Here is a 402,946-nt window from a genome sequence, read left to right as displayed (position 1 = left end):
TCCCACTTGCTCTCGATTTGGGACTGCAAAGATAAGCACTTTTCAAACCATTCCAAAGTTTATTAACACTAATTTAATACTAAAAACACAACTCGCTGAATAACTGCGGGAAAAATTTACTTTAAAACGATAAATAGTTTTTCCTGTTCTATTTCCGAGCCTAGTATTATTCCTTAAAAGTTTCTTAAACCACGCAACCCACTATAATTATTCTGAAGACTCGTAGTAAAAATAAAAATCCCACTCCTTAAAAGAGCGGGATTAATATTTATACCTATTAAGTTGAATTACTTATTCAGACTTTTATTAAGATTTACGGCGTCCTGATAACCCGGGTTGAGTTCTACCGATTTAGCTGCATAGCTGCGCGCTTTGGCAGGATCGCTGTCTTTTACTAAATATGCTACGGCGAAGTAAGCGTAAGAAAGTGTTTCTTTATTAGCGGCCATATCTGCTGGTTTTACTGTACTGATGAATTTCTCATAAGCAATTTTAGCCAACTCATTATTACCTGCCTGCTGATAAGAGTAACCCTGGCTGTAATATGCCGGAGCCCAATCAGGCAACAAACCGCTCATCTTTTGCCAAGATTGAATTGCACCATTCCAGTTTTTAGCTTCCTGATAGGCATTTGCTAACTTAAAAAGAGCGTCTGTATCCTGAGGATTTGTAGCCACCTGTTTTTTAAGCGCTTCAATCTCTGGGGTCGTTGGTCCTGCATCAACGGCTGCCTGGTTAATACCACCGCCACCTTTGATTTTCACCAATTCTAGATCCCAGTTCATTGTTTCATCTTTTGCTGCTTTTGCAATTGCAATCTTCTGCTGGGAATCTGCATTTAAAGCAGTTTTCTTAGCTTCATCTGTTTCTTTCTGAGCTAATCCTGCAGAAATTAAACCTAGAAGACCCTGATCTGCTGCCTGAACTCTTGACTTTTCAGCTTTAGCAACAAATTGATCCATGCTTGCTTTTGCAGCGGCATAATCTCCATCTGCATATAATAGATATGCTCTCAGCTTATATTTAATAGGATCATTTACTTTATCGAAAACTTTATCCAAGTAAAGTTTAGAATTGCCATAATCTTCATTTGTGAAGAATAGTTTAGAAATCTCAAGTTGTGTATCCGGATCCTCATCAGCATACTTTGCATAATTAAGCAAATCCTGAGTAGCCAACGCATTTTGCTGATATCTGATATCATACGCTGCTTTTGCTTTATATGCCGGTGCATAAGTTGGGTCTGCAGCAATTGCACGGTCAATACTTTCTTTAGCTTTCTGCCACTGCTGAGCCTGCATCCAAAGCGTACCAATTCTGGTATACACTGAAGCCTTATTTTTTGCAACCGGCAATGCTTTATCATAAGCTGTCATTGCGGAACCTGCAACCTGTGGGCTGTTTGTTAATTTCAAACGGTATGCATCACCTAAAGTATAGTAATAATAAGCAGGAGTTCCTCCTTTCTGTGATTTTTCCACAGCTCTGTTCAAAAGGTCGATTGCGAGGTCTGCATTTGCTGCACCTCCAAAAATTGTTAAAGCTTCAGCTGCTCTGTATAGAACTTCCGCATCTTTATCACGGGAATCTTTAACTATATTTTGAATTTCAGCGATTGCAGATTTGTCTCCCTTACCTAGTTTTACAGAAGCTAATCCGATTTTGTTAAGATAACTTTTTTTATCTGCTGCTAAACCTTTATTAAAATTTTCCTGTGCCAGTTCAAAATTAGGTTCGAACTGAGTGAGGTAGGAATTCCCTAAGTAAAAATAATTTTCTGCCGTTGGTGATTTGGCAATCATTTCATTAAAAACTGTTTTAGCTTTTGCGTATTTATGACTGTCGGCATTTGCAACACCTTCCTGTAAAGTCTGCGCAAAAGCGAAGTTAGAAAAAAATCCTACCGCAACTCCTAAAGCAACTTTTCTTGTTAAATTCATTATATCTTTCATTTTAATTGTTTATATGTAAAAAACTTACTAACTCTATTACCCAATTTTCATACCATAAAATTTCACCATAACTTTTTAAGTAAAATTTAACGCATCTGAACTTCTCTTCTGAATATGTTATAGGGTTGTAGTCCTTCCTTCTGTACGACAATTTGGCCTAACTGTTGGCAGGAAAAACGAATCATACCGTTTCCTAAACCGTAATAAGCTTCATTCGTCAGGAAATATAGTGTTCGCGAAAAGGGATAGCTCATATCCCGAATTGTCGCGATTTCAGGCATTACCGCTTTTTTATTTGAAATCACGGGCAATATTTTAACCGAATTTCGCAGCTCCTGTGACTCTGTATCGTATGGTCTGCTGATGGTATTTAGACTAATTACCCCAATTTTTTCCGGATGTTTATTGATTTCATCTACTATATTTTTATTTCCATTGATAATGGAGAATTTTAATTCACTTGGCTTTTTATCTAATTTTTGCGCAACAAAATTTAAATTACTCGAATTGGCACCATCAAAAATGATATTTTTATTATCAGAAACTAATAAATCTGAAATTTCTTCAATTGAAACTGATTCCCTCGCCGCACTTTTCGAAACTACAAAGACAACAGCGTCTACAGCAAACTTTGCAGGTACAATATCCATATCGATTTTGTCTTTGTATGCTTTTTTTTCTTCTTCGCTCAAATCCCGGGACATTACAATAACCCTTACTTTATTTTCGAGCAGATCCAAAAATGCTAAATCTTCTTTTTTGATGACCAGATTAATCTTGGTTTTCGGATTCAGTGCCATATATCTCTGCGTTAAAGCTTCAGTGACACTTTGAAAAGATTCATCAGCAGCAACAGTAATTTCACCTTGCTGTGGATCGTCTACCAAAACTTTCTCTGTTTTTTTACATGAAAGAAAAAATGTAAAAATGCAAACTAATAATGCGAGTAATCTATTCTTCATTTTTATTCTGTCGGATTCTGTATATCGCTCTCACGATTCTGAAAATTCCGTAAAGGATTAATAAAGCGCCTAAAGCATAGGCGATATTGGGTTCAAGGAAAATGATGAAAAATTTATAAATAATGACAACAATGCCCAGAACAATATAAAAAAAACCTGTTACTAATGATAACCAATTAAACAACATGCGCAAAAATACAAAAAATTAAAAAAAGAGAAGCTTTTGCTTCTCTTTCATTATATTAAATTCAATTTTAATAAATTATTCGAACTGCATGGTAAGCGGCATTCTGAATCTATAACGTACAGCCTGACCGTTTATTTTTGCAGGGGCCCATTTATTTTTGATTGATTTTACAGTTCTGATTGCTTCCGCGTTAAAATCTTTATTAGATCCATTTGCTTTCACATCAGTTATCGATCCGTCTCTCTCCACAACAAATGTTACCTCAGTTTTCACTGTACCTTCATCACCATCCATCACAGAAGTATCAAAACTGCTGTTTACTTTACTTCTGAAGGAGTTGATACCACCAGGGAACTCAGCTAACTGCTCAACTTCCGTATAAACCTGGGTCTCAGAAACCTGTGGCTTCACTTCTACTGTCGTAGATTTTGTAGGCCCGGGTGGAGGTGGGGGTGGGGTATAACTTGGAGTCTTCACACCTTCCTGTGCAATAAGACCTGTTGTAGTTTCCAGCTGCTTTGTAATTGGCGGCGGTGGAGTTTCTACTTTTGGAGCTTTCACCGGTTCCGGTACCACGTTCTGAATTACCTCCTGCTGAGGCTCTTCTTCTTTTGGTGGCGGTGGTGGTGGGGGTTCATCTTCCACCACTTCTTCTATAATGGGCTCTTCCGGTAAAATGTCAATTAAATTGGCATTAACTTCGGTAGCTTCTTTCGCATTCATCTGCTTGATCTTCATGATCACAAACGGAGTGATTGCCGCTACCAGGAAGAGAATGGTTCCAAGAATAAAAGACTTGGTGAGTACTGATCTATAACTTGTTCTTAAGTCATAGGCCCCGTAAGCTTTATTTCTGTTTTCAAATACAATTTCATCTAAAGTAAGATTACTTTTGTATGCGTTATCTTCTGCCATTTTTCTTTCTTTAAAATTTAAACTAATTCATTCTAGTTTGTATCAGCTGCCGGAGCTGCTGGTGCAGAACCGCCAACCTTCTTGTCATAAATTGCCTGCTCCCAACTTTTAACATCGGTAATACCGTATATTTCGTTTTTGGTAATGGCCATCTCATCCAGAATGTCTACAAAGTTTTTATACACTGCATCGTCTGTCGGCTTAATGATCACGGTAAATTTAGTCTGATCTTTAGCTCTAGCTTTTGCCTGCTCGATTACTTTGGTAATCCCTTCTCTATCAAAAGATGTTTCCTGAAGCGTTTGCTCGTTAAGGCCTGCCTGGTCTAACTGATGATAGAAAATCCTGTTGTCTTTTCCTATAATTAGAGAAATTGAATTGGATAAATCAATTTCGGTTGGAGGTGGTTTCTGGGTTTCATCTTTCGGTTTTGCCGGAAGCCCCAGATCCATCACATTCGGTTTGTTGAAAGTTGTAACCAACATAAAGAACGTGATCAAAAGGAACGCCAAATCCACCATTGGGGTTAAATCTACGTGGGGCGGCTGCTTCTGCGAGCGCACCTTACCACCTTTCCCGCTACTGTCTTTTACTTGTACTTCTGCCATTTCTTTATTATTGTGCTACTTCCTGACTTGTTATTAACCAGAATTTCAAGAAATCAATATCTCTCAATCCTTCGAACAATGCTTTAACCTTAGGGTATTTCGTCTCTACGTCGCCCTTTACTGCTAACTTATAGTCAGGATTTACTTCTAAACTTTTCTGTACCCAGTCGATCAACTGCTTATTGGTACTGTCAAGCGGAACGCCTGTTTGGCTCTTAAATGCTTTTTTATCGTCCTCGGAAAGATTCAGATATCCTTTAAGTTGATTCATCGGCACTCCTACAGACTGCATTTTGGTGAACTCAACTTTCTCTTTATCCGTAAATTTCACTCCGTACTTCTCTCCCATTTTATCTAAAAGCTGCATTCTTTCGGTCCCGTTATCTACTGGTGTAAAGTAGAATTTTCCGTCTGTTGTACTGAGAACAGTCATCAAACTGGCGTCCGGAAGAAGTTTTTCAGAGATAGAAGATGGCGTGGTTACCGTTTCGACATCAGGAACATTGAACTGAGCCGTAAGGATAAAGAACGTAAGGAGTAGGAATGATACGTCGGTCATCGCCGTCATATCTACCCTTATGTTATGTCTTTTTGGTTTGACTCTCGCCATTATACTTTATTTTTTTATTAAACTTCACATATTTTAGACCTTAAAATAACCCTGAGGTTAAAAAAGGCCTGCCCTCAAAACAAAATTTCTTAGTGAAATTCTGCAAATGACTGCTGGATTGACATTGCGATTTCGTCAATTTTGAACGTTAACCCGTCAATCTTAGAAGTAAAATAGTTATAAAGGATAATCGCAACTGCAGAAGTACCAATACCTAAAGCCGTGTTTACAAGTGCTTCAGAGATACCGATTGAAAGTGCAGCTGAATCTGGAGTACCACCACCTGAACCTAATGCAGAGAACGCCTTAATCATCCCGATTACCGTTCCTAGTAGTGCAACAAGAGTTGCTACTGTACCTAAGGTAGAAAGAATCATCATGTTTTTCTCAAGCATTGGCATCTCAAGAGTTGTAGCTTCTTCAATTGATTTGTTAAGCGCAACCATCTTTTGCTCTTTGTTCATTGTAGTATCGTGAGCTAAAGCTTTGTAAGTCGTAAGACCTTCTTTTACTACGTTACCTACAGAACCTTCCTGTCTGTCGCACTCTTCAATAGCTTCATCTATTTTGTTCTGATCAAGCAATCTTCTTACGCTTAAAACAAAGTTATCAACATTTCCTTTACCTGCAGCTTTTCTCAAAACTAATGCACGCTCAATAGAAAACACGATAACGATGATCATAAACGAAATAAGAATTGGTACAATTGGCCCACCCATATAGATAATCCCCATAAATCCATCAGGATGTAATTCTTTTGTTTCCAAATCCGAGAAACTTACAGATGAAAGACCCTCCAGCCTTGGATCGGCTTTAAAGTTTCCTGGATTTCCCAATACAAATAAATAAATAGCAATACCTATTGCGATAAGAATAGGAATAACTAATGCAGGATTTAAGCCCCCTAACTTTTTAGCAACTACTTGCTCCTCGTTGTTTGAAACATTCATTTCCATACTAAACTAAATTATAATTGTTATTTTTTAAATTTTTCGAGCTGTAAAATAAAGTCAAAATTATCATTCACGCAAGTGTTTCGCCACTAATGAAATACATTTTTCTCATGTTAAGATTCATTAACATTGCCAAATTGGTAAATTTTCATTTAAATAATGATGATAATTTTCGATTTTCAAAATACCTTTAAAAATTCGCAGAAATTAAACCCCTTTTTTTACGATTTGAGCTACGGTATTTTTTTTAAAATTATTTTCAACACACAATATTAACGATTTTTTTTGGGACGATGATTACTTTTTTAGGAGTATTTCCTGCCAGCTGATCTAAAACACGTAAATCTTTCATAACGTTTTCTTCAATCTCGCCAACACTTAAATCTGCCGGCAAAGCCAGTTTGAATCTCATCTTCCCGTTGAAACTCACCGGATACTCAATTTCGTCTTCTACAAGGTATTTTTCCTCGAAAACCGGGAACTTCTCAAATTCAATAGAATTGGTATGACCGAGTTTTTCCCATAGCTCCTCCGAAATGTGCGGCGCGTAAGGAGAAACCACGATTGCCAAAGCTTCCAGAATTTTTCTCTTGTTTGATTTAAGTTTCTGGAACTCATTTACGGCAATCATGAATGAAGATACCGAGGTGTTGAAAGAGAAATTATCAATATCCGAAACCACTTTTTTAATCAGTGTATGAAGAATCTTATATTCTTCTTTTGTTGGTTCTTCTTCCGAAACATCGAAGCTACCACCATTATAATATAGGTTATAGAATTTCTTCAGAAAGCCGTAAACTCCGCTCAATCCCTGTGTGTTCCAAGGCTTCGACTGTTCCAAAGGCCCGAGGAACATTTCGTAAAGCCTCAAACAGTCTGCACCGTATTCTTCACAGATATCATCAGGATTTACAACATTGTATTTGGACTTAGACATTTTTTCTACTTCGCGTTCTGTAATGTATTTTCCGTCCTCCAGAATAAATTCAGCATCAGCAAATTCTGATCGCCAGTTCTTGAATTTTTCAAGATCAAGTTCATCAGAAGTTCCTTTTAATAAAGAAACATCAACGTGAATTTTTTGAGTCTCGTAGTTTTGAGCTAAATTTTTGGAAACAAATTGATTGGTACCGTCAACTCTGTAAACAAAGGCACTCATCCCTAAAATCATTCCTTGATTGATTAATTTTTGGAAAGGTTCATCTTGGTTAATGTAACCTCTGTCTTTCAAGAACATATTCCAGAAACGGGAATATAATAAATGCCCCGTTGCATGCTCACTTCCGCCGATATATAAGTCAACCTGACCCCAGTAATCCGAAAGATTTTTATCCGCGAAAACTTCTTCGTTTTTCGGATCCATATATCGTAGGAAATACCACGAACTGCCAGCCCAGCCTGGCATCGTAGATAATTCTAAAGGGAAAACAGTGACATTATCGATTAATTCGGTAGCTACTATTTTTTCGTTGAGTTCATCCCAAGCGAAATTTTTTGCATTTCCCAAAGGCGGATCTCCGTCTTCAGTTGGCAAATATTTCTCAACCTCCGGAAGTTCAAGTGGAAGCGAAGATACTGGGAGCGCATAAGGCATCCCTTCCTTATAATATACCGGAACCGGTTCGCCCCAATAACGCTGTCTTGAAAAAATCGCGTCGCGCTGTTTATAATTTGTTGTACCGTGACCGATGCCGCGGTTTTCTATTTCATCAATGATTTTAGATTTGGCGTCAGTGTAATTCAATCCGTCTAAAAAGTCAGAGTTTACACAAACCGAATCTTTCGAATCGAAGGATTTTTCCTGCACATCTTCATCGGTTTCTACAACCTTTACAATAGTAAGTCCGAATTTCTTTGCAAAACGGTGGTCGCGCTCGTCATGGGCGGGAACTGCCATTACTGCGCCTGTTCCGTAACCCATCAGTACATAATCTGAAATATAAATCGGCATTTTTTCGTCGTTAAACGGATTCAGTGCATAAGCCCCGGTAAACGCGCCAGAAACATTTTTCACGTCTGCCATCCGGTCGCGCTCCGTTTTTTTAGAGGTTTCTTCGATATAACGGTCGACTTTGGATTTCTGTTCTTCAGTAGTTATTTTTTCAACCAAAGGATTTTCTGGGGCCAATACCATAAAAGTCGCTCCGAAAATAGTATCAGGACGGGTCGTAAAAACCGAAATATTTTCTTCGGAATTCAAGACCTCAAAAGTTACCTGTGCGCCCTGAGATTTGCCGATCCAGTATTCCTGAGAATCTTTTAAGGGCTGTGGCCAGTCCAGCGTGTTCAAACCCTGCAACAGTCTTTCGGAATACGCGGTAATTCTCATGCTCCACTGCATCATTTTCTTCTGGAAAACCGGGAATCCGCCACGTTCAGATTTGCCGTCTTTTACCTCATCGTTGGCAAGCACAGTTCCTAAACCCGGACACCAGTTTACGGTAGTTTCTGCACGATAAGCTAAACGGTAGTTTAACAAAATATCTTGCCTGTCGAGCTCAGATGCAGATTTCCATTCTTCAGCTGTGAAATTTAAAGCATCATTCTGCACCGCTGAGAGGTTTAATGTTCCCCGCGTTTCAAAATGCTGAATCAACGTCTCAATAGGTTCGGCTTTATCAGTTGATTTATTGTACCACGAATTGAAAAGTTGGATGAAAATCCATTGTGTCCATTTATAATAAGAAGCATCTGAAGTTCTGATTTCCCTGCTCCAGTCGAAAGAGAAACCGATTTTTCGCAGCTGCTCTTCGTATCTTGTGATATTCTGCTCAGTAGTAATTGCAGGATGTGTTCCGGTTTGAATTGCATACTGTTCCGCAGGCAATCCGAAAGAATCATAGCCCACAGGATGCAAAACATTAAATCCCTGATGTCTTTTGTACCTTGCGTAAATATCCGAAGCGATATATCCCAGCGGATGGCCTACATGTAAACCCGCACCTGATGGATAAGGAAACATATCCAAAACGTAGAATTTCGGTTTATCGGTTTTGTTTTCGGTTTTATAGGTTTGATTTTCTTCCCAGAATTTCTGCCACTTCTTTTCGATCGATTGATGGTCGTAAAACATGTTTTATTTTTATATAATCCACAAATTTAAGGTTTTGAATTGAATTTCAAATCAAACTAATAATTGTAAATTTGTTGAAATAACTCTTAAAAAATTCAATGCCTGAAGTTTCGATCATTACTCCGGTTTTTAATTCGTCAAAATTTTTAGATGAAACCATTGCTTCCGTTTTGAATCAGACTTTTACAGACTGGGAATGGATGATTACGGATGATAAATCGACTGACAATTCGGTGGAAATCATTCAGAAAATCAATGACAGCCGCATACAATTGATTTTATCCGACAAAAATGGCGGCGCCGGACATGCCAGAAATTTATCTTTAAAGCAGGCCAGTGGAAGGTTTATCACATTTTTGGATGCTGACGATTTCTGGGAACCGAACTTTTTAGAAGAAATGATTTCATTCATGAAAAAGGAAAATACTGAACTCGCCTATTCTAATTATGCACGCTGCGATGAAAATTTAAATCCCGTGATCGACGATTTTAAAGCAGACAAACCTGTAACTTTTGATAATCTACTTAAAACCTGCCGACTTTCTTTATTAAGTTCAATGTACGATTCCCAAAAAATTGGAAAAGAATACTTTCCGGAAGGCAGCAAACGCGAAGACCACGTGATGTGGCTGAATTTACTGAAGAAAATTCCTGTAGGAAAACCACTTCCGAAAACAATGGCAAAATACAGAATGCACCAATCCAGTATTTCGAGGAAAAAAAGCAATATTGTGAAAGACCAATATCTTGTATACAAAGATTACATGAATTTTTCAACTGTAAAATCGCTGTATTATACCGCAAACTGGGCACTGAACGGATTTATGAAATATTCAAAACTGTTTAATTAATGGAATATTCAAAAGAATTTAAACAGGCGCTGAGTGAATTTTTGCCCATTGAAAAAGACCGGTTGATTTTCCGCCTGCTAAAAAAAGACAAACTGCTTTCGAAAAAACTGTATTTCGAACTTATCGATCCTGAAACGACCGATCAGAAAAGGGATCAGATGGAAGAAAACGTGACCGAAAAAATTGCATCAGCTGCCCGATACATCGGAAATCCGAAATATTACCTGTCAACAATCAGAACAATCAGTGCTGAAATTACCGAACATGTGAAAGTGACAACCGATAAATTTGGGGAAATTTATCTGCAGCTATTTCTGGTCAAAAAAATTTTAGAGAATAATGACAAACTCAATCAACAGCGTTTCGACAGTGTGTATAAACTTTACATTTATCTCATCAATAAAATTGTGCGCGCTCTGCTTTTAATCAGAAAAACCGATGAAGATTACTGGCTGGAGTTTGATGTTCTGTTAAGCGAAATCGATTTTCAGATTCACCAAAACGTCTATCTGGAGAAGCTTTGCATTAATAACAGTTTTGATTTCAACTGGCTGAAATCCGAAAACATCCCTGATCATCTGGATTTGATTATTAAAGACCTTAAAAGCCAGGGATTTTTAAGATAAAATCCTGGTCACAATAATTTCGGAAGCGTTTGGTTGCGAATCAATAAAATTTCGGGCGTTTTCACTCATCGTTTTCAAAAGTGCATCATCTTTAAGGAGGCTTAATAAATAAGGCGCTGCGAAAAATTCATCTTCAAAAGATTTACCACCATGATGAGCAATTAAATCATCAGCTTCCGGATTCTTCAAATAGTGGTCACCAAAAAGCACAGGAATTCCGAAGGTTGCCGGTTCCAGAATATTATGGAGACCTTTGGAATGAAAACCACCGCCCACCACTGCAACATCCGCGTAAGAATAAAGCTTTGAAAGCAAACCAATACAGTCGATGATCAGCACTTGTGCGTTGGTATTTTTCATCTGCCTCGCATCGGAAATTCCGGAATATAAAACAGCATTAGGGAAAATCTTTTTGAGATTTTCTACCCTTTTCAAATCATGTGGAGCGATAATCAGTTTAATTTCGCGGTTTTTTGTGGCGACAATTTCTGCCAGCCGTTCTTCGGATTCCCAGGAGCTTCCGAAAATAACCGTTTTTTGGTTTTGCTTAAATTCTTCAATAAACTCCACCGTATTATCACGTTCACGAAGTTTTTTCACCCGGTCGAAGCGTGTATCTCCGGCTGTAGAAGAGTTTTGAAGCCCAATACTTTTTGCCAGTGCAGTTGAATGTCTTGTCTGGTGAAAAAACCAGTTAACATTTTGCTTAAGCTGTTCTGTAAACCATCTGCCGTAAGCTTTAAAGAAAACCTGCATTTCATAAAACAATGCCGAAACCACATAAATTTCAGCACCTTTCTGTTTTAAATCTGCTAAAAGATTATACCAATATTCGTATTTTACGGTGATAAAAATGGCTGTTGTAAAGTTGGACGTAAATTCCTTCACCCATTTTTCGGTGTCGAAAGGAAGGTAACAGATGGCGTCGGCAATATGATTTTTGTGAATGACATTTTCGTAACCCGACGGGGAAAAAAAAGTGATGAGTATTTTGTGCGAAGGAAATTTTTCTTTGAGTTTTTCCAACACCGGAAGTCCCTGTTCATATTCACCCAAACTCGCTGCATGCATCCAGATTACCTGATCTTCAGGATTAAAAGTTTCGTTTACAATTCCGCAACTTTGCCTTCTGCCCGCTAATCCTTTTTTCAATTTATAATTAAATATCGCACCGATTTTCATCGCGGAAATAAGTAAGGAAACAAATATGTTGTAGAAAAATTTCAAACTGAATTAAGTTTAATTGGATGGAAATTCTTTGAATTTATTTTTGGATAACTTCCACGAATAGATCATCATCCCGATGATGAACAGAAAAAGTAATCCTAATAAACAGTGCGTTGCAGAACTTAATCCGGTGGTTTTCCCTAAAGCGTTGAGCACACTTTCATAGCCAATAACTCCTAAAAGAGAAATCGTGAAAACCATTAAAATGGACACCACCAGTTCTGAAATGATGGGATTTTCTTTTAAATTTTGGGGAATGTTAAGCAGAGGAAAATTCGGCCTTTTGGCAACGTACAGCAAAAACACAAAGATCGCTGTCATCACGATATTGAGCAGGATGAGAAGTTTTTTAGAGCCAAAACCATCTGGATTTCCTGCAAAATCATAATGAACAGGAATAATTTCTGGTAAATTTTTATAATTTAAAATCGTGAAAACCCAAATGAAAATCAAGATGAAAAAGGAAATCAACTTTAGAAAAAAGGAAATATTTTTCATGGCCAATAATTATAAAATTCGTTTCACAAAACGCAATTTATGGGTGTGTTTTGCTAAATCTTTATTGAAAATTCCTGTGGAATCCAGCAGATCGATTCTTACTTTTCCGTAAGCGTGAATAATTTTTTGATCTTCCAACATGATTCCCACATGAGAAATTTTGCCTTCCTGATTTTCAAAAAAAGCCAAATCTCCGGGTTCACTTTCTTCCACAAAATCTAAAACACTTCCCACTTCCGCCTGCTGGTAAGCATCTCTACGCAACTGAATTCCGTGAACTTTAAAAACCAATTGCGTAAAGCCGCTGCAATCAATCCCAAAAAAACTTCGTCCGCTCCACAAATATGGAACATTTAGAAAGCGTTTTGCAGTTTCAGAAAGCGAATTCCCGGTTGCTTCCGACAGATTTTGTTGTTCATCAGAAAGTATTTCACTTCCTATAGAAAGCAAGATTTTACCTTCGTTAAAATTAAAAAATTTAAAATCTTCAGTAAGAATTTGCGAATTTTTTTTAGCAAAATCTTGCTCGGAAATTTTGGAAATTTGGTTTGCATCAACCCAACCTTCGTAGCCATCAAAAACCATTTTAATTTTTGAAAAACTTCCGTTCTCCTCGATAATCTCCACCTTTTCGCCATAGAGAAGTTGGGAAACCATCTCCGACTGATGTGAGTTTTCTGCCCGAAGTGGCGCTACAGAAACATTGCAAATTCCTTTTTCCATAAATTATATATCGCTGATTTAAACGATTTCGCTGATCATCAATCCTGAAATTTATCAATAACTCTTTTAAAAATCAGCCCTATCATTTAGAACCGCGAGAAAATGTTAAATTTTTCTGATTAAATTAACCCCGTCACGCAAAGGTAAAATAAGATTTTCGAAATCTGTATCCTGCGCTACCAAATCATTGAGTTCCTTTATTTTTTTAGTGGATTGTTGCTTCGGATTTTCTTCCAGAACTTTCCCGTACCACAGCACATTATCAAACATAATTACGGAACCGGATTTTACTTTGGGTTTGATAAGCCTAAAATATTCCGCATAATTTTCTTTATCTGCATCAATGAATACAAGATCAAAAACCTCCTCGGTTTCCTTCAAAAAATCTTTTGCATCCTGTAACCTGAAATTGATTTTTTCACTGAATTCGCTTTCTGCAAAATATTTTTTCGGCAGATAAGCCAGTTCTTCGTTCACGTCGAGTGTTGTAATTTTCCCGTTCTCCGCTAAACCTTCTGCCAAGCATAAAGTCGCATAACCGGTGAAAGTTCCGATTTCGAGCACGCTTTTCGGCTGCATCATTTTTGAAAGAATAGAAAGCAGTCTTCCCTGCTGATAGCCGGAAATCATATGGGGCTGGGTAGTTTTCTGAAAAGTTTCTTTCCGAAGCCTTTTTAGAATTTCGGGTTCTGCGGAAGCGTGATTCTCCAGATATCGGTCCATTTCCGGACAGTTTTCTTCAAAAAAACTCATGGTAATTTTTTTTCAAATTTAATGAAATAAAAAATCCCGAAAAATTTCGGGATTGTATTATTTGAATGTTATCATTAGTTCTTAACCGGAGCAATATCCATCAGTTTCATGAATTCATCTAATTTAGGCATAATGATGATTTCAGTTCTACGGTTTTCAGCTCTTCCGGAAACCGACGCGTTGGTGGTTTTTGGATTGTATTCGCTTCGTCCGCCCGCTGTAATTCTTGCAGGATTCACACCGAATTTGGTCTGAAGAATTTTAGCCATTGAAGTTGCACGTAATGCGGATAAATCCCAGTTGTCTTTCGGTAAATTGGCTGAATTTAACGGAACATTATCGGTATTTCCTTCAATTAAAACCGAATAAGTATCGTAATCATTAATCACCTGGGCTACTTTACCCAAAACTTCCTGAGCAGCAGGCAACACGTTATAATCGCCTGTTTTGTAAAGCATTTGATCAGACAGGGAAATCATTACCACGCCTTTTAAAACTTTCACCTGAACATCTTTATCCGTGATATTATCAAGAGATCTTTTCAGTTTGTTTGAAAGAGCGAGGTTTAAACTGTCGTTTTTCGCGTTGGTAGAGATTAGCTGCTTGATGTATTTATTGGAAGCATTAATTTCGCCGATAAGTTCGGTAATGTTTTTAGAACCTTGACCGGTGTTAGCCAAACAGGCATCAAGGGAAGTTTTCAAAGCATCATTTTGGCTTCTCAGAAGATTGTTTTCGCTCGAGAGTCCGGCATTCATAGCTTTCAGATCCTGAATTTCGCGTTGTCTCTCCCCGATATTGGTAATACACTGGTTATAGTTTAAATTTAGAGCATCAAACTGCTTCTTGCTTACACAAGAAGTTAATGTTAGCGCCATGATTGCAATGGCCAAAAGTGTTCCTGTTCTCATAAAAATCTGTTTATTTAAGCCAAAAATAGCCAATTCATTTTAAACAGAAGAATTATCTTTGCTAAATATTCCTTAAAAATTGCTTACCCAAAAGACTTTTGAAGCTGCGCTGCGAAATCTTCACCGAAACAACACGTGGAGCACCTATCTTCTTGCGGTAAGCGGAGGAGCCGATTCGATGGTGCTTCTTCATTTATTCAAAAATTTGGGACTGCATTTTGAAGTCGCGCATGTGAACTATAAACTTCGCGGTAAAGATTCGGAAGACGACAGAGAAACGGTAGAAGATTTCTGCCTTGAAAATAATATTGCTTTTCATCTTTATGAAGTCTCCGAAAAAGATAATCAGCCTGAAAATTCTATCCAGAACTGGGCGAGAAATCTTCGTTACGCATTTTTCAGGAAGATACAGGAAGAGCGCAAACTGCAGCATTTGGTCACTGCGCATCATCTCAATGATCAACTTGAGACTTTCCTCATCAATCTTTCGAAAGCCTCGGGAATTAAGGGTTTGAGTGGAATTCCGCCAAATGAAAACCAGATTCTGCGTCCGCTTCTACAATTTTCGAAAGATGAAATTTATGCATTCGCTGCAGAACATGAAGCTAAATTCCGCGAAGATCTTTCCAACAAAAAAAACGATTACCTGAGGAATTTTATCCGAAACGAAATTGCCCCAAAACTGTTCGAGACCAATGGTCATTTTCTCGAGAACTTTGCAAAAAGCCTGAATTATCTAAATCAGGTTAAAACTTTTGCTGAAGAAAAGATTGAAGAAATCGAGAGAAAGATAATTTCTGAAAAGGAAAACCTCATCCTGATTCAAAAAGCAGAATTTTCAAAGCAATCTGATTTTGTAAAATTTGAAATTCTAAAGAAATTCAGTTTTGATGATGAAAAAGAATTTCCGAAAATTTTCAGTGCAGAGACAGGAAAGGTTTTTCACGCGCCGAATTTTCAGTTAAGTGTTGACCGGGAATATTTTGTTCTGACTAAAAAAGTCGGTGAAAAATCGAATTTACCCAATTCAGATGAAGAAATAATTGTTGCTGAAAGTTTAGATATAATCAAACACCACACACTTTCACTCTCGCCTTTTATTTCTGCGGAAAGTAAAGTTTCATCGGATGTGAAATGGATTTTTGATGGAGATAAACTTCAGTTTCCATTGAAAATAAGAAAGAAAAAGCAGGGCGATTTGTTTTTCCCAATCGGCATGATAGGCAAAAAGACCATCTCCAAATTTTTTAAGGATGAAAAAATCCCTATTTTAGCCCAGCAAAAAATCTGGCTCCTGTGTGACGGCCAAGATAACGTTCTGGGAGTAATCCCATCCCGCCAGGACCGCAGATTTGCTGCAGAAACGAATTCTAAAAGTAAAATAACGGTCACATTTTAACCAAAAACTGGTTCAAAACAAAAGTAAAAATGAAATTTAAAAATTGGCTTGTGCTGCTCCTGGTCTTTCTTTTCCAGGGAATTTCGGCACAGATAAAAGATCCTGTAAAATTTAAATACAACATCAATTCACTGCCAAACGGCGTTTACGAAGCTGTACTTACTGCAACCATCGACAAAAACTGGCATATCTACTCGCAGGATCTGCCGCCCGATTCCGGAATTCCTACTGAGATGAAACTATCTTCTAAAGAGGGAATACAGCTTGTCGGTAAAGTTACCGAAGTCGGTAAAAAGCACGATGAATTCTCGGAAGCCTTTGGGGCTCAAATTGTTTATTATTCAGATTTGGTATTATTCAAACAGAAATTCAAACTTAAAGACAATACCAAACCTGCAACCGTTACTGCAGAAATTACTTATCAAACGTGTAACGACCGCGTTTGTCTTGCACCCAATACACTGGAATTTGACCAGAATATTACGCCAACATCTACTGGTACTACTTCAATAACTCAAACCGAGACTCCTGAAAAGGCAGCAAATCCGGCGGAAATACCGGCAACCGTAGATTCAGCAGCACTTACGACTTCAGAAAGTGCGACTACTGTTTCGCCGATTAAAACTGAACAGAAAGGCCTGAAAGTAGAATCCATCGATTTTAAAAATCCACAAACCGACTGCGGAATTGAAGCGGAGCAAAACAACGAGAATTTCTGGACTTATATTCTGTTAGGCTTTTTTGGCGGCCTTATCGCTTTGCTTACTCCGTGCGTATTTCCGATGATTCCTTTAACGGTTTCTTTCTTTACGAAAGGAAGCAAAGACAAGGCAAAAGGAAAACGCGACGCTTTCATCTACGGATTTTTTATTCTGTTGATTTTCGTATTGCTGAGTGTTCCTTTTCATATTATTGACGGGATTGCGGGGAATATTTTCAACGAGATTTCTACAAGTGTTTGGCTGAATGTTACGTTCTTCCTGATCTTTATTTTCTTTGCCGGAAGTTTCTTCGGATACTACGACATTACGCTGCCAAGCTCTATTGCAAATAAATCCTCGAAAGCGGAAGATGCAGGCGGCTTGATCGGAATTTTCTTCATGGCATTAACTCTGGTTATTGTATCTTTTTCATGTACCGGTCCTATTTTAGGAAGTTTGCTTGGGAGCGCGGTGACAGGATCCGCCAACGTACCGATGCTGCTCACTTTTGCTTTGGCTGGATTTGGACTGAGTTGGGCGATTGTTTTTGGGCTTTTAGCCTTGTTCCCGCAAGCTTTGCAGAGTTTGCCGAAATCAGGCGGTTGGATGAACACCGTGAAAGTGGTTTTAGGATTCATCGAACTTGGGCTGGCACTGAAATTCTTATCTAAAGCTGATTTGGTCTCCAAAACATTTTTACTGAAAAGAGAACTTTTCATCGCGCTTTGGATTTTAATTGCGATCGGACTCGTTCTTTATCTGTTCGGGAAAATCCGCTTCCCGCATGATGACAAAAAACCGAAAATATCTTTAACAAGAAAAATCATAGGATTCTTCGGAATTGGATTCATCATTTATCTGATTCAGGGACTATTCCCTGCAGAACGCCCTACGCTGCAACATTTAAGTGGAATTCTGCCTCCAATAAACGTAAGTTATCTTCATAAAGAAGAAGATGGTATTTTAGGAATGCATCCTTCCCACGATTATTTTGAAGCCATAGAAATGGCCAAAAAGGAAAACAAACCGCTTCTGATAGATTTCACCGGTTACGGTTGCGAAAACTGCCGAAAAATGGAGGAATTTGTGTGGAGCGAACCCGATATCTTGCCGATCCTTCAGAACGATGTTGTGCTGGCTTCGCTTTACGTTGATGATAAAGAACTCTTGCCTGAAAGCGAACAGACTTCAATCGATATGGGTAACGGACAGAAGAAAAAAATCAGAACAATCGGTGATAAATGGAGTCTTTTCCAACAGATCAATTTTAATAACAATTCTCAGCCGCATTATGTATTGGTTTCTCCGGACGGAAAAGTCATCAATACACCGGTTTCGGGCTATATGCCGAAAGAAGATTTTAAAAATTTCCTGACCTGTGGAATTGAATTCTTCAAGAAGAATAAATAATCAACCAAGTACAACAAAAAATGTCCGCTAAAAAGCGGACATTTTTATTATATCTAAAATGCTGAATTAAGGATTTGTTACGGGAACACTGCTGAATCCTATGGAAGTTTTCAGCGAAATATCTGAAGTTGGAGACTGTTTCAAAACATATACAATTCTTGCCTGTACCGCACCCGATTTCATCATATTATCTAAAGTCTGCGACGTATTTACATCCAGTGACAGCGAACTTCCGACATTATCTCCGATGGCATCTCTGGAGGCGACAAGAACCTCATTACTTCCGTTATTCGAAAGATAAACTTTTACCGATTTGAAGATTCCCATACTCGTATTGTTCGGAACCGACATTGTAGCATTGGAAACCCTTATATCTCTCACATTAGCGCCCGCGCCGGTAAGCTGATTGATGCTCTGCGCCGGCGAAACATTAGACAAAGTGGTATTTGCCGGTGAGCCCGAAGTTACCAAAACCGTCGCATTGTATGGAAATGTGTTCTGTAAAATAGATGAAACGGTAGAACAGCTCGCTAATGTAGCTGTAGCAACAACCGCTGATAAAAATAAATTTTTCATAATAGTAAATTTTGATTTAAATCTTTCATTCAGAAACTATACCAACTTCATTAATTAACAGAAGATTAACTATGACAACTTTCTAAAATTTACTTAATGCTTACAGAAAATTTTCCCTTAGTTTCACCTGACGCCATATTGCTTTTACCGACAATCAGCCACAGTTCTCCATCATTTTTTGCTGTGTAAGAAATCTGTCTTCCAAACGGTCCGTCGAAAGTCCCATCCGGTAGTTTGATCTGATTGAAACGAATATTCATTTCTGCATTTTCAGGCGTTACTTCTCCGGAAATAGTTTTCTGTCTGAAATTTTTAATTTTCACGATAAACTGCTGATCATCTTCCGTAAATTCTTCGCCAATATTGAAAGGAATCTGTTGTGCATCTACAGTTCTAATAATTTTATTGCCCTCAACTTCCCTCATCATTCCCTGCCGTCCCATTGGAACCTCCTTTATAACTTCCGTCGCTGAATCTCTTTCCACAGGTCGTTGTTGACGAGTGTCTACACTGGATGCAGATTCTTCTACAGAATCAGATTTATTACACGACCAAAGTAATATAGGCGCGAGCAGGATTATTTTTTTCATGGGTTCTGAGGTTTTAGTGTTTGATAATAAATAATTTTGGAAAGGAAAGTTTTATTCTGTTCTTTAGCAATTTCTGTTGGTTTTGTCGTTTTTTCAAATTCATTTGGATAGACTTTAAGGAGAATTTCATCATTGTAATTCAGGCTTTTGTGAAAATCAAAATTACCTTTTTCATTTCGGATGTTGTAAACGGTGGCCAAATTACCCCAGTTGATAAAAGACGCGGCCAAAACTGTTCCATAAAAATACCATGACATGTGATTAAAAAGAAATGCGTTGGTTTTCTGATTTTTTATTTTGATGAAAGTAAGAATAAGCCCGATAAATGCAAGCGCCAGAAAGGCATAAACGCCAAGTCTTTTATATGTAATTCCTAGACTGATGATGTATTCAGAATTTTTAGCAAAAGCGGAAATGACCAGTACAGCATTGAGAAATATCCAGATTTTAGCTAAGACCTTTAAGTTTCCAGCTTTATTATCGAAATTAAATTTACCTTTAAAATAAAACATAATCACCAAAACAGCCATTACAATCGATAAAATAACAGCATTGACGCGGTCGTGAGTTTCTCCGGAGAGTTGGCTGGGCGATTTGGAAATCTCTACAAACTGTTCGTAATTAAAGGTGAAAATAAAAACCAAAAGTAAAATATTAAGTGCGATAAATGAAATTACGCCACTCATCCTTTCCGAATCTATATCCAGAAATGAACTTGATTCTTGTTCTTTTTTATCTTCATTAAGAAAATCATTTTTGAGATGATGGTTTAAATTGAAGATGAATTTTTCAATTTTAAAATTCCAGAAATTAAACGCAATAAAAAATCCAAGTGTTCCGAGAACAATAAACTGCCAGAGATCGAAACTGAACTCCCAGCCGGTAAAAAAACCTGAAAAATGTTCGCTTCCTAAAGCGTAAACTCCAAAAAATACAACTACGAAAAAAGCAGGAATCAGAAACATAGCGATCAGTTTCTTCACCGTTTCAGAAGTATTTCTCTTCGGAAGCCAGTCTTCAAACTTAAAAAAACGATAAATAAAAGTCACAAAATTTACCGCAAACACCGGAATAACCAGCAATGATTTCAGCTCACGGTTTTTCGATTTAAAAGCCAGTAAAAAAAGAGAAGTGAATACCGCCAGGAATGAAGCGAAATCGCCATACCATGCAAAAGCTGCGCTCGAGAGAATGCTGGCAACAAAAAGCATGAGAAAACTACGCGTCCGGTTTTCCTCTGGAGTGTGAAAGAGGGTAAGCAAGGCGTAGGCAACGCCGAAAAGGCCAAAATTGAGACCCATATCTTCACCGTAAAAAAGTGTTATAAAAAGAACGGTGGTAAGGAGGATTAATTGATGTGTTTTCATGACGATATTTTTAAAATTATTTATTTCAAAGCACTTTGTTTTACAAAGTAATTAATCAAAAAAAATTATGGCTAGCGTCCCAATAATTTTTCGAGGGCAGCAAGATGTTCTTTAAATGCATCTTTACCAGCAGTTGTCACACGGTAAGAAGTTTTCGGTTTTTTACCGACAAATTCCTTCTTCACTTCGATATATTTTGATTTTTCCAGAGCGGTGCTGTGGCTCGCCAGGTTACCATCGGTAATTTCAAGTAAATTTTTCATTTCAGTAAAATCAACCCACTCATTCACCATCAGAACAGACATAATGCCCAGCCTGACCCGGCTTTCGAATTCTTTGTTGAGTTTACTGATGTTGACCATGATAGAATATTACAGATTCTGTTTTTAAAGTTCCCTGTTCTCTCTTACTTATATTTTCTGTGCATTACCAGGCCGTACACAATGTGCAGCACACCAAATCCAATCGCCCAAAATACCAATCCCCAACCAAGAAAAAAGAAAGAAAGAAGCCCGAGAACGATCTGGCAATATCCTAAATTCTGAAGGTCTGTAAACGTATATTTAGATGCATTCACCAAAGCCAATCCGTAAAAAATTAAGGTCGCAGGTGCAATAAAGACAAACATTCCGTGATACAGCAATCCAAGACAAAACAATCCGCCTGTGACAAGAGGAACGGCAAAATTAAAGAGGAGCCTTTTAGTGGTCTGATCCCAGATCTTCAGATTTTTCTCTTTGCTTTTTTTAGCGGTAAAGATATAACCTGATAAAACAGCTAGAAACAGTATCACCAAACCTACAAACACAAGTTCCAGCAAAAGGTCTTTAGTGTAGACGTTTGTTTTACCTGCAAAATAATCAATGTTTTCACGCTTCAGAATATAGTATACATAACCTGCTCCCAGCAAAGCAACAAGCCCGGCAAAAACTCCGGAAAGTCCACTGAGGGAAATAAAACGTGAACTGCGCTCCATCATGCTGCGGATATGTGAAAGGTCTTCCTGATAATTTTTTGACTCCATAAAAAGAACTTTGAAATGCAAAGTTATTATTTTTATTGAACTGACAAAACATTTTTTTAAAATGTACATAAAACTTAAGCTGCAAATTCAGATGATGAATCTAAACCCGAAAAATTGTATCTTTATAACCAAATTTAAACATGTTCGATAACTTCAGACATACCATGGAAAGGCAGTGGTTTGGTGTTCTTACAAGAATGGGTGCTAAACTGGGGATTCCTGTCTCAAAACTGCGCGTGTTCTTCATTTATTCTACTTTCGCCACCGCGGGTATTTTCTTTCTAATTTACCTTGGCCTCGCTTTTACCCTTTGGATTAAAGATATGTTCATCACCCGACGGCCAAGCGTTTTTGATCTTTGATTTTATCTCCAAAAAGAATCATTTGAATTTTTCAACGGCTTGAAACTTGTATTGAGCATAAAGCATACAGCCTTTATTTTTTATGGAATATTTACAGATTAACTCTTTCGACGATTATCGGGTCGAAGAAATTTACAAGTCATATTGCGAAACTTTTCCGGAAGACGAGCGGCGCAGCGAACAGCAGTTCCGTCATCTCTTTTCGAACCCGAGGGTTAAAGTCTTTTCAGTTCTAAAAGATTTAAAAAATATCGGTTACCTCATTTCCTGGGAATTAACCAACTTCGTTTTTATTGAACATTTTGAAATATTTTCTGAATTTAGAAGTCTAAAATACGGTTCCGAAATCATCAGTCACCTCTACAAAAATTATTCGCACATCGTTTTGGAAGCCGAACCAGAAGATCAGGACGAAAATGCAGCAAGAAGAATTTCGTTTTACGAGAAAAACGGTTTCATGGTGATTGATGAAAATTATGTACAGCCATGTTACGACCCGGAAAAAAACTCACTTAATCTGTGGCTTTTAGCCAACTGGAAACCCGAAAAAACCGACTGGATTAAAGAGGAAATTTATGATGTAGTGTACTGTTAAGCGGAGGACTCACAATATGAGCCTGCAAAACTAAAAAACCAGGTGTTAGCATAAGATGATTAGGTGAAGCCAAAAGCCAGTGGGCAACCGCGGCCTAATCAACTTCGTATTCCAATTTAATCGTAATGCTGGCTTCTTTTTCCTTTGAAGAAGTATTGAAAGTTCCGCCGTAAGAAAACTCCTCAGTAGAATTGGGTTCAGTAATCTGAGTGACACCCATCGTCGCTTTTTTAAGGTTACCGAGTTTTGCACCTGCATTTTCGGCAATTCTTTCAGCGCGCTGTTTTGCGTCTTTAGTCGCGTCTGCGATCATTTGCTGTTTTACATCCGCCAGTTTCGTGTAAAAATAATTGGGCGGTGAAGAAGTAAATTCTATCCCAAGATTGATTATTTCTGTAATATTACGGGAAAGATTTTCAATCTTAGCCACATCCTTACTGTCGATGGAAACCCGCTGAGAAAGCTGATATCCCGCAAACGTCTGCTGACTTCTGCCCATATTATCGGTAGAATAATTAAACTGTTTCTGAATATCCACCGCTGAGAAAACCATTTCGTTTTTCGGAATTCCTTTGGAAGCCAGGTAATTTTCAATTACTTTTTTGTCATTGGCCAGTTCGTCATAGGCCGACTTAAGTTCGAAACTGTTGCGCGAAAAATTTCCGCTCCAGGCAATAAGATCCGATGTGAATTTCTTGGTTCCCAATCCGGTAACTGAAATGGTGTTTTCCGACTTATTTCTATTCTTAATGGCGCTGCCTAAAAATGCAAGACCAATGATAAAGCCGGCGGCGGCAATGGCGATGGCAATAATATTTCTGTTCATTTGGGGTAACATTTGATTCCTAAAGATAAGAAAAAATAAAACAAAGCCTTACAAATTATAACATTTTACGTAAAATCAGGTTCCCACTTTATGGGTTTTGATGTATTCGATATAAGCCATTTTCATATCAGAACGTATAGCAGCAATATCAAAACTTTTACGGTATTTTTTGGCCAGCGAATAACTGTTATCGGCATAAATTAAAAACCGGTCGAGATCCTCTTCGGTCCAGCCTCTCGACCAATAAAAACTTAAATCGATCTCTGCCTTTACCCGTCGATAAAAGGCTTGGGTTTCGGAATAATTGGCTGCTGTCTGTTGATCTCTTTTTGAAGGCTTAATTAAACCTGCAACTACTGAAAGCAAACCTGAGGAACCTCCGCTACCAACTGATAATAAACTTATTGTTCCTTCCCCCAGATCTTTGGGTTTAAATGCGGATGGAATCGTAGTAGCTTGAGGAACCGCTTCCTGCATCGGAGATTTCATGTATGCATCCAGAGAACTCTGTAATGCGACCAGTCTTTTAGGAGCATCTAATAATTTGGAATCTTTCTTAAGGTTGCCGGTGGGCGTGAACGCAAGTTCAATTTCCTCGATCAAATACGCCGATTTGGGAAGTGAAACATTGACCGGTGCGGAATAATGTTCGTTTGATATTTTCACAGAAATCCTGTCGTAACCGCTTTTCACAAAACGAAGCTCATCCGAGATTCTGGCGGCAATCATATAATTCCCGTCTTTGTCGGAACTTACTTTTTCCTCAGTACGGGTATTGATGATGATTGCGTTGGACATTTCCGCGCCAAATTCGGAGCGCACTTTCCCGAAAATATAATCCTGAGCGAATGCTGAGATGGAGATTAGAACGAAACAGAGAACGAGTAATTTTGTTTTCACGCTTTAAAAATTTGTACTAAAAGTAGAACTAATTTCAAACCCTATTTAAAATTTAACCTGCGTTAACTCTTTTAAGATTCTTTTTGAAAAATTTAAGGATGATTTCGTTAATTTTTTTGGGACATTGGTAACGGTATTCCCGCGTGAGGGATAGGAGCGGCATCCTTTTTTGGGGGCGGCGGCTCCGCCGCCGCCCCCAAAAAAGATATAGCGGATAGCCCGGCCTGAAGAAGGAAATGGCGGCGCAGACTGCCAAAGGCAGTTTGTGCCAGAATGACCGACTGAGGGACACGCCCAAAACACTTTGCTGTTGGGAATAATTTTTGCTTATATTTGCAGACTTACAAAAAATTGGGGTTGACTGGTTTCGACAGCAAGATCAATGGGTAAGTAAGCATGCAGAGAACCGTAGCGCGATCTCTTTAATCCCTTGCTACACAATTTTAACTGGCGACCAAGAGTTTGCTCTTGCAGCTTAATCTGAATTATAGTAGGATTCAGCGTTTTCCCGAAGCACAGTAAGGAAGCAAGATATCCCGCAGAAGTTCTGTTTCGCGACGTCTGATTCCGGGGTATAGCAATGCGGAAATAAGGTTTTGGAAACTTCGGCCAAAGCACGAAAACTAAAGAAGATAAGTCGTAAATTGGGTGTCTGTGCTCTGTTTACGATCGAAAACCAAACGCAGAATAAGCATGTAGAAAGCTTGCGTGTTGCTTGTTTGGACGAGGGTTCGAATCCCTCCAACTCCACACCATTTTTAAATAACCTCCTGTTTTTCAGGTGGTTATTTTTTTTATTTGTACCTATTGCCACCTATATGCAGAATAACAGTACTATACTAAGAAGTTCAGTAAGTTAGATTTGTGGCGAAATTTTCAAATTCATATTGCCCTAAATTTGATTTTATAGCCGATAACGTATATGACAAATAATTTAGAGCTTTCACCTTACCTATACATTCCTTTGACTTTGCTTTTACTTTAATGAAAAACACTAAAAATTATAAATGACAAAAATAAATTCACTCCTCATTTTATTAGTTAGCGTTGTATAAGAGTACCAGAAAGAAATCTTGCGGGAGCGGAGCGGATTAATTTCCAGCTTTTGTTTTGCATAAAATCGGTTTTTGATCTTATTTCACTATATTAGAGAATATTACAATCTAATACAATTTAAAATGAGCGACAATAAAAAAGAATTTAATCCACAAGAACTTATGGATTATCTCACAAATAAAATCTCGGATAATGAAAACAGACACTTACTTTGTTACGATGAAATAAACAGCTTATTTGTAGTTAATGACACTATTATCGACTTAGCAATCGATTTGCTCAAAAAATCAAATATTGTAACAATTCAACATAGACCATACAAAAGCTAAAATTGACAAAATTTTTTAAAAAAAGTATTTTCTGAATAAAACCTTTTAACTTCTTACTTTTGGAATTATAAACACAATCTATTATGGATGATAAAAAAAAGTTAGAAAAGGAGTTTAACCGGATAAAGAAATCCACATTTCGAACTTTGCAGCTTTTAGGCGTACCCACTCTTGAACTTGAAAATGATTTTACAGATTCTAATATAGGAGACGGGAACGTTAGAGCCTTACGAGATTTTGTATGGTATCAATTCAACAAGCACCTCGATAGGAAAGCAAGAGACTTTCATCTGCAATCACGGATTTATTATGAAATGGCAATGTTTCGATTTAATTTCGAAGAAGGGAAAGGAGTGGATGAGTTAAAGCAACTATCTATTGATGCAAAAAAAAACACATTATAAACTATCAGAAATAGGGAAAGGGGTGGTAATGGATGCTAAAGTTTATAATTCATTTAAAAATTGTTGCCCTGAATGCACAGCAGACCACGGGAAAGCCTACGATTTAGACGAATTTTTAAAGAGCGACAGATTACCACATAAAAATTGCACTTGCGGAGGTTTTGGTTGTGGATGTTTCTTTGATGCTGTGGCAAGACTGGATGAAAATGGTCTGTTTATCTTTAATGACGATTATGCAATACCAACTAAATCAACAAATTCTTTAAAATCAAAATCCACTTCAACAGCTTTACAACATGAGGATGCAAAAAGCATTTTAGGCATATTTAGTTTATTTAAAAAAAAACGATAACTTCCGTACTAAGCAATCTTTTTTTCATACGGATGAAATCTTTGTTTCATAGTACTGAGAACTTTTTTCTATAGCACTGAAACTTTTGTTTCAGAAGCATGAAACCTTCCGCTGGGTGAAATAAAAAAATTCCCACCAACCTTTCGGCCGGGGGAATTTCTATACAAAACAATTAATTAATGCTAAAGCTGTGGTCCTGCAGCAACCAGTCGCTGACCTTCGTTGGTATCGCAGTACTGCTCGAAGTTTTTGATATAGCGCGCACCTAAATCTCTGGCTTTTGCCTCCCAATCGGAAACGTGGGCATAAGTGGCTCTTGGATCAAGAATACCGTCGGTTACATTTGGCAGGGCAGTCGGAATCTCAAGATTCATGATCGGAATAACGGTCTTCTCTGCCTTGTCAATGGATCCGTCGATAATCGCGTCGATAATCGCGCGGGTATCTTTAAGTGAAATTCTCTTTCCGGTACCGTTCCAGCCCGTGTTTACCAGATACGCTTTTGCACCGTGCTCTTTCATTTTACCAATCAGTGTTTTAGAATACATGGTCGGGTGCAGCGTAAGGAATGCTTCTCCAAATGCCGGTGAGAACGATGGTTCCGGTTCTGTAATTCCTCTTTCGGTTCCCGCTAGTTTAGAGGTGTAACCGCAAAGGAAGTGGTATTGTGCCTGATCTTCGTTCAGAATGGAAACCGGTGGCAAAACTCCGAAGGCATCGGCGGAAAGATAAACGATCTTTTTCGCGTGTCCGGCTTTCGATGGCAATACAATTTTGCTGATATGATAAATCGGATAAGAAACCCTGGTGTTTTCGGTGATGGAATTATCAGTATAATCTGCTTCACCATATTCGTTTACGACAACGTTTTCAAGCAGTGAATCTCTTCTGATGGCTTTGTAAATATCCGGTTCCTTTTCTTCAGTCAGGTCAATTACTTTTGCGTAACATCCACCTTCAAAGTTGAATACGCCGTTATCATCCCAGCCGTGTTCATCATCACCGATCAAATATCTTTTCGGATCTGCAGAAAGCGTAGTTTTACCTGTTCCTGAAAGTCCGAAGAATAACGCTACATCCCCTTCTTCGCCCACGTTGGCAGAGCAGTGCATTGATGCCATGCCTTTTAATGGAAGATAATAATTCATCATGGCAAACATTCCTTTCTTCATTTCGCCGCCATACCATGTTCCACCGATAATCTGAATTTTCTGCGTCAGGTTGAACATCACGAAGTTTTCAGAATTTAATCCCTGCTCTTTCCAGTCAGGATTTACGGTTTTAGAACCGTTCATCACGATAAAATCTGGCTCCCCGAAATTTTCTAGTTCATAATTAGAAGGACGGATGAACATATTGGTTACGAAATGTGCCTGCCAGGCCACTTCCATAATAAATCTAACTTTAAGTCTGGTATCAGGGTTGGTCCCACAAAAGGCATCAACAACATATATTCTTTTAGAAGAAGAAAGCTGTTTCAGCACAAGTTGCTTGCAGCTTTCGAAGATTTCCGGAGTGGTAGCTAAATTTACCTTACCGTCCCAGTGAATTGTATTTTCGGTTACTGCGTCTTTTACAATAAATCGGTCTTTCGGTGAGCGTCCTGTGAAAATTCCGGTTTTTACGGCAACAGCACCCGACTCTGTCAATGCGCCTTTTTCAAATCCTTGGTTTTTAGCAGACATTTCAGCTTTGAAAAGCTCCTCATAACTTGGATTGTAAACTACCTCTTCATAACCGGTGATCCCTAAATCATGTAATTGCTGGATAATCTTGATGTTCTTCATAATGACTTAATATTTCTGATTCTTTTTAATAAAACAAATTTACCTATTATAGGTTATTAAAATGCTTCTAAAACTACTGATATTCGTCAGAATTCACAAGAAATTTAAAAATACGCAACTTGCTTACAATCAACTTATTAAATCATCCCACGAAAAAAAACGGTGAAAACCTTTTCCCGAAAAATAGTCTTCAAAACCTGTAAATTTGGTACTCATCACAAAATCACCGCCCCAGGCGCCCAGACTTTTCACAAAAACAGGGCAGTTTTCGAAATATTTTTCTTTTACGGTTTTTATTCCGAGAAAGTTTGAAAGTTTTCGTTCGTGAACTTCCATTAACTGCGAAAAATATTCTAAATTTTCACATGTCATTACTTCTTCAGTAATCCACGAAAATGCTTCAATCAGTTCAGGTGATTTCGGCTTCGCACGGTACATTTCAATGCCTTCGCGGCTGTCCTGTTTCTGATTGAGATGAATGAAAATAAGGTCATTCATAAAAACAGGATTGAAATCTACAGCTTTAATCAGTCTATCCCTATCAGTTTTCTGATAAAGAATGGCAGATTTTGCTTTAGCCACAGCAATATCATAACCGCTGCCGCCCAAACTCAATTCATTCAGTTCGAAAGCATCAATGCCAGCCCAATCTGCGAGATTATTCATCAGTGTCGAACTGCTTCCCAACCCATAATCAGCCGGAAACTGCAGGTTGGTTTTTAAATGATAGGATGAATCTGATCTGAATTTAATATCCGAGAGCTTCTGCACATTCTGCAAAACTTTCAGGACAAATTCTGCAGCCTGCGGAAGGTTAGTCGCTGCAATTTTCCAGGTTTTATAATCGATCTCTGCGCTCAGCCACAGCGAATTCTGATGATAAGCTTCCCAAAAAACCATAGAATTACCATCTTCGTTTTCTTCAAAAAAAAACTCCTGCCCCCATTTTGTAGGTACGGCAAGAGCCAAAGCGCCATCTAAGACGACATATTCTGAAGTGAGCAATAATTTTCCCGGTGAAAATAGGTTACCCATCATTCCTTACACTGCTGATGAAACGGTAACTTCGATGTTGATTTTCTTGATCAGTCCCTGCAATGTTTTTCCTGGACCCACTTCAATAAAAGTATCCGCACCGTCTTTAATCATATTCTGTACAGATTGTGTCCATTTTACGGGACCTGTAAGTTGCTTAATCAGGTTCTGTTTGATTTCTTCCTGATCGGTAACTGCTTTTGTTACAATATTCTGATAGACAGGAATCATAGGCGTTCTGAACTTCGTTTTTTCAATCGCTGCAGCTAATTTTTCCTGTGCAGGCTGCATTAATGGTGAATGAAAAGCTCCGTTTACAGCTAAGATCAAGGCGCGTTTTGCACCCGCTTCTTTCATTTTTTCGCAAGCAAGTTCTACTGCTGCAGTTTCACCCGAAATCACGAGCTGGCCCGGACAGTTATAATTTGCAGGAACCACAATTCCGTCGATTGAAGCACAAATTTCTTCCACTTTTTCGTCGGCTAAACCAAGAATGGCAGCCATAGAGCTGGGATTAGCATCACAGGCTTCCTGCATGGCATTGGCACGCGCCGCAACAAGTTTTAATCCATCGTCAAAAGACAATACACCGTTGGCAACCAAAGCGGAAAATTCGCCCAGAGAATGGCCTGCAACCATTTCAGAACCAATACCGTTGATGGTTTTGAGTGCAGCTACCGAGTGAATAAAAATAGACGGTTGGGTAACTTCGGTTTTTTTAAGGTCTTCCTCCGTCCCCTTGAACATGATTGAAAGAATATCGAAACCTAAAATATCGTTGGCAGATTCCATCAGATCTTTAATGTCTTTCCGCGAATCGTACAATTCTTTTCCCATACCCACAAACTGTGAACCCTGCCCAGGAAATACAAGTGCTTTCATATAAATTATTTAGAAAAAATTGACTCCGTTGATTTTTCAGAATAATCAACTACATATTTATTTATCATTGTCCTTTCGGATTTATCTCCCGGAGAAGATACTTTGTGTCTTAATTCGGTAACAAACGCACCACTCTGTAACCCTTGTTCACATAAGCGCCGTTTTTGGTTTTTTCAAACTCGAACTTAGTTGCCAACTGGGTCTGCACTTTGTTCATCTGTTTGAAAATTTCACCTTTTTTATTTTCGCGGCTCAGCATGTCATTCACAACATCGAAACCGATTACCGCATATTTAGAAGGCGTTTTGCAATATTTCTGTTTGTAGGCAGCCAAAATTTCTTTCTCGAAATCTCCTTCAGTATCAATTTTTCTGTCCATCAGATATACAAGATTGGCTGCGCTGAGTTCGTCAACTTTTTTCTCGAATACCGGCGAATAATACATACTGAAAGCTTTTACGTTTTCTACCTCTTTGGAAAGTGTAATCATTTGGTTGGCAAAGGCATCACCTACAGAATCTTTGTCATTGGCTAACACTGCAATAACAGGAGCCGACTGGCCGGTCATCATATTTTTATCCAACTGAATATCAGCCGGAGAATTCACGATATTAACGGAGGCATTTCTAATCGTTTTTTCCAGATTTGTTTTCAGATAATTGGCTTTTGATCTGTCATCATCAGCAACAATGTAAATTTTCTGGTCAGAATATGCATCTTTTACTTCCTTCACGATTCTGTCTGCATAAACCATTTCGTTGGTTTCGATAAGGATGAGATTATCATATTTCAAAAGATCATCAGTATTGGCGAATGGCGCGACAACCGGAATTTTATTCGATTTCACATAATCCAGAACCTGGAGTACACTCGATTTGAAGAACGGCCCGATAATTAAATCGGTATTTCCTGCATTGATCTGGGTTAAAGAATTCTTGAAACTTGCTTCATTACCTGCGTCGATTACTTTTACATCAAGCTTTTGGCCTTTTGCAGCATTTCTTTCAATGGCTAATTTCGCCCCTGCAAGGAAGTCGAGAGAAAGCGTTCTGGCTCTTGCATCATCAGTATCAAAACCGAAAGGCAACATCAAAACGACATTCAGTGCATCACCGGATTTTTTTACATAGCCCGCATCCAGCTTTTTGATTTTTAGGACCATTCCTGTCTTCAAACCTTGGGAAAGATTTGGGTTGAGATTTAATAATTCATCTAAACTCACACCGAATTTATTCAGAATTCCGAAAACGGTATCTCCCGCCTGTACGGTGTACGTTACATAATCATCGCTCACCGAAGTGGTTTCATAATTGTTGGTAGAAACCTCAGAAACTGGTGTAGCTTTTGGCTCTTCTACCGCAGATGTATTTGAAAATTCTCCTTTTACTTTAATTATTTCTCCGGGCTGCAAACCTCTTGCTTCAAGGCCGGGATTCAGCGCGAAAAGTTCTTTCTGGGTAAGTTTGAATTTCCTTGTAAGTTTATAGTAATTGTCTTTTTCCTGAATCTGGTAAGAATCTTCATCAGCCTTATTTTCTTCTGCTTTTACTTCAACCGCTGCCGTTTGAGGATTTGCCGCTGGAACATTTGAAGCTACAGGCTGGCTACCGCCAAATTTATTAATCTTATCTAAAGGCAACACCACTTCGTCACCAATTTTCATGTGCGAATCCAAATTTGGATTCAGTTTGCGCAAATCGGCTTCAGAAATCTGATATTGTTTTGTAATTCCATATACCGTTTGCTTTGGCTGAAGAATAATTTTACCTAATTCGGAGCTGGTTTGTTCACTGGCAACAGCCTTTGTAGCACCGGATTTATTTACTACCAAAACTTCACCGAGGGTAATTTTACCGTCTTTCACCTTCGGATTCAGCTTGTATAATTCATCAATGCTGATGCCGTATTTCTTCGAAATGTTGTAGGGATTGTCGCCTTTAACAACGGTATGCATTTTTTGGGAATACAACCCAGAAAATGTGATTAAACTTGAGAGTAAGAAAATTTTTCTGATCATCTGTTATGATAAATATGTGCAAAAATACTGCTTTAAAATTAAATGCTGAGAATAATTAATTCCGATCTATAAACGTCTATTTCCTGGTAACAATTTTGAAGCCATTCGTGGCCCAGGTCAGCGTAAAAAACTGAAAAGTTGAAAACACGCTCCTGCCAGTTCTTTCCGGGGTGAATTTGCAGAAAAAGCTGCTCCAAACGTTCGAGTTTTTCATTCTGTTTTATTTTTTCAGCGCGAAGAAGCCGTTTTTTCATCCTTGCGAAAGATTTCAGCTGACGCGTTTTCTCAGCATTCACAAGACTTCCGAAACTTTTCTCGGTAAGAGAAGCTTTCGCTGAAATTTCATCAAATCTCTGATTGACCAGTGATTCTTCTTCATTTAAAAGATTAAGAATTTCATTATCCTGAAGCAAAATATCTTTTGTTACCGCAGCAAAATTCTTAAAAAAATCATTGATCTCCAGACCGAATCTTTTTACTTTTTCCAGGTTTTTATCACGCACAAAAAGCAGGGAAACCCGCGGAATGAGAACCGGAAAAGCAAGGTTCGTTTTCCCGTAATAATCCTTCAGTTCCAGCCAGTACATAATTTCGGCATTGCCGCCGATATAGGCCAGATTCGGTAAAACCGTTTCCTGATAAACAGGTCTCATCAGCGCGTTTGGACTGAATTTTTCAGGATGCTTTTCAAGTTCTTCTAAGAGTTCTTCTTTAGAAAAAGTAATATCAGTATCAACAATTTGGAATTTTTCACCGTTACATTCGATGCGGTTTCTGGTTTCTGTAAGATAAAAGAGATTAATTTCCCGCGGATTCACCTGAACTTTTCCGTAAGCTTCAGATAAGTATGCTACCGTTTCTTTTGTAGATTCAAAAAGCTCCTGATGAAGAAGTTCATTTCGGAACCGCTCTTTCATCTGGCTTTTCAGTTTTACATCGTCACCATCAATCACGAGTAAACCGTAGCTTGCAAACAGTTCCTGAACTAAAATACGGGTCGCCTGAGCCAGTGAATTGCCTTTTTTATAGGCTTTTTTCATCAGCAAAATCAGTTCAGTCCCAAAAACTGAATCTTTAAATTCTTCCTCGAATTCGGATATAAAGAAATCATCTTCCACAATAATTCTTCCCACAGCTCCACCGGCTTTTGCCTTGGTTTCATAATACCTGTTTTCTGTTTTAAAGTGGTTGATTTCTTCAAAATCATGATCCTCTGTTGCCATCCAAAAAACGGGAACCGTATTTCTGCCGGGAAACTTTCTGTTTAACTCATCGGCGAGTTTTATCGTCTGCAGAATTTTATAAATGAAAAATGCCGGACCTGTGAAAAGATTCAGCTGGTGTCCCGTGGTTACTGTAAAAGTGTTTTCCTGAAGAACTGAATTCAAATTTTCTTCCTGTCTTTCAGAAAACTTAAAACCGAAATACTGGTCTTTCAGAACATCAAAAAGCATTTGCCTTTTTTCAGAACTAAATTCCTGAGCTTTGAGCTGAAACTGATGTTCAATATTTTTATCATTAAAAACCTGATTCCCGAAACCATCAACCTTCTGCATCAGAAAATCTTTGATGAGCTGCGGAATACTTTCAATATCCAGAAAAGATATGCTGTTGTTTTTTTCCATGATTTAACTGAAAAGATACCAAACGATTCCCAAATTCAGACGGAAATCGTAGATCGGATAATTGGGTGCGGTGAAGGATTTGTTCTGCATGAAAGTCGTGTTGAGATGCTGCGCTTCGATGAAGAAAAACATCCGCTTCACTTTCATATTAAAATAAACATCAGCAATCGGCTGCCCACCAATGGACTGGGAGTTTGCGTTGGGCAAAATAAATTCATTCAGCACCGGGAAATATTCTCTGGAGGCAAATTTGGTAAAATAATATACTTTAATACCCGCCTGAATTTCTGCGGCTTTTTTGAAGGCTTTCCCCTGCCAAAAAAGATTTGCGCGTCCCACAAAATTCGGCATCGGCAAAAGATCTTTATTGTTAATGGCACTCTGAAAAAGCACTTTCGGATTCAGATGGAAATTTCCGTAAGAAAAAGTAGCTTCGCCGCCAATTTGTGAAATATTCAAGGCCGATTCGCTTTGTTTCGGCGCTGCAGCCGCATCCAAATAGGTATAGTTATCGATTCTGAAGTAATTCGCAAAGACTTTGCTCTGGAACCATTTCAGGTTGACATCGCCACCAATTTCCGTAATGGTTTCGTTGGCTGGATTTTCCAGATAATAATTGAACTGTCGGTAAACCGAAGGATTCAGGAGTAAATTGAATGTCGGCGAGGCACTTTGGAAATTTACTTTCGCATTCACGAAATAACCTTCAATGGGCTCGAATTTCATTAAATTCTGAGAGCGTAGAAAAGTTCCGAATTCATTTCCGTTTGAAAATTCAAGATTTGAATTCAGGGCAATTTTATCCCAAAGTTTAATCTGAAGATTTCCCACCGCACCAATACGGTTTTCTGAAAGTTCCTGCGGAATATTTAAAAATGCCGGTAAAGGGGCTCCAACTCCCAATTTGATAAGCTGATGACGCACGCCCGCATCGAGTTTGAAATTTTCTTTATCGAAAAGCACACTCACCGTATTGCTCAGATTTTTGGAATATTTTTTAGACGACAGCGGATAATCAATTAAACCGGAGGCTTCATCAAAATAATACGGTTCCGCAGACTGCTGGTTGTAGTAATATTTATTTCCCTGATGAAAGATCGTGTGGCGGATCTTAAACGGAAATTTCTCAGACGAAAACGGCCGGAACTGCTGACTGAAATAATACCTGCGGTACCCAAAACGAGAATCGGACGAATTCAGGTTTACAGGAATATTCAGACGGTTGTCGAAATTGCTGTTCCCACTCAGGAAAAGATCTGTATCTGCAATGCCACCATTTTCCTGGTTGTTGACATTCTGATGGAGAAAATGGGCAAATGCCTCATACTTATTGTTTTTAGAAGTATAATGTCCCGAGAAAATAACGTTATTGTTCGACGCCAGTGCGTTTTTGTACATCCCGAGTGACCGCAAACCGAGATACTCCACCGCAAAATTGAAATTTTTGCCGATATTCTGTGTGTAGGTAGACTGCAGTTCAGCGCCGCTGCTTACCGAATTATGATAGATGAAGGCCGCGGTAGGCGTTTTCACATCATAATATTTCACATCATTGATGCCAAGAATATTGAAAGATTTGTTGGTCGGTAAAAGTGAAAGATTCTGTTCTGTATTCACCTCGAAAACCAGAGGGTTAAATCCAGAACCGATATTGGCAAACTGTATTCTCCCGAAATTATCGCGGTTATTGTACTGCGAGAAAATAAAAGTTTTGTCGTGGGTAAAAACCGTATCAAAAATTTTCTTCTCAGAAAACTGGGTGTGATACTGGTAATCGTAAATCGTAGGTTTAAAGATCTGCAGCGAATCTTTCCTGCCCGAATCGATCACAAGCGTATCCTGTGGTTTTACTCTGTTGGAATCGGTTTTATTCACAACCTGCGCGTTCATCCCGAATCCACAGAACAGTATACAGAGAAGAAGATATTTCATCCGTTTGCTTTTAATAATGAGTATGTTCAATAAAACGCAGCTGATCCAAAAATTATGGTCTTTAAGAATTTCTGCTTTCATTAAACCTGGTGTACAAATGTAAGAAATATGGGGAAATAAAAAACCCCCGTTTTAAAACAGGGGCTTTTCAGGTGTTATGAAGTTTTTTTACCAACCAGGATATTGAGTTATATTAAGATTGATATTTCTTTCTCTTAAAGGCATCGGGATTACAAAAAGCTTATCATTTGGAGCTACTTCGCAAACGATACTATAGCAGTTGGTAAGTTTTGCAAAACCTAAGTTATTTCTTTTAAGATCGAAGAAGCGGTGTCCCTCCGCGAAGAATTCTTTTCTTCTTTCGTTCAGGATATTTTCAAGCGTTGCTGCAGCGTAAGGTACTGCGCCTCTTGATGCCGCAAAATCATTGAGTTCGGTTAATGCCAACGCGGTGTTTCCTATTTTGAACAAGGCTTCAATTTTATTAAGTTTGGCTTCAGACATTCTGAAAATCTTTACATTCTGGGCAAAAGGCCCTTCACTTGTCGTTCTGAAATATTTTCGGGTCCAAATACCTCGCGGATCATCCTGGGTTGGAACCGCTGTGGAAGTAAACAGTGAGCGTCTTACGTCTGATGATGCAAAGGTACTATAAAAGTTTTGTGTAAATAAAAACCTTTTCTTGGAACCGTTGAATTCATAAAAAGAAGAAAGAGAACTGTTAATTCCAGGGTTTTCACCGGATGTCGCATTCATATTGATCTCCCAAACTGTTTCAGGTTGATTTTCACTGGAATTAATATCGGCCGCAGTAAAGTACTTCACATAATCTTCTTTGGAAACAAAATTGAAAGAACCACTGGCAGAATTAATTACCTGATCAGCGTAATCTATAGCCTTTTGGTAATCCCCCGCTTTACCTCTGGTAAGGTAAACCCGGGATAATAATAACCTCGCAGCTGTAGGACTTAAAAAGCCTTTGTTAGAAGGATTTTCATCAGTCATGATACTTAAAGCTGTGGTAAGATCAGTGATAATCTGTTCATATACCGCATCTACTGTAGCTCTCGGCAACTGCTGGTTGGGGTCATAATTTCCCAGATTCAGAGGTACACCAAATTCCTGATTCATATTCGAGGTTGGATTTGGCGAATAAAATGCTACTGCATAAAAATAACCTACAGCACGGGCAATCCTGGCTTCACCTTTAAGATTCAAAACATTAGGTGTATTTGGCAAAGCGGTATTGTTAACAACGGTATTGGCCAGAACGATCCCGTCGTAAAGATCATCAAGCATACCAAAATCTGATATGTCGGCCGACCAGTTTAAAAAGCCTGTATTTCTGTAGGCAACATCCGATGGAAGTGCAGTAATAAATACGTTATCTGAGATCAGGTCTCCAAATGCCAGAATATCAGCACCAAAAGCAGTAGAAGTAGAGTACTGGTCGTAAACACCATTTAAGATGCTTCTCATATCATTTTCGCTCCTGATAGCGTCTTCAATTGGAAACTGATCTACAGGACTTTCAATCAGGCGTTCTTCGGAACATGAGGGCAGCACGAGTAAAGAAGTAAACGCTGCTGCTATAAATATTTTTGTAAATTTCATTGTAATATTTTTTTAAAAGTCTAACGAAACACCAAACGAAACACTTCTCATGATTGGTGATGTGTAGTCATACAAACCTTTACCGGCCCACGACGCTCCGGCTGCATTGGAGTTCGCTTCGGGATCGAAGGTTAATGTTTTATCAAATGTATAAAGCCATAAGTTTACTCCTCTTAAATAGAGCGTAAGATTATCAACACCGGCATCTTTCAAAACATTTCCAAAGCTGTAGCTCAGTTTTGCTTCTTTAAGTCTTATGTGGTCTCCATCTCTCATCCATCTTGTAGACGGTCCTGCCGCATTTGATGGATTATTAAGCAATTGAATCGGATTAGAGGCAGTGGTATTCGATGGAGTCCAGCTGTCATAAAGCGCATCAGTGATTTGGTTGTTAATCGCCGACCCGTCACCTAAGATATAGTTTTGCCATCTGTTGTGCACAGAATATTCAAACTGACCGGTAAAGAAAGCACTTAAACTGAATTTCTTATATCTGAATTCACTTTTTAAACCTGCGGTATATTTAGGGAAAGGAGTTTTACCCTGCCATACTCTTTGTGCTGCGGTTCTATTGGTTGTGGTTTCAGTATGCGAAGCATCTGTCCAGAACATCCCTGCTCCCGTTTGGGGATTTACTCCTGCCCATTCATAGGTATAATATTCACCCAAAAGATGACCTTCGCTAATGGCACGCATACTGTTAGAAACTCCAGATAAATCAATTTGTCCAGGGTTTGAAATACTTTCCACCGTATTTTTGTTATAGGCAAAATTACCGTCGATGAGCCATGTGAACTCACCCGTAAAAGGTTTTACGCCTGCTGTTACCTCCAAACCACGGTTTAAGATATCCCCTACATTTGTTAAATAGCTGTCGGGTCCTCCCGCAGTGGTTGCAGTGGTGTAAGAATAAATAGCATCAACGGTTTTTCTTTGATACACATCGATGGATGCATTAAAAATATTATCGAAAATGGTAAAATCTAACCCCAGGTTATATTGTTTTGAAACCTCCCAGCGAAGATCCGGATTACCCGGCTGAGAAATCGTTGTTGCCTGATCGGCGGCGTATAATGACGTAGGACTTACCAATGCAAGAGCGTTGTACTGTACATACCATTGATCAGCGTAAGGAATATTTCCAATTTCCCCATAATTTGCTCTTAAAGTCAAAAGATTGAAGAACTCGGGAATAAAATTCTCTTCAGACATCGTCCATGCACCGGCTACAGACCAGAAATTCCCGTATTTTTTAAGACCTAAAGTTGAATTACCGTCTCTACGAACCTGGGCAGAAAAGGAGTACTTTTTATCCAGATTGTAGTTTAAACGGGAATAATACGAAATCTGCGTCCATTTCAAGCGGTCTTCCCATGGCTGAAGATAGTCGGTACCAAACGAAATATAAGGAATAGGCTGAGACAGATTATCAACCTGAGCACCTAAAGAGTAGTACTTGTGTTCCTGGTATTCCATCCCCAGATAAGCCTGTACTTCGTGTCTGTCATTAAAAGTATTTCGGTAGCTTAAAGAGTTATTCCAGTTCCAGTCAAATGCACTTGATCTACTTTCCAGAACATACCCGTTGTAGGTCAAACCATCTCCGATTCGCGGATCCCAATACGTTTTTTCATCCAAAGCCTGATACTGTACCCCGAAAAGTGAATTGGCATATACATTTTTCATCACCTGCAAATCTGCGGTTACCGAGGAGACAAAAGTTTTAATAGAACCCTTCATAAAGTCCATTTCCTGAATGGCAAGAGGGTTGAAAAAATCGTTCCCGTTACCTAAATTTGTTTGATTGTAGGTCCCATCGGGATTATATGCAGGATAAATAGGCGCAATATACCAGTTGGTAAGCCACGGGTTTCTGTAGGCACCGCCATCATCGTAGGTTTTTCTTTCTACATTCGTAAAATTCGCATTAAAAGCCAGATTAAATTTATCTGAAATTTTATGATCGATGGCTGAAGTTAAACTGATTCGGTCAAAATTACTGTTCAGAACCAAAGGCTCGTTCTGGTAATATGAACCGCCCAAACGGAAAGAGGTATTTTCACCCCCTCCGGTAGCTGAAACATTATATGTATTTACAATTGATGTTCTTCTCTGAACTTTTTCCTGCCAGTTTTCGTCACTAACTCCGTCATAATTATTATCTTCCGCAAACTGAGCGGTTGCCGCCTGTAAATCAGTAAAAGCGCCACTGTTTACCAGCATCTGCCCACCCCACTGTAAAAACTCATTGGCATTCATATATTTCTGCTTGTCAAAAGCAATATCCTGTACCGACATATCACTGGAGACGTTAAACCTGGTTTTTTGATTAAAACGTCCTCTCTTCGTGGTAATTACAATCACACCGTTGGCTCCTCTCGCACCATAAAGGGCAGTTGCAGAGGCATCTTTCAGTACCGCTACTTTTTCTATGGAGTTAGGATCAATACTGGCCAGCGGATTCCAGGATTCCATCACCTGGGCATTGTCGGAACCTTTACCAACAACCACTCCGTCGATAACATACAGCGGGTTTGGTGTACCGATTAAAGACCCAACCCCCCTAATGGTGATGAGGTTAGTAGAACCAGGATCTCCGCCATTTGTTGAAAAAGTTAATCCGGCTACTCTGCCGTTCAGAACTTCATCAACTGAGGCTACTGGCGTAGATTCGAAGTTCGCCTTTGACACCACAGTGTAAGATCCCATTTTAACTGCCGGATCCAACTTAATACCTCCTACAAGCACTACTTCTTCGATATCCTTTGTCTTCGTAGCAGTATCTCTCTTTGCTTTCTGAGCCATTAACGCATGTCCGCTAAAGAACAGAACACCAATGGTTAAAACTCGTAATTTTACATTCATATTAACACATTTTAATATTTTATCTCGCAAATATGTTAATTTATTTTAACATAGCCAAATTAAAATTTCCATATCCTTAAGTTATTTTTATTTTTGTTAACATAATAGCGAAATATAGGTGTTTTATTTTCAGAAGTAGTAGGCATACAGGGAAGGTTGGTGAAAATTACCTAATGTGCCCACCTGTAATAAAATGATAAAGCCACCCTTTCGGATGGCTTTATCGGATGAAAGCTTATTTAACTTGACTTAACAAAACTTGTTTCCGTGATTTTAAGAACTTGCAATAATTTGTTATATGCTAAAACAGATTCTAAAGTTCATTTTGCTCAACAAGTCCTTTGGATGCATCAATTTCCGCCTGTGGAATAAGCCATGTCCAACGCTTATCGTCCGCAGGGACGGTTAATAAGTTATTAACTACTACAGGTGCGTAGTTCGTGTTTGTTCTGTCCAATGGCATATTCAGCCTCTTTAAATCGAGGAATCTGAAACCTTCACCCCAAAGCTCAAGTCTTCTGCTGGCAAGAATTTCATCGATATAGGCTTGACCAGTTTTTGTGGAAGTTACATAGGCAGGATTTCTGTTTTGCTCTAACTGAGTGAAGACCACTTTTGATTGTGCTTCCTGGTTATTTCTTGCCAAAGCCTCTGCTTCAATAAGATACATCTCAGCTGACCTCATAAAAGGAATATCACCTAAACTTGTATTATTGTCAAGAGCTCCTTCTGCATTTACAGAAAGGAATTTTTGTGAGGTATACGGCACCTTAAGATAAGTTGAAGGCAGATTGAGTGAAGTATGCGCTCCGGTTGGATCTATCACCTGTGTTCTCACATCCGTTGCAGGGAAACTGTTGAAAAGAAGTTTGTTTACAACTTTTGGTGCCTGACGGATTTGTGATGAGTTATAGTTTCTGGACATATACGCATGGAAGTTACCGAAGTAATCAGAAGTAGCTGCAATCGGTTTATATCCCCACATCCATTCACTTACAGCATAGCTGTTAAATCCAGACTTATAAACCGTGTTGTTCATTAATGCAAAGCCTTGTCTTGCTTCATTTGCATAAGTAGCAGCGTTTGCATAATCCCCTGTTGTTAGCGCAACTCTCGCCATAAGGCCTTTTACCACATTTACATTAAAGTGTGATTTGTTGGATCTTGCTTTACCATTAAGTAAGCTGATTGCCTGCTGAAGGTCTGCCTTGATTTGGGTATAGTTAGCCTCCAGGGTAGCTCGTGGAATCGGAGTCATGCTATCATCCAATCTTAAAGGAACCCCCAGGTGAGTGTTTGCACTGCCGGGAACATATCTTTTTGCATAAATCTGATTCAGCATGAAGTAAGAATATGCTCGGAATGCGTAAGCCTCACCCATTACCCGTTCTCTTTCGGTAGCATCACCGGCAGCGGCAGGACCATAATTGATAAGATCGTTAGCCATTCTGATTTGCTCATAGAAGAAATCGTACGGATAGAAAAGATTACCAGAGTTAGCATTCGCATTATCCAGCCATCTTATAGTGCTCACAAACCAGTTCGGTCCAGTTGCAGGGAAAATAAGGTCTTCACCCATTACGTCCATGTAAATTAAGATATGGGTTGCACCATTTTGGCCCTGACTTGAATTTTGACGCAGGTGCATATTACGGTGCATCCCGTTGATTGCTGTAGTCATGTTAGCTACAGAAGAATACACGGTTGATGAACTCACAGAATCGGTAGGATCTGTTGTGAGATACTCTCTCTCACAGGATGCTGCCGTAGCAAGCAGTACAGATGCAGCTGCTACAAAAATTGATTTTTTATTGAAAAATTTCATTTTAATTTAAATTTAGAAGGTTGTACTTAAACCAAAGGTAACAATTCTAGAAGGGGAGTATCTGTTTGTGGTAGTACCGTTGAATGATTGATAAGGTTCCAAACCTTTTCTTTTGCTTGTCATCCAGATATTTTCACCGCTTACAAAAAGTTTAAGACTGGAAATTCCTACAGATTTAATAATGTCCTTATTAAAATTATACCCTAAGGTTGCATTTCTGAGCATTACATAACTCGCATCAATCAGCCATCTTGAAGAGGCCGCAGCTGGACCTGCAGTGTACGATGAGTTCAATACAGGCACATCGGTAATTTGTCCTGGAGTTGTCCATCTGTTAAAAATATCAGTATGAAGAGCACCACCCTGAGGATAAGCTGTCATTAAATTGGCATAGTTTGTATCATAGATTAAACCACCGAATTGATAGTTAAGCGCTGCAGAAAGTTCCCAGTTTCTGAAATTAACTGTTGTTGAAACATTTCCGAAGAAATCTGGTATTGCAGATCCTTGATACTCCAGCAATGCTTTATTAAGGTTTGTGGTAACCTTCTGGCCATTCACTGTTCTTTCGTCAGTCGCGTTAAGTACAGATTTAGCAGGATCCAGCACGAAAAGTCCTTGTCCGTCGGCAGGATCTACACCAGCCCAGGTTCTAAGATAGAATGCATAAATGTCTTTGCCCTGTTCAATTTTCTTCGTACCGTTGATAAAAGATTCTTCAAGTTGAGTTACTTCATTTTCATAGGTTGAACCAAATGCAGTGATATTCCATTTTAAGTTTTGATTGCGGATTACATCTGCTGAAAGCGTTACTTCATAACCCCTGTTTACCATTGCACCGATATTTGTCACAACTTCGTTACCGGGTATACCTGCGTTAAGCGGTTTCTTCGTTGCAAAAAGAAGATCACGGGTCTCGGAGTTGTAATATTCTAAAGTACCTTTCAGTCTTCTGTCGAACAATTCAAACTCTAGGGCAACGTCACTTTGTGCTTTTGTTTCCCAGTGAACATCAGGATCAGCTACGGTGGTAAGAATCGTTCCTGCTTCGGTTCCATTGTTGTAACCAATTCCGTATAAAGATTTGAATGCATACCAGCTCGAAAGGTTGTCATTTCCTACCTCTCCATATGATGCTCTTAATTTCAGGAAGTCGATTTTGCTAATCCCACTCATAAAGTTTTCTCGTGAAATCACCCATCCGGCACCAGCTGACCAGAAAGACTGCCATCTTACTTCATCTCGGAAACGCGAGGAACCATCCCAACGGATAGATCCTTCAAGAAGGTACTTCTCCAGATAATTATAATTCGCACGCCCGAAATAACCCTCCTTACTTCTTCTGTTGAATGATGAACTTAGTGATGAGTTGTCTACGAAATTATCGAATTCGAACTGATCTTCCAGAATCTGCTGTCTCTTATAACCATATAAATAGTCATATTTTTCCTCGAAATTTTCGTGACCTGCCATTAAAGTGAAGTTATGATCACCTAAAGATCTGTTGTAAGTTAAGATCTGGTTCCACGTAAAATCTCTTCGGAAATAGGCCATTCTTGCAGCAGAACCAATTCCTATTGCATCACCAATTAGCGTATTGGTATAGGTCTTATTAAGTGTTCCCCTGTAATTGTATGCTCCGTTAGTACGGAAGGTTAATCCTTCTAAGATCTGTGCTTCTGCAAACACGTTACCCTGAATACTGTAGGCGTCAGTAATATTATCATTCAGTAGTGTTTCCCATACAACGTTTCTTCCAGATGCAGCATCAGGCCCACGCATCGCTCCATTATCGTACATTACGTTTCCATCAGCATCGTACATTCTTTGCCCTGTAATCGGATCATGTTTATAAGGACTATAGATCGGCCCCATTCCGCGTGTCCATCTGTATGGGTTTACAAATGCTGCGTTATTGTTTTCTCCATCTACTGCATTAGAACCGCTAGAGAAGGATCCATTAAGACTGGTCCCTAAGTTTAACCAAGGCTTAACCTGTGAAGTAGCATTCAAACGCAGTGTCATTCTCTCAAAGTCAGATTTTATTACATATCCCTCTTCTTTCATATAGTTTAGAGATGAATAAAAAGTACTCTTATCGTTACCGCCAGAGTAAGAGATGCTGTGTTCGTTGCGCAGACCTGTTCCCATGATCGCATCTGCCCAATCGAAATCATTATATTTCAGTTGCGCATTTGGGTTGAAAACTCCATCAACGATCAGTTGGTTATCCGGAACATTAAATACATTGGTTTTCAGGTTACCTGTAATTAGGTTAGCAGTAGCATAAGCATTAGCAGTTGCTACAGTCTGGCCTGCAGTAAGCAATCTACCATTTCTCATTGCTTCCCATGTAAGCAAATAATAATCTTTGGGACCGACACGGTCATATTCCTGTACAAATCTACCAATGATACCTGTACTTGAATTAAGGGTTACTCGTGAGGAATTTTTCTTCCCTCTTTTAGTAGTTACCAGGATTACACCATTTGCAGCCGAAGAACCATATAGAGATGTGGAAGCAGCGTCTTTAAGAACGTTAAGACTTTCGATATCATTGGGGTTAATCGAGTTAAGGTTTCCGGAAAAAGGAACACCATCTACTACAATCAGCGGTGAGTTACTCGCCAGGAATGAACCTGCACCACGGATTCTGATTGCGGGCGAATCACCAGGCTGTCCCGAAGACGCTGCAATCTGAATACCTGCTCCCGCTCCATCTAGAGCCTGAAGGGCATTGGAAATCGGTCTGTTTTCAATCTCTTTCGCACCTACTTGAAGGTTAGATCCTGTTAATGTTGATTTCTTTTGCGTTCCATAAGCCACTACAACCACCTCATCAATATTCTGAACTTTGGTAGTGTCGCTCTGTGCAGACAAGTGTTGGGCAGCAAAAAACATGGCCCCAATACTCAATACTCTTAATTTCACATTCATATTAACACTTTTTTAATATTATTGCGGCAAATATGTTAATTTTATTTAACATTACAAACTGTTTAATTATTTAATCATGAGTTTATAAAAAAATTGGTGAGATTTCTGTAATAATTATTAATATAAATGATTAAAATCCTAATTTTTTTGCATTTTATATAAATTCATAGCCATATAACACAACTTGGTTACAGAAACTTAACTTAAGTCCGCTGTAATTTATAATCAGTACAAATAAGATTTTTAATGCGTTTACTCGTTAGCTGCCAGGCTTGTAAGTTAGAATAAAAAAGGAGCAGAATAAATCTGCTCCTCATTAGTAAAACCTGTATTCTGATTATTTCAGCTTAGGGTTATTGTTGATTTCCGCCTGTGGAATATCCATGGACAGTCTGTCGTCATCATAGCTAAAAGTTTGGCCTGCGTAGAAAAGGTGGTTAGGCCCTCTCTTGATGGTAGCCTTGTTTCTCTTCATTGCCAGGTAACTCTTACCTTCGCCCCAAAGTTCAATCTTGGTTTGCAGATAGATTTCATTAAGTAATGCAGTTCCGGACAAACCATCAATATAACTTACATCAGTAATTCTCTGGGTAAGGAAGTCCTTAAGGATTGTTTTTGCCTGACCCTCATTGCCTGATTTTGCAAGTGTTTCAGCTGCTAATAAATGGAATTCGTCTGCTCGCATAAACAGGTAATCTGTTGTAACGATTCTCTGTCCTCCGATTGTTCTCCCCGGAGCATAGAACTTATTTGCAGGAACTGAAGGATAATCAAATGCTCCAGGTGCGTTTGCAGGTGCCATTGTGAAACCGTCTGCAGTTTCGTTAATAGATACAAACTGATTCTTTCTGATATCATCAGCTCTTATCGCGTTATACAAATCAAGGTCAATTGATTTCGCGTCTCCTACCCAAGAGTAAGAATAAGTAAAGATATCTGCCTGTCCCCACCAGCTGATGAGATCTAGATCATTTGCCTCTGTAAGGTCGAAGCCCCACATCCAGCTGTTTGTCTTAAGGTCGTTGAAACCACCTCCGGATCCGGTAACTTCATCAAAAACGGTTTCTTCTTTGGTCGTTTTAGGGAACTTAGCCATAATCTCCTGAGACAATGTAGCTGCTTTTGCATTCTCACCCATTGCTGCATACGTGTAAGCCAGTAATCCTTTAGCAACATCCTGGTTGATTACCCCTTTATTTGCACGGGAGAACCCTTGTAATAAGGTAACTGCATCAGTAAGATCTTTTACAATCTGAGCATAAATTTCAGACTGTGTTGCTTTTGGCTGGGCCTGTACTCCTGCATCAATATACAAAGGAATAGCCGGTGCAGCCGGATCATATTTCGTAGTGAAATATTGGGTAAGATAAAAATAGGCATAAGCACGCATCGCTTTCGCCTGCCCCATTGCAGCTTTATCCGCCGCTGATGCAGGAACTGCATCATTACCGCCTAACCCGGCAATTACGTCGTTTGCAGCATATGCAATCCGGTAATAATACCTCCATGGCTGGTAATTCGCGTTGTTGGTAAAGTCAGTAGTCGCAGTAAGGTTAGCGATATTTCTGTACCATCCATAAGTTACACCGCTCAGTACCATATCTGCAGAAAGCATATCGGATACCAAATCGTAACCTTTTTGTCCGTAGTCATCGTGACCTGTAGTACCACCAGTACCGGTGTTTACCATCATCAGGTAAAGACCGTTCAGTTTAGCCTGAGCTGGCGGGTTTGCCAGAGTTTCTGTAGGCTCGCTCTGCAAAAACTCCTCTCTACAGGAAGTTGTGGTTAGAAGCAGTCCCATTAGGGAACTTAATATAAGTATTTTTTTCATTTTCAGTAAAATTTAGAAGTTTGTTTTTACACCAAACGTGATGGTAGAAAGTGGTGAATATCTGTAAGTATTACTGTTTCCTGTTTCAGAAGTAGTAGGGTTGAAGCCCTTTCTCTTCGTCTGAATCCACAGGTTATCACCTGTTAACGAAACAGTAAGTCCGTTTAATCCAAGTCCAGCAAAATATTTGTTCGGCATGGTATAAGCCAACCTTACATTATTAAGTACAAGATAGTCAGATTTCGTAAGGAATCTGGTTGACATACTGTTGTAGTTGGTATCGCCGGTTCTGTTACTTGTTAATCTTGGAACATTGGTAATATCACCAGGGTTCTGCCATCTGTTCAGGATATCGGTATGCCAGTTGTTGTTACCAACTACACTGTTGTGCATTAATCCCGCATATGCGAAATCGTACGAATAACCACCGATTCCGTAAAGGAACTGTGCAGATAATGAAAGTGCTTTATAACCAGCGTTTACAGAGAATGCACCTCTTAAATCTGGGATTGCAGATTTACCTACATATTTCTGAGTTGCCTGCGTATAAACCTCGGTAGTTGCTTCTAAAATAGTAGCTCCCGGGTTTTGTGCCAAGAATTCTGTTAAAGATCCAATCTGCTCACCTGCATCGAACTTGCCGTTACCGTTGTTATCGGTATAGCTTACGTTCCACATTGCAGCACCTGTTTGAGGGTTAACTCCCGCCCATTCTCTCATATAGAAATCGTAAAGCGAGTGACCTTCCGATCTACCGAATCCTGATTCTGCAAGATCAATAATTTTTGGAAGACCTGTAGTGGGATCAATCGGCATTCTGGTTAATTTATTGTTTAACCACTCTCCGTTTAATGAAAGATCTAAATAGAAATCTTCTTTATTGATCACGTGACCGGTTAAAGTAAATTCAACACCCTGGTTAACCAAAAGACCGTCGTTTACTTTCATAATTGCGTTACCTGTAGAAGGTGCAAGTCTGTTATCAAAGATCAGGTTATCAGTTGTTTTGTGGTAATAATCTACAGCACCTTCAATGATTCTGTTCTTGAATAATGTGAATTCCATACCGGCATCGAAAGTCTTGGATTTTTCCCATGTTAAGTCTGGGTAACCAATTCTGTCGAATGCAGCCGCAGGAAGAAGCATAAAGTTACCCGGGTTATACACATTGTATCCTGGATAGTACCCTACACCCGACTGATCACCAACGGTTCCGTAGCTTGCTTTGAACTTAAGCTTGTCGAATACGCTGTTATCCTGCATAAAATTCTCTTTGTTCACAACCCATCCTAAACCTACAGAGTAGAACGTATCCCACTTATCGTTTAAGAATCTTGAAGTACCGTCTCTTCTTACACTTGCAGAAACTAGATATTTCCCGTTGTAATCATACATTGCCTGACCGAAGTAACTTTCTAACGCATAGTTGTAAAGGTAAGAATAGGCAGGGTTCTGGTTGATCGCGTTGTTGAACTCGCCACCATCAGGAATTACAAGACCGTATTTAGATGCAGACAGGTAATTATACTTCCAGTCCGTACTTTCGTGTGCCACGAATGCCTGAACACCATGGTTCCCGAAACGGTTCATATAACGTAACAACTGAAGGAAGTTATGGGAGAATAACTCGGTACGAACCTTGTAAAGAGATCCGTACTGGGAAGCCGAACTTCCGTAATATGGATTGCTATAATCGTTTCTTGAGTTATTGTAGTACTGACCACCGATTCTCGTTTCGAAACTTAATTTTTTGGTAATATCAGCCTTTAAGAAGAAGTTGGCGTTAACCTCATGTTTTTTTCTGTTGTCTAAATCGTAAGTGGCATCGGCAATGGAGTTGGTAAGAGCACCGAACCCTCTGCCGGTACCGTAATCATACTGGTATCCACCATAATATGGATCATTTACGAAGCCACCCTGAGCATTTCTAAGAAACAATGGATAGATAGATGGAATGTTATCTACGAACCAGAAGATACTTCCACTGTCTTCAGTCTGTCCGTTTCTGTCGGTATCAGAGTAAGCATAACCCATGTTGAATTCTCCTTTCAACCAGGATTTTGCCTGATGCGTTAGGTTTAATCTACCACTGTAACGCTCGTACTTGGAGTTAATGGTATAACCTTCATCTTTTAGATAACCTATACCAGTATAGTAAGTCGTTTTACCTTCACCACCACTGATACTGAAGTTGGTTTCAGATCTCATGGAGGTTTGGAAACCGTAATCTTTCCAGTTTTCCGGGCTGTATTTTCTGGTAACGCCTTCTCTCACCATTTTCGTCGCAGGATCGATCAGCTGTGCCGCATTAGCGTTCCACATATTGTATTGTGGTCTGATACCTGCACTGGAGAACAAACGTGCGTTTGCATAAGCTACAGGATCTGCACTTCCGCTGAGTTTCCCTTGATTATAAAGTGCTTCCCAGGAAAGACCGATATACTGCTCAGGGCTTCTGATTACATCATGACGAGGAATAAGCGGCGCATTGAAACCGATTCTGGTATCAATGGTTACCACGTCTCTTCCAGATTTACCTTTCTTGGTCTGGATCAATACCACACCGTTCGCACCTCGGGAACCGTAAATTGCAGTTGCAGTCGCATCTTTCAGTACAGTCATATTCTCGATGTCATCCGGGTTGATTGCCGATACGTTGCCGTTGAAAGGAATTCCGTCAAGTACGTACAATGGCTCTCTGTTACCACTTACGGAACCAAATCCTCTAATTCTGATCTGCGGCTCAGAACCTGGCTGACCAGAGGTTGTAATTACTCTTACCCCAGCTGCTTCTCCGGTAAGGGCCTGCGCCACGTTCGATACATTTTTCTTGGAAATATTTTCGCTCCCTACTTTAGAAACCGATCCCGTGTAATCTTCTTTTTTTACAGCGGTATACCCTACAATTACAACTTCATCAACTTCAGCTACCCTTGTTGAATCCGTTTGAGCTAGCGCAATTCCTCCTCCTAAAAAGAAGAGAACTCCTGCTCCTAGCACTTTAGATTTTAAATTCATATTAACACTTTTTTAATATTATCCGCGCAAATATGTTAATTTTAATTAACATTCGCAAGCGCATGAAAGCATCGTTAATAATAATCAAATTCATTATTCACAAGCATTTAAACAAAGGTTTGAATTTCCCAAAAAATGCACCTGAATAAATTTCGCTTTCCCTAACTATTTAATAAAAAAGCTACAGAAAAGATAAACTGCGATTTTTTAAAATTTTAACAATTAATTATTTCCCGGATAAAAAAAAGCCTGCTTTTCAGCAGGCTTTATATCAACTAAACTGTTATTTCAGTTTTTTCTTAACGGCAACTTCTTCATATACTTCCAGGATATCACCAACTTCAATATCGTTGTATCCTTTAATATTCAATCCACATTCGTAACCTTTGGTTACTTCCTTTACGTCGTCTTTGAAACGTTTCAAACTTTCCAGTTCGCCATCGAATTTCACAATACCGTCACGCAGTAATCGGATTTTCGAATTTCGGGTGACTTTTCCGTTTAGAACCATACAACCGGCAATAGTACCGACTTTGGTAATTTTAAAGGTTTCACGTATTTCCACGTTACCGATGACCTGCTCCTGAATTTCCGGAGAAAGCATTCCCTCCATCGCTTCTTTTACTTCATCAATCGCTTTATAGATGACCGAATAGGTACGGATTTCTATTTCTTCTTTATCAGCAAGATCTTTTGCATTGACACCTGCTCTAACGTTGAATCCAATCATAATCGCATCAGATGCTGCTGCTAGAAGTACGTCGGATTCGGTAATCTGACCAACTCCTTTATGAATGATATTAATACTGATCTCTTCCGTTGAAAGTCTCTGTAACTGATCGGAAAGTGCCTCAACAGAACCGTCCACGTCACCTTTAAGGATAATGTTGAGTTCTTTGAAATCTCCTAAAGCAATACGTCTGCCCAGTTCATCAAGAGTAAGGTGTTTTTTAGTTCTGATTGATTGCTCTCTCTGTAACTGCTCACGTTTGGTTGCGATTGTTTTCGCTTCTCTTTCATCCTCAAAAACTCTGAATTTGTCACCTGCTGTAGGCGCTCCGTCAAGACCAAGAACCGTTACCGGAATAGAAGGACCAGCTGCCTCCATCGGCTTCCCTCTTTCGTCAAGCATTGCTTTCACTTTACCGTGATTTTTCCCTGCAAGAATGTAATCTCCTACTTTAAGAGTTCCGGTCTGCACAAGAATGGTAGAAATGTATCCTCTTCCTTTATCCAAAGAAGCCTCGATCACAACACCCTGAGCATTTTTGTTAGGATTGGCCTTTAATTCCAACATTTCCGCCTGAAGCAATACTTTTTCAAGCAAAGCATCCATATTGTTACCGAATTTAGCAGAAACTTCCTGACACTGAACATTACCACCCCATTCTTCTACCAAAACATTCATTGCAGAAAGCTGCTGGCGGATATTATCTGGGTTTGAGTTTGGTTTATCTACCTTGTTCAGCGCAATAATCATTGGAACACCCGCTGCCTGTGCGTGGGAAATTGCTTCTTTAGTCTGAGGCATCACATCATCATCCGCTGCAATTACAATAATTGCGATATCGGTAATTTGTGCACCCCTGGCTCTCATCGCGGTAAATGCTTCGTGACCCGGTGTATCAAGGAAGGTAATTCGCTGACCGTTTTCTAACTTAACATTATACGCTCCGATGTGCTGGGTAATTCCTCCGGATTCACCGGCGATGACGTTCGTTTTTCTGATATAATCGAGCAAAGAGGTCTTACCGTGGTCAACGTGTCCCATTACGGTAACAATTGGCGCACGCGGTAACAGATCTGCCTCGGTATCGGTATCTTCTTCAACTGCAGATTCTTCAAGATCCGCATCGGAAAATTCAATCTTATATCCAAATTCGTCAGCTACGAGTAATAAAGTATCAGCTTCTAAACGCTGATTCATGGTCACCATCACTCCTAAGGAGAAACATGCGGAGATCACTTCTGTCGGGCTCACGTTCATGAGACTTGCCAATTCACCTACGGTAATAAATTCCGTCACCTTCAGCGTTTTGTCGGCAGCATCCATCTCCTGCTGGAGTTCATCCTGCTCACGTCTGTAAACTCTTTTCTCTTTTCTGTATTTAGCTCCTTTATTCTTACCGCCTTTATTGGTAAGTTTTTCTAAAGTTTCTTTGATCTGATTCTTAACCTGTTCATCTGTAAGCTCTACCGGCATGGTTGGCGCACCCCTACGGCTGCCGCCTTTTCCGGCATTTCCTCCACCTTGATAGCCTGGTCGGTTACCTCCCTGACCCGGACGGTTACCACCCTGTCCCGGCGGACGGTTACCCTGCGGACGGTTGCCCTGCTGAGTACCTGCCTGACCTGGTGTTCCTGTACCCGGAGTATTGGGCTTCTCGATTCTTTTTCTTTTCTTTTTCGCTGCAGCACTGTTGGCTCCTCCCTGTGGTTTCGGTTTATTGAACTGGGAAAGGTCAACGGTTTGCTTTAAAATTTTCACCCCTTCCAGTTTCTGATAAACGGTTTCTATTTTATCCGACTGGGCTTCTTCTGCAGCTTCCGGAGATTCTTCCGCAGCCGGAGCTGGGGTTTCAACCTTTGGAGCAGGAGTTTCTTCAGCTTTCACTGCAGGTTTTTCCTCTTCTTTTACAGGCTGATCTTTTTTGGAAGACTTCGGCTTGCTGCCTTCGATCTGCGAAAGATCAATCTTATCCAACACTTTGAATTCCTGTTTTTCCGGAGTGGCAGGAGTAGGCACAACAACCGGTTCCTCCTTCACTTCAGGTTCCGGCTCTTTTACCGCAGGAACTTCAGGTTTTTTTGGATCAAGATCAATTTTACCCAAAATCTTTGTTTCGGGTCTCAAGCTTGTTTTGGCTCTTATTACCTCAGGTTTTGACGGTTCAATTTCCAGTTTTTCTTCCGGAACTTTAATCATCACGACCTCATGAGAAGCTTTTCTCTGTTCACCGTCTTTTGCGAACTCAGCTTCTAATGCAGAATATGCCGACTCTTCCAATTGAGCGTTAGGATTACTTTCTACCTCGAATCCTTTGGACTGAAGAAATTCTACCAGTCTTGTCATCGAAATATTAAATTCCTTTACCGCTTTGTTTAATCTAATTTTGGGCATGTATAATTTATACTTTTGTTTTAATTTTTGGTAAAGTTAATTATTTTAACATTACTCTAGCTATTTTCAAGGATTAGTCTTCAAACTCCTCCTTCAAAATCTGTTTTACTTCTTCAATCGTTTCTTCTTCGAGGTCAACCATTTTCAAAAGCGCTTCGGTATCTTTATCTAAAATACTTTTTGCTGTGGTAAGACCTACTTTCTCGAATTCGTCGATTATCCACTGTTCGATATCGCCTTCTTCGGTACCTGCAAATTCTTTCAGTTCTACGTCATCATCTTCGCTGGCTTCTCTGTACACATCAATTTCATATCCGCTTAACCATGAAGCAAGTCTGATGTTCTGTCCCTGCTTTCCGATTACCCGTGAAATTTCTTCTACAGGCGTGTAAACCATGGCATACATGGTCTCCGGATTAATTTCAATTTTATTGATGGTAATGTTTCCTAAGGCTCTTTTCACCATAATTTCAGGGTTTTTAGACCACTGAATTACATCAATATTTTCATTTTTAAGTTCGCGTACTACGCCGTGAATTCTTGATCCTTTAACGCCGACACATGCTCCTACCGGATCAATTCTGTCATCATAAGCATCTACCGCGATCTTCGCTTTTTCACCAGGGATTCTCACTACTTTCTTAAGAATGATGGTACCGTCCTGAATCTCAGGAATTTCAAGTTCAAGCAGTTTCTCGAGGAATTTAGGAGCGGTTCTTGAAACAATGATCTGTGGTTTCGAGCCTTTGAAATCTACACTTTCTACAATCGCACGTACGTTTTCTCCTTTTTTGAAGAAATCAGAAGGAATTTGGTTTTCTTTCGGAAGGATGAATTCGTTATCCTCGTCATCAATTAAAATCACGTGTTTGTGACGGATGTGGTGTACTTCACCCACAACAATTTCGCCAATCTTATCCTTGAACTCTTCGTACAGCATGGCATTGTTATGCTCCTGAAGTTTGGTTGATAAAATCTGCTTCAAAGTAAGAATACTTCTTCTTCCCAGTTTTTCGATCGGGATTTCAACGGTAAAATCCTCACCTACCTCGAAAGTAGGGTCAATTTTCTTTGCTTCAGAAATCTCGATTTCCAAATCATCATCTTCAGACATCTCGTCTTCAACGATGGTTTTATTTAAAAATATTTGGAAATCCCCTTTATCGGGGTTTACAATAACATCGAAATGATCATCGGAATCAAATCGTTTTCTTAATAAAGTTTTGAGCGAGTCTTCAATAATCGCCATCAGATCAATCTTGCTGATGCTTTTTTCTTCTTTGAAATCGCCAAATGCTTCAATTAATGCTAAACCGTCCATATGTATAAGTGATATATAATGAATGTAGGGCGCGAAGCCTTTTCTTCATCTTTTTGTTATTAAAATTTTATTGTTACCAGTGCTTTTTTAATTTCAGTGTACGGAATTTCCTTCTCTTCCACCACATCTACTTTTCCTTTTCCTACCTCTTTAGGTTTACGGTATCTTAAAATAAGCGTGATTTTATCCTCATCAACTTTTGCAAGCTCACCTTCAATCTTCGTAGTATCTGTCAGTAAAATATCGAGTTCGCGGCCAATGTTTTTTCTGTACTGTCGCGGCGTGGTTAAAGGTTCGCTTAATCCGGCACTCATTACCTGGAGAGAAAAATCGTGTTCCTCACGATCCATATTAAATTCGATAGCGCGGCTTGCATCCAGGCAATCCTGCAGGGTAACCCCCTGATCACCGTCAAGAATTACCGTAATATCATCTGCCGCCGAAAATTTCAAATCGACCAGAAACAAATCTTCTCTTTCTTCCAGAAAACTGCCCAGCAGCTCTTCTATCTTCTTTCTAAATTCCATATCTTTCATTTGAGTTACGAAAAAAGGCATTCTTGCGAAGGCCTTTTCATGTTTATCCGTAAATCCGATGCAAATATACAAATTTTTGATAACACTGCAAACTCTCTAAAGAATCACTGATTCCCAATCAGGCAACAAGCGGTAAATTATTTATATTTGCAACGATCGACGGAAGACAGTATTTCTCTATTAAAAAAACACCTGAATTGAAACTAAATTTATTTTCCAAACTCGTTTTCGCAACATTATTGGCTTTCCTGATCAATAGTTTTGTGTATTTGTCATTTGGAAATATTTATTCTTCAAAGATTTTAAATTACACACAATTTCAGCAACAGTTCGGTTCCGGAATTTACCAGCACCGAATTTTAAGCGGATATTTCTTAATCTGGATTTATGAATTTTTATCTACTTTAAATATTGATTATTCAATCTTTAAACTGAAATTTTTCGACGCAGATGCAGAACCGAAAATGTATCTTTCCTTCTTTCTCCTCAACACTTTTTTTCTGGTTTTAAGCTCAGCTATGATGGTTTTAATTACGGAAACTAAAAATTTCGTCGCCACATCTTCGGAAAAGTTGCTGATGATCGCGGTAGCTGTTTTCGCAACAGCATTCTCGCAGTTTGTGATTGTTCCCTACGATGTTTCCAGTTACTTTTTCCTCCTGCTTTTTTTCCTGTTCCTCCTCAGATATCTGGAAAAAAACGCAGTCTCAAATCTGGCAATCTTAGTTTTGATGATGGCGGTTTCTACGTTGAACAGAGAATCATCTGCATTATCACTTGCACTCGCCGGAACTTTACTGTATTCGGAATTTGGATTGAAAAAGGAAACTTTGATTCCTGTAGCGGTTTTGGGAATCACTTTTATCCTCACCTATTTTGGAATGCGGCTGATGAATGGCAGTTTCACCACGAATGACGGAAATCTCCTTTTTCAGAATTTTTCTCAACCCAAAAACATTCTGGGACTTTTGTTTTGGGCAGTATTTTTTGTTCTTCCTCTTATGCTTGCGAAAGATCGGAATGCCATCAAGAACATCATTGTTTTCCATCTTCTTTCTATACCATATATTGCCATGTGTTTTTACGCGGGAATTCTTTACGAAGTACGGCTTTATATTCCGATATTTCTTACTTCCCTCTTCCTGAGTCACACCGATAGCAGGAAATTTCAATAATTTACCTTATTTTTGATAAAAATTTATTCTTTCACAAATGAGCGACCCAAAACAGCAGTGGACCGAAACCATTGAAGCTGACCATTCCATGTTCGACCTGAAACTCGGCGAAGTCTGGCGATACAGGGATTTGGTGTACATGTTTGTCAAGCGGGATTTCGTTTCATCTTTCAAACAGACAATTCTGGGACCTGTTTGGTTTTTCATCAATCCAATTTTAACCACCATTGTTTTTGTCGTGGTTTTCGGTAAGATTGCAGGTCTTTCAACAGACGGTTTGCCGCAGATTCTCTTTTATCTTTCCGGGGTGACACTTTGGAATTACTTCTCTACTTCCTTAACCAGCGCCTCCAGTGTTTTCACGGCGAATGCTGCAATTTTTGGGAAAGTATATTTCCCGCGGCTTGTAATGCCGATCACGATTGTAATTTCCAATCTTATGCGGTTCGGTGTACAGTTTTTACTTTTCCTTTTGGTGTGGCTCTATTATTTGACCAAAGGTGATATCACTCCAAATGTATGGTTACTTGCAACACCCTTATTAATAATATTGATGGCTGCATTTGCAATGGGCGCAGGAATGATTATTTCGTCGCTCACTACAAAATACCGCGACCTGCAGATGCTTCTCGGATTTGGGGTGAGCCTTTTTATGTATGCCACACCGGTAATTTATCCGCTTTCGTCACTTTCAGGCATCTGGAAAAAAATCGCCGTGTATAATCCACTCACCGGAATTTTCGAATGTTTTAAATACGGCTGGCTGGGTTCCGGAGATTTCTCACCCGTAATGCTCCTCACCAGTTCCGTCATTATCTTTGTATTGTTGGCAACAGGAACTGTCGTGTTTAACAAAGTGGAAAAAAGTTTCATGGACACTGTTTAATCCTTTCCCTAAACCTCAGCCAAAAGATGCTCGCATTAAAAGCAGAAAATATATCAAAACAATATCGCCTGGGCCAGGTAGGAACCGGCACGCTTTCGCACGACCTGAACCGTTTCTGGGCACAGATCCGCGGCAAGGAAGATCCTTACCTGAAAATTGGTGAAGCGAACGACCGGAGTTCAAAAGGAAACTCCGAATATGTATGGTCCCTGCGCGATATCAATTTTGAGATCGACCAGGGCGACGCGGTAGGAATTATCGGCAGAAACGGTGCGGGAAAATCCACGCTGCTGAAATTATTAAGTAAAGTCACCAAACCGACAACCGGAAAAATTTACACCAACGGCCGTATTGCCTCACTTCTGGAAGTGGGAACCGGTTTTCATCCGGAAATGACGGGCCGCGAAAACATCTATTTGAACGGCGCAATCCTCGGAATGACCCGGAAAGAAATCACCCGGAAATTCGATGAAATTGTAGACTTTTCCGGCGTTGAAAGATATATTGACACCCCCGTGAAGAGATATTCTTCCGGAATGTACGTCCGTCTGGCTTTTGCCGTGGCCGCACATTTGGAATCCGAAATCCTGATTGTAGATGAAGTTTTAGCGGTAGGCGATGCCGAATTCCAGAAAAAATGCCTCGGCAAAATGGGCGATGTAAGTAAGGGCGAAGGCAGGACGGTTTTGTTTGTGAGTCATGATTTAAATGCAGTTTCGCAGATTTGCAATAATGGAATACTTTTAAACAAAGGCATCGTTGAATATAATGGAAAAATTAGAGAAACCGTAGCAACCTATCTGACCGCCGATAATGATGATGTAATTTATCTAAATAATGATAATAACATCAACAAGGAAATGTATATAAAGCAAATTGAAGTTACCAAAACAGATGGTACTGTTTCCAAAGAATATCATTATGACGAACCTATCAATTTCAAATTTAATATAGACATCAACAACAAAAATGCAAAAGCAAGCTTCTTCGTGACGATATTAGATTCTAGAAAACGAAGGGTGTTTTCTTGTGAAAGAGAATACATTAGCGAAATAATGACCCTTAAAATAGAACCCAAAACATTGGTGAGAGGCAAATATTCAATACACGCATTCATTAATCAGCCTAAAATTGCTCAATTAGACGTAGTGGAAGATGTGTGTAAATTTGTAGTGACTGATTCTGACTCATATCTATCCAAACATGGTGAATATGATTATGGATCAGTGTTCGGAAGATATACTTGGCAATGATTATGAAAAATAAAATCAAAACTCTGTTAGCGGCTTACAAAGTCGAAAGGTATAACCAGATTGCTCAACATTTGGTCAATCCAAAAACCGGCATCACCCCTGCAGAAAGATTAAGGTTGCTCAATTACCCCCCATTTACCGAGGGAGTGGCTGATTTTTTTGGAAAACCGTTTCATTTTACGCATGGCCCTTCATTTATCCATTCTATAGATGAATTGTTTAACGATGAAATTTATAGATTTATTAGTGATAAAAAAAATCCATACATTATTGATTGTGGGGCAAACATTGGACTAAGCATAGCATATTTCAAAACACTTTACCCCGAAGCAGAAATCCTTGCCTTTGAACCTGACGAAAATATTTTTAACACTTTAAAGAAAAACCTTGCTTCGATTCCTAATCACGTAAATATCAATATTGAAAAGAAAGCAGTTTGGAAGGAAGATACCACTCTCGAATTTTTTTCTGAAGGAGCTCTTGCCGGTTCTTTGGTTACCGATTTTGGTAAAAAAAACAATATCATCAAGATTCAGGCTGTTGACATTAAGAAATACCTAAATCGAGAAATCGATTTTCTTAAAATAGATATAGAGGGGGCAGAAAATGCTTTAATTTTTGACATTAAAGATAAATTAGCAAATGTGAAAAATTTATTTTTAGAATACCATGGGTTAATTGGAGAGGAGCAAAATTTAGGAGAAATACTTAACCTACTCAAAAATGCCGGGTTTCAGTATTACATTAGACTTGCTGCTGAAACCATAAGATTTCCTTTCTGTAATGAAAAACCAAGATCATTTAATCAACAACTCAATATATTGTGTTATAGGGATCAAATATGATTTGAATTATTATTTCTTAATACAAGATTAGAAAAAAAATGATTTTATCCGTCGCCTTGTGCACATTTAACGGGGAAAAATATATTGCGGAACAGCTCGAAAGCATTCTGAGCCAGCAAGTCCCTGTAGATGAAATTGTTATTTGTGACGATGGTTCTACCGACAAAACCATGCAAATAATTGAAAAATTTCAAAAAGGGAACTCTATTATAAAGTTATACAAAAATTCCGAAAAGTTAGGTGTTATAAAAAATTTTGAAAAAGCGATTAATCTTTGTCAAGACGGAATTGTATTGCTTTGTGACCAAGATGATATTTGGTTTAAGAACAAAACTGAAAAAATTATAAATTACTTCGAAATCAATGGCAACCTTAAAGCTGTTTTCCATAATCTTGAACTTTTTAATGAAAAACCTTTAAGCGCAACAATTTGGGATTATATCGCTTTCAATGCCCAAAATCACGGTAAAAATTTACCCAATCATCTTCTAACGATAGAAAATCTAGCAACCGGAGCTTCATTTGCCTTTAAAAAAAATAAAAGAATCAACCTCGATGAAATTCCAGAAATTGCTTTGCATGATTATCAACTTGCATTAATTTTTGCAATGACAAATGAGCTAGGATTAATTGATGAAACTTTAGGTTATTACCGTATTCATGATGCTCAACAAATTGGCGCAGAAACTACTGCCAATGGCTTTATTAAAAAATTGACCCATCTTTTCTACAGTTCTGGACATCATTTAGAAAAGGTTGATTATCTCATTAAAAAGCAAGAAATGTGGGCTGAATATCAGTTTCAATTTGTAAAAAAAGAGAAAATTCTGGCTGTTTTTGAAAAATTGCGCAGCGAATTCATCAAGCAGCATCTTCATCAATTTAATTTCTTTCACAAGAAAGCAATCCTCCTTTATTGGCTTTTTAAGAAAAAATACAAAGTAAATTTGAATAATGTTTTATGGGTATGAATAAACTGGCAATTGTAATTCCGTACTACAAGATGGTATTTTTCGAAGAAACGCTAAAATCCGTTGCGTCCCAAACTGATAAAAGGTTCACTTTGTATATCGGAAATGATGCAAGTCCCGATGATCCATTTCCGCTCATTGATAAATATTTCCCCGATGGAAGTTACAATTATATTGATTACAAAGAAAACCTTGGCGGCAAAAATCTCGCAATGCAGTGGGAAAGAATCCTGGAGAATGTAACGGAAGAATGGTTCCATATTTTAGGCGACGATGATGTGATTTCGGAGAATTTCGTGGAAGAATTTTATAAAGACATGCCGGTAATTATTCAGAAAGAATGTAATGTTGTGAAATTTTCGCAATGCTGGATCAATGAAAACGGAGAACGAATAACGGATTTTACCGATTATGAGCAATTAATAGATCCGGCAGATAATATTGGATACAAAATTATGAAAGCGGAACGATCTAGTTTATCTGAGCATATCTTTAGAAAAAAACAATATTTAAAGTTTAATTTTAAAAAATTTCCTTTGGCTTGGGCAACCGATGATGTAGCAGTCTTGGAGTTTAGTGAAAGAAAATACATATATTTCATTAGAAATTCAAAGGTTCTTGTAAGAGTTAGCAACGAAAATATATCCGGAAGAACAGACAACCAACTGGAGAAAAAAAATGCAAAAATTGCTTCAGAAAAATACTTGATTAAAAAACATTACAAAAATCTCACTAAGGAATCACTAATAAAAATCATCAATAATCAAATTTATTATCGATATCATTTTAATACACCTTTAGGATTCAGTTTATTTAAAATGTATTACTATTTGCGACTTTATAAAAAAATATTAGCGCTTCCCAAAACATACTTAATACTTTGTAAAATATTAAAATGACCCACGGCATCACTGTTATCATCCCCGTTTACAACGCCGCAGCTTTTTTAGAAAAAGCCGTGAATTCCTGCATCCAATTTTCGGAAGTTAGGGAAATCCTGCTGATTGATGATGGATCTCAGGATGATTCTCTTCAGATTGCGCACGATCTTTCCAAAGAATTTACACAAATCAAAGTTCTTCAGCACCCCGACAAAAAGAATCACGGTGTATCTGCCACAAGAAATCTGGGAATAGACCGGGCTACTCAGGAATTTATTACTTTCCTTGATGCTGATGATTACTGGCTTCCGAACCGTTTTGATGCGGAGAGGAAAATTTTCAAAGATCCAAAAGTTGACGGGGTTTTTGGAGCGTTAGACACGGAGTTTGTTACGGAAGAAGGCAAAAAGCAGTACTTGGCTAAGTTTGGAGGTGTTGGCCTTACCACGGTTAATTTTCCGGCTGAAGGAAAAGATATATTTTACGGGCTTATAGGCATGAAAGGAGGTTTCGGTTCCTTTTTCTCTATGATCGCACTTACAGTAAGAAGATCAGCACTGGAAAATCTGCGGCTTGATGAAAAAATGGGTATTGGGGAGGACAAAGAATTCACCATAAAACTGGCTTGGGAAAAGAATTTAAAGACCGGAATTATAGACCGTCCTGTCGCCATCAGGACAGGCCACGAAAACAACAGCATTACAAAAGTAACCAACTACTCGACAAAGTTTTTTTATCACAATGCGCTATTATATGAATCTTTGTACAAATGGAGTTGTACAAAAAAAGATATGCCCGCAGATGTTGTGGCTCTTTTCAAGAATAAATATCTCTCCAATAGGATAGCTGCTGCAAGCGGGCTGAAAAAGTACCGGCTGTTTATTACAAGCGCCGTTTTTAATCCTGCGCTTCTAAAAACCAGATACCGCTATTACGCACTGAAAAACAATAAAAAATGAAAGAAATTGTAAGTGTGGTAATACCCTGTTACAATCAGGGAGATTATATTGAAGAAACCGTTGAATCAGTTTTGGGGCAGACCTACAGTGCCATAGAAATACTCATTGTAAATGATGGATCGACCGATCACTCTTATGATGTTATTAAGAAAATATTAGAACACAATCCAGATATCAAATATATCCAACTTGAAAACGGTGGCGTCTCAAGAGCCAGAAACAGAGGAATTGAAAAAGCTTCGGGCAAATACATCCTTCCTTTGGATGCTGACGACCTTATTGAGAGGGATTATATCTCACTTGCAATGGACGAATTTAGCGCAGATCCTCAACTAATGGTAGTAACTGCACAGGGACGTTTTTTTGGCCGCGAGGAACGAGACTGGAATCTGGCAGACTTCACGATGAAAAAAATACTGCACGGCAATGTAATCTTCTGCCCCAGTATTTTCAAGAAATCAGACTGGAGAACAGTTGGAGGCTTTGATGAGAATATGACGCATCTTGAAGACTGGGATTTTTACATCAGACTTACTTCCTTAAGGCCAAACAAGGTAAAACGCCTGAATTACAGAGCATTGCTATACCGCATTAAAGAAGAAAACGCCCGCAATACAGAAGGTTTTAAAGATGGTACTTATAACGATACAGTGCTGTATCTTTATACCAAAAATAAAAATCTTTTCTTTGAGCATTACGGGAACCCGTCGCTGATGATTAAAGAAATTGAAAAATTGAAATGGGAACATCAAAATGTTCAAAAGGAACTAAATTTTCTCAGGAGGTTTTCATTTAATCGCTTTCTCCTCAAATTAAGAAAAAAAAAACATGGCGGATAAATTGGTTTCAGTAATCATGCTCACCTACAACCACGCTCCTTATCTTAAGGAAGCGATTGATGGCGTTTTGATGCAGAACACGAATTTTCCTTTCGAACTCATAATATGCAATGACGCTTCACCAGATCATTCAGACAGGATCATTAAAACTTATGCCGAAAAATATCCCGAAATCATTCGTTACTTCCTACACGATATCAACATCGGTTTTATTGAAAATCAAAGATTTGCATTTCAAAAAGCTAAAGGAAAATACTTGGCCTATTGCGAAGGGGATGATTATTGGACATGTCCTAATAAACTTCAGTTTCAATATGATTTCCTAGAAAAAAATTCTGAATTTGTAATGACGACCGCACGAAATTTAGTGCTTCACCAAGACTCCGGAAAAATTGCGAACGACGGGAAAGATTTAATTTTTGAGAATAAAGAACTTGTAGATTATACACAGGAAACTTTTTTCACCGAAAGACCCACACAAACTTTCACTTACCTCATCCGCCGGGAATTTCTTGATCTAAAATGGATAAATATTTACCCAAATTACAGAGATCTTTATTATTTTTACCATCTACTTGAATTCGGAAAAGGAAGAGCTTTCAATAAAATAGTAGGCGTTTACAGACTGCATGAAGGCGGCGTTTACAGTTCACTGGCAATAGAAAAAAAACTTAGAACATCGATTTCAATTTTCAAAAATATTAAAAAGCAAAACAACGATACCAGAGCAAACCATCAGATTATTAAAGATCTGGACCAGCTAATCAACAAATACTATTACTTAAAAGAATTTCCGTTGCCTATCTTCCACAAAAACCTTTTGAAAAGTATCCGCGAAAGATTTGAAATTTCTAAAGATTACAAAATCCTGTTTTTGCAGTTGGTAAAAACAGTAAAATATAGCCTCCAAAAAAAGTAAAACCATGTGCGGAATCGCCGGAATCATCACACCCAACGCCAGTAACTATACTGAAGAAGTTCAGCAAATGACCCGTGCCATCGCGCACCGCGGTCCGGATGCAGAGCATCACGAGTTTTTTGAAAATGCTGCGCTCGGGCATCGCAGACTCTCGATTGTGGATCTTTCCGAAACCGGAAAACAGCCGATGTTCTCAAACACACGAAAAGAATGTATTGTCTTCAATGGTGAAATTTACGGTTATGAAAATATCAAAAAAGATTTTGCAAATTATCCATACCGTGGGAGCTCGGATACCGAAATTATTCTGGCAATGTATCAGAAAAAAGGGAAAGGTTTACTGAGCGAGCTCCCCGGAATGTTTGCTTTTGCGATTTGGGACGAAGAAAAACAACAGCTCTTTTGCGCACGCGACCGCTTCGGCGAAAAACCGTTTTACTACGCCATCGGAAAAAATGGTGAATTTATTTTCGCCTCAGAAATCAAAGCGATTTTAGCGAGTGGACTAATAGAGCCTAAAATCAACAGCGAAGCACTTTACCATTTTTTACAATATGGTTATGTGAGTACTTATCAAAGTATTTATTCTAATATTTTTACACTTCCTCCTGCGCATTTTCTTACTTATTCAAATGGAAAAATTTCAGTTGAAAGATATTACGAAATCCCAAAAAATGAATTGGGAATTTCACTGTCCGATGCAAAGGAAGAATTTACATCTTTGCTGAAAAATGCAGTACAGAAACAACTTGTAGCCGATGTAGAGGTCGGAAGTTTCTTAAGCGGCGGCTTAGATTCTTCCACAATTGTCGCGATGGTGAATGAATTTAAAGACAAACAAACCACCATCAGTTTTGGCTATTCCGGTGGAGACAGCGAGCTAAAATTTGCCGATGAAATTGCGGTGAAATACCACACCAACCATATTGAAATTTACGAAAACCGTGGAAATATCGCGACAGAACTATTGAAAGTTTCGCCTTTTTTTGATGAACCGTTTGCAGACATGAGCTACGTTCCGCAATTTAAAATTTGCGAAGCAGCTGCACGACATCTGAAGGTGGTTTTGGCAGGAGATGTGGGCGATGAACTTTTCGGTGGTTATAGCTTTTATAACATTGAGAATCAACTTAAAAACCATTTCAGTTACAATAATATTTTGTATAAATTTGGATTAAAACAGTTCGGAAAATTTCGGGAAACCTCCTACTTAACCAAAGAAAATATTAAACATAAAAACATCCTCGATTTCCATCAAAATAGCGTGAGAAATTTTTTCAACGCTAAAGAAATCGCAGAATTGGGAATAAATGCAAAATATTATCAACAGTATAGTTTCAAGGCAAATCCACATTCGTTGAACGATATTATGAGAACGGATCTGGAAAAATATGTGCCCGGAAATATGCTCGTGAAATCCGACCGAATGGCGATGGCAAATTCACTGGAAGTTCGGACTCCTTTTTTAGATAAAGATTTCGCAGAGTTCTGTATCCAACTTCCAGAAAATTTAAAATTAGATTCCGAAAACGACAAAATCATCCTTCGAGAAGCAATGGGAAATTATTGGACAGAAACCATCCGAAACCGCTACAAACAGGGATTTGGTTCTTCTGTAGAAAAATGGTTCGAGGAAAAAAGTTTGATGGAACTGTCGGATGATTTATTGAAAAACAGATCGTCGAAAGTGTACGATTTCATTCACTTTTCTACCGCACAAAAATATTTGAACAGAGATAAAAAACATTGGAACCTGCTGCAGTTGGCATTGTGGGCAGATCACACGAAACAACTAATCCACTAATTCCGTATTCTATCGTGAAAATTTCCGTCATCATTCCAGTTTACAACGCCGCCAATTTCTTGCGCAAAGCGGTGGAATCTGCTGTGAATTTGGATGAGGTGAAAGAAATTCTTTTGGTGGAGGATGCTTCCACAGATAATTCCTTAGAGTTGTGCAGAACTTTGCAAACCGAATATCCCAAAGTAAAACTTTTTCAACATCCCGATCATGGAAATCATGGAGCGGGAGCAACCCGAAATTTGGGATTGGAAAAAGCAACTCAAGAGTTTATTGCTTTCTTGGATGCCGATGATTATTATCTTCCGAACCGTTTCGAAGCGGAAAAAGAAATTTTTAGCAACGAAAAAATCGAAGGAGTTTTCAATGCAATCGGAACGGAATTCTATACCGCAAAAGGAAAAGAAGAATTTCAGGAAAAATTCAAAAATATCGAATTGACAACCGTCAAAAAACACGCCGAAGGAAACGATGTTTTTTTTGGATTATTGGGATTGAAAAACGATTTTGGAACTTTTTTTCACCTCAACGGATTGACAGTCCGAAATATAAGCATTAGAAAAAATAATCTAAAGTTCAACGAAAACCTTCGTGTTCATCAGGACAGCGATTTCATCATTAAACTGGCGTATCACGGTCATTTAAAATCCGGAAATATCACTGAAGCGGTGGCGGTTCGCGGAGTTCATGATGACAACCGGATCACCAAAATTAAACAGTATTCCCAATTATACAACCAAAGACAGTTCCTACTGTGGGATTCTGTTTTTCAATGGTCTAAGGATAAAGACTTACCAGGCAAATTTCGGAATAATATTTTACTGAAAAGAAGATCTTTTGAATTATCTTTGAAAAAAGGCTGGAAAAAATATGTACTGTTTTTTTTAACCGCTTTTTTTAAACCACAAATCCTGAAGACCAGATACCGTTTCACTGTCCTAAAAAGGTAGATTATATCAATAACTATATTCGCACGCTTCCGCATGAAAATCTCTGTTATCATTCCCGTTTACAATGCTGAAAAATACGTCACCAATGCGGTAGAATCTGCGCTGCAGTTTGATGAGGTTTTTGAAGTGATTTTGGTGGAAGACAAATCTCCGGACAACGCTTTGGAAGTTTGTAAAGCTTTGGCCGAAAAGCACGAAAGGGTAAAGCTTTTTCAGCATCCGGACAAAGAAAACCACGGAGCGGGCGCAAGTAGAAACGTGGGGATGAGCAATGCAACGGGAGATTTCATCGCTTTTTTGGATGCGGATGATTTTTTTCTTCCGAACCGTTTTGATGCAGAAAGAGAATTATTCAAAAATCCTGATGTGGATGGAGTTTACGGCGCAATCGGAGTTCATTATTGGTGCGACAAGGCGAAAGAACAATATTTCAATATTTACCAAGATAAATTGACGACGGTGTACAATAATCATCCCGCCAAAGACGTTTTTTCCGGGCTCATCGGTATGCGCGGAAGTTTCGGATTGTTCAGTATTGATGCTTTAACGATCAGAAAATCTGCATTAGACAAAATGGACGCGTTGATGAAAACCGATTTGAAACTTCACCAGGACACAGACTTTTTGATGCGGTTGGCTTTCTACAACAACCTTTATCCCGGAATTTTGAACGAACCTGTTGCCGTTCGCGGCGTGCACGAAAGCAACCGGATTTCCCAAGTTGATTCCGGAAAAGTGAAACCGGCGGCAACAAGAGTTTTGCTTTGGAATCACCTGCAAAACTGGGCAGAAAAAGAACCGGAAATGCCAAAAGAACAACTGCTGCACATCAAAAGAATTCACCGAAGTTTCGAAATTGCAAATGCATCAATACCGAAAAAATGGATGATGATCATGAAATATCTGATAAAAGATTTCAGGAGTATTAGAAGTGGACTGTATAATATTAATTTTCGGAAAGAACTGTTCTGAGTTCTAGTTCTTCACAAAAACACCCACATATTTCCCTTCAAAATCCACCACCGTTGGTTCAATCCCATTCTTCTCACAGAAATCCTGGAAAGCAGAATTGTCATTGATATCATCGCTGATAAAAACTCCGCCTTTTCTTAACCGAGGATAGAGTTGGGAATACGCCCACATCATTCCTTCATAAGCTTTGTCGGAATCATAATGTACCACATCGATTTCTTGGACTTCAGCCAAGATTTTCGGTAAAGATTCTTTGTCGGCATGGCGGAAAAGCTTCCAATTGGTTTTCAAATTTTCGGGAACAATGTAGCCTACATATTGGTCGCCGTTTTGCTCTAAATAAGGCATATCAGAACTATAAAGCGTTCCGTTTCTTTTTTCCAGCGAAAGTAATGCCGCAAATGAAGACCATCCGTATGCCACACCCGTCTCCACTACAGATTTCGCATCAGTAAATTCGCAGGCTTCATAAATCAGTTCAAGGGCACCGGCGCCACCCATTTTCACAGGGCATTCCTCTTGTCTTCTCACTGATTCATCATAAACCGTCCGGAATTGTTCTGCAAAAGGCACTGCTGTCTTGCCAAAAAGTTTTTGAATAGCTTGTTCCTGGCTCACGGCACGCTGAGCTGCCCACACATTGGTTTTTTCTTTTCCTCTGAAAGCACTGTTCCGTTTGAAAATATTTTTGATGATTTTTCTGCCCAGTTCCGGGTACAGATCGGGGCGCTGGAGATAGCCCACCAAAGTCTTTGTAACTCGTTTTAATTCGCCCACTTGTGATGTTTATTCAACAAAAATAAGTAAAATTCCTAAACATCGGGAAAACCGATTATATTTGTAATAGAGAGTTTGATGCTGCTGCTCATTTAATACCTTGAAAATAATGAAATTTTCTGTCCTTGTCGCCAATTTTAACAACGGAAAATTCTTCCGCGACTGCTACCAATCCATCCTCTCACAGACGTACACCAATTGGGAAGTCATTATCCTTGATGATAAATCCACCGACGATTCCCTACAGATTATCCGCGAAATTATTGGTGGGGATGACCGGTTCCGGATTTTTGAACATCCGCAGAATGAGGGCGTGGGCGTCATCAAAGCAAAACTCATCGAACTGGCAACAGGTGATATCTGTGGTTTCGTGGATCCCGACGATGCAATTCTGCCAAAAGCCATCGAAAATGCGGTCGCAGTGTTCAGAAATAATCCGAAAACGGTGCTCACGTATTCCAGGTTAATGAAATGCGATAAAGATCTTCAGCATTTGCAGCCTTCAAAATCTACAAAACAGATTGTAAACGGAGATCCTTATTTCTTTAACTGCCCTATTGTCGTTAATCATTTCGTGTGTTTCAGGAGAAATATTTATTTACAGACCGAAAAGATGAACCCCGAATTAAGAATCTCCGAAGATCAGGATCTCTATTTGAAAATGTATGAAAAAGGTAATTTTAAATTCATCAATGAAATCAATTACCTGTACCGCACCCATTCCGGAGGTATTTCGCAGAACGACAATAAGAAAAAATCCTACGAATACTGGGGGAAAGTAATTTGGGACAGCATGCAGAGAAGGGGCTTAAAAATAATTCATAGTAAAAAAGTACCCGAAAAATTCAATACTTCAGAGGAAATATTCCGCCTGCTCGAGTATCAGAATTCTTATTTTTACAGACTAAAGAAAAAAATTACTGCAGCAATTTTCAGTTCATCAGATTAAGAGCTTTCGGGACGAAAAGAAAACCTTTATCTTTGTGTATTAACCACCATTCCGGTGACTATTTTAGATCATTATCCTGTCATGAAGTTTTCAATTCTTATTGCCAATTATAATAACGGAAGATTTTTTACAGATTGTTACCACTCGATCATTTCGCAAACCTATACGGATTGGGAAGTGATAATTGTAGACGATGGTTCCTCGGATAATTCTTTGGAAATAATCGGAAACCTTACGCGTGGTGATAAAAGATTCAAAATTTTCACCAACCAAGAAAACCGGGGCTGTGGCTATACCAAACGCAAAACTTTGGAATTTGCGAGCGGTGAAATCTGGGGTTTTTTGGATCCTGATGATGCACTGGAAGAAAATGCACTCGAACTATCGGTGAAGCAATATCACGAAAATAATATTGTTGCCACCTATTCAAAAATTACGTTTTGTGATCCGAAACTAAAACCGGTGAGTGATTTTAAGAAAATTCAGCCAATTCTGAATGATCAGTATTTCTTTAATCTCCCCACTCAGATTCATCATTTTTTCACGTTTAGGAAAGAGGTTTACGATAAAACTGTTGGCATTAATCATGATTTAAAGTCGGCAGTTGATCAGGATCTCTACCTCAAAATTCTGGAGCAAGGTGACGTTAGTTTCATCCCGGTAAATCTTTATCTTTACCGCAGGCACGCAAAAGGAATTTCCCAGCATTCCTCCAAAATGAAAGCTAAAAATAATTTTGCCCAAGTGATCTGGGTAACTTTTAAAAGAAGAGGAATCACCGAAATCAATGGCCGGAAAATCCCCGAAACCTACCACAATGCGCAGGAAATTTTTGATTTACTGAATTACCAGAACGAGATTCCTTTCCGTTTGATAAAAAAACTGAAAATGTTTTTTCAGAAATTTTCATGAAACAAACCAACAGCAATACTCAAGGGATAATGCCTGCGCTTACAGGGTTTCGCGCCATTGCCGCGTGGATGATTTTTGTACTTCATTTTTTTCCTTACAACAATCCTGCAGCTCCGGATTTGCTTAAAAATTTTATCAGAGAATGGCATATCGGTGTCGACATGTTTTTTGTCCTCAGCGGATTTCTAATTACCAACCGGTATTTCGACCAGACTCCGCTGCAATTCAAAAAATATGCAGTTAACAGGTTTTCAAGGATTTATCCAATGTATTTCCTGATTACAATTGGTGTTTTTGTAGATTTTTTAATCAGAAATCAGTTATGGAATAGCGAAAAAACAGTGGAAGCAGTTTTGAGCTTCACCATGACCAAAGCACTTTTCAGGCAGTATTTTTTCACGGCGGGGATTTCGCAGGGTTGGACTTTAACCCTTGAAGAGCTCTTTTACTTCAGCGCCCCGTTCTTTTTCATTTTAATTAAAAAAAACCGGAAGTGGTTTTATATTTTGCCGGTGCTTATCTTTATTTTTGGGGGAGCCCTGAAGTTTTTGGGGGGTTTAACACCAAATCCATGGGGTTTTATGCAGAATAATATTGCGGTGTTTATTTTTGAGTTTTTCGCTGGTATGGGTCTCGCTTTACTCATTAAAAAACATACAAAAATAAAATTTGAGACGAGTTGGGTCACCTACTTTGGGATTAGTTTTATACTGCTCTACCTTTTGCTGAATCCTTTCGATTACGGCAGCCCGGATCTTATCCGAGCCTTGATGGTAATCACTTTATCCGTGTTTGGGATCGCACCTTTATTATGGGGACTCATCCACGAACGCACCATTGTAAGCCGTTTTTTGTCAACAGACACCATGGTTTTGCTGGGAAAAAGTTCTTATGTCTTTTATCTTATTCATAAAGGCTTTATTCCTGTGCTCATTTATGACTATATTGCGGAAAATGTCGCGGTCATCTTCATGCTCATCACCGGTTTATCGATACTGATGTTTAAATATATCGAGGAGCCTTTAAATTTATGGATCAGAAAAAAATATGCGAAATAAAAATTCCGTTTCACCGAAAATCAAGATCCTCTTTCGCCACCGTTCCATGGAAATGGGTGGAGTTGAAAAAGTGATGCTCAGTATTCTGAATAATCTGGATCCTGAAAAATTTGAAATGACTGTTTTATTGAGCTTAAACCAAGGAGAACTGCGAAATGAATTTCCCCATCATGTCCGTAAAATTTATTTGGGAGAAGGAAAAGAAGATCTTTCGAAAAATTATCTACTTCAAAAATTTCAACTTTTCAAAAGAACAATAAAGCTTGAAAAATTTAGAAAAAGCCCGGAAATCATTGATAAAGAAATTTTGAAAGAAAATTACGATATCGAAATCTCCATGACTTATAATGATTTTGAGTCGGTTCTACAATCCAGCAATAAAAATTCTAAAAAAATCGGGTGGTTCCACTCTGAGATTGATTTGCCAAAACTTCAGCCACTCGTTCCCAAAATTCTCAGACATTTTCCTCAGTTCGATCACATGGTGTACTGCTCAGAAAAAATCATGCAGATTATGCACCGCACTTATCCCAACCTCCAATATCCGCCGGAAAGCGTGATAATCAACGCTGTTCCTGTCGACGAAATAAGGAAAAAGAGTGAAGAAAAAATTCCCGATTTTAAAAACAGACCGGTTTTTGTTTCCGTGGGCAGGCTTCACACCAGAAAAGGCTACCATAAACTGATGGACGCGCATCACAAGCTTTTAAAAGAAGGCTTCGGACATTCGGTAGTAATTATTGGCGACGGAGAAGAGCTTCAGAACCTCTTGGCTCAGCAGAAAAAGCTTGGCGTTGAAGAAACTTTTATTCTCGCCGGCAACAAAATGAATCCGTACCCTTACATTAGAAATGCAGACTTCTTCATTTTGCCTTCCGAATCTGAAGCTTGGCCTCTGGTAATTTCTGAAGCACTTATTTTGCAGAAACCTATTATAGCAACAAGGGTTGGCGATGTTGAGCTTATGATTGAGGACGGCAAAACCGGCCACCTGATCCGTTACGAAACCTCAGAAATCTATGAGGCGATGAAGAAATTCTTAAACGACGAAACCTTTGTTCAAAGCTTGAAACACAACCTCATCAATATTGAAGAACAGTTCGATAACCGAAAGATTTTTAATGAAGTTGAAGAAATCATTCTTAATTTAGTAAAAACGAAATAATGAATTTCCTTTACAGAGTCATTCTGAAAACCGAAGATCTTATCCGCCGGTTCCGGGACAAAGCCTATATCGAAATATGTAAATCCCGGGGCTTAAAGGTGGGCAAAGACGTAATTTTTATTGAAGCTCCTAAATTCGGTTCAGAACCATTTTTAATAGAAATCGGCGACAGTACAAAAATCACCGCAAACTGCACTTTTATTAATCATGATGGGGCAATGTACGTAATTCGTTCGATGGAAAAATATCAGGATGCCAGAAATTTCGGCAGAATAAAAATCGGCAGAAATTGCTTTATTGGAAATAACTGTACCATCCTCCCGGGAGTAGAAATAGGCGACAACTGTATTTTAGGCGCAGGCTCGGTTCTAAATTCATCCATGCCCGCCAATTCCGTTTTTGCAGGCGTGCCGGCTAAATTGATCTGTACCATAGATGAATACGGTGACAAAGCTTTAAAAAACAACACGGATTATCCCCGGGAGCTTGAATCTAACCGCGCACAGCTTGAAAGTTACATCAGGCAAAATCTTCCCCATGTTTACAAACCGGTGAAATAATAGCGCCAAAGAATGTCAAAGCAATATCAAAGGAAAGGGTAAAGAATGGAAAAATATACTGAAAAGAAGAAAATCCTCATCCGAATCGGTTCTCTGCGTCATGGCGGCGCAGAAAAGGTATTGGCGACTTTTCTTAAAAACCTTCCGGACGATAAATACGAAATCGATCTTCTCCTGAATTTGTATTCCGGAAAATATTTGACTGAAATTCCAGGTTGGATTAATGTTCTTTACCTCAACAAAGGGGAAATGATTACCACCAACAGGCCTCAGGATATTCCGGTAAAAGCTTTCCGCGTGATGTATCAGTTTGTTTTGAAGAAGTTTCCGAAACTGCTCTACTCCACGATTTTAAAGAATAAAAAATACGATATCGAATTTGCTGCAATCCACGGATTTCGCGATGAAATATTAAATTCGCCATTAAAAAATTCAAAAAAAATTGTCTGGATTCATAATGATTTACGCAAAACCCACTTTCACAACTACACCGACAACGAAATCCGGAAATTTTTCGGTTTTGATAAAATAATGGTGATTTCTGAGCATATTCAGAAAGATTTTGAATCACTTGCGAAGAATGAAAATGAAAAGAGTCGGATTGTCCGTATTTATAATCCATTGGATACAGAGGAAATTCTTAGAAAGAGCCAAGAACCAAGAGTCAAAAGCCGAGACAAACAACCAGAAACCAGCAACCGGCAACCTGTCTTCGTTTCCGTGGGAACTGTTTTTCCGCAGAAGGGGTTCGACCGGCTGCTCAAAGTTCATAAGAAACTTTTGGATGAAGGGTTCATTCACAGAATCAAAATTGTGGGCGACGGTTACGATTTTGAAAACATCAAAAAACTGAAATCTGATCTTGGTGTAGTTGAGACTGCAGAAATGACGGGCTTTACCGATAATCCTTATCCACACATCAGCAATGCGGATTTCTTTGTTTTAAGTTCGAGATATGAAGGTTTTCCGACGGTTTTATTTGAGGCAATTACTTTAAAAAAGAAAATTATCGCCACCGAAGTTTCGGGAGTTAGCGAAATGCTAGAAGACGGAAAATTAGGACTTATTGTGGAAAATACCGAAAAGGGAATTTATGAAGGAATGAAAAAAGCACTCGCCCAACCGGAAAGTTTTAATGCGTATGTTCAACAACTGAACACCTATAAAATGCCTTTTACTCTTGAAAATTCAGTGCAATCAATCATTAAGATTATTGATGAACTTTAAAACCTTTCACTTAAATTTGCGTTATGTCCAACTACACCATCATACAGAAAGATTTTTACCGTGAAAGCGGCAAAATGCTTTCGTCTCCGGAGATTTGGGCAAAATGCATCAATCCGAACCTTCACTTTATTTATATTCTGAGAAAATGCCAGCAATACAGAAAAAAATCTTTTCTGGGAGCATTCTGGAGGCTTGTTTTGCGACATCATCAAATAAAATACGGCTTTCAAATCTATCCTGAAACCCAAATTGGCGAAGGTTTTTATTTGGGGCACTGGGGCGCGCTCGTTATTAATCCCAAAGCTAAAATCGGCCGGAACTGCAACATTGCACAAGGTGTAACCATCGCACAGGCCAACCGCGGCAAAAATGAAGGCGTTCCCGTGATTGGTGATGAAGTGTGGATCGGTCCGAACGCGGTGTTGGTTGGAAAAATATCAATTGGCAACAATGTTCTGATTGCACCGAACGCTTATGTGAACTTCGATGTTCCTGCAAATTCTGTGGTCATTGGCAATCCCGCAACTATCAGTAGCAATACCAATGCGACATTGGGCTACATTAATAATAAAATTTAATATTAAAATCTGTTAAATATTCGGGATTTAAATTTCTATACTTTACATTTGCAAAATAATTGATACCATCTATTGCTTTTGCAAATAACAACTACAAAATAGTATAATCTCACAAAAATTAAGCTATGAAAAAATCGTATGAAGTTATTTTCGAAAATAATAAAAAGTGGGTGGAATCTAAATTGGCCGAAAATCCAGATTTTTTCAAAATCCTTTCAGCCTCACAAACTCCTGAATATCTCTACATCGGTTGTTCCGACAGTAGAGTTTCAGCAGAAGAAATGATGGGTTTAAAACCTGGCGAAGTATTTGTAACCCGAAACGTAGCCAACTTGGTAAACACCTTAGATATGAGTGCTACCGCGGTGATTCAGTACGCAGTGGAACATTTAAAGGTAAAACATATTATTGTGTGCGGACATTACGGTTGTGGCGGTGTAAAAGCAGCGATGACGGCGCAGGATCTGGGACTGATGAATCCCTGGCTGCGAAATATCCGCGATGTGTACAGGCTGCACCAGACAGAACTGGATGCGATTACCGACGAGCACAAACGCTACGACCGCCTTGTAGAACTGAACGTGCAGGAACAGTGCATCAACGTGATCAAAATGGCCGTAGTACAGGAGCAGTATCTGGTGGACGAATACCCAATTGTTCACGGCTGGGTTTTCGACTTAAGAACAGGAAAAATCATCGATCTGGAAATTGATTTTGAAAATATTTTGAAAGACATTCAGAAAATATACAATTTAACCAACTCTGAATGGGTGATGAGTAGAAAGAAGAATAAAAACCTTCTCTGATTTATATGAAACTTTGGAGCATCATAACATTGACGGTATTTTTGAATTTCATGGCCTTACCAAGTATTGCCACGTTTTTCGATTGGGATTTACCGGCAACCAACATGGTGATTTCCGAAGAAGAAACCCAACATTCCCCCTTAGTTATCAACGAAAAAACCATTCCGGGAACTCTTAATGTACATGATTTCCTGAAGTTTTTCGAAACAGACCGATCGAACAGATCCTTTATCTGTGCAGATGATTCCGTTCATCTTTCTCCTTTTCTTACGATATTTTCTCCGCCTCCGGAAGCTTAATTTTTTAAAATTTACAGTGGATATACCGTACTTTTTATAAGTGTGGAAAGCTGTACTATCTAAAAAAATTAAATTCTATACGCTGTAGCTACGTTCACAAGCACAGTTGGTTTCACATGCGAAACCGAGTGCAGAAATGTGCGCAAAACCAACAGCAAAACTTTCAAAAAAATGAAAAAAACACTTTCAATATACGCAGGAATAAGAGAAAATTTTCCTTCAGGGCTCGTCGTATTTTTGGTTGCACTCCCATTATGTCTGGGGATTGCACTTGCTTCCGGAGCACCACCACTTTCAGGAATTATTGCGGGAATCATCGGTGGTTTGGTTGTAGGTTCACTCAGCAATTCCAACATTTCAGTTTCCGGCCCGGCAGCGGGATTAACGGCAATTGTACTCACCGCAATTACGGATTTGGGTGCATTTGAACTCTTTCTTTGTGCAGGAATTATTGCCGGAATTCTTCAGCTTATTTTAGGATTTATTCGCGCCGGAAGTATTTCAAATTACTTCCCAACTAACGTAATCGAAGGAATGCTGGCAGGTATCGGGATCATTATTATTTTAACACAGATTCCCCATGCATTGGGATACGATAAAGATTTTGAAGGCAATGAGACCCTTTTTGCCAATGGATTTAATCCGAATTATTTTTCTGAACTTTTAGCCGGAGTTCATCCGGGTGCTGTAATTGTAACCCTGGTTTCCATAGGAATTCTTCTGGCGTGGGATAAAATTCCGGCGCTGAAGAAACTGAAAATGATTCCCGGTGCTTTGGTTGCTGTAGGCACTGGAATTCTGCTGAATTATATTTTCACGGTTTCCGGCAGTAATCTTGCGATTGGTGCTGAACATTTGGTTTCTCTTCCGGTTCCCCAAAGTGTGGCAGATTTTAAAAACATGATCGTTTTTCCTGAGCTTCAGGGTTTCCTGAATCCGAAAGTATGGATCGTTGGCGCAACAATCGCTATTGTCGCGTCTATAGAAACATTGCTTTGTATTGAAGCTTCAGACCGTTTAGATTCGAAAAGAAGAATTACCGATACCAATCTGGAACTCCGCGCTCAGGGAATAGGCAATCTGATTTCTTCAGCAATCGGCGGTTTACCAATGACCTCGGTGGTGGTAAGAAGTTCTGCCAATGCAAGTGCCGGCGCCACTTCAAAACTGTCAACTGTAATTCATGGCGCACTGCTATTAATCTGTGTCCTTACCATTCCGTTTATCCTGAACTTAATCCCGCTGGCTACATTAGCTGCGGTCTTGATCTTGGTTGGGTACAAACTTGCGAAACCGGCAACGATGATGCATTTCTGGCACAAAGGAAAATACCAGTTTATCCCTTTCATCGCGACAGTAATCGCAGTAGTTTCGCTTGATTTACTGAAGGGTGTGGGAATTGGATTATTAATTTCGGTCTTCTATATCCTTCAGGGAAATATGAAACGAGCTTACTATCTGAGCCGCGAAGAGCTTGATGATGCTGACGAAATTAATATAAAACTTGCGGAAGAGGTTTCATTCCTCAACAAAGCGGCCATTAAAAAAACGCTTAAAAACATCAAACCTAACTCTCAGGTCTGTATTGATGCAAGATCAACTTCTTATATCGCGACCGATATTCTTGAGATGATTCAGGAGTTTGCCAACATCCGTGCAAAGGAAGAGGATATTGAAGTGCGGCTTATCGGCTTTAAAACTTCTTATCAGGAATATGCAGATGACGAAGATTCACACATCATTATTGCCCACAGAAGAGCAATGTAATTTTAATTATCAACTTTAAACAAAAAATCAAATGAAAGCACATACTTTAGAAACACAATCTACCACAACACCGGAAAAAGCACTTAAATTCCTAAAAGAAGGAAACCAGCGATTTGTACAGAACCTGAAAATCAACAGAAATCTTCTGGAGCAGGTGAATGATACCCGCGCAGGGCAGTGGCCTTTTGCCGTAATTTTGAGTTGTATCGACAGCCGTACTTCTGCGGAACTGATTTTTGATCAGGGTTTAGGCGATATTTTCAGCGTAAGAATTGCCGGAAACTTCGTAAATAAAGACATTTTGGGTTCCATGGAATTTGGCTGTAATGTCGCAGGTTCCAAATTGGTAGTGGTCCTCGGTCATACGAAATGCGGCGCGCTGAAAGGCGGTTTGGACGCACAAAATATTGAAGGAATGGGCATGGAAAACCTTAACCACCTTGTAGGCCATTTCCAGGGCTGTATCGACGGTTTGATTAAAGAAGGCGAAGAGCGGTCGTCATCAAACAGCGATCTTCTGGAAAGACTGAATGTTTGCAATATCCAGAAAACCATGCAGGATATCCGTCACCAGAGTACGACGCTAAATCAACTGGAAAAAGACGGAAAAATTAAAATTGTGGGTGCAAATTACTGCGTTGAGAGCGGCGTGGTAACTTGGCTGGACGACAATATGAACGCAGAAATGGAAGCGCAAACTGGCGAAATGGCTATTTCCCGTTAAAAGCCGTCATCGTATTCTGTATTCCCGCGAAAACAAAAGACAGACACGCTTTAGAAAACTTCTCGATTCTTTCGGGAAGTTTTTCTTTTTCCTCAGCTTCCCATTTTCCCAGAACGTAATCTACCTGTTTACCTTCGGCAAATTCTGCAGAAATTCCAAAACGCAACCGCGGATAATTCTGAGTCTGAAGCTGTTCCTGAATGCTTTTCAAACCGTTGTGACCGGCATCGGAGCCTTTCATTTTCATTCTTAAAGTCCCGAAAGGCAAAGCAAGATCATCAGTAATAATCATTAAATTCTCTAAAGGGATATTTTCTTTCTGAAGCCAGAATTTTACCGCATTCCCGGAAAGATTCATGTAGGTATCCGGTTTCAGGATAAAGACTTTTCTGCCTTTGTATTTGCCTTCGGCAACTAAGCCAAAGTTGGATGATTTAAACGGAGCATCAATGGTTTCTGCGATTTTATCTGCAACTTTAAACCCGACATTATGCCGGGTTTCAGTATATTCATCTCCTTTGTTGCCGAGCCCGACGATAAGGTATTTCATTAGAATTAAAGTTTTATATATTCGAAAGTGAGTGTTCCTTCTGTGGAAACAGCTTTGGTTGGGTAACCCGCACTGTCGTAAGTATAAGCATAATTTGTAGAGTATGATCCCTCGGAAGTATTAACGGTTGTAGACCTGTAATTATTCATGGACAATCCTGTAAATGAGTTGGTGCCCGTCATAAAATGACCTGCCACAACGGTAAATTCTATCGGAAGTGTTGCAAAAGGATTTTTGTTGGTTTCGTAATTACTTAAATTAGCCACAATAACTACCGGTGGAATTACAATTGGCGGAGGTGCCAGGTTGGTCATTGTCATTTTCCACTGGGACAGATTATTACCCGCAAAAAGCAAATCGCTCACCATAGTGGTTGCAGGTTGATATGTTCCCGGATTTTCGGGATCCTCGCCCGACAATATCGTGTTCGCTTTTTTTAATTTACCTGTACTGTCATAGGTAAAATTGGTATCATTTTTCATCAGCACAGTTCCTCCACTTTCAGTATTCCCTGAAGCTTTCGCAACATTACCACCGTTGTAAGTAATATTTAATGTTGTGATAAGCTCTGTTGTGCCTTCATTTTGCACAATCTTCAGCTGGGAAAGCACATTATTTTCATAAGACAATGTATAATCATCCGTTTTTCCATCACTTTCAACTTTCACAGTAGTAAGCTTACCGGCATTATAATTATAATTAATTACAGATGCAATCCCGTCAATGTCAATTGATGTTACTTTTTTTAAAACTTTATCGTTTGATGCTCCGCCCCCAGATCCGGGTCCGGATTCCGTACCGGTGATCCCGTTGAGAAGATCGCCATTTTCAGCCCGGCTTGATTCACATGAAAATAAAATAGTCAAGCCAATGAGGAAAGTAAAAAGATGTAATATTTTTTTCATCTATCTAATTAATTTTAACAAAAGTAACCTTTTTTTCGAAATGCGTTTTCGAAAGTTTTATTTCCCAAGAATTCTTTCTAAAACCGCATTCACCTCATCCACGTGCTGCACATTTTCTTTGCGCATCATCAGCTGGTTGCTGTCGGCTGAATGTTTTTCTTTTAAAGTAGCATCTTTCGGATTCTGACTTAAATACGAAATAATATGCCTGAATTTATCACTCTGGTAAAACTTATCCTGAGGATTTGGCGGAAAATAACCCAGAAACACTCCGTTTTTCACCACGATTTTATCGAAACCGATTTCGGCGGCAATCCATTTTAATTCTACAGATTTCAAAAGATTTTTAGCTTCTGAAGGCAGTTTACCAAAACGGTCGGTAAGTTCATTTTCAAATTTCTGAAGATCTTCTTTATTCTGAATTTCTGCAAGTTTCTGATAAAGCGAAAGCCGTTCTTCAATACTCTGTACATAAGAATCCGGCAGCATCAATTCCAGATCTGTATCGATATTTACTTCTTTGTTGGATTTGAAGAGTTTTTTACGGTCTTCTTCATTTTCAAACAGTTCACTAAATTCTTCATCGTTCTGTAATTCTTCCAACGCTTCCTGCATAATTTTCTGGTACGTGTCAAAGCCCATTTCGTTGATGAATCCGCTCTGCTCACCGCCTAACAAATCACCTGCGCCACGGATTTCCAGATCTTTCATTGCAATCTGAAATCCACTACCAAGATCCGAAAACTGCTCGATCGCTTCCAGTCTTTTTCTTGCATCCGAAGTCATCATATCGAACGGCGGCGTGATAAGATAACAGAAAGCTTTCCTGTTGCTTCGGCCAACTCTGCCGCGCATTTGGTGCAAATCTGCCATCCCGAAACGTTGCGCATCATTAATGAAAATCGTGTTGGCATTCGGAACATCCACACCACTTTCCACAATCGTTGTAGAAACCAAAACATCGTATTTTCCTTCCATAAAATCCAGAACATTGCGTTCAAGCTGCTTTCCTTCCATCTGTCCATGACCGGTAATTACTTTTGCATCCGGAACCAACCTTTGAATAAGCCCTGCAATATCTTTAAGATTTTCGATTCTGTTGTTGATGAAATACACCTGTCCGTCACGCTGAATTTCGTAAGATACAGCATCCCGAATCACTTCCTCGCTGAAACCGATAATACTCGTTTCAACTGGCTGACGGTTTGGCGGCGGGGTTTTAATAACGGATAAATCTCGCGCGGCCATCAAAGAAAACTGTAAGGTCCTCGGAATTGGTGTAGCCGTTAAAGTAAGCGTATCGATATTATTTTTAATGGTTTTTAGTTTATCTTTTACCGAAACTCCAAACTTATGTTCTTCATCGATGATTAAAAGTCCTAAATCTTTAAATTTTACTGAACTCCCCACCAACTGATGCGTCCCGATTACAATATCGATTTTGCCTTCTTCAAGACCTTTCAGCGTTTCAGATTTCTGTTTGGCGGTGCGGAAGCGGTTCATGTAAGAAATATTTACCGGAAAATCCTTTAACCTTTCTTTAAAACTGCGGTAATGCTGAAATGCCAAAATCGTGGTTGGGACCAAAACAGCGACCTGCTTCCCGTCGGTTGCGGCCTTGAAAGCCGCCCTGATTGCTATTTCGGTTTTCCCGAAACCTACATCACCACAAACCAAACGATCCATCACCGTATCGTTTTCCATATCTTTTTTCACATCCAGTGTGGCTTTTTCCTGATCGGGAGTATCTTCGTAGATAAAACTCGCTTCAAGCTCATTTTGAAGATAAGAATCGGGAGTAAAAGCAAAACCTTTCGCTGTTTTCCGTTGTGCGTAAAGTCTTATCAGGTCGAAAGCAATCTGTTTTACTTTAGCTTTGGTTTTCTGTTTTAAAGATTTCCAGGCAGGTGAACCGAGTTTACTTAAAACAATTTCGCGACCTTCAGGACCATTGTATTTGGAAATTTTATGTAGGGAATGAATCGAAACATAAAGTAAATCTCCGTTTTTATAAACCAATTTGAAACATTCCTGAACTTTCCCGTTGTTGTTCACTTTTACCAACCCCATGAATTTCCCGATTCCATGGTCGATATGCGTGATGTAATCGCCCACTTTCATCTGCATTAAATCCTTCAGGGTCAACTGTTCAGATTTGGCAAACGTGTTTTTTGCTTTGAATCTTTGGTAACGGTCAAAAATCTGGTGATCCGTATAGACCGAAATTTTATGGTCGAAATCTACAAAACCTTCATGAAGTTCAGATTTGAAAGATTTAAACGGAATTTCCTGCTGTTCGGAACTGAAACTTCCCAATTCTTCAAAGATTGACTCAAGCCTTTCTTTTTGCTTTTCGGTGGAGAAAGAAATCCAGATATCGTAATCAGAATCCCGTTTTTCAACCAAATCTTCAATAAGAAGTTCAAAGTTTTTATGAAAAGTCGGTTGCGGCGTTTGGTTGAGCTGAACCGAAAAATCATCCGTAATCTTCAGATTTTCCAAGGTGAAATCTACGGTTCTGAATTTTTGATAATCCTTCAGCAAATCCTCTTCATTCACAAATAGTTCTGCCGGGGTTCTGTGTTTGATTTCCGTGTTCAGCGCTGCGAATTTTTCTTCTGCCTTGGCATAGAAATCCCGGTTTTTCTTCAGACCTAAAAACGCATTCTTAGAAACCACAAAACTGTCTTTCGGCAAAAGTTCAAAAAGAGAAACTTTCGTTCCGGAGACAGCGAAATTCATATTTGAAACCAACTGAAATTCGTTCACCTTTCCGTTGGTGAGCTGCGTTTCGATGTTAAATGTTTTGATGCTTTCAATCTCATTTCCGAAAAAAGAAATGCGGTAAGGCTCTTCGTTTGAATAGGAAAATACATCTACAATTCCGCCGCGAACAGAGAATTCGCCTGGTTCTGAAACGAAATCTGTCAGGTTAAAATTGAACTGCTGCAAAAGTTCTTCAGTAAAATCAAAATCCAGACTTTCACCTACTTTAATCTGATGAGAAATCGCCTTAAAATCTTCCTTTTTCAGGACTTTTTCCGACAAAGCCGAGAAACCTGCGACGATTACTTTAGGCTTTTTCGCCGAATTCAGCTTGTTGAGCACTTCGGTTCTTAGAACCAGGTTTGCGTTCTGGGTTTTCTCGATCTGGTAAGGCTCCAAGTGCGTTGCGGGAAAATAAAGTACGTTTTCTTTTCCCAGAAGATCTTCCATTTCCGATGTTATATACAGCGCTTCTTCTTTATCTTCAATGATAAAAAGAATCGTTTTTTTCTGTGTGAGAAAAAGCTCCGCCGCAAAAACTGAAGGCGAAGAACCCGCAAACCCTTTCACGGAGATATGTTGGTGAGTTTCTATATTTTTAAAAATTTCTTTCCCAAATTCGTTTCGCAACATATCGGGAAGAAAAGTTTCGTGTATGGCTTTTAACTGCATTCTTTAATTAAAATTTAAACCGTTTCGTAAAAAACAAACGGCGAAAACGATTCCGGGAAAATTCCGAAACCGTTCTGAGGACACAAATTTAAGTTATATTTCTGAAAATCTAACCATTACACTTTTATAGAAAAGTTAATTTTTAAACCCATAAAATATCATTTCTGCAGCGTTTAACCACAACAATGCTAATAAAAGTTAAAAGAAAACGATTATGAATCGCTGGCATAATGTTTGAAAAACTGAAAAACATTAACATTAAAAATATTATTATGAAATTATCAGTTCAGAACAACAACAAAAGTTCACGTTTCAGAAATTCGTTCAGGTTTGTAGGCCTGTTTGTTTTATTATTTTCTTTAATTTCACTCAGCTCTTGCAGCCGTGATGATGATCCCGCAGACAATGATTTTTTTGCAGGAACCTACAACGGAAGCATTTCTTATAACGATGGCACCACATCTATTTCAAAAGACAACGGAAGTGTTTTTGTAACCAAAATCGCGAGTGGCACAAAGTACAATTTCAGATTTTCTGACGGAATTCCAGATCTAAATGGTGTTGAATTTGAAAAAACCGGTGACAATACCCTGGTAATGGTGGGATCTTCTGCAACATCTTATATCAGAATCGATAACAAAGACCTTAAAATCTTATATACCGCTAATGGAAAAACCTGGACAGCCAATGCGGTAAGGTAAACTAAACTTCATATAAAACCGAAACTGTCTCAAGATAATTGAGGCAGTTTTTGTATTTTCACAAAAAATATGCTGATGAAAATTTATTTGAAACCAAGCGCACTAATGCTTTTCATCGCCTTACTGTTGCTGAGCTGCAGAAGCGATTCGCAGGACAACCCACGCGCTTATGTGGAAGGAAAACTTATATCGGCGACTGTTGATTACAATAAATTTCTCCTGAAAATCAGCAGCGAAAGCACCATTGTTGCAGAAACCATGTTGGCATCGGACGGAAACTTTAAACTTTCGGGACCGATAGGAAAAAATGGATTCGACATTGTTTCTACCGAAAAAATTAAAACTTTCAGCACTGATAAAACCGGCCTTCAAATTTCCTCCGACGGATTTAAAATTCGTGTTCCGGCGGGAATTACTTACATTAAGTTTAACGAAATTGTATTGGAGAAATGAGAATATTTATTGTTTTAATGTTACTGGTTTCAACCACCGCATATTCACAGAAAAAAAGGAAAGGGCTGGATGTGGTTTCCAATATTGATGTGAAGGTTCTGGCGATGAAACCTTTGGGAAATAATTCCCTTGCGAAAGACCTTCAACCATTTTATGGATTCGGATTTGGCGGAAATCTTATGACGCCGATTAATTTTGGAGTCGGCCTCGATTACAGCGAACTTTTTTCGAACGTGAAATATGGCTCCCAAAATCTGTATGGCAATTTAGGCTCACCCAGAATGACGGTGTTTGATGTCTTTCTAACGCACCGCGAAAACATTTCGGAAGATTTTATGGTGGAGGAAATGGCAGGTTTCAGTTATTACCGTTACACGAACCTTTATCTGGACAAAAGCGAAAAACTGAAAGATCATGCAATGGGTTTTAATCTCGGCGGAAAAGCGATTTATACTTTAGACGGACCTCAGCAGGTTTTTGCGGCCTTAAAGGCAAATTTCTATTATGGAAATGTTTACAATGAAAATCCGCAGATTCAGAAATACTACAGCCGTTCCACATTCCTGAGCCTGAGCTTAGGTTACCGCTATAATTTCTAGCTTCAAAAAACCACGGTATGATACAACGATTTATTTTTTCTGCTGTTTTACCCATCTCATTTCTCATGTCACCAAATGGCTGCCAACCCGAATATGTTAGTAATTCCAGAATTTACGCTGAAGGAAAGATCTCACCAAACATGGCAAACATTCCCGTAAAACTATATGCGGAGGATATTTTGATCTCCGAAACCCACACCGATGCTTCAGGGAACTTCAAGCTTGGCGGCCCTGGAACTACGAAAGAAAAGGCATTGTTTCTAAACCGGAAAATTATTTCATTCAGTTCCAGTGATCCGGAATGCCGACTTGATTACGATTCTTTATCCATAATTCTTCCGGCAAAAAACACTGCTTTTAAATTTCCACAAATACAACTCGAACCATGAAGAGTTTTTTATTAATTTTCATCCTGTTTTCCGGAATATGTTTGTCTCAGGAAACCGACAAATTTGCGTTCGAACTCAAAGGAAATACATTAACCGGAATGGGCAGTAATTTTATTGCAGAGGGCACCAACACTTTTACCGGATTCGGTTTGGGATTTACAGGTACTTTTTTAAAAAATATCGGTTTGGGAATCGAATTCAATAAAAGTTATTCCGAAGTATCTGATGTTTCCGTTTTCGGCGATCTGCACAGTCCGAAGTTTACCACTTTCGATTATTACGCGCTTTACCGATACCAAGCCAATAACAGATTAAGTTTCGAAGGAAACATCGGCGGAGGCTACGCAAAGCTGAAAAGTTATTCAAATTACAGGACAAAAAATTTTTCAGAAAGTGGGAACGCTTTTTTGGTGGGCGCGAAAGCAATGTACGGCCTTACCAAAAACAACAACCTTCAGCTTGTTGCGGGACCAAGATTCTATTTCCTCAGCACTTTTACCGAAATGAATGATCCCAAAATTGAAAAATACTACTCCAAATCCACATTGCTAAATTTATCTTTAGGTTTAAGAATTTGTTTCTAAAAACATCTAAATTTGCGGTATGCTGAATTTCATTAAGAAAAAAATTGCTTTAATCTGGGCAAAAAAACACGTTAAACAAACCGAAACCTTTAAGCAGAACGCTGTTGAAGATCAGGAAAAACTCCTGATTTCTCTGGTAAAAACTGCCGAAAAAACTTTGTTTGGCAGGGAACATCAGTTTGAAAACATAAAAACGGTTGCGGATTTCCGGAAAAATGTGGGGATTGCAGATTATGAGGATTTAAAACCTTATATCGAAAAAGTAAAAAAAGGCCAGCGAAATATTCTCTGGACCGAAACTCCCCTATATTTTGCGAAAACTTCAGGAACAACTTCCGGCTCTAAATACATTCCAATTTCAAAGGAAGGGATGCCGTATCAGATTGCGGCAGCGCAAAGCGCGATTTTTCATTATATCAATCAAAAAAATAATTCGGATTTTGTTTCCGGAAAGATGATTTTCCTTCAGGGAAGTCCGGAATTAGAAGAAATCAACGGAATCCAGACCGGCCGCCTCTCCGGAATTGTGGCCCATCACATCCCAAATTACCTTCAGAAAAACCGTTTGCCAAGCCTTAAAACCAACCTTATCGAAGACTGGGAAACCAAAGTTGATGAAATTGTGAAGGAAACCGAAAAAGAAAACATGACCTTAATTTCGGGCATCCCGCCATGGCTGATTATGTATTTTGAAAAACTGATCGAGCGCAACGGCAAAAAAATCACTGAACTTTTCCCAAATCTACAGCTCATTATCACCGGAGGAGTAAATTACGAACCATACCGCGAAAAAATGAAGGAGCTTCTGGGCAAAGAAGTTGATACCATACAGACTTTTCCGGCGAGCGAAGGATTTTTTGCTTTCCAGGATGATTATCAGCACGAAGGATTGCTGCTTCTTACCAATCACGGCATTTTTTATGAATTTGTTCCGCTGGAAGCATACGGGAAACCGGACGCAAAAAGGCTTACTTTAAAGGATGTTGAACTTCATAAAGATTACGCTTTAATTTTAACAACGAATTCGGGACTTTGGGCATATTCGATTGGCGACGTGATTCGTTTTATTTCTAAAACTCCCTACAGAGTAGTTGTTTCCGGAAGAACAAAGCATTTTACCTCTGCTTTTGGCGAACATGTAATTGCTTTTGAAGTGGAAGAGGCCATGAAGGCAACGGTAGAAAAATTTCCGGCACAAATCACCGAATTTCATCTTGCACCACAGGTAAATCCTACAGAAGGCCTGCCTTATCACGAATGGTTTATTGAGTTTGAAAAAGAACCTGAAAATATAGAAGATTTCCGAAAAAACCTTGATGATGAGATGCGCAAGCGCAACACTTATTACGACGATTTAATCTCCGGAAACATTCTGAAACCATTACTTATCAGCAAATTAAAAAGAAATGCATTTCAGGATTACGCAAAATCTGAAGGGAAACTTGGTGGCCAAAATAAGATCCCGAGGCTCGCAAACGACCGGAAAATTGGGGATTTCTTAAGTAAATTCAGAATTTAATGTTCTGTTAAAATTCATTACCATTTAAGCCTTTACATTTAACCGCAAACCAGACAGTGATTAGCTATTAATCCTGTGCTTTAACATTCATCTGTTTGCGTAGATAAAAAGCAATGTTCTGTCTTACAGCAACATGCTAAAACGAGATAAAAAAGCCTTCTGATTTAACATAATTTTTATATATTCACCGACTCAATTATAAAATTATAAAATGAAAAAACTTTACTTGGCAGCTGCAACATTTTTGTCCCTTTCACTATCTAACGCCCAAAGCCTTACGGCTGTTTCATCCAGTCAAAATATTTTACAAAATGTAAAAAAACCTGCGTCGGTTTTATACGAACAGGTTGCTACAGGAGGAAGCGGTATTGTTTCGAGTGTTCTCTCAAACGGCAACTTTGTTATGGCTGCAGACGATTTCATATTAAGCGGTGATGCTGGCGTAAAGACATTTTCTTTCCTTGGTTTTCAAAATGCAGGTACGGTTACCAGCCTTAACCGGGGACTTTTAATGTACATTTATGCCGACAACGCAGGGAAACCTGCCGGTATTCCTGGAGATGTAAATCCTTATATCGCAAAAATTGATCTTACTGAAGCTTCTACCGCATTTACCATAACAACACCGGCAACCGGTTACTTTGCTTATAACATTGATGTTGTGGAAGCGTTAGGTTCTGCCCTTCAACTCACTGCCAACACCAAATATTGGGTAGCTTTTGCACCGAAACTTAATCTTACCGATTATATAAGTTCCCAAAGATGGAATTGGTCGGTAGGGGCAGTTAATTCTGAATTTGCGAAACTTGTGGATCCTGCAAACGCATTTGGAGCAGGAGCTACAAGCTGGACAAACATCAGTGCGCTTACCTCTGATGCCTTATTTAACGGATTAGCGTTCTCTATAGAAGGCGACAACAATCTAGGAACTACCGAATCTTACAGCACTGTTAGAGATATTATGGTTACCCAGGCAGCGGATGAACTTTATATTTTCACCAAAAACGAAAAACTAAAATCAGCAGTAATCTATTCGGCGGATGGAAGAATTGTTTTAAAGAGCAGCAATGATAAAATGAATATTGCAAATCTTTCAAAGGGAATTTACATTGTAAATGTAACCACGACAAACGGAAAAACATTAAGCACTAAATTCATTAAAAAATAAAAAACTTAGGCAAAAAGTTAATCCGGGCATTGTGTCCGGATTTTTTTTTGAGATTTCAGATATTTTTATAAAATAATTTTTAATAAACCGATTGATTAATTAGTTACTCACTACCTTCAGCCCTACCACAGACGCAATTAAAGTGAACACAAAAAACATGCGCCAGAAGTTTACAGGTTCATTAAAAATAAAAATCCCCATAAAAACCGCGCCCACCGCACCAATCCCTGTCCAGACGGCATAAGCTGTTCCCACCGGAATTGGGTTCGCACCAAATGAAATGGCTTTATAAAGCAAAAACATGCTGATAAAAAGCGAAACAATAAACCCGGCCCACCAAAAATAACTTTCTTTTCCTGTAGTTTCCTGGGCTTTCCCAAGGCATAAGGCAAATCCGGTTTCAAACAGTCCACCGATAATGAGTATCATCCAGTTCATGCGCCAAAGATAAATTTTTAATTTTTTATCGAAAAAAATCATACGTATCATAAAGAATTCGTTATCAAAAATTACTTTTGCACCATGATTTCACTAACTCCCATTAAGACTTTACAAATTCCCGAATTCCGGAATTTAATGACCGGCCGTTTTTTTATTGTTCTGTCTTTCAGAATGTTAGCCACTTTGATGGGTTGGTGGATTTATCAGTTGACCAAAGATCCTTTTGCTATTGGGTTAATTGGTCTTTCGGAAGTGATCCCGGCAGTTTCTACTGCACTATACGCTGGACATGTCATCGATAATTCCGAAAAGAAAAAACTTCTTCTCATCTGTAATTATGTTTATGTAATCCTGATAAGTCTGTTGATTATTCCGGCATTTTTTGGAAATCAGCTCCTGCATTTCAGCAACAAAGAAATCTCGTATTTTATTTACATGGTAATTTTTTTCACAGGATTTTGCCGCGCGTTTTTGGGGCCGATTATTCCTTCTATGATCCCGAAAATTGTTTCAAAAGAAACGTTGCCAAATGCCATTACCATTAACCAGGGCACATTTCTCACTGCATCGGTTGCAGGCCACGCAATAGGCGGATTTCTTATCCACTGGATTGATATTTCGGGGACGATTTTGGTGGTTTTAGGCTTAATGATCTTTTCTTCAATTTTCTTTTGGATGCTAAAAAAGCATCCTTCTGAAAATACCGCAAGAGAAATTGGCGTCGTACAGAGCATGCGCGAAGGAATCGCCTACATTTATAAAACCAAAGAAATTCTGGGCGCACTTTGTCTCGACATGTTTGCTGTGCTTTTTGGCGGCGCAGTTGCGATGATTCCGGTTTTTGCGACCGATATCCTTAAAGTTGGTTCTGAAGGTTTCGGTTTGTTGAATGCCGCTTCCGATATCGGGGCCATGTGCATTATTGCGTTTCTGGCCTTTGTGCCTCTAAAGAGAAATCAGGGAAAAATTCTACTGCTCGCTGTGGCAGGATTTGGTGTATGTATTATTGGTTTTGGCCTCTCGAAACTTTACTGGCTTTCTTTCTTCCTGTTGGTCTGCAGCGGGATGTTAGACGGGATCTCGGTGGTCATCCGCGGAACCATTGTACAGCTGAAAACTCCCGATCATTTACGCGGGAGGGTTTTAAGCGTAAATTCTATTTTCATCATGTCGAGCAACGAAATGGGACAGTTTGAAAGCGGCCTTGCAGCAAAACTTTTAGGCGTTGTACGTTCGGTGGTTTTCGGTGGAAGCATGACTTTACTGATCGCTTTACTTGTAGGAGCTACCGTTCCTAAACTCCGCAAAATGAATTATTAAACCTTAAAAAAGTTATCCAAATTTATCCACACTACCGAAAACTCCTGCTAAAGTTGATGAGCGCGTCGTTTGTGAATTTTTAACATTTCTTCTACACAATCCGGGTTCCGAAATAATTAAAATTCTATCTTTGTCCCATGACACAGAAGGATACATTATCGTCACTCATCCACGGTAATTTTGCAAAAGAACTATCAATTTCCGACGGCAAAATGCCGCCCAATGCAGTAGAATTCGAGAGACTTGTTATCGGAACTTTTCTTATCGACAAGAAAGGCCTTGATTATTCCATCGATTTGCTCACTCCGGAAGTTTTTTACGATCCAAGGCATCAGGAAATCTTCCGCGCAATCCTTAAACTGTTTGAAGGAAACCATCCGGTGGATTTGATGACTGTAATTCAGGAACTCAAAAAAACCGAAAAACTGGGTTTTGCCGGCGGCGACCATTATATTATCGATTTAACGATGGGCGTTTCATCCAGTGCGCATATCGAATATCACGTTCGTGTAATTCTCGAGAAATTTATCTTAAGAAGTCTGATTAATGTTTCAGCCAACGTAATCGACAGCTCTTACAAAGAATCTACCGATGTTTTCGAACTCCTCGATAAAGCAGAACAGTCTTTCTTCGAAATCACCAACGGAACCATTAAAAAAGGTTTCGACACTGCAAATACTTTGGTAAAACAGGCCATTGACACCATTAAAGCGCTGAAAGACAAAGAAGGAATCTCGGGAATTCCATCGGGTTTCAGAGATATCGACAAAGAAACCGGAGGCTGGCAGAATTCGGATTTAATTATCATTGCAGCACGTCCGGCGATGGGTAAAACTGCATTCTTGCTTTCCATGGCAAGAAATATCGCAGTAGGGCAGAAAATTCCTATGGCGCTATTCTCTCTGGAGATGGCATCGGTACAGTTAATTACCAGGATGATTGCCTCAGAAACCGGAATTTCTTCAGAAAAATTAAGAAAAGGACAGATGAGCGATGAAGAATGGCAAAGGCTGTTCTCCAACGTATCAGAACTCGAAAATGCACCTTTATATATCGACGAAACACCGTCACTTTCAGTGTTCGATTTCCGGGCAAAATGCAGGCGACTGGTAATGCAGCACGGAGTGAAAATCATCATGGTCGATTATCTTCAGCTGATGACTGCAAATTCAGGTAAAGGCGGCGCGGGGAACCGTGAGCAGGAAATCGCCACCATTTCAAGATCCTTAAAAGCCATCGCAAAAGAACTGAACGTTCCTGTAATCGCACTTTCGCAGCTCTCCAGAAGTGTGGAAACCCGTCCCGGAAAGAGACCGATGCTTTCGGACCTTCGGGAATCCGGAGCGATTGAGCAGGATGCGGATATTGTTTCCTTCATCTTCCGCCCGGAATATTATAAAATCACCACGTGGGACAATGATGAAGACGGAGGCGAATCTTCCACAGAAAACCAGGCAGAACTCATTATTGCAAAACACCGTAACGGCGCAACTGCGGATGTAAGAATGTCTTTTTACAAAAATATCGCAAAATTCGCCGACCTTGACTTGTTTGGAAGCGGTTACGGCTATCAACCCTCAAATTTCGGGCAGCAGGATGAACCTACTGGTTTTGAAAAAATTAAAGCGACCATCGATCCAGGCGCAGCGTTCGACTTACCAAATAGCCAAAATCTTTCAGGTTCTTCTATGAATGATTTGGATGATGATGACGATTTCGATTTTTAAATATGAGCCTGAGAATCGAAATTTTTACAGACGGTGCCTGCAGCGGCAATCCGGGGAAAGGCGGCTACGGTATCGTAATGAAAGTTCCGGAAAAACACTACGAAAAGCGATTTTCAAAAGGCTTCCGCCTCACGACAAATAACCGAATGGAACTGCTTGCCGTAATTGTCGCTTTGGAGAAACTTAAATCTACCGAAAACGATATCCACATTTATACCGACAGTAAATATGTGGCAGATGCCATTAACCAGAAATGGATTTTCGGCTGGATTAAAAAAGGTTTTAAAAATGTAAAAAATCCCGATCTTTGGAAACGCCTGGTACCGCTTCTCAAAGCGCATAAAATCACTTTTCACTGGATAAAAGGCCACGCCGGACATCCCGAAAACGAAATCTGCGACCAACTCGCCGTGAAAGCCTCTCAATCTGACAACCTGGAAACCGACACTTTTTTTGAGAATCAACAGAACGGCGGACTTTTTTAAATTTGAATACCCCTCGCGCGGATTAACTTTCCCACAAGTTACGCTTCCGTTTTCCTACTTTTCCTATCTTTGTTTAATGGATTACTTAGAGGCACTTCAAAAAAGATATTCAGTAAAAAAATTCGATCCTTCGAAAGAGGTTTCATCACAGATTCTTCAGAATATTCTGCAGGCAGGCAAACTTTCAGCAAGTTCACTGGGCCTGCAGCCTTACAAAATTCTTGTAGTAGAAAGTAAAGAAATGCTGGAAAAACTCTTTCCCGCATTTCACAATGCATCCCAGATTTCTTCCTGTTCAAAATTAATCGTAATCGTTTCTAAAAAAACAGTGGACAGAAGTTATATTGACGGATATTTCCGACATATCTCTGAGGTACGTGAAATTCCGGTTGAAAACCTCAGCCCATTCCGCAGAAATATTGAAAGCTATACTGAAAGTAATGTGGATGTACAGGCCTGGGCCGATAAACAGTCGTATATTGTACTGGGAAGTTTAATTTTTGCCGCAGCGATGGAAGAAGTTGATTCCTGTCCGATGGAAGGTTTCAAAAAAGATTTAATTGAAGAAATCCTGGGTCTGGATACCGAAAAAGAAAGTGTGGCAGTAACGTTGGCTCTGGGTTACCGGTCAGAAGACGATGATTTTCAGCGGTTGAAAAAAGTCCGCAAACCCGACGAAAAATTATTTAAATTTATTTAAAAACCTATGATTAAAGCAGATGTACTCGTCATTGGTTCCGGAATTTCGGGGCTTTCTTACGCGATAAAAGTTTCAGAAAAAATGCCCGAAGCCCAAATCACCATTGTCACCAAAGCCGATGAAGACGAAAGCAATACCAAATATGCGCAGGGCGGACTTGCTGTGGTCACCGATTTTGACAAAGATAATTTCCAGAAACATATCGACGATACCATGCGTGCCGGCGATGGCGAAAATAAAAGAGATGTGGTAGAAATGGTCATCAAAGAAGGACCGGCGAGATTTCAGGAGCTGGTGGATTGGGGAACGCGTTTCGATATGGAAAAAGATGGCGATTTTAAACTGGGCCGTGAAGGCGGTCATACAGAAAACCGTATCGTTCATCACAAAGATATTACCGGTGCAGAAATCGAGCGCGCCTTGCTGGAAACAGTAAAGCGGTCGAAAAACATCGAAATGCTGGCACATCATTATGTGGTAGATTTAATTACCCAACATCATGTCCCCGGAAAAGAACTGAATACCGACGATATTTCCTGCTATGGTGCCTATATTCTGGATGAAAAGAATAAAAAAATCAAGAAAATTACCGCCAAAATTACACTTGTTGCGACAGGCGGCGCCGGACATGTTTACAAAAACACTACAAATCCTGTAATTGCAACAGGCGACGGAATTGCGTTCGTTCACAGGGCGCGTGGCAGGGTTTCGAATATGCAGTATTATCAGTTTCATCCTACCGCATTATATTCAAAAAGAGACGGAATGCTTTTTCTGATTTCGGAGGCAGTACGTGGTGACGGCGCAAAACTCAGAACCAAAGATGGCGAAAAATTCATGCAGAAATATGATGAACGCGAAGAACTGGCCTCCCGCGACATTGTTGCCAGAGCAATTGATAATGAGTTAAAAATTTCGGGCGACGATTATGTAGGGTTAGACTGCCGCGAAATGGATCAGGAAAAATTCAAAGAACACTTCCCAAACATCTACCAAAAATGCCTCAACGAAGGTATTGATCCCTTCAAACAGTTAATTCCAGTCGTCCCGGCCTGCCATTATCTGATGGGTGGAATCGACATCGATATGGACGGTCAAAGTTCAATCAATAATTTATTTGCCGTGGGCGAATGCACCAATTCCGGCCTTCATGGCGCCAACAGACTCGCATCCAACTCATTACTCGAAGGCGTGGTCTTCGGTCATAACGCCGCTTTAAAAACTGTAGAATTACTGAAGATTAATGATTTTAATTTTGATGATTTAAAAGCCGTACCCGAGTGGAATGAAGAAGGAATGAAGATGATGGACGAAATGGTGCTGGTTTCTTATCTCCGTCGCCAGCTTCAGGAAATGATGAGCGATCTTGTGAGTATCGTACGGAGCAACGAACGTCTTGAACTTGCCCGCAAAAAACAGCGCGAAATCTATGAAGCCGTTACGGAACTTTATAATTATTCAATCATGTCGCCCCAGCTTTCGGAACTAAGAAATCTGGTGAATATCTCTTACCTCATCATCAAACATTCGCTTGCCATGAAAGAGAACAAAGGTGCATTTTATAATAAAGACCTGGTATAAACTGGTAAAAATCTGGCAAAAGCCTTAAAAAATAAAATATGAAAAGACCTGCATACGTAACCGATAAAGCCTTAAAACAATTCATAAAATCTGCTCTCGAAGAAGACATTCACGATGGCGACCACTCTACCCTCTCTACAATTCCCGAAAATCTTGAACAGAAAGCAAAACTTTTGGTAAAAGAAGACTGTATTCTGGCAGGTGTGGAATTGGCGGAAATTATCTTCAAACAGTTCGACAAAAACCTGAAAGTTGAAGTAATGATAAAGGATGGTGCATCTGCAAAAGCCGGCGACATTGCATTTTACGTAACCGGAAGTGCACGCTCAATTCTTTCAACGGAAAGATTAGTTTTAAACTGTATGCAACGCATGAGCGGCATTGCTACTCTTACCCACGACTGGGATTCGAGATTACTAGGGACTAAAACCAAACTCTTAGACACACGTAAAACTACTCCCAATTTCCGTACTTGCGAAAAATGGGCAGTTGCAATTGGTGGCGGAACCAACCATCGATATGGGCTTTACGACATGATTATGCTTAAAGACAACCACATCGACTATAACGGAAGTATTACCAATGCCGTAAAAATGGCAAAAGACTATCTAAAAGCCAACAAAAAGAAACTTAAGATCGAAGTTGAAACCAGAAATTTACAGGAAGTGGAGGAAGCTCTAAAATCCGGTGTTGACCGTATTATGCTCGACAATATGAGAGTTGATGACATGAAGAAAGCAGTAAAACTCATTAATGGAAAATGCGAAACTGAAGCGTCGGGCGGAATCACCCGCGATATGCTGAAACCGGTTGCGGCAACTGGGGTAGATTTTATTTCCGCAGGCGCTTTAACCCATTCGGCGAAAAATATCGACTTAAGTCTGAAGGCGGTAAAATAATTATCGATTTCTCTTTTTTTACTGAAATTTTAAAATATTACGCAATGTATAATATTTTGAATTTGACAATGAAAGAAAATTTAACCCGCTGTAATACTGACAAATAGGCGGTTTGTTAACAAATATTTAAAATTTAACAATTCATTAATAATAGTTCCGTTTTTTTTAACGATTTTTGCCGAAAATATATATTTAAAATTAGTTAAATTTTATTATGAAAAGTAAAACTTTAAAGAAGACCGTGCTTATCGCTGCTATCGCTTTTTGCGGCTATGGAACTGTGCACGCGCAGGTTACTACAAGTAACATGACCGGTATTGTAACCACCGCTGATGGTAAGGCGAGCTCAGGTGCAACTATTAAAGCAACCCATTTGCCATCTGGTACCTCCTACTCCGCTAAGGCCAATGCTTCCGGAAACTTTAACCTTCCAAACATGCGTGTTGGAGGCCCGTACAGGGTTGAAATCACTTACGCAGGACAGCAGCCTCAAGTTTATGAAGATGTATATTTGGAATTAGGACAACCTTTTGTATTAAACTCTGTTGTAGGTGAAACCAAAACTACAGATATTGCAGAAGTAATGATTACGGCAGCTGGTAGATCAAATGTGAACAAAACAGGAGCTGCTACCAACGTAGGTCAGAAGCAAATCCAGGATTTACCTCAAGCTAACAGAAGCATAACGGAATTCACGAGACTTACCCCTCAGGCTAACGGAAATTCGTTTGCAGGTAGGGATGCTCGTTATAACAACCTTCAAATCGACGGTGCTAACTTTAACAATGGTTTTGGTTTAAGTTCAAGTCCGCTACCAGGTGGTAATTCGCAACCAATTTCTTTAGATGCAATTCAGGAAATCAGTGTAAACATTGCTCCTTTTGATGTTACCCAGTCTGGTTTTACCGGGGCTGGTATTAACGCAGTTACCAAATCCGGAACTAATAAATTCCACGGATCACTTTACGGTTATTATAACGGAAAAGAACTGAACGGATGGAAAATTAACGGAAAAGACATTGAAAAAGTTTCGGGAGGACAGGTTACCAACGGTTTTACAGTAGGTGGACCTATTGTTCAAAATAAATTGTTTTTCTTCATTAGTGCTGAAAGAGAAACCAGTACAGGAGCCAACGCATCTGGAGCTAACCTTTGGAAAGCATCTCAAGACGGAGTTTCTGATCCGGCAAACAATATTTCAAGGGTAAAAGAATCTGATCTTATCGCAGTAAGAAATCACCTGATCAACAGATGGGGTTATGATCCGGGAAGATATCAGGGTTATGCAAACGAGGCGGTACAAAAGGGAGATAAATTTCTTGCACGTTTAGACTGGAACATCAACGATCAGCATAAATTTGCAATCCGTTACAACATCCTGAACGGGACCTCCATGCAGGTAGCAAACGGCAACTCTGGACCTTCACCACGTTCTACATGGAACCGTGTAAGCGACAGAGCAATGACTTTCGAAAACGGAAACTACGGATTTGAAAATAAAGTTTCTTCACTTACTGCGGAATTAAACTCAACGTTTAACTCTAACCTTTCAAATAAATTATTATTTACCTATTCTAAAATTCAGGATTTAAGATCTACCCCTTCAGACACCCTGTTCCCTTTTGTTGACATCTGGGATGGTTCTCCGAATGGAGGTAACTATATCAGTTTTGGTACTGAACTTTTTTCTTATCTGAATGATGTAGTGAATGACAATTTCTCTTTCATTAACAACCTTACATATAATGCGGGTAAACACACAGTAACAGGAGGTGTTGCTTATGAAATGCAGAAATTTGGTAACTCATATACCCGTATGGGAACCGGTTATTACCGATATGCATCGGTAGCAGATTTCTTAAAAACAGGTACTGCTAACGAAGTTGCACCAATTATGTTTGGTCTTACTTATCCTTATGCTAACCAAGACACTTACGCAAGAGTAAACTTCGGTCTTGGATCAGCTTACGTTCAGGACAGAATTGCGCTTAACGATAAATTCAACTTTACGGTTGGTGTAAGAGCAGAACTTCCGTTCTATCTTAACGATCTTACAGCAAACCCATCAATCGACGCACTGGAATTATTGGATAAAAACGGTAATCCTACAAAATACTCTTCTGGATCATGGCCAAAATCACGTGTAATGATTTCACCTCGTGTAGGTTTCAATTATGATGTTTTGGGTGACCGTTCACTTACTGTACGAGGAGGAAGCGGTGTATTCTCCGGACGGGTACCTTTCGTTTGGTTAACAAACATGCCAACCAATGCTGGGGTGCTTCAGAACACCATTGAACCAGGATCATATGCAGCAGTTGCAGGATGGATCAACAATGTTACCTTCCAGCCACAGGATATTTATTATCACCTGAACAACGTTCCTGCAGGAGCTGAAAACGTCTTCATTACAAGCCCTAAAGCAGGTGCACCTTCATCTTTCTCTCTTGTTGATCAGGACTTCAAAATGCCTTCTGTGTGGAGATCAAGTTTAGGTATCGATTACAAAGTGCCTAACTCGGTTTTAACACTTACTACTGATATTCTTTACACTAAAGATATCAATGCAGTATTCCAGTTTGGAGCGAACAGAAAAGCATCAACACAAAAAATGACCTATGCGGACCGTGTTTATTATCCTAATGCTGCCTCATACACCTATAACTCAGCAATTGGAGGAAACAGTGCTACCATCTTAACGAATACAGACACTAAGGGTTATGCATTTTCTGCAACTTTCGGAGCTCAGATGAGACCATGGAAAGGACTTTCAGGATCAGCATTCTATACCTATTCGAAAGCTGAAGAAGTATCATCTAACTCAGGATCTAATGCATCATCATCTTGGTTAGGTTCTCCGACTGTAGATTCTCCGAACCAGGATTTCTTAAGTATTTCTAACTATGCAGTTCCTCACAGAGTTGTTGCAAACGTGACTTACGAGATCAAGAAAACGGGTACTACTATCGGTGCTTACTATTCCGGTGCGCATCAGGGAAGATATTCTTACTACTATTCCAATGACGTGAACGGAGACGGAATTGCAAATGACTTGCTTTACCTTCCAAACTCTACCGCGGATATGAACTTTGCTAACATTACAACCGGAAGTGGCGCCAACACTACTGTTCTGTTTACCGCAGATCAGCAGAGAGCAGCATTCGACCAGTTTATCAAAGACAATGGTCTCGAAGGTTACAGAGGACAAATTTTACCAAGAAACGAATTCCTTATGCCTTGGTTAAACCGTGTTGATATCCGTTTGACTCAGAATTTGTTTACTGACATGGTTCAGAAAGGTGATAAAATTCAACTTTCTTTGGATATCTTAAACTTTGGCAACATGCTGAACTCAGAGTGGGGAATCCAGGATCAAAACGTAAGCTCTTACGGTGCTGCAATCCTTGGCCGTTCCGGTGCATTATCTCCAAATCCAACATTCCAGATGTTAAGAAGCGGTAATGAATTGGTTACTTCACCTAACAGACCTGCAAGTTCAAGATTTACAACTTGGTCCGCAATGTTCGGTATGAAGTATTCATTCTAAGAAACCTAAAGTATCAACTTTAGATTTGATATTAATCCCGACTTTATCGTCGGGATTTTTTTTATATTTGCAGTTAACTTATAAAAAAATATTTATGGATTTCAACATCATGCTTCAGGCACACCGTGGTTTTGCTTATTTAATTCTGCTCCTGGCAGCTGTTTTTGTTGTCGCACTGCTTGTGACGATGTTCGGATACTCAGGTAAAATCTCTAAACTTTTAAGAAAATCAACGCTGTTTACGATGATTTTTTTCCACCTTCAGGCATTAATCGGGCTGATAATGTTGTTTTTCTTCTCTCCAGGTTTCAAAGCAGCTTCAGAAGCCGGAACCCTGATGAGCGATTCTGCATCAAGAAATGCGTACGTTGAGCATCCTTTCGCCATGATCGTGGCTGCAGTGCTGTTAACCATCCTAAATAAAAAATTCAAAACCAACGATAAACTAAAAATGGGTTGGGTCATTATGGGATTCGTTGCACTTGCATTCATGCTTTGGGCATTTCAGTGGCACCGACTTTTCGGGGCTTAATTTATTATCAATTAGCATCAATCAGACAAAAAAATGAAAATAGCAGTTGTGGGCGCTACCGGAATGGTAGGCCAAGTTATGTTGAAGGTTTTAGAAGAACGAAACTTTCCGGTTACAGAATTAATTCCTGTTGCATCTGAAAAATCGGTCGGTAAAAAGATCTGTTTCAAAGGGAACGAATATTCCATCGTATCAATGCAGACCGCCATCGATATGAAGCCAGAAATCGCGCTGTTTTCTGCCGGCGGAAATACTTCCCTGGAATTTGCACCGAAGTTCGCTGAAGTAGGAACTACGGTAATCGACAACTCTTCTGCTTTCAGAATGATGGAGGATAAAAAACTGGTTGTTCCCGAAATCAACGCGTCTGAGCTTTCGAAAAACGATAAAATTATTGCAAACCCCAATTGCTCAACAATACAGTTGGTAATGGTTCTGCACCCGCTGAATCTGAAATATGATCTCAAAAGAGTCATCGTTTCAACTTACCAATCTGTAACGGGAACAGGTAAAAATGCTGTTGACCAACTGAATGCAGAAATTTCCGGCGATAAAGATATAGCGAAAGTATATCCATACGAGATTTTCAAAAACGCGCTTCCACAATGCGATGTTTTTGCTGAAGATGATTATACCAAAGAAGAAATAAAACTGATGACTGAACCTAAGAAAATCATGGGCGACGACAGTTTTAATTTATCGGCAACTGCGGTGCGTGTTCCTGTTCAGGGAGGGCATTCAGAAAGTGTAAACATTGAGTTTGAAAATGATTTCGATCTTGATGAAGTACGGAAAATCCTTTCGGAAACTCCGGGAGTTGTGGTCATGGATGATGTTTCGAACAAAATTTATCCTATGCCGCTGTATTCCGAAGGAAAAGATGAGGTTTTTGTCGGAAGAATCCGCAGAGACCGATCCCAACCTAACACACTTAATATGTGGATTGTTGCAGACAATCTCCGCAAAGGCGCCGCCACCAACGCGGTACAGATTGCCGAATATCTCTTAGAAAATCACTTGGTTTAATATAAATGCTCACTTAAGGTGAGCATTTTTTTATTCTTAGACGCCTGAAACATTTTTAATTAAAACCCTCAAACACTGCTGTGGAAAATCAACATTCATCAAAAACCAATTTCGCATTTCAGAAAACCGTTGCCATTGTAGGAATAGGTCTGTTTATCGGAAAGTTAATTGCGTGGCATCTTACCAATTCTGATGCGGTATTTTCTGATGCCATGGAAAGTATTGTGAATATTATAGCAGGGTTTATGGGACTTTATTCATTATATCTGGCAGCAAAACCCAAAGACATCGATCATCCGTACGGCCACGGAAAAGTGGAGTTTGTGACTTCCGGAATCGAAGGCGCCCTGATTATTTTTGCGGGAGTCATTATCCTTGTGCAGGCTGTTGATTCCCTTTTGCACGGTAATGTCCCGAAAAAACTCGACTGGGGAATGCTCATTATTGCGGTTACCGCCGTAATCAACTATCTCATGGGTTATATCTCGGTAAAAAAAGGAATTCAGGAAAATTCCCTTGTCCTTCAAAGCTCCGGAAAACACCTGCAGAGCGATACTTTAACCACTTTAGGCGTTGTCATCAGTTTAATTTTGGTATATCTGACGAAAATTTACTGGATTGACGCTGCTGTTGCGCTTATTTTCGGCGGATATATCATGTTTGTTGGCTATAAAATCATTAGAAAAGCTTTGAGCGGAATCATGGATGAAGCCGATCAGGAATTGCTCTCCAAAATGGCTAAAATCTTAAACGAAAACAGAAAACGCGAGTGGATCGACATTCACAATACCAGAATTCAGCAGCACGGAAGCGGTCTTCATATCGATGCCCATTTAACGCTTCCCTGGTATTTTGAACTCCGAAAAGCGCATGAAGAAATGGAAGAAACGTATAAATTAATTTCAGAAAATTCCAGCAGGGCAATCGAATTTAATTTTCATCTGGATGACTGTAAACCTTTTTCATGCGAAATCTGCCAGCTTTCCGAATGCCAGGTTCGTCAGCGGCCGTTTGTAAAGAAAATTGTATGGAACGAAAATAATATTTCGCAGATGGATAAACATGATGTTACAACCTAATTTCAACCCTTTCTCAACTGCTGCTTTCTATAATAGAATAATGGAATAATCAACAGCAGAATTAATGGCTGAATCACAAATCTCCGCATATAAAAGGAGAAAAGATAACCAACTTCAAACCTGGTATAAATGCAGTAAAGATAGATGGGAAAGGTGATCGCGAAAACCAACAGCATTAATACAACCGCCTGCATCGTCCATTCTTTATTTTTAAATATAAAATGAACAATCAAAGCTGATAAAGTGAGGTTCAGCGAAAATCTGAATAAATAATTTAAAATCAGTTTTGCCCATTCAAAATCCGGAAACTGCGCATTTTTATCTGCCGAATGAAAATAACTTAGAAAAGGATCATAGAAAAGAGATTCTTCCACCATTCTCACTCCAATCAAACTAAAAATCCCGAGGATGACCGGTAAAACGCTAAGCGGTTTCATGTTCAGCATCTTTTAACGCAAAAAACTTAATCCATATTAACCAAAGCACTACAACACTGCCATAAATAATCGCCGGGAAAAGATAATCATGTCCTATTTTTGAATATTGTGGCAGTTCAACCAGAAGAATATTTAATCCTGCAATCCGTAAAACATTGATAATGTGCAGGAAAACAAATCCTAAACCGGCAAAAACAAAAGTCTTGAAACCCTGATAAAAAGCAAAAATAAACGCCAGAAAAAGTACCATTACCGAAATCGCATTACAGCCTTCGACCATGCGCGAAACATATCTGCCGCTCACATAAAACCAGTTTGTTTCCTGCTGCGGTGTTCCCGGCACCAAATGAGACGGATAACCCAAACTTTGCTGTACAAAAGCCGCTTGCTCTGCTACCCATTCCGAAACCGGATCAAGACCTGTATTTTTGAACTGGTTCAAATAAAACTGATAAGCCAGAACCATCACCACATAAAGGATGACGAAGCGTAAAAGAATTTTCAGAACCGGCTTGAAATCATTGAACATACTGCAAATATAATCTTTTCAAAAATTCTATTTTCTTATCTTTGTAAAAGTATGAATATGGACAACGCAAAACTCTTTTTCGAAGAATTTATTGGGGAAAAATCACAGGATTTTTATTCATTGCCCCAAAGCGGTTCGGCAAGAAAGAATTTCGTGGGCAGAACAGCAGAAAAGCGATACATCATCACCGAAAACGAAAATATTCCCGAAAACGAGAGTTTTTTTTACTTTTCTGAAGTTTTCACGGCACTTCATCTCAATACACCCAAAATATTTAAAATTTCTGAAGACCGAAAAATTTATGTCCAGGATTTTTTAGGCAAAACTACCCTCTCGGAAATTATTGAAAGTGAAGGTTTAACTGAAAGAACAAAATCTTTGGTGAAACAAACTCTCGAAAAATTATTTCACCTTCAAACAAGCACAGAAGATAAGATCGATTATTCAAAAACTTTCGAATATGAAAGTTATAATGAATTTCCGGTGACCAACGATCTGTTCTATTTCAAAAGTTTTATTGCAGATGTACTCGAGATTCCTTACCACAAATCTACTTTGCTGAAAGAATTCAAAAACCTTACCTCAGAAATTACAAACTGTGGCCCGAAAGGCTTGATGATTCGCGATTTCCAGGCGAGAAACATTATGATAAATGATCATGATGAGGCGTTCTTTATCGATTACCAGTCGGCGATGAAAGGTCCGCTGATGTACGACGTTATTTCGTTTCTTTTTCAGGCAAAAGCCAATTTTCCTGAAGACTTCAAAGAAGAGATGCTGCGTTATTATTTTTCGCTTTGGAAGGATGAAAATTCAGTAAAAGAACTGAAAAGTTCGGTAAAACCGATTCAGCTGATCCGGTTCATGCAGGTTTTGGGAGCGTATGGATTCCGCGGACTTATCCAGAGAAAACCGCATTTTATCTCAAGCATTGATAAGGGAATTGAAAATCTGGAAGAGTTAGCAAATTCCTGGGAAGGAATGCAACATTATCCGGAACTGAAAAAACTCGTAAAAGCACTGAAATCAAATTCAGTTAAAAATAAAATCGAATCAATAATTAAAAACCATTAAGAAATTTAACGGTTCAAATCAATAAAAAAATGAGTCTTACGATAGATATACACAGTTTTTCCTACAAAAAAGGCGGAATCCCAAAAGATGAAACCGGAAACGGCGGCGGATTCGCATTCGACTGCCGCGGAATCCTAAATCCGGGAAGAATTGAAGAATATAAAGCGCAAACCGGCTGCGACATCGGCGTTCAGGAATTTCTGGAAACCAAAACCGAAATGCCTAAATTTCTGAGCCTGGTAAAGGAAATTGTTTCCATCAATATCGATAATTATCTGGGGCGCAATTTCGAGCATCTTCAGATTAATTTCGGATGTACCGGCGGGCAGCACCGCTCCGTTTACTGCGCTGAAAAAACCGCAGCATTTATCCGCGAAAAATATCCGCAGGCCATCGTTACGATTCATCACGACGAGCAGCCGCAACTTAATCACAACTAAGATGAAGGCCCTTATTTTTGCAGCCGGTAAAGGCACCAGGCTGAAGCCTTTTACCGATCATCATCCGAAAGCGTTAGCCAAGGTTAATGATGTTCCCTTACTCGAACGAAATATTAAATATTTACAAAGTTATGGGATTAATGATTTTGTAATCAATGTGCACCATTTTGGGAATCAGATCATTGAATTTTTGAAAGACAACCAGAATTTTGGCGCCCATATCCAAATATCAGATGAAAAAGATCAGCTCCTGGAAACCGGAGGCGGCTTGGTTTTTGCAAGAAAATTTCTGGATTTTGAAGAAGACTTTTTAATTCTTAATGCTGACATTCTCACCGACTTAAATATTACAGAATTTGTAAAATACCATCAGGAAAAGAAAGATTTCGCTACTTTAGCAGTTTCCGACAGAAAAAGTTCCAGAAAACTTCTTTTTAACCCAGAAATGGTGTTGCGTGGCTGGGTAAATATAGACACTGGTGAGCAACGGCTGGCAGAATTCAACAAAGGATTCAAACCATTAGCTTTCAGTGGAATACATTGTATTAATCCTGCAATTTTCGACAAGATAAAGCGCACCGGAAAATTCTCTATTATGGAAGAATATCTGGATTTAATGCACACCGAAAAAATCCACGGATTTGAACATCAGGCAAAACTGATTGATGTGGGAAGACCGGAATCTGTACTGGAAGCGGAGAAACATTTTAAATAAGACGAAAAAAATCTATGAGCAAAATACAAAGAGGAAAAGGTACAACACGCGCGGCAACAGGCAACGAATTTGAAATTGATCAGAAAGTTCAGCGGTCTTTTTCCGAAAAAACATGGGACGAAACCATTACCAAAGACAGCTGGATGGTTTTTAAAATCATGGCCGAATTTGTTGACGGTTACGAAAGGCTTGCCAAAATAGGCCCATGTGTATCAATCTTCGGGTCTGCAAGACTTAAACCTGACAGCACCTACTATAACCTTGCGGTAGATATCGCAGAAAAGATTACAGAAATTGGATTCGGCGTTATTACCGGTGGCGGACCCGGCATTATGGAAGCCGGAAATAAAGGTGCCCATAAAGGCGGCGGAAAATCTATTGGACTAAATATTGAACTCCCTTTCGAACAGCATTTTAACCCTTATATCGATAAAGGTTACAGTTTGGATTTCGATTATTTCTTTGTAAGAAAGGTGATGTTTGTGAAATATTCTCAGGGATTCATTGTAATGCCGGGAGGTTTCGGTACTTTAGATGAACTTTTGGAAGCGATGACGCTGATTCAGACCAACAAGATCGGAAGATTCCCAATTGTTTTGGTTGGATCTGACTATTGGAAAGGCTTGCTGGATTGGTTTAAAGACACCTTGCTGGAAAACGGAATGATTTCTGAGGAAGATTTAAGCCTGTACAGGGTGGTTGATACTGCGGAAGATGCCGTAGCGCACATCAAAGCATTTTATGATAAATACACAGTAAATGTCAACTTTTAATTGGCATTATATTTGAGACTATACTGAAACAAGAAATACAGATGAAAAATTTTTTACATATTATCGGAATCTTTGCATTGGTAGTGATGACAAGTTTTGCGACCGCAGATTTTTACTCCTCGATGACAAAGGTAGATTATGTGGAAGGAAGCAAAACACTGAAGTTCACAACAAAGATGAATACCCAGCATATTTCTGATGCCATTAAAATAAATCCCAATACAGCAGGTTTTGAAGCAGAGGTAAAAAAATATGTAAACAATAATTTCGATTTGTTTGTTAACGGCAGTCCTAAGACGCTTACTTTCACCGGAAGCCAGGTTAATGGTCAGTCGGTTTGGGTTTACTTTGAAGCCGGCGGCGTAAGCGAGATCAGCACTTTAAAGATTAAAAACACCATTTTGTTGGGTACCTTTCCCAGACAGATAAATCTGGTCAACATCGCCTACAAAGGCAGCCAGAAGACAATGAATTTCCAGAGGGGAAAAGAAGTTAACGAAGTCAGTTTTTAAAGGTTAGGTTAAAGCATTAAACAGGGCCATCTCGCAAGCGGGATGGCTTTTTTGTAAAGAAATTTGAACCACCAGATTTTTTAAAGCTCAGGTTACAATCACCTACTTTTTTTGTGTCAAGCTGACTTGGAGAAGGTTGATAAATTCTTACAACATCAATAAGGCTCTAATTCCCAATAATAAAAAAGGCTGCATCGCTGCGGCCTTTCTTCTGTTTTAAGATATACTACTTAGAAACTTTCACTGTCGACTTCCCAAGTTGTAGAGGCGGCTGCAACAGACGTATATTTAAAAGCAATAACAACCTCCTTGATAAGGAAATTTTTCAGGTTAACTTTTTGGGAGGTTCTTAGGCTTAATTCATTTAAGTTTTATCCGGCAAGCACATGAAATTAAAAAATAAAGGCCGCATTTCTGCGACCTTTATAATAGTATAATATTGGATTATTTACTACCAGAAACTTTTAAATTATCAACTTCCCAAGTGGTGGAAGCAGTTGCTGTATTTGTATATTTAAACGCAATTCTAATCTTTTTGTTAGCATAACTGTCGATATTAATTTTACCGGAGTTAAAGAACGCAAACCCGCCCAAAGCTGTATCAATTGGTGCATTAATTTTCGTCCAGGTTGTAGTGGAAGGATTGCCTGAGAAATTCTCAGTGATATAAACTTCCAGCGGATTACCTGGTGTATTAGCACGCCCGTCTGAATCGAACGAGAAACTATATCCGTTGAAACCTGTAAGATTAATCTCACTTGAAACCAACCAGTCTTCGTTTGCGGTAGTACCACCATTCATCACTGCATAATAGTTTGTACCAGTACCTTGGTTAGATCTGGTCCATACCTGCTGCGGTCCAAGTATATCGTACGCTGTAAAGTTTGCGGTAAGACTTGTCTGGAAACCTTCGAAGAAAATGGTAGTCGGCGGCTGAGAACCATCGCATCTTGGATTGTCGAAATCAGCATGCACCTGTTTTGGAATCCAAAGTTGGTATGTCCCGTTGAAAACACTTAGGATTCCATAAACATCACCGTTTCCACCATCAACTTCAGCACCTGCAAAGTTTGCAAAATTACTTGTCCGTAATAAAATGGTATTTCCGGAACAGTCTTTCAGCGTTCTGTTGGTTACTCCACCAGATGCGTAAGGCAGACCGAGGTCTCCATCAACAAATTCCACATCTTTAATTTTCACCCATTTCCCTACATCGGCCAGCGTAAACTGGTTAATTTTCTTTTCTGTAGCAGTTACCGGAGTTGCAGGCATGTTGGAATCAAAAAAATGTTTGTAAACATCTGCCTCAGCAATCTGTCCAACGTTATTGTTGAAAGGTTGCCCAATCTGCAATTCACCGTTCACATTACCGACATACAATCCGTTCAGTTTGATGTAAAGTTCTTTACCTACTTTAAATCTCGCATCCTGATAAAGGTTTGTCTTATTGATGTTCACTCTAATACCTCCGGTTGCATCTTCAACATAAATATACTTGAAAAGATTTCCGGTTTCGTCATTGGCTGTTACTTTCGCTTTCAGAAGGAAGTTACCGTTGATCTGTGTAAGTCCGGTAGTGAAAAGCTGTTTTACTTCAGCCACTGTTTTCGCTGTGTAAGCGGAAGGATCAATAACACAAGGATTAGATGCGATTCCGTCTAATCTTGGGAATGTCTTCATATCAGCCAAATCAGCCTGTTTGTTGATATACATTTGGTACGTAGTGTTGAATTTGCTGAAAATTCCCACAAAGTCGCCGTTTCCGGCCGGAAGCAGCTGATTTGCAAATGCTGCAAAACCACTGTTTCTTACCACTGCTGTTGAGGTGTATGCACTTCCATTCCATCCCTGACCGATTGGCCGGTCTACCGTAACACCATCCGGAGCATAAGTTGAACAAAGTACTCTGTTTGTAAATTCTGCATCTTCTACTTTAATTAAAGCTCCAAGCAACGCCTGGTTGGCAGCCATTTCAGAAATCTTCAACACTTTCGGTACAATCTCTTCTCTAACAGAACATGACCGGAAAATTCTCTGAGGAACCAATTTCTCAGGAATTCTGGAAACTGCATCAACTCCCTGTGCAACGGCATTAGCATCTTCAATACCCAACTGAACCAAACCCCCGTAAGTTCCAAGCGCCAGACCTTTCAATTCGATATAAATTTTAGATCCCTGCGGAAACTTTGTGTAAGTGCTTACCGCATCTACACTGATTACAAATCCCTGGGTTGGATTAACTGGTGAATCCTGAATATAGATTGTCTTATAAATATTTCCCGATTCATCAGTAGAGGCTACATAACCTTCCATCACTGCAGTAGAATTTTCCGGGAATACATAACGCATATTGGTATGCAAAGCCTTCACCTGAGCAATCGTCATCGTAGCCGTAAGGTCTCTGCACTGGTAATCCTGGAGCACAGGATCATCGTACTTATCATCGTGCACACACGCCGAAAGCAGGAGCGATGCAAAAGTGATGAAGAAAATCTTAAAAAATGAACTGTATTTTTTCATTGGATGTTTTATTAGTAATTAAAATCTTAAATAAACGTTTGCAAAAAACGTAGTTCCTCTGTCGTACCAAAGTTTTGGACCGAAATAAGGTTTTTCTCTTTGTGCTTCTGCTTGAGCTTCCGGGAAGTTAACTGCCCTGCCCTGTTCGAAACCTCCGGTAACATAATCTCTGTTATTCAGGATATTGTTTACACTTAAACTAACACCCATTCTGTAATCTCCGAATACGAAAGTTTTTCCTGCGTTCGCGTTCAGCATAAACTGATCTTCAAACTTCTTCTGTGCAGTAATTGTTGCGATCGCCTCCGGTGTAGCTCCCGGATAATTATCTCCTGTACGTGGGTCGGTATACATGGCTGCGGTTTTATTGAGTGCAGAAAAATCAAGATACTGGTCCTGCAGGTAATTCGCTGTAGCTCCCAGCCACCAGAAATTTTTGGAGTTATAACGCAGACCAAAAGAGTAAGCTTTTTGTGGCGTACCGGCAATTTTATAATCTTTGATGTTTGCAGTACCCCACTCTCTGATTCCGAAATCGTCATCAAACGTGGTTACTGTAGGATTATTGGTAATTTTATAATCACCATAACTTACTACTGCAGTTGCGTTCAGGGTGGTTGTAATTTTCACATCAGCACCCAATTCCAAACCTTGGTAAGATTTGTCAATTCCGCTGAGCACTTCTGCTACAAGTGCATTACCCTGATCAACTGTTTCACTGGAAATATCCGCATAGTATCTGGAAATTTCTGTAGCATTTTTAATCGTCGTAGAGTATGCGCTTAATCTAAGTTTAAGAATCTGACCTCTTAAGATATAGTTTAAGTCATTTGAATTGATGATCTGGTTTTCAACATTCGGGGTAATCATATTGGTAACACGCGGGCTGATGAAAATTTCGTTTAAAGTAGGTGCCAGACTAAAGAATGCACCATTATACACGATGAAGTTTCTACCGTCTAATTTATAAAGCACCCTTCCTTTAAGACCTGCATCGATCGAGTTGAAAACCTCGCTCTTTCCTTTGCTGTCGGCATATTGGTGGTGTCTGAATTTACCGTCTCTCTGAGAATCCGCATAGGAAGTGAAAACCGACGCAGTTACCGTCCATTTCGGAAGGTCGATTTCAGTAGATGCGTTTAACGTGTACTGATCTCTCAATAAATCGTAGGAATATTGGGTTCTGTCTCCTACAAGAATTTTAGCGTTGGGATTATCTAAATCATAAGGCTGGTCGTTTCCGAAAGCGTTCAGGTTATTTGCATACAAAGCTCCCAACAGATCCTTCATCTCTCTGAAGTTATCAGATTTCAGTTTCTGATAATTAAAGTTGATGTTGAGTTTCCAGTTTTCATCAAGCTTAGTATCAAAGTGGGAAGCAAAGTTGAAGGTCTTGTCTTTATTTACATCTTCTACAATACTGTACACCGCGCCCTGTTCATTGCCCGCCATATCATAACGGTTCAGATAATTCGCCTGGTAAAGGCTCATCCAATCGATCTGTGCATTTGCTTTAAATTCTTCTTCGGTGAAAATACCGTAGCTTGGCAATTTTCTGTAGTACGTAGGGTTAGGATCGGCTGCGTGGAACCAGTCTAAACGGCTTCTTCCGTCTCTACCTTCCTGATAAGAAATCGTGTTGTTCCAATTGCTGTTTTTACCAATTTTCAGATAATCAGTAAGCATAAATATTGGTTCGAATACTTTTCTGATTCTTGAATTTCTTTTCTCACCGTCTTGCCATCCCCAGTACGCATTATAATTCTTCCCCATCAAGTCATAAGTTTCCTGAGTGTTTGGTGAATTATTCGCTCTGTAAGTTGGCGCTCCAAACGCTGTTAAATTAATTGCGTGGCGGCTGCTGAACTGCTTTTCAATGGCACCGAAATATGCGTAAGAATCCTGGTAAGTTCCGTCGATTACACCTTCGTCAGCCCATCTTCGGCTTCCGGAGAATGTGAATGCCCAACCGTTTTTAGACAAACCGCTTGAGTAGGTTGCCATTGCACGGTGAAAATAACTTCTGTTTGTAAATGAATAGGCAAGCGAAGTTTGTTTTCTGTAGCTGGATGCTCTCGTATTATAATATACCACCCCACCAAGGTTACCGAAAGCATATTCGGAAGGGGTAATATTGTCAACAGATTCAAAAGGGTAACGTGTAACGTCATTTAACCCGCCCCAGTTGCTGAAATCTACTTTACCATCATCGTTTTTCGACATCGATACACCGTTGAAAATAACATCTTCAAAACGGTTTTCCACCCCTCTTGGGCGGAACCAGTAGGCTCCAAGTTCGAAAGCAGTAACACTTTGGAAAACATCCCGGCCAGAGCTCAGAAGCCCTACAGTGGGCTGCATTGACGAACCGCCTCCTTCATCATTATCAGCGGCAGAATCATCAATTACCATCACCCCTGCATTTGCAAATGGTGCAGGTAATAAACTGATTACGCCTAAATCCCTTCTTTTTTCGTTTGCAGATACCGTAAATTCAATCACTTTTGTTTCAAAATTCGGCTTCGAAACATTAATCTGGTACTGCCCAGGCTGAAGATCAACAAACTGAAAATAACCAATTTTATCGGCTTTCACATCATCAGTAGACTGTACAAGATCAATCTCTGCGCTCTCAACTGGTTTACCTTCCTGGTCTTTTACATACGCATAAACCGTAGTTTGCGCAAAATAAAACGAGGCCGGAAGCAAAGTAAACAATGAGATTAAGGATAACTTTTTAATCATAACTAATTATTTAAATCCCCTTTATGATAAGATATTTTTAAGGGGCAACAAATTTAGGGTTAATTTTTGTTAAGTTAAAGATATTTAACACTTTATTCTTATAAAGAAGTATCAATTATTATTAATATTCCTAAATTCATAAGCCTCCAAAAAAATGTTGTTAAAAAGTATTACTCATAGTTTTAAGTGCTTGCTTGCGAAATTATTAGTAATTTTACGCACTTAAATTTTTTATGTATTTTCTAATGAAAAAATTTTTTATTACAATCACGCTGTTTTTTATGGGCTTTGTTTTTGCCCAGAAAATACAGGTACAGCGAGCAGCCATCGCTTTTTTTAATGTAGAAAACCTCTGGGACACTGTTCCGTCGGCAGATTATATTGATGGTACAAAAGATGTTAAGAATCCGGCATTCCACCGAAGTGTGCCGCTGGACTCTTTACAATATCTGGAAACGACTGAAGTGTACAAAGGCGAATGGAGCAACGAACTTCTTGTAGGCAAAAAAGTGGTGCGAAACCAGATTCTTGCCGATGATTTCACCGCAAACAGCTCTAAAAACTGGAATACCCAAAAGTATAACCAGAAAATGGCCAACATAAGTAAAGTACTTTCTGAACTGGGAAGACAATATACCAATGACAACCCTGCCATCATCGGCCTTGTGGAAGTTGAAAACCGCCAGGTGATCGAAGACCTTATCAAACAGCCTGCGCTCGCAAAAAGCAATTACGGGATTGTACACCACAATTCTTATGATGCCCGTGGCGTGGATGTGGCTTTAATCTACCAGAAAGGAAGATTCGTTGTAACCGACCACTATGAGAAAGATATTAAAATCTTCAACGAAGAAGGCCACAGAAGCTACACCCGTGGCGTTTTGGTCGTTAAAGGTTTGCTCGATGGCGAAAAAACAGCAGTTTTTGTAAATCACTGGCCGTCCAGAAGTGGAGGCGAAGCACGCTCTTACCCACGCCGTGCCGCCGCAGCAACAGTTTTAAAAACCGAAATGGACCGTTTAATCGCAGAAGATCCTTCCATCAAACTTATCGCAATGGGCGACTTCAATGATGATCCTGTGAGCCCAAGCATCAAAAAAGTTTTAGGCAGTGTGGCAGAACCGGAGCAACTTAGCGATAAAACTCCTTATTATAACCTGATGACCAAAATGTATAAGGCAGGTGTTGCTACCCTAGGTTACCGCGATGCACCCAACCTTTTTGATCAGATTATTGTTTCTAAAAACTTCTATTCTCCCGAAAAATTATCGGCAGGATACACCGTATTTAAAACCGAAGTTTTTGCACCTTCTTATATGAAAAACAGCGAAGGACAATGGAAGGGTTATCCTTTAAGATCCTGGGATGGCGACCGCTTCACTAATGGCTACAGTGACCACTTCCCGGTATTTACCGTGATGCAGCGCGAGCATAAGCGTTAAACCGATTTTTCTAACATCAAAATATAAAAACCGAAGTTCCGTACTTCGGTTTATTTTTTTCATAACTTTATATAAAAATAAAGCGATGAAAAAGTTATTATATTTAATTTTTGCACTGGGCGTAATTGCCTGTACACCGCAAAATAAAACACAGGACAGCACCCACGCCGAAATTACGCCTCAGAAAAATGAAGAGGGCGAATGGGATCTTCAGGTGATTGATACCCAGTACGACTATTTCCTGAACGCAATTGCGAAACCGATGAACATGTATTCTGAATCTTATCTTAAAAATAAAAATACTTTTCTGGTGAACGAATGGAATTCCTACTACTATTCGGGCAGGTACCGAAATGTGATTGAATCTTCGATAGACTATGATCCACAGGAAAACTACGGATTGAAGTTTGAATATAAACTGTATCAGGTTTTTGCTTATGTTCAGTGGAAATACGGTTTACGGATGTCGGGATTGAGCGGTGCAGAGATCCGTTAAATTAAAAAGGGCTCAGAAAACATCTGAACCCTTTTTTAATATTGTAGAACGTCTTACTTATTAAATTTTTCCTCCACTTTATCCCAGTTGATTACTTCGAAAAATGCAGTAACATAATCCGGTCTTCTGTTTTGGTAATGCAGGTAATACGCATGCTCCCAAACATCGAGTCCCAAAACAGGTGTGCCCTTGCAATCAGAAACCGGCATTAAAGGATTGTCCTGATTTGGAGTAGAGCAAACCGCCACAGATCCGTCTTCTTTCTTACATAACCAAGCCCAGCCGGAACCGAATCTTGTTTTTGCCGCTTCAGCAAAATCAGTTTTGAATTTTTCGAAACCTCCGTAAGCTTCAATCGCTGTTTTTACGTTTCCTACAGGTTCTTTGCTTCCTCCAGGAGTTAAAATTTCCCAGAAAAGCGTGTGGTTATAATGTCCGCCGCCATTATTTCTTACCGCTGCTTTATCTACACCTGTTTTGCAGATTTCTTCGATGGTTTTTCCTTCCAGATCTGTTCCTGCAATTGCTTTGTTTAAATTATCAATGTATGCCTGGTGATGTTTGGTGTGGTGGATTTCCATTGTTTTTGCATCAATGGTTGGTTCAAGCGCATCGTACGCATATCCCAATTGTGGTAATTCAAATGCCATAATTTTTAATATTTTAAGTTAATACCCAAATTTACTCATAATGTAGGGCAAGTACAAGCCACAGACATTACTTTAATAAATCTTTAACATAGATTAAATTAAAAAAATCGCTCCTTTCAGAACGATTTGAGAATATATTACGAAATCATTATCGGTTCATGCTCATCAGAAACTCTTCGTTAGTCAAAGTTCCTTTGATGCTTTTGTTTACAAATTCCATGGCTTCTACAGGATTCATATCCGCAAGATATTTTCTGAGGATCCACATTCTCTGCTGCGTAGTTTCATCCAGAAGAAGATCGTCCCTTCTCGTACTTGAAGATACCAAATCGATCGCAGGATAAATCCGTTTATTGGCGATTTTCCGATCGAGTTGCAGCTCCATATTTCCCGTTCCTTTGAATTCTTCGAAAATAACTTCATCCATTTTAGAACCTGTATCGATTAATGCTGTTGCAATGATGGTTAAAGATCCGCCGCCTTCGATATTTCTTGCCGCACCGAAAAATCTTTTCGGTTTATGAAGCGCATTGGCATCTACCCCACCAGAGAGAATTTTCCCTGAAGCTGGCGTTACCGTATTATAAGCTCTTGCCAAACGGGTAATTGAATCAAGCAGAATCACCACGTCATGGCCACATTCTACCATTCTCTGCGCTTTTGAAAGAACCAGATTGGCTACTTTTACGTGTTTATCGGCTGGCTCATCAAAGGTTGACGCAATTACTTCTGCATTTACGCTTCTTTCCATATCCGTCACCTCTTCCGGTCTTTCATCGATGAGCAAAATCATCATATAAGCTTCCGGATGGTTTTCGGAAATGGAGTTTGCAATGTCTTTAAGCAACATCGTTTTACCCGTTTTCGGCTGCGCAACAATCATTGCACGCTGCCCTTTTCCTATCGGAGTGAAGAGATCAACAATTCTTGTAGAAAGTGTAGCGTTTTTCCCTGTTAAATTGAATTTTTCTTCAGGGAACAAAGGTGTAAGGAATTCAAAAGCTACACGGTCTTTAATGAATTCTAAATCGCGGCCGTTCACTTCAGTAGGTTTCAGCAATGAGAAATATTTTTCGCCTTCTTTTGGCAAGCGGACAATTCCTCTTACGGTGTCTCCGGTTTTCAGTGCGTAATTTCTGATCTGGTTGGTAGATACATATACATCATCCGGGGATGAGATATAAGAAAAATCGGAAGAACGGAGGAAACCGTAATTATCCGGAAGAATTTCCAAAACGCCTTCAATGGTCACCAAACCGTCGAAATTAAATTCTTTTTTTGAATTTTCTTCCTGGTTTTCAGCATTCTGCTGGTTACGGTTTTGGTTGGGATTTTTATTTTGGTTTTTCTGATTCGGGTGCTGAGGTCTGTTCTGGTTAGGATTCTTATTTCCGTTTCCGTTATGGTTTTGATTTGGATTCGGATTTTTGGTCTCTTCAGCCTTTATTTCAAGTTTAGTTTCAGGTTCGGGTGCAGCGGCTGTCTCAGTTACGGGACTCTCTGCGGCAACTTCTTCTTTTGGCGGAGCAACGCGCTGTCTTTTTTTCTTTTGCGGACTTCTGTTTTCAGGCTCTTGTGCAGCTTCAGCTACGGGAGGTTCTGTATTTTCTCCAGGTTTTTGCTTTGCAGGTTCGGTGCTTGCTTCTGCATTTTCAAAAGGAATCTCGGCGGAAACCTCTGCGGGTTTCTCAATCTTCTTTTTGGCAGCTGGTTTTTTGGCAGCCGGTTTTTTGGGTGCAGGAGCTGGTTTTTCTTCCGTATTCATGGGAGTTTCGGTGGCATTGAAATACTCTTTTGCAATCTTCGTGTTGGAAGCCTGAAAATCCAGGATTGCAAAGATTTTATCATTATCTGTGCTGTTCTTAGCAAGTTTAATGCCCAAATCCTTGGTGATTTTAGTCAACTCCAGTTCGGATTTTGACCGTAACGTTTCAATGTTGAACATAAATTGTTATGTGAAAAAGTAAATTTATAAGTAAGTGAAAGTAAGAAAGTTAAGTCGGGCGACTTTCTTCATCAGATCAATTGTAATGCAAATCTACACTACTTTTTTTATTTATGCAAAAAATAATTGCTATTTTTGCAACTCATAGTTATTATAATGCTTCAAAGAATACAGACTATTTGGATTTTTCTGGCGATTTTAGGCGCAATTTTCCTCTTCGTTACGGCGCAGGATTTTTCCGTTTTTGGGCCGACTCCATTTATTTCTGTGGTTTGTGTTGTTTTAATCCTTTTCGGATTTTTAAGCATTTTAAGTTATAAAGACCGCAAGAGACAAATTCTGCTGAATAACATCAGCATTTTTATAAACGCTTTGTTGCTCGGTTTATTGGCGTATTGGCTACTCAGTTTATCTGGAGGAATTAATTTTCCTGAGAAAGGTATTGAGCCGCTTTTCCCGTTGATCTCGATGGTGAGTTTGTTTATCGCAAACATCTACATCAGGAAAGACGACAGGCTCGTGAAATCTGTAGACAGACTCCGCTAAACTCACAACGATTTTTTTGAGTGAAACAGTTCCCGATTTTTCAGGAGCTGTTTTTTTTATTAAATATTCAGCGGAAACAGTCACTTCGCTTTATCTGTGCAAATTTCTGTATTTTTGTGCACTAATTTCACTGAATGAAACCACTACAACGCATTCTTTCCTTCGCTAAACCTCATCAGAAATACCTTTTCGGAAGCATGTTTTTCAACATCATGTATTCTGTACTCAATATCTTTTCGGTAGCGACGATGCTCCCGATTCTGGGTTTAATGTTTGGGACGGTCGAGAAGGTTGATACTACAAAACCGCCGGTAAACTCCGGGCGAATTGTAGATTTTTTCGGCTACGCAAAAGATTGGGCGTATTACACCATCCAAAAAAGTATTGATGCCAACGGAACGGTAAAAGTCCTGGCGGTTTTATGTGCCGTAACTGCGGTTGCATTTTTACTTCGAAACATTTTCAGGTATCTTGGAGCATTTCTCCTTGTAAATTACCGTGTAGGCATCACCAAAGATTTGCGGACTGCGATGTACAATAAATTCCTGAAACTTCCGGTTTCCTTTTTCACCGAAAAGCGGAAAGGCGACATGATGAGTCGGATCTCCAACGATATTGGCGGTGTGGAAGGCGGAATTATGGGAAGCCTGGTTGATGTGATCAATGCGCCCTTTATGATTATTTCCTCGCTTATCACGCTGTTTATTCTTTCTCCAAAACTTACGCTCTTTTCTCTGCTTGTTTTCCCTTTGATGGGCGGATTGATTGCCTGGGTCGGAAAAAGTCTTAAAAAACAGGCGACTGCTGCACAGGAAGAATTGGGAAATCTTTTTTCACTTGTTGATGAAACCCTGAAATCATCAAAGGTTATTAAAATCTTTAACGCCGATAAAATCTTAAAGAACAGATTTAATTCCACCACCGATAACTGGAAAAAATATGCTATCGGGATGAGCCGCCGCCGCGAACTTGCTTCCCCGATGAGTGAATTTCTAGGGTCTGTCACTATTTTGATTATTACCTGGTTTGCGGGCGTTCAGATTTTAAATGAACAAACGATGGAACCGGAAACTTTCCTGGTATTTATCGGGATGTTTTTCCAGATTCTGGATCCTGCAAAAAAATTATCGAGTGCAATTTCAAATATACAGGGCGGAATGGCGAGTTTAGACCGGGTTTCTGAAGTTTTGGATTACGATCTGAAGGTGGAAGAAATCGAAAATCCACTTGGGATTTCAACTTTAAAAGATAAAATTGAATTTAAAAACATTGGTTTTTATTACGATAAAGACAATGTTATTCTAAAGAATTTCAATCTCATCATTCCGAAAGGTAAAACGGTGGCGCTTGTTGGTCAGTCAGGTTCAGGGAAAACGACCATTGCAAATTTACTTGCCCGTTTTTATGACGTTTCTGAAGGCGAAATTTTAGTTGACGGTGTAAACATAAAATATTTAAAACTGAATGACTTCCGGAATCTTCTGGGAATGGTAACTCAGGAATCCGTGCTTTTCAATGATTCAGTTTTCAATAATATCCTCATGGGAAAACCCAACGCGACCGAAGCAGAAGTAATGGCCGCCGCCAAAATTGCCAATGCGCATGAGTTTATTGAAGGTCTTCCGGAAAAATATTATACCAACATCGGCGACGACGGAAATAAACTTTCGGGCGGACAAAAACAAAGGGTTTCCATTGCGAGAGCTGTTCTGAAAAATCCGCCAATAATGATTCTTGATGAAGCAACTTCAGCCTTGGATACCGAATCTGAAAGATTCGTGCAGGACGCCTTGGAAAAAATGATGGAAAACCGAACTTCTCTCGTTATCGCTCACCGACTTTCAACCATTCAAAAAGCCGACTGGATTGTGGTGATGGAACGCGGAAGCATTGTAGAACAGGGAACCCACGAGGAATTGATGAACAACAATAATGTTTACAGAAGACTGGTAGAACTGCAGAATTTTGGGTAATGTGAAAATAACGGAATTAGAGTATTTAAAAAGAAAGCAATACTTTGAAAATCAATTAAAACAGAATAATAAAATAAAATTAAAACTTATTTGGGCTGTTTTTGTTACGCTTGTTGGTACATTCTTAATGCCTTTTATGAAAGCTGGGGACCGTTGGAGTAGAGAGACTTTTTCAACAACAATGGGTTATGAGAATTCGGTTTTACTATTTGGTGGATTCATGATCCCTATAATGTCGTATCTTATTTATAGCGAATATAAAAATATGATACGAAAAAAGTTTGATATTGAACGAGATTTGAGATTATTAGAAAAGGAATATCACAAACAATAAACTGTCGTTTACTTCCCAATCATTTTTTTTATCGAATTCAGCTTCATTAAAGCTTCTATCGGAGTCAATGTATTTATGTCGATTTTCGTCAGTTCTTCACGGATGTTTTCCAGAACAGGATCGTCTAACTGAAAGAAAGAAAGCTGCATGTTTTCATCGGTAATCGCTTTCACAGAATCTTTAGAACCGCTTTGGCTGCGGCTTTTTTCTAACGTTTTTAACACTTCATTGGCGCGGTTTACGACCTTTGAAGGCATTCCCGCCAGTTTCGCCACATGAATTCCGAAACTGTGCTCACTCCCTCCCGGCAACAGTTTTCGCATGAAAATAATATTGCCTTTGTTCTCCTGAATGGAAACGTGGAAATTCTTGATTCTTTCAAAATTTACCGTCATTTCGTTGAGTTCGTGGTAATGCGTTGCAAACAAAGTTTTCGCCTGAGTCGGATGTTGATGAAGATATTCCGCAATCGCCCAAGCAATAGAAACACCGTCGTAGGTTGAAGTTCCGCGCCCAATTTCATCCAGAAGAATTAAACTGCGGTCTGAAATATTATTGAGGATATTGGCGGCTTCATTCATTTCCACCATGAAAGTAGATTCTCCGGCAGAAATATTATCCGTAGCGCCAACTCTCGTAAAAATTTTATCGAGAATCCCGATTTTCGCATGTTTCGAGGGGACAAAACTTCCGATTTGTGCCATTAAACAAATAATTGCAGTTTGCCTTAGAATCGCTGATTTACCTGCCATATTCGGTCCTGTAACCATGATAATCTGCTGCGAATCTTTGTCCAAAAACAAATCATTCGGAATATATTTTTCTCCTAATGGAAGCGCATTTTCAATAATCGGATGTCGCGCTTCTTTCAATTCAATCGAGTAAGAATCATTTAAAATTGGTCTCGTATAACTTTCGGAAACTGCTAATTCAGAGAGACCAACGCCACAATCGAGCTCTGCGATAATTTTTGAATTTCCTTGAATGGCATCAATGTAAATCATCACATTTTCACAGACTTTTCGGTAAAGTTCGTGCTCAATTTTTGAGATTTTTTCTTCAGCGCCAAGGATTTGGTCTTCGTATTCCTTCAGTTCTTCGGTGATGTATCTTTCGGCATTCACCAAAGTTTGTTTTCGGATCCAATCGTTCGGAACTTTGTCTTTATGCGTATTCCGAACTTCAATAAAATATCCAAAAACACCATTGAAACTGATTTTCAAACTTGATATTCCTGTTCGTTCGATTTCTCGTTCGCACATTTCGTCGAGGAAATTTTTTCCTTTGTTTTGCAAACCTCGCAAGTGATCGAGTTCTTCGGAAATTCCGGTTTTTATCACATTTCCTTTTGCAATATTCACCGGAAGTTCCTCATTCAGGTAATTCTGCAAATACGTGATGAGTTCTTCAAGATTATTAAGCGGCTCAAGCCACGCCAAAATCTCCGCAAAAGGATGGAGCAAATTTTTTATCTGATGAATGTTCATCAAACTGTGACGCAGATAACCTAACTCTTTCGGTGAAATTTTTTCGGAAGCCAGTTTTCCCATTAGACGATCCAAATCTGAAATGGATTTCAACAATTGCTGAATTTCATATTTTAAATGATCTTCTTTATTGAAAAACTCAATTAAATTCAGTCTTCTGTTGATTTCTTCCACTGATTTTAATGGCAAAATAAGTCTTCTTCTGAGCAATCTTCCGCCCATCGGCGTTGAAGTTTTATCGATGATATCGAGCAAAGATTTCCCATGCGGATTACTTGGATAGACGATTTCGAGGTTTCTCAGCGTAAAATTATCCATCATCAGATAATCGTCCTGAGGAATGACCTGAATTTTCGTAATATGCTGCAAAAGTGCGTGATGCGTATCTTCTACCAAATAAGCAAAAATAGATCCGGCGGCGATAATTCCGAGTTTAAATTCTTCAATTCCGAAACCTTTTAATGAATTGGTTTTGAAATGACCGGTGAGTTTTTCGTAAGCATAATTGTACTGGAAAGCCCAATCTTCCAGCTTAAATGAATTTTTATTTTTGAGCTGAGAAGGAAGTTCCGTTGACCTTTGATAAATAATTTCGCTGGGATCGAAAGTGTGAACGATATGCAACAATTTCTCCAAATTCCCTTCAGAAACCAGGAATTCTCCTGTGGAAACATCTACCAAACCGATTCCGTATTTTTCTTTTTCTTTATGTACAGAAAGCAAAAAATTATTCTTTTTCGAGGTTAAAACCTGCTCATTGAAAGTAACTCCGGGAGTGACAAGCTCAGTAACGCCGCGTTTAACAATACCTTTCACGGATTTGGGATCTTCCAATTGATCGCAAATAGCAACGCGAAGTCCGGCTCTCACGAGTTTTGGCAAATAAGAATCCACGGAGTGATGCGGAAAACCAGCCAGTTCGATATGACCCTCTCCGTTGGCTCTTTTGGTGAGCACAATCCCTAAAATCTGGGAAGTTCTGATGGCATCGGTACCAAAAGTTTCGTAGAAATCCCCAACGCGAAACAGCAATAGCGCATCAGGATACTTCGCCTTGATGGTGTTGTACTGAGTCATTAACGGAGTTTCTTTCTTTGCCATAAGTTGCTTTAGGCTTTATGCATCGTGCTTTTAGCCATATTTTTAGTTAATTTTGCCAAAAATACGAAAATGTCATCCACCAAGAAACTGAAACTCGAAGAATTAGGAAGAATCGATATAGAAACCTTCAAACAAACCGAAAAAATTCCGTTGGTAGTGGTTTTGGATAATGTGAGAAGCATGCACAATGTAGGCGCAGTTTTCAGAACGGCGGATGCTTTTATCGTGGAGAAAATTATTCTATGCGGGATTACGCCGCAACCCCCGCACCGCGAAATTCATAAAGCGGCTTTAGGAGCAACGGAAAGCGTAGATTGGATTTACGAGAAAAATATTTCAGAAGCTTTGCAGAATCTGAAAAACGAAAATTATAAAATCATCGGAATTGAACAAACTTCAACTTCGGAAATAATGACGGACTACGCCATTAATAAAGAAGAAAAGTACGCTTTAGTTCTTGGTAACGAAGTGGACGGGTTAAGCGACGAAGCGCTTTCTATCTATGATGCATTCTTGGAAATTCCACAATTGGGAACCAAACATTCGCTAAATGTTTCGGTTTGTGGCGGCATTGTGATGTGGGAATTCTTTAAAAATCTAAAAATGTAGCATACGGGAATTTTCCTTTGCTACATTTTTAAAATTTATTTATCATAAATCTTTACTTCCAACCACCGCCAAGCGCCTGATACAGTTCTACTCCAGCTTTCATCTTGGCATATTCCGCATTGGAAATGTTCAGTTCGGCGTTCAGGGAATTTACCGAAGCATTTAATACTTCCAGATAATTTGCCATTCCGTAGTTCACAAGTTCCTGGGAAAATTCTACAGATTTTTGATAAGCGGTTAATTCCTTTCTTTTTAAATCGATAAAACTGTCCTGAGATTCGTAAACTTTCAAAGCATCAGAAACTTCTCTTCCGGCTGTAAGAAGGGTTTTACGGAAATTCAGATAAGCTCTTTCTTTGTTGGCTAAACTTACTTCGTAATTGGTCCGGATCTGTCTTTTATTTAAAACCGGCTGCACCAAACCTGCAACAACATTGGCAAAAAGTGAATTCACAGTGAATAAATGGTCAATATCCAGACTTTGAATTCCGCCGCTGCCATTAATTCTCAAACTTGGATAAAACTGTGCTTTGGCCGCATTGGTGAGTTCGAAAGCTGAAATTAAACCATATTCCGCTGCCATTACATCTGCCCTGTTCGAAAGCAGATTTGCAGAAAAACCTAACTGATACTGTTCCGGCATTTTTTGCTGCGCTAAAGTTGTACGCTCAATCGCATGCGCGGGTTCACCCATTAAAAGGCTTAATGCATTTTCTAAAAGCGCAGTTTGGATGTTGATGTTAATGAGCAATGATTCCGCATTGAAAACTAGGGCTTCACTTTGCTGTACAGCAACTTCAGATAACGTTCCGGCATCCTTCAACGCCTTTGTCGTTTCAAGATTTTTCTTTCTTAAGGTAATTGTTTCACCGATGATTCTTTTCTGCTCATCGAAAGTTAGAAGCTGATAATAGGCAGACGCAATTGCAGCCACCAAATCACTTTTCACGGCCTTATGTGCGGCAACTGTACCTAAATATTCTGCAAACTGCGATTTTTCCTGAGATTTCATTTTTCCCCAGATATCGGCTTCCCAGGAAATATCTGCACTCAAATCATAAATATTATTATACCTTCTTTCTCCTGCAAGCTGACCCAATTGCGTGTTTAGAGACTGTGTCTGGAACGTATAACCGGGTCCAACAGAAAGTGTAGGCTGATAAGCGGCTTTGCTTTGCTTTAAATAAGCCTCTGCGGCAGAAATATTCTGAAGAGCAATTCTGATATCCAGATTATTCTCCAAGCCTCTTGAAATATGTTTCTGAAGCACAGGATCGGTAAAAATTTCGCGCCACGAAACGGTGGCAATGCTGGCAGAATCTTTCGGAAGCAAATCTGTTCTGAAAAGATTTTCATTTACCTCATTTGGTCTTTCATACGTTTGCCGGACCGTACAGGATGAAAGTACAGCGAAGGTGATGAGCGACAGTACTAAAGTTCTTATATTGAAATGTTTTCTCATTTTAAAAAATTTTAATCAGTGGGAAAAAATTATTCTGCCAGATTAATTTCTTTCGTTTTTACAGGTGTTATCTTTTCCTGTAACCACTGGAAAATCACATACAGAACAGGAATCGCTACCAGACCGAAGAACGTTCCGATGAGAAGACCTGCTGCGGCTCCGGTTCCGATCGAACGGTTTCCTACAGAACCAATACCGGACGCGAAAACCAACGGAATCATCCCAAAAATAAAGGCGAAGGAAGTCATCAAAATGGGTCTGAGTCTCGCTTTTGCTGCATTGATGGCAGACATAGCCAGAGTTTCGCCATGATTTCTACGCTGTATAGCAAATTCAACAATCAGAATTGCATTTTTGGCTAGAAGTCCCACAAGCATAATTAAAGCGATCTGGAAATAAATATTATTTTCTAGACCGGCAACTCTCTGTCCAAAAAATGCGCCTACAACACCCAGCGGAAGCGAAATAATTACCGCCAAAGGCAACAGGAAACTTTCATACTGCGCGGCAAGAATGAAATAAACAAATACCAGGCTCAGTAAAAAGATAATTGCGGTTTGCGATCCCGAACTTAATTCTTCTTTCGAAAGACCGGTAAACTCAACTACATAATCTGCCGGGAGTTTTTCTGCGGCAACTTCCTGTACAGCACGGATGGCATCACCCGTTGAAAATCCAGGATTGTTGGAACCCGAGATAGAAATCGAAGTAAAGAGGTTATATCTTTCCACAGATTTGGGTCCGAAAGTTTTCTCCATGGTTACAAATTGCGAAATTGGCGCCATTTGACCTGAAGCTGTTTTTACAAAAATACTGCTGAGATCCGATGGTTCGTTTCGGGAATCGGGGAACGCCTGAACCATTACACGGAACTGTTTTCCGTATTTGGTGAAATCGGCCGCGTACACACCACCAACATATCCCTGCATCGTACTTAAAATATCTGAAACCGTAACTCCAGTTTCTTTGGCTCTCGGCACATCAATTACCATTTCATACTGTGGGTAATTGGTGTTGAATGAGGTTTGCGCAAACTGAATTTCAGGTCTCTCCATCAAAGCGCCGAGATATTCTTTCGCGACACCATCAAGCTGTTTTAAACTTCCGCCTGATTTATCTAATAAAACCGCAGAAAAACCATCACTGGAACCAAATCCCGGAATACTTGGTGGGGAGAAAAATACAATTTTAGCATCCGGAAATTTTCCAGCCAGCCCGAAAAGCTTTTTGGTAATCGCTTCCACGGATTGATCATCATGTTTGGCCCTTTCGTCAAATGGTTTCAGTCTAACGAACGCCTGTCCGGCATTGGAACCACTACCCGACATAAATCCCCGGCTGGCAGTAAAGGTTACGTTGGCGACACCCGGGATTTTTCTGGCTTCTGCCTGCAAATCTTTTAAAACATTATACGTTCTTTCCATAGACGCTCCCGGTGGGAGCGCCACATCGGTAAAGATAATCCCACGATCTTCTTTTGGTACAAAGCCAGAAGGCATCGTGGAATTTGACCACCAGAAAAACAATCCTCCTATAGCAAAGATTACGAGCGTTACCCATTTATGTCTCAAAAGGAAAACGAAAAGTCTTCCGTACCGGTCTGTTCCGCTTTTGAAGGCTGCATTGAATTTATAAAAAAACTTCTGCAGGAAGTTCATCGACGTATATTCTTTGTGATGTGCTGGGTTTGGTTTCAAAAACAGAGAACATAAAACTGGACTCAGTGTTAATGCATTAACCGCAGAGATTAAAATGGCCACGATCAGTGTAATCCCAAACTGCTGGTAGAAAACTCCGGTAGGGCCTGTAATAAATGTTACCGGAATAAATACCGCAGCCATTACCAAAGTAATAGAGATAATAGCACCGGTAATTTCGTCCATTGCACTAACCGTAGCTTTTTTAGCATCGGAGAAACCATGTTCCATTTTCGCGTGAACAGCTTCTACCACTACAATGGCATCATCAACTACAATTCCGATGGCCAAAACCAAAGCGAAAAGAGTTAAAAGGTTTAATGAATATCCTAAAAGATTCAAAAAGAAAAACGTGCCGACAATAGAAACCGGAACCGCAATCGCCGGAATCAAGGTGGAACGGAAATCCTGAAGGAAAAGATAAACCACTAGGAAAACCAATATAAAAGCTTCGAGTAAAGTAGTGACTACTTTGCTGATAGAAGCTTCAAGAAAGTCGTTCGTATCAAAGTTGATGGTATAGCCTACACCTTCCGGAAGTGTTTTTTCGTTCTCTTCGAGGAAGACTTTGATATCTTTAATAATTTGCTGCGCATTGGAACCCGGCGTCTGGAAAATCCCCATACTGATCGATCTTCTTCCGTTATTCTCTCCGATTCCTGAGTAAGACTGAGCATCAAGCTTAATTTCCGCGACATCTTTAAGTTTAAGGAATTGCCCGTTCCCCATAGATTTCAGGATAATGTCACCATAATCTTTTTCTTCGTTAAATTTTCCTTTGTAGGTAATTACATATTCGAAAGCGCTTCCGCTGTTCTGCCCCAACTGCCCTGCAGCAGCTTCCCGGGACTGTTCGTTGATCGCGGCGGTAACATCGCTGGGCTCTAAACCATAGGCTGCCATTTTTGCAGGATCGATCCAGACTCTCATGGAGAAGTTCTTGCCCCCAAAAGCCTGAGCTTCACCCACTCCGTTTACCCTTTTAAGTTCCGGGATTATATTGATGTTCATATAATTCTGAAGCCAGACTTCATTCAAATCTTTATTATCGGTATAAAATGAAAGGAACATCAGTGCACTTGTTCTCTGCTTCTGTACCGTAACTCCGGATCGGGTAACATCGGCAGGCAAAAGCGGAACTGCGCGCTGTACTTTATTCTGTACTTCCACCGCAGCGATATCTGGATCAACGCCCTGTTTAAAGAAAATCTGGATATTTGCAGAACCGTTGTTGCTCGCAGAAGATGAAATATAATCCATTCCTTCTACCCCATTTACCTGTTCTTCGATAGGAATTACCACGCTGTTCATCACCGTTTCGGCACTCGCACCGGTGTAGTTGGCGTTAATACTTACTGTGGGCGGCGCAATATCTGGATATTGGGTAATCGGGAGCGCCTGCAAGCCCAAAACACCAAGAATAACAATGAGGATAGAGACTACGCTCGAAAGAACCGGTCTGTTTATAAAATGTTTTACCATTAGAAAATCGGTTTTATAGCGTTAACAATCTCATCGAAATTTGCTGGTTTAGGTTTTACCGCAGTTCCGGGTTTTAATGTACCTACGCCCTGAGCCACAATTTTCTCACCTTTTTTAATGCCGTCTTTTACGACGACCAGATTATTCACACGGTCTGTAACTCCGATCATCACATTCTTAGCGGTATCCTTTTCAACTTTAAAGACGTAGACCAAACCCTGCTGTTCAAAAGTTGCACTTTCCGGTACCACAAGAGCCTTATTATATAATTTTGGGACTTTAATTGTTCCGCTGTTTCCGTTGCTCAGCAGTTTTGATGCATTGGTAAAAGACACCCGGAACTGAATAGTACCTGTGGTCGGATCAATCTGTCCGGTTGCGGCTTCAATTTTTCCTTTTTCTCCGTAAAGACTTCCATTGGCAAGTTCAAGCTCCACCATTGGCATATTTCTTAATTTTTCCGGAACCGTAGCACCATAAGCATTTTCCAGGAAATCAAGATATTCTCTTTCATTCATTGAAAAGTATGCGAAAATCTCACTCGTATCCGAAACAGTGGTTAAAGGAGTCGGGTCGTTGGGACCAACCAAACTTCCCACTCTGAACGGCAGTTTGCCCAGAACTCCTGAAATAGGCGCCCGGATTACAGAATAATCAATATTGGCCTGAACACCTTTGTAATTTGCCGAAGCCTGAGAAACACCTGCCGCCGCCTGTGCCTGGGCCGCCTGTGCCTGTGCCAGCTGCGCCTGTGCACGCGATAAATTTGCTTTTGCTGTTTCCAGCTGTACTGGGCTGATAATATTTTTCTGAACCAGAGGAATAAGTTTGTTAACCTCTACCTGCGATGCATTTACCGCGGCCTGCGCAGCACTTACATTTGCTTTTGCTGCAGCAACACCGGACTGTGCCGCCCCAATTCCTGCCCGTGCTGCATCTGCAGATTGGTTAAGCGTATTGGTTTCCAGTCTGAAAAGTGGCTGGCCTTTAGTAACATACTGGCCCTCATCTACCAAAACCTGTGTGATATAACCCTGAATTTTTGCACGAACATCATTATTAACACGCCCCTGAATGGAAGCTGGGAATGACTGATATCCCGTGACATTTCTTTCCTGCACTTCAACAACAGGAACTTCTTTAGGGCCTTCAGGCTTTTTCTCCTCTGTCTTTTTACAGGAAAATACCGATAGCAAAGACAGGGAAATAATGATTAATTTATTTTTCATACTTAAATTTTATGGAGGGTTTCTTCAATATTTTTAATATTCTTAATTAATAAGCTTCTGTAGATTTCGAATTTCTGAAATTCTTCCTGATCTTTACTCTTACGGAACTCGTTGAGCTGATCCAAGATCAATATTTCTTTTTTCATTTTACTGATGATTTCTTCGAAACGGATGTTGATGTAATTCTCGTTGATCCGGAAAAACCTTTTTCTCTCCTTTATGGTGTTGAAATCATTGATTAATTTGGCGTTTAGAAGCAAGTTAATATTCGCAGAAACCGAACTTTTACTGGCAGCGAAAACATGTACAAACTCATCAAAGCAAATCCCCTTTTTCTCGAAATCGAAAATAAGATAGGCGTATATTTTTGCAGCGAGTGGCGGGATATTCAGGGTCTCCCCATAGAATTTCACCATCTCCCGAAAAATCTCTTTATTAAGTTCCAGCGACTGTTTCATTTGTATTTTATGCCACAAATATAAAATATTAGTTCGGAACAAACCGAACCAAACTTTAGTTTTAACAAATATTTAGTACTCTTCATAGGGTTTTAAACATTGCTTTGCCTGAAAATAGCATTATGATGTACAAAAAATATTAAATTTGCTTTATGGATTTACGCGACCAACTGAAAAACCTTTTCCCGGAACATGAAGAACAGGATTTCGAAATGCCTGAAGAAGCAACTGTAAAGTCTTTACAGAAAGAGCCGCTTGTATGCAAGTTTGAAAAAAAAGGCAGAAACGGTAAGCCGGTGACCTTAATCGAAGGTTTTGAAGGAACTGAGGAAGAATTGAAAAATATTTCTAAGAAAATAAAAACCACTTTGGGAATCGGCGGTTCTGCAAAGGACGGAATCATTGTAATCCAGGGAGATAACCGCGATAAAATCATGAAAATCCTTCAGGACATGGGATACAAAACCAAGCGTGTCGGCGGATAATTCCAGACATTGTTTCATTACCCCAAAAATTCTCCGTACCTTTAAATTCCTTTTTTTTAAAAGGATTTTTTAATTTAAAACAATAATATTATGCTTAATAAATTAGCAGCTTCCGAACTGGTTCTTAATCCAGATGGAAGCGTTTATCACCTGAATCTTTTACCCGAAGACCTTGCGGAAAAAATCATTCTTGTTGGCGATCCGGACCGTGTACCGAAAGTGTCAAAATATTTTGACAAAATTGAAATTCAGAAAAATAAAAGAGAATTCTACACCCACACCGGCACTTTGCGTGGCGAGAGAATTACCGTAATGTCAACCGGAATCGGTACCGAAAACATCGATATCGTGATGAATGAGCTCGACGCACTGGTGAATATCGATCTTAAAGAAAAAGAATTCAAAAGTGAACACAAATCACTTCAGCTTTTCCGTTTAGGAACTTGCGGCAGCGTAAATCCTGATGTAGAAGTTGATAACATGCTGGTAACCCAAAATGTTGTGGGACTGGATGGGCTGCTTCATTTCTATCAGGATTATCATTTTGAGAACGAATTTTCGAAGAACTTTTTAGATAAATTCCCTTATCAAAAAATAAAACCAATGTTATATTTCTCCGATTGGGCGGAAGATATTGCTGATTATTACAAAGACGCCAAATACCATGGAAATACTGCAACATTCCCTGGATTTTATGCTCCACAGGGCAGGCAGCTCCGTTTAAAAGCGCTCGACGATAAATTTCTGGAAACTTTAAATGATCTGGGCATCACCAATTTCGAGATGGAAACCTCTGCAATTTATGGTTTGGCCAAATTATTAGGCCATAAAGCATTAACCGTGAACGCTGTAATTGCCAACAGAAGACGCGGCGAGTTTTCTGCGGACCATCACGCTTCAGAAAAAAATATGATCGAGTGGGTTTTAGAGAGAATTATAAAATAAAAAAGTTACTAAACTTTAAAATCCGGCCGGGAAACTTGCCGGATTTTTTTTATTAATTCCGGACCCAGCAATCCAGCAAATGATCATTCACCATTCCCGTTGCCTGCATGTGCGCGTAAACAACTGTGGAACCAAGAAATTTGAAACCACGTTTCTTTAAATCTTTTGCCAAAGCATCGGAAATTTCGCTTGTCGCCGGTACGTCTTTTAATGTTTTCGGATGGTTAATGATTGGTTTTCCGCCGACGAAACTCCAGATATACTCTGAGAAAGTCCCGAACTCTTTCTGAACTTCCAAAAATCTTTTCGCGTTATTCACCGTTGCCAAAATTTTCAGGCGGTTACGGATGATTCCGGGGTTCTGCATCAGTTCTTCCGTTTTTTCAGAGGAATATTCTGCGATTTTTTGATAATTAAAATCATCCAAAGCAAGTTTAAAATTTTCACGCTTTTTCAGAATCGTGTACCATGAAAGTCCGGCCTGAAAGCTTTCAAGCACGAGAAATTCGAAAATGGTCTTATCATTATAGACGGGTTTTCCCCATTCATTATCATGATAAGCTCTGTACAAATCGTCTTTTTCGCACCAACTGCAGCGGATTTTTTCCATCGTATTCTCAATATTCGGATAAAATTAAAGGAAATATTTAATAAAACTTTATTAAACTTTTAACATCCATTAATCTAAAGCGGAATAATTGTTGGTACTTAACATAATATCAAATTAAATTATTCACCAAATCATTAATTTAAAATTATTATTATGGACAGACAAGATTATAACAACGCAGAAAACGCTGTTAACAAAGCAAAGTGGACCGTAAACGATTATGCAGACAGAGCTAAGGATTATATCCGCGAACAGCGCGACAGAAATGAAACTCCAACAGCACAAGGTTGGATGGAACGAGCAAAAGATAATATTTCTGATGCTTGGGAAGATACCAAAGACGCTGTTTCCGACGCGTGGGAAAAAACCAAAGACTGGACTGAAGACGCTGTAGATAATGTAAAAGACGCAGGCGAAGATGTAAAAGCAGAATGGAACAAGAGCACCAATTAAGCAATTTCATATAGTTAGGAAGGAGAACCGTGAAAATGGTTCTCTTTTTTTATGCTTTAAACAATAAATATTCTAAATTTGTTGCAATTAAATAGAACTATTATGTCATACGGATTACTTAAAGGGAAAAAAGGAATTATTTTCGGAGCGCTGAATGACCAATCGATCGCCTGGAAGGTTGCAGAGAGATGCCACGAAGAAGGCGCAGAATTTATTCTTTCGAATGCACCAATTGCAATGAGAATGGGTGAGATTGATGAACTTGCTGCAAAAACAGGTTCCGATGTTATTCCGGCAGATGCCACTTCTGTAGAAGACCTGGAAAAACTTTTTGCCCATGCACAAGAAAAATACGGAAAAATCGATTTTATCCTCCACTCAATCGGCATGTCGGTAAACATTAGAAAAGGAAAAGCGTATACCGACCTTAATTATGATTTCCTTGAAAAAGGTTGGGATGTATCATCTGTATCTTTCCATAAAGTAATGAAAGCAGCCTGGGACAAAGATATTATGAACGAATGGGGCTCTATCCTCGCTTTAACGTATATCGCTGCACAAAGAACTTTCCCTAATTATGGCGATATGGCCGACAACAAGTCTTATCTTGAAAGTATTGCAAGAAGTTTCGGCTACTATTGGGGCGAAAGAAAAGTTCGTGTAAATACCATTTCGCAATCTCCTGTAATGACCAAAGCTGGTGCCGGTGTGAAGGGAATCAGCGGATTCTTCAACTTTGCCGACAGCATGTCTCCGCTGGGGAATGCAGATGCAATGGATTGTGCGAATTACTGCGTAAGTCTTTTCTCAGACCTTACCAGAAAAGTAACAATGCAGAATCTCTTCCACGACGGAGGTTTCAGTAATACCGGAGTTTCCCAGAAAATCGTAGATAAATTTGAAGATTTCGAAGGATAATCTCAAGTCAACATAAAAAAGAAATCCGCCCTTTCAAAGAGCGGATTTTTTTATCTGGCTATTTTCGGAATTACCGGCAAACTTTCGTTTCCATCCGCTGACACACTTTGTAGTGCGAACAGGAAATTATCTTTAGAATAAGGAATTGTTATTGAAGTTTCTGAAGTGAAAATTCTTTCCGTCCATACAGATTGGTCGGTTTCCCGAATCAAAATATGATAACCTTTAATTTTTCCCGAAAGTGGTTTATCCCAAGTAAGTTTTGTGGAATTTGAAAGTTCTTTCACGTCCATTTTTACATTTTCAGGTTTTGATGCAGACTTTGCAAGATTGGATAAAACTGCAATATTCACAGCCGTGTTCATTTTCAGATAATCAAAATCCATGAACTCGATAAGGTCACCATACTTTTTATTATTTTCAGTTCTGATGTTCTGATGTTGATGATCGTAATTCTCGTAATAATCTGTTAACCGCACCGCTGTAAAACCATGGTTCACGAAAGGCGTATGATCTCCGTCACGTAAAAATCTGTCGTTACGGTAAATGAGTTTAACATCTATGTTTTTCACGTATTTTTCACCGGTTTCTTTCACATAACGTGCAAGTTGACGGGCAGCTCCGTCGTTTTCCAGACCTAAATTCCTGATCGCTGCTGCTGTTTTTTCGGTTTCAAAAGCTGACAATCCTTCACTGAACACCCGTAGTTTTGGTTTCCCGACATTTTTACCCGCATCAAAACTGTTATTACCGATCATATCATTGTTTAAAACTGCTTCCAAATCCCAGTTCTCTGCTTTTGCTTTATCAGCCAACATTCGGGCACCAAGCAATCCCTGCTCTTCACCACTTACCGCGACAAAAAGAATTGAAACCGGGAATTTTGATTTGCTTAAAACTCTCGCACTTTCAATAACAGCAGCAACTCCGCTTCCATCGTCATTTGCTCCGGGCGCAGAACTTTCTGCATCCATCACATCCGAAACTCTGGAATCAAGATGTCCGGAGATGATGATCACCCGTTTATCATTGGGATCCGTACCTTTCAAAAACGCAATGGCATTGCCAAGATTTGTGTCTTTATTAATTCTTTTACCATCCGGTTTTAAATCCTGATTCTGGAGGTAAACTTCCATTCGTCCATTGGCATTCCGGGCATAATTCCGGAATTTTGAAAGCACCCAGTTTCTAGCAGCTCCAATTCCCCGCTTTGCATCAGTAGTTGAGCTCATCGTATGTCGCGTCCCGAAACTAACAAGCTTTTCGACATGAGCCTTCAGCGAATCTCTGTTAACCTGACTCACATATTTTGAAATTTCGGGATCATTTTTCGTTTTTTGAGCACTTAATGCGATGGACAATAATACGATCGGCAGAATCAGTATTTTTTTCATTTCAGTTTTTTTATTTCGTTTATAAACCCGGCAACAGTTTCATCAGTTGTTGCCCAGGAAGTAATTAACCGGATGGCAGATTTTTCATTGTTGATCTTTTTCCAAATATAAAAATCGAAATTTTCTGAAAGCAGTTCAATCTGTTTCGCATTTAACACAGGAAAAATTTGATTGGTAAACGTTTCAGAAAGGAAATCGCACCCAATTTCTGAAAAAGCAGCCTTAATCTTCATCGCCTGTCGGTTAGCATGATCAGCCAACTCAAAATACAGGTTATCTCTCATCAACTCCTGAAACTGAATCCCCAGAAGCCTTCCTTTTGCCAGCAATGCACCTTTCTGCTTAAGATGAAATCCAAATTCATCCTGCAGTGCTGGATTATTTATTATAATTGCTTCCCCAATCAAAGCTCCGTTTTTGGTGCCACCCAAATAAAAAGCATCCGTAAATTTGGCAACTTCTGCAAATGTTAAATCGTTAGTTACCGCGGTAAGCGCATGACCGAGGCGCGCGCCGTCCATAAATAGAATCAGGTTTTTGCTCTTGCAGAATTCGTACAGCTCCTGGAGCTCTTGCTTTGAATAAATGGTTCCGGTTTCTGTTGAATTCGAGATATAAACGAGTCTCTGTTTTAACTGATGCGGAATATTCTGATGTTCATTCATCACATTTTGTACGTCTGCGGGGCGCAATTTTCCGTCGATGGTTTGCACACTATGAATTTTGTGACCGGTTGCTTCAATTGCACCCGATTCATTGGTAAAAATATGACCTGTATGGGCAGCAACCACACTTTCATGCGGCCTCAGAAAAGCAGAAATCACCGTGAGGTTGGCCTGTGTTCCGCCCGACACCAAATGTACAGCTGCATTGGGCGCATCAAATTTTTCCATAATGAATTTTGCCGCCTGAAGCGAATATTCGTCAAGCCCATAGCCACTTTGCTGGGTAAGATTATGCTTAGTAAGCGCATCCAGAATTCTGGGGTGAGCACCTTCGGAGTAATCGTTTTTAAAGGAATATTTCATTTTGTTTTCTTGAAGCCTAAGATGATCTAGGGTATGCTTTATGGTTGTTAAATGTAGAAAAAATGGGTGATTTCACCAACAAAAAAAGGGTAAATACACCCTTTATCACCTGTAAAAGTATTTTGATCTTTGTACATACAAATGATGAAAAAAAAACTAATAACCATTATTTTATTAATTTTTAAGAAAAATTCAATTTTAGTTTTTTGTTAAAGCTGTAATTTTTTTTAAATGTTAATCGCGAAACGCACATAATTTTTGTGCGTTTTTTATTGTTTGTTTTTATTTGTTAGATTTGCGATACATTTAATCTAACTTATGATTTCACTTAGTGAAGAAAATTATCTGAAAGCCATTTTTCATTTAGCTGATAAAGAAAACACCGTAACCATTAACGAAATCAGCAAATTTCTTGACGTAAAAATGCCAAGTGTTAACAACATGATGAAGAAATTCGCTGAGAAAAACTGGGTGCGTTACGAGAGTTATAAGCCACTGAAAATAACAGATTCGGGCAAAAAACAGGCTGCTTTGGTGGTGAGGAAGCATCGCCTGACCGAAATGTTTCTCGTGGAAAAGATGAATTTCGGCTGGGAAAATGTACATGAAATCGCAGAACAGCTTGAGCACATTCACTCCGAGACTTTTTTTGATAAAATGGATGAAATCCTGAATTTTCCAAAGTACGATCCTCATGGCGAACCGATTCCTGATAAAGATGGAAACATTATTGCCCAGGATTTAAAGAAACTGAGCGAATGCGAAAAGCACCAAAAGGTAGTTTTCACCTCAGTAACCATCAGCGACGATGATTTTCTTACCTATCTAAACATCAAAAATCTCGAACTCGGAAAAGAAATCGAGATTCTTGATATCGAAATATTTGATAAATCGATGACGGTAAAGATTGATCAAACCCCTACGGTTCTCAGTAAAATTGTTTGTGATAAAATTCTTGTGAAGTGCGCTGTCTAAAAACTGGTTTTGGCATATTGCTTCAATTCCCGTAACTTTGTAAGATTCTCAAAATAATCAATAAAAATTAAAAATATGTCAAAAGCTATTTCGCAAGTTCCTTTTGCAGTAAACGAACCGGTAAGAAGTTATGAACCGGGTTCTGCAGAAGTAAAATCTCTGATTTCCACTTACAAACAAATGTGGAAAGAGCAGGTAGAAATTCCCATGATCATCGATGGAAAAGAAGTAAAATCTGAAGATAAAATTGCCATCAGTTCACCTCAGGATCACCAGCACAATCTTGGTTTTTATTACAGGGGAACTATGCAGCATGTTGAAGATGCAATAAATACTGCTTTGGCAGCGAAAGAAAAATGGAACAATCTCGGTTGGGAACAGCGTGCAGCAATTTTCCTTAAAGCTGCAGATTTGGTTGCCGGCCCTTACCGTGACCGTTTAAACGCGGCAACAATGATTGGACAAAGTAAAAACGTTCACCAGGCAGAAATTGATGCGGCATGTGAATTCATCGATTTCCTTCGTTATAACGTAGAGTTTATGACTGAGATCTATAGCGAACAGCCCGTTTCGGATACAGGCGTTTGGAACAGATCGGAATACCGCCCGCTGGAAGGTTTCTGCTTTGCGGTAACTCCTTTCAACTTTACAGCGATTGCAGGTAACCTGCCAACATGTATGGCAATGATGGGAAATGTTGTGGTTTGGAAACCTTCAGACAAACAGGTTCTTTCAGCTAAAATTATTATGGATATCCTTACCGAAGCGGGCTTGCCTGCAGGTGTAATCAATATGATTTTTACCGATGGTAAAGAAACTGCAGATAAAGTGTTGTCACATCCCGATTTTGCAGGTTTGCATTTTACTGGCTCTACAACCGTTTTCCAGGATATGTGGAAGAAAATCGGAAACAATATCCACCAATATAAAACTTACCCAAGAATTGTTGGCGAAACTGGCGGAAAAGATTTCGTTATGGTACATCCATCTGCGAATGTTGAAGCGGTTGCTACAGGATTGGTTCGCGGTGCTTTCGAATATCAGGGACAAAAGTGTTCTGCAGCATCCAGAGCTTACGTTCCAAAATCACTTTGGAATGACGTGAAAGCTGTAATGGAATCTCAGCTTAAAACAATAAAAATGGGAAGCCCGGAAGATCCTTCCAACTTCATCAACGCCGTAATCGACAAAAATTCCTTCGAAAAGTGTAAAGGATATATCGAGCGTGCTGAAAAATCCGAAGAAGCAAACATTATTTTCGGTGGTAAATGTGATGATTCGAAAGGCTGGTTTGTAGAACCTACAGTAATTGAAACAACAAACCCGAAATACGAATCGGTTTGTGAAGAAATTTTCGGCCCAATCTTATCGGTGTATGTTTATGAAGACCAGGATTGGAAGGAAACACTGAAATTAGTTGATGAAACTTCACCTTATTCTTTAACCGGATCTATTTTCTCTCAGGACCGTTACGCCATTGATGAAGCTTACAAAGCTTTGGAAAATGCAGCCGGAAACTTCTATATCAACGATAAACCAACCGGTGCAGTTGTGGGTCAGCAACCGTTTGGCGGAGCGAGAGCATCCGGAACCAATGACAAAGCAGGTTCTAAAATGAACTTGCTGAGATGGGTTTCTGTACGAAGCATTAAGGAAACATTTGTGTCGCCTAAAGATTACAAATATCCATATCTGGGATAAATATTTTTTCCTTTAAGTATAAAACTCTGTCAGTTGACAGAGTTTTTTTTTAATCTTTTTAATGCTATTCAGGAAGTTATTTCAATGCGTAAAGCAATTGAAGACCACCAATCACTTATTTTAACAAACTTTATACTTTAAGTTGGTTTAGTGGCACAGTTTTTACAATGATATCGATACATTACTTAATTTCACAAATAACTTAAAATTTAATATTATGAGCACTAAAAGAAATGGTTTATTAGCCTTACTTGGACTTGGAGCAGTAGCATTTTGGAAATATAAAAACTCTACTCCAGAAGAAAAACAAGCGGTAAAGGATAAATTTAACACCGCCAAAGATAATTTCAATAAATTAGGAAGCGACTTAAAGTCAAAAGCCAATGACGTTGCTTCTCAGGTACAGAATAAAGTTGATCAAACCAAAACATCGGTGGCTGATTCTGCCAATCAAAACTAAAAACTTAGTTTTCATTAACATAAATCCGCGGTGTAAATTTACACCGCGGATTTTTTATTTTAAATTTTCCTGAATTTACTTTAACAGCGCATTAAATGTATCACCCTGGCGAATATCTCCCGTGTTATAACCTTTCATAAACCACTCTTTACGTTGCGCTGAGCTGCCGTGTGTAAAGCTTTCCTGATTTACATAGCCCTGTGAACGTTTCTGGATATTATCATCGCCAACCGCTTCAGCTGCTGAAATAGCAGATTCAATATCACCTGGTTCCAAAAACTTTTCTCTGTTATCTGTTTGTCTTGCCCAAAGACCCGCATAAAAATCCGCCTGAAGTTCTGTAGCAACAGAAACCCTATTCATGTCTGCTTCAGAATATCTTCCGCTTCTTCTCAATTGGTCAGTTTTCTGTAAAGTTCCCAAGAGATTCTGGATATGATGCCCCATTTCGTGAGCCATTACATATGCAATTGAAAACTCTGAAACCTGTGCGCCAAATCTTTGCTGAAGTTCTTTAAAAAAACTCATGTCCATATAAATGGTTTGGTCTGCCGGACAATAAAAGGGTCCCATCGCAGCCTGTGCTGTTCCGCATCCCGACTGTGTTACCGCTTCGAACATTACCACTTTTGCGGGCTCATACTGCATTCCGTTTTCCTGAAAAACCTTTGTCCAGGTTTGTTCATTTTCTGCAGTAATCATCTGTACAAACTCGCGTACTTTTAATTCATCCGGCGTTAAATCACGCTGTTCGGTCCGCTGTGTTTCGCTTCCCATACCACTTGACAGAATAGCAGAAGGATCACCTCCTAGAAAGAATATAATTGCAGCGATAATAAGAGTACCGAGACCGCCGCCCACCATCATTCCACCGCCACCAGCGCCACGTCGATCATCTACATTTCCGCTTCTGTCGTTTGTCCATTTCATAGTTGATAATTTTTAAATTAATCTTGAGATTAAAAGTACGTTTTTTTTATTTATTTAGCTGATTTTTCTGCAACCAGAAACTTGTAGACTGGTACGCGGAGACATAGTCGTCAATCAAGTTTTGTACCGAATTTTTTAAAGGCACTTCATCGTAATATAGCTTGAAATTTGCCGGTAATTCAGATTTTTGAGGCCTTAAGGAATACTGACGTACTTTTTTTCTAGGTGAAATTACCGTCAGATAATTATCCTTAATTAAACCCAAATCCTGATAGGTTGCGATGTAGGCTTTCGGCTGAAAGCTTTCCTTGAAAATATCCTGCCCCAAATATTTAGAGGTATAATTGAAGTTTAAAAGTCCAAATATTGTTGATGATTTTTGGCGCTGAAATAATTATTTAATTTCCGAAACCTATATTGCCTTTCTTTTCTGAAAGTTTCTTCTTAAACTCAATCATCTGCAATGCGGTTACTGCAGCTTCAACCCCTTTATTCCCCAGGTTTCCGCCACTTCTTGCAATCGACTGTTCTTTATTATCATCCGTCAGCAAACAGAAGATCGTTGGAACGTCTGTTAAGATATTGCAGTCCTTGATTCCCTGTGCCACAGCGGAACAGACATAATCAAAATGCGGAGTTTCGCCACGGATTACACATCCTATCGCAATTACAGCATCAAATTTCCTTTCCTTACAAAGCTGCATGGAAGCAAAATTGAGTTCGAATGCGCCGGGAACGTTGAAAACTTTAATATTCTCATCTTTTACGCCTTCGGTTTTCAGTACTTCCAAAGCGCCGTCGCGAAGGTTGTGGGTTACAAAATCATTCCATTCAGAAACAACAATGCCAATTCTAAAAGAACCGGCATCATCAATTTTCAATGGTTTGTAATCTGAAAGATTTACAGTTGCCATTTTATATTTTTTAGTAGTATTTTACCATTTCGATGTAAGAATCTGACATTCCGTTGTCGTAATCCTGATATTTCTCGTCGATTGCAGAGAAATATTTTTTTGCTTCCGCATTTTTCTTCAAAGCTAAGGAGACCAAACCTGCTTTTCTTGTAAAGTAATAGGAGGTGTAAGGATCATCTGATGCCGAAGATGCTTTATCCAGAAGCGAAAGAGCGTCCTCGTTTTTATTGAGGTTGATTTGGCAGTCTGCCATCGCTCCATATTTCAGGGCCATTAAAATTTTATTTTTAGAAGAAAACTTTTCCAACAGATCGTAAGCTTCCTGATATTTCCCTTCTTTGAATTTCAGAAGGCCTGCATTATAAGCAGAAAGTTTACCAACCTTGGTTCCTGAATATTCGTTATAAGTTCCCAAATAACCGGGATTTGCAGCGGTTTTTCCTCCTAAAGCCAAATCCTCTTTACCATCTGCTAAATTTTTCTGGGCAGCAAGATAGCTCATCGTTGCCTCTTCATTTCTTGGGCCTACATAAAACTGCTCATATGCGAAATATCCCAGAACCAACGCTACCAAAGCCACAAAAACAGTAACTAGAGTTTTAGCATGCTTCTCCAAAAATCTTTCGGTATCCAGTGCACCTCTGTCTAAATCCTTGAAAACTTCTACGGTTTCCTTCCCTTCCATCTCTCTTTTGTCGGTGTGCGTTTTATGTTTTGCCATAATAAATTAAAAAATTGAAGTGCAAATTTAACTGTTTTTGAACGATTTACAAAATAAAGCCTGAAAAAACATTTCGGCTTTAAAATTACAGCCAAACAGCTAAGTTTTTGTTGTTAAAATAGGGGATTTAAAAGGTTTAATAATCCAGAATTGTATAAATATCTGCGTCGAACTGCCTCAATCTGTCTTCCCCATGCAGGTTTTTCAAGCCAATTAAAAAACTGAACTGCGAAACCGTTGCACCCTGCTTTTCTACTAGTCTTGCAGCGGCTTCAGTTGTGCCGCCGGTAGCGAGCAGATCGTCGTGAATAAGAATTCGTTGTCCCGGTTTAATTTGCCCGGTGCGCATTTCAATTTCTGCTGAACCATATTCTAAATCGTATTTCACGCCAACAAAAGGCGGTGGAAGTTTGCCTGCTTTACGAATAAGTACAAAAGGAACTTCTAGGGCAACTGCAACAGCGATACCGAAGAGATACCCGCGACTTTCGATCCCACAAACTGCATCTACTTTATCGCGACTGAAATTCGCGAGATCAGCAATTACATCTTCGTAGAGTTTTGGATTAAGAAAAATCGGTGTAATATCTTTGAACTGAATTCCAGGTTTTGGAAAATTAGGAATATTTTCAATGGTCTTCTCTAAATCGATAATAAGCTTAGAATTTTTCATTTTAATTGATCTTATAGCTTGAAATCTTCCATTCACCGTTTACATTTTTCAATCCAAAAGTTACCTGTAGTGCTGTTGTTTTTCCGCTTTTATCGGTTACATCATACGTTGCATTTACACTGGCTGAGTTCGTACTCGAACTTTGGGTGGTAATATTTTTAACATTGATGTTTTTCACTCCGCCAAACCCAGATGTCGGATTCGAGAATGTTTCATAAGATCCCCAGTTAGGATTATCGGAAGTATCGTAGGCTCCTCTCAAGTTTTGGCTTCCAAGATTATTCAGAAAACGGGTAACGCTGGTTTTAGGATCTCCTGAAGGCGCAGCCGGCTGAATTTCTGTGCCATTAGCAACATCGGTAGGATCTGTGACCGGAATATCAGTGTTTGGATTTGCTGGATTCTCTGCTGGATTACCCTGCGGAGAAAGCAAAGCTTTAGGATTTACCGGAACTCCGATTTTAGACATTTTATATGTCTTCTTTGTGGTCTTCACGGATACTGTAATGTCAATCTTGTTATCGCTTATTTTCTCCGCAGGCAGGGACGCAAATCTTAAATTAAAGCCTTTGAAGTTGTTATCCTGCATAAGATTCTTGGCGGTTAAAATTCGGGTGCCATTACTGAAAACTTCCATCACAGTTTCTAACGCTGCTCCAGTGAACACGATAGGATTCCCCGAACCATCTACGAGCCTTGGCACAACCTGCAAAGATTTTGGCCCCAAAATACTGTCTACAGCCAGCGGTTTCGTATTAAGACTTAAAGATTTTGCAGAAATATCGTTGGGATCAGATTCTTTTGCTTCTTCGTTTCCGAAGATATTCATCTCTCCGAGAGACGGCGGGCCCGTACTCTTCCATTCGATTCCGTTTTCCTGCGCAACCTTGTCTGCGAGAGCAAAAATGCCGGGAACTTTCATTCCGTTAATTAACTTACCCAACGCATTCAGTTCGTTGACATCGCCATCTGCTTCAACTCCAAAAGTCTTGAGAATATACAAGGCTTCATTGAATTTTACCTGCTGCAGTGTATTAAGACTGGAAGCCATATCGTTGATACTTGACTGTAATGACTTGGTGGTGCTTGCATCAACTTTGTCTTTCTTACATGCAACAAGTAAAAAAGAACAAAATATAATTAGAAAAAAATGCTTCATAAGATGAGGTTTAGATACAAATTTAACAAAAATCCCGACACAAAGCCGGGATTTTTTTATTGAACGATCTATAGAAAATTAGAACGGATATTCGTAAATTTTTGATTCTTTCACGTAAGGGTTGCCTTCCGGAATTAATTTCAGTTTTGAAAGTGCAGTTAAAACCACAAATACAAACAAACCAACGCCAAACAACACGGAGCCTAAATTAAGGATAAATACTTCCGGTGTCTTCCAGTAAGGTCCTACCGTTCCCGGCATCACCATATTGAAATAATCGAGCCAGTGACCTACAAGTACAATTACTGCAACGGTAGTTACTACGGTATAGTTTCTCTTAATGCTTGAACTTACCAATACCAATAATGGAATAAGGAAGTTTAGAATAAGCATTGGCAGGAACGTTGGTCCATAGTATTTAAACCTTCCGAAGAAATAGTTAACCTCTTCCGGTACGTTTGCATACCAGTAAAGCATAAACTGACAGAACCATGTGTAAGACCAAAGCATACTTGTAGCGAAAAGAAACACTCCTAAATCATGCAGGTGATTATCATTGAACTGCGGTAAAACACCTTTTTTCTTCAGATATACACTGATCAGAATGATCGCTGCAACCGCAGAAGCCAATGTACTTACCATCGCATACCAAATGTACATGGTAGAATACCAGTGAGGGTCAATTGACATTAACCAATCCCAAGCCCAGGCTGCAGATGCAAAACCGAAGAAAGCGATGTATCCGATACTCCAATTATAGTAAGATGCATAAACTTTTCTGTCTTTAGTTTCATCAACTTTCTTGGAAAGTGTTTTAAGTTTCCATGCGAAGAACGACGCACCCACTACGTAAAGTACGGTTCTGAAAGCATAGAAAGGAATATTTAAGAATATTTTCTTCTCATAAAGGATAGGATCGAAATGTGCATCACCAGGGGTTGTTAATTCCGGATCCATCCAGTGGAAAAGATGTCCCTGATGGCTGGCATTCAACAGCATGATGATAATAAGAATCGCACCTGCATAAGGTATAAAAGATGCGATAGCTTCCATTACTCTTAAAATAATGATTGACCAGCCTGCATGCGCTGCATTCTGAATAGAATAGAAAAACAATGCACAGCAGCTCAGCGCGAACAAAAATACCGCAACGGTGTGAATTGCTGCCAAAGGTTGGTTATGAATCTGCAGTTTTGCATGGTCCAAATGAGCTTGATGATCCTGAGGACCTACCATTTCGCTTGAATGTGTAGGAGCATGATTACCTCCGGCATGAACGGCCTCCATCATATGTTCAATTCTTGCATCATCGATACCGTGATTCATAAAGTAACCTACTCCAAAAAGCACTAATCCCAGAACGATAAATATGATTGAATATAATCTTAATTTAGGTGAAAAACTATACATTTTAATTTCTTTTTATTTTTTAGGACTAGTCGATACACTCGCAGAAGCTGCAGCAGCAGCATCAGTCGCAGGTGCTGCATCAGCAGGAGCTGCTGGAGCAATTCCACCTTTGAAGGCATTCATTACGTACATTGCAACTCTCCACCGGTCACCAGGTTTTAATTGTCCAGCGTAAGAACCCATTGCGTTTCTACCATTGGTAATCACATAATGAACAGAACCTACGGTAAGCTGCCGGTCGGCATAATTAGGAACACCCACATAAGCGCCACTGGCAACAATTGGTCCCTGTCCGTCACCGCCGGTACCGTGACATGCTGCACAAGCCTGGTTATATAGAAGTTTACCTCTTTCAATATCTTTTGCCTGATTCGCCGCATTTAGTGGTGATTCCGAAATCAATTTAGAAGCATCATAACCTCCATTGTACTGATCTGGCGTCATCGCAGTATTCATTGCTTCGTCTGCAACACCATCTTTATTCTGGGCAACAGTTCCATTTACAGGACTTAATCCTGTAGCGCCGTTGTTCTTAACAAAAGCTGGAATTTCATTTTCATGATCTGAATATGCATCTTCAGCTTTCATTAAAGGATCATATGCTACCGGAAAGTACATATCAGGAAAATAAACCAATGGCGGATTTTCTTTGCTGCAAGAACTTAATGAAATTGCTGCAAATCCTAAGATGGCTGTAATTTTAAATATATTCTTTGTCATTTGGACAATTTTATTGTTTTTATAATCAAATGGAACCGTTTTACAGGGTTTCATTCTAAGCATCTTTTACCGTAATTTCTTCTACACCGGTATCTATCAGGATTTGTTTTACAGATTCTACATCATCGGTTACAAATTCCATCATAAACTTATCATCGGTAGTTCTAGGATCTGGATTTTGTGGCGGGCAACCTGGATACATTTTGTTTCTTACCAAGAAGGTAAGCGACATCATGTGTGCTGCACAAAATACCATGAGTTCAAACATTGGAACTACGAATGCAGGCATGTTTCTGGACCATTCGAAAGCTGGTTTACCCCCGATATTCTGAGGCCAGTCGCGGTTCATTGTGTACCAAGTAACTAAAATACCTATGGTTACACCGTATACTGCGTAAATAAAAGCAGCATCTGAAATTCTGGTCTTTTTTAACCCTAAAGCTTTGTCAAGACCATGAACCGGAAACGGAGTATACACTTCGTCGATTTTGATTCCTTTGTCATTGAAGGCGTGTACGCCGTTCAATAAATCGTCATCATCGGCATAAATGCCGTAAACTTTTTTAGTGGTGCTCATCTTCTTCTTCTTTTGCTTTATAAGTTTCACCTGAGATTTTCAAAATAGACTTCAATTCAGCCTGAGCAATTACAGGGAATGTTCTGGCGTAGAGTAAGAATAATACTCCGAAGAAGCCTATTGTTCCGAGAAATACTCCTACGTCAATAATTGTCGGCTTAAACATTGTCCATGAACTTGGTAAGTAATCTCTTGAGATATTGATAACGATAATATCGAATCTTTCAAACCACATCCCGATGTTGATGATCAAGGCGATAATAAATGTAGCCATAATGTTTGTACGGATTTTTTTGAACCAGAACAAAGCAGGAATAACCAAGTTACAGATAATCAACGCCCAGAAAGCCCACCAGTAAGGACCGGTTGCTGCACCCGGTGAAAGGTATACGAAATCTTCATATCGTGAGCCTGAATACCATGCGATGAAATATTCACATGCGTAGGCTACAGTTACCATACCACCTGTTACAACGATTACGATGTTCATAATCTCAATATGGTACATGGTAATATAATCCTCTAAGTGTGCTACTTTTCTTGCAACAAGCAAGAGGGTTTGTACCATTGCAAATCCGGAGAAAATTGCTCCCGCAACGAAGTACGGAGGATAGATGGTTGAGTGCCAACCTTTAATTACCGATGTAGCAAAGTCAAAGGATACGGTGGTGTGTACCGAGAATACAAGCGGTGTTGCCAAACCTGCTAAAACGAGTGATAATTCCTCGAATCTTTGCCAGTGTTTTGCTTTACCACCCCACCCGAAAGCCAGGAATGTATAAATTCTTTTGGTCCAAGGGGTTTTTGCACGGTCTCTGATCATCGCAAAGTCAGGGATTAATCCCATAAACCAGAATACGGTAGATACAGAGAAATACGTTGAAATTGCAAATACGTCCCAAAGCAACGGCGAGTTAAAGTTCGTCCAAAGAGAACCGAACTGGTTTGGTAAAGGGAAAACCCAATATCCTACCCATACTCTACCCATGTGAATTACCGGGAAAATTGCTGCCTGCACAACGGCGAAGATCGTCATTGCTTCTGCGGAGCGGTTTACCGACATTCTCCATCTTTGTCTAAATAAGAGGAGAACTGCAGAAATTAAGGTTCCGGCGTGACCGATACCTACCCACCAAACGAAGTTGGTGATATCCCATCCCCAGTTGTTGGTTCTGTTAAGTCCCCAGGCACCGATACCGGTACCAATGGTGTACGCGATACAGCCAAATCCGTAGATGAATAGTGTTAAAGCTATCCAAAAGGAAACCCACCATAATTTTCCTGCGCGTTCCTCGATAGGTCTTGCGATATCTTCTGTGATATCGTGATAAGTCTTATGACCAATAATTAAAGGTTCCCTTATCGGAGCTTCGTAATGTCCTGACATTTTTTACCTATTTATTATTTAAACATTTTGTTCTTTTCTGTTTCTCACTTTGGTGTGGTAGAAAACGTTTGGTTTTGTACCAATCTCCTCAAGCAACGTATATCTTCTGTTAGAGCTGTATAATGCTCTTACTTCAGAAGTTTTGTCGTTCATATCACCAAACTTCATTGCACCTGTAGAACAAGCATTCACACAAGCTGTAGAAAATTCTCCGTCTTTTACTGTTCTGCCTTCTTTCTTAGCTTCAAGAATCGTTTTTTGTGTCATTTGGATACACATCGAACATTTCTCCATTACCCCTCTTGTTCTTACAACAACATCGGGGTTAAGAACCATTCTACCTAAATCGTTATTTTGATTAAAGTCGAATTTATCATTAAGGTTATAAGTAAACCAGTTGAATCTTCTTACTTTATACGGACAGTTGTTCGCACAGTATCTAGTACCGATACATCTGTTGTAAGCCATTTGGTTTTGCCCCTGCTTACCGTGCGATGTGGCCGCAACCGGACAAACAGTTTCACAAGGTGCGTGGTTACAGTGCTGACACATTACTGGCTGGAAGATTACATCGGGGTTATCTGCAGGATGGTTAAGGATACCGCTGTCCTTATCGAAAGCATGACCATACATTCCCGGTACATCAAGATCTGCAGAAACTGCTTCTTCCTGAGAAAGTTTGCGGTCTTTATTCTTATCCATTTCAGCAGGAACGTTGGTAGAATAATAGCGGTCGATTCTCAACCAATACATATCTCTCGACATTCTTACTTCTTCTTTACCTACAACAGGAACATTATTTTCTGCCTGGCACGCAATGATACATGCTCCACAACCAGTACATGAATTCAAATCCACAGAAAGGTTGAAATGTGGCCCATCGGTATCATCAAATGCATCCCAAAGGTCAATTTTACCTGCCGGAAGCGCTCCACCAATGGTATGATACTCCAAAGGTTTGTTCCATCCTAATACTTCGTCATCGAATTTCACATTAAGGAAGGTATCCAAAGGAACTTCTCTTGCGATATCGTAACGGCCCATCAAGGTATTCTGAAGCTGCATCCCTGCAAATTCGTGATCTCCGCCAGTTTTCTCGATTTTCACATTCGATAAAACTGAATTGGAACCGTCGAATAATGGATAAGCATTTACGCCTGTTTCTGCAACTTTTCCTGAATCTTTTTTACCATAACCAAGCGCAAGTCCCATAGAACCTTCTGCCTGACCCGGCTGTACAAATACAGGTACATCTTTAATTGTAACACCGTTTACTGTAAGGTTTACCAGAGAGCCATCCAACTGCATTCTTGCATTCAGGTCGTTATCTAAACCTAATTTTTCGGCATCTTTAGGAGAAACTGTCAGATAGTTATCCCAGGAAATTCTGGTGATAGGATCCGGTAATTCCTGCAACCAAGGGTTGTTGGCCTGGGTTCCGTCTCCCATAGAAGTTTTGGTATAAAGAACCAATTCTAAATCAGATGCTTTAAAGCTGTTTAAATCTGTGGCAGCCTGTGCAGCATTTCCGCCAGTATAGGAAAGCGAGCCGATCACGCTTCCTCCTTCAACTACACCATTGTAAAGTGCCTTGTTGAAAGGAGTTCCACCGATGAAAGTGGCTGCATTCGCTTTTAAATAATCGTAATAGTTATTGGCAGCATTATTTTTCCCGTTCATCCAAACCAATAAGGATTCTTCAATCTGTCTTGATTTGTAAATTTTCTGGATGGTTGGCTGCATTAAGGTGTAAATACCAGTCTGAGGTTCCATATCTCCCCAGGATTCCAGCCAGTTGGCAACAGGAATTACCGCTTTCGCTGCTTTGTACATTTCGTTCTTCTTGTCTGCAACAGCAACTACTACAGGTACTTTTGCTACAAGTTTTTTGAAATCCTCACCTTTACTGTTAGAATAAATAGGGTTTACATTGTTGGCGATCAATACACCTACCTGCCCTGCATTCATCCAAGCTAAAAATTCCTGATATCTTGCTGCATCAAATTCTTTCAGGAAGTTTGCTTTTCCTGTAAATGCTTTGGATGCTAATTTTTGATTGATTAAGTGTGCTAAAACGTGTGCTGCTTTAGATCCGTCAGCAAAAACAACTGCATTGCTTCCTTTTTCCTGAAGTTCTTTTACGATACCTGCAGCTTCTTTACTTACAGAACCTCCGTTAAGACCGTTATAAACTTCAACTAAAACTTTGTTTACTGCACTTGGCTTAAGTTTTATTCTTGAATCGGCATTTGCACCGGTTAAAGACATATTCGATTCGATCTGGATGTGTCTCAACATATCCGGGCCTGGCTTTCTTGCCGCAGCGTAAGAAGTTTCTAAAGAACTTCCGTTATAATCTCCTAAGAAATCTGCCTGGAAAGAAACGACCAGTTGCGTCCCAGTTAAATCGTAAACCGGCAATGCTCTTTGTCCGAAAACTTCCTGAGCTGCATCTAAAGCTGCGGTATGAGGAACTGCATCGTAAGTTACAAGTTCAGCTGTAGGATATTTTGCCTTGAAATCAGCAAATAACTTCTTGAATGTTGGCGACGCGTAAGAATGCGATAAAAGAACAATTTTCTTACCTCCAGCCTGTGCATCTGCCAAACCTTTAAGAACGAAATCATCAACTTTGTCGAAAGTTTCGTCTTTACCGTTAAGTTTTGGCTGCTTTACTTTATCATTGTCGTAAAGTGAAAGTACCGCTGCCTGTGCTCTTGCATTGGTTTTACCCAAGTCTTTTGCTAACGGATTCGGTTCTATTTTGATAGGTCTTCCTTCTCTGGTTTTTACTAAAACACTTGCGAAATCGTAACCGTCAAAATATGTAGTTGCATAATAATTGGGAACACCAGGGATAATTTCGTGGGGTTTTACTACGTAAGGAATGGTTTTAATCACCGGAGCCTCACAAGCGGCCAAAGTAACAGCAGCAGTAGAGAATCCTAAAAGTTTCAGGAAATCTCTTCTGGATGATCCCGATTCCTTTGATTTTTCACCTCCCAACAATTCACCCACAGGAATTTCGTCCTGAAATTCTTTAAGAGCCAGCCTTGAGTTTAGGCTTGGGTCTTTCAGTTCGTGAATACTTCTGAATTTTATTTTATTTGAAGCCATTGATACTTCTAATTTTTGTTATTAATAATGACATTTACCACACTCAAGACCTCCAATCGCATCTACGGTAATTTTAGTACCTGAACCATACTGTTTTTTCAGTTTGTCGTGTAGATTTTTGAAGTATTCTTTATTATAACCGTTGTTCATATCAACTTCAGTTGTTCTGTGACACTCGATACACCAACCCATGGTAAAGTCGTTTGCCATTTGCACCACGTTCATGGTATCAACCTGCCCGTGACAAGCTTTACAAACTACATCAATTTTAGCTTCAGGATTCTTCTTGTTATGAGAGCTGATGATTGCCTGCTCGCCAGCAACTACGTGCTGAGAGTGATCGAAGTACACAAAATCCGGCATGTTGTGGATCCTCACCCATTCTACAGGTTGTGTTTTACCTGTATACTGCTGTGATGCTGGATCCCAGCCTGTCGCCGCATAGATTTTTTGAATTTCGCCGTCGTAAAATGCTTTGTCTTTTCCTGGCTCCATGTATTTTCCGTTGTATTCAGAAATTGTACGGTGACAGTTCATACAAACGTTCATGGAAGGAATTTCTGAAACTTTACCATACTTCGCTGAAGAGTGGCAAAGCTGACAGTCGATTTTATTTTCACCTGCGTGAATTTTGTGAGAGAAATAGATAGGTTGTTCCGGCTTGTAACCTTTGTAAACACCAATCCACATTAGCCAGTTCCAGATTCCGTACGCTGCTAAAACACCCAGAACTACAAGAACTCCTTTACCTACGTAGTGGTATTTTCTATAAAGATCACCAAGAGAAACCGCTCTGTTTGCGTTGAGTTCTGTAAGCTCTTCACTTTGCTGAAGTTTTACCAGCTGCTGAAGTTTTAGAAGCAACCAAAGCAACAATGCACCGATAGCTACTAATGAAATAAGAATGATTTTCGAGTTTACTGATTCCTTTTTCGCAGCCTCTAAAGCAGCTACTGAATTTGTATCTGCAGCTCCGCCAGTCGCAGCATCAGCCGCAGCCGGTTCCGGCGCAGGGGGATTAGTTGTATACTCTAAAATGTCATCGATGTCCTGATCTGTAAGATTAGGAAAAGGGAGCATCTCCGTTTTGTTAAACTTCTCGTAAACTTCAATGGCGTACTTATCGCCCGATTCGCGCAGGGATTTATTGTCTTTAATCCATTTATGCAGCCAATCTGTATCGAGATTCTGCTCTTTTTTAAGCCTGTCTACTACGCCACCTAATGAAGGACCAATAAGTTGCTTGTCTAATGCGTGACACGCGGCACAGTTAGCTTTGAAAAGCTTTTCACCGTTTTTCGCATCTCCTTGAGCGTAAATAGAAGCACTGGTCGACAGCAATAGACCTATTGCGATAAGACCCCTCTTGTAATGCTTTCTCCAACTAATCATTTATAAAATCTTGGGTTAGTAAAATATTTGAGTTTACTTTTCAATTGGGCAAAAATAAGACTTTTAACAGAAATTTAACGGCAGAACAAAAGCCCTTTTGGCATATTTAGTTAATTTGTATTAATTCTAAATAGCAAATGTTGGTATAATTTTTATTTGTTATAAATTTGCCTAAAATAAATCTTAATGAACCGTATTCTTAAAATAATTCCTGTAATTTTTCTGTTAGCAATTAATAATCTTGATGCACAGCAAGTTGTAAAAAACGACACCATTTCGGGAACTCCGCTTTCTATATCAATGGATAAAAAAGTTGAGGAATTATTGGAAAACCTGGAAGAAAAGTGCCTTACCCGGAATTCATCAAATAATGACGCACCTAAAACAACTGCCCCAAAAATAGTAGTGCCGGAAAAAGAACTTACACAGGCTGAAATTTGTCGCAGAAACCCAAGAATCATGGGATATAAAATTCAGTTGGCCGTTGTAAAAAGCAATGAAGAAGCCAGAGAAGTTGGCCTTTTTTTCAGAAGAAGATTCCCAAATATGAAGGTTGAAATCGATGCTTCCCTTAGACCCAACTACAAAGTAATGGCGGGGAGCTATCTTACAAAACAGAGTGCGGCAGCGGATTTGGCCAAAATACGCGCACATTTTAAATCCGCAATTGCAATTCAGTACAGGGTGTTCTGCGTTGAAGCAAAATAATTTTCAATAAAACAAAAAAGCTCCGTAAAATTCCGGAGCTTTTTTTGTTCTTAATTTTTCACCAGAAGACGGAATCCTTCTCCATGTACGTTAATGATTTCCAGACCTTCATCATCCCTCAAGAGTTTTCTCAGTTTCGCGATGTAAACATCCATACTTCTGGCGGTGAAATAATTCTCTTTCTTCCAGATTTTTCTTAACGCCAGATCTCTCGGCATGAAATCGTTACGATGCATACAAAGCAGCTTCAGCAATTCGTTTTCTTTCGGAGAAAGCTTGTACTCATTATCACCCACTCTCAACTGACGCAGCATTGAATCGAAGAAAATATTACTGATCTTGAACTGCTCCTGCTCATCATCTTCCAAAACAGCACTTCTCTGCAGAATTGCCTTGATTTTATAAAGCAAAAGCTCCGTATCAAAAGGTTTTGTAATATAGTCGTCTGCGCCAAGCTGGTAACCTTTCAAAATATCTTCACGCATGTTTCTTGCCGTGAGGAAAATGATCGGCGTGTTTTTATCAATTCTTTTTACGTCTTCCGCCAGACTGAAACCATCTTTTTTAGGCATCATGACATCAAAAATACAAATATCGAATTCATTTTCTGTGAATTCCTTTAATCCCTGTTCGCCGTCGGTTGCGAGGGTAACTTCAAAATTATTTATGGTTAAATAATCCTTTAAAACAGCACCAAAACTTTGGTCGTCTTCTACTAATAAGATTCTGTTGCTCATAATTTATTTATTTTTATTTCTTTGATGAGGGTAAATATTGTAGCCCCACATTATATTAATATTTTATCAGTGGACCATCGGTAGCTTTATGGTAAAGGTACTGCCCTTCCCCTTCTGCGACTCTACAAGGATCTGACCTTTGTGGAGTTCCACGATTTTTTTCACATAAGAAAGTCCGAGACCCTGGCCTTTTACATTGTGAATATTCCCAGTTTCTTCGCGGAAAAATTTCTCGAAAATCCGCGTTTTATTGTCCATATCCATTCCCATTCCCTTGTCAGAAATTTCTACAACATAGAAATTGCCTTCATTTCTTGTCTTTACTTTAATCTGAGGTGCGTCGGGAGAATATTTATTGGCATTGTCGAGCAGATTAACCAACGCATTCGATATATGAAATTCATCGATTTTAAAAGTATACTTGCTGGTATTGAATTCCTGGGTTAATGTACCGTTCCTCTGTGCAACAATAAGTCCGAAAGATTCAGAAATTTCTTTAATCAAAGCCCTTACATCGGTTTCTTTCAGAAAAAGCTGTACTTCATTCCGCTCTAATTTCGACATGTTCAGTACATTTTCGACCTGCTTTTTCATCCGGAGATTTTCCTGTTTAATCAATCCCGAATAATATTTTACTTTTTCAGGATTTGTCGCAATCTTGTCGTTGGCCAAAGAATCGGTCGCAACAGAAATTGTTGCCAACGGTGTTTTAAACTCATGGGACATGTTATTGATAAAATCCGTCTTTACATCCGCAATTTTTTTCTGGCGCATCATATAATTAATCGAAATGATGTAAATCCCCAAAATGGTAAGAAGCGACATGAACGTACCCAAAAGCATCGGTAAATTATTCTTTGCCAGTGAGTAATCTTTCCGGGGGAAAACAAGTGCAAGCGTATATAAAGTACGTTCCTTACTATCGGTAAAAAGCGGATAAGTGTAGTTGCTTTTATCTTTCTGGTCGATGTAAATATCATTTACCACTTTCGTGAGCCTGTTTGCTTTATCCATTACCGCAAAGCCAAATTTTGTATTTAAACCATTAAGCTTCAACTCTTTAGATAAAACCGAATCTAGAGCTGCTATATCCACTCTTTTTTCAATTGGAAGGTTCGAGGCGCTTAACTTTACAAACTGCCGCAATGCATAAGTATTATTGCTGATATCTTTGGATAATTGCGCAGTTAAAGGCTCGGCAGTATTATTTTTTTTAATTTTAAGAATACCTTCGTCGGTATAAAGTTTTGTAAGCTGCAAACTGTCACCTTTTGAAGAAATTGGAAAGTTTTGACTTTCGACAATACTTTTCTGGAAAGTTATTGTAGTTCTGTTCGCCGAATCCGAATTCTGCTGAATATAAGTCTGGGTAGGAAGATTGCTGCTGTCAACTACTGTTTTTCCAAAGTTCTTATTGTCTATATTTAGATATTTCTCCACTTCCATCTCCTGAGCTTTCAGTGCGGAGGATTCTAAAGCAGAATACACTTTGTTCGAAAAATCTTGGTTCAGTGCGGAATACAACTCTTTTATCCAATACAATTGCAACGTGACGAAGACAATCATTGAAATCGTCATCAATACAGAGATAAATGGAATAAACTTATTGTTCATTATGAAATTTTAATTTGAATTGTTAAAATTAATCATTTTAAGAATATAATAACAAGAAAACTATATAAATATTGTTTTTAATTTCTTAAAAAAACTCCTTTTAACAAAATATAAGTATTGCCAAAAGGTTTGTAAGCCCTGTGATATACTTTTAAAAATATTCTTTTACATTTGTTTTAAAATTACTCTAATGGAATCCAACACTGTTTTCAATAAAGATTTTGATGCTGCCAGCGTTTTTGTAATGAAAGTTTATGATGCCGATGTTTCCGTAATATGGAATCATTTTACAAAGCCGGAACTCCTTGACCAGTGGTGGGCGCCAAAACCGTGGAAATGCGAAACCCAAAATCTGGATTTTAAAAAAGGCGGAAGATGGAATTATGCGATGGTTGGCCCAGAAAACGAAAAACAATACGCCGGCGCCGAATACCACGAAATCACTTTTCACAGAAGTTTCGACTGGACTGATTTTTTCACTGATGCAGAAGGCAATATCGACCCAGATTTTCCCTCTGTGAAATGGCTTTTAGGCTTTACCGGCGTTGACGAAGGAACAAAACTTACCGTGAACATTCATTTTAATTCTGAAGCAGACATGAAGAAAATCCTAGATCTGGGATTTGAAGAAGGTTTTAAAGCATGTCTTGGACAACTGGAAGAAATTATAAAATAAAAAGACCAATCTTTCAATTGGTCCCTGTACTATTTAAAAAGTTCTTCGTCAATAAAATACTGAATGATCGCTTTTTTCATTAAAATCTGCTGCTCATTAGGTTTTAGTTCCGGCAACTGCTCGAGTTCATCAAAGTGAGGATACCCGTCGTCATCGTAATGAGAAAATTTGTAGTATCCGAAAGGTTCCAAAAGTCTGCAAACCGCAATATGTAAAATATTAAGTTTGTCATCTTTTGTATATTTCTGCTGTCCGCTGCCCAGTTCCTGAACGCCGATTAAAAACAGAATCGTATCAATCTGCGGATGCTTGTCTGTATCGAAATTTTCAACGAAAAAAGCCTCTACTTCTTCCCAAAGTTGGCTGTCGGTTTTATTTTCCATCAATTTTATTTTCCAGTTTTAAAATAAAGGCATATTCCAGCGCGTCTTCCTTTAATGACTCAAATCTTCCGGAAGCGCCGCCGTGCCCCGCGCTCATATCGGTTTTGAAAAGAAGCAAATTATCATCGGTTTTCAGTTCGCGGAGTTTGGCAGTCCATTTTGCCGGTTCCCAATACTGTACTTGCGAATCGTGCAAACCAGTTGTAATCAGTATATTCGGATAATTTTTCGCTTCTACATTATCGTAAGGCGAATAAGATTTCATGTAATCATAATACTTTTTCTTTTTCGGATTTCCCCATTCATCAAATTCCCCGGTTGTTAAAGGAATTGTTTCGTCCAACATCGTGGTAACCACGTCTACAAAAGGCACCTGTGCAATAATCCCGTTGAAAAGCTCGGGCTCTTCATTCATCACCGCTCCCACAAGAAGTCCGCCGGCGCTTCCTCCCATCGCATAAAGATGCTTTTCTGAAGTGTAATTTTCAGAAATTAAATATTTTGCAGCATCAATAAAATCGTAGAACGTATTTTTTTTCTTAAGCATTTTCCCGTTTTCGTACCATTCGCGTCCCAAATATTCACCGCCGCGGATGTGGGCAATCGCATACACAAAACCACGATCCAAAATCGAAAGCCGTACATTAGAAAAACTAGCATCTACCGTGTGTCCGTAACTTCCATAACCATAGAGCAGCAACGGAGTTTCAGCTGATCTTTGGGTGTTTTTGTGATAAACGAGCGAAACCGGAATGTGGTTTTTACCGTCGCGGGAAGGTGCCCAAATTCTTTCTGAAATATAATTTTCAGGGAAAAATTTTCCACCCAAAACTTCATGTTGTTTCAAAACCTGCGAAGTTTTCTCCTTCATATCGTACTCGATGGTGGAATTGGGCTTCGTTAAAGAAGTGTAGCCAAAACGGAGTTTCGTGGTATCAAATTCAAGATTTAATCCGATATAAGCGGTATATGTTGGATCCGAAAATTCTAAATAATGAGACTTTCCGGTGCTGTTTTCGATTAGTTTAATTTGAAGAAGACCTTCTGTTCTTTCTTCCAGCACAAAATAATCTTTAAAAATTTCAAAACCTTCGAGCAGCGTTTCTTTTCGGTGTGGGATTACGTCTTCCCAATTTTCAATTCCGGGATTTGCAACTTTTGTTTTTACGATTTTAAAATTGGTAGCGTCATCCGCATTGGTGATGATATAAAATTCATCCTCGTAATGTTCCACAGAATATTCAAGATCTTCTGTTCTTGGCTGAATGACCTTCCATTCCGAAAAAACATCGCCTGCAGGAATAAAATGCATCTCATCGGTAACCGAACTCGAACTCGAGATAAAAATATACTCCAAAGACTTTGTTTTGAAGATGTTAACGTCGAACGCTTCATCTTTTTCATGAAAAATCAGGACATCATGTTCATAAGGTGTTCCCAGTTGGTGTCTGAAGACCTGGAACGCGCGCAGATTCTCGTCTTTTCTGGTATAGAAAACGTGCTTATTGTCGTTTGCCCAAACCGCTTTGCCCGTGGTATTGGGAATTTGTTCACCAAAGAGTTCGCCGTTTTCCAGATTTTTGAAACTTAGGGTATAAATTCTTCTTCCAACATTATCCGTGGAGAAACTCATGAGTTTGTTATCCGGCGAAACTGCAACGCTACCTACTTCCAGAAAACTTTCGCCTTCCGCCAGAATATTTACATCGAGTAAAATTTCCTCTTCATGATCCAGCGTCTTGAATTTCCGGCTGAAAATGGGATATTCTTTTCCTTTTTCGAATCTCACGATATACCAGTATTTATTAAAAAAATAAGGTAAACTTTGGTCATCTTCCTTGTAACGTGCTTTCATCTCATCAAAAAGCAGCTGCTGAAAGTCTTCGGTATCCTTCATCATAAAATCGCAGTACGCGTTTTCCGCATTCAGATAATCGGTGACTTCAGGATTTTCTCTTTCGTTAATCCAGAAATAATCATCAGCTCTTTTATCGCCGTGAATTTCGAGAATTTTATGGATTTTTTTTGCTTTGGGAGCGTTCATTTTTGTAATGAGATTGTGAATAATTTGCCTGCAAAAAGCCCGCAAAGTTAAGATTAATTAAAAACAAAACCATCTTTAACGAAGAAAGACGGTTTTAAAATAAGATATAGAATCCAGGTCCTATTTGTTCATCTGCCGGATGTATTTCTCTATTGCCATCGTCATGGATGGTGTTTCTTTACTCGGCGCCATCACATCAACTCTTAACCCAGCTTCTTTGGCTGCCTGCTCTGTAGTTGTACCAAACACAGCTATTTTAGTGTCTTTCTGTTCGAAGTTTTCAAAGTTCTTTCCTAAAGACCTTATTCCCTGTGGGCTGAAGAATACCAGCATGTCGTATTCCTTCACACTAATATCGGTAAGGTCACTGCAAACGGTGCGGTACATGGTCGCTCTCGTCCATTCGATTGGCGCAGAATCCAGCACTTTCACAACATCCGGGCTTAGCACATCTGCTGCCGGAAGTAAGTATTTTTCTGAAGGAAATTTCTTGAAAAGCGGCAATAAATCAGCAAATGTTTTTTCACCGAAAGAAATTTTTCTTTTTCTGTAAACGATGTGTTTCTGAAGGTAATTTGCGATGGCTTCAGACTGGCAAATGTACCGCATCGAATCGGGTACCGTAAACCGCATTTCTTCTGCAAGACGGAAGTAATGATCCACTGCATTTTTACTTGTAAAAATAATTCCTGTGTATTGCGCGAGATCGATTTTTTGGGCTCTAAGCTCCTTAGCATCAACACCTTCAACATGAATAAATGGCCGGAAATCTATTTTGATTTTTTCTTTTTTGGCCATCTCCAGATAAGGTGAAGATTCATTGGGCGCGGGTTGTGATACGAGGATCGATTTTATTTTCATCATCAAAATATTAAAAAAACAAGAGTTTCCAGAGTACCAAAACAGGTACTATTTGGAGGGTGCAAATATACAAAAATTTATAATACCATTTTTCGGGCAATATACTGCTGGGGTGGAAAACATAGAAGAACTGTTTGAACAAAAAGGCAAATGCAAATACAGCCAGATATACATCAAGCATCAGAAATTTATCGAAAAGATAAAAAAACTGAAGCACAATCAAGATCATTATGAGTATCGAAAAACTGAAATAAAACTTTGAGGCAGTGAAGTAGAAAACTTCCCACTTTTTCGTCGTTCCCGTACCTGCAAAATACAGGTAGGTGCAAATGTTTTTCAGGAAATAAAATACGGATATACTGGCAAAAGTAAACCCGAATTTATTGAGTTCGTAGCCGGAGAACTGAAAATCTGTAACTTTTTGTGGCACTACCGGTATATTCTGTGACACCAAAACAGACAGCACCAGGGTAAAAACAAAACTGATGATGATCCAGCTCAGAAAATTATTTGTAGAGTCGGCAAATTTCTGCAACAGAAACTCGGTCACCGAAGAGTCACGCCGCAACGATAAAAGCATGAAAATATAGAGGAAAATGCAGCTTACCAGGATAATTACTACCCAATCATTATGCTGTACAATTCTTACCAATTTGTATTTTTTTGCAAAAATAAGCAAATAAAGCAAAGTTTAACCGCAATTTTCAGGCAATTGAAAACCCAGTATTATCTCGTAAAGAATAGCAAAAAATTTAAGCCGGAAAAGTTTATCTTTGCAAATTAATTTGTAGGATGAAGAAACTCGTCATTATCCCCACTTACAACGAAAAGGAAAACATCGAAAATATTATTTCAGCGGTCTTCGCTTTGGAAGAGGATTTTCATGTTCTTATCGTTGATGATTCTTCACCCGACGGTACGGCAGAAATTGTAAAAAATCTGCAGAAAATTTATCCTCACGAGCTTCATCTAAGCATCCGAAAGGTGAAAGACGGGTTGGGACAAGCCTACATTCATGGTTTTAAATGGGCGCTTCAGAATAATTTCGATTATATTTTCGAAATGGATGCCGATTTTTCACACAATCCAAAAGATCTTAACCGTCTTTACGAAGCCTGCCTAAAAAATGACATGAGCATTGGCTCCCGGTATTCAAAAGGGGTAAATGTAGTCAACTGGCCAATGGGCCGCGTTTTACTCTCTTATTTCGCCTCCAAATACGTAAGATTTATTTTAGGAATTCCGGTTCACGACACTACCGCAGGTTTTGTCTGTTTCTCCAGAAAAGTTCTTGAAGAAATCGGTTTGGATGATATTAAACTTAAAGGTTACGGATTTCAGATCGAAATGAAATTCCGTGCATTCAAAAAAGGATTTAAAATTGTGGAAGTTCCAATCATATTCACCAACAGAGAGCTGGGCGAAAGCAAAATGAACGGCGGGATTATTCATGAAGCGGTTTTTGGAGTTTTAAACCTGAAATGGAAATCTATCATGGGAAAATTATGAAAAATTTCTTTTTAATATTATTTTCGATTTTGGTCATGAGTTGCTCACAGCTGATTGATCCTCCGAAAAATCTTATTCCAAAAGACGAGATGTCCGAAATTATTGCGGAGTTTGCGGTGAATGACCAGTTCAACAACTTGCTTCCGCAGTCTGATTTGGAAAACGCCACCCGTTTTGTATTGAAAAACAAAAAGGTAAAAGCCAGTGATTTTACCGAAAGCTATAAATATTATATCGCATCGGGAGATTTAGAAGAAATCCTGAACGATGCACAAAAAATAATCGTTGCCAAAGATCCTGCAGCAAAAGATTATATCGATAAAAATGTAAAAGAAAACCAGAACGTACCTGCGTTTGCAAGATAAAATTATGTCCTTATTCTTCGAAATCAACAACACCACTACTGGCAAAGCACGCGCCGGAACCATTTCTACAGACCACGGCACAATACAGACGCCGATTTTCATGCCGGTAGGCACCGTGGCTTCAGTTAAAACGGTGCACCAGCGCGAACTGCGCGATGACATTAAAGCCCAGATTATTTTGGGAAATACTTACCATCTTAATTTACGTCCAAAAATGGATATTATGCAGGCCGCCGGCGGACTGCACAAATTCATGAACTGGGAATTGCCAATTCTTACCGATTCCGGAGGTTATCAGGTTTTTTCTTTGTCGAAATCAAGAAAATTAACCGAAGAAGGCGTGAAATTCAAATCGCATATCGACGGAAGTGCACACTTTATTTCTCCGGAAAAATCAATGGAAATTCAGCGACAAATCGGGGCAGATATTTTCATGGCGTTTGATGAATGCACCCCTTATCCTTGCGAATACAATCTTGCAAAAGATTCCATGGAAATGACCCACCGCTGGCTAAAAAGATGCATCAAATGGACGGAAGGTAATCAGGGAATTTACGGTCACAAACAAAGACTTTTCCCAATTGTTCAGGGATCTACCTATTCTGATTTAAGAAAAGCTTCGGCAGAATTTATTTCTGAACAGAATGCTGAAGGAAACGCGATCGGCGGACTTTCAGTTGGCGAACCCGAAGAAGAAATGTACCGCATCACCGATGAAGTAACCGATATTTTACCTAAAAATAAACCCCGTTATCTGATGGGTGTTGGTACACCGTGGAACATTTTGGAGTCAATTGGACTGGGAGTTGATATGATGGATTGTGTGATGCCAACCAGAAACGCCAGAAACGCCATGCTTTTTACCTGGCAAGGCGTAATGAACATGAAAAACGAAAAGTGGAAAGACGATTTTTCGCCGCTGGATGAATTCGGGACCAGTTACGTAGATTCAGAGTATTCTAAAGCGTATGTGAGACATCTATTTGTCGCGAAGGAATATCTTGCAAAACAGATTGCATCGGTACACAATTTGGCTTTTTACCTCGATTTGGTAAGAGTGGCGCGGCAACACATTATCGCAGGCGATTTCTACGAATGGAAAGATTCAGTAGTTCCTGTACTGAAACAGAGACTCTAATATAATTTGGCTTTATGAAAATCATCGATCTGTATATCATCAAAAAATACCTGGGAACTTTTGGTTTCATGCTGGGACTTTTGACGATTATTGTACTGATCATAGATGTGCAGGCAAAAGCACCCAGAATTGAATCGAACGGTTTTACGGTTGGCGAATTTTTAATTGATTTTTATCCTTACTGGATCATCAACCTGATCATCACGTTCATGTCGATTTTGGTATTTATTTCAGTGATTTTTTTCACTTCAAGAATTGCCAACAATACAGAAATTGTAGCAATCATAAGTTCTGGCGCGAGTTTTCACCGGTTTGCCAGACCTTATTTAATGACTTCAGGCTTTATTGCCGTGCTCGCGCTGCTGATTAATCATTTTGTTTTGCCACTCGCAAATATCAAGAAAAACGAACTCGAGCCTTATACTTACAATGCAAAAAGCCGGGAAGAATTTACCGGAAATGCCGAGATTGCCACCCAACTTTCAAAGACCGAATATATTTTCATTAAAAGCTATAACAAAAAAGAAAAACGAGGTTCTGGATTTATTTATCAAAAATTAGATAAAAACAGAAAACTTATTTACCAGTTAATCGCAAACGAATTTTACTGGGAAAAAGACAAAAAACACTTTGTCCTCAACTCTTATCTCGAAAAAACTATCAATAAAGATGAAACCGAGAAATTAGGCAACGGAGACAGCATGACCAAAAGTTTCGGGCATCCGCCGGAAGAGCTTTTCCCGGACGTGCTTTTAGGGCAAAATAAAACAACACCTGAACTCATAAAATTCATCGACCGCGAAAAAGAAAAAGGCAACGCCAACCTGAACAGCTATCTGAATGAGCTTTATCAAAGAACTTCAATGCCCGTTTCAGTCATCATTCTCACGTTTTTAGGGCTTTCATTATCGTCACAGAAAAAACGTGGCGGTCTTGGCGTAAATCTCGCAATCGGGATTGCCCTGGCGTTTGTATTTGTATTTTCTTTCGAAGTCTTAAAGGTAGTTTCAGAAAACAAAACCCTCCCACCGCTTCTTGCGATGTGGCTCCCCAACATTATTTTCGCGCCTGTGGCACTTTATCTTTATTTCAAAAGAGCCAATCAGTAAAGAAGTTCGATTTCTTTATTGTAGAATTTTTGAAGTCCCTGATTTTCAATTTCCACCCAAAGAAAACCCTCTTTGTCAACATTTCTGATGATGCCATTTTGTCTTATGCCTTTCATTTCAAAAACCGAAACCATTTCCTTCCTGAATAATCTTTGATTAATGTTTTCAAAAAGATCTTCCACGAAAATTTCATTCTGCAAATGTTCCTTAAGATACACAAAAAGTGAATCTGCAACTTTTTTAGGATTCAGCTTTATACCGGTTTGCGTTAGAATAGATCCTGCTTTTGGCAAATGATCAAAATTCTTCTGCAAAATATTCAGTCCGATACCGATGATAAAATAATTTATGGCGCCGAGTGTTTTTTTCTCTGTAAGAATTCCCGCAATCTTCTTATTTTTTATAATGATGTCATTTGGCCACTTTATTTCCACAGGGTTTTTTGTCATAATGGCAAGAAAATCGGCCAACAGCAAGGCGGTACGGAAATTGAATAAATGATCCTGTGTTTCCAAATGCTGTGCAGGAAGCGCAAGCGTAAACGCCAGATTCAGATTTTCAGCGCATTCCCAGGAATTTCCGTATTGACCTTTTCCCTTGGTTTGATTAAAAGTGTAAACGGCCTGAATATCTGCTTTCGTATGATTCAGAAATCTGAGGATTTCTTCGTTGGTCGATTCACATTCTTTTAAGAAAATTAGGGCCGGCATTTATGAAAACTTTAAGAGTTACAACGGGCAAATTTGACCCAAATTAAATAAAAAAACAATAAATTTGCAGATTATACAAAATTTTAATGAATAAAATTACAGAAAAACAGTTGCTTACAGACAAAATCGTAGAAGCAATAAAAGATACAAAAGGTGAAGATATTATGATTTTCGACCTCTCAACAATCGAAAACTCAGTGGCTCAAACATTTATTATCTGCACCGGAAATTCAAATACGCAGGTATCTGCCATCTCAGGAAACATTCAGAAAAAAGTAAGAAACGACTTGCATGACAGGCCCTGGCATGTAGAAGGAACCGAAAACTCCCTGTGGGTTTTACTCGATTATGTTTCGGTAGTAGTGCACGTTTTCCAGAGAGAAACCAGAGCATACTATGATATCGAAGAGCTTTGGGGTGATGCTAAAATTACCAAAATAGAAAATCAATTATAATTTGACGGAATATATTTTTCGTCAAAATTTTTATGAATAAAGATATGAATAACAATAAAGGATTTAACTGGTTTTTTCCGATCGTAATCGCTGCAATACTGCTGATTTTCTTTACGAATATGAACAGCAATTCCAACTCCAATACCTTGGATGAGGAGGGGTTTTATCAGTTGTTGCAACAGGGAAAAGTACAGAATATATTAATTTACAAAGATATTGAGAAAGCAGATGTGTTCCTTACAAAAGCTGCCAAAACCGAATTGGCAAACAAACAGGTGTCACAGGATAAAAGCCCTTTCTCAACCTTCGATTTTGCACCCAAACCGGATTACAGTTTAAGCTACGGTGATCTGCAGCTTTTCCTTGAAAAATTTGATAAAATTAAACAGGAAAATCCCGCTTTAACCACTAAAAAAGACTATGGAATCGGCAAAAACCCGATGACGGAACTGCTTTTCACGGCACTCTTCTGGATTGGTATTATGGCCTTATTCTATTTCGTAATCTTCCGCAAAATGATGGGCGGAGGCGGAGGTGGCGGCGGAGGCCAAATCTTCTCCATCGGTAAATCGAAAGCCAAACTCTTCGACGAAAAAGATAAAATTCAGGTTTCATTTAAAGATGTTGCCGGTCTGGAGGGCGCTAAAGAAGAAGTTCAGGAAGTTGTAGATTTCCTAAAGAACTCAGATAAATACACCAAATTGGGAGGTAAAATTCCGAAAGGAGTTCTTTTGGTAGGTCCTCCGGGAACGGGAAAAACATTATTGGCAAAAGCTGTTGCAGGTGAAGCTAAGGTTCCGTTCTTCTCACTTTCAGGTTCAGATTTTGTTGAAATGTTTGTGGGTGTTGGTGCATCAAGAGTGCGTGATTTATTCGCGCAGGCAAAGGCAAAATCTCCTGCAATTATCTTCATCGATGAAATTGATGCAATTGGTAGAGCCAGAGGAAAAGGTAATTTTACAGGTGGCAACGACGAACGCGAAAATACACTGAATCAGCTTCTTACAGAAATGGACGGTTTCGGAACTGATACCAATGTAATCATTATGGCAGCAACCAACAGAGCCGACATCTTAGATAAAGCTTTGATGAGAGCCGGCCGATTCGACCGTTCTATTTACGTTGACTTGCCGGAACTTCACGAAAGAAGAGAAATCTTCGATGTTCACCTGGCTAAAATTAAACTCGAGCCAAATATCGACCGCGATTTCCTGGCCAAACAAACTCCGGGATTCAGTGGTGCTGACATTGCCAATCTTTGTAATGAAGCGGCTTTAATCGCCGCCAGAAACGGTCACGAATCTGTAACAAAACAGGATTTTCTTGATGCGATCGACCGAATTATCGGGGGTCTCGAAAAGAAGAACAAAGCCATTAAACCTTCAGAAAAACGCAGAGTAGCATATCACGAAGCCGGGCACGCGACCATTTCATGGCTTGTAGAACATGCGGCGCCACTATTAAAAGTGACGATTGTCCCAAGAGGGCGATCCCTGGGTGCAGCATGGTACCTGCCAGAAGAAAGACAGCTGACCACCACAGAGCAGATGCATGATGAACTTTGTGCAACTTTGGGAGGAAGAGCTGCAGAACAGGCTGTTTTTGGAAATATCTCCACAGGTGCACTTTCGGATCTGGAGCGTGTTACCAAACAGGCGCAGGCCATGGTTACCATTTATGGACTGAATGATAAGGTAGGTAATATTTCTTACTACGACAGTTCGGGCCAGTCTGAATACAATTTCGGAAAACCTTATTCTGAGCAGACCGCAAAAATGATTGATGAAGAAATTTCAAAAATCATTGAAACCCAATATCAGAGAGCTTTAACTATCCTGACTGAAAACAGGGATAAGCTTGATGCACTCGCGGCAAAACTTCTCGAAAAAGAAGTTATTTTCCGCGAAGACTTAGAAGAAGTTTTCGGCAAGCGTGCCTGGGACCCGGAATTAACGGAACATCCGGTTTCCAATACGCAGCCAGAAATTGAGACTCCCGGCACTGTATTAGGACCGGAATCTAACACTCAGATATAAAAACAGTCCTGATAATTGCCTTTGCAGGTGAATTATCAGGATTTTTTTATTAATTTTATAGCCTGAATAAATATTTTCTATTTTTGTTTAAATATTTACATTAACTAATAGAACTTGAGCCTCTTCAAAAAAATTGTCGGAAAAATACTGAATCAGCCTGAGGATGATGAGAATCAGGATTTGGTAAAACTTGGTGATCAGTTGAAAAACGCTGATCTCGATTACAAGTTTGCGCAACTTTTTACGCATTCCGGAGGTTTTTTTAATTATTGTGGTGACGAGGCAGAAGCGCTTCAAACCCTTAATCATATACTGAAGATTGAAGATATAAAATCAGTGTTCTGCTGGGATCATGATCTTAAGAATTTTCTTGATGTGGTAAAGGTTCCCTACACCACAGAGCTCGAACTTTTTAATGACTGCGCATTTATCACCTGCGAATATTTAATTGCTTATGATGGCAGAATTATGCTTTCTCACAATAATATTCTGCATTATCATTCTTCCAGGCTTCCGCAAAAAATTATTATTATGGCCAATGTTTCGCAGATTGTTACCAATCTGAACGATGCAATGGCTAAAATAAAACGCAATGGAAATATCCGAAACTTAACTTCCATCAGCGGCGGAAATTCAAAATTAGATACCCCGAACAAAGACAATACAAAACTTTTCTTACTTTTGCTCGAAGATTAATTTCTTTGAGTTTTTTTAATTCAAAGTTTTCAACCTCTTAACTTATAATCATTCAATTTTGGATAAAAATCTAGTTCAACGCATTTTCGGAGGTGCTTTATATGGCTTGCTGGTCATTCTGTGCACAACACCCTGGGGTGCCAGCCTGATCAATAAAATTTCGCCGGGACTCATTCAGCCACACACGCTTTATTACGGTTTAATCACGATATTTCTTTTTCTGGGAGCCTGGGAATGCGTAAGAATGATGAAATTCAATCCTAAAAGCTGGGAAAAATGGGTGGTATTTCCCATCATCGTTTTTGTTTTTTACCGTTTTTCCAAAAGATACTTTCAACACGGATTTTATTACGATTTCAATTTATCCGAAATACTGGCACTTTCGCTTATCGTAATCGCTGTTTTTACTTTATTCCGTTTTTCAAAGGAATTATACTACGACAATGGAAAACTTATTTTCACCGTTATTTATACCGCACTGCCCTTTGGTTTCGCATTAGGACTACCAAAATTTTCTGTGGTAAACGAAACTTTCACTTTAGAGGTATTCTTTCTTTTCGCTCTGATCTGGAGCAGTGACAGTTTTGCATTTTTCACCGGTAAATTTTTCGGTAAACATAAAATGGCCCCTAAAATTTCTCCCAAAAAAACCTGGGAAGGATTTGCCGGCGGTGTTCTGCTGACTTTGGTTGTCGCTTTTTTCATTGAAAGATTTCATCCCGATCTCCGTGGTAACTGGATTGTTGTAGGATTTTTGGTTTCTGTATTTGCACCGTTTGGTGATTTGGTAGAAAGCCAGCTGAAAAGAAATTTCGGGGTAAAAGATTCAGGAAATGTAATTCCCGGGCACGGCGGAATTCTGGATCGCTTAGACAGTTTTATTATCTGTGCGCCTGTTGTATATTTGTACTTTATTTTAGAAAAATTTATATAAATCCATGAAACTACATAAGGAATCAAAAGGAACCATTATTGTTGCAAGCATTGTATTTGCAGCCGCAGCATTTCTCTCGGTTTATTTTCTTCGGGAGTGGTCACTGTTGATTATTATTCCGCTTTTAATTATTTATGGTCTTGTATTCTGGTTCTTCAGAGTGCCAAACCGCGATATTCAGGATCATAAGGAAAATGTAATTGCACCGGTTGACGGTAAAGTGGTGATGATTAAAGAAGTGGATGAAGACGAATTTATTAAAGGGAAAGCTATTCAGGTTTCTATTTTCATGTCTCCGCTCAATGTACACATTTGCCGTTATCCCGTTTCAGGAAAGGTTATTTACAAAAAGTACCATCCGGGGAAATATTTGGTTGCCTGGCACGAAAAATCTTCCACCGAAAACGAAAGAACCACTGTAGCGGTAGAAAGTCTTACCAATCACAAAGTTGTTTTCCGTCAGATTGCAGGTTATGTTGCACGACGAATTGTATTTTACTGTAACGAAGGTGATAACGCAAAAGCCGGCCACGAATTCGGATTTATTAAATTCGGTTCCAGGATGGATGTATTTTTACCTCTCGATACAGAAATCATCTGTAAAATTGGCGATAAAACCAAAGGCGGAATTGATGTGATTGCAAAAATGAAAGCCTAATTTTGCAGCGCTTCACAAAAAAAAATTAGAGTCAGGATTTTTCAGTCTTGGCTTTTTTTGTTATTTTTAAAAACACCAAAATATTTACTCATGAGGATTCTGTCGATTATCTGTTTTATTTTACTGCTGCCTTTCACTTCTTGCACCGACACTGAAAAAGAGAAAAAACTGGAAGAAAGAGAAAACAGCCTTATCCAGAAAGAAAAAGAATTTGCTGCTAAAGAAGATGAATACCGGAATCTACTCGCAATGCGCGACAGCATCATCACTCAGGCAGATTCTGTAGTGGTGAATACATTACCCGCAAATATCCTTGGAAAATGGAACGGCAAAATGGTTTGTACCGAATCGAACTGCCCGGAACATGCAATTGGTGACCAAAGAACCGATATTTGGGAATTTTCTGAAAACGGAAAAACCGTTCTGGCAAAAGTTACCGACCGATCCGGCAATCTGAAAGTTTACAGCGGAAATTACAGCAATTCGGAACTTAATCTTCAATCAAAAGAAGATTCAACTTCTACCCGAAAGACAGAAATTAATCTGATCTGGAATAATCTTCAGGCAAACAGCCTAAAAGGTATCCGCAAGGTAAGCGCAAATAATAACTGTGTCGCGAAATTTACCCTAGAGTTAGAAAAATCAAAAACCAAATTATGATTACCATTCTAAGTGTCGCCAATTTTTCTTTGCCACTGGAAGATCCGGTTCTGAAGTTTTTGGTCGTTTTGATCATCATTCTTTTTGCACCGATTCTGCTGAACAAAATTAAAGTTCCGCATCTGCTTGGGCTCATCATTGCCGGTGCTGTAGTAGGGCCAAACGGTTTTAATATTCTCTCCCGGGACAGCAGTATTGTAGTTACAGGAACAACCGGGCTGCTTTATATTATGTTTTTGGCAGGTCTCGAAATTGATCTTGCCGAATTCAAGAAAAACAAATGGAAAAGTGTAAGTTTTGGCTTTTATACCTTTGCCATTCCGTTTATCCTTGGGATCTTGTCTGCGCATTTTCTGTTTAATTTTTCATGGCTTACTTCTATTGTTTTTGCCAGTATATTTTCTTCGCACACGCTCATTTCCTATCCTATTGTCAGCAAACTCGGCATTGCGAAATCCCTTCCTGTGAATATCACCGTAGGTGGAACAATGATTACTGATATTCTGGCACTTTTGGTGTTGGCAGTCTGTGTAGGAATTACCCAGGGCGAAGTTGATGCCGCATTCTGGACCAAACTTTCGGTTTCGATGGTACTTTTCAGTGCTGTGGTCTTATTCGGTTTTCCGATTGTAGGCCGATGGTTTTTCAAAAAAGTAAATGATAGTATTTCCCAGTATATCTTTGTTCTGGTGATGATTTATCTGGCTGCACTTCTGGCAGAACTGGCTGGTGTAGAAGCTATTATCGGCGCATTTTTCGCAGGTTTGGCGCTAAACAGACTCATTCCTCATACTTCAGCATTAATGAATCGGGTAGAATTTGTAGGAAATGCTATTTTTATTCCTTTTTTCCTCATCAGTGTAGGTATGCTGATCGATTTCAAAATCTTTTTTAAAGACAGCAAAACCATTGAAATTGCTCTTTTAATGACCGTAATCGGAGTACTTTCGAAATACCTTGCAGCCGTTGCCACTCAAAAAACCTTCCGACTCACCAAAGAACAGGGCGGCGTAATTTTTGGCTTAAGTGCTGCGCATGCCGCCGCAACTCTGGCTATAGTAATGGTTGGATACAACATTATCATTGGGGAAACCGAAGAAGGCCAGCCGATCCGTCTTCTGGATGAAAGTGTGCTGAACGGGAGTATTCTTCTCATTTTAGTTTCCTGTACTGTTTCTTCTTTTGTCACCCAGAAAAATGCTCAAAAACTTGTAAAATCAGAGGATGAAAACCCAATTACAGATTCGAATCCGGATGCTGAAAACATCTTACTCGCTGTAAACCATCCGGTTACTGTAGAACCGATGACTAATCTTTCACTACTTCTTAAGTCAAAAAATAACAAAGAAAATATTTATGTTTTAAACATTATAAGTGAAGAAAAAAACGAATCCTCGAAAAAGAATGCTGAAAAACTTTTGCATCAGGCACAAAACATAGGCGCCGCAGCGGATGTAAAAATTACACCGCTTACAAGATATGATGTTGATGTAATTAAAGGTGTAAATAACGAAATTAAAGAATACGAAATTACGGATTTGATGATTGGGGTAGATCCCGACAAAGGTTTTTCCCAAAGTTTCGTACACAATCTGTACGGCGGATATCTGGATAATATCTCTGCAAACATGCTTGTTTATCACGCTTCGCAGCCCGTTTCTACCATTCAGAGGTATTTTGTTATACTTCCTGAAAAAGTACATCTGGAATCCGGATTTTTCCATTCTTTGCTGAAAGTTTGGAATATAGCGAGAAATTCCGGTACGAAAATAGAATTTTACGGGAATGAAAAAACCATCAAAGTCATCGAAAAAATTAGGAAAAAGGTAAATATTGAAGCTTCTTTCTACATTTTCAACGACTGGAATGAGATGAAAAGAATCTTCGGAAAAATGAAGGAAAATGACGCGCTGATTTTATTTATGGCGAACCGAGAAATGATTTCGTTCCTGCCGCAAATGCAGGATGTCCCTAAATATCTCAACGATCATTTTAGATACAGAAATTATTTGCTGATTTTCCCGTCCAGAAAAACAAAATCCGAATACGAAAAACAGGCCCGCGATATCGGCAATGCTGATGATTTTGTTGAAATTGGTAATATTGTGGGGAAAATTTTTAAATAATTGAGCTCATTAATAACAACAAAGACTCAGAACAATACTGAGTCTTTCCTATTTTTTATTTGTACTTTTTTATTAAATCGGAACAAATATTACGGCAGCAACTGCAGCCAATCCAACTACAATTGATGAAAAGACATCGAGTTTTCTGGCTTCGCGTACATCAGCTTTTGCGATAACAATATCTTCGCCGGTTTTTGTTTTTCCGTAGATCTGTGTATCATCCTGCTTCAGAACTTCCATTTTGGTTAGTTTACCGTCGTTCGTCTGGAAAGTATACTTCTGGTACAGTTCGAGTGAGTTCTTTTGCATCGGTTTCTGCTGACTTACAACTCTTGTTTGGCAAGAAGTTACGCTAAGGATGACAAGTAAAGTGAATATTGAAAAGTATTTCTTCATTTTTTAAAAGTTAAGCTGCCCAAAATTAATAAAATAAATGATTACAGAATCATTTCGGGCGGATTATTCCTTAGAATTCAAATCCTGGGCCATCAGCCAGGCTTCGCTCCAGCAGGCCTGAAAATTAAATCCGCCTGTAACAGCATCAATATTAAGCACTTCACCGGCAAGATAAAAATTACTGAGGATTTTAGAAGACATATTCTTAAAATCAACCTCTTTAAGTTCCACGCCGCCAGCAGTTACAAATTCGTCTTTATAAGTCGACTTTCCAGAAACTGACATTTCGTTTTCACACAGATTTTGGATGATATTCTGAATTTCTCTGGCAGTAATATTCGAAATATTTTTCTCTAAATTAACTTTTGAAATCCAAAGAATCCGGTGCCAAAATCGGGTGGTTATATTGTAAATTTTTGAATTTCCTATGGTTTTTTTAGGATTTTGGTTTCTGTAATTTTTAAAGGCTTCTTCAGCATCATCTTTATCCATGCCTAAAAAATTTACGCGAATATGAAACCGGTATTTCAGCGCAGCGAGTTCCCTTGCTTTCCAAGCAGAGATTTTCAGAATTGCCGGACCCGAAAGTCCCCAGTGGGTAATCAGCATCGGTCCTGATTCTTCCATTTTCAATTCTGGGATGGATACTTCAGCATTTGGAAAACTTGTGCCCATCAAATCCTTTAAAACTTCGTTTTTGATATTAAATGTAAAAAGAGATGGAACTGGTTCTACGATCTTATGACCCAAATTCTGAAGTATTTTCAGTGATTTGGGAGAGCTTCCTGTGGTATAAATAATATAGTCAGCAAGATATTCGCCGGAGTTTGTGATCACCAAATACTGTTCATTCTGTCGCTGAATATCTAAAACCACTATTTTTGTTTCGATTTTAAATTTCCTCCTCAGAACTTCATTTACCAACGTGTCCATAATGGTTTGAGACGAATTGGTTTCCGGAAAAATTCTGTTATCGCTTTCAATTTTCAGTGCAACATTTCTTTTCTCGAACCAATCCATGGTATCTCCCGGCTGAAATTTATGAAATACGCTGAGCAGTTCTTTATTGCCCCGCGGATAAAACCCTACGAGTTCTTTAGGATCAAAACATGCATGCGAAACATTGCATCTTCCGCCTCCGGAAATTTTCACTTTCTGCAGCACATCCGAATTTTGCTCCAAAATGGTAACACTTAATTTGTTAGCGTCCAGATTTGCGGCGCAGAAAAAACCTGCTGCACCGCCTCCGATAATGATAATTTTCTTTTTCTGCATCTTTTAATCTAAAACTTCCCTGAATTCAGTCCGCGGTGGAATGAAAATTTCTGGAGATGCAAAAATACAATTTTTCCAGCCCATGATTAATGCGTAATTTTGTGCCTTCATTCAACAGTCTATTTTGGAGACACCACTTCCGCAATAGGGATTGCAATGGAAATCCTTTTTTTGGCGGCCAAGCCGGAAAAAGATTGTAATGAAAAGCCCGACCCGAGCTGTGGGTAAAGCCTGGCGAGGGGATTGCCCAAAATATTAAACCTAAAAATATGTCAGTATATCATCATAAATTTGAAGTCCGCTGGAGCGACATTGATGCCAATAAACATCTTGCCAATTCTTCATACGTTCAGTATTGTGCGCAAACCCGAATGGCCTTTATGAACACCCATCAAATGGGACTTAAAGAACTTAGCCGATGGGGAATTGGTCCTGTAATTCTTCATGAAAGGTATTCCTTTTTTAAGGAAATTTATGCCGACCAAACCGTATATGTAAGTCTGGAAATTGCCGGAATGTCTGAAGATGCAAGCATTTACCAGTTTGTTCACAAATTTTATCTTCCGGATGGTACGCATTGTGCGACATCGGAAGCAACAGGAATCTGGATCGACATGATGCTGAGAAAAACCACTACTCCGCCGGAAGAAATTGTGGAAGTAATGAATGAATTCAGTACCGAAAACACTAAAATTTTAACAAGAGAAGACCTTAGAGCTTTGCCTTTCAAGCCTGAAAATGTGGAAGCGTTCCATAAAAGAGGAACCTTCACCTGGAAAAAAGGCAAAGAGGAAGACTAACCGCTATTTTAGCTGAAAAAATTAAAATTATGCTCGAAGATAAAAGTCCGCAACTTACCCCGATTTCTGCATACGGCGAATTTGGCCTTATCAAACACCTGACCGAAAACTTTAGTTTTGATAATGATTCTACAGAAGTTTCGATTGGTGATGACGCTGCTGTAATTAATCCCGGAAACCAGCGAGTAGTGGTTACTACCGATGTTTTGGCTGAAGGAGTTCATTTTAATTTAGGTTATGTGCCGCTGAAACATTTGGGCTATAAAGCGGTGGTTGTTAATCTGAGCGATATTGCAGCCATGAATGCTGTTCCCACACAGATTCTGGTTTCTCTCGCAATTTCGAACCGGTTTCCGGTAGAAGCGCTCGAAGAAATTTACGCCGGAATCGCGTTGGCCTGTAAACGTTATAAAGTTGATTTGGTTGGCGGCGACACTACAAGTTCCAATTCCGGTTTGGTGATGAGTATTACGGCGATCGGCTTAGAAAATTCAGAGAATATCGTAAAAAGAAATGGTGCAAAACCGAACGATCTGCTTGTCGTAACAGGAGATCTGGGCGGTGCGTATCTCGGTTTGCAGATTCTGGAACGCGAGCACGCCGTATTTCTTGCTAATCCGAATATGCAGCCTGAAATGGAAGGTTACGATTATATTCTGGAAAAACAGCTGAAACCGGAAGCGCGGACCGACATCAAAAAGACGTTGGAAGAACTTGGCGTGAAACCAACATCTATGATTGATGTTTCTGATGGCTTATCTTCGGAAATCCTTCATTTGTCGGATCAAAGTAAAGTGGGCTTCCGCCTGTACGAAGAAAAAATCCCAATGGATTCTCTCACGATTTCTACCGCTGAGGAACTGAATCTGAATCCTGCCATGTGCGCCATGAACGGTGGTGAAGATTACGAATTGCTGTTTACCGTAGCACCTGAAGACTTCGAAAAAATCAGGAATCATCCGGATTTCAGTATTATCGGTCATGCTGTGGAATTAGATCTAGGAAATTATTTGGTAGCAAGAGGCAGTAATGAATTGATTGCACTGAATGCGCAGGGATGGGACGCCTTTTTAAACAAATAAATCATATTTTCTGTCCAACAAATGCTGCAAAAACATTAGGATGAATTAGTTCTTCCAGGTTGACGGAAGTATCGCTGGTCACAATTTCAGGTTTGTCGAATTTGGTCTCATCAAAGAAAATGAGGCTCCATTCGCCGTTGTTGTATTCCAGATACGATAGATTTTCGATCCAGTCGCCGGAATTCAGGTAACGTACTTTTCCGTTTTCTTTGGTGATTAATCGGTCTGCAGGCTGGTGAATATGCCCGCAGATAACATAATCGTATTTGTTTTCGATGGCAATTTCGATGGCTTTTTCTTCAAAATCACCAATAAATTTCACTGCGTTTTTTACGGAATTTTTAATTCTTTTCGAAAGCGAGACTTTTTTCTTTCCCATACTTTCGAGGAGAAAGTTGATCGCGCGATTCACAAGAATCAGCCAGTCGTAACCGATTCCGCCGATTTTCGCAATAATTTTTGCACCGCCTTTTGTGGTGTGATCGAAAATATCGCCGTGGAAAAACCAATGTTTTTTTCCGTTGATTTCCAGAAGATATTTATCCGTCAGAAACAGATTTCCCATCGTTAAATCCGAATATTTCCTCAGGAATTCATCATGATTTCCGGTAATATAGATGATCTGGGTTTCGCTTTTCATCATCCGGAAAAACTCACTCAGCACGGCCATGTGCGAATTCGGAAAATATTTTTTCGAGAACGCCCATCCATCAATGATATCACCATTCAGAATAAGAAGTCTGGGTTTGATACTTTTCAGATACGCAACCAATTCTGTAGCGTGACAGCCGTAAGTTGCCAAATGAATGTCCGAAAGAACAACGATTTCAACTTCTCTCTTTTCCATATCTGTTTTTCCAAAAGTAAGATTTGAATATGAAATATGGATGAATTCAAAATTAAATTTCTCTGCTCAAAATTAAATGAACGGTTTAACGGGTTTATTTCAACAAAAAAATCCCCAGTCTTGCGGCTGAGGATTTAATTTTTATAGTCCGATGATGATCGGGACGCAGTAAAATTATGCGTTTGGTTCAATAGATACGAAAGATCTGTTGTTTTGTTTCTTTCTGAAAACTACTTTCCCGTCAACTAATGCGTGCAGTGTGTGGTCTTTACCCATTCCCACGTTTTCACCTGGGTGGTGTTGTGTACCTCTCTGTCTCACGATGATGTTTCCGGCAATAGCTTCCTGACCTCCGAAAATCTTCACGCCCAATCTTTTGGAATGCGATTCTCTACCGTTTTTGGAACTACCAACTCCTTTTTTGTGTGCCATTTTATTTTAAGGTTTTTGGGTTAAAATTATTCAGCAGTTTCGCTGTCTGCTTTTTTGGTTGTTTTTTTAGCTGCTGGTTTTTCTTCTTTCACTACAGCTTCTTTTTTAGCTTTTGGCTCAGCTTTTTTTTCTTTTTTACCGTTATCGAAACCTGTAATTCCAGTAATTACGATTTGGGTTAAAGACTGTCTGTGACCATTTTTCTTTTCGTAACCTTTTCTTCTTTTCTTCTTGAAGATGATTACTTTATCAGCTTTTACATGGTCTAAGATTTCAGCATCTACAGTGATACCGCTTACAGCCGGGGCGCCGATTGTTGTAGTACCGTTTACAGTAAGAAGAACTTTATCGAAAGAAACTTTCGCTCCTTTGTCTCCTTTTAAACGGTTTACAAACAACTTCTGGTCTTGCTCAACTTTGTATTGAAGCCCTGCTATTTCTACAATTGCAAACATTGTTTATAAATTTTGTTAGTTAATTCGAGGTGCAAAAGTAAGAAATATTTCTCACTTATCCACAATGATGTGATTTTTTTTGCTTAAAAACCTGAAAATTACATTTATAACTCCGGCGCATAAAAATTTTAGACCTGATCAAGTGATTTCGCTTAATTTAATTTAAATTTGATTTTTCCCGTTTACCATGAAAAGAGATCTCTACATTGATTTTGCCAAAGGTTTTGCCACGCTTTCCATTATTTTTATTCATACCGTATTTTGGTCCGGCCAGTTTTATGTTCCAACAGAAATTCGGGTTTTATCACTGCTCATCGATGTGCCGCTGTTTTATGCTTTAAGTGGTTTAACTTCCGGCGGAAATGTCGAAAAAACACTTTACCGGCTCCTCAAACTGCAGATCACCTTCATGATTTTTGTGACTTTTCTGTTCTTTCTTGATTACTTTTTCAAAGTTTTCGGACTGCATGTTTTCGGATTGGAATGGATGAAAGATTTCTACTCGACTTTCGGATCGAAATATGTTCCACACAATATTTCTGATGTTCCGCAATGGCAGAATCTCGGCAACTGGTATCTTCACCAATACACCAATGCAGATACATTTCCTGTAGTGATGGGAAGTTTCTGGTACCTGAAAGTGTATTTTATTTTAACTGTTTTCGGCGTGCTGATCCTCAGGTTTTTCCCGAAACATATCAACTGGTTTATCGGTTTATGTTTTGGACTGACACTCATCTTCAATCTTTTACCTCATTATTATCCTACAGGTCAAGTGGGTTACGTCGCTCTATATTTAGGTATTTTTCTTGCAGCCCACCAACTGAAAGGGAAAAAAATTCCCACCCAGTGGATTCCGTTTCTATATGGAATCTTGATTCTTATTTTAATTATTCTGTTCTGGAATTCAGGTAAAGAAATTTTCATGAAAATGAATAAAGCGAAATTCCCGCCGAAACTGCTTTACATTTTCTGGTCAGGGTTTTCACTTGTTACCCTTTTCGTGCTCTACAACCGGCTGAAAATCACAAAGGAAAGCATCATTACTTTTATCGGAAAAAATGCCATTTTCTTTTACTTTGCACAGGGCATGAGTTCTTCGTTGGTGTACTTTCTGGTGGTTCCGCTGCAGGATTCGATGCCGTGGTGGGTACTGATGATTTTAATTTACCTCATCAATATTGTTTTAGCGTTTGTAATCGCTGTCGGTCTGAAGAAAATTGATGCTTTCGGATGGAACTTCCTCGAATTTCTGCGTAAAAAAACCGCTTCAAATTAATATTGAAACGGTTTTTTATAATACGAAGTGAACAAGTGATTAGTCCCTTTTGCCTCCACCTCTTGCTGCTAAAGCAATAATGATGATGAGAACGAGCGCACCAATTACCCAGTAAAGTGGGTTCGTGAACCACTCTTCTGTAGTACTGGTGGTTTTAGTAGTAGTTACATCAACATTCAGATCCGGAGATTTGGTTGCATCCTGAGCAAATGCCATTACACTGAAGAAAAATGTAAGAATCATGATTCCCAATTTTTCTAACTTACTGGTTAATACCTGTGTGTTCATAATTTAAAATTTTTAATGTTGTAAATGCAACGTTCAAGATTTATGCCATAATTTGCTTTTTTGTTTCTTTTAGTATAAAAATCCTTCGGTTACATTGAAGATTCCATAGATTTCCACTGAAAAAATTATTGAGTAATTTTACCCAAACTTTTTAGCATGTTTAAACTGAAACTCCTTACCGATCCAAGATGGGCAAATATCGCCGAAAGTAATCTGGAAGAAATCCTTACCGACCATGCTTGGTGCGAGCAGAAAGCGACTACCAATGCAATAACTTTGATCACCATGTTGCCGGAATATCCCGATATCATCACCGAACTGATTCTCATCGCTCAGGAAGAGCTGGAGCATTTTCAGATGGTTCATGAAATCATCAAAAAACGCGGTTACGAATTCGGCAGGGAAAGAAAAGACGATTACGTGGGCGAACTCATTAAATTTATCCGACACGGAGGCACACGCGATGAAAGAATTATCGACCGAATGCTTTTTGCAGCAATGATCGAAGCCCGAAGCTGCGAACGCTTCAAAGTTCTTACGGAAAACATTAAAGACGAAGAACTGAAGGTTTTCTACAAAGAACTAATGATTTCTGAAGCCAACCATTACACCACCTTTATTAAATTTGCCCGCCAACTGGGTGATCCCGAAAAAGTAAATACACGCTGGGAAGAGTGGCTGGATTACGAAGCAGAAATCATTAAATCTTACGGCAAAAAAGAAACAATTCACGGCTAGTATTTTTTAACCACGGTTTTCGGATTTTTAGTATTTTTACTGCTAGTAACAACAAGTCTGAAAACATCAATGGACCGCACGCGCTTCGAACAACTTCTAAATACCTTGGTAAAATCTTTTTTCCAAGGTTTATTAATTATCGGGCCGTTTGCAGCAACGATATGGATTATCTGGTACATCGTTTCTAGCATCGATAATATGATTCCTGCGATTTCCGAAAAACTCTATCCAGGTATTACATTTATCACGGTTCTTGGTACCACCACCCTTATCGGATATCTCGGCAACAAATTTATCATCGGGCGCGTTGTGGTCGACAGTTTTGATTATTTACTGGAGCACACTCCGGGAATTAAATTCATTTACAGCTCCTTGAAAGATGTAATGACTTCCTTCGTGGGCGATAAAAAGAAATTCAACCAACCCGTCCTCATCAAAACCACTGAAAACCCTGCGATTTGGCGAATCGGATTCCTTACACAACGCGACCTGTCCTCTGTGGGATTTCCAGGCTATGTTTCGGTTTACCTTCCCCATTCTTACGCAGTTTCGGGTTGGGTAGTTTTTGTAGAAGCAAGCAATATTCAAATATTAAACAATGTAAGTGCTGCCCAAGCCATGAAATTTGCGGTAAGTGGTGGTGTTGCAGGTTTCCATTCGGATGACAATGTTTTTAAGGCTCCGGAATGAAATAATTAACAATTAATAATGAACAAAGAAGCGGGAGTTACCCAATTTTGTTCAAAAATCTCAATTTCCAATTATTAATTTTTTTAATTATTCATTATTTATGAAACTTCCTTACGCAGAACCTTATCGAATTAAAATGGTGGAAGAAATCCGCCGATCTACAAAAGAAGAACGTGAACTCTGGCTGAAAAACGCCGACTATAATTTATTCAATTTAAAATCTTCGCAAGTTTATATTGATCTTTTAACCGATTCCGGAACTGGTGCGATGAGCGACCAACAATGGGCTGCTCTGATGACGGGAGATGAAAGCTACGCCGGATCCCGCAGTTTTGAAGATCTGCACAACACGGTAAAAAATATCACCGGCTACCAATATCTGCTGCCCACTCACCAAGGAAGAGCCGCAGAAAATGTGCTGTTTTCGGTTTTGGTGAAAGAAGGAGATGTTGTGCCGGGAAATTCTCATTTCGACACCACCAAAGGACATATTGAATTTAGGAAAGCTCACGCCATCGACTGTACTGTGGATGAAGCTTTCGATATTGAAAACCTTTTCCCTTTCAAAGGAAACATCGATTTAGAAAAACTGGAAAATGTTTATAAAACCTATCCTAGAGAAAAAATACCGTTCTGTTTAATTACAATTACGTGTAATTCCTCCGGCGGACAACCTGTTTCACTGGAAAACATGAAAGCGGTGAAAGAACTTTCAGACCGTTATGGAATTCCTATTTATTTCGATTCTGCCCGTTTTGCAGAGAATGCTTACTTCATCAAAAGAAGAGAAGCCGGTCAGGAAAACCGCACCATCAAAGAAATTTGCAAAGAAGTTTTTTCTTATGGAGTTGGGATGACCATGAGTTCCAAGAAAGACGGCCTTGTCAACATCGGTGGATTTATCGCGTTGAATGACGAAGCTATTTTCCGAGCCGCTTCCAACATGACTATTATTTACGAAGGTTTCATTACCTACGGTGGAATGGCAGGACGAGATATGGCTGCTTTAGCGGTGGGTTTAAATGAAGCTACAGAATTTGAATATTTAGAAAGTCGAATTTCACAGGTTGAATATCTTGGAAATAAACTAATAGAATTCGGAATCCCAATTCAGAAGCCTATTGGTGGACATGCGGTGTTTATCGATTCATTGAAATTTTTACCAAATATTCCGCGTGAAGAATATCCTGCCCAAACTTTGGCGAACGAAATTTACAAAGAAGCCGGCATCCGCACCGTGGAAATCGGAACTTTACTTGCAGACCGCGACCCCGAAACTCGTGAAAACCGTTACCCAAAACTCGAACTCGTAAGGCTTGCAATTCCGCGCAGAACGTACACCAATAATCACATGGATTACATCGCTGTCGCCATTAAAAACGTTTACGACCGACGCGACGAAATAGAAAAAGGATACAACATTACGTGGGAATCTGATATTTTGAGACACTTTACGGTGAAGCTGGAAGAGGCTTAAAATAATGAAATCCGTTCGGCATTGCTGAGCGGATTTTTACCATTATTTTTCCTAATTTGTAAACCAATTTCTGTTTTGGATTTAATACGATCTCGGCACAGATTTTTAACAATGATCGCTAAAAAATTTCAGTGAAATGAGTTCCAATTTATACATGTTCAATATGCAGAGAGTGCTTTTCATTGCAGCTGCTTTGCATGAAAAAGGTTATGGAAAACTGAAAATAATTCCATCTTTGTCGCCGTCAGGTCTTTCCTGGAGATGCAGCTTTTTCTCGGAAACAGATAGAGAAGTAATTGTCTCAAAGTGGATCCAGCACAAATTTGATATTTCTTTAAATAGAATTGAGCCCAGTATAAGTCAACTAGCTGACCTGTTTATCGAGGAGCATGAAGGTTTTCTCAAACAATGTATCGGAAACAATAAAGAATATATTGATTGGTTTAAAGGTATTCTTGAAATCTTGGATGAAGAAGAGCTACCCTACGCTTTTTCAGATTACTTTGGCCCAACAGTTTACTGGTTAACCTCGTTAGGGAAAAAGCTTTATTTAAGCCATAGTGAAGCTGAAAGAATGGAAATTGATTCACAGGAAGTTTTCGATTACCGTAAAATGGAACAAATAATCAAATCATTTTATCAGAAAAAGGGCTATGGTACAAATTTTAAAAATGACCTGCTTTATCTCCAAACCTCTTTTGATAAAATAAAAAATATTTGGTTGAAAAATCTTGATGAGATAGACAAGATAAATTATATTATGATTGCTGAAGCACCGCTCTGGGGCAACAAAAGCAATTACATTTATAATCCTGCAACAAATTTTTCACAATTTTTCTTTAAAAGCGACCTGGAAGATGTACTGCGCATCTCTATAGACGATAAACAGGACTTTATCAATAGGTGTAATAAAATAGGTTTATTGATTATTGATATATCACCTTTTGCTTTGAACGAGACAGATACCTGCTTAAGCTATAGAACGCTTGGAAAAACGGATTACAAAAAATTGATCGAATCTACGGTGCGATTTTATTTTGAGAAAAAAATTGAAATAATGAAGTCTAAATTATCTCCTGAACCAAAAGTGTTTTTTAGATACAAACGTGTTAAAGACAGTTTTGAAACCATCATTGGAAAAACACTTATAGAACACAATGTTATAAACTCTCTGGAAGAAATTGGAGATATATCGCATGTTGGAGGCGGCATCAACAAGTCAAAACTTAAAGAAATTATCTCAAATCATTATTACATTTGAATTTTTATGAGGTCGTCTTATCCAAAAAAATAAAAAGTGTAGCACCATCTGATAATTTAAAATCCCCGTGAGCAAAGTCGAGAGCGTTTGCGACTCACTTTTAAATCATACTTCTAAAACAAAATTTTCACTATAATGAAACAAAAGTTCCATAAAGGTGAAACAAAAGTTTCAGCGGTATGTAACTGCTACTTCTTACTGTTCCTCCTAAAAAATTCTATTATTTCGGGGATAGATTCATGAGGGAATTCATGTCCGGCATTGCGTTCTTCGACCACGAGTTCGGTATGATTGGTTCCGGTGTAAATGGTTTTATCGCCTTTTACCAAGGCGGTTTTGGGATCTGTTTTCAGATTATCTGCGACGATAGGAATAGATCGTTTCTGCATCGTGTACGGAACCAGCGGATCGTTTTTTCCCATACTCATCCAAACCGAAAGCGGTTTGGCTCCTTTGATCATCCTGCCGCCCTGCGCCGCAACGGAACAGATGGCCGCAATTTTATCCGCTCTTTCTATCCACAGTACATTCACGAATCTCGCACCGTTGGAATGTCCTACGACATAAATTCTCGAAGCATCGATGGTGTAATTTTTAGTCAGATCTTTTAAAACCTCATCGAAGAATAATACATCGCGGTTGCCGTGATCGTTCGGGAACATTTGCCACCCGTTCAGAAGGCCTTTTTTATCCACCACATAGCCCGAAATTCCGGGGATGCCTTCCATAAAAACAACCAACGCTTCCTTATCGTAATTCTGGAAATCGATTTTATTTGATGCAAACTGCGCGTTGCCGCCATGTCCGTGAAACACAAAGATTACGGGAGATTTTGCCGTCTTTACCGATGGTTCAAAAAGAATTGCTTTCCGCGGAATTCCGCCGACCGTAAAAGTTCTGGCGATCTGGGAAAACAAAAAGCTGAATGCAAAAACAGACAGCAGCAAAAGGATTTTTTTCATGGTGGAATTTCAACTTTGATACAGGTTGATAAAAGTAGTTAAAAGCCGAAACATTGTATTCATTTTCTACCTGTTCTGCAGCTGCATCATGCCTTCCTGCGAAACGCAGTCGTAATTCCAGGCGGGGCTGAAGGTGAGTTCAATTTCTACCTCGATGCCGGGGAATTCGGTTTCCAGTGCGTTCTGTACCCCGGTTTTAATGGCGTCGCCCATGGGACAAAACTGCGAGGTAAGCGTCATCACGATATGAACTTTGTTTTCTTCGGGGAAATTAATTTCATAAACCAGGCCCAGATCCATGATGTTCACCATCAGTTCGGGGTCTATCACTTCGTACAGCGCCATTTCGGCACGGCTCTGCATATCGTAGGTTTTATCGTTTTCGTTGAATATCATGTTCAAATTTTTGTTTTGTGAAGAAGTAATTTAAAAACATTCAGGCAGTACATCACCGCTACGGCCAGCCATAACACCAACCCGATTCGGATGACAGTTAAGTGCTGAAGCACCAGCCCGAGGGCAAAAACCAGGAACGCCGCAATAAACAGCCTGAACTGCCAGATGGTGAGCTTTTCATGATAAAGGTCTTTGGGCAGCGGAATTTTCGCTTTTCCTGAAAGGTGTTTATACTGGTTATTCCAGATAATGAAGGGCAAAGTTTTGAAGGTTTTGCCGAGAATAATATTGGTAATCCACCCGAGGAAAATCAGGGTTCCGTAAACCATCGTAAAGCGGTAACCATCGGAGTAATACACCACAGGAATCAGCAATACCGCGAGAATTAAACTCAGAAAAGAAAGAAACGTATGCTTCATCAGCAGTTCTATTCTTTTCCTTAACCGGTTTCTGAATACATCGTAAAGATAAAGCAGCCAGCAAATAATGCCTGCCAGAACAATGGCGGCGTATATCAGTACCCGCCCCGTTACGGCAAAGAAATAACCGTCGGTCAGGAATAAAATAAGTCCCAGATTCTGAAAGATAAACGCGTTTCTGAGGAGGTATTCTTTGGAAGATTTCCCCAGCAGAAACATCGGGACAAGCTTGGTACTCACGCCCGTAATAAGTTGCAGAAACCAGCCCGCAATGCCCATGTGCGCATGAAGTTTCAGCACTTCCAGATGACTTACCCGAAACATGGGTGTGTTTAAACTCAGATTAATGGCCAGCAAAAGCCCCACGGAAACCGTAAAAAGCAGCCAGAACGCAGAACCTGTGATGAGGAGTTTCTGGGCGGTATATCTTGTACAGATTTGGGTAGTTTTCCAGACATTGATAACGAAAAGCAAAACCGAGAACACGATCAGGGAGCCACCGGTAATCATCATCCACCCCACATCGAGATTCCAGAATTTCCAGGTAAGGAGAATAATCCCTGCGGTAAGGGCGTACCAACTCGCCGAAGCCATTTTTTCGCTGTACAGATCCTGCTCGCAAATCACTGGCAAAAGCTGGTGCGCAGCCCCGAAAATAACCATGGTTCCCCAGCCCAGCGCAGCGATATGCACAATGGTGAGCAAATGCGGCGTGAAATAGTGCTGGGTAAACGACTGCGGCGTGCAGAGCATCACGATACACAACACCAAAAAAGCTACGGCTCCCGTGGCATAAAACGGCAGTACTGCTTTGTTTCCGGGTGCTTTCCCGATGTTGATCTCTGCCATTATTTTCTGAAAATAAGCATTTTTACATCGCCTTCAGCCACGTTATGGATATGAACTTCGAAATCCTTGTCTGCCAGTTCTTCTAAAAGATAAACCGGAACTCTTTTGTGATCGATGAACAGGGCGTTTCCTTCTGGAAGTTTTTCGAGTTCGCCCAAAATGGTGTGCATCGGGCCTGGCATTTCAAGTCCGCGCACATCGATCCGGCGTATCTGATCTTCACCGAATTTTGCAAGAATTACATTGAAGGCTTCAACGCCATTCATCTGTAATTTACTTTCGAAAGAATCAGCCATCTCCGCTTCTTTCTTTTTCTTCAGGAAATAGGTGTGGAATTCTTTGTCGCTGATGGTTTCCACAAAAGTATCTTCGGCTTTTTCCTGTTTCAGAAGATGGATTAAAGGCGTGGGCACAAAACCGTTGATCACGCAGAGAATTTCACCCGGTTTCACTTCTTTGAAACGGTGAAGAATTTCTTTCAGCGGGTCGGCACCGTCGTCGATAATCGGGCGCACATCGTAAAAATCAATGATTTCTTTTGGCGCATCTTTCAGCCATAAAGGTCTCGGAGCTGCTGACAACTCTTCCTTAGCGGATTCGTCGCCTTCAAAAATAAATCCCAGCGGCGAAAGCACGCGCTTGAAATCATCTACTTTTGTTCCCGTCATTTTCGAAGCTTCAGCAATAGTAACCCGCGAAGCCATGATCTTGCGGAGAATAGGATTCTTCAGCTTCTCCAAAGGTTTCGCAATAGAGGCGAGAGCATCTACACTGCCGGAGTTTTCTTTGATAAGCTCCGAAATCTTTGTATTGATTGAAATTGTTTTCATAAATGATTCCTTTTTTCCTTTGCCCAGAATTCATCATCATAATCTTCCACGGCATCGTGGTCTTCACTGTGCAGCGTTTCACCAATCTTCCCGAGTTCCAGCTCCGAAAACTTTTCTTCCAGATAAGGGAAAAGCTGACGCTCTTCATATCGGGTGTGATCATCGATCAGCGTGGCAAGCTCAAGCAACAGCGGATATGTTCTGGTGTTCGACCTTACGTTAATTTCATTGATTTTCGCCAGAATCCGTTGGTGATCGGCCAGCCCTTTCTTCACCATTTCGTCTTCGGTATCAATGAAAAGCAGTTTTTCTTCCGTTGCAAAATGGCTTTGTAAATGATTTAACCAGAACCAGTTGGTGTAACGAATCATTCTTTCGGGTTCGGTTTCCGCTTTTACACCGGTGCGCAGTTTCCAGCAGAAAAGCAGCGTTGCGTGATGTTCGCGGGAAACGGGAACCAGATTTTCGTTGCGTTTGATCGGTTTTTTTTCCATTGTTGATTTTTTTTATGAATGAGCCGCGGCAATCTCTTCATCCAGCTTTAATGCTCTCGGGAACAGATAATCGTTTTCGATGCGCAGATGGAGATAAAGATCGCTCTCGAACTCCTTCAGTTTTTCATAAAGGTAAGTAAAAGAGTTACATGCGTTTTTCGGAGGTGCGAAATTATTGGTGATTCTTCTCAGGAAATTGAGGTCTTCGCCAGCGATTTCGTGCTCCTTTAACAGGATGCGGATTGGGTGATCCAGAGTCCCGGCTTCGTAGCTTAATACTTCGGACGGATTGTCTTTTTTACTCAACAACTGCCGGATGACAGGGAAAAGCACTTCCTCTTCGTTCGTAATGTGATTGAGCAGATCCTGCAGGAAATGATGCGTACTGGTAGCCACACGGTGCAGTTCGGGATTATTTTCCCCGTGATGTTCGGCGACTTTTATGGCGAGACCGTTCAGGCTTTCAGCATTATCTTTAATGTACTGGTGATGCGTCGCCACGATATAATCGGCCAACATGCCGAGTTCCCATTCGTCGTAATCTTTATTGTCGGGGAATTTCGGACCGGAATCGCTGCAACCGAAAGTCACCCCTTTTTCTTTTAAAAGCGCTGCTTTTTTCACGTCCTTTTCAGGAATTGAACCTTTTTGTGGCGTGTTTTCATCGGGATTTTTGGCGATTTTCACTTTAAACCATTCAGGGCCCTGTTCCAGATATTCCCAGGTGAAGATATTTCCTCGTTCGGCTAGAAGTTCGTAATATAACGGTTTAGGATCGTGATCGTTTTCAATAACGAAAGCCTCACCGGCAGCCAGTGCATCGAAATATTTAAAAACTGTAGGATGCTTCATTCGCGGCTCAAGTTGGGTAACGTCTAACGTTTGTATATCGTGACTTTCCTCTGTTGGATTTTTTGCAATCTGAACAACGAACCATTCCGGACCTTTTTCCAGATATTCCCAGGTAAAAATGTTTCCACGCTCGGCAAGAAGCTCGTAGTAAAGTGGTTTTGGGTCGTGATCGTTTTCGATGACGAAGTTTTCACCAGCCGCCAACGCGTCGAAATATTTAAAAACTGTGGGATGCTTTAATCTAGGTTCTAAAAGGGTTACGTTCAGTGTTTGGAGTGTTGCCATGTTATTTAAATTAGGTTTAGGGTTGATTTATTGCTTTTTAATTAAGACCAATTTGTCTGATTATTGTTTAAAATTTTTTACCTTCTTTTCAGCTGAAGTATATCGGCTTCATTTCCGTTTCGGAAACTGCTCAGCGTCACTTCGCCATAAATTGAATACAGTTTGTCGCGGGCTTCTTTGTACTGGTTATGAATCGGACAGGGATTTGTCTCTGAACAGAATTCAAGTCCCAATCCACAGCCATGAAACATTTTACTGCCATCAATCGCTTCCACAATATCTGCCAGTGAAAATTCCGCTTCCTTATCGGAAATGCAGAATCCGCCATATCGGCCTTTTGAACTTTGCAGGTAGCCTTTTTTGCTGAGGCTCTGCAGAATTTTGGCGATAAAAAGCTCCGGTGAATTGATCTTCTCGGAGATTTCTTTAATATTCACCATATGTCCGTCCTTTGATTGCTGCGCGATATAGATCATTGCTCTTAACGCATATTCACATGTTTTCGAAAGCATACTGTGTAATTCTGTGACAAATTTAGATAATATTTTTAATTAAGACAAATTAGTCTTATTTAAATTTGCTATTTTATTTTATGAGTTTACGCATGAAAAAAACTCAACCAACATGTTGATTGAGTTCTTATAGATTTTTAATTTAAATTTACTATACCAGTTCTACAGAATGCTGTTTCACCAATTCCTGCTGTACATTCGGCGGCACGAGTTGATATTCTGAGAATTTCATTGAGAATTTTGCCTTCCCGCCGGTAATTGAACGAAGTGTGGAACCGTAATCGTGCATTTCTGCCAGAGGCACCTCAGCCAGAATTTTCTGGTAATGTCCTTCAGAATCCATGCCTGAAATCATCGCGCGGCGGGTCTGCAGATCGCCCATTACGTCTCCGGTATCTTCGTCCGGACAAAGGATCTCTACGGAATATATAGGTTCCAGCAGCTGTGGTTTCGCATTGTGGAAACCTTCTCTGAACGCGCCCGAAGCCGCCAACTGGAAGGAAATATCATTGGAATCCACGCTGTGCATTTTGCCATCGTAAACTATTACACGGATATTCTGGCAGTGTGAGCCGGTTAGCGGGCCTTCTTTCATCTGCTGCATAATGCCTTTCTTAATAGCTCCGATGTAGCGGTTATCGATCGCTCCGCCCACGATGCACCAGTAGAAAGCAAGTTTTCCGCCCCAAGGCAAATCTTCAATCTCTTTCTGACGGATGTTGAAACCTGTAGGTTCCGGCATATCCTCATAGAAATTTTCAACCCGCATGTGGATTTCTCCGAACTGCCCTGAGCCGCCGGACTGTTTTTTGTGACGGTAATCGGCATCGGCTTTTCCCGTAATGGTTTCGCGGTAAGGGATTTTAGGATTATCAAAATTCATCTTCACACCGAATTCTTTCTGTAACCGCTGTTTTACCAGATCCAGATGCAGCTGTCCCTGACCATGAAGAATGGTCTGTTTCAGTTCTGCAGACTGTTCCACTTTCAGGGTAGGATCTTCTTCCTCAATTTTATGCAAAGCGGTAACGAGTTTTTCCATGTCTGCTGTGGAGTCTGTAGAAACTGCTTTTCTGATGCGGCTTTCAGGGAATTCCATCGGCCTTACTTTTCGGTCTAAACCTTTTGTATTCAAAGTGTTGTTGGAATGACCATATTTCAGTTTTACTGTAACTCCTAAGTCTCCTGCAACCAGTTCATTGACTGGAATTCTTTCTTTTCCTTCTGCTACAAAAAGTTGGGAAATCCTTTCAGTTTCGCCGTTATTGGCATTTACGAGTTCATCACCGGCTTTCAGTTTACCGCTGAGGACTTTAAAGTAGGAAACCATTCCGACCTGAGGCTCAGAAAGTGTTTTATAGATAAAAATCGTGGTTTTGTCATTAGGGTCGTAAGTGATTTCACCTCCGTTTTCCAGTTTTCTTGCTGGTCTTTCGGCTGGTGAGGGAGCAATGTCATCGATGAAGCCCATCAAACGGCCGCTTCCCATATCTTTCAGTCCGCTGGTGACGAATACAGGGAAGAACTGCTGTTTTGCCAATGCGATGGTAATTCCTTTGGCGAGTTCTTCTTCAGAAAGGTTGCCTTCTTCGAAGTATTTTTCCATTAAACCCTCTTCATTCTCCGCAGCGATTTCCACCAAAGCATTATGCATTTCGTTGGCTCTTTCCATTTCGCTTTCGGGAATCGGTTTCTTTTCAGGTTTGCCTCCGTTTGCGGGGAATTCGTACATCACCATTCTTAAAGCATCAATGATCGCATTGAAATTGGCTCCTGAATTATACGGATACTGAAGCGGAACGAGTTTGGAACCAAAACGCTCTTTAGCCTGCTCCAGAGTTTTCTCGAAATCAGCTTTCGGGTGGTCCATCTGGTTGATAACGAAGATTGCGGGAGTCTGGTATTTCTCCACATATTCCCAAACCAGTTCCGTACCTACTTCCACACCATTTGCAGCATTAAGGACGATAACTGCGGTATCAGCGACCTTTAATGAAGAAACGACCTCGCCAACGAAATCGTCAAATCCTGGGGTATCGATAATGTTAATTTTGTTGTTTTTCCAGTTTACGAACATCTGGTGTGAGAAAATAGTTTTCCCTTTTTCGTGCTCGAGGTCTGTATGGTCGCTCACCGTGTTCTGTCCTTCGACTGATCCACGGCGCTTAATCGCTCCGCCTTCGTAAAGCATGGTTTCTATCAGCGTGGTTTTGCCACTGTCGGAATGACCGAGTAAAACCACATTTCGTAAATCTTTGGTATTAGCACTCATAATATATAGTTTTAATTATTTTATGGGAATGCTAAAAAGGAAATGACCTGCATTTGATTTTTAGGTAGTTAAAGTTACGAAAGATTTAAATTGGTTGCTGTTATTTTTAAAAAGTAAATTCATGACATTTCGCATTAAGGGTTGGAATTGCTTATTGCAGGCTAACACATGAAGTACACTAAAGGGAGACTTTAATTTGGTAAGGCAGATGTACGGTTCAACTACGGTTCAACCTTCTGTAAACGTTTTCAGTAAAGAGTTTAGAGAATTAACAGGCCTAAAAATGCAGTTTCAACAAGATGGGATGTTATATAACTACCTATTTTATAGCGTGTTATAAAAATACGAAAATAAACTGAAATTATTAGTTTCTGTCAGCAATATGGTTCAGAATTATTTCCGCATGAATTCGGGAGTTTTCGATGAACCAAAGATGGGTGTCTTTGCCGCCACAAACTACGCCGGCCAGGTAAAGGTTTTTGACATTTGTTTCCATGGTTTCGGCATTATAGGCAGGAACGAGACTGTCGCCCTTTAAGTCGATGCCAGAGTCTTTTAAAAATTCAAAATCGGGAAGATAGCCGGTCATTGCAAGCACGAAATCGTTATCAATTTCATGGATTTTGCCTAATTCGTCTTTAAAAATGACAGAATTTTCTTTAATTTCAATCATTTCTGCATTAAAATAACCTTTGATGCTTCCTTCCGCAATTCGGTTTTCTATATCAGGCTTTACCCAATATTTCACAGATTTGGAAATCTCTGAACCTTTGATGATCATGGTGACTTCCGCTCCTTTTCTGTAGGTTTCCAGAGCAGCATCTACGGCTGAATTGCTGGCACCGATGACTACAACTTTCTGGTTCGCATACGGATAAGGTTCGGTATAATAATGTTTTACTTTGGGTAAGTTTTCTCCGGGAATATTCAGCAGATTCGGGATATCGTAAAATCCGGTAGCGATGATGACGTTTTTTGCCAGATATTTTCCTTTAGAACTCTGAATCTCGAAGAGTTCGTTTTTCGAAATGTTTAATACTTTTTCATAAAGCTTAATTTTCAGTGCTTTTTGTCGGGCAATCCCTTGGTAATATTCCAGAGCATCCTGCCTTCCCGGTTTTGGCGATGTTGTGATGAAAGGAATTTCAGCGATTTCCAGCTTATCGGCCGTAGAAAAAAAGCGCATGTATAAGGGATAATTGTAGAGGGAATTGACGATGGTTCCTTTTTCTATAATCACATAGCTTAAACCCTTCTTTTCCGCCTCCAACGCGCAATTCAAGCCAATTGGGCCGGCGCCGATAATCAGTACATCTAAAATTTCCATCCGGCAAAATTACGAAAACCATTATTGGTGAAGCAAAAGAAAACGGACAGAAAAATCTGCCCGCTTCTATTTCGTATTTTTAAAAATATTTACTTAATCAATCCCAATTCTACCAATCTTTCGTGCAGAAATTCCCCGGCTGTGGTATCTGGATATAATTTCGGGTTATTTTCGTCGTAGGTTCCTTCCAGGGCATTCAGTGGCATTTCGCTCACCGGATGCATAAAGAAAGGAATGGAATATCTGGAAGTTCCCCATAATTCTCTTGGCGGATTTACCACTTGGTGAATGGTAGATTTCAGTTTGTTGTTGGTGTGTCTGGATAACATATCGCCCACATTGATCATCAACTCATCGGGCTCAGCGATCGCATCCACCCATTCCCCATCATGATTCATCACCTGAAGACCTTTGCCTTGAGCTCCCATCAAAAGGGTAATCAAATTGATATCTCCGTGTGCCGCAGCACGAACCGCGTTATCCGGCTCTTCTGTAATCGGCGGATAGTGAATTGGTCTCAAAATAGAGTTTCCTTCGCTTACGAATTTATCAAAGTAGAATTCATCCAAACCGAGGTGCAAAGCCAAAGCTCTCAAAACGTAAACACCGGTTTTCTCCAACATCTTGAAAGCTTCCTTTCCAACTTCGTTGAATCTTGGAACTTCAGTTACCTCAACGTTATCGGGATAAACGGAGGAATATTTAGATCCGTCTTCGAGATACTGACCGAAATGCCAGAATTCTTTAAGATCTCCTTTTTTGAAGCCTTTTGCCGTTTCTTTACCAAATCCTACGTAACCGCGCTGGCCTCCAATTCCCGGGATTTCGTACTTCTGTTTGGTTTCTACCGGCAGGTCGAAGAAGTTTTTAACTTCTCCGTAGAGTTCATCAACCAGTTTGTCATCCAGAAAGTGACCTTTCAGGGCAACAAATCCGATTTCTTCGTATGCTTTTCCGATTTCATTTACAAATTTTTGTTTGCGTTCCGGGTCACCCGAAAGGAAATCACGCAAATCCACACTTGGAACTAATTTCATTTTATTGGATTAAAAATTTGACTGCTAAAGTATGATTTTTCTTATTAAAATTTTAATTATGAGTAAATTTGCAGTTAGTCAATATTTCACATGAAACAATTTTCTTCGAAAAGAAGCATACAGGTTTTAGCGCACCTCCTTAAAGAATACGGAATTTTCGACATTGTAATTTCACCGGGCTCCCGAAATGCGCCTCTGGCCATTCATTTTTCTGAGACTGATGAATTCAACTGCTACAGCATTGTTGACGAGCGCAGTGCGGGATTTGTAGGTCTGGGAATGGCGAAAAGCATTAAAAAACCGGTTGCGCTAACCTGTACAAGCGGGTCGGCAGCAGCCAACTACTATCCTGCGGTTACTGAAGCATTTTATCAGAACATTCCACTTTTAATCCTTACTGCAGACCGGCCATCGGATTTCGTGGATATTTTCGACGGGCAAACCATCCGCCAGAAAGATCTGTATCAACAGCATTCTTACGGAGACTTCCAGCTTCTGGAAGATGATAAAGAAAATGCAGAAGAAGAAAACTTCAGTTTAATAAAGAAAGCGATCGAGATCTGCTTCGAAAAGCAAGGTCCGGTTCACATCAATATTCCATTAGCAGAGCCGCTTTATCAACTTGTATCTGAAATTCCTGTTTTCCCGACCGTAGAAAAAACGATACAGAAAAAGAAGTACGAACTGCCTTCGAATCTGGCTGCAGAATGGAATGTTTCGAAAAGAATCATGATTCTGGCCGGAACAAGAGATTACAGCGAAGAACTGGAAATGCAGCTTACACAACTCGTTAAAAATCACAGCGCTGTGGTATTAACCGAAGCCAATTCGAATCTGACACATCCAAAGTTTTTTAACCATATCGACCGGTATATTTTCAATTTCTCGGAAGAAGATTTCAAAACCTATGCTCCGGATCTGCTCATCACAATTGGCCAGAACGTAGTTTCAAAGAAAATAAAGCAGTTTCTGCGAAAAGCAAAACCTAAGAATCACTGGCACATCCACGAAGTGTGGCAACCCGACACCTTCTTTTCGCTGACAGAAAAAATTGAGACCAAGCCGGAAGTCTTCTTCTCAAAACTTTTGCCTTTCATCACGCTGGAGCCCCAGCCTTACTTCAATCTGTGGGACGTGCTGAGAGATAAAAGAGACGCAAAACATAAAGAATACTGCCTGAAAGCTCCGTTTTCGGATTTTAAGTTTTTTGAAATTCTTGCTGATAAACTTCCGGAAACCGTCAACCTGCATTTCAGTAATTCTTCCGCGATTCGGTATGCACAACTCTTCGAGTATAAAACCGACAGCATCCACTGCAACCGCGGTACGAGCGGAATCGACGGGTGCACCTCCACGGCAATGGGCTTTGCCATGAAGGCGAAAGACCAAACCGTGCTTGTTACGGGCGATGTGAGTTTCTTTTACGACATCAACGGTTTATGGAACAACTACATCCCGCCTTATACGCGAATCATCGTCTTCAACAATGGGGGCGGCGACATTTTCAAAATTATTCCAGGACCGGATTCTACGAATGCGCTCGATGAATTTATCCTTACTTCGCATCACAAAAATGCGGAACACCTGGCTAAACATTTCGGGTTTGCTTACACCAAAGTTGACGATGAAGATACGCTTTCGCGGGTTTTAGATCATTTCTTTAAACACGATGTAAAGGCAAAAATTCTTGAAGTTGACACTTCGGCTATTGAAAATGCGGCCGTCCTGAAAGCGTACTTTGAATACCTAAAGTAATTAAAAATTCATTTGGAAACCGAATTTTACACCGAATTTAGAAACATCTGGTCTGGCGAGGTAATTTCCGCGCCAGTTGAAATCGACGCGTAAAATCCTTAAGTTCCCGAAGCCGATATTTTCGAGCCCGAAACCGTATTCATAATAGATTTGCTGATCCGGAGCGGAATACTTCGTGCTCTCGAAGTTAATGTTTTTCGACGCCTCACTTAAGGTTCCGTAAGCACCGCGAAGGAAAACCACTTCTCTGAATTTCAGCTTTTTAATCAGCGGGATGTGTGCCAGGATTTTCCCCTGAAAATGATGTTCGTAATTTAAAGTCGTATATGCATCAGCGACAAATTCGTAGTATTTCAACAGCGCAAAAGTGTTGGGAACCAAACTGTAGGACTGGTTTCCGGGAATGATGTTCTGCAATGCCAATGGAACGGTACTGAAGTTTTTTCCGGCCTCAAAATTAATGACCGAACGCCCAAAATTCCCTACTACTAAAGGCTGAGAATAAAGAAACTGAAGTTTGTTATAATCGAAATCCCCATCCAGAACATTTTCGAAACCGTGGGTGAATTTCAGGACAAATGTTGGCGAAAGTGTTGTGAAAGCATATCTGTCGACACCATACTGCGAATATCTTGCACCCGGTTTTGCGATGAGACTGAAGGTGGTGTGGAAATCGTTCAATTCAGATTTCAACTGGTTGTCTTTATAAAAACCGAGGTCGAACTTTTCGGGATTGGCGGATTTTATGTTCTGAAGCGCAGCATCCATCCTGACTTCAAAATTCTTGAGAGGCTCCAGAGAAAAGAAGAAGTTGTTCTGCTTCACGGTACTCAAAGAAGCATTGGTTCCCGATGAAAAAACCGAAGACGAGGCGAAAGAGCGGGTCATAATTCCATCATCATTCATGAGTTGTGCGCCGAGCTGGATGACATCATTCCTGCTCCCGAAACCAACGGTAGCTCGGTTTTCGCGGCTGAACATGTACCTGCCCTCCAATCCGTATTTAAGTTTTTTATCTTTAAATCCATAAGCGGTATATCCGGCGACGCGCCATTTATCATTTGGCGAAAAATAGGTTCTTGCGCCGACACGAACGCGGTCGCCTTCCACCTCATTATTTCCGTAAACGGAATAAATATCACCGAAATCGATGGCATTCCAGGCGTTGATATAACCCGATTCCAGGATTTCAACCAGTTTTACGATTCTTTTGAATTTCGGAACCTGCTCGAGTTCGCCCACCATCGTGTATACGTTCTGTTCGGTTTCCGAAAGCGGTTCAGTTCTGTTCTGCTCCCAGAATGCGTCGGATTTCTTTAGATTTTCGTCGCTCAGCGTCTGGCCTCTGTCGACAAGAAGCTGATCATCAAAATTTTTATTGAAAAGATAACCGCTGAAAATTCCGGTTCTTTTAAAGAGTACACTTTTCGCATCTTTTTTCTTTCCAAAAACCGACATTTCCAGCTCTGTATATGTTCTTTGGGGCAGGAACACCGTATCATCCAAGTTGTTGTATTCCGTTTCGAGATAAATTCCGTTCACGAAATTCACATTGATTTTGTTGGTTGACCGCAATGTTGCCTTTACAATATTATAGGTGTCTCTGGATATATAAAGATTTCCCTGAAACGCAAGCACTTCCCTGTTTTTCGGAAAATATCTGATGACGTACGCATCGGTACCCTCTACAGAAAGCGAGTCAGTGATTTCATATTCATAAGTATTAAACCCATCGGTTCCAGCGGGACTTGGGAAACCAATGTTAAAGAAATTCAGTGTATTATCGTAGATATTAACTTCCTTGAACTGATTTTTTGCCGTAGAAGCCACCAGTTCGTTGTCGTTAAATCCAGAAAATCTGTTGGCGACAATGATTCTGTTTTCTTTCTTTTCAGGCGCGTTGCGGCCATAAGTTTTATACATGGTTTCGTTGAAAAAAACCGGCAGCGAAAGTTTTTTATCATAGTTCGCCGAATCCGCATAATCAAAAATAAATTCGAGGTTATTGAAGATTTTTTTCTTCATGAAAGCGCTGTCGATATTGTTCAGTGCGATTTCAATTTTCTCATATTCCTGAAGCTGGTAATCGCTGTACCGGGCTAACCCGTTTGTTTTACGGCGTTTCCAGACTTCCTGCATGATGGCGTACGCGGGATTTTCTTTTTTGTTTTTATACTTTTTTTTGCTGACGCCCGAAATCACCACTTCATTAATCTGTTCTACTTTTTCAGACTGAAGTTTCACGACAAGATTTTCAAAGCGAAAGTCGTCGAAAATGAGAATCTCCGGTTTATAATTTCTTTTGATGAAGGTTGCTGTACTGATTCCGGAATCAGATTCAACAAGAAAATCGGCTCCCTTGGTGACGGTTTCTGCCTGTTCCCGGTTATTAATGAAAATCTCAACTCCCGAAATTGGCTGGCCCGTTTTTTCATCGGTAATTCTACCTGAAATACGGGTTTGGGCAGACGATAAGGTCGCCAACAACAAAAGAATGGTGACTGTAAATTTACATCGCAGCAGGGACTGAAAATTTTTCTGGATCAAGTCGGTGGAAGGTTTCATTTTTTCAGAACAACGCGAAGCGAAAGCAGGCGAACCGGCAGTTTGGGGTTTAAGGTTTAAAATTCGTTATCACCGGAATTTCCGGGCAGATTGGTAATTCTGGCAATGGGATAAATAAACATATCATCGAAATCATTCATCGCATTAATGATTTGAAAATGAGAATACTCTGCGATATTCTGCAAGGTGATTTCTGCTTCCTTTATTTTTTTATTTTTCAGAAGATATTGCCGCTGAACACCGTTCAACAGATACGTTGAAGGCGTGAACCATTCTTTTCCCTTCTTAAACAGCAAATTCGAGAAAGAACTATCGGTAATATGATTATTTTTCACAATAATAATCTCACTGGATTTTGCCTGCCGAAGCATTTTCTCGAGTTCTTTGCGGTCTTCAAATTTAAAAGAGTAATCATAGATATTGTTTACCACCAGCTGGAAATTGCTGATCTCAGAAATTGCATAAGGAATGAGCTGGGTTCTGAAGTTTTTATCCAGGTCGTAACTGATCCTCAGTTTGTATAGACCATCTTCGTCATGCTCCAGATTTTTGAAGATTTCTGCGAGATTGATTGAACTTTCTTTACCGAAATGGGCAAAAGTGTCATCAACCCGCTTTTGGTGAAGGTCCAAGAGAGAAATTTTCTTGTCTTCTATCTTAATACTTTCAATAAATTGGGACATAAATTTTGTTTTTCATTTCCTGATATTCGGTTTCGGCTTTGCTTAAATGGGTGATTCCGCCACCGCTTTTGAAATATAATTTTCCGTTCTCTTTTTCTATAAACCTGATCATCACACAGGAATCCAAATTCTTGCCATCAAACCAGCCGCAAACTCCCGTATAGAAACCCCGGGCATAATTTTCGGCTTCGAGCACAATTTCCAGGGTTTTTTCTTTGGGTGCCCCCAAAACCGATCCGGCCGGAAGTAATTTTTTCATAATACTTCCTATTTTTCCCTGAAAATCGGGCTTCAGCACTCCGGAAATCTCCGAACTCATGGCGTAGAGATTTTTGTTGTGCGTTTTGATAAAATCAATCCGCTGAAATTCATCCAGTTTCACGTCATCTGCCACCATGCTCAAATCATTTCTCAGTAAATCTACCACAGTGTAATGCTCTGCCTTTTCTTTTACGTCGCCCTTCAAAACCTCCACTGCATTTTCGGTACCGGCATCGATGGTGCCCTTCATGGGATGGGTAAAGATTTTATTATCTGTAATTTCTACAAAAGTTTCCGGGGAAAAAAATACAAACCTGTCTGGGTATAAAACTTTGTATTTGGATTGCGAAAGATAGAAAATTTCATTTAAAGTAAGGTTGGTTTTCACCTCCGTTTTACAGGTATAATTGGTGAGATAGGAATTGCCGGCTTTCAGGTTTTTCTGTACCAGATCAAATCCTTTTCTGTAAGATTCTTCACTTTGCGGGAAGGATTGAAACGAAATATCAAGAGGTTTACCGAGCGGTTCATTCGTCTTCTTAAATTTCTGAAAATCAATTAATAAACCCGATTTATCCAATTCCTCTTCCGTGAAAACCTCAACATTCTCCATTAAAAAATCCACCAAAAAGAAGTAAGGCGTTCCGGTTTGGGAAAGCTCATCCATCTGATCGAAACTGGGGTGAAATTTTCTTACCATGCGGCAAAAATAGTCAAAAGCGGGTGAGCGAAAAATTAAAACCGGAAATTTAAATCTTAAACCTTATTTTTGCGGCATGCAAAATAACCATCAGCAACAGTTCGGCCTTGGACAGATTTTGAAAAACGCTTTTAATTACTGGAATAAAACACTCTTTTATCAGTTGGTTTTCAGTGTTTTATACTTTTCCCTGTTTTTTCTGGGTTATTTTTATATGTTTCAGTATTTTGGACTTTGGGATGAATTCATTAAGTATCAGGATTTAGTGCGTACTGATCTTCCGGCATTCAATAAAAAAATGGAGGAAATCGCGCGTTTACCACAAATGCGTAATTTCGCTTTGGCATTTTTTGTTCTCCTGGCGCTCATCAATCCCCTGAATGTAGGTCTTTACAAAATCTACCGGAAAACAGACCTGAAAGAACCTGTAAGCCTGAACGATCTTTTTGCGGGTTATATCGGGTTCAATTTTTTTAAGTTTTTTGGATTTTATCTGTTCTGGATTATTATCTTCACTTATGCCAATGCGCTATTGTTTCTGGGCGTATTCTGGATTTTCATCACGCTGTTCTGTGTTCCACTGATGTTTTTTATGGATGTAAAGACGTTTGAAGGAATTTCGCTAACGTTTAAAGTCCTGCGCAATAATTTCAGCACGGTGCTTCCGGCGATGCTGGTAGCTTTTCTCTTCAGCTTAAGCGGCGTATTAATTTGCGGCGTTGGTTTTCTGCTGACTTTTCCGTTTTTAAATGCTATGATTTATACACTTTATCAGCATTATTACAAAGAAGTTGTTTAAAAGTTAATTTTAGATGCTGTTTTTTTCCAATTTTAAATTTAAATTTGGGAAACATTAAAAATTAAAACTATGGACACTTTTCAGGAAATGGATGGCAATAAAGTGCCACAAAGAAGTACCAGCGAAATTATATCCCATGCTTTCGAGATGTATAAGGGAATTTTTCTTTATGCACTTCTGGCGATGGTGATTTATTTTATTGTCTCTATGGTTATTCAGCCGCTTTCGGGATTCGATTCAGAGAGTTTTTCTGAGGAAATCCGGTCTGCCGACGGTGATTTTTCATCGATCGATATCTGGGCAGTTCCCGGAATGAAAATTTATTACGGTCTTTCGGGAATTGTAAGCCTGCTTTTAGCTCCACTTTACGTCGGAGTCATTTATCTGGCAAATAAATATAACAATCAGGAGCGTTTGCAGGCTTCGGATTTATTTATCGGCTACAGACAGAACTTTGTTCAGATTGTAATCTACAGTCTTATGGCATCGGTAATTATGGCAATTGCGTTAATGATGTGTTTACTGCCTATTTTTTTTGTGATTCCGCTATTGCTTTTGGGTTATCCTATTTTACTTTTTGAAAATGCCACCTTTAATGAAGCTTTAAGCAAAAGTTTCAGAATCGCTAAAGATAATTACGGCGTATTTTTAGGAACATCACTCCTTGGATTACTGATCAGTATCGCGGGTGTTTTACTTTGCGGAATCGGAATCGTGGCAACACTTCCGTTCTATTTTGTAGTAATGTATTCAACGTATGTGGCGTACTGCGGAAAACCGAGACAACTGAATTTCAATAACTGATTCTGATTAGAATTTAAAATTATGCCCAACAGGAAACACCAAATCAGCGAGGTAAAAATAAAGCAGGTCTTTCTGCTGGCCCTTATTATTGTGCTTGCAGGATTAATCTGTTTTAATCTGTCTTTATTTATTCCTTCTGTTCTGGGCGCCATTACCCTTTACATTATCTCCAGGAAATACAATCTTTATCTTCAGGAAGAACGGGAATGGAAGCCCTGGCTCGCATCCACAGTAATTATTTTGGGCACACTGCTCATTTTAATTCTTCCTGTTTATTTTATCGCCGACCTGCTTATAGAAAAATTAGGAAATGCTTCTGCTTACATGCAGAAATTCAACATCTTCGTCGATAAAATTCATGATTATGTGTATTCCAAAACGAGAGTCGATATTCTGAGCAAGGAGAATTTAACGAAACTGAAAGACAAGGTGGGAAGTTTCTCGACCACCGCAGTGAGCAGTACTTTTAATACCCTTACTGTGATCCTCTCCATGTACTTTATTCTGTATTTTATGCTGGAGAAGCCAAGGCTTTTTGAAAGACTGGTAAGAAGTTCAGCCCCCCTTAAAAAGGCTAACATTAATTTGTTGGGGGAGAAAATACAGAAAATGGTTGTTGCCAACGCGATTGGGATTCCTGTTGTCGCCATCGGACAGGGAATTGTGGCGATTATAGGATACTGGATTTTTGGCGCACCCAGCCCGCTTCTCCTCTTTGCCTTAACAGCAGTCGCTTCGATGATTCCTATCGTTGGTGCGGCGATTATTTATGTTCCTGTGTGCATTTTTATGATTGCAGAAGGCAATATGGGTGCCGGGCTTGGGCTTGCAGCTTACTGTCTTATCGCCGTGGGATTAACGGATAACCTGTTAAGATTCACTCTTTTAAAGAAATTAGAAAACATCCATCCTCTAAATACGGTGTTCGGAATCATTATGGGTATGAATCTTTTCGGGTTTATGGGACTGATTTTCGGGCCGATTCTTATTTCGATTACAGTCCTTTTAATCCAGGTTTACAGAGATGAATTTTCTGATGACGACCGGGAACTCATTATGCCGGAACCAAAAGAGATCGAGAAAAAAATAGATTTAAGTATTTAAAAAATGGAAGGTTTAAAACCAGAAATCCTGCTGGAAATTTGCAGCGCGAGAATGCCTTTCGGGAAGTATAAAGACACTGTAATTGCAGATCTTCCCATCAATTATCTGGAATGGTTTCATCGGGAAGGTATGCCCAAAGGCAAACTGGGGATGCAGCTTTCTACTATTTACGAAATCAAAATCAATGGTTTAATGGACCTGCTTACCCCAATCCGTGGGAAAGTGAGTTTTGAAAAGACGAAGATGAAAGTTTATAAGTTTTAGTGTGATTGGATCAGGATTTTATATGATATTAGTCGGAGTATTCGGCATTTTTATGGGTCGCTATTTTTACAATAATGCCCATGATATTTACGAATACGAAAAATTAAAGACAAACCATTGATGGAGAAGAATTACTTTAAAACTTAAAACACTCCCGAAATTAAAATTTCTTGGAATTTCATTAATGGTTATCGGATTTCTTGAAATTATTTTCTTATTCTTTTCTCTACTAAGAAAATTACTGCTCGACTAAATCGAATTTGTAAAATCATTAAAAGAGCCAAAAGATAGCGTTCCTACGGAACGCCCCATTCATAGCTAAAGCAAGGTCTACACAGATTAGGTTCCTAACGGAACCGCTTCACAGAAATTTTATTATCAGGCCTTCAGCGCAGCAATTTCATCCCTTAATTTTGCAGCCTTAATGAAATCCAGGTTTCTGGCTGCAGCTTCCATGGCTTTCTGTTTTTCTGCAATCAATTCTGTGGCGTCTTTTCCATAGCTTGATTTTTCTTCGGCAACCTGTTTCAGAATTTCTTTTTGGGTATATTTCGGATCCGGGAAATCTTTGGATCTTCCGACAAGGATTTCCGAAATTTTCTTGTTCAGTGCCTGTGGAACCAAACCGTGTTTTTCGTTGTATTCCATCTGCTTTTCGCGTCGATAGTTGGTTTCATCGATCGCTTTCTGCATGGATCCGGTTATTTTATCGGCGTACAAAATCGCTTTACCATTAACATTTCTTGCTGCTCTACCAATGGTTTGAACAAGCGAACGACGGGAACGCAGCATTCCTTCCTTATCCGCATCCAGAATCGCAACGAGGGAAACTTCGGGCAAATCCAGACCCTCTCTCAATAAATTTACGCCCACCAAAACATCGAAAAGTCCTACCCGCAAATCCTGCATAATCTGAATTCTCTCCAAAGTCTCAACGTCGGAGTGGATATAACGCGTGCGTATTCCGAATTTTGTAAAATATTTTGTGAGTTCTTCTGCCATTTTCTTGGTCAGCGTTGTTACCAGAACTCTTTCATCAATCTCCGTTCTCTTCTGAATTTCTTCAATTAAATCATCAATCTGGTTTAAAGACGGTCTTATATCAATTACAGGATCCAGAAGTCCGGTCGGACGAATAATCTGCTCGATATATTCCCCGCCACTTTTTTCAAGTTCATAATCTGCCGGAGTTGCCGACACGTAAATCACCTGATTCTGCATGGCTTCGAACTCCTCAAACTTCAGCGGACGGTTATCCATTGCCGCCGGAAGACGAAACCCGTGTTCCACCAAAACCTCTTTACGGCTTCTGTCGCCTCCGTACATGGCGTGAACCTGGGGAATCGTTACGTGACTTTCATCAATCACCATTAAAAAATCCTTCGGAAAATAATCTAAAAGACAGAACGGACGCGAACCGGGCAATCTTCCGTCGAAATAACGCGAGTAGTTTTCAATTCCGCTGCAGTAACCGAGTTCTTTCATCATTTCCAGATCGAGTTCGGTTCTTTCCTGGAGTCGTTTGGCTTCAAAAGGTTTTTCGATTTCGTTGAAGAAATCCACCTGTTTCACCATATCATCCTGAATTTCGCGGATGGCATTGACCTGTGTTTCTTTGGAGGTCACGAAAAGGTTTGCGGGATAAATATTAATCTCTTCAAACTCTGCCATCACATTTCCGGAAAGCGGATCGAAGCTCTGAATTTTTTCAATCTCGTCACCGAAAAACTGTATTCGAACTGCATTATCGGCATAAGCTGGATATACATCAATTACATCACCTTTCACCCTAAATGTCCCGCGTGTAAATTCATTTAAAGTTCTTGCATACAAAGCATTCACCAGTTTATGCAGAAAAGCGGTCCGGGTGATTCTGGCATTTTTCTGAACTTCAATTAAAGACTTATTGAATTCCGTAGGGTTTCCGATACCGTAAATACAAGAAACCGACGCTACTATTAATACATCCCGCCGACCTGAGAGCAAACTTGCGGTTGCAGACAGTCTCAGTTTCTCGACTTCTTCGTTAATAGAAAGATCCTTCTCAATGTAAGTATTCGTTGAAGCAATAAATGCTTCCGGCTGGTAATAGTCGTAATAACTCACAAAATATTCCACGGCATTATCAGGGAAGAATTCCTTAAATTCCATGAAAAGCTGGGCCGCCAGCGTTTTATTATGCGCCAAAACGATGGTAGGCCTCTGAATTTCCTGCACAACATTAGCAACGGTAAAAGTTTTACCCGAGCCAGTAACTCCAAGAAGGGTCTGGTATTTTTCGCCAATTTCAATGCCTTTGACCAATTTTTCAATGGCCTGGGGCTGGTCGCCTGTGGGTTTGTATTCTGACTGAAGTTTGAACTGCATCATCTGCGCGAAATATTATAAAAATGTGAAAACTAAATTTGAAGTACAAAAATACAAAAGAAAGAGCAGTGATTCCTGCTCTGATTTATCTATTTCTTTCTTTTTAAAAAACTCTCAAAGTCTTCTATCACAAGGCCTTTGGCTTCATTCCTCGGTTGAAAACGTAGATTTCTGTTGCTATAGGTTACTGGATTTTCGGCCGTTTTTAAAATGGTTTGACCGCTGATCAGTTCCAAAGCTTTCTTCAGTTCCGGATCCGATACATTCCCAAACTCCTTTATATTGTTGATTGCCCGATAGGGATTGATATCGTAAGTCGGAAGGATTCCACCGCTGGGATTTGGATCTTTGTCCTTATTATAATAGGAAAATGTAATGGGCTGCAGCTTCCAGTTGTGTGCGGTATTTCTGGTGGAGTACGAAGTGTAATCTGATGCAGGCGAATCATAAAGGGTGATGGAACCAACAAATTTTCCGTAGGTTTCGTTACCGATGGTGGTTACCGGAACATATTTATTAAGACTGATGACGGTAAGTTCACTCGCAGAAGCAGTCTGGAAGGAAACCAATACATAAATCCTGCTCAAATTCAGGCTGTTTATATTTTGCTGGCCGGTCTGTTCGGGATATCCGTTCACGATATTATAGGTTTTCACGGTGTTGGTTAAATAATCCATTCCGTCTTCATCGTTATGCTTTGCGTTGAAATCAAGGTAAACGTAGGGCTGTCCGGTGTAATTTCCGTTCACCATCTGGGCCAGTGCAGTTGCCGTTTCCAGAGATCCACCTCCGTTGTATCTTAAATCCAGAACAAGTTCTGTAATCCCGTCGGCTTTCATTGTAGCAAAAGCAGCATTCAGTTCATCATTATAATCTAATTTGAAACCATTATAGACTAAATAGCCAATATTTTTGCCACCGTAATTGTACTTTTTATAAAAGGCTACGGGATTCTCATCAATATTTGTTTTGGTAATGCTGATGTTCTCAGCCCTGTCGGTTGTTACCAAACCCGTGGAAGTAATTACTGCAGTTGCAGCTCTTGTTATGGTAAACCGGTCCTGAGAGAGCTGCGAATAATTGCTGATTGTTAAAGGTGAGCCATTCACTTTAGTAATAATGTCTCCTCTTACGATTCCAGCATTAGCGGCTGAGCTTCCTGGAATTACGTAATTTACAAGTGCCACTGCAGAGGTATTGGTATTATCTTTGGGATAAACCGCATAATCAAAGCCGGTTAATTTTTCAATTTCAGCTATTTTCGATGCGGGTATAATGGTATTATTATTTTCTATCCAGGAGAACCGGTCGGTATTTCCATAATCATACAGCAGACTGTAAAATAGACCATCCGGAGTTTTAGAATTGATGTATGAAGCATAATCGGCAGAGTTTTTGAAGTTGTCAGCTAACTTAGGTACATTTGGCTGCCAGTAATACCACGAGTTCATCGCCTTCCACACAAAATCATTTACAGAGTTTGTAGCGGCCGGTGATGAGGGTGCCGGATCGTTATCCCTGGAACATGATAACAATGATAGGGTGGCAAGCGCTAGACCTGTTACATATATCTTACCTTTCATGTGTAATAATTTTAATAAATTTGAATTTAACCATTAACGGAAAATAATGAAAATCAATATCATAACCCCCGCAATTTTATTAGGCGTCTCTGCATTAATTTCTGTGTCCTGTACTGCAAACGCACTGCCAAAAGTAAAAAATCCGGTTTATGAATCGTATGATATTTCAGGAGAGAAAGGTTACCATGTATCATTTGAACTTAGTAACGATTCAATTCCTGCCACGTCTGTAGTTATTAACAGGATTCAGCAGACCATTTCTTCCGAAAATAAAACTGATTTAAAGTATAAAGTTAATGTAATCACGCAATCGAGAAAAATTTTGGGATTCAAACCTAAAATTACCGATCTCGATAACGGAATTTTCTTCAAAACAGATACCGCTGAAATTTTCAAACCTGTAAATTTCAAATTACAGAAACAGTAATTTTGTATAGCATTACTTTTTTAGTTACGGATTTTAAACCAAAAAATATTTAAATATGAATTATTTATCGATTAGAAATTTATCTATGTTGGGAATAGTTTTCCTTGTTTCCTGCACAGGAAGCCAAAAAACTTCGGTAACAGCGCAAGATACCACCGTGAACGGAATATTACCCAATCCTGAAACCGCCGACAAAAATTCCCCTGAATATCAGTCTGCTTTTGCAGGGCAAACCAGAGTTCCGGGCGTAAAAACCACCATTCCTTATCAGGTGGAAGTTATCAATTCAGATTTACAGAAACCGTGGGGAATCATCAATTTACCGGACGGCAGATTTCTCATCACTTCAAAAACCGGATACCTTAATATTGTTTCAGCAGACGGAAAAGCAATTTCGAAAGTTGAAGGACTTCCAAAAGTTGATGATAAAGGACAGGGAGGATTGCTTGATGTCGCGTTAGATCCAGATTTTGCCACTAATAGGGTGATTTTCTGGAGTTTCTCTGAACCGGTTTCGAGCGGAAATCATACGGCGGTGGCAAAAGGAAAACTTTCTGCAGATGAAAAAACAATAGAAAACCCAACGGTAATTTTCCGTGCAACTCCAACCTACGACGGTGATAAACATTACGGAAGCCGCCTGGCCTTTGATAAGGAAGGCTACCTTTTTGTAAGCACCGGCGAACGTTCTGACCGGGAAACCAGGCCTTATGCGCAAAAACAGGACTCTTATTTAGGAAAGATTTTAAAAATCACAAAGGACGGAAAACCCGCACCCGGAAATCCTAACCTTGCAGGTTGGAAGCCGGAAATCTATTCGACAGGCCACCGAAATCCGCAAGGAATGGCTATTGACCACAAAGGACAGGTTTGGGACGCAGAAATGGGACCGCGCGGTGGAGACGAAATCAATCTGATTCAGCCCGGAAAAAATTACGGGTGGGGTGATGTTACTTACGGAATTGAGTACAGCGGTAAAAAAATCAACAACGGAACAACAAAAAAAGAGGGAACAGAACAGCCTGTTTATTACTGGGATCCTTCCATATCCATGAGCGGAATCACCTTCTATACCGGAAATATTGAGGAGTGGAAAAACAATATGATGATCGGCTGCTTAAGCGGACAGAAAATCATCAGGCTGGTAATTGAAAATAATAAAGTAGTAGGTGAAGAATGGCTTTTAACCGACAAAAACGACAGAATCCGGGATGTGCTGAACGGGCAGGACGGTAATCTCTACGCCGTTTCAGACAGCGGAAAACTTTATAAAATATCTAAAAAATAAGAGATTTTAAATATGCATCAAGACCCTTGGCTGATGTTGAGGGTTTTTTACTGCTTTAAATATACTAAATCAGATTCGAAATTATCTTCCAAATTGGTAAGGATTTTTGCGGTCTTCGTTTTCACAAAGAGCTTTTCAACGAAAAAATTAGTTTCGAAGAACTGGCGGTGAATTCCAGGAAGTAATTCCATGAAAAGATCCATTCCCACCTGATTATTATGTAAATCCATCTTTTTCTCCAAAGGTTCGTTAGGGAAAAGTTCCTCGTGAAGATCGGTCATTTTTTTACAGAAATCTAAAGCTTTGTGCGGCGACGATATTTTGCAGCAGTACATCATGATGAGGCATGTCCACAGCGCATGTCGGTATGCATTCCCGATTCCGCTGTTGGCGTTGGTTTCCGGGAAATGCTTCTGAGCAAGCATAAAACTTTTCACCGTCGCATAAAATCCCAATAATGAGAAGAGCGGATGCGGCAGAGCAAGTCTCAAAAGTCTCAGAATTTTCCTGAAACTTAAAGTTCTTAAGGTGTTGAGCAATATTCTGGCTATTCTTCTCATAATAGAAATCTCCCCTGTAAAGGAGAGATTTTTATCGTTTTTAAGATTATATTAATGTACGAGAAGTCTCACGGTTTTGGAAACCTTCTCTTTAATTTCTGTACGCTTTACAATAAAGTCTACGAAACCTTTTTCCTGCAGAAATTCTGAAGTCTGGAAACCTTCCGGTAAATCCTTTCCTATGGTTTCACGAATTACCCTTGGTCCGGCAAATCCGATCAACGCGCCCGGTTCTGCCATAATAATATCGGCAGTCATCGCGAAAGATGCGGTAATACCACCAAAAGTAGGGTCGCAAAGATAAGCGATATACAGAAGTCCTTCTTCTGAAAGTTGGGCCAATTTCGCCTGAACTTTCGCTAACTGCATCAGGGAGTAAGTCGCCTCCTGCATTCTTGCTCCACCGGACTGGCAGATTATCATGTAAGGAAGGCGGTGTTCTATACAGTAATCTACTGCACGACGGATTTTTTCGCCCATTACCGAACCTAATGATCCTCCGATAAACGCAAAATCCATACATGAAATCACTATTTTCTCTCCGTTTACCGTTCCTACTGCATTACGGATGGAATCTGTTAACTTGGTTTTGGCTTTTACTTCTTTTAAACGGTCTGTATAAGCTTTGGTATCTTTAAAATTCAGCATATCTACGCTTTCTACGTTCGCGTCGAGTTCTGTATATTTATTTCCGTCGAAAAGAATTGAAAAGAATTCGTTGCTGCCAATTCTCACATGGAAACCGTCTTCGGGAGAGACATAATTATTAGCTTTAAGTTCCTCATGCTCAATAATTTTCCCTGTAGGAGTCTGATGCCAAAGTCCTTTCGGAAGATCTTTTTTGTCTTCTGTGGAAGTGGTGATATTTTTTGCTTTCCTTTTAAACCAGTCGAATGCCATTTTTGATAGATTTTAGATTCCAGATTTTAAATTATAAAAGTGCGACGCAATTAAAATTTATCATCTAAAATTTTAATTTTAAAGTGTATTTACATTGTTCAGATCTTCAAAAGCTTTTTCAAGTCTTGCACTGAAAGTTTCTTCGCCTTTTCTGATCCAAACTCTTGGGTCATAGAATTTTTTGTTTGGCTTGTCGTCTCCGTCAGGGTTTCCGATTTGAGTTTTCAAATACTCAAGATTGTTAACCATATAATCGCGAATTCCTTCGGTGTACGCAAACTGAAGGTCGGTATCGATGTTCATTTTTATCGCACCGTAGCTGATTGCTTCTCTAATTTCTTCAACAGTAGAACCAGATCCGCCGTGGAATACGAAGTTCACCGGTTTTTCACCAAGGCCAAACTTTTCCTGAACGTATTTCTGAGAATTATCTAAAATTTTTGGGGTCAGTTTAACATTTCCTGGCTTGTAAACGCCGTGAACATTACCGAATGCTGCTGCAATGGTAAAGTGAGGAGAAATTGCCTTCAATCTTTCGTAAGCATACGCCACTTCATCAGGCTGGGTATAAAGTTTAGACGAATCTACTCCCGAATTGTCTACACCATCCTCTTCACCACCGGTAACTCCAAGTTCAATTTCGAGTGTCATGCCCATTTTTGCCATTCTTTCGAAATATTTACAGGAAATGTCAAGATTTTCTTCAATCGGTTCTTCAGAAAGATCGAGCATGTGTGATGAGTACAAAGATTTTCCGGTTTGTGCAAAAAACTCTTCGTTAGCCTCCATTAAACCGTCAATCCAAGGTAAAAGTTTTTTCGCACAATGGTCCGTATGCAGAATTACAGTTGCTCCGTAAGCTTCAGCCAACGTGTGAATGTGTTTTGCACCTGCGACTGCACCGGCTATTGCGGCTTTTTGCCCATCGTTGCTTAAACCTTTTCCTGCATTGTATGCTGCGCCACCATTTGAAAACTGAATAATTACGGGAGAATTTAATTTCGCAGCAGTTTCCATCACCGCGTTCGCATTACTGGAACCGATAACGTTTACTGCGGGAAGTGCAAAGTTATTTTCTTTAGCATATTCAAAAATGTCGGTAACCATTTGACCTGTGGCAACACCTGCCGGAAAACGTCTGTTCATAATATATTTTTTAAAAGATTTATTCTGAATTTTAGGTCTGTAAAGTTAAGAATTTTATGCGAAAAACATTAGTTTCTTTTATCTTTTCCCCAAAGGAGTTTCTGGCGGATTGTTTCGTAAAAACTTAAGTTATTGGGATGAATGAGCAGGATCTGAAACTTTGCTTTACGCAGCACAATTTCCACATCGGTTTCCATGTGGATCAGCCTGGAATCGAGAGACAAAGAATATTGCGGAACACGGCTTTCAACTTTCAGGCGAATTTCCACATCATCATTTACAATTAAGGGCCGCACATTCAGATTATGAGGTGCAATAGGTGTGATGACGAAATTGGCGTTGGCTGGTGTAATAATTGGTCCGCCACAACTTAATGAATAGGCTGTAGAACCGGTTGGGGTGGAAATAATGACACCGTCGCCCCAGAAGACATTGAGAAACTCTCCATTTATATAAGATTCTACCGTAATCATGGCGGTAGTTTCTTTACGCGAGACTGTTAAATCGTTTAAAGCATAGGGAAAGAAAACAGAGTTGTTCGGCGAAACAATTTCAATAACCGATCTTCGGCTAATTTTTACTTCTCCTTTAATAATATCATCAAGTTCCAAAAAAACTTCCTCCTTACTGAAACTTGCCAGGAATCCCAGCCTTCCGGTATTTACTCCCACCACAGGAATTTCTAAATCCTGCACATATAGCAATGAGTTTACAATGGTACCATCGCCTCCGAAGGTAAAAAAAAGATCTACTTTTTTCTGCTTTAAATCTTCTTTCCCACAAAAGGTTTCAAAGATTTTCGAAAACTGCATCGCGTTGGCCATTTCTTCGTGTAAAACCGCCTGTACGCCGCGTTTTTCGAGCTCTGAAACAAATTTACTGAGATACAGAAAGGTATCTAAGTCGCTTTTTTGAGAATATATTGCTGCCTTCATCATTTAAAACTCCAGAAATTTTTGAAAGAAACCGAATCTGTCTTTCAGCAGGTCTTCCTTCTCATCATCATAATACTTATGAACTACGCTGTAGCCGTATCTTTCGAAGGTTTCGTCGATAGAGCTGGTATTTTCGCTATTGAATTTCAGGGTGATCTGTATATAGTCTTCGGTAATTAAATTAATGAAACAGCCGTAGATTTTACCATTGTTTGATTCTACAATTTTGCAGACTTCAGTCATGGAATAATGTCTGCCACTGGTCTGCACAATCATCACCGCGCCGTTTTCCGAGAAAAGCGGGTATTTTGAAAATTCATGAAAGATATCGTCGCAGCAAAGATAGCCCATGTATTTTTCGGTCTTCGAAATCACAGGAACCACGTTGCAGTTGAAGGTGTGAAAAAGTTTGATGGAATCGAGCAGATTACCGTCGTCCAGAATTGCAAATTTTTCGAAATGCATATCGAGTGAGCCCAGCGTTCCTTCCGGACTTTCATCTAAAAAGGACTGGCTGATCGCGCCCTGGTACACGCCTTTCTTTTTTACAAATACATGAGAATAACCGAACTCTTTCGCCATTTCATTCGCATCATCAATCATGTCGCTGGAGTTGAAAGCCGGGTAATCTTTCGAAATGTAATCTTTGATAAACATGATGCTAATTTAGGAAAATATTAAAAACCTGAGGCTCTTTTGAAAATTTTTAAAAATAATTTAAAAAATAGCTTGCTTCATATGGAAACAAAAACATATCTTTGTCGCCTTTCATTTTTACTTTTTATTAGATTTATTTCAAACTGCACTGTCCATTGGGCTTTGCAGTTTTTTATTTTTGGGCTGCGGGCATCTGCCGGAGAAAAATTAATCCCGCCAGAATAATCACTCCTCCAAAACCCTGCATCAAAGTAAGTTTTTCCCCATCCAAAAGTCCCCAGATAATCGCCACCACCGGCATCAGCAACGTAACGGTAGAGGCAAAAAGCGGAGTTGAAACACTCAGAAGTCTGTAATTAAGCATCATCGCCAGCCCGGTTCCGAAGATTGAGAGTAAACTTACAAAGCCAATCCCTTCCCATAAACTGCTGTTTACCTGAATATTATTAAAAAATCCTGCAAATACCAGCGCAATTACCGATGGAAGAATCAGAACAAATGAAAAGACAAATGCAGAAAGAATTTTTGCAGGAATATCACTGAGTTTTGATTTTACCGTCGTGGTACTTATTGCATACATTAAGGTCGCCAAAAGTAACAGTAATATCGGAATCAGTTTGAACTCGCCGCCTTCGCCACCGGAAAACGCCAAAATACACGCACCGGTAAAACTGATGATGACGCCAACAACCTGTCTTTTGGTGGTATGAAATTTCCAGAGCAGCGCGCCCACAATAATCACGAAAATCGGCATCATCGAGTTGATGATTCCCGCAATGCTGCTGCTTACCTCGGTTTCCGCAATCGGGAAAAGAAACATGGGAATGAAATTTCCTGTCACTGCAGCGAGTATAAGCCATTTCAAATGTTTTTTTGGAAATTTCCTGATGTTGAGAATTGCCAAAGGAAGCAGAATAATTCCGGCAATCAAAACGCGCAGCGCGCCTACTTCATACGGATTGAAATGCTCCAGTGATTTTTTTATCAGTATAAATGAAGAACCCCAAATAACGGAGAGCAACACCAGTAAAACCCATTTTTCTTTTTCAGGATTCATTGTTTCTTTTTAAAATGTTTAAATATTCAAGTTTGGGAATCATCCTTGCACCCAGACTTTCGAGATGCTCAGAGTGAATCTGACAGTCGATTAGTTCCAGATCTTTATTCTGCAGGATGAAATTTAGAAATCCGGCTTTTGAGGCGTTGCTTACTTTGGCGAACATACTTTCGCCACAAAACACGTTTCCGATCTGAACTCCGTAAAAGCCACCGACGAGCTCTTCGTTCTGCCAGACTTCAAAGCTTTTTGCAAAACCATGTTCATGAAGTTTTGTAAACGAGTCAATCAGTTCATCGGAAATCCAGGTTCCGTCCTGCCCCTTTCTGTAGGTGTTTTTGCAGTGAAGCATGACTTTGCGGAAACATTTGTTTTCAGTAAAAGTAAAGACTCCATCTCGCAGGATTTTTTTCATTGATTTTGAAATGCGCACTTCATCCGGAAAAAGTACAAATCTTGGATTGGGACACCACCAAAGAATTTCTTCGCCTTCATTATACCACGGAAAAAGCCCAATTTGGTAAGCGAACAAGAGCCTTTCGGGAGAAAGGTCGCCACCCACCGCCAGCAAGCCGCTTTCTGAATTCATCAATTCAGGATCGGGAAAAGAGATTTCGTTTGGATCGAGTAAAACCATTTTTCAAAAATTAAATCCTGCGCTTGGGCAAGGCAGGATTTTTATTTATTTTTTTGTTTCGACCAATCTTTTAGAAAGGTAAATCATCATCTTCTTCAGCAAAAACATCGGTATTGGAAGCTGCAGGTTTCGATTCTGCCGGACGTGCCTCTACAGGTTCATTGAAATTTCCACCGTCTACTTTTTCAATTCTCCATCCCGTGATCGAATTGAAATACCTTACTTCACCCTGTGGCGAAGTCCATTCTCTTCCTCCGATGTTGATAGAAACCTTTACTTTATCTCCTTCTTTATAAGCATTAAGTAAATCACCTTTTTCTTTCAGAAATTCGATACTAATTGGTTGCGGATACTGTTCTTCGGTCACAATAACCATTTCTCTTTTCTGAAAGCCGCTTGCAAACGTCTGAACCTCACCTAGTTTCTTTATAATTCCTTGTAATTCCATAATTGATTGTTAAAGGTGTAAAAGTAATAAATAAACGAGACAAAAAGAAGTTGGAAAATTAAAAACTTTAAAAATCTTAAAAAATGTAAAATTTTCTTGCTTTAAAAGAGAAAAAGTATTTATATTTGCACTCACAAAAAAAGAGAAGAAGTTATTTAGCGGATGTGATGTAATTGGTAGCCATGCCAGACTTAGGATCTGGTGCTGTGAGGCGTGTGGGTTCGAGTCCCTCCATCCGCACTTTTATTGCGAAAATAGCTCAGCTGGTAGAGCACGACCTTGCCAAGGTCGGGGTCGCGGGTTCGAATCCCGTTTTTCGCTCAACAATCTACCTGCCTTGGTGGTGGAACTGGTAGACACGCAGGACTTAAAATCCTGTATCCGCAAGGATGTACGGGTTCAAGTCCCGTCCGAGGTACTTTAAACGCTGTTAATCTTCATTGATTTGCAGCGTTTTTTGTTTTTTACCCACACCTTCGGCAAACATTTTGTAACTTTAAGATTATTAAAAATTACAAAACATTATGGCAAATCACAATTTAAAAACCCTGTCCCAGGTAATCAATGTCCTAAGGGAACGTGGCATTACCAGAGAGATCTGCATGACAGAAGACAAAAAGTTTATTTTGCAGGACACAGATATCGCCTATGAGCCAACCGATTTATCCATCATAAAATCTTACCGATTTGAGGGCGACAGCAATCCGGAAGACAATGCGGTGCTGTATGTACTTCAGGATAAAAATGGTTTACACTCTATCATCATTGATTCTTATGGCGCTGAAAGTAATTATACAGGAGAAGAATTCGATAATTTCCTGAGAAGCATTCCGATAAACGAGAGTGAAGATTTTATTTTAGAATAACACATATATCCGAAAATTAGTTTTCGGATTTTTTTCTGAAAAGATTCCGGAAAATGCCTTTTTCCTTTATATTTTCCTTTGTTTGCTGTACTTTTTCTTTTACTTCCTGTTTTGTTTCTTTCAAATCGGTCTTATTCTGCTCCAGTGCAGCTTTTGTATTTTCAACTGTAGTTTTCACTGTTTTTTCGGTGTTTTCAACATTTTTCCCAATCAGGGTTTTCTTCAGACCCAATTCGATGCCTTTCCAGAAAAGGTTAAAAAACGATTTTGTAGGATCGCGCTGAACATTTTCAACCGGAACCGAATCGGGGTACGTACCGGAATCTGTCTTCACAAAAATATTTGCTACAGCGGAAAGAACTTTATCTTTATCGCCCGTTGGTTTTAAGATCGAAACTCTTAAGTCTTTATGTTTCATATTTAAAGTTCCGTTCAGGCCTCTGTTGTTGCCTTTAAAACTGAAAATGAGATCCGAAATTAAACCTGTCGCACGTATCTTTAGGTAAGGTTCAATAAAAGGGTTCACCCTTGACGCGGGCAAATCAGCAATATTGCCCGAAATCGAGAAATTATCCGTCATGCTGGCGGTATCCAAACTCCATTTTACGTTCATTGGGGAAGCATTCATAAACAAACAGGTGATATTTACAGGAATCTGGGTTGGTTTTCCCTTCATTTTGCCGGAGTTCAGGTTTTTCACATTCATATTGAAATGATTAAAAGTGAGTTTGCCCGGTCCGTCGCTTTTATGCGTATCTTCTTCATAAACCAAAACCGAATTTTTAATATCCGTATTCTGAATATATAAAGGAAACCCAATACTTCTGAGCAATTTTGAATACAGCGGTTTTTCTGACATATCATCTTTCGGAATTTTGCTGCGGAAAATATTCGCATTCATCCCGTTGAGTGTAAGTTGCGAGGCGTTCAGAAATTTCTGAGGCGATAAAAAATCCCAGTTTCCATTCAGTGTTACAAGATCTGCTTTCACGTCATACAGGTCTTTTTCAACAGGTATCATGCGGATGAACTGCGCGCGGGAAACTTTAGGCTTTAGGGCAAAATTTGAAATCTGAACCCCATTTTTCCCGAATTTCAGTAAAGAGGCCGAAAGATTATAAAATTTCGTTCCGTAACTGAAATTTCTTGTAGTAACACTGTAAAAACCTGTTTTAAAAAGAACAGGATTTTTTATCGTACTCGAATTCATTTCGACCTGCTGAACCGTCGCATTTAAATCTTTAAAAATTAAAGGATTATTCCCTTTATCAACTGTCAGATTCGAGTTTTTTAGGGAGAGATTCTTAACCGTAAGCGGAAAATAAATTGATTTGAAGTCCGGTTTCTTTTTATTCTTGTTTGTCCCGGTAATAATTTTTCCGTTCACCCTGTTGACCAGAATGTTATGTACATTAAGCTTCAGTCTGTTTTCCACAAATTTCAACTCATTGATCTTCAACTTTACATTTTGAGCCGTTAAATCCAAAAGCGTCTTGTCTGATTTGGAAACGGTAGGTTTTATAGAAAAACTGCTGAGTTCTGCAGAATTTGGCGTGAGTGCCATTGCAGCAATCTTTACGTTTTCAGTTTCTGAAGAAAAACCGATGTTTTTTCCTGAAATATTGAAATCTGCGTACTGAAATGGCAGCGGCTGTTTTGAGGTATCGCCGTTCATCAAAAATTTATTGATGTTCAGGCTGATGTTTTCAACTTTCAGCAGCGGAGTACCGGCGGGTTTCAGAATGGAGATTTTCGCATTGTTCATCAATACCTCTTCCATATTTACCACGTAATTAAAAACTTTCTTCGTGGCAGGCGGTTTTACATTGGTGGTATAAATTTTAAGTTCCGGATCTTCAAACTCGGCATTCGCAAGTCTAATCTTGTTTCCGTTAAGTTCGATATCTTTAAACTGCATTTCCGAAGTTTTGAAATCATAGAGATTTCTCCTTTCGGGATAGTATTTTCTGAAATCCCGGTAAGACAGAAGCGGAATCAAAGCAAAATTCTCCAGGCTCATTTTACCGTCTTTAGTGGTGATATATTTTGTAGTGACCGCATAAATATCATCAGGCCTGAAAAAGAAATTTTTGCCGTTAATATCGTACCGGTCGAAAACCACAGGAAGTTTATTTTCCACGGCTTCTTCTGTCATCTGCAGATTTTCAACTTCGAGATTGAGGTCTTGGACGGAAAGAAATTTCTGTTTTGTATGTTTAAAAATCTGAATTGTGCCGCTGCTGATTTTCAGATTTTCGAAAACCACAGGATTCCGTTTTTTCCCTGTTTTATCGTCAATCGGTTTTGCGAGAATGATGTTGAGATTGGGATTCTTAAGAAGCAGATTAGAGCTGTTAATCCTTTTCCTGAAGATCGCATCATAAATTCCCAGCCGCGAAACCGAAAGCGTATCCACCGTTCCCTGCAACCTTATAACATTTTGATTTTCAGAATTTTTATTATTGACTGAAATTCCGGTGGCGTAAATATTTCCGGTGCCCAAATCCACATCCAGCGACTGGTAAGAAATTTTGTAATCGGAATTGTTTTTAATATACCCGGGAAGTTTGCTTTTCAGCCAGAAATTAATTCCAAAATTAACTGCCAAAAAAAGCAGAAACATAATTCCCAAAATCCTCAGTAAAATTCTAAAGTAGTTATTCCTCATTTTTTTGAAGATTAAATTCTGTGCCAGTTTTTATTTATTGGGTCTGGGAGGTGGTGGCGGTTCTGGAATTTCGGTATTTTTCAGAACAGTTTTAAAAGTAATATTCGATTTTAATACTTCCCCTTTTTCATTAATCTGAAAATAGGCATTACCGTTTCTTGCATAAATTCTTTTTTCATCCGCTTTAAAATCATAAACATCTAAAAGGCTCGGGAAGATCTCATCGTAAATAAATGGACATATAACCCTTCCTTTCTCATTAATTATTCCGGCTTTGTTGTTCTTCTTAGCGAAAATAAGGCCATTTATATATTTGAACTCATCATAAATGGGGGGCACTGTTATTTTAAAAGTATTCTCATCAATTAATCCTGTTTTGCTATTCTTAACAATGAATTTAGAGACTCTTGGTCCGTATTCTGTCCAGTTGGAGATTTCATCATATTCAAAAGGAAGAATATTTTTGTTTTGTAAATCAACGATACCGTATTTTTTGTTACGTTTAACAATAAATTTCGGTGGCTGATTGTAGATCGATTGAATTTCTTCTCCTGAAAGAATTATTTTATTGTTCAAATCGATTACGGAAGCACCGCTCTGATTGGTAGCAATGAACAGATCTATATCCTCGTCATCAATTTGTACAAGCTCATTAAACTTAAGTGGAACGATTTCGCGATTATTAATGTCAATAATCCCTTTTTTATTATTTCTCTTCACAATGGAAAAAGCATTCCCTTGAAAATATAAACTTTCATCGTAGATAAAGGGAACTTTTATTTTGCCTTTATGATCTACAAGACCGTATTTATTACTGAAATTTTTAAATGAAATATATTTGATTTGGTTAGAATATGTGATGTTGAAAAATTCTTCATCTGATTCCGCTATTTTAATTAAACCCGCATTGAACAGTGCATATCTTTTGTCCTTTGTTAAAAGGTAAAAATTTGGATTAGGATCTCCATTGCTGTTATAATTTTCAATAGCAGTATACGCTATTGGGATAACTAATTTTCCGTCATTATTCAGAATTCCAAACTTTTCGTTCTTCATTACAATGGCGTTTTTATTAGAATCGAAAGAAGTTGCAGAATCAAAACTGAGATTAGAAAATGCAGGATGTAAATTTTTATTGAGAAAAATATATTTGCCATTAACCTTTACAGATGCAGGACCGTTTTCGAAGAATGTGGTATCATCTCCTTTCCACGCTCTCTGAACATCAGTGTATAAAAAATCCGTCAGTTGTTTACCTGTATTATCGAAGAAAGCCCACTTATAGTTTTTGCGGACGATAACAAAATCATCTAATTGTTCGCCTTTTACCATTTCATACGCAACAGGAATAATTTCTCTTCCATTCCTGTCAATAAATCCAGATTTACCATTACGCTTCACGGCACTGAGCCCATTCTGGGTAAAATATTCCACGCTGTCATAAAGCATTGGGATAACCAATTTGCCTTTTTCATCAATGAAGCCCCATTTTTTGTTTTTAGAGACCGGTGCTAATCCAAAAGTAAATATTCCCGCCTCATCATAATCACCTGTTAATTTTAAATTTCTTTTAGTGATGAAAAACTCTTTGCCATTGTTCTTTGCATAAGCCAAACCATTCTCAAAAGGATTTACAAAATCATATTCAAAAGGGATCATGATTTTATTTTGGTCATTCACAAATCCCCATTTATTTGGTTTTATAAGCAAAACTCTTTTCCAACCTGTTTCACCGTCTGTTTCCTGATAGGAAATGTTGCTTCTTGATAAATCAAATGTTTGACTTTCATTGTTGCATGAAAATAATATAACAATTAATAAAAATAAAAAGTTCTTCATCAACTGATGTTAAGTTCAATCACATACCCCTCATGCCCTCTTACATTTATAAAATCACCACCTTCAAACGACAGATACTGGCCTTTAATTCCGCGTAAAACGCCTTCAAATTCAGGTTTTTTATCTAAAGTGAAAGAGTTAATTTTTTCAGGTGCTTCATATGGGTAATCCAACCGGAGCATTTCATGTTCCATCGAATAGAAATTTTTGAAATTATCTGGAAAATAATCTTTTATCTTTTCGCGGAAGTCGGCAAGATCCAAATCATCCTCGAAGTCGTCTTCCAGCATTTTGCGCCAGTTGGTTTTATCCGCCAGATGTTCTTTCAGGGCGACTTCAATCATTCCGGCTTCGTAGCGGTTTTCGGTTTTGGCAATGGGAAGTGCAAAAGTCGCTCCCTGATCAATCCACCGGGTTGGGATCTGGCTTTCACGTGTAACACCCACTTTCACATCTCCAGTGTAGGCGAGATACACGATGTGCGGCTGCAACTGTATCGCCTCTTCAACCGCTAAATCCCGTTCGCCAATACCCAGGTGAGCGGTGGAGAGTTCCGGGCGGATGATCGTTTCGCTGGCATAAGGACTTTCGAAAAAACATTTTTTGCAGAATCCCATCCTGTAAATCTTTTCTTCACTGCCGCAGTTCACGCATTCGTAGCCGATATGTTTCAACTTAAGGTTTTTACCGATCAGCTGATTCATATTGATGAGATCATTCGACAGATTAAGGAAATATTGAATGGGTTTCGCGTTTTGCGTTGTCATTTTCAGGATTTGTCCGGAGAACTGCATATTATAATATTTCAGTAAAAATAATGATTTGATTTAATTAAATTTGTACTAAATAAAACCAAAGATGAAATATCTAGTTACCGGAGGAAGCGGTTTTATCGGTTCGCACCTGGTAGAGCAATTATTAAAAAACAGACATTCTGTCATTAATATTGACAATTTTGATGATTTTTATGATTATAGGATAAAAATCCGGAATACTCTGGAATCTGTCGGTAAACCTTTTGAGTTTTCCTTCCACAATAAAGAGCACGATATCCAGAAGCTTATTTTTGAAACTTCCACCAAGCATTATCAGCTTTATTATCAAGACATTAGGGACAAGGAAGGACTCGAAAAAATTTTGGCCAAACATAAAATTGATGGTGTAATTCATTTGGCAGCGCTGGCCGGCGTGCGACCTTCCATAGAAAACCCGTTGGAATACGAAGAAGTGAACGTGAAAGGCACCATGAATCTTTGGGAAATTTGTAAGGAATTTAAAATTAATAAATTCATTTCAGCTTCAAGCTCAAGCATTTACGGAAACAACATCAAAATTCCTTTCTCCGAAACCGATAATGTAGACCGGCCGATTTCACCCTATGCTGCGACAAAAAAATGCACTGAAATTCTTGGCCATGTTTATCATCATCTTTATGGTATCGATATGATTCACCTCCGGTTTTTCACGGTTTACGGTCCGCGGCAGAGACCCGATCTTGCCATTCACAAATTCACGAAATTGATGAGTGAAAACAAAGAAATCCCCTTCTACGGCGACGGTTCCACCTCCAGAGATTATACCTATATAGATGACATTATTGATGGCATCCAGAAATCAATTCAGTATCTGGATAAGAATGAAAAAGTGTATGAAATCATTAATCTTGGTGAAAATGAAGTGATTACCCTCGAAGAAATGCTTGCCGGCATTGAAGAAAATCTGGAAATAAAACCGCGAAAAAAAATACTGCCCATGCAACCTGGCGATGTACATAAAACCAATGCAGATATTACAAAAGCGAAGACATTAATAGGCTATCATCCAACCACAAGATTCCAAAATGGCATAAAAAAGTTTGTGGAATGGTTTTTGAGAAATGGTTCATGAAAAATTTTGAAATAAAAATCAAAGTTTATTGAAACTCAGCGACAAAATCTCTTTTTTATGTCGCCTAATTTTATACTTTTGCAAAAAATTAATTATATGTATTGGACATTAGAACTGGCTTCTTATCTAAGCGACGCACCTTGGCCGATGACAAAGGCCGAACTTATTGATTACGCCATCAGAACCGGCGCACCAATGGAAGTTGTTGAAAATCTTCAGGCGATCGAGGACGAAGGTGAAGTTTATGAATCCATTGAAGAAGTTTGGAGCGATTATCCTACAGACGACGACTTCCTGTGGAACGAAGACGAATATTAATAACGCAGCCGGCTATCTGCAGCCGGTTTTTTATATTTTAGAAAAATTCTAAAAAATTAAAATCTTAAAATGGCTGAATGCACGCGCAGGCAGCCGAACGCAAATACTATGGGTTTTATAGACAAAGTTCTTAAAGGTTTTCTGGGCGATAAAAACACGACCGACCTGAAAGAAGTAAAAAAAGTGGTGGCCAAAATAAAAGCTGTTGAGCCAAAAATTCAGGAACTTACTGATGACGGTTTACGCGACAAGACGGCAGAATTCAAAGAGAAAATAAAGACTGCTACAGCCGGAATCACTTCCCAGATTGAACAGATTAAGGAACAGATCAAAAATTCTTCGAATGTTGATGAAAAGGAAGAACTTTTTTCGAAAGTGGAACAACTGAAAAAAGAATCCTACCAAATAGAAGAGAAAGTGCTCAACGAAATCCTTCCTGAAGCATTTGCCCTCGTAAAAGAAACTTCCAGAAGACTTGCCCAAAACGGCGAAATCCGTGTAACTGCAACAGAACTCGACAGAGAGCTTGCTGCAACAAAAGATTTCGTTGAAGTTCAAGGCGACATTGCCATCTGGAAAAACCGTTGGGATGCAGCAGGAACTCCGGTTGTTTGGGATATGGTACATTACGATGTACAGTTTATCGGTGGTGTGGTACTACACAGCGGTAAAATTGCCGAAATGGCAACCGGTGAAGGTAAAACCCTCGTGGGAACTTTACCGATTTACCTTAACGCACTTCCGGGAAGAGGTGTTCACGTAGTTACTGTGAACGATTATCTTGCGAAACGTGACTCCGCGTGGATGGGTCCACTCTACCAGTTCCATGGATTAACCATCGACTGTATCGACCTTCACCAGCCTAATTCCGATGCAAGACGAAAAGCTTACCAATCCAGTATCACTTACGGGACCAACAACGAATTCGGTTTCGATTATTTGAGAGATAACATGGTTACTTCTCCAACCGAACTCGTTCAGGGTGAACTGAACTTTGCGATTGTGGATGAGGTAGACTCCGTTTTGGTTGATGATGCAAGAACTCCGTTGATTATTTCAGGTCCGGTTCCACAAGGTGACCGTCAGGAATTTGATGTATTGAAACCATCGGTCGACAGAATTGTAGAAATTCAGAAAAAAACGGTTTCAGCTATCTTCAATGAAGCCAAAAAACTTATCGCCAGCGGAAATACCAAAGACGGCGGCTTTAAATTACTTCAGGCTTACAGAGGATTACCAAAATCACGACCTTTAATTAAATTCCTTTCCGAAAGCGGAAACAAAGCGCTTCTTCAGAAAACTGAAGGGCAATATATGGCCGATAACAACCGCGATATGCCGAAGGTTGACAAGGACCTTTACTTTGTTATCGACGAAAAGAACAATCAGATCGATCTTACCGATAAAGGGGTTGAATACATGTCCGCAGGAAACGAAGACAAAGACTTCTTCGTATTAAATGATATCGGTACTGAAATCGCAGAACTTGAATCAAAAAACCTGAGCAAAGAAGAAGAATTCGAAGCGAAGGAAAAACTATTCAGCGAGTTTGCTGTAAAATCTGAAAGAGTTCATACGTTAAGCCAATTACTGAAAGCCTACACTTTGTTCGAAAAAGACGATGAGTATGTTGTAATCGACGGCGAGGTAAAAATCGTCGACGAGCAAACTGGCCGTATTATGGAAGGGCGCCGTTATTCCGACGGACTTCACCAGGCCATCGAAGCGAAAGAAAATGTAAAAATCGAGGCTGCCACGCAAACCTTTGCAACCATTACCCTGCAGAATTACTTCAGGATGTACAATAAACTTGCGGGGATGACCGGTACTGCAGAAACAGAAGCTAGCGAGTTTTGGCAGATTTACAAACTCGATGTAGTGGTAATTCCCACAAACCGCCCGATTCTTCGTGATGATAAGCAGGATCTTGTTTTCAAAACAAACCGCGAAAAATATAATGCTGTAATTGAAGAAATTGAAAGATTAACCGCTGCAGGAAGACCGGTTCTTGTAGGTACAACCTCAGTAGAAATTTCTCAGTTGCTTTCCAGAGCGCTTCAGTTGAGAAAAATTCAGCACAACGTACTGAACGCAAAACTGCACGCAAAAGAAGCAGAAATTGTAGCAATGGCAGGTGGGCCAGGCGTTGTAACCATCGCCACCAACATGGCAGGTCGTGGTACCGACATTAAACTACAGGGTGAGGTGAAGGCCAATGGTGGTCTTGCCATCATCGGTACAGAAAGACATGACTCCAGACGTGTTGACCGTCAGTTAAGAGGTAGAGCCGGCCGTCAGGGAGATCCTGGTAGCTCGCAGTTCTACGTTTCTCTTGAAGATAACCTGATGCGTCTTTTCGGTTCTGAGAGAATCGCGAAAATGATGGACAGAATGGGTCATAAAGAAGGTGAAGTAATTCAGCACAGCATGATTTCGAAATCCATCGAAAGAGCACAGAAAAAAGTAGAAGAAAATAACTTCGGCATCCGAAAAAGACTTTTGGAGTATGATGACGTAATGAACAAACAGCGCGACGTAATCTACAAAAGAAGAAAGAATGCACTGTTCGGTGATCACTTGAAATACGATATTTCGAACATGATTTTCGACGTGGCTCAATCTATCGTAAGTAAAACAAAACTTGAAAACGACTATAAAGAATTCGAGTACGAAATCATCAAATATTTCACCATGGAAGCACCGGTTTCTGAAAACGAATTCAAGACAAAACAGGTTCCCGAGCTTACCAATATCGTATTCAAGGCGGCTACAGAAGATTACCGAATGAAGCTTGAACTTCTGAAAGAAAAATCGTTCCCAATTATCGAGAATGTTTTCCAGAATCAGGGATCCATGTTCAAAATGATTCAGGTTCCGTTTACCGATGGTATAAAAACCATGACCATCGTGACCGATCTGAAAGAAGCGTACGAAACTAAATGTGATTCTTTAATCAATGATTTCGAGAAAAACATTTCACTTGCCATCATCGACGAAAACTGGAAGCTTCACTTGAGAGAAATGGATGACTTAAGACGTTCTTCACAAGGTGCGGTTTACGAACAGAAAGATCCGTTGGTGATTTATAAGCAGGAATCTTTTTATCTTTTCAGCGAAATGGTAGAAAGGGTAAACAAAGAAATCGTTTCCTTTTTATACAAAGGCGAAATTCCAGCATAAGCAGCGCAACTGAATAATATCATTAAACTTCTCCATTCTTGGGGAAGTTTTTTTGTTAACGTAATGTGAATTTGTTGTACTTTTAAAGTCTAAATTTTTTTTGAATGGCACTAATAGACTTGTCAAAACAGATTGCTTTAGGAATCGATATTGGAGGAACCAATACCAAATATGGCTTTGTGAACCACCGCGGAGAAATTCTTGAAAAAGGCAGCCTCAAGACCGATGAATACGAAAAAGTTGAAGACTTCATCGATGCTTTATACAATAAAATGTCGCCTTTGATGAAGAAACACAGCAACCAAACAAGACTCGACGGTATTGGTGTGGGTGCTCCCAACGCAAATTATTATACAGGAACCATCGAACAGGCTCCGAACCTCCGCTGGAAAGGTATTATTCCATTTGCAGAACTCATGACTAAAAAATTCGGACTTCCCTGCAAAATGACCAACGATGCCAACGCTGCAGCACTAGGCGAAATGATGTTTGGCGCAGCAAGAGGAATGAAAGATTTCATCATGATGACATTGGGAACAGGAGTTGGAAGCGGAATTATTTCCGGTGGAAATTTAATATACGGACACGATGGTTTTGCAGGAGAATTGGGGCATACCATCATAAAACCCGGCGGAAGGAAACATTGGAGTACCGGTTCCGAAGGTTCTTTGGAAGCTTATGCATCGGCGACAGGAATCGCGATTACCGCCAAAAAAATGCGTGCAGAATTTCCAGATTCTATGCTGAATCAATATCCTGAAGAAGAAATTAATTCTCTTGTTGTCCATGAATGTGCAAAAAAAGGCGATCCAACTGCCATCGAAGTTTTCCGATATACCGGACAAAAATTAGGGGAAGCATTAGCAAATTTCGTGATGTTTTCTTCTCCGGAAGCCATTCTTCTTTTCGGTGGGGTAATAAAAGCAGGAGATTTTATCTTAAAACCTACCAAACTCCACATGGAGCGCAACCTTTTACCAATTTTCAGAAATAAGGTTAAGTTAGTTTTCAGTGAACTAGACGAAGCTGACGCAGCGATACTAGGCGCAAGCGCTTTGGTATGGGAAAAGTAAAATAAAACTGATTTAATGATATTAAAACATCTCACTATCGGGATGTTTTTTCTTATTTGGATTTACCAAATTAATCTTTTGAGGTTCCATCGCTCATGGTTTAGGTTGTTTACCGAAAATTTGCGGCTTTAAGGCTCAAATTTGGGGTTGGGAGGTTCATGTTTGGGGTTCAGAGCCTCATGTTTGGGGTTAAGAGGCCCATTTTTGGTGGTAAAAGGATCAAATTTGGGCTTGGAAGCTCATTTGTGAAATTGCAGATCTGAAATTTGAGCTTTTTAACCTCAATTCATCATTAACCATCATTATAAATTAAAATTTTTATGATAGAAATACGTTATTAAAAAATGAATAAGATTTTAGTATTTTTGATGGGTCTTATTTTGTTTTCCTGCAACGGCCAGGAGACGAAGAAACCTTTAACAAAAAATCAGAAAATGGATAAACAGAATTTAGAATATATCACCTTCGGTGGCGGCTGTTTTTGGTGTGTAGAAAGTTGTTTCAATATGCTGAAAGGCGTGGATGCCGCAATTTCAGGATATTCCGGAGGACATAAAGCGAACCCGACGTATGAAGAAGTTTGCACTGGCGAAACCGGGCATGCTGAAGTGGTACAAATTGCTTACGACCCAAAAATTATTTCTTACGAACAGCTGATGGATGTTTTCTTTTTCCTACACGATCCTACTCAGCTGAACCGACAGGGAAACGATATCGGAACCCAATACCGGTCGGTGATTTTCTATAAGGAAGAGGCTGAAAAACAGAAAGCTGAAGCTGCGTTAAAAGCCTCAGAAGCCTCAGAAAGATGGAAAGGAAAATATGTTACAGAACTGGCAAAATTCGAGAAATTCTGGCCGGCAGAGCAGTATCATCAAGGATACTACAATGCAAATCCTACGCAGCCTTACTGCAGCGCTGTAGTTGGGCCGAAGATTGCCAAATTCAAAAAACATTACGGCGAGCTTGGAATGCTGGAAGCGGATACTGAATAATAATAAAGCGGAGAAAATTCTCCGCTTTATTGATGTCTGAAGATGGTGCAACCAGCTTCTGTCGGATGATCCTGAACATAGTCTTCAGGATTTTCTTTTTTTATCAAATGGTAAATCATAATATCTCCAGCAGCGGCACCTGAGAAAAAAATTCCGAATAACAGCACATCAATATTTCCAATGAACAAACTGATAATTGATGGTATTATTCCAAGAATTAACAGCGGTGCCAGCAAAGCGATGATATAATGTTTTATCTGCAGTGGTTCTTTGCAGTGGCAATAAGGCGTCAGCATTTTCATTAAAATCCCGAATTTCACAGACTTAAAACCGTTTTGGGCATATTTCGCAAAGAAAAACCCGTGGATCAGTTCGTGAACGATGATTCCGCCAAAAAAAGCAATAAGAGGAGCAAACCCCCGAAGTAAAACGCCATCTATATTCAGCAATATGCTCGAAAAATTGCCCTTCCAGATCAGATAAAACGGTGTGGCAAATAATACAGCAAATAATGCGAAGTATTTCAGCCCGACTAAATTTGCTTTCATCAAATCAATTATCTTTTCTTCTTTTTCAAAGTTTTCAAAATTCATTGCGCATTTTTTAATTTTATAAATATAAAAAAGCCTGCTGAAAAATCAGCAGGCTTCCGTGTGTTTAGAAAACACCTATTTTACTAAAGTCATTTCACTGATCAGGTGACCTGCTTTACCGTATTTTTCAATGATCCAAAGAACCATTCTTACATCAACGTTGATGGTTTTCTGAAGTTTAGGGTCGAAGATGATATCACCGCTAAGGGCTTCGCTGTTTCCGTCGAACGCAAGACCGATTAAGTGGCCATGTCCGTTAAGAATTGGTGAACCTGAGTTACCTCCTGTAATATCGTTATTAGAAAGGAAATTTACCGGCATGAAACCTTTTTTGTCTGCATACTGGCCAAAGTCTTTTCTCTTCACCAAATCAAGGAAATCCTGTGGAAGATCAAATTCCTCATCTCCTTTTTTGTATTTCGCAACCATTCCGTTAATTTCTGTGTAATAGTTGTTCTTTTCGTTAATTCCTCCATAATTACGGTCGCTTCTTACAGGCAGTGTATCAATAGATCCCGTAGTAAGTCTCATCGTAGAATTCGCATCCGGATAGAATACGGTATCCGGCTGGGATTTTCTTAATCCGTCTAAGAAAATTCTGCTGTTTTTAGCGAAAGCTTCATCTACTTTAGCATATTTATCACCTGCTAATTTTTGGTCTGTATAGAATCCGTTTGCCAGTTTCAGAAGTGGATCTGCGTCGATTTTCAACCGGTCCGGATTGTTTACAAAATTCAAAGCAGATTCTTTGGTTGCGAAAATTGAAGAAAACGCAAGTGTTGAAAGGTTTTTCGCATCAGCAGCCATTAGGGTAGCGGACGCATCGTTTTTACTAACTCGCTGTTGGTAAAGGTTGACCATTGAATTCAGCATTTCTCCTTCAAGCTTAGGATTGAATCCGTCGTACATCCTATCGATTGCATCGGTAACTTTGCTTTTCATCGCAGCTTTTCCGTTGGCATCCTGATCTGCATAGGTTTTCAATAAAGAACCTAACTGGTAGGCCACCGGGATATATTTTGCGTTTCTCTGAAGTTGTGAAGAATAATTTCTTTCAACGTTTCTGTTAGAGAACTGCGCATAATTGGCTTTGATATTATCCAATACTCCTGAATACATTACTTCGTTTGCAGGTAATATTGCCCATTTCATGAATTTGGCTTCCAAATCTTTTTTACCGCTGATTGTTCCGTTTTTAATCACGGCGTCGATGGTACCCTGTCGGTTTTTCCAGTAATTTGCCACAGAAGCATATTGGGAAGCATAGTTAAGCTTCGTTGCCTGATCTGCATCCATATACTTTTTCATAACATCCATGGCAAGTTTTGAAGCTTCAACCCAAGCCGGATAATCTTTATTTACCATCTGCTCGATTCCGAAAGAGGTAAGGTATCTGTTTGTTCTTCCAGGGAAACCAACAATCATAGCGAAATCGCCAGGTTTATAACCTTTAAGTGAAATCGGAAGCGCGTGCTTAGGCTTCATGGGAACGTTGTTCGGAGAATATTCAGCCGGATTCCCGTTTGCATCTGCATATACTCTGAATACAGAGAAATCTGCGGTATGCCTTGGCCACTCCCAGTTATCGGTATCACCACCGAATTTACCTAAAGCGTTTGGAGGTGTCCCTACCAATCTTACATCTTTAAAATCCTGATAAACGAAATAATAAAACTCGTTTCCGTTGAAGAAATCTCTAACCACAACGCTGTATTTTCCGTTTTCTGAATTTTCAGTCTGGATTGCTTTGTATTCTGCATCGATAATTTCTTTTCTTTGGTCTGCAGACATATTGTTATTAAGCTTATCGTTAATACGCTTGGTAACATCATCCATTCTCACCAAAAATCTTACCGATAGGCCTTTTGCAGGGAGTTCTTCGCTTTTTTTCATGGCCCAGAACCCATTGGTTAAATGGTCTTTTTCCGGAGTTGAAAGTGCAGCGATTTGTCCGTATCCACAGTGGTGATTTGTAAAGAGTAAACCTTCTTTAGAAACCATCTCGGCTGTACAACCACCACCGAACTGCACAATTGCATCTTTCAGGCTGGAATTGTTGACAGAATAAATTTCTTCAGGAGTAAGCTTCAGACCTTGCTTTTTAAGGTCAACACCGTTAAGTCTCTTGATCATTGTCATCAGCCACATCCCTTCATCGGCTCTTAACTGTACAAAGCTCATCATGAATGTGAGCAGTAAAAAAATTCTTTTCATTTATAAAATTATTTAGTAGGCTAATTTATGAAAATCATTTCAAATACAGCTTTTCTAAAAAAAAAATGGATGAGTAACCTCATCCATTCCTTAATTATTATAGTATTTAAAAAACTATTTTTTGATAAGTTTAGTGTTTTCTACAGCACCTTCTCCGTAATATACCTGAAGAATGTAAGTTCCTTTAGCTAAAGAAGAGACATTGATCTGGTTACCTGCTTTAAAGGACTGAACTTTTTTACCGGTCATATCAATAACTGTAATGTTCTCAATCTTCTTGTTAGAAGAAATATTTACGATATCAGTTGCCGGGTTTGGATAAACTTTTAAGTTAGACTTAACTGCGTTATCAGAAACCCCAAGTGCCAAGTTTCCACTGAATTTGAAGATTCCCTGAGTTCCTGAAGGTCCATCAGAGAAATATCCTGTCCAGCCGGTTGTAGGATTAAGGAAAGATACCTTCCCTCTTTGTCCCCCGTCTATTCCAGGGATATTATCAATGATTGTCCAGTTTAAACCTCCGTCAGTAGAATAGGCAGATCCGGTACCTTGTGCTGCAGCAGAGTTGATACCAGTTGTTACATAGGTATTAGCTGTACCAGGTACATAGGCAATATCACCGAAGAACCATGTCCCGTTGGGTGTAACTGGATCCCATGTTACCCCTCCGTCAGTTGTTGAATAGAGACCGGCAGATAATGTAGTAGGAGAGTCAGCTCCGTCCACTGCTAGTAAAAGTCCGTTATTAGCATCTTTAAAAGCAAAGGCTCCAGAAGATCCGGAAGTAATTACTCCACCAAAGTCAAGCACGGGGCTGTAGTTTCCGGTCCAGGTGTTTCCTCTATCGGGAGAGTGCAGAATTCGGCCTACGCTGGTACCAATCCATATATTATCACCAACAACTTCCTTAAGACCAACGTAAGTAAAATCATCACCGTTTACAGGTACTGGCGCGCCAGGCACTGCCGTCCATGTTGAACCTCCATTAGATGTTTTGAACATTTCGAATTTCCCGTTTAATGGGTCACCACTTGTCCATCCATTATTTGCATCCCAGAAGTAAATATGATTCGCAAATGAACCAGAGGTATAGCCTACGGTTTGCTGCGTCCAGCTAGTACCTCCGTTTGTAGTTTTCCAGATTCTGTTGGCATTAGTTCCTGCTGAAGCCGGTGCGGTTACTACCCATGCGGTATTTCCGTCAATAGCTGACAAATCGGACACAAGAGTATTTGATCCTGGGCCAGTGATATTGTTAGCAGTCCACGTAGTGCCGCCATTTGTAGTACGCGAAACTATTTTAGGATAAGTTCCGGCTCCGGAGCCGTCGTATGCAAATATCCATACCGTGTTTGCATCTACAATATCAATCTCATCAACACCAAAATTCAGAGGGAATTTGGTTCCCTGAGGAACCCAAGATTGAGCCTGAGATAGCATAGAAACTAGCGCAAAGCCAGTGAGTAAAATTTTTTTCATAATCTTTAAAGTTTAATGATTTTTTGTAAAATTATACAAATCCCAAATAATACACAAACTATATTGCCATTTTTTTACCTTAAAGATAATTTTGATGCTAAATAGTGAATCTTGTTTTAAAGAACTTAAAAGAAAAATTTAGACATATTTATAAGATTTTAACATCTCCGTGTGAGGAATATCATCTTCCAGATATTTTTTGCCGGTATCCTGAAATCCAAATTCCGAATAAAACTTTAAAAGATAATCCTGTGCAGAAATTCTTACATCTCCTGCACGAAATCGGGCTTCAATAATAAAAAGTGCAAATTTCATAAGCGTTTTCCCCAACCTCAGATTTCTGTAGTTGGAATTCGTTAAAACACGACCTATAGATGCTTCCTTATATTTAATTCCTGAATCGAAAAGTCTGCAGTAAGCTAAAATTTCGCCGTTAGTCTCGGCCCACAGATGCACTGCTTTATCATCGTAACCATCAGCATCCAAATAATCACATGTCTGTTCAACAACAAATACAGCCTGCCGGATTCTTAAAATTTCATATAATTCCGTCACTGAAAGTTCTGTGAAAGATTTAATTTTCCAATGAATCGTTTGCATTACTGAAAGTTTACTTTATTGTTTTCCAGAAATGCGTTAGTTTCGGCGATGAATTTCAAAATTGCGTCGCCTCCTTCTTTTTTCTCCGCCGATGTTATGTAAATTTCAGGCAGGTCTTCCCATGTTTTCAGAAGTTCCTTTTTGTAATCTTCTACATTAGCCAGTACGGCGTTTGGTTTGAGTTTATCCGCTTTTGTAAATACAATGGAGAAAGGAACTCCGTTCTCGCCACACCATTCTATAAATTCAAGGTCAATTTTCTGTGGTGTATGTCGTACATCTACCAACACAAAAAGGTTGACAAGATTTTTTCGGTTCAATATATAATTGTTAATCAGTTTTTCGAAATCTTTTCTCATACTTTTCGAAACACGGGCGTACCCATAACCTGGCAAATCGGTAAGATACCACGCTTCGTTGATTATAAAATGATTGATTAACTGGGTTTTTCCAGGAGTCTGCGATGTTTTGGCAAGGTCTTTATGATTCAGCATTGCATTGATTAGCGAAGATTTTCCAACATTAGACCTTCCGATAAAAGCATATTCCGGCAGCACAGCTTCCGGGCAATCCTGCCATCTTCCGCTGCTTTTTATAAACTCTGCTGTCTTGATAGTCATTTTATTATTTTTTTCAAATTTAATTAAATAAAAAATGGAAGTTAAAAACCTCCATTTTATTTTTCTATTTTCTTCAGCCAGCTGTAAAGGATTTCGTTAAACTCATCCGGCTTTTCCATCATGGCGGCGTGACCACATTTTTCGATCCAGTATAAATCAGAATTTGGTAAGAATTTATGCATATCTACTGCTACATCAGGTGGTGTCACGTTATCATCTTTGCCCCAGATTAAACAAACAGGTGTTTTAATTTTCGGTAAATCGTGCAGCATGTTGTGCTTTATTGCGCTTCTGGCAAGCATTACTGTTTTTATTCCCTTCATTCTATCATTCACTACAGCAAAAACCTCATCTACCAATTCGTCTGTGGCTACAGCCGGGTCATAGAAGACTTCTTCTGTTTTCTTCCTTATATATTCTTTATCAGATTTGCGTGGAAAACTGTCACCGAAAGTTCTTTCATACAGACCCGAACTGCCTGTTAAGACTAAGTTGGCAACAAGCTCTGGGCGGGCAAGCGTAAGGATCAGTCCAATATGTCCACCCATGGAATTTCCTACGATCGTTACTGGCTCATCGGTTTTTTCTTCGATGAATTTGGCGACATATTTTGCAATTGTAGTAAGATTGGTGTGCAAAACCGGTAAGTCATAAATAGGAAGCACCGGTACAAAGACCTTGTACCCGCGTTCGGAAAAATATTTTACCGTTTTATCAAAATTACTCAAACCTCCCATTAATCCATGCAGAAGAATCAGCGGGTGACCTTCTCCAGCCTCAATGAAAGAGTATTTTTTTTCTTTTTTCGTAATAAATCTCATAGAAATGCTTACTAAGCACTGCAAAAATACAAATTAAAGACCAACTATTATTTACATGAATGAATTTATAATAAAAATAAATTTCAAAGAAAAAGATGAGAGTTTTTCAATTTATTTTTCAGAAATCCAATAATATGTTAACTTCTTTTTAATCAGCCGTTTAGTATTACTAATCAAAACTTATTAACATTAAGTCAAAAAGTGGGAAAAAGTGGGAGCTTTTAGAAATTTTTATATAAATTTGTCCCAAATGAAGAATTTCATCGGCACATATGAATGTAAAATCGACGACAAGGGTCGCCTAAAACTCCCTTCATCACTGGTAAAACAGATGGAGAATTTTGGCGGAGATTCTTTTGTAGTCAAGCGTTCCGTATTCCAATCCTGCCTCGAGGTTTATCCAATGTCGGGTTGGGAAAAACTGATGGAAAAAATTAATAAGCTGAACCGCTTCCAGAAAAGAAATGCAGATTTCATCCGCCAGTTTACCGCGGGCCTGAAAACTGTAGAACCCGATAACGCAGGCAGATTACAGATTTCTAAAGATTTAACCCTTTTTGCAAATCTAAAAAAAGAAATTGTGATTACCAGTGCCGGCTCGCTTTTCGAGATTTGGGACAAAGAAGCTTATGAAGCGGTAATTGCCACTTCGGAAGAAGATTTTGCGAAACTTGCCGAAGAGGTAATGGGAGACATCAGTTTTGATGATCAGGAAGAATAATTATTCCAAAACGTAGTGTGCAGCGGCCACTTCACCTTAATATAATACAGAATGTATCACAATCCGGTTTTGCTGAAGAAAAGTGTTGATGATTTGGTAACGAATCCTGACGGAATTTACGTTGATGTTACTTTCGGTGGTGGTGGGCATTCCCGGGAAATCCTGAAAAGACTTTCACCGAAAGGCAGGCTTTTCAGTTTTGACCAGGATTTGGACGCACTAAAAAACACTATTGAAGACGAAAGATTTACCCTCATCAATCAGAATTTCAGGTTTTTAGAAAATTCTCTACTGGTTTATGGTATTAATAAGGTAGACGGAATTCTGGCAGATTTAGGCGTATCGTCCCATCAGTTTGATGAAGCAGAACGCGGTTTTTCTACAAGAAGCAATGCACCGCTGGATATGCGGATGAATGTGATGCAGGTTCTGGACGCCAAAAAAATCATTAACGAATACGAAGAAGAACAGCTCGCCAATATTTTTTACTATTACGGAGACTTACGGGAATCCAGAAAACTGGCGCGCGAAATTGTGCACCATAGAAAAATAAAACCTATTGAAACCACAGAGGATCTGAAAAAACTCTTCAGCTACATCCCGGCATTCAAACAGAATAAGTTTTTCGCACAGGTTTTTCAGGCCATCCGAATTGAAGTAAATCAGGAGTTGGAGGTGCTAAAAGAAATGCTCCTTCAGGCATATAAAATATTGAAACCCGAAGGCAGACTGGTCGTAATCTCATATCATTCTCTGGAAGACAGACTGGTAAAGCGTTTTCTGAAGAACGGCATGTTCGAGGGTGAACCCGAGCGCGATATCTACGGAAATTATGCAAAAGCATTTAATCTGCTTCAGAGCAAGGCAATTGTGCCGGATCACGCAGAAATAGAAGAAAATTCCCGTGCAAGAAGTGCAAAAATGCGGGTTGGAATAAAAATATAAATTAAAGATGAGTGATCACATTCATCAGATCAATGGCAAAAAAACAAACATACCGCCCCCAGAAAAAATTAACCTTTATTGACATCATAAAGGGGAATTTTCTGAACCGTGATGAAGTGAAAATTCATTACCGGTACTTTCTGCTGATTTTTCTGCTTTTGATGATTATGATTTACAGTAACCATTTGGTGAGTAAAAAAATTGAATTGGTAAATGAATTAAAAGAACAGACCGAAGAATATAAATCGAGAAACGCATACGCCCAAAGCAGACTGATTAAAGTAAAACTGGAATCGGAACTGGGCAAGGAAATGGTGGAAGATTCCCTTTTATCTCTGGAAAACCACCCACACAAATTATTGATAAAATTAGACAGTACAGATGGCAGTACTCAATGAATTCGAAAATAAGCGCTCAAAAACTTTGAGATGGGGCTACCTTTTTGCCGGGGCAGCCTTCATCCTTTTTGTGGTGTTTTTAGGCCGGATTCTTATTCTTCAAAACACTAATGTTCAGGAAATTAAAGACGACTACATCAGTAAAAACTACCGTGAAGCTACTTTAAAAGCTGCGCGCGGAAATCTTTATGCTGCCGACGGTTCCATTCTCGCCACTACGGTAATGCGTTACGATGTTTTTCTCGATTTCAAAACAATAAAAGATACAGTTTACTCCAACAACATTGGCGCACTTACCGATTCTCTTTCCAAAATGTTCGGAAAGCCACGAAGTTATTTCAGAGACAGGCTCGATCAGCAGAAAAAAGCAAATAACCAATACTATTCTTTGGTAAAAGGTCTCGATTTCGATGAGTACGACCGAATCCGTAAGTTCCCGATTTTCAAAAAAGGAAAAAACCGCGGTGGATTTATCGTAGACCGGAATTTTAAACGAGAACTCGCCACCACACAGATCGGTGCCGGCACCATTGGGATGGACAACGGCGTTACAAAATCTGGTTTGGAAGGCGCCTTCTCCAAATACATGACAGGAGTCAACGGAACCCGCCTGGAGCAGCGTGTAAACTCCAGCCAGTGGAAACCCATTGATTACTGGAAAGTTAAGGAACCTGTAGACGGCCAGGATGTTTACACCACGATTGATTTAAGAATTCAGGATATTGCACATTCGGCTCTCGAAAAGCAACTCATCAATTTCGATGCAGACCACGGTTCTGTATTGGTAATGGAAGTCGCTACAGGCAAAGTGAAAGCAATGGTCAACCTAAAGCGTACCGAACCCGGAATGTATGTGGATTCCTATAATTACGCACTTAAAGACGCCACAGAACCTGGCTCAACCTTCAAAACGGTGTCTCTGTTAGCCGCAATGGATGATGGTTTTATTGATGAAAACACCACAGTAAATGTTGGAAATGGCGTGTGGACGTATGCCAAGCAGAGAATTTCCGACGGTCATGGCGGTGGAGTTTATGAAATAGCCGATGTTCTGGCAAAATCCAGCAACGTAGGGTCAGCGAAACTCATTACCCAATACTACGCCGATAAACCACAGGTTTTTCTGGATCACTTAAAAAGATGGAAAATGTTCGAAAAAATGGACATTGAGCTTCCCGGAATCACCAAACCTTTCATTGTAACCCCAGAAAACAAAAGATGGAACGCTGCGACACTGGCTTCACTTTCTTATGGTTACTCCTCACGATTCAATCTGCTGCAGCTTACCACATTCTATAACGGAATCGCCAACAAAGGTAAAATGCTGAAACCGCTTTTCATTGATAAAATCATGAAAGACGGGCAGATTCTGTATTCCGCTCAACCAGAAGTTATGGTTAAAAAAATGGCTTCTGAAAAAGCAATTACAATGATGACCAACGCGCTGACTAAAGCTGTTGAAAAAGGTACGGCAAGAAGTATTTTCACCCCGAACCTGAAAATGGCCGGAAAAACGGGAACCGCAAGATTCGAGTACTGGAAACCCGGTCCCGCAAAATATCAGGCGAGTTTTGCCGGATTCTACCCTTCCGACAATCCCAAATATACTTGCATTGTGATGGTTAATCAGCCAGATAAATCTAAAAGTTATTACGGATCAACTGTAGCCGCGCCGGTTTTTAAAGAAATTGCAGGAAAAACCTTCCTGAAAACGCCGCAAAATATTGAAAGAGAAATGCTGGTTGACAAAAAAGTTGATCTCAGCAAAATGGTGGAACGAACCGAAAAAATCGCTGTCACAGGTAAACAGATGCCGAAAGTAGTAGGACTCATCGGGAAAAACGTAATTCCCCAACTTGAAAACCAAGGCTATAGAGTTGATTACAAAGGTGTTGGACGCATTAAAGAACAGTTTCCGCTGGAAGGCACCACGATTAAGAAAAACCAAAGAATTTACCTGAGTTTACAGAATTAAAAAAACTGGAACAGGCTGCAAGGCTTGTCCCTGAAATATAAAATGAATTTAGAAGCATTATTGAACAGAATCCCCGTACTTGAAATTTCCGGACGTAAAAACCCGGAGATTTCGGAAATCGTTTTCGACAGCCGGAAAGCTGTGGAAGATTCACTGTATGTCGCGGTGAAAGGAACGGTTGCCGACGGACATTCTTTTATTCATGCGGCCATCGCAAAAGGTGCCATAGCGATTGTTTGCGAAGTTCTGCCAGAGAATCTTTATCCAGAAATCACTTACATTCAGGTGAAAGATGCTTCGAAAACTTTGGGTCAGCTGGCTTCAAATTTTTACGGAAATCCTTCAGAAAAACTCAGTTTGATTGGAATTACAGGCACGAACGGGAAAACTTCGGTTACTACCCTTTTGTTCGATATTTTCAAGAATTTAGGATTTAAATCTGCTTTAATTTCAACGGTTGAATACCGAATCGCAGACGAAATCATTCCGTCAACGCACACCACGCCCGATGTTGTACATTTAAATCAATTGCTGGCAAAAGCGGTTGAAGTGGGCTGTGAATATGCCTTTATGGAAGTTTCTTCGCACGGAATTCACCAGAACAGAACTGAAGGTCTGAATTTTAAAATTGCTGGATTTACCAATATTTCTCACGATCATTTAGACTATCATAAAACCTTCAGCGAATACCTCAAAACCAAAAAAAGGTTTTTTGATGACCTGAATCCGGAAGCCATTGCCATCACCAACATTGATGACAAAAACGGAACTGTGATGCTTCAGAATACAAAAGCAACGCAAAAAACTTACGCGCTGAAGACCATGGCAAATTACCACGGCAGAATTCTGGAAGCAGACTTCAATGGGATGCTGTTGAATTTTGGCGGTAGAGAATTCTGGACCACCTTGACCGGGAAATTCAATGTTTACAACCTGCTGCTGGCTTATGCAGTTGCCATCGAAAGCGGTTTTCATGAAGAAGATATACTGAAAGCCATCTCAACGCTGAAAAAAGTAAAGGGACGTTTCGAAACCCTGAAATCCGACAGCGGAATTTTCTTTGTTATCGACTATGCGCACACGCCCGACGCACTCGAAAATATTTTAGATTCCATCAACGATATCCGCACAAAAAACGAAAGACTTATTACGATTTTCGGCTGTGGCGGTGACCGTGATCATGCAAAACGTCCCGAAATGGGCAAAATTGCAACAAGAAAATCAACGCTGGCCATCATCACAAGCGATAATCCAAGAACTGAAGATCCGGCAGCAATTATCAAAGAAATTGAAGCAGGTGTGGAACCGCAGAATTTCAGCAAATACACCTCGATTCCCGACCGTAAAGAAGCCATAAAAATGGCGATTAAATTTGCGGAACCGAGAGACATCATCCTTCTTGCCGGAAAAGGGCATGAAGATTATCAGGAAATCAATGGCGTAAAACATCATTTTGATGATAAAGAAACCATTATGGAACTCGCAAAATTAATGTCGAAATAATTTGCGAAAATTAAATTATTAACCGAAAACCAAAGAAAATGTTATACTATCTCTACGAATATTTTACCAGCATCGGGGTTCACGTTCCGGGACTCGGTATGTTCAGATTTATTTCTTTCCGTGCAGGAATGGCGGTTTTGCTGTCACTAATTATCGCTTTGGTTTACGGAAAAAAAATCATCAATTACCTCCGCAAACAGCAGATGGGGGAACTGGTTCGTGATCTGGGCTTAGAAGGACAGAAGCAAAAAGAAGGCACGCCAACAATGGGAGGACTCATCATCATTCTGGCTACCCTGATTCCGGTTTTACTCTTCACCAAAATAATGAACATTTACATTCTATTACTCATCGTTTCGGTGGTGTGGATGGGCGTTATAGGTTTCATTGATGATTATCTGAAGAAAATAAAGAAAAATAAAGATGGCTTAAGCGGAAAATTCAAAGTGATCGGACAGGTTGGTTTGGGATTGATCGTGGGAGTGCTCATGTATTTTCATCCCGATGTTACGGTAAAAAGAAAATATGCTGACGCCAAAGAAATCAACCGTAACAACATTGAAAAAAACTTCATGCCTACGGAAAAAGCTACCGTTTCCACAGTACCTTTCGTTAAAAATAATGAATTCGACTACAGCGGAATACTCTTCTGGATGAGTCCCGAAGATGCCCACGAATGGGCCTGGATCGTTTTTATTCCAATGGTAATTTTCATAGTAACTGCGGTTTCCAACGGCGCCAATATTACAGATGGCATCGATGGACTTGCTGCGGGAACAAGTGTCGTCATCCTGCTTACACTGGCCTTTTTTGCCTACATTTCCGGGAATATTATTTTTGCAGACTACCTCAACATTATGTTCCTCCCGAATATGGGTGAAGCTACCATTTTCGCTCTGGCCCTCGTGGGTGCGGTGATTGGTTTTTTCTGGTACAATACCTATCCGGCTCAGGTATTTATGGGCGACACAGGCAGTTTAATGCTGGGCGGCATAATTGCTGTTTTAGCCATCATCCTGAGAAAAGAACTTATGATCCCTGTGCTATGCGGTATTTTCGTTGTCGAAAATATTTCTGTGATGCTTCAGGTGGCAGTTTTCAAATACAGAAAAAGAAAATATGGGCTTGAGTATGCCCAGAATAACAGACTTTTCAAAATGTCGCCCCTCCACCATCATTACCAAAAAGAAGGTTATCACGAGAGCAAAATCGTGAACCGAATGATCATTATCGGGGTTCTATTTGCGATTATCTGTTTAATTACTTTAAAAGTGAGATAGCGACAGATTGACTTGTCAATAAAAAACAAAAAAATGAAAATAGTTGTTTTAGGAGGCGGAGAAAGCGGCTTTGGTGCAGCATATTTAGCAAAGAAAAAAGGCTTGGAGGTTTTTCTTTCAGACAAAGGTCTGATTAAGGAAGACTACAAAAAGCTTTTGCTCGATGCCGGCATTGAATATGAAGAAGGAAAACACGATGAAGATAGAATTCTTGCAGCCGACTGGATCATAAAATCACCGGGAATTCCTAAAAAAGCTGAGATCATTTCGAAAATCAACAAAAAAGGAATCCGGCTTTCCTCTGAAATTGAATTTGCTTCTGAATTTACCGATGCCAAAATCATCGCGATTACCGGAAGCAACGGCAAAACAACAACAACGTCACTGATTTACCATATTCTGAAAAATGATGATTTGAAGGTAGGTTTAGGCGGCAATATCGGTAAAAGTTTTGCAAAACAGGTTGCTGATGAAAATTTTGATTATTACGTTCTGGAAGTAAGTTCTTTTCAGCTCGACGATATCCAGAATTTCAGGCCTTATATTTCCCTGTTGTTGAATTTGAGTCAGGATCACCTGGATCAGTACAATTACAATTACGAAGAATACGCTTTGGCAAAATTCAGAATTGCTGATAATCAGGAGAATGATAATTTCTTCATCTATAACAAAGATGATGAAATGAGCATGAATCTTCTCGAAAAACTCGAAATAAAAGCCAAAATGATTCCTTTTTCACTGAAAGAAAAACTCAAAGAAGGCGGTTATCTCACCGAAGATAAAATGGTGGTAAAACTTCACGACGAATTTTCGATGAAAATCGACGAATTGGCATTGGTAGGAAACCATAATGTTGCCAACAGCCTGGCAGCTTCAATCGCTGGTAAAATACTTAAAATAAGCAATGAGAGCATCCGGAATTCCTTAACCACATTCCAAGCAGTAGAACACCGGTTAGAGCAGGTAGCCGAAATTAACGGCGTAAGGTTTATCAACGACAGCAAAGCTACCAATGTAAATGCGACCTATTATGCTTTGGAAAGCATGAAACAGCCTACCGTATGGATTGTTGGTGGTACAGATAAAGGAAACGACTACACCGAAATCGAAGATCTGGTAAAACGCAAGGTAAAAGCAATTGTCTGTTTAGGGCTCGACAACCAAAAAATCATCGATTTTTTCAAAGAAAAGAAAGAATTAATCTACAGTACATCCAGCATGGAAGACGCTGTGAAAACAGCAAAATCTCTTTCAAAAAGCGGCGACACCGTATTGCTTTCACCATGTTGTGCAAGTTTCGATTTATTCGAAAATTATGAAGACCGCGGAAATAAATTTAAAAAAGAAGTTTTAAAATAACACCCCAAACGGGACGCAAAAATGCAGGAAACAGAAAACAAATTCGAATTATTGAAAGGCGACAAAGTCCTTTGGAGCGTAATCTTACTGATTTCGTTCTTTTCGGTGTTCCCTGTCTATTCCGCAAGTTCGAATCTGGAATATATTGTAAACAGCGGCACCACGACTTCGCATTTAATTAAGCACACATTTTTTGTAGTGCTGGGTCTGGCGATCATGCGTGGCGTTGGAGTAGTAAAATACGAACACATCGGTAAACTGAGCAGTATTTTATTGGCCATTATGATTCTCCTGCTTGGATTAACGATGTTTGCAGGCCAAACTATTGATGGTGCTTCAGCCTCACGGTGGCTGAAAATCCCTGGTACGCCGATTTCCTTCCAGCCGTCGTCGTTCGCTTATTTGTTACTTATCATTTACCTGTGCAGATATTTAACCAAAAAAATTAAAAGAGAGCGCCACACCTGGGAAAATATTCTATTTATTTTCGGGCCGGTTCTTCTCGTATTTGGCCTGGTAGCAAAGGATAACGGATCTACAGCTTTAATGATCCTCATCGTTTCACTGGCCGTAATGCTTATAGGGCAGCTCAGTAAAAAATACATTTTCGGATTTGTCGGAATCGCTTCACTGGCTATTGGGATTTTCATGTTTGTCGCGCTGAAAACCGATTTGATCGAAAACAACAGGGTACATACCTGGATGAGCCGTGTAGAAGTTTTCATGAATTCCAAAAAGGAAAATCAGCTGGAAAACGAAATCGACAAAGCCAAAAATTATCAGGTAATGCAGGCGAAAGCTGCCATCGTACACGGTGGAATTGCAGGAATGGGACCTGGAAAAAGTGCACTGAAGCAAATGCTGCCACAATCTGCCTCCGACTTTATTTTTGCGATTATTGTTGAGGAATATGGATTTATCGGCGCTTTGGTACTTATTTCACTCTATCTCATCATGATCATCAGAATCGTGATGATTGCCAGTAAAATGCCGGCGTTTTTCGGCAGTTTACTTGTGCTGAGTCTCGGAATTATGATCTTCGTACAGCTTTCAGTGAATATTGCCGTGGCGGTAAATCTAATTCCGGTTACAGGACAGCCTTTACCATTAATCAGTTACGGTGGAACATCGATGCTCGTTACTTACATACAGCTGGGAATTATCCTCAATGTAAGTTCAAGAATTCAGGTTTACGATGAAGAAGGAATGGGCAAAAAACAGGATCTCGAAGAAATAAATGATATCGCATAAAGTGCGGTTTTTAGAATATGAACAAGAAGATAAAAGTTTTAATGAGCGGCGGCGGAACAGGTGGACACATCTTCCCGGCTATCGCTGTTGCCGACGAAATTAAAAAAAGATTTCCGGAGGCTGAATTTTTGTTCATCGGAGCCAACGGCAAAATGGAAATGGAAAAAGTTCCGCAAGCGGGCTATAAAATCATAGGTTTAAACATCGCAGGATTCGACCGGGGGAACCTTCTGAAAAATGTCGGTTTACCTTTCAAAGTTGTTTCAAGTCTGGCAAAAGCAAGGAAAGAAATTAAAGATTTTAAACCCGATTTCGCTGTAGGAACCGGCGGTTTTGCAAGTGGACCGGCATTATTTATGGCTTCAGCGCTTGGCGTACCTATTTTTGTTCAGGAACAGAATTCCCTTCCGGGAAAGACCAATACTTTTCTGGCAAAGCGTGCGAAGGCAGTATTTACCGCATATCCCGATATGGAGAAATTTTTCCTCGGAACAAAAACATATTTTCTGGGAAATCCGATCCGTAAAAACATCATTACCAACTTAATTGAAAGTGATGTCGCCAAAGAAAAAGCAGGTTTAGACAAAAATAAACTCACCATCCTTTCCGTAGGCGGTTCCTTAGGTTCCCGAACGCTGAATAACGCGTGGAAAGAACATTTAGATGAAATCATAGAAAAAGATTTTCAGTTGATCTGGCAAACCGGAAAAACCGATTACCAAAATATCTTAGCCGACACAGAAACCAAACAGAACAGAAACATTCAGATTGCTGAGTTTATTAAAAACATGGAGCTTGCCTATTCTGCAGCAGATATTATCGTATCAAGAGCCGGCGCCATTGCAATCTCTGAACTGGCAGTTGCAAAAAAACCGGTGCTTCTGGTTCCATTTCCTTTTGCGGCGGAAGATCATCAAACTAAAAATGCGATGACTCTGGTAGAAAAAAATGCAGCCAGAATGGTGAAAGACACAGAAATGAAGGAGAAATTCTGGCCTACACTCATGGAAATCTGCGAAAGTGAAAAACTGAGGAAGGATATGTCAGCAAACCTGGATTTCTTCGCGAAACCCAACGCAGCGCAGGAAATTGTAACTGAAATCTTATCCACTTTAAACATCAAATTCTAAGCGAGATGAAAGCTTTATCAACATATCAGAACTTCTACTTTGTAGGCATCGGCGGCATCGGAATGAGCGCTTTGGCGCGTTATTTCAATGCATCCGGAAAAAAAGTGATGGGTTACGATAAAACCGCGACAAAAATTACGTCTGCTTTAATCTCAGAAGGAATTAATATTATTTTTGAAGATGTGGTTTCTGAGGAAACTAATCATTTAAATCCGGAAAATACGCTGGTAATTTTCACACCTGCCATTAAAAAGCTCGAAATTTTAAACCATTTCAACGGTCATGGATTCACGGTGCTGAAGAGAGCAAAAGTTCTGGGTTTAATTACTGAAAATACCGCGTGTATTGCTGTTGCAGGAACGCACGGAAAAACCACAACCTCTTCCTTAGTAGCGCATCTCTGTAAAGAAGCCAATCTTTCGTTTTCAGCTTTTTTAGGTGGAATTGCAGAGAATTTCAAATCGAATTTTCTGTACAACGGAAGTGACATATCGGTGGTTGAAGCCGATGAATACGACAGAAGTTTCCTCAACCTTTCTCCGGACTGGGCGGTAATTACTTCAACAGACGCTGATCATCTGGATATTTACGGTGATAAAGCCACGATTGAAGAGGGATTTAAAGATTTTGCAAATCTGGTTCCGGCAGATAATCAGCTTTTTGTAAGAAAAGGAATCAATATCGGCAGAAATGCCAAAAGCTATGCGGTGAATGAGGAAGCTGATTATTATTCAGACAATATCCGCGAAATCGGCGATAAAATATATTTCGATTTTCACACGCCAACCGAAGAGGTTAATGATTTCGAATGGGAAATTCCGGGAATTCACAATGTAGAGAACGCCACGGTTGCTATTGCGATCCTTCATAATTTAGGCGTTGATTTCGAAACTTTAAAACAGGGAATTGCCAATTTTAAAGGAATTAAAAGACGGTATACCAAACACCGTTTCGAAAACGGAAAAATTTATATCGACGATTACGCGCATCATCCCACAGAACTCAACGCGGTAATTGGTTCCATCAAAACCTTTTACCCGGAGAAAAAACTTTTGGTGGTTTTCCAGCCGCATCTCTTCAGCAGAACCCGAGATTTTGCGGATGGTTTTGCAGAAAGTTTAGATAAAGCTGATGAACTTATTCTGCTGGATATATATCCGGCGAGGGAATTACAGGAAAATTTCGAAGGAGTAACCTCATCTTGGCTGTCGGAAAAAATAAATTTGGAAACTCGCGAAGTTTCGACTTTAGAAGATGCTTTCAGCAGGATTAAAGAAAAAAATTTCGATGTTTTATTAACAGTAGGAGCCGGAAATATCGACACTTTATACGACGGAATTGTAGAATGGCTTTCGGGCAAATAGAAAAACAGTTTAGAATTAAACAATGAAAAACAAATTCAGAATATTAAAAATATTAATAACAGTAATCATTTTCGGATTTCTACTGAGTTTTTCGTTGAAAAGATTCAATAATAAATCCATGGAAAAAGTTTCGGTTAATCTGATCCAAACCAAACATCCCGTTTATTTCATTGATGAAAAAGACATCAGGGAAATCGTAAAAAAATCGAATCCTGAAAAACGAATAGGCGACATCAACATCCCGGAATTAGAGAAAAAACTCAACCAGTTACCGGCGGTTGACAGTGCCAATGTATATTTGAATTTGAACGGCAACCTGCATCTGGATATTAAGCAGAGAGTCCCCGCGTTCCGGCTGAACAAAAACGGAAATGACTTTTATGTGGACGGAAAGGGAACAGAATTTCCAATCTCCAAAAATTATTCGTTCCCCTGCATGTTGGTTACCGGCGACGTTGATAAATCTGAATATATAAAACTGGCTGAACTGGTCAACAAAATCGACCGCGACGAATTTAGTAAAAAATATTTCATCGGCATTTCCAAAGAAAAAGAAAATTATAATTTACTTACCAGCCAGGGAAATTATAAGGTAGAAATAGGTAATCTGGAAAATATAAATCTGAAGGTTAAAGGTTTTAAAACCTTCGTGGAGAAACACCTTGTTTATCAGGAACCGGAGAAATACACAAAGATATCGGTAAAGTACGATAACCAGATCGTTACCACGCTGAATCCGTATTTCAAAGAAAACGACAGTATGATGAAAGTGGGCAGCAAAGAATTGGCGAAAGCGCCTTCAGCAGCAAATTCAATTAAAAAAGAATCTCTGCAGCCTGCCGCCAAAAAACCGGAAACAAAACCAAAGGAGAAGCCTAAAGTCAGCGTTTCAAAACCTAAAACAGAAGTAAAAACAACGGCAAAGAAAGAGACTTCCAAGCCTAAAACTGCCACTTCTAAACCGGCTGCAAAGCCCAAAACAAAAGTTAAAATAGAGTAAAAAATCAAATCGACATATCAATGAAAAATCACGAGTATTCAGTAGGCCTCGACATCGGAACCACAAAGATTGTGGCGATTGTCGGTAGAAGAAATGCCCACGGTAAAATTGAGATTCTCGGCGTTGGAAAGGCGAAAAGCCTGGGCGTTCATAAAGGAATTGTGAACAATATTTCCCAGACCATACAGTCCATCAAAACTGCCGTAGCCGAGGCGCAAGCCAGTTCAGGCGTAGCTATTCACAAAGTTACAGTTGGTATTGCCGGCAAACACATCCGGTCATTACAGCATTCAGATTATATCATGAGGGATCATCCCGATCAGTATATCACGGAAGACGATATCGAAAAACTGAAAGAACAGGTTAAAAAACTGGTAATGCTTCCGGGTGAGGAAATTATTCACGTTCTTCCCCAGGAATATAAGGTTGATTCTGAGGGAGAAATCCAGGAACCCATCGGCATGCACGGCAAACGTCTGGAAGCCAACTTCCACGTTGTTGTAGGCCAAATGGGAAGCATCAGAAATATCGCAAGATGCGTTCGTGAAGCTGGCCTGGAAATGGAATCCTTAACCCTCGAACCTCTCGCTTCTTCCGAATCTGTATTGACTAAAGAAGAAAAAGAAGCGGGTGTGGCTATTGTAGACATTGGCGGTGGAACTACTGATATCGCAATCTTCAAAGACAATATCATTCGTCATACCTGTGTAATTCCATACGGTGGCGGAATTATTACCGATGATATTAAAGAAGGCTGTTCAATCATCGAAAAACACGCAGAACAACTGAAAGTAAAATTCGGCTCTGCAATGCCGGAGATGGAAAAAGACAGCACATTCGTTACCATTCCAGGGCTTCACGGCAGACCTGATAAGGAGATTTCGCTGAAAACTTTGGCGCATGTAGTAAATGCGAGGGTTGAGGAAATCTTAGAAATGGTAAATACCGAACTGAAGGCTTATGGCGCTTTTGAGCAGAAGAAAAAACTCATCGCAGGCATCGTTTTAACAGGTGGCGGTTCTAACCTTAAAAACCTTAGACAACTCGCAAACTATACCACAGGTTTCGACAGCCGTATCGGGTTTTCTAATGAATATGTGGCCAACGACAAAAACCAGTTTCTTAAAGGTCCGGAATACGCAACTTCCATCGGTCTTTTAATGGAAAGTTTAAAAATCCGCGATAAAAAACACAGCCCTGAACAGCCGAAACCGCAAGAAGTTGTTAATGAAGTTCCTGCAAAAGAGGAAACTTCAGCACAAATTACCGAAACTCCTGAATTCAGAACAGAAGAACAGGTGATTGCAGAGTCTGGAGAAAAAAGACGCAACAAACTCACCATCGGCCAGAAAATTATGGAAAGCGTAAAAAAATTCTTTGAAGAAGTTGAATAACTAAAAAAATACAAATACTATGGAAAATATGAACACACCAGGATTCTCATTTGATTTGCCAAAGGGAAATTCATCAATTATAAAGGTTATCGGAGTTGGCGGCGGCGGAAACAACGCATTGAAGCACATGTATGAAAGAGGGATTCACGGAGTAGATTTTGTAATCTGCAACACCGATTCCCAGACTTTGGATAACAACCCCGTTGCCAACAAAGTTCAGCTTGGGGTAACCATTACCGAAGGTTTGGGCGCTGGTGCAGACCCTGAAGTAGGTGAAAAAGCTGCTATCGAAAGTATTGAAGACATTAAAGCTTCAATGGGACAAAATACGAAAATGGTTTTCATCACCGCAGGAATGGGCGGCGGAACCGGTACCGGTGCAGCTCCTGTGATTGCAAAAGTGGCGAAAGACATGGGAATTCTTACCGTAGGAATCGTTACCGTACCTTTTAGTTTTGAAGGAAAAAGAAGGCTGGAGCAAGCCGATTTAGGTTTGGAAAAACTTAGAAATAACGTGGATTCCCTTATCGTTATCAACAACGATAAACTGCGCCAGCAGTACGGAAATCTTGGTTTCAAATCAGGATTCTCTAAAGCTGACGAAGTGTTGACAAACGCTGCAAAAGGAATGGCAGAAGTAATTACAGGATATTTTGATGTAAACATCGACTTCCGTGATGCAAAATCTGTTTTGCAGAATTCAGGAACGGCTTTAATGTCGAACGGTATTGCTTCCGGCGAAAACAAGGCCGAAGAAGCTGTGAAAAAAGCACTCGACTCTCCTTTATTGAATGATAACAAAATCACGGGCGCAAGAAACGTTCTTCTTTTGATCAGAAGTGGTTCCGAAGAAGTTACCATGGACGAAATCGGCGTGATTATGGACCACATCCAGAAAGAGGCAGGAAATACTGCTGATATCATTTTCGGAGTGGGAACCGATGAAGAACTGGGCGACGCAGTAAGCGTACTTGTTATTGCAACAGGATTTGCGAAAGATAACCACAAGCATTCAGGCACTTCAGAAAAAATTAAATTTTCTCTTACCGATACCATGGCGGCGCCTTCAAAACCAGAATCTCCTTTCAAACAAAAAGCTGAAAAAGAAGAGATTACAAGAGAAGATTTTACCAGAAAGAGCCTTTTCGTTTTAGATGATGAAGACGATTTCCAGACGCCACAGTTCTCCGCAAAAACTGCCGAGAAAAAAACCGCTGCCGAAAATGATACGGCCACCGAAATGCGTTTCTTCGACCTGAATGAAGAATCCAATCCAGATCAGACTTTCAACATCAACGAGCCGCAGGAACTGGATTTATTTTCTTTCGAAGATCAGTATGACGCGACCGAATCCGTTTCTTTCAAATTTGAAACTGAAGATACACCGACCGAAAAAGCACCTGAAACCAACAACACTTCATTTACTGAAGAAAAACCAATGGAATTCAGTTTTTTCGTAAACGAACCGATTGAGGAGCCGAAAGTTGAGACACCACAACCTAAAGCAGAAATCAAGGAACAGCCGGTTCAGAAAACCGAAATTAAGGTGCAGCAAACCATAGAAGAGCCACAGCAGACAACAAAATTGGAAACTTCTGATGATTTTACCTTCATCAGTAAAGTCGCTCCGAATGATAAAATAATTGAAAGAAGAAACAAACTCCGGGAATTCAACTCCAGATACCAGACGACAGAATCTGAAAACGATTTTGAAACAGTTCCGGCCTTCCGCAGAAAAAATATTACCATTGAAAACGGTAATGCTTCTGAACAGAAAATAAATAATTTTCTTGCAGAAAACAACGGTAGAATGCAGGTTCGCGAAAACAGATTTCTAAACAAAGACGTAGATTAATTATGAGCTTGGAACTTACCATCAGCGAGGCGATAAAAACCGCCATGAAAGATAAAGACAAAGTAGCACTCGATTCTCTGCGTGCCGTAAAATCTCAGATCATGTTGCTAAAAACCGAGGCCAAAGGCGCCGAAGTTTCGCCGGAACAGGAAATTGCTATTTTACAGCGCATGATAAAGCAGCGCAAAGATTCTTACGAACAGTTTACTGCACAGAACAGAGCTGATCTTGCCGAAGTAGAAGAAGCACAGATGAAAGTGATCGAAAAATATCTTCCCAAGCAGCTTTCTGCGGAAGAACTAGAAACGGAAATGAAAAAAATCATTGCCGAAACCGGTGCACAAAGCGCCAAAGACCTGGGAAAAGTAATGGGAGCTGCCAGTAAAGCACTTACAGGAAAAAGCGATGGAAAAAGCATTTCCGAAATGGCTAAGAAATTACTCTCCTAAAAACAACGGATATTCAACCTTTGCATATCGATTTGATTGAAGCCCGGCGCATTACATGCTCCGGGTTTTTTATGACAAAAAGACAAAAATTGATTTTCGGAATGATTTTGATGCTCATTATGAATGAAATTTAGTGCACGAAATTCATTAAATTTGCAGTGAGAAAAGTCTCAATTTTAACCATAAATAATTTTTTATATGTATCCAGAAGAATTAGTAATGCCGATGAAGGCTGAGCTTACCGATAAAGGATTCCAGGATTTAACCACTCCTGAAGAAGTAGCTAACGCAATTAAAAAAGAAGGTACTACCCTTTTGATGATTAACTCTGTTTGCGGGTGCGCAGCAGGAGCAGCAAGACCGGGGGTGATTTTTTCTTTAACCGGAGATAAAAAACCTGATCAGTTAACCACTGTTTTTGCAGGTTTCGATAAAGATGCGGTAGCAGAAGCAAGAAAATTCCTGGCACCGTTCCCGCCAAGTTCTCCATGTGTAGCGCTTTTCAAAGATGGAGAGTTAGTTCACATGCTTGAAAGACATCATATCGAAGGAAATCCTGCCGGAGCCATTGCTGCCAACCTGCAGGCTGCCTATGACGAGTACTGCTAAAATATCCTTTAATTACAATAAAAAATCTGCACTTATTATTCGGTGCAGATTTTTTTATGTTAAATTCATATAATTTTTTCAGCTTGGTATCGTTATTGAAGAGGTCAAAAAAGCCGAAAACATTTAATTAATAAAAAGTTATGAAAAAATTACAGTTATTATCAGCAATCGTGGCAGTATTATCACTGTCATCATGCACAGATGATGCAACGGCAGGAGGCGGCTCAGCTTCTGTTAATGTAAGACTCACCGACGCACCTGCACTTTATGACAAGGTGAATATCGACGTTCAGAAAATTGAATTCAACACCAATAATGGATGGAATTCGCTGAGCGTAAATACTCCAGGCGTCTATAACCTTTTAGACTTTAGAAACGGAATGGATGTTCTTCTGGCAAAAGCCGAACTTCCTGCAGGAGCAGTTAAACAAATGAGACTTGTATTGGGACCAAACAACTCCGTTGTTAAAAACGGTGTAACATATCCATTGGAAACTCCTTCTTCAATGCAAAGCGGCCTGAAGTTCAACTGGAACCAGACCTTAGAAGAAAATGGAGCTTACAACGTATGGATTGATTTTGATGCTGCGCGTTCCATCGTAAAAAGAGGTAACGGAACTTATGCGCTGAAACCGGTAATCAGAGCTTTCAGTGAACTTACTGATGGACAAATCAAAGGATATGTTCTTCCACAGGCTGCCAATGCACAGGTTCATGTAATTTCGCCGGCTAACGATACCATCGCAACCGCATTACCAAATCTGGCAGACGGATTTTACATGTTTAAAGGATTGCCGGCAAACACTTACACCGTTTCATTTGATGCTGATGCAACTACGCCTTATGTTGATCAAAATCAAGCGGGTGTAACAGTGGTTTACGGACAGGTTAATAATGTGGGAACAAAAACATTAACCCAATAATCAGTCACAAAATATCAGCCGCAAAGTTTTTTTCTTTGCGGCTTTTTTTATTTTTTCTAAAAGCGGTTTTCATTATATTTGTATCAATGGCAACAAAAGCGCTTTTTAATACCGTTGTAAACTGGTTTATCCGCCAGAGGATCGATCAGATGCAGAATTTCATCAATCACCCTATCGAAACGCAAAACGGCGTCTTATTCTCTCAGCTTTATCACGCAGAGAATACGGATTATGGGAAGATTCACGGCTTCAGCTCTATTTCCAGCTACGAAGATTTCTGCAAAAATGTTCCCATCGTTACTTACGAAGATTTCGAACCTTATATTGAAAGAGCCCGACAGGGACAACCCGATGTTTTCTGGCCCGGATATATCCGTAAGTTTGCAAAATCTTCGGGAACCACCAATGCGAAGAGCAAATTTATTCCGATCTCTGAAGAAAGTTTAGAAGACTGCCATTTCAAGGCCGGGAAAGATTTACTTTCCATCTACGCGAATAATCATCCTGAAAATTCACTCTTTTCAAACAAGAATTTAAGACTTGGCGGAAGTTCAGAACTGTATGAAGATTTCAATACAAAATTTGGCGACCTCTCGGCAATTATGATTGAAAACCTCCCGTTCTGGGTGGAAATTACCACGACGCCAAGCAAAAAAGTCTCTTTAATGTCGGAATGGGAAAGTAAATTGAAAGCCATCATTTCTGAAGTGAAAAATGAAGATGTAGGGAGCATGACCGGCGTACCAAGCTGGATGATGGTTTTGCTGCAACGAACCTTAGCAGATACCGGAAAACAAACGATTTCTGAAATATGGCCCAATCTTGAAGTGTTTTTTCATGGCGGCATCAGTTTTACACCTTATCGAGAACAGTATAGAAAAATTATCGGTAAAGACATAAATTATTACGAAATATATAACGCTTCCGAAGGTTTTTTTGCCATTCAGGATCAGCCAGGCAGTGACGAAATGCTTTTGATGCTTGATTACGGAATTTTCTATGAATTTATTCCGATGGATAAATTTAATCCCGATAATTTACAGGCCATCCCATTGCAGGAAGTTGAAATCGGTAAAAATTATGCGGTTGTAATTACCACCAACAGCGGGTTGTGGCGCTATCTGATTGGCGACACCGTAAAATTTACCTCGCTGCAGCCATTCCGCATTAAAATTTCAGGAAGAACAAAACATTACATCAACGCATTTGGTGAAGAACTGATGATCGACAATGTAGAAACTGCATTAGCCAAAGCCTGCGAAATAACCAATTGCTCAGTTACCGATTTTACGGGCGCTCCGGTATTCATGAAAGACAGCGAGAGCGGCGCCCACGAATGGATTTTCGAATTCACCCAGGAACCTGAGGATCTGGAGCGCTTCACCGAAGTTTTCGATAATTACCTTAAATCTGTAAACTCCGATTACGAAGCCAAACGCTATAATAATATGACCTTAAAAAAGCCGATCGTGCATATCGCAAAACCTCAGCTTTTTTATAACTGGATGTCGTCCCGCGGAAAACTTGGCGGACAGAACAAAGTTCCGCGGTTAAGCAACGACAGAGAATATATAGAACCTTTGCTGCAAATGAACCAATAAAAAATCCGCTGTATTCAGCGGATTTTTTATTTACTTTTTCAGATCTTCTTTTACTTTTTCGGCGCCATCTTCTACTTTTTCAGCGCCTTTCGCAGCTGCGTCTTTTACATCTTCACCGGCTTTTTTGAGTTGTGTTCCTGCATGTTCGGCAGCCTCATCAATTTTTTCGCCTGCGGCATTAAGCTTTTCTTTCGCTTTATCTACGGTTGCATTGATCGTTGCAGAATCCAAAGCGGTGGTTTCTTCTTTTTCTATAGTTGTGGTGGTAACGCTGCCGTCTGGATTTTCGGTGGTTTCGACCTTTGTTTCCGATTGTTTGCAGCTCATCAACATTAATGAGAATACTGCTGCGGTTAAAAAATATTTTTTCATAATTGGGTGATTTGTAAGGTTTAAATTTAAAGAAAATTATGGTTGATTTGGTGTTTCAGAAGGTTGATTTTCTGTTGGAGCATTCTGTTTTTCTCTTTTAGCCTTCTCAGCATCCAGTTTTTTCTTTTCTTCAGCCAGTTTGTTTTCGGCTTTTTCCTTTTCTTCTTTGGCTTTATTCAGCAATTTTTCTTCTTCCAATTTAAGCGCTATTTTTTTCAAAGAATCCTGATATTTTAGCGACGAAATTTTTATCCGCCTGGCCACATCCACGGAAGTTGCACCCACCGAAAAAGAATCTACGGCTGTGGTATCATAAGGAACAGTGACAATTTCTTTTTCCACAGGAACCGTTTGAACCGCTTCTTTTCCGCAGGAAAAAAGGATTATAAAAAGCACAAAAAATATATAGTTTTTCATTCTAATCAATTTTAAATTCTGTAATTACAGGAAAGTGATCTGAAACTTTCGCGGATCGGTCTACTTTGTAACTGATGGGCTTTAATTCCGGCGAACAGAACACATAATCGATCCGGATCGGGAATTTATAGTCGTGAAAACTTGTTGAGCTGCCACTACCCGTTTCTACGAAAACATCTTTCAGTTTTTTACCGATTTGATAATATTCATAGGAATTTGGAACAGCATTGAAATCTCCCGCCAAAATTACCGGATAAGGCGATTCTGAAACCGCACGCTGAACATCAGCAACTTCATCCTGATGATTTTTGAATGTAGGAACCAGCTTTCTTACAACATATCTCAACTTGAGTTTGTTTTTATCCAGGTCTTCAGAAGGTTTCATTTTGCCTTTTTCAAAAGAAAAAGGACTCAGATAAACATTAATCAGCCGGATTCTTTTCCCGTTGACTTCCACATCGGCAAAAAAAGAATTTCCGTTTCCTACCGTTGCAATTTTACCCTGTTCAAGGATTTTAATTTTTGAATTTAATGCTACGATTTCGTAAGCATCCGTTCTGTGCTCATAACCTGGAACTTTGAATTCGCTTGCATATTCCTGGGCTAAAATAATATCTGCATCCGTAGTTTTCAGGTAATCATAAACCTTTTGATAGCCGAAAAGTGTACCTCCTTTTATATTAACTGAAACGATTTTTAAATTGGCTTTTTCATGAGCCGTGTCGCTGTAATTCAGCCATCTTCTGGTTGGGTTAACTAAAAATGAACTAAGCAGTAAAAATAAAAACACCCGTTTTTTCCAGAGCACGAGCCAAAATATGCAGAGTAAAACATTCAGAATCATTAATACCGGAAAACTGAGTGAAAGCATATTCACCCACGGAAAAACCCGAGGCGGAATGTAATCATTCAACAATGTTCCCAACAAAAGAACAATAATGAACAGGTGTAAAAGTGTGAGTAAAAAACGGAATATTTTCACAAAAACTCAGCTTAATTAAAACGGTAAAGGTGTTTTTTCCAGATTTTGGCTAGTATAAAACCAACTAAAGCTCCACCAACGTGGGCAAGATGTGCAATTCCGCCTGCATTTCCGGTGACTCCTAAATAAATGGAAACGATGATCACCACTGGCATCAGATATTTTACCTTCACCGGAACCGGGATAAACATCAACATGATTTTGGCATCTGGATATAACGTTGCAAAAGCGGCAATGACACCAAATATTGCGCCTGACGCACCCACCATCGGCACCGAAATTATCGACTGTAATTTGTTCACAAGTCCCTGCTGCTCCAGAACAGCCTCAGAATTTCCTTTAAAGGAAACATTTTCACCATTCATGTAACCGGCTAAATCAAATCCCAAATTCTGCAGGCTGGACTTTATCAACTCAACTTCTACAAAATTCCAAAGATTAAAAAGAAAAAAAGCGCCCAAACCACTTACAAAATAAAGGATTACATATTTTTTGTCTCCCAGCACCTGCTCCAGAACAGGCCCAAAACTGTAAAGCGTCATGAGATTAAAGAGAATATGCAGAAAACTCCCATGCATGAACATGTGCGTAATGATTTGCCACGAATGGAAAAACGGGGAGAAAGGATAAAATGCCGCTAAATATCTGTACATTAAGTCAGTCTGCAAAACGTAAGTCAGGATAAATACGACGATATTTATGATGATAATATTGCGGGTAATGGGTGGTATATTATTAAACATCTGTTTTAAAATTTATTTTTTAATTCATCCAGTGGGATTTCTATAAAACATCTCTTCCCGCCGGGTAAATACTCCGGGAAACCCAGCGCGGTAAAATCGCGTATTACTTGCTCGGCATCAATTTTATAAAGAAAATCAAAACGGGATTTGCTTTGTATTTTATTCCACTGGTTTTGGTAGAAATTAAGGAATTCCTCTTCGGTTTTGTACTCCAGAATGTCGAAAAGATTCTCCATGAATTTCATGACCTGGGTTTCTTTCAAACCTTCCGGAACAGCGTCTATTCTCAACACATTATCGTTCGCAATTACCATTTCGAAACCAAGTTCAGGTAAAAATTTCTTTATTGAACGGAATTTGTTTTTCTCGGTTTCATTCATGTGATATTCCAGAGAAAAAAGCAAGGTATGTTTTTCATTGCTGATTTTTTTCTTTGCATTTCTTTCGCTTATCACCAGACGCTGCATGCGTCCAAGATCGAGCATCAGCGTTTTGCCGCCTTTATTGAAAAGCCAGTAGCCGTTCGGAAGCCTCATTAAATCCTCATCGAAATCTTCATCCTCAAAAAGATTTATTTTAGAAGGTTCTGCGGGAATATTCTGCTGATACATTTCCGTAAGGGCGGTTCGGTCTCCGGCAGAAGCTCGTTCTTCCAAAAACGGATTATAGTCGCGGTCTACGGTAATTTCAGGTGCGCGGAAACTGCTGCTTTTACTGGTTTGGTGAACAAATGCATCGATGCTTGCATCCCTGTCGAAATCAAGGCTTGGAGCCACATTATAAATTCCCAAAGATTTTTTAATCGTGGAACGGACCAAGGCGAAAATTAAATTCTCGTCTTCAAATTTCACCTCGGTTTTTTGAGGATGAATATTAACGTCAACTTTCTCCGGATCAAGCTCCAGAAAAAGGAAAAATGTAGGAATATATCCGGGCAAAAGCAGACCTTCAAATGCTTCCTGTACGGCTTTGTTGAAATAAGCACTGCGGAAAAACCTTCCGTTGACAAAGAAAAACTGTTCGCCACGAACTTTCTTCGCGCCTTCGGGTTTTGCAACAAATCCGTGGAGTTTTACCCAGCCTAAATCTTCTTTAATCGGAATTAAAATAGAATGAAGCTTACGGCCGAAAATCTCTACAATTCTCTGCAGCAGACTCGATTTACGAAGGCGGAAAACAATATCATCGTTATGAAAAAGCTCGAAATCCAGATTTTCATGCGCCAATGCAACCCTTTGAAATTCATCAATAATATGACGGAATTCTACATTGTTGTTTTTAAGGAATTTGCGTCTCGCCGGAACGTTGTAGAAGAGATTTTTTACTGAAAAGTTAGATCCTTCTGCAGTCTGTATCGGTTCCTGAAACTGAAATCCGCCTCCTTCGATGTAAATATTGGTTCCGGTTTTGGCGTCTTGGGTTTTGGTTTTCAGTTCCACCTGAGCCACCGCAGCGATAGAAGCCAGCGCCTCTCCACGGAATCCTTTGGTTGAAATCCTGAAAATATCTTCGGTGGTACTTATTTTTGAAGTCGCGTGTCTTTCAAATGCAAGTCGGGCATCGGTTTCGCTCATTCCGCTGCCATTATCTACAACCTGAATTAAATTTTTCCCCGCATCACGAACAATGAGTTCAACTTTTGTAGCGCCTGCATCAATGGCGTTTTCCATAAGTTCTTTTACGATAGACGCAGGGCGCTGCACCACTTCTCCCGCTGCGATTTGGTTGGCGACATGATCCGGCAAAAGTTTTATAATATCTGACATTTTTTTATTCTCCCACAAAAATAACAATTAGATTCGGGGTTTTGGAAATTTAATAATGATTAGTTTTTCTGCAGTTATCTGTATTTAGCTGCATCTATTTTGGTGGTAATTTTATGGAATACTTTTTCGGAAAAGTTTCTCTGGTCAGCAAGATGTTTCAGCTCGAAATTCCTCTTCTTTCTGATAACCATAAAATGATAGTCGTCCTGTTCCCAAATCCCGTACTTTTCGAAATATACAAGTTCCAAACCGTTTTTCTCCAGATGCTGCATCAGGGTAAAAAGTTCTACTTCCTGGTCAATTACCTGCAGGCTTTCGGGATGGTTAATTCTCGCATAACCAATATATTGCGGATTCGGAATATTGATAAGAATAATTGTTTTTTCCGTGGCAATTTCTGCCAAATTTCGGAAAAGTTCTGCGTGATGCTCCAAAGGAATATGTTCAATGACATCCATCAACGTAATCATATCGAAATCTGAATTTTTGGGCTGGTATTTTACCACATCGGCAACATCAAATTGAATATTCTTCCTATATTTCAGTTCGTTCCCTGCGACGGCGATACTTTTTGCACTTAAATCCACGGCTTCGATGATTCCGTTCTTCACTTTTTTTGCGAGAAGTTTAGTGAAAATTCCAACGCCACAACCCAGTTCCAGGACTTTAGAATCGGTATTCAACCCACCGTTCAGCAATCTTTTATAAAGAGAAATAAGCCTTTCATTGGCACCGGTTTTTATTTGCCGCTGAACGTATTCATCATAAAATTCAGAGATTTCATTCTGTTTCATTGCGTAAAAATAATGATTTATTTTTTGCTTCGATAGCTAAAAAAACTTCCTGAAAATTTCAGGAAGTTTAGAGTGATCATTTTTTTAAGTTTTATTTTTTTAATGCTTTAATCCCCATTTCATACAATGCAAAACTAAGTAAATCAGCATTTTCACCGATAACCTGATCTGTACTTCTGCCTGCTCCGTGGCCCGCATTCACTTCAATTCTTACCAAAACCGGATTATCACAAGACTGTTTTTCCTGAAGCTCAGCACCAAATTTAAAAGAGTGCGCCGGAACAACGCGGTCGTCGTGATCGCTGGTAATAATCATGGTTGAAGGATAACAAACTCCTTTTCTAACCTGATGTACTGGTGAATAAGATTTCAAATATTCGAACATTTCTTTGCTGTCTTCCGCGGTTCCGTAGTCGTAACTCCAGCCTGCTCCTGCAGTGAATTTATTGTAGCGCAGCATATCTAAAACGCCCACGCCAGGGAAAGCCACTTTAGCAAGATCCGGACGCATCGTCATCGTAGCTCCCACTAAAAGTCCACCATTTGAACGGCCTGAAAGCGCCATGTATTCTTTGGAAGTATATCCTTTCTGCTGAAGATATTCTCCTGCTGCAATAAAATCTTCAAACACGTTTGTCTTCTGCATCTTGGTTCCTGCATCGTGCCATTTTTTACCGTATTCGCCTCCACCACGAATGTTTGGAACGGCGTAAATTCCACCATTCTCCATCCAAATTGCGTTTACTACAGAAAATGCCGGCTGCAGACTGATGTTGAATCCTCCATAAGAATACAAAATTGTTGGGTTTTTACCGTCGAGTTTTGTTCCTTTTTTATAGTTGATCATCATCGGAATTTTGGTGCCATCTTTCGAAGTGTAAAATACCTGCTCCGATACATAATTTTCAGGATTGAATTTTACATTTGGCTTTTGATACACTTCAGATGTACCTTTTTCGGTATTGAATTTATAAATCGTGCCCGGCGTGATATAGTTGGTGAATGAAAAATACAGGTCTTTTTCTTTTTCCTTTCCGCCAAAGCCTGATGCAGTACCGATTCCCGGAAGGTCGATGGTTCTGATGAGTTTTCCGTCGTAATCGAACTGTTTCATGCTGGTTACTGCGTCTTTCATATATCTAGCAAAAATATATCCGCCCCCTGTTGACACGCTCAACACGTTTTCAGTTTCAGGAATCACATCAGTCCAAACATTCGGATTGTTGATGTTAAATTTCACCAAACGCATGTTCGGGGCGTTTTTATCGGTTAATGCATAAATATAATCACCTTTGGAATCAATAAAGTCCGTATTGAAATCATATCCATTCTGTACCGGAATGAAATCTGTTTTATTTTTGAGGTCTTTAATATAAAGTTCGTTTCCGTTTGTCGCTTCCGAAGCGCTCAGAATCTCAAATCTTTCATCATCAGAAACACCAATCCCCATATATCTGCGTTTGAAATTTTCGCCTCCAATGATTAACCTGTCGGCAGACTGCTTTGTTCCAAGTTTATGGAAATATACTTTGTGGGTATCTGTTTTCGCAGAAAGTTCGCTGCCTTTCGGTTTGTCGTAGCTGGAATAATAAAATCCTTCATCACCCAACCAGGAAGTTCCGGAAAACTTAACATCCACAATCGTTTCATCAATGATTTCTTTAGTTAAAGCATTCATAATGATGATTTTATTCCAGTCGCTTCCTCCTTCGGAAATTCTGTAGGCTACAAGATTTCCATTTTTATTGAATGAAACTCCGGCAAGCGAAGTGGTACCTTTTTCAGAAAATTTATTCGGATCGAGAAAAATTTCAGTTTTACCGTTTTTATCGGTTCTGTAAAGAACAGATTGTGCCTGCAGACCATCATTTTTATAGAAATAGGTAAAATCGCCTTCTTTAAAAGGAGCACCAATTTTTTCATAATTCCAGATGTCTTTCAGCTGTGATCTCAGTTCTTCACGGAAAGGAATATTTGCAAGGTAATTATTGGTAAATGCTACTTCACGCTGAACCCAGTCTTTGGTATCTTCAGCCATGTCATCCTCTAACCAGCGGTAAGGATCTTCTACTTTAGTTCCGAAATACTCATCAGTGTGTTCCACTTTTTTAGTCTCCGGATAATTGAGGGAATTATTCATTTTTTGAGTAGTACAGGAGGCAAAAAACAACGCTCCTGTAAGCATAATAATTGAATTGGTCTTCATTTAAAACAGTTTTTTCAAATTTATAAAATTAAAACTGTATTCATGTACAGCATCTAAATATTAACAAACTTTAAAATAAAACCTTACAAAAAAGGAATAGGATTTGCTTAACTTCACCCATAAAAGTTTTAGTATGAGAAAAGAAACAGGAATATTATTGGCGGGAGGTCTTGGAGTGGTAGTTGGTTTAGGAATTTTTGGTATTAAAAAATTTTTAGCCAAAAAACACAAAGACTATCACGATTATTATTCAGATTTCCACTGCCATTTTAGTAAAAACAAATATAAAGATGACGGCCATCATGGGGTTGAATTTTTAGCAATGCTATAGAAAATAATCTTTCACCATAGATCCCGGATTCATTGAATTCGGGATTTTTTTTGTGGAAAAGTGTCGGCATAAAACTCATTATTATAACAACTGATGCTTTTACTTTTGCTCAAAACAATTAATCTAACATCATAAAATGTCTTCTGAAAATTTTAAAAAAGGCCAGGGTGCGCAGCGAAACGAAATCAACCGTTTCGACAGATACACTTTTGAACCTGAAGAAGAAGATTTTCAGAAAACAAAAACTGTTTTCACAGAAGTTTTCCCCAAAACAATCGTCAATGAAGTAAAAAGTCCGGATTTGATGATGGAATATTCCCTTAATCCCTATCAGGGCTGCGAACACGGCTGCTCTTACTGTTTTGCCAGACCTACGCATGAATTTTGGGGATATTCTGCCGGAACCGATTTCGAACGCAAAATCATGGTGAAAAAAAATGCTCCGGAATTGCTCGAAAAATTTTTTCAGAAAAGAAATTATGTTCCAAAAACAATCACCCTTTCCGGCAATACCGACTGTTATCAACCTGCTGAGCGGGAATTTGAAATCACCAGAAAACTTCTTCAACTTTGCCTCGATTACCGGCATCCGGTTTCAATTTTAACAAAAAATGCTTTGGTTTTAAGAGATTTGGATATTCTAAAACCTTTGTCTGAGCAGAATCTGGTTTCGGTTTCTTTCAGCATTCCAACGGTCAACGAAGAGATTCGCAGAAAAATGGAGCCACGGACTTCCTCGGTAAAAAATAAACTGAAAGCCATTGAGATTTTAACCGAACATAAAATCCCTGTCGGCGTTATGGTTGCACCCGTAATTCCAGGTTTAACAAGCGATGAAAGTCTGAAAATCTTAAAAACCGTTTCCGAAGCCGGCGCACAGAAATTCGGATATGTTTTGATAAGGCTTAATGACACCGTAGAACCCGTGTTCGTCAACTGGATCAACGCCCACTTTCCTGAAAGAGCAGAGAAAGTCCTAAATCATATCCGCTCCATGAGAGGCGGAAAACTGGGTGAAAAAAGATTTCATGAACGCTATAAAGGCGAAGGAAATATTGCAGAAATGATTCACGATACTTTCGCTTTAGGCAAGAGAAAATTCTTCGCAAATAAAGAATTTACGCCACTTTCTACTGAAAATTTTACGGGCAGCAAAGTCCAGCAACTCAAACTTTTTTAAAATAAATATTATTTTCACCTGAACTTATTTTGTCCCAAAAACCTATGGAATAAACTTTTTAGTTATTTTTAACAAAATTTTCAGCAATGGTTTTAAGCAGGATTTGGAGCGCATTTATTATTGTCGCCATTATAGTTGCAAGTATAAAATATTTGTTTTCAGATAATTACAAGGCAATTTACAACGACATGGTGGTCGGCAAAAGTGGAGACACGGTGCAGATTGCTTCAAAAAAAATGGCTGAACTGAATCCTGAAATCCAGAATGCACTCATCGCAAACCCGAATTTTGATCAAAACAGGGTTCATTATAAAACAGATTCTGCAAAATCTGAAGTTCAGATTTACCGGGTTCAGGAAACCGATGGCGTAATCGGAACTTCCGAAACGGCCGTGAAAATCTGTCTCGGTTTGATTGGGATTATGACCCTTTTTATGGGTTTCATGAGCATCGCTGAAAAAGCAGGCGGAATAAATTTATTATCGCGACTGATACAGCCTTTTTTCTCCAAATTATTTCCGGAAATCCCGAAAAACCATCCTTCATTCGGACATATGTTACTGAATTTCAGTGCTAATTTATTAGGTTTGGATAATGCCGCAACCCCGTTCGGACTGAAAGCGATGGAAAGCCTCCAGACTTTAAATCCTGATAAAGAACGGGCCAGCAACTCGCAGATTATGTTCCTTTGTCTTCATGCCGGAGGCCTAACATTAATTCCCGTTTCCATTATAGCCATCCGTGCATCGATGGGTTCGGCTACACCAACAGATATTTTTCTGCCCTGTATGATTGCCACTTTTGCAGCAACCATGGCAGCAATGATTATTGTTTCCATTTATCAGAAAATCAACCTTTTTCAGCCTGCAGTAATCGCCTATGTTGGCGGAATTTCAGTTATTGTAGGACTTTTGGTTGTTTATTTGGTAAACCTTACAAAAGAAGGTCTCGATAATTTCAGCATGCTGTTGAGCAACGGAATCATTCTGTTAATCTTCTTTGCGATTGTTCTCGGAGCAGTTTATAAAAAAATAAATGTTTTTGATGCATTTATTGACGGAGCGAAAGAAGGATTCTGGACTTGTGTGAAAATTATTCCTTATCTGGTAGGAATGCTCATCGCAATTTCTTTGCTCAGAACTTCAGGAGTTTTTGATGTTTTAATCGATGGCATGAAATGGGTAGCGGCGGTAGTTGGTTTCGACACGAGATTTGTTGACGGCTTACCGACCGCACTAATAAAACCGCTTTCAGGTTCCGGCGCAAGAGGAATGATGGTGGACACGATGCAGACTTTCGGCGCCGACAGTTTCCAGGGAAGGTTGGCTGCTGTACTTCAGGGAAGTTCGGATACCACGTTCTACGTTATCGCAGTATATTTCGGCGCGGTGGGGATTAAAAACACAAGATATACTGTAACTGCGATGCTTTTAGCGGATCTTGTGGGAATCATTACTTCCGTGATTTTGGCCTATATTTTCTTCGCTTAAAAAATTAATATGATACACGATAAAGATTACCTCATCAGAATAGTTAAACAGTTTTCAGAATTCCTTTCAAAGATGATTTTAGGAGGCAAAAATGAAGGCGATCTTACTGAACTCGAACGTGTTTTCGATACCAATATGAGAGATACCTTTAAAATAAGTTTTGAGGAACTTGCTCACAAATCAACCGAAGAAATTCTTGCAATGGTAAGTGAAAAAGACACGGCACATCATATTCCATATTTTGAGCTTCTCGGGCACTTGTTCTATTTCAAAAACAAAGAAATTCCCAACCCTGAATTCGCCGCGAAAGCAAAGACTTTCTATGAAACTTATCTGCAAAAAAGCGGAATCTTTTCAATGCCAATTGTTTCAAGAATAAACGAATTGAAGACTTAACTGTAACAAATTCATAAAATACCCGTCTTATTCTTTAAAATTTCCTATGAAAAAAACGGCGGTCTTTTTGCTGAGTTTTGTGTCTTTTGTAGCTTTTTCCCAGAAGAAATGGTCGCTTCAGGAGTGTGTAAACTACGCGGTGGAAAATAATCTGCAGGTCATTCAGAATACATTAAATACCAAAACGCAGGATAATTCGCTTCAAATTGCGAAGCGGCAATATCTGCCTTCTGTTTCAGGGAACATCAATAATAACGCATCATTCGGGCAGGGTCGCGATGTTTTCGGTACGACCAACCGAAACGATAACTTCAGCAACAGCGCAAGTGTAGGCGCCGATATTCTGGTTTACAACAACGGAAGACTCGAAAAAAATATCAGAAAAACTGAATTCGAAGTCGAAGCCAGCAAATTTGATCTGGAAAGAATTAAAAATGACATATCGCTGCAGATTGCACAGCAGTATTTATCGGTTTTACTCAACCGGGAAATAACCAAAATTTCTGAAAGTGCATTAGAAAACGCTGACAGACTTTACAAAAGAGCCAAAATTACCACCGAAGTGGGAACTACACCACAAACGGTTCTTGCCGAAGCCGAAGCAGCACTGGCAAGAGAAAAGCAGAATGTAAAAACCGCGGAAATCAATACCAACAGAAGTCTTTTTGCTTTGGCGATGCTCCTTCAATTGCCTGATTATAAAAACTTTGATATTCAGGAAGTTCCGGTAAACACAATGCTTGATGCGCCACTTTTTACCGCTGAAAACATTATCGCTAAAGCCTATGAAAACCAACCGCAGGTGAAAGCTGCCGAAAGCAGAATAAAATCGGCCGAAGCGCAAACTGAAGTGACCAAAACCGCGTTCTGGCCAACCGTTACCGCAAACGCAGGACTCGGAAGTTCATATTTTTACCTCATCAGCCCGGCAAAAGACCTTAACGGAAATTCAATTCAGCAGTCACAATTTTTCACGCAGTACAAAGATAATTTCGGGCAACAACTTGGTTTGTCGGCTAACATTCCTATTTTCAATAAAGGAATAACGAAACTTCAGGTAGAGCAGTCGAAAATTAATGAAGATATTGCCAAGACCACTTTATTGCAGCAAAAGCAGCAGGTTTTGCAGAATGTACAGCAGGCACAGTTTGATGCAGAAAGTAATTACGAAGCATATCTTGCAGCCACCGAAGCAGAGAAAAGCGCGAAGCTGGCTCTGGATTTTGCCGAAAAAAGCTTTGCTGCAGGCCGGTCAACGGTTTACGACCTCAACGGTGCCAGAAATAATTTCGCTAATGCCCAGGGATCTGTTGCCCAGGCGAAATACAATTACCTTTTCAGCATGAAACTGCTTAATTTCTATGCCGGTATTCCGCTGAGTTTATAATTTAGCAAGTACTGATTTCAGCATGTCGATTACGAATCTCGAAAAATATCTGCCTGAAAATACTTTGCCTTTCCTGAAAACCTGGTTTGGCGAACATTATATTCACATTAAAATTACAAAAGGACGAAATTCCAAACTGGGCGATTACCGTAAAATGCCGGATAAATCGCACCAGATTACGATAAATTCTACATTGCAGCCGCAACTTTTCTTTTTTGTCTTAACCCATGAACTGGCGCATCTTCTGGCTTTTGAAAATTTCGGAAACCGTATTTCGCCGCATGGTTCGGAATGGAAAAACACTTTCAGAACAATGCTTTTAGAAAGCATTTCTATTTATTCTGAAGATTTAAAACCGATCATCCTTAAATTCTCGAAAGCACCGAAAGCCAATTTCATGTCGAGTCCCGATTTGGTAAAATACTTCCATATCAAAAATTACGAAGACGAAACTTCATACATCGAAGATTTAGAAACCGAGGACCGTTTTATTTACCGTAAACAAACTTATATCATAGAAGGTAAACGCAAAAAGAACTATATTTGCCTGAATCTCGATAACGGAAAAAGGTATATATTCAAACCTTTAGCAAGAGTAGAAAAATTAAGTTAAGCATGTCTAAATCAAACAATTACTGCGTTATTATGGCAGGAGGAGTCGGCAGCCGGTTCTGGCCAATGAGTACACAGAAATTCCCTAAACAGTTTCAGGATATTTTAGGAACGGGCCGAACAATGATTCAGCAGACCTATGACAGAATCAGCCAGATTGTTCCGAAAGAAAATATCTATGTTATTACCAATAAAGAATATGTTTCGCTTACCGAACAGCAGCTTCCGGAACTGAAACCGCAGAATATCGTGGGCGAACCGATGATGAAAAATACCGCAGCATGTAATATTTATATGGCAAAGAAAATTGCGGCTGAAAATCCCGACGCCAACATGATTGTGCTGCCTGCAGACCATTTGATTCTGAAAGAAATTGCGTTCCTGCAGAAAGTGGAACTGGCTTTCAATTTGGCTTCAAAAAACGATTACCTCATCACGTTAGGAATTACTCCTACCCGACCTGATACGGGTTACGGCTATATTCAGTTCATCGATAAAAAAAATGCAGACCATTTTAAAGTGAAAACTTTCACCGAAAAACCGATTCTGGAAATTGCCAAAAGTTTCCTGGAAAGCGGTGATTTTCTTTGGAATGCCGGAATTTTTATCTGGAACGTAAAATCAATTCTTGCCGCCTTCGATGCGCATCTGGAGGAAATGTCGCAACAGTTTGTGAGTTGCGAATACAATACCGAAGATGAAGTACGTTGTATTGAAATGATTTATCCCAAAGTAACCAAAATCTCCATCGACAACGGTATTCTTGAAAAAGCAAAGAATGTTTACGTAATTCCTGCAGATTTAGGCTGGAGCGATTTAGGAAGCTGGACTTCGGTTTACGAAAATTACGATAAAGACGAAAACGAAAATACCGTGCATCCAAAACATGTACTTTTATATAATGCAAAAGGCAATATCGTTCAGTTTAAAAATAAAAACAAAGCTGCAGTTATCGATGGTTTGCAGGATTATATTGTAGTAGATACCGATAAAGCACTTCTGATTTGTCCGCGGGAAAATGACCAGCTCATTAAAGAATACATCCATGACCTGAAGAATGTGAAAAAAGGAGACAAATTTCTTTAAAATTTACAAACAAAAAATTCTTTCATTAACCTGAAAGAATTTTTTTTATCATTTATTGAATTTTATCCATAATCTGCTGAATATTAATTTCATGAAGACACGCCCAGTCTCCGCGGTAACACTTTTTGTCCCCGAAAACCGAACAGGGTCTGCAGGTAAGATCTTTAACCTGAATCACATCGTCTTCGTGCTGTCCGTAACCCAAAAAACCTGCATAAGGGTGGGTTGCTCCCCATACTGAGATGCATCGCGTACCTACCAAACTTGCCAAATGCATATTTGCGGAATCCATGGAAATCATAATTTCAAGGCCTGCAATTTTTAACAGTTCTTCCTTTAAACTGAGTTTACCGGCCACATTTTCGGAATTGGGGATTTGAGAAACCCAATTATCAAGGGTTTCTACTTCATGTTTTCCTCCGCCAAAAAAGTATATTCTGTATTTTTCTGAAAGATGTTTTGCCAGTTCGAATGACTTTTCAAGGGGCAGCATTTTTCCTTCATGCTGTGCGAAAGGAGCGAAACCGATTCCATTTTTTTGTAATGAAACTGTCCTATACTGATGGGATAATTCAACTGAAAACCCTAAATCCCGAAAGACATCAGCATATCTTTCGGTAGTTTTTTTCAGCGGTTTTTTTTCCAAATTCCAAATATCGGTGAGATGCTCTTTTTCATCTTTTCCTTTACTGATGACGGCTACACGATAGTTTTTCCGACTAAAAATTCGGTTGAGTATTTTTGTCCGAATAACATCGTGTAAATCAGCAATATAATGAGGATTAAATTCTGTGATGAGTTCTTTCGCAAGTTTCCGCAAACCTAAAAATCCTTTGTAATCATCAATATTTACTCCTTTAAAAATAAGATTAGGAACACCTTCAAACAAATCGCTGAAGTTTTTCCGCGTTACAAAAACAATCTGCATCTCGGGATTCTGCTCCAGAAATTCAGTCACAACAGGCACTGTCATCGCTACATCGCCAAAAGCTGAAAAACGGTATGCTAAAATGGTAATCACTTCTTAAGTTGATAGGCAACGGCGTAAAACTTAATTTGCTTGGTCATGGCCATCAAGCCGTTGGCACGCGAAGGCGAAAGAAATTCCTGCAGCCCAATTTCCGAAATAAAGTCAAAATCGGAATCCAGTATTTCCTGGGTTGTATGCCCGCTGTAAATAGAAACCAGCAACGAAACAATTCCTTTAGGCAGAATACCGTCGGAATCGGCTTCGAAAAACAGTTTACCGTCCCGGAACTCGGCATCAATCCAGACTTTAGACTGGCAGCCCTTAATTAAGTTGGCATCCGTTTTCTTGTCCTCAGAAAGTCCTTTTAGTTCTTTTCCGAGGTCAATAATATATTCGTATTTCTGTTCCCAATCTTCAAGAAATGCAAATTCTTCGATTAATTCCTGCTGTTTTTCTTTGATGGTCATCTTAAAATTTCTGTTTGTGCAAAGATAAGAATTTAGCTTTTAGGAGTTCTGGATTTAATTTTACCGAAAAGCCCAAGTAATCTGTGTTCTTCGTTTTCCCAGCAAAGTTGTGAGGCCGCATGATCTAAAGCATCTTTATAAAAATGTTTCCCATTATTAAGAACCAACTGAATTTTTTGTGCAAGTTCGTTGTAATCCCGGATTTTTTCACCTGCTTTAAAATGGTCTGCAACTTTCCTCATCTCCGGAAAATCTGACACCACCACGGGAATCCTTGCCTGAATATAATCTGATATTTTATTGGGCATTGAGAAATAATAACTCAACCCGTTATTTTCTTCGATACTTACTCCTAAATCTGCTTTTTGGGTGATTTCGCGGAGTTTTTCCGGCAGAATTTTACCAATAAATTTCACTTTATCATCCAAACCTAAATTTTTAGTCAATTCCTGAAATTCCTTCTTTTTAGGTCCGTCACCGGCAATCCAGAGTTCTGCATTTTCAATTTTATACATTTCCGGGATCAACTTATCCAGACCTCGGGATGGATTGATTACCCCTTGATAAATAATTACTTTTGGTGAATTAACTATAGAATAATCTTGTGGATTTCCGGATTTCAGCGGGAAATTCTGCACTACAACAGGTCTTTCAATTCCGTAGGTCTTATGAAACCAGTCTGCGTAACTTTCACTGGCCGTCATCATAAATTTCAGTTTGGGTACAATAAAAGACTCCAATGACCGCCAGATATTTTGGGTAAAGCGGCCGTTGACCGACGGCATTTCGGTAAAAATCTCGTGGCTGTCGTACACCAAAGGTATATTCAGCTTTTTTGAAACCATATAATTGGGCAGTAAGGTATCCAAATCATTCGAAAGGAGAATAGTGTGCTGATCAGCTTTCTTCAGCAGTTCTTTATAAAGTTTCCATTGAAATTCCACATAAGCATACCGCAGAATTTTGGATTTTAATATAATTCTGGAAACCGGATAATCGCGTCTCAGATCAGGCAAGCCACCCCAGTTATTCCCGATAAGTTCGATGGCGAATCCGTTTTCGGACAATGTTCTGCATACCTTTTCAACACGTTGGTCTGTAGATAAATTATTAAAAACGCTTACCAGAACTTTCATGAGAGAAATTTAGTCTTTTTTTACCAGATGATACCCCTGAATAATGCACAGAATGGCATTCGGAATAATAATAGGCCACAGATAATTACTGTAAATCCCATAAATCACAAAGAAAATACATCCGATAAGATTTACGATTCTGATTTTCTTGATGTCTTTCAGCACAAAACTCAATACAACGAAGAAAGAAGCGGCGTAGCCGATATAGTTGGTAATTTCCGGACTCATAATTAAAAAATTTAGGGAGACAAACGTAGTCATTTTCAGCCGAATGATAAAATATATCCTGCCATAAAGTCATTATTTAATTTTGGTAAAGTATTTGTAACTTTGATATGGCATAAAAGATTCGTTGCAGTCTTCATGCTTAAATAATGAATCAAAAATATGGATCATAAATTTTCAAACGGTTTGGATCAGGTGTTCCAACAAAGTAAAAAAGAGGCAAGACGTTTGCAAAGTGAGTTTCTTAATACAGAACATTTCCTTTTGGGAATGATTAAGACAGAGAACTCTGCAAAGGATATCCTGCAAAATCTGGGTGCAGATTTAACGCAAATTAGAAGAAAAATCGAAACCATGTCGGTGTCGGGACTTAATCCGTTTTCGGCAGAAAGCGATAAGATTTCTTTTACAAAAATGGCCGATCAGGCAGTAAAACGGTCAGAACTCGAATGCAGACAGTATCAGGGTTCAGAAATTAATACCGTTCATCTGCTTTTAGGTATACTTTATAAATCGGATGACCCTTCAACCAATATTTTAGGCTCTTATGACATTGATTATGAAAGAGTAACCAAAGAGTATCAGACCATGCTTAAAAACTCCGGACAGGATCCGAAAATGAGCGCTTACGACGATGACGAAGAGCGAGAAGAATTCGGGCAGATGCGTAAACCTACCGGAAACATCGGCACAGGGAAAAGCAAAACGCCGACCCTGGATAATTTCGGACGTGATTTAACTGCGCTTGCGAGAGACGGCAAACTGGATCCTGTGATTGGCCGTGAAAAAGAAATTGAAAGAGTTTCGCAAATCCTTTCAAGAAGGAAGAAAAACAATCCGCTTTTAATCGGTGAACCCGGCGTCGGTAAATCAGCGATCGCCGAAGGTCTGGCTTTAAGAATTCAGCAGAAAAAAGTGTCGCGTGTGCTTTACGGTAAAAGAGTAATTACGCTTGATCTTGCAAGTTTGGTTGCCGGAACGAAATACCGTGGACAATTCGAGGAGAGAATGAAAGCCATCATGACCGAACTCGAAAAAAACCGTGACGTTATCCTATTCATTGATGAGCTGCATACCATCGTCGGGGCGGGAAGCTCTACCGGAAGTTTAGACGCATCAAATATGTTCAAACCTGCTTTGGCAAGGGGAGAAATCCAATGCATCGGTGCAACGACTTTAGATGAATACCGACAGTATATTGAAAAAGACGGGGCTTTGGAACGCCGTTTCCAGAAAGTAATGGTAGAACCTACTACGGTAGAAGAAACCATTCAGATATTGAATCAGGTGAAAGACAAATACGAAGATCACCATAACGTTACATATACAGACGAAGCAATTCTGGCGTGTGTAAACCTTACTTCACGATATATTACCGATCGTTTCCTTCCAGATAAAGCAATTGATGCGATGGACGAAGCCGGATCAAGGGTGTACATCAAAAATATGAAGGTTCCTACGGAAATCATTGAGTACGAGAAGAAAATCGAAGAGATTAAAGATCTGAAACAGAAAGCGGTAAAAGCTCAGGATTATCTGGAAGCCCGAAAACTTAAAGACGAAGAAGAACGCCTACAGATCGAACTGAATATTGCTCAGGAAGCCTGGGACAAAGATGTGAAGGAGAAAAAAGAAGTCGTTACCGAAGAAAGCGTTGCCGAAGTAGTATCCATGATGAGTGGAATTCCTGTAACCAAAGTCGGTAAAAATGAACTCGACAAACTTTCTCATATGGATGAAATGATGAATGGCAAAGTGATTGGCCAGGAAGATGCAGTGAAAAAAGTGGTGAAAGCTATCCAAAGAAACCGCGCCGGACTGAAAGATCCTAACCGCCCGATCGGCACATTTATTTTCCTGGGAACAACAGGTGTGGGTAAAACCGAGCTTGCCAAAGTAATGGCCCGCGAACTTTTCGATTCTGATGAAGCCTTGATCCGTATCGATATGAGTGAGTATATGGAGAAATTCGCAGTTTCGAGACTGGTTGGTGCGCCTCCGGGATATGTAGGTTATGAAGAAGGCGGACAACTTACTGAAGCAGTTCGCAGAAAACCTTACGCAGTGGTACTTTTAGACGAAATTGAAAAAGCACATCCCGATGTATTTAATATTTTGCTGCAGATTCTGGATGAAGGTTTTGTGACCGATTCTTTAGGAAGAAAAATAGATTTCAGAAATACGATTATCATTCTTACTTCAAATATCGGAACCAGAGATCTTAAAGATTTCGGTGACGGCGTAGGATTCGGAACTTCTGCTAAAAAATCGACCAGCGATGCAAGAGCAAGAAGCACGATTGAAAATGCCCTGAAAAAGGCGTTTGCGCCGGAATTCCTGAACAGAATCGATGATATCGTAATCTTTAACTCTCTTGAAAAAGAACATATCAACAAGATTATCGATCTGGAACTGTCTAAACTTTACAAACGTCTGGAAAAACTTAATTATCATGTAGAGCTTTCTCAGGATGCCAAGGATTTCATCGCCGAAAAAGGTTGGGACAAAGATTTCGGTGCGAGACCACTGAAACGTGCCATCCAGAAATATATTGAAGACTTGTTGGCCGAAATGCTTGTCAACAAACAGCTTTCAGAAGGCGAAACCATCATGCTGAAGGTGAATGAAGAGAAAGACGGTTTGGTCGCGGAAACGCCAAAAAAGAAACAGAGCGCAAAGTAAAAGTGTTCAAATAAATAAACCCCTGTCAAATGATTGACAGGGGTTTTTTAATTGGTTTATCTAAAGTTCAAATCCAATATAGCTGATGCTTTAAATTATTTCTTTTTCGTTTTTACTTTTTCAACTTCTTCTTTAATGAAAGGATATTTCAGTTTCATATCTTCGAGAAGATTGGGATCCAGATCTAAAGCTACATCCAGGGCTTTTCTGCCTTCTTTCTGGTTATTCATGTGGAAATAGCAGTTGCTCAACTGATAATAAATTTCAGCACGTTTATGAAGCTTCGTAGCCTGATTTAAAACCGTAATTGCTTCTTCAAATTCACCGATGAGCATTAAAACTTCTGAATAAGCGTACCAGTTATAAAACCGGTTTGGCTCGAAATCTACCAACTTTTTCAAGCAAACCAAACTTTCCTCAAACCGTCCGGAGTCGATATATAAAAACGCCAGCCTTTTCTGATAATCCAGATTGTTATCATTCATCGAAACAGCTTCTTTCGCAAAATGCAGCGCCTCTTTCATACTGCCCATTTCTTCGTAGATATACGATTGCTCCATCATCGAAAGATAGAACTGCGGATCGTCTCTTAAAGATTTCTGGAACGCATTTAGCGCTAAAACAGGCTGTTTGTTTTCTTTATAACACAACCCGATTTTATAGAATGTGAAGGATTTGGTGTATTCCAGTTCCAGCATTTCTTCATAAACTTCCACCGCTTTCAGCCACTCGCCCATCGCTTCATAACACGCCGCTTTATTGGCATATACGCCAACAGCCTGTGGATTAATCGCTAGAAGATAATCGAACCCACGGATGGCTTCTTCATAATTTTTGCGGTTGAAATAAAACTGTCCGTATTCGTACCAAGCAGTTTCAGAAAAAGCAAACTCATTCAGATATCCGTTAAGAAACTCAATCGCTTCATCACTTCTGCTCAGCTGATTATAGCAAAACATTACATTTTCGAGCGAATATTCGTCCTGTTGGTCATACTTTAATGCCAGTTTGTAATGTTTCAGCGCGTTGAATGGATCTTCCAGATTTACATATTCATCTGCGATGAAGTTATGAAGGAAATTTTCTTCTTCCTCCAATTCCAGCGCTCTTTCACAAAAAGTGATTGCGCGTCTGGGGTTTCCTAGATTCGAATAGTATTTAGCACAGCACACCAGAAAATCGGTGCTTTCCATGGAAGCTTCCTGAAGCTCCTGCATCAGTTCTTTGGCCTGTGTATAATTTTCGAGTTCAAGCAAAACCTCAAACTTTTTAATTTTCAGTTCTAAAGAATTGGGATGAAGTTTCAGCGCATAATTGGTCGCCATTTCCGCGAAGGAAATGTCGCCCATTTCAAGGTAGTAAATGATGATATCTTCGTATTCTTCGGTTTCGAAGTACAGCTCATCATTGTTTTCTACCATTTCTTCGAACTTTCTAATGAGTTCGTTTTCAAAAAATTCTTCCAATTTATATTCTCAGTGTTATTTCCAAAAATTTGAAGCATGCTTACAAACTTCGGAAAAACGTTTTATTAATAATCTAATTTAATAAAAAGATGATTTTAAATCAAGCTTTTTATTTTGGTAATCATTTGGTCTCCCAAACTATCGGCTTCTTCCTGAGAAAAAGCTTCGGTGTAAATCCTGATAATCGGCTCTGTATTGGACTTTCTTAAATGCACCCAATTTTTCTCAAAATCAATCTTCACGCCATCTACCGTGGAAACCTCTTCATTATGATATTCCTTTTCCATTTTAGTTAAAAGTGAATCCACATCAATATCCGGTGTAAGTTCAATTTTCTTTTTCCCCATGAAATAGCTCGGGTATGTCGCTCGAAGTTCAGAAACTGTTTTGTTTTCGTTAGCCAGATGCGTTAAAAATAATGCCACCCCTACCAGTGAATCTCTTCCGTAGTGAAGATCTGGGTAAATAATTCCGCCGTTTCCTTCGCCGCCGATTACCGCGTTTTTTTCTTTCATTAAAGTTACCACATTAACCTCTCCCACTGCACTTGCGAAATACTCGGAATCATGCTTTAAAGCAACATCTCTCAATGCACGGCTTGAAGAAAGGTTCGATATAGCTACTCCTTTTTTATTTTTTAAAAGGTAATCAGCCACCGCAACTAAGGTATATTCTTCGCCAAAAAGTTCGCCATTTTCGTTTACCAAAGCCAATCGGTCTACATCCGGATCTACAATGATTCCTAAATCTGCTTTTTCTTTCTTCACCAGTTCGCAAATGTCGCCCAAATGCTCCTTCAATGGTTCCGGATTGTGAGGGAAATGACCGTTAGGTTCGCAGTAAAGTTTGATAACTTCGCAGCCTAAATGCTCCAAAAGCTGTGGAATCGCAATTCCGCCGGTTGAATTTACCGCATCTACAACGATTTTATATTTTTTGGCTTTAATGGCTTCGGAATCCACCATCGGTAAATCCAGAATCTTCTGAATATGAATCGCAAAACCATCGTCTCTGGTTTCATATTTTCCCAAATCATCTACCTCAGCATAATTGAATTCCTCACTTTCAGCTAAGGCCAAAACTTCAGCACCGTTTTCTCCGCTGATGAATTCACCTTTTTCATTTAAAAGTTTCAGCGCATTCCATTGTTTTGGGTTGTGTGAAGCGGTAAGGATAATTCCACCGTCAGCATTCAGTTCAGGAACCATCACTTCCACTGTAGGAGTGGTCGATAGTCCCAAATCAACCACATTTATTCCCAATCCTTGAAGGGTCGCGGTAACCAAAGAATTCACCATTGCTCCTGAAATTCGGGCATCACGACCAACAACAAGCGTTAAATCTTTTTTGTTTTTATTGTTTTGAAGCCAGGTTCCAAATGCGGAAGTGAATTTTACCACATCGAGCGGCGTAAGATTTTCGTTTACTTTACCGCCGATGGTTCCGCGGATTCCTGATATACTTTTGATTAATGCCATTGCATGATTGATTTTAAAACGGTTGATTTAAACTGAGGCAAAATTACGAATAAAAAATCTACGTAAAGTGAACAGATTATGAACAGCAATCTGAATCACAGCCCGGTTTCCCCTTTTTGAATTTATTGGGAGAAAAGGTTTTTTTTAAAATCTTAAAGATGGAGTAAGCGGCAAAAATAACAATTACCGCGACGAGCAAATATTGCAGAATTAAAGCGTTTTCCATTATTTAAGTAACTGATAGGTTATAAATGAAGCGAGATACGCGAATCCCGACATTCCGAAAAGCTGGATCAGAGTCCATTTCCATGATTTTGTTTCTCTGTAAACTACGGCCAATGTAGATGCGCACTGCATTGCGAACGCATAAAATATCAGGATAGAAATTCCTGTAGCAAAACTGAAGACCTTTTCCCCATTGGGTTTTGTATCATTCCTCATTTTATCGATGATTCGTTCTTCAGGAGCTTCTTCATCCAAACTGTACAGTGTTGAAAGTGTTCCTACAAAAACTTCACGGGCCACAAAACTTGTCAGCACGCCAACACCCATTTTCCAGTCGTATCCTAATGGCTCAATTGCAGGCTCAATAAATTTACCGGCCTTGGCAAGATAAGAATGCTCTAACTTCACATCGGTTGCAACCATTTCATTCTCATTTTGTTTTGGTCCTAGATAACTGAATGCCCAAATAATGATGCTGAAGAAGAAAATAATTTTACCTGCTCCGGTGATAAATTCCCATACTTTGCTAAGCATTAATTTAAAATCGTACCCGAAAAGCGGCATCTTATAGGAAGGTAAATCCATCACAAGGAACGATTTTGTTTTGTTTCTAATTACCGTTTTAAGTAAAAGTGCAGCAGAAAGCGCGGCAAAAAAACCAAGGAAATACATTCCCATCAGTACCAACGCTTTATAACTTATTCCGAGAAAATAATGATCCGGAATGACCAAAGAAATAATGATACTGTAAACCGGAAGTCTTGCCGAACACGTCATAAAAGGCGTAACTAGAATGGTGATGAGTCTTTCCTTAACATTCTCGATATTCCGGGTCGACATTACCGCCGGGATGGCACATGCAGTACCTGAAACCAAAGGCACAATACTTTTGCCGTTGAGTCCGAAAGGTTTCAGAAACCGGTCCATTAAGAAGATTACCCTTGCCATATAGCCTGAGTCTTCGAGTAGATACAGGAAATATAAAAGAATCCCGATTTGAGGGGCAAACATTGCAATTCCACCGATTCCCGGGATAATTCCATTCGAAATCAGTGAATTGATTGGTCCCTGCGGAAGATGTTCTGCAGTGAAAGATGACAGCCAGAAGAACGCATCGGAAATCCAGTTCATCGGATATTCCGCCAGGAAAAACACACTCTGGAATATCAGCAGCAGGATGAGCCCAAAAACAATATAACCCCAAAATTTGTGAACCAGAATTTTATCCAGTTTCTCGGTAAGAAGTTCTTTGAAATTTGCTTTTTTCGACAAAACCTTAGTAATAATCCGGTCGATATTCTGGTAACGTCTTATGGTTTCCTGAGTCTGTAAACGCTTGGGAACAAGGCATTTAATTTCATCCTGATTGATCTGCTCATTTACCGATTCCAGTTTGCCAAGATAGGTATCGGATGCAAGCAGCGTCCATACTTTATACTGGTTGCTTTCTTTTGTTTCGGCTAATATTTTAAAGACAAGCCCTTTCTGCTCCAGCGGAATTTCGAAAGAAACAGTTTCAGATTTGGTAAAATTATTTTTGAAAATTGCTTCGCGCAGTTCGTCGATTCCCAGATTCTGTTTGGCATTGGTGCACAAAACCTGCACATTCAGTTCTTTTGAAAGTTCTTCGAGATTGATGTTGATTCCTCTCCGTTCTGCCTGGTCGATTTGGTTTACAACGAGCAGAACAGGAATTCCCAAATCCTGAATTTGCTGAAAAAGAAGCAAACCTCTTTTAATACTTAACGCTTCCAGAAGATAAACAACGCCCGAATAATTTTGCTGTTCCTCGACTAAAAATTTGGAAAAAATAGCCTCATCTTCAGAAGTTGGGTACACACTGTATGAACCCGGCAAGTCGATTACCTCTACCTCTTCGCCTTTGTATTCGTACTTTCCGGAATGGCTGGCTACAGTAACTCCGGCATAATTTCCTGTTTTCTGGTTTTTGTTGCAGAGCAGGTTAAATACGGTTGATTTACCTACGTTGGGATTTCCTACGAGGAGGATCTGTTTATTGTTTAAGATTTTCTGCATTTCTACTTCGCCTTAATTTCCGGAGAAAATGATTTGAAATTTAAGTTAACGGCTGCACGACAATGAACCGCGCTTCTTCTTCACGGAGGGCAATTCTGCTTTTTTCATCACCAAATTCCACGTAAAGCGGCCCGCTGAACGGTGCCTGATAAAGGATTTTAAAAGCGGTATCCGGCAGAAGACCCATTTCGATAATTTTATTTGGCATCTTAAGGTCATCATTTTCATAACCTACAATTTTTCCGAATTTGTTTTTCGGGAAACAGCATAATTTGTCTGAACGATCTCTTTTCAACACTAAAAATTTATACCGCAAAGATAGGTTATTTAAATTAAATCTAAATAAGGTTTTGCGAGGAAAATCGCAAAAAAACCCTGAAACACAATTATGTTCCAGGGTTGACAAAAATATAATTTAGCGTATGAATGAACTATTTTTTCCCTTTCGCAGGTGGAGCAGGAATTTCTATCGGATTATTGTTGGCACCGTAGAAATCTTTCAGCATTTTTTCCTGCTGTTTTACCATATCTCCGATGGTAGTGTCGCTTCCGGGCATTTTCTGCGATAACATTTCAGGTTTCAGCAGCGGTCTTGTAGAAGCAAACGGATCTTTCTTAAAGTCATTAAAGGTTTTATCGAATTTTTCGCGGGATACTTCCTGAACTTTTCCACCGTTTCCGCCCGGAGAAATTGATTCGAGATAGGTAACTTCGTTAAAGTTTTCAACTTTTTTGTTTCCCTTAAGTTCCCAGGAATAATTTTGTCCTTCGTCTTCAATTTTTACGATAAGTCCCGGCAGACCATTAAATTTGTACGGACCGTCCTGAAGTGGAATATCTGAGCTGAACCACGCGTTCCATTTTCTTCCGCCAAATTCAGTAGTTGCCTTCTGCGCATTGTAACTCCCGATTTTTGCTTTCTCGCTCAGGATTTTCCAGTTAAATTTGGTATCGTCATTATATCCGATATTCATCGGGGTAAAACCGCTGGAAATTCTTTCCACGTACTGCACTTTCATGTCGGGATAAAATTTATATACTTTCTCTGAAAATTTCGGCATCGTCACCATCTTCGAAAGATCTTTGAAAACACCTGATTTTTGCATCGCATCTACCTGGATTTTAAGAACAGAATCCTGCGCAATCATGGTATAATCTCGGTAAATTGACTTTTCTTTTGTAATATCCAGAACCATCATTACTTTTTCCGTTCTTGCAGAATCTTTCTTTGGCTTGTAATTCAGTTCATAGAAGAATCTGTTCGCAGTTTCCTGCGCATTCATGGCAAAAAAGAAGGTCAATAAAAAAAGGCTTACTAATTTTTTCATATTTTTGATTTTAATAATTAGTGCATGCAAGGTTTCATTTGTTACAAAGTTTTAAGAATAAATTATATTTTTTTGTGACTGGCATTCACCGATTTCGGCTTAATTTTATTTTCACAAAACAAATTATTATGGAAACTTTGCCGAATCTTAAAACTGAATTTCTGCAGGAATATGAAACCGCCAAAAAATTCATTGAAAACTTTCCCGAAGGTAAAAACGATTATGCGCCACACGAAAAAAGCATGAAAATGATGCCGCTCGCCACGCATATTGTGGAAATTGTAGGCTGGCCGGAAATTATTCTGAATACCGAAAAACTTGATTTTACTGCTGGGGATTACCAACCGTTAAAATTTACAACCGGGAAAGAACTGAATCAAAAACTCGAAGAATTTTACAACAAAAGCTACGCTGCATTGAACCAACTTTCTGAAGACGGCCTTAACGGAAAATGGGCAATGTACATGGGCGACCAGCTGTTGGCAGATTATACAAAATACAGCGCCATTCGCCATGCACTTAACCAGCTTACGCATCACCGGGCGCAGTTGGGCGTGTATTACCGCCTGAATGAGATACCTGTTCCGGGAAGTTACGGACCAAGCGCCGATGAACAGTATATATAGTTTTAATGTTTAAATAAATGAGGAATACCGTTCGGCACATCCCGGGCGGTATTTTTTTATGGAATCCTTTCGATTTTATTGTTGTTTCTTGCCATTTCTTCTTTGGCATTCTGCTCCATCGCGCGCAGAATCTCTGCAGGATCCGAAATTTCTTTACCTCCCATATTTATTTTCACTTTGGAGTTAGGGCGCGAAAGGATTTCGCGCATAGACTGTACAGGATCGTTTTCGAACTGTTTCAGTTGTTTCACATACTGCTGCCGGTTTACATCAATGGGTTTCTTTCTGGTGAAGGGAATGTCTTTTCCCTGGGTATTAAGTTCTTCGGTTTTAGTTTCGGGAATTTTTTTCAGGCCTTTGAGCTCCATTTTATGGGTTCCAGTCTGGTCGTAAATTTCAACAATTAAGCCCGGCAATCCTGAGAATTTATACGGTCCGTCCTGAATAGGAACGTCATTTGTGAACCACGCTGTCCATTTTCTGCCGGCAAATTCTGTGGTTGCTTTCTGAACTTTAAACTCACCCAACTGTTTCTTTTCAGGTGCAATTTTCCAGTTAATTTTCCGGTCTTCCAGAACTTTATACGCATCGTTTCCTACGCTGGCAATTAAATAGGTTTTGTAGTTGGGATAGGTTTTTTCTACTTCATAATTAATTTCGCCACCCTGCCGCTGTCTTGAGACCGATACATTCCTGGTGCCTGAAGCCAGCTGTTTCTTTATACTTTCCTGAACGATAGAATCGCTTTCAAAAGAGCTTTTGCTGTAAAATTTCGATCCTTTTTTGTTGATGTCGAGATACATCCATTCTGTTTTCAGACTGTCGGTTTTTGTCGAATCCGGTGCGAATCTGTATTCATAAATCACCCGGTTGTTCTGCGCAGAAAGCATCAAACCAACAAATAAAAATAATGCTGATAATTTTTTCATGATCTGCTATTTAAAGTTGAATTTCACCGTAAACATCACCTGGCTTGGGCGGATTCTGATGGAGTTTACCGTGGTTAACAGAAACTGCGGATCGTAAGTAATTCTTTCAAAAACGTTGGTATTGGCAATATTAAGCCATTTGATTTCGAAATCTATTTTCTTCTTAGCCCACGTGTACTGGTAAGAAAGGTCGTAAAAAGCGTTGTTAAAACTCTGGTTTCTGGATTTGGTATTGATTTCGTCCCAGAAGAATCCAATTGTATGGTTTTCCAGCGGGTAAATGTAGGCCGCCAGATTGTGATTCCAGCCCGAAGTTTTGTTCTCGGTATTCTGGCTTGCATTCTTTTGAGTTGCCCAGTTCAGCGTTGCACTATAATCTACGCTCAGCCATGAAAAATAGGTGTTGTTAAATTTAACGCCCATATTCTGGCGGTTGATTTTTGACTCCTGAAGTTGGTTGAAAAATGAAAACGATTTAGAGTCAGCATTTGAAAAACTTACTGAAGCATTGGTTTTAAACTTCGGAAAATACTTTCCTATTTCTGCGCTTTCAGTTTGGGTCTCAGATGTATTTTCAAGCGCCAGCAAGGTCAAAGAAGAGTTGAATCCGTCACCTGAAAACTTCTCAATTAAATTCCTTTTGTTCACCGAATAACCATAACGCACATTGAAAAACAGGTTATTCAGTGGGTTACGGTATTCCAGTCTTGACCCGAGGTTGCTGTTTCTGTATTCCGGCATAATCATCGGGCTTTCGTAACTGTATCTTTGGGTAATCCCTAAAGGGGAGGTAAGCATTTTACCTTCGTAAAGAAAACCGAAATTCCCGAAATCGTTGTTCTGGCTGGCAAAAGCCCATATCTTGAAGAACGAAGCAAAATCAAGACTGGCGAATAAACTCGGCTCCAGCACAGATTTGGTGGTATGAAGGCTGTTGTTGCGCAGATTGTCTCGGTACGTGATGTCGTAAAAATTAAAAGGAAGATTCAGGCTTAAATTAAAACTATTCGATTTGAAATTAACACCCAATTGCGTGTATGGCTGAATTTCGTTCCATTCGGTATCATTCTGAAAACTTTGCCCCAATCCGATATAATTCATCCCATTAGAACCGGTTAAAAGTGATTCTAATTTATTGAAATTCAAATTAAGACCCATTTCCGGCGTGAAAGTCCATTTTTTATAACTGAAACCCACCGACGCAGAATGATTAGCGGTAAAGGTCTCCGAAGAAGCATTTTGTCTCAACTTTTCAAACTGATTTGCCTCAGGAAAATTCCCGTTCGCATTCACATAACTTGCCGGTAAAATATCCATTGCCTGGCGGTCTTTTTGATAACTCACATAACTCATCACATTGAAAAGCTTTTCTTTCCATGGCAAAATGGTGCTGAGGGAATTCTGAAAAATCCCTGAAGGTGAATCCAGAAACTGATTTCCGAATTTATTGATTGGGGTACTGCTTCCGCCTACAGGTGGAAGAAAGTTATTGATGGTGGCATTCGTATCATTCCACGAACCGTTCCAGGTAGTGGTATTTTTAAAGAATCCTTTTTTGGCATTCTTCGTGAAAATCAACTCACCTTTACTGGCATTGGTATAAAAATGATTGGCAGATTCTGAAACATAGGTGCCGCCTGAAGGAACAATTGACGAAGCGGGCTCATAAATTTCGGTTTTGCTGTCGGTTCTTTCGATGGCGTTATTGGTATAACTGGCGCTGGCTTTCAGTTCCCAATCTTTACTTTTGAATGGTGTGCTTAAAACATTTGCAGAAAAGAAATGCACATTGTTCATTAAATATCTTTTCTCCGGTACATCGGGCACATTTGCAGTTTCCACACGCAGCCAGGATTTCGGTGAAGCTTGTCCCCGCCGTCCTTCCCAACGGTTCCCGAAACTCAAAAGATTGCCTTCATTTTCTACACTTTCTCCGTTGTTATTGGCTTTATAATTCACGACCCACTGGTTTTTCTGCCCGAAAAACATCGGCGTCAGTTTTACATTCCAAAGCAGCGGATCCATTCCTACGCCCACTTCTCCCCGGCCGGTGATCGTGACAGATTTCTTTAAAACTACGTTTAACCCCGCATTTTCAGAAGGAACTTTATCCTGAAGAATTTTCACAGGTTGGTGATTTTCCATCACTTCTACTTTCTGAACGGCATCTTTCGGCAATGAATTATTCACGGTTCCGTAACCGCCTTCCATTAAATCTTTTCCGTTCACATAAAATTTATTGATCGGCTCGCCCTGATAAAGCACCGATCCGTCGCCATTCACTTCAATACCCGGAATTTTCTTTAAAACATCGGCTAATGTGCGGTCGGCTTTGCTTTCAAACGCTTTCAGATCATAAGAAATGGTATCTCCTTTTTTGGTAATGAGTTTTGTCTTCAGTTTTACTTCCTTAATTTCTGTAGCATCCGATTCGAGGCTGAAGTTCAGGTTTTGGGTTGTATTTTTAATGGATTTAAGCACAGGCTTTTGGTTGAAAGCCTTGATTTTTAGATCCACATTCGGTTCGGGTGAAGTAAAAGTAACTTTATATTCCCCTTTCGAATTTGAAATGGAGAAAGCCATAATCGCATCTTTCCCCTGCTCTTCAATGGTTACACTTGCGCTGGGAACGGGTTGACCATCAGAATCTGTAATTCTTCCGGAAACAGTGGTTTGAGCAAAACCTATAACAGAAAATAAAAAAGTAAGGAAAAGCGAAGCGTAAAATTTCATGGATTTTTTTTTGATTAGTGTACTTTACAATCAGATTGTTACATCCGAAGCAACGCTAAAAGTATGTTTCGGGTTTTGAGTGTGTTTCAGGATTAGATAAAAACAATTAAAATTTGCAGATTTGCGCATTCTTTTTTGCTAATTTTGCTCATTAATATTTACTTAATATGGGATTACATTTAACGCCTATTGATGTTGTAGAGGATATTACACAGGAAGAATTCCGCAAAAAATATTTAATTCCCCGCAAGCCCGTTGTTATCCGCAATATGGCCAAAAACTGGCCGGCCTACCAGAAATGGACGATGGAATATATGAAGGAAACTGTTGGCGATGTGGAAGTTCCGCTCTATGATTCCTCAAAAGCTGATCCTGCAGCTCCAATCAACGCTTCTGCAGCGAAAATGAAATTTGGCGATTATATTGATCTGATCCGGCGTGAACCGACTGATTTAAGGATTTTCCTTTTCGATCCCATTAAATCTGCGCCCAAACTTCTGGAAGATTATCTTTCGCCGAAAGAGCTGATGGGCGGTTTTCTGGATAAATATCCCAATATGTTCTTCGGCGGAAAAGGTTCGGTAACTTTCCTGCATTATGATATTGATATGGCGCATATTTTCCACACGCATTTCAACGGCAGAAAACATATTCTGCTTTTTGATTACAAATGGAAAGACCGGCTTTATAAAATTCCGTATGCGACATATGCCCTTGAAGATTACGATATTTCAAACCCTGATTTTGAAAAATTCCCGGCTTTGGATGGTGTGGAAGGCATTGAGTGTTTCCTGGAACACGGTGACACCCTTTTTATGCCGACCGGCTGGTGGCATTGGATGAAATACCTCGACGGAAGTTTTTCGATCTCACTCAGAGCCTGGGATAAATCATGGGCAGTGAAAGCGCATTCGCTTTGGAATTTAACCGTTCAGCGTAATTTTGATAATTTCATGAAAGCCAAATTCAAGAAAAGATACATGGACTGGAAAGAGAAAAAAGCCGTTGAAAGAGCCAATTACGCCCTGAAAAAAGGATTACCAAGATAATTTTAAAAGATATTGTGAAGAAAAAACCCTTTCAACTTCAAATTTGAAAGGGTTTTTAATTTCGAAATCGTTTAGAGAATCCTATAAATTGGATATAGATTTACGCTGCCTTCATAATACTCGGAATGCCTGTAAATATATTCCAGCTGGGCTTGTCCGTCTTTTGCAAAATCAGGATTTGAAATTTTTTCTAACTCAAAAGCAGTTTTTAGAACCTGATCATTTCTGAGCAGTTCGGCCGCTGTATCTTCAAAAACATAATCTGAAAAGTACTCTTTCTGCCCCAAAATGGCATCAAAGAAATTCCAGTTAAAGAAAGAATCGGTCGCTTCCGGCTCCAGGGTTTCGAGCAGGTATTTTACACCTGGCTGTTTCGTTGAAACCAACAGATCGCCTTTTCTGAAGTTCACGTTTCTCAATTCAGATTTGGTTTTGGTGTCGTAATGCAGATAATGTCCTTCGTACGGGTTTTTTACGGTTTTGTAATCTGTGATCCTGTAAACTTCAACACTTATTGTAGAATCCTGAGCGATTTCCTTCATTTCGATATTGTTTCTTTTCAGGTATTCTATCACTTTATTTTCAGATTTTGGAATCACATAATAATTCGGAATCCTGATTTCTTTAGTTGGAACATAGTCACTAAAAAATTTAACTTTTCTGGTGAAAGGTTTACGTCTGTCGTAAAAAAGTCTTGGCTTTCCGGACACCTCACTGTTTTTCTTACCGGCTTCATAACCCTTAAAATCAATATGTTGAAACTTATTTTCGTTGAGTTTCCACTGGATCGGATATGATGTTCCAGGCTTCAGACTGTTTAAGTTTTCCGCCATCAGTTTCTGAATTTCCCTGGTGTTTTTTCTTGTGTAATTAATGGCACTCACCATATATTCATAAGTGGCGCGAACCCTTTCCGGATAGGGCTTCAGCATATGGGTTTCGGCAACGGTTCCCAAAGTGTTAAAAAGCGTGGTATAACCAGTTGCATAACGCGGAGAATCCATAAATGCCGGGAAACCTTCATCCGGTGAATCACCGTGGATATTCACGTAAGGCGTCGTGAGAATTCCCTTTTTTTCGATATTTTCCAGAATTTCCGGCTGCATTTTTTCATTGAAGTAGTTGCCTAGTTTACTGCCTAAACGTTCCTTGTTGGTAGAAATATAGGTGAAAAGATATTGGTAATCTGCTCCGTTACTCACATGATTGTCGATGAAAAAGATTGGCTTAAAATGCTGAAAAATCTGCTGAAAGGTCTTGGCATTTTCCGTATCATTTTTAATGAAATCGCGGTTCAGGTCATAGTTTCTGGCATTTCCGCGGAAGCCGTATTCTTCCGGTCCGTTTTGGTTGGCACGGCTGAATTTCCCTCTTCTCAGCATTCCCGAAATATTATAAGACTGAATTGCGGCGATTTTAAGGTTTTTAGCAGAAACTTTTCCGGTGGCTAAATCGCGCATCAGCATCATCGTAGCATCAATTCCATCGGGCTCTCCCGGATGAATTCCGTTGTTTATAAGGATTACTGGTGTATTTTTATTTTTAGAATCATCAAAAACCACTACTTTTATCGGTTCGCCGTTATCATCTTTCCCGAAATTCTGTACAGTTATACTTTCGAAATTCTTATCAAGTTCATCGTAGTATTGTACCATTTCCTCATAGGTAACGGTTTGGTTTCCGTTGCCCTTTTCGTAAGGGGTTTTGAAATCTTGAGCGAAAAGCAGATTAGAAGAGAATAGAATGATGAGTAATTTGAACTTCATTATTAAAATTTTTAACGAAAGTAAATAAAAAATTCCTTAAAAAATCAGGAATACACAATCTACATTATCGGAATTAGAAAAGGAAATTAACCCAATTCACCTGGTCTTTCATTGTTCTCTGATTTATCTTCTTCAAATAAATAGTCTTATACTAAAAAAATTCCCGTCGAAACAGGAATTTTGTTGTTATAAAATATTGGATAATATGCGAAAACCCGCGCCCCGACTTGAACGGAGCTCTTTTTTCTTAAAAAGAAAAAAAGCGGGAGTGGAAGGCGGATTAAGGCGCCCAACTCATTTTAATCATTCAGTTTCAGCACCGCCATAAATGCGGATTGTGGAACCTCTACCCTGCCGATCTGCTTCATCTTTTTCTTTCCTTCTTTTTGCTTTTCAAGGAGTTTACGCTTTCTGGAGATATCACCCCCGTAACATTTCGCTGTAACGTCTTTTCTTAAAGCTTTGATGGTTTCCCTAGCGATTACTTTCGCTCCTAAAGCCGCCTGTACCGCGATATCAAACTGCTGTCTCGGGATGAGTTCGCGAAGTTTCTCGCACATTCTTTTACCGATATAGTAAGCGTTTGAGTCGTGAATTAGGGAAGAAAGCGCATCCACCATATCACCGTTGATCAGAATATCCATTTTAACAAGTTTGGAAGGTCTGAAACCAATCGGATGGTAATCGAAAGAAGCATAACCTTTGGAAATAGATTTCAAACGGTCGTAAAAATCGAAAACCACTTCCGCCAAAGGCATGTTGAAAACAAGTTCTACACGGTCTGAAGTCAGATAACTTTGGTTAACAATCTCGCCGCGTTTTTCAATACATAAAGTCATTACCGGACCCACGAAATCTGATTTGGTAATGATTGAAGCTTTGATGTAAGGTTCTTCCACACGGTCCAGCAAAACCGGATCTGTCATTTCCGACGGGTTGTTGATGAGGATCATCTTGTCCGGATCTTTTTTGGAGTATCCGTGGTAAGAAACGTTGGGAACCGTGGTAATCACGTCCATATTAAACTCTCTGTCGAGTCTTTCCTGAACGATTTCCATGTGAAGCATGCCGAGGAATCCGCAACGGAAACCAAAACCTAATGCTGCAGAACTTTCCGGCTCGAAAACCAAAGATGCATCGTTGAGTCTAAGTTTTTCCAATGAAAATCTCAGTTCTTCGAAATCTTCAGCTTCAATTGGGTAAATACCGGCAAAAACCATAGGTTTTACTTCTTCGAAACCCTCAATCGGTGCCTCAGCTCCGTTTTCGAAAGTGGTGATGGTATCTCCCACTTTTACTTCGCGGGCATCTTTGATTCCGGAAATAATATAACCCACGTCGCCGGTTAGAATTTCTTTCTTTGGTTGCTGTTTCAGCTTTAAAGTTCCCACCTCATCAGCTTCGTACATTTTCCCGGTCGCCATGAATTTAATTCGCTGGCCTTTTTTAATGCTTCCGTTTACGACTTTGAAATAAGCTTCAATTCCGCGGAACGGATTGTAAACAGAGTCGAAAACAAGAGCCTGCAGGGGTGCATCTGGATCGCCCACCGGAGCAGGAATCCTTTTTACAATCTGCTCCAGAAGATCGTGAACGCCTTCACCGGTTTTTCCAGAAACGCGCAAAACGTCTTCGTATTCGCAGCCGATCAGGTTCATAATCTCGTCGGTAACTTCTTCAGGATTTGCTGAAGGCAAGTCGATTTTATTAAGGATTGGAATGATGGTTAAATCGTTTTCCAAAGCCAGGTAAAGGTTGCTTATCGTTTGTGCCTGAACACTTTGCGCGGCATCTACAATTAGAAGCGCACCTTCGCAGGCAGCAATAGAGCGGGAAACTTCGTAGGAAAAATCTACGTGCCCCGGCGTGTCGATAAGATTCAGTACATATTTTTCACCGTTGAGTTCGTAATCCATCTGGATGGCGTGGGATTTTATGGTAATCCCGCGTTCTTTTTCCAGGTCCATATCATCCAGGGTTTGGGACTGCAGTTCTCTTTGAGTTACCGTATTGGTATACTCCAGAAGCCTGTCTGCCAGCGTTGACTTACCATGGTCGATATGTGCAATAATGCAAAAGTTTCGTATGTTTTTCATTGAATATTCAGATAGTGGGCAAATTTAGTGTTTTTTCCCGGAATTTTTTGTGTGTATTTCTTAATCCTATTTGCGATAGGGATAGCAGCGGAAACCCCGCAACAGCGTTGGGATTGCTGTGGCGTGAGGAGTTGCAGCGGATAGCCCGACCCGGGAACGGATTCAGCGGCTGCGAGGGGATCGCCCAAAAAAAGAACGACCTCTGCAAAATAATTTGTAGAGGTCGCTCAAACATTAAAAAAATAAACTATTATGGTCGCCTGCTCTGCGGGCTGTTGGAGCGCCCGTCTTGTTTTTTGTCTAATATCTTGCTGCGCATTTTACCTTCTGTCTGGTACATTTGCAAAACCTGCTGTGGTTTAAGAACCTTCATGAATTTTTGCGCGTATATTTTTCTGTTGTCTAAAAGCTGCTGCCCAATATCGAAACTTTCATTGAGCTGTCTTTTAGCTTCGTCATCACTCATATTTTCGTAGTCTTCGCTGGACTTAAACTTACTTTTAATACTGTTCTGTTTTTCCTGATACTCCGCATACAGCGTTTTAAATTCCTGCTGATCAGTTTGCGGCACATCCAATTCTGAAACCATCATGTTTTCGCGGAACTGCTTCAAAAGCGACATTTTTTCCTGCGGACTCATTTTCTGGATGACCTCCTTTCGCTGTTCAGGCTTCATATTCTTCCAGTCGTATTTCTGTTCCTGTGCAAAACTAAGTTGTGAGCCAGAGAATACTGCGATGAGTAATAATAAAATCTTTTTCATAGTGGTTTCCTTTTTAATAATACAAATCCAGATAAATGTCCTGCTCAGTATTTTTTCCTAAATCTGCCAGTTCTGCCGAAGTAAACCCAGCCAGAATTTGATCTACCTGCACTTCAGGATTTAGTGTTTTTGTCTTATTCTGAACTTCTGCGCTTGTTTCTGCTTTGGTAGAAACTGCAAATTGCTCTTTGTTTCCTTTTTGATTAACTGATGCAGCAGAAGTTAAATCGTTTTCTAAAATTTTATAGGCAACTGTCGCTTCATTTTGTACCTGAGTTTGTGGTGATGTATTGACAGCCGGCGCGTTCACTGCTAATGCCTGATTTTCAGTTACTGCGGTGTTTTCTTCACCACCCTGATTCACAAAGAATGTAATCCCGAAAATCATCGCGACTGCCGCAGCTGCACCGTAAGCCCAATTCATCTTAAAAACCCTGGCCGGCTTCTGATGGACAGTTTCCTGCAACACTTTGGCCTGAATATCCTCAAAAAAATGATCGGGTGCAGTGTAAATATTTTTACGTTCTAATTTCTCAATATCCAAATTTTTCATTCTAGAAAAAATTTATTCTGTATAATTTGACTTTATATAATCTTCTACTTTCTGTTTCGCGTAATGGTAATTTGTTTTTAAAGTACCTACCGACATATCCAGAATTTTTGAGATTTCCTCGTAAGGTAAATCGTCATAATATCTCATATTGAATACGAGCTTCTGCTTTTCCGGCAGCGAATGGATTGCTTTCTGGAGTAAAACTTGAATCTCGTCGGCTTCTGCAGATACGTTATCTGCTACCAGATTCTGAAGATGATATTCTGCATCTTCATCCGATTTCTGCATCTTTTTCATTTTGTTAAGCTGCTGCAGCGATTCGTTGGTCGCAATCCGGTAGAGCCAGGTGTAAAGTTGGCTGTCCTGCTTAAACTGGTGAAAGTTTTGGTAAGCTTTTATAAAAGTTTCCTGCAAAACATCCTGTGACAGATCATGATCTACAATAATTCTTCTGATATGCCAATACAACCTGCTCTGATAAGCATCCATCATCAGGCGGACTCCTTTTTCACGGAATTTCTCGCCAGACATCAGCCGGATAATTTCTTCTTCCTTAATCTTCATTGAGATGCTTTCGGTGTTTTGATGGTAAATTTAACTAAAAGTTAAATAAGTATTTCAATTTTCAGTCCAAAGCAAAATATTTATATTTGTTCATATTTAATTTCATGAGGATTGTAATTCTGGGCTCGGGAAATGTTGCTTTTCATTTAGCGCAAGCTTTTAGTGAAAATAAAATCGGTGTTTCGCAGATCTTTGGCCGCAACGGAAAGGACCTGAAAGAAATTTCAGAACACTGCAATATTCCGTATTCTACAGATGAAATGATGGATGCCGACCTCTACATAATCGCAGTGAAAGATGATGTAACAGCAGAAATTTCGAGAAAGATCATCAAAGAAGACTGCCTTGTCGCCCATACTTCAGGTTCGCTGCCGAAGGAAATTCTGGAAGGCAATTACCGGAAGGCCAGTTTTTATCCATTACAGACGTTCTCTAAATCCAAGAAACTTAATTATGCTGAAATTCCTTTTTTTGTAGAGGCAGAAAATCAGGAAGATCTGGAAGTGCTGAAAAATCTGGCTTCGCAGGTTTCAGAAAATGTAATGGATTCTGATTATGAAAAGAGAAAATATATTCACCTTACAGCCGTATTCGCCTGCAATTTTGTGAATCATCTTTTTGCCAGAGCAAAGGAGATTTCCGATGGTCAGCAGATTCCTTTCAGTTACTTTTTACCGCTTATTGACGAAACCGTTCAGAAAATACATGAAATTGATCCTAAAGCTGCCCAAACCGGACCGGCCGTGAGAAACGATGAACGCGTGCTGCAGCTTCATGAGGATTTAATCACCAGTAAAGAACACCTGAAAATCTATAAAACCATGAACGATTCTATAAAAAAAATGTATGAGTTATAAAGCGAAACTTAAAAATATTAAAGCCTTCGTATTCGATGTTGACGGAGTTTTTACCGACGGAAGCATTTACCTGATGCCCGATAAAAGCATGTGCCGTGTCATGAATGTTATCGACGGTTATGCCGTGGTAAAAGCCATAAAAAACAATTATAAAATCTGCGTAATCACCGGCGGCGACGATCCTGCTGTAAGAAACCGAATTCATTACCTCGGTATTGAAGAGTATTATGCAAAAGTATCCCACAAATTAGAAAAATATGAAGATTTCCGCAAAAAATATGGTCTGCTGAACGAAGAAATCCTTACCATGGGCGATGATCTTCCCGACATCGGAATCATGAAAGCTTCGGGTATCGCTACCTGTCCGAAAAATGCAGTTCCTGAAGTGAAAGCGGTTTCCGCATATATCTCAAACATCGAAGGCGGCAAGGGTGCAGTGCGCGATGTCATCGAGCAGGTGATGAAAGTTCAGGGCACCTGGATTCAGGATGATACCAAAAGCCTTTAATTCAGATTAAAGAATGAAAATATTATTAGCCTCCAATTCCCCGAGAAGAAAAGAACTTTTAAAAGCTTTAGGTTTCGATTTTGAGGTCGTTTCTGTAGATTGTGATGAAGTGTATCCTGATAATTTGCCGGTTGACAAAATAGCCGAATATCTTTCTGATTTAAAAGCTGATGCTTACAAAAATTTACAAAATGGGGAAGTACTGATTACCGCAGACACCATTGTAGCGCTGGAAAATGAAGTGTTAGGAAAACCGAAAAATGCTTTGGAAGCAAAGGAAATGCTTCGAAAACTCTCAGGAAAAACCCATGAGGTTTATACCGGAATTACCATTAGAAATTCACAGAAAAGCATTTCCCAAACCGATGTTACCCACGTAGAAACAGATGATTTGACGGATGAAGAAATCGATTTCTATATTGAAAATTATAAACCTTTCGACAAAGCTGGCGCATACGGTGTCCAGGAATGGTTCGGAATGGCGAAAATCAAACGCATTACCGGCAGCTACTATACAGTGATGGGATTGCCAACCCATTTGGTATACGGCATTTTAAAAGATTTTGAATAAGCGGTCAGCAAAAATAAAATTTAATTATTTTTACAAAAATTAAGAGGCATTTTTCATAATAAAATGCTAATTTGGAAGTTATTATGAAATAATGAAAAAAACTATACTTTTCCTTTCTGCAATCGTTGTTTTCAATTCGTGTTCATCACGAAAGAAAACCGATGATTCTACCTTCATGAAGGGATTTTTCTCCTACTACAACACACTCTTCAACAGTAAAGATGCGTTACAGACCGAGTTGAAAAACCGCGACGAAGCACACGTTGATAATTTTTATGCACCCTATATTCAGCTTCTTACGTACGAGGAACAGCCCCTGGGCAGCGATCTGCAGTCCGCAGGGATGTTTGGCGATGATCCCACACCGCCGGGCAGCATGAATTCTGGTGGACCTGGAGTTCCTGGTGGAAGAGGAGATTCCCAGAATTCATCAACTGCAGGTTTTAAAAGTGGGGCTTCAATTTTAGAAATATCGGAAGCAAAAGCATTGAAAGCCATTTCAAAATATTCGGTGATGAAAGGTGGCGAAGAAAAAAACCGGAAAATTTTCGATGCGAATCTTCTGCTGGCTCAGGCAAGGATTTACCGCAATAAACCGCTCGAGGCGCTGGACGGATTGAACTATGTTTTCGCAAATATGCGCAATGATAAAAGAATTCCGCTGGCAAGAATTTATCAGGGCCTGGCCTATTCTAAAATGGGTGATTACTACAGAGCTGAAGAAGTTTTTACCGATGTAAAGAAAGACGATAAACTTAAAAAAGATTATAAAAAATTACTGAGCATTTACTATTCTGAAATGCTGCTGCAGGCGGGCAAAAAAGAAGCGGCTGTTGACGAGCTCGAAGAGTCCTACGCGCTGAATAAAAACCGGAAAATGCGCAGCAGGATTGCATTTCTTCGTGGACAGATCCTGGCAAATCTCGACAGAAACGAAGAAGCCAGAGAAAGTTTTGTTACCGCGTATAAAAATGCCAATGACTTCGAATTTGAAGTAAAATCGCAGATTGAAATCGCAAAAACCTTCAACGGGAAAGGCGATGATTACGAAGGTGCGAAGGAATATCTTGAAAAAATCAGTAAAAAAGGAACTTATGGCTCCAGGAAAAACGAGTTTTATTACGCCCTGGGGCTTATGGCAAATAAAGCCGGAAAAAAGGAAGAAGCCAAAGAATATTTTTCAAAGTCACTGAAAGAAAAAATGTCGGATCCCCAGATTCGCGGCCTCAATTATTACGAAATCGGAAAAGGTTTTTTTGAGGAAAGTGATTATCTTTCTGCCGGTGCGTACTACGATTCTGCACTCGCGGTAATGACTTATGAACCGTCGAAAGTTCTGTTGACGGAAAAATCGGGCAACATCAAGCAGGTTTCCGCAAATTATTATCTGATCAGGAAAAACGACAGTATTCTGGCCTTAACAAAAATGCCGGAATCGGAAAGGATCGCCTATTTCAACAAATACATCGAAGGCATTAAAGCCAAAGAAGCCAGGGAAGAACTGGAAAGAAAAAAGGCAGAAAGGAATAAAGGTTTCGATACAGGCGATTATTCTGCAAACTCTATTTTTGCCGGAAATACCGGTGGATTTCAGGATTTTGGCGGTAACAAGGGCGGTTTTTATTTTGCCAACCAAAGTACCGTTGCCAAAGGAGAATCCACGTTCAAACAACTGTGGGGAAACCGTGCCCTCAGCGATAACTGGCGTACTTCTGCAAGGGGCAGTTCTATTGAGGATTTAAAAAATGAGGCGATGGGAATTGCATCAGCTCCCGACCCAAGACGACTTGAACCTGCATTCTATATTGAAAAAATACCTACGGCGTCCGAAGACATTTTAGCGCTGAAAAAGGCCAGAGATACAGCAAGTTTAGGTTTGGGAAGAATGTACGAGGCATACTTTTCGGACACCCCGCTTGCCACCAAAACACTTTATGATTTGGTTGATGCCCAACCGGAAGAGGAAACCAAACTTCTTGCACTTTACCATATTTTCGCCTTTAATTACGAGAAAAATCCTGCGGCTGCAGAGCGAGCGAAACAGATGATTCTGACCGATTTTCCTTACACTTCTTACGCGGAATTTGTTAAAAACCCAAGAAACAATTCATTTTCGAAATCATCAGAAGAAGTGGAAAAAGCTTATGCGGAGGCGTTCGAACTTTATTCAACAGAAAAATATGAAGAAAGTAAGGCGCTGATCGAATCCTCTTTACAAAAATATCCGAAAGATGCGCTTGTGCCTAAATTTGCTTTGCTGAATGCCTTTAACACAGGAAAAACCGCCGGAAAAGAGATTATGATTCTGCAGCTGGAACAGATTGCCCTGAACTATTCGCGGACTTTAGAAGGTGCAAAAGCAGAAGAGATGCTGCGATATCTGAAAAGCGATCTCGAAATTGAAGCGACCGATGAATCGGGGAACAAAATAAACAACCAGCCGCCTGCAACTCCTGTACCGCCAGCAGACGCAGATTCACCGCCGGTACCGGGGAAAAGGGACGACCAGCCTGCTCCACTGAGACCGCGGCGTACGACCGACGAGCCTCAAAAAGTCGCCAGTCCTGCCCAAATGGAAATAAAAATATAAAGCGAAGATTACTCTTCGCTTTTTTTTATTATAAATCCTTTGGAATTTATTCTGATTTCTTTTTCTTGACGCCCTGAAATTCCTTCAGGTAAAAGGGCTCGAAATAAGCGACATCTTCAAATTCTTTGTTATTGAATTTCCCAACTGCCTTTTTAACTAAATATTTTGCGGAAGGGTAGAAGGTTTCGCTGAATTCTGCATCCGAAAGCTGAAGAATTTCTTTTGCCTTCGTGGATCCATCACCTACAAACATGACCTTTTTATCTTTAAATTCCTGAAAAGAGGTTTCGTCTAAGATTTTTGCTTCGGTTTCGGTGATCATGTTGGCGGAAATTCCGTCGAAAACAGCCGTATAAACCTCCATTCGTCTTGCATCGAGCAAAGGAATAATATAATCGAAGTTCTGACTTAAAAACGGCTCAATCATCGTCTCCAGAGAATTTACAGCGATGAGCGGAATTTTTAACCCATAACAGAAGCCTTTTGCCGCGGAAGAACCAATCCTGAGTCCTGTATAAGAACCCGGACCCATGCCCAAACAAACGGCATCCAGATCTTTCAGTGAGATTTCAGCCCCTTGTAAAGCCCATTTAACAAAGGTGTGCAGACTTTCAGACTGTTTATAGTTTTCAGAGACTTCTTCACATACACATAGAAGTTCTTCACCATCAGAGATGGCGACAGAGCAGTTTTTGGATGAAGTTTCGATATGGAGAATTTTCATTCGGCAAATTTGTTAATTTTTGGCTGTACAATCCAAATTCCCAATGGAAAAAACCACATTAAAAAAAATTCTCCTGCAAAATCCCCAAAGGTTACTTTTCTTTGGAATTCCGCTATTTTAACTGTCATCGCAGCTTTATACATCATGAAGAAAATACTGAACATGGATAACAAATGTGCCGGAATAATAATCATCTGAGCTACTGTTCCTACAGAACTTCCTTCTGTAGAAATGGTAAATCCGTACGGCAAAACGATAAAAACAATGAGCAGATAAAGGGCAGGAAAAATAACAAAAAAAAGATACGAAGCTCTGAAAACTTTTAAACCTGTTTCTTCAATCTTCTTACTTAAACCCTTAATTATGAAATAAAACCAGCCTAAAAATGCCAACAATCCAACAGATCCAATCAAACCAAATAAAATGCCTACGGGTAAATTTCCTCTATTAAGTAGAGCAGGTACGGCAATTATCTGCGAAATAACTAAGAATAAAATAAAGTAGAGGAATAGCTTCCAATGCTTTGTCTGCAAATAAAATTTTTCTAAATCCATTATTTTTTATAAACTGTTCTCGGTTCGCTCTGGACGCTCGGATAAATGGTTAAATCTGAAATTGCCACATGCTTCGGCGCGTTAATACAGTAAGAAATGGCGTCGGCAATATCTTCCGGCTGTAAAGCTTTATAACCTTGATAGACTGCATTGGCACGTTCTTCGTCGCCTTTGAACCGGACCTTCGAAAAGTCGGTTTCTACAAGCCCTGGCTGAATATTGGTCACTTTTATGCCAAATTCTGTAAGTTCAAGGCGCATTCCGTCGGAAATCACATCAACAGCTTTTTTGGAAGCACAGTAAACAACACCATTCGCATAAGTTTGTCTCGCCGCAACACTGGAAATATTTACAATATGACCGGAATTTCTCTCTTTCATCCCCGGAATCACACATTTTGAAACATACAGCAGCCCTTTCACATTTCCGTCGATCATGGCATCCCAATCCTCCGTATTACCATCGGAAAGAGGTTCTAAACCGTGAGCATTGCCGGCATTGTTCACCAGCACATCAATATTTTTCCAGGAATCGGGTAGGGAAGCGAAGGCGTTTTCAACCTCATGTAGGTGTCTTTGGTCGAAGTTTAAAGTATAAACCTCGTTAACGGATGAAAGTTGTGTCTTGATTTGTTCTAAAACTTCAGTTCTTCTTCCGCAAAGGATCATTCTGAAACCTTTTTTTGCAAGTAATTCGGCGGTGGCTTTTCCAATTCCCGAAGTTGCTCCGGTGATGAGTGCTGTTTTCATTTCAGTATGAGTATTTATCAGAATTATTTAATTTGCATCGAAACTCTGGAACGCGTCCTGGATATGAGTGAGTTGCAGAACGCCCTTTTCATCGCGAAGAACCGTGATAATATCGAACCGAACTTGCTTATCAATCGTCCGGTCCTGCATGAAAAAATCGGTACACATCACGATCGATTTTATTTTTTTCTTCGTCACAGCTTCCTGAGGCTCGATTAAGGTGTTGTAACTTCTGGCTTTCACTTCGGTAACAACAATCAGGTTGTCAAATTCAGCAACAATATCGATTTCAGCTTTCTGATATCGGAAATTTCTGGCAATGATTCTGTAATTTTTCTTTTCCAGGTATTCCACAGCAAGATCTTCTGCAAGATTCCCGAAATCGTTGTGTTCTGCCATAATTTTAAAATTTTACTTCAACTTTATTACCGACTTTCATCGAAATTTCTGCTCCGATGATGATGGGGCGGTTATCGTAAATATGACCGTTCGGAAAGCCGAATATCACAGGAAAATCATATTTGGAAATCCGCTCGGCAATGATGCGGTAAGAAAATTCATCGAAGCTTTCTTCGTAGTTGATGTTTTCTTTTTCGTCTTCCATAAGCGTCATTCCGCCAACGATCATCCCTTTGATTTTGCTGAAAACGCCAGCAAGTTCCAGCGACATCAGCATCCTGTCCAACGCGTAAAATTTCTCGCCGATATCTTCAATAAAAAGGATTTTATCTTTGAAATCAAACGAATATTTTGTTCCCAGCAATGCGTAAATAAGTGCCAGGTTTCCGCCCACCAGTTCGCCTTGGGCAAATCCGGAGGTGTTAAGTTTATTTTTTTTGATGGAATATTCCGGCATTTTTCCCTTCAGAATATCGAAAGTGAGATCATAACCTTCCGGCGTCACTCCAAAACCCGACGTTTTAACGGTTTGTGCGTGAATGGAAGCAAAACCTTTTTTCAGTAAATAGCTTTGGATCACGGTATTGTCGGAATAGCCGATATACCATTTGGGATTTTTTCTGAATTCTGAAAGTTTTAAATGTTCCACTAAATGCTGGCATCCGTAACCGCCTCTGGAAGCCCAGACTGCTGAAATTTCAGGATCGTTCAGTGCCCAGTTCATATCGGAAATTCTTTCTTTCTCAGTCCCCGCGTAATTATAGCCGTTTGAAAATTTTGTATAAAGATTTTTGCCCAGAACTGGCTCGTAACCTCTGGTCCGAATAAGATTTAAGCCGTTTTGAAGTTGCGATTCTTCGACAGAACCGGCGGGAGAGATCACCGCAATTTTATCGCCTTTCTTTAAGGATGCCGGGAAAATAGGTGCTTTCATTACTGCGTAAGTTTTTGCTCGGTTTTTTCTGCTTCTTCCAGCTGCCTGTCGAACTGGTTAAATTTTTTGAAACTCTGCAGAAATATAAAAATACTGAATCCTACAAGAATAAATCCTACGCCTTTACGGATTTGGTTGGCGAGTTTTTCAGTAAGTTTATCGTGAAACTGTTTCGCCAGATAGATTTTAAAGAAATCGATACCAAGATATGTTGCAACAACCAAAGCCATGTACAGCAGAAATTCGTTGAGATCCGGATAAGCATTCCGCACAGAAATTACGGTAACAAGCCAGAAAAGCACGACCCCGATATTAAGGATATTGAAGAAAAATCCGTTTAAAAAAGTCTTGAAGTAATTCTGCCCTATCATTTTTTCCTCACCGGCAAGATGCATTCGGGTTCGGGAAACAATCATGTAAATGGCGTAAATTAAAATGATAAAGGAGGTAATTCTGTAAAATCCTGGATGTTTATCAATAAGCTGTACCAGGTCGGCACTGGCGAAAAAAGCTGCCGCAATACACAGTATATCTGCTACAATTACACCTAAATCCAATGCCAGCGCATGTTTCGGACCGCGGGAAAAACTGGTTTCTATCAAAAGAAAGAAAATAGGTCCAATGAAGACCAGACTGAGCATAATTCCTAAACCAATGGCAGAAAGTATAAGTTCAAACATCAGTATTGAAATATATGATTCGTGCTGTCTTCAGAAAATTCATAATCCTTTACCACCCTAAAACCGAAGAAACCGTCTTCTATATCGTATGTAATCACGCTTTTATCCTTCATTTTTTCATAATTAAAAAACATTCTCGGCAAGGTATATTCTTTATAAACTCCGCCTTCCAAATAAATTGTTGTTGACCTGCCTTTTTGCGAAGAATATCTTCCTTCACTTCCCTGAATATCAGTTATTCCGTAAGCATAACGGCAGGTCTCCTGCGTAGGACGTTTAGAAAAGACGTAATTAAACAGGAAGATACAATTAAAAAGTAAAGGTAATAAAAATTAAAAAAAAGACATATCTGTTGATCTGAATCCGGAAAATCCGGAACAGAATAAACTCAATGCTCATCAACAATATAAAGCTGATAAAGAGATTTTTTTACCGAAATAAACGTATAATGCTAAAAAAGAGAAAAGCGTTCAGAATAAATCCAAACACTTTAACTAAATCGGTGAGAAAAGCCTTGTAATGCTCCGTCATTATTCAACAATCTTGAAATCCAGCTGCTTCTGGATGAGATTGGCTTTCATTACTTTTATTTTTACTTCCTGGCCTAACTGGTATTGGTTTCCGGTTCTCGTACCGATTACCGCATGAATTTTGGCATCGTACTGATAAGAATCGTCCATAAGATCACGTAGTTTGATTAAACCTTCAGCTCCGTTTTGCGGAATCTGTACCCAGAATCCGAAATCGGCAACCCCGGAAATTACACCGGTGAAGACTTCGCCCAAATGTTTCTCCATGAATTTTACCTGCATGAATTTAATAGAATCTCTTTCCGCATCGGCGGCCAAACGTTCCATCGCACTGCAGTGTTTGCTTTTTTCCTCAAAATCCTGCTTGTTCGGCGATTTTCCGCCATCCAGATAATGCTGAAGCAAACGGTGCGCAATTAAATCCGGATAACGGCGGATCGGGGAGGTAAAGTGGGAATAATACTCGAATCCCAGACCATAATGGCCAATAGGATTGGTAGAATAAATCGCTTTACTCATGGATCGCATCGCTAAAGTTTCAATCATATTTTCTTCGCCCTTGCCTTTTACATCTGTTAACAAACGGTTGAGCGATTCCGCAACTTTTTTCGTGTTTGCCAAATCCATTTTATAGCCGAAAGTGGAAACAAATTCTCTTAGTGCTTCGAGTTTTGTGGGATCGGGATCGTCGTGAATTCTGTATATAAAGGTGTTTCCTGTAGGATCTCCTTTTCGGTTCAGCGAAACAAATTCCGAAACTTTTCGGTTGGCCAGAAGCATAAATTCTTCAATCAGATGATTGGAATCTTTACTTATTTTGAAATAAACACCGATCGGTTCGCTGTTTTCATCCAGGTTAAAGCGTACTTCGCTTCGGTCGAAGGTAATCGCGCCATTATTAATTCTGTTTTTTCGTAGAATTTTAGCAAGTCTATCTAACACCAGAATTTCTTCAGCTAAATCGCCTTCTTTTGTTTCAATTCTTTCCTGAGCTTCTTCATAACTGAATCTTCTATCGGAATGAATTACGGTTCTGCCGAACCACTCCTTCACAACATCTGCATTTTTATCAAGTTCAAAAACGGCAGAAAAAGTATATTTATCTTCGTTTGGTCTTAAAGAACACACGTCATTACTGAGAACTTCAGGAAGCATCGGCACCACTCTGTCTACCAAATAAACGGATGTTGCCCGGTCGTAAGCTTCATCGTCAAGCATCGTTCCTGGAACCACGTAATGTGAAACATCGGCAATATGAACGCCGATTTCCCAGTTTCCGTTTTCTAATTTCTGTATCGATAATGCGTCATCAAAATCTTTCGCATCTTTCGGATCGATGGTAAAAGTGCATATTCCGCGCATATCGCGGCGTTTTGCGACTTCACTGTCGAGAATACGCCGGTCGATTTCTTGCGCTTCCTTTTCCACTTCTTCAGGGAACGTATAAGGCAAACCGTATTCTGCCAAAATGGAATGAATTTCGGTTTCATGTTCGCCTGGTGCGCCTAACACTTTAATGATTTCACCTTCAGGATTCTTCTCGCCGGATTTCCATTCGGTCATTTTTACAACGACTTTATCTCCGTCCTGTGCACCGGCAATTTTTCCTTTCGGAACAAAAATATCAGTATTGATGGTCTTTTTATCACATACAACAAATCCAAAATCCTTATGTTTAATGAGCTGGAACGTGCCTACAAACTCATCACGGTTTCTTTCGATAACCTCCAGCACAGAACCTTCAAGTTTTTTACCTTTAAAATGATAGGTGACGATGAGTACCTTGTCACCCTGAAGCGCATCTTTTACGTTTTTGGAATGAATGAAAACATCATCGTCAAGTTCTTCGACTTTAACATAAGCGTTTCCGGCCTGGTTGAAATCGATAATCCCGGTTAAGGTTCCTTCGATCCGGAGATTGATGATGTATTTTCCTTTTTCAGTTTCTTTAATCCGTTCCTCAGAAAGTAATTTGTGAAGTGCCTGGATGACCAGCTCGCGCTGTCGAGGATTTTTATAGTCAATACCGTCTGCAATCTGTTTATAGTTATAGATTTTAGAGGCTTTCTGGTTCATAAATTTCAATATCAAACGTCCGATTTCCTGGAGTTTGTGATTGTTTTTATGGGATATAAATTTGCTTTTTTTAGCCATGTAAATTGGTTATTAATGGGTGCGGTAATGGTTAGCAGCACGAGATTTTTGCTACCCTGTTTTCATGTCTACCTCCTTCAAAATCAGTGCCGAGGAATTTATCAACAATATCAACTGCTAATTCACTGGCGATAAACCTGGCCGGAAGCGCGATCATATTGGCATTGTTGTGCTTACGTGCAAGTTCGGCCAATTCTGGCATCCAGCATAATGCGCAACGGATCTGCTGATGCTTGTTCGCTGTAATTGCAACACCTTGGCCGCTTCCGCAAATCAGGATTCCGAAATCGCATTCGCCGCTCTCAACGGCATTAGCACTGGGATGAACGAAATCAGGGTAATCCACAGAATCTTTGGAAAACGTACCGAAATCTTTTACTTCATAGTGAGTTTCCAGATGTTTTTTTATAATTTCTTTGTAATCGAAACCGGCATGATCACAGGCGATGGCTATCTTTTTCATTTTTAAAGGATATTAGAAGGTAGATTTCCTACAAATTTAAGATTATATATAGAAAGAAGTGATTTTATAAGCTTTAAATATCATGTTTTTAACGCTTTTTAGCTTGATTTTAATCTAAAATCTGATGCGCAAGTAGGTTTAGAAGACTATTCCACAAAACATGTGAGGATAACACGGAATTGGTGTGGATAACTCTTCAAAACATTTGGTTTTATTATCCGTTTTTATTTCCTATTGGAAAATGTTTTTGGAATTTGAAGAAGAATGTTCAATAAAGTTTCAGTGATCAATTCCTACAGTTGTCCATACAAAGGTTCTCAGGAAAGCCGGAGTAGCAAAATTATTAACAAATGTTGATAAACGTTAATAAACGTTAAAAATCAAATACTTGCATTGTTAATCATTTATGAATTGAACTTCAACTAAATGTGTTGAACTAAAAGGCGTGTTTTTCTCCACAAATCCGTCTTCTACAACAACACTATTCATTTCTTTCTTTTAAAAAAAGAATATAATGTAGATAAAATGAGTCTTCGGGGATTGTGGAATTTTAGCGGGAAATAAATTTTTATTCAGGTGAATAAATCTTAAATTTGTGAAACTAAAAAACAAAGGATTTTTATGAAAACAGTGAACGATTTCAATTTTAAAGATAAAAAAGCATTGGTGCGTGTAGATTTCAATGTACCTCAAAGTGCCGATCTGAAAGTTACGGATAATACCAGGATTCAGGCAGTAAAACCTACCATTGATAAAATCCTGAATGATGGAGGTTCCGTGATTTTAATGACTCACCTCGGACGCCCAAAAGGCAAAGTAACTGAAGAATTTTCTTTAAAGAATATCGTAGGTGAAATAGAAACGGTTTTAAGGAGAACAGTTAAATTCTGTGCTGACTGTATTGGGAATGAAGCGACTGAAATGACTTCAGAGCTTCAGCCTGGAGAAATTCTGTTGCTGGAGAATTTGAGGTTCTACAACGAGGAAGAAAAAGGAGATAAGGAATTTGCTGAAAAACTTTCTAAATATGCGGATGCTTATGTAAATGATGCATTCGGTACAGCGCACCGTGCGCATGCATCTACCGCCATAATTGCAGAATATTTCCCTGAAACTAAATTTTTCGGTTTACTGATGGCCAAAGAGCTTGAAGCGGTAGAAAAAGTTTTGGGAAATGGAGAAAAACCAGTTACTGCTATTCTTGGAGGATCCAAAGTTTCGACCAAAATTACAATTATAGAAAATATTTTACCGGCTATCGATAACTTGATTATCGGAGGTGGAATGTCCTTCACCTTTATTCGTGCGTTGGGTGGACATATCGGAAATTCTCTTTTAGAAGAAGATAAATTAACGCTGGCATTAGAAATTCTGGAAAAAGCCAAAGCGCAGAATGTAAGGGTATTTTTACCGACAGATGCTGTAATTGCAGATGAATTTAGTAATGACGCAGACAGAAGAGAAGTAGATATTTATGATATTCCGGAAGGTTGGATGGGAATGGATGCGGGATCTAAATCAAGAGTTCTTTTCCATGATGTAATTATGAATTCCAGAACAATTTTATGGAACGGCCCGATCGGAGTTTTCGAAATGCCTAATTTTGCTGCTGGAACTATAGCTTTAGGTGACAGTATTGCCGAATCTACCGAACTCGGAGCTTTTTCACTTGTTGGTGGGGGCGACAGTGTTGCTTTTGTAAAACAGTTTGGTTATGATGACAAAGTAAGTTACGTATCTACTGGAGGAGGTGCGATGCTTGAAAGTTTGGAAGGAAAGGAATTGCCTGGCGTAAAAGCAATCAACAGTTAATTGATGATATTATTAATAAAAAAGTTTCCGGAATTACCGGAAACTTTTTTTTTTGCTAAACTTTGAAAAGTTTTTTAAAAATTGAATAAAAACAGTAAAAATCGACCTTCATAAATACCTTAAAAATCGAAAAACTATTTTTTTTCGATAACATATATCAAACTCGAAAATTCGTCGTTTTTTAATGCTTTAAAATTAGAAATCGCTCCGAAAACAAAACCTTTTAGCCAAAAAAGCGGTGAATTTTTATATTTTTCGCTCAACATCGAAATATAGAACGCATCGAGCAGGAGGGGCTTAATATATTTAATTTTCCACTTTTCGTTATTCATTAATTTCTGCATTCCGGTCTTCGAGAAATGATAAATATGTCGGGGAACATCATAAGCTGCCCAAAATTCCCTGTATTTTTTCGCATCATAAGAGGTGTGATTGGGGACCGCTATAATCAGTAAACCATTGCTTTTCAGTTTTGAGTGAAATATATTTAATATATCTTCTTGATTTTCAATATGTTCAAGAACATGCCACAGGGTAATCGCATCAAGTGAATGGTTTTCAATTCTGCTAAGGTCCTTAATAATTTTTGTTTTTGATAACTTTTTCACTGCGTATTCACCGGCTGACTGGTTAGGTTCGTATCCGAAGGTTGTAAAATCATCTTCAATATATTTCAAAAACTCTCCGGCACCGAAACCATAATCCAACACAGTAGCATTTTTATGAAGTTCCTTTGCAAGTATATTTCTTTTGAAATTCAAATTAAAGCCCTGTAAAAATTTATAAAGCTTATGTTTTAAACCTTTTTCATCCTGATAATGCGAAATATAATCGGTGCTTTCATAATACCGGCCTAAGTTCTCCGGAACGGGATGGGTTTTATAAATTCCCGTAATAGAAGTTTCTTTGATTTCAAAATCTTCTTTGGTCAAAAAGTGATCTTTAATTATCATAAAATGATTAGACTGTATTTAGATTATCTTGATGTTTCACGTGAAACATCAAGATAATCATAAGGTGATTTATCTGCCCAAATAGATAAGAAGTACGTTGATATCTGAAGGTGATACGCCGCTGATTCTTGCTGCCTGCGCAATGGTTTTGGGCTGAATTTTATTCAGTTTTTGTTTGGCTTCAGAAGAAAGTGAACCTATTTTAGTGTAGTCAAAATCATCCGGAATTCTGATGGTTTCCAAACGGTTTATCTTGGCTACATTTTCTTTTTCTTTCTCAATGTAACCTTTGTATTTGATATTGATTTCAGCCTGCTCTTTAGCTTCTTCTGTAAATTCCTTAGTTTTCTCACCAATAAAATCAATTTCACTCAGTTTTTCAAGCGTCATATTCGGTCTTGTAAGGATTTGCGACGCGCGGTATGCCTGATCGACAGGAGAGGATTCAATGGATGCGAGGATAGGATTGATAATCCCGGGTTTCAGAGACGTAGATTTCAGATATTCTTCCAGTTCATTACTGGCGGCGATTTTATTTTCTACGTTTCTAAGACGTTTTTCATCAGCAAGACCTATTTTATGTGACTTTTCAGTTAATCTGATGTCGGCATTATCCTGTCTTAAAAGCAGCCTGTATTCGGCCCTGGAAGTGAACATACGGTACGGTTCTTCGGTTCCTTTAGTAATTAAATCGTCGATAAGAACGCCGATGTAAGCTTCATCACGGTTGAGAATAAATTCTTCTTTTTCGTGAACTTTGTTGTGTGCATTAATTCCTGCAATTAGTCCCTGTCCGGCAGCTTCTTCATAACCGGTTGTACCGTTGATTTGACCGGCAAAATAAAGGTTTTCTATAAGTTTTGTTTCAAGGGTGTGATGAAGTTGAGTAGGAGGGAAATAGTCGTATTCAATAGCGTATCCGGGGCGGAAAACTTTTACATTTTGGAATCCTGGGATGTGCTGCATCGCTTTAATCTGAATATCTTCAGGTAAAGAGGAGCTGAAGCCGTTAACGTAAATCTCTACCGTGCGCCAGCCTTCAGGTTCTACAAAAAGCTGGTGTCGTTCCCGCTCTGCAAAACGGTTGATTTTGTCTTCAATACTTGGGCAGTATCTTGGCCCAATACTCTGTATTGTTCCGTTAAACATAGGGCTTCTGTCGAATCCTTCTCGCAATATTTCATGAACCGTTTCGTTGGTATAAACAATGTGACAGCTTAGCTGTTTTGTAAGTTTTGGCGTATGGGAATAGGAGAATTTCTGCGGATTTTCATCTCCTTTTTGTTCTTCCATTTTAGAGTAATCAAGGCTCCTGCCATCAACACGCGGCGGGGTACCTGTTTTCATTCTTCCTGCTTCAAAACCTAATGATACGAGCTGTTCTGTAATCCCGAAAGCTCTGGGTTCGCCCATTCTTCCTCCTCCAAGTTGTTTGTCACCAACATGAATTAAACCGTTTAGGAATGTTCCGTTGGTTAATACTACAGATTTAGCTTTAATGTGTATTCCTAATGAAGTTACAACCCCCGTAACTTTATGGTTTTCGATGATGAGGCTTTTCACCATATCCTGAAAGAAATCAAGATTTGGTGTGTTTTCGAGGGCAATACGCCATTCTTCCGCAAACAACATTCGGTCATTTTGGGTTCGTGGAGACCACATGGCAGGCCCTTTGGAGAGATTCAGCATCTTGAACTGAATTGCTGATTTGTCCGCAATAATACCGGAATATCCGCCCATAGCGTCAATTTCGCGTACAATTTGTCCTTTGGCGATGCCGCCCATGGCAGGATTACAGGACATTTGACCTATGGTCTGCATATTCATTGTAACCAAAAGGGTTTTAGATCCCATATTGGCTGCAGCAGCCGCTGCTTCACAACCTGCGTGGCCGGCGCCGACTACGATTACGTCGTATATCTCGTTGATCATGTATATTAAAATGATAATTAATAATTGAATGTTTCACGTGAAACATTTAATAAATTTTAATACCCGTTAATCGGATACTGCAATTCATGTTAAATTTGATTGAGTAAACGGGGTGGGGTACCGAATGATTTATCTATTGTTTAGATAATAATCTTCTTTACTGCGCATTTCTGCGATTTCTTCTTCTGTCTTGTCCTTATATCCACAAAGGTGAAGAAGTCCGTGTGCTAAAACCCTGAAAAATTCAGATTCAAAATCTTTAGACAAAGTTTGAGCGTTATCAAAAATGCGCGGCAAAGATACAAAAATATCTCCTGAAATGGTTTTGCCCTTTACATAGTCGAACGTGATGATATCAGTGTAATAGTCATGTTTTAGATATTCTCTGTTAACCTGGAGTAAATACTCATCATCACAGAAAATATAATTGATTTCACCTGGCTTTTTGCCTTCAGAAAGGATAATATTTTCCAAACTGTTGCTAAGGTTGCCTTCGATTTCGATTTTATCGATATCTTCAAAGAAAAATTGTATCATATTAAAACCAGTGTCCAAGAATTACACTAAAAATATTATTATTACGGTTCAAAGATTTGCTGTAATTGAACTTTATCTGCCCAAAAGGTGATTTATAACCTGCAGTAATACCTGCCGATGACTCGGTAATATGAAAAATATCATCAACTTTAATATCATTAAAGAGATTTCCTATGCTTAAGTTGGCATCGAAAAAGTAATTTTTATAAAAGTTAAATTGGAAGGTATTTGCTGCGATAAGCATGTTTTTGGAATATAGCTGCCCGAATTCATAGCCTTGAAATTTAAATAGGTTTCCCATATTCTGCTCGAATATTCCACCGATCCGATAGTGGTAGTAAGGAGAAAGCTCTTCCCCAACCGTAACTCCGCCGAATAATCCAAGCCGGTAAGTAAACCACGAATTCAAAGGAAAATTGATCTGGGACACGATTTTTAGCTGAACCGTTCTTCCTTCCTGCTCATCATTAAGAAGATCCAGTATCTTTCCTTCGGCATAAAGGAATAAACCTTTTGTAGGAAAACTCGTATTATCCTGGGTATCGGTTTTAATAAATACATAAGGATTGATGAAGTTATGGGCATTTGAGTAGTTAGACTCCGATATAAGCTTAGATTCGTAATAATCGTGGCTTATACCGCCACCAATGGCGTATTTATCCCGCCATACGGACTGGATAAAAGCTTCGTTTCGGAACCAGTTCCATTTTTCGTACACATTAGCATCGATATCGATTAAATCCAGCGTCATTCCGGAAGCATAAACACCAAAACCCGGAATATATCCGTTATCGATAAAATAGTTGAGATAGTATCGCGGTTTATCGCCCACCACTACATCCAGAGATACCGTAGAATTTCGGAAAAGGAGTCTTTTTGCCGTGGCATTAAGAAGAAGCCCGGTTTTGAATACTTCATCGTAATGAAGCCCGAATTTTAGGAAAAAACGCGTGTCCTCTTCAGTAACATTTAGTTTTAAATAATTCCGGTCTTCCTGTTGCGTGATATCGTAATTAATCAGCCTGTAATTATTGGTTGCATACAGCCTGTCAATCATTTTATTGATGCTCCCATAGGTCTGTAGTGAAGGTACACGGAGATTCATTTTCCCCTGTACATAGTTTTTACCGAAAATATGATTGTTTTCGAGAATCAAGCTGTCGATTTTATAGACATTGGAATATATCGAATTCAAAGGTACCCTCAGAAGATCAGTTTTTCTTTTTGGCAACAGCGAAAGCGTTTCTGCATATTTTTTAGCCTCTACATAACCTGAATCTAATATGGCACCCTTAGCATCGTAACTTGTAGCGCTCATTCCCGTTAAATCCGGATGAATATTGATATCAGTATAGTGATACTGGTTTTTGGTTTCTTTCTGAATTCCAAAATCAATCACCTGATTCAGAATATCAATGGCACTCTGCAGATTTGCTCTGTTTGCTAAGCCCTGGCTCAGATCCACACCAATAACGACATCGATCCCTTTATCTTTAAGTGGTTTTGAAGGATAGTTGATGGTCATTGCTCCATCGATATATAGAGAATCTTTGATCATCACCGGATCCATCAAAGAAGGAAACGCAGAACTTGCCATAATGGAACTCACCAGATCACCTTTCTCGAAAATCTCAATTTTTCCGCTTTCTAAATTGGTCGCAATACACATAAAGGGAATAGGAAGTTTCGAGAAATCATCGATTGTAGAAACGTTTTTAAACAGCTCCTTTAAAAGATAGATGTTTTTTTGACCGGTAGAGATTGCTTTTGGTAAAACGTTGAATTTACCGTCTTTAACAGGGATATTAAGAATATACTTATCAACGGATTTATCAAAAAAGGTGGTTTCTTTACGCGTTTTTTCGTTTGCAATGATGGTGTAAAAATCGGTTTCCATTACAATCTTTTCGATCTCTTTCCCTGTATATCCTGAAGCGTAAAGACCGCCCACAATCGCTCCCATGCTTGTTCCAGAAATATAATCTACCTTTACGCCCAGCGAATCAAGAACTTTTAAAACGCCGATATGCGCAAAGCCTTTGGCACCGCCACCCGAAAGCGATAAACCGATCTTTGGATTTTGTGGTACAGTAAAACCTTCCTTTACCTGTGCATTAAGGTAGAAGTTTATAAATAAGGCTGAAAAAAGCACCAGTATTTTCTTCATTAATTTTTGATATAAATTCTCTTTACACGTCTTGAGATCGAAGTTAAAACTTCATAAGGTATTGTTTTACAGTAATTTGAAAATTCTTCGAGAGAAGGATTGGAATTGAATATAATCACCTCATCTCCCTCCTTTGCGGCAGCATCTCCGATATTGATCATCATCATGTCCATACACACATTGCCTACAATAGGAAAAAGCTTCTTCGCGATGCCTACCTTTCCAACTTCATTTCCGATAAGCCTTGGGATTCCGTCGGCATAACCCACCGGTATGGTTGCGATCTGCGTACTGTTTTTTGTTCTGTAATTCCTGTTGTAACCAATTGATTCTCCTGCATTAACCGTTGAGATCTGTGAAATTACGGTTTTAAAACTTACCGCACCCTGCAATTGTTTTTTTATTTTTTCACTGGAAGAAATTCCTACCATCCCGATACCAATTCGAACCATATCAAACTGATAATCAGAATAATGTACAATCCCGGAAGTGTTTAAAATATGTCGTATGGGCTGGTAATGTAACCCGGAAATGAGATTATCGGAATTTTTTTTGAAAATTTCGATCTGCTCTAAAGTGTAATCTTTTCCTTCAGGAACATCAGCAATGGAGAGATGACTGAAAATGGAGGCAACTTTTACATTCAGGTGCTTCAACTTTTCGGTAAGTTCATTGAGTTCATCTTCCTTAAAACCAAGCCGGTGCATACCGGTTTCAAGTTTGATGTGGATAGGATATTTCTCCTGAATTCCTTTTTGAGCGAGCTGTTGGGTGAACAGTTCAAGTACCCGGAAACTGTAAATCTCCGGTTCCAGATTATAATCAATGATAATGTTATAGCTGTGCTGCTCAGGATTCATCACCATAATGGGAGCGGTAATGCCGTTTTTTCTTAAATCTACCCCTTCATCTGCATAAGCAACGCCAAGATAATCAATGTGATGATGCTGGAGAAACTCGGCGATCTCGTAACCGCCAAGCCCGTAAGAATAAGCCTTTACCATTGCCATCATTTTCGTTTCAGGCTTTAATAAGGCTTTATGCACATTGATGTTGTGCAGAATGGCATTAAGGTTTACTTCAAGAACAGTATCGTGCTTCTGAAGTTCCAGGTGATTTTTAATTTTTTCAATTTCGAATTTCCTTGCACCTTTTAAGAGAATCAATTCGCTTTCGATCTGATTAAGAATATGACTATCAATAAGTTCATTAACGTTATTGAAAGTGTAAGTTTCAGCTTTAAAGTCGTTTTGGTAATTTATTATTTCATCGCCAATGAGAATTATTTTGCTAAAATCCTGCTGGTTTGTGATTTTAACAACTTCACCATAGAGCTGTGCAGCGTTTTTTCCTTCGACAATATCGGTAAGAATAAGCGTCTTTTTTGGTTTGTTATATTCCTTGATAAATTGGTAAGCAATTTTTAAAGAATCCAAATCCAGATTAAAGGAATCGTTGATGATAAGATTATTCCGAAGTCCGTTGACACTTTCAAGACGCATTTCTACAGATTTCAGGGTATTGATCTTATCAACAATCTGTTTGAAATTAAACCCAAATTCCTTCAGAACCGCCACAACACAGAGCGCATTTGTAAGTGTCGCTTCGTCTCTTTGCTGCGCCGGAAGTTGAAATTCATCCTTGAAATAACGGATCTGTAATGGTTCAGACTTATCATTCGGATCATTCGTAATGGTAGTATCATTCCGGTGTTTCAAACCATACGATATTAAATTTTTACAGGAATAGATCTTGTTTATTTTATTGTATACCAAATCATTGTCACCATTAAAAATAATAGTTTTAGAATGTTTGAAAAGTTTTATTTTTTCTTCTGTCAGTTCTTCTTCGTCCACAAAATTTGAGGAATGTGCAGAACCGATATGCGTAAGGACACCAATTTTAGGCGGGAAGATATCTTCCAGAATTTCCATCTCGCCAGGCTTGGATATGCCCACTTCAAAAATGCCCACTTCATGGTTTCCGTCAATTTTCAGGAGTGAAAGTGGAAGTCCAAGCTGCGAATTGAAACTTTTCGGGCTTTTCACCGTATTAAAATCCGTAAACAGACTTTGATACAACCATTCTTTTACGATGGTCTTTCCGTTGCTTCCCGTAATCCCTACCGTCTTCAGATTAAAAAGTGAAAGATGATGCTTTGCCAGTTGCTGGATGAATCTTAAAGAATTTTCTACAATAATCCAGGTAATATCTTTCAGACCAGCGACTTGATGTTCAGAAATAATGATTTTAATTCCTTTTTCAACGGCAGCCTGAATATATTTTTCTCCTGAATTTTTTTGGGTATTGATGGCGATAAATGCAGTATCTGCCGAGGAATATAGGGTTCGACTGTCGAACGAAATCGTGGTCACCTGCAGACCTCCGTCCCCAATCAATTGGGATTTTGTGACGTCTGCAAGTTGTTTGGTCGTGTAATTCATTTGTTTTTCCGCTTCAAAATTTCTTCGTTAAAAACCTTCCGGCTTACCGCTTCGTAACTCTCGGTCTCACCCAGTTGTACCAAATCTTCACTGGCTGAAGTTCGCATCGAGTAATGGGCAAGATTTCCGGTTCTTTTACAGATGGCGTGAACTTTTGTAACATATTCCGCTGTAGCCATCAGATTGGGGATCGGCCCGAACGGCCTGCCCATAAAATCCATGTCGAGGCCCGCGATTACCACCCGCACTCCGTTATTGGCCAAAGTATTGGCAACCTCTACCACACTTTCATCGAAAAACTGCGCTTCATCAATCCCTACTACATCGCAGGTAGAACCCAGCAATAGTATTTCGCTCGGGCTTTCCACAGGCGTACTTCTAATCTTATTTTGGTTGTGCGAAACAACTTCTTCTTCGGCGTATCGGGTATCGAGTTTCGGCTTGAAAATTTCAACGTTCTGGCCGGCCATTTCAGCACGCCGCAGCCGCCTGATGAGTTCTTCAGTTTTTCCCGAAAACATCGAGCCACAGATAACTTCCATCCAGCCGCTTTGTTTTGCGTGATTAATTGTATTTTCTAAAAACATTTGTTAATTTAGCCGTGATATTCAAAGCTCAAAAATACGGAAATTTAATAGACTTTATTATGCAAAATCTCCAGGACATACAGGAAAAAATTTTTTTTGAATCCAAGACAATTCTCGAAACACTTTCACGGATCAATTCAAAAGAAGAACTTCTCAACAAGCAGGATTTATTTGCAGAAGTAAGCGACAGAATTGCATTTCTCAGGATTTTGGAGAAAAATAAAGACAGTTTCATGAGCGATGATAGCGTGGAAAAACCGGCCCATGAAGAATCCAGAACTTTTTCCGGAAACGAAATCATGAGCCCCGAATTCAGCCATTTTGATGACGCACCACTGGAAGAAGATCTTATTGAAGAAGAGGTGATGTTTACCAATGAGCTTAATGAAATTGAAAACGAAGAACCTGATGTTTCTACAGAAATATCTGTTGAAAAACCTTTGGAAATTGAAGAAGAAGCGGTAGAAGAGGAACTGCTGGCAGCTATTGAAACTGAATACAGCTATGAAGAACGCATTGCACAGAAAGAAAAAGAATTTCAGGAACTTGAAGAACGCCGGAGAAAAATCGTAGAATTCAACAAAGAAGATGTAATTCACCCTCAGAAACCGGAAATTTTTCATGAGGAAAAAAAACCTGAACATCATTCCGTCGAGAAAAAAATTAAACTGGCCCATATAAAAGGCTTAAAAGTAGTGCAGAATCTTTTCGATGAAGATCCGCTGGAACGGCTTGAAGAAGAAAAAACCCACATGGCTGAACCTAAAACAGAATCCGGAAGTATTTTGAAAACAAATATTCCTACGGATTTTATGGAGGCCGAGAAAAAGAAAAACGAATTCAGACTCGATTTGAATGATAAGGTAGCTTTTACAAAACTTCTTTTTAATGGCGACGCAGAGGAACTTAAAACGACTGTAGATAAACTGAATTCCTTTGATAATCTTGAAGATGCGAAACAGTATTTAAGCGAAGTGTATTATCAGAAAGATTGGGGAAAAGTGGATGAATATGCACAGAGACTTTGGAACCTCGTAGAAAATAAATTCTTGTAACGGATACAGATGAAAGGAATGATAACTAAGATGGAGGATTTTCAGAATGTATTCTTCATAGGCGTCGCCGGTGTGGGCATGAGCGCTATTGCACAATATCTTAAAGGAATCGGTAAAGAAGTTTCCGGAAGCGACCGCTATTTTCATCCCGTTGAATATAACCGCACAAAAGAGCAGCTGGAAGCAGCGGGGATCCACTGTTTTTTACAGGACGGAAGTGGTATTTCAGATAAGACAGATTTGGTTGTAGTATCCACAGCGATTGAAGACACGGTTTTTGAAGTTCAGAAAGCTAAGGAACTCGGAATTACCATCATCAAAAGAAGTGAACTTTTATCCATCATCGCCAAAAGCAAGAAAACCATTGCTGTTGCCGGAACTTCCGGTAAATCAACCACATCAGCGATGTTATATCAAATTTTACTTGATGCAGATTTGGAGCCGAGTATTATTTCCGGAGCGGGCTTAACCTCCATCATTAAAGATGGTAAAATAGGAAACGCCGCGGTGGGCAAAGGAGACTGGCTCATCATTGAAGCCGATGAAAGTGACGGTTCTGTCGTTCAGTATGAGCCGGAAATTGGCTTGCTGCTCAACATCGATAAAGACCATCAGGAAATTGATGAACTCATAGAATTATTTACTATATTTAAAAAAAATACTAAAGGTTTATTCGTTGTAAACCAATCGAATACACTTGCCAAAACACTGTCGGCAAATCCTCAGAATGATTTTGGTTTTGAAAACGAAGATGCGGGATATTCGGCTCAGAATTTTGACCAGAACGGACTTTCATTAACATTTGATCTTCATAATCAAAAATTTCAGATGACTTCGCTCGGCAGACACAGTGTTGAAAACGCCGCCGCAGCCATCGCAGTGGCCCATCAAATCGGAGTGCCTTTGGAAACCTGCGCGGCAAGCCTGTCAAAATATGAAGGCATTTACCGACGTCACCAAGTTCTTGGACAGAAAAATGGGGTATGGGTGATCGATGATTACGCGCACAATCCGGCCAAATGTGCCGCGAGCATCAGGGCATGTCAGCCTTTGGCAGAAAAAGTAATTGCCTGGTTTCAGCCTCATGGCTATGGCCCTACAAGATTTCTGCGCCACGATTTTGTAGACGAAATCTCAAACGCGCTAAGACCTCAGGACGAAATATGGATGAGCGAAATATTCTATGCCGGCGGAACTGCTGTGAAAGATATCTCCGCAGATGACTTGATTCAGGACATCAAAGCCAAAGGTAAAAACGCTCATTTTGTTGAAGACCGCAATAACCTCCTTGAAGCCTTGAGACCCGAACTCAAAGAAGGAACGGTACTCCTCTTAATGGGAGCCAGAGATCCTGGATTGGAAGATTTCTGTAAAAACCTATATAACGGAATTTAGTTTCCTGTACTCACATCAATATGGACGGGCTTTAGGCCGTCTAAAATATAACAGATTTAAATTAGGCATTAGCCAAAATTTATAGAGTCGAAATAAGATTTAAAATCTTAAAGATCAAATAGGGACGGGCAAGCCCGTCTTGAACGGACAGATGATTTGCTGGCTTTAGCCCAAGCTTACAAACCGGCAGAAAAGATATCGTCCACAAAAAATTAAGAAAACTTGAGGCTTTATAAACCCTCAAAGACTGAAACATAAATAATATGTCAGGAACGCTGTATTTTGTTCCAACACCCGTTGGGAATTTGGATGATATGACTTTCAGAGCGGTCAAAGTTCTGAAGGACGTTGATTATATTCTGTGCGAAGACACGCGAACTTCCGGCGTTTTACTTAAGCATTTCGAAATAGCTAAACCGTTGAAATCCTATCATTTGCACAACGAGCATCAGATGACGCAAAAGGTAATGGAAGACCTGAAAAGCGGCCAGAATATCGCCATCATTACCGATGCGGGAACGCCAGGAATTTCAGATCCCGGTTATCTGTTGGCAAAAGCAGGTTCTGATGAGGATATTGAAATGATTTGTCTTCCGGGAGCAACAGCTTTTGTGCCGGCTTTGGTGGTTTCCGGTTTACCGAATAATGAGTTTATATTTGCAGGATTCTTACCCCAGAAAAAAGGCAGACAGACAAAACTTAAACAACTCGCGGAAGAAAAGAAAACCATCGTTTTATACGAAAGCCCGCACAAAATAAATACGACTTTAGAGCAGATCAAAGAGTTCTTTGGTGAAGAGACTAAAGTAAGTTTAAGCCGCGAGATTTCAAAGAAATTCGAAGAAACCAAACGCGGGAATATCAATGACTTAATTGAGTTTTCCAAAAGTAAAAATTTAAAAGGAGAAATAGTCCTCATTATCAATAATGCAGTAAGCGAAGAACAGGATCAGGAGAAATCTTTATCAAAGAATAAATACAAAAATTTAAATACATAACATGGGATTATTAGAAGGTAAAGTTGCTTTAATTACCGGAGCAACACGCGGTATCGGAAAAGGAATCGCCGAGGTTTTCGCTAAGGAAGGCGCTAAAGTGGCCTTTACTTATGCGGGGTCTGTTGATAAGGCCAAAGTTCTGGAAGAAGAACTTTCAAAAATTACAACAGCAAAAGGTTACCAGTCGGACGCGTCGGATTACGATGCTGCGCAGAAACTCGTAGAAGATGTACTGGCAGAATTCGGCCGGATCGATATTTTAATCAACAATGCCGGTATTACGCGCGATAACCTGATGCTCAGAATGTCCAAAGACGATTGGGATACCATCATCAAGGTGAATCTGGATTCCGTATTCAACCTTACGAAAGCGGTAATTAAACCGATGATGAAAGCAAAATCTGGCTCTATCATCAACATGACTTCCGTGGTTGGGGTTAAAGGAAATGCCGGGCAGGCAAATTACGCGGCATCCAAAGCTGGGGTAATTGGCTTCTCGAAATCAATTGCGCTGGAATTGGGTTCCAGAAACATCCGTTGTAACGCCATCGCTCCTGGTTTCATTGAAACTGAAATGACAGCCGCTTTGGACGAAAAAACAGTGCAGGGCTGGAGAGAAGGAATTCCTTTGAAACGCGGCGGACAGCCCGAAGATGTGGCCAACGCCTGTGTGTTCCTGGGTTCTGATATGTCGGCATACATCACCGGCCAGGTGCTGAATGTGGACGGTGGAATGCTGACTTAGGAGCAACAAAGGTCGGTTGTTCTCCCACAGAAACACCCGCTTTCCACTGCAATCTTTTTTTTCAAAAAAGGATTTCCGTTGCAATCGGGGCTAATATAAAATTTAGGTATTCTTTTGAAGATAAACAAAATCCCTTCAGTTCTGCTGAAGGGATTTTTACGTTAAGGTGACCCGGTTCCTTTTTTGTAATGACCTAGGAGATTTTTGCGTCAAGAAAAACTTCGAAGAAGTTTGCCGACTCCTAATATATAAAATTAATAAGGAGGTAAATCTTAATTTCTTCAATCTGTTATCTTCTATTATAACTAAAAATTTCCACTGTTTGACGCGCGGCAATCATATAACTTAAACAATAACTTTTTCTTTCCGCGCGAGTTTGGAGATTTTCTTAGAAGAAATTTAGGTTTTTTAGAAAACCGACAAAGGAGGTTCGCCGATTCCATTAAAAAAATAAACAAGGATGAGGGACAAAGATCCAGTCTTGAACTTTCGGTTATTTTGTCTCAAAACAAAAGCACTAAAATCAGGTAGTTAGCGATGATTGCTTTTGCTTTTTACTCCAACTCCTTACCAAAGCACACTGAAGTTTCCACCCCTTTATACTGACCGTAATTTTCAATTTGCAGATAAGTCTTCCTGTAAAGCTTTATTGCTTCTTTTTGGCCGGTTCCGGTCTCCAGAATAATCTTTTTAAACTGAAGCTCCTTTGCCCACTCCTCAAGTTCAGTGAGAATTGCTGTAGCATAACCTTTACCACGAAATTCCGGTATAACGAACATCCGCTTGATTTCCGCAGTTTCTCCGTCGTAACCTTTAAGCGCGCCACAACCTACCGCGTTTTCTTCTTGGTATAGCACAACGCAGTGATTCAACAAGTCAATTTTATTGAATTGATCATAGAAAGCGTGATCGTCGCCATCCATAAAAGCAAGATACTCATCCAGCATTTTAACAAGCTGTATAAAATCCTGGTTTTCGGAGTGGGTTCTTAGGAGTTTCACGATTATTTTTTTAAACTTTAAAAGGGAAAATATTACAATTTATTTCCATGGAAAGGGCAGAAATTCCAGTTTCCACTCATCTTTTGTTGATCTACAGGACAGGTTTTTTCATCCATTAAAGAAACCAAAGGAAGCTTCCACTGAAAGATTTCTCCGTTAAGATCAACTTTAAAATTTCCAGTTTGATTAGGATCGATAATCCTTTTTCCATTTTCCACATTGTTATAAATGAAAAAATTAACGCCGGATCCCATTTTTCCGAGCATCTGAGCAAAGAGTGGTTTTAAGGTTTGGTTCACGATAATGAGCACTTTATTATCGATTTCCGATTCCTTCAAAGGCGTTACTTTTTGACCTTGAAGTCCGTAAAAAACCACCTTTTTACTCGAATCAATCACAGTGAAATTAAGTCCTCCGCTGTCGGAATCTAATTTATAATTTCCCGCTGCAATGATGGTATAGTCATTCAAAAGTTCCTTCAAATAATTTAGTTGTTCTGCCGTAACGCTGCCGTTTTCTCGCAAAGCGACTTCCCAGTATTCCGTTGGAATCCACCAGACGAGTTTCATTTCGGTTTGGTTTTGCTTGATTTGTTGAATTTCTTCAATCATTCGGTCGGTCTGGGTTTTCTCTTGTGAAAAACTCATTATGCCGTAGAACAGGAGAAGAATTAATCCGTATTTTTTCATTTGAAATATTTATGAATTTCCAAAAACTTCGTTGTGCTGCTCCGCAACACGGATAAAAGTGGTTCTTTTCGACAGTTCGCGCAACTCGGACGCTCCTACATAAGTGCAGGTGGAACGAACGCCGCCTAATATGTCTTTCACGGTTTCGGCAACAGGACCTTTGTAGGGCACTTTCACCGTTTTTCCTTCGGAAGCCCGGTATTCTGCCACACCGCCTGCGTGTTTATCCATCGCGGTTTGCGAACTCATGCCATAAAAAAGCCTGAATTTTTTGCCGTCTTCTTCTACAATATCGCCGCCACTTTCATCATGCCCCGCGAACATCCCGCCCAGCATCACAAAGTCTGCGCCACCGCCAAATGCTTTAGCCACATCTCCCGGAATTTTGCACCCACCATCGGAAATAATATGTCCGCGAAGCCCGTGCGCTGCATCAGCACATTCAATAATCGCTGACAGCTGCGGATAACCCACGCCGGTTTTAATTCTCGTTGTGCACACCGATCCGGGACCAATCCCTACTTTAATAATATCCGCTCCCGCCAGAATAAGCTCTTCCACCATTTCTCCGGTCACCACGTTTCCTGCGATAATCGTTTTCGTGGGAAATTGTGCCCGTGCTCTTTTTACAAAGTCAACAAAATGCTCTGAATAACCGTTGGCAACATCAATGCACAGAAATTCTATCTGAGGATGCTCCTCCATAATCTGTTTGATTTTTTCCTCATCAGTTTTCCCGGTTCCGGTGCTTAATGCGATATATTCATAAATCGAATTGGGTTGATTCTTCAGAAAAGCAGTCCATTCTTCCGGGGTATAATGTTTGTGGATGGCGGTAATAATTTTTTCTTTTGCCAGCGCCTCAGCCATTTCGAAAGTTCCGACCGTATCCATATTGGCGGCGATAATCGGGACGCCGCTCCATTTTTTCTTCGAATTGACAAACGTGAAATTCCGTTCTAAACTTACCTGAGATCTCGATTTTAAGGTTGATCTCTTCGGGCGGATCATTACATCCTTAAAACCCAGTTTTATTTCGTATTCTATGCGCATTCTGTAATTTTTAAAGATTTTGATCCTGAAGAAACAAATAAGATGCTATTCCAGGATTCCTTTAAGATCCTGCATATATTCATAAGCAGTTAAATCAAATTTTACCGGAACTACCGAAATATAACCTTCCGACAGGGCCACTTCATCAGCATCAGGACTCTCATCCATATTATTGAAGTATCCGGATAGCCAGAAATAGGTTTTCCCGTGCGGATTCACACGCTGGTCGAAACTTTCTTCCCACTTGGCGTCGGCCTGTTTACAGACTCTGATTCCTTTTATTTGGTCTTTCGCCAGTTTCGGAATATTCACATTAAGTACAACTCCTTTAGGCATCGGATTTTCCAGAACTTTCTTCACAATTTCCTGAATATGTTCTTTTGCCTGAGTGAAATCGGCATCCCACGAAAAATCAAGAAGCGAAAAACCAATCGCCTGAAGGCCTTCTACACCGGCCTCCACTGCCGCCGACATCGTTCCTGAATAAATCACATTAATGGAAGAATTTGCGCCGTGGTTAATTCCCGAAACCACAAGATCCGGTTTGCGGGTAAGGATTTTATCGAGGGCAAATTTTACGCAGTCTACCGGCGTTCCGCTTAAGGAGTAATCTTTCTGCGGACCTTCCAGGTTTATTTCTTCAAACGTAAGGGTAGAGTTGATGGTGATAGCGTGACCTTTTCCGCTTTGGGGTGAGTTGGGTGCTACCACCACCACTTCACCGATTTCATTCATAAAATTTACTAAATTCCGTACGCCGGGTGCGGTAATTCCGTCGTCATTGGTCACTAATATCAAAGGTCTCTGCATATAAACAAGGGTTTTCCACAAAAATACTTAAAAATATAGTGTTTAAATATAAATAAGGTATTAATTTTGATACTTTGTACGATGCTGTAACAAAATATCATAAACCTTAACAAATCAGCTATTAGTAATTAATTATATGTTCAATAAATTTAAATTCAATACATTATTGCTCTTCATTCCGCTTACAAGCTTGGTGTTCTGCTTTAATTCCCCTAAAAATGATGACGATAAAATGTCGACCATAATGGTGAGTGTAAAAAATACGCTCAGCTATCTTCATTATTCTCCTAAACCTATTAATGATGCCTATTCGCAAGAGGTGTACAAACATTATTTCGAGATGGTGGATGCCTCGAAAAGATATTTCCTGCAGTCGGATATGGACGAGTTTGCAAAGCACAGAACAAAACTCGATGATTACCTGAACCAGGGCGACCTTACCTTCTATAAACTCACTATCGACCGACTGTACCAAAGGGTGGACGAAATCGACAAGATTACCCAGGATATCTTGAGTAAACCAATTAATTTGGACGAAGATGAAACCCTGATTCTGGAGCCAAAGCTCAAGAAAAACGCAACCAATGCGAAGGAACTTTCCGCCGAGTGGAAAAAGTATATAAAGTACAATATCCTCCAGGAAATGGAGTCTCTTACAGCAAAGGAAGAAATTCAGAAAGAGAAAAAAGATTCGGTACAGAAGTTTAATCTGAAGGATACCATCAAGCTCGAAATCCTTACGCCGGAACAGAAAAGACTTAAAGCAACGGAAGAAGTAAAAGATCTTATTACCGACACTTTCAGAAGGTTCAAGAAAAGAAATAAAATGGATTGGTTTACCGTGTACATGAATGCGTACACCGAAGTATTCGATCCGCACACCAATTATTATTCACCTAAGAATAAGGAAGATTTCGATACCCAGTTTACCGGAAAAGTAATCGGAATTGGCGCCATCATTCAGGAAAAAAGAGGTTATCTGTATCTTGGGGCACTCACCATTGGAGCTCCGGCCTGGAAATCGAAACAGCTTTCAGAAGGTGATAAAATCTTAAAAGTCCGCTCTAAGCCGAATGAAGATCCTGTAAATGTAGTAGGGATGCTTTCTGACGAAGCGGTGCGCCTGATCCGCGGCGAAAAGGGAACGAAAGTAACTTTAACGGTTGAGAAAAAAGATAAAACCATCAAAGAAGTGACCATGATCCGCGAGGAAGTGGCCATTGAAGATACTTTTGCCCGAAGCATCATTGTAAGTTCAAAAGACGGTAAAAAATATGGCTTCATCAATTTGCCGAGTTTTAATGCAGATTTTGAAGACGAAAAGGGAAGAAATGCTTCCGATGATATTAAAAATGAGTTGGTTAAACTTAAAGCCCAAAACGTTCAGGGAATCATTCTTGACCTTAGAAATAACGGCGGCGGTAGTTTAACAGAAGTGGGTGATATCCTGGGACTGTTCATGAATACCGGACCTTACGTTCAGGTAAAAGACGGAAACGGTAAAATCCAGACGCTTAAAAATAAAACAAGTGCACCGCTTTGGACTGGGCCTTTGGTCATCATGCAGAACGAGCTTTCTGCTTCGGCATCTGAGATTCTTGCCGGTGCGGTTCAGGATTACGGTAGAGGCGTGGTAATAGGCTCTCCACAGTCTTTCGGTAAAGGTACTGTACAGACTTTTGTTGACTTAAACAGATTCCTGAATACCAATGATGATTTCGGTTCACTTAAACTAACCATTCAGAAATTCTACAGAGTTACTGGAGAATCTACCCAGAGAAAGGGTATTGAATCCGACTTCAAAATGAAAGATTTCTTTACCTATGCCGAAATTGGTGAAAGATATGACGATTACGCACTCGCGTGGGACAAAATTCCGGCGGTTCCTTACCAGCCAATGAACTATTTCACCGCGCAGGCGCTTCAGAAAGATATGGAGGAACGCCTTATGAATAACAAAACCTACCAGTTGGTTCAGGAATCAGCACAATGGAAAGAAAATCTGGATAAGGAAGAAAGCATTTCACTTAATCTTACAAAATTTAATGAAGTGATGAAAACCAGAAAAGCCCAGATCGAGAAATTCAAAATCCTGGATAAATTCAATAACGGATTGGTATTTACCCTAAATCCTGATGAAATCCTTCGCGAAAAGAAAGATGAAGTGTTTGCTAAAAAATCTCAGAACTGGAAGAAAAATCTCCAGCGCGACCTCTACCTTCAGGAAGCGGTGAACATCGCTTCACAGTTGAAATAAACTGAAATATTCATATAATTCGATAAAATTAAACCACCCTTTGCGGTGGTTTTTTCTGTTCAGTACCGAAAACCTGCCCTTCAGCGAATAATTTTTTTTTCTACCTTTAATAAAAGATACCTTTGAAACAGAATTTAACTCCATGAACCGCAAAAGTTTCATCATTGTCCTTTGGATTTCATTTTTTATCGGGACCTTTACTTTTATCTTTTTTACAGGCGATAAAACGGTTTCCGTGTATTTTATAAACCTCTTTATTGCGGTTTTATATGCGCTCACGATTTCCGCAGGCAACGGCATGATCAATGATTATCTATCGCGTCACTATTCCTGGGTCGAAGAAACAAGAACGCGTGCCATATTGGGAATCGTTGCAACTGTTTTAGTTAACGTAGTACTGATACTTTTCTGTAACTACACCAATTTGGTGCTGTTCCAAAAAATGGAATTTACCGGCTTTTTCTCAGGAACAATGGGCTTTGCAAATTGGTTTGGAATTAATATTGCGCTTCTTATTTCAGCTGTTTTACATGCCAAAGGTTTTATTGAAGAATGGAAGAAATCTACCCGAAAAGAAATTGTAGAACAGAAACTCATCGCCAAATCAGCCAACGCACAGTTCGAAAGTTTAAAAAACCAGCTCGATCCTCATTTCCTTTTTAATTCACTGAATGTTTTAAGTGCTTTGATTGACGAAAACCCCAGTCAGGCACAGCATTTCACGGCAGCAATGTCGAAGATTTACCGCTATGTTCTCGAGCAGAAAGACAAAGAACTCGTTACCATTGAAGAAGAACTGGATTTTGCAAAAACCTATTGCGAACTCCTGAAAACAAGATTCGAAGACAGCGTAAATTTTGAATTCAGCATAAATGAAGACCACAGGAAGTTATTTGTTGTGCCGCTTTCCCTGCAATTGCTTTTGGAAAACTGCATCAAACATAATTTCGCGACGGCACAAAAACCTTTAAACATAAAGATTTATGCCAACAGTGGATTTCTGTTTATTGAAAACAATCTTCAGCAAAGAGAGCAGATGAAAGAAAGTGCCGGAATCGGCCTTGCGAATATCGTTCAGCGTTATTCATTACTGACAAAACAGAACGTTTTCATCGAAAAATCAACTGATTTTTTCCGGGTGAAAATTCCAATATTAACTCAAAAAATTACCGCGATGACACCACAACCCTCCGAAGAATCACTGTCTTACGACAGAGCCTTTAAACGTGTAAAAGAACTGAAAGGTTTTTACGGAAACCTGATCTCTTACTGCCTGGTAATTCCGTTTTTAATTTTCATCAACCTAAAGACCGTACCAGAATATCAATGGTTTTGGTGGCCCATGCTTGGTTGGGGCATAGGCGTTGCTTCCCACGCACTGCAGGTCTTCGGAATCGGAAGAGACTGGGAAGAAAAACAGATCCGCAAAATAATGGAAAAAGAAAAACAGGCAAATAACTAAAATCATGGAAACAAATCATCCCGATAACCACATCTACAGGGAAGCCAAAAGAAAAGTAAAAGAACTTAAAGAGTTCTACATCCACTTTTTCGTCTACATTATTGTCAACCTGTTTCTTGTTGCCAGATATGTGCAGGGCGGCGACAGTTTGTATGACATGGATAATTATTGGACGGCAATTTTATGGGGAATCGGCGTTTTAGCGCATGCCCTGAGTGTTTTTGTTCCCAATTTTATTTTTGGAACCGACTGGGAAAAGAAGAAAATCCGTGAATTAATGGATAAATACAAATAAAATTTTAAGTTTGGATATGATTAAAACCGTAATTATAGAAGACGAAAAACCCGCTGCCAGAAAATTGGAAAGATTATTGACTTTATTTCCTGATTTAGAATTAGTTGCAACTATAAATTCTGTAGAAGAAGGTGCACAGTGGTTTTCAGAAAACCAGCATCCGGATCTTATATTTTCTGATATCGTTTTGGGTGATGGGCTGTCATTCGATATTTTCGAAAAAATACCGACCAAAAGTTTCATCATCTACACCACGGCTTTTGATCAGTATACTTTGAAGGCTTTTAAACTCAATTCAATCGACTATCTTTTGAAACCGATTATGGAAGAAGATTTGCGACAGGCGATCGAAAAATACAGAAGTTTCCTTCCAACGGAAAGCAGTCATAACTTAAAGCATATCAAATCTTTAATTAAAGAAGAGAAGCAGAAGCTTTCAAGAATTTTGGTTAAAATTGGTTACAATCTGAAAATTGTTCAGACCGAAGAAGTTTCCTGTTTTTTCAGCGAAAATAAGATTGTTTACCTCCAGACCAAAGAACGTACTTATCCCACCGATTTCACCTTAGACGAGCTTCAGGAAGTCCTTGATAAGAAATGTTTCTTCCGGGTAAACCGGCAGTTTATCATCAACTCAAATTACATCAAAAACATCCATACCTCGCCTTATTACAAAGTGGAAATGGATTTCCAGCCCGATGAAGAAATCACGGTAAGCCGCGACCGGGTGAAAGATTTTAAGGACTGGTTGTCGAAATAAAGCAAATAAAAGGCGGAATTTTTAGTTCCACCTTTTATTTAATTTAAATGCTGTGTTTAGCTGATCACGCCGCTCCCAATAAGTTCATCCTCCAGATACCACGCTGCAAACTGGCCTTCAGCTACTGCAGACTGGGGATTTTCGAACTCGATATATAGTCCGTCTTCAAACTGATATAAAGTTGCATCTTCCAAAGCCTGGCGATAGCGGATTCTGGCTTTTACTTTCATCGATTCGCCGTCTTTTAAACGCAGATCTTCGCGAACCCAATGGATTTCCGGCGTAGCAATCTTTAAAGCAGATTGGAAAAGTCCCGGGAAATTTCTTCCTTCACCGACGAAAATCGTATTCGTTTCCATATCACGGGAAATGATGAAACACGATTCTTTATGCCCACCAATTCCCAAACCTTTGCTTTGTCCAATCGTGAAATAATGCGCGCCCTGATGTTTGCCGATGACTTTTCCGTCAGATTTCCGGTATTTTATTTTTCTTGAAAGAAACTGTAATTCCTCTAATTTTGATCCAAAACGAGGGTTTTCCCTATGATATTCAGCAAAATCGTTGAATATTTCAATAATTTCACCTTCTTTTGGTTGGAGTTGCTGCTGCAGAAAAGTTGGCAGGCTCACCTTACCGATGAAACACAATCCCTGAGAATCTTTTTTATCAGCAGTTACCAATCCCATTTCCCTGGCGATTTCACGAACCTCAGGTTTCGTCAGTTCACCAATCGGAAACAGCGCTTTCGAAAGTTGATCCTGGTTCAGCTGGCATAAGAAATAAGACTGGTCTTTATTCTGGTCTTTCCCCGCCAAAAGATGAAAGATTTCTTTTCCGTTTTCATCAAAATCCGAACTCACGCGTGCGTAATGTCCGGTTGCAACTTTCTCAGCACCAAGTGATAAGGCTGTTTTCATGAAGACGTCAAACTTCACTTCGCGGTTGCATAAAACGTCAGGATTTGGCGTTCTGCCGTTTTCGTATTCGGCGAACATATAATCAACGATCTTTTCCTTATAAAGTTCGCTCATGTCGATCACCTGGAAGGGGATTCCAAGCTTCTGGGCCACCATCAGCGCATCGTTGCTGTCTTCAATCCACGGACATTCGTCCTCAAGAGTTACCGATGCATCATTCCAGTTCCGCATAAATAGCGCCACCACATCGTGACCCTGTTTTTGCAGCAAATAGGCGGCAACACTGGAATCTACACCGCCCGATAAACCTACTACTATTTTCATATTTTAGTTACACTTTCGTCAAGGGAAAGTTTCACGGTGCAAATTTACGGTTTTAAATGCATATTTTTCAGGAGCAACAAACTCCGGATGTTTTTTGGAAAACCCGACCCGCTGTACGCTGTATCTTTATCTTTTCTGCCAAAAAGATAAAGGATGCCGCTTCCATCGGGGCTAAAACCTCTTTTTGCTTCTCTTCCGAACATTCAGAAACACTCAAAACCAAAATATTTTGCGGTTATTGAAAATATCGATTTCAAAAAAAGGTTTAATTTTATCTATTATTTCAACATCTATGAAAAAAATTATTCTTCTCCTGACGTTCATTGCAGCAGTGGGTGTAAGTGCCCAGATCGGAACTGCAACCACGGTCAGTAATCCTGATTCGAAATGGACATTCGGCGGATATGCCGGACTTGGCGGTGCTTTTGGAGATGGTGGCGGAGTGTCCGTTTACCTTTCACCAAGAGTAGGTTATAAGGTTACCGAAAATCTGGAAACCGGTCTTGCAAGCAACGTTAACTGGTCAAACTCAAAATACTATTCATCAACCATGGTGGGTGTAGGACCTTTTGTGAATTATTACTTTTCGCGCAGTTTTTTCCTGAGCGGAATGTTTCAGGAATATTTTATCAATCAGAAAAATAAAGTGGATAACTTGAAATACTCCGGTGATGAAGCTGCCCTGTATCTCGGTGGCGGTTATATGCAGCGGCTGGGGGAACGGACTTATATGCAGATTGGCGGGATGTATAATGTGCTTTATAATAAGCAAAAATCGTTTCTCGGCGGTGGTTTTATCCCAAGTATTGGTATTGTTTACGGACTTTAATAACAAAAAAATCTCCTGAATTTTCAGGAGATTTTCTTAATATGTTACGGTTTATTGGCGATAAAATATTCTGCCTCGCCTTTTCCCCAGTTCGGGTCCAAAGCAGATTTTGTCTTATATACTTTGAACTGATTCAGTGATTTCTGAAAAAGTTCCAGTCCTCTGGCTCTGCTTCCGCCGAACTGTTCGGGCGTGAAATAGGTGTCTTCAGCCTTCATAAGGGTTATTCGCGGGTTTTCGGCATCAATTTTTTCAGCTTTAGATAAGGCGTCGGCAGCCAGCATCCCTTCACTCATAAACCGTTCCTGTGGATTTACCATCATCTTCAGCCCGTGAATCATTTTTTGAAGGATGAGGTTTTCTGCATTGTCTTTGCTCAAATCCATGGCGAAATCCAAGAATTTCTGTGCTTCAGTGGCAATGGGATCCAGGTCGCTAAGTTTTCCTTCACGCATCGCCATTCTTCCTTTCTGGATCGTGGAAAAAGCAGCATAATAATACGGAAGCCACTGTGTTTTTTCTTTGTCACCAATCCTTTTAAAATCATTTGCCAAAGCAGTGAATTCGTCTGCGCTTTTATGGTTTTCAACGAGCGCAATTTTTTCTGACATTGCTTTTTCGTAAGCGGTTTGAGAAAATGCATTCATTCCGATAAAGAGGCAGATTCCGAAGACTAATTTTTTCATATTTACATATTTTAGTGGTTATTTTTTGATGGGATAAAGGTATCTGTTAAAGGTACTTTTCAAAGAAAGTTTTTACCCGAAAGGCCGGTTTTCTTTCCTGAACCGTTAAAGATTCTTGTCGATCGCTTCCTGCGTCCTGTCGATCCCGAAACTGATGAATGCGCCGATAAATACAAAGGTATTTGCAGAAGGTAAAATTGGTTTACGCCGCATCCCGTCGTTCGAGAAGTTGTATCCGTAAATATTCTTCTGGCCTAAGATATTGTTTACGGAAAGCACCAGAATAGTGAATGCTTTCGCTTCTTTTTTACCTAAATTGGGTAGATAATTAAGGCTGAAATTCAATGAGTTAAAATCTTTCAGTTTCCCTTGGGTGTTTAGATAATAATCCCCGCTGTCATTGGTAAGGAAATGATAATAAGGTCTTCCTGAAGCATAATTGTAAGACAAGTTGAAACCGGTTTTCCAGTCGGTCACGAATTTTTTTGCGACCACCGAAAGCGTATGTTTTGCAGCAAAATTTGGGAATAAACTTCGGTCATAATTCTGAAAATTTCTTTCGGAATCCAGAAACGAATACGTAATCCAGTAGTCTATATTTTTAAGAGATTTTTTGTCGCGCCAGAACAACTCAATGCCCTTCGCAAAACCGTCTCCATTGTTGTTGATTGCTGCAGGAAGGTAATTTTCGACTTTTGTTTTGATCAGATTCGTGTAGTTTTTGTAAAAGGCCTCCACCCGCAGGCTTCTGCCTTCTTCAGCTTTCTGAACCTGCAGAACATAATGTTCCGCTTTCTGAAAATTCAGATCATGGATTCCAAAATATCTGTTTTCCGGGTTCTGATAAAACATTCCATAAGCGAGCGAACTGGTCCAGTTTTTAGAAATCCTGTAAGCAAAAGCAAGTCGGGGCGCGAGATTCCACTGATCAACAGCGGATGAATATTCGGATCGTAACCCAACTTTTGCAGAAAAATGATTGCTGAAACCAATATCAGTCTCCGCAAAAACCGAGGTAATTTGATCCTGAAAAGGATAGGAAATAGGGGAAATAGCAACAGACGTATTTTCCCGCGTTTGGTTAAATTCTACTCCGCCTCTTATGGCTGAGATTTTATTGATTTTTCTCTCTAAAGTTCCTTTTGCATTAAAATAATTTCCGGTACTATTGATCGAATTTAGGTTGGATTCCGAGTTTTGAAAGGTGTTGCTTAAATTGATAATATTTTGGTTATACGAATAAGAACTGCCGAGATTCACCAGATATTGCCCGAATTTCTGCCGGTAAGAAAAATTGTGAAAAGTATTTTTACCTTTCAATGCAGTATTGTCGGAATCGGTTTCAGGTTCCAGACTTTCTTCCTGAAGTGCGAAGGTATTGGTGTCGAAACTTCCGTAATATTTAAAGATTCCACCGTTTTTATTTTTAAGCCTGAAATTAAAATTGGTGCCAAAGCTTTCAGGAGCTTTCGTGAAGTTATTGTTGAATTTCAGTAATTTAGTCATTAAACCCAAATGGCTGTACGCTGCAGATACACCGAAAGATTTCGTTTTTGCCTGATCTACATTCTGGAAACCGCCGCTCAAAAATATCGGCGAAATACCGATATCGACAGCGTTTGTTTCAGGGAAATCGATGCTTTCCAGAATAAGAACCGAAGACAGCGCCTGCCCGTACATCGCAGAATATCCGCCGCTGGAAAAAACATTTCCTTTAAAAAGTGAAGTATTCAGCCGGTCCATCGCCTTGATTCCCGGAACAGAATTTCCGAAGAAATTATTCACAAGGTTTCCGTCCATGAAAAATTTGGTTTCAGCACCGGTGCCGCCGCGCACAAAAAGACCTTCGGTTTCCCCGATTTTCTGTACTCCAGGAAGTGTTTCCAGCGCTGAGGAAACCTGGCCATTGGCTCCTGCAGTAGTGTAAATATCAATGGGCGTCAGAAGTACAGTCGCCCTTTTTCGGTCGCTGGCTTCAATTGATCCTGCGGAAATGACCACAGCGTCAATATCTGAAATCTGCTCTTTCAAATCCGCATTGATGAAGAGCGGCTGGTTTTCGATGATGACCGGTTTTTCAACTTCAACAAATTTTGGGTGAGAAAATACAAGGATATGATTTCCTTTCTCCGAGGTGTGGAATGAAAATGTTCCGCTTTCATCAGTTGTGGAACCATCATAAGTGTTTTTAAGCGTTACGGAGACATCCTTAATTCCTTTGTTTTTAAAGTTTACCTTTCCCGAAATCGTTAGTTGGGCATTCATGAAAAATCCCATAATGATTAATACAATTGCGAGAATTTTGGAGAGGATAAAGGTTGACATGATTTGCAGTTTTATGAAGCAAATCTATTGCGGAACGAATTTTGCTGAAAATTTTTATACCCGAAAGGTCAAATTATGCAGCTGAAAGGCACCTTATCTTCTACCTGAAATTATGCTTACCTTTATGAAATCTAAACACTAAAATAAAAAGTTATGAAAATCGCTAAATTTTCGATCCTCGCCTGCAGCGCAGTTTTGGCTGTATCGTGCTCAACCACAAAAAATTACGTAATAAATTCCAAAAGCGGAACAGAAACACAGGGAACGGCAAAATTTACCCAAACCGGTAAAAATGTTGCACTGGATTTGAATGTTTACAAGCTGACACCGGGGATTCACGCAGTTCACCTTCATGAAAAAGGAGACTGTTCTGCAACCGATGCCAGTTCTGCCGGCGGACACTGGAATCCCACTACCGAATCTCACGGAAAATGGGGGCATGATGAGTATCACAAAGGCGACATCGGAAACCTGAATGCCGATAAAAGTGGAACAGCAAGATTACAGTTCAGCACAGATAAGTGGTGTATTGGCTGTACTGATGAAACAAAAAACATAGTGGGTAAAACACTGATCATTCACGCAGGACCTGATGATTTTAAAACCCAGCCAACAGGAAATGCGGGCGGTAGAGTAGGTTGCGTAGAAATTAAATAGCAGCTATTTCCTGATACAGACACGGAACGCATCCTTTGGAATGCGTTCTTTTTATTGGTAATATGTATTAAGGAAATCGAAGAATTCCTGCATTCTCAACGTATTGTTCAGTATTAAATAGGAAAATAAAAACCAGACCGAAGCGTAAATAAACGAAAGTATTTTTGGCGAATTCCGGTAGGAATAAAAAAGCCAGCCGATGAGCAACGGAACTACAAAAACGAAATGGCCGCCATAAATGTACGAAGTGTGAAGGCCGAATTTCAGAATGCAATGAATGATAATATCCGCGAAAAACGAAATCATCAAAATCTGGACAAACCTGTTTCTGAAGTTTTTCACATAACTCCATAAAATCAAAAGCAGTACTGCAGCAACAAAAATATAAGGAATCCATGACGCATAAACATCCATGAAAAGCGCTTTGTATTCAAATCCTTTTTTGTTGTGATAATCGCGCAGCACGAATCCCGGAAAAAGCATGTTCCCACCAAAAAACCACGATGATATCATATCCCAGATGGGTGTAACTTTGGGTTTTGAAAATTTTTCTAACTGCTCACCGGATTTATTGAAGAAATTCATATAATTAAAATTCAACCGGTTGAGAAATAAAAGGGCAAAAACAGCAACGGAAATAAAAACGCTCAGGAATGCATGTCCGAACTTTTTCCAGCTACGGAATATTTTGTTTTCAAAAAGTAGCGGGATATAAATTTTTACGGCATTGGTAACCGTTAAACCGCCTACCGAAACGACCGCCAAAGTAAGCGCCGCCACAGGTATTTGCTGCTCTTTTTTTAGTTTTAATGCGGCATAGTAATTAAAAAGTACCAGGAAAAACAAAGTGTAAGTGTAGGTTTCCGGGGTGAAGGAAAGTAAAATATTGGTCGTAAAAAAGGCAAAGAAGAAGACAATCAGCACACTGATTTTCTTTGGTAACGCAATGATATTTTTTAAATATTTGTAAATCTGGATTAAACTTAAACTTATCGCAAAGTTGCTGCACCAGGCCAAAACCAGACGGAAAGTTTCATCTTTTTTTCCACCTGAAAAAAGATAGGCAAACTTGCGAAGCCAGTCAAAATAATAATTGGCAAGCGGATGTCTCTCAAAGCCGCCGCCGGTCATTACAATAGCGCGGTTATCAAAGCTGAAATAGGCATCCCACGGAATTCTGTCATCAAAAATTATTCGGTAATTAAGGGCGATAAATGACCCCAAAATCCCATAAACGGTAAGAAAAATCAGAAATAATAAAATTTCGAATTTTGTTGCAGGGAAAACAGTTTTAGGAAAATCTGTAAATTTTTGTTTAAATACCAAGGTGAAAAATTTCGGCAAAAGTAATAAAATTTAAGAACTGCACGAAAGCGTGGAACTTCCTGTCTGTCCGTCATACAGTGAAGGCCGTTTTTGCGAAAATTCAGGATAAATTTCTGTATAAGGATTTTCGAGCGCCGTAAGAAGTTTATTCAGCAAATCTCTTTTACCGCTGTTAATTTCATTGATACATTCAAACAGAAGATAGTTTCTGAGAACAAATTTCGGGTTGTTCTGCTGCATTAGTTGCTTTGATTCGGTTTCTGAAATGGTATTTAATTTTAACCTTTCAAAATAAGATTCGGTGAATTTCTCAAATGCTGAAAACTGCTCATCGGTTAGGTTATGGTAGAAAATATGACAGAAATGAGATTTCAAGTCTGTGTCTTCTTTTAAGGTTTCTAATTTATTGAAAAACAGCGTGTAATCTATTTTTAGATCTTCCAAGATTTTCTGCGCATCTGTAAAGAACTGATCATCATTTTTCAGTACTTCATTGAAGCCAAATTTTGCGGCCATCATTTTATCATGTTTTCGCCAGAAATCTGTACTGAAATCATTCAGAATTTTCTCCAGAATTTTTTCGTCTTTAATTAAAGGAAATAGTGCGTTCGCGAGTTGCCAGAGGTTCCATTGGGCAATTTTAGCCTGATTTCCGAAAGCATATCTACGGCCCGGCAAATCGGTGGTGTTTGAAGTAAAATTTAAGCTGTATTCATCCAGAAAAGAAAAGGGTCCGTAATCGATTGTTAAACCTAATACCGACATATTATCGGTATTCATCACCCCGTGAACAAATCCCACGCGATACCATTCCACGATAAGGTCTGAAGTTCTGTCTGAAACTTCTGCAAAGAACTCCGCGTATTTTGCGGAACTTTTAGAATCAGTTTCACGAAAGTAGTTTTGTATGGTAAAATCGGTCAGTTTTTTTAAAATTTCGGTTTCCTTCTGAGCAGAAAGCAGTTCGAAATGCCCAAAACGCAGAAAACTTTCGGCTGTTCTCATCATCACGGCGCCTTTTTCGTATTCCGGATTCCCGTCGTACATCATGTCACGAAGGACATTTTCGCCGGAAAAAGACAGCGACAAAGCTCTTGTCGTAGGAATGCCGAGATGGTACATGGCCTCACTCATCAGATATTCGCGGACTGTGGACCGGAGCACCGCGCGGCCGTCCGCATGTCGGGAGTAGGGAGTAGCGCCTGCGCCTTTCCATTGGAGTTCTGTTTTTTTGCCGTTTTTATTTGCGATTTCACCTGCAAAAATTGCCCTGCCATCACCGAGTTGCCCGGCCCAATTACCGAACTGATGGCCGGCATAAGCGGTGGCGTAAGTTTGAAGGTGTTGAGGAACATCCGAGGCATTCAGAAACATGGCATCGTGTTCATCTTCAAGTTTTCCCAACCCGATTTCTTCTGCGAGCTTTTCATTATAGAGAATGAGTTTTGGAGTTTGAAACTTTTCGATTTCTACTGCTGCCAGAAGTACTCCCGGTGTTTGTCGCTGCATGGTATTGCCCGATAAATCTGCGGGGAAAAGGGAGTAATATTGTTGTGTAATTTTATTTAAATTCATCTTTCAAAGTTCGCTAAAAAAAACATCCTTCCAAAAAAATTGAAAGGATGTTTATATGGTTTAATTGAGCAATATTATTTATTGAAGTCGATCTCGTCGCCGGTATTGATGGTTTCGTTGACGTTTTCTTCTTTTCTGCCGTTAGATTTTTTTGGAGCGGCTGCAGGATCTTCAATTTTAGGATTCTTAAGCTCTTCCATGGTCTGAAGCCCGCCTTCATCACCGTATCCGCCTAATCCCTGAAGATCAGAGCAGCTTCCGGTCCAGTTTGAAGGTTTAATGAATTTATCTTCTACCGTAACGCCAAGATCTTTATCAGCCCAAACTTTTTTCATAAATATTGCCCAGATCGGGAGGGCCATTTTAGCACCCTGACCTTCGCCGGTTCCGCGGAAGTGCGTTGCACGATCTTCCCAGCCAACCCAAACTCCGGTGGCGAGATTTGGCGTAATTCCCATAAACCAACCGTCGGAATTGTTTTGGGTGGTTCCGGTTTTTGCAGCAATTTCAATTCCTTTCTGCACGCCTCTTCTTCCAAGTTCGCCGGATGCGGTACCATATTCAGCAACCCCTTTCATCAGATCGATCATGGTATAGGCATAGAGTTCGTTCATTACTTCCTTCAGAAGGGGTTTTACTTCCTTAATTACCCTGCCGTTTGCGTCTTCTATACGCCAGATCATTTCAGGTTTTATGTAATTTCCGTAGTTGGCAAAAGTACTGTAGGCACCAAGCATTTCATAAATGGTAATGTCGGAAGATCCCAGCGCTACTGCGTATTCGTTCGGGATTTCTTCGGTAACTCCTAAATCTCTTGCGGTTTGAATTACGCTTTTAGGGCTCGTCATTTCAATAAGTCTTACTGCCACTGGGTTTTTCGAGTGGGCAAGTGCGTCTTTCAGAGTGAGCATTCCGCCGGATCCTTCCACTGTCCAGGTTCCTTTTGTATAGGTAGCGTTGGAAACGGTAGAACAGGGCGTCATACCCAATTTCATAATCGCAGTGGCGTAAACGAAGGGTTTGAAGGTTGAGCCAACCTGACGTTTCCCCTGCTTAATATGATCGTATTGGAAGTGCTGCCAGTTGATCCCTCCAACCCAGGCTTTAATTTCGCCGGTTCCGGGAACCATAGACATTAATCCTGCCTGAGCAATCTGTTTGTGATAACGGATGGAATCCCAAGGCGACATTTCAACTTCTTCTTCACCATTCCAGGTAAATCTTGAAGTCTTGATTGGTTTTTTGAAATCCATCATGATAGAATCTTCCGGAACACCAGCGTTTTTCAGCTGTTTATATCTGCCGGTTCTCTTCATGGCCTGCACCATGATTCCTTCAATCTGCTTATCATCAAGGAAATAGAATGGTCTCTGTTTACGTCCGCGCTGTTCTGCATCAAATCTTTGCTGAAGATCGGTAAGGTGTTCTTTAATCGCCTCTTCTGCATAAATCTGCATTTTAGAATCCAGAGTGACATAAATTTTCAATCCGTCTTTGAAAAGGTTTAATGTTTTTCCGGTTTGCTTTTCGTAGTCTTTTAAGTAACCTTCAATTTCTTTTCTAAGATAGAATTTGTAATAGGCGGAATATCCTTCGTCGATAGATTTTACCGGATGGTAATCTAAAACGATTGGAGTATCTACCGCTTTCTGGTAAGTTTGCTGATCGATGTAGCCGGTTTTCACCATCTGATCCAGAACGACATCTCTTCTGGCTTTTGCCCGCTTCTCATTTCGCATCGGATTATTTTTCACCGGATTCTCGAGCATGGCGACGAACATTGCTGCTTCGGGAAGCGTAAGTTTGGAAGTAGGTTTGTTGAAATAAATTCTTGAAGCCATTTCGATTCCGTTGGCATTATAAAGGAAGTCGAACTTGTTGAAATACAGCGTAATGATTTCCTCTTTGGTGTATCTTTTCTCCAGACTTACCGCAACAACCCACTCTTTAAGCTTCTGAAATGCTCTCTGAATTTTATTTTGCGAAACCCTGTCGGTAAAAAGCAGTTTTGCCAGCTGCTGGGTGATTGTAGACCCACCACCACGCTGTCCTCCGTATACAACAGCCCTTGCAACAGACTGTAAATCAATACCTGAGTGTTCTTTGAATCGTTCGTCCTCTTTAGCCTGAAGTGCATAAATAAGATGAGGCGGAAGATCTTTATAAGTTACGGGCTGGGTTTTTTCTTTTTCGAATTTGCCCAGTAATTTACCATCGGAGGAATAAATTTCGGAAGCTACATAGATGTCAGGATTTTCGAGTTCCTTCACATCCGGCATGCTGCCCAGAAATCCCTGTGAGGTTGCAAAAAATACCGCTGCAATTCCTAAAATTACAGCAATTAGTGCCATCCAAACGAATTTCACCCACTTCTTCCAGCCAGTGTCCCTTTGTTTTTTTGGAGGAAGCGGAAAAGTCTGCTTTGGTTTGCTTCCCTGGTTTTTTTTGTTTTCCATAAATGATGTTACGGTTTTGCCGTTTCTATTTTTACACCAATATCTTCAATACCCTTCAAACTGTCTGTTCTCATTGCCTGGATTATACCGATGGAGTAACCGCCGTTTTTCGGAAATTTATAATTTACTTTATACTGAAACAGTGTTTCTTTGGTATCACCAAATCCTTTCCCCAGCCACTCGCCATTGGGTTTCGCCAAAACATAATTCAGTGTGTCTGTAGTTTTGTTTTTGGCACCAGCCTCCATAAAATTTACGATAAAGCGAATGTTGCTGTAGGGATAATCATTATTGTTCCTTACAACAAATATAATATTTTTTGGATCTTCTGCATCCGCAATTACAAAATCGAATTTCTGTTCGGCTTTTTTGGGCCAGATTCCGTTGAGGTTTTTCATATCCACCGTTTCGGAATTATCTGAACATCCTGTAAACATTAGCAAAACGGAAAAAACACCCAATATCTTATGCATTATCATCACGTTTAGGCTGAGGCTTCTTTTTAAATTTTTTCGGCTGCTGGTTCTGCTGGTTTTGTGGTTTCGCATTTTGTGGTTGAGCCTGTGGCTTTGCATTCTGAGGTTTTTTCTCAGGTGTGTTTTTGCGTTGAGGCGTGCCAGTGGCCTTCTGCTCAGTTTTTTGATTAGGATTATTTTTCGGACCGTTCGGTTTTTTCCTGTTTTGGTTTTTACCGGAGTTTCGATTTTTCTTCTCGAAACGGTCCATATTATTTTCCTGAATCAGATCGACTGATTTTACCGGAATATCGTGCTGGTTGCGAAGTTCTTCCAGTGGCGGTGCTTTCTCGCCTTTTTTATTTTGCGAAATAAGTTTCTTTACGTCCTGTACATCCAGATCATACCACGCCATAGACCGGTCTACATACGCAAACCACATTCTTTTTTTGAAAACGTCGATTTTAATACAGAAAGCTTTTCCGTTCACTGTATCAATCGTTGTTGAAGACGAAGGGAAGTCGCTGAGCGCATCCAGATAACTGTCGAGCTCATAATTGAGGCAACATTTCAGTTTACCACATTGACCCGCTAATTTTTGAGGATTAATGCTTAACTGCTGATAACGTGCAGCATTGGTGTTCACCGAACGGAAATCTGTAAGCCAGGTCGAGCAGCATAATTCGCGCCCACAAGAGCCGATACCACCAACTTTTGCAGCTTCCTGACGGAACCCAATTTGTTTCATGTCAATCTTCGTACGGAAAGCAGAGGCGTATTCCTTGATCAGCTGCCGGAAATCGACACGGCTGTCCGAAGTATAGTAAAAAGTTACTTTCGCACCATCGCCCTGAAATTCTACATCGGTAATCTTCATATCCAGATTTAATGCGTAAGAAATCTTTCTGGCCTGAATTTTCACGGCTTCTTCTTTACTTCTGGATTCGTGCCAAACCTCAATGTCTTTTTGATTGGACAAACGATAGATTTTCAGTGGGTTATCTTCAGAAACATGTTTCTTTTTCATCTGAATTTTTACCAATTCACCGGTAAGGCTCACTACACCTATATCGTGACCCGGACTTGATTCTACTGTGACAACGCTTCCTATATGAAGCGGTAATTGATGTACGTTTTTATAAAAAAATTTACGGTCGTTCTTGAATCTTACTTCCACAAAATCGGTTTGTGATTTTGATGGATTGTTAACATTCGAGAGCCAATCGAAAACACTAAGTTTATAACTATTTCCGCAGGTATCTACACTTCCACAGCCATTCGCAGATTTTGTTCCGCATGAATGGGACGAATCGCCGGATGTTTTACATCCACAACTCATATTGTTTTTTTGATTAAATTCATGCAAATTTAGTATAAATTTATTTGTGCAAACCATGCCTTTGAGAATTTCATGGAAGGATTAGTATTTTTCATATAAATTCAACATCTGTTATGAATAATGCATTATTTTTAATATTATTATGTAAATCATATAATTCAAAAAATGTGTAATTGTTATGGTTTCCATGGTAATATTTAATTTAAATAAATGCTGTAAGCCGAGATCAATTCTCAGCAGAAAAGTCTGTTTTTACAGGCATTTTTAATAAAATATTGTAAAAGTAAAATTAAACAGATGGCATAAGCCCGAAGTTGTTTAAAATAATTTATGATAAATTAACATTTGTTTAAAAAATAATTTTATATTTGGAACATTAATAATGAATTTATGAAAAAAATCGTTGTAACAACAGCACTTTTAGCCGGGATTCTTGCGCAGGCGGGCGGTTTTAGAGTGGCATTACAGGGCGTGAAACAACTCGCTATGGCACATACAAGTGCCCACGCAGAAGATGCGAGTGTAGGGTTTTTCAACCCCGCAGGTATTTCCTTTATTCCCAACAAGCTGAGTGTTGCTGCGGGAGGATTTGGAATTAACGCAGACATTTCTTATCAAAATCCCTCGACTCTTGAATCTTACACTACCGAAAATCCTATGGGGACACCAATTTATGCGGCAGTGGCTTATAAGATTGTAGATGAGGTTTCGGTTGGTTTCAGCTTTGCGACACCTTTCGGAAGTACGGTTGAATGGCCGACCGATTGGGCAGGACGCGAAATTGTGCAGAAAATTGAACTGAAAGCGTTTTATTTTCAGCCAATGGTATCTTTCAAACTCGCACCATGGGTTTCTTTAGGGGGTAGTTTTATCTATGCAAAAGGATCTGTGGATTGGACTAAAACCGTTTCACAGTTGGGAGGAACTTTAAACATTAAAGATGATCAGGCCACAGGAAAAGGATTTGGCTTAGGTTTCTATTTTAAACCAAGCGAAAAACTGGATGTGAGTATTGCCTACCGATCACCTGTTGATATGAAAGCAGATGAAGGTGTTGCAAGTTTTAATGTGTCGTCGAGCCTTTACCCTCTGTTGGGATTAGATGCCAACGGACAGGATAAATTTAAAGCTATTTTACCCCTGGTTGATGAGTACACGCTTGGGGTTACCTATAAAATTACTCCGAAATGGCAGATTTCAGGGGATTTCAACTACAGTGGTTGGGATAGATACCAACAGCTAACTTTAGACTTCGAGAATGCACCGGTGGGGAATCAGCCTGATGATCCAACAAAATTGGTATCACCTAAAAATTTCCACAGCACACAAAGCTGGAGAGTGGGAACACAATATATGGTTACCGATAATTTTGCTGCAAGATTGGGGTATTATTATGATGAGTCTCCTTACAGCGATGAAAACTTCATCCCGGAAACACCATCTTTCAATGCCAATGTTATTACAGGAGGTATTGGCTACAAATGGAAAGGTTTGGGCATCGATTTATCCGGAGCATACAACTTCCAAACTCCAAGGACTGTAAACAACAGTTATCTGGATTTCTACGGACAGGCAAAAGCTAAAGCTTATTACTTTGGTTTAGGTTTATCTTATAACGCATTTTAAGTATTATATTAATTATGAAAAGAATATTAATTTCAACAATAGCAGTCTCAGCATTATTATTTAATATCAGCTGCGACACAGATTTTGATCAGGATGTAAGCAGTATTGTGGTTTCTAAAGGAGATGCAGACTTTACCAAATATGTAGCTTTAGGAAACTCCCTTACATCCGGTTACCGTGACAATGCGTTATATATTGACGGGCAGAACGAATCTTACCCTTCCATGATCGCACAACAGATGCAGCTTGCGGGTGGAGGAGCGTTTAAGCAGCCTATGATGCCAAATAACACTGGTGGTTTTACTAATCTACCAGGTTTTGCAGGCAAACTGAATCTTCAGGTGGTAAATGGAGCGTTGTCGCCAGTGCCATCAGCGCCAGCGGCAGCTTTGGATAATGTTACTCCTGGAGGACCGTATCAAAACCTTGGGGTTCCTGGTGCGAAATCCTTTCACTTAGGAGCCGCAGGTTATGGTAACATGGCAGGATTGGCTACGGGACAGGCAAACCCTTATTATGTAAGATTTGCTACAAGCGGAACTTCTTCAGTAATTGGCGATGCAGTAGCTCAGGCACCTACATTTTTCTCTCTCTGGATTGGAAATAACGATGTGCTTTCTTATGCAACCAGTGGAGGCACGGGTGTAGACCAGACAGGGAATACAAACCCAGCGACTTACGGTTCCAATGATATTACTGATCCAAATGTTTTTGCTTCAGTAATCAGCGGATATGTAAATGCGCTTACCGCGAACGGTGCGAAAGGAGTAATGGCAAATATTCCTAATGTAACATCCATTCCATTTTTTACAAGAGTTCCTTACAATCCGCTGACTCCGGCTTTACTGGGATCAAATATTACTGCACTTAACAGCGGATTATATGGTCCGTTAAAACAGGCGCTTACTGCGTTCGGAGCTGGGGACCGTATCAATTTGCTTTCAGCTACCTCTGCAAACCCACTTTTAATTGTAGATAATTCTTTAACCAATCTTTCTGCGCAGCTCACTTTAGCGCTTACACCTGCACTGGGAGTACAAACTGCAACAGCTTTTGGCCAGATTTATGGGCAGGCAAGACAGGCTACTTCTGAAGATTTGGTTCTTTTGTCTACAAGTTCAGTAATCGGAACTCCGGTTGCCGGTGCGCCAGCAAGTATTAATTTAAATGGAATTTCTTATCCATTGGCTAATCAGTATATCCTGACAAATACAGAAAAAAATAAAGTTTTAACTGCAACAGCTGCGTATAATGCTTCTCTGAAAGCGATCGCTACTTCTAAAGGTTTAGCTTTCGTAGATGCCAATGCTAAAATGATAGAGTTATCCAAGGCATCAGGAATCCAGTTTGATGGAGTGAAATATACAGCAACTTTCGTTACGGGAGGGACTTTCTCTCTGGATGGGGTACACCTTACAGGAAGAGGGTATGCATTAATTGCCAATGAATTTATCAAGGCGATAAACACGACTTATAAGTCTACATTGCCGATGGTGAATGTAAACAGCTATTCCGGAGTTAAGTTCCCGTAATGCCTATTTGAAAATAATCAAACTTTAAAACCACTTGAACTCTTCAGGTGGTTTTATTTTTTTAAATTTGCACCATCTAAAAAAGTAAAAATGGCTGATCAGGCAAGTTATCTGTTTTCCACGAGGACCAGTAAGGTTTTGGCGGAAAAAATTGCTCAACATTATGGGCAGGATTTAGGAAAAATTAAGTTTCAGGACTTCAGTGACGGAGAGTTTGAGCCGGTTTTGGACCAAACCGTAAGAGGTGGAAGGGTATTTTTAATAGGCTCTACATTTCCACCGGCAGACAATCTTTTAGAGCTTTTATTAATGATTGACGCTGCGAAAAGAGCATCAGCGAAAAGCATTACCGTAGTTCTTCCGTATTATGGTTTGGCGAGACAGGACAGAAAAGACCAGCCCAGAGCACCAATCGGTGCAAAATTAGTGGCAAATCTACTTACTGCAGCCGGCGCTACCCGAATCATGACCATGGATCTTCACGCAGATCAGATTCAGGGGTTTTTCGAAATTCCTGTGGATCATTTGTACGCATCCACTATTTTCATCGATTATATACAGAAACTGAATTTAGACAATCTTACCATCGCTTCTCCGGATATGGGTGGCGCAAAAAGAGCGAAAAATTACGCAAGTCACTTAGGTGCCGAAGTCGTGATTGCTTATAAGGAAAGAAAAAAAGCAAACGTAATCGAAGAAATGTTCCTTATCGGTGATGTAGTAGGAAAGAACGTAATCCTTATTGATGATATGATCGACACCGCTGGAACACTTTGCAAAGCTGCGGATATCCTTATAGAAAAAGGAGCAAAAAGTGTTCGTGCCATGGCAACCCACGCTGTTCTTTCAGGAAAAGCTTACGAAAACATTGAAAAATCCAAAATTTCTGAGGTAATCGTAACCGATACAATCCCTGTAAAAGCTGAACTTTCTTCAAAAATTAAAGTGCTTTCCTGTGCCGAATTGTTTGCAGATGTCATGAAAATGGTTCACGAGCATAAATCAATTAGCGATAAATTTATTATTTAAAAAATAATTACATATCTTTGCACCCTTAAAATTTTTTAATACATTATAATGAAATCAATTACAATTCAAGGTACAAAAAGAGAAAGCGTGGGCAAAAAGTCTACTAAAGCTTTACGTGATGCTGAATTAGTTCCTTGTGTTGTTTACGGAGGAGCCGAAACTTTAAATTTTTCTGCAGAAGAAAGAGCTTTTAAAGGTTTGGTATATACTCCTGAAGCACACACGGTATCTATTGAGGTTGACGGACAAACAATTCCTGCCGTACTTCAGGACATCCAGTTTCACCCAATCACCGACAAAATCCTTCACGCAGATTTCTATCAGTTAGCTGATGACAAACCTGTAGTGATGGAAGTTCCTGTAAGAATTACAGGTCGTGCAAAAGGTGTTGTTTCCGGTGGTGCAATGAGACAGACTTACAGAAAGCTTAAATTAAAAGCATTACCAGCAAACTTACCAGACGAAATCGTAGTAGATGTTACTCCGCTTAAAATTGGTAACAAACTTTATGTAGGTGATATCAAGACCAACAATTTCACATTCATGCATCCTGACAACGCAGTAGTAGTAGCTGTGAAGATGTCTAGAACGGCAATGAAAGGTGGAGCAGCAGTTGAAGACGATGAAGAAGAAACTGCAGCAGAAGGAGAAGCTCCGGAAGCAGAAGCTACAAGTGCAGAATAGTATTTTCTCGAAATATAACAGAAATCCCGTCATTAATGGCGGGATTTTTTTGTATGAAAAAAGCCCTGCCAATGGGCAGGACTTCCTTCTTTCACTTTTACCTTTACATTTTTTTACATGGGTTCCGGTTTTTTCGCGGCTGGTTTTTCAGTGGTTTCTTCCTGTTTTAATTCTGCGGCAGTTTCGGTTTTTACTGCGGCCTGTTCTGTAGCTTTTATTTCTGTGGGTTCTGCAGGAAGCACGGCTGCGGCGGCCTCCGCATTTACTACTGTTTGCACCTCAGTTTTTACTGCTTTCTCTGCTTTCAGTTTTTTTGCTTTTTCTGTACTCTGCGCGTTGGCAAAACTCACACCTGCAGCAATTAAAACTACTGCGAATAACGACTTTCTCATAATAATTCAATTTTTTAATTATTGGTGTGTTAATAACGCAGGTTCGGATAGGGAATTATTCCAGATTCTTAAATTTAACACAATTTATTAAAGTTTGTGATTTGTTTAGACTGAATTATTTTTCCAGATTTTTCTTCAAAAGCTCTACAAATTCGAATGCAGCGGGGCATATCGCTGTATTTTTGATGGTAAGATGATTAATCTGATAAATTTTTTTCCGGTCGGTGTGGGGAAATTCACGACAGGCTTTAGGACGCACTTCATAAATCGAGCAGGTATTGTCTGCATTCAGAAACCAACACGGGAGATTTTGAAGGACTTTATCATTGTCTTCGTCGGTTCTCAGGAATTTGGCTTCGAAATCGGCCTGCTTCATGCGTAGATGTTTAGATATTCTTTCCATATCCTTCTCGGTGAAAAGCGGTCCTGTGGTTTTGCAACAGTTCGCACACTGGAGACAGTCGATTTTACTGAAAACTTCTTCGTGGGTTTCCTGAACTTTGTAATCGAGGTTTTTAGGCGGTTTTTTCTTAAGCTGATCCAGAAATTTTTTGTGATCTTTCTGTTTTAGAGCGGCCTGATTTTTATAGAATTCCAGATTCATGGTGCAAAAATAACTGATATTTTGAAAATCAAGGCTTTCTGCTGCAACTTATCTGCGGCCGCGATAGCAGCGGTTACCCCACAGCGAAGCGGCGGAACGCAGTGGAGCCGCTGAGCGAGGAGTATGAGCGGATAGCGCGAATTGTCCGCCCTACAAATAACGATTAACGACCCTGGTCATAAAACCAATCGTTTTAAAATCTTAATTTTGCAACATGAAATTATTAGAATCCAGAGAAGACATAGAGTTTTTGGTAAATACTTTTTATAAAAAGGTGGCAAAAGACGAAACCATCGGGTTTTTCTTTACCGATGTTGCGAAGGTGAACTGGGATCTCCATTTACCAAAGATGTATTCGTTTTGGGAGTCTTTGCTTTTCGGGCAGGCTTCTTATAAAGGAAATCCTATGGCGATGCATTTTCCGGTAAATGAAAAAGTGGCGATAGAAAAACCTCATTTTGCTCACTGGATAAAGTTATGGACTGAAACCGTGGAAGAGAATTTTGAAGGTGAAACCGCCGAAGCAGCGATTTACAAAGCCTCAAACATTGCCAATCTCATGGCATATAAAATGGAAATCGCCAGGAAATTGAAGTAAAAAGAATAAAAAAAGAGAATTTTCAGACTTAGAAAATTCTCTTTTAATTTTTAAGGTACGATTACAGTGAAGATATAGGCCGCCAAATTCACGATGAGTACGGCGCCGTACATAATGTTTGTTTTTCCGCGGCTTAAAGAAAGCATCACTATAAATACCGAAAGTGCAAGCAGAATAATCGATTTCATATCCAAACCAAGGACAAACGGAATATCAAACCAGATACAAACCATAGAAACTGCCGGAATGGTAAGCCCTACACTCGCCAACGCAGAGCCAAGTCCAAGATTGATAGAAGTCTGGATTTGATTGTTCTTTGCTGCACGTATCGCCGCAAAACCTTCGGGAAGCAATACCACTGTTGCAATTATTACCCCCACCAAAGCTCTTGGAGATCCAATGCTTTCCACAAAATCTTCGATCACCGGCGAAAGTCCTTTTGCCATGAAGATTACAACGGCCAGACTTACAATCAAAAGCGCGAGACTTAGAAAAGTTTTGGGTAAGCTCGGCGGATCAGCTTCATGGGTGGTATGGTCTTCTTCTTCAATTACAAAGAAATTCCGGTGACGTACCGTTTGCACCCTGAGAAACGTGCCATAAATTACTAAACACGCAAAGGAAACAAAAATTAACTGTGCCTCAGTATAAAATGGACCCCGCACACTCGAGGTATAGTTAGGTAATATTAGCGTAAGCACCAGAATCGCAACAAGACTTACAAGATATGTAGTGCCGGAACTGCGCATGAAAAACTGTTCTTTGTATTTTGCGGCACCAATCCAGATACATGCGCCCAAAATACCATTAAGAATAAGCATTACCGCGGCAAACACCGTATCACGGGCATAGGTCATTGCACCTTCCCCGCCTGAGAGCATAAAGGAAATAATCAGACCCACTTCCAGAATTGTGATACAGATTGCCAGAATAATGGTTCCGTAAGGTTCTCCCACTTTATGTGCGATAACTTCTGCATGATGTACTGCTGCCAGTACGCTGCCGAAAAGCAGTAAACCTCCGAGGATATTAGAAATAACACTGTCTACTAAAAATCCGCCCAAATAAAAAAGACCGGAGATGACAGGGACCAGAACAGTCCAGTGAAGAAAGTTTTTTAATTTCATAAAAATTTTCGACAAAATACAAAAAAACTATCAAAAACAGAATAATTATTTAAAAAACCAATCAGAAATTAAAATTTAATCGCCAGAAATAATAATCCTGAAAGTCTGTAAACATATGAAACAGTAAGCCTACAGCGGCTATTTTGTAATTTCCTTTGAGAAAAACAGTTCCTAAAAAATAAACAGCGATTGCAGGATAAGTGTGAAGCGGATGAAAACCTATACTTGCACGGTTTGGATCAAAAATAGGATCAGCAAAGGCATGATCAATATCCACCGCCATGGTCGCCAACATGATAAAGTAGGCTTTTCTCCAATTGGATTTAAAAAAAACTCTCGCAATTACAACAGGGAAAATAAAGTGCAGAAAATAATGAAAGATTTCGCGCAGATAAAATAATTCTGTCATTCTTAGTAGTTTTTAAATTCTGCCTTTTAAAAAATCCTGTCTTAAGTCTTCATCAAACTTTTCGATGGCGTAACGCAGTGTTGTGCGCGGCATATTTTTGTAATTTTTAACAAGAAAATGCTGAAGTTCGGCTACATTTTCATTACCCATTTCCCGCAGAAGCCAACCGTTAGCTTTGTGCATTAAATCATGCGGATGTTGCAGATTATACAGTGCCAGTTCCTTAAGCAACGAAAATTCTCCGAGTTTTACATGAAACATCGTCGCTACAATGGCCATCCTTTTGCTCCACATATTTTCTTCCCGGGAAAGTGTTCTTAACAGGTCATCATCCTTTGTTTCGTATGCATGTCTGCCAAGTATTTTATAAGCAGAATTATCGACCAAATCCCAGTTGTTGATAAATTTTTTATGTTTAAGATAAAAGTTGACAATCTCTTTTTTCTCCTTTTCAGTCTTTGCTTTTTCGAATTTATTTACCAGTATGAGCAAAGCGCAGTGGCGGTGTTCATGGATTGTTGAAGATAAAAGTTCAGCAATTTCCTCTAATGAAATCCGGTTCCAGTATTCTTTAACAACTTTTCGCTGATCGGGAACGATAACGCCAAGAAATTTGTCGCCTTCAGCATATTCGCCTTTTCCGGCTTTAAAAAACCGTGGAAAAAAAGCGGCCTTTTCGGGCAGAGCTAAATCCTGAAGTGCAGCTTTTATTTCCTGAACTGTATTCATTATTTAAACATGTCTTTATGATGCACGGTTTTTATGAAATATAAGTCAAGACCGTTTTTAAAAATGTCTAACCAGGATCCGTCTTCGAGTTGTTTTGTTTTAAAACTTATTCCACTTGCAAGAACTTTCGAAAACTGCTCCAATGCCAGAAATTTGTCCTGGAAGCTTGTTACCACAATTGGCGTTTCTTCTAAAAGTCCTGTTCCGCTTTTGCCGATAGTTTCTACCAACAATTGATACTGTAGCAAATGGAAATCCCTTTTTTCATGATCGCCGGAGTACCCGTACAGGAGTGCCAAGTCATTAAGTAATGTTTTGTTGAGCGGATTAAGTTGATAAAGAGATAAAGCTTTAGTTAAAACTTCACCCGAAAGTTTTTTTGAAAGTTTTCTTCCTGCAAATTTTGAGACTTCACTCAGTTTTTTATTAAAATCACCTCTGTCGAAACCATAATCCACATAATTATTGCCATAATAAATATAGTTCAACTGTTCCTGAGAAAGTGCAGAGGGATTCGTTTTAAACGTTTCGAGATTTTGGTAATAAAATTTCTGAGGGTTTTCGGTAACGTTTTTTTTAATTTCGTCGATATTCACCTGGCCGAAAACAACAGAAACACAGAAAATCATTAAAACACCATACAATTCTTTCATTCTAAAGCCTTGATTTAAGTTGTTTCTTCTTCAAAATATTCGAAAAGGAAATCGTTGTACGGGAATCTGGAAATATGAATTTTAAGCACTTCGTCGTAGATCAGCTTCTTCATCTGCTCGAAATTCTGCTTGGTTAAGGCCGAGATAAATACAGTGGGATATTTTGATTTCGACATCCAGGTTTTTTCCCATTCTTCCAGCGAAATATTTTTGCGGGATTCCGGTGTCAGGTCATCTTCTTCCTTTTTCTCATAGCTGAAATCATCAATTTTATTGAAAACCATGATCATCGGTTTCTGATGGGCGTTTATTTCCATCAGAATCTGGTTCACGGATGCAATATGGTCTTCAAAACTTTCATGAGAAATATCCACTACATGAATCAGCAGATCGGCCTCCCGAACCTCGTCCAACGTCGATTTAAAACTTTCAACAAGTTGGGTAGGAAGCTTTCTGATAAAACCTACCGTATCGGTGAGCAGAAATGGTAAATTTCCGATAACAACTTTTCTTACTGTGGTATCCAGCGTCGCAAATAGTTTATTTTCAGCGAACACATCAGATTTTGCCAGTGCGTTCATTAAAGTAGATTTGCCCACGTTGGTATAACCTACCAAGGCTGCACGCACTACTTTTCCGCGGTTGGTGCGCTGGGTAGCCATTTGGCGGTCGATGGTTTTCAGTTTTTCTTTGAGCAATGAGATTCTATCGCGGATAATCCTTCTGTCGGTCTCGATTTCTGTTTCCCCCGGACCTCTCATCCCGATTCCTCCTTTTTGTCTTTCAAGGTGAGTCCACATTCTTGTAAGTCTTGGTAGAAGATACTGATACTGAGCTAATTCTACCTGAGTTCTCGCATAAGAAGTTTGAGCACGTTGGGCAAAAATATCTAAAATAAGGTTGGTTCTGTCAAGGATTTTAACTTCGATTTCACGTTCGAGGTTCTTGAGTTGCGAAGGCGAAAGTTCGTCATCAAAAATTACGGTTCCGATTTCATTTTCTTTTACAAAATCGCGTACTTCCTGGGCTTTTCCGCTTCCGATAAAGGTTTTAGGATCGGGTTGGGTAAGTTTTTGGGTAAAGCGTTTTACTACGGTGGCGCCCGCGGTTAAAGCAAGAAACTCCAACTCATCCATATATTCTGTAAGTTTGTCTTCGTCCTGATTCTGAGTGATTAAGCCTACCAAAACGGCTTTTTCGTATAAATGTTCTTTATTGTCGAGCATAGATTAGTTTTTTTCTGATGAGTACAAAATTAGTTTTTTTCTTCGGTATAAATGATTTTTAGCACAATCAACACGCTTGTAGCGACAATAGAAATGCTGTTTGTGATGATCATGGAAATGTGTTCTCTCATCACGCCGTACCACAGCCATAGCCCGGAACTTATAATTCCGATGATACACGTGAGTAAAGCAATTTCTTCTGCAGATTTTTCTTTTAAAATCTTTACGATCTGTGGGATAAAAAGCGCGGATGACAGTCCGCCGGCGACAAAACCTATAATTTCGGGATTAATATTCATTTATAATTTTTTGGTGGAAGAGTGATTGTGGGTTTTAACTCAGTAATATTCCATTTTTATGCCGCGATTTTTATATTTTTGAATGATATAAAACCTAAAATCTTAATCTGATGACCGAAAACATAGTAACCGAACGTCTTATTCTGAAGCCTGTTTCGGTTGTAGATGCTGAATTTATATATCAGCTGTATAACAGCCCGAGGTTCATCGAGTTTATTGGAGATAAAAACATACGCTCGGTGGCTGATGCGGAAGAATACATCAAGAACCGATTTTTGCCGCAGATTGAGAAATTAGGATACGGTAATTATGTAATCACCCAAAAAGACGATGGAAAGAAACTCGGAAGTGTTGGTGTTTTCGAACGAGAAGGACTAGATGTTCCCGATATTGGATTCTCGTTGCTGCCGGATTATGAAGGTAAAGGTTATGGATTTGAAGCCGCTTCGGTGTTGCTTGATAAGGCTTTCAAAGAATTTGGTTTGAAAAAAATATCGGCCATTACCAGTGATTCCAACCTATCTTCCCGAAAACTGATTGAAAAACTGGGTTTAACTTATCAAAAGAAAGTTCAGTTACCGAATGATCATGAGGAATTGAGGTACTATGAAATATAATTAAAAAAGGAAACACCGTAAGCGTTTCCTTTTTTTTATAATTAAACTTTTTGACGCTCGCTTCGCTCGCGCCATTATATTAAATCGGTTTCCAGTCAACTACAGCGCGGATAAACGCTTTGGCGTTTTCTAATGGAATATTGGGTAAAATTCCGTGACCAAGATTTACAATATAACGGTCTTTTCCGAAACGGTTAATCATTTCGTGCACCATTTTGCGGATGGTTTCCGGAGAAGAATGTAGTCTTGTAGGATCGAAATTTCCCTGCAACGTCATCGTATGATTCGTTAAAACTCTGGCGAATTCAGGTTTTATTGTCCAGTCAACACCTAATGCCGAAACTTTAGACATCGTCATTTCTTCCAGTGCAAACCAACAGCCTTTACCGAAAACCACAACGTGAGTCAGTGGGCTCAAAGCTTCAACAATCTGGTTGATATATTTCCAGGAGAATTCCTGATAATCTTCGGGAGACAGCATACCGCCCCAGGAATCGAAGACCTGTACGGCAGAAACACCTTTTTCTACTTTTCTTTTCAGATAAGCAATCGTAGTATCGGTAATCTTCTGCAATAATAAATGGGCAGCTTCCGGATTTTGGAAGCAGAACGTTTTAGCGATTTCAAAAGCTTTAGAGCCTTTACCTTCAACGCAATAACATAAAATTGTCCACGGTGAACCGGCAAAACCAATCAGCGGAATATTGTTATCCAACTTCTGCAGCGTCAGTTCGATGGCATCAAAAACGTAGCCTAAAGTGTCGTTTACATCAGGAACCACCACATTCTGCACTTCTTCTAATGTACGGATCGGATTATCGAGCCAGGGGCCAACGCCTTCCTTCATTTTAAAATCGATTCCCATCGCCTGTGGAACAACTAAAATATCAGAAAAAAGGATTGCCGCATCCAAAGGATATCTGCGGATTGGCATCATGGTGATTTCTGCGGCCAGCTCGGGTGTACGGCATCTGGTAAAGAAATCGTACTCATCTCGAAGTGCACGGAATTCCGGCAGAAATCTTCCGGCCTGTCTCATCATCCAAACCGGTGGTCTTTCAACGGTTTCGCCTCTTAATGCTTTTAAATAAAGGTCATTTTTAATCATAATATTTTTTTTGATCCTGATGCTTCGGCCTCACTGCTGTGTTCGGCAATTAAATTCAGCAAATCATCAAGATTACTTTCTTTACTGGTAATTATTGGGCTTTTAGTGAATTTTCTGATCTCTTTTTCGGTCGTTTCGCCGATGGAGAAAATCTTCACATTCTCCAGAGCATTAAACTTTGCAAAACTACGCACTCCGCTCGGACTAAAAAAACACACCGCATCATAAGCTCCGGAAAACTTCGGGTAAAGCAGTTGTGTCTCGTAAACGGGGATTTTTTTATAAGATATATTTTGCAGCGGCAGCGTTTTGTTCAGTACATCGAGCGCAAGATTCCCACAGAAATGAAGAAATTTTTCTTTGCTGCTGTTTTCAATAATAAATTCTGACAGCTCTTTGGCATGTTTGGTCACTTTGAATGTTCCGTAACCGTATTTCCGTAATTCTCTTTTGGTCGTGATTCCTACGGTATAAATCTTATTGTATTTCTTACTGGTAAAGTCTTCGTCGGGTTTAAAGCCGTTTGCGAAAAAGCTTTGTACGGCATTTACGCTGGTGAAAATCAACGATTTGTTTTTCAGGTCAAAAGATTCCACGGTCATGGGATTTATCTTGATGACATCCATAAAATCATAAGAAAAATGACTTCCTAACTTTTTGGAAATCATTATTTTACTGATTTTTTTGGTGAAAATAATCTTCATGTTTATATCGTCAGAAACTTAAATCTCACTTTTAATTTGATGCATCAACTCGCGTCCGCCGTTTTCAAGAACTTTTTGGGCTAAAGTTTTCCCAAAATTTTCATGTTCGTTCCACTCGAAGATTTCATCGGTTTCGATACAGTTTTTGCCGTCGAGTGAGCAGAGTCTGCCAATAAAACGTACTTCGTTGCGGTCGTTAATTTCTGCAAAAGCACCAATTGGCGCGGTACAGCCACCTTCAAGGGTGTTGAGGAAGTTTCTTTCGATTTCAACACAAATTTGTGTGGGTTTGTGGTTGATTTGGCTGAAAATTTCTTTCATTTCTGCATTATCGCTTCGTCCACAAATCGCAACAACTCCTTGTGCAGGTGCCGAAATCATGATCGGAAGATGCTCATAATGAACATCTAAACCCATTCGCTCAATGGCAGCGAGGGAAAACATGGTAGCGTCGAAATCGTTTTCTTCAAGTTTGTTCAAACGGGTCTGTACATTCCCGCGAATATCTGAAAATTGGGTGTCGGGAAATTCTTTGCACCAAAAAGCACGTCGGCGTAGGCTGCTGGTTGCAATTTTCAGATCGTGGAGCTCCAGATTTTGTGCGTCTTTTTTTCTTACCAAGACATCCTGTGGATAATCGCGCTCTAAAACAGCGATGATTTCAATGTTTTCCGGAAGTTCAGTAGGAATGTCTTTTAAAGAATGTACCGCGATATCAATTTCGTTATTAAGGAGCGCTAAATCTAAATCTTTTGTAAAAATGCCGGTTATCCCTAATTTGTACAGCGGCTGGGTAAGATTTTTGTCACCCGTTGCAAGTACTGGAACGATATCGGTGGTATAGTTAAGATTCTGTAAGTTACGCGCCACTTCACGGGCCTGCCACATGGCCAGAGGTGAATTTCTCGTTCCTATTTTAATGCTTCTCATTGAATTCGTTGTTAGGCTGTTCGACTAAAATTTCGTGCATTAACTTGCTGATTTCCTCGGCTTTCCAGGGATTATCAATGATATATTTTGCAAATCTGTTGGTGATTTTCTGAATCATTTTATCCGAAAGCTGCATATCTGTTACCTCAACATATTTATGTTTTTTGTGGATATTGTGCATTTCGTTGCGTTCCATATTTTTTAGAACAGCTTTAAAATGATGGATGTTAGGGGCCAGTTTTCTTTTCTTTTCCCATTCCAGAAAATCCTTGGTCATTTCTTTAATGATGCCTTCTGCTTTCGGGATTTCCTTTTGACGCTGAACCATTGTTTCGCTGATGTGCAGGGAAAGTTGGTCAACATCTACCAAACTTATATTTGTATTTTCGGTAATATTTTTTTCCACATTATTGGGAATTGAAAGGTCGATGACCAGCGTTTCTTTTCCGTTCGGGAAGTGGGTTTTGTTTATAATGGGATGCTGCGCACCGGTAGCCACAATAAGAATATCGGTTTGGGCAAGTTCTTCCTGAAAATTCTCGAATTCGATATGTGGAATTTTATATTTTTCAGCAATTTTTTCAGCTTTGTCTGATGTTCTGTTGGCGATTTTTACTTTGGGTTTGTAAACATGTTTCACCAGATTTTCTACGGTGTTCTGGCCAATTTCTCCCACTCCTAAAAGCAGAATGTTTTTATCTGAAATCTGGGGTTGATTTTTCAGTATATAGTGAACTGCTGCATAAGACACAGAAGCGGCACCATTAGAAATTCCGGTTTCGTTTTTAATTCTTTTGGAAATCTGGATCGCAGAGTTAATCGCACGTTCCAAAAACGGGTTGGAGTTTTTCTTTTCTTTTTTGAAACGGTGATACGCGTTTTTTATCTGCCCAATGATTTCGAAATCGCCGATAATCTGGCTCTCCAGACCGGCAGCAACACGAAAAAGGTGATTCAGCGCTTCTTCATGCTTCAGAATGTTAACATACTGCATAAATTCGGTAAGGCTTACGCCAATTGTTTTGCAGTATAATTCGGCAATCAGAAGATAATTTTGCGATGTAGTATAAATCTCTGTACGGTTACAGGTGGAAACCACGAATGCGTCACCAAGATTTTCATTATGAATTTCGCTGACAAAATTTTTAATATTCTCATCAAAAAACGCAAATTTCCCCCGCGTCTCGGCATCAGCCTTTTCAAAACTGACACTTAGAACGGCAAAATTAGCGGTTTTGTGAATGTTGGTATCCTGATTCATAAAGCAACCGCAAATTTAAGACTTTAAATTGAATTGGCGAAGATTCTACAAGATGAACATTATCAGTAAAATATATGGTATGGAGATCAATTATTTCCGAATTTTCATTTAAAAATGAAATAATTAAGAAATAAAAAAGTTATTGTAGAATAGCTTTTAACTTTAATAAAATTTTAACCTAATTTAGTCTGAATCTAATTTTTAGAACGGTTCTAAATTTATATCTTTGTACACTTAAAAAAATCACGAAAAAAAATGGGTTTATTTGATATGTTCACGCAGGATATTGCGATTGACTTGGGAACTGCAAACACACTAATTATACATAACAATAAAATAGTTATAGATCAGCCTTCGATTGTAGCCATCGAACGTTCCAGCGGAAAACCAATCGCTGTTGGTGAAAAGGCAAAACATATGCAGGGGAAAACCCACGAAGACATAAAAACCATCAGACCACTGAAAGACGGAGTAATTGCTGATTTTCATGCATCTGAGCACATGATTAAGGAATTCATCAAACAAATTCCGGGTATCAAAGGAAAGCTTTTTCAGCCCACCTTAAAAATTGTAATCTGTATCCCTTCCGGCATTACCGAAGTTGAAAAAAGAGCCGTAAGAGATTCTGCACAAAAAGTAAATGCGAAAGAAGTACGTTTAATTTACGAACCAATGGCGGCAGCGATTGGAGTAGGAATTGATGTACAGAAACCTGAGGGTAACATGATCATCGATATAGGAGGAGGAACTACCGAAATTGCTGTAGTAGCTTTAGGAGGAATCGTTTGCGATAAATCAGTAAAAATTGCCGGTGATGTTTTCACCAATGATATTGCGTATTATTTAAGAACGCACCATAATTTATATATCGGAGAAAGAACTGCAGAAAGAGTAAAAATCGAAGTTGGTTCAGCGGTTGAAGATCTTGATGTTGAGATTGAAGATATTCCGGTTCAGGGACGTGATTTAATTACCGGTAAGCCAAAAGAAATTATGGTGAACTACAAAGAAATCGCAAGAGCTCTAGACAAATCTATCATCAGAATTGAAGATGCGGTAATGGAAACACTTTCGCTTACTCCGCCGGAACTTGCTGCTGATATCTATAAAACGGGAATTTATCTTGCAGGTGGTGGCGCTTTGCTGAGAGGACTTGCAGACAGACTTCACAAGAAAACAGGTTTGCCGGTTTTTGTGGCTGAAGATCCTTTGAGAGCTGTAGTTCGCGGAACAGGTATAGCCCTTAAAAATATGGATAAATTCAACTTTCTGATTAAATAATTTATAACTTTTTACGACATTAACAGATGGGATTTTTGCTGCGATTATTTTCGAAGAACGGTTTATTCGTCTTCTTTATATTTCTGCAGCTTATCGCTTTGGTATTGATTTTCAGCAGAAACTCCATGCAGCAGTCGTGGCTTGCGGGCCAAACTGCGGCGTTCAATTCCTGGGTTTCGGGATATATCGATGAAGGCACCTCTTATTTAAAGCTTAAGCAGATTAATGACCAGCTTGTAGCGCAAAATAAGTTGCTCATGGAGCAGGTTTATGGGAAAAATTCTGGTGTTCCAGTTTTTAGAAAAGTTCATGATACCATTGGTGGCGGGCAAATCTATACTTTTGTAGACGGAGAGATCGTGTTCAACAGTATTAACCGCAAGGATAATTACTTCACTATCAACCGCGGGAAACGCGATGGTGTTTTTCCTCAGATGGGCGTAATGGCTCCAAAAGGGATCGCCGGAATCGTGATTAATTCCACGGATTCTTATGCTTTAGTGCAGTCTGTGCTGAGTTTAAATAAAATCAAGATTAATGCGTCGCTTAAAAAATCCGGATATTTCGGGACTTTAACCTGGAAGGGCGAAGATTCGAGGATCATGCACCTCTCTGATGTTCCGAAATACGTACCGCTGCAAATTGGCGACACGGTGGTAACCGACGGGAAATCAGCAATATTTCCACAAGGAATTACCATTGGAAAAGTTTCTGGCTACGAAGTTGACAGCAAAACAGGGTTTTGGGATATTTCTGTAGAACTGACTGAGAAAATGGGAAATCTCAGCAAAATATATGTGGTGAAAAACCTGAAGAAAGCTGAGGTTCAGAGAATTCAGGATACTTTGCAGGCTACCATAAAGAGAGAAAAATGATAAGCAGAACACTTTTTACAGATATCCTGATGATTGTTTTCCTGGTGGCATTACAGATTTTTGTGCTGAACCGGATTGCACTTTTCGGAAAATATACACCGGTGCTTTATCCTGTGTTCATCATGTTTTATCCGTTTTTCAGAAATAAATTTCAGTTTCTGGCCCTGAGTTTCATCTTGGGACTCAGCATTGATGCATTTCTATATACGTGGGGAATTAATGCTTTTGCTACCACGCTTATTGCCTATTTCCGCACCTTAATTTTCCGGACTTCTACGGATACTTCCACCGACTTCTTTTCTTTCCAGTCTTTGCAGTGGTCGCAATATTTTTTCTTTATCCTATCGAGTATTTTCCTGCACCAGCTGTTGGTTCAGTATATTGAATTTTTTAAATTCAGTAGATTTTTCGAAATCTTCATGAATGTTTTGGCAACAAGCGCCATTTCCTTTATATTTATACTGATGTACGCGCTGGCCTTTAAAATCAAACAGAAAGTTTAACGTTATTATTGCATAAAGAAACCTTGTCTAAAGGTTATTCACAGACACATGAAATCACAGTATCTGAAAATCACCGTATTATTAACCTTCCTGGCCATTATATTTATTGCCAGGCTTGCATACCTGCAGCTTTTTACGGACCGTTATGCATTAAACGCGGCGAACACTTCAATTAAAACAGAATATATTATTCCGCAGAGAGGTGTTATTTTCGACAGAAACGGAAAAATAATGGTGGGTAATCAGCCTTCCTACGAAATTTCGTTTACCGAAGCTTTAATAAAACCCGATTTCGATACACTTGATTTCTGTAATCTTATGAGAATAAGCAAGCAGGATTTCATTAAAAGAGTTAACGCGATTAAGGCCGAAAAATATTATTCGAAGCTTACTCCCATGACTTTTATGAAGAATTTGAGCAGGGAAGAAATCGCCAGAATTCAGGAAATCATTTTTAAATATCCTGCCTTCAGCATCGTTTCAAGACCTCAGCGACAGTACGAGGTTTCTACTTCGGGCAACCTTTTAGGTTATACCAATGAGGTAAACGAGCGTGATATTAAGAAAGATTCGCTTTATTATCTTCCGGGAGACTTTATAGGAAAAACTGGTGTCGAAAAATCCTATGAAAAGGAATTGCGCGGTGAAAAAGGCGTGCAGTATATCCAGAAAGACATCCGTTTGCGAAGTATTGGTTCCTATAAAAACGGTGCTTTAGATAAAGAAGTAATTACCGGAAAAGACATCACCCTCACCATCGACTACGATTTGCAGAAAATGGCCGAAGAAATGCTTGTGAACAAGCAGGGCGCTATTGTTGCACTGGATCCTACAAATGGTGAAATCTTGGTTATGGCTACCGGCCCCGATATTGATCCCAATTTATTTACCGGTCCCGATAAAACGAAAAACCTTTACCGTCTTCAGATGGATACCATCTATAATAACCGGCCAACGTTTGACAGGTCGGTTCAGGCAGCGTATCCGCCGGGTTCAACTTTCAAACTTCTTACAGCCGCTGCGGCAATGCAAATGGGCGTTATGGATGAAAATACCATCTTCCCCTGTGGCGGAGGATTTAATTACCGGGGCTTGAGAGTGAAGGGGCATGGTGGTGCTGATCCTTTAGTGCCAGCGATTCAGGTTTCCAGTAACTGTTACTTTTCTTATGCCTTTATTGCAATCATGAATAAATATCCCGGCAACCCAAGTAAAGGAGTTGATGAATGGAAAAAAATAATGAGCAGTTTCGGGTTAGGTGAATACCTGAATAATGATATTGCCGTTGGCTCCAAAGGGAGAATCCCAAGCGGGGCATTTTATGAAAAAAGAAGTGGTGGTAAAAAAGACTGGAGTTCTGCTTACACCATGAACGGCTCCATCTTCAACGGAATGGGACAGGGCGATGTACTTCTTACCCCATTACAAATGGCGAATGCTACGGCTGCTATTGTGAATAAAGGCTGGTACTATACGCCCCATATTGTAAAATCAATCGACGGAAAACCAAATCCTGATCCAAGATTTAAAGTAAAACACAAAACCCTGGTTGATCCGAAACATTTTGGACCGATCATGAAAGGGATGGAAGCTGTAGTAACCGGCGGAACCGCAAGAAGTTTAAAGTCAAATGAATTCACCATGCTCGCTAAAACCGGTACAGCACAGGTTCCGCAGGGAAAAGATAACTCAATATTTGTTCTTGCAGCACCAGCCGAAAACCCAAAAATTGTTATTGCAGCGGTGATGGAACACGCAGGCTTTGGCGCAACATGGGCCGGCCCGGCAGCTACAGCAATTGCAGAGAAGTATTTAACCGGAGAGCTTAAGCGGGAACACCTTTATAATAAACTTGTAAACGCGAGTTTCATGCCTGAATATAAAAGACAATGGGTTGTTGACCTGAAAAGAAAAGGTCTTTATAAAGAGCCCAATAAAGACTCTCTGAAAATAGAATCTATTGAAGACAGCCTGAAATTCATCAAAAATGACCAAATCAGAGCAAGACTGATTTACAAAAGAGATTCTCTTCGCACAAGATTAAAAATACAAAGCTCTAAAAAATGAAGTGGACAGAAGGATTAGATAAACTCAGCCTGTTTCTGTATCTCGCAATCTCGCTTTTTGCAGTTGCGAACATTTACAGTGTTGATGAAGGTTTAGGTAAGAAACAGTTTATTTTCTTGTGCTTATCACTCGTGGTGGGATTCATTATTTTTGTTATGAGGACTAAATTTTTCGAGAATTTTGCCAGTATCATCTACGTATTTGGAGTTTTGCTTTTGATAGGTCTTTTTCCTTTCGGAACTGAAATTTTGGGACAGAAAAACTGGTATAAATTCGGCGGTTTTACCATGCAGCCCGTTGAATTTGCCAAAATTGGCGTTGCTTTAATGCTCGCAAATTATGTTTCAGGACCAGATTTTAACATTTCAACACGCAAGTCGCTTCTCACAGCACTTGTTATTATTGGGATCCCGGCGCTGGTGGTTTTAATGATTCCGGATGTTGGCTCGCTGCTTGTCTTTACTGCTTTTTTTATTGCCCTTTTCCGGGAAGGATTAAACGGATGGCTTTTCGGAGTTGGCGGTATTCTCGCAGGTGTTTTCCTTTTGGCTCTGGCTGTTGATCCGCTTTATCTGATTATTGGGATTGCTGTAATTTATGGATTGATAATTTTCGCCAACTATTACAAAATTCACTGGAATGTATTTTCCGTGGCTGGAATCCTTGGCTCGTTACTGCTTTTATGCGGAATTGCTTACGGATCGCCTAAAATACTTGAAAAAATGCCCAAACACCAGCGCGAAAGAATTGAAGTTCTTTATAAAGGCGAAAAAGCGTTCCGCGACACGTCGGGCTATAATTTACTTTATTCAAAAACTGCGATTGGTTCCGGAGGGTTTTTCGGTAAAGGTTATAAAGAAGGTTCTGTTACCCAAGGGAAATTCGTTCCGGAACAGGAAACCGATTATATTTTCTGTACAGTGGGAGAAGAGTGGGGGTTCTTCGGAGCTTCGCTTTTGGTTATTTTCTACGCGGTTTTTATCGGCAGAATCTATTATCTGTCAGAGAAACAGAAGTCGGCTTTTAACCGCGTTTTCGGGTATTCCTTTGCATCAATTTTATTAATGCACTTTGCCATAAATCTCGGGATGGTTATGGGGCTTTTCCCTACAGTTGGGATTCCGCTGCCGTATTTCAGTTACGGTGGAAGTTCACTGTTGGCATTTTCTATCATGACATTCATCTTCTTCAAACTGAATTACGCAGACCGAAACAGTTTGGTATAATCTCTTGTTGACAACAGTCCTAATCAATGCATTTCTTTCTAAATAACGCGCAAGGAAGGTTTTATTTCAGTTTTAAATATCAATAATTAAAGTTTGAGTTTCAGACATAAAAAAACTGCCGGAATTAGCAGTTTTTTATGATCAATTATTTATTTTTAATTATTTGCAAGGTTGTTATTGAAGGTTTCCGGAGAAATTATTCTTTTTGCAAACCTGTATTTTGGTCCCCAATACGAATCATTAAGTGAAGAAATCATTACCCCTCTTGAAGTTGCGGCATGAATAAATTTAACATCTCCCTCTTCAGTTACATTTTCTACGATTCCCACATGAGAGATTCTTCCTCTACCCTGCGAAAAGAAAACAAGGTCACCTTTCTGAAGATTGCTTTTCTCAACTTTTTCACCTTCCTGGGCCTGTGATGCAGCAACTCTTGGTAAAGTCATGCCTGTAGCAGCGCCGAAAACTGAAAGTACAAATGCTGAACAGTCGATTCCTCTTCTGGTCATCCCGCCGTATTTGTAAGGAGTTCCTAAATAAGATTCCGCTTCAGTTAAGATGTCATCAATTTTTTTGGTGAACCTAACTGTTTTTGCAATTTCATCATTCTTTATTGTAGCCTCCATTGATCTTGCTGCTGCAAGTTTTTCATCACTAAAGCTGCTAAGTAATTGAGCTTTTGCCGTTTCTAATTTTTTGTTATCGATTGATGCAAGTTTGGCATCTGATTTGTATTCATTTGCGTAGGTTGTTGGGGTTGATACAACGTAATTCGTAACGCAGGATTGTAATGAAAATGTAGCTGATACAGCAACTAAATAATACAGAACTCTTTTCTTCATATATATTTGATTATCTGTGTTAAATTGAGATACTTCGTTTTAAATGCAAAGCAAAATTAGGTATTCGAGTTAGATAGGGGGTGAAAACACCCTTTTTGAAAACCCAGTTTAACACTTTTTAACACTTTTCTTTGCTATGTTAAAGAAAAATAAACCGCAATCCCTTTATTTTAGAGGTTGCGGTTTTATTTTTTTTAAGATTTGTTAACATTTATACAAATCATCTATTAAGGATATTATATTGCTCTATAATGTTAGTAAAAAAGACCTGAATTAATCAGGTCCTTAGGTTATAAGTTTTATCTTGTAAAAAGAAGTTCCCTGTACTTCGTCATCGGCCAAAGTTCATCATCTACTACCATCTCCAGGGCATCCGAAGAATCTCTTATTTTTTCGAATCTTGGCTTCACATCATTACAGAATTGGGTTGCGCTTGCTTGCGGGTCTTCTACTGATTTGGCATTTTTAATAGCTGCAAGAAGCGCATCAGCCTCAACTTTAATAATCGACACATGCTGAGAAATTTCTGCAATCATATTCATCTGTTCTTTTGCGAGATCCTTGAATTCTTTATCACCGAAAATTTCTTTAATTCCTTTTACGTTTTCGATAAGTCTGTTCTGGTACTTAAGTGCGCACGGAATAATGTGGTTGCGTGCAATATCAGCTAAAACTGTTCCTTCAATCGCAATTACCGTTGAATATTTTTCGAGTTTAATTTCGTTACGAGCTTCAATCTCGCGATGGGTATAAATGCCCAGTCCTTCGTACAAATCAATAAACTTTTGGTCGAGTTCTTTTGTTAGTGCTTCAGGGGTGGTTTTCAGATTATTTAAGCCTCTTTTTGCGGCTTCTTCGGCCCATTCTTCGGAATAGCCGTCTCCTTCAAACATAATATTCTTCGATACCTTAATATACTCTCTTAAAATATTGAAGATTGCTTCATCTTTTTTCAGCCCATCTTCGGTAATGAGTTTATCAACTTCAATTTTAAACGATTGCAGCTGTTTTGCGACGATGGAGTTCATCACCGTCATTACTTCCGCACAGTTTGCGGAAGAACCCACTGCCCGGATTTCAAATTTGTTTCCGGTGAATGCGAAGGGTGAAGTTCTGTTTCTGTCAGTATTATCAAGTAAAATTTCAGGAATTTTACCTACAACATTTAGTTTAAGTTCGGTTTTTTCTTCCGGCGAAAGTTTTCCGTCAGTTACTTTTTCAAGTTCTTCCAAAACCCCGAAAAGTTGGGTTCCGATAAACGCTGAGATAATCGCAGGAGGTGCTTCGTTTGCCCCCAAACGGTGATCGTTGCTGGCCGAAGCAATACTTGCCCTTAAAAGATCTGCATAATCGTGTACAGCCTTCAAAGTATTCACAAAGAAGGTGAGGAACTGCAGATTCTTTTTTGGGTTTTTTCCTGGCATCAAAAGGTTCTCTCCTGTGTCAGTTGCCAAACTCCAGTTGTTGTGCTTCCCGCTTCCGTTAACTCCGGCGAATGGTTTTTCATGAAAAAGAATATGGAAGTGATGCTTATGTGCTACTCTTGCCATAATATCCATTAATAAGGAGTTGTGATCTACTGCAACGTTTACTTCCTCAAACATTGGCGCAAGTTCGAATTGGTTTGGCGCCACTTCATTATGTCTTGTGGTCACAGGAATTCCTAACTTCATACATTCAATTTCCAGCTCCTTCATGAAATTCATCACACGGGTAGGTATGGAGCCGAAATAATGGTCATCAAGCTGCTGCCCTTTTGCCGGCGAATGTCCCAATAAAGTTTTTCCTGTAATCACTAAATCCGGACGTGACTGATAAAGAGCGGAATCTACCAGGAAATACTCCTGCTCCCAACCCAGAGTTGGAATCACCTTTGTAACATTTTTATCGAAATAAGACTTACAAATATCCGTAGCAGCCTCGTCAAGCGCATGAAGTGCTCGTAACAAAGGAGCCTTGTAATCCAAAGTTTCGCCGGTATACGAAATAAAAATTGATGGTATACAAAGTGTTGTCCCCATAATAAATGCCGGTGAAGTAGGATCCCAAGCGGTGTAACCCCTTGCTTCAAAAGTATTTCTGATTCCCCCGTTCGGGAAAGAAGAAGCATCGGGTTCCTGTTGAATGAGCATTCCGCCGGAGAATCTTTCAATAGCCCTGTCGCTTTCGAAAGGAGTGAAAAACGAATCGTGTTTTTCTGCAGTAGAACCGGTTAAAGGCTGAAACCAATGCGTGTAATGTGTTACGCCTTTGCTCAGCGCCCAGTCTTTCATGGCAACGGCAATCTGGTCGGCAACGTCACGCTGGATTTTCGTTCCTCTCTTTATTGCATTCTGAATTGAAGTAAATGCTTCCTTGGTCAAATATTCCCTCATGGTTTCCTCTGAAAACACATTCTGGCAGAAAAGTTCTGATAATTTTGCAGGAACTGTAACTGCATTATCTCTTCTGAAATCTGTAAAAGATAACATTTCTAAAGCCTTAAATCGTAATGATGACATAATTAGGTTGTTTTTGATGGGGTAAAATTACAAAAAAATAGAAAACTAAGAGAAAAAATGTAAAAATTATAGGGGTTATTTAAAAAAAGATTAAATTAATGAGTTCTGATTGATTAATTAAAAAACAGTTAATCTTATCATAATCCTATAAATGCAGCAAATTTGAGAGATATGTGCTATATTTGCCAAAAGATACACTATGGTAAATTCACGTGCACGGGAAACTACAGAAGCTATTGAAAGGCTTTATGTTTCAATGCGACACTTATTCTATCGCGGTTTCTTCAAACCATCCGGGATCTCCGGCGAAAGTCTCCGGTCTTTGTTAATGACCATCAACCCTGAAATTTACGGAACAATGGGCGTTCCCAATAAAATTGAGTTGGATGGATTGCTGTATGTTCTGGACCGCCTTCCCGAAGGGATCGAAGAATGCTCATTCATTCACTTAACTTCTGATGAAGGATTCGAGAAAGGCAGTTTTGAGGTTATTGTTCCTAAGAAAAGACGGAGAAACTGTTACCGTATCGATCAGCACCAGATGAACATTGAAGTGCTTCTAGGTCGTTCGGAAATTTACGATATCCTTACCCACCTTACCTTCTTATATATAGAAGCTGATAAAATCATGAACCTTGCGTTTGTTTCTGATGAAAACGACAGGCCGACACGCGCCTGGAGAATCATCGAAGAAGTGGCCAAAGGTGAGAAAAAATTCAGCCGTAAAGAAAAAGAGGTAGCGCTGATTCATCTTTCTTCTCTGTTGGGAAGAACTTTCGACGAAACACTTAACGCTTATAATAATTTTGGCGACGATGCCAACCCGGACAGACTTTTCAAAATTATTTATCATCTTGGAAACGAAAGTTTCAATGACAATAAAAAGATTAGAGAGCGAGAAGTGCATTTCTCTGCAATCCTCCGCGAAAGGGTTGGGCATCATTTCTTTGGTGAAAAATGGGCCAATAAAGTAAAAGAAGTTCTTGCAGAAAATAATCTGCAGATGAGACCTTTGCACATTATCTCCGCCAATATGCACTCGGTAAAGAATATGCTTTACGCCAATGATGCATTAGGGAAAAAGTCGACGAAAGATGTCGATTTTAAACTTTACGAAGAAATTTCCAACAAAAAATCGCTTCAGGAAAAAGTACTTACCCATTCCCAAAAAGCCGGATTAATCTACATCGACGATCAAAGCGGAAGTAATATTGATGTACAGATCATCGATTTGGCAAAAACCAACTTAAAAAACACGCCGTTCGGAGGGATTAAATTTTCCGGTGATGATGTGGTGATGGTTTTCGATTATGCTTTTGGTGAACAGGCTTACGAAGTGATGGATGAACTTCTTCGTCCGTACGACTACAACGGCGAAATTTACACCATGAAAGTGAAATCCATCTCCATCATGGGTAAAGCAGGAATTCTGATGGGCGGAAAAGGCGATATTATGATACCGACTTCACATGTTTTCGAAGGAACCGCAGATAATTATCCGTTCGAAAATGCATTGACGCTTGCTGATTTCGAAGACGATGAATTACAGGCATTCGAAGGCGGAATGGTTACTGTTTTAGGAACATCGCTCCAGAATAAAGATATTTTAAAGTATTTTATGGATACGTCCTGGAAAGCCATCGGTCTCGAAATGGAAGGAGCGCATTACCAGAAAGCCATTCAGGTGGCCTCGAAAATCCGTCATCACATCTCCGAAGATCTTTTTGTAATGTACGCTTATTATGCTTCCGATAATCCTCTGGAAACCGGTTCTACGCTTTCTTCCGGCGGACTTGGACTTACAGGTGTGAAACCCACGTATTTAATTACACTGAGAATTTTAGAGAAAATTTTAAACAGCGCAAAAGTTGCCGATAAAAAATAAAACTCTAAACAGATTTATACCCTTTCAGAATCCCTGAAAGGGTTTATTATTTCGGTTGTGTAATGAATTCGTTTCCATGTTTTTTAAAATTCATATCTTTCCCCTTCAAAAATTTATTTAAAGATGAACAAAGGATTTCTTGTTATTCTCACTTTCGTTTTCGGAATACTTTCAGCACAACAAAACGCCTACTACCAGCAATTTGCCAAATACAAAATGGATATTGATGTAGATGCGCCAAATTTCACCTACAAAGGTGCGCAAACTTTAACCTACACCAATAACTCACCCGACGAACTGAAGGTCGTTTATTTTCACCTTTACTGGAATGCCTTTAAACCCGGCTCAATGATGGATCAGCGTGTACAGAATCAGGGAAAAAACGGAGACTCGAGATTGCAGATTAACGGGATTTCAAGACTTGCTTCAATACCGAAAGGTGAAGAGGGCGCCCAGAATATTCACTGGATTAAGCAGAACGGAAAAAATCTGAAGTTCGAGGTTCAGGAAACGATTATGAAAGTGGAACTTAACACGCCGCTGAAGCCTAATTCAACCACAACATTTACGATGGAATGGGATGCGGTGATTCCTCATCAGATTCGCCGTGCCGGCAGAAATAACCGTGAAGGAATCGATATGACGATGACGCAGTGGTATCCAAAAATTGCTGAGTACGATTACGATGGGTGGGCAACATTTGATTATATCGGCCGCGAATTTCATGCACCGTTTTCTGATTTTGATGTTTCGATTAAAATTGACAAAGATTATGTAATTGGTGCCGGCGGAACTTTGGAAAACCCACTTGAAGTGAAAGGTTACGATCCAAAAGCAAATATAAAAGCCGACAATAAAAACAAAGCAACCTGGCGCTGGACAGCCAAAAACCTCCTCGATTTTGCGTGGGCTGCCGACAGAGATTATACCGTGGAGGAATTCACGATTTTAGATGGACCGAAAGTGTATTACGTGTACCAGAAATCGGAAAAAACCAAACTCTGGGAAGAATCAAAACCTTATGTGACTAAATTTTTCCAGCTGATGAATGCAGCTTTTGGGCAGTATGTTTATCCGTCGTACGCTTTCATCCAGGGCGGTGACGGCGGAATGGAATACGGCATGTGTACCATGATTTTAGGAGAAGGAAGATCGCTTGAAGGATTAGTGGGATTAATGGTTCATGAAGGCGGCCATTCTTATAACCAGCAGATTTTAGCATATAACGAAAGCGTGAGACCATGGATGGATGAAGGTTTTACCAGTTATTATGACGATTATGTAATGCACCAGTTATTTCCGCCGAAAGAACCGGTTGCGAATCCGTTTGTGGGATCCATAAAATCTTATGTAAACTTTACCAAAACCGGCAAAGAGGAACCTGCGGTTTGGCTGGCAGACCATCACGACGACGGGCGGGCTTATTCCATCGCATCTTATGTAAAAGGTGATTTGTTTTTGGTACAGTTAGGCTATATCATGGGCGAACAGAATCTTTCGCTGGTTATGAAAGAATTTTACAGCCAGTGGAAACTCAAACATCCTACAGACCGTGATTTCATGCATATCGCACAGAAAATTTCGGGGATGGATCTGAAGTGGTTTCACCATTATTGGATTAATACCACCAATACCATCGACTATGCCGTTAAAAATATTGAGTATGGTACAGCTTCCACTACCATTACCTTAGAAAATCAAGGAAAAATCCCAATGCCGGTAGATTTCTCGGTCATGACTAAAGACAAAAAGGTGATTAACTATCATATTCCGCTGAATATGACCCATACCTGGAAGAGTAAAGATATCTACGGTAATTTTACCACACTTAATTACTGGCCTTGGACGCAGAAAGAATACACGATTACCGTTCCGTACACCAAAGACCAACTTTCGGTAGTGGGAATCGATTTCTCACAACGTATGGCTGATGTGAATCCTGAAGATAATTTCGTTGAGGTGAAGTAATATTTAAAACTGTTTTCCAATGACTTCAATTGTAATTAATATTGGGAATACCAATATCAGGTTTGGGCTTTTTGATGATGAAAACTGCGATGTTTCCTGGATTCTTAATACAAAACCATACCGCACGAGCGACGAACTGCAGATGCAGTTTATGATGATGTATCAAACGCATAAGATCAATGCCGGGAATATCGACAAAATCATTATTGGATCTGTAGTTCCGCAGCTTACATATGATATTACCCGTGCAATTCAGAAAATTCATGGGAAAAAACCTGTGATTGTAGACCGCAATACCCATTCTGGTGTTCAGCCGAAGTCCAAACAAATGGGTACAGATATTTATGCCAACCTCGTTTCCGCACACCATCTTTATCCCGAAGGAAAGAAAATTATTTTTGATTTTGGTACGGCTTTAACGGCAAGCTGTATTGATGAAAAAGGAGAAACTTTAGGCGTAATCATCGCGCCGGGAATTATCACATCACTCAATTCACTGATTCATGACACCGCACAACTGCCTGAAATTGAACTCATAAAACCTAAAAAAGTATTGGGACTGGATACCGTTTCCTGTATGCAGAGTGGTATGGTTTACGGATTTCTGGGTATGGTAGAAGGTTTTATCGACCGTATAAACGAAGAAGTTGAAGAAGACTGTTTCGTGGTCGCTACCGGCGGTGTTTCGCATGTTTACAAGCCGCTTACCGAAAAGATTCATGTGGCAGACCGCCTGCACACGCTGAAAGGTTTATTTTATTTAGGAAGGGATCTGTAAAGTTTCGGAGAGATTATCTTTTATTCTGAAAGAAATCTTTTACAATCTGCGAGCATTTGGCTTCCAGCACATCCAGCACAATTTCTGTTTTGGGATGGAGGGAAAGATGCTTATTGATAAAGCCGCGCTGTTCGTCGCGCGCACCGATGACCACCTTGGAAATCTGCGACCAGTTCAGTGCGCCGCAACACATTACACATGGCTCCAGTGTGACGTACATGGTGCAGTTTCTCAGATATTTACCGCCCATAAAATTAGCAGCCGAAGTGATGGCCTGCATTTCTGCGTGAGCCGTAACATCATTCAGTGTTTCGGTAAGGTTGTGCGCTTTTGCAATAACCCGATTATTCGAAACAATAACGCAGCCGACAGGAACCTCGTCTTTTTCCAAAGCAACTTGAGCTTCCTGCAGGGCCATTTTCATGTAATATTCGTCAGTAAACATAATTCTGAATGTTATTATTTAATCAAAACTCATTGATAAAGGCAGTCGGAAGCGGTACCGAACCGCAGTTCCGTTGATAGTGGCGGGAGAAAATTTGTCCGGAAGAAGGTACATTGCAATTTCAGCCTGGCGGTTGAAGGTGAAATTTTCGCCCTGAGCCTGCACATTTGCAATGCTCCCGTCCTTTTCTACAACGAAAACAACATTTGTTTTTAACAATTTCTGATCAGGAAGAACCGAATCGGTGTAGAATAAATCAGCAACCTGTTTTCTTAAAGTTTCGAAACCTCCGGGATACTGGGCTTCCTTATTCAGGTCCTCTTTTTTCGGATTTAAACGAAGTTCCGGCAGATTTTTAACGTTAATTTTTTCTAAATCTTCGCGGTTTTTTACTTTGATTAAAGTTCCTATGAAAGCGGTGTTCTGAATACTGTCGAGCTTTACCATAAACTCCGAAAAGTCTTTTTTGATCGCTATTTTTTGCGTGATATCTTTTTCGTTATCAAATTTTTTCTTGAATTCACTATTCAGCATAAATCTTTGATAATCGAAATAGTCTTTCGCACTTTTGAATTCATCATTTTGTTGCGCGAAAGAAAGATTCATGCAGAAAAATAAAATCAGATAAAATAATTTTCGAGTCACTTTTTTGCTTAATATGAGTGTAAAAATAGTTAAAATATCCGATACGTTTGAAGAGGAATTTTCGCGAAAGATTCCCCAATATGAAGTACTTTCCTGTTATGATTTAAAATTAGAGACTTTATCATCCAATTCTTTAATATCTTTTTTAATTTCCAAGAACATGCTTTTTATTCCTGTATCATAAGACTGGTTGGGTTTGTAATCCTGTGGCAAAATTCCGCGCACATAACGCCAGATTTCCACAAGATCCTCGAGAGCGATTTCGTACGGCGGATAAAATGGGTTGTCAGCAGATACGGTGACAGAAGAGGAATTTACCGCCACTAAAGTTTTATAAGTGATTCCCTGTGGGGTTACAAAAATGTATTCCTTCTCGGGTTTCAGGTCTGCAATATTTTCTACATACTCGCCAATTACATAAGATCCGTCAGCAAATGGCGGCATGGAATCTCCATCAGCCAGAAATCCGCGGAACTTTCCATGTTTCAGAAACGGAAGATTCATGCGCTGCAGACTTTCCATATATTCCGGATCGCTGTACCCATTTAGATAGCCCATGGAAGCTTTCTGCGGTACAATTTCAATAAAATTATTGCCGTGCTGATCGACTACTACCGGCAAAACAATCCGGTTGTCAGGCAGCTTCATCATTCCTTCCAAAGGATATTTCCGGATATCCACCGTTAGGAGCAAATCAATACTGATGTGGAAAAATTTGGATATCTTGATGAGGATTTCATACGGTGGCTCCGAGCGGCCACTTTCATATTTCGAATAGCGATCGCGACTGATTCCGAGCTGATCTGCGAACCCTTGTTGAGCTAAATCCTTCTTACCTCTTAAAAACCTGATGTTATCTGAAAAAACTGACATTGGGACAAATTGTATCCACAAATATAATGATTTTGGGACAAATAGTGTATAATTTTGCGTCATGAATCATGCAATTGCACATATGGATTTGGATGCGTTCTTCGTTTCCTGCGCCAGGCTTCAGAACAGCGATCTGAAAGGCATTCCCCTGATCATAGGTGGTGGCGAGCGCGGTGTAGTGGCATCATGTTCATATGAAGCCCGATATTTTGGTGTGCGCTCGGCGATGCCGATCCAGATGGCGCTGAAACTTTGTCCCGATGCAAAAGTGGTGAAAGGTGATTATGAAATGTTCTCGAAATTATCACATGATGTCACCGAAATCATTCAGCAGCGTGTCCCCGTGATGGAAAAAGCAAGTATTGATGAGTTTTATCTGGATCTTACCGGAATGGATAAATTTTTCGGCTGTTACCAGTGGACTCAGGAAATTGCATCACAGGTAACTAAGGAAACCGGATTGCCGATCAGTTTTGCACTTTCTGTGAATAAAACCGTTTCGAAAATCGGAACCGGAGAATCCAAACCTTCCGGTAAGCTTGAAATTAATGAATCCCAGATTAAGCCATTCCTTAATCCACTTTCCATCCGGAAAATCCCAATGGTTGGCGAAGCGACCTTTCGCTTGCTCTCAAGAATCGGCATCCGGACCATTAAAACCCTTTCCGAAATGCCGGTATTAGCCCTTCAGCAGATGATCGGAAAAAATGGAACCGAGCTCTGGAGAAAAGCCAACGGAATCGATGAAACCCCAGTAATTCCTTATTCCGAAAGAAAATCAATTTCAAAAGAACATACTTTTTCCAATGATACTATGGATGTGTTTGCCATAAGAAGTCTGATTTCAGGAATGGCAGAAGAACTCGCTTACCAGCTGCGCAAAGAAAAATGGCTCACTTCCATCGTGGTCATCAAAATCCGTTACGCCAATTTCGATACGGAGACCAAACAATGCAAAGTGGCTTATACTGCAGCAGATCATACCCTTTCGCGGATTGCTCAGGATTTGTTTAATAAAATCTATACCCGCAGAATGCGCCTGCGTTTGGTTGGTTTACGGTTTACCGGCTTGGTACACGGCAGTCACCAGATGAATCTTTTTGAAGATACCGAAGAACTGATGAACCTTTACCAAACCATGGACCGTATTAAGAACCGCTTTGGCGCTGATGCCGTGAGACGGGCTTCAGGGTTTGATTTCTCGGACGGAACTGCAGATGCCCCAAAAACATATAAATAATGTTCCTGAACTGTCATTCATATCACAGTTTACGCTACGGCACACTCTCCATTGAGGCACTGGTACAGCAGGCGTACAAATCAGGAACTAAAGAATTAGTTTTAACGGACATTAATACCGTTACCGGAATTTATGAATTCAAAAAAGAGTGCGAAAACTATGGCATCAAACCCATCGCAGGTGTTGAAGTAAGAAAAGAAAACAAACTGTTATACATTGCTGTGGCAAAAGAGTTCAGCGGGATTGGAGAAATCAACCGCGTACTGACCGCACACAATTGTGATGGCGAGGAACTCACGGAAAAAGCGCCCCCGTTTGAACAGGTTTTTGTGATCTATCCAATCAATAACATTCCGGAAACGCTTCAGGAGCATGAATTTATCGGTTTGCGCGAGGAAGAATTAAACTTAATGATCCGTCCGGAGTTGATGAGCAGAACCTACAAAATGGTAATTCTGCATCCGGTAACGTTCAGTACCAAAAAAGAATATCATTTACATCGGGTTTTAAGGGCGATTGAAAATAACACTTTGCTTTCTAAACTTTCTGAGGAAGACATCTGCAGCAAATCAGAATATCTGAGTTCTGAAGCAAGTGTACTGAAATCATTCGAGCGGTATCCCGAAATCATCAGAAATACAAAGAAAATTCTCTCCGAATGCAGTTTTGAATTTGCCTACAAAGAACGTGGAAGCACCGAAAACAAAAACAAAAAATATTTCAAAGGATCTTTAGAGGAGGATATGGAACTTTTGACCAGTCTCGCCTATTCGGGATTAGAAAAACGATACGCAGCCGATGATGAGGTCGCACGCAAGAGAGTTGAAAAAGAACTTAAAGTGATTGGTGACCTCAAATTTTCCGCATACTTTCTCATCACTTGGGATATCGTTCAATACAGCAACAGCATGGGATTTATGCATGTCGGACGGGGAAGTGGAGCCAATTCTATCGTAAGTTACTGTTTGGGAATCACCGATATCTGCCCGATAGAACTGGATCTTTATTTTGAACGTTTTCTGAATCTTAACCGAACCTCGCCGCCGGATTTTGATATCGACTGGAGCTGGCAAAACAGAGACGCAATCCTGGAATATATTTTTAATAAATACGGAAAAGATCACGTTGCGTTTTGCGGAACCAATGTCGAATTCAAATACCGTTCGATATTCCGGGAAGTGGGGAAAGCCTTTGGTCTGCCCAAAGAAGAGCTTGATGATCTTGCGACAAAACCGATGGAAACCCATGATGGCAACAAAGTCGTAAAACTCGTTCACAAATATGGTAAACTTCTGGAAAAATTCCCCAACCAGAGAAGTATGCATGCCTGCGGAATTCTGATTTCCGAAGAGCCTATTACGAATTACTCTGCCTTGGAAATGCCTCCAAAAGGATTTCCGATCGTTCAGTTTGATATGCATGTGGCTGAAGACATCGGGCTCGAAAAGTTTGATATTCTTTCTCAGCGGGGCTTGGGAACCATCAGCGACACGGTGGAACTCATTAAAAAAAACCGTGGAATTGAGGTGAATATCCGGGATACTTCTATTTCTAAAGATGAAGCGGTGTGTAATGAGTATTTGGCAACAGGAAAAACAATAGGATGTTTTTATATAGAAAGCCCGGCAATGCGCGGACTTTTAAGACGTTTAAAATGCAGTGATTACAGAACTTTGGTGGCTGCCTCTTCCATCATCCGGCCGGGTGTGGCGCAAAGCGGAATGATGAAGGAATATATTTTCCGTCACAACAATCCCGATCAGTTTGAATATTTTCATCCCGTATTTGAAGAAAATCTGAAAGAAACCTACGGAATCATGGTTTATCAGGAAGATGTGATCAAAATTGCGCAGTATTTTGGCGGCCTCAGTCATGCCGATGGAGATATTTTAAGACGGGCCATGAGCGGAAAAGAGCGGTCCATTCAGAAGCTGAATGAAGTGAAAAACAACTTTTTTGAATCCTGCAAAAATCAGGGACATTCGGAACAGATGACTACGGAAGCTTTCCGACAGATTCAGTCTTTTGCGGGATATTCGTTCTGCAAGGCGCACTCGGCGTCTTATGCGGTAGAAAGTTACCAGAGTTTATATTTAAAGGTTTATTATCCGCTGGAATTTATGGTTTCGGTCATTAATAATCAGGGTGGGTTTTACAGGACCGAAGTTTATGTTCACGAAGCGAAAATGTCGGGCGGAATCATTCAGAATCCCTGTGTTAATTCCAGTGAATTTCAGACTTCACTGCAGGGAAAAAATATCTTTCTGGGATTTATGCACCTTCAGTCGCTCGATACCAAAATTGCGCAGCTTATCTCTGAAGAACGGGAGAGAAACGGAAATTATCAATCATTGGAAGATTTTATCCGACGCATTCCGATTGGGATTGAGGGAGTACAGATTCTAATTTTTATCGGCGCTTTCCGGTTTACCGGGAAACAGAAAAATGAACTTCTCATTGAAGCAAGATTGCTGCTCATTAACTTCAAGCCCGAAAACAGAGGTAGAATGCTGTTTGAAGAACCTGTTCAGGACTATCATCTACCGGAGTTGAAAAGGGATTTTTTTGAAGATGCTTTTGATGAGATCGAAATCCTGGGATTTCCGGTTTCCTACACACCGTTTGACCTTCTGGAAACCCAATACAGAGGTTCTGTTTTTGTGAAAGATCTTTTGAAAAATCATAAAAAACAGGTAAAAATGTTGGCGTATCTGATTTCCCGAAAACACGTGCCAACCAAAAAAGGAAATATGTTTTTCGGCACCTGGATCGACGTGAACGGCGATTATTTCGACACGGCGCATTTTCCGGATTCTCTGAAGCAGTACGATTTTATGGGTGGCGGCTGTTATCTGCTGTTGGGAACGGTTGAGGTAGACTATCATTTCCCGACCATCACCGTCATTAAAATGGCTAAAATGCCGATGATTCCCGATCCGCGTTACGCTTACCACAAAGAGAAGCAGTACGATATTCACCGCCAGATTAAAGAAGATGTAAGCATGACGTTCCGGAAGCCTTATCCTCAGGAACATGAAATCGGTTTACCGCGGCATAAAATCAGTTAAATTAGAAAATCAGCGTTTCTCATATTTCCAGTTGCGGCCTTTTCCTTCGGAAATCCACTCTAGCGCCTGTTGCATTCTTTTGTTTCTGGTAGTTTCGGTTTTTGCATCGGTGATCCACATGATGTATTCTTTCCTGAAGTAAGGTGATGCGTTTTCGAAGACTTTTTTAGCACCAGAATTTTGATTAAGCGCCTCAGAAAAATAGGCCGGAACTTCGGTTTCTTTCTTTTCGGGAGCTGCTTTCTTCAGCGTAACGCCCATGTCGGTAAGGTCCATGGCTTCTTTAATCGCTGCTTGTAGCAGAACTTTCGATGGAAGGTCGTCGATGCTTGTAATTTTTCCTAACGTAAACATTCCGGTTCTTTCGGCGTTCTCGGTGATTTCTTTTATGGTTTTCATTTCCTTTTCAAGCCAGAACCCGAAGCCGCAGTGTTGCTTAAATGCAGTGAACGCGCAGAGGATTTTCCCCTTGTACATGAAATGCGGAAAACTCCACTTCCAGGTTTCTTCCACCTCCGGACAGGTTTCGTGGATGATTTCGCGGAGATGAATAAGAATGGGTTTTGCGAAGGGCTGGGCATTCTCAATATAGGCGTCAATCCTTGGTTCTGAAGTTGGCATGTTCATAAAGATTTAAGTAAAATTAGTAATTTTCGGAATACAGAATCTGCGGCTTCTTTAAAAGTTCGGGGTGAAAATAATTTCTTCAGTTTTCACCAAAATAAAAAGCACTGAAAAATCAATGCTCTTTATCCTTTCATTTTACTTTTTTTCCCATTATCCCGGGACAGGCTTTATGAAAAAAGCCGGAGAGAATCCGGCTTTATTTTTTATACGACACCTTGTGCAAGCATTGCTTCTGCAACTTTTACGAAACCTGCGATATTTGCACCTTTCACATAGTTTACATAGCCATCTTCTTCTTTGCCGTAATCTCTACAAGCTTTGTGAATGCCGATCATAATTTCCTTAAGTCTTGCATCAACTTCCTCGGAAGACCAGTTCAAACGGATGGAGTTCTGGGTCATTTCCAGACCGGAAGTGGCTACACCACCAGCGTTGGAAGCTTTCCCCGGAGAGAAAAGAACTTTGTTTCCTAAGAAATGATTAATTGCATCTAAAGTTGAAGGCATATTTGCAGCTTCGGTAACGCAAATTACTCCGTTTGCTACAAGATTCTTCGCATCCTCCAGGTGAAGTTCGTTTTGTGTTGCTGCAGGAATGGCAACATCACATTTAACTTCCCATGGACGTTTCCCTGCATGGAATTCAGCACTTGGGAATTTCTTCGCATAATCTTCGGCTCTGTTGTTCCCTGATGCTCTTAATTCTAAAAGATAATCGATTTTTTCGCCACTGATGCCGTCTTTATCATAGATGTAACCGTCTGGACCGGAAATAGTTACAACTTTTCCGCCAAGTTCGGTAGCTTTTTTCACAACACCCCATGCAACATTTCCGAAACCTGAAACACAAACCGTTTTTCCCTTGAAATCCTGTCCAATGGTTTTCAGCATCTGCTCTGCGAAATATACAACCCCGTAACCTGTCGCTTCCGGGCGGATCAATGAACCACCGTAGGCTAAACCTTTTCCGGTAAGTACCCCTGTAAATTCGTTTCTGATTTTTTTATACTGACCGAATAAATAACCGATTTCTCTTGCACCAACACCAATATCTCCTGCAGGAACATCGGTTTCAGGACCAATATGTTTGCACATTTCCGTCATGAAAGCCTGGCAGAAACGCATGATTTCATTATCAGATTTTCCTTGTGGATCGAAATCTGCACCTCCTTTTCCACCACCCATTGGTAATGTGGTTAAAGAGTTTTTGAAAGTCTGCTCGAAAGCCAAAAATTTCAGAACTGATAAATTTACGGTAGGATGAAAACGGATGCCGCCTTTGTATGGACCAATTGCAGAGTTCATCTGGATTCTGAAACCTCTGTTTACCTGAATTTCACCTTTGTCATCAACCCACGGAACACGGAAGATAATTGTTCTTTCCGGCTCAGCCATTCTTTCCAAAAGTTTTTTTCCGGTGTACTGTTTTCTAGTTGAAATAAAAGGAATTACAGTAACTGCAACTTCTTTCACGGCCTGAAGAAATTCCGGTTCATTCGGATTTTTAGCTTCAATTCTGGCCATAAATTCCTGAATTTTCTGGTCTACGTTATAGTGCTCCATAAGGGGGTGATTATTATTGTCAACAAATTTAATTTTTTTTTCAAAACTTGCAACAAAAATTTTAATAATTGATTAAATATTAATAATATTGGAGTTTATTTTTGTTAAATTCACAATTTTAACATTTATAATATCAATTATTGAATGTTAACTTAAGATTAATAAATTTTTAAAAACCTGCATATCTTAATTCGCCAGATATTGTCTTCCCGAAAGTGCTTTGATGTACCCGGAAATTTCAAGTTGAAGCAAATCGGGCAATATTTTATAGGATGGAATCTGCATTTTTATCGAAATCTCATCCAGTGAAAGCGGGGTGTTTTTATCTAAGGCCTTTAAAAGGGTTTGCTGAATTTCAGGCAGTTGAATCCTGATTTCTGAACTTGGAAAGAGCTCGCCCGTTTTCTCACTTTCTTTATGAAATCCCAACTGTTCTGCCAGAGCAGAAAGGGTGTAAATGGCCGCCGCTTTATTCTGAAAGATGAGCTGGTTGCAGCCCTGGCTGTATTTATCGGTAATTTTGCCTGGCAGCGCATACACTTCGCGGTTATAATTGTTGGCAAACGTCGCAGTACTGATGGAGCCGCCGCCAAAAGCTGTTTCTACAACTATTGTTGCAGGAGAAAGTCCAGCAATGACCCGGTTTCTTTGGATAAAATTTTCACGGTCGGGTTTCTGCCTGGAATTGAATTCCGTAAAAAGAACGCCGTTTTCTTCTAAAATTCTTTCGGAAAGTTTTTTGTTTTTGCTCGGATATAGCGTGTGGAACCCATGTGCTAAAACCGCTGCAGTCGGAATGTTTTTCTGAAGCGAAACTTCGTGAACTTCAGTATCAACGCCTAAAGCCAAACCACTTACTGTAATGACTTTTTTGGTTTTAATCTCTTCCAGAAAATCCTGTACAAACATTTTTCCGTATGGTGTAATATTGCGGGTACCAACAATACTAAGCGGTTGCCGGGCGGGATCGTAACTGCCTTTTTGGTAAAGGATGGCGGGAGCATCTTCACATTCGTTAAGATGATAGGGTAGGTCGCCGAGATGGCGGAGGTTGATTTTAATATTATTTTTCTCGCAGAAATCCAGTTCTTCTTCCGCAAATTTCAGATGGTTCGGATTGCCAATTTCGAGAGATATTTTCCGACCGATCCCATAGATGTTTTTCAATCCAGATTTTGAAATTTTCCAAACTTCTTTTGCAGAGCCAATTTCACTCACCAATTTTCTGAAGACCATGTCGCCGATGAGCGGGCAGTGGCGAAGTGCAACAGAATATAGGGTTTCTTCGGAAAACATGGGTTATTTTTCTCAAAATTATTAAAAATTATTCGTTTTTCCGGATTTTGTCTAAATGATCCCAAGGATCTTCTTTTTTAAGATAAGGAAGCTCCATAAAATCATCGGGATGATTTTCTTTGTATTCCTGCCAAAGTTTATCGTCTTTCTCGCTGTAATAATTCGGGAACTGCCAGATAAAACGTTTGTTCTTTTCACCTGTTTTTCTGAAAACAAATGCCATGATCATCCCTACTACCGCCCCTGAAAGATGCGATTGCCACGAAATTCTGCTGGGCTCTTCAAGATTCGTAAACAGTTCTTCGGGCATCACACCCCAAACCAAACTTCCGTAATATAACGCCACAATGAGTGAAACGGTGAGCAGCTTCATATTCCACCGGAAAACGCCACTGAAAAAAAGGAAAAAAGCCAATACATATACGATTCCGCTGGCACCGATAATACACACAAAATTGAAATTACCGGTAAAAATATCAATCGGTGGCAGGAGCCAGACCAAAAATGCTGATACAAACCAGCCAAGAAAGAACACTTTTTTTGCGATAAAAGGGTAAAACTGAAACAGCAAAAAAATCAAGACAAAAATAGGGACTGAATTTCCAAAAATATGCTCGATATTGCCGTGCAGGAAAGGGGATAAAAAAATTCCCTTCAGGCCTTCCGGATTCAGCGGAATAATGGCGCCACTACAACCGTCGAACAGCCCGAGATATTGCAGGAAAAACCCCAGCCACATTGCTGAAACCATTATGGTTGCGTAGATTACCGCTCTGTAATTCAGGGATTCTTTTAGCATACCTATTTCTTTGTCAAAACTTTTACCAAAATAAATTTTAAGTAAATATGGCTAATCTTTTACAATCCTAAAAACTTATATAAGACAAAAAGTAATAAAAACATCTGCAGGGAATTGTAAGGTTTTATTTGTTTACATTAAATTTGCAGTCTATGAGACAGTTTATTATCGTTTTTCTTACATTGCTGGCGTTGCCCGCCTATTCCCAAAATGGCAGAAATATTTTAAAAGAGATTGATTCTATTTCTCAGCAAAGATGGGATTCCGTAGCTTTAGATCTGGACAGTCTGGCGAATCCTAAGCTCATCAACTTTGATGTCCGTTTTAAAGACACCCTTGTAATCCGCGATAAAGTAGTGATTTCAAACATAACGGAAGATATTCCGATTACACCTTATAACCTTCTGAAACTTAAAGAACCGGTAAGATGGTTTTATTTTGGGCAGAATAATCTGGTATTTAACCAATCGTCTTTTTCTAACTGGAATTCGGGTGGAAATAACAACATTGGCATCATTGGGAAAATTAATTATAATTTAAGTTACAAAAACAGAAAGCATTTCCTTGATAACAACCTGCAGCTGGGTTACGGGTTTGTTACGTCTCAGGGTGAATCTTCAAGAAAAACTGAAGATTACATTAACCTTATGACCAATTATGGATATGATGTTGGTAAAAACTTCTATCTATCTACCGGTTTTCAGTTTTTATCGCAGTTTTCTCCCGGTTACAATTACAGCGTAACGCCAGATCCGGAATTCGCCGACCGCGTTTCAAGATTTATGGCTCCCGGTTATTTAAACGCCGGTTTAGGTATTTCATACAACCCGAATGAGAATTTCCAGGTGATCTTCCGGCCTGTAAACGGTAAATTCACTTTTGTTACTGATCCTTTTCTGCAGAAAGCAGGCAAATATGGTTTGGAACGTGATGGGCAAAGTGTGCGTTCGGAGTTAGGTGCGCTCGTAAATATTCTTTACCGAATGAAAATTTATAAAGACATTAATCTGGTCAATCAAATCAACTTCTTCAGTAATTACGTCTTTCATCCGGAACGTGTAGATATCGCTTATAACGGAACTTTAAACATCAGGTTCAACAAATTTATTTCCACCGTGGTAAGTCTGGATCTGCTTTACGATCATGATCAGCTGCAGAAACTTCAGATGAAACAGACCCTGGGAGTTGGTTTCTCCTATAATTTAGGTTTTGAAAACAAAGAAAAAAACAAGAAGCTTATAAAACCTTTTGTTAATTAAATTTTGTGTGTGTTATACATTCCAAAATTCCCGGTCGAGGCTTCTGTACTGAATGGCTTCTGCGATGTGACTTGAATTGAGCGTCTCTTCGAGTTCTAAATCTGCTATGGTTCTGGCTACTTTCAGGATTCTGTCATAGGCTCTTGCCGAAAGATTTAGTTTTTCCATGGCAGTTTTGATGAGATTTTGTGAGGTTTCATCGAGTTCACAGTATTTTTCAATTTCCCTGGGACCCATTTGGGCGTTGTAATGAATTTCGGAGTTATGGTATCTTTTGGACTGAATCTCGCGGGCTTTTAAAACGCGGCTCCGGATTTCATCACTCTTTTCACCTTTTCTCTTGTCAGAAAGCTGGTCGAATTCCACTTTCTGGACTTCAATATGAATATCAATCCTGTCGAGCAACGGTCCGGAAAGTTTGTTCATGTACCGCTGCATTTCAAACTGTGAGGAAGTGTTGTTGGGGTCATCTGGGAAATAACCGCTCGGGCTGGGGTTCATACTTGCTACCAGCATAAAGCTTGCGGGATAATTTACGGTAAATTTGGCGCGTGAAATGGTGACTTCGCGGTCTTCCAAGGGCTGGCGCATGACTTCGAGGACGGTTCTTTTAAATTCGGGCATTTCATCTAGAAATAAAACGCCGTTGTGCGCCAGGGAAATTTCTCCCGGTTGCGGATAGCTTCCGCCACCAACTAAAGCCACATCAGAGATGGTATGGTGCGGACTTCTGAAGGGTCTAACGGTCATCAAAGAAGTCTCTGTTCCTATTTTTCCTGCTACCGAATGTATTTTGGTGGTCTCTAAGGCTTCTTTTAGGGTTAAAGGCGGAAGAATACTCGGAACTCTTTTTGCGAGCATCGTTTTTCCGCTTCCTGGCGGACCGATTAAGATAATGTTGTGCCCGCCTGCCGCCGCAACTTCCATGGCGCGTTTGGCGGTTTCCTGGCCTTTCACTTCCGAAAAGTCGGTGGAAAAGAAGTTGATTTTATCCTGAAACTCTTTGCGGGTATCGATGGTTGTTCTTTCCAGTGGAATTCCTTCATTAAAAAAACCGATGACTTCCCTGATGTTTTCAATCCCGTAAACCTCCAGCTGATCTACAATAGCTGCCTCACGGATATTCTGTTTAGGTAAAATAATTCCTTTGAAACCTTCTTCACGGGCTTTGATGGCGATGGGTAAAACGCCTTTAATTGGCAATAGTCCTCCGTCCAGCGAAAGTTCTCCCATGATGATGTAATCGCCGATGTCTTCAGCTCTGATTTGTTCTGAAGCGGCCAGAATGCCTAAAGCGATACTGAGATCGTATGCCGAGCCTTCTTTCCGCAGGTCTGCGGGCGCCATGTTGATGGTAATCTTCTTGCCCGGTATTTTATAACCGACGTTCTTTAAAGCCGCAGAAATGCGGTAGCTGCTTTCTTTAATTGCATTATCGGGCAGGCCCACCAAATGATATCCCACTCCTGAAGTATCTACATTCACTTCGATCGTAATCGTTTGTGCAGAGACTCCAAAAATGGCACTTCCGTAAATTTTTACCAACATATCTGTGTTTTGAGATAAAATTAATAATTTTTTTTGTGATTAGTCAGCAACCGGTTTTCTGTTTTTTTTGGACCGTTAAAAAGCATGAGAACTTTTCCTTTTGATATACTGTTGACCTGAAGTATTAATGGGGAGGATATGAAGGGGACGTTAAGAAGAATAGCGGATGTTACGGCGCGACTACGGGGCAACTACGGCTCAATCTCTCTAAAATGTTTATTAAAAGTGGTTCTGGAGGTTTTATTTAATAAGAAATGATGGTTTCTTGTCGCAGCTAACTCTATAACCGTCTGTATTTTAGCATGCTGCAAATTTAATAAATTTTCCAATACTGCGATTTGTGATTATTTTATAACCTTTTACATTGATTTTATATTTCTTATAAGGAATAGTGTTGAGGTTTTCATTGATTTAATGGGTAGTTGATATGGTAACCTGAGAAATTTTTGGGTAACCTGGAGGGTAACCTAAAATGGAATAATTTAAGGGAAAAAGTGAAATATAGAAAGGAGTAAGAAATCCATTAAACCTAATGTTAGATTCTAAGCACAAAAAAACTCCTCAATTTCTTGAGGAGTTTGTGGGTCCTGAGGGATTCGAACCCCCGACCCTCTGGGTGTAAACCAGATGCTCTGAACCAACTGAGCTAAGAACCCTTGTTTTTGGTGTTGCAAATATACAAGCTTTTTTTATTTCTGCAAATTTTTTTCAAGAAATTCTCCCACTACAAAGTTACTTCCGCCGATAAAAATCATTTCCCCGTTTTTAAGATTCTGTTTTGCAGAAAGATATGCATCATTGACGTGATCAAAAATTTTATAAAAAATTTTCGATTTTTTCAGTTCATCTTCATAAAAACTGGGATGAAGGCCCCGGTTGAGGTAAGGTTTGGCAAAATAGAAGGTGGCATTCTCCGGAAGAATCTTTAAAACTTCATCAATTTTTTTGTCTTTTACGAAACCAAGAACAATATGTTTGAACTTCGGGATGGAATTGAGCTGAGCAAAAACCTCTTCCAAACCTGCCTGGTTATGGGCGGTGTCGCAAATTATCTGTGGAGCTTCGGAGAACTCGAACCAGCGGCCGATAAAACCAGTGTTTTTCTGAACATTCAACAAGCCTTTTTCTACCTTTTCCTGTGGAATTATCAGCCCTAAATTCCTCAGTGCTTCAACAAGTGCAATCACCACCTTAGTATTCTTCTGCTGATAATTTCCCTTTAAATCTGAAGGTAAAGATGCTTCAATTAAAGTGGCATCAATCCATTCCGAGCTGTTCTCTTCTGCTCTTTTTCTGATGATTGATTTTACACTTTCATCGTCGTCACCGCTGATGATGGGCGTGTTTTGTTTGATGATTCCTGCTTTTTCTGTCGCGATTTCTTCCACTGTGTTTCCCAGAATATTCTGATGGTCCAGCGCAACATTGGTGATGGCTGAAACCAAAGGACGTATGATATTGGTAGAATCTAATCTGCCGCCGAGACCTACTTCAATAATGGCGAAATCTACATTTTGCTGTGCAAAATATTCGAAAGCCATGATGGTGGTGAATTCGAAAAAGGAAGGGCGGATGTCTGCGGGCAGGTTTTTTAGCTTTTGTATGAAATTATAAACAAATTCCCTGTCGCAGTTTTGACCGTTTACCTTAATTCTTTCGGTGAAATCGATGAGGTGGGGCGAATTGTAAATTCCCACTTTATAACCCGACTCCTGAAGAATTGAGGCGAGCATGTTGCTGGAAGAGCCCTTGCCGTTGGTTCCGCCAATGTGGATGGTTTTTATTTTGTACTGTGGGTTTCCGAAGAATGCGCAGAGTTTAGTGATGTTTCCGAGGCCCGGTTTATAGGCTTTTTTCCCATCGATCTGGTAATTCGGGGCCTGTACAAAAAGCCATTCAACGGCTTCCTGATATGCTTGGTTTGTCATGGTGCAAATTTGATTAAAGTTTTTGGAATTCAGGAAATTTTGAGGTTAAATTTCGGTGTTCAACATGCCGGGTTTCGTTGCTATTATCTGCCCGCGCTCCCGATTGAACGGCATGTCTGAGCTCTCCGCGACAGCGGAAGCGAGTAGTGAAAGCGGGAAATATGCGCCCAATAAAAATTAAAAAGTTATGCGGTAAGTGCCTGTAGATGAGGTGGAGGCTTTTTCTGCCTTTACATATTTTTTCACCCACGACACGGATGTAGAGGAAATACATGGATCGGAAATACCGCCGGATCTGCGGGCAGAAATTACATTTCCGGCTTTATCGACGGTGTAGGCAATACTGATGGTGCCGCTTGCGGAGCAGTTGTGCGAAGGTTGCGCACCGCCACGACCCATGGTTCCGGGAATAAAACCGATAAGGTTTCTGTCAACGCCTATTTTACTGTCGCCCTCTCCGTCGCCGCCCAATGGATCGCCTTGGTTTCCTGCAGTTCCGTTGGTGCCCTGTGTACCGGTCTTTGTTCCACGGCCTTTAATCAGATTTCCGATGGCAGCTGTACCTTTTCCGTCGCCGGTTCCTGTGGTGGAATTGGGTGTCGAAGCCTTGGTGGCAGAGGTTTTTGCCGGTGCCGGTTTTGTCGCTTTTTCAGTTTTCGGGACAGAGACTTTGGTGTTGCTTCCGGTAAGAATTTTTTCTTTTATTACAGGTTTTGTAACGGCTGGTTTGGGCTCGGGTTTGGTTTCAGCAATCACTTCCTTTACAGGTTCGGGGTTTGCGATTTCTGTATTTGCGGCTAAGCTTCCGTCCTGATTTGCGGGTTCTTCGGCCTCAGCACCGTTTTGGTTATCGCCGAAATTAATGAGCATTGTGGTGATTTCCTCAGGTTTTTCGGTGATTTTGGTAAATTTATAAAAGAATATTCCAAGAAAAACCAACAATGAGATGATGAAGGTAATCACTGCACTGTTCCTTCTGTCTCTTTCTTCGGCTTTCTTATGTTGTAAGGTATAACTCATTAATTTTCCTGAGTGGTGGCAATCGCTAAATTAAACTTGTGCGTTTCTGCAATTCCCATTACAAAAACCACATCTTTGTGTTTGGTGTTTTCGTCGGCCCGAATGGTGAATGATGGATTGGGAACGTCTTTCAGGGCAGTTACCAAAACATTTTCCAGCTGTTCTTTCGGGATTTCCCTATCGTTTACAAAATATTTGCCATCTTCCTTAATAGTTACGGTTGAAGGATCCTGAACGCTGGGATTTGTAGCATCCGCTTTCGGAAGTTTCACATCGATGGCGCTTTGGCTGATGGCGGAACTTGTGATCATGAAAAATATCAACAACAGAAAAATTATATCTGTCATCGACGCCATGCTGAATTCGGCATTTACTCTGTTTCTGCGTTTCAGTTCCATTAAAGCGGTTTATTTAGGGCATCAAGAAACTCGTTCACATGGGTCTGGATTTTCAACACCAGTCTGTCAACGTTGGTTACCAGAATATTATAGAAGAAATAAGCAGGGATTCCGACAAATAACCCAACTGCGGTAGTTGCCATCGCGGTATAAATTCCCGATGCTAAAAGTTTTGGGCTCACCGCACCGGTAACATTCGATATTTCAAAAAATGCCATGATCATCCCGACAACGGTTCCTAAAAACCCAAGCATTGGTGCTGCTCCGGAAGCAGAAGCTAGGATGTTCAGGTTTTTCTCGAGTTTTGAAACCTCCAGTTGACCCTGGTTCTGCATCGCATTCGAAATGTCTGAAATGGGTCTTCCGATTCTTGCCAGACCCTTTTCGATCATCCTTGCTTCAGGCGAGTCGATGGTTCTGCAGTAATCTACCGCAGTCTGTATTTTACCGTCCTGTACGAAATCTTTAATGTTTTCCAGGAAATTCGGAGTTTCCTTTGAAGCTCTTTTAATAAAAAAATATCTTTCGAGAAATATATAAAGCGCGAGAATCCCCAGCAGGAATATTAAAACCATAATGATGTTGCCGAGCAAACCGCCGCTGAAAAGGATTTCCCAAAGCGAGAACACATGTTTTTCGGTCGTGGTATTAATAACTTGGGTAGGAGTTTGTAAAAACATTTTTTAATTCTTGATTATAGAGTTGAACGGCAATTTTAAAATAATATTGTAAAAAAGCCGATGAATAGAAGATTAAATTAAAAAAGACTGCGGTAAAGTTTAGTCTTCTTCTACGATAATTTCATCTTCCTTGAAATGACATTTGAGTTTGAACGGGATCGGTTCATCGGATCCGGTATAGAAATCATCGATGTTTCCCTTCCAGTACAACTGCAGTTCGCCGTTTGCGTCGGTGTCGAACTTCAATTCGTTATCGTAAAGATAGGCATCCTCATCGTCGAAAAGATCTACTTCGGTATAAGTTTCGTCTTCAGTATCATTTATCACAAAGGTTTTCCCGTTAAGTTCGTCTTCATCGATAAGAAAATCGAAAATTTTCAGAGACATCTGTGGAAACGGATATTGCAGGGAATCATCATCTACATGATCCAAAGAATCATCTGTAATGATCTCAATTTCCAGAAAATGTTGTTTGTTGCTGTAAACCGCTTTGCAGTAAGTGCTTTTGAGGTGGTATTTAAGGGTTTCTTCAGGATGGTAGATTTTTAAAATCCCTTTCATTTCTTTAAGAAAATAGTGTTAATTAATTGTTTGTGATCCAACCCAACAAAGATAAAAAATTGATTGATTGCGCAAAATTATTTGTTTCTTTTTTGAATTTACCTTTGAAATGGTTTTTTGAATAGAAATTTTTAAACAAAATACTATAATTTAGCAATTCTTAAAAGATTAGAAATGAACAAAATTTTTCGCCGCGTACTTTTCATTATCGGTCTGTCGGCAGGTTTAGCTTCCTGCAAGAAATCGGATTCTCCGCTAACCAAAGAAACTCCGCTGGAAATAGATTCTATTGCCGCCAATTATTATGAGCAATATCTGAAGCTTTATCCGCTAGAAGCCACCGCGCAGGGAGACTTAAGGTACAATGACCAGTTGCCGGTGAATATCGATAAAGATTTTATTTCGGGTGAAATATCGTTTTACAATACCGTACAGAACCAGATGAAAAAGGTGGATTATGAAGCCTTAAGCGACGAAGATAAAACGACTTATGATGTGCTGGATTATACGCTGAAAGATAAAATCGAGCGCTATGCTTATCACCCGGAATATATTCCTTTCAGCCAGTTTTCCGGACTTCCGCTGGATTTTCCTTTACTGGGCAGCGGGCAGGGAAGCCAGCCTTTTAAAACTGAAAAAGAATACGAAGACTGGCTGAAGAGAGCCGAAAAATTTCCGGTTTGGATGGATACCGCGATCGAAAACTTCCGCGAAGGAACGGCCAATAATTATGTGCTGCCAAAGAAACTGGTCGTAAAAATGATTCCGCAGATGCGTGCCGAGGAAATTGTAACGCCCGATTTCGAAAAAAATATCTTTTACGGTCCGGTTAAAAATTTCCCGAAAAACTTTACCGATGCTCAGAAAGAAAAATTTACCGCGTTATTTAAGGAGTTGATATCAAAGAAAATCATTCCGGCCTACACGAAAATGGGAGATTATCTGGAAAAAGAGTATTTGCCTAAAGCCAGAAATTCAGACGGAATCAACGCGTTGCCAAAAGGAAAAGAAATTTATTCGTACTATGTAAAAAGCTGGACGACTACCGGGAAAACACCTGAAGAAATCAATAAAATAGGATTAGAGCAGGTGGCAGGTATCCGCGCTGAGATGGAAAAAGTAAAACAGCAGGTAAAGTTCAGCGGCAGTGTGGATGAATTTATCGCTCATGTAAAAACTGACCCGAAGGCTTTTCCTTATAAAACAAGTCAGGAAGTTTTAGACGGATTCAACGCGATTTTGAAGAAAATTACAACGAAACTGAAAACCATGTTTACCGTGACGCCAAAAACTGCTTTCGAAATCCGGCAAACCGAAAAATTTCGGGAAGCGAGTGCAAGTGCAGAATACGTGGTGGGAACTCCGGACGGAAAAAGGCCAGGGATTTTTTATATTCCCATTCCTGATCCGGCGAAGTTTAATGTGACTTCAGGAATGGAATCCCTTTTCCTGCACGAAGCAATTCCGGGTCACCATTACCAGATTTCGCTGCAGCAGGAAAACACTGCGCTGCCGAAATTCATGCGTTTTGGCTGGTTTGGTGCTTATGGTGAAGGCTGGGCGCTGTATTGTGAGTCGCTTGGGAAAGAATTTGGGCTTTATACAGATCCTTACCAGAAAATGGGTTCACTGAGCGATGAAATGCTTCGCGCAGTGCGGCTTGTGGTAGATACCGGACTGCACACCGGAACCATGAACCGGGAAGAAGCCATCAAATATTTCCTGAGCAATATTTCGTATGATGAAGCTGCGGCAACTGCCGAAATAGAGCGATATATGGCAATGCCGGGACAGGCGCTGAGCTATAAAATCGGCGCACTCAAGATCCGCGAACTTCGCGATCAGTATCAGGAGGAACTTGGCAGTAAATTCAGCTTAGCGAAATTTCATGATGAAGTGCTCAATCAGGGCTGTTTGCCACTGGATGTTCTGGACCGAAAAATGAAACTCTGGGCAAAAAAACAATAATTAATATTAAAACATTTTCTAATAAACGATCCTATTTAAGTAAAATAATTTAGGTTATCATTTATGATTAATTATTTGCCCATTACTATAGGAATGTGTCGAGACGATACGATGCGGAAAAAGAAATCATTGGCGTAGATAATTTTCTTACCAAAACTTTCGAAATTTATGAGCTAGTGAGCAAAGTTGAAGCACTTTTAAAATAAGCTCAATATTTATTTTTCAAAAAGCATTCTCGTTAAAAAATCTTTTTCTTTATTTCCTCTTGCGGGAGAGTATTCTCGGCCGTAGAAAATAATTTGCAGATGAAGTTTGTTCCAGCTTTCTTTCGGGAAGAGTTTTTTCGCGTCTTTTTCTGTTTCTACAACGTTTTTTCCGGAAGTTAGTTGCCATTGAACCATTAATCGATGAATATGCGTGTCGACCGGAAAAGCAGGTATGCCGAAAGCTTGGCTCATCACCACCGACGCAGTTTTGTGGCCAACTCCAGGAAGCGCTTCCAGTTCCTCAAAAGTTTTCGGAACTTCTCCGTTATGTCTTTCTACCAGGAGTTCTGCCATTTTTTTTAGGTTTTTCGCCTTGTTATTTGCCAGTCCTATTTCTTTAATTAAATATTTAATCTCGTCAACTTCTAAATCCTTCATTCTAAAGGGGTCTCCGGCAACTTCAAATAATTTTGGGGTAATTTGGTTCACCTTTTTATCAGTCGTTTGGGCTGAAAGAGCTACCGCGACCAAAAGCGTATAAGGATCACTATGATCCAAAGGAATTGGAACTTCCGGATATAATTTTTCGAGTTCCATCATCACGGTTTCGGCTCTTTGCTTTTTTGTCATTTTAGCTTTAAATTTGAGCAAAATTAAACATTATGTTGAAAGTTGGTGATCAGTTGCCCGAATTTGTAAGTGTAAATCAAGATGGTGAAACCGTAAATTCCCAAGATTTATTAGGAAAAAAACTTGTGATTTTCTTTTATCCAAAAGCCAATACGCCAGGCTGTACAGCGGAAGCCTGCGATCTAAATAATCATTTCTCAAAACTGAAAAAAGAGGGTTTTCAATTATTAGGCGTTTCGGCAGATCCTGTGAAAAATCAGAAAAAATTTCATGAAAAATTTGACTTCCAATATCCGCTACTTGCCGATGAAAACCGGGATGTCATCGAAAAATTTGGCGTTTGGCAACTCAAAAAATTCATGGGTAGAGAATTCATGGGAATTGTTCGTACCACTTTTATTTTCGATGAAAACGGAATATGCGTTCGCGTCATTGAAAAAGTAAAAACAAAAGAAGCGGCAAAACAAATCTTGGAAAACTAAGATTTAACCCAACATTTTTTGCGCTTTTTTCACCCCTTCAAAAAGAATATCAATCTCTTCAAATGTGTTGTAAACCGCAAAACTCGCACGCACTGTTCCTGCGATATTGAAGAAATTCATAATCGGTTGCGTACAATGATGGCCGGTTCTCACAGCAATTCCCAACTTGTCCAGAATCATTCCAACATCCGAAGAAATGCCAATTCCTTCCAGATTGAAAGAAACCACGCCGGTTCTGTGGGCCTTTTCGCCATAAATTTTTAAACCTTCAATTTCCAGAAGCTTCGTCTGAGCGTACTCGAGCAAGGCATTTTCATGGTTCTGAAGTTGTTCATGGCCAATATTTTCAATGAAATCTACGGCCGCTCCCAACGCAATATTTCCGCCTACGTTTGGTGTGCCGGCTTCAAATTTGAAAGGCAAATCTGCATAAGTGGTTTTCTCGAAAGAGCAAGTTGCGATCATCTCGCCACCACCGTGGAAAGGTTGAATTTTCCTCAGAATTTCTTCTTTTCCGTACAAAATGCCGGTCCCCATCGGGGCGTACATTTTATGCCCCGAAAAAACGAAAAAATCGCAATCCATTTTCTGAACATCTATATCGAAATGTGGCGCAGATTGAGCTCCGTCGATTACAATAATAGCGTCAGAATTTGCGCGTGTTTTTGCAATAATCTCTTCAATGGGATTTACAATTCCCAACGCGTTGGAAACCTGATTTACAGAGACAATTTTTGTTCTTTCGCTGAGGTTTTCATCTAAAAAATCGAGTTGCAGAATTCCGTTTTCATCCATCGGAATTACTTTTAGTTTTGCGCCGGTTCTTTCGCAAAGCATCTGCCATGGAACGATATTCGAGTGGTGCTCCAAATAAGAAATGATGATTTCGTCGTTTTCTTTAATTAAATTGGTTACCGCGTACGCGATGAGGTTGATTCCTTCCGTCGTTCCTTTGGTGAATATGACTTCGAAATCTTTTTTTGCATTGATGAATTTTTGGACTTTTCTCCTGGAAAGCTCCATTTCCTCGGTAGCCAATTGACTTAAAGTGTGAATTCCGCGATGAACATTCGCATTGATCTCCTGGTAATATTTTTCCCAAGAATTCAGTACCGATAACGGTTTCTGCGAAGTGGCAGCATTGTCGAGATAAACCAAGGGTTTTCCGTTAACTTGTTGGGAAAGGACAGGAAACTGGCTGCGAATATTTTGTAAATCGAACATTTTACTTATTTAGAATGCTTCAAATTTACGGAATTTATATTTGAAAACTATGTATTCTGATTGATTGTGTTAATAATGAGTGGCCACTTGATTTACTAAGAATGCTGCCTGTTCGGGTCTTCCTTTGGCGTCTTTTGGTTGGTCTTTATACATTCCTGTTCTTACGATGACCATGCTTTTTTCCGGAACGATGATGATGTATTGCCCGTAAAGTCCCCAGAAATAATAATGATTTATGGTGGTGTCGTTATTAATCCAAAGTCCCATTCCGTAAGCATTTTTCGAGAGTTTTGTCGGTCTTTTCATCTCATTTAAAAATTGCGAACTGATGATCTGGTGATTGCCTGTTTTTCCATCGTTCAGGAACAGCTGTCCGAGTTTTGCAAAATCCCGCGAAGTGGAGTGAATGCAGCAAAAAGTTTTTTCCATCCCGAATTCATCGGTGCTCCAATCTGCGTTTTCTTCCATTCCCAAAGGCTTCCAAAGTTTTTCAGAGGCGTACTGGGCGAGAGGTTGGTTCAGGGATTTTCTCAGAGCAAAACCGAGAAGCTGCGTTGCGCCGCTTTGGTATTCGAATTCCGTTCCCGGCTGTTTTTTAAAGCCCCGCAACAGCACAGCTTCTTCCAGAGATTTTCCGTAATAGGCTTTTGCGTTCTGGAGGAAAGGATTGCTAAAATTTTCAGTCCAGTTCAGCCCCGCCTCCATTTTTGCAATATCACCGACCGTTAAATCTTTCCCGAATTCTACATTTTTATAGTTTTCATAAAAATCTGAATAACGCTGGTGTAAACTGCTGATTTTTTTTTCTTCAAGGGCTTTGCCAAGCAGCAAAACCGTTACGGCTTTCGCCATGGAAAAAGAATTGGTTTTGGAATTTGCGGAGTAGCCATCCCAATATTCTTCGTGAAGAAGTTTTCCGTCTTTAATGATTAAAAAAGATGTGGTTTCAGTATTTTTAAGATCTTCCACTAAAGCTTTAGATAAAGGCTTTTTATTGTAAAGTGAATCTTTTTCCCAGAACGACGTATTTCCCTTTGCGATGGTATGTGACGGAAAATATTTCCCGTCGTGAATTGTAGCACCCGATTCTCCGCGAAGATAAGTCTGGCGGATTGCGTTGAAAAGATAGTCGTAGCCAAATGAATAGGTAAGTGCGATCAGCAAAGCGAAAAACACCAGGATTCCTTTTATAATTTTCAAAAACATTATTTAAACTTTAATTACAAATTTAAGATTAAATAACAAAAAAGTTCCGGAGCACATCCGGAACTTCAATTTAATATGTTTTTTAAACTTAAATCTTAGAAAGTAAATTTCTGAAATTCGTTTTCTCGTCGATAATTCTGCGTAAATCTGCCACCGGAACACGTTCTTGTTTCATCGTGTCGCGGTCTCTTAAAGTGACCGTATTAACCACCAAAGAATCATGATCTACGGTAATACAGAACGGCGTACCGATCGCATCCTGCCGTCTGTAACGTTTTCCGATACTGTCTTTGTCTTCATAAATAACGTTGAAATCGTATTTCAGATCGTTGAAGATTTTCTCACCATATTCGCCGAGCCCGTCTTTTTTCATTAAAGGCAAAATCGCAGCTTTTACCGGAGCCAAAGCTGGCGGAAGCGAAAGCACTGTTCTTTCCGAACCGTCTTCCAGAACTTCCTCTTTCAGTGAATTGGAGAAAATCGCTAAAAATAATCGGTCTAAACCAACCGAAGTTTCTACCACATAAGGAATGTAATTCTCGTTTCTTTCCGAATCGAAATACTGCAGTTTTCTGCCTGAGAATTTTTCGTGGGCTTTTAAATCGAAATCGGTTCTGGAGTGAATCCCTTCCAGCTCTTTAAATCCAAACGGGAATTTAAATTCAATATCTGCAGCTGCATTCGCATAGTGAGCTAGTTTTTCGTGATCGTGGAATTTATAATTTTCGGCACCTAAACCTAAAGCCAAATGCCAGTTCAGCCGTTTCTGTTTCCATTCTTCGTAGAAACCAAGTTCGGTACCCGGTGGAACGAAAAACTGCATTTCCATCTGTTCGAATTCACGCATTCTGAAAATAAACTGTCTGGCAACAATCTCGTTTCTGAAGGCTTTCCCGATCTGGGCAATTCCGAAAGGTAATTTATGACGCGAAGTTTTCTGAACATTTAAGAAGTTCACAAAAATCCCCTGTGCAGTTTCAGGTCTCAGGTATAAATCGGTTGCTGAATCTGCGGAAGCACCCAGTTTTGTCCCAAACATCAGATTGAACTGACGAACATCGGTCCAATTTTTTGAACCGGTGTCAGGATCGGCAATTTCGAGTTCCTCGATCAAAGCTTTTACATCGGCAAGATCATTACTATCAAGAGATTTTGCCATTCTGGAAAGAATGGTTTTCTGTTTTTCGCGATATTCTAAAACTCTTGGATTGGTCGTTTCAAATTCATCTTTATCGAAAGCGTCACCGAATCTTTTGGCTGCTTTGTCGATTTCTTTCTGTGCTTTTTCTTCCAGTTTCGCACAGTAGTCTTCCAGCAAAACATCGGCTCTGAAACGTTTTTTCGAGTCTTTATTGTCGATCAAAGGATCATTGAAGGCGTCAACGTGCCCGGAAGCTTTCCAGATTGTGGGATGCATGAAAATTGCAGAATCAATTCCCACAATATTTTCATTCATCTGCACCATTGCTTTCCACCAATATTGTTTGATGTTGTTTTTCAGTTCCGCACCGTTCTGTCCGTAATCGTAAATCGCTGAAAGTCCGTCGTAGATCTCACTCGAAGGAAAAATAAAACCATATTCTTTCGCATGTGAAATCAGTTTTTTGAAAACATCTTCCTGTTTAGCCATCGTTTTTAAGTATTTGTGCAAAAATAGGGAATTTTATTCTAATTTTCAGGAGCCGGGAACCTGCTTTGGCTTCGCCGAACCACTTCGTTAGGTTCCGCTCTATCTTTTGCTCTACTTCGTGTCGCAAAAGGATGCCGTTGCGATCAGAACTAGGTTCGTGCAGTTTTCTTTAAAAAGTTTAGTTATAAATCCTTAAATTTGCTAAACTTTTCTCCCATGTACAAAAGCATTATCCGCCCTATTCTTTTTAAATTCGATCCTGAAGAAGTACATTATTTCACATTTAATCTTCTTAAAAATTTCGGATTTCTCACCAAATTGTTTTTTTCGAAACCCATTGAAGACAAAAGATTAGAACGTGAAGTTTTCGGTCTCAAATTTAAAAATCCGGTTGGGTTGGCTGCAGGTTTTGATAAAGATGCGAAAATGTTCAGCGAACTGTCAGATCTTGGATTTGGTTTTATTGAAATCGGAACTTTAACCCCAAAACCGCAGGATGGAAATCCTAAAAAAAGATTGTTCCGCCTAAAAGAAGATTCTGCCATCATCAACCGCATGGGTTTCAATAATGGCGGATTAGACGCGGCGGTAGAAAGATTAAAGAAAAATAAAAACGTACTGATTGGCGGAAACATCGGTAAAAATAAGGTGACGCCGAACGAAGAAGCGGTGAACGATTATATCATCTGTTTCGAAAAACTTTTCCCTTACGTTGATTATTACGTGGTAAATGTGAGTTCGCCTAATACACCAAATCTCCGTGCTTTACAGGAAAAAGAACCTTTAACGAAACTTTTAAGTCAACTTCAGGAACTCAATTCCAAAAAAGAAAAACAAAAACCGATTCTACTGAAAATCGCTCCTGATCTTACAGACGAACAACTTTTGGATATCATCGACATTGTAAAAGACACGAAAATCGCAGGCGTTATTGCCACAAACACTACGCTTTCAAGAGAACATCTGATTTCAGAAAATCAAAAAGAAACCGGTGGGCTTTCGGGTAAACCTTTGACAAAACGTTCCACGGAAGTCATCCGTTTTCTTTCCGAAAATAGCGGAAAAGCTTTCCCCATAATCGGTGTTGGCGGAATTCATTCTGCGGAAGATGCGCTCGAAAAACTGGAAGCCGGGGCAAGTTTAATTCAACTCTACACCGGATTTATTTATGAAGGACCAGGATTGATTCATGATATCAACAAGAAACTCCTGCAAAAAGCTGTTTGAAAGCGGTTAAAACGCTCACCGATTATAAGAAAAAATTCGTAACGGTATAAATAATCAGCCCCACCAAACCACCGACTAAAGTGCCGTTCACGCGGATAAACTGCAGGTCTTTCCCCACTTCCACTTCCAGTTTTCTGCTCAGGTCACGGCCTTGCCAGTTTCCAACCGTTGAACTGATGAGATTGGCTGCCTGGTGCGTGTTTTTCAGAATGTATTTATATGCGGTGACGCGTACCCAGTGATCGATTTTATTCTGGAAATTTTCATCATCTTTTAAATTCTGAGAAAGTTCCGTCAGGTTTTTTTTGATATAATTTTTAAGGGCCGAATTTTCTTCTTCCAGTTCTTTTGACAGTGATTTTTTAATGGAATTCCAGATGTCTTTCGAGTATTGTTGTAGTTTTTCTTCGTTCATGAAATCATTTTTTATCGAGCGGAATTCATCTTCCCATTTTTCTTCAGAGTGAATTTCGTGTGAAAAAGTATAGAGTTTCTGCGTGATTTCTGTCCTTAAAGAATGGCTGTGATCGTTTTCAACCTCTTCGAAAAAAGTGGATAGTCCGTTGGTAATTTTTTCAGCGATGCTGTTGTCCACAAATTTTGGAATGAGGAAATAACTTTCTTTCTGAACGCGCTCTTGTACAATATCCCGATTGGCGATCACATAATCTTTAATCTGTTTGGCGAGGTTGGTGATGATTTTCTGGTGATCCTGCTTATTAAGAACGTATTCGATTCCGGTTCCTACGATTTGATTGATTTTCAGGTCATCCGACATTTCTCTGGCTTTATGTCCGATAAATTTCACCACCGCTGTATCGTCGAGTTTATGAAGGATATCCAGAACGATATTCGAAAGTTCCTTCACCAGATTTTCCTGGTTGCGCTGCTTCGAAAGCCATTCGCCGGCAAAGTGAGAAATTTTGAGCTTCTGAATATACGGCCGGATATTTTGGGGAGAAAGAAAGTTAGAAACCACGAAATTCCCAAGATTATCCCCAATACGTTCCTTGCTGTTTTCAATTAAATTCGTGTGAGGAATTTTAAGGCCTAAAGGATAATTAAAAAGTGCGGTAACGGCGAACCAGTCGGCCAAAGCCCCAACCATTGCTGCTTCGGAAAAAGCGCGGATGTAGCCGATCCAGTGAGCCGGATTTTTCTTTTCGAGAATCGTCATCACCACAAAAATTACCGCCATCAAAACAAAAAGTCCGGTGGCAAATGTCTTGTATTTTCGGAGCTGTATTTTTTTTTCTTCGTCGTTCATTGTTTCAAATTTACTAATTTTGAAGTCTAAATTCGTTTTGAATACTAAATAATTTAAAAATGAGTTTTTAAAAAATGAAAATTATAATTTCGATGCTGATGCTCATTTCCCTGCAAATGTGTTCTCAGGTAAAACAACCTCAAAATAAAGAAGTAATGGAAAATTCTGCTACAAAAAACAATCCATATTATTCCCGTACCGACCGTACGAAACTGAATGTTCCCAATTCTGAATGGAGAAAAATCCTTTCGCCGGATTTGTACGCTATCGCCCGCGAAGCCGATACTGAAAGACCCTTCACCGGAAAATATAACGAATTTGATGAGTTGGGCGACTATTACTGCGCGGTTTGTGGTAACCATCTCTTCCGTTCAGATGCTAAATTTTCTTCTACCTGTGGGTGGCCAAGCTTTTTTGAAGCCGATAAAGAAGGTACCGCTTACAAACGGGACTCCTCTCATGGGATGGAAAGAATAGAAGTGGTTTGCAAACGCTGCGATTCGCATTTGGGCCATGTTTTTAATGACGGGCCGCCGCCAACCGGAACGAGATATTGTATGAATTCTGTAAGTTTAGAATTTGTAGGAGATTCAGAGAAAAAATAAAAAAATTGCGGAATTTATGATTCCGCAATTTCTATTTTAATAATTAAATTTTTAAGTCAAAGGCGTGCCTACCTGCAGGTCGCAACGGTGGTGCGGCTCGCCATGTGGTGGATTCAGCGCTGGTTTCGGTCCTAATGATGAAGTTGAAGACACCGATGGTGCCGGTGCCGCTGAAGGTGCAATAGGATTGGTATTGAAATTATTACTTACCGGCGCCTGTTGAGGAATAACCTGTGGGGCGGGAGCCTGAACCGGAGCTGGGCTGTCAAGTGGTGCACCTACCTGAATATCGCATCGGTGATATGGTTCGCCATGAGCGGGATTCAACGCTGGTCTGTTGGGATCTGCTGTAGTAGTTGCTGTTGCTGTACTCTGGGGATTTTCGCCAGTAGCTGCAGCACTGGTTGCTGTTTCTGAACCATCTTTTGCTTGAGATTCCGTTGTTTTGGTATTTTTGCACGAAACCGTAAAAGCTGCGGCTGCAAAAAGTACGATTGATATTTTTTTCATAAGGATTAATTTAAGTTTTTAACTAAAACGAAACATCCAGACCAAGATACACATTTGCGGGCATAATTGGCGCATACACCATTCCGCCGTCGAAATAATTGCCGAAAGGATTCTTAGCATCAATAATCGGCTGATCCTGGGTGTAACCGGTTAGGTTTTCTCCACCCAAATATACACGAATATTTTTATTGAAGTTTCTCGAAACCTGTGCATTCAAAGTGGCGAACGAGGCGGAATATTCAGGAAGTCTGAATTCTGCAGGGTTTGCATTTAAATTGGGGAGTTTTTGTTTGCCGACAAGCTGTAGGGTCGTATCAAAACTCCAGAAGCTGCCTTTATCATTTTTATCAGTAGCATACGAGGCATTAAAGAATCCTCTGTTTTTCGCCATAAACGGTATCTCTCTTTTTCCGCCTAAAAAATCTGCCTGAACATCATAATATTTGTAAGCCAAACGCAGTTCAAGATTTTTTGCCGGTACGAAATCAAGTTGTGTCTGGAAACTGTTGGCGTAAGAATTTCCATCAAGATTATAGAATACAATTTTGTTCGGAGAAGTATCCAGATCCGCCAGAACCTGATCTTGGAAATCGGTTCGGAAAAAATCAGCCACCAAGGTCGCTTTTCTGTTGAACAATTTAAATTCCTGCTGAAGGCTTGCCCCATAATTCCAGGCAATCTCTGGCTTCAAGTCATAAATGTTTCCGCCGTTTCCTAATATTTCAATCTGGCGGTTTGAAGCGAAATACTGCTGATTTTCAGCAAAAATATTGGCCGTTCTGAAGCCTTTTCCGGCAGAAAGTCTCAAGATTGTCTTCGGAGAAATGTCGTATTTAAAGTTAAGTCTTGGCGTAAACTGGGTTCCGGCCAGGTTGTGAAAATCGGTTCTGGCGCCTGCAACCAAGGTGTATTTAAGACCGGTCAGCGTATATTCGAAGAAGAGTCCGGGAACGGTTTCAGTTCTTTTAAAATTCTGCGTCAGATAATTTTCATCGAAATCATCATACAGAAAACTCGCTCCGGTTTTGTATTTATGATTGGTATTCCCGAAAATACTTTCGAAAATTAAGTTTGAATAAAAGGTTTTCTGGTTACCGAGATAATTTCTTTGGCCGAAAAAACTGTCCTGCTGATGATACGTAAACTGGTTCATCCAGCCGATACTTTGGTAAGGTTTACCCTTAAAGACATAGCCGGTTTTATTCCAAATGTCGAATTTAGAAATATCAATTCCTACTCCATAAAAGCTTTGCTGTGAACGGTCTGTATTTTTATCGAAATCTGTCTGACCGCCGAATCTTTCATCTTTAACGAAACTTATTCCGAAATGTGAACCCAAACCAGAATTTTCCAGATCATTGTAATCCAATAAATACGCGGCATTGATCTGGTTCCCTGTTGGTTGATCCAGGAAACCATCATCGTTGGTATCCATTTTGGCTAATGTAGCGTTCCCATGAAGCAGCACCGACTGGTTCCAGTGGTCCTTAATTTGGGTAGTTGAGGTAATATTGGATTCAAATCTCCCATTGATGTCTCCGAAAAAATTGATGGCAGTTTCGGGTTCTTCCTGCATTTTTAAAAGCTCGGTATTAATCTGTCCGGTGATGCTTTCATATCCGTTAGTCACAGTGCTGCCGCCTTTCGTAAGCTGAATTCCGCCAATCCATCTGCCGGGAATTAAATTCATTCCGTAAGGAGACGCCAAACCGCGGATGGAAGGCAAAAGTTCTTTTGTTAATGAAGTATATTTTTGGTCCAGTCCCAACATTTTCAGTTGTTTAGTTCCGGTAACGGCGTTGCTGAATGCGACATCAACAGTTGCGTTGGTTTCGAAACTTTCGGAAAGATTACAGCAAGCGGCTTTCAATAATTCTTTAGAACTGATATTGAAGGTAAGGCCGGTTTCCTTTTTGCTGAGCGCTGTAGCTTCGCCCATTTTTATGAGTTTCACCTCTTCAATGCTTTTGTCAACATGATCTGCATGTTGGGTGAAATCTTTTTTTGGAGCTGGGCTTTCTTCCATGTGAACCAAATCACTCTTTACGCCCAAAGGCAATGTGCGGTCGTAAAGACAACAGTCGGGAAGGTTTTTATAAACGGAATCGCTCGCGGTATATTTTTCATTATCATGACCCACATCGGCAATCATTTTCAAAATTGCATCAGCTGAAGTTTTTGCGGGATTAAAATCCAGCGTTACGGTTTGGGTTTCAGGATTCCAATCTGCCGCATCGGCGCCGGCAGTTTTTGCAGCTTTTTCGATTCTTGTTTTACACGAAACACAATTTCCTCTCACGAAAAACTGATTGTCCGATTTTACTGGTTTTGTACTTTCTGCAGTCGTTACAGTTAAAAAAGAAGGCTCTCTTTCGTAATGACAGCAGCCCGGAAGATTTTCGTAAACGCTGTCCGGCGCTTTGAATTTTTCGTTATCGTGACCGGCTTCGGCGATTTTTTTAAGTAATTCTTCGGGATTTACTCTCGCTGCATCATATTCTACAGTAAGTTGTTGGGATTCTGCGCTCCAGTTGGCAGATGTTGCACCTGTTTTTTTTGCGGTGGTTTCTATTCGGTCCTTACACATGCCGCATTCGCCCTTTACCTTAAAGGTGGCTTTGGTAATTGTTTGTGCAAAAAGGAAATTATTGAATAAGAGTGAAAAAATCAGAAGACTTTTCAGTAAAATTTTCATTTTATTTGAATTTGTTAATTTAAAATAAGTGTTGCCAAAAGAACATTCTTCTGGCTGACGGTCAATAAATTAACAAAGTTTTGGCGGTTGCCAAATGTTTTGAATACTTGAGGAAAAAAAAGAAATTTCGTAATTATAACTGATCTTTTTAATGAACAGTTGCTTCTGCGAGGTGTATGATTCGGGAGAAATATAGTTCAGCGCAATATTTACCGAGCATGAGTGGCAATTGGCACAGTCATTTCCGCAACCATTTTTCTCAGAACCTTTTTTCGGATTGCTTTCGTGGCAGGGTTTGGTTTTTTCTGTGTTGCAGCATTCGTCTTTTTTAGATTTCTGCTCACAACAATTTTCAACCTTCTGCGCAAACACGGTTTGTTTGGGTAGAATAAAAATTCCTAACCCTAGAATAATTAAAAATATTTTTAATGATTTCGCCATGCGTCTGCAAAATTAATAAAATAAATCCGAATGCAGCCAAATCAGTTAAAGTTTCATAAAAAACAGTTAAAAAAAATTGATTCAACCACTTGATATTTAATTATTTGTAGTTTTGCGGTCTTAAAATCAATTTAACATAATGTTTTATGAAGAAAGTTCTTTTAACACTGTTTTTGGTATTTATTGTCGCAACCTCTTTCTATAAAAGGGATGTAGCGACAGTTTCAGACACCAAAACTTCACTTAAAGCTCACGCCAAAATTTTATCAGCCGGAAATATGGCCAATTCAATAAAAATAACGGGCGAAGAAATTTTTTCCTCCCTCAGTTTTGAAGGAATAAACGCCTTAAATCCTGATGTTTTTTCAAAAGCTTATTTAGGATTCAATAATCTGAAAAAAGCCGGCAAACTTCCAGAAGATTCCCATTTGCTTACGGTCTGCGATTTTTCGCTTTCCTCTACCCAGAAAAGACTTTGGGTTATTGATCTTGAAGAGAAAAAAGTACTTTTTAATTCGCTGGTTGCTCACGGAAAAAATACGGGAGAAGAATTTGCAGCGAAGTTTTCCAATACCGAAAGTTCTTACCAGAGCAGCCTTGGATTTTATATTACCGAAAATACATATAATGGCAGCAACGGTTATTCACTGAAACTTCTGGGGCAGGATCCGGGCTATAATGACGCCGCTTTGCAACGAGCCATCGTGATGCACGGTGCCGATTATGTAAGTGAAAATTTCATTAAAAGCCAGAACAGAATTGGCAGAAGCTGGGGTTGTCCGGCGGTGCCAAGAGCGCTGGCAGAACCGATCATCAATACGATAAAAGGCCAGAACTGCCTCTTTATTTATTATCCCGATGAAAGGTATCTTTCAAAAACGGAATGGCTGAAAAATCCCGAAAACATTTAGTTTTTTCAATAGTTGATATGAAAATCCCGGTTCGATGTGAACCGGGATTTTCTTTTATTTTAATTCGATCGGGTTGTTGTTTTTCTTCAGCTCTTCAGCCATTCTTGTTTCCATCTGCCTGCGCTGGTTTGGGTCGGGAGTTCTCATTGAACCTCTGCTCTGGGGAGCAGTGATTCCGGATCCTCCTCTTGCCGAACCCATTGATGCCTGCATGAAAGATGCCGGATCTTTGCGGAAAAGAGTTTCCTGTTTTACAAAGTCTTTTCTTTTTACTTTAACAGGATTTCCCGATTGGCTAAAAGCCTGAATTGCTGCGATTTTTTTAGTCTCTTTCAGGTCGAAAGAATAGTCGCCTTTGGAATCCTCAACTTTTACGATAAGCCCTGGAAGTCCGGAAAATTTATACGGCCCATCCTGAAAAGGAATATCGGTGGTAAACCATGCGAACCATGATCTTCCGGCAAACTGAGTTTCAGCTTTCTGGGTTTTGTAATCTCCAATTTTTGCAGTTTCCGGTAGAATTTTCCATTCCATTGGCCGGTCTTCTTCATAAGCATACTGGTCTCTGGCAATTCGGGACGTAAAAGTTTTGGTGTTTGTTTTAAAATCTTTATTCACTGTAAAGTCGATGTTCGAACGGAGATTCTGCATTTGGCTCCGGTCGAAATTGAAACTTCCTGTTTGTCTCACTTTTGTAAATAGAGAATCGCGCTGAAGCCTTTTTTCTCCGTAGAATATCGATTTTTCGGGCGTAGCGTCAAGATAGGCGAGTTCAGTTTTGATATCGTTTCTGTTGGTAGAGTCGGGTTTCATTGTTACCTGATAGATGAAACGGTTCGCCTGCGCAAAACTCAATTGGGAACATAATCCCAGAATAATAAGACCGATTTTTTTCATTGAATAGCTGTTTGGTTTTTTGATCCGGATCGTTCCGGAAAGTTAAATTCTTTCTTCTATAAGTCGGATAGACAAATATACCGCCACAAATTTGATATTCATTATATTATTAGTAATTTTGCAATCTAAAATCAGTCTAAATAAAAACAATGATAAAAGTTAGCGATCATGCGAAAGAAAAAGCTATTCAGTTGATGACTGAAGACGGTTTTAAGCCTTTTGAAGATTATATAAGAGTCGGCGTTAAAAGCGGTGGCTGTTCGGGTCTTGAATATGTTTTGAAGTTCGATAACGAAAAAACTGATGCAGATCAGGTTTTCGAGGATAACGGGATTAAAATTATCATCGATAAGAAATCGATCCTGTATCTTGCAGGCACAACGCTGGAATATTCGGGAGGTTTGAATGGGAAAGGTTTTATTTTTAATAATCCCAATGCAAACAGAACTTGCGGATGCGGTGAATCTTTTAGTTTATAAAAAATTATGTCAAAATATACAGAAGACGACTTAAGGGTTGATCTTGAAAACCAAAAATACGAATTCGGCTTCGAAACAGATATTGAGTATGAAGATTTTCCTACCGGTCTGAACGAAGAAGTGGTAAGAATGATTTCGGCAAAGAAAAATGAGCCGGAATGGATGACGGAATGGAGGCTGGAATCTTACAGAATCTGGCTGAAAATGGAGGAGCCAAACTGGGCCAATGTACAATATGAAAAACCAGATTTTCAGGCAATAAAATATTACGCTGCGCCTAAGAAAAAACCGGAATTGGCAAGTTTAGATGAAGTAGATCCGGAACTTTTAAAAACATTCGAAAAATTAGGAATCAACATCGAAGAGCAGAAAAGACTTTCCGGTGTGGCGGTAGATATCGTGATGGATTCCGTGTCGGTGAAAACGACCTTTCAGGATACTTTGATGGAAAAAGGAATTATTTTCTGCCCGATTTCGGAAGCCATCCAGAATTATCCTGATCTTGTAAAGAAATACATCGGTAAAGTTGTTCCGCGAGGCGATAACTTCTATGCCGCGTTAAATTCTGCCGTATTTTCCGACGGAAGTTTCTGTTATATCCCTAAAGGTGTGAAGTGTCCGATGGAACTTTCTACCTACTTCAGAATCAACCAGTCTGGAAGCGGGCAATTCGAAAGAACTTTGGTGATTGCTGATGAAGGAAGTTATGTTTCTTATCTCGAAGGCTGCACCGCACCGGCAAGAGACGAAAACCAACTCCATGCGGCAGTTGTAGAACTTATTGCGATGGATGATGCGGAAATTAAATATTCTACCGTCCAAAACTGGTTCCCAGGTGATGCAGAAGGAAAAGGCGGTGTTTTCAATTTCGTAACGAAAAGAGGAATTTGCGAAAGAAATGCAAAAATTTCGTGGACGCAGGTAGAAACCGGTTCTGCCGTTACGTGGAAATATCCGAGCTGTATTCTGAAAGGCGACAATTCTATTGGCGAGTTTTATTCCATTGCCGTGACGAATAATCATCAGTATGCCGATACCGGAACCAAGATGATTCACATCGGTAAAAACACGTGTTCCACCATTATTTCGAAAGGTATTTCCGCAGGAAAATCCAATAACTCTTACCGGGGATTAGTAAAAGTGATGCCTTCAGCGAAAGGAGCAAGAAACTTTTCACAGTGCGATTCGCTTTTGATGGGTAACGAATGTGGTGCACATACTTTCCCATATATCGAAATCAAAGATCCCACGGCACAGTTAGAACACGAAGCTACCACTTCAAAGATCGGCGAAGACCAGATTTTCTACTGCAACCAGAGAGGAATAAATACCGAAAAAGCTATTGCATTGATTGTTAACGGTTTCGGGAAAGAGGTTTTAAACAAACTTCCTATGGAATTTGCAATCGAAGCTCAGAAATTGCTTGAAATTTCCCTGGAAGGATCAGTTGGATAAAAACAGTTTAAAGTAAGATTCAGAACCGATTGTTACATTTGAACAAAATACAAAACAGAAGTACATTATGCTAAATATCAATAACTTACACGCTAAAATAGAAGACGGCGTAGAAATTTTAAAAGGAATCAATTTACAGATCAACCCGGGCGAAGTTCACGCCATTATGGGACCAAACGGCGCCGGAAAATCTACCCTTTCATCGGTTATTTCCGGGAAAGAAGATTACGAAGTTACCGCCGGAGAAATTCTTTTTGAAGGTGAAAATATTATTGAAGATGCTCCTGAAGACCGCGCACACAAGGGTATTTTCATGTCATTTCAGTATCCTGTAGAAATTCCGGGAGTTTCTGTGACGAACTTTATTAAAGCTGCTCTTAATGAAACCAGAAAAGCAAAAGGTTTGGAAGATATGCCGGCAAAGGAAATGTTGGCAATGATTCGCGAGAACTCAGAAAAATTGGGAATCAAGAGAGATTTTCTTTCAAGATCTTTAAATGAAGGTTTTTCAGGAGGCGAAAAGAAAAGGAACGAAATTTTCCAGATGATGATGCTAAATCCGAAATTAGCTATTCTGGACGAGACCGATTCCGGTTTGGATATTGATGCGCTAAGAATTGTTGCCGATGGCGTAAATTCATTCAGAAATGAAGGTAATGCAGTTTTGGTGATTACTCACTACCAAAGACTTTTAGATTATATTCAGCCCGATTTTGTGCACGTTTTAGCTGATGGAAAAATCATTAAAACCGGTGATAAGAATCTGGCGCTTGAACTGGAAGAAAAAGGCTACGACTGGCTACTTAATTGATTAGAAATTTGAAGTCTGAAATTTGACATTATGGGGACAATCAGCAATTTTGAGGATTTAGATATTTGGCAAAAAGCCCGTGTCTTATGTCAAATGATTGACCGGCATTGTCTAAAAAACCCTAAGTTTTTTCAGCACGACAAGTTTCAGATCGACCGAGCCTCTGCATCAATAATGGATAATATTGCAGAAGGTTTTGAGCGGGAAGGCAATAAAGAATTTTCAAATTTCCTGTCGATGTCCAAAGGTTCAGCTGGTGAAGTCCGCTCTCAGCTTATTCGTGCATACGACCGGGCCTACCTGAACGAAGAAACCTTCAATCTCCTTAAAGATGAAACACAGGCAATTTCGAAAATGCTTTCAGGATTCATAAACTATCTCAAGAACTCCGATTTCAGGGGGAATAAATTTAACCGAAAAAATGAATAAGATTTGAGAAAGAGCAATCCGTAATTTCAAATTCCAAATCTCAAATCTCCAATTAATATGGCACTTTTAGAAAATATACAGAATAACCACGCCGCTTTTTTAGAAACCCTGAAACACCGTTTTCTGGATGACCAGAGGAAATCGGCTTTACATAAATTCTTTGAACTGGGCATCCCCACTAAAAAAGACGAGGAATACAAATACACCAACTTGCGCGAAATTTCCGAGAAAAACTATAACCTTTTCCCAAAAGAAGCGCACACCATTACCAAAGAGCAGATCGATCAGCTTCATTTAGGTGAAGAAAACTTCGACTGGATTGTCTTTATTAACGGGCAACTGCACAAAGAACTTTCAAAAATTTCCATTGAAAATGTGGAATTTCTTTCCTTTAATTTTGCTTTGAATGACGCAAAACACAAAGAAGTTTTCGAGAAATATTTCAATACAATTGCTTCCAAAGAGTTAGCTTTTCCTAATCTGAATCTGGCTTACTGCAAACAGGGATTTTTCCTGAAAGTTCCGAAAAATATGGTGATTGAAAAACCGATTCATGTCTTCTATATTTCTCAGAATCAGGACGAAAACACCGTTTATAATACCCGTAATTTACTGATTGCCGAAGAAGGCTCAAAGGTGGAGGTCATCGAAAGTCATCATAATTTTGACGACACTTTTGTTTTTACCAATTCGGTGACCGAAATTTTCGCGTACCAGAACGCAAAAGCAGACTGGCATAAAGTGCAGAACGACAGCGATACTTCGTATCTGATTGATCACACTTTTGCAAAGCAGGAACGCGACAGTTTAACCACGGTGAACACTTTCACTTTTGGTGGAAAACTCGTAAGAAACAACCTCGATTTCATTCATAACGGCGAGAACATCAACTCTTTCATGAACG

General features: G+C 39.7%; 364 protein-coding genes, 4 tRNA genes and 1 other RNA gene (1 of these 369 only partly in view). 173 read left to right on the top strand and 196 right to left on the bottom strand.

From position 1 onward, the window contains the following. Positions 1-287: 287 nt before the first annotated feature. The 7 genes from CDW55_RS05225 to leuS all read right to left on the bottom strand — a co-directional run bounded on the left by CDW55_RS05225 (position 288) and on the right by leuS (position 9,260). Positions 288-1,952, bottom strand: a complete 1,665-nt coding sequence (locus CDW55_RS05225; protein ID WP_088468632.1) for a tetratricopeptide repeat protein — start codon at positions 1,950-1,952, stop codon at positions 288-290. An 86-nt stretch (positions 1,953-2,038) separates the two neighbouring features. Continuing rightward, on the bottom strand, positions 2,039-2,914 hold the full coding sequence (locus CDW55_RS05220; protein ID WP_088468631.1) for a PstS family phosphate ABC transporter substrate-binding protein: 876 nt from the start codon (positions 2,912-2,914) through the stop codon (positions 2,039-2,041). Positions 2,915-3,176: 262 nt separating this feature from the next. Next, complete coding sequence (locus CDW55_RS05210; RefSeq protein ID WP_088468630.1) at positions 3,177-4,016, bottom strand: energy transducer TonB; 840 nt, start codon at positions 4,014-4,016, stop codon at positions 3,177-3,179. Between the two features lie 32 nt (positions 4,017-4,048). Then, on the bottom strand, positions 4,049-4,624 hold the full coding sequence (locus CDW55_RS05205; RefSeq protein WP_088468629.1) for an ExbD/TolR family protein: 576 nt from the start codon (positions 4,622-4,624) through the stop codon (positions 4,049-4,051). A 7-nt stretch (positions 4,625-4,631) separates the two neighbouring features. Next, entirely contained in the window at positions 4,632-5,234 is a 603-nt protein-coding gene (locus CDW55_RS05200) for an ExbD/TolR family protein (protein ID WP_088468628.1), read from the bottom strand. Between the two features lie 89 nt (positions 5,235-5,323). After that, positions 5,324-6,190 carry a MotA/TolQ/ExbB proton channel family protein gene (locus CDW55_RS05195; protein ID WP_088468627.1) on the bottom strand — a complete coding sequence of 289 codons (867 nt, stop codon included), beginning with the start codon at positions 6,188-6,190 and terminating at the stop codon, positions 5,324-5,326. A 256-nt stretch (positions 6,191-6,446) separates the two neighbouring features. Further along, positions 6,447-9,260: a leucine--tRNA ligase gene (gene leuS / locus CDW55_RS05190; RefSeq protein WP_088468626.1), complete on the bottom strand. Its 2,814-nt coding sequence runs from the start codon at positions 9,258-9,260 to the stop codon at positions 6,447-6,449. 98 nt (positions 9,261-9,358) lie between these two features. Here leuS and CDW55_RS05185 point away from each other — a divergent pair, with 98 nt between their 5' ends. Both CDW55_RS05185 and CDW55_RS05180 read left to right on the top strand, forming a co-directional pair. After that, positions 9,359-10,111, top strand: a complete 753-nt coding sequence (locus CDW55_RS05185) for a glycosyltransferase family 2 protein (RefSeq protein ID WP_088468625.1) — start codon at positions 9,359-9,361, stop codon at positions 10,109-10,111. Further along, positions 10,111-10,737 (top strand): deoxyuridine 5'-triphosphate nucleotidohydrolase, encoded by a 627-nt coding sequence (locus CDW55_RS05180; RefSeq protein WP_088468624.1) that lies wholly within the window; start codon positions 10,111-10,113, stop codon positions 10,735-10,737. Before CDW55_RS05185 ends, CDW55_RS05180 begins: the two co-directional genes overlap by 1 nt. On the opposite strand, the gene CDW55_RS05175 is transcribed toward CDW55_RS05180, so the two are convergent. The 5 genes from CDW55_RS05175 to CDW55_RS05155 all read right to left on the bottom strand — a co-directional run bounded on the left by CDW55_RS05175 (position 10,729) and on the right by CDW55_RS05155 (position 14,849). Continuing rightward, entirely contained in the window at positions 10,729-11,964 is a 1,236-nt protein-coding gene (locus CDW55_RS05175) for a 3-deoxy-D-manno-octulosonic acid transferase (RefSeq protein WP_088468623.1), read from the bottom strand. The genes CDW55_RS05180 and CDW55_RS05175 overlap by 9 nt on opposite strands. Before the next feature lie 12 nt (positions 11,965-11,976). Next, the gene (locus CDW55_RS05170) at positions 11,977-12,462 is read right to left on the bottom strand and encodes a DUF1648 domain-containing protein (protein WP_088468622.1); all 486 of its coding nucleotides are present in this window, start codon (positions 12,460-12,462) and stop codon (positions 11,977-11,979) included. Positions 12,463-12,471: 9 nt separating this feature from the next. Further along, positions 12,472-13,185: a C40 family peptidase gene (locus CDW55_RS05165; protein WP_088468621.1), complete on the bottom strand. Its 714-nt coding sequence runs from the start codon at positions 13,183-13,185 to the stop codon at positions 12,472-12,474. A 105-nt stretch (positions 13,186-13,290) separates the two neighbouring features. Beyond that, on the bottom strand, positions 13,291-13,938 hold the full coding sequence (locus CDW55_RS05160) for an O-methyltransferase (RefSeq protein ID WP_088468620.1): 648 nt from the start codon (positions 13,936-13,938) through the stop codon (positions 13,291-13,293). 74 nt (positions 13,939-14,012) lie between these two features. Then, positions 14,013-14,849, bottom strand: coding sequence for an OmpA family protein (locus CDW55_RS05155; protein ID WP_088468619.1), 837 nt, complete (start codon positions 14,847-14,849; stop codon positions 14,013-14,015). 79 nt (positions 14,850-14,928) lie between these two features. Between CDW55_RS05155 and tilS the strand changes: the two genes are divergently transcribed. Both tilS and CDW55_RS05145 read left to right on the top strand, forming a co-directional pair. After that, a complete protein-coding gene (gene tilS / locus CDW55_RS05150) occupies positions 14,929-16,248 on the top strand; it encodes a tRNA lysidine(34) synthetase TilS (RefSeq protein ID WP_088468618.1) in 1,320 nt (439 codons plus the stop codon). 29 nt (positions 16,249-16,277) lie between these two features. Beyond that, entirely contained in the window at positions 16,278-18,359 is a 2,082-nt protein-coding gene (locus CDW55_RS05145; protein ID WP_088468617.1) for a protein-disulfide reductase DsbD family protein, read from the top strand. A 66-nt stretch (positions 18,360-18,425) separates the two neighbouring features. Here the strand turns inward: CDW55_RS05145 and CDW55_RS12395 are convergent, their stop codons facing one another. From CDW55_RS12395 to CDW55_RS05115, 5 genes are all read right to left on the bottom strand, one after another. After that, the gene (locus tag CDW55_RS12395; RefSeq protein WP_143332922.1) at positions 18,426-18,935 is read right to left on the bottom strand and encodes a hypothetical protein; all 510 of its coding nucleotides are present in this window, start codon (positions 18,933-18,935) and stop codon (positions 18,426-18,428) included. Between the two features lie 89 nt (positions 18,936-19,024). Further along, positions 19,025-19,525 (bottom strand): hypothetical protein, encoded by a 501-nt coding sequence (locus CDW55_RS05130; RefSeq protein ID WP_143332921.1) that lies wholly within the window; start codon positions 19,523-19,525, stop codon positions 19,025-19,027. After that, complete coding sequence (locus tag CDW55_RS05125; protein ID WP_088468613.1) at positions 19,522-20,892, bottom strand: DUF4173 domain-containing protein; 1,371 nt, start codon at positions 20,890-20,892, stop codon at positions 19,522-19,524. Before CDW55_RS05125 ends, CDW55_RS05130 begins: the two co-directional genes overlap by 4 nt. Positions 20,893-20,963: 71 nt before the next feature. Beyond that, a complete protein-coding gene (locus tag CDW55_RS05120; protein WP_088468612.1) occupies positions 20,964-21,254 on the bottom strand; it encodes a winged helix-turn-helix domain-containing protein in 291 nt (96 codons plus the stop codon). A 44-nt stretch (positions 21,255-21,298) separates the two neighbouring features. Beyond that, positions 21,299-21,916, bottom strand: a complete 618-nt coding sequence (locus CDW55_RS05115; RefSeq protein WP_088468721.1) for a hypothetical protein — start codon at positions 21,914-21,916, stop codon at positions 21,299-21,301. Positions 21,917-22,056: 140 nt separating this feature from the next. Between CDW55_RS05115 and CDW55_RS05110 the strand changes: the two genes are divergently transcribed. Both CDW55_RS05110 and CDW55_RS05105 read left to right on the top strand, forming a co-directional pair. Then, entirely contained in the window at positions 22,057-22,278 is a 222-nt protein-coding gene (locus CDW55_RS05110) for a PspC family transcriptional regulator (protein ID WP_088468611.1), read from the top strand. A gap of 82 nt (positions 22,279-22,360) precedes the next feature. Continuing rightward, positions 22,361-22,873 (top strand): GNAT family N-acetyltransferase, encoded by a 513-nt coding sequence (locus tag CDW55_RS05105; protein ID WP_088468610.1) that lies wholly within the window; start codon positions 22,361-22,363, stop codon positions 22,871-22,873. Positions 22,874-22,967: 94 nt separating this feature from the next. On the opposite strand, the gene CDW55_RS05100 is transcribed toward CDW55_RS05105, so the two are convergent. Together CDW55_RS05100 and CDW55_RS05095 are read right to left on the bottom strand one after the other, a co-directional pair. Continuing rightward, entirely contained in the window at positions 22,968-23,699 is a 732-nt protein-coding gene (locus tag CDW55_RS05100; protein WP_088468609.1) for an SIMPL domain-containing protein, read from the bottom strand. Positions 23,700-23,774: 75 nt separating this feature from the next. Beyond that, positions 23,775-24,599, bottom strand: a complete 825-nt coding sequence (locus tag CDW55_RS05095) for a hypothetical protein (protein WP_088468608.1) — start codon at positions 24,597-24,599, stop codon at positions 23,775-23,777. Between the two features lie 353 nt (positions 24,600-24,952). Here CDW55_RS05095 and ssrA point away from each other — a divergent pair. The 4 genes from ssrA to CDW55_RS05070 all read left to right on the top strand — a co-directional run bounded on the left by ssrA (position 24,953) and on the right by CDW55_RS05070 (position 26,740). After that, positions 24,953-25,352, top strand: a transfer-messenger RNA (tmRNA) gene (ssrA, locus tag CDW55_RS05085). Positions 25,353-25,777: 425 nt separating this feature from the next. Then, positions 25,778-25,984 carry a hypothetical protein gene (locus CDW55_RS05080; RefSeq protein WP_143332920.1) on the top strand — a complete coding sequence of 69 codons (207 nt, stop codon included), beginning with the start codon at positions 25,778-25,780 and terminating at the stop codon, positions 25,982-25,984. Between the two features lie 83 nt (positions 25,985-26,067). Then, a complete protein-coding gene (locus CDW55_RS05075; protein ID WP_088468605.1) occupies positions 26,068-26,388 on the top strand; it encodes a hypothetical protein in 321 nt (106 codons plus the stop codon). Continuing rightward, positions 26,366-26,740, top strand: coding sequence for a hypothetical protein (locus tag CDW55_RS05070; RefSeq protein ID WP_088468604.1), 375 nt, complete (start codon positions 26,366-26,368; stop codon positions 26,738-26,740). Before CDW55_RS05075 ends, CDW55_RS05070 begins: the two co-directional genes overlap by 23 nt. A 182-nt stretch (positions 26,741-26,922) precedes the next feature. On the opposite strand, the gene pckA is transcribed toward CDW55_RS05070, so the two are convergent. The 15 genes from pckA to rimP form a co-directional block, all read right to left on the bottom strand. Continuing rightward, positions 26,923-28,527: a phosphoenolpyruvate carboxykinase (ATP) gene (gene pckA / locus CDW55_RS05065; protein WP_088468603.1), complete on the bottom strand. Its 1,605-nt coding sequence runs from the start codon at positions 28,525-28,527 to the stop codon at positions 26,923-26,925. A 129-nt stretch (positions 28,528-28,656) separates the two neighbouring features. Continuing rightward, positions 28,657-29,562 carry a GYDIA family GHMP kinase gene (locus tag CDW55_RS05060; protein ID WP_088468602.1) on the bottom strand — a complete coding sequence of 302 codons (906 nt, stop codon included), beginning with the start codon at positions 29,560-29,562 and terminating at the stop codon, positions 28,657-28,659. A 6-nt stretch (positions 29,563-29,568) separates the two neighbouring features. Continuing rightward, positions 29,569-30,444, bottom strand: a complete 876-nt coding sequence (gene fabD, locus CDW55_RS05055) for an ACP S-malonyltransferase (protein WP_088468601.1) — start codon at positions 30,442-30,444, stop codon at positions 29,569-29,571. Between the two features lie 109 nt (positions 30,445-30,553). Next, positions 30,554-32,461 carry a LysM peptidoglycan-binding domain-containing protein gene (locus tag CDW55_RS05050; RefSeq protein ID WP_088468600.1) on the bottom strand — a complete coding sequence of 636 codons (1,908 nt, stop codon included), beginning with the start codon at positions 32,459-32,461 and terminating at the stop codon, positions 30,554-30,556. A 38-nt stretch (positions 32,462-32,499) separates the two neighbouring features. Then, positions 32,500-34,086 (bottom strand): bacillithiol biosynthesis cysteine-adding enzyme BshC, encoded by a 1,587-nt coding sequence (bshC, locus tag CDW55_RS05045; protein WP_088468599.1) that lies wholly within the window; start codon positions 34,084-34,086, stop codon positions 32,500-32,502. A 3-nt stretch (positions 34,087-34,089) separates the two neighbouring features. Continuing rightward, positions 34,090-36,018: a putative porin gene (locus CDW55_RS05040; RefSeq protein WP_088468720.1), complete on the bottom strand. Its 1,929-nt coding sequence runs from the start codon at positions 36,016-36,018 to the stop codon at positions 34,090-34,092. A gap of 168 nt (positions 36,019-36,186) precedes the next feature. Then, the gene (locus CDW55_RS05035) at positions 36,187-37,632 is read right to left on the bottom strand and encodes a RagB/SusD family nutrient uptake outer membrane protein (protein WP_088468598.1); all 1,446 of its coding nucleotides are present in this window, start codon (positions 37,630-37,632) and stop codon (positions 36,187-36,189) included. 12 nt (positions 37,633-37,644) lie between these two features. Next, the gene (locus tag CDW55_RS05030) at positions 37,645-40,497 is read right to left on the bottom strand and encodes a SusC/RagA family TonB-linked outer membrane protein (RefSeq protein WP_088468597.1); all 2,853 of its coding nucleotides are present in this window, start codon (positions 40,495-40,497) and stop codon (positions 37,645-37,647) included. A gap of 313 nt (positions 40,498-40,810) precedes the next feature. Next, positions 40,811-42,322, bottom strand: coding sequence for a RagB/SusD family nutrient uptake outer membrane protein (locus CDW55_RS05025; protein WP_088468596.1), 1,512 nt, complete (start codon positions 42,320-42,322; stop codon positions 40,811-40,813). Positions 42,323-42,334: 12 nt separating this feature from the next. Beyond that, complete coding sequence (locus CDW55_RS05020) at positions 42,335-45,259, bottom strand: SusC/RagA family TonB-linked outer membrane protein (RefSeq protein ID WP_088468595.1); 2,925 nt, start codon at positions 45,257-45,259, stop codon at positions 42,335-42,337. 337 nt (positions 45,260-45,596) lie between these two features. After that, on the bottom strand, positions 45,597-47,093 hold the full coding sequence (locus CDW55_RS05015; RefSeq protein ID WP_088468594.1) for a RagB/SusD family nutrient uptake outer membrane protein: 1,497 nt from the start codon (positions 47,091-47,093) through the stop codon (positions 45,597-45,599). A gap of 12 nt (positions 47,094-47,105) precedes the next feature. Next, positions 47,106-50,111 (bottom strand): SusC/RagA family TonB-linked outer membrane protein, encoded by a 3,006-nt coding sequence (locus CDW55_RS05010; protein ID WP_088468593.1) that lies wholly within the window; start codon positions 50,109-50,111, stop codon positions 47,106-47,108. Positions 50,112-50,394: 283 nt separating this feature from the next. After that, on the bottom strand, positions 50,395-53,232 hold the full coding sequence (gene infB, locus CDW55_RS05005) for a translation initiation factor IF-2 (protein ID WP_088468592.1): 2,838 nt from the start codon (positions 53,230-53,232) through the stop codon (positions 50,395-50,397). A gap of 73 nt (positions 53,233-53,305) precedes the next feature. Then, on the bottom strand, positions 53,306-54,553 hold the full coding sequence (gene nusA, locus CDW55_RS05000) for a transcription termination factor NusA (RefSeq protein WP_088468591.1): 1,248 nt from the start codon (positions 54,551-54,553) through the stop codon (positions 53,306-53,308). A gap of 59 nt (positions 54,554-54,612) precedes the next feature. After that, on the bottom strand, positions 54,613-55,080 hold the full coding sequence (gene rimP / locus CDW55_RS04995) for a ribosome assembly cofactor RimP (RefSeq protein WP_088468719.1): 468 nt from the start codon (positions 55,078-55,080) through the stop codon (positions 54,613-54,615). Between the two features lie 206 nt (positions 55,081-55,286). Between rimP and CDW55_RS04990 the strand changes: the two genes are divergently transcribed. Genes CDW55_RS04990 through CDW55_RS04935 form a run of 12 tightly spaced genes read left to right on the top strand, consistent with a single transcriptional unit; the run spans position 55,287 to position 67,540 of the window. Beyond that, positions 55,287-56,264: a hypothetical protein gene (locus CDW55_RS04990; protein ID WP_143332919.1), complete on the top strand. Its 978-nt coding sequence runs from the start codon at positions 55,287-55,289 to the stop codon at positions 56,262-56,264. Positions 56,265-56,301: 37 nt separating this feature from the next. Continuing rightward, positions 56,302-57,150, top strand: coding sequence for an ABC transporter permease (locus tag CDW55_RS04985; RefSeq protein ID WP_088468589.1), 849 nt, complete (start codon positions 56,302-56,304; stop codon positions 57,148-57,150). Positions 57,151-57,176: 26 nt separating this feature from the next. Further along, complete coding sequence (locus CDW55_RS04980) at positions 57,177-58,403, top strand: polysaccharide ABC transporter ATP-binding protein (RefSeq protein ID WP_088468588.1); 1,227 nt, start codon at positions 57,177-57,179, stop codon at positions 58,401-58,403. Positions 58,404-58,405: 2 nt separating this feature from the next. Then, positions 58,406-59,248 (top strand): FkbM family methyltransferase, encoded by an 843-nt coding sequence (locus CDW55_RS04975; RefSeq protein WP_179285906.1) that lies wholly within the window; start codon positions 58,406-58,408, stop codon positions 59,246-59,248. A gap of 38 nt (positions 59,249-59,286) precedes the next feature. Further along, positions 59,287-60,219: a glycosyltransferase gene (locus CDW55_RS04970; RefSeq protein ID WP_088468586.1), complete on the top strand. Its 933-nt coding sequence runs from the start codon at positions 59,287-59,289 to the stop codon at positions 60,217-60,219. Continuing rightward, positions 60,210-61,118, top strand: coding sequence for a glycosyltransferase family 2 protein (locus CDW55_RS04965; RefSeq protein ID WP_088468585.1), 909 nt, complete (start codon positions 60,210-60,212; stop codon positions 61,116-61,118). Before CDW55_RS04970 ends, CDW55_RS04965 begins: the two co-directional genes overlap by 10 nt. Next, entirely contained in the window at positions 61,115-62,059 is a 945-nt protein-coding gene (locus CDW55_RS04960) for a glycosyltransferase family 2 protein (RefSeq protein ID WP_088468584.1), read from the top strand. Before CDW55_RS04965 ends, CDW55_RS04960 begins: the two co-directional genes overlap by 4 nt. After that, positions 62,056-62,898: a glycosyltransferase family 2 protein gene (locus tag CDW55_RS04955; protein WP_088468583.1), complete on the top strand. Its 843-nt coding sequence runs from the start codon at positions 62,056-62,058 to the stop codon at positions 62,896-62,898. Before CDW55_RS04960 ends, CDW55_RS04955 begins: the two co-directional genes overlap by 4 nt. Continuing rightward, positions 62,888-63,817 (top strand): glycosyltransferase family 2 protein, encoded by a 930-nt coding sequence (locus CDW55_RS04950; RefSeq protein ID WP_088468582.1) that lies wholly within the window; start codon positions 62,888-62,890, stop codon positions 63,815-63,817. The genes CDW55_RS04955 and CDW55_RS04950 overlap by 11 nt, the downstream gene beginning before the upstream one ends. A 4-nt stretch (positions 63,818-63,821) precedes the next feature. Next, complete coding sequence (gene asnB / locus CDW55_RS04945) at positions 63,822-65,621, top strand: asparagine synthase (glutamine-hydrolyzing) (RefSeq protein WP_088468581.1); 1,800 nt, start codon at positions 63,822-63,824, stop codon at positions 65,619-65,621. Then, positions 65,564-66,568: a glycosyltransferase family 2 protein gene (locus CDW55_RS04940; RefSeq protein ID WP_228399611.1), complete on the top strand. Its 1,005-nt coding sequence runs from the start codon at positions 65,564-65,566 to the stop codon at positions 66,566-66,568. Before asnB ends, CDW55_RS04940 begins: the two co-directional genes overlap by 58 nt. A 33-nt stretch (positions 66,569-66,601) precedes the next feature. Beyond that, positions 66,602-67,540, top strand: coding sequence for a glycosyltransferase family 2 protein (locus CDW55_RS04935; RefSeq protein ID WP_088468580.1), 939 nt, complete (start codon positions 66,602-66,604; stop codon positions 67,538-67,540). A gap of 3 nt (positions 67,541-67,543) precedes the next feature. On the opposite strand, the gene CDW55_RS04930 is transcribed toward CDW55_RS04935, so the two are convergent. Continuing rightward, positions 67,544-68,317, bottom strand: coding sequence for a class I SAM-dependent methyltransferase (locus CDW55_RS04930; protein WP_088468579.1), 774 nt, complete (start codon positions 68,315-68,317; stop codon positions 67,544-67,546). A 109-nt stretch (positions 68,318-68,426) separates the two neighbouring features. Here CDW55_RS04930 and CDW55_RS04925 point away from each other — a divergent pair, with 109 nt between their 5' ends. From CDW55_RS04925 to CDW55_RS04875, 11 genes are all read left to right on the top strand, one after another. Further along, a complete protein-coding gene (locus tag CDW55_RS04925) occupies positions 68,427-69,266 on the top strand; it encodes a glycosyltransferase family 2 protein (RefSeq protein ID WP_088468578.1) in 840 nt (279 codons plus the stop codon). A gap of 81 nt (positions 69,267-69,347) precedes the next feature. Then, entirely contained in the window at positions 69,348-70,178 is an 831-nt protein-coding gene (locus CDW55_RS04920) for a glycosyltransferase family 2 protein (RefSeq protein WP_088468577.1), read from the top strand. Continuing rightward, a complete protein-coding gene (locus tag CDW55_RS04915; RefSeq protein ID WP_228399610.1) occupies positions 70,175-71,236 on the top strand; it encodes an acyltransferase family protein in 1,062 nt (353 codons plus the stop codon). Before CDW55_RS04920 ends, CDW55_RS04915 begins: the two co-directional genes overlap by 4 nt. Next, complete coding sequence (locus CDW55_RS04910) at positions 71,226-72,401, top strand: glycosyltransferase (RefSeq protein WP_088468576.1); 1,176 nt, start codon at positions 71,226-71,228, stop codon at positions 72,399-72,401. Before CDW55_RS04915 ends, CDW55_RS04910 begins: the two co-directional genes overlap by 11 nt. Continuing rightward, a complete protein-coding gene (locus tag CDW55_RS04905) occupies positions 72,401-72,961 on the top strand; it encodes an acyltransferase (protein WP_088468575.1) in 561 nt (186 codons plus the stop codon). The genes CDW55_RS04910 and CDW55_RS04905 overlap by 1 nt, the downstream gene beginning before the upstream one ends. 45 nt (positions 72,962-73,006) lie before the next feature. Beyond that, the gene (locus CDW55_RS04900; RefSeq protein ID WP_088468574.1) at positions 73,007-74,188 is read left to right on the top strand and encodes a glycosyltransferase; all 1,182 of its coding nucleotides are present in this window, start codon (positions 73,007-73,009) and stop codon (positions 74,186-74,188) included. Positions 74,189-74,211: 23 nt separating this feature from the next. Further along, positions 74,212-74,766 (top strand): serine acetyltransferase, encoded by a 555-nt coding sequence (locus CDW55_RS04895; protein ID WP_088468573.1) that lies wholly within the window; start codon positions 74,212-74,214, stop codon positions 74,764-74,766. A 125-nt stretch (positions 74,767-74,891) separates the two neighbouring features. Continuing rightward, complete coding sequence (locus CDW55_RS04890; protein ID WP_088468572.1) at positions 74,892-75,572, top strand: carbonic anhydrase; 681 nt, start codon at positions 74,892-74,894, stop codon at positions 75,570-75,572. Positions 75,573-75,577: 5 nt separating this feature from the next. Continuing rightward, complete coding sequence (locus tag CDW55_RS04885; RefSeq protein ID WP_088468571.1) at positions 75,578-75,871, top strand: hypothetical protein; 294 nt, start codon at positions 75,578-75,580, stop codon at positions 75,869-75,871. A 171-nt stretch (positions 75,872-76,042) separates the two neighbouring features. Continuing rightward, entirely contained in the window at positions 76,043-77,638 is a 1,596-nt protein-coding gene (locus CDW55_RS04880) for a SulP family inorganic anion transporter (protein ID WP_088468716.1), read from the top strand. A 31-nt stretch (positions 77,639-77,669) separates the two neighbouring features. Then, positions 77,670-78,362: a carbonic anhydrase gene (locus CDW55_RS04875; RefSeq protein ID WP_088468570.1), complete on the top strand. Its 693-nt coding sequence runs from the start codon at positions 77,670-77,672 to the stop codon at positions 78,360-78,362. Here CDW55_RS04875 and pth read toward each other — a convergent pair. The 3 genes from pth to mfd are packed head-to-tail and all read right to left on the bottom strand — an operon-like array spanning position 78,349 to position 83,255. After that, a complete protein-coding gene (gene pth, locus CDW55_RS04870) occupies positions 78,349-78,912 on the bottom strand; it encodes an aminoacyl-tRNA hydrolase (RefSeq protein WP_088468569.1) in 564 nt (187 codons plus the stop codon). The two genes, CDW55_RS04875 and pth, sit on opposite strands and share 14 nt — an antisense overlap. 5 nt (positions 78,913-78,917) lie before the next feature. After that, a complete protein-coding gene (locus CDW55_RS04865; RefSeq protein WP_088468568.1) occupies positions 78,918-79,817 on the bottom strand; it encodes a hypothetical protein in 900 nt (299 codons plus the stop codon). Between the two features lie 57 nt (positions 79,818-79,874). Then, positions 79,875-83,255 (bottom strand): transcription-repair coupling factor, encoded by a 3,381-nt coding sequence (gene mfd, locus CDW55_RS04860; RefSeq protein ID WP_088468567.1) that lies wholly within the window; start codon positions 83,253-83,255, stop codon positions 79,875-79,877. Between the two features lie 272 nt (positions 83,256-83,527). On the opposite strand from mfd, the gene CDW55_RS04855 reads away from it, so the two are divergent. The 7 genes from CDW55_RS04855 to CDW55_RS04825 all read left to right on the top strand — a co-directional run bounded on the left by CDW55_RS04855 (position 83,528) and on the right by CDW55_RS04825 (position 88,668). Next, positions 83,528-83,956, top strand: a complete 429-nt coding sequence (locus CDW55_RS04855) for a hypothetical protein (RefSeq protein ID WP_228399609.1) — start codon at positions 83,528-83,530, stop codon at positions 83,954-83,956. 75 nt (positions 83,957-84,031) lie between these two features. Beyond that, positions 84,032-84,409: a hypothetical protein gene (locus CDW55_RS04850; protein ID WP_143332918.1), complete on the top strand. Its 378-nt coding sequence runs from the start codon at positions 84,032-84,034 to the stop codon at positions 84,407-84,409. Further along, positions 84,406-85,008: a hypothetical protein gene (locus CDW55_RS04845; protein WP_088468565.1), complete on the top strand. Its 603-nt coding sequence runs from the start codon at positions 84,406-84,408 to the stop codon at positions 85,006-85,008. The genes CDW55_RS04850 and CDW55_RS04845 overlap by 4 nt, the downstream gene beginning before the upstream one ends. 17 nt (positions 85,009-85,025) lie before the next feature. Then, positions 85,026-85,397 carry a hypothetical protein gene (locus CDW55_RS04840; protein WP_143332917.1) on the top strand — a complete coding sequence of 124 codons (372 nt, stop codon included), beginning with the start codon at positions 85,026-85,028 and terminating at the stop codon, positions 85,395-85,397. Next, a complete protein-coding gene (locus CDW55_RS04835; RefSeq protein WP_088468563.1) occupies positions 85,394-85,981 on the top strand; it encodes an outer membrane beta-barrel protein in 588 nt (195 codons plus the stop codon). Before CDW55_RS04840 ends, CDW55_RS04835 begins: the two co-directional genes overlap by 4 nt. 19 nt (positions 85,982-86,000) lie before the next feature. Next, positions 86,001-87,500 (top strand): GH3 auxin-responsive promoter family protein, encoded by a 1,500-nt coding sequence (locus CDW55_RS04830; protein WP_088468562.1) that lies wholly within the window; start codon positions 86,001-86,003, stop codon positions 87,498-87,500. 211 nt (positions 87,501-87,711) lie between these two features. Further along, complete coding sequence (locus tag CDW55_RS04825; RefSeq protein ID WP_088468561.1) at positions 87,712-88,668, top strand: T9SS type A sorting domain-containing protein; 957 nt, start codon at positions 87,712-87,714, stop codon at positions 88,666-88,668. A 99-nt stretch (positions 88,669-88,767) separates the two neighbouring features. Here the strand turns inward: CDW55_RS04825 and CDW55_RS04820 are convergent, their stop codons facing one another. After that, the gene (locus CDW55_RS04820) at positions 88,768-89,106 is read right to left on the bottom strand and encodes a DMT family transporter (RefSeq protein WP_088468714.1); all 339 of its coding nucleotides are present in this window, start codon (positions 89,104-89,106) and stop codon (positions 88,768-88,770) included. An 84-nt stretch (positions 89,107-89,190) separates the two neighbouring features. Here CDW55_RS04820 and CDW55_RS04815 point away from each other — a divergent pair, with 84 nt between their 5' ends. The 10 genes from CDW55_RS04815 (at position 89,191) to CDW55_RS04770 (ending at position 102,005) form a co-directional block, all read left to right on the top strand. Beyond that, complete coding sequence (locus tag CDW55_RS04815; protein ID WP_088468560.1) at positions 89,191-90,429, top strand: MFS transporter; 1,239 nt, start codon at positions 89,191-89,193, stop codon at positions 90,427-90,429. Positions 90,430-90,566: 137 nt separating this feature from the next. Next, entirely contained in the window at positions 90,567-92,156 is a 1,590-nt protein-coding gene (dnaB, locus tag CDW55_RS04810; RefSeq protein WP_088468559.1) for a replicative DNA helicase, read from the top strand. 8 nt (positions 92,157-92,164) lie between these two features. Continuing rightward, the gene (rnhA, locus tag CDW55_RS04805) at positions 92,165-92,641 is read left to right on the top strand and encodes a ribonuclease HI (RefSeq protein WP_088468713.1); all 477 of its coding nucleotides are present in this window, start codon (positions 92,165-92,167) and stop codon (positions 92,639-92,641) included. A 76-nt stretch (positions 92,642-92,717) separates the two neighbouring features. Next, positions 92,718-93,341, top strand: coding sequence for an NAD(P)H-dependent oxidoreductase (locus CDW55_RS04800; RefSeq protein WP_088468558.1), 624 nt, complete (start codon positions 92,718-92,720; stop codon positions 93,339-93,341). Between the two features lie 6 nt (positions 93,342-93,347). After that, positions 93,348-94,922, top strand: coding sequence for an L-aspartate oxidase (gene nadB / locus CDW55_RS04795; RefSeq protein ID WP_088468557.1), 1,575 nt, complete (start codon positions 93,348-93,350; stop codon positions 94,920-94,922). 38 nt (positions 94,923-94,960) lie between these two features. Continuing rightward, positions 94,961-95,821: a carboxylating nicotinate-nucleotide diphosphorylase gene (nadC, locus tag CDW55_RS04790; RefSeq protein WP_088468556.1), complete on the top strand. Its 861-nt coding sequence runs from the start codon at positions 94,961-94,963 to the stop codon at positions 95,819-95,821. A gap of 214 nt (positions 95,822-96,035) precedes the next feature. Further along, positions 96,036-99,368: a TonB-dependent receptor gene (locus CDW55_RS04785; RefSeq protein ID WP_088468555.1), complete on the top strand. Its 3,333-nt coding sequence runs from the start codon at positions 96,036-96,038 to the stop codon at positions 99,366-99,368. Positions 99,369-99,462: 94 nt separating this feature from the next. Continuing rightward, positions 99,463-99,900 carry a hypothetical protein gene (locus tag CDW55_RS04780; RefSeq protein WP_088468554.1) on the top strand — a complete coding sequence of 146 codons (438 nt, stop codon included), beginning with the start codon at positions 99,463-99,465 and terminating at the stop codon, positions 99,898-99,900. Between the two features lie 33 nt (positions 99,901-99,933). Then, positions 99,934-100,926, top strand: coding sequence for an aspartate-semialdehyde dehydrogenase (locus CDW55_RS04775; RefSeq protein WP_088468553.1), 993 nt, complete (start codon positions 99,934-99,936; stop codon positions 100,924-100,926). Between the two features lie 80 nt (positions 100,927-101,006). After that, positions 101,007-102,005 (top strand): cation diffusion facilitator family transporter, encoded by a 999-nt coding sequence (locus CDW55_RS04770; protein ID WP_088468552.1) that lies wholly within the window; start codon positions 101,007-101,009, stop codon positions 102,003-102,005. Positions 102,006-102,007: 2 nt separating this feature from the next. On the opposite strand, the gene CDW55_RS04765 is transcribed toward CDW55_RS04770, so the two are convergent. Then, positions 102,008-102,442 carry an exosortase F system-associated membrane protein gene (locus tag CDW55_RS04765; protein WP_088468551.1) on the bottom strand — a complete coding sequence of 145 codons (435 nt, stop codon included), beginning with the start codon at positions 102,440-102,442 and terminating at the stop codon, positions 102,008-102,010. Further along, positions 102,429-102,971 (bottom strand): exosortase family protein XrtF, encoded by a 543-nt coding sequence (gene xrtF, locus CDW55_RS04760; protein ID WP_088468550.1) that lies wholly within the window; start codon positions 102,969-102,971, stop codon positions 102,429-102,431. Before xrtF ends, CDW55_RS04765 begins: the two co-directional genes overlap by 14 nt. A gap of 51 nt (positions 102,972-103,022) precedes the next feature. Here xrtF and CDW55_RS04755 point away from each other — a divergent pair, with 51 nt between their 5' ends. The 5 genes from CDW55_RS04755 to CDW55_RS04735 are packed head-to-tail and all read left to right on the top strand — an operon-like array spanning position 103,023 to position 106,485. Beyond that, positions 103,023-104,045, top strand: coding sequence for an aminoglycoside phosphotransferase family protein (locus CDW55_RS04755; protein ID WP_088468549.1), 1,023 nt, complete (start codon positions 103,023-103,025; stop codon positions 104,043-104,045). A 29-nt stretch (positions 104,046-104,074) separates the two neighbouring features. Continuing rightward, complete coding sequence (locus CDW55_RS04750) at positions 104,075-104,485, top strand: RNase adapter RapZ (protein WP_088468548.1); 411 nt, start codon at positions 104,075-104,077, stop codon at positions 104,483-104,485. A 1-nt stretch (position 104,486) separates the two neighbouring features. Next, positions 104,487-105,200 (top strand): NDP-sugar synthase, encoded by a 714-nt coding sequence (locus CDW55_RS04745; RefSeq protein WP_088468547.1) that lies wholly within the window; start codon positions 104,487-104,489, stop codon positions 105,198-105,200. A 14-nt stretch (positions 105,201-105,214) separates the two neighbouring features. Then, a complete protein-coding gene (locus CDW55_RS04740; RefSeq protein WP_088468546.1) occupies positions 105,215-105,973 on the top strand; it encodes a TIGR00730 family Rossman fold protein in 759 nt (252 codons plus the stop codon). A 41-nt stretch (positions 105,974-106,014) separates the two neighbouring features. Further along, the gene (locus CDW55_RS04735; RefSeq protein ID WP_088468545.1) at positions 106,015-106,485 is read left to right on the top strand and encodes a DUF6702 family protein; all 471 of its coding nucleotides are present in this window, start codon (positions 106,015-106,017) and stop codon (positions 106,483-106,485) included. A 444-nt stretch (positions 106,486-106,929) separates the two neighbouring features. Here the strand turns inward: CDW55_RS04735 and CDW55_RS04730 are convergent, their stop codons facing one another. Both CDW55_RS04730 and CDW55_RS04725 read right to left on the bottom strand, forming a co-directional pair. After that, positions 106,930-109,005 carry a DUF5689 domain-containing protein gene (locus tag CDW55_RS04730; protein WP_088468544.1) on the bottom strand — a complete coding sequence of 692 codons (2,076 nt, stop codon included), beginning with the start codon at positions 109,003-109,005 and terminating at the stop codon, positions 106,930-106,932. Between the two features lie 18 nt (positions 109,006-109,023). Then, positions 109,024-111,750 carry a TonB-dependent receptor gene (locus CDW55_RS04725; protein WP_088468543.1) on the bottom strand — a complete coding sequence of 909 codons (2,727 nt, stop codon included), beginning with the start codon at positions 111,748-111,750 and terminating at the stop codon, positions 109,024-109,026. Positions 111,751-111,995: 245 nt separating this feature from the next. Here CDW55_RS04725 and CDW55_RS04720 point away from each other — a divergent pair, with 245 nt between their 5' ends. Then, entirely contained in the window at positions 111,996-113,192 is a 1,197-nt protein-coding gene (locus CDW55_RS04720; RefSeq protein ID WP_088468542.1) for an endonuclease/exonuclease/phosphatase family protein, read from the top strand. Between the two features lie 85 nt (positions 113,193-113,277). Continuing rightward, positions 113,278-113,688, top strand: a complete 411-nt coding sequence (locus CDW55_RS04715; protein WP_088468541.1) for a DUF6146 family protein — start codon at positions 113,278-113,280, stop codon at positions 113,686-113,688. A gap of 53 nt (positions 113,689-113,741) precedes the next feature. Here the strand turns inward: CDW55_RS04715 and CDW55_RS04710 are convergent, their stop codons facing one another. Beyond that, a complete protein-coding gene (locus tag CDW55_RS04710) occupies positions 113,742-114,338 on the bottom strand; it encodes a superoxide dismutase (RefSeq protein WP_088468540.1) in 597 nt (198 codons plus the stop codon). Between the two features lie 148 nt (positions 114,339-114,486). After that, positions 114,487-116,283 carry a transcription termination factor Rho gene (gene rho / locus CDW55_RS04705; protein WP_088468539.1) on the bottom strand — a complete coding sequence of 599 codons (1,797 nt, stop codon included), beginning with the start codon at positions 116,281-116,283 and terminating at the stop codon, positions 114,487-114,489. A 156-nt stretch (positions 116,284-116,439) separates the two neighbouring features. On the opposite strand from rho, the gene CDW55_RS04700 reads away from it, so the two are divergent. From CDW55_RS04700 to CDW55_RS04690, 3 genes are all read left to right on the top strand, one after another. Beyond that, entirely contained in the window at positions 116,440-116,829 is a 390-nt protein-coding gene (locus CDW55_RS04700) for a DUF4293 family protein (RefSeq protein ID WP_088468538.1), read from the top strand. 134 nt (positions 116,830-116,963) lie between these two features. Beyond that, positions 116,964-118,802: an ABC transporter ATP-binding protein gene (locus CDW55_RS04695; RefSeq protein WP_088468537.1), complete on the top strand. Its 1,839-nt coding sequence runs from the start codon at positions 116,964-116,966 to the stop codon at positions 118,800-118,802. 1 nt (position 118,803) lies between these two features. Then, on the top strand, positions 118,804-119,136 hold the full coding sequence (locus CDW55_RS04690; RefSeq protein ID WP_143332916.1) for a hypothetical protein: 333 nt from the start codon (positions 118,804-118,806) through the stop codon (positions 119,134-119,136). An 8-nt stretch (positions 119,137-119,144) separates the two neighbouring features. Here the strand turns inward: CDW55_RS04690 and mutS are convergent, their stop codons facing one another. After that, positions 119,145-121,724: a DNA mismatch repair protein MutS gene (gene mutS / locus CDW55_RS04685; RefSeq protein WP_088468535.1), complete on the bottom strand. Its 2,580-nt coding sequence runs from the start codon at positions 121,722-121,724 to the stop codon at positions 119,145-119,147. A gap of 69 nt (positions 121,725-121,793) precedes the next feature. Here mutS and CDW55_RS04680 point away from each other — a divergent pair, with 69 nt between their 5' ends. Next, positions 121,794-122,333 (top strand): RNA methyltransferase, encoded by a 540-nt coding sequence (locus CDW55_RS04680; RefSeq protein WP_088468534.1) that lies wholly within the window; start codon positions 121,794-121,796, stop codon positions 122,331-122,333. Positions 122,334-122,385: 52 nt separating this feature from the next. On the opposite strand, the gene CDW55_RS04675 is transcribed toward CDW55_RS04680, so the two are convergent. The 4 genes from CDW55_RS04675 to CDW55_RS04660 are packed head-to-tail and all read right to left on the bottom strand — an operon-like array spanning position 122,386 to position 128,661. After that, complete coding sequence (locus tag CDW55_RS04675) at positions 122,386-123,795, bottom strand: efflux transporter outer membrane subunit (protein ID WP_088468533.1); 1,410 nt, start codon at positions 123,793-123,795, stop codon at positions 122,386-122,388. Between the two features lie 29 nt (positions 123,796-123,824). Next, positions 123,825-126,974, bottom strand: coding sequence for an efflux RND transporter permease subunit (locus tag CDW55_RS04670; RefSeq protein ID WP_088468532.1), 3,150 nt, complete (start codon positions 126,972-126,974; stop codon positions 123,825-123,827). Further along, positions 126,974-128,203, bottom strand: coding sequence for an efflux RND transporter periplasmic adaptor subunit (locus tag CDW55_RS04665; protein WP_088468531.1), 1,230 nt, complete (start codon positions 128,201-128,203; stop codon positions 126,974-126,976). The genes CDW55_RS04670 and CDW55_RS04665 overlap by 1 nt, the downstream gene beginning before the upstream one ends. A gap of 2 nt (positions 128,204-128,205) precedes the next feature. Next, positions 128,206-128,661, bottom strand: a complete 456-nt coding sequence (locus CDW55_RS04660) for a GbsR/MarR family transcriptional regulator (protein ID WP_088468530.1) — start codon at positions 128,659-128,661, stop codon at positions 128,206-128,208. 152 nt (positions 128,662-128,813) lie between these two features. On the opposite strand from CDW55_RS04660, the gene CDW55_RS04655 reads away from it, so the two are divergent. Both CDW55_RS04655 and CDW55_RS04650 read left to right on the top strand, forming a co-directional pair. After that, positions 128,814-129,146 carry a translation initiation factor gene (locus CDW55_RS04655; RefSeq protein WP_088468529.1) on the top strand — a complete coding sequence of 111 codons (333 nt, stop codon included), beginning with the start codon at positions 128,814-128,816 and terminating at the stop codon, positions 129,144-129,146. Between the two features lie 90 nt (positions 129,147-129,236). Beyond that, a complete protein-coding gene (locus CDW55_RS04650) occupies positions 129,237-130,091 on the top strand; it encodes a nucleoside phosphorylase (protein ID WP_088468528.1) in 855 nt (284 codons plus the stop codon). A 52-nt stretch (positions 130,092-130,143) separates the two neighbouring features. On the opposite strand, the gene CDW55_RS04645 is transcribed toward CDW55_RS04650, so the two are convergent. After that, the gene (locus CDW55_RS04645; RefSeq protein ID WP_088468527.1) at positions 130,144-130,701 is read right to left on the bottom strand and encodes a DNA-3-methyladenine glycosylase I; all 558 of its coding nucleotides are present in this window, start codon (positions 130,699-130,701) and stop codon (positions 130,144-130,146) included. Positions 130,702-130,854: 153 nt separating this feature from the next. Here CDW55_RS04645 and CDW55_RS04640 point away from each other — a divergent pair, with 153 nt between their 5' ends. Together CDW55_RS04640 and CDW55_RS04635 are read left to right on the top strand one after the other, a co-directional pair. Beyond that, positions 130,855-131,154 carry a YtxH domain-containing protein gene (locus CDW55_RS04640; protein ID WP_088468526.1) on the top strand — a complete coding sequence of 100 codons (300 nt, stop codon included), beginning with the start codon at positions 130,855-130,857 and terminating at the stop codon, positions 131,152-131,154. Between the two features lie 102 nt (positions 131,155-131,256). Further along, on the top strand, positions 131,257-132,072 hold the full coding sequence (locus tag CDW55_RS04635) for an enoyl-ACP reductase (protein WP_088468525.1): 816 nt from the start codon (positions 131,257-131,259) through the stop codon (positions 132,070-132,072). A 50-nt stretch (positions 132,073-132,122) separates the two neighbouring features. Here the strand turns inward: CDW55_RS04635 and CDW55_RS04630 are convergent, their stop codons facing one another. Next, positions 132,123-133,466: a M28 family metallopeptidase gene (locus CDW55_RS04630; RefSeq protein WP_088468524.1), complete on the bottom strand. Its 1,344-nt coding sequence runs from the start codon at positions 133,464-133,466 to the stop codon at positions 132,123-132,125. Then, complete coding sequence (locus CDW55_RS04625; RefSeq protein ID WP_410492769.1) at positions 133,463-134,536, bottom strand: threonine aldolase family protein; 1,074 nt, start codon at positions 134,534-134,536, stop codon at positions 133,463-133,465. The genes CDW55_RS04630 and CDW55_RS04625 overlap by 4 nt, the downstream gene beginning before the upstream one ends. Positions 134,537-134,812: 276 nt before the next feature. Between CDW55_RS04625 and CDW55_RS04620 the strand changes: the two genes are divergently transcribed. The 3 genes from CDW55_RS04620 to CDW55_RS04610 all read left to right on the top strand — a co-directional run bounded on the left by CDW55_RS04620 (position 134,813) and on the right by CDW55_RS04610 (position 137,630). After that, positions 134,813-135,469: a metal-dependent transcriptional regulator gene (locus tag CDW55_RS04620; protein ID WP_088468522.1), complete on the top strand. Its 657-nt coding sequence runs from the start codon at positions 134,813-134,815 to the stop codon at positions 135,467-135,469. 75 nt (positions 135,470-135,544) lie between these two features. Beyond that, positions 135,545-137,170 carry an L-glutamate gamma-semialdehyde dehydrogenase gene (gene pruA, locus CDW55_RS04615; protein ID WP_088468521.1) on the top strand — a complete coding sequence of 542 codons (1,626 nt, stop codon included), beginning with the start codon at positions 135,545-135,547 and terminating at the stop codon, positions 137,168-137,170. A gap of 217 nt (positions 137,171-137,387) precedes the next feature. Further along, positions 137,388-137,630 (top strand): YtxH domain-containing protein, encoded by a 243-nt coding sequence (locus CDW55_RS04610; RefSeq protein WP_088468520.1) that lies wholly within the window; start codon positions 137,388-137,390, stop codon positions 137,628-137,630. 75 nt (positions 137,631-137,705) lie between these two features. Here CDW55_RS04610 and CDW55_RS04605 read toward each other — a convergent pair whose 3' ends face one another. The 12 genes from CDW55_RS04605 to CDW55_RS04550 form a co-directional block, all read right to left on the bottom strand. After that, positions 137,706-138,560 (bottom strand): neutral zinc metallopeptidase, encoded by an 855-nt coding sequence (locus tag CDW55_RS04605; RefSeq protein WP_088468519.1) that lies wholly within the window; start codon positions 138,558-138,560, stop codon positions 137,706-137,708. Between the two features lie 46 nt (positions 138,561-138,606). Further along, positions 138,607-138,888, bottom strand: coding sequence for a hypothetical protein (locus CDW55_RS04600; protein ID WP_088468518.1), 282 nt, complete (start codon positions 138,886-138,888; stop codon positions 138,607-138,609). A gap of 70 nt (positions 138,889-138,958) precedes the next feature. Next, a complete protein-coding gene (ribH, locus tag CDW55_RS04595; RefSeq protein WP_088468517.1) occupies positions 138,959-139,474 on the bottom strand; it encodes a 6,7-dimethyl-8-ribityllumazine synthase in 516 nt (171 codons plus the stop codon). 10 nt (positions 139,475-139,484) lie between these two features. Continuing rightward, positions 139,485-140,195: a tetratricopeptide repeat protein gene (locus CDW55_RS04590; protein ID WP_088468516.1), complete on the bottom strand. Its 711-nt coding sequence runs from the start codon at positions 140,193-140,195 to the stop codon at positions 139,485-139,487. Between the two features lie 136 nt (positions 140,196-140,331). After that, positions 140,332-140,868, bottom strand: a complete 537-nt coding sequence (locus tag CDW55_RS04585; protein ID WP_088468515.1) for an adenine phosphoribosyltransferase — start codon at positions 140,866-140,868, stop codon at positions 140,332-140,334. Position 140,869: 1 nt separating this feature from the next. Then, complete coding sequence (locus CDW55_RS04580) at positions 140,870-142,027, bottom strand: hypothetical protein (protein ID WP_088468514.1); 1,158 nt, start codon at positions 142,025-142,027, stop codon at positions 140,870-140,872. Between the two features lie 78 nt (positions 142,028-142,105). Then, positions 142,106-143,437, bottom strand: a complete 1,332-nt coding sequence (locus CDW55_RS04575) for a quinol:cytochrome C oxidoreductase (protein WP_088468513.1) — start codon at positions 143,435-143,437, stop codon at positions 142,106-142,108. A 12-nt stretch (positions 143,438-143,449) separates the two neighbouring features. After that, positions 143,450-144,157: a c-type cytochrome gene (locus CDW55_RS04570; protein ID WP_179285905.1), complete on the bottom strand. Its 708-nt coding sequence runs from the start codon at positions 144,155-144,157 to the stop codon at positions 143,450-143,452. Positions 144,158-144,212: 55 nt separating this feature from the next. Next, on the bottom strand, positions 144,213-144,734 hold the full coding sequence (locus CDW55_RS04565; RefSeq protein WP_088468512.1) for a DUF3341 domain-containing protein: 522 nt from the start codon (positions 144,732-144,734) through the stop codon (positions 144,213-144,215). Next, positions 144,721-146,121, bottom strand: coding sequence for an NrfD/PsrC family molybdoenzyme membrane anchor subunit (gene nrfD, locus CDW55_RS04560; RefSeq protein ID WP_088468511.1), 1,401 nt, complete (start codon positions 146,119-146,121; stop codon positions 144,721-144,723). The genes CDW55_RS04565 and nrfD overlap by 14 nt, the downstream gene beginning before the upstream one ends. A gap of 18 nt (positions 146,122-146,139) precedes the next feature. After that, positions 146,140-149,238, bottom strand: a complete 3,099-nt coding sequence (locus tag CDW55_RS04555) for a TAT-variant-translocated molybdopterin oxidoreductase (RefSeq protein ID WP_088468510.1) — start codon at positions 149,236-149,238, stop codon at positions 146,140-146,142. 21 nt (positions 149,239-149,259) lie between these two features. Further along, positions 149,260-150,630: a c-type cytochrome gene (locus tag CDW55_RS04550; RefSeq protein WP_088468509.1), complete on the bottom strand. Its 1,371-nt coding sequence runs from the start codon at positions 150,628-150,630 to the stop codon at positions 149,260-149,262. A 186-nt stretch (positions 150,631-150,816) separates the two neighbouring features. Here CDW55_RS04550 and CDW55_RS04545 point away from each other — a divergent pair, with 186 nt between their 5' ends. Further along, on the top strand, positions 150,817-151,338 hold the full coding sequence (locus CDW55_RS04545; RefSeq protein ID WP_088468508.1) for an SPOR domain-containing protein: 522 nt from the start codon (positions 150,817-150,819) through the stop codon (positions 151,336-151,338). A gap of 50 nt (positions 151,339-151,388) precedes the next feature. On the opposite strand, the gene CDW55_RS04540 is transcribed toward CDW55_RS04545, so the two are convergent. Both CDW55_RS04540 and CDW55_RS04535 read right to left on the bottom strand, forming a co-directional pair. Further along, on the bottom strand, positions 151,389-152,075 hold the full coding sequence (locus tag CDW55_RS04540; RefSeq protein ID WP_088468507.1) for a response regulator transcription factor: 687 nt from the start codon (positions 152,073-152,075) through the stop codon (positions 151,389-151,391). 66 nt (positions 152,076-152,141) lie between these two features. Then, positions 152,142-153,689, bottom strand: a complete 1,548-nt coding sequence (locus CDW55_RS04535; protein ID WP_088468506.1) for a sensor histidine kinase — start codon at positions 153,687-153,689, stop codon at positions 152,142-152,144. 190 nt (positions 153,690-153,879) lie between these two features. Between CDW55_RS04535 and CDW55_RS04530 the strand changes: the two genes are divergently transcribed. Beyond that, complete coding sequence (locus CDW55_RS04530; protein ID WP_088468505.1) at positions 153,880-154,365, top strand: SRPBCC domain-containing protein; 486 nt, start codon at positions 153,880-153,882, stop codon at positions 154,363-154,365. Positions 154,366-154,394: 29 nt separating this feature from the next. On the opposite strand, the gene CDW55_RS04525 is transcribed toward CDW55_RS04530, so the two are convergent. From CDW55_RS04525 to CDW55_RS04510, 4 genes are all read right to left on the bottom strand, one after another. Beyond that, positions 154,395-154,748 carry a hypothetical protein gene (locus tag CDW55_RS04525; protein ID WP_088468504.1) on the bottom strand — a complete coding sequence of 118 codons (354 nt, stop codon included), beginning with the start codon at positions 154,746-154,748 and terminating at the stop codon, positions 154,395-154,397. Beyond that, positions 154,738-156,792, bottom strand: a complete 2,055-nt coding sequence (locus CDW55_RS04520) for a S9 family peptidase (protein ID WP_088468503.1) — start codon at positions 156,790-156,792, stop codon at positions 154,738-154,740. The genes CDW55_RS04525 and CDW55_RS04520 overlap by 11 nt, the downstream gene beginning before the upstream one ends. 120 nt (positions 156,793-156,912) lie before the next feature. Next, the gene (locus tag CDW55_RS04515) at positions 156,913-157,653 is read right to left on the bottom strand and encodes a uroporphyrinogen-III synthase (protein ID WP_088468502.1); all 741 of its coding nucleotides are present in this window, start codon (positions 157,651-157,653) and stop codon (positions 156,913-156,915) included. A 10-nt stretch (positions 157,654-157,663) separates the two neighbouring features. Next, complete coding sequence (locus CDW55_RS04510) at positions 157,664-158,305, bottom strand: DUF4271 domain-containing protein (RefSeq protein ID WP_228399608.1); 642 nt, start codon at positions 158,303-158,305, stop codon at positions 157,664-157,666. A gap of 140 nt (positions 158,306-158,445) precedes the next feature. Between CDW55_RS04510 and CDW55_RS04505 the strand changes: the two genes are divergently transcribed. From CDW55_RS04505 to CDW55_RS04490, 4 genes are read left to right on the top strand one after another with little or no spacing between them, the layout of a single operon-like run. Then, positions 158,446-159,162 (top strand): polyprenol monophosphomannose synthase, encoded by a 717-nt coding sequence (locus CDW55_RS04505; RefSeq protein WP_088468501.1) that lies wholly within the window; start codon positions 158,446-158,448, stop codon positions 159,160-159,162. Beyond that, entirely contained in the window at positions 159,135-159,527 is a 393-nt protein-coding gene (locus CDW55_RS04500; RefSeq protein WP_228399607.1) for a DUF4296 domain-containing protein, read from the top strand. The genes CDW55_RS04505 and CDW55_RS04500 overlap by 28 nt, the downstream gene beginning before the upstream one ends. Before the next feature lie 4 nt (positions 159,528-159,531). After that, entirely contained in the window at positions 159,532-160,665 is a 1,134-nt protein-coding gene (gene tgt / locus CDW55_RS04495) for a tRNA guanosine(34) transglycosylase Tgt (RefSeq protein ID WP_088468500.1), read from the top strand. 14 nt (positions 160,666-160,679) lie between these two features. Next, positions 160,680-161,774, top strand: a complete 1,095-nt coding sequence (locus tag CDW55_RS04490) for an LptF/LptG family permease (protein WP_088468499.1) — start codon at positions 160,680-160,682, stop codon at positions 161,772-161,774. Here CDW55_RS04490 and CDW55_RS04485 read toward each other — a convergent pair. Further along, positions 161,768-162,484 carry a biotin--[acetyl-CoA-carboxylase] ligase gene (locus CDW55_RS04485; RefSeq protein WP_088468498.1) on the bottom strand — a complete coding sequence of 239 codons (717 nt, stop codon included), beginning with the start codon at positions 162,482-162,484 and terminating at the stop codon, positions 161,768-161,770. The two genes, CDW55_RS04490 and CDW55_RS04485, sit on opposite strands and share 7 nt — an antisense overlap. 86 nt (positions 162,485-162,570) lie before the next feature. On the opposite strand from CDW55_RS04485, the gene rsfS reads away from it, so the two are divergent. The 7 genes from rsfS to CDW55_RS04450 all read left to right on the top strand — a co-directional run bounded on the left by rsfS (position 162,571) and on the right by CDW55_RS04450 (position 170,049). Then, the gene (gene rsfS, locus CDW55_RS04480) at positions 162,571-162,939 is read left to right on the top strand and encodes a ribosome silencing factor (protein ID WP_088468497.1); all 369 of its coding nucleotides are present in this window, start codon (positions 162,571-162,573) and stop codon (positions 162,937-162,939) included. 44 nt (positions 162,940-162,983) lie between these two features. Continuing rightward, positions 162,984-164,975, top strand: coding sequence for an ATP-dependent zinc metalloprotease FtsH (gene ftsH / locus CDW55_RS04475; RefSeq protein ID WP_088468709.1), 1,992 nt, complete (start codon positions 162,984-162,986; stop codon positions 164,973-164,975). A 114-nt stretch (positions 164,976-165,089) separates the two neighbouring features. Continuing rightward, positions 165,090-165,671, top strand: a complete 582-nt coding sequence (locus CDW55_RS04470; protein ID WP_088468496.1) for an LUD domain-containing protein — start codon at positions 165,090-165,092, stop codon at positions 165,669-165,671. A gap of 58 nt (positions 165,672-165,729) precedes the next feature. Beyond that, on the top strand, positions 165,730-166,605 hold the full coding sequence (locus CDW55_RS04465; RefSeq protein ID WP_088468495.1) for a phosphatidate cytidylyltransferase: 876 nt from the start codon (positions 165,730-165,732) through the stop codon (positions 166,603-166,605). A 4-nt stretch (positions 166,606-166,609) separates the two neighbouring features. Continuing rightward, positions 166,610-167,263 carry a phosphatidylserine decarboxylase family protein gene (locus tag CDW55_RS04460; RefSeq protein WP_088468494.1) on the top strand — a complete coding sequence of 218 codons (654 nt, stop codon included), beginning with the start codon at positions 166,610-166,612 and terminating at the stop codon, positions 167,261-167,263. Positions 167,264-167,353: 90 nt separating this feature from the next. Next, positions 167,354-167,923: a hypothetical protein gene (locus CDW55_RS04455; RefSeq protein WP_088468493.1), complete on the top strand. Its 570-nt coding sequence runs from the start codon at positions 167,354-167,356 to the stop codon at positions 167,921-167,923. After that, positions 167,920-170,049 carry a cation:proton antiporter gene (locus tag CDW55_RS04450; protein WP_228399606.1) on the top strand — a complete coding sequence of 710 codons (2,130 nt, stop codon included), beginning with the start codon at positions 167,920-167,922 and terminating at the stop codon, positions 170,047-170,049. The genes CDW55_RS04455 and CDW55_RS04450 overlap by 4 nt, the downstream gene beginning before the upstream one ends. 72 nt (positions 170,050-170,121) lie before the next feature. Here the strand turns inward: CDW55_RS04450 and CDW55_RS04445 are convergent, their stop codons facing one another. Then, positions 170,122-170,445: a bacteriophage spanin2 family protein gene (locus CDW55_RS04445; RefSeq protein ID WP_088468492.1), complete on the bottom strand. Its 324-nt coding sequence runs from the start codon at positions 170,443-170,445 to the stop codon at positions 170,122-170,124. Between the two features lie 63 nt (positions 170,446-170,508). Then, complete coding sequence (locus CDW55_RS04440; protein ID WP_088468491.1) at positions 170,509-171,720, bottom strand: NAD(P)/FAD-dependent oxidoreductase; 1,212 nt, start codon at positions 171,718-171,720, stop codon at positions 170,509-170,511. 269 nt (positions 171,721-171,989) lie between these two features. On the opposite strand from CDW55_RS04440, the gene CDW55_RS04435 reads away from it, so the two are divergent. Next, positions 171,990-172,520, top strand: coding sequence for an acyl-CoA thioesterase (locus CDW55_RS04435; protein ID WP_088468490.1), 531 nt, complete (start codon positions 171,990-171,992; stop codon positions 172,518-172,520). 29 nt (positions 172,521-172,549) lie between these two features. Next, positions 172,550-173,602, top strand: a complete 1,053-nt coding sequence (thiL, locus tag CDW55_RS04430) for a thiamine-phosphate kinase (protein ID WP_088468489.1) — start codon at positions 172,550-172,552, stop codon at positions 173,600-173,602. 1 nt (position 173,603) lies between these two features. Here thiL and CDW55_RS04425 read toward each other — a convergent pair whose 3' ends face one another. The 3 genes from CDW55_RS04425 to rplU all read right to left on the bottom strand — a co-directional run bounded on the left by CDW55_RS04425 (position 173,604) and on the right by rplU (position 175,336). Further along, positions 173,604-174,449, bottom strand: a complete 846-nt coding sequence (locus CDW55_RS04425; RefSeq protein WP_088468488.1) for a UDP-2,3-diacylglucosamine diphosphatase — start codon at positions 174,447-174,449, stop codon at positions 173,604-173,606. Positions 174,450-174,623: 174 nt separating this feature from the next. Further along, complete coding sequence (gene rpmA, locus CDW55_RS04420) at positions 174,624-174,881, bottom strand: 50S ribosomal protein L27 (RefSeq protein WP_027376950.1); 258 nt, start codon at positions 174,879-174,881, stop codon at positions 174,624-174,626. Between the two features lie 26 nt (positions 174,882-174,907). Next, positions 174,908-175,336, bottom strand: a complete 429-nt coding sequence (gene rplU, locus CDW55_RS04415; protein ID WP_088468487.1) for a 50S ribosomal protein L21 — start codon at positions 175,334-175,336, stop codon at positions 174,908-174,910. A 187-nt stretch (positions 175,337-175,523) separates the two neighbouring features. Here rplU and CDW55_RS04410 point away from each other — a divergent pair, with 187 nt between their 5' ends. Further along, positions 175,524-176,615: an acyltransferase family protein gene (locus CDW55_RS04410; RefSeq protein WP_088468486.1), complete on the top strand. Its 1,092-nt coding sequence runs from the start codon at positions 175,524-175,526 to the stop codon at positions 176,613-176,615. 39 nt (positions 176,616-176,654) lie between these two features. Here the strand turns inward: CDW55_RS04410 and CDW55_RS04405 are convergent, their stop codons facing one another. Further along, on the bottom strand, positions 176,655-176,903 hold the full coding sequence (locus CDW55_RS04405) for a hypothetical protein (RefSeq protein WP_088468485.1): 249 nt from the start codon (positions 176,901-176,903) through the stop codon (positions 176,655-176,657). Between the two features lie 156 nt (positions 176,904-177,059). Between CDW55_RS04405 and CDW55_RS04400 the strand changes: the two genes are divergently transcribed. The 4 genes from CDW55_RS04400 to CDW55_RS04385 all read left to right on the top strand — a co-directional run bounded on the left by CDW55_RS04400 (position 177,060) and on the right by CDW55_RS04385 (position 181,069). After that, positions 177,060-177,641 (top strand): tRNA-(ms[2]io[6]A)-hydroxylase, encoded by a 582-nt coding sequence (locus CDW55_RS04400; RefSeq protein WP_088468484.1) that lies wholly within the window; start codon positions 177,060-177,062, stop codon positions 177,639-177,641. Between the two features lie 69 nt (positions 177,642-177,710). Then, on the top strand, positions 177,711-178,331 hold the full coding sequence (locus CDW55_RS04395) for a DUF502 domain-containing protein (RefSeq protein WP_088468483.1): 621 nt from the start codon (positions 177,711-177,713) through the stop codon (positions 178,329-178,331). Positions 178,332-178,431: 100 nt separating this feature from the next. Beyond that, positions 178,432-179,808 (top strand): tryptophanase, encoded by a 1,377-nt coding sequence (locus tag CDW55_RS04390; protein WP_088468482.1) that lies wholly within the window; start codon positions 178,432-178,434, stop codon positions 179,806-179,808. Positions 179,809-179,944: 136 nt separating this feature from the next. Next, positions 179,945-181,069 (top strand): hypothetical protein, encoded by a 1,125-nt coding sequence (locus CDW55_RS04385; protein WP_088468481.1) that lies wholly within the window; start codon positions 179,945-179,947, stop codon positions 181,067-181,069. Between the two features lie 188 nt (positions 181,070-181,257). On the opposite strand, the gene CDW55_RS04380 is transcribed toward CDW55_RS04385, so the two are convergent. The 10 genes from CDW55_RS04380 to CDW55_RS04335 all read right to left on the bottom strand — a co-directional run bounded on the left by CDW55_RS04380 (position 181,258) and on the right by CDW55_RS04335 (position 191,304). Beyond that, positions 181,258-182,031 carry an alpha/beta hydrolase family esterase gene (locus tag CDW55_RS04380; protein WP_088468480.1) on the bottom strand — a complete coding sequence of 258 codons (774 nt, stop codon included), beginning with the start codon at positions 182,029-182,031 and terminating at the stop codon, positions 181,258-181,260. Between the two features lie 66 nt (positions 182,032-182,097). Further along, positions 182,098-182,427 carry a metal-sulfur cluster assembly factor gene (locus CDW55_RS04375; RefSeq protein ID WP_228399605.1) on the bottom strand — a complete coding sequence of 110 codons (330 nt, stop codon included), beginning with the start codon at positions 182,425-182,427 and terminating at the stop codon, positions 182,098-182,100. A 2-nt stretch (positions 182,428-182,429) separates the two neighbouring features. Continuing rightward, positions 182,430-183,695 (bottom strand): hypothetical protein, encoded by a 1,266-nt coding sequence (locus tag CDW55_RS04370; RefSeq protein WP_088468479.1) that lies wholly within the window; start codon positions 183,693-183,695, stop codon positions 182,430-182,432. Beyond that, positions 183,695-184,525: a DUF2249 domain-containing protein gene (locus tag CDW55_RS04365; protein WP_088468478.1), complete on the bottom strand. Its 831-nt coding sequence runs from the start codon at positions 184,523-184,525 to the stop codon at positions 183,695-183,697. The genes CDW55_RS04370 and CDW55_RS04365 overlap by 1 nt, the downstream gene beginning before the upstream one ends. Then, entirely contained in the window at positions 184,522-185,019 is a 498-nt protein-coding gene (locus CDW55_RS04360) for a hemerythrin domain-containing protein (protein ID WP_088468477.1), read from the bottom strand. Before CDW55_RS04360 ends, CDW55_RS04365 begins: the two co-directional genes overlap by 4 nt. A gap of 12 nt (positions 185,020-185,031) precedes the next feature. Beyond that, positions 185,032-186,156, bottom strand: coding sequence for a DUF2249 domain-containing protein (locus CDW55_RS04355; protein WP_088468476.1), 1,125 nt, complete (start codon positions 186,154-186,156; stop codon positions 185,032-185,034). A gap of 77 nt (positions 186,157-186,233) precedes the next feature. Continuing rightward, positions 186,234-186,668 carry an RrF2 family transcriptional regulator gene (locus tag CDW55_RS04350; RefSeq protein ID WP_088468475.1) on the bottom strand — a complete coding sequence of 145 codons (435 nt, stop codon included), beginning with the start codon at positions 186,666-186,668 and terminating at the stop codon, positions 186,234-186,236. 151 nt (positions 186,669-186,819) lie between these two features. Then, positions 186,820-188,940: an elongation factor G gene (locus tag CDW55_RS04345; RefSeq protein ID WP_088468474.1), complete on the bottom strand. Its 2,121-nt coding sequence runs from the start codon at positions 188,938-188,940 to the stop codon at positions 186,820-186,822. Between the two features lie 364 nt (positions 188,941-189,304). Then, complete coding sequence (locus CDW55_RS04340) at positions 189,305-190,267, bottom strand: YpdA family putative bacillithiol disulfide reductase (RefSeq protein WP_088468473.1); 963 nt, start codon at positions 190,265-190,267, stop codon at positions 189,305-189,307. An 89-nt stretch (positions 190,268-190,356) separates the two neighbouring features. Further along, complete coding sequence (locus tag CDW55_RS04335; protein ID WP_088468472.1) at positions 190,357-191,304, bottom strand: isopenicillin N synthase family dioxygenase; 948 nt, start codon at positions 191,302-191,304, stop codon at positions 190,357-190,359. A gap of 90 nt (positions 191,305-191,394) precedes the next feature. Between CDW55_RS04335 and menD the strand changes: the two genes are divergently transcribed. Beyond that, positions 191,395-193,059 (top strand): 2-succinyl-5-enolpyruvyl-6-hydroxy-3-cyclohexene-1-carboxylic-acid synthase, encoded by a 1,665-nt coding sequence (gene menD / locus CDW55_RS04330; protein ID WP_088468471.1) that lies wholly within the window; start codon positions 191,395-191,397, stop codon positions 193,057-193,059. Here menD and CDW55_RS04325 read toward each other — a convergent pair whose 3' ends face one another. Genes CDW55_RS04325 through CDW55_RS04315 form a run of 3 tightly spaced genes read right to left on the bottom strand, consistent with a single transcriptional unit; the run spans position 193,060 to position 197,268 of the window. Continuing rightward, positions 193,060-195,624: a DUF5686 family protein gene (locus tag CDW55_RS04325; protein WP_088468470.1), complete on the bottom strand. Its 2,565-nt coding sequence runs from the start codon at positions 195,622-195,624 to the stop codon at positions 193,060-193,062. It lies immediately after the preceding gene. A gap of 56 nt (positions 195,625-195,680) precedes the next feature. After that, positions 195,681-196,307 (bottom strand): aminotransferase class IV, encoded by a 627-nt coding sequence (locus tag CDW55_RS04320; protein ID WP_088468469.1) that lies wholly within the window; start codon positions 196,305-196,307, stop codon positions 195,681-195,683. Further along, entirely contained in the window at positions 196,291-197,268 is a 978-nt protein-coding gene (locus tag CDW55_RS04315) for an aminodeoxychorismate synthase component I (RefSeq protein ID WP_228399604.1), read from the bottom strand. Before CDW55_RS04315 ends, CDW55_RS04320 begins: the two co-directional genes overlap by 17 nt. Before the next feature lie 76 nt (positions 197,269-197,344). On the opposite strand from CDW55_RS04315, the gene CDW55_RS04310 reads away from it, so the two are divergent. From CDW55_RS04310 to CDW55_RS04295, 4 genes are all read left to right on the top strand, one after another. Continuing rightward, on the top strand, positions 197,345-198,067 hold the full coding sequence (locus CDW55_RS04310; RefSeq protein WP_088468468.1) for a hypothetical protein: 723 nt from the start codon (positions 197,345-197,347) through the stop codon (positions 198,065-198,067). Between the two features lie 69 nt (positions 198,068-198,136). After that, a complete protein-coding gene (locus tag CDW55_RS04305) occupies positions 198,137-198,871 on the top strand; it encodes a beta-carotene 15,15'-monooxygenase (protein ID WP_088468467.1) in 735 nt (244 codons plus the stop codon). 21 nt (positions 198,872-198,892) lie between these two features. Beyond that, positions 198,893-199,975, top strand: coding sequence for an AI-2E family transporter (locus CDW55_RS04300; protein ID WP_088468466.1), 1,083 nt, complete (start codon positions 198,893-198,895; stop codon positions 199,973-199,975). Between the two features lie 3 nt (positions 199,976-199,978). Beyond that, complete coding sequence (locus tag CDW55_RS04295; RefSeq protein ID WP_088468465.1) at positions 199,979-200,239, top strand: DUF3820 family protein; 261 nt, start codon at positions 199,979-199,981, stop codon at positions 200,237-200,239. A gap of 378 nt (positions 200,240-200,617) precedes the next feature. On the opposite strand, the gene uvrB is transcribed toward CDW55_RS04295, so the two are convergent. Then, positions 200,618-202,606 carry an excinuclease ABC subunit UvrB gene (gene uvrB, locus CDW55_RS04290; protein WP_088468705.1) on the bottom strand — a complete coding sequence of 663 codons (1,989 nt, stop codon included), beginning with the start codon at positions 202,604-202,606 and terminating at the stop codon, positions 200,618-200,620. Positions 202,607-202,695: 89 nt separating this feature from the next. Then, positions 202,696-204,189 carry a S41 family peptidase gene (locus tag CDW55_RS04285; RefSeq protein WP_088468464.1) on the bottom strand — a complete coding sequence of 498 codons (1,494 nt, stop codon included), beginning with the start codon at positions 204,187-204,189 and terminating at the stop codon, positions 202,696-202,698. Positions 204,190-204,235: 46 nt separating this feature from the next. On the opposite strand from CDW55_RS04285, the gene CDW55_RS04280 reads away from it, so the two are divergent. Continuing rightward, positions 204,236-204,616, top strand: a complete 381-nt coding sequence (locus CDW55_RS04280; protein ID WP_088468463.1) for a hypothetical protein — start codon at positions 204,236-204,238, stop codon at positions 204,614-204,616. Positions 204,617-204,701: 85 nt separating this feature from the next. Next, positions 204,702-205,904, top strand: a complete 1,203-nt coding sequence (locus CDW55_RS04275) for a PQQ-dependent sugar dehydrogenase (RefSeq protein WP_088468462.1) — start codon at positions 204,702-204,704, stop codon at positions 205,902-205,904. A gap of 47 nt (positions 205,905-205,951) precedes the next feature. On the opposite strand, the gene CDW55_RS04270 is transcribed toward CDW55_RS04275, so the two are convergent. The 8 genes from CDW55_RS04270 to CDW55_RS04235 form a co-directional block, all read right to left on the bottom strand. After that, positions 205,952-206,464, bottom strand: a complete 513-nt coding sequence (locus CDW55_RS04270) for a DUF6973 domain-containing protein (protein WP_088468461.1) — start codon at positions 206,462-206,464, stop codon at positions 205,952-205,954. Between the two features lie 51 nt (positions 206,465-206,515). Then, positions 206,516-207,364, bottom strand: coding sequence for an acetyl-CoA carboxylase, carboxyltransferase subunit beta (accD, locus tag CDW55_RS04265; RefSeq protein ID WP_088468460.1), 849 nt, complete (start codon positions 207,362-207,364; stop codon positions 206,516-206,518). Positions 207,365-207,442: 78 nt separating this feature from the next. Further along, positions 207,443-208,510 (bottom strand): class II fructose-bisphosphate aldolase, encoded by a 1,068-nt coding sequence (gene fbaA, locus CDW55_RS04260; protein WP_088468459.1) that lies wholly within the window; start codon positions 208,508-208,510, stop codon positions 207,443-207,445. 68 nt (positions 208,511-208,578) lie between these two features. After that, positions 208,579-209,445, bottom strand: a complete 867-nt coding sequence (locus CDW55_RS04255) for an NAD kinase (protein WP_088468704.1) — start codon at positions 209,443-209,445, stop codon at positions 208,579-208,581. 3 nt (positions 209,446-209,448) lie between these two features. Then, complete coding sequence (locus tag CDW55_RS04250) at positions 209,449-210,102, bottom strand: CBS domain-containing protein (RefSeq protein WP_088468458.1); 654 nt, start codon at positions 210,100-210,102, stop codon at positions 209,449-209,451. A gap of 172 nt (positions 210,103-210,274) precedes the next feature. Next, entirely contained in the window at positions 210,275-211,159 is an 885-nt protein-coding gene (locus CDW55_RS04245) for a DMT family transporter (RefSeq protein WP_088468457.1), read from the bottom strand. After that, positions 211,149-211,796, bottom strand: a complete 648-nt coding sequence (gene aat / locus CDW55_RS04240) for a leucyl/phenylalanyl-tRNA--protein transferase (protein ID WP_088468456.1) — start codon at positions 211,794-211,796, stop codon at positions 211,149-211,151. The genes CDW55_RS04245 and aat overlap by 11 nt, the downstream gene beginning before the upstream one ends. A gap of 70 nt (positions 211,797-211,866) precedes the next feature. Then, positions 211,867-212,244, bottom strand: coding sequence for a DUF3127 domain-containing protein (locus CDW55_RS04235; protein ID WP_088468455.1), 378 nt, complete (start codon positions 212,242-212,244; stop codon positions 211,867-211,869). Between the two features lie 158 nt (positions 212,245-212,402). On the opposite strand from CDW55_RS04235, the gene CDW55_RS04230 reads away from it, so the two are divergent. The 4 genes from CDW55_RS04230 to CDW55_RS04215 all read left to right on the top strand — a co-directional run bounded on the left by CDW55_RS04230 (position 212,403) and on the right by CDW55_RS04215 (position 213,110). After that, positions 212,403-212,484, top strand: a tRNA-Leu gene (locus CDW55_RS04230). Between the two features lie 8 nt (positions 212,485-212,492). Then, positions 212,493-212,565 (top strand) — tRNA-Gly (locus CDW55_RS04225). Positions 212,566-212,578: 13 nt separating this feature from the next. Beyond that, positions 212,579-212,662 (top strand) — tRNA-Leu (locus tag CDW55_RS04220). Positions 212,663-212,768: 106 nt separating this feature from the next. Continuing rightward, the gene (locus tag CDW55_RS04215) at positions 212,769-213,110 is read left to right on the top strand and encodes a hypothetical protein (RefSeq protein ID WP_088468454.1); all 342 of its coding nucleotides are present in this window, start codon (positions 212,769-212,771) and stop codon (positions 213,108-213,110) included. Positions 213,111-213,126: 16 nt separating this feature from the next. On the opposite strand, the gene CDW55_RS04210 is transcribed toward CDW55_RS04215, so the two are convergent. The 3 genes from CDW55_RS04210 to CDW55_RS04200 are packed head-to-tail and all read right to left on the bottom strand — an operon-like array spanning position 213,127 to position 218,411. After that, positions 213,127-215,778, bottom strand: a complete 2,652-nt coding sequence (locus CDW55_RS04210; protein WP_088468453.1) for a hypothetical protein — start codon at positions 215,776-215,778, stop codon at positions 213,127-213,129. 30 nt (positions 215,779-215,808) lie between these two features. After that, positions 215,809-217,617 carry a WG repeat-containing protein gene (locus tag CDW55_RS04205; protein ID WP_088468452.1) on the bottom strand — a complete coding sequence of 603 codons (1,809 nt, stop codon included), beginning with the start codon at positions 217,615-217,617 and terminating at the stop codon, positions 215,809-215,811. Beyond that, complete coding sequence (locus tag CDW55_RS04200; protein ID WP_088468451.1) at positions 217,617-218,411, bottom strand: DUF2797 domain-containing protein; 795 nt, start codon at positions 218,409-218,411, stop codon at positions 217,617-217,619. Before CDW55_RS04200 ends, CDW55_RS04205 begins: the two co-directional genes overlap by 1 nt. A gap of 64 nt (positions 218,412-218,475) precedes the next feature. Here CDW55_RS04200 and CDW55_RS04195 point away from each other — a divergent pair, with 64 nt between their 5' ends. The 5 genes from CDW55_RS04195 (at position 218,476) to msrA (ending at position 225,070) form a co-directional block, all read left to right on the top strand. After that, on the top strand, positions 218,476-219,504 hold the full coding sequence (locus tag CDW55_RS04195) for a GDP-mannose 4,6-dehydratase (protein ID WP_088468450.1): 1,029 nt from the start codon (positions 218,476-218,478) through the stop codon (positions 219,502-219,504). 96 nt (positions 219,505-219,600) lie between these two features. After that, entirely contained in the window at positions 219,601-219,822 is a 222-nt protein-coding gene (locus tag CDW55_RS04190) for a DUF2795 domain-containing protein (protein WP_088468449.1), read from the top strand. A gap of 108 nt (positions 219,823-219,930) precedes the next feature. Then, positions 219,931-223,002 carry a preprotein translocase subunit SecA gene (gene secA, locus CDW55_RS04185; RefSeq protein ID WP_088468703.1) on the top strand — a complete coding sequence of 1,024 codons (3,072 nt, stop codon included), beginning with the start codon at positions 219,931-219,933 and terminating at the stop codon, positions 223,000-223,002. Between the two features lie 104 nt (positions 223,003-223,106). Further along, positions 223,107-224,075, top strand: a complete 969-nt coding sequence (locus tag CDW55_RS04180; protein WP_088468448.1) for an ROK family protein — start codon at positions 223,107-223,109, stop codon at positions 224,073-224,075. A 344-nt stretch (positions 224,076-224,419) separates the two neighbouring features. After that, positions 224,420-225,070, top strand: coding sequence for a peptide-methionine (S)-S-oxide reductase MsrA (gene msrA / locus CDW55_RS04175; RefSeq protein ID WP_088468447.1), 651 nt, complete (start codon positions 224,420-224,422; stop codon positions 225,068-225,070). 26 nt (positions 225,071-225,096) lie between these two features. On the opposite strand, the gene CDW55_RS04170 is transcribed toward msrA, so the two are convergent. The 6 genes from CDW55_RS04170 to CDW55_RS04145 all read right to left on the bottom strand — a co-directional run bounded on the left by CDW55_RS04170 (position 225,097) and on the right by CDW55_RS04145 (position 231,397). Continuing rightward, a complete protein-coding gene (locus CDW55_RS04170; RefSeq protein ID WP_088468446.1) occupies positions 225,097-225,663 on the bottom strand; it encodes a DUF3267 domain-containing protein in 567 nt (188 codons plus the stop codon). A gap of 75 nt (positions 225,664-225,738) precedes the next feature. Beyond that, positions 225,739-227,877: a S46 family peptidase gene (locus CDW55_RS04165; protein WP_088468445.1), complete on the bottom strand. Its 2,139-nt coding sequence runs from the start codon at positions 227,875-227,877 to the stop codon at positions 225,739-225,741. Between the two features lie 114 nt (positions 227,878-227,991). Next, a complete protein-coding gene (locus CDW55_RS04160) occupies positions 227,992-229,356 on the bottom strand; it encodes a T9SS type A sorting domain-containing protein (protein WP_088468444.1) in 1,365 nt (454 codons plus the stop codon). Positions 229,357-229,494: 138 nt separating this feature from the next. Beyond that, positions 229,495-229,956, bottom strand: a complete 462-nt coding sequence (locus CDW55_RS04155) for a GNAT family N-acetyltransferase (RefSeq protein WP_088468443.1) — start codon at positions 229,954-229,956, stop codon at positions 229,495-229,497. Next, positions 229,956-230,576, bottom strand: a complete 621-nt coding sequence (yihA, locus tag CDW55_RS04150) for a ribosome biogenesis GTP-binding protein YihA/YsxC (RefSeq protein WP_088468442.1) — start codon at positions 230,574-230,576, stop codon at positions 229,956-229,958. Before yihA ends, CDW55_RS04155 begins: the two co-directional genes overlap by 1 nt. A 56-nt stretch (positions 230,577-230,632) precedes the next feature. Next, positions 230,633-231,397, bottom strand: coding sequence for an alpha/beta fold hydrolase (locus CDW55_RS04145; RefSeq protein ID WP_088468441.1), 765 nt, complete (start codon positions 231,395-231,397; stop codon positions 230,633-230,635). A gap of 250 nt (positions 231,398-231,647) precedes the next feature. Between CDW55_RS04145 and mraZ the strand changes: the two genes are divergently transcribed. From mraZ to CDW55_RS04060, 17 genes are all read left to right on the top strand, one after another. Beyond that, positions 231,648-232,118, top strand: a complete 471-nt coding sequence (gene mraZ / locus CDW55_RS04140; RefSeq protein ID WP_088468440.1) for a division/cell wall cluster transcriptional repressor MraZ — start codon at positions 231,648-231,650, stop codon at positions 232,116-232,118. A 51-nt stretch (positions 232,119-232,169) separates the two neighbouring features. Then, positions 232,170-233,063: a 16S rRNA (cytosine(1402)-N(4))-methyltransferase RsmH gene (gene rsmH, locus CDW55_RS04135; RefSeq protein WP_088468439.1), complete on the top strand. Its 894-nt coding sequence runs from the start codon at positions 232,170-232,172 to the stop codon at positions 233,061-233,063. A 32-nt stretch (positions 233,064-233,095) separates the two neighbouring features. After that, positions 233,096-233,461: an FtsL-like putative cell division protein gene (locus CDW55_RS04130; RefSeq protein ID WP_088468438.1), complete on the top strand. Its 366-nt coding sequence runs from the start codon at positions 233,096-233,098 to the stop codon at positions 233,459-233,461. Beyond that, positions 233,445-235,436, top strand: coding sequence for a penicillin-binding transpeptidase domain-containing protein (locus CDW55_RS04125; RefSeq protein WP_088468437.1), 1,992 nt, complete (start codon positions 233,445-233,447; stop codon positions 235,434-235,436). Before CDW55_RS04130 ends, CDW55_RS04125 begins: the two co-directional genes overlap by 17 nt. Before the next feature lie 42 nt (positions 235,437-235,478). Beyond that, positions 235,479-236,939 carry a UDP-N-acetylmuramoyl-L-alanyl-D-glutamate--2,6-diaminopimelate ligase gene (locus tag CDW55_RS04120; RefSeq protein WP_088468702.1) on the top strand — a complete coding sequence of 487 codons (1,461 nt, stop codon included), beginning with the start codon at positions 235,479-235,481 and terminating at the stop codon, positions 236,937-236,939. Between the two features lie 38 nt (positions 236,940-236,977). Then, positions 236,978-238,219, top strand: coding sequence for a phospho-N-acetylmuramoyl-pentapeptide-transferase (gene mraY, locus CDW55_RS04115; RefSeq protein WP_088468436.1), 1,242 nt, complete (start codon positions 236,978-236,980; stop codon positions 238,217-238,219). A gap of 33 nt (positions 238,220-238,252) precedes the next feature. Beyond that, positions 238,253-239,578: a UDP-N-acetylmuramoyl-L-alanine--D-glutamate ligase gene (murD, locus tag CDW55_RS04110; RefSeq protein WP_088468701.1), complete on the top strand. Its 1,326-nt coding sequence runs from the start codon at positions 238,253-238,255 to the stop codon at positions 239,576-239,578. A gap of 21 nt (positions 239,579-239,599) precedes the next feature. Beyond that, positions 239,600-240,829 carry an FtsW/RodA/SpoVE family cell cycle protein gene (locus CDW55_RS04105; RefSeq protein WP_088468435.1) on the top strand — a complete coding sequence of 410 codons (1,230 nt, stop codon included), beginning with the start codon at positions 239,600-239,602 and terminating at the stop codon, positions 240,827-240,829. A gap of 17 nt (positions 240,830-240,846) precedes the next feature. Beyond that, positions 240,847-241,959, top strand: coding sequence for an undecaprenyldiphospho-muramoylpentapeptide beta-N-acetylglucosaminyltransferase (gene murG, locus CDW55_RS04100; protein WP_088468434.1), 1,113 nt, complete (start codon positions 240,847-240,849; stop codon positions 241,957-241,959). Between the two features lie 5 nt (positions 241,960-241,964). Next, a complete protein-coding gene (gene murC / locus CDW55_RS04095; protein ID WP_088468433.1) occupies positions 241,965-243,323 on the top strand; it encodes a UDP-N-acetylmuramate--L-alanine ligase in 1,359 nt (452 codons plus the stop codon). A gap of 22 nt (positions 243,324-243,345) precedes the next feature. Beyond that, the gene (locus CDW55_RS04090) at positions 243,346-244,323 is read left to right on the top strand and encodes a cell division protein FtsQ/DivIB (RefSeq protein WP_228399603.1); all 978 of its coding nucleotides are present in this window, start codon (positions 243,346-243,348) and stop codon (positions 244,321-244,323) included. Between the two features lie 20 nt (positions 244,324-244,343). Beyond that, positions 244,344-245,717, top strand: a complete 1,374-nt coding sequence (ftsA, locus tag CDW55_RS04085) for a cell division protein FtsA (RefSeq protein ID WP_088468432.1) — start codon at positions 244,344-244,346, stop codon at positions 245,715-245,717. A gap of 19 nt (positions 245,718-245,736) precedes the next feature. Next, positions 245,737-247,572: a cell division protein FtsZ gene (ftsZ, locus tag CDW55_RS04080; RefSeq protein WP_088468431.1), complete on the top strand. Its 1,836-nt coding sequence runs from the start codon at positions 245,737-245,739 to the stop codon at positions 247,570-247,572. Positions 247,573-247,574: 2 nt separating this feature from the next. Beyond that, positions 247,575-248,021 (top strand): GatB/YqeY domain-containing protein, encoded by a 447-nt coding sequence (locus CDW55_RS04075; RefSeq protein WP_088468430.1) that lies wholly within the window; start codon positions 247,575-247,577, stop codon positions 248,019-248,021. 198 nt (positions 248,022-248,219) lie between these two features. Next, a complete protein-coding gene (locus CDW55_RS04070) occupies positions 248,220-248,630 on the top strand; it encodes a BrxA/BrxB family bacilliredoxin (RefSeq protein WP_088468429.1) in 411 nt (136 codons plus the stop codon). A 140-nt stretch (positions 248,631-248,770) separates the two neighbouring features. Continuing rightward, positions 248,771-249,553: a DUF4382 domain-containing protein gene (locus CDW55_RS04065; protein WP_088468428.1), complete on the top strand. Its 783-nt coding sequence runs from the start codon at positions 248,771-248,773 to the stop codon at positions 249,551-249,553. Positions 249,554-249,639: 86 nt separating this feature from the next. Then, positions 249,640-251,154 (top strand): GH3 auxin-responsive promoter family protein, encoded by a 1,515-nt coding sequence (locus CDW55_RS04060; RefSeq protein ID WP_088468427.1) that lies wholly within the window; start codon positions 249,640-249,642, stop codon positions 251,152-251,154. 30 nt (positions 251,155-251,184) lie between these two features. Here the strand turns inward: CDW55_RS04060 and CDW55_RS04055 are convergent, their stop codons facing one another. The 7 genes from CDW55_RS04055 to CDW55_RS04025 all read right to left on the bottom strand — a co-directional run bounded on the left by CDW55_RS04055 (position 251,185) and on the right by CDW55_RS04025 (position 258,434). Continuing rightward, entirely contained in the window at positions 251,185-251,526 is a 342-nt protein-coding gene (locus tag CDW55_RS04055) for a hypothetical protein (RefSeq protein WP_088468426.1), read from the bottom strand. A 36-nt stretch (positions 251,527-251,562) separates the two neighbouring features. Continuing rightward, positions 251,563-251,943 carry a hypothetical protein gene (locus CDW55_RS04050; RefSeq protein WP_179285904.1) on the bottom strand — a complete coding sequence of 127 codons (381 nt, stop codon included), beginning with the start codon at positions 251,941-251,943 and terminating at the stop codon, positions 251,563-251,565. A gap of 1 nt (position 251,944) precedes the next feature. After that, positions 251,945-252,733 carry an endonuclease/exonuclease/phosphatase family protein gene (locus CDW55_RS04045; RefSeq protein WP_228399602.1) on the bottom strand — a complete coding sequence of 263 codons (789 nt, stop codon included), beginning with the start codon at positions 252,731-252,733 and terminating at the stop codon, positions 251,945-251,947. 203 nt (positions 252,734-252,936) lie between these two features. After that, positions 252,937-253,668: a rhomboid family intramembrane serine protease gene (locus CDW55_RS04040; protein ID WP_088468424.1), complete on the bottom strand. Its 732-nt coding sequence runs from the start codon at positions 253,666-253,668 to the stop codon at positions 252,937-252,939. A 5-nt stretch (positions 253,669-253,673) separates the two neighbouring features. Beyond that, entirely contained in the window at positions 253,674-255,434 is a 1,761-nt protein-coding gene (gene mutL, locus CDW55_RS04035; RefSeq protein WP_088468423.1) for a DNA mismatch repair endonuclease MutL, read from the bottom strand. A 74-nt stretch (positions 255,435-255,508) separates the two neighbouring features. Then, a complete protein-coding gene (locus CDW55_RS04030; protein WP_088468422.1) occupies positions 255,509-256,228 on the bottom strand; it encodes a class I SAM-dependent methyltransferase in 720 nt (239 codons plus the stop codon). A 91-nt stretch (positions 256,229-256,319) separates the two neighbouring features. Further along, complete coding sequence (locus CDW55_RS04025; protein ID WP_088468421.1) at positions 256,320-258,434, bottom strand: prolyl oligopeptidase family serine peptidase; 2,115 nt, start codon at positions 258,432-258,434, stop codon at positions 256,320-256,322. 133 nt (positions 258,435-258,567) lie between these two features. On the opposite strand from CDW55_RS04025, the gene CDW55_RS04020 reads away from it, so the two are divergent. The 7 genes from CDW55_RS04020 to CDW55_RS03990 all read left to right on the top strand — a co-directional run bounded on the left by CDW55_RS04020 (position 258,568) and on the right by CDW55_RS03990 (position 264,916). Continuing rightward, the gene (locus tag CDW55_RS04020) at positions 258,568-258,765 is read left to right on the top strand and encodes a hypothetical protein (RefSeq protein ID WP_088468420.1); all 198 of its coding nucleotides are present in this window, start codon (positions 258,568-258,570) and stop codon (positions 258,763-258,765) included. A gap of 136 nt (positions 258,766-258,901) precedes the next feature. Then, positions 258,902-259,945 carry a PA0069 family radical SAM protein gene (locus CDW55_RS04015; RefSeq protein ID WP_088468419.1) on the top strand — a complete coding sequence of 348 codons (1,044 nt, stop codon included), beginning with the start codon at positions 258,902-258,904 and terminating at the stop codon, positions 259,943-259,945. A gap of 86 nt (positions 259,946-260,031) precedes the next feature. Continuing rightward, on the top strand, positions 260,032-261,435 hold the full coding sequence (locus CDW55_RS04010) for a nucleoside recognition domain-containing protein (RefSeq protein ID WP_088468418.1): 1,404 nt from the start codon (positions 260,032-260,034) through the stop codon (positions 261,433-261,435). 9 nt (positions 261,436-261,444) lie between these two features. Continuing rightward, positions 261,445-261,831 (top strand): hypothetical protein, encoded by a 387-nt coding sequence (locus CDW55_RS04005; protein ID WP_088468417.1) that lies wholly within the window; start codon positions 261,445-261,447, stop codon positions 261,829-261,831. Positions 261,832-261,877: 46 nt separating this feature from the next. Next, entirely contained in the window at positions 261,878-263,218 is a 1,341-nt protein-coding gene (locus CDW55_RS04000; protein ID WP_088468416.1) for a TolC family protein, read from the top strand. A gap of 22 nt (positions 263,219-263,240) precedes the next feature. Beyond that, the gene (locus tag CDW55_RS03995) at positions 263,241-263,831 is read left to right on the top strand and encodes a SprT-like domain-containing protein (protein ID WP_088468415.1); all 591 of its coding nucleotides are present in this window, start codon (positions 263,241-263,243) and stop codon (positions 263,829-263,831) included. A gap of 2 nt (positions 263,832-263,833) precedes the next feature. After that, on the top strand, positions 263,834-264,916 hold the full coding sequence (locus CDW55_RS03990; protein ID WP_228399601.1) for a mannose-1-phosphate guanylyltransferase: 1,083 nt from the start codon (positions 263,834-263,836) through the stop codon (positions 264,914-264,916). A 52-nt stretch (positions 264,917-264,968) separates the two neighbouring features. Here CDW55_RS03990 and CDW55_RS03985 read toward each other — a convergent pair whose 3' ends face one another. Genes CDW55_RS03985 through CDW55_RS03970 form a run of 4 tightly spaced genes read right to left on the bottom strand, consistent with a single transcriptional unit; the run spans position 264,969 to position 267,717 of the window. Next, positions 264,969-265,934 (bottom strand): glycosyltransferase family 9 protein, encoded by a 966-nt coding sequence (locus CDW55_RS03985; RefSeq protein ID WP_088468699.1) that lies wholly within the window; start codon positions 265,932-265,934, stop codon positions 264,969-264,971. Further along, positions 265,934-266,353: a SufE family protein gene (locus tag CDW55_RS03980; protein ID WP_088468414.1), complete on the bottom strand. Its 420-nt coding sequence runs from the start codon at positions 266,351-266,353 to the stop codon at positions 265,934-265,936. The genes CDW55_RS03985 and CDW55_RS03980 overlap by 1 nt, the downstream gene beginning before the upstream one ends. A gap of 32 nt (positions 266,354-266,385) precedes the next feature. Continuing rightward, positions 266,386-267,489 carry a glycosyltransferase family 4 protein gene (locus CDW55_RS03975; RefSeq protein WP_088468413.1) on the bottom strand — a complete coding sequence of 368 codons (1,104 nt, stop codon included), beginning with the start codon at positions 267,487-267,489 and terminating at the stop codon, positions 266,386-266,388. Between the two features lie 9 nt (positions 267,490-267,498). After that, positions 267,499-267,717: a uroporphyrinogen decarboxylase gene (locus CDW55_RS03970; protein ID WP_088468412.1), complete on the bottom strand. Its 219-nt coding sequence runs from the start codon at positions 267,715-267,717 to the stop codon at positions 267,499-267,501. A 159-nt stretch (positions 267,718-267,876) separates the two neighbouring features. Between CDW55_RS03970 and CDW55_RS03965 the strand changes: the two genes are divergently transcribed. After that, positions 267,877-270,396, top strand: coding sequence for an ATP-dependent Clp protease ATP-binding subunit (locus CDW55_RS03965; protein ID WP_088468411.1), 2,520 nt, complete (start codon positions 267,877-267,879; stop codon positions 270,394-270,396). Positions 270,397-270,491: 95 nt separating this feature from the next. Here CDW55_RS03965 and CDW55_RS03960 read toward each other — a convergent pair whose 3' ends face one another. The 5 genes from CDW55_RS03960 to CDW55_RS03940 all read right to left on the bottom strand — a co-directional run bounded on the left by CDW55_RS03960 (position 270,492) and on the right by CDW55_RS03940 (position 276,930). After that, positions 270,492-271,862 carry a tetratricopeptide repeat protein gene (locus CDW55_RS03960; RefSeq protein ID WP_088468410.1) on the bottom strand — a complete coding sequence of 457 codons (1,371 nt, stop codon included), beginning with the start codon at positions 271,860-271,862 and terminating at the stop codon, positions 270,492-270,494. A gap of 95 nt (positions 271,863-271,957) precedes the next feature. Continuing rightward, on the bottom strand, positions 271,958-273,340 hold the full coding sequence (gene glmM / locus CDW55_RS03955; protein ID WP_088468409.1) for a phosphoglucosamine mutase: 1,383 nt from the start codon (positions 273,338-273,340) through the stop codon (positions 271,958-271,960). Between the two features lie 225 nt (positions 273,341-273,565). After that, positions 273,566-275,602, bottom strand: a complete 2,037-nt coding sequence (gene feoB / locus CDW55_RS03950) for a ferrous iron transport protein B (protein ID WP_088468408.1) — start codon at positions 275,600-275,602, stop codon at positions 273,566-273,568. 40 nt (positions 275,603-275,642) lie between these two features. Then, complete coding sequence (locus tag CDW55_RS03945; protein WP_228399600.1) at positions 275,643-275,897, bottom strand: ferrous iron transport protein A; 255 nt, start codon at positions 275,895-275,897, stop codon at positions 275,643-275,645. Between the two features lie 136 nt (positions 275,898-276,033). Continuing rightward, a complete protein-coding gene (locus CDW55_RS03940) occupies positions 276,034-276,930 on the bottom strand; it encodes a GLPGLI family protein (protein WP_088468698.1) in 897 nt (298 codons plus the stop codon). Between the two features lie 128 nt (positions 276,931-277,058). On the opposite strand from CDW55_RS03940, the gene CDW55_RS03935 reads away from it, so the two are divergent. Then, positions 277,059-277,556 carry a DinB family protein gene (locus CDW55_RS03935; RefSeq protein WP_088468406.1) on the top strand — a complete coding sequence of 166 codons (498 nt, stop codon included), beginning with the start codon at positions 277,059-277,061 and terminating at the stop codon, positions 277,554-277,556. Between the two features lie 56 nt (positions 277,557-277,612). Here CDW55_RS03935 and CDW55_RS03930 read toward each other — a convergent pair whose 3' ends face one another. Both CDW55_RS03930 and CDW55_RS03925 read right to left on the bottom strand, forming a co-directional pair. Further along, complete coding sequence (locus CDW55_RS03930) at positions 277,613-278,485, bottom strand: GLPGLI family protein (protein ID WP_088468405.1); 873 nt, start codon at positions 278,483-278,485, stop codon at positions 277,613-277,615. Between the two features lie 6 nt (positions 278,486-278,491). Then, positions 278,492-281,218 carry a carboxypeptidase regulatory-like domain-containing protein gene (locus CDW55_RS03925; protein WP_088468404.1) on the bottom strand — a complete coding sequence of 909 codons (2,727 nt, stop codon included), beginning with the start codon at positions 281,216-281,218 and terminating at the stop codon, positions 278,492-278,494. A gap of 167 nt (positions 281,219-281,385) precedes the next feature. Here CDW55_RS03925 and CDW55_RS03920 point away from each other — a divergent pair, with 167 nt between their 5' ends. Then, positions 281,386-282,267, top strand: coding sequence for a cupin-like domain-containing protein (locus CDW55_RS03920; RefSeq protein WP_088468403.1), 882 nt, complete (start codon positions 281,386-281,388; stop codon positions 282,265-282,267). Between the two features lie 71 nt (positions 282,268-282,338). Here CDW55_RS03920 and CDW55_RS03915 read toward each other — a convergent pair whose 3' ends face one another. From CDW55_RS03915 to CDW55_RS03890, 5 genes are all read right to left on the bottom strand, one after another. Beyond that, entirely contained in the window at positions 282,339-284,033 is a 1,695-nt protein-coding gene (locus CDW55_RS03915; protein ID WP_088468402.1) for a M14 family zinc carboxypeptidase, read from the bottom strand. 299 nt (positions 284,034-284,332) lie between these two features. After that, the gene (gene lepA, locus CDW55_RS03910; RefSeq protein WP_088468401.1) at positions 284,333-286,129 is read right to left on the bottom strand and encodes a translation elongation factor 4; all 1,797 of its coding nucleotides are present in this window, start codon (positions 286,127-286,129) and stop codon (positions 284,333-284,335) included. A 250-nt stretch (positions 286,130-286,379) separates the two neighbouring features. Then, on the bottom strand, positions 286,380-286,892 hold the full coding sequence (locus CDW55_RS03900) for a hypothetical protein (RefSeq protein WP_088468399.1): 513 nt from the start codon (positions 286,890-286,892) through the stop codon (positions 286,380-286,382). Positions 286,893-286,905: 13 nt separating this feature from the next. Continuing rightward, complete coding sequence (locus tag CDW55_RS03895) at positions 286,906-287,445, bottom strand: hypothetical protein (RefSeq protein WP_088468398.1); 540 nt, start codon at positions 287,443-287,445, stop codon at positions 286,906-286,908. A 12-nt stretch (positions 287,446-287,457) separates the two neighbouring features. After that, entirely contained in the window at positions 287,458-288,009 is a 552-nt protein-coding gene (locus CDW55_RS03890; protein ID WP_088468397.1) for an RNA polymerase sigma factor, read from the bottom strand. Between the two features lie 104 nt (positions 288,010-288,113). On the opposite strand from CDW55_RS03890, the gene CDW55_RS03885 reads away from it, so the two are divergent. From CDW55_RS03885 to CDW55_RS03870, 4 genes are all read left to right on the top strand, one after another. Then, the gene (locus CDW55_RS03885) at positions 288,114-288,866 is read left to right on the top strand and encodes a Rossmann-like and DUF2520 domain-containing protein (protein ID WP_088468396.1); all 753 of its coding nucleotides are present in this window, start codon (positions 288,114-288,116) and stop codon (positions 288,864-288,866) included. Further along, on the top strand, positions 288,856-289,374 hold the full coding sequence (locus CDW55_RS03880) for a KdsC family phosphatase (RefSeq protein ID WP_088468395.1): 519 nt from the start codon (positions 288,856-288,858) through the stop codon (positions 289,372-289,374). Before CDW55_RS03885 ends, CDW55_RS03880 begins: the two co-directional genes overlap by 11 nt. 13 nt (positions 289,375-289,387) lie before the next feature. Next, positions 289,388-289,945 (top strand): Maf family protein, encoded by a 558-nt coding sequence (locus CDW55_RS03875; RefSeq protein WP_088468394.1) that lies wholly within the window; start codon positions 289,388-289,390, stop codon positions 289,943-289,945. A 91-nt stretch (positions 289,946-290,036) separates the two neighbouring features. Beyond that, positions 290,037-292,535 carry a tetratricopeptide repeat protein gene (locus CDW55_RS03870; RefSeq protein ID WP_179285903.1) on the top strand — a complete coding sequence of 833 codons (2,499 nt, stop codon included), beginning with the start codon at positions 290,037-290,039 and terminating at the stop codon, positions 292,533-292,535. A gap of 46 nt (positions 292,536-292,581) precedes the next feature. Here CDW55_RS03870 and tsaB read toward each other — a convergent pair whose 3' ends face one another. The 8 genes from tsaB to rpiB form a co-directional block, all read right to left on the bottom strand. Further along, positions 292,582-293,259, bottom strand: a complete 678-nt coding sequence (gene tsaB, locus CDW55_RS03865; RefSeq protein WP_088468393.1) for a tRNA (adenosine(37)-N6)-threonylcarbamoyltransferase complex dimerization subunit type 1 TsaB — start codon at positions 293,257-293,259, stop codon at positions 292,582-292,584. Next, positions 293,256-293,813, bottom strand: a complete 558-nt coding sequence (locus tag CDW55_RS03860) for a hypothetical protein (RefSeq protein ID WP_088468392.1) — start codon at positions 293,811-293,813, stop codon at positions 293,256-293,258. Before CDW55_RS03860 ends, tsaB begins: the two co-directional genes overlap by 4 nt. Beyond that, positions 293,813-294,562, bottom strand: a complete 750-nt coding sequence (locus CDW55_RS03855) for an SDR family NAD(P)-dependent oxidoreductase (protein ID WP_088468391.1) — start codon at positions 294,560-294,562, stop codon at positions 293,813-293,815. Before CDW55_RS03855 ends, CDW55_RS03860 begins: the two co-directional genes overlap by 1 nt. Positions 294,563-294,589: 27 nt before the next feature. Further along, a complete protein-coding gene (locus tag CDW55_RS03850) occupies positions 294,590-294,961 on the bottom strand; it encodes a YraN family protein (RefSeq protein WP_088468390.1) in 372 nt (123 codons plus the stop codon). A gap of 4 nt (positions 294,962-294,965) precedes the next feature. Next, the gene (locus CDW55_RS03845; protein ID WP_088468389.1) at positions 294,966-295,895 is read right to left on the bottom strand and encodes an LD-carboxypeptidase; all 930 of its coding nucleotides are present in this window, start codon (positions 295,893-295,895) and stop codon (positions 294,966-294,968) included. After that, positions 295,895-296,575 carry a LysE family translocator gene (locus CDW55_RS03840; RefSeq protein ID WP_088468388.1) on the bottom strand — a complete coding sequence of 227 codons (681 nt, stop codon included), beginning with the start codon at positions 296,573-296,575 and terminating at the stop codon, positions 295,895-295,897. Before CDW55_RS03840 ends, CDW55_RS03845 begins: the two co-directional genes overlap by 1 nt. A 530-nt stretch (positions 296,576-297,105) precedes the next feature. Continuing rightward, on the bottom strand, positions 297,106-299,259 hold the full coding sequence (rnr, locus tag CDW55_RS03835; protein ID WP_088468387.1) for a ribonuclease R: 2,154 nt from the start codon (positions 299,257-299,259) through the stop codon (positions 297,106-297,108). 31 nt (positions 299,260-299,290) lie between these two features. Then, on the bottom strand, positions 299,291-299,722 hold the full coding sequence (gene rpiB / locus CDW55_RS03830; protein WP_088468386.1) for a ribose 5-phosphate isomerase B: 432 nt from the start codon (positions 299,720-299,722) through the stop codon (positions 299,291-299,293). Between the two features lie 621 nt (positions 299,723-300,343). Between rpiB and CDW55_RS03825 the strand changes: the two genes are divergently transcribed. Then, on the top strand, positions 300,344-301,534 hold the full coding sequence (locus CDW55_RS03825; RefSeq protein WP_088468385.1) for a phosphoglycerate kinase: 1,191 nt from the start codon (positions 300,344-300,346) through the stop codon (positions 301,532-301,534). A gap of 134 nt (positions 301,535-301,668) precedes the next feature. Here CDW55_RS03825 and CDW55_RS03820 read toward each other — a convergent pair whose 3' ends face one another. The 6 genes from CDW55_RS03820 to CDW55_RS03795 all read right to left on the bottom strand — a co-directional run bounded on the left by CDW55_RS03820 (position 301,669) and on the right by CDW55_RS03795 (position 310,154). Then, positions 301,669-302,487: a class I SAM-dependent methyltransferase gene (locus CDW55_RS03820; protein ID WP_088468384.1), complete on the bottom strand. Its 819-nt coding sequence runs from the start codon at positions 302,485-302,487 to the stop codon at positions 301,669-301,671. 69 nt (positions 302,488-302,556) lie between these two features. After that, on the bottom strand, positions 302,557-304,419 hold the full coding sequence (mnmG, locus tag CDW55_RS03815) for a tRNA uridine-5-carboxymethylaminomethyl(34) synthesis enzyme MnmG (RefSeq protein ID WP_088468383.1): 1,863 nt from the start codon (positions 304,417-304,419) through the stop codon (positions 302,557-302,559). Between the two features lie 129 nt (positions 304,420-304,548). Beyond that, complete coding sequence (gene ybeY, locus CDW55_RS03810) at positions 304,549-304,956, bottom strand: rRNA maturation RNase YbeY (protein WP_088468382.1); 408 nt, start codon at positions 304,954-304,956, stop codon at positions 304,549-304,551. Between the two features lies 1 nt (position 304,957). Next, on the bottom strand, positions 304,958-307,123 hold the full coding sequence (locus tag CDW55_RS03805) for a patatin-like phospholipase family protein (protein WP_088468381.1): 2,166 nt from the start codon (positions 307,121-307,123) through the stop codon (positions 304,958-304,960). Continuing rightward, entirely contained in the window at positions 307,123-309,567 is a 2,445-nt protein-coding gene (locus CDW55_RS03800; RefSeq protein WP_088468380.1) for a bifunctional UDP-N-acetylmuramoyl-tripeptide:D-alanyl-D-alanine ligase/alanine racemase, read from the bottom strand. Before CDW55_RS03800 ends, CDW55_RS03805 begins: the two co-directional genes overlap by 1 nt. Next, the gene (locus tag CDW55_RS03795; protein WP_088468379.1) at positions 309,564-310,154 is read right to left on the bottom strand and encodes a thymidine kinase; all 591 of its coding nucleotides are present in this window, start codon (positions 310,152-310,154) and stop codon (positions 309,564-309,566) included. Before CDW55_RS03795 ends, CDW55_RS03800 begins: the two co-directional genes overlap by 4 nt. Before the next feature lie 59 nt (positions 310,155-310,213). Here CDW55_RS03795 and CDW55_RS03790 point away from each other — a divergent pair, with 59 nt between their 5' ends. The 4 genes from CDW55_RS03790 to fabG all read left to right on the top strand — a co-directional run bounded on the left by CDW55_RS03790 (position 310,214) and on the right by fabG (position 314,347). Continuing rightward, positions 310,214-311,209, top strand: coding sequence for a hypothetical protein (locus CDW55_RS03790; RefSeq protein ID WP_088468697.1), 996 nt, complete (start codon positions 310,214-310,216; stop codon positions 311,207-311,209). A 9-nt stretch (positions 311,210-311,218) separates the two neighbouring features. Then, positions 311,219-312,604 (top strand): UDP-N-acetylmuramate--L-alanine ligase, encoded by a 1,386-nt coding sequence (locus CDW55_RS03785; protein ID WP_228399599.1) that lies wholly within the window; start codon positions 311,219-311,221, stop codon positions 312,602-312,604. A 263-nt stretch (positions 312,605-312,867) separates the two neighbouring features. After that, the gene (gene rsmI / locus CDW55_RS03780; protein ID WP_088468378.1) at positions 312,868-313,602 is read left to right on the top strand and encodes a 16S rRNA (cytidine(1402)-2'-O)-methyltransferase; all 735 of its coding nucleotides are present in this window, start codon (positions 312,868-312,870) and stop codon (positions 313,600-313,602) included. Between the two features lies 1 nt (position 313,603). Further along, on the top strand, positions 313,604-314,347 hold the full coding sequence (gene fabG, locus CDW55_RS03775; protein WP_088468377.1) for a 3-oxoacyl-[acyl-carrier-protein] reductase: 744 nt from the start codon (positions 313,604-313,606) through the stop codon (positions 314,345-314,347). 554 nt (positions 314,348-314,901) lie between these two features. Here the strand turns inward: fabG and CDW55_RS03770 are convergent. Genes CDW55_RS03770 through surE form a run of 4 tightly spaced genes read right to left on the bottom strand, consistent with a single transcriptional unit; the run spans position 314,902 to position 317,900 of the window. Beyond that, positions 314,902-315,348, bottom strand: coding sequence for a GNAT family N-acetyltransferase (locus tag CDW55_RS03770; protein WP_410492767.1), 447 nt, complete (start codon positions 315,346-315,348; stop codon positions 314,902-314,904). A 32-nt stretch (positions 315,349-315,380) separates the two neighbouring features. Further along, entirely contained in the window at positions 315,381-316,037 is a 657-nt protein-coding gene (locus CDW55_RS03765) for a hypothetical protein (RefSeq protein ID WP_088468375.1), read from the bottom strand. A gap of 9 nt (positions 316,038-316,046) precedes the next feature. Continuing rightward, on the bottom strand, positions 316,047-317,090 hold the full coding sequence (locus tag CDW55_RS03760; protein ID WP_088468374.1) for a GMP reductase: 1,044 nt from the start codon (positions 317,088-317,090) through the stop codon (positions 316,047-316,049). A gap of 45 nt (positions 317,091-317,135) precedes the next feature. Further along, positions 317,136-317,900 carry a 5'/3'-nucleotidase SurE gene (gene surE / locus CDW55_RS03755; RefSeq protein WP_088468373.1) on the bottom strand — a complete coding sequence of 255 codons (765 nt, stop codon included), beginning with the start codon at positions 317,898-317,900 and terminating at the stop codon, positions 317,136-317,138. Between the two features lie 136 nt (positions 317,901-318,036). On the opposite strand from surE, the gene CDW55_RS03750 reads away from it, so the two are divergent. The 4 genes from CDW55_RS03750 to CDW55_RS03735 all read left to right on the top strand — a co-directional run bounded on the left by CDW55_RS03750 (position 318,037) and on the right by CDW55_RS03735 (position 322,674). Beyond that, on the top strand, positions 318,037-320,157 hold the full coding sequence (locus tag CDW55_RS03750) for a carboxy terminal-processing peptidase (protein WP_088468372.1): 2,121 nt from the start codon (positions 318,037-318,039) through the stop codon (positions 320,155-320,157). A gap of 142 nt (positions 320,158-320,299) precedes the next feature. Continuing rightward, positions 320,300-321,619 carry a 2TM domain-containing protein gene (locus CDW55_RS03745; protein WP_088468371.1) on the top strand — a complete coding sequence of 440 codons (1,320 nt, stop codon included), beginning with the start codon at positions 320,300-320,302 and terminating at the stop codon, positions 321,617-321,619. Between the two features lie 4 nt (positions 321,620-321,623). Continuing rightward, positions 321,624-321,914: a 2TM domain-containing protein gene (locus tag CDW55_RS03740; protein ID WP_088468370.1), complete on the top strand. Its 291-nt coding sequence runs from the start codon at positions 321,624-321,626 to the stop codon at positions 321,912-321,914. 16 nt (positions 321,915-321,930) lie between these two features. Continuing rightward, positions 321,931-322,674, top strand: a complete 744-nt coding sequence (locus CDW55_RS03735; protein WP_088468369.1) for a LytR/AlgR family response regulator transcription factor — start codon at positions 321,931-321,933, stop codon at positions 322,672-322,674. 56 nt (positions 322,675-322,730) lie between these two features. Here the strand turns inward: CDW55_RS03735 and mnmA are convergent, their stop codons facing one another. Then, positions 322,731-323,918, bottom strand: coding sequence for a tRNA 2-thiouridine(34) synthase MnmA (mnmA, locus tag CDW55_RS03730; protein WP_088468368.1), 1,188 nt, complete (start codon positions 323,916-323,918; stop codon positions 322,731-322,733). A 292-nt stretch (positions 323,919-324,210) separates the two neighbouring features. On the opposite strand from mnmA, the gene CDW55_RS03725 reads away from it, so the two are divergent. After that, on the top strand, positions 324,211-324,747 hold the full coding sequence (locus CDW55_RS03725; RefSeq protein WP_088468695.1) for a hypothetical protein: 537 nt from the start codon (positions 324,211-324,213) through the stop codon (positions 324,745-324,747). A 44-nt stretch (positions 324,748-324,791) separates the two neighbouring features. Here CDW55_RS03725 and CDW55_RS03720 read toward each other — a convergent pair whose 3' ends face one another. Beyond that, positions 324,792-325,433 carry a hypothetical protein gene (locus CDW55_RS03720; protein ID WP_088468367.1) on the bottom strand — a complete coding sequence of 214 codons (642 nt, stop codon included), beginning with the start codon at positions 325,431-325,433 and terminating at the stop codon, positions 324,792-324,794. Positions 325,434-325,538: 105 nt separating this feature from the next. Then, a complete protein-coding gene (locus CDW55_RS03715; protein ID WP_088468366.1) occupies positions 325,539-327,758 on the bottom strand; it encodes a TonB-dependent receptor in 2,220 nt (739 codons plus the stop codon). 153 nt (positions 327,759-327,911) lie between these two features. On the opposite strand from CDW55_RS03715, the gene CDW55_RS03710 reads away from it, so the two are divergent. Further along, entirely contained in the window at positions 327,912-328,415 is a 504-nt protein-coding gene (locus CDW55_RS03710) for a superoxide dismutase family protein (RefSeq protein WP_088468365.1), read from the top strand. 51 nt (positions 328,416-328,466) lie between these two features. Here CDW55_RS03710 and CDW55_RS03705 read toward each other — a convergent pair whose 3' ends face one another. The 5 genes from CDW55_RS03705 to CDW55_RS03685 form a co-directional block, all read right to left on the bottom strand. After that, complete coding sequence (locus CDW55_RS03705; RefSeq protein WP_179285902.1) at positions 328,467-329,741, bottom strand: DUF6080 domain-containing protein; 1,275 nt, start codon at positions 329,739-329,741, stop codon at positions 328,467-328,469. Positions 329,742-329,771: 30 nt separating this feature from the next. Beyond that, the gene (locus CDW55_RS03700; protein WP_088468364.1) at positions 329,772-331,316 is read right to left on the bottom strand and encodes a protein adenylyltransferase SelO; all 1,545 of its coding nucleotides are present in this window, start codon (positions 331,314-331,316) and stop codon (positions 329,772-329,774) included. A 74-nt stretch (positions 331,317-331,390) separates the two neighbouring features. Then, entirely contained in the window at positions 331,391-333,772 is a 2,382-nt protein-coding gene (locus CDW55_RS03695) for a penicillin-binding protein 1A (RefSeq protein WP_088468363.1), read from the bottom strand. A gap of 8 nt (positions 333,773-333,780) precedes the next feature. Continuing rightward, a complete protein-coding gene (locus CDW55_RS03690; protein WP_410492766.1) occupies positions 333,781-334,251 on the bottom strand; it encodes a gliding motility lipoprotein GldH in 471 nt (156 codons plus the stop codon). After that, a complete protein-coding gene (locus tag CDW55_RS03685) occupies positions 334,238-335,566 on the bottom strand; it encodes a stage 0 sporulation family protein (protein ID WP_088468361.1) in 1,329 nt (442 codons plus the stop codon). Before CDW55_RS03685 ends, CDW55_RS03690 begins: the two co-directional genes overlap by 14 nt. A gap of 390 nt (positions 335,567-335,956) precedes the next feature. Between CDW55_RS03685 and CDW55_RS03680 the strand changes: the two genes are divergently transcribed. The 4 genes from CDW55_RS03680 (at position 335,957) to CDW55_RS03665 (ending at position 340,437) form a co-directional block, all read left to right on the top strand. Continuing rightward, the gene (locus CDW55_RS03680; protein WP_088468360.1) at positions 335,957-337,192 is read left to right on the top strand and encodes an OmpP1/FadL family transporter; all 1,236 of its coding nucleotides are present in this window, start codon (positions 335,957-335,959) and stop codon (positions 337,190-337,192) included. A gap of 14 nt (positions 337,193-337,206) precedes the next feature. After that, positions 337,207-338,724 carry a G-D-S-L family lipolytic protein gene (locus tag CDW55_RS03675; protein WP_088468359.1) on the top strand — a complete coding sequence of 506 codons (1,518 nt, stop codon included), beginning with the start codon at positions 337,207-337,209 and terminating at the stop codon, positions 338,722-338,724. A 90-nt stretch (positions 338,725-338,814) separates the two neighbouring features. After that, positions 338,815-339,753, top strand: coding sequence for a ribose-phosphate pyrophosphokinase (locus tag CDW55_RS03670; RefSeq protein ID WP_088468358.1), 939 nt, complete (start codon positions 338,815-338,817; stop codon positions 339,751-339,753). Positions 339,754-339,801: 48 nt separating this feature from the next. Then, complete coding sequence (locus tag CDW55_RS03665; RefSeq protein ID WP_088468357.1) at positions 339,802-340,437, top strand: 50S ribosomal protein L25/general stress protein Ctc; 636 nt, start codon at positions 339,802-339,804, stop codon at positions 340,435-340,437. A 113-nt stretch (positions 340,438-340,550) separates the two neighbouring features. Here the strand turns inward: CDW55_RS03665 and CDW55_RS03660 are convergent, their stop codons facing one another. Together CDW55_RS03660 and CDW55_RS03655 are read right to left on the bottom strand one after the other, a co-directional pair. Then, complete coding sequence (locus tag CDW55_RS03660) at positions 340,551-340,829, bottom strand: hypothetical protein (RefSeq protein WP_088468356.1); 279 nt, start codon at positions 340,827-340,829, stop codon at positions 340,551-340,553. 115 nt (positions 340,830-340,944) lie between these two features. Continuing rightward, a complete protein-coding gene (locus CDW55_RS03655) occupies positions 340,945-341,433 on the bottom strand; it encodes a YkgJ family cysteine cluster protein (protein WP_088468355.1) in 489 nt (162 codons plus the stop codon). Positions 341,434-341,647: 214 nt separating this feature from the next. Between CDW55_RS03655 and CDW55_RS03650 the strand changes: the two genes are divergently transcribed. After that, positions 341,648-342,031 (top strand): group III truncated hemoglobin, encoded by a 384-nt coding sequence (locus CDW55_RS03650; RefSeq protein WP_088468354.1) that lies wholly within the window; start codon positions 341,648-341,650, stop codon positions 342,029-342,031. A 50-nt stretch (positions 342,032-342,081) separates the two neighbouring features. Here CDW55_RS03650 and CDW55_RS03645 read toward each other — a convergent pair whose 3' ends face one another. The 6 genes from CDW55_RS03645 to CDW55_RS03620 form a co-directional block, all read right to left on the bottom strand. Continuing rightward, the gene (locus CDW55_RS03645) at positions 342,082-343,158 is read right to left on the bottom strand and encodes a calcium:proton antiporter (protein WP_088468353.1); all 1,077 of its coding nucleotides are present in this window, start codon (positions 343,156-343,158) and stop codon (positions 342,082-342,084) included. Positions 343,159-343,219: 61 nt separating this feature from the next. Beyond that, positions 343,220-343,567, bottom strand: a complete 348-nt coding sequence (locus CDW55_RS03640; protein ID WP_088468352.1) for a DUF6122 family protein — start codon at positions 343,565-343,567, stop codon at positions 343,220-343,222. Between the two features lie 12 nt (positions 343,568-343,579). Continuing rightward, entirely contained in the window at positions 343,580-344,296 is a 717-nt protein-coding gene (locus CDW55_RS03635) for a DNA alkylation repair protein (RefSeq protein WP_088468351.1), read from the bottom strand. Then, a complete protein-coding gene (locus CDW55_RS03630; protein WP_088468350.1) occupies positions 344,296-344,949 on the bottom strand; it encodes a DUF4919 domain-containing protein in 654 nt (217 codons plus the stop codon). Before CDW55_RS03630 ends, CDW55_RS03635 begins: the two co-directional genes overlap by 1 nt. 14 nt (positions 344,950-344,963) lie before the next feature. Beyond that, a complete protein-coding gene (gene hflX / locus CDW55_RS03625) occupies positions 344,964-346,175 on the bottom strand; it encodes a GTPase HflX (protein WP_088468349.1) in 1,212 nt (403 codons plus the stop codon). 29 nt (positions 346,176-346,204) lie between these two features. Continuing rightward, positions 346,205-346,474 (bottom strand): SemiSWEET family sugar transporter, encoded by a 270-nt coding sequence (locus CDW55_RS03620; RefSeq protein WP_088468348.1) that lies wholly within the window; start codon positions 346,472-346,474, stop codon positions 346,205-346,207. A 110-nt stretch (positions 346,475-346,584) separates the two neighbouring features. Here CDW55_RS03620 and CDW55_RS03615 point away from each other — a divergent pair, with 110 nt between their 5' ends. After that, positions 346,585-347,091 carry a GNAT family N-acetyltransferase gene (locus CDW55_RS03615; protein WP_088468347.1) on the top strand — a complete coding sequence of 169 codons (507 nt, stop codon included), beginning with the start codon at positions 346,585-346,587 and terminating at the stop codon, positions 347,089-347,091. Positions 347,092-347,170: 79 nt separating this feature from the next. On the opposite strand, the gene hemE is transcribed toward CDW55_RS03615, so the two are convergent. From hemE to hemA, 4 genes are read right to left on the bottom strand one after another with little or no spacing between them, the layout of a single operon-like run. Then, a complete protein-coding gene (hemE, locus tag CDW55_RS03610) occupies positions 347,171-348,199 on the bottom strand; it encodes a uroporphyrinogen decarboxylase (protein ID WP_088468346.1) in 1,029 nt (342 codons plus the stop codon). Further along, positions 348,196-348,903 carry a uroporphyrinogen-III synthase gene (locus tag CDW55_RS03605; protein ID WP_088468345.1) on the bottom strand — a complete coding sequence of 236 codons (708 nt, stop codon included), beginning with the start codon at positions 348,901-348,903 and terminating at the stop codon, positions 348,196-348,198. Before CDW55_RS03605 ends, hemE begins: the two co-directional genes overlap by 4 nt. Positions 348,904-348,921: 18 nt before the next feature. Continuing rightward, positions 348,922-349,833: a hydroxymethylbilane synthase gene (gene hemC, locus CDW55_RS03600; RefSeq protein WP_088468344.1), complete on the bottom strand. Its 912-nt coding sequence runs from the start codon at positions 349,831-349,833 to the stop codon at positions 348,922-348,924. Next, on the bottom strand, positions 349,820-351,094 hold the full coding sequence (hemA, locus tag CDW55_RS03595) for a glutamyl-tRNA reductase (protein WP_088468343.1): 1,275 nt from the start codon (positions 351,092-351,094) through the stop codon (positions 349,820-349,822). Before hemA ends, hemC begins: the two co-directional genes overlap by 14 nt. Before the next feature lie 255 nt (positions 351,095-351,349). Between hemA and CDW55_RS03590 the strand changes: the two genes are divergently transcribed. Genes CDW55_RS03590 through rodA form a run of 5 tightly spaced genes read left to right on the top strand, consistent with a single transcriptional unit; the run spans position 351,350 to position 357,046 of the window. Then, positions 351,350-352,375: a rod shape-determining protein gene (locus tag CDW55_RS03590; protein ID WP_088468342.1), complete on the top strand. Its 1,026-nt coding sequence runs from the start codon at positions 351,350-351,352 to the stop codon at positions 352,373-352,375. A gap of 26 nt (positions 352,376-352,401) precedes the next feature. Beyond that, positions 352,402-353,250: a rod shape-determining protein MreC gene (gene mreC, locus CDW55_RS03585; RefSeq protein ID WP_088468341.1), complete on the top strand. Its 849-nt coding sequence runs from the start codon at positions 352,402-352,404 to the stop codon at positions 353,248-353,250. Further along, on the top strand, positions 353,247-353,753 hold the full coding sequence (locus tag CDW55_RS03580; RefSeq protein WP_088468340.1) for a rod shape-determining protein MreD: 507 nt from the start codon (positions 353,247-353,249) through the stop codon (positions 353,751-353,753). Before mreC ends, CDW55_RS03580 begins: the two co-directional genes overlap by 4 nt. A gap of 48 nt (positions 353,754-353,801) precedes the next feature. After that, positions 353,802-355,820: a penicillin-binding transpeptidase domain-containing protein gene (locus tag CDW55_RS03575; RefSeq protein WP_088468339.1), complete on the top strand. Its 2,019-nt coding sequence runs from the start codon at positions 353,802-353,804 to the stop codon at positions 355,818-355,820. After that, entirely contained in the window at positions 355,817-357,046 is a 1,230-nt protein-coding gene (gene rodA / locus CDW55_RS03570; RefSeq protein ID WP_088468338.1) for a rod shape-determining protein RodA, read from the top strand. Before CDW55_RS03575 ends, rodA begins: the two co-directional genes overlap by 4 nt. Positions 357,047-357,201: 155 nt before the next feature. Here rodA and CDW55_RS03565 read toward each other — a convergent pair whose 3' ends face one another. Further along, the gene (locus CDW55_RS03565) at positions 357,202-357,888 is read right to left on the bottom strand and encodes a C40 family peptidase (RefSeq protein WP_088468337.1); all 687 of its coding nucleotides are present in this window, start codon (positions 357,886-357,888) and stop codon (positions 357,202-357,204) included. Between the two features lie 299 nt (positions 357,889-358,187). Continuing rightward, positions 358,188-360,389 (bottom strand): glutamine synthetase III, encoded by a 2,202-nt coding sequence (locus tag CDW55_RS03560; protein WP_088468336.1) that lies wholly within the window; start codon positions 360,387-360,389, stop codon positions 358,188-358,190. A 199-nt stretch (positions 360,390-360,588) separates the two neighbouring features. Here CDW55_RS03560 and CDW55_RS03555 point away from each other — a divergent pair, with 199 nt between their 5' ends. From CDW55_RS03555 to CDW55_RS03545, 3 genes are all read left to right on the top strand, one after another. Next, positions 360,589-362,274: a DUF6909 family protein gene (locus tag CDW55_RS03555; RefSeq protein WP_088468335.1), complete on the top strand. Its 1,686-nt coding sequence runs from the start codon at positions 360,589-360,591 to the stop codon at positions 362,272-362,274. 123 nt (positions 362,275-362,397) lie between these two features. Next, complete coding sequence (locus tag CDW55_RS03550; protein ID WP_088468334.1) at positions 362,398-364,242, top strand: M1 family metallopeptidase; 1,845 nt, start codon at positions 362,398-362,400, stop codon at positions 364,240-364,242. A 19-nt stretch (positions 364,243-364,261) separates the two neighbouring features. After that, positions 364,262-365,020: a type III pantothenate kinase gene (locus tag CDW55_RS03545; protein WP_088468333.1), complete on the top strand. Its 759-nt coding sequence runs from the start codon at positions 364,262-364,264 to the stop codon at positions 365,018-365,020. Between the two features lie 13 nt (positions 365,021-365,033). On the opposite strand, the gene CDW55_RS03540 is transcribed toward CDW55_RS03545, so the two are convergent. From CDW55_RS03540 to CDW55_RS03530, 3 genes are all read right to left on the bottom strand, one after another. Next, on the bottom strand, positions 365,034-365,465 hold the full coding sequence (locus CDW55_RS03540; RefSeq protein ID WP_088468332.1) for a nucleoside deaminase: 432 nt from the start codon (positions 365,463-365,465) through the stop codon (positions 365,034-365,036). An 18-nt stretch (positions 365,466-365,483) separates the two neighbouring features. Next, entirely contained in the window at positions 365,484-366,071 is a 588-nt protein-coding gene (locus tag CDW55_RS03535; RefSeq protein WP_228399598.1) for an energy transducer TonB, read from the bottom strand. Positions 366,072-366,206: 135 nt separating this feature from the next. After that, positions 366,207-366,983: an XRE family transcriptional regulator gene (locus tag CDW55_RS03530; RefSeq protein WP_088468330.1), complete on the bottom strand. Its 777-nt coding sequence runs from the start codon at positions 366,981-366,983 to the stop codon at positions 366,207-366,209. A 61-nt stretch (positions 366,984-367,044) separates the two neighbouring features. On the opposite strand from CDW55_RS03530, the gene dinB reads away from it, so the two are divergent. Together dinB and CDW55_RS03520 are read left to right on the top strand one after the other, a co-directional pair. Further along, on the top strand, positions 367,045-368,223 hold the full coding sequence (gene dinB, locus CDW55_RS03525) for a DNA polymerase IV (RefSeq protein WP_088468329.1): 1,179 nt from the start codon (positions 367,045-367,047) through the stop codon (positions 368,221-368,223). Next, positions 368,223-371,291, top strand: a complete 3,069-nt coding sequence (locus CDW55_RS03520) for a DNA polymerase III subunit alpha (RefSeq protein WP_088468328.1) — start codon at positions 368,223-368,225, stop codon at positions 371,289-371,291. Before dinB ends, CDW55_RS03520 begins: the two co-directional genes overlap by 1 nt. 9 nt (positions 371,292-371,300) lie before the next feature. Here the strand turns inward: CDW55_RS03520 and CDW55_RS03515 are convergent, their stop codons facing one another. From CDW55_RS03515 to CDW55_RS03500, 4 genes are all read right to left on the bottom strand, one after another. Further along, positions 371,301-371,912, bottom strand: coding sequence for a YdeI/OmpD-associated family protein (locus CDW55_RS03515; RefSeq protein WP_179285901.1), 612 nt, complete (start codon positions 371,910-371,912; stop codon positions 371,301-371,303). Positions 371,913-372,121: 209 nt separating this feature from the next. Next, on the bottom strand, positions 372,122-373,480 hold the full coding sequence (gdhA, locus tag CDW55_RS03510) for an NADP-specific glutamate dehydrogenase (protein WP_088468326.1): 1,359 nt from the start codon (positions 373,478-373,480) through the stop codon (positions 372,122-372,124). A gap of 186 nt (positions 373,481-373,666) precedes the next feature. After that, entirely contained in the window at positions 373,667-374,776 is a 1,110-nt protein-coding gene (gene dprA / locus CDW55_RS03505) for a DNA-processing protein DprA (protein WP_088468325.1), read from the bottom strand. Positions 374,777-374,804: 28 nt separating this feature from the next. Further along, positions 374,805-375,575: a rhomboid family intramembrane serine protease gene (locus tag CDW55_RS03500; RefSeq protein WP_088468324.1), complete on the bottom strand. Its 771-nt coding sequence runs from the start codon at positions 375,573-375,575 to the stop codon at positions 374,805-374,807. Between the two features lie 152 nt (positions 375,576-375,727). On the opposite strand from CDW55_RS03500, the gene CDW55_RS03495 reads away from it, so the two are divergent. Next, the gene (locus CDW55_RS03495) at positions 375,728-376,834 is read left to right on the top strand and encodes a DUF3078 domain-containing protein (protein ID WP_088468323.1); all 1,107 of its coding nucleotides are present in this window, start codon (positions 375,728-375,730) and stop codon (positions 376,832-376,834) included. A gap of 12 nt (positions 376,835-376,846) precedes the next feature. On the opposite strand, the gene CDW55_RS03490 is transcribed toward CDW55_RS03495, so the two are convergent. The 7 genes from CDW55_RS03490 to CDW55_RS03460 all read right to left on the bottom strand — a co-directional run bounded on the left by CDW55_RS03490 (position 376,847) and on the right by CDW55_RS03460 (position 382,969). After that, positions 376,847-378,382, bottom strand: a complete 1,536-nt coding sequence (locus tag CDW55_RS03490; protein ID WP_088468322.1) for a YifB family Mg chelatase-like AAA ATPase — start codon at positions 378,380-378,382, stop codon at positions 376,847-376,849. Between the two features lie 581 nt (positions 378,383-378,963). Further along, positions 378,964-379,038, bottom strand: a tRNA-Val gene (locus tag CDW55_RS03485). A gap of 33 nt (positions 379,039-379,071) precedes the next feature. Then, a complete protein-coding gene (locus CDW55_RS03480) occupies positions 379,072-380,310 on the bottom strand; it encodes a bifunctional folylpolyglutamate synthase/dihydrofolate synthase (RefSeq protein ID WP_088468321.1) in 1,239 nt (412 codons plus the stop codon). Between the two features lie 177 nt (positions 380,311-380,487). Beyond that, positions 380,488-381,330: a ferric siderophore ABC transporter substrate-binding protein gene (locus tag CDW55_RS03475; protein ID WP_088468320.1), complete on the bottom strand. Its 843-nt coding sequence runs from the start codon at positions 381,328-381,330 to the stop codon at positions 380,488-380,490. After that, on the bottom strand, positions 381,330-381,728 hold the full coding sequence (locus CDW55_RS03470; RefSeq protein ID WP_088468319.1) for an ExbD/TolR family protein: 399 nt from the start codon (positions 381,726-381,728) through the stop codon (positions 381,330-381,332). Before CDW55_RS03470 ends, CDW55_RS03475 begins: the two co-directional genes overlap by 1 nt. Continuing rightward, on the bottom strand, positions 381,728-382,408 hold the full coding sequence (locus CDW55_RS03465; RefSeq protein WP_088468318.1) for a MotA/TolQ/ExbB proton channel family protein: 681 nt from the start codon (positions 382,406-382,408) through the stop codon (positions 381,728-381,730). The genes CDW55_RS03470 and CDW55_RS03465 overlap by 1 nt, the downstream gene beginning before the upstream one ends. 99 nt (positions 382,409-382,507) lie before the next feature. After that, positions 382,508-382,969, bottom strand: a complete 462-nt coding sequence (locus CDW55_RS03460) for a hypothetical protein (RefSeq protein WP_088468317.1) — start codon at positions 382,967-382,969, stop codon at positions 382,508-382,510. A gap of 174 nt (positions 382,970-383,143) precedes the next feature. On the opposite strand from CDW55_RS03460, the gene CDW55_RS03455 reads away from it, so the two are divergent. Next, positions 383,144-384,937 carry a DUF885 domain-containing protein gene (locus tag CDW55_RS03455; RefSeq protein ID WP_088468316.1) on the top strand — a complete coding sequence of 598 codons (1,794 nt, stop codon included), beginning with the start codon at positions 383,144-383,146 and terminating at the stop codon, positions 384,935-384,937. Positions 384,938-385,152: 215 nt separating this feature from the next. Here the strand turns inward: CDW55_RS03455 and nth are convergent, their stop codons facing one another. Beyond that, complete coding sequence (nth, locus tag CDW55_RS03450; RefSeq protein ID WP_088468315.1) at positions 385,153-385,773, bottom strand: endonuclease III; 621 nt, start codon at positions 385,771-385,773, stop codon at positions 385,153-385,155. A 32-nt stretch (positions 385,774-385,805) separates the two neighbouring features. On the opposite strand from nth, the gene bcp reads away from it, so the two are divergent. Further along, complete coding sequence (gene bcp / locus CDW55_RS03445; RefSeq protein WP_088468314.1) at positions 385,806-386,255, top strand: thioredoxin-dependent thiol peroxidase; 450 nt, start codon at positions 385,806-385,808, stop codon at positions 386,253-386,255. Between the two features lie 3 nt (positions 386,256-386,258). On the opposite strand, the gene CDW55_RS03440 is transcribed toward bcp, so the two are convergent. From CDW55_RS03440 to CDW55_RS03430, 3 genes are all read right to left on the bottom strand, one after another. Beyond that, positions 386,259-387,479, bottom strand: a complete 1,221-nt coding sequence (locus CDW55_RS03440; protein WP_088468313.1) for an aminotransferase class V-fold PLP-dependent enzyme — start codon at positions 387,477-387,479, stop codon at positions 386,259-386,261. A 69-nt stretch (positions 387,480-387,548) separates the two neighbouring features. Continuing rightward, entirely contained in the window at positions 387,549-388,679 is a 1,131-nt protein-coding gene (locus tag CDW55_RS03435; RefSeq protein WP_410492765.1) for a serine hydrolase domain-containing protein, read from the bottom strand. Between the two features lie 94 nt (positions 388,680-388,773). Continuing rightward, positions 388,774-390,315 carry a glycine--tRNA ligase gene (locus CDW55_RS03430; protein ID WP_088468311.1) on the bottom strand — a complete coding sequence of 514 codons (1,542 nt, stop codon included), beginning with the start codon at positions 390,313-390,315 and terminating at the stop codon, positions 388,774-388,776. 216 nt (positions 390,316-390,531) lie between these two features. On the opposite strand from CDW55_RS03430, the gene CDW55_RS03425 reads away from it, so the two are divergent. Then, positions 390,532-391,542 (top strand): quinone-dependent dihydroorotate dehydrogenase, encoded by a 1,011-nt coding sequence (locus CDW55_RS03425; protein ID WP_088468310.1) that lies wholly within the window; start codon positions 390,532-390,534, stop codon positions 391,540-391,542. A 22-nt stretch (positions 391,543-391,564) separates the two neighbouring features. Here the strand turns inward: CDW55_RS03425 and CDW55_RS03420 are convergent, their stop codons facing one another. Further along, entirely contained in the window at positions 391,565-392,809 is a 1,245-nt protein-coding gene (locus tag CDW55_RS03420; protein WP_088468309.1) for a DUF445 domain-containing protein, read from the bottom strand. A 74-nt stretch (positions 392,810-392,883) separates the two neighbouring features. Here CDW55_RS03420 and msrB point away from each other — a divergent pair, with 74 nt between their 5' ends. Further along, positions 392,884-393,414, top strand: coding sequence for a peptide-methionine (R)-S-oxide reductase MsrB (gene msrB, locus CDW55_RS03415; protein ID WP_088468308.1), 531 nt, complete (start codon positions 392,884-392,886; stop codon positions 393,412-393,414). Positions 393,415-393,465: 51 nt separating this feature from the next. On the opposite strand, the gene CDW55_RS03410 is transcribed toward msrB, so the two are convergent. The 3 genes from CDW55_RS03410 to CDW55_RS03400 all read right to left on the bottom strand — a co-directional run bounded on the left by CDW55_RS03410 (position 393,466) and on the right by CDW55_RS03400 (position 397,060). Beyond that, the gene (locus CDW55_RS03410; RefSeq protein WP_088468307.1) at positions 393,466-393,924 is read right to left on the bottom strand and encodes a hypothetical protein; all 459 of its coding nucleotides are present in this window, start codon (positions 393,922-393,924) and stop codon (positions 393,466-393,468) included. 22 nt (positions 393,925-393,946) lie between these two features. Continuing rightward, the gene (locus tag CDW55_RS03405) at positions 393,947-396,619 is read right to left on the bottom strand and encodes a TonB-dependent receptor domain-containing protein (RefSeq protein WP_088468306.1); all 2,673 of its coding nucleotides are present in this window, start codon (positions 396,617-396,619) and stop codon (positions 393,947-393,949) included. A 69-nt stretch (positions 396,620-396,688) separates the two neighbouring features. Next, positions 396,689-397,060: a hypothetical protein gene (locus CDW55_RS03400; protein WP_088468305.1), complete on the bottom strand. Its 372-nt coding sequence runs from the start codon at positions 397,058-397,060 to the stop codon at positions 396,689-396,691. Between the two features lie 146 nt (positions 397,061-397,206). On the opposite strand from CDW55_RS03400, the gene CDW55_RS03395 reads away from it, so the two are divergent. Beyond that, positions 397,207-397,971: a murein L,D-transpeptidase catalytic domain family protein gene (locus CDW55_RS03395; protein WP_088468304.1), complete on the top strand. Its 765-nt coding sequence runs from the start codon at positions 397,207-397,209 to the stop codon at positions 397,969-397,971. Between the two features lie 54 nt (positions 397,972-398,025). Here CDW55_RS03395 and CDW55_RS03390 read toward each other — a convergent pair whose 3' ends face one another. Beyond that, a complete protein-coding gene (locus CDW55_RS03390) occupies positions 398,026-398,868 on the bottom strand; it encodes a GLPGLI family protein (protein ID WP_088468303.1) in 843 nt (280 codons plus the stop codon). 149 nt (positions 398,869-399,017) lie between these two features. Between CDW55_RS03390 and CDW55_RS03385 the strand changes: the two genes are divergently transcribed. The 5 genes from CDW55_RS03385 to sufD all read left to right on the top strand — a co-directional run. Further along, positions 399,018-399,347 carry a HesB/IscA family protein gene (locus CDW55_RS03385; RefSeq protein WP_088359029.1) on the top strand — a complete coding sequence of 110 codons (330 nt, stop codon included), beginning with the start codon at positions 399,018-399,020 and terminating at the stop codon, positions 399,345-399,347. 6 nt (positions 399,348-399,353) lie between these two features. Continuing rightward, positions 399,354-400,802: a Fe-S cluster assembly protein SufB gene (gene sufB, locus CDW55_RS03380; RefSeq protein WP_088468302.1), complete on the top strand. Its 1,449-nt coding sequence runs from the start codon at positions 399,354-399,356 to the stop codon at positions 400,800-400,802. Positions 400,803-400,869: 67 nt separating this feature from the next. Beyond that, positions 400,870-401,613, top strand: coding sequence for a Fe-S cluster assembly ATPase SufC (sufC, locus tag CDW55_RS03375; protein WP_088468301.1), 744 nt, complete (start codon positions 400,870-400,872; stop codon positions 401,611-401,613). 30 nt (positions 401,614-401,643) lie between these two features. Next, positions 401,644-402,042 carry a four helix bundle protein gene (locus CDW55_RS03370; RefSeq protein ID WP_088468300.1) on the top strand — a complete coding sequence of 133 codons (399 nt, stop codon included), beginning with the start codon at positions 401,644-401,646 and terminating at the stop codon, positions 402,040-402,042. Between the two features lie 57 nt (positions 402,043-402,099). Beyond that, positions 402,100-402,946: the 5' portion of a Fe-S cluster assembly protein SufD gene (gene sufD / locus CDW55_RS03365; RefSeq protein WP_088468299.1), read on the top strand. Its footprint extends 461 nt past the window's final position; 847 of the gene's 1,308 nt are visible here — the first part of the coding sequence; its start codon is at positions 402,100-402,102; its stop codon lies beyond the right edge, outside the window.

Origin of the sequence: Chryseobacterium sp. VAUSW3 (genome assembly GCF_002205795.1) — a bacterium.
Lineage (GTDB): Bacteria > Bacteroidota > Bacteroidia > Flavobacteriales > Weeksellaceae > Kaistella > Kaistella yananensis.
The sequence above is the reverse complement of the archived record's forward strand: the minus strand, read 5'-3'. Positions and strand labels throughout refer to the sequence as shown.

Coding starts and splice junctions, on each gene's coding strand:
- CDW55_RS04815 (WP_088468560.1), top strand. CDS start 89,191: ATGATTTCACTAACTCCCATTAAGACTTTACAAATTCCCGAATTCCGG.
- CDW55_RS04435 (WP_088468490.1), top strand. CDS start 171,990: ATGTCAGTATATCATCATAAATTTGAAGTCCGCTGGAGCGACATTGAT.
- CDW55_RS03935 (WP_088468406.1), top strand. CDS start 277,059: ATGGAAACTTTGCCGAATCTTAAAACTGAATTTCTGCAGGAATATGAA.
- CDW55_RS03635 (WP_088468351.1), bottom strand. CDS start 344,296: ATGAATACAGTTCAGGAAATAAAAGCTGCACTTCAGGATTTAGCTCTG.
- fabD (WP_088468601.1), bottom strand. CDS start 30,444: ATGAAAGCACTTGTATTTCCTGGGCAGGGTTCACAGTTTGTGGGTATG.
- CDW55_RS04195 (WP_088468450.1), top strand. CDS start 218,476: ATGAAATATCTAGTTACCGGAGGAAGCGGTTTTATCGGTTCGCACCTG.
- hflX (WP_088468349.1), bottom strand. CDS start 346,175: ATGCTCGACAATAAAGAACATTTATACGAAAAAGCCGTTTTGGTAGGC.
- CDW55_RS04920 (WP_088468577.1), top strand. CDS start 69,348: ATGAAGTTTTCAATTCTTATTGCCAATTATAATAACGGAAGATTTTTT.
- CDW55_RS05195 (WP_088468627.1), bottom strand. CDS start 6,190: ATGGAAATGAATGTTTCAAACAACGAGGAGCAAGTAGTTGCTAAAAAG.
- CDW55_RS04910 (WP_088468576.1), top strand. CDS start 71,226: ATGCGAAATAAAAATTCCGTTTCACCGAAAATCAAGATCCTCTTTCGC.
- CDW55_RS05105 (WP_088468610.1), top strand. CDS start 22,361: ATGGAATATTTACAGATTAACTCTTTCGACGATTATCGGGTCGAAGAA.
- bcp (WP_088468314.1), top strand. CDS start 385,806: ATGTTGAAAGTTGGTGATCAGTTGCCCGAATTTGTAAGTGTAAATCAA.
- accD (WP_088468460.1), bottom strand. CDS start 207,364: ATGGCATTCGACTGGTTTAAAAGGAAAGCAAAAAATATCACCACTTCC.
- rsmH (WP_088468439.1), top strand. CDS start 232,170: ATGTATCACAATCCGGTTTTGCTGAAGAAAAGTGTTGATGATTTGGTA.
- CDW55_RS05110 (WP_088468611.1), top strand. CDS start 22,057: ATGTTCGATAACTTCAGACATACCATGGAAAGGCAGTGGTTTGGTGTT.
- CDW55_RS05075 (WP_088468605.1), top strand. CDS start 26,068: ATGGATGATAAAAAAAAGTTAGAAAAGGAGTTTAACCGGATAAAGAAA.
- CDW55_RS05160 (WP_088468620.1), bottom strand. CDS start 13,938: ATGAGTTTTTTTGAAGAAAACTGTCCGGAAATGGACCGATATCTGGAG.
- CDW55_RS04605 (WP_088468519.1), bottom strand. CDS start 138,560: ATGAAATGGACAAACGACAGAAGCGGAAATGTAGATGATCGACGTGGC.
- thiL (WP_088468489.1), top strand. CDS start 172,550: ATGCTCGAAGATAAAAGTCCGCAACTTACCCCGATTTCTGCATACGGC.
- aat (WP_088468456.1), bottom strand. CDS start 211,796: ATGGTTTTACTCGATCCAAACGAAATCTCTTTTCCCGATCCTGAATTG.
- hemE (WP_088468346.1), bottom strand. CDS start 348,199: ATGATTAAAAATGACCTTTATTTAAAAGCATTAAGAGGCGAAACCGTT.
- CDW55_RS04950 (WP_088468582.1), top strand. CDS start 62,888: ATGGCGGATAAATTGGTTTCAGTAATCATGCTCACCTACAACCACGCT.
- CDW55_RS03650 (WP_088468354.1), top strand. CDS start 341,648: ATGAAATTATTAGAATCCAGAGAAGACATAGAGTTTTTGGTAAATACT.
- CDW55_RS05165 (WP_088468621.1), bottom strand. CDS start 13,185: ATGGAAAAAGGAATTTGCAATGTTTCTGTAGCGCCACTTCGGGCAGAA.
- CDW55_RS03370 (WP_088468300.1), top strand. CDS start 401,644: ATGGGGACAATCAGCAATTTTGAGGATTTAGATATTTGGCAAAAAGCC.
- rnr (WP_088468387.1), bottom strand. CDS start 299,259: ATGGCTAAAAAAAGCAAATTTATATCCCATAAAAACAATCACAAACTC.
- CDW55_RS03920 (WP_088468403.1), top strand. CDS start 281,386: ATGGGATTACATTTAACGCCTATTGATGTTGTAGAGGATATTACACAG.
- CDW55_RS04975 (WP_179285906.1), top strand. CDS start 58,406: ATGAAAAATAAAATCAAAACTCTGTTAGCGGCTTACAAAGTCGAAAGG.
- CDW55_RS04120 (WP_088468702.1), top strand. CDS start 235,479: ATGAATTTAGAAGCATTATTGAACAGAATCCCCGTACTTGAAATTTCC.
- CDW55_RS04720 (WP_088468542.1), top strand. CDS start 111,996: ATGAAAAAATTTTTTATTACAATCACGCTGTTTTTTATGGGCTTTGTT.
- murC (WP_088468433.1), top strand. CDS start 241,965: ATGAAAGCTTTATCAACATATCAGAACTTCTACTTTGTAGGCATCGGC.
- CDW55_RS05015 (WP_088468594.1), bottom strand. CDS start 47,093: ATGAAAAAAATACTTATATTAAGTTCCCTAATGGGACTGCTTCTAACC.
- CDW55_RS04390 (WP_088468482.1), top strand. CDS start 178,432: ATGAAACTTCCTTACGCAGAACCTTATCGAATTAAAATGGTGGAAGAA.
- lepA (WP_088468401.1), bottom strand. CDS start 286,129: ATGAAAAACATACGAAACTTTTGCATTATTGCACATATCGACCATGGT.
- CDW55_RS04125 (WP_088468437.1), top strand. CDS start 233,445: ATGGCAGTACTCAATGAATTCGAAAATAAGCGCTCAAAAACTTTGAGA.
- fbaA (WP_088468459.1), bottom strand. CDS start 208,510: ATGAACAGACGTTTTCCGGCAGGTGTTGCCACAGGTCAAATGGTTACC.
- CDW55_RS03580 (WP_088468340.1), top strand. CDS start 353,247: ATGATAAGCAGAACACTTTTTACAGATATCCTGATGATTGTTTTCCTG.
- pth (WP_088468569.1), bottom strand. CDS start 78,912: ATGAAATACCTTATCGTCGGGCTCGGCAACAAAGGAGATGAATATACT.
- CDW55_RS04955 (WP_088468583.1), top strand. CDS start 62,056: ATGAAAGAAATTGTAAGTGTGGTAATACCCTGTTACAATCAGGGAGAT.
- rodA (WP_088468338.1), top strand. CDS start 355,817: ATGAAGTGGACAGAAGGATTAGATAAACTCAGCCTGTTTCTGTATCTC.
- CDW55_RS04875 (WP_088468570.1), top strand. CDS start 77,670: ATGAAAGCACATACTTTAGAAACACAATCTACCACAACACCGGAAAAA.
- CDW55_RS04850 (WP_143332918.1), top strand. CDS start 84,032: ATGAAAATTTATTTGAAACCAAGCGCACTAATGCTTTTCATCGCCTTA.
- CDW55_RS05010 (WP_088468593.1), bottom strand. CDS start 50,111: ATGAATTTAAAATCTAAAGTGCTAGGAGCAGGAGTTCTCTTCTTTTTA.
- CDW55_RS04365 (WP_088468478.1), bottom strand. CDS start 184,525: ATGAAAACAATTTCAATCAATACAAAGATTTCGGAGCTTATCAAAGAA.
- CDW55_RS04325 (WP_088468470.1), bottom strand. CDS start 195,624: ATGAAACCTTCCACCGACTTGATCCAGAAAAATTTTCAGTCCCTGCTG.
- CDW55_RS04830 (WP_088468562.1), top strand. CDS start 86,001: ATGCTGAATTTCATTAAGAAAAAAATTGCTTTAATCTGGGCAAAAAAA.
- CDW55_RS03475 (WP_088468320.1), bottom strand. CDS start 381,330: ATGAGTTATACCTTACAACATAAGAAAGCCGAAGAAAGAGACAGAAGG.
- msrA (WP_088468447.1), top strand. CDS start 224,420: ATGAATAAGATTTTAGTATTTTTGATGGGTCTTATTTTGTTTTCCTGC.
- hemC (WP_088468344.1), bottom strand. CDS start 349,833: ATGAGAAGCATTAAAATAGGAACGAGAAATTCACCTCTGGCCATGTGG.
- CDW55_RS04635 (WP_088468525.1), top strand. CDS start 131,257: ATGTCATACGGATTACTTAAAGGGAAAAAAGGAATTATTTTCGGAGCG.
- murD (WP_088468701.1), top strand. CDS start 238,253: ATGAAAATAGTTGTTTTAGGAGGCGGAGAAAGCGGCTTTGGTGCAGCA.
- ftsA (WP_088468432.1), top strand. CDS start 244,344: ATGAAAAATCACGAGTATTCAGTAGGCCTCGACATCGGAACCACAAAG.
- CDW55_RS05035 (WP_088468598.1), bottom strand. CDS start 37,632: ATGAAATTTACAAAAATATTTATAGCAGCAGCGTTTACTTCTTTACTC.
- CDW55_RS03720 (WP_088468367.1), bottom strand. CDS start 325,433: ATGAAAAAATTAGTCTTCGGAATCTGCCTCTTTATCGGAATGAATGCA.
- CDW55_RS03470 (WP_088468319.1), bottom strand. CDS start 381,728: ATGGAACTGAAACGCAGAAACAGAGTAAATGCCGAATTCAGCATGGCG.
- CDW55_RS04725 (WP_088468543.1), bottom strand. CDS start 111,750: ATGATTAAAAAGTTATCCTTAATCTCATTGTTTACTTTGCTTCCGGCC.
- CDW55_RS05225 (WP_088468632.1), bottom strand. CDS start 1,952: ATGAAAGATATAATGAATTTAACAAGAAAAGTTGCTTTAGGAGTTGCG.
- CDW55_RS04235 (WP_088468455.1), bottom strand. CDS start 212,244: ATGGAATTACAAGGAATTATAAAGAAACTAGGTGAGGTTCAGACGTTT.
- CDW55_RS04535 (WP_088468506.1), bottom strand. CDS start 153,689: ATGAACAATAAGTTTATTCCATTTATCTCTGTATTGATGACGATTTCA.
- infB (WP_088468592.1), bottom strand. CDS start 53,232: ATGCCCAAAATTAGATTAAACAAAGCGGTAAAGGAATTTAATATTTCG.
- CDW55_RS04915 (WP_228399610.1), top strand. CDS start 70,175: ATGAAACAAACCAACAGCAATACTCAAGGGATAATGCCTGCGCTTACA.
- CDW55_RS04900 (WP_088468574.1), top strand. CDS start 73,007: ATGGAAAAATATACTGAAAAGAAGAAAATCCTCATCCGAATCGGTTCT.
- CDW55_RS04105 (WP_088468435.1), top strand. CDS start 239,600: ATGCAGGAAACAGAAAACAAATTCGAATTATTGAAAGGCGACAAAGTC.
- CDW55_RS03520 (WP_088468328.1), top strand. CDS start 368,223: ATGTTCCTGAACTGTCATTCATATCACAGTTTACGCTACGGCACACTC.
- CDW55_RS03560 (WP_088468336.1), bottom strand. CDS start 360,389: ATGTCATCATTACGATTTAAGGCTTTAGAAATGTTATCTTTTACAGAT.
- CDW55_RS04655 (WP_088468529.1), top strand. CDS start 128,814: ATGGATTTACGCGACCAACTGAAAAACCTTTTCCCGGAACATGAAGAA.
- ybeY (WP_088468382.1), bottom strand. CDS start 304,956: ATGATACAATTTTTCTTTGAAGATATCGATAAAATCGAAATCGAAGGC.
- CDW55_RS04570 (WP_179285905.1), bottom strand. CDS start 144,157: ATGACAAAGAATATATTTAAAATTACAGCCATCTTAGGATTTGCAGCA.
- surE (WP_088468373.1), bottom strand. CDS start 317,900: ATGCAGAGACCTTTGATATTAGTGACCAATGACGACGGAATTACCGCA.
- gdhA (WP_088468326.1), bottom strand. CDS start 373,480: ATGGAGCACTATAACGTAGACCAGAAAATTCAGGAATTTATGGCCAGA.
- fabG (WP_088468377.1), top strand. CDS start 313,604: ATGGGATTATTAGAAGGTAAAGTTGCTTTAATTACCGGAGCAACACGC.
- CDW55_RS05210 (WP_088468630.1), bottom strand. CDS start 4,016: ATGGCAGAAGATAACGCATACAAAAGTAATCTTACTTTAGATGAAATT.
- CDW55_RS04520 (WP_088468503.1), bottom strand. CDS start 156,792: ATGAACGCTCCCAAAGCAAAAAAAATCCATAAAATTCTCGAAATTCAC.
- CDW55_RS03715 (WP_088468366.1), bottom strand. CDS start 327,758: ATGTCAACCTTTATCCTCTCCAAAATTCTCGCAATTGTATTAATCATT.
- CDW55_RS04345 (WP_088468474.1), bottom strand. CDS start 188,940: ATGAGTGCTAATACCAAAGATTTACGAAATGTGGTTTTACTCGGTCAT.
- mreC (WP_088468341.1), top strand. CDS start 352,402: ATGGGATTTTTGCTGCGATTATTTTCGAAGAACGGTTTATTCGTCTTC.
- CDW55_RS03660 (WP_088468356.1), bottom strand. CDS start 340,829: ATGAGAAAGTCGTTATTCGCAGTAGTTTTAATTGCTGCAGGTGTGAGT.
- CDW55_RS04530 (WP_088468505.1), top strand. CDS start 153,880: ATGGAATCCAACACTGTTTTCAATAAAGATTTTGATGCTGCCAGCGTT.
- CDW55_RS05070 (WP_088468604.1), top strand. CDS start 26,366: ATGCAAAAAAAAACACATTATAAACTATCAGAAATAGGGAAAGGGGTG.
- CDW55_RS03685 (WP_088468361.1), bottom strand. CDS start 335,566: ATGAGTTGTGGATGTAAAACATCCGGCGATTCGTCCCATTCATGCGGA.
- CDW55_RS03880 (WP_088468395.1), top strand. CDS start 288,856: ATGAGTTATAAAGCGAAACTTAAAAATATTAAAGCCTTCGTATTCGAT.
- CDW55_RS04895 (WP_088468573.1), top strand. CDS start 74,212: ATGTCCAACTACACCATCATACAGAAAGATTTTTACCGTGAAAGCGGC.
- CDW55_RS04555 (WP_088468510.1), bottom strand. CDS start 149,238: ATGGCTTCAAATAAAATAAAATTCAGAAGTATTCACGAACTGAAAGAC.
- CDW55_RS03970 (WP_088468412.1), bottom strand. CDS start 267,717: ATGAGTCCGGAAATTACCAACTATATCGGCTACGCCGCTTCTTTCTTC.
- CDW55_RS04700 (WP_088468538.1), top strand. CDS start 116,440: ATGCTTCAAAGAATACAGACTATTTGGATTTTTCTGGCGATTTTAGGC.
- CDW55_RS04280 (WP_088468463.1), top strand. CDS start 204,236: ATGAAAATCAATATCATAACCCCCGCAATTTTATTAGGCGTCTCTGCA.
- CDW55_RS04305 (WP_088468467.1), top strand. CDS start 198,137: ATGGACACTTTTCAGGAAATGGATGGCAATAAAGTGCCACAAAGAAGT.
- CDW55_RS03550 (WP_088468334.1), top strand. CDS start 362,398: ATGAACAAAGGATTTCTTGTTATTCTCACTTTCGTTTTCGGAATACTT.
- mnmG (WP_088468383.1), bottom strand. CDS start 304,419: ATGATCAACGAGATATACGACGTAATCGTAGTCGGCGCCGGCCACGCA.
- CDW55_RS05200 (WP_088468628.1), bottom strand. CDS start 5,234: ATGGCGAGAGTCAAACCAAAAAGACATAACATAAGGGTAGATATGACG.
- CDW55_RS04740 (WP_088468546.1), top strand. CDS start 105,215: ATGAGCAAAATACAAAGAGGAAAAGGTACAACACGCGCGGCAACAGGC.
- CDW55_RS03890 (WP_088468397.1), bottom strand. CDS start 288,009: ATGAAGATTAAGGAAGAAGAAATTATCCGGCTGATGTCTGGCGAGAAA.
- CDW55_RS04640 (WP_088468526.1), top strand. CDS start 130,855: ATGGACAGACAAGATTATAACAACGCAGAAAACGCTGTTAACAAAGCA.
- CDW55_RS04565 (WP_088468512.1), bottom strand. CDS start 144,734: ATGAGCACCACTAAAAAAGTTTACGGCATTTATGCCGATGATGACGAT.
- CDW55_RS04545 (WP_088468508.1), top strand. CDS start 150,817: ATGAACCGTATTCTTAAAATAATTCCTGTAATTTTTCTGTTAGCAATT.
- CDW55_RS03790 (WP_088468697.1), top strand. CDS start 310,214: ATGCAAAATCTCCAGGACATACAGGAAAAAATTTTTTTTGAATCCAAG.
- feoB (WP_088468408.1), bottom strand. CDS start 275,602: ATGCAGAAAATCTTAAACAATAAACAGATCCTCCTCGTAGGAAATCCC.
- CDW55_RS04845 (WP_088468565.1), top strand. CDS start 84,406: ATGAGAATATTTATTGTTTTAATGTTACTGGTTTCAACCACCGCATAT.
- CDW55_RS04935 (WP_088468580.1), top strand. CDS start 66,602: ATGAAAATCTCTGTTATCATTCCCGTTTACAATGCTGAAAAATACGTC.
- CDW55_RS04000 (WP_088468416.1), top strand. CDS start 261,878: ATGAAAAAAACGGCGGTCTTTTTGCTGAGTTTTGTGTCTTTTGTAGCT.
- yihA (WP_088468442.1), bottom strand. CDS start 230,576: ATGACTATCAAGACAGCAGAGTTTATAAAAAGCAGCGGAAGATGGCAG.
- CDW55_RS03785 (WP_228399599.1), top strand. CDS start 311,219: ATGAAAGGAATGATAACTAAGATGGAGGATTTTCAGAATGTATTCTTC.
- CDW55_RS04460 (WP_088468494.1), top strand. CDS start 166,610: ATGAAACTACATAAGGAATCAAAAGGAACCATTATTGTTGCAAGCATT.
- CDW55_RS04855 (WP_228399609.1), top strand. CDS start 83,528: ATGAAATTATCAGTTCAGAACAACAACAAAAGTTCACGTTTCAGAAAT.
- CDW55_RS04145 (WP_088468441.1), bottom strand. CDS start 231,397: ATGAGATTTATTACGAAAAAAGAAAAAAAATACTCTTTCATTGAGGCT.
- CDW55_RS03540 (WP_088468332.1), bottom strand. CDS start 365,465: ATGTTTACTGACGAATATTACATGAAAATGGCCCTGCAGGAAGCTCAA.
- CDW55_RS05220 (WP_088468631.1), bottom strand. CDS start 2,914: ATGAAGAATAGATTACTCGCATTATTAGTTTGCATTTTTACATTTTTT.
- CDW55_RS03455 (WP_088468316.1), top strand. CDS start 383,144: ATGAACAAAATTTTTCGCCGCGTACTTTTCATTATCGGTCTGTCGGCA.
- CDW55_RS03990 (WP_228399601.1), top strand. CDS start 263,834: ATGTCTAAATCAAACAATTACTGCGTTATTATGGCAGGAGGAGTCGGC.
- CDW55_RS04255 (WP_088468704.1), bottom strand. CDS start 209,445: ATGAAGGCAGCAATATATTCTCAAAAAAGCGACTTAGATACCTTTCTG.
- CDW55_RS03840 (WP_088468388.1), bottom strand. CDS start 296,575: ATGTTTGAACTTATACTTTCTGCCATTGGTTTAGGAATTATGCTCAGT.
- CDW55_RS03975 (WP_088468413.1), bottom strand. CDS start 267,489: ATGAAAGTTCTGGTAAGCGTTTTTAATAATTTATCTACAGACCAACGT.
- CDW55_RS12395 (WP_143332922.1), bottom strand. CDS start 18,935: ATGAAAAATTTATTTTTATCAGCGGTTGTTGCTACAGCTACATTAGCG.
- CDW55_RS03690 (WP_410492766.1), bottom strand. CDS start 334,251: ATGATAATGCATAAGATATTGGGTGTTTTTTCCGTTTTGCTAATGTTT.
- CDW55_RS03825 (WP_088468385.1), top strand. CDS start 300,344: ATGAAAACAGTGAACGATTTCAATTTTAAAGATAAAAAAGCATTGGTG.
- CDW55_RS03670 (WP_088468358.1), top strand. CDS start 338,815: ATGGCTGATCAGGCAAGTTATCTGTTTTCCACGAGGACCAGTAAGGTT.
- CDW55_RS03860 (WP_088468392.1), bottom strand. CDS start 293,813: ATGGATTTAGAAAAATTTTATTTGCAGACAAAGCATTGGAAGCTATTC.
- CDW55_RS04550 (WP_088468509.1), bottom strand. CDS start 150,630: ATGATTAGTTGGAGAAAGCATTACAAGAGGGGTCTTATCGCAATAGGT.
- CDW55_RS04645 (WP_088468527.1), bottom strand. CDS start 130,701: ATGGAAAAAATCCGCTGCAGTTGGTGCGAAAAAGACGATTTGTACAGA.
- CDW55_RS03405 (WP_088468306.1), bottom strand. CDS start 396,619: ATGAAAATTTTACTGAAAAGTCTTCTGATTTTTTCACTCTTATTCAAT.
- CDW55_RS05025 (WP_088468596.1), bottom strand. CDS start 42,322: ATGAAATTTTTCAATAAAAAATCAATTTTTGTAGCAGCTGCATCTGTA.
- rpiB (WP_088468386.1), bottom strand. CDS start 299,722: ATGAAAAAGATAGCCATCGCCTGTGATCATGCCGGTTTCGATTACAAA.
- CDW55_RS03515 (WP_179285901.1), bottom strand. CDS start 371,912: ATGCCAACTTCAGAACCAAGGATTGACGCCTATATTGAGAATGCCCAG.
- CDW55_RS04450 (WP_228399606.1), top strand. CDS start 167,920: ATGATTACCATTCTAAGTGTCGCCAATTTTTCTTTGCCACTGGAAGAT.
- CDW55_RS03480 (WP_088468321.1), bottom strand. CDS start 380,310: ATGACAAACCAAGCATATCAGGAAGCCGTTGAATGGCTTTTTGTACAG.
- CDW55_RS03535 (WP_228399598.1), bottom strand. CDS start 366,071: ATGAATCTTTCTTTCGCGCAACAAAATGATGAATTCAAAAGTGCGAAA.
- CDW55_RS04970 (WP_088468586.1), top strand. CDS start 59,287: ATGATTTTATCCGTCGCCTTGTGCACATTTAACGGGGAAAAATATATT.
- CDW55_RS04590 (WP_088468516.1), bottom strand. CDS start 140,195: ATGGCAAAACATAAAACGCACACCGACAAAAGAGAGATGGAAGGGAAG.
- CDW55_RS05050 (WP_088468600.1), bottom strand. CDS start 32,461: ATGATCAGAAAAATTTTCTTACTCTCAAGTTTAATCACATTTTCTGGG.
- CDW55_RS05145 (WP_088468617.1), top strand. CDS start 16,278: ATGAAATTTAAAAATTGGCTTGTGCTGCTCCTGGTCTTTCTTTTCCAG.
- bshC (WP_088468599.1), bottom strand. CDS start 34,086: ATGGAAAAAAACAACAGCATATCTTTTCTGGATATTGAAAGTATTCCG.
- CDW55_RS04130 (WP_088468438.1), top strand. CDS start 233,096: ATGGCAAAAAAACAAACATACCGCCCCCAGAAAAAATTAACCTTTATT.
- dprA (WP_088468325.1), bottom strand. CDS start 374,776: ATGTTTTCCGAAGAAACCCTATATTCTGTTGCACTTCGCCACTGCCCG.
- rsfS (WP_088468497.1), top strand. CDS start 162,571: ATGAATAAAATTACAGAAAAACAGTTGCTTACAGACAAAATCGTAGAA.
- nadC (WP_088468556.1), top strand. CDS start 94,961: ATGAAAAGACCTGCATACGTAACCGATAAAGCCTTAAAACAATTCATA.
- CDW55_RS04060 (WP_088468427.1), top strand. CDS start 249,640: ATGGCAACAAAAGCGCTTTTTAATACCGTTGTAAACTGGTTTATCCGC.
- CDW55_RS04695 (WP_088468537.1), top strand. CDS start 116,964: ATGAAACCACTACAACGCATTCTTTCCTTCGCTAAACCTCATCAGAAA.
- sufB (WP_088468302.1), top strand. CDS start 399,354: ATGTCAAAATATACAGAAGACGACTTAAGGGTTGATCTTGAAAACCAA.
- CDW55_RS04890 (WP_088468572.1), top strand. CDS start 74,892: ATGAAAAAATCGTATGAAGTTATTTTCGAAAATAATAAAAAGTGGGTG.
- murG (WP_088468434.1), top strand. CDS start 240,847: ATGAACAAGAAGATAAAAGTTTTAATGAGCGGCGGCGGAACAGGTGGA.
- glmM (WP_088468409.1), bottom strand. CDS start 273,340: ATGGCATTAATCAAAAGTATATCAGGAATCCGCGGAACCATCGGCGGT.
- CDW55_RS04485 (WP_088468498.1), bottom strand. CDS start 162,484: ATGCCGGCCCTAATTTTCTTAAAAGAATGTGAATCGACCAACGAAGAA.
- CDW55_RS04385 (WP_088468481.1), top strand. CDS start 179,945: ATGAGTTCCAATTTATACATGTTCAATATGCAGAGAGTGCTTTTCATT.
- CDW55_RS04320 (WP_088468469.1), bottom strand. CDS start 196,307: ATGTCCCAATTTATTGAAAGTATTAAGATAGAAGACAAGAAAATTTCT.
- CDW55_RS04825 (WP_088468561.1), top strand. CDS start 87,712: ATGAAAAAACTTTACTTGGCAGCTGCAACATTTTTGTCCCTTTCACTA.
- CDW55_RS04490 (WP_088468499.1), top strand. CDS start 160,680: ATGAAAATCATCGATCTGTATATCATCAAAAAATACCTGGGAACTTTT.
- CDW55_RS04575 (WP_088468513.1), bottom strand. CDS start 143,437: ATGTATAGTTTTTCACCTAAATTAAGATTATATTCAATCATATTTATC.
- CDW55_RS03915 (WP_088468402.1), bottom strand. CDS start 284,033: ATGAAGTTCAAATTACTCATCATTCTATTCTCTTCTAATCTGCTTTTC.
- CDW55_RS04660 (WP_088468530.1), bottom strand. CDS start 128,661: ATGAAACAGTCGCTGGAACTTAATAAAGAGATTTTTCGGGAGATGGTG.
- leuS (WP_088468626.1), bottom strand. CDS start 9,260: ATGTTTTACGACCATCAATCGATCGAAAAGAAGTGGCAGAAATTCTGG.
- CDW55_RS04880 (WP_088468716.1), top strand. CDS start 76,043: ATGAAAAAAACACTTTCAATATACGCAGGAATAAGAGAAAATTTTCCT.
- CDW55_RS03940 (WP_088468698.1), bottom strand. CDS start 276,930: ATGAAAAAATTAGTAAGCCTTTTTTTATTGACCTTCTTTTTTGCCATG.
- CDW55_RS03980 (WP_088468414.1), bottom strand. CDS start 266,353: ATGACCATCAAAGAAAAACAGCAGGAATTAATCGAAGAATTTGCATTT.
- CDW55_RS03725 (WP_088468695.1), top strand. CDS start 324,211: ATGAAAAAAATTATTCTTCTCCTGACGTTCATTGCAGCAGTGGGTGTA.
- CDW55_RS04775 (WP_088468553.1), top strand. CDS start 99,934: ATGAAAATAGCAGTTGTGGGCGCTACCGGAATGGTAGGCCAAGTTATG.
- sufC (WP_088468301.1), top strand. CDS start 400,870: ATGCTAAATATCAATAACTTACACGCTAAAATAGAAGACGGCGTAGAA.
- CDW55_RS04205 (WP_088468452.1), bottom strand. CDS start 217,617: ATGAAGAACTTTTTATTTTTATTAATTGTTATATTATTTTCATGCAAC.
- CDW55_RS04015 (WP_088468419.1), top strand. CDS start 258,902: ATGTCTTCTGAAAATTTTAAAAAAGGCCAGGGTGCGCAGCGAAACGAA.
- CDW55_RS03395 (WP_088468304.1), top strand. CDS start 397,207: ATGAAGAAAGTTCTTTTAACACTGTTTTTGGTATTTATTGTCGCAACC.
- CDW55_RS04300 (WP_088468466.1), top strand. CDS start 198,893: ATGCCCAACAGGAAACACCAAATCAGCGAGGTAAAAATAAAGCAGGTC.
- CDW55_RS03765 (WP_088468375.1), bottom strand. CDS start 316,037: ATGAAAAAATACGGATTAATTCTTCTCCTGTTCTACGGCATAATGAGT.
- CDW55_RS03615 (WP_088468347.1), top strand. CDS start 346,585: ATGACCGAAAACATAGTAACCGAACGTCTTATTCTGAAGCCTGTTTCG.
- CDW55_RS04395 (WP_088468483.1), top strand. CDS start 177,711: ATGGACCGCACGCGCTTCGAACAACTTCTAAATACCTTGGTAAAATCT.
- ftsH (WP_088468709.1), top strand. CDS start 162,984: ATGAATAACAATAAAGGATTTAACTGGTTTTTTCCGATCGTAATCGCT.
- CDW55_RS04050 (WP_179285904.1), bottom strand. CDS start 251,943: ATGAAAAACTATATATTTTTTGTGCTTTTTATAATCCTTTTTTCCTGC.
- CDW55_RS03995 (WP_088468415.1), top strand. CDS start 263,241: ATGTCGATTACGAATCTCGAAAAATATCTGCCTGAAAATACTTTGCCT.
- CDW55_RS03855 (WP_088468391.1), bottom strand. CDS start 294,562: ATGAAAACAGCACTCATCACCGGAGCAACTTCGGGAATTGGAAAAGCC.
- CDW55_RS03710 (WP_088468365.1), top strand. CDS start 327,912: ATGAAAATCGCTAAATTTTCGATCCTCGCCTGCAGCGCAGTTTTGGCT.
- CDW55_RS03575 (WP_088468339.1), top strand. CDS start 353,802: ATGAAATCACAGTATCTGAAAATCACCGTATTATTAACCTTCCTGGCC.
- mfd (WP_088468567.1), bottom strand. CDS start 83,255: ATGCAGTTAAAAGCCATACACGAAACTTTTCTTCCCGATATGTTGCGA.
- CDW55_RS04215 (WP_088468454.1), top strand. CDS start 212,769: ATGGCAAATCACAATTTAAAAACCCTGTCCCAGGTAATCAATGTCCTA.
- CDW55_RS04820 (WP_088468714.1), bottom strand. CDS start 89,106: ATGAACTGGATGATACTCATTATCGGTGGACTGTTTGAAACCGGATTT.
- CDW55_RS04030 (WP_088468422.1), bottom strand. CDS start 256,228: ATGAAACAGAATGAAATCTCTGAATTTTATGATGAATACGTTCAGCGG.
- CDW55_RS04980 (WP_088468588.1), top strand. CDS start 57,177: ATGCTCGCATTAAAAGCAGAAAATATATCAAAACAATATCGCCTGGGC.
- nth (WP_088468315.1), bottom strand. CDS start 385,773: ATGACAAAAAAGCAAAGAGCCGAAACCGTGATGATGGAACTCGAAAAA.
- CDW55_RS05060 (WP_088468602.1), bottom strand. CDS start 29,562: ATGGGTAACCTATTTTCACCGGGAAAATTATTGCTCACTTCAGAATAT.
- rplU (WP_088468487.1), bottom strand. CDS start 175,336: ATGTTTGCAATTGTAGAAATAGCAGGGCTTCAATACAAAGTTGAGCAA.
- CDW55_RS03845 (WP_088468389.1), bottom strand. CDS start 295,895: ATGAAAGCACCTATTTTCCCGGCATCCTTAAAGAAAGGCGATAAAATT.
- CDW55_RS04620 (WP_088468522.1), top strand. CDS start 134,813: ATGATTTCACTTAGTGAAGAAAATTATCTGAAAGCCATTTTTCATTTA.
- pruA (WP_088468521.1), top strand. CDS start 135,545: ATGTCAAAAGCTATTTCGCAAGTTCCTTTTGCAGTAAACGAACCGGTA.
- CDW55_RS03440 (WP_088468313.1), bottom strand. CDS start 387,479: ATGTTCGATTTACAAAATATTCGCAGCCAGTTTCCTGTCCTTTCCCAA.
- nusA (WP_088468591.1), bottom strand. CDS start 54,553: ATGGACGGTTTAGCATTAATTGAAGCATTTGGCGATTTCAAAGAAGAA.
- CDW55_RS04455 (WP_088468493.1), top strand. CDS start 167,354: ATGAGGATTCTGTCGATTATCTGTTTTATTTTACTGCTGCCTTTCACT.
- CDW55_RS03760 (WP_088468374.1), bottom strand. CDS start 317,090: ATGCGCATAGAATACGAAATAAAACTGGGTTTTAAGGATGTAATGATC.
- CDW55_RS04515 (WP_088468502.1), bottom strand. CDS start 157,653: ATGAAAATAAAATCGATCCTCGTATCACAACCCGCGCCCAATGAATCT.
- CDW55_RS04765 (WP_088468551.1), bottom strand. CDS start 102,442: ATGAAACCGCTTAGCGTTTTACCGGTCATCCTCGGGATTTTTAGTTTG.
- dnaB (WP_088468559.1), top strand. CDS start 90,567: ATGACACAGAAGGATACATTATCGTCACTCATCCACGGTAATTTTGCA.
- CDW55_RS03665 (WP_088468357.1), top strand. CDS start 339,802: ATGAAATCAATTACAATTCAAGGTACAAAAAGAGAAAGCGTGGGCAAA.
- CDW55_RS05030 (WP_088468597.1), bottom strand. CDS start 40,497: ATGAATGTAAAATTACGAGTTTTAACCATTGGTGTTCTGTTCTTTAGC.
- CDW55_RS04445 (WP_088468492.1), bottom strand. CDS start 170,445: ATGAAGAAATACTTTTCAATATTCACTTTACTTGTCATCCTTAGCGTA.
- CDW55_RS04410 (WP_088468486.1), top strand. CDS start 175,524: ATGAAAAGAGATCTCTACATTGATTTTGCCAAAGGTTTTGCCACGCTT.
- CDW55_RS05080 (WP_143332920.1), top strand. CDS start 25,778: ATGAGCGACAATAAAAAAGAATTTAATCCACAAGAACTTATGGATTAT.
- CDW55_RS04315 (WP_228399604.1), bottom strand. CDS start 197,268: ATGGTAAGAAAATTTCACCCCAGTTTCGATCAGATGGATGAGCTTTCC.
- CDW55_RS04715 (WP_088468541.1), top strand. CDS start 113,278: ATGAAAAAGTTATTATATTTAATTTTTGCACTGGGCGTAATTGCCTGT.
- CDW55_RS04295 (WP_088468465.1), top strand. CDS start 199,979: ATGGAAGGTTTAAAACCAGAAATCCTGCTGGAAATTTGCAGCGCGAGA.
- CDW55_RS03430 (WP_088468311.1), bottom strand. CDS start 390,315: ATGGCTAAACAGGAAGATGTTTTCAAAAAACTGATTTCACATGCGAAA.
- CDW55_RS04375 (WP_228399605.1), bottom strand. CDS start 182,427: ATGATATTCAACGAAAACGATAAAACCTACGATATGCAGAGCCGTGCC.
- CDW55_RS04585 (WP_088468515.1), bottom strand. CDS start 140,868: ATGAAAAATTCTAAGCTTATTATCGATTTAGAGAAGACCATTGAAAAT.
- CDW55_RS04800 (WP_088468558.1), top strand. CDS start 92,718: ATGGATTACTTAGAGGCACTTCAAAAAAGATATTCAGTAAAAAAATTC.
- CDW55_RS04025 (WP_088468421.1), bottom strand. CDS start 258,434: ATGAAGACCAATTCAATTATTATGCTTACAGGAGCGTTGTTTTTTGCC.
- CDW55_RS04985 (WP_088468589.1), top strand. CDS start 56,302: ATGAGCGACCCAAAACAGCAGTGGACCGAAACCATTGAAGCTGACCAT.
- CDW55_RS04350 (WP_088468475.1), bottom strand. CDS start 186,668: ATGCTTTCGAAAACATGTGAATATGCGTTAAGAGCAATGATCTATATC.
- CDW55_RS03885 (WP_088468396.1), top strand. CDS start 288,114: ATGAGGATTGTAATTCTGGGCTCGGGAAATGTTGCTTTTCATTTAGCG.
- CDW55_RS04750 (WP_088468548.1), top strand. CDS start 104,075: ATGAGTCTTACGATAGATATACACAGTTTTTCCTACAAAAAAGGCGGA.
- uvrB (WP_088468705.1), bottom strand. CDS start 202,606: ATGCAGTTCAAACTTCAGTCAGAATACAAACCCACAGGCGACCAGCCC.
- CDW55_RS05125 (WP_088468613.1), bottom strand. CDS start 20,892: ATGAAAACACATCAATTAATCCTCCTTACCACCGTTCTTTTTATAACA.
- CDW55_RS05155 (WP_088468619.1), bottom strand. CDS start 14,849: ATGAGAACAGGAACACTTTTGGCCATTGCAATCATGGCGCTAACATTA.
- CDW55_RS03700 (WP_088468364.1), bottom strand. CDS start 331,316: ATGAATTTAAATAAAATTACACAACAATATTACTCCCTTTTCCCCGCA.
- CDW55_RS03495 (WP_088468323.1), top strand. CDS start 375,728: ATGAGACAGTTTATTATCGTTTTTCTTACATTGCTGGCGTTGCCCGCC.
- mraZ (WP_088468440.1), top strand. CDS start 231,648: ATGAAGAATTTCATCGGCACATATGAATGTAAAATCGACGACAAGGGT.
- CDW55_RS04730 (WP_088468544.1), bottom strand. CDS start 109,005: ATGAAAAAATACAGTTCATTTTTTAAGATTTTCTTCATCACTTTTGCA.
- CDW55_RS04755 (WP_088468549.1), top strand. CDS start 103,023: ATGAATATGGACAACGCAAAACTCTTTTTCGAAGAATTTATTGGGGAA.
- CDW55_RS04670 (WP_088468532.1), bottom strand. CDS start 126,974: ATGGTAAAACATTTTATAAACAGACCGGTTCTTTCGAGCGTAGTCTCT.
- CDW55_RS03900 (WP_088468399.1), bottom strand. CDS start 286,892: ATGAAAAAGATTTTATTATTACTCATCGCAGTATTCTCTGGCTCACAA.
- CDW55_RS04745 (WP_088468547.1), top strand. CDS start 104,487: ATGAAGGCCCTTATTTTTGCAGCCGGTAAAGGCACCAGGCTGAAGCCT.
- CDW55_RS03820 (WP_088468384.1), bottom strand. CDS start 302,487: ATGATAATTAAAGATCACTTTTTGACCAAAGAAGATTTTGAAATCAAA.
- CDW55_RS03630 (WP_088468350.1), bottom strand. CDS start 344,949: ATGAAAGAATTGTATGGTGTTTTAATGATTTTCTGTGTTTCTGTTGTT.
- CDW55_RS03400 (WP_088468305.1), bottom strand. CDS start 397,060: ATGGCGAAATCATTAAAAATATTTTTAATTATTCTAGGGTTAGGAATT.
- CDW55_RS04905 (WP_088468575.1), top strand. CDS start 72,401: ATGAATTTCCTTTACAGAGTCATTCTGAAAACCGAAGATCTTATCCGC.
- CDW55_RS04785 (WP_088468555.1), top strand. CDS start 96,036: ATGAAAAGTAAAACTTTAAAGAAGACCGTGCTTATCGCTGCTATCGCT.
- CDW55_RS04440 (WP_088468491.1), bottom strand. CDS start 171,720: ATGCAGAAAAAGAAAATTATCATTATCGGAGGCGGTGCAGCAGGTTTT.
- ribH (WP_088468517.1), bottom strand. CDS start 139,474: ATGGCAACTGTAAATCTTTCAGATTACAAACCATTGAAAATTGATGAT.
- CDW55_RS04335 (WP_088468472.1), bottom strand. CDS start 191,304: ATGAAATTAGTTCCAAGTGTGGATTTGCGTGATTTCCTTTCGGGTGAC.
- mutS (WP_088468535.1), bottom strand. CDS start 121,724: ATGGCAAAGAAAGAAACTCCGTTAATGACTCAGTACAACACCATCAAG.
- CDW55_RS03645 (WP_088468353.1), bottom strand. CDS start 343,158: ATGAAATTAAAAAACTTTCTTCACTGGACTGTTCTGGTCCCTGTCATC.
- CDW55_RS03555 (WP_088468335.1), top strand. CDS start 360,589: ATGGTAAATTCACGTGCACGGGAAACTACAGAAGCTATTGAAAGGCTT.
- CDW55_RS05180 (WP_088468624.1), top strand. CDS start 10,111: ATGGAATATTCAAAAGAATTTAAACAGGCGCTGAGTGAATTTTTGCCC.
- CDW55_RS03425 (WP_088468310.1), top strand. CDS start 390,532: ATGTACAAAAGCATTATCCGCCCTATTCTTTTTAAATTCGATCCTGAA.
- rho (WP_088468539.1), bottom strand. CDS start 116,283: ATGTTCAACATTGAAACGTTACGGTCAAAATCCGAACTGGAGTTGACT.
- CDW55_RS03925 (WP_088468404.1), bottom strand. CDS start 281,218: ATGAAATTTTACGCTTCGCTTTTCCTTACTTTTTTATTTTCTGTTATA.
- CDW55_RS05185 (WP_088468625.1), top strand. CDS start 9,359: ATGCCTGAAGTTTCGATCATTACTCCGGTTTTTAATTCGTCAAAATTT.
- CDW55_RS04340 (WP_088468473.1), bottom strand. CDS start 190,267: ATGGAAATTTTAGATGTACTGATTATCGGCGCCGGCCCAATTGGCTTG.
- CDW55_RS05170 (WP_088468622.1), bottom strand. CDS start 12,462: ATGAAAAATATTTCCTTTTTTCTAAAGTTGATTTCCTTTTTCATCTTG.
- CDW55_RS04405 (WP_088468485.1), bottom strand. CDS start 176,903: ATGAACACACAGGTATTAACCAGTAAGTTAGAAAAATTGGGAATCATG.
- CDW55_RS03390 (WP_088468303.1), bottom strand. CDS start 398,868: ATGAAAAAAATCGGTCTTATTATTCTGGGATTATGTTCCCAATTGAGT.
- CDW55_RS03795 (WP_088468379.1), bottom strand. CDS start 310,154: ATGTTTTTAGAAAATACAATTAATCACGCAAAACAAAGCGGCTGGATG.
- CDW55_RS04090 (WP_228399603.1), top strand. CDS start 243,346: ATGAAAAACAAATTCAGAATATTAAAAATATTAATAACAGTAATCATT.
- asnB (WP_088468581.1), top strand. CDS start 63,822: ATGTGCGGAATCGCCGGAATCATCACACCCAACGCCAGTAACTATACT.
- CDW55_RS03545 (WP_088468333.1), top strand. CDS start 364,262: ATGACTTCAATTGTAATTAATATTGGGAATACCAATATCAGGTTTGGG.
- CDW55_RS03930 (WP_088468405.1), bottom strand. CDS start 278,485: ATGAAAAAATTATCAGCATTATTTTTATTTGTTGGTTTGATGCTTTCT.
- CDW55_RS04650 (WP_088468528.1), top strand. CDS start 129,237: ATGCTTAATAAATTAGCAGCTTCCGAACTGGTTCTTAATCCAGATGGA.
- tsaB (WP_088468393.1), bottom strand. CDS start 293,259: ATGAAAATTCTCCATATCGAAACTTCATCCAAAAACTGCTCTGTCGCC.
- CDW55_RS05120 (WP_088468612.1), bottom strand. CDS start 21,254: ATGGTCAACATCAGTAAACTCAACAAAGAATTCGAAAGCCGGGTCAGG.
- CDW55_RS04245 (WP_088468457.1), bottom strand. CDS start 211,159: ATGAATCCTGAAAAAGAAAAATGGGTTTTACTGGTGTTGCTCTCCGTT.
- CDW55_RS04710 (WP_088468540.1), bottom strand. CDS start 114,338: ATGGCATTTGAATTACCACAATTGGGATATGCGTACGATGCGCTTGAA.
- CDW55_RS05205 (WP_088468629.1), bottom strand. CDS start 4,624: ATGGCAGAAGTACAAGTAAAAGACAGTAGCGGGAAAGGTGGTAAGGTG.
- CDW55_RS04165 (WP_088468445.1), bottom strand. CDS start 227,877: ATGAAAAGAATTTTTTTACTGCTCACATTCATGATGAGCTTTGTACAG.
- CDW55_RS03870 (WP_179285903.1), top strand. CDS start 290,037: ATGAAAAAAACTATACTTTTCCTTTCTGCAATCGTTGTTTTCAATTCG.
- CDW55_RS03460 (WP_088468317.1), bottom strand. CDS start 382,969: ATGAAAGGGATTTTAAAAATCTACCATCCTGAAGAAACCCTTAAATAC.
- CDW55_RS03735 (WP_088468369.1), top strand. CDS start 321,931: ATGATTAAAACCGTAATTATAGAAGACGAAAAACCCGCTGCCAGAAAA.
- CDW55_RS04505 (WP_088468501.1), top strand. CDS start 158,446: ATGAAGAAACTCGTCATTATCCCCACTTACAACGAAAAGGAAAACATC.
- CDW55_RS04040 (WP_088468424.1), bottom strand. CDS start 253,668: ATGTTTAATAATATACCACCCATTACCCGCAATATTATCATCATAAAT.
- CDW55_RS03605 (WP_088468345.1), bottom strand. CDS start 348,903: ATGAAGATTATTTTCACCAAAAAAATCAGTAAAATAATGATTTCCAAA.
- CDW55_RS04190 (WP_088468449.1), top strand. CDS start 219,601: ATGTATTGGACATTAGAACTGGCTTCTTATCTAAGCGACGCACCTTGG.
- CDW55_RS03695 (WP_088468363.1), bottom strand. CDS start 333,772: ATGGAAAACAAAAAAAACCAGGGAAGCAAACCAAAGCAGACTTTTCCG.
- CDW55_RS04380 (WP_088468480.1), bottom strand. CDS start 182,031: ATGAAAAAAATCCTTTTGCTGCTGTCTGTTTTTGCATTCAGCTTTTTG.
- CDW55_RS04960 (WP_088468584.1), top strand. CDS start 61,115: ATGACCCACGGCATCACTGTTATCATCCCCGTTTACAACGCCGCAGCT.
- CDW55_RS04275 (WP_088468462.1), top strand. CDS start 204,702: ATGTTGGGAATAGTTTTCCTTGTTTCCTGCACAGGAAGCCAAAAAACT.
- CDW55_RS04675 (WP_088468533.1), bottom strand. CDS start 123,795: ATGAGAAAACATTTCAATATAAGAACTTTAGTACTGTCGCTCATCACC.
- CDW55_RS04500 (WP_228399607.1), top strand. CDS start 159,135: ATGGAAATCTATCATGGGAAAATTATGAAAAATTTCTTTTTAATATTA.
- pckA (WP_088468603.1), bottom strand. CDS start 28,527: ATGAAGAACATCAAGATTATCCAGCAATTACATGATTTAGGGATCACC.
- CDW55_RS03750 (WP_088468372.1), top strand. CDS start 318,037: ATGTTCAATAAATTTAAATTCAATACATTATTGCTCTTCATTCCGCTT.
- mnmA (WP_088468368.1), bottom strand. CDS start 323,918: ATGAAAATAGTAGTAGGTTTATCGGGCGGTGTAGATTCCAGTGTTGCC.
- CDW55_RS04665 (WP_088468531.1), bottom strand. CDS start 128,203: ATGAAAAATAAATTAATCATTATTTCCCTGTCTTTGCTATCGGTATTT.
- CDW55_RS03875 (WP_088468394.1), top strand. CDS start 289,388: ATGAAAATATTATTAGCCTCCAATTCCCCGAGAAGAAAAGAACTTTTA.
- CDW55_RS04005 (WP_088468417.1), top strand. CDS start 261,445: ATGATACACGATAAAGATTACCTCATCAGAATAGTTAAACAGTTTTCA.
- CDW55_RS04250 (WP_088468458.1), bottom strand. CDS start 210,102: ATGTTTATCAAAGATTACATTTCGAAAGATTACCCGGCTTTCAACTCC.
- CDW55_RS04630 (WP_088468524.1), bottom strand. CDS start 133,466: ATGAAAAAAATACTGATTCTGCCGATCGTATTATTGTCCATCGCATTA.
- CDW55_RS04065 (WP_088468428.1), top strand. CDS start 248,771: ATGAAAAAATTACAGTTATTATCAGCAATCGTGGCAGTATTATCACTG.
- CDW55_RS04835 (WP_088468563.1), top strand. CDS start 85,394: ATGAAGAGTTTTTTATTAATTTTCATCCTGTTTTCCGGAATATGTTTG.
- CDW55_RS04360 (WP_088468477.1), bottom strand. CDS start 185,019: ATGGAAAAAAAACCGATCAAACGCAACGAAAATCTGGTTCCCGTTTCC.
- menD (WP_088468471.1), top strand. CDS start 191,395: ATGAAACAATTTTCTTCGAAAAGAAGCATACAGGTTTTAGCGCACCTC.
- nadB (WP_088468557.1), top strand. CDS start 93,348: ATGATTAAAGCAGATGTACTCGTCATTGGTTCCGGAATTTCGGGGCTT.
- CDW55_RS04370 (WP_088468479.1), bottom strand. CDS start 183,695: ATGGCAGAGATCAACATCGGGAAAGCACCCGGAAACAAAGCAGTACTG.
- xrtF (WP_088468550.1), bottom strand. CDS start 102,971: ATGTTCAATGATTTCAAGCCGGTTCTGAAAATTCTTTTACGCTTCGTC.
- CDW55_RS04680 (WP_088468534.1), top strand. CDS start 121,794: ATGTCATCCACCAAGAAACTGAAACTCGAAGAATTAGGAAGAATCGAT.
- CDW55_RS04270 (WP_088468461.1), bottom strand. CDS start 206,464: ATGAGAAGAATAGCCAGAATATTGCTCAACACCTTAAGAACTTTAAGT.
- CDW55_RS03620 (WP_088468348.1), bottom strand. CDS start 346,474: ATGAATATTAATCCCGAAATTATAGGTTTTGTCGCCGGCGGACTGTCA.
- ftsZ (WP_088468431.1), top strand. CDS start 245,737: ATGGAAAATATGAACACACCAGGATTCTCATTTGATTTGCCAAAGGGA.
- CDW55_RS04055 (WP_088468426.1), bottom strand. CDS start 251,526: ATGAAAAAATATTTTTTAACCGCAGCAGTATTCTCATTAATGTTGATG.
- CDW55_RS05130 (WP_143332921.1), bottom strand. CDS start 19,525: ATGAAAAAAATAATCCTGCTCGCGCCTATATTACTTTGGTCGTGTAAT.
- CDW55_RS03385 (WP_088359029.1), top strand. CDS start 399,018: ATGATAAAAGTTAGCGATCATGCGAAAGAAAAAGCTATTCAGTTGATG.
- CDW55_RS04610 (WP_088468520.1), top strand. CDS start 137,388: ATGAGCACTAAAAGAAATGGTTTATTAGCCTTACTTGGACTTGGAGCA.
- CDW55_RS03410 (WP_088468307.1), bottom strand. CDS start 393,924: ATGAAAAAAATATCAATCGTACTTTTTGCAGCCGCAGCTTTTACGGTT.
- CDW55_RS05040 (WP_088468720.1), bottom strand. CDS start 36,018: ATGAAATATCTTCTTCTCTGTATACTGTTCTGTGGATTCGGGATGAAC.
- CDW55_RS04355 (WP_088468476.1), bottom strand. CDS start 186,156: ATGGCAACACTCCAAACACTGAACGTAACCCTTTTAGAACCTAGATTA.
- rimP (WP_088468719.1), bottom strand. CDS start 55,080: ATGGAATTTAGAAAGAAGATAGAAGAGCTGCTGGGCAGTTTTCTGGAA.
- CDW55_RS04735 (WP_088468545.1), top strand. CDS start 106,015: ATGAAAAATTTTTTACATATTATCGGAATCTTTGCATTGGTAGTGATG.
- CDW55_RS03965 (WP_088468411.1), top strand. CDS start 267,877: ATGGATCATAAATTTTCAAACGGTTTGGATCAGGTGTTCCAACAAAGT.
- CDW55_RS04780 (WP_088468554.1), top strand. CDS start 99,463: ATGGATTTCAACATCATGCTTCAGGCACACCGTGGTTTTGCTTATTTA.
- msrB (WP_088468308.1), top strand. CDS start 392,884: ATGAAAATTATAATTTCGATGCTGATGCTCATTTCCCTGCAAATGTGT.
- CDW55_RS04075 (WP_088468430.1), top strand. CDS start 247,575: ATGAGCTTGGAACTTACCATCAGCGAGGCGATAAAAACCGCCATGAAA.
- CDW55_RS03850 (WP_088468390.1), bottom strand. CDS start 294,961: ATGGCAGAACACAACGATTTCGGGAATCTTGCAGAAGATCTTGCTGTG.
- CDW55_RS04010 (WP_088468418.1), top strand. CDS start 260,032: ATGGTTTTAAGCAGGATTTGGAGCGCATTTATTATTGTCGCCATTATA.
- CDW55_RS03740 (WP_088468370.1), top strand. CDS start 321,624: ATGGAAACAAATCATCCCGATAACCACATCTACAGGGAAGCCAAAAGA.
- mraY (WP_088468436.1), top strand. CDS start 236,978: ATGTTATACTATCTCTACGAATATTTTACCAGCATCGGGGTTCACGTT.
- CDW55_RS04925 (WP_088468578.1), top strand. CDS start 68,427: ATGAAATTTTCTGTCCTTGTCGCCAATTTTAACAACGGAAAATTCTTC.
- CDW55_RS05100 (WP_088468609.1), bottom strand. CDS start 23,699: ATGAACAGAAATATTATTGCCATCGCCATTGCCGCCGCCGGCTTTATC.
- CDW55_RS03565 (WP_088468337.1), bottom strand. CDS start 357,888: ATGAAGAAAAGAGTTCTGTATTATTTAGTTGCTGTATCAGCTACATTT.
- CDW55_RS03420 (WP_088468309.1), bottom strand. CDS start 392,809: ATGAACGACGAAGAAAAAAAAATACAGCTCCGAAAATACAAGACATTT.
- CDW55_RS03590 (WP_088468342.1), top strand. CDS start 351,350: ATGGGTTTATTTGATATGTTCACGCAGGATATTGCGATTGACTTGGGA.
- CDW55_RS03680 (WP_088468360.1), top strand. CDS start 335,957: ATGAAAAAAATCGTTGTAACAACAGCACTTTTAGCCGGGATTCTTGCG.
- rpmA (WP_027376950.1), bottom strand. CDS start 174,881: ATGGCACACAAAAAAGGAGTTGGTAGTTCCAAAAACGGTAGAGAATCG.
- CDW55_RS04210 (WP_088468453.1), bottom strand. CDS start 215,778: ATGAGGAATAACTACTTTAGAATTTTACTGAGGATTTTGGGAATTATG.
- CDW55_RS03640 (WP_088468352.1), bottom strand. CDS start 343,567: ATGACAGAATTATTTTATCTGCGCGAAATCTTTCATTATTTTCTGCAC.
- CDW55_RS04965 (WP_088468585.1), top strand. CDS start 60,210: ATGGGTATGAATAAACTGGCAATTGTAATTCCGTACTACAAGATGGTA.
- CDW55_RS04425 (WP_088468488.1), bottom strand. CDS start 174,449: ATGGAAAAGAGAGAAGTTGAAATCGTTGTTCTTTCGGACATTCATTTG.
- CDW55_RS04160 (WP_088468444.1), bottom strand. CDS start 229,356: ATGAAAAAAATTTTACTCACTGGCTTTGCGCTAGTTTCTATGCTATCT.
- CDW55_RS03800 (WP_088468380.1), bottom strand. CDS start 309,567: ATGAATTACACGACCAAACAACTTGCAGACGTCACAAAATCCCAATTG.
- dinB (WP_088468329.1), top strand. CDS start 367,045: ATGAATCATGCAATTGCACATATGGATTTGGATGCGTTCTTCGTTTCC.
- CDW55_RS04285 (WP_088468464.1), bottom strand. CDS start 204,189: ATGAAAGGTAAGATATATGTAACAGGTCTAGCGCTTGCCACCCTATCA.
- CDW55_RS03530 (WP_088468330.1), bottom strand. CDS start 366,983: ATGTCAGTTTTTTCAGATAACATCAGGTTTTTAAGAGGTAAGAAGGAT.
- CDW55_RS04840 (WP_143332917.1), top strand. CDS start 85,026: ATGATACAACGATTTATTTTTTCTGCTGTTTTACCCATCTCATTTCTC.
- CDW55_RS04070 (WP_088468429.1), top strand. CDS start 248,220: ATGTATCCAGAAGAATTAGTAATGCCGATGAAGGCTGAGCTTACCGAT.
- rsmI (WP_088468378.1), top strand. CDS start 312,868: ATGTCAGGAACGCTGTATTTTGTTCCAACACCCGTTGGGAATTTGGAT.
- CDW55_RS04200 (WP_088468451.1), bottom strand. CDS start 218,411: ATGCAGTTCTCCGGACAAATCCTGAAAATGACAACGCAAAACGCGAAA.
- CDW55_RS04180 (WP_088468448.1), top strand. CDS start 223,107: ATGGCACTAATAGACTTGTCAAAACAGATTGCTTTAGGAATCGATATT.
- CDW55_RS03465 (WP_088468318.1), bottom strand. CDS start 382,408: ATGTTTTTACAAACTCCTACCCAAGTTATTAATACCACGACCGAAAAA.
- CDW55_RS04525 (WP_088468504.1), bottom strand. CDS start 154,748: ATGGAAAATAAAACCGACAGCCAACTTTGGGAAGAAGTAGAGGCTTTT.
- CDW55_RS04540 (WP_088468507.1), bottom strand. CDS start 152,075: ATGAGCAACAGAATCTTATTAGTAGAAGACGACCAAAGTTTTGGTGCT.
- CDW55_RS05020 (WP_088468595.1), bottom strand. CDS start 45,259: ATGAATGTGAAATTAAGAGTATTGAGTATTGGGGCCATGTTTTTTGCT.
- CDW55_RS04155 (WP_088468443.1), bottom strand. CDS start 229,956: ATGCAAACGATTCATTGGAAAATTAAATCTTTCACAGAACTTTCAGTG.
- CDW55_RS04580 (WP_088468514.1), bottom strand. CDS start 142,027: ATGAAGCATTTTTTTCTAATTATATTTTGTTCTTTTTTACTTGTTGCA.
- CDW55_RS04865 (WP_088468568.1), bottom strand. CDS start 79,817: ATGAAAAAAATATTACATCTTTTTACTTTCCTCATTGGCTTGACTATT.
- CDW55_RS04310 (WP_088468468.1), top strand. CDS start 197,345: ATGCAAAATAACCATCAGCAACAGTTCGGCCTTGGACAGATTTTGAAA.
- hemA (WP_088468343.1), bottom strand. CDS start 351,094: ATGAATCAGGATACCAACATTCACAAAACCGCTAATTTTGCCGTTCTA.
- CDW55_RS04020 (WP_088468420.1), top strand. CDS start 258,568: ATGAGAAAAGAAACAGGAATATTATTGGCGGGAGGTCTTGGAGTGGTA.
- CDW55_RS03805 (WP_088468381.1), bottom strand. CDS start 307,123: ATGAAGAAAATACTGGTGCTTTTTTCAGCCTTATTTATAAACTTCTAC.
- CDW55_RS03490 (WP_088468322.1), bottom strand. CDS start 378,382: ATGTTGGTAAAAATTTACGGAAGTGCCATTTTTGGAGTCTCTGCACAA.
- CDW55_RS03655 (WP_088468355.1), bottom strand. CDS start 341,433: ATGAATCTGGAATTCTATAAAAATCAGGCCGCTCTAAAACAGAAAGAT.
- CDW55_RS03895 (WP_088468398.1), bottom strand. CDS start 287,445: ATGAAAAATTTGGATATTGAGAAATTAGAACGTAAAAATATTTACACT.
- CDW55_RS05115 (WP_088468721.1), bottom strand. CDS start 21,916: ATGGAGTCAAAAAATTATCAGGAAGACCTTTCACATATCCGCAGCATG.
- CDW55_RS04170 (WP_088468446.1), bottom strand. CDS start 225,663: ATGAATTTTGAAAACTTTGAAAAAGAAGAAAAGATAATTGATTTGATG.
- nrfD (WP_088468511.1), bottom strand. CDS start 146,121: ATGTCAGGACATTACGAAGCTCCGATAAGGGAACCTTTAATTATTGGT.
- CDW55_RS03500 (WP_088468324.1), bottom strand. CDS start 375,575: ATGCTAAAAGAATCCCTGAATTACAGAGCGGTAATCTACGCAACCATA.
- CDW55_RS03745 (WP_088468371.1), top strand. CDS start 320,300: ATGAACCGCAAAAGTTTCATCATTGTCCTTTGGATTTCATTTTTTATC.
- tgt (WP_088468500.1), top strand. CDS start 159,532: ATGTCCTTATTCTTCGAAATCAACAACACCACTACTGGCAAAGCACGC.
- CDW55_RS04400 (WP_088468484.1), top strand. CDS start 177,060: ATGTTTAAACTGAAACTCCTTACCGATCCAAGATGGGCAAATATCGCC.
- CDW55_RS04885 (WP_088468571.1), top strand. CDS start 75,578: ATGAAACTTTGGAGCATCATAACATTGACGGTATTTTTGAATTTCATG.
- mutL (WP_088468423.1), bottom strand. CDS start 255,434: ATGTCAGATATTATAAAACTTTTGCCGGATCATGTCGCCAACCAAATC.
- secA (WP_088468703.1), top strand. CDS start 219,931: ATGGGTTTTATAGACAAAGTTCTTAAAGGTTTTCTGGGCGATAAAAAC.
- CDW55_RS03675 (WP_088468359.1), top strand. CDS start 337,207: ATGAAAAGAATATTAATTTCAACAATAGCAGTCTCAGCATTATTATTT.